373 protein-coding genes, 7 tRNA genes, 3 rRNA genes, 1 other RNA gene, 9 pseudogenes and 1 riboswitch (1 of these 394 cut by a window edge) are annotated in these 461,373 nt (G+C 43.2%); of the genes and pseudogenes, 234 read left to right on the forward strand and 159 right to left on the reverse strand.

What is annotated here, in order from left to right; genetic code table 11:
- From CLIN57ABFB40_RS02715 to CLIN57ABFB40_RS02760, 10 genes and pseudogenes are all read left to right on the forward strand, one after another.
- Positions 1 to 376 carry the 3' portion of a VOC family protein gene (locus CLIN57ABFB40_RS02715; protein WP_175628772.1) on the forward strand. The gene continues 68 nt to the left of window position 1, outside the view, so 376 of the gene's 444 nt are visible here — the last part of the coding sequence; its start codon lies beyond the left edge, outside the window; its stop codon occupies positions 374 to 376.
- A 117-nt stretch (positions 377 to 493) separates the two neighbouring features.
- Entirely contained in the window at positions 494 to 1,960 is a 1,467-nt protein-coding gene (locus tag CLIN57ABFB40_RS02720; RefSeq protein ID WP_175628773.1) for an ATP-binding cassette domain-containing protein, read from the forward strand.
- Between the two features lie 95 nt (positions 1,961 to 2,055).
- The gene (locus CLIN57ABFB40_RS02725) at positions 2,056 to 2,571 is read left to right on the forward strand and encodes an RNA polymerase sigma factor (protein ID WP_008026044.1); all 516 of its coding nucleotides are present in this window, start codon (positions 2,056 to 2,058) and stop codon (positions 2,569 to 2,571) included.
- 621 nt (positions 2,572 to 3,192) lie between these two features.
- Positions 3,193 to 4,260, forward strand: a complete 1,068-nt coding sequence (locus CLIN57ABFB40_RS02730) for a FecR family protein (RefSeq protein ID WP_175628774.1) — start codon at positions 3,193 to 3,195, stop codon at positions 4,258 to 4,260.
- 19 nt (positions 4,261 to 4,279) lie between these two features.
- On the forward strand, positions 4,280 to 7,873 hold the full coding sequence (locus CLIN57ABFB40_RS02735; RefSeq protein ID WP_175628775.1) for a SusC/RagA family TonB-linked outer membrane protein: 3,594 nt from the start codon (positions 4,280 to 4,282) through the stop codon (positions 7,871 to 7,873).
- Positions 7,874 to 7,894: 21 nt separating this feature from the next.
- Positions 7,895 to 9,322 (forward strand): RagB/SusD family nutrient uptake outer membrane protein, encoded by a 1,428-nt coding sequence (locus CLIN57ABFB40_RS02740; RefSeq protein WP_175628776.1) that lies wholly within the window; start codon positions 7,895 to 7,897, stop codon positions 9,320 to 9,322.
- Positions 9,323 to 9,339: 17 nt separating this feature from the next.
- Positions 9,340 to 11,850, forward strand: coding sequence for a zinc-dependent metalloprotease (locus CLIN57ABFB40_RS02745; RefSeq protein WP_175628777.1), 2,511 nt, complete (start codon positions 9,340 to 9,342; stop codon positions 11,848 to 11,850).
- 240 nt (positions 11,851 to 12,090) lie between these two features.
- Complete coding sequence (gene gpmA / locus CLIN57ABFB40_RS02750; RefSeq protein WP_175628778.1) at positions 12,091 to 12,837, forward strand: 2,3-diphosphoglycerate-dependent phosphoglycerate mutase; 747 nt, start codon at positions 12,091 to 12,093, stop codon at positions 12,835 to 12,837.
- A gap of 29 nt (positions 12,838 to 12,866) precedes the next feature.
- On the forward strand, positions 12,867 to 13,919 hold the full coding sequence (locus tag CLIN57ABFB40_RS02755) for a class I fructose-bisphosphate aldolase (protein WP_175628779.1): 1,053 nt from the start codon (positions 12,867 to 12,869) through the stop codon (positions 13,917 to 13,919).
- 67 nt (positions 13,920 to 13,986) lie between these two features.
- Positions 13,987 to 14,124, forward strand: a pseudogene (locus CLIN57ABFB40_RS02760) (transaldolase family protein); the annotation flags it as partial.
- Positions 14,125 to 14,295: 171 nt separating this feature from the next.
- Here CLIN57ABFB40_RS02760 and CLIN57ABFB40_RS02765 read toward each other — a convergent pair.
- Entirely contained in the window at positions 14,296 to 18,243 is a 3,948-nt protein-coding gene (locus CLIN57ABFB40_RS02765) for a two-component regulator propeller domain-containing protein (RefSeq protein WP_175628780.1), read from the reverse strand.
- 113 nt (positions 18,244 to 18,356) lie between these two features.
- Between CLIN57ABFB40_RS02765 and CLIN57ABFB40_RS02770 the strand changes: the two genes are divergently transcribed.
- The 13 genes and pseudogenes from CLIN57ABFB40_RS02770 (at position 18,357) to CLIN57ABFB40_RS02830 (ending at position 40,732) form a co-directional block, all read left to right on the forward strand.
- Positions 18,357 to 19,787 (forward strand): phosphotransferase, encoded by a 1,431-nt coding sequence (locus CLIN57ABFB40_RS02770; protein ID WP_175628781.1) that lies wholly within the window; start codon positions 18,357 to 18,359, stop codon positions 19,785 to 19,787.
- A 10-nt stretch (positions 19,788 to 19,797) separates the two neighbouring features.
- Complete coding sequence (locus CLIN57ABFB40_RS02775) at positions 19,798 to 20,553, forward strand: nucleotidyltransferase family protein (RefSeq protein ID WP_175628782.1); 756 nt, start codon at positions 19,798 to 19,800, stop codon at positions 20,551 to 20,553.
- A 136-nt stretch (positions 20,554 to 20,689) separates the two neighbouring features.
- A complete protein-coding gene (locus CLIN57ABFB40_RS02780; protein ID WP_175628783.1) occupies positions 20,690 to 20,938 on the forward strand; it encodes a hypothetical protein in 249 nt (82 codons plus the stop codon).
- 16 nt (positions 20,939 to 20,954) lie between these two features.
- Positions 20,955 to 21,128: pseudogene (locus CLIN57ABFB40_RS02785) on the forward strand (response regulator); the annotation flags it as partial.
- Positions 21,129 to 21,468: 340 nt separating this feature from the next.
- Positions 21,469 to 23,109: a glycosyl hydrolase family 18 protein gene (locus CLIN57ABFB40_RS02790; protein WP_175628784.1), complete on the forward strand. Its 1,641-nt coding sequence runs from the start codon at positions 21,469 to 21,471 to the stop codon at positions 23,107 to 23,109.
- 31 nt (positions 23,110 to 23,140) lie between these two features.
- Entirely contained in the window at positions 23,141 to 26,461 is a 3,321-nt protein-coding gene (locus tag CLIN57ABFB40_RS02795; protein ID WP_175628785.1) for a SusC/RagA family TonB-linked outer membrane protein, read from the forward strand.
- An 18-nt stretch (positions 26,462 to 26,479) separates the two neighbouring features.
- Positions 26,480 to 28,324, forward strand: coding sequence for a RagB/SusD family nutrient uptake outer membrane protein (locus CLIN57ABFB40_RS02800; RefSeq protein WP_175628786.1), 1,845 nt, complete (start codon positions 26,480 to 26,482; stop codon positions 28,322 to 28,324).
- A 45-nt stretch (positions 28,325 to 28,369) separates the two neighbouring features.
- Positions 28,370 to 30,214, forward strand: a complete 1,845-nt coding sequence (locus CLIN57ABFB40_RS02805; RefSeq protein WP_175628787.1) for a DUF5006 domain-containing protein — start codon at positions 28,370 to 28,372, stop codon at positions 30,212 to 30,214.
- A gap of 202 nt (positions 30,215 to 30,416) precedes the next feature.
- Positions 30,417 to 32,000, forward strand: a complete 1,584-nt coding sequence (locus tag CLIN57ABFB40_RS02810; RefSeq protein ID WP_175628788.1) for a sulfatase — start codon at positions 30,417 to 30,419, stop codon at positions 31,998 to 32,000.
- A gap of 21 nt (positions 32,001 to 32,021) precedes the next feature.
- Positions 32,022 to 34,346, forward strand: a complete 2,325-nt coding sequence (locus CLIN57ABFB40_RS02815) for a glycoside hydrolase family 20 protein (RefSeq protein WP_175628789.1) — start codon at positions 32,022 to 32,024, stop codon at positions 34,344 to 34,346.
- Positions 34,347 to 34,375: 29 nt separating this feature from the next.
- The gene (locus CLIN57ABFB40_RS02820; protein ID WP_175628790.1) at positions 34,376 to 37,450 is read left to right on the forward strand and encodes a glycoside hydrolase family 2 TIM barrel-domain containing protein; all 3,075 of its coding nucleotides are present in this window, start codon (positions 34,376 to 34,378) and stop codon (positions 37,448 to 37,450) included.
- A gap of 147 nt (positions 37,451 to 37,597) precedes the next feature.
- Entirely contained in the window at positions 37,598 to 39,415 is a 1,818-nt protein-coding gene (locus tag CLIN57ABFB40_RS02825) for an alpha-L-fucosidase (protein ID WP_175628791.1), read from the forward strand.
- Positions 39,416 to 39,556: 141 nt separating this feature from the next.
- Positions 39,557 to 40,732 carry a mechanosensitive ion channel family protein gene (locus tag CLIN57ABFB40_RS02830; protein ID WP_175628792.1) on the forward strand — a complete coding sequence of 392 codons (1,176 nt, stop codon included), beginning with the start codon at positions 39,557 to 39,559 and terminating at the stop codon, positions 40,730 to 40,732.
- Positions 40,733 to 40,808: 76 nt separating this feature from the next.
- On the opposite strand, the gene CLIN57ABFB40_RS02835 is transcribed toward CLIN57ABFB40_RS02830, so the two are convergent.
- Positions 40,809 to 41,957: an endonuclease/exonuclease/phosphatase family protein gene (locus CLIN57ABFB40_RS02835; protein WP_175628793.1), complete on the reverse strand. Its 1,149-nt coding sequence runs from the start codon at positions 41,955 to 41,957 to the stop codon at positions 40,809 to 40,811.
- A complete protein-coding gene (locus CLIN57ABFB40_RS02840) occupies positions 41,938 to 43,398 on the reverse strand; it encodes an aminoacyl-histidine dipeptidase (protein WP_175628794.1) in 1,461 nt (486 codons plus the stop codon). The genes CLIN57ABFB40_RS02835 and CLIN57ABFB40_RS02840 overlap by 20 nt, the downstream gene beginning before the upstream one ends.
- Positions 43,399 to 43,533: 135 nt before the next feature.
- On the opposite strand from CLIN57ABFB40_RS02840, the gene CLIN57ABFB40_RS02845 reads away from it, so the two are divergent.
- Together CLIN57ABFB40_RS02845 and CLIN57ABFB40_RS02850 are read left to right on the forward strand one after the other, a co-directional pair.
- Entirely contained in the window at positions 43,534 to 43,767 is a 234-nt protein-coding gene (locus CLIN57ABFB40_RS02845) for a hypothetical protein (RefSeq protein ID WP_175628795.1), read from the forward strand.
- A gap of 27 nt (positions 43,768 to 43,794) precedes the next feature.
- The gene (locus tag CLIN57ABFB40_RS02850; protein WP_175628796.1) at positions 43,795 to 44,397 is read left to right on the forward strand and encodes an OmpH family outer membrane protein; all 603 of its coding nucleotides are present in this window, start codon (positions 43,795 to 43,797) and stop codon (positions 44,395 to 44,397) included.
- A gap of 121 nt (positions 44,398 to 44,518) precedes the next feature.
- Here the strand turns inward: CLIN57ABFB40_RS02850 and CLIN57ABFB40_RS02855 are convergent, their stop codons facing one another.
- Together CLIN57ABFB40_RS02855 and CLIN57ABFB40_RS02860 are read right to left on the reverse strand one after the other, a co-directional pair.
- A complete protein-coding gene (locus CLIN57ABFB40_RS02855) occupies positions 44,519 to 44,860 on the reverse strand; it encodes a hypothetical protein (RefSeq protein WP_175628797.1) in 342 nt (113 codons plus the stop codon).
- Positions 44,861 to 44,863: 3 nt separating this feature from the next.
- A complete protein-coding gene (locus CLIN57ABFB40_RS02860) occupies positions 44,864 to 45,160 on the reverse strand; it encodes an FtsB family cell division protein (protein ID WP_175628798.1) in 297 nt (98 codons plus the stop codon).
- Between the two features lie 148 nt (positions 45,161 to 45,308).
- Between CLIN57ABFB40_RS02860 and CLIN57ABFB40_RS02865 the strand changes: the two genes are divergently transcribed.
- Complete coding sequence (locus CLIN57ABFB40_RS02865; RefSeq protein ID WP_175628799.1) at positions 45,309 to 47,186, forward strand: DNA polymerase III subunit gamma/tau; 1,878 nt, start codon at positions 45,309 to 45,311, stop codon at positions 47,184 to 47,186.
- 79 nt (positions 47,187 to 47,265) lie between these two features.
- Here the strand turns inward: CLIN57ABFB40_RS02865 and CLIN57ABFB40_RS02870 are convergent, their stop codons facing one another.
- From CLIN57ABFB40_RS02870 to folD, 18 genes are all read right to left on the reverse strand, one after another.
- Positions 47,266 to 47,499, reverse strand: a complete 234-nt coding sequence (locus tag CLIN57ABFB40_RS02870; RefSeq protein WP_175628800.1) for a PspC domain-containing protein — start codon at positions 47,497 to 47,499, stop codon at positions 47,266 to 47,268.
- A gap of 382 nt (positions 47,500 to 47,881) precedes the next feature.
- Complete coding sequence (locus CLIN57ABFB40_RS02875; protein ID WP_175628801.1) at positions 47,882 to 48,487, reverse strand: hypothetical protein; 606 nt, start codon at positions 48,485 to 48,487, stop codon at positions 47,882 to 47,884.
- A 188-nt stretch (positions 48,488 to 48,675) separates the two neighbouring features.
- Positions 48,676 to 49,062, reverse strand: a complete 387-nt coding sequence (locus CLIN57ABFB40_RS02880; RefSeq protein ID WP_175628802.1) for a hypothetical protein — start codon at positions 49,060 to 49,062, stop codon at positions 48,676 to 48,678.
- Positions 49,055 to 49,453 carry an aspartyl protease family protein gene (locus tag CLIN57ABFB40_RS02885; RefSeq protein WP_175628803.1) on the reverse strand — a complete coding sequence of 133 codons (399 nt, stop codon included), beginning with the start codon at positions 49,451 to 49,453 and terminating at the stop codon, positions 49,055 to 49,057. Before CLIN57ABFB40_RS02885 ends, CLIN57ABFB40_RS02880 begins: the two co-directional genes overlap by 8 nt.
- Positions 49,454 to 49,458: 5 nt before the next feature.
- On the reverse strand, positions 49,459 to 49,884 hold the full coding sequence (locus tag CLIN57ABFB40_RS02890; protein ID WP_175628804.1) for a hypothetical protein: 426 nt from the start codon (positions 49,882 to 49,884) through the stop codon (positions 49,459 to 49,461).
- 27 nt (positions 49,885 to 49,911) lie between these two features.
- A complete protein-coding gene (locus tag CLIN57ABFB40_RS02895) occupies positions 49,912 to 50,160 on the reverse strand; it encodes a hypothetical protein (RefSeq protein WP_151928289.1) in 249 nt (82 codons plus the stop codon).
- A gap of 1 nt (position 50,161) precedes the next feature.
- Positions 50,162 to 51,280 (reverse strand): hypothetical protein, encoded by a 1,119-nt coding sequence (locus CLIN57ABFB40_RS02900; RefSeq protein WP_175628805.1) that lies wholly within the window; start codon positions 51,278 to 51,280, stop codon positions 50,162 to 50,164.
- On the reverse strand, positions 51,277 to 51,630 hold the full coding sequence (locus CLIN57ABFB40_RS02905; protein WP_175628806.1) for a hypothetical protein: 354 nt from the start codon (positions 51,628 to 51,630) through the stop codon (positions 51,277 to 51,279). The genes CLIN57ABFB40_RS02900 and CLIN57ABFB40_RS02905 overlap by 4 nt, the downstream gene beginning before the upstream one ends.
- Positions 51,631 to 52,569: 939 nt before the next feature.
- On the reverse strand, positions 52,570 to 53,025 hold the full coding sequence (locus CLIN57ABFB40_RS02910; RefSeq protein ID WP_032850951.1) for a JAB domain-containing protein: 456 nt from the start codon (positions 53,023 to 53,025) through the stop codon (positions 52,570 to 52,572).
- A gap of 8 nt (positions 53,026 to 53,033) precedes the next feature.
- The gene (locus CLIN57ABFB40_RS02915; protein ID WP_032850952.1) at positions 53,034 to 54,119 is read right to left on the reverse strand and encodes a DUF3871 family protein; all 1,086 of its coding nucleotides are present in this window, start codon (positions 54,117 to 54,119) and stop codon (positions 53,034 to 53,036) included.
- Positions 54,085 to 54,972: an AAA family ATPase gene (locus CLIN57ABFB40_RS02920; protein ID WP_175628807.1), complete on the reverse strand. Its 888-nt coding sequence runs from the start codon at positions 54,970 to 54,972 to the stop codon at positions 54,085 to 54,087. The genes CLIN57ABFB40_RS02915 and CLIN57ABFB40_RS02920 overlap by 35 nt, the downstream gene beginning before the upstream one ends.
- A gap of 94 nt (positions 54,973 to 55,066) precedes the next feature.
- Positions 55,067 to 55,336 carry a hypothetical protein gene (locus CLIN57ABFB40_RS02925; protein WP_032847126.1) on the reverse strand — a complete coding sequence of 90 codons (270 nt, stop codon included), beginning with the start codon at positions 55,334 to 55,336 and terminating at the stop codon, positions 55,067 to 55,069.
- A gap of 332 nt (positions 55,337 to 55,668) precedes the next feature.
- Positions 55,669 to 56,343: a hypothetical protein gene (locus CLIN57ABFB40_RS02930; protein ID WP_175628808.1), complete on the reverse strand. Its 675-nt coding sequence runs from the start codon at positions 56,341 to 56,343 to the stop codon at positions 55,669 to 55,671.
- A 234-nt stretch (positions 56,344 to 56,577) separates the two neighbouring features.
- The gene (locus CLIN57ABFB40_RS02935) at positions 56,578 to 58,848 is read right to left on the reverse strand and encodes a DEAD/DEAH box helicase (protein ID WP_175628809.1); all 2,271 of its coding nucleotides are present in this window, start codon (positions 58,846 to 58,848) and stop codon (positions 56,578 to 56,580) included.
- Positions 58,849 to 58,948: 100 nt separating this feature from the next.
- Positions 58,949 to 60,244 (reverse strand): phage integrase SAM-like domain-containing protein, encoded by a 1,296-nt coding sequence (locus CLIN57ABFB40_RS02940; protein WP_175630328.1) that lies wholly within the window; start codon positions 60,242 to 60,244, stop codon positions 58,949 to 58,951.
- A gap of 142 nt (positions 60,245 to 60,386) precedes the next feature.
- Positions 60,387 to 60,462 (reverse strand) — tRNA-His (locus CLIN57ABFB40_RS02945).
- A gap of 64 nt (positions 60,463 to 60,526) precedes the next feature.
- Positions 60,527 to 61,681 (reverse strand): CapA family protein, encoded by a 1,155-nt coding sequence (locus CLIN57ABFB40_RS02950; protein WP_175628810.1) that lies wholly within the window; start codon positions 61,679 to 61,681, stop codon positions 60,527 to 60,529.
- Entirely contained in the window at positions 61,678 to 62,559 is an 882-nt protein-coding gene (folD, locus tag CLIN57ABFB40_RS02955) for a bifunctional methylenetetrahydrofolate dehydrogenase/methenyltetrahydrofolate cyclohydrolase FolD (RefSeq protein ID WP_175628811.1), read from the reverse strand. Before folD ends, CLIN57ABFB40_RS02950 begins: the two co-directional genes overlap by 4 nt.
- Positions 62,560 to 62,708: 149 nt before the next feature.
- On the opposite strand from folD, the gene CLIN57ABFB40_RS20430 reads away from it, so the two are divergent.
- Positions 62,709 to 62,840, forward strand: coding sequence for a hypothetical protein (locus CLIN57ABFB40_RS20430; RefSeq protein WP_262886943.1), 132 nt, complete (start codon positions 62,709 to 62,711; stop codon positions 62,838 to 62,840).
- Positions 62,841 to 63,225: 385 nt separating this feature from the next.
- On the opposite strand, the gene ffh is transcribed toward CLIN57ABFB40_RS20430, so the two are convergent.
- From ffh to rho, 4 genes are all read right to left on the reverse strand, one after another.
- On the reverse strand, positions 63,226 to 64,548 hold the full coding sequence (gene ffh / locus CLIN57ABFB40_RS02960; RefSeq protein ID WP_175628812.1) for a signal recognition particle protein: 1,323 nt from the start codon (positions 64,546 to 64,548) through the stop codon (positions 63,226 to 63,228).
- Between the two features lie 58 nt (positions 64,549 to 64,606).
- Positions 64,607 to 65,929 (reverse strand): MATE family efflux transporter, encoded by a 1,323-nt coding sequence (locus CLIN57ABFB40_RS02965; RefSeq protein WP_175628813.1) that lies wholly within the window; start codon positions 65,927 to 65,929, stop codon positions 64,607 to 64,609.
- Positions 65,930 to 66,123: 194 nt separating this feature from the next.
- Positions 66,124 to 67,590 (reverse strand): sulfatase, encoded by a 1,467-nt coding sequence (locus tag CLIN57ABFB40_RS02970; protein WP_175628814.1) that lies wholly within the window; start codon positions 67,588 to 67,590, stop codon positions 66,124 to 66,126.
- Between the two features lie 196 nt (positions 67,591 to 67,786).
- A complete protein-coding gene (gene rho, locus CLIN57ABFB40_RS02975) occupies positions 67,787 to 70,015 on the reverse strand; it encodes a transcription termination factor Rho (RefSeq protein WP_175628815.1) in 2,229 nt (742 codons plus the stop codon).
- A gap of 236 nt (positions 70,016 to 70,251) precedes the next feature.
- Here rho and CLIN57ABFB40_RS02980 point away from each other — a divergent pair, with 236 nt between their 5' ends.
- Positions 70,252 to 71,088 (forward strand): 4Fe-4S binding protein, encoded by an 837-nt coding sequence (locus CLIN57ABFB40_RS02980; RefSeq protein WP_175628816.1) that lies wholly within the window; start codon positions 70,252 to 70,254, stop codon positions 71,086 to 71,088.
- On the opposite strand, the gene tilS is transcribed toward CLIN57ABFB40_RS02980, so the two are convergent.
- Positions 71,073 to 72,353, reverse strand: coding sequence for a tRNA lysidine(34) synthetase TilS (tilS, locus tag CLIN57ABFB40_RS02985; protein ID WP_175628817.1), 1,281 nt, complete (start codon positions 72,351 to 72,353; stop codon positions 71,073 to 71,075). The genes CLIN57ABFB40_RS02980 and tilS overlap by 16 nt on opposite strands.
- 166 nt (positions 72,354 to 72,519) lie before the next feature.
- Here tilS and feoB point away from each other — a divergent pair, with 166 nt between their 5' ends.
- The 3 genes from feoB to CLIN57ABFB40_RS03000 all read left to right on the forward strand — a co-directional run bounded on the left by feoB (position 72,520) and on the right by CLIN57ABFB40_RS03000 (position 75,341).
- Positions 72,520 to 75,006: a ferrous iron transport protein B gene (feoB, locus tag CLIN57ABFB40_RS02990; protein WP_175628818.1), complete on the forward strand. Its 2,487-nt coding sequence runs from the start codon at positions 72,520 to 72,522 to the stop codon at positions 75,004 to 75,006.
- Entirely contained in the window at positions 75,003 to 75,218 is a 216-nt protein-coding gene (locus CLIN57ABFB40_RS02995) for a hypothetical protein (RefSeq protein WP_121765811.1), read from the forward strand. Before feoB ends, CLIN57ABFB40_RS02995 begins: the two co-directional genes overlap by 4 nt.
- 51 nt (positions 75,219 to 75,269) lie before the next feature.
- A tRNA-Cys gene (locus CLIN57ABFB40_RS03000) sits at positions 75,270 to 75,341 on the forward strand.
- 143 nt (positions 75,342 to 75,484) lie between these two features.
- Here CLIN57ABFB40_RS03000 and CLIN57ABFB40_RS03005 read toward each other — a convergent pair.
- A complete protein-coding gene (locus CLIN57ABFB40_RS03005; protein WP_175628819.1) occupies positions 75,485 to 76,489 on the reverse strand; it encodes a transposase in 1,005 nt (334 codons plus the stop codon).
- A gap of 10 nt (positions 76,490 to 76,499) precedes the next feature.
- A complete protein-coding gene (locus tag CLIN57ABFB40_RS03010) occupies positions 76,500 to 76,850 on the reverse strand; it encodes a transposase family protein (protein WP_175628820.1) in 351 nt (116 codons plus the stop codon).
- Between the two features lie 234 nt (positions 76,851 to 77,084).
- Between CLIN57ABFB40_RS03010 and CLIN57ABFB40_RS03015 the strand changes: the two genes are divergently transcribed.
- From CLIN57ABFB40_RS03015 to CLIN57ABFB40_RS03025, 3 genes are all read left to right on the forward strand, one after another.
- Positions 77,085 to 77,969 (forward strand): membrane lipoprotein lipid attachment site-containing protein, encoded by an 885-nt coding sequence (locus CLIN57ABFB40_RS03015; RefSeq protein ID WP_175628821.1) that lies wholly within the window; start codon positions 77,085 to 77,087, stop codon positions 77,967 to 77,969.
- A 117-nt stretch (positions 77,970 to 78,086) separates the two neighbouring features.
- The gene (locus tag CLIN57ABFB40_RS03020; RefSeq protein WP_175628822.1) at positions 78,087 to 78,407 is read left to right on the forward strand and encodes a type II toxin-antitoxin system RelE/ParE family toxin; all 321 of its coding nucleotides are present in this window, start codon (positions 78,087 to 78,089) and stop codon (positions 78,405 to 78,407) included.
- A gap of 4 nt (positions 78,408 to 78,411) precedes the next feature.
- On the forward strand, positions 78,412 to 78,732 hold the full coding sequence (locus tag CLIN57ABFB40_RS03025) for a HigA family addiction module antitoxin (protein ID WP_175628823.1): 321 nt from the start codon (positions 78,412 to 78,414) through the stop codon (positions 78,730 to 78,732).
- A gap of 816 nt (positions 78,733 to 79,548) precedes the next feature.
- Here the strand turns inward: CLIN57ABFB40_RS03025 and CLIN57ABFB40_RS03030 are convergent.
- Positions 79,549 to 79,622: transfer RNA gene (locus CLIN57ABFB40_RS03030), tRNA-Thr, on the reverse strand.
- A gap of 102 nt (positions 79,623 to 79,724) precedes the next feature.
- Here CLIN57ABFB40_RS03030 and CLIN57ABFB40_RS03035 point away from each other — a divergent pair.
- Positions 79,725 to 80,327 carry a TlpA family protein disulfide reductase gene (locus tag CLIN57ABFB40_RS03035; protein WP_175628824.1) on the forward strand — a complete coding sequence of 201 codons (603 nt, stop codon included), beginning with the start codon at positions 79,725 to 79,727 and terminating at the stop codon, positions 80,325 to 80,327.
- Between the two features lie 132 nt (positions 80,328 to 80,459).
- On the opposite strand, the gene CLIN57ABFB40_RS03040 is transcribed toward CLIN57ABFB40_RS03035, so the two are convergent.
- The gene (locus tag CLIN57ABFB40_RS03040; protein ID WP_175628825.1) at positions 80,460 to 81,191 is read right to left on the reverse strand and encodes a class I SAM-dependent methyltransferase; all 732 of its coding nucleotides are present in this window, start codon (positions 81,189 to 81,191) and stop codon (positions 80,460 to 80,462) included.
- A gap of 98 nt (positions 81,192 to 81,289) precedes the next feature.
- On the opposite strand from CLIN57ABFB40_RS03040, the gene CLIN57ABFB40_RS03045 reads away from it, so the two are divergent.
- Both CLIN57ABFB40_RS03045 and CLIN57ABFB40_RS03050 read left to right on the forward strand, forming a co-directional pair.
- Positions 81,290 to 81,475 carry a hypothetical protein gene (locus CLIN57ABFB40_RS03045; protein WP_024987546.1) on the forward strand — a complete coding sequence of 62 codons (186 nt, stop codon included), beginning with the start codon at positions 81,290 to 81,292 and terminating at the stop codon, positions 81,473 to 81,475.
- A 5-nt stretch (positions 81,476 to 81,480) separates the two neighbouring features.
- Positions 81,481 to 81,960, forward strand: coding sequence for a DUF3592 domain-containing protein (locus CLIN57ABFB40_RS03050; protein WP_336534639.1), 480 nt, complete (start codon positions 81,481 to 81,483; stop codon positions 81,958 to 81,960).
- Positions 81,961 to 82,064: 104 nt separating this feature from the next.
- On the opposite strand, the gene CLIN57ABFB40_RS03055 is transcribed toward CLIN57ABFB40_RS03050, so the two are convergent.
- From CLIN57ABFB40_RS03055 to CLIN57ABFB40_RS03080, 6 genes are all read right to left on the reverse strand, one after another.
- Positions 82,065 to 82,442 (reverse strand): VOC family protein, encoded by a 378-nt coding sequence (locus CLIN57ABFB40_RS03055; RefSeq protein WP_175628827.1) that lies wholly within the window; start codon positions 82,440 to 82,442, stop codon positions 82,065 to 82,067.
- A 14-nt stretch (positions 82,443 to 82,456) separates the two neighbouring features.
- On the reverse strand, positions 82,457 to 83,602 hold the full coding sequence (locus CLIN57ABFB40_RS03060; RefSeq protein WP_175628828.1) for a DUF4468 domain-containing protein: 1,146 nt from the start codon (positions 83,600 to 83,602) through the stop codon (positions 82,457 to 82,459).
- 13 nt (positions 83,603 to 83,615) lie between these two features.
- Positions 83,616 to 84,347, reverse strand: coding sequence for an MBL fold metallo-hydrolase (locus CLIN57ABFB40_RS03065; RefSeq protein WP_175628829.1), 732 nt, complete (start codon positions 84,345 to 84,347; stop codon positions 83,616 to 83,618).
- Between the two features lie 67 nt (positions 84,348 to 84,414).
- The gene (gene pdxH, locus CLIN57ABFB40_RS03070; protein WP_175628830.1) at positions 84,415 to 85,059 is read right to left on the reverse strand and encodes a pyridoxamine 5'-phosphate oxidase; all 645 of its coding nucleotides are present in this window, start codon (positions 85,057 to 85,059) and stop codon (positions 84,415 to 84,417) included.
- Positions 85,060 to 85,090: 31 nt separating this feature from the next.
- The gene (locus CLIN57ABFB40_RS03075) at positions 85,091 to 85,795 is read right to left on the reverse strand and encodes a pirin family protein (protein ID WP_175628831.1); all 705 of its coding nucleotides are present in this window, start codon (positions 85,793 to 85,795) and stop codon (positions 85,091 to 85,093) included.
- Positions 85,796 to 85,854: 59 nt separating this feature from the next.
- Entirely contained in the window at positions 85,855 to 86,856 is a 1,002-nt protein-coding gene (locus CLIN57ABFB40_RS03080) for a 2-hydroxyacid dehydrogenase (protein WP_175630329.1), read from the reverse strand.
- 211 nt (positions 86,857 to 87,067) lie between these two features.
- Between CLIN57ABFB40_RS03080 and CLIN57ABFB40_RS03085 the strand changes: the two genes are divergently transcribed.
- Positions 87,068 to 88,456, forward strand: a complete 1,389-nt coding sequence (locus CLIN57ABFB40_RS03085) for an OmpP1/FadL family transporter (protein WP_175628832.1) — start codon at positions 87,068 to 87,070, stop codon at positions 88,454 to 88,456.
- 140 nt (positions 88,457 to 88,596) lie between these two features.
- On the opposite strand, the gene CLIN57ABFB40_RS03090 is transcribed toward CLIN57ABFB40_RS03085, so the two are convergent.
- Positions 88,597 to 89,886, reverse strand: a complete 1,290-nt coding sequence (locus CLIN57ABFB40_RS03090; protein WP_175628833.1) for a DcaP family trimeric outer membrane transporter — start codon at positions 89,884 to 89,886, stop codon at positions 88,597 to 88,599.
- A gap of 163 nt (positions 89,887 to 90,049) precedes the next feature.
- Between CLIN57ABFB40_RS03090 and CLIN57ABFB40_RS03095 the strand changes: the two genes are divergently transcribed.
- Complete coding sequence (locus tag CLIN57ABFB40_RS03095) at positions 90,050 to 90,553, forward strand: RNA polymerase sigma factor (protein ID WP_175628834.1); 504 nt, start codon at positions 90,050 to 90,052, stop codon at positions 90,551 to 90,553.
- 96 nt (positions 90,554 to 90,649) lie between these two features.
- Here CLIN57ABFB40_RS03095 and CLIN57ABFB40_RS03100 read toward each other — a convergent pair whose 3' ends face one another.
- Positions 90,650 to 90,934 (reverse strand): hypothetical protein, encoded by a 285-nt coding sequence (locus CLIN57ABFB40_RS03100; RefSeq protein ID WP_175628350.1) that lies wholly within the window; start codon positions 90,932 to 90,934, stop codon positions 90,650 to 90,652.
- A gap of 280 nt (positions 90,935 to 91,214) precedes the next feature.
- Here CLIN57ABFB40_RS03100 and CLIN57ABFB40_RS03105 point away from each other — a divergent pair, with 280 nt between their 5' ends.
- The 6 genes and pseudogenes from CLIN57ABFB40_RS03105 to CLIN57ABFB40_RS20545 form a co-directional block, all read left to right on the forward strand.
- Complete coding sequence (locus tag CLIN57ABFB40_RS03105; protein WP_175628835.1) at positions 91,215 to 91,895, forward strand: queuosine precursor transporter; 681 nt, start codon at positions 91,215 to 91,217, stop codon at positions 91,893 to 91,895.
- Positions 91,896 to 91,903: 8 nt separating this feature from the next.
- On the forward strand, positions 91,904 to 92,563 hold the full coding sequence (queC, locus tag CLIN57ABFB40_RS03110; protein WP_175628836.1) for a 7-cyano-7-deazaguanine synthase QueC: 660 nt from the start codon (positions 91,904 to 91,906) through the stop codon (positions 92,561 to 92,563).
- A 583-nt stretch (positions 92,564 to 93,146) separates the two neighbouring features.
- Entirely contained in the window at positions 93,147 to 93,602 is a 456-nt protein-coding gene (queF, locus tag CLIN57ABFB40_RS03115; RefSeq protein ID WP_175628837.1) for a preQ(1) synthase, read from the forward strand.
- 3 nt (positions 93,603 to 93,605) lie between these two features.
- Entirely contained in the window at positions 93,606 to 94,247 is a 642-nt protein-coding gene (locus CLIN57ABFB40_RS03120) for an HD domain-containing protein (protein ID WP_175628838.1), read from the forward strand.
- 75 nt (positions 94,248 to 94,322) lie between these two features.
- Positions 94,323 to 94,622 carry a DUF6922 domain-containing protein gene (locus tag CLIN57ABFB40_RS03125; protein WP_254871755.1) on the forward strand — a complete coding sequence of 100 codons (300 nt, stop codon included), beginning with the start codon at positions 94,323 to 94,325 and terminating at the stop codon, positions 94,620 to 94,622.
- Positions 94,577 to 94,854: pseudogene (locus CLIN57ABFB40_RS20545) on the forward strand (nucleotidyl transferase AbiEii/AbiGii toxin family protein); the annotation flags it as partial. The gene CLIN57ABFB40_RS03125 and the pseudogene CLIN57ABFB40_RS20545, both read left to right, overlap by 46 nt.
- A 255-nt stretch (positions 94,855 to 95,109) precedes the next feature.
- Here the strand turns inward: CLIN57ABFB40_RS20545 and CLIN57ABFB40_RS03135 are convergent.
- The 6 genes from CLIN57ABFB40_RS03135 to rlmH all read right to left on the reverse strand — a co-directional run bounded on the left by CLIN57ABFB40_RS03135 (position 95,110) and on the right by rlmH (position 99,247).
- On the reverse strand, positions 95,110 to 95,577 hold the full coding sequence (locus CLIN57ABFB40_RS03135) for a hypothetical protein (RefSeq protein ID WP_175628840.1): 468 nt from the start codon (positions 95,575 to 95,577) through the stop codon (positions 95,110 to 95,112).
- 175 nt (positions 95,578 to 95,752) lie between these two features.
- Positions 95,753 to 96,379: a WG repeat-containing protein gene (locus CLIN57ABFB40_RS03140; protein WP_175628841.1), complete on the reverse strand. Its 627-nt coding sequence runs from the start codon at positions 96,377 to 96,379 to the stop codon at positions 95,753 to 95,755.
- Positions 96,380 to 96,406: 27 nt separating this feature from the next.
- Positions 96,407 to 96,979, reverse strand: a complete 573-nt coding sequence (locus CLIN57ABFB40_RS03145; RefSeq protein ID WP_175628842.1) for a hypothetical protein — start codon at positions 96,977 to 96,979, stop codon at positions 96,407 to 96,409.
- Between the two features lie 97 nt (positions 96,980 to 97,076).
- Positions 97,077 to 98,075: a hypothetical protein gene (locus CLIN57ABFB40_RS03150; RefSeq protein ID WP_175628843.1), complete on the reverse strand. Its 999-nt coding sequence runs from the start codon at positions 98,073 to 98,075 to the stop codon at positions 97,077 to 97,079.
- A gap of 174 nt (positions 98,076 to 98,249) precedes the next feature.
- Entirely contained in the window at positions 98,250 to 98,648 is a 399-nt protein-coding gene (locus CLIN57ABFB40_RS03155; protein WP_175628844.1) for a hypothetical protein, read from the reverse strand.
- 125 nt (positions 98,649 to 98,773) lie between these two features.
- Entirely contained in the window at positions 98,774 to 99,247 is a 474-nt protein-coding gene (rlmH, locus tag CLIN57ABFB40_RS03160) for a 23S rRNA (pseudouridine(1915)-N(3))-methyltransferase RlmH (protein ID WP_175628845.1), read from the reverse strand.
- Between the two features lie 127 nt (positions 99,248 to 99,374).
- Between rlmH and CLIN57ABFB40_RS03165 the strand changes: the two genes are divergently transcribed.
- The 7 genes from CLIN57ABFB40_RS03165 (at position 99,375) to CLIN57ABFB40_RS03195 (ending at position 104,943) form a co-directional block, all read left to right on the forward strand.
- Entirely contained in the window at positions 99,375 to 99,767 is a 393-nt protein-coding gene (locus CLIN57ABFB40_RS03165) for a DUF4783 domain-containing protein (protein ID WP_175628846.1), read from the forward strand.
- Entirely contained in the window at positions 99,760 to 100,608 is an 849-nt protein-coding gene (gene nadC, locus CLIN57ABFB40_RS03170) for a carboxylating nicotinate-nucleotide diphosphorylase (RefSeq protein ID WP_175628847.1), read from the forward strand. Before CLIN57ABFB40_RS03165 ends, nadC begins: the two co-directional genes overlap by 8 nt.
- A 268-nt stretch (positions 100,609 to 100,876) precedes the next feature.
- Entirely contained in the window at positions 100,877 to 101,428 is a 552-nt protein-coding gene (locus tag CLIN57ABFB40_RS03175) for an RNA polymerase sigma factor (protein ID WP_167966440.1), read from the forward strand.
- Positions 101,412 to 102,458, forward strand: coding sequence for an outer membrane beta-barrel protein (locus CLIN57ABFB40_RS03180; protein WP_175628848.1), 1,047 nt, complete (start codon positions 101,412 to 101,414; stop codon positions 102,456 to 102,458). The genes CLIN57ABFB40_RS03175 and CLIN57ABFB40_RS03180 overlap by 17 nt, the downstream gene beginning before the upstream one ends.
- A gap of 11 nt (positions 102,459 to 102,469) precedes the next feature.
- Positions 102,470 to 102,994 carry a DUF4943 family protein gene (locus CLIN57ABFB40_RS03185; protein ID WP_175628849.1) on the forward strand — a complete coding sequence of 175 codons (525 nt, stop codon included), beginning with the start codon at positions 102,470 to 102,472 and terminating at the stop codon, positions 102,992 to 102,994.
- A 186-nt stretch (positions 102,995 to 103,180) separates the two neighbouring features.
- Complete coding sequence (locus CLIN57ABFB40_RS03190; RefSeq protein ID WP_175628850.1) at positions 103,181 to 103,816, forward strand: DUF4858 domain-containing protein; 636 nt, start codon at positions 103,181 to 103,183, stop codon at positions 103,814 to 103,816.
- Positions 103,817 to 103,980: 164 nt separating this feature from the next.
- Positions 103,981 to 104,943 (forward strand): NAD(P)H-dependent flavin oxidoreductase, encoded by a 963-nt coding sequence (locus tag CLIN57ABFB40_RS03195; protein ID WP_175628851.1) that lies wholly within the window; start codon positions 103,981 to 103,983, stop codon positions 104,941 to 104,943.
- Positions 104,944 to 105,061: 118 nt separating this feature from the next.
- On the opposite strand, the gene CLIN57ABFB40_RS03200 is transcribed toward CLIN57ABFB40_RS03195, so the two are convergent.
- From CLIN57ABFB40_RS03200 to CLIN57ABFB40_RS03210, 3 genes are read right to left on the reverse strand one after another with little or no spacing between them, the layout of a single operon-like run.
- Entirely contained in the window at positions 105,062 to 106,402 is a 1,341-nt protein-coding gene (locus CLIN57ABFB40_RS03200; RefSeq protein ID WP_175628852.1) for a RagB/SusD family nutrient uptake outer membrane protein, read from the reverse strand.
- Positions 106,403 to 106,416: 14 nt separating this feature from the next.
- Positions 106,417 to 109,752, reverse strand: a complete 3,336-nt coding sequence (locus CLIN57ABFB40_RS03205; protein ID WP_175628853.1) for a SusC/RagA family TonB-linked outer membrane protein — start codon at positions 109,750 to 109,752, stop codon at positions 106,417 to 106,419.
- Positions 109,753 to 109,785: 33 nt separating this feature from the next.
- Positions 109,786 to 112,419: a zinc-dependent metalloprotease gene (locus tag CLIN57ABFB40_RS03210; RefSeq protein WP_175628854.1), complete on the reverse strand. Its 2,634-nt coding sequence runs from the start codon at positions 112,417 to 112,419 to the stop codon at positions 109,786 to 109,788.
- Between the two features lie 195 nt (positions 112,420 to 112,614).
- Between CLIN57ABFB40_RS03210 and CLIN57ABFB40_RS03215 the strand changes: the two genes are divergently transcribed.
- From CLIN57ABFB40_RS03215 to CLIN57ABFB40_RS03225, 3 genes are all read left to right on the forward strand, one after another.
- The gene (locus CLIN57ABFB40_RS03215; RefSeq protein ID WP_175628855.1) at positions 112,615 to 114,270 is read left to right on the forward strand and encodes a M23 family metallopeptidase; all 1,656 of its coding nucleotides are present in this window, start codon (positions 112,615 to 112,617) and stop codon (positions 114,268 to 114,270) included.
- Positions 114,271 to 114,298: 28 nt separating this feature from the next.
- Positions 114,299 to 115,936, forward strand: coding sequence for a C69 family dipeptidase (locus CLIN57ABFB40_RS03220; RefSeq protein ID WP_175628856.1), 1,638 nt, complete (start codon positions 114,299 to 114,301; stop codon positions 115,934 to 115,936).
- 165 nt (positions 115,937 to 116,101) lie between these two features.
- Positions 116,102 to 117,847 carry a phospho-sugar mutase gene (locus CLIN57ABFB40_RS03225; RefSeq protein WP_175628857.1) on the forward strand — a complete coding sequence of 582 codons (1,746 nt, stop codon included), beginning with the start codon at positions 116,102 to 116,104 and terminating at the stop codon, positions 117,845 to 117,847.
- A gap of 367 nt (positions 117,848 to 118,214) precedes the next feature.
- Here CLIN57ABFB40_RS03225 and CLIN57ABFB40_RS03230 read toward each other — a convergent pair whose 3' ends face one another.
- The 7 genes and pseudogenes from CLIN57ABFB40_RS03230 to CLIN57ABFB40_RS03260 all read right to left on the reverse strand — a co-directional run bounded on the left by CLIN57ABFB40_RS03230 (position 118,215) and on the right by CLIN57ABFB40_RS03260 (position 125,817).
- Positions 118,215 to 119,390, reverse strand: a complete 1,176-nt coding sequence (locus CLIN57ABFB40_RS03230; protein WP_175628858.1) for a DUF418 domain-containing protein — start codon at positions 119,388 to 119,390, stop codon at positions 118,215 to 118,217.
- A 96-nt stretch (positions 119,391 to 119,486) separates the two neighbouring features.
- Positions 119,487 to 120,281 (reverse strand): annotated as a pseudogene (gene nudC / locus CLIN57ABFB40_RS03235) (NAD(+) diphosphatase); the annotation flags it as partial.
- Between the two features lie 80 nt (positions 120,282 to 120,361).
- Positions 120,362 to 122,041, reverse strand: a complete 1,680-nt coding sequence (locus tag CLIN57ABFB40_RS03240) for an ABC-F family ATP-binding cassette domain-containing protein (RefSeq protein ID WP_175628860.1) — start codon at positions 122,039 to 122,041, stop codon at positions 120,362 to 120,364.
- Positions 122,042 to 122,830: 789 nt separating this feature from the next.
- Positions 122,831 to 124,204 carry an FAD-dependent oxidoreductase gene (locus tag CLIN57ABFB40_RS03245; RefSeq protein ID WP_175628861.1) on the reverse strand — a complete coding sequence of 458 codons (1,374 nt, stop codon included), beginning with the start codon at positions 124,202 to 124,204 and terminating at the stop codon, positions 122,831 to 122,833.
- Positions 124,205 to 124,331: 127 nt separating this feature from the next.
- Positions 124,332 to 124,403 (reverse strand): annotated as a pseudogene (locus tag CLIN57ABFB40_RS03250) (hypothetical protein); the annotation flags it as partial.
- 89 nt (positions 124,404 to 124,492) lie between these two features.
- Positions 124,493 to 125,332 carry an AraC family transcriptional regulator gene (locus CLIN57ABFB40_RS03255; RefSeq protein WP_175628862.1) on the reverse strand — a complete coding sequence of 280 codons (840 nt, stop codon included), beginning with the start codon at positions 125,330 to 125,332 and terminating at the stop codon, positions 124,493 to 124,495.
- 2 nt (positions 125,333 to 125,334) lie between these two features.
- Positions 125,335 to 125,817, reverse strand: a complete 483-nt coding sequence (locus tag CLIN57ABFB40_RS03260; RefSeq protein ID WP_175628863.1) for a cytidine deaminase — start codon at positions 125,815 to 125,817, stop codon at positions 125,335 to 125,337.
- Positions 125,818 to 125,928: 111 nt separating this feature from the next.
- Between CLIN57ABFB40_RS03260 and CLIN57ABFB40_RS03265 the strand changes: the two genes are divergently transcribed.
- The 18 genes from CLIN57ABFB40_RS03265 to CLIN57ABFB40_RS03350 all read left to right on the forward strand — a co-directional run bounded on the left by CLIN57ABFB40_RS03265 (position 125,929) and on the right by CLIN57ABFB40_RS03350 (position 150,804).
- Positions 125,929 to 126,834, forward strand: a complete 906-nt coding sequence (locus tag CLIN57ABFB40_RS03265) for a glucosaminidase domain-containing protein (protein ID WP_175628864.1) — start codon at positions 125,929 to 125,931, stop codon at positions 126,832 to 126,834.
- A gap of 84 nt (positions 126,835 to 126,918) precedes the next feature.
- The gene (locus tag CLIN57ABFB40_RS03270) at positions 126,919 to 128,277 is read left to right on the forward strand and encodes an NAD(P)/FAD-dependent oxidoreductase (protein WP_175628865.1); all 1,359 of its coding nucleotides are present in this window, start codon (positions 126,919 to 126,921) and stop codon (positions 128,275 to 128,277) included.
- 265 nt (positions 128,278 to 128,542) lie between these two features.
- Positions 128,543 to 129,790: an efflux RND transporter periplasmic adaptor subunit gene (locus tag CLIN57ABFB40_RS03275; protein WP_175628866.1), complete on the forward strand. Its 1,248-nt coding sequence runs from the start codon at positions 128,543 to 128,545 to the stop codon at positions 129,788 to 129,790.
- Between the two features lie 17 nt (positions 129,791 to 129,807).
- Positions 129,808 to 130,473 (forward strand): ABC transporter ATP-binding protein, encoded by a 666-nt coding sequence (locus tag CLIN57ABFB40_RS03280; RefSeq protein WP_175628867.1) that lies wholly within the window; start codon positions 129,808 to 129,810, stop codon positions 130,471 to 130,473.
- A gap of 85 nt (positions 130,474 to 130,558) precedes the next feature.
- Positions 130,559 to 131,848 carry an ABC transporter permease gene (locus tag CLIN57ABFB40_RS03285; protein ID WP_175628868.1) on the forward strand — a complete coding sequence of 430 codons (1,290 nt, stop codon included), beginning with the start codon at positions 130,559 to 130,561 and terminating at the stop codon, positions 131,846 to 131,848.
- A 32-nt stretch (positions 131,849 to 131,880) separates the two neighbouring features.
- A complete protein-coding gene (locus tag CLIN57ABFB40_RS03290; RefSeq protein ID WP_175628869.1) occupies positions 131,881 to 133,134 on the forward strand; it encodes an ABC transporter permease in 1,254 nt (417 codons plus the stop codon).
- Positions 133,135 to 133,218: 84 nt separating this feature from the next.
- Positions 133,219 to 135,831, forward strand: coding sequence for an ABC transporter substrate binding protein (locus CLIN57ABFB40_RS03295; protein ID WP_175628870.1), 2,613 nt, complete (start codon positions 133,219 to 133,221; stop codon positions 135,829 to 135,831).
- A 131-nt stretch (positions 135,832 to 135,962) separates the two neighbouring features.
- Complete coding sequence (locus CLIN57ABFB40_RS03300; RefSeq protein ID WP_175628871.1) at positions 135,963 to 137,453, forward strand: TolC family protein; 1,491 nt, start codon at positions 135,963 to 135,965, stop codon at positions 137,451 to 137,453.
- A 97-nt stretch (positions 137,454 to 137,550) separates the two neighbouring features.
- On the forward strand, positions 137,551 to 138,900 hold the full coding sequence (locus CLIN57ABFB40_RS03305; protein ID WP_175628872.1) for a sigma-54-dependent transcriptional regulator: 1,350 nt from the start codon (positions 137,551 to 137,553) through the stop codon (positions 138,898 to 138,900).
- A 23-nt stretch (positions 138,901 to 138,923) separates the two neighbouring features.
- A complete protein-coding gene (locus tag CLIN57ABFB40_RS03310; protein ID WP_175628873.1) occupies positions 138,924 to 140,237 on the forward strand; it encodes a sensor histidine kinase in 1,314 nt (437 codons plus the stop codon).
- A gap of 105 nt (positions 140,238 to 140,342) precedes the next feature.
- Positions 140,343 to 142,886: a DUF5686 and carboxypeptidase-like regulatory domain-containing protein gene (locus CLIN57ABFB40_RS03315; RefSeq protein ID WP_175628874.1), complete on the forward strand. Its 2,544-nt coding sequence runs from the start codon at positions 140,343 to 140,345 to the stop codon at positions 142,884 to 142,886.
- A gap of 108 nt (positions 142,887 to 142,994) precedes the next feature.
- Positions 142,995 to 144,284 carry an inositol-3-phosphate synthase gene (locus tag CLIN57ABFB40_RS03320; protein WP_175628875.1) on the forward strand — a complete coding sequence of 430 codons (1,290 nt, stop codon included), beginning with the start codon at positions 142,995 to 142,997 and terminating at the stop codon, positions 144,282 to 144,284.
- Between the two features lie 90 nt (positions 144,285 to 144,374).
- Positions 144,375 to 144,854 carry a phosphatidylglycerophosphatase A gene (locus CLIN57ABFB40_RS03325; protein ID WP_175628876.1) on the forward strand — a complete coding sequence of 160 codons (480 nt, stop codon included), beginning with the start codon at positions 144,375 to 144,377 and terminating at the stop codon, positions 144,852 to 144,854.
- A gap of 14 nt (positions 144,855 to 144,868) precedes the next feature.
- Positions 144,869 to 145,336 carry a GtrA family protein gene (locus tag CLIN57ABFB40_RS03330; RefSeq protein WP_175628877.1) on the forward strand — a complete coding sequence of 156 codons (468 nt, stop codon included), beginning with the start codon at positions 144,869 to 144,871 and terminating at the stop codon, positions 145,334 to 145,336.
- A gap of 47 nt (positions 145,337 to 145,383) precedes the next feature.
- Positions 145,384 to 146,034: a CDP-alcohol phosphatidyltransferase family protein gene (locus CLIN57ABFB40_RS03335; RefSeq protein WP_167966375.1), complete on the forward strand. Its 651-nt coding sequence runs from the start codon at positions 145,384 to 145,386 to the stop codon at positions 146,032 to 146,034.
- Positions 146,035 to 146,117: 83 nt separating this feature from the next.
- On the forward strand, positions 146,118 to 147,053 hold the full coding sequence (locus tag CLIN57ABFB40_RS03340) for a phosphatase PAP2 family protein (protein WP_175628878.1): 936 nt from the start codon (positions 146,118 to 146,120) through the stop codon (positions 147,051 to 147,053).
- Positions 147,054 to 147,134: 81 nt separating this feature from the next.
- Entirely contained in the window at positions 147,135 to 148,127 is a 993-nt protein-coding gene (locus CLIN57ABFB40_RS03345) for a lysylphosphatidylglycerol synthase transmembrane domain-containing protein (RefSeq protein ID WP_175628879.1), read from the forward strand.
- Positions 148,128 to 148,257: 130 nt separating this feature from the next.
- Positions 148,258 to 150,804, forward strand: a complete 2,547-nt coding sequence (locus CLIN57ABFB40_RS03350; protein ID WP_175628880.1) for a zinc-dependent metalloprotease — start codon at positions 148,258 to 148,260, stop codon at positions 150,802 to 150,804.
- Between the two features lie 156 nt (positions 150,805 to 150,960).
- On the opposite strand, the gene CLIN57ABFB40_RS03355 is transcribed toward CLIN57ABFB40_RS03350, so the two are convergent.
- Both CLIN57ABFB40_RS03355 and CLIN57ABFB40_RS03360 read right to left on the reverse strand, forming a co-directional pair.
- On the reverse strand, positions 150,961 to 152,535 hold the full coding sequence (locus CLIN57ABFB40_RS03355) for a ribonuclease E/G (protein ID WP_175628881.1): 1,575 nt from the start codon (positions 152,533 to 152,535) through the stop codon (positions 150,961 to 150,963).
- Between the two features lie 284 nt (positions 152,536 to 152,819).
- A complete protein-coding gene (locus CLIN57ABFB40_RS03360; protein WP_004300646.1) occupies positions 152,820 to 153,095 on the reverse strand; it encodes an HU family DNA-binding protein in 276 nt (91 codons plus the stop codon).
- Positions 153,096 to 153,306: 211 nt separating this feature from the next.
- On the opposite strand from CLIN57ABFB40_RS03360, the gene mutY reads away from it, so the two are divergent.
- The 4 genes from mutY to CLIN57ABFB40_RS03380 all read left to right on the forward strand — a co-directional run bounded on the left by mutY (position 153,307) and on the right by CLIN57ABFB40_RS03380 (position 157,060).
- On the forward strand, positions 153,307 to 154,356 hold the full coding sequence (gene mutY, locus CLIN57ABFB40_RS03365) for an A/G-specific adenine glycosylase (protein WP_175628882.1): 1,050 nt from the start codon (positions 153,307 to 153,309) through the stop codon (positions 154,354 to 154,356).
- Positions 154,357 to 154,442: 86 nt separating this feature from the next.
- Positions 154,443 to 154,925, forward strand: coding sequence for a single-stranded DNA-binding protein (locus CLIN57ABFB40_RS03370; protein ID WP_175628883.1), 483 nt, complete (start codon positions 154,443 to 154,445; stop codon positions 154,923 to 154,925).
- Between the two features lie 77 nt (positions 154,926 to 155,002).
- A complete protein-coding gene (locus tag CLIN57ABFB40_RS03375; protein WP_175628884.1) occupies positions 155,003 to 156,355 on the forward strand; it encodes a gliding motility-associated protein GldE in 1,353 nt (450 codons plus the stop codon).
- Positions 156,356 to 156,427: 72 nt separating this feature from the next.
- Entirely contained in the window at positions 156,428 to 157,060 is a 633-nt protein-coding gene (locus CLIN57ABFB40_RS03380) for a 4'-phosphopantetheinyl transferase family protein (protein WP_175628885.1), read from the forward strand.
- 1,294 nt (positions 157,061 to 158,354) lie between these two features.
- Here CLIN57ABFB40_RS03380 and CLIN57ABFB40_RS03385 read toward each other — a convergent pair.
- Positions 158,355 to 159,734 (reverse strand): tryptophanase, encoded by a 1,380-nt coding sequence (locus CLIN57ABFB40_RS03385; RefSeq protein ID WP_175628886.1) that lies wholly within the window; start codon positions 159,732 to 159,734, stop codon positions 158,355 to 158,357.
- Positions 159,735 to 159,947: 213 nt separating this feature from the next.
- Between CLIN57ABFB40_RS03385 and tnpA the strand changes: the two genes are divergently transcribed.
- From tnpA to tnpC (CLIN57ABFB40_RS03400), 3 genes and pseudogenes are all read left to right on the forward strand, one after another.
- Entirely contained in the window at positions 159,948 to 160,280 is a 333-nt protein-coding gene (tnpA, locus tag CLIN57ABFB40_RS03390; RefSeq protein ID WP_175628887.1) for an IS66 family insertion sequence element accessory protein TnpA, read from the forward strand.
- A 30-nt stretch (positions 160,281 to 160,310) separates the two neighbouring features.
- Entirely contained in the window at positions 160,311 to 160,625 is a 315-nt protein-coding gene (tnpB, locus tag CLIN57ABFB40_RS03395; protein ID WP_254871690.1) for an IS66 family insertion sequence element accessory protein TnpB, read from the forward strand.
- Positions 160,626 to 160,698: 73 nt separating this feature from the next.
- A pseudogene (tnpC, locus tag CLIN57ABFB40_RS03400) lies at positions 160,699 to 162,290 on the forward strand (IS66 family transposase).
- Between the two features lie 602 nt (positions 162,291 to 162,892).
- Here tnpC (CLIN57ABFB40_RS03400) and CLIN57ABFB40_RS03405 read toward each other — a convergent pair.
- From CLIN57ABFB40_RS03405 to CLIN57ABFB40_RS03420, 4 genes are all read right to left on the reverse strand, one after another.
- The gene (locus CLIN57ABFB40_RS03405) at positions 162,893 to 164,332 is read right to left on the reverse strand and encodes an MAC/perforin domain-containing protein (RefSeq protein WP_175628888.1); all 1,440 of its coding nucleotides are present in this window, start codon (positions 164,330 to 164,332) and stop codon (positions 162,893 to 162,895) included.
- 119 nt (positions 164,333 to 164,451) lie between these two features.
- On the reverse strand, positions 164,452 to 165,264 hold the full coding sequence (locus tag CLIN57ABFB40_RS03410; protein WP_175628889.1) for a DUF4465 domain-containing protein: 813 nt from the start codon (positions 165,262 to 165,264) through the stop codon (positions 164,452 to 164,454).
- 34 nt (positions 165,265 to 165,298) lie between these two features.
- Entirely contained in the window at positions 165,299 to 167,275 is a 1,977-nt protein-coding gene (locus tag CLIN57ABFB40_RS03415) for a YncE family protein (protein ID WP_175628890.1), read from the reverse strand.
- Positions 167,276 to 167,290: 15 nt separating this feature from the next.
- On the reverse strand, positions 167,291 to 169,333 hold the full coding sequence (locus tag CLIN57ABFB40_RS03420) for a TonB-dependent receptor plug domain-containing protein (protein WP_175628891.1): 2,043 nt from the start codon (positions 169,331 to 169,333) through the stop codon (positions 167,291 to 167,293).
- 186 nt (positions 169,334 to 169,519) lie between these two features.
- Positions 169,520 to 169,730: riboswitch (cobalamin riboswitch) on the reverse strand.
- On the opposite strand from CLIN57ABFB40_RS03420, the gene CLIN57ABFB40_RS03425 reads away from it, so the two are divergent.
- Positions 169,714 to 169,923 (forward strand): hypothetical protein, encoded by a 210-nt coding sequence (locus tag CLIN57ABFB40_RS03425; protein WP_254871691.1) that lies wholly within the window; start codon positions 169,714 to 169,716, stop codon positions 169,921 to 169,923. (Overlaps the previous riboswitch by 17 nt.)
- Positions 169,924 to 170,013: 90 nt before the next feature.
- Here the strand turns inward: CLIN57ABFB40_RS03425 and CLIN57ABFB40_RS03430 are convergent, their stop codons facing one another.
- From CLIN57ABFB40_RS03430 to CLIN57ABFB40_RS03440, 3 genes are all read right to left on the reverse strand, one after another.
- Entirely contained in the window at positions 170,014 to 170,958 is a 945-nt protein-coding gene (locus CLIN57ABFB40_RS03430; RefSeq protein WP_175628892.1) for a DUF5106 domain-containing protein, read from the reverse strand.
- A 134-nt stretch (positions 170,959 to 171,092) separates the two neighbouring features.
- A complete protein-coding gene (locus CLIN57ABFB40_RS03435; RefSeq protein ID WP_175628893.1) occupies positions 171,093 to 172,874 on the reverse strand; it encodes an ATP-binding protein in 1,782 nt (593 codons plus the stop codon).
- A gap of 9 nt (positions 172,875 to 172,883) precedes the next feature.
- Positions 172,884 to 173,573, reverse strand: coding sequence for a response regulator transcription factor (locus CLIN57ABFB40_RS03440; protein ID WP_175628894.1), 690 nt, complete (start codon positions 173,571 to 173,573; stop codon positions 172,884 to 172,886).
- A 242-nt stretch (positions 173,574 to 173,815) separates the two neighbouring features.
- Between CLIN57ABFB40_RS03440 and CLIN57ABFB40_RS03445 the strand changes: the two genes are divergently transcribed.
- From CLIN57ABFB40_RS03445 to CLIN57ABFB40_RS03515, 15 genes are all read left to right on the forward strand, one after another.
- Positions 173,816 to 175,009 carry a hypothetical protein gene (locus CLIN57ABFB40_RS03445; protein WP_175628895.1) on the forward strand — a complete coding sequence of 398 codons (1,194 nt, stop codon included), beginning with the start codon at positions 173,816 to 173,818 and terminating at the stop codon, positions 175,007 to 175,009.
- Positions 175,010 to 175,080: 71 nt separating this feature from the next.
- On the forward strand, positions 175,081 to 175,887 hold the full coding sequence (locus CLIN57ABFB40_RS03450) for a DUF3805 domain-containing protein (RefSeq protein WP_175628896.1): 807 nt from the start codon (positions 175,081 to 175,083) through the stop codon (positions 175,885 to 175,887).
- A 27-nt stretch (positions 175,888 to 175,914) separates the two neighbouring features.
- Complete coding sequence (locus CLIN57ABFB40_RS03455) at positions 175,915 to 177,783, forward strand: ABC-F family ATP-binding cassette domain-containing protein (protein ID WP_175628897.1); 1,869 nt, start codon at positions 175,915 to 175,917, stop codon at positions 177,781 to 177,783.
- 218 nt (positions 177,784 to 178,001) lie between these two features.
- On the forward strand, positions 178,002 to 178,841 hold the full coding sequence (locus tag CLIN57ABFB40_RS03460) for a histidinol-phosphatase (RefSeq protein ID WP_175628898.1): 840 nt from the start codon (positions 178,002 to 178,004) through the stop codon (positions 178,839 to 178,841).
- A 261-nt stretch (positions 178,842 to 179,102) separates the two neighbouring features.
- Positions 179,103 to 181,385 carry a glycosyl hydrolase family 95 catalytic domain-containing protein gene (locus tag CLIN57ABFB40_RS03465; protein ID WP_175628899.1) on the forward strand — a complete coding sequence of 761 codons (2,283 nt, stop codon included), beginning with the start codon at positions 179,103 to 179,105 and terminating at the stop codon, positions 181,383 to 181,385.
- 5 nt (positions 181,386 to 181,390) lie between these two features.
- Positions 181,391 to 183,280 carry an alpha-L-fucosidase gene (locus tag CLIN57ABFB40_RS03470; protein ID WP_175628900.1) on the forward strand — a complete coding sequence of 630 codons (1,890 nt, stop codon included), beginning with the start codon at positions 181,391 to 181,393 and terminating at the stop codon, positions 183,278 to 183,280.
- Positions 183,281 to 183,303: 23 nt separating this feature from the next.
- Positions 183,304 to 185,916: a glycoside hydrolase family 3 N-terminal domain-containing protein gene (locus CLIN57ABFB40_RS03475; protein ID WP_175628901.1), complete on the forward strand. Its 2,613-nt coding sequence runs from the start codon at positions 183,304 to 183,306 to the stop codon at positions 185,914 to 185,916.
- A gap of 12 nt (positions 185,917 to 185,928) precedes the next feature.
- Positions 185,929 to 187,791: an alpha-L-fucosidase gene (locus CLIN57ABFB40_RS03480; RefSeq protein ID WP_410489586.1), complete on the forward strand. Its 1,863-nt coding sequence runs from the start codon at positions 185,929 to 185,931 to the stop codon at positions 187,789 to 187,791.
- Between the two features lie 294 nt (positions 187,792 to 188,085).
- Positions 188,086 to 188,760 (forward strand): hypothetical protein, encoded by a 675-nt coding sequence (locus CLIN57ABFB40_RS03485; RefSeq protein WP_175628902.1) that lies wholly within the window; start codon positions 188,086 to 188,088, stop codon positions 188,758 to 188,760.
- Between the two features lie 11 nt (positions 188,761 to 188,771).
- Positions 188,772 to 189,314 carry a DUF5043 domain-containing protein gene (locus CLIN57ABFB40_RS03490; RefSeq protein WP_175628903.1) on the forward strand — a complete coding sequence of 181 codons (543 nt, stop codon included), beginning with the start codon at positions 188,772 to 188,774 and terminating at the stop codon, positions 189,312 to 189,314.
- A 112-nt stretch (positions 189,315 to 189,426) separates the two neighbouring features.
- Entirely contained in the window at positions 189,427 to 190,263 is an 837-nt protein-coding gene (locus CLIN57ABFB40_RS03495) for a M23 family metallopeptidase (RefSeq protein ID WP_175628904.1), read from the forward strand.
- Between the two features lie 4 nt (positions 190,264 to 190,267).
- Positions 190,268 to 191,056, forward strand: coding sequence for a hypothetical protein (locus tag CLIN57ABFB40_RS03500; protein ID WP_175628905.1), 789 nt, complete (start codon positions 190,268 to 190,270; stop codon positions 191,054 to 191,056).
- Positions 191,057 to 191,338: 282 nt separating this feature from the next.
- Positions 191,339 to 191,674 (forward strand): hypothetical protein, encoded by a 336-nt coding sequence (locus CLIN57ABFB40_RS03505; RefSeq protein ID WP_175628906.1) that lies wholly within the window; start codon positions 191,339 to 191,341, stop codon positions 191,672 to 191,674.
- Between the two features lie 62 nt (positions 191,675 to 191,736).
- Positions 191,737 to 193,344 carry an ATP-binding protein gene (locus tag CLIN57ABFB40_RS03510; protein ID WP_175628907.1) on the forward strand — a complete coding sequence of 536 codons (1,608 nt, stop codon included), beginning with the start codon at positions 191,737 to 191,739 and terminating at the stop codon, positions 193,342 to 193,344.
- Between the two features lie 427 nt (positions 193,345 to 193,771).
- Complete coding sequence (locus tag CLIN57ABFB40_RS03515; RefSeq protein ID WP_175628908.1) at positions 193,772 to 197,803, forward strand: two-component regulator propeller domain-containing protein; 4,032 nt, start codon at positions 193,772 to 193,774, stop codon at positions 197,801 to 197,803.
- Between the two features lie 69 nt (positions 197,804 to 197,872).
- Here the strand turns inward: CLIN57ABFB40_RS03515 and CLIN57ABFB40_RS03520 are convergent, their stop codons facing one another.
- From CLIN57ABFB40_RS03520 to CLIN57ABFB40_RS03555, 8 genes are read right to left on the reverse strand one after another with little or no spacing between them, the layout of a single operon-like run.
- Complete coding sequence (locus CLIN57ABFB40_RS03520) at positions 197,873 to 199,012, reverse strand: glycoside hydrolase family protein (protein ID WP_175628909.1); 1,140 nt, start codon at positions 199,010 to 199,012, stop codon at positions 197,873 to 197,875.
- A 16-nt stretch (positions 199,013 to 199,028) separates the two neighbouring features.
- Positions 199,029 to 200,720 carry a DUF4955 domain-containing protein gene (locus CLIN57ABFB40_RS03525; protein ID WP_254871692.1) on the reverse strand — a complete coding sequence of 564 codons (1,692 nt, stop codon included), beginning with the start codon at positions 200,718 to 200,720 and terminating at the stop codon, positions 199,029 to 199,031.
- Positions 200,717 to 201,517, reverse strand: a complete 801-nt coding sequence (locus CLIN57ABFB40_RS03530; protein WP_175628910.1) for a fimbrillin family protein — start codon at positions 201,515 to 201,517, stop codon at positions 200,717 to 200,719. Before CLIN57ABFB40_RS03530 ends, CLIN57ABFB40_RS03525 begins: the two co-directional genes overlap by 4 nt.
- Before the next feature lie 26 nt (positions 201,518 to 201,543).
- On the reverse strand, positions 201,544 to 202,245 hold the full coding sequence (locus CLIN57ABFB40_RS03535; protein WP_175628911.1) for a DUF4627 domain-containing protein: 702 nt from the start codon (positions 202,243 to 202,245) through the stop codon (positions 201,544 to 201,546).
- A gap of 29 nt (positions 202,246 to 202,274) precedes the next feature.
- Entirely contained in the window at positions 202,275 to 203,771 is a 1,497-nt protein-coding gene (locus CLIN57ABFB40_RS03540) for a fimbrillin family protein (RefSeq protein WP_175628912.1), read from the reverse strand.
- Between the two features lie 45 nt (positions 203,772 to 203,816).
- The gene (locus CLIN57ABFB40_RS03545) at positions 203,817 to 204,779 is read right to left on the reverse strand and encodes a DUF5017 domain-containing protein (protein ID WP_175628913.1); all 963 of its coding nucleotides are present in this window, start codon (positions 204,777 to 204,779) and stop codon (positions 203,817 to 203,819) included.
- 31 nt (positions 204,780 to 204,810) lie between these two features.
- Positions 204,811 to 206,475 (reverse strand): RagB/SusD family nutrient uptake outer membrane protein, encoded by a 1,665-nt coding sequence (locus CLIN57ABFB40_RS03550; protein WP_175628914.1) that lies wholly within the window; start codon positions 206,473 to 206,475, stop codon positions 204,811 to 204,813.
- A gap of 25 nt (positions 206,476 to 206,500) precedes the next feature.
- A complete protein-coding gene (locus CLIN57ABFB40_RS03555; RefSeq protein WP_175628915.1) occupies positions 206,501 to 209,701 on the reverse strand; it encodes a SusC/RagA family TonB-linked outer membrane protein in 3,201 nt (1,066 codons plus the stop codon).
- Positions 209,702 to 209,957: 256 nt separating this feature from the next.
- Here CLIN57ABFB40_RS03555 and CLIN57ABFB40_RS03560 point away from each other — a divergent pair, with 256 nt between their 5' ends.
- Positions 209,958 to 211,841, forward strand: a complete 1,884-nt coding sequence (locus tag CLIN57ABFB40_RS03560; RefSeq protein WP_175628916.1) for an alpha-L-fucosidase — start codon at positions 209,958 to 209,960, stop codon at positions 211,839 to 211,841.
- 19 nt (positions 211,842 to 211,860) lie between these two features.
- Positions 211,861 to 214,230 (forward strand): polysaccharide lyase family 8 super-sandwich domain-containing protein, encoded by a 2,370-nt coding sequence (locus CLIN57ABFB40_RS03565; RefSeq protein ID WP_175628917.1) that lies wholly within the window; start codon positions 211,861 to 211,863, stop codon positions 214,228 to 214,230.
- A 324-nt stretch (positions 214,231 to 214,554) separates the two neighbouring features.
- Here CLIN57ABFB40_RS03565 and CLIN57ABFB40_RS03570 read toward each other — a convergent pair whose 3' ends face one another.
- From CLIN57ABFB40_RS03570 to CLIN57ABFB40_RS03585, 4 genes are all read right to left on the reverse strand, one after another.
- Positions 214,555 to 214,992: a hypothetical protein gene (locus tag CLIN57ABFB40_RS03570; protein WP_175628918.1), complete on the reverse strand. Its 438-nt coding sequence runs from the start codon at positions 214,990 to 214,992 to the stop codon at positions 214,555 to 214,557.
- 518 nt (positions 214,993 to 215,510) lie between these two features.
- Positions 215,511 to 216,638: a type II toxin-antitoxin system HipA family toxin gene (locus tag CLIN57ABFB40_RS03575; RefSeq protein WP_175628919.1), complete on the reverse strand. Its 1,128-nt coding sequence runs from the start codon at positions 216,636 to 216,638 to the stop codon at positions 215,511 to 215,513.
- Positions 216,622 to 216,948: a helix-turn-helix domain-containing protein gene (locus CLIN57ABFB40_RS03580; RefSeq protein WP_175628920.1), complete on the reverse strand. Its 327-nt coding sequence runs from the start codon at positions 216,946 to 216,948 to the stop codon at positions 216,622 to 216,624. Before CLIN57ABFB40_RS03580 ends, CLIN57ABFB40_RS03575 begins: the two co-directional genes overlap by 17 nt.
- A gap of 575 nt (positions 216,949 to 217,523) precedes the next feature.
- On the reverse strand, positions 217,524 to 218,759 hold the full coding sequence (locus CLIN57ABFB40_RS03585; protein ID WP_175628921.1) for a fucose isomerase: 1,236 nt from the start codon (positions 218,757 to 218,759) through the stop codon (positions 217,524 to 217,526).
- Between the two features lie 181 nt (positions 218,760 to 218,940).
- Between CLIN57ABFB40_RS03585 and CLIN57ABFB40_RS03590 the strand changes: the two genes are divergently transcribed.
- Complete coding sequence (locus CLIN57ABFB40_RS03590; RefSeq protein ID WP_024987316.1) at positions 218,941 to 220,140, forward strand: pyridoxal phosphate-dependent aminotransferase; 1,200 nt, start codon at positions 218,941 to 218,943, stop codon at positions 220,138 to 220,140.
- A 31-nt stretch (positions 220,141 to 220,171) separates the two neighbouring features.
- Complete coding sequence (locus CLIN57ABFB40_RS03595; protein WP_175628922.1) at positions 220,172 to 221,416, forward strand: ABC transporter permease; 1,245 nt, start codon at positions 220,172 to 220,174, stop codon at positions 221,414 to 221,416.
- A 36-nt stretch (positions 221,417 to 221,452) separates the two neighbouring features.
- Here CLIN57ABFB40_RS03595 and CLIN57ABFB40_RS03600 read toward each other — a convergent pair whose 3' ends face one another.
- Genes CLIN57ABFB40_RS03600 through CLIN57ABFB40_RS03615 form a run of 4 tightly spaced genes read right to left on the reverse strand, consistent with a single transcriptional unit; the run spans position 221,453 to position 226,377 of the window.
- Positions 221,453 to 222,625, reverse strand: coding sequence for a glycosyltransferase (locus CLIN57ABFB40_RS03600; RefSeq protein WP_175628923.1), 1,173 nt, complete (start codon positions 222,623 to 222,625; stop codon positions 221,453 to 221,455).
- 55 nt (positions 222,626 to 222,680) lie between these two features.
- Positions 222,681 to 223,700: an AI-2E family transporter gene (locus CLIN57ABFB40_RS03605; RefSeq protein ID WP_175628924.1), complete on the reverse strand. Its 1,020-nt coding sequence runs from the start codon at positions 223,698 to 223,700 to the stop codon at positions 222,681 to 222,683.
- A 59-nt stretch (positions 223,701 to 223,759) separates the two neighbouring features.
- On the reverse strand, positions 223,760 to 225,013 hold the full coding sequence (locus CLIN57ABFB40_RS03610) for a sensor histidine kinase (RefSeq protein WP_175628925.1): 1,254 nt from the start codon (positions 225,011 to 225,013) through the stop codon (positions 223,760 to 223,762).
- 5 nt (positions 225,014 to 225,018) lie between these two features.
- The gene (locus tag CLIN57ABFB40_RS03615; RefSeq protein ID WP_175628926.1) at positions 225,019 to 226,377 is read right to left on the reverse strand and encodes a sigma-54-dependent transcriptional regulator; all 1,359 of its coding nucleotides are present in this window, start codon (positions 226,375 to 226,377) and stop codon (positions 225,019 to 225,021) included.
- A 377-nt stretch (positions 226,378 to 226,754) separates the two neighbouring features.
- Between CLIN57ABFB40_RS03615 and CLIN57ABFB40_RS03620 the strand changes: the two genes are divergently transcribed.
- The 6 genes from CLIN57ABFB40_RS03620 to CLIN57ABFB40_RS03645 all read left to right on the forward strand — a co-directional run bounded on the left by CLIN57ABFB40_RS03620 (position 226,755) and on the right by CLIN57ABFB40_RS03645 (position 235,831).
- Positions 226,755 to 228,056 (forward strand): TolC family protein, encoded by a 1,302-nt coding sequence (locus CLIN57ABFB40_RS03620; RefSeq protein ID WP_175628927.1) that lies wholly within the window; start codon positions 226,755 to 226,757, stop codon positions 228,054 to 228,056.
- 107 nt (positions 228,057 to 228,163) lie between these two features.
- Positions 228,164 to 229,411 (forward strand): efflux RND transporter periplasmic adaptor subunit, encoded by a 1,248-nt coding sequence (locus CLIN57ABFB40_RS03625; RefSeq protein WP_175628928.1) that lies wholly within the window; start codon positions 228,164 to 228,166, stop codon positions 229,409 to 229,411.
- 12 nt (positions 229,412 to 229,423) lie between these two features.
- On the forward strand, positions 229,424 to 231,829 hold the full coding sequence (locus tag CLIN57ABFB40_RS03630) for an ABC transporter permease (protein ID WP_175630332.1): 2,406 nt from the start codon (positions 229,424 to 229,426) through the stop codon (positions 231,827 to 231,829).
- Positions 231,830 to 231,850: 21 nt separating this feature from the next.
- Positions 231,851 to 232,567 (forward strand): ABC transporter ATP-binding protein, encoded by a 717-nt coding sequence (locus tag CLIN57ABFB40_RS03635; protein WP_175628929.1) that lies wholly within the window; start codon positions 231,851 to 231,853, stop codon positions 232,565 to 232,567.
- A complete protein-coding gene (locus CLIN57ABFB40_RS03640; RefSeq protein WP_175628930.1) occupies positions 232,564 to 234,984 on the forward strand; it encodes an ABC transporter permease in 2,421 nt (806 codons plus the stop codon). The genes CLIN57ABFB40_RS03635 and CLIN57ABFB40_RS03640 overlap by 4 nt, the downstream gene beginning before the upstream one ends.
- Positions 234,985 to 235,288: 304 nt before the next feature.
- Complete coding sequence (locus CLIN57ABFB40_RS03645; protein ID WP_175628931.1) at positions 235,289 to 235,831, forward strand: hypothetical protein; 543 nt, start codon at positions 235,289 to 235,291, stop codon at positions 235,829 to 235,831.
- Between the two features lie 36 nt (positions 235,832 to 235,867).
- On the opposite strand, the gene trxA is transcribed toward CLIN57ABFB40_RS03645, so the two are convergent.
- A complete protein-coding gene (gene trxA, locus CLIN57ABFB40_RS03650; protein ID WP_175628932.1) occupies positions 235,868 to 236,344 on the reverse strand; it encodes a thioredoxin in 477 nt (158 codons plus the stop codon).
- A gap of 496 nt (positions 236,345 to 236,840) precedes the next feature.
- Here trxA and CLIN57ABFB40_RS03655 point away from each other — a divergent pair, with 496 nt between their 5' ends.
- From CLIN57ABFB40_RS03655 to CLIN57ABFB40_RS03670, 4 genes are read left to right on the forward strand one after another with little or no spacing between them, the layout of a single operon-like run.
- Positions 236,841 to 238,238, forward strand: coding sequence for an RtcB family protein (locus CLIN57ABFB40_RS03655; RefSeq protein ID WP_175628933.1), 1,398 nt, complete (start codon positions 236,841 to 236,843; stop codon positions 238,236 to 238,238).
- 5 nt (positions 238,239 to 238,243) lie between these two features.
- Positions 238,244 to 238,864, forward strand: a complete 621-nt coding sequence (prfH, locus tag CLIN57ABFB40_RS03660; RefSeq protein WP_175628934.1) for a peptide chain release factor H — start codon at positions 238,244 to 238,246, stop codon at positions 238,862 to 238,864.
- 46 nt (positions 238,865 to 238,910) lie between these two features.
- Entirely contained in the window at positions 238,911 to 239,618 is a 708-nt protein-coding gene (locus CLIN57ABFB40_RS03665) for an RNA ligase family protein (RefSeq protein WP_175628935.1), read from the forward strand.
- A gap of 3 nt (positions 239,619 to 239,621) precedes the next feature.
- Positions 239,622 to 240,731 carry an AAA family ATPase gene (locus CLIN57ABFB40_RS03670; RefSeq protein WP_175628936.1) on the forward strand — a complete coding sequence of 370 codons (1,110 nt, stop codon included), beginning with the start codon at positions 239,622 to 239,624 and terminating at the stop codon, positions 240,729 to 240,731.
- A 362-nt stretch (positions 240,732 to 241,093) separates the two neighbouring features.
- Here CLIN57ABFB40_RS03670 and bioD read toward each other — a convergent pair whose 3' ends face one another.
- The 6 genes from bioD to CLIN57ABFB40_RS03700 form a co-directional block, all read right to left on the reverse strand.
- Positions 241,094 to 241,741, reverse strand: coding sequence for a dethiobiotin synthase (gene bioD, locus CLIN57ABFB40_RS03675; protein ID WP_175628937.1), 648 nt, complete (start codon positions 241,739 to 241,741; stop codon positions 241,094 to 241,096).
- Positions 241,738 to 242,505: a malonyl-ACP O-methyltransferase BioC gene (gene bioC / locus CLIN57ABFB40_RS03680; RefSeq protein WP_175628938.1), complete on the reverse strand. Its 768-nt coding sequence runs from the start codon at positions 242,503 to 242,505 to the stop codon at positions 241,738 to 241,740. The genes bioD and bioC overlap by 4 nt, the downstream gene beginning before the upstream one ends.
- 10 nt (positions 242,506 to 242,515) lie before the next feature.
- A complete protein-coding gene (locus CLIN57ABFB40_RS03685) occupies positions 242,516 to 243,175 on the reverse strand; it encodes a DUF452 family protein (RefSeq protein ID WP_175628939.1) in 660 nt (219 codons plus the stop codon).
- Positions 243,172 to 244,326, reverse strand: coding sequence for an 8-amino-7-oxononanoate synthase (locus CLIN57ABFB40_RS03690; protein ID WP_175628940.1), 1,155 nt, complete (start codon positions 244,324 to 244,326; stop codon positions 243,172 to 243,174). The genes CLIN57ABFB40_RS03685 and CLIN57ABFB40_RS03690 overlap by 4 nt, the downstream gene beginning before the upstream one ends.
- Before the next feature lie 3 nt (positions 244,327 to 244,329).
- The gene (gene bioA / locus CLIN57ABFB40_RS03695) at positions 244,330 to 246,762 is read right to left on the reverse strand and encodes an adenosylmethionine--8-amino-7-oxononanoate transaminase (RefSeq protein WP_175628941.1); all 2,433 of its coding nucleotides are present in this window, start codon (positions 246,760 to 246,762) and stop codon (positions 244,330 to 244,332) included.
- 91 nt (positions 246,763 to 246,853) lie between these two features.
- The gene (locus tag CLIN57ABFB40_RS03700; RefSeq protein ID WP_175628942.1) at positions 246,854 to 247,963 is read right to left on the reverse strand and encodes a DUF4421 domain-containing protein; all 1,110 of its coding nucleotides are present in this window, start codon (positions 247,961 to 247,963) and stop codon (positions 246,854 to 246,856) included.
- A 160-nt stretch (positions 247,964 to 248,123) separates the two neighbouring features.
- Here CLIN57ABFB40_RS03700 and CLIN57ABFB40_RS03705 point away from each other — a divergent pair, with 160 nt between their 5' ends.
- On the forward strand, positions 248,124 to 251,246 hold the full coding sequence (locus tag CLIN57ABFB40_RS03705; RefSeq protein ID WP_175628943.1) for a SusC/RagA family TonB-linked outer membrane protein: 3,123 nt from the start codon (positions 248,124 to 248,126) through the stop codon (positions 251,244 to 251,246).
- A gap of 14 nt (positions 251,247 to 251,260) precedes the next feature.
- Complete coding sequence (locus CLIN57ABFB40_RS03710) at positions 251,261 to 252,742, forward strand: RagB/SusD family nutrient uptake outer membrane protein (RefSeq protein ID WP_175628944.1); 1,482 nt, start codon at positions 251,261 to 251,263, stop codon at positions 252,740 to 252,742.
- Between the two features lie 82 nt (positions 252,743 to 252,824).
- Here CLIN57ABFB40_RS03710 and CLIN57ABFB40_RS03715 read toward each other — a convergent pair whose 3' ends face one another.
- On the reverse strand, positions 252,825 to 254,027 hold the full coding sequence (locus CLIN57ABFB40_RS03715) for an MFS transporter (protein ID WP_175628945.1): 1,203 nt from the start codon (positions 254,025 to 254,027) through the stop codon (positions 252,825 to 252,827).
- Between the two features lie 276 nt (positions 254,028 to 254,303).
- On the opposite strand from CLIN57ABFB40_RS03715, the gene CLIN57ABFB40_RS03720 reads away from it, so the two are divergent.
- The 4 genes from CLIN57ABFB40_RS03720 to uxuA all read left to right on the forward strand — a co-directional run bounded on the left by CLIN57ABFB40_RS03720 (position 254,304) and on the right by uxuA (position 258,169).
- Positions 254,304 to 254,591, forward strand: a complete 288-nt coding sequence (locus CLIN57ABFB40_RS03720; protein ID WP_175628946.1) for a YtxH domain-containing protein — start codon at positions 254,304 to 254,306, stop codon at positions 254,589 to 254,591.
- A gap of 376 nt (positions 254,592 to 254,967) precedes the next feature.
- Positions 254,968 to 256,038 carry a substrate-binding domain-containing protein gene (locus tag CLIN57ABFB40_RS03725; RefSeq protein WP_175628947.1) on the forward strand — a complete coding sequence of 357 codons (1,071 nt, stop codon included), beginning with the start codon at positions 254,968 to 254,970 and terminating at the stop codon, positions 256,036 to 256,038.
- Positions 256,039 to 256,060: 22 nt separating this feature from the next.
- Positions 256,061 to 256,873: an SDR family oxidoreductase gene (locus CLIN57ABFB40_RS03730; protein ID WP_120469009.1), complete on the forward strand. Its 813-nt coding sequence runs from the start codon at positions 256,061 to 256,063 to the stop codon at positions 256,871 to 256,873.
- 126 nt (positions 256,874 to 256,999) lie between these two features.
- On the forward strand, positions 257,000 to 258,169 hold the full coding sequence (gene uxuA, locus CLIN57ABFB40_RS03735; protein WP_022138900.1) for a mannonate dehydratase: 1,170 nt from the start codon (positions 257,000 to 257,002) through the stop codon (positions 258,167 to 258,169).
- Positions 258,170 to 258,244: 75 nt separating this feature from the next.
- Here the strand turns inward: uxuA and CLIN57ABFB40_RS03740 are convergent, their stop codons facing one another.
- Together CLIN57ABFB40_RS03740 and CLIN57ABFB40_RS03745 are read right to left on the reverse strand one after the other, a co-directional pair.
- Positions 258,245 to 258,841 (reverse strand): 3'-5' exonuclease, encoded by a 597-nt coding sequence (locus tag CLIN57ABFB40_RS03740; protein ID WP_175628948.1) that lies wholly within the window; start codon positions 258,839 to 258,841, stop codon positions 258,245 to 258,247.
- A 90-nt stretch (positions 258,842 to 258,931) separates the two neighbouring features.
- A complete protein-coding gene (locus CLIN57ABFB40_RS03745; protein WP_175628949.1) occupies positions 258,932 to 259,207 on the reverse strand; it encodes a putative quinol monooxygenase in 276 nt (91 codons plus the stop codon).
- A 332-nt stretch (positions 259,208 to 259,539) separates the two neighbouring features.
- On the opposite strand from CLIN57ABFB40_RS03745, the gene CLIN57ABFB40_RS03750 reads away from it, so the two are divergent.
- The 6 genes and pseudogenes from CLIN57ABFB40_RS03750 (at position 259,540) to CLIN57ABFB40_RS03775 (ending at position 264,941) form a co-directional block, all read left to right on the forward strand.
- Positions 259,540 to 260,241 (forward strand): SIMPL domain-containing protein, encoded by a 702-nt coding sequence (locus CLIN57ABFB40_RS03750; protein ID WP_175628950.1) that lies wholly within the window; start codon positions 259,540 to 259,542, stop codon positions 260,239 to 260,241.
- A gap of 314 nt (positions 260,242 to 260,555) precedes the next feature.
- Positions 260,556 to 260,777: pseudogene (locus CLIN57ABFB40_RS03755) on the forward strand (hypothetical protein); the annotation flags it as partial.
- Positions 260,778 to 261,047: 270 nt separating this feature from the next.
- On the forward strand, positions 261,048 to 261,665 hold the full coding sequence (locus CLIN57ABFB40_RS03760; protein WP_175628951.1) for a DNA-binding protein: 618 nt from the start codon (positions 261,048 to 261,050) through the stop codon (positions 261,663 to 261,665).
- A gap of 646 nt (positions 261,666 to 262,311) precedes the next feature.
- Positions 262,312 to 262,791 (forward strand): hypothetical protein, encoded by a 480-nt coding sequence (locus tag CLIN57ABFB40_RS03765; protein WP_175628952.1) that lies wholly within the window; start codon positions 262,312 to 262,314, stop codon positions 262,789 to 262,791.
- 151 nt (positions 262,792 to 262,942) lie between these two features.
- On the forward strand, positions 262,943 to 263,089 hold the full coding sequence (locus tag CLIN57ABFB40_RS03770) for a hypothetical protein (RefSeq protein ID WP_175628953.1): 147 nt from the start codon (positions 262,943 to 262,945) through the stop codon (positions 263,087 to 263,089).
- Between the two features lie 139 nt (positions 263,090 to 263,228).
- A complete protein-coding gene (locus tag CLIN57ABFB40_RS03775; RefSeq protein ID WP_175628954.1) occupies positions 263,229 to 264,941 on the forward strand; it encodes an ATP-binding protein in 1,713 nt (570 codons plus the stop codon).
- Positions 264,942 to 265,159: 218 nt separating this feature from the next.
- On the opposite strand, the gene CLIN57ABFB40_RS03780 is transcribed toward CLIN57ABFB40_RS03775, so the two are convergent.
- Positions 265,160 to 266,014 (reverse strand): AraC family transcriptional regulator, encoded by an 855-nt coding sequence (locus CLIN57ABFB40_RS03780; protein WP_175628955.1) that lies wholly within the window; start codon positions 266,012 to 266,014, stop codon positions 265,160 to 265,162.
- Between the two features lie 132 nt (positions 266,015 to 266,146).
- Here CLIN57ABFB40_RS03780 and CLIN57ABFB40_RS03785 point away from each other — a divergent pair, with 132 nt between their 5' ends.
- From CLIN57ABFB40_RS03785 to CLIN57ABFB40_RS03795, 3 genes and pseudogenes are all read left to right on the forward strand, one after another.
- The gene (locus CLIN57ABFB40_RS03785; protein ID WP_175628956.1) at positions 266,147 to 266,776 is read left to right on the forward strand and encodes a nitroreductase family protein; all 630 of its coding nucleotides are present in this window, start codon (positions 266,147 to 266,149) and stop codon (positions 266,774 to 266,776) included.
- 156 nt (positions 266,777 to 266,932) lie between these two features.
- Positions 266,933 to 267,055, forward strand: a pseudogene (locus CLIN57ABFB40_RS03790) (MBL fold metallo-hydrolase); the annotation flags it as partial.
- A gap of 29 nt (positions 267,056 to 267,084) precedes the next feature.
- On the forward strand, positions 267,085 to 270,360 hold the full coding sequence (locus CLIN57ABFB40_RS03795; RefSeq protein ID WP_175628957.1) for a S41 family peptidase: 3,276 nt from the start codon (positions 267,085 to 267,087) through the stop codon (positions 270,358 to 270,360).
- An 86-nt stretch (positions 270,361 to 270,446) separates the two neighbouring features.
- Here CLIN57ABFB40_RS03795 and CLIN57ABFB40_RS03800 read toward each other — a convergent pair whose 3' ends face one another.
- Both CLIN57ABFB40_RS03800 and CLIN57ABFB40_RS03805 read right to left on the reverse strand, forming a co-directional pair.
- The gene (locus CLIN57ABFB40_RS03800; protein ID WP_175628958.1) at positions 270,447 to 271,652 is read right to left on the reverse strand and encodes an IS256 family transposase; all 1,206 of its coding nucleotides are present in this window, start codon (positions 271,650 to 271,652) and stop codon (positions 270,447 to 270,449) included.
- A 140-nt stretch (positions 271,653 to 271,792) separates the two neighbouring features.
- The gene (locus CLIN57ABFB40_RS03805; protein ID WP_175628959.1) at positions 271,793 to 273,550 is read right to left on the reverse strand and encodes a 1-deoxy-D-xylulose-5-phosphate synthase; all 1,758 of its coding nucleotides are present in this window, start codon (positions 273,548 to 273,550) and stop codon (positions 271,793 to 271,795) included.
- 466 nt (positions 273,551 to 274,016) lie between these two features.
- Here CLIN57ABFB40_RS03805 and CLIN57ABFB40_RS03810 point away from each other — a divergent pair, with 466 nt between their 5' ends.
- The 9 genes from CLIN57ABFB40_RS03810 (at position 274,017) to CLIN57ABFB40_RS03850 (ending at position 282,878) form a co-directional block, all read left to right on the forward strand.
- Complete coding sequence (locus CLIN57ABFB40_RS03810) at positions 274,017 to 275,048, forward strand: alpha/beta hydrolase (RefSeq protein WP_175628960.1); 1,032 nt, start codon at positions 274,017 to 274,019, stop codon at positions 275,046 to 275,048.
- Between the two features lie 17 nt (positions 275,049 to 275,065).
- Positions 275,066 to 275,617, forward strand: a complete 552-nt coding sequence (locus tag CLIN57ABFB40_RS03815; RefSeq protein WP_254871693.1) for a cyclophilin-like fold protein — start codon at positions 275,066 to 275,068, stop codon at positions 275,615 to 275,617.
- An 11-nt stretch (positions 275,618 to 275,628) separates the two neighbouring features.
- Positions 275,629 to 276,492: a DUF3737 family protein gene (locus tag CLIN57ABFB40_RS03820; protein ID WP_175628961.1), complete on the forward strand. Its 864-nt coding sequence runs from the start codon at positions 275,629 to 275,631 to the stop codon at positions 276,490 to 276,492.
- 3 nt (positions 276,493 to 276,495) lie between these two features.
- The gene (locus CLIN57ABFB40_RS03825; protein ID WP_175628962.1) at positions 276,496 to 277,653 is read left to right on the forward strand and encodes a MalY/PatB family protein; all 1,158 of its coding nucleotides are present in this window, start codon (positions 276,496 to 276,498) and stop codon (positions 277,651 to 277,653) included.
- 73 nt (positions 277,654 to 277,726) lie between these two features.
- Entirely contained in the window at positions 277,727 to 278,929 is a 1,203-nt protein-coding gene (locus CLIN57ABFB40_RS03830; protein ID WP_175628963.1) for a cupin domain-containing carboxymuconolactone decarboxylase family protein, read from the forward strand.
- A 575-nt stretch (positions 278,930 to 279,504) separates the two neighbouring features.
- On the forward strand, positions 279,505 to 280,632 hold the full coding sequence (locus tag CLIN57ABFB40_RS03835; RefSeq protein ID WP_175628964.1) for an OmpA family protein: 1,128 nt from the start codon (positions 279,505 to 279,507) through the stop codon (positions 280,630 to 280,632).
- Between the two features lie 56 nt (positions 280,633 to 280,688).
- The gene (locus CLIN57ABFB40_RS03840) at positions 280,689 to 281,204 is read left to right on the forward strand and encodes a porin family protein (RefSeq protein ID WP_175628965.1); all 516 of its coding nucleotides are present in this window, start codon (positions 280,689 to 280,691) and stop codon (positions 281,202 to 281,204) included.
- Between the two features lie 153 nt (positions 281,205 to 281,357).
- Entirely contained in the window at positions 281,358 to 282,314 is a 957-nt protein-coding gene (locus CLIN57ABFB40_RS03845) for a manganese catalase family protein (RefSeq protein WP_175628966.1), read from the forward strand.
- Positions 282,315 to 282,575: 261 nt separating this feature from the next.
- Complete coding sequence (locus CLIN57ABFB40_RS03850; protein WP_175628967.1) at positions 282,576 to 282,878, forward strand: YtxH domain-containing protein; 303 nt, start codon at positions 282,576 to 282,578, stop codon at positions 282,876 to 282,878.
- 83 nt (positions 282,879 to 282,961) lie between these two features.
- Here CLIN57ABFB40_RS03850 and CLIN57ABFB40_RS03855 read toward each other — a convergent pair whose 3' ends face one another.
- Positions 282,962 to 283,228, reverse strand: coding sequence for a hypothetical protein (locus tag CLIN57ABFB40_RS03855; RefSeq protein ID WP_175628968.1), 267 nt, complete (start codon positions 283,226 to 283,228; stop codon positions 282,962 to 282,964).
- Between the two features lie 260 nt (positions 283,229 to 283,488).
- Between CLIN57ABFB40_RS03855 and CLIN57ABFB40_RS03860 the strand changes: the two genes are divergently transcribed.
- The 3 genes from CLIN57ABFB40_RS03860 to CLIN57ABFB40_RS03870 all read left to right on the forward strand — a co-directional run bounded on the left by CLIN57ABFB40_RS03860 (position 283,489) and on the right by CLIN57ABFB40_RS03870 (position 284,402).
- Positions 283,489 to 283,749 carry a GlsB/YeaQ/YmgE family stress response membrane protein gene (locus CLIN57ABFB40_RS03860; RefSeq protein WP_022138615.1) on the forward strand — a complete coding sequence of 87 codons (261 nt, stop codon included), beginning with the start codon at positions 283,489 to 283,491 and terminating at the stop codon, positions 283,747 to 283,749.
- A 30-nt stretch (positions 283,750 to 283,779) separates the two neighbouring features.
- Positions 283,780 to 284,076, forward strand: a complete 297-nt coding sequence (locus CLIN57ABFB40_RS03865; RefSeq protein ID WP_022138614.1) for a YtxH domain-containing protein — start codon at positions 283,780 to 283,782, stop codon at positions 284,074 to 284,076.
- A gap of 137 nt (positions 284,077 to 284,213) precedes the next feature.
- Positions 284,214 to 284,402 carry a hypothetical protein gene (locus CLIN57ABFB40_RS03870; RefSeq protein ID WP_175628969.1) on the forward strand — a complete coding sequence of 63 codons (189 nt, stop codon included), beginning with the start codon at positions 284,214 to 284,216 and terminating at the stop codon, positions 284,400 to 284,402.
- 69 nt (positions 284,403 to 284,471) lie between these two features.
- Here the strand turns inward: CLIN57ABFB40_RS03870 and CLIN57ABFB40_RS03875 are convergent, their stop codons facing one another.
- Complete coding sequence (locus tag CLIN57ABFB40_RS03875) at positions 284,472 to 285,404, reverse strand: YihY/virulence factor BrkB family protein (RefSeq protein ID WP_175628970.1); 933 nt, start codon at positions 285,402 to 285,404, stop codon at positions 284,472 to 284,474.
- A gap of 187 nt (positions 285,405 to 285,591) precedes the next feature.
- On the opposite strand from CLIN57ABFB40_RS03875, the gene CLIN57ABFB40_RS03880 reads away from it, so the two are divergent.
- From CLIN57ABFB40_RS03880 to tnpC (CLIN57ABFB40_RS03940), 13 genes are all read left to right on the forward strand, one after another.
- The gene (locus tag CLIN57ABFB40_RS03880; protein ID WP_022138611.1) at positions 285,592 to 285,783 is read left to right on the forward strand and encodes a hypothetical protein; all 192 of its coding nucleotides are present in this window, start codon (positions 285,592 to 285,594) and stop codon (positions 285,781 to 285,783) included.
- Positions 285,784 to 285,938: 155 nt separating this feature from the next.
- The gene (locus CLIN57ABFB40_RS03885) at positions 285,939 to 287,072 is read left to right on the forward strand and encodes an OmpA family protein (protein WP_175628971.1); all 1,134 of its coding nucleotides are present in this window, start codon (positions 285,939 to 285,941) and stop codon (positions 287,070 to 287,072) included.
- Positions 287,073 to 287,267: 195 nt separating this feature from the next.
- Positions 287,268 to 288,341, forward strand: a complete 1,074-nt coding sequence (locus CLIN57ABFB40_RS03890) for an STM4015 family protein (protein ID WP_175628972.1) — start codon at positions 287,268 to 287,270, stop codon at positions 288,339 to 288,341.
- 6 nt (positions 288,342 to 288,347) lie between these two features.
- A complete protein-coding gene (locus CLIN57ABFB40_RS03895; protein ID WP_175628973.1) occupies positions 288,348 to 289,358 on the forward strand; it encodes an STM4014 family protein in 1,011 nt (336 codons plus the stop codon).
- A complete protein-coding gene (locus CLIN57ABFB40_RS03900) occupies positions 289,345 to 290,199 on the forward strand; it encodes an STM4013/SEN3800 family hydrolase (protein ID WP_175628974.1) in 855 nt (284 codons plus the stop codon). Before CLIN57ABFB40_RS03895 ends, CLIN57ABFB40_RS03900 begins: the two co-directional genes overlap by 14 nt.
- Positions 290,196 to 291,470, forward strand: a complete 1,275-nt coding sequence (locus tag CLIN57ABFB40_RS03905; protein WP_175628975.1) for an STM4012 family radical SAM protein — start codon at positions 290,196 to 290,198, stop codon at positions 291,468 to 291,470. The genes CLIN57ABFB40_RS03900 and CLIN57ABFB40_RS03905 overlap by 4 nt, the downstream gene beginning before the upstream one ends.
- Positions 291,471 to 291,514: 44 nt before the next feature.
- Positions 291,515 to 293,062, forward strand: a complete 1,548-nt coding sequence (locus CLIN57ABFB40_RS03910; RefSeq protein WP_175628976.1) for an STM4011 family radical SAM protein — start codon at positions 291,515 to 291,517, stop codon at positions 293,060 to 293,062.
- Between the two features lie 79 nt (positions 293,063 to 293,141).
- Complete coding sequence (locus CLIN57ABFB40_RS03915; RefSeq protein ID WP_175628977.1) at positions 293,142 to 293,603, forward strand: DUF2867 domain-containing protein; 462 nt, start codon at positions 293,142 to 293,144, stop codon at positions 293,601 to 293,603.
- 7 nt (positions 293,604 to 293,610) lie between these two features.
- Positions 293,611 to 293,751 carry a hypothetical protein gene (locus CLIN57ABFB40_RS20190; RefSeq protein WP_254871694.1) on the forward strand — a complete coding sequence of 47 codons (141 nt, stop codon included), beginning with the start codon at positions 293,611 to 293,613 and terminating at the stop codon, positions 293,749 to 293,751.
- Positions 293,752 to 294,097: 346 nt separating this feature from the next.
- Entirely contained in the window at positions 294,098 to 295,024 is a 927-nt protein-coding gene (locus CLIN57ABFB40_RS20195; RefSeq protein WP_254871695.1) for an energy transducer TonB, read from the forward strand.
- Between the two features lie 36 nt (positions 295,025 to 295,060).
- Entirely contained in the window at positions 295,061 to 295,399 is a 339-nt protein-coding gene (locus CLIN57ABFB40_RS03930) for an immunoglobulin-like domain-containing protein (RefSeq protein ID WP_254871696.1), read from the forward strand.
- A 125-nt stretch (positions 295,400 to 295,524) separates the two neighbouring features.
- Entirely contained in the window at positions 295,525 to 296,034 is a 510-nt protein-coding gene (gene tnpB / locus CLIN57ABFB40_RS03935) for an IS66 family insertion sequence element accessory protein TnpB (RefSeq protein WP_175628388.1), read from the forward strand.
- A 69-nt stretch (positions 296,035 to 296,103) separates the two neighbouring features.
- Entirely contained in the window at positions 296,104 to 297,717 is a 1,614-nt protein-coding gene (gene tnpC, locus CLIN57ABFB40_RS03940; protein ID WP_175628387.1) for an IS66 family transposase, read from the forward strand.
- Between the two features lie 321 nt (positions 297,718 to 298,038).
- Here tnpC (CLIN57ABFB40_RS03940) and tnpC (CLIN57ABFB40_RS03945) read toward each other — a convergent pair whose 3' ends face one another.
- From tnpC (CLIN57ABFB40_RS03945) to CLIN57ABFB40_RS03960, 4 genes are all read right to left on the reverse strand, one after another.
- On the reverse strand, positions 298,039 to 299,652 hold the full coding sequence (gene tnpC / locus CLIN57ABFB40_RS03945; protein ID WP_175628387.1) for an IS66 family transposase: 1,614 nt from the start codon (positions 299,650 to 299,652) through the stop codon (positions 298,039 to 298,041).
- A gap of 69 nt (positions 299,653 to 299,721) precedes the next feature.
- Positions 299,722 to 300,231 carry an IS66 family insertion sequence element accessory protein TnpB gene (tnpB, locus tag CLIN57ABFB40_RS03950; RefSeq protein WP_175628388.1) on the reverse strand — a complete coding sequence of 170 codons (510 nt, stop codon included), beginning with the start codon at positions 300,229 to 300,231 and terminating at the stop codon, positions 299,722 to 299,724.
- A gap of 669 nt (positions 300,232 to 300,900) precedes the next feature.
- Positions 300,901 to 300,974, reverse strand: a tRNA-Asp gene (locus tag CLIN57ABFB40_RS03955).
- A gap of 54 nt (positions 300,975 to 301,028) precedes the next feature.
- A tRNA-Asp gene (locus CLIN57ABFB40_RS03960) sits at positions 301,029 to 301,102 on the reverse strand.
- A 421-nt stretch (positions 301,103 to 301,523) separates the two neighbouring features.
- Here CLIN57ABFB40_RS03960 and purU point away from each other — a divergent pair.
- The 9 genes from purU (at position 301,524) to CLIN57ABFB40_RS04005 (ending at position 309,146) form a co-directional block, all read left to right on the forward strand.
- Positions 301,524 to 302,381, forward strand: a complete 858-nt coding sequence (gene purU / locus CLIN57ABFB40_RS03965) for a formyltetrahydrofolate deformylase (RefSeq protein WP_024987160.1) — start codon at positions 301,524 to 301,526, stop codon at positions 302,379 to 302,381.
- A complete protein-coding gene (gene hisH / locus CLIN57ABFB40_RS03970; RefSeq protein ID WP_175628978.1) occupies positions 302,381 to 302,971 on the forward strand; it encodes an imidazole glycerol phosphate synthase subunit HisH in 591 nt (196 codons plus the stop codon). The genes purU and hisH overlap by 1 nt, the downstream gene beginning before the upstream one ends.
- A 91-nt stretch (positions 302,972 to 303,062) precedes the next feature.
- Positions 303,063 to 303,785 carry a 1-(5-phosphoribosyl)-5-[(5-phosphoribosylamino)methylideneamino]imidazole-4-carboxamide isomerase gene (hisA, locus tag CLIN57ABFB40_RS03975; protein ID WP_175628979.1) on the forward strand — a complete coding sequence of 241 codons (723 nt, stop codon included), beginning with the start codon at positions 303,063 to 303,065 and terminating at the stop codon, positions 303,783 to 303,785.
- 51 nt (positions 303,786 to 303,836) lie between these two features.
- Positions 303,837 to 304,589, forward strand: coding sequence for an imidazole glycerol phosphate synthase subunit HisF (hisF, locus tag CLIN57ABFB40_RS03980; RefSeq protein WP_175628980.1), 753 nt, complete (start codon positions 303,837 to 303,839; stop codon positions 304,587 to 304,589).
- Between the two features lie 43 nt (positions 304,590 to 304,632).
- The gene (gene hisIE, locus CLIN57ABFB40_RS03985; RefSeq protein WP_175628981.1) at positions 304,633 to 305,244 is read left to right on the forward strand and encodes a bifunctional phosphoribosyl-AMP cyclohydrolase/phosphoribosyl-ATP diphosphatase HisIE; all 612 of its coding nucleotides are present in this window, start codon (positions 304,633 to 304,635) and stop codon (positions 305,242 to 305,244) included.
- A complete protein-coding gene (locus tag CLIN57ABFB40_RS03990) occupies positions 305,229 to 305,954 on the forward strand; it encodes a cell division ATP-binding protein FtsE (protein ID WP_175628982.1) in 726 nt (241 codons plus the stop codon). The genes hisIE and CLIN57ABFB40_RS03990 overlap by 16 nt, the downstream gene beginning before the upstream one ends.
- A 13-nt stretch (positions 305,955 to 305,967) precedes the next feature.
- Positions 305,968 to 307,287, forward strand: a complete 1,320-nt coding sequence (locus tag CLIN57ABFB40_RS03995) for an aspartate kinase (RefSeq protein WP_175628983.1) — start codon at positions 305,968 to 305,970, stop codon at positions 307,285 to 307,287.
- Between the two features lie 77 nt (positions 307,288 to 307,364).
- On the forward strand, positions 307,365 to 308,525 hold the full coding sequence (lysA, locus tag CLIN57ABFB40_RS04000; protein WP_175628984.1) for a diaminopimelate decarboxylase: 1,161 nt from the start codon (positions 307,365 to 307,367) through the stop codon (positions 308,523 to 308,525).
- 141 nt (positions 308,526 to 308,666) lie between these two features.
- Complete coding sequence (locus tag CLIN57ABFB40_RS04005; protein WP_175628985.1) at positions 308,667 to 309,146, forward strand: ferritin; 480 nt, start codon at positions 308,667 to 308,669, stop codon at positions 309,144 to 309,146.
- Between the two features lie 64 nt (positions 309,147 to 309,210).
- On the opposite strand, the gene CLIN57ABFB40_RS04010 is transcribed toward CLIN57ABFB40_RS04005, so the two are convergent.
- Both CLIN57ABFB40_RS04010 and kbl read right to left on the reverse strand, forming a co-directional pair.
- Entirely contained in the window at positions 309,211 to 309,621 is a 411-nt protein-coding gene (locus tag CLIN57ABFB40_RS04010) for a DUF2721 domain-containing protein (RefSeq protein WP_175628986.1), read from the reverse strand.
- A 79-nt stretch (positions 309,622 to 309,700) separates the two neighbouring features.
- Positions 309,701 to 310,888: a glycine C-acetyltransferase gene (gene kbl / locus CLIN57ABFB40_RS04015; RefSeq protein WP_175628987.1), complete on the reverse strand. Its 1,188-nt coding sequence runs from the start codon at positions 310,886 to 310,888 to the stop codon at positions 309,701 to 309,703.
- Between the two features lie 135 nt (positions 310,889 to 311,023).
- Here kbl and CLIN57ABFB40_RS04020 point away from each other — a divergent pair, with 135 nt between their 5' ends.
- The 6 genes from CLIN57ABFB40_RS04020 (at position 311,024) to CLIN57ABFB40_RS04045 (ending at position 316,586) form a co-directional block, all read left to right on the forward strand.
- The gene (locus tag CLIN57ABFB40_RS04020; protein WP_024987167.1) at positions 311,024 to 311,977 is read left to right on the forward strand and encodes an NAD-dependent epimerase/dehydratase family protein; all 954 of its coding nucleotides are present in this window, start codon (positions 311,024 to 311,026) and stop codon (positions 311,975 to 311,977) included.
- Entirely contained in the window at positions 311,977 to 312,825 is an 849-nt protein-coding gene (locus tag CLIN57ABFB40_RS04025; RefSeq protein ID WP_175628988.1) for a DUF4348 domain-containing protein, read from the forward strand. The genes CLIN57ABFB40_RS04020 and CLIN57ABFB40_RS04025 overlap by 1 nt, the downstream gene beginning before the upstream one ends.
- Positions 312,826 to 312,862: 37 nt before the next feature.
- A complete protein-coding gene (gene murB / locus CLIN57ABFB40_RS04030; RefSeq protein ID WP_175630334.1) occupies positions 312,863 to 313,852 on the forward strand; it encodes a UDP-N-acetylmuramate dehydrogenase in 990 nt (329 codons plus the stop codon).
- A gap of 9 nt (positions 313,853 to 313,861) precedes the next feature.
- Positions 313,862 to 314,620, forward strand: coding sequence for an MBL fold metallo-hydrolase (locus tag CLIN57ABFB40_RS04035; RefSeq protein WP_175628989.1), 759 nt, complete (start codon positions 313,862 to 313,864; stop codon positions 314,618 to 314,620).
- Positions 314,621 to 314,703: 83 nt separating this feature from the next.
- Positions 314,704 to 316,278, forward strand: a complete 1,575-nt coding sequence (locus CLIN57ABFB40_RS04040) for a DUF3352 domain-containing protein (protein WP_175628990.1) — start codon at positions 314,704 to 314,706, stop codon at positions 316,276 to 316,278.
- 98 nt (positions 316,279 to 316,376) lie between these two features.
- Complete coding sequence (locus CLIN57ABFB40_RS04045; RefSeq protein ID WP_175628991.1) at positions 316,377 to 316,586, forward strand: hypothetical protein; 210 nt, start codon at positions 316,377 to 316,379, stop codon at positions 316,584 to 316,586.
- Positions 316,587 to 316,826: 240 nt separating this feature from the next.
- Here the strand turns inward: CLIN57ABFB40_RS04045 and CLIN57ABFB40_RS04050 are convergent, their stop codons facing one another.
- Positions 316,827 to 317,201 (reverse strand): DUF3127 domain-containing protein, encoded by a 375-nt coding sequence (locus CLIN57ABFB40_RS04050; RefSeq protein WP_175628992.1) that lies wholly within the window; start codon positions 317,199 to 317,201, stop codon positions 316,827 to 316,829.
- Positions 317,202 to 317,353: 152 nt separating this feature from the next.
- Between CLIN57ABFB40_RS04050 and dnaN the strand changes: the two genes are divergently transcribed.
- The 22 genes from dnaN to CLIN57ABFB40_RS04160 all read left to right on the forward strand — a co-directional run bounded on the left by dnaN (position 317,354) and on the right by CLIN57ABFB40_RS04160 (position 341,742).
- Positions 317,354 to 318,475: a DNA polymerase III subunit beta gene (gene dnaN / locus CLIN57ABFB40_RS04055; protein ID WP_121766676.1), complete on the forward strand. Its 1,122-nt coding sequence runs from the start codon at positions 317,354 to 317,356 to the stop codon at positions 318,473 to 318,475.
- A 115-nt stretch (positions 318,476 to 318,590) separates the two neighbouring features.
- Positions 318,591 to 319,370, forward strand: coding sequence for a 3'-5' exonuclease (locus CLIN57ABFB40_RS04060; RefSeq protein WP_024987172.1), 780 nt, complete (start codon positions 318,591 to 318,593; stop codon positions 319,368 to 319,370).
- Positions 319,370 to 320,587: a bifunctional phosphopantothenoylcysteine decarboxylase/phosphopantothenate--cysteine ligase CoaBC gene (gene coaBC, locus CLIN57ABFB40_RS04065; RefSeq protein ID WP_175628993.1), complete on the forward strand. Its 1,218-nt coding sequence runs from the start codon at positions 319,370 to 319,372 to the stop codon at positions 320,585 to 320,587. The genes CLIN57ABFB40_RS04060 and coaBC overlap by 1 nt, the downstream gene beginning before the upstream one ends.
- A 9-nt stretch (positions 320,588 to 320,596) precedes the next feature.
- On the forward strand, positions 320,597 to 322,258 hold the full coding sequence (gene recN, locus CLIN57ABFB40_RS04070) for a DNA repair protein RecN (protein ID WP_175628994.1): 1,662 nt from the start codon (positions 320,597 to 320,599) through the stop codon (positions 322,256 to 322,258).
- 56 nt (positions 322,259 to 322,314) lie between these two features.
- The gene (rlmB, locus tag CLIN57ABFB40_RS04075) at positions 322,315 to 323,058 is read left to right on the forward strand and encodes a 23S rRNA (guanosine(2251)-2'-O)-methyltransferase RlmB (RefSeq protein ID WP_024987175.1); all 744 of its coding nucleotides are present in this window, start codon (positions 322,315 to 322,317) and stop codon (positions 323,056 to 323,058) included.
- 1 nt (position 323,059) lies between these two features.
- Positions 323,060 to 324,766, forward strand: coding sequence for a serine protease (locus CLIN57ABFB40_RS04080; RefSeq protein ID WP_175628995.1), 1,707 nt, complete (start codon positions 323,060 to 323,062; stop codon positions 324,764 to 324,766).
- Between the two features lie 418 nt (positions 324,767 to 325,184).
- Complete coding sequence (locus CLIN57ABFB40_RS04085; RefSeq protein WP_175628996.1) at positions 325,185 to 326,123, forward strand: tyrosine-type recombinase/integrase; 939 nt, start codon at positions 325,185 to 325,187, stop codon at positions 326,121 to 326,123.
- 365 nt (positions 326,124 to 326,488) lie between these two features.
- Entirely contained in the window at positions 326,489 to 327,085 is a 597-nt protein-coding gene (locus CLIN57ABFB40_RS04090) for a UpxY family transcription antiterminator (protein WP_175628997.1), read from the forward strand.
- A complete protein-coding gene (locus CLIN57ABFB40_RS04095; protein WP_175628998.1) occupies positions 327,063 to 329,477 on the forward strand; it encodes a polysaccharide biosynthesis/export family protein in 2,415 nt (804 codons plus the stop codon). Before CLIN57ABFB40_RS04090 ends, CLIN57ABFB40_RS04095 begins: the two co-directional genes overlap by 23 nt.
- 5 nt (positions 329,478 to 329,482) lie before the next feature.
- Positions 329,483 to 330,568: a chain-length determining protein gene (locus CLIN57ABFB40_RS04100; RefSeq protein ID WP_175628999.1), complete on the forward strand. Its 1,086-nt coding sequence runs from the start codon at positions 329,483 to 329,485 to the stop codon at positions 330,566 to 330,568.
- Between the two features lie 74 nt (positions 330,569 to 330,642).
- On the forward strand, positions 330,643 to 332,106 hold the full coding sequence (locus tag CLIN57ABFB40_RS04105) for a polysaccharide biosynthesis protein (protein WP_254871697.1): 1,464 nt from the start codon (positions 330,643 to 330,645) through the stop codon (positions 332,104 to 332,106).
- Positions 332,091 to 333,089, forward strand: a complete 999-nt coding sequence (locus tag CLIN57ABFB40_RS04110; RefSeq protein ID WP_175629001.1) for a glycosyltransferase family 2 protein — start codon at positions 332,091 to 332,093, stop codon at positions 333,087 to 333,089. Before CLIN57ABFB40_RS04105 ends, CLIN57ABFB40_RS04110 begins: the two co-directional genes overlap by 16 nt.
- On the forward strand, positions 333,086 to 334,312 hold the full coding sequence (locus CLIN57ABFB40_RS04115; RefSeq protein WP_175629002.1) for a Coenzyme F420 hydrogenase/dehydrogenase, beta subunit C-terminal domain: 1,227 nt from the start codon (positions 333,086 to 333,088) through the stop codon (positions 334,310 to 334,312). The genes CLIN57ABFB40_RS04110 and CLIN57ABFB40_RS04115 overlap by 4 nt, the downstream gene beginning before the upstream one ends.
- 37 nt (positions 334,313 to 334,349) lie before the next feature.
- A complete protein-coding gene (locus CLIN57ABFB40_RS04120; protein WP_175629003.1) occupies positions 334,350 to 335,462 on the forward strand; it encodes a polysaccharide pyruvyl transferase family protein in 1,113 nt (370 codons plus the stop codon).
- 11 nt (positions 335,463 to 335,473) lie between these two features.
- Positions 335,474 to 336,460, forward strand: coding sequence for a glycosyltransferase family 2 protein (locus CLIN57ABFB40_RS04125; RefSeq protein ID WP_175629004.1), 987 nt, complete (start codon positions 335,474 to 335,476; stop codon positions 336,458 to 336,460).
- Positions 336,461 to 336,478: 18 nt separating this feature from the next.
- A complete protein-coding gene (locus CLIN57ABFB40_RS04130) occupies positions 336,479 to 337,651 on the forward strand; it encodes an EpsG family protein (RefSeq protein ID WP_175629005.1) in 1,173 nt (390 codons plus the stop codon).
- Positions 337,652 to 338,698: a glycosyltransferase family 4 protein gene (locus CLIN57ABFB40_RS04135; protein WP_175629006.1), complete on the forward strand. Its 1,047-nt coding sequence runs from the start codon at positions 337,652 to 337,654 to the stop codon at positions 338,696 to 338,698.
- 166 nt (positions 338,699 to 338,864) lie between these two features.
- The gene (locus CLIN57ABFB40_RS04140) at positions 338,865 to 339,695 is read left to right on the forward strand and encodes a glycosyltransferase (protein WP_175629007.1); all 831 of its coding nucleotides are present in this window, start codon (positions 338,865 to 338,867) and stop codon (positions 339,693 to 339,695) included.
- A 52-nt stretch (positions 339,696 to 339,747) separates the two neighbouring features.
- Positions 339,748 to 340,374, forward strand: coding sequence for a sugar transferase (locus CLIN57ABFB40_RS04145; RefSeq protein ID WP_175629008.1), 627 nt, complete (start codon positions 339,748 to 339,750; stop codon positions 340,372 to 340,374).
- A gap of 353 nt (positions 340,375 to 340,727) precedes the next feature.
- On the forward strand, positions 340,728 to 340,961 hold the full coding sequence (locus tag CLIN57ABFB40_RS04150; protein WP_175629009.1) for a DUF4248 domain-containing protein: 234 nt from the start codon (positions 340,728 to 340,730) through the stop codon (positions 340,959 to 340,961).
- A gap of 180 nt (positions 340,962 to 341,141) precedes the next feature.
- Complete coding sequence (locus tag CLIN57ABFB40_RS04155; RefSeq protein WP_175629010.1) at positions 341,142 to 341,297, forward strand: hypothetical protein; 156 nt, start codon at positions 341,142 to 341,144, stop codon at positions 341,295 to 341,297.
- 70 nt (positions 341,298 to 341,367) lie between these two features.
- The gene (locus CLIN57ABFB40_RS04160) at positions 341,368 to 341,742 is read left to right on the forward strand and encodes a RidA family protein (RefSeq protein ID WP_121766673.1); all 375 of its coding nucleotides are present in this window, start codon (positions 341,368 to 341,370) and stop codon (positions 341,740 to 341,742) included.
- Here CLIN57ABFB40_RS04160 and CLIN57ABFB40_RS04165 read toward each other — a convergent pair.
- Positions 341,710 to 343,191: a bifunctional folylpolyglutamate synthase/dihydrofolate synthase gene (locus CLIN57ABFB40_RS04165; protein ID WP_175629011.1), complete on the reverse strand. Its 1,482-nt coding sequence runs from the start codon at positions 343,189 to 343,191 to the stop codon at positions 341,710 to 341,712. The genes CLIN57ABFB40_RS04160 and CLIN57ABFB40_RS04165 overlap by 33 nt on opposite strands.
- Before the next feature lie 134 nt (positions 343,192 to 343,325).
- Here CLIN57ABFB40_RS04165 and CLIN57ABFB40_RS04170 point away from each other — a divergent pair, with 134 nt between their 5' ends.
- Positions 343,326 to 344,651 (forward strand): PhoH family protein, encoded by a 1,326-nt coding sequence (locus CLIN57ABFB40_RS04170; protein WP_175629012.1) that lies wholly within the window; start codon positions 343,326 to 343,328, stop codon positions 344,649 to 344,651.
- A 111-nt stretch (positions 344,652 to 344,762) separates the two neighbouring features.
- On the opposite strand, the gene CLIN57ABFB40_RS04175 is transcribed toward CLIN57ABFB40_RS04170, so the two are convergent.
- The 4 genes from CLIN57ABFB40_RS04175 to CLIN57ABFB40_RS04190 form a co-directional block, all read right to left on the reverse strand.
- On the reverse strand, positions 344,763 to 345,740 hold the full coding sequence (locus CLIN57ABFB40_RS04175) for a dihydroorotate dehydrogenase-like protein (protein ID WP_175629013.1): 978 nt from the start codon (positions 345,738 to 345,740) through the stop codon (positions 344,763 to 344,765).
- Between the two features lie 15 nt (positions 345,741 to 345,755).
- A complete protein-coding gene (locus tag CLIN57ABFB40_RS04180; protein WP_175629014.1) occupies positions 345,756 to 346,430 on the reverse strand; it encodes a YggS family pyridoxal phosphate-dependent enzyme in 675 nt (224 codons plus the stop codon).
- A 6-nt stretch (positions 346,431 to 346,436) separates the two neighbouring features.
- On the reverse strand, positions 346,437 to 346,916 hold the full coding sequence (locus CLIN57ABFB40_RS04185; RefSeq protein WP_175629015.1) for a DUF4494 domain-containing protein: 480 nt from the start codon (positions 346,914 to 346,916) through the stop codon (positions 346,437 to 346,439).
- An 83-nt stretch (positions 346,917 to 346,999) separates the two neighbouring features.
- The gene (locus tag CLIN57ABFB40_RS04190; RefSeq protein WP_175629016.1) at positions 347,000 to 347,563 is read right to left on the reverse strand and encodes an HdeD family acid-resistance protein; all 564 of its coding nucleotides are present in this window, start codon (positions 347,561 to 347,563) and stop codon (positions 347,000 to 347,002) included.
- 137 nt (positions 347,564 to 347,700) lie between these two features.
- Between CLIN57ABFB40_RS04190 and tpx the strand changes: the two genes are divergently transcribed.
- Together tpx and CLIN57ABFB40_RS04200 are read left to right on the forward strand one after the other, a co-directional pair.
- Positions 347,701 to 348,201 carry a thiol peroxidase gene (gene tpx / locus CLIN57ABFB40_RS04195; RefSeq protein WP_175629017.1) on the forward strand — a complete coding sequence of 167 codons (501 nt, stop codon included), beginning with the start codon at positions 347,701 to 347,703 and terminating at the stop codon, positions 348,199 to 348,201.
- A 158-nt stretch (positions 348,202 to 348,359) separates the two neighbouring features.
- Positions 348,360 to 349,244 carry a DUF3078 domain-containing protein gene (locus tag CLIN57ABFB40_RS04200; protein ID WP_175629018.1) on the forward strand — a complete coding sequence of 295 codons (885 nt, stop codon included), beginning with the start codon at positions 348,360 to 348,362 and terminating at the stop codon, positions 349,242 to 349,244.
- 56 nt (positions 349,245 to 349,300) lie between these two features.
- Here CLIN57ABFB40_RS04200 and CLIN57ABFB40_RS04205 read toward each other — a convergent pair whose 3' ends face one another.
- The 4 genes from CLIN57ABFB40_RS04205 to CLIN57ABFB40_RS04220 form a co-directional block, all read right to left on the reverse strand.
- Positions 349,301 to 349,939 (reverse strand): DedA family protein, encoded by a 639-nt coding sequence (locus CLIN57ABFB40_RS04205; protein WP_175629019.1) that lies wholly within the window; start codon positions 349,937 to 349,939, stop codon positions 349,301 to 349,303.
- 34 nt (positions 349,940 to 349,973) lie between these two features.
- On the reverse strand, positions 349,974 to 351,416 hold the full coding sequence (locus tag CLIN57ABFB40_RS04210; RefSeq protein ID WP_175629020.1) for a tetratricopeptide repeat protein: 1,443 nt from the start codon (positions 351,414 to 351,416) through the stop codon (positions 349,974 to 349,976).
- A 103-nt stretch (positions 351,417 to 351,519) separates the two neighbouring features.
- Positions 351,520 to 353,262 carry a glutamine--tRNA ligase/YqeY domain fusion protein gene (locus CLIN57ABFB40_RS04215; protein ID WP_175629021.1) on the reverse strand — a complete coding sequence of 581 codons (1,743 nt, stop codon included), beginning with the start codon at positions 353,260 to 353,262 and terminating at the stop codon, positions 351,520 to 351,522.
- Between the two features lie 50 nt (positions 353,263 to 353,312).
- Positions 353,313 to 354,125, reverse strand: a complete 813-nt coding sequence (locus CLIN57ABFB40_RS04220) for a PstS family phosphate ABC transporter substrate-binding protein (protein ID WP_175629022.1) — start codon at positions 354,123 to 354,125, stop codon at positions 353,313 to 353,315.
- 177 nt (positions 354,126 to 354,302) lie between these two features.
- Between CLIN57ABFB40_RS04220 and pstC the strand changes: the two genes are divergently transcribed.
- The 6 genes from pstC to CLIN57ABFB40_RS04250 all read left to right on the forward strand — a co-directional run bounded on the left by pstC (position 354,303) and on the right by CLIN57ABFB40_RS04250 (position 359,419).
- Positions 354,303 to 355,499, forward strand: coding sequence for a phosphate ABC transporter permease subunit PstC (pstC, locus tag CLIN57ABFB40_RS04225; RefSeq protein ID WP_175629023.1), 1,197 nt, complete (start codon positions 354,303 to 354,305; stop codon positions 355,497 to 355,499).
- Between the two features lies 1 nt (position 355,500).
- A complete protein-coding gene (gene pstA, locus CLIN57ABFB40_RS04230) occupies positions 355,501 to 356,376 on the forward strand; it encodes a phosphate ABC transporter permease PstA (protein ID WP_175629024.1) in 876 nt (291 codons plus the stop codon).
- Positions 356,377 to 356,384: 8 nt separating this feature from the next.
- The gene (gene pstB / locus CLIN57ABFB40_RS04235) at positions 356,385 to 357,143 is read left to right on the forward strand and encodes a phosphate ABC transporter ATP-binding protein PstB (protein ID WP_175629025.1); all 759 of its coding nucleotides are present in this window, start codon (positions 356,385 to 356,387) and stop codon (positions 357,141 to 357,143) included.
- A 53-nt stretch (positions 357,144 to 357,196) separates the two neighbouring features.
- The gene (gene phoU / locus CLIN57ABFB40_RS04240) at positions 357,197 to 357,886 is read left to right on the forward strand and encodes a phosphate signaling complex protein PhoU (RefSeq protein WP_175629026.1); all 690 of its coding nucleotides are present in this window, start codon (positions 357,197 to 357,199) and stop codon (positions 357,884 to 357,886) included.
- A 383-nt stretch (positions 357,887 to 358,269) separates the two neighbouring features.
- On the forward strand, positions 358,270 to 358,872 hold the full coding sequence (locus tag CLIN57ABFB40_RS04245) for a riboflavin synthase (RefSeq protein WP_175629027.1): 603 nt from the start codon (positions 358,270 to 358,272) through the stop codon (positions 358,870 to 358,872).
- 1 nt (position 358,873) lies between these two features.
- Complete coding sequence (locus tag CLIN57ABFB40_RS04250; RefSeq protein WP_175629028.1) at positions 358,874 to 359,419, forward strand: nitroreductase family protein; 546 nt, start codon at positions 358,874 to 358,876, stop codon at positions 359,417 to 359,419.
- 210 nt (positions 359,420 to 359,629) lie between these two features.
- On the opposite strand, the gene CLIN57ABFB40_RS04255 is transcribed toward CLIN57ABFB40_RS04250, so the two are convergent.
- The 3 genes from CLIN57ABFB40_RS04255 to rnpB form a co-directional block, all read right to left on the reverse strand.
- Positions 359,630 to 362,926, reverse strand: a complete 3,297-nt coding sequence (locus CLIN57ABFB40_RS04255; protein WP_175629029.1) for a S41 family peptidase — start codon at positions 362,924 to 362,926, stop codon at positions 359,630 to 359,632.
- Positions 362,927 to 362,981: 55 nt separating this feature from the next.
- Positions 362,982 to 364,301, reverse strand: coding sequence for a YihY/virulence factor BrkB family protein (locus CLIN57ABFB40_RS04260; protein WP_175629030.1), 1,320 nt, complete (start codon positions 364,299 to 364,301; stop codon positions 362,982 to 362,984).
- A gap of 20 nt (positions 364,302 to 364,321) precedes the next feature.
- Positions 364,322 to 364,684: RNase P RNA component class A (gene rnpB / locus CLIN57ABFB40_RS04265), an RNA gene on the reverse strand.
- Positions 364,685 to 364,782: 98 nt separating this feature from the next.
- Here rnpB and CLIN57ABFB40_RS04270 point away from each other — a divergent pair.
- The 20 genes from CLIN57ABFB40_RS04270 (at position 364,783) to CLIN57ABFB40_RS04365 (ending at position 390,490) form a co-directional block, all read left to right on the forward strand.
- A complete protein-coding gene (locus CLIN57ABFB40_RS04270; RefSeq protein ID WP_175629031.1) occupies positions 364,783 to 365,763 on the forward strand; it encodes a C40 family peptidase in 981 nt (326 codons plus the stop codon).
- A 317-nt stretch (positions 365,764 to 366,080) separates the two neighbouring features.
- Positions 366,081 to 367,616: a trypsin-like peptidase domain-containing protein gene (locus CLIN57ABFB40_RS04275; protein ID WP_175629032.1), complete on the forward strand. Its 1,536-nt coding sequence runs from the start codon at positions 366,081 to 366,083 to the stop codon at positions 367,614 to 367,616.
- A gap of 182 nt (positions 367,617 to 367,798) precedes the next feature.
- Positions 367,799 to 368,659 carry an RNA polymerase sigma factor RpoD/SigA gene (locus CLIN57ABFB40_RS04280; protein ID WP_002561589.1) on the forward strand — a complete coding sequence of 287 codons (861 nt, stop codon included), beginning with the start codon at positions 367,799 to 367,801 and terminating at the stop codon, positions 368,657 to 368,659.
- A gap of 143 nt (positions 368,660 to 368,802) precedes the next feature.
- Entirely contained in the window at positions 368,803 to 369,423 is a 621-nt protein-coding gene (locus CLIN57ABFB40_RS04285) for a murein L,D-transpeptidase catalytic domain-containing protein (protein ID WP_175629033.1), read from the forward strand.
- A 77-nt stretch (positions 369,424 to 369,500) separates the two neighbouring features.
- Complete coding sequence (locus CLIN57ABFB40_RS04290) at positions 369,501 to 369,902, forward strand: hypothetical protein (RefSeq protein WP_175629034.1); 402 nt, start codon at positions 369,501 to 369,503, stop codon at positions 369,900 to 369,902.
- A gap of 82 nt (positions 369,903 to 369,984) precedes the next feature.
- Positions 369,985 to 371,166 (forward strand): clostripain-related cysteine peptidase, encoded by a 1,182-nt coding sequence (locus tag CLIN57ABFB40_RS04295; RefSeq protein ID WP_175629035.1) that lies wholly within the window; start codon positions 369,985 to 369,987, stop codon positions 371,164 to 371,166.
- 1,862 nt (positions 371,167 to 373,028) lie between these two features.
- Positions 373,029 to 374,557, forward strand: a 16S ribosomal RNA gene (locus CLIN57ABFB40_RS04300).
- Positions 374,558 to 374,721: 164 nt separating this feature from the next.
- A tRNA-Ile gene (locus CLIN57ABFB40_RS04305) sits at positions 374,722 to 374,795 on the forward strand.
- 16 nt (positions 374,796 to 374,811) lie between these two features.
- Positions 374,812 to 374,885 (forward strand) — tRNA-Ala (locus CLIN57ABFB40_RS04310).
- Between the two features lie 148 nt (positions 374,886 to 375,033).
- Positions 375,034 to 377,915, forward strand: a 23S ribosomal RNA gene (locus tag CLIN57ABFB40_RS04315).
- A gap of 73 nt (positions 377,916 to 377,988) precedes the next feature.
- Positions 377,989 to 378,099, forward strand: a 5S ribosomal RNA gene (gene rrf / locus CLIN57ABFB40_RS04320).
- The 16S, 23S and 5S rRNA genes sit together here with 2 tRNA genes alongside, the layout of an rRNA operon.
- Positions 378,100 to 378,431: 332 nt before the next feature.
- Positions 378,432 to 379,022: a V-type ATP synthase subunit E family protein gene (locus CLIN57ABFB40_RS04325; protein WP_175629036.1), complete on the forward strand. Its 591-nt coding sequence runs from the start codon at positions 378,432 to 378,434 to the stop codon at positions 379,020 to 379,022.
- 11 nt (positions 379,023 to 379,033) lie between these two features.
- Positions 379,034 to 379,876: a DUF2764 family protein gene (locus tag CLIN57ABFB40_RS04330; RefSeq protein WP_175629037.1), complete on the forward strand. Its 843-nt coding sequence runs from the start codon at positions 379,034 to 379,036 to the stop codon at positions 379,874 to 379,876.
- A 17-nt stretch (positions 379,877 to 379,893) separates the two neighbouring features.
- The gene (locus tag CLIN57ABFB40_RS04335) at positions 379,894 to 381,654 is read left to right on the forward strand and encodes a V-type ATP synthase subunit A (RefSeq protein WP_120469453.1); all 1,761 of its coding nucleotides are present in this window, start codon (positions 379,894 to 379,896) and stop codon (positions 381,652 to 381,654) included.
- Between the two features lie 31 nt (positions 381,655 to 381,685).
- A complete protein-coding gene (locus CLIN57ABFB40_RS04340; RefSeq protein ID WP_024986614.1) occupies positions 381,686 to 383,014 on the forward strand; it encodes a V-type ATP synthase subunit B in 1,329 nt (442 codons plus the stop codon).
- Between the two features lie 99 nt (positions 383,015 to 383,113).
- Positions 383,114 to 383,719 carry a V-type ATP synthase subunit D gene (locus CLIN57ABFB40_RS04345; RefSeq protein ID WP_004297640.1) on the forward strand — a complete coding sequence of 202 codons (606 nt, stop codon included), beginning with the start codon at positions 383,114 to 383,116 and terminating at the stop codon, positions 383,717 to 383,719.
- The gene (locus CLIN57ABFB40_RS04350) at positions 383,716 to 385,542 is read left to right on the forward strand and encodes a V-type ATP synthase subunit I (protein WP_175629038.1); all 1,827 of its coding nucleotides are present in this window, start codon (positions 383,716 to 383,718) and stop codon (positions 385,540 to 385,542) included. Before CLIN57ABFB40_RS04345 ends, CLIN57ABFB40_RS04350 begins: the two co-directional genes overlap by 4 nt.
- Before the next feature lie 31 nt (positions 385,543 to 385,573).
- Positions 385,574 to 385,993, forward strand: a complete 420-nt coding sequence (locus CLIN57ABFB40_RS04355; protein WP_024986612.1) for an ATPase — start codon at positions 385,574 to 385,576, stop codon at positions 385,991 to 385,993.
- Positions 385,994 to 386,227: 234 nt separating this feature from the next.
- On the forward strand, positions 386,228 to 387,889 hold the full coding sequence (locus CLIN57ABFB40_RS04360) for a glycogen/starch synthase (RefSeq protein ID WP_175629039.1): 1,662 nt from the start codon (positions 386,228 to 386,230) through the stop codon (positions 387,887 to 387,889).
- A gap of 36 nt (positions 387,890 to 387,925) precedes the next feature.
- A complete protein-coding gene (locus CLIN57ABFB40_RS04365) occupies positions 387,926 to 390,490 on the forward strand; it encodes a glycosyltransferase family 1 protein (RefSeq protein WP_175629040.1) in 2,565 nt (854 codons plus the stop codon).
- 133 nt (positions 390,491 to 390,623) lie between these two features.
- On the opposite strand, the gene CLIN57ABFB40_RS04370 is transcribed toward CLIN57ABFB40_RS04365, so the two are convergent.
- Positions 390,624 to 391,724 (reverse strand): TlpA disulfide reductase family protein, encoded by a 1,101-nt coding sequence (locus CLIN57ABFB40_RS04370; RefSeq protein ID WP_175629041.1) that lies wholly within the window; start codon positions 391,722 to 391,724, stop codon positions 390,624 to 390,626.
- A gap of 138 nt (positions 391,725 to 391,862) precedes the next feature.
- Between CLIN57ABFB40_RS04370 and potA the strand changes: the two genes are divergently transcribed.
- From potA to CLIN57ABFB40_RS04390, 4 genes are all read left to right on the forward strand, one after another.
- On the forward strand, positions 391,863 to 393,254 hold the full coding sequence (potA, locus tag CLIN57ABFB40_RS04375; protein ID WP_175629042.1) for a polyamine ABC transporter ATP-binding protein: 1,392 nt from the start codon (positions 391,863 to 391,865) through the stop codon (positions 393,252 to 393,254).
- Between the two features lie 11 nt (positions 393,255 to 393,265).
- Complete coding sequence (locus CLIN57ABFB40_RS04380; RefSeq protein WP_175629043.1) at positions 393,266 to 394,066, forward strand: ABC transporter permease; 801 nt, start codon at positions 393,266 to 393,268, stop codon at positions 394,064 to 394,066.
- The gene (locus tag CLIN57ABFB40_RS04385) at positions 394,060 to 394,851 is read left to right on the forward strand and encodes an ABC transporter permease (RefSeq protein WP_175629044.1); all 792 of its coding nucleotides are present in this window, start codon (positions 394,060 to 394,062) and stop codon (positions 394,849 to 394,851) included. The genes CLIN57ABFB40_RS04380 and CLIN57ABFB40_RS04385 overlap by 7 nt, the downstream gene beginning before the upstream one ends.
- 89 nt (positions 394,852 to 394,940) lie before the next feature.
- The gene (locus tag CLIN57ABFB40_RS04390; RefSeq protein WP_175629045.1) at positions 394,941 to 396,272 is read left to right on the forward strand and encodes an ABC transporter substrate-binding protein; all 1,332 of its coding nucleotides are present in this window, start codon (positions 394,941 to 394,943) and stop codon (positions 396,270 to 396,272) included.
- A gap of 89 nt (positions 396,273 to 396,361) precedes the next feature.
- Here the strand turns inward: CLIN57ABFB40_RS04390 and CLIN57ABFB40_RS04395 are convergent, their stop codons facing one another.
- The 4 genes from CLIN57ABFB40_RS04395 to CLIN57ABFB40_RS04410 form a co-directional block, all read right to left on the reverse strand.
- A complete protein-coding gene (locus CLIN57ABFB40_RS04395; RefSeq protein ID WP_175629046.1) occupies positions 396,362 to 397,054 on the reverse strand; it encodes a DNA alkylation repair protein in 693 nt (230 codons plus the stop codon).
- 98 nt (positions 397,055 to 397,152) lie between these two features.
- The gene (locus CLIN57ABFB40_RS04400) at positions 397,153 to 397,806 is read right to left on the reverse strand and encodes a DUF4840 domain-containing protein (protein ID WP_175629047.1); all 654 of its coding nucleotides are present in this window, start codon (positions 397,804 to 397,806) and stop codon (positions 397,153 to 397,155) included.
- A 478-nt stretch (positions 397,807 to 398,284) separates the two neighbouring features.
- Positions 398,285 to 398,485 (reverse strand): hypothetical protein, encoded by a 201-nt coding sequence (locus CLIN57ABFB40_RS04405; protein WP_175629048.1) that lies wholly within the window; start codon positions 398,483 to 398,485, stop codon positions 398,285 to 398,287.
- Between the two features lie 609 nt (positions 398,486 to 399,094).
- Positions 399,095 to 399,448: a winged helix-turn-helix transcriptional regulator gene (locus CLIN57ABFB40_RS04410; protein ID WP_175629049.1), complete on the reverse strand. Its 354-nt coding sequence runs from the start codon at positions 399,446 to 399,448 to the stop codon at positions 399,095 to 399,097.
- Positions 399,449 to 399,540: 92 nt separating this feature from the next.
- Here CLIN57ABFB40_RS04410 and CLIN57ABFB40_RS04415 point away from each other — a divergent pair, with 92 nt between their 5' ends.
- Positions 399,541 to 400,188, forward strand: a complete 648-nt coding sequence (locus CLIN57ABFB40_RS04415) for a flavodoxin family protein (RefSeq protein WP_175629050.1) — start codon at positions 399,541 to 399,543, stop codon at positions 400,186 to 400,188.
- 571 nt (positions 400,189 to 400,759) lie between these two features.
- On the opposite strand, the gene fucP is transcribed toward CLIN57ABFB40_RS04415, so the two are convergent.
- The 9 genes from fucP to CLIN57ABFB40_RS04460 form a co-directional block, all read right to left on the reverse strand.
- On the reverse strand, positions 400,760 to 402,076 hold the full coding sequence (fucP, locus tag CLIN57ABFB40_RS04420; protein ID WP_175629051.1) for an L-fucose:H+ symporter permease: 1,317 nt from the start codon (positions 402,074 to 402,076) through the stop codon (positions 400,760 to 400,762).
- Positions 402,077 to 402,095: 19 nt separating this feature from the next.
- Positions 402,096 to 402,488: an L-rhamnose mutarotase gene (locus tag CLIN57ABFB40_RS04425; protein WP_024988635.1), complete on the reverse strand. Its 393-nt coding sequence runs from the start codon at positions 402,486 to 402,488 to the stop codon at positions 402,096 to 402,098.
- 6 nt (positions 402,489 to 402,494) lie between these two features.
- On the reverse strand, positions 402,495 to 403,925 hold the full coding sequence (locus CLIN57ABFB40_RS04430; protein WP_175629052.1) for a rhamnulokinase: 1,431 nt from the start codon (positions 403,923 to 403,925) through the stop codon (positions 402,495 to 402,497).
- 19 nt (positions 403,926 to 403,944) lie between these two features.
- Positions 403,945 to 404,583: a class II aldolase/adducin family protein gene (locus tag CLIN57ABFB40_RS04435; protein WP_175629053.1), complete on the reverse strand. Its 639-nt coding sequence runs from the start codon at positions 404,581 to 404,583 to the stop codon at positions 403,945 to 403,947.
- Positions 404,584 to 404,742: 159 nt separating this feature from the next.
- Positions 404,743 to 406,518 (reverse strand): L-fucose isomerase, encoded by a 1,776-nt coding sequence (gene fucI, locus CLIN57ABFB40_RS04440; protein ID WP_175629054.1) that lies wholly within the window; start codon positions 406,516 to 406,518, stop codon positions 404,743 to 404,745.
- Between the two features lie 69 nt (positions 406,519 to 406,587).
- Entirely contained in the window at positions 406,588 to 407,583 is a 996-nt protein-coding gene (locus CLIN57ABFB40_RS04445; protein ID WP_175629055.1) for a GntR family transcriptional regulator, read from the reverse strand.
- A 177-nt stretch (positions 407,584 to 407,760) separates the two neighbouring features.
- Positions 407,761 to 408,312: a 30S ribosomal protein S16 gene (locus CLIN57ABFB40_RS04450; RefSeq protein WP_175629056.1), complete on the reverse strand. Its 552-nt coding sequence runs from the start codon at positions 408,310 to 408,312 to the stop codon at positions 407,761 to 407,763.
- Positions 408,313 to 408,419: 107 nt separating this feature from the next.
- On the reverse strand, positions 408,420 to 409,721 hold the full coding sequence (locus CLIN57ABFB40_RS04455; RefSeq protein ID WP_175629057.1) for a Na+/H+ antiporter NhaC family protein: 1,302 nt from the start codon (positions 409,719 to 409,721) through the stop codon (positions 408,420 to 408,422).
- Positions 409,722 to 410,042: 321 nt separating this feature from the next.
- Entirely contained in the window at positions 410,043 to 410,570 is a 528-nt protein-coding gene (locus tag CLIN57ABFB40_RS04460; RefSeq protein ID WP_175629058.1) for a DJ-1/PfpI family protein, read from the reverse strand.
- 166 nt (positions 410,571 to 410,736) lie between these two features.
- Here CLIN57ABFB40_RS04460 and CLIN57ABFB40_RS04465 point away from each other — a divergent pair, with 166 nt between their 5' ends.
- Both CLIN57ABFB40_RS04465 and CLIN57ABFB40_RS04470 read left to right on the forward strand, forming a co-directional pair.
- The gene (locus CLIN57ABFB40_RS04465; protein ID WP_167965871.1) at positions 410,737 to 411,087 is read left to right on the forward strand and encodes a winged helix-turn-helix transcriptional regulator; all 351 of its coding nucleotides are present in this window, start codon (positions 410,737 to 410,739) and stop codon (positions 411,085 to 411,087) included.
- 85 nt (positions 411,088 to 411,172) lie between these two features.
- Positions 411,173 to 411,616 carry a GNAT family N-acetyltransferase gene (locus CLIN57ABFB40_RS04470; RefSeq protein WP_175629059.1) on the forward strand — a complete coding sequence of 148 codons (444 nt, stop codon included), beginning with the start codon at positions 411,173 to 411,175 and terminating at the stop codon, positions 411,614 to 411,616.
- 312 nt (positions 411,617 to 411,928) lie between these two features.
- On the opposite strand, the gene CLIN57ABFB40_RS04475 is transcribed toward CLIN57ABFB40_RS04470, so the two are convergent.
- The 6 genes from CLIN57ABFB40_RS04475 to CLIN57ABFB40_RS04500 all read right to left on the reverse strand — a co-directional run bounded on the left by CLIN57ABFB40_RS04475 (position 411,929) and on the right by CLIN57ABFB40_RS04500 (position 417,529).
- Entirely contained in the window at positions 411,929 to 412,396 is a 468-nt protein-coding gene (locus CLIN57ABFB40_RS04475; RefSeq protein WP_175629060.1) for a macro domain-containing protein, read from the reverse strand.
- Between the two features lie 21 nt (positions 412,397 to 412,417).
- A complete protein-coding gene (gene creD / locus CLIN57ABFB40_RS04480; RefSeq protein ID WP_175629061.1) occupies positions 412,418 to 413,770 on the reverse strand; it encodes a cell envelope integrity protein CreD in 1,353 nt (450 codons plus the stop codon).
- 26 nt (positions 413,771 to 413,796) lie between these two features.
- Positions 413,797 to 414,093: a winged helix-turn-helix domain-containing protein gene (locus CLIN57ABFB40_RS04485; RefSeq protein WP_175629062.1), complete on the reverse strand. Its 297-nt coding sequence runs from the start codon at positions 414,091 to 414,093 to the stop codon at positions 413,797 to 413,799.
- Complete coding sequence (locus CLIN57ABFB40_RS04490) at positions 414,094 to 414,693, reverse strand: hypothetical protein (protein WP_175629063.1); 600 nt, start codon at positions 414,691 to 414,693, stop codon at positions 414,094 to 414,096.
- 250 nt (positions 414,694 to 414,943) lie between these two features.
- Entirely contained in the window at positions 414,944 to 416,434 is a 1,491-nt protein-coding gene (locus CLIN57ABFB40_RS04495; protein ID WP_175629064.1) for a UxaA family hydrolase, read from the reverse strand.
- Positions 416,435 to 416,464: 30 nt separating this feature from the next.
- Positions 416,465 to 417,529, reverse strand: coding sequence for a LacI family DNA-binding transcriptional regulator (locus tag CLIN57ABFB40_RS04500; protein WP_175629065.1), 1,065 nt, complete (start codon positions 417,527 to 417,529; stop codon positions 416,465 to 416,467).
- A gap of 252 nt (positions 417,530 to 417,781) precedes the next feature.
- On the opposite strand from CLIN57ABFB40_RS04500, the gene CLIN57ABFB40_RS04505 reads away from it, so the two are divergent.
- The 5 genes from CLIN57ABFB40_RS04505 to CLIN57ABFB40_RS04525 all read left to right on the forward strand — a co-directional run bounded on the left by CLIN57ABFB40_RS04505 (position 417,782) and on the right by CLIN57ABFB40_RS04525 (position 424,303).
- Complete coding sequence (locus CLIN57ABFB40_RS04505) at positions 417,782 to 418,807, forward strand: sugar kinase (protein ID WP_024988009.1); 1,026 nt, start codon at positions 417,782 to 417,784, stop codon at positions 418,805 to 418,807.
- A 79-nt stretch (positions 418,808 to 418,886) separates the two neighbouring features.
- On the forward strand, positions 418,887 to 419,555 hold the full coding sequence (locus tag CLIN57ABFB40_RS04510; RefSeq protein ID WP_024988008.1) for a bifunctional 4-hydroxy-2-oxoglutarate aldolase/2-dehydro-3-deoxy-phosphogluconate aldolase: 669 nt from the start codon (positions 418,887 to 418,889) through the stop codon (positions 419,553 to 419,555).
- 315 nt (positions 419,556 to 419,870) lie between these two features.
- On the forward strand, positions 419,871 to 421,469 hold the full coding sequence (locus CLIN57ABFB40_RS04515; protein ID WP_175629066.1) for an aspartate:alanine exchanger family transporter: 1,599 nt from the start codon (positions 419,871 to 419,873) through the stop codon (positions 421,467 to 421,469).
- 46 nt (positions 421,470 to 421,515) lie between these two features.
- Positions 421,516 to 421,896: a hypothetical protein gene (locus CLIN57ABFB40_RS04520; protein WP_175629067.1), complete on the forward strand. Its 381-nt coding sequence runs from the start codon at positions 421,516 to 421,518 to the stop codon at positions 421,894 to 421,896.
- Between the two features lie 85 nt (positions 421,897 to 421,981).
- Positions 421,982 to 424,303 (forward strand): TonB-dependent receptor, encoded by a 2,322-nt coding sequence (locus CLIN57ABFB40_RS04525; RefSeq protein WP_175629068.1) that lies wholly within the window; start codon positions 421,982 to 421,984, stop codon positions 424,301 to 424,303.
- Between the two features lie 122 nt (positions 424,304 to 424,425).
- Here the strand turns inward: CLIN57ABFB40_RS04525 and CLIN57ABFB40_RS04530 are convergent, their stop codons facing one another.
- Positions 424,426 to 425,340 (reverse strand): cation diffusion facilitator family transporter, encoded by a 915-nt coding sequence (locus CLIN57ABFB40_RS04530; protein WP_175629069.1) that lies wholly within the window; start codon positions 425,338 to 425,340, stop codon positions 424,426 to 424,428.
- A gap of 185 nt (positions 425,341 to 425,525) precedes the next feature.
- Between CLIN57ABFB40_RS04530 and CLIN57ABFB40_RS04535 the strand changes: the two genes are divergently transcribed.
- On the forward strand, positions 425,526 to 427,832 hold the full coding sequence (locus tag CLIN57ABFB40_RS04535) for a family 20 glycosylhydrolase (protein WP_175629070.1): 2,307 nt from the start codon (positions 425,526 to 425,528) through the stop codon (positions 427,830 to 427,832).
- A 367-nt stretch (positions 427,833 to 428,199) separates the two neighbouring features.
- Here CLIN57ABFB40_RS04535 and CLIN57ABFB40_RS04540 read toward each other — a convergent pair whose 3' ends face one another.
- Positions 428,200 to 429,375, reverse strand: coding sequence for a phosphoribosylaminoimidazolecarboxamide formyltransferase (locus tag CLIN57ABFB40_RS04540; protein WP_175629071.1), 1,176 nt, complete (start codon positions 429,373 to 429,375; stop codon positions 428,200 to 428,202).
- Between the two features lie 206 nt (positions 429,376 to 429,581).
- On the opposite strand from CLIN57ABFB40_RS04540, the gene CLIN57ABFB40_RS04545 reads away from it, so the two are divergent.
- Together CLIN57ABFB40_RS04545 and CLIN57ABFB40_RS04550 are read left to right on the forward strand one after the other, a co-directional pair.
- Positions 429,582 to 430,286, forward strand: coding sequence for a hemerythrin domain-containing protein (locus CLIN57ABFB40_RS04545; protein ID WP_175629072.1), 705 nt, complete (start codon positions 429,582 to 429,584; stop codon positions 430,284 to 430,286).
- Positions 430,276 to 430,884: a helix-turn-helix transcriptional regulator gene (locus CLIN57ABFB40_RS04550; protein ID WP_175629073.1), complete on the forward strand. Its 609-nt coding sequence runs from the start codon at positions 430,276 to 430,278 to the stop codon at positions 430,882 to 430,884. The genes CLIN57ABFB40_RS04545 and CLIN57ABFB40_RS04550 overlap by 11 nt, the downstream gene beginning before the upstream one ends.
- Positions 430,885 to 431,465: 581 nt before the next feature.
- Here CLIN57ABFB40_RS04550 and CLIN57ABFB40_RS20490 read toward each other — a convergent pair.
- The 9 genes and pseudogenes from CLIN57ABFB40_RS20490 to trpB form a co-directional block, all read right to left on the reverse strand.
- Positions 431,466 to 431,603 (reverse strand): annotated as a pseudogene (locus CLIN57ABFB40_RS20490) (sugar transferase); the annotation flags it as partial.
- Between the two features lie 147 nt (positions 431,604 to 431,750).
- Positions 431,751 to 432,791, reverse strand: a complete 1,041-nt coding sequence (locus CLIN57ABFB40_RS04555) for an asparaginase (RefSeq protein ID WP_175630335.1) — start codon at positions 432,789 to 432,791, stop codon at positions 431,751 to 431,753.
- 240 nt (positions 432,792 to 433,031) lie between these two features.
- Positions 433,032 to 433,805, reverse strand: a complete 774-nt coding sequence (trpA, locus tag CLIN57ABFB40_RS04560; protein ID WP_175629074.1) for a tryptophan synthase subunit alpha — start codon at positions 433,803 to 433,805, stop codon at positions 433,032 to 433,034.
- Positions 433,806 to 433,824: 19 nt separating this feature from the next.
- Positions 433,825 to 434,448, reverse strand: coding sequence for a phosphoribosylanthranilate isomerase (locus CLIN57ABFB40_RS04565; protein WP_175629075.1), 624 nt, complete (start codon positions 434,446 to 434,448; stop codon positions 433,825 to 433,827).
- Between the two features lie 26 nt (positions 434,449 to 434,474).
- Positions 434,475 to 435,257 carry an indole-3-glycerol phosphate synthase TrpC gene (trpC, locus tag CLIN57ABFB40_RS04570; RefSeq protein WP_175629076.1) on the reverse strand — a complete coding sequence of 261 codons (783 nt, stop codon included), beginning with the start codon at positions 435,255 to 435,257 and terminating at the stop codon, positions 434,475 to 434,477.
- Positions 435,258 to 435,259: 2 nt separating this feature from the next.
- Positions 435,260 to 436,255, reverse strand: coding sequence for an anthranilate phosphoribosyltransferase (trpD, locus tag CLIN57ABFB40_RS04575; RefSeq protein ID WP_175629077.1), 996 nt, complete (start codon positions 436,253 to 436,255; stop codon positions 435,260 to 435,262).
- A 4-nt stretch (positions 436,256 to 436,259) separates the two neighbouring features.
- Complete coding sequence (locus tag CLIN57ABFB40_RS04580; RefSeq protein ID WP_175629078.1) at positions 436,260 to 436,826, reverse strand: anthranilate synthase component II; 567 nt, start codon at positions 436,824 to 436,826, stop codon at positions 436,260 to 436,262.
- A 53-nt stretch (positions 436,827 to 436,879) separates the two neighbouring features.
- Positions 436,880 to 438,286 carry an anthranilate synthase component I family protein gene (locus CLIN57ABFB40_RS04585; RefSeq protein WP_175629079.1) on the reverse strand — a complete coding sequence of 469 codons (1,407 nt, stop codon included), beginning with the start codon at positions 438,284 to 438,286 and terminating at the stop codon, positions 436,880 to 436,882.
- A 48-nt stretch (positions 438,287 to 438,334) separates the two neighbouring features.
- Entirely contained in the window at positions 438,335 to 439,522 is a 1,188-nt protein-coding gene (gene trpB / locus CLIN57ABFB40_RS04590) for a tryptophan synthase subunit beta (RefSeq protein ID WP_175629080.1), read from the reverse strand.
- A gap of 359 nt (positions 439,523 to 439,881) precedes the next feature.
- Here trpB and CLIN57ABFB40_RS04595 point away from each other — a divergent pair, with 359 nt between their 5' ends.
- Positions 439,882 to 440,022, forward strand: coding sequence for a hypothetical protein (locus tag CLIN57ABFB40_RS04595; RefSeq protein ID WP_167965773.1), 141 nt, complete (start codon positions 439,882 to 439,884; stop codon positions 440,020 to 440,022).
- A gap of 348 nt (positions 440,023 to 440,370) precedes the next feature.
- Here CLIN57ABFB40_RS04595 and CLIN57ABFB40_RS04600 read toward each other — a convergent pair whose 3' ends face one another.
- Complete coding sequence (locus CLIN57ABFB40_RS04600) at positions 440,371 to 441,303, reverse strand: Ppx/GppA family phosphatase (RefSeq protein ID WP_175629081.1); 933 nt, start codon at positions 441,301 to 441,303, stop codon at positions 440,371 to 440,373.
- Between the two features lie 2 nt (positions 441,304 to 441,305).
- Positions 441,306 to 443,399, reverse strand: coding sequence for an RNA degradosome polyphosphate kinase (locus CLIN57ABFB40_RS04605; RefSeq protein WP_175629082.1), 2,094 nt, complete (start codon positions 443,397 to 443,399; stop codon positions 441,306 to 441,308).
- Positions 443,400 to 443,570: 171 nt separating this feature from the next.
- On the opposite strand from CLIN57ABFB40_RS04605, the gene CLIN57ABFB40_RS04610 reads away from it, so the two are divergent.
- Complete coding sequence (locus CLIN57ABFB40_RS04610) at positions 443,571 to 444,149, forward strand: HdeD family acid-resistance protein (RefSeq protein ID WP_175629083.1); 579 nt, start codon at positions 443,571 to 443,573, stop codon at positions 444,147 to 444,149.
- A gap of 119 nt (positions 444,150 to 444,268) precedes the next feature.
- Here CLIN57ABFB40_RS04610 and CLIN57ABFB40_RS04615 read toward each other — a convergent pair whose 3' ends face one another.
- The 6 genes from CLIN57ABFB40_RS04615 to dapF all read right to left on the reverse strand — a co-directional run bounded on the left by CLIN57ABFB40_RS04615 (position 444,269) and on the right by dapF (position 451,691).
- Positions 444,269 to 446,458, reverse strand: a complete 2,190-nt coding sequence (locus tag CLIN57ABFB40_RS04615) for a glutamine synthetase III (RefSeq protein ID WP_175629084.1) — start codon at positions 446,456 to 446,458, stop codon at positions 444,269 to 444,271.
- A gap of 146 nt (positions 446,459 to 446,604) precedes the next feature.
- A complete protein-coding gene (locus CLIN57ABFB40_RS04620; RefSeq protein ID WP_175629085.1) occupies positions 446,605 to 448,044 on the reverse strand; it encodes an ammonium transporter in 1,440 nt (479 codons plus the stop codon).
- An 84-nt stretch (positions 448,045 to 448,128) separates the two neighbouring features.
- Positions 448,129 to 448,485, reverse strand: coding sequence for a P-II family nitrogen regulator (locus CLIN57ABFB40_RS04625; RefSeq protein ID WP_010538423.1), 357 nt, complete (start codon positions 448,483 to 448,485; stop codon positions 448,129 to 448,131).
- Between the two features lie 151 nt (positions 448,486 to 448,636).
- Positions 448,637 to 449,398 (reverse strand): hypothetical protein, encoded by a 762-nt coding sequence (locus tag CLIN57ABFB40_RS04630; protein WP_175629086.1) that lies wholly within the window; start codon positions 449,396 to 449,398, stop codon positions 448,637 to 448,639.
- Between the two features lie 183 nt (positions 449,399 to 449,581).
- The gene (locus CLIN57ABFB40_RS04635) at positions 449,582 to 450,814 is read right to left on the reverse strand and encodes an LL-diaminopimelate aminotransferase (RefSeq protein WP_175629087.1); all 1,233 of its coding nucleotides are present in this window, start codon (positions 450,812 to 450,814) and stop codon (positions 449,582 to 449,584) included.
- Between the two features lie 64 nt (positions 450,815 to 450,878).
- Positions 450,879 to 451,691 (reverse strand): diaminopimelate epimerase, encoded by an 813-nt coding sequence (gene dapF / locus CLIN57ABFB40_RS04640; RefSeq protein ID WP_175629088.1) that lies wholly within the window; start codon positions 451,689 to 451,691, stop codon positions 450,879 to 450,881.
- 315 nt (positions 451,692 to 452,006) lie between these two features.
- On the opposite strand from dapF, the gene CLIN57ABFB40_RS04645 reads away from it, so the two are divergent.
- Positions 452,007 to 452,303, forward strand: coding sequence for a thioredoxin family protein (locus CLIN57ABFB40_RS04645; protein ID WP_175629089.1), 297 nt, complete (start codon positions 452,007 to 452,009; stop codon positions 452,301 to 452,303).
- Between the two features lie 239 nt (positions 452,304 to 452,542).
- Here the strand turns inward: CLIN57ABFB40_RS04645 and CLIN57ABFB40_RS04650 are convergent, their stop codons facing one another.
- From CLIN57ABFB40_RS04650 to gltB, 4 genes are all read right to left on the reverse strand, one after another.
- Positions 452,543 to 453,307, reverse strand: a complete 765-nt coding sequence (locus CLIN57ABFB40_RS04650) for a glycerophosphodiester phosphodiesterase family protein (RefSeq protein WP_175629090.1) — start codon at positions 453,305 to 453,307, stop codon at positions 452,543 to 452,545.
- 173 nt (positions 453,308 to 453,480) lie between these two features.
- Positions 453,481 to 455,148, reverse strand: a complete 1,668-nt coding sequence (asnB, locus tag CLIN57ABFB40_RS04655; RefSeq protein ID WP_175629091.1) for an asparagine synthase B — start codon at positions 455,146 to 455,148, stop codon at positions 453,481 to 453,483.
- 4 nt (positions 455,149 to 455,152) lie between these two features.
- Complete coding sequence (locus CLIN57ABFB40_RS04660; RefSeq protein ID WP_175629092.1) at positions 455,153 to 456,499, reverse strand: glutamate synthase subunit beta; 1,347 nt, start codon at positions 456,497 to 456,499, stop codon at positions 455,153 to 455,155.
- 144 nt (positions 456,500 to 456,643) lie between these two features.
- Positions 456,644 to 461,209, reverse strand: a complete 4,566-nt coding sequence (gene gltB, locus CLIN57ABFB40_RS04665) for a glutamate synthase large subunit (protein WP_175629093.1) — start codon at positions 461,207 to 461,209, stop codon at positions 456,644 to 456,646.
- Positions 461,210 to 461,373 lie beyond the last annotated feature (164 nt).

Below are 461,373 nucleotides of genomic sequence, written 5' to 3' on the forward strand. Positions count from 1 at the left end.
ACTCGGACTGGAACCTGCTTGGGGAGATGAAAATAGCGGATATGCCAGTTTTAAAGTAGCCGACGGAATAGAAGGCTTCGCCCTTTTTGTATCCGATTGGATGGCGTCTTCGGTAGGCAATGCAGATAAGCAGCAACCCGTTGCAATGCGTGAAAAATTAATGGTTTCATTCTATGTAGATAACGTAGACGAAACCTTTGCCGCCCTAAAAGCCAAAGGCGTGACGTTTATCAGTGAACCTACGGATATGCCCGATTGGGGGATGCGTACCTTGTATCTGCGCGACCCCGAAGAAAATCTTATAGAACTCTTTACCCCTCTGTCGCCGGAGAAATTTAGCCAGGAGCTTCTTGAAGAAGATAAGAAATTTCAATAAGGGATATTGCTAAAAAGGAACTTTTAATACGGTTTTCCTGTAAATAGACAAGAAAAGTGCTTATTCTGTGATAAAATTGTTACCTTTGCGGTCAAAAATAAAACAGAATATAAGAATATGATCCAAAATACATTCTGCATGGCGGGGGGCGTAGCACGCAACCCGCTTGTGCGTTTAGCCAAACCTATCACGACAACTATCGGAGCGAACGAACATATAGCCATTGTAGGTCCCAATGGGGGTGGCAAGAGCCTTTTTGTAGATACATTAATCGGAAAATATCCGCTACGTGAAGGAACACTCCGGTATGACTTTTCCCCTTCCGCTACTCAAACTGTTTATGATAATGTGAAATATATCGCGTTCCGTGATACTTATGGAGCGGCAGATACCAATTATTACTACCAACAGCGTTGGAATGCGCACGACCAGGATGAAACGCCGGACGTCCGCGAAATGTTGGGAGAGATTAAAGACGAACAACTGAAAAATGAACTGTTCGAGCTCTTCTGCATCGAACCTCTTCTTGATAAAAAGATAATCCTTCTTTCAAGTGGTGAACTGCGTAAATTCCAGCTCACAAAGACACTGTTGACAGCCCCCCGCGTTCTGATAATGGATAATCCGTTTATCGGACTGGATGCGCCTACCCGCGAATTGTTATTCTCTTTGCTTGAACGTCTGACAAAAATGTCGTCCGTCCAGATTATTCTGGTGCTTTCCATGATGGATGATATACCTTCCTTTATCACTCACGTTATCCCTGTTGATAAAATGGAAGTGTTTTCCAAGATGGAACGCGAAGCCTACTTGACTGCTTTCCGCAACAGAGACGCAACTACTTCTTTCGATGAATTGCAGAAACGGATTATTGATTTGCCTTATGACGTCAACAACTATGACTCGGACGAAGTGGTGAAACTGAATAAGGTAAGTATCCGCTATGGCGACCGCACTATTCTGAACGAACTGGACTGGACAGTGCATCGTGGGGAGAAATGGGCGTTGAGCGGGGAGAATGGTGCAGGAAAGTCTACATTATTGAGTTTGGTTTGTGCGGATAATCCACAATCATACGCTTGCGACATCAGCCTTTTCGGACGCAAACGGGGAACTGGAGAAAGTATTTGGGAAATCAAGAAACACATCGGATATGTAAGTCCCGAGATGCATCGTGCTTATCTCAAAAACTTGCCGGCTATTGAAATCGTAGCCAGCGGACTGCACGACAGTATCGGACTGTACAAACGCCCCCAACCGGAGCAGATGGCTGTATGTGAGTGGTGGATGGATATATTCGGCATTGCCGACTTGAAAGACAAACCTTTCTTGCAGCTTTCCAGTGGGGAGCAACGTCTGGCTCTGTTGGCACGTGCTTTCGTCAAAGATCCTGAATTACTGATTTTGGACGAACCGCTTCATGGATTGGATACTTACAATCGTCGTCGGGTCAAAAAGGTGATCGAAGCCTTCTGTAAACGTAAAGATAAGACGATGATTACGGTAACACATTATGAATCAGAACTTCCGGATACGATTACAAACCGCATCTTCTTGAAAAGAAATGATACGTTAATATATTAGAATATGATTTCTAATATTTTTTAATGAATTGATTGCTTTTTGTGTTATTTGGCTATCTTTGTGCTTAATTAAATGCAAAAAGTAACCACAAAGATATGAATAGTAGCCAAAATGCCATAGCTGTATTGTATAGGAAATATTGGCAAAAGCTCTATATTCATGCATATAATCTGCTGAATGACGGAGAAAGCGCAAAGGATGTATTGAGTGATGTGTTTTGCTCAGTACTTGAAAACAGCGAGCAGTTTGAAGGGAAGACTGATTTGCTGCCTTTATTCTATGTTATGGTGAAAAACCGTTGCATTGACCACATACGTCATCAGAATGTAGTGAACCGGAATGCGGAAAGATACTTGGAAGAACTTTATAGCGGTTGGACTGCCAAAGAGTATCGGGACTACGAAGATAAAATAGACCGGATGCAGGAGAGTATCCGCCAGATGGCGCCGCAAATGCGCATAGTAGTGGAAGAGTTTTTTCTGAATGAAAAGAAATGTGCGGAAATTAGTGAAATATTAAATATCAGTGATAATACAGTCAGAACCCATATTGCCCGGGCTTTAAAAATACTCCGTAAACGATTGAGTGTCTTTTTACTTATTACAGTTTAATGTTGAATCCTGCTCTTCACTTGTTTCACACTTTAGCTGAACAACTATAAATCAGATATTTATGGTGAATGGAAGTAGGAAAAACAAAGTAAATAACCCTTCACACCCTTCACGCACTTATATGGATTTGTTGGGCATATATGTCTGACGTGTTGGATCTATATGTCTAGCATATTGGATCTATATGTCCAATACGCACGGCATATATCTCCTGTAAACAAGGTATTAATGCCTGATAATTCAAGAGTTAATACCTTATAGCTCAAGAGTTAATACTTGATAACTCAAAAGTTAATACCCAACGGGTCATTTGCTATAAGCTAATTTATTTTTGCTTATAGCATATTTACTTTAGCTCATAGCATATGAAAAAAGAGGTGAAGGATGTGAAGGGTTGTTTGCTTTGTTTTTCTGCTTCCCTTCACCATAAATGTCTGATTTATAGTTGTTCATCTCAATGGTGAAACCTGTGAACCGTTGGAATAGTGCATTTGTGTGTTATCGTCATTGGTATACAGGCTTCATCTTTTGTTCTTCTGAATTTCCATCAAGAAAAAAAATCTCTCATAGGTGTCATTAATTTCGGTTGGCTCTACGTATTAAGATAAACAGTTGATTATTATGATGGAAAATCCAGACCAGAATTCAGATTATGCATTGCGTGCGATACAGGAACCGCGACTAAGGGAGACGGAAGAGTTCAACCAGTGGATTAGCGTACCTGAAAACAAGGAACTATTTCTCGACCTGATGGCTTGCAAGGAAGCTGTGATGCGTGAAAGCTTGGATAGGAGACGCAAGGCAAAAATGAAAACACGTATTTGGGTAGCGGCTTCTGCTGTGGCTGCCGTTTTGGTTTTGGCCTTTCTTATACCTTCTTTATTTCCTTCTTTCTTTATAAAAGAAGAGGAACCGGTGCGGTTCTTTGCCGCAACTGTCAGTGGAGAACATGTGATGCTGCAAATGGACGGCCATCATGAACAACAACTGTTGGAAGACAGTGTGATGGACATCAAAGAATGGAAAACATTGACGCCGGATACCACCTGCTGCCAAACGTTGACTACACCACGTGGAAAAAGTTTCCTATTGGTACTGTCCGACGGGACTAAAGTGTGGATAAATGCTGAAAGTAGCCTGCGCTATCCTGTCGCATTCAACGGGAAGGAACGACGGGTAGAGTTGAAAGGTGAAGCCTGCTTTGAAGTGGCAAAGGATGAAAAATGTCCCTTTATCGTAAGTGCGGACGGCATGGATACCCATGTACTGGGTACTAAATTCAATGTACGTTCATACGCAACAGAAGACCGCCACGTGACATTGGTGCAGGGAAAAGTGCAAGTGACCAACACGAACAGCCTTACGTCCGTAGTGCTTCAACCCGGACAGGACTTGACTTATACGGAAACCGGAGAAGAGAAAATATCGCGTGTCAACATAGCTACCTATACGGCATGGACAGAAGGAATGTTCTATTTTGAAGATTCGTCACTGGAAGAAATTATGAGTTCTCTGGGCAGATGGTACAACGTGAACGTTGACTTTGAACGGGTGGAACTATACAATATCCGCCTGAACTTTTGGGCGAACCGCAACGCTCATTTGGACGAGGCGGTGGAACTTCTGAATAAACTGGAAAAAGTACGTGTAGAATATCAGGACGGGACTATTACAATTAAACATATATAACTTTACAAATACAACTCTTATGAAAAAGCAACAAATTACATTGTCTCGCAAAAAGGCAATGAGAAAGGTCGTATGGATGAAAGCCGCCTTCTTATTGCTGATGTTTGTAATTGCCCTGCATGGACGGGCACAAAATACGGACAGCAAATTGATTTCTTTGGAACTAAAGGAAGCGCCATTGGGAGAGGCTTTGAAGCAGTTTAGCAATGTGTCCGGTTATAAGGTGAATTTTCCTAGTGAAGATGTCGGAGCGTACCGGGTAAGCGTAAGCATACATCAGTTGGCACCTTTGGCGGCACTCCAGAAAATACTGGAAGGGAAACCTTTTGAATATGAGGTGAAACAACATTTTATCACTGTCCGTAAAGCGAAGCCTGCATCGACTACTCGTAAAGTCAGGAACATCGAAGGGCAGGTAGTGGATGAAAAAGGGGATCCGCTGCCGGGTGCGAATATCCGGGGAATCGACAGCCCGTTTGGAGCTATTTCCGATATCAAAGGAAATTTCACTTGTAAAGTGATGGAGGAAACCCACACACTGGAAGTTTCTTTTGTCGGTATGCAAACTGAAAAGGTATCTATTAAAGGGCGTACTCATGTCAATGTGATTATGCATGAAGATAAACAGCAATTGGGAGATGTTGTAGTGACGGGTTATCAGCGCATTAGCCGTGAACGTTCTACTGCCTCTTTCGGCTTTATAGATTCCGAACAACTGACAAGGCAGATGCATACTGACCTGGCGTCATCTCTGGAAGGACAAATAGCCGGCCTGCGTATGGATATCAATCCGAATAACGGGGATATGAGCCCTATCCTTCGCGGTAGAGGTACGTTCTCGAATGATGTAGGCTCACATCCGCTAATCGTAGTGGATGATATGCCGACTGACTTGACCCTGAGTGAGATAAATCCCTATAATGTAGAGAGTATTACTGTCTTGAAGGATGCGGCGGCAGCCAGTATTTATGGTGCTTTGGCTGCAAACGGCATTATTGTGGTAGTTACCAAACAGGCTAAAGAAGAGGGTGCGCATGTGAATATCAATGCTGATTGGTTCATCACCAGCAAACCGAATTTCAATAGTTTGAACCTGGCTTCTACAAGCGACATTATTGATTATCAAACAGCTGTGTTTGATGCGAATGTAGCCGAATCAGGCAGTGCGTCCGGTTTTTTGTCCAGCTATAAGGCAGGCTACTATAATCCGTTGTTCCAACTTTATCTGGATCGGGAGAATGGTACACTAAGTAATAATGAAGTCGAAGCTACATTGAATCAGTGGCGTAATAATGACTATTATAAAGAATATCGTGACAATGCTTGGCGCACGGCTGTAACTCAGCGTTATAATGTGTCCGTATCGCAGAAAGTCGGAAAAAACAATCACTTCCTTTCGTTCAATTATGAAAATGACAAGGGGCGTACGATAAATGATAAAAGGAATAAATTCTCCTTGTATTATAAGTCGAACTATGCCATAACCAGTTGGTTGAATGTGAATGCCGGGGTGGACGCCCGTCTGGGAAGTAGCGATACACCGAATACCCTGTTTACCAGTTACACTATGCAACAACGTTATGAAAGAATAATGGATGCCGATGGTAACCGTTATAATTCTCCTTATGTGAATGTAAGCGGATATTCGGGTGGAGCTTACAATGGCAGTGTCGTGAGCAAGGCGGAAGGTGTTTCACCTTATAAAACATTTGGTTTCAATGTGCTTGACGCATTGGGTGAAGGCGGTACCAAATCACGCAATGTCAGTATCCGCCCGTTTGTCAGTTTGCAGGCACGATTCCTGAAGATGTTTAAATATAACTTCATGTATCAGTATGAATGGAATCATAGCAAGAGTGAAGTGTTTGATGCGGAGGACTCCTATTTGATGCGTATGACGTACAATTCTATGATTGATACGAATGGAAATTTGGCAATGCCGAAAGGCGGACGGTTCTTTCAAAATGAGTTGAGCAGTAACCGTTATACTGTACGTAATCAGATAGACTTTGACAAAAGTTGGAAGAACCATGCAGTAACCGCCATTGCCGGACTTGAATTTAGGGAAAATAAGATTCCGAAACCTACCCGGCAATTAATGTATGGATACGATCCTCAGACACTGACTTCTGACATTATAGATTGGCAGGCATACCGTGACGGTGTAGGAACCAGTGCACTTTCCGGCAATACGATTACTTTGAGTGGCCTGTCGCCTACGTTGCAAGAATCACGCCATCGTTATGCATCTTTTTATGCCAATGCAAGCTATTCTTATCTGTCCCGTTATAATGTATCCGGAAGTATCCGCTGGGATCAGGCGGACTTGTTCGGACTTGATATCCGTAACCAGCGTCATCCCCTGTGGTCTGTCGGTGCGTCCTGGATTATGTCGGAAGAGTCATTTATGAAAGATATTGTTTGGCTCGACTTCCTGAAAGCACGTATGACCTATGGTATCAACGGTAATGTGGATCAGAGTTCGACTACCTATTTTGTAGTAAAGCAGAAGACCCAGAGCAATCCGATCAAGACGACATACCTGACTTATGATGATGATGATCTTCCGAACCCGAAACTCCGTTGGGAGAAAACAGCCACTTATAATGTGGGACTGGATTTCCGTCTTTTCAATAATTTAGTCAATGGTAGCTTGGAGTATTACAACCGCCACTCATCTGATTTGCTTGTACGCCGCTACATGGATCCTACATTGGGAGCTAAATCACGTGTAGTGAACAACGGTGAGATGCGTAACCGGGGTATCGAATTTTCTCTTACTGCCAATCTCATCAGGAAGAAGGACTGGAACTTTGCCGTTGATTTCAACTTTGCCCATAACAAGAACAAGATGTTAAAGGTGGATCATAGTGATTCGGACACTTCGACAAGTTTCATTATGAGCCCGCAGAACTACTTTATGGAAGGAACCAGTTATAATACGCTTTGGGCTTACCGTATCGACCGCATTGAAAATGGATATCCGGTAGCGGTGGACAAAGATGGGAATGACCTGGTGACGTTCAACGAGGATGGTACGGTTGCCAATATTACTACCGGATCGTCACTGAAAGGTACTGAGAATCTTGTAAATCTTGGCTCGCTGACTCCGAAATTCAATGGAGCAGTGTCCTTGAGACTTAGCTACAAGGGAATTGCCTTGAATGCTTTCTTTGTGTATGCAGGCGGTAACAAACTGCGTAATAGTGTGGTAAGTATGAGTGACCAGGTGGGAAGCCAGACGTTGAAAGACATAACCAACCGTTGGAGTGCGGATGCACCGGATGCAAATGTACGTATGTATATTGATATGCCCACAAAGGTTAAAACTTACGCAAGTACTTTCCAGGATTGGTGGCAATATGGTGATATTAATGTGAAAGATGCAGGTTATGTGAAATTGCGTAGCTTGAGTCTGGGGTATAGTTTGCCGTCCGGTATCTGCCGTCAAATCCGGCTTAATTCATTGAATTTGAAGTTGCAAGTGAACAACCTGTTTACCTGGTGTAAGGCAGGAAGCGACATTGACCCGGAAAGCTACGGATTGAACAGCGGCACACGCGGCATGGCTTCACCCAAGACTTATTCTATCGGATTATCAACAAGTTTCTAATTATTAAAAAGAATATAGGATATGCGTAAATTACTTTATATATTGCCAGTTCTGCTTATCTTGGGATTTGCGGCTTGCGAGAATTACGTGGATATTACCCCTACAGGAAAGAAGACTGTGGACTCTACCGAGACTTATTATGAATTGGTGGCTTTGCCGAACCGGAGTTATTATCCGTCGTCTTTTGCTTTGTTGAGTGATAATGTCTGGTCAAAAGAATCGAATATTATTGGCAAGGAATATCTTTCCTCTGATGGAATCAATATGACTTTTAATGAGGATGCCGACCGTAAAGAATTAAGTGATAATAATCTGTATGCAAACTGTTATCAATACATCTTACGCTCTAACATCGTGATTTCATTGGTAGATCATAGTACAGGTGACAAGGATGTGAAAGAACTGGCTAAAGCGGAAGCAAAAATCATGCGTGCGTGGGATCATTTTATTCTGGTGAATACATTCGCTAAAGCCTATAATCCGGAGACAGCAGCCACTGACGGTGGTATTGCTATTGTCAGCGAATATGACTTGGAAGCGACTCCTACCAAAGCTACTGTTGCCCAAGTCTATGACTTTATCATCAAGGATATCGAGGATGCGTTACCTTATCTGCAGGAAGAACCGGTGAATGTATATCATCCCTCGAAAGCATTCGGCTATGCATTGGCGGCACGCGTTTACTTGTTCCACCGTGACTGGAAAAAGGCTAAGGATGCGGCGGAGGAATCTTTGAAACGGAACAATGCCTTGATAGATTATATAGCTTTGGATGCCGTCGGGGGACCGACTAAGGTTTCAACTTATGCCAAAGGTGGCAATCCGGAAGTGTTGAATTATGCTTATATGGGTAGTTATTCTGAAAACCCGTCTATTGCTTATGGTATGATTAGTCCGGAGTTAGTACAACTTTTCGGAGATAATGATGAACGGATGAATTTGTTTTTTAAAACGACTGGTAATTTTGACTATAACTTTGACGAGGGTTCTGGAGCTGCTTTATGGAACACTGCCCTTACCTATTCTAAGTTTCAATACATGGCTGTAGGTATGCGTACTGCCGAAGTGTATTTGATTTTGGCAGAAGCTAATGCACGGTTAAATGATTTATCCGGGGCTGTCAAAGTGCTGAACTTGTTGCGTGAGAAACGCATTAAGGGGAGCGAAGCGGTATTGCCGGAACCGGCTACACAACGTGAGATGATGCAGGAAATCATCAATGAGCGTCGTAAAGAACTGCTCTTCGGATTCAGCCGATTCTGGGATTTGAAACGGTTCAATACGGAAGCCGACTATGCGAAGACGATTACCCGCACTTTCCCGTTGGTTACCACAGATGTGGAGCAGAAAACATATACGTTGAAACCGGATTCACGTTTGTATATCATTCCGTTCCCGGTGGCTGCCCGCGAAAAGAATCCGAATCTGACACTGAATACTAACGAATAAAATAAATCAGGAAAACAATGCAAAAGATTTTGATGATAATTGTATTGGTGCTTTGGGCGTTGCAAGGAGCCGAAGTACAGGCAAGCGATACCAGTCTGCTGGAATTTGGGAAGAAGGGTCTGGTAGTTCGTGAAGATACAGTTAAGAAAGACACTGTCAAGAAAACTACACCTTACGAGAAACTGCTGAAAGAAGGTGGTAGCGAATGTGAGGGGATGTTTACAGTACGCCATATCAAAGATAACTGGTATTTTGAAGTACCGGATTCTTTGATGGGACGATTATTGTTGGTCGTTACCCGTTTTAAGTCCGTGCCGCAGGGTTTCAAGATGATTAGTGGCGAAGAGGTGAACCGGAGCGTGGTTTATTGGGAACAGCATAATGGCAAGACTCTCTTTCTGCGCGAATATGTACAGTCACAGTTTGCCCGTCCGGGGGATAAGATAGCTGAGGCTTTGAAGCAATCGACCGTAGATCCGGTAATTGGCAAGTTCGATGTTATCGGTAGGAATCCGGAAACTCAGGCACAGCTCATTAATGTATCCAAGTTTCTCTTGGGGGATAATAAGACGTGTGGCTTTACATCAAGTGACCGTTCCATTCTGGGTATCGGCTCGTTAGTACAGGAACGTACATTTATGGATACCATCAAGACTTATCCTATTAATGTAGAGGTGACCACCTTGCGTACTTACAATATTACTTCCGGCAAGTTGCCGGCGGCTGCGACGGGTTCGGTGACTGTGAAATTGAATACCAGCATGGTAATGTTGCCTAAAGAGCCCATGCAGCCACGACTGGCGGACGAACGGGTGGGATTCTTCCAGAATCCGGTAACTGAATTTTCGGACGACCAGCAGGTTACTGTGCGCGGAGCTATCATCCAGCGTTACCGGTTGGAACCGAAAGACCCGGAACGTTATCGCCGGGGACAACTTACCGAACCGAAACGTCCTATTGTATATTACATAGACCCTGCAACACCGAAGAAATGGATACCTTATCTTAAAGCGGGTGTGAAAGACTGGAATGTAGCCTTTGAAGCTGCCGGATTCAAAAATGCCATCATAGCTAAAGAATGGCCGGACGATCCTACAATGAGTTTGGATGACGCACGTTATAGCGTGTTGCGTTATCTGCCTTCGGAAAACGAGAATGCTTACGGACCGCGTATTGTAGACCCTCGTAGCGGGGAAATTATGGAGAGCCATATCTGTTGGTATCACAACGTGATGAACTTACTTAAAAAGTGGTATATGGTGCAGTGCGGACCTTTGGATAAACGTGCACAGACAATGAACTTTGATGACGAATTGATGGGTACATTGATTCAGTTCGTTTCCTCACATGAGGTAGGGCATACCCTCGGCTTGCGTCACAACATGGCGGCAAGTTCGGCTACGCCGGTAGAAAAGTTGCGTGACAAGGCTTGGGTGGAAGCCAATGGTCACACGGTGTCGATAATGGATTATGCACGGTTTAACTATGTGGCGCAGCCTGAGGATAAGATTTCCGGGAAAGGACTTTTCCCCCGTATTGGCGACTATGATAAATGGGCGATAAAATGGGGTTACCAGTATCGTCCCGAATTTAAAGACCCTTTTAAAGAGAAGGCGGCATTGCGTGCCGAAGTCACGAAGAAACTTCAGAACGACCATCGTATGTTGTTTATCGGTGATGAAGGAAAAGGTGCTGACCCGCGCAGCCAAAGTGAGGATTTGGGCGATAACAATATGAAAGCGAATGAATATGGCATAAAGAACCTGAAAAGGGTGATGGAAAATATAATGACCTGGACAGCGCAGCCTGACGGCCAGTATGACGACCTGAATACGATTTATAAATCAGTCCGTGCCCAACATCTGAAATATACCCTGCAAGTGCAGAAGAATTTGGGCGGTCGTTATACCAATAATCTGCCGGGGATGAAACCTCATGATTATCTGCCACGTAGTGTACAGAAAGAGGCGATAGAGTGGTTTGGACGCAATCTGTTTGAGGCTCCGCTCTGGCTCTATCCGGATAAGGTGGTGAGTTGCACGGGAGTCAAACCTATGGATGAAATTCGTGACCGCCAAAATTCCTTAGTCTCTTTACTGCTCGCACCGGGAATGCTGTATAATATCTATTCGTCTTCTTTGTGTGGTTCGGAACCGTATCCGCTTGATGAATATCTGAATGATGTGTTCACTGCGATATGGAAACCTTTGAACACTTCCAATGAGTTGGAAAATAATCTCCGTCGCCAGTTACAACGGGCTTATCTGACATTTATCGGACGCATGATGAATCCCGAAAGCAAAGATATCGCCAATGCGAATGCGACATTCAGCCGTTCTGATATCCTGCTCTTTGTGGAAACACACTTTGACAAGGTGGAAGAATATGTGAAAAGACAGCTTGCCGTTTGCAAGGAAGGTGATTTAAATTATCGTCATTATGCAGCTTTGCTGCGAGATATTAAAAAGACAAAAGAAGCATATTATGGTAAAAATGCCGATATATCTGCTTCAACAGAGGGCTTATAAAACAAAACGCAAAACTAGGACCGATTTTTATGCATTAAATTCTCTCTCTTTTTTTTGAATAAACTTGCTTTTCCCTTCGGGGAAAGGTGAGTTTATTTTTTATATACATGCTTCCTGTATTTTACTGATTTACTGAAAGAATCATCATTTTGGGGATTTTGATAACTATTCATTCTCCAATGAACTTAGTGGAGAAACAAAATGTTGTATATGTAAAAAGAAGAAAGGAGATTTATAAGAATGAAAAAGATAGTATTGCTTCGTCATGGTGAAAGTGCCTGGAACAAGGAAAACCATTTTACGGGCTGGACGGATGTAGACCTGACTGAAAAAGGAGTTGCCGAAGCTGAGAAAGCTGGTGTGATACTGAAAGAATATGGATTCAATTTCGATAAAGCCTATACCTCTTATCTGAAAAGAGCTGTAAAGACACTGAACTGTGTACTGGACAAGATGGACCTGGACTGGATTCCCGTAGAGAAAAACTGGCGCTTGAATGAAAAGCATTATGGAGAGTTGCAGGGATTGAATAAAGCGGAAACTGCCGAGAAATATGGTGAAGAGCAAGTGCTCGTATGGCGCCGTAGCTACGATATTGCTCCTAATCCGCTTGCGGAGAATGATTTGAGAAACCCGCGTTTCGATTACCGTTACCATGAAGTTCCCGATGCCGAACTTCCCCGTACCGAATCATTAAAAGATACCATCGAACGTATTATGCCTTATTGGGAATCGGATATATTTCCCAGTCTGAAAACAGCCCATACCTTATTGGTGGTGGCTCATGGTAATAGTTTGAGAGGTATCATCAAGCATCTGAAGCATATTTCGGATGAAGATATTATAAAACTGAACCTGCCTACTGCCGTGCCTTACGTTTTTGAGTTTGATGAAAACCTGAACGTGGCTAATGATTATTTCCTCGGTAATCCCGATGAAATAAAGAAACTGATGGACGCGGTAGCGAATCAGGGGAAGAAAAAATAGAATAGTTACACATTAAAAAAAACAAAGTTATGAGTAAAGTAGTTGAATTACTAAGAGATAAGGCTTGTTATTACCTGGACCACACTTGCGAAACCATTGATAAATCATTGATTCATGTTCCGTCTCCCGATATAATAGATAAGGTTTGGATTGATTCCGACCGGAACATACGCGTATTGAACAGCCTGCAAACCCTATTGGGACACGGACGGCTGGCAAATACCGGTTATGTATCCATACTTCCTGTCGACCAGGATATTGAGCATACCGCCGGGGCATCCTTTGCTCCGAATCCGATTTATTTCGATCCGGAAAATATCGTGAAACTGGCTATTGAGGGCGGCTGTAACGGGGTAGCTTCCACATTTGGTATTCTTGGTTCAGTGGCACGTAAATATGCCCATAAAATACCTTTCATAGTGAAACTGAATCACAATGAGTTGCTTTCTTACCCAAACAGCTTCGACCAAGTGATGTTCGGTACGGTTAAGGAGGCTTGGAATATGGGAGCGGTAGCTGTAGGAGCAACCATCTATTTCGGTTCTGAACAAAGCCGTCGTCAGTTGGTGGAGATTGCCGAGGCTTTTGAATATGCGCACGAACTGGGTATGGCAACCATTCTTTGGTGCTATTTGCGTAACAATGATTTCAAGAAAGGTGCTGTGGACTATCATTCCGCTGCCGACCTCACTGGGCAGGCCGACCGTTTGGGAGTCACTATCAAAGCGGATATTGTGAAACAGAAACTTCCTACTAATAATGGTGGGTTTAAAGCTATCGGCTTCGGTAAAATCGATGAACGTATGTACACCGAATTAAGTTCCGAACACCCGATTGACCTTTGCCGCTATCAGGTAGCCAACGGCTATATGGGACGTGTAGGATTGATTAACTCCGGCGGAGAATCTCATGGAGAATCAGACTTGCGTGATGCTGTCATCACTGCCGTAGTCAATAAACGTGCCGGTGGTATGGGATTGATTAGCGGACGTAAAGCGTTCCAGAAACCGATGAATGAAGGCGTAGAGTTATTGAATACCATTCAGGATGTGTATCTTGACCCGGAAATAACAATTGCTTAATCCTGGTTGAATGGAAATAAATACTTATCTTTGACTATTAGATAGTTAGCCATTAAAAATTAGAAGTATAAAGTTTTTTATTGACACGGCCAATTTGGAGCAGATTCAAGAGGCGTATGACCTCGGAGTACTTGACGGAGTGACTACCAACCCTTCGCTCATGGCGAAAGAAGGTATCAAGGGTACGCAAAACCAGCGTGAACATTAGTTGAATTATCCGTTGACGGATTCGGGATTGAAGAAATTCCTGGAAGGCTATAAGAAAGTGAATGGCTGAGAGTAAGTAAGACTCAATATATAGGCTAAACGGTGAACATCAGGCAGATTATAACTGCATCATGTTCACCGTTTTTCTATACTACTGTCAGGAAGGCTGTCATTCGTTTTTCCTTTCCTGTTTCCGCTTTTCCTTATATTGTGTCGGCGTCTCTCCCGTATATTGCTTGAAAGCCGTACTGAAATAGCGTGAAGTTGTAAATCCTACCTTCTCGGCGATTTCCGTAAATGACATTTCTGTACCGGTGATTAACGTTATCGCTTTTTCCATCCTGAATTTATTGATATAATCATTGGCTCCCATATCAGTCAGCGCTTTCAGCTTATTATAAAGCGAAGCCCGGCTCATACCTATCTCTTTACAGATAAAAGAGACATCTAAGCCACTGCTGTCCAAATTCTCCTGAATGATTTGATTCAGTTTCAACAGGAAAGTTTCGTCTGCCTGGCTGAACGTACTTTCTTCCGCTGCGGGGATTAATCCGGCATTCAGATATCTTTTCTTGGTAGATTCCCGGTTTTTCAGACGATTGCGGACGATTTCCATCAACATCTCTATTTCGAAAGGCTTTGTCAGATAACCGTCCGCTCCATTCTTGTATCCGCTCAACTGGCTTTGCTTATCATCTCTTGCCGTCAGAAGAATGATAGGAATATGACTGATAGTAATATCTTCCTTCATATTCTTACAAAGTTCGTATCCGTTCATTCTGGGCATCATCACATCACTGACTATAATATCCGGGGCATGGTTCTTGATAAGTTTCAGCGCTTCCACGCCGTCCGCGGCTATTATGATTCGCTTAAAGTATTCCCCTAATGATTTCTTTAGGAAATCCGTCAGGTCGGGATTATCATCCACTACTAAAATCGTATAGGAAGTTGTATCGAAATTATTTTCATCCGGTATATTTTCATTCTTGTCATCACTAATCAGTTCGTTCAGATATGCTTTGGGCTGGCAGATAATTTCTTCGGTTCCCTGTTTCAGTGGCAGTTCGAAGAAGAAAGTGGCACCTGCTTCCTGGTTATTACGGGCATCGATGGAACCGCCGTGCAGCTCAACCAGAATTTTAGAATAAGATAGCCCGATTCCCGTTCCGCTTTGTTCGCCCGTTCCTTGGTAGAAGCGGGTAAAGAGCTTCCGGGTATCTACCTGCTGCAATCCGTTGCCCTGGTCGGCAATGGAGACACGTACTCTGCCTTCTTCGGGAAGTAATTCAGAAGTAATTGTAATTTCCGTATTTTCGGGGCTATGTTTCAGGGCGTTAATAAGCAGATTGCTTAAAATAGTCTCACACTTGTCCTTGTCGAAGCTGACAGTTTCAATCCGTGGGTCGAGTTCATAGCGGATTCGTACATTCTTGGCTTCACCCTCGCTGATAAAGTCCTGTGAAACGTGCTCAATCCATTGGTTGAATGGATGAGGCTGTATCTGCATTTTACTTTCTCCAACTTCCATTTTGCGTACATCAAGCACCATGTTTATCAAGTTCTTCATGCGTTGTGATTGTCTGTAAATAGCCTTCAACGGAAGATACTGATTGTCATCGGAAGAGAGCGATTTCAATATCCTACTGAGTGGAGCGTGTATCAGTGTCAATGGAGTACGAAGTTCGTGGCTGATATTGATAAGGAAACGCACTTTTTCCTCATACACCTGTTGTTCGTGTTCCTTCATAGCCCACCTTAACTTTTCTTCCTTACGTCTTAATGTTCTTCGGAACGTTTCTATAATAATAACAGTAACCAAAAACGCGCAGCTAAGGATGAACCACCAAGTGCGATACCAGGGCGGAAGAATCGTAAGTTCAAGCACTTCCTGGCTGGGAATCCAGCTACCATCCTTTGCAGTGCAGGAAGCCATGATTTTATAACTTCTTGGTGGCAGTGAGCGTATAGCCAGTTCGGGATTATAGGACTCGATTTGCTGGTCGTTCAGACCCTCTATCTGATATTTATACACCTTCTGACGGAAAATATCTTCCTCTTTCGACATAATCCGGATAGTGATATTACTGTTCCAGGGCGCGGAGATACCTTTCGGGGTGCCGCTTAACTCGTTATTAACGGATTCTCCGTTGATAATAACATCCGATAACTGAAGTTGGGGAAGTTCGGATGTCGTTAAAGGAAGGTTGCAGTTGATATGCAGCAGACCTTTTACACCGCCCATATACACATCTCCCTGTATGCTTAATAATTGGGGTTTGGAAAGATATTCGTTCAAAATAACACCGTCCGACTCTCCGAAAAGAACAAACTTCTTTTCTTTTATCAACCAGGCGAATAACATACTGTCGGCTCCTATCCATACTTTTCCTTGTTGGTCACATACTATCAGGGTGATTTCGCCGAACAGGGAAGTCGGTATTGGAGTCTTTGTCTTTGTACTGGGGCTGTAATGTACCAATCCGTAATTGTTTCCAATCCAAAAATTGCCTTCTTCGTCCCGTGAAACAGAATTGATAATCGTGTCTTTCCGACAAGAGTACAGGGCTTTCAGCCGGTTTGTGCGGTTATCCAGTTCATAAATATGTTTTGTATCGCTCAGATAAGTATGCTCCTGATAATTGCCGATTGGTAGGAGAGCACCGATAATATCTTGTCCTTCCTGCTCTGTAGCGATGCTGAAAGTTTGCTCTTTCAGGTTGTACTTATAGATATGCTCCCCTAGAAATAGGATACTATGCGGTGTGTTTTGTAATAAATTTACGGCTTTTCCCCGGTTGCAAAGACGGGCGTTTGTTTCAGCATCGACAATGGTGAAAGGTTGTTTTTCTCCAGTTGCCGGATTGAAAATGAATACTCCCTGCGAGAAAAGAGAAATCAATAATTTGCCGGGAGTAAACGCGCAGATAGACGCCACCTTATCTTCCCATGTAGAAGGGTAATGGGTGAATTTCTCCGTAACCGGATTGAAGCTGTTGATGCCACCCCCGTCCGTTCCTGTCCATATTCGGTTTTCAGATTCCTGGAAAAGGCTTAGGACAGTAGCGTTGCTTAGTCCGCGGTCATTGCCGGGTAACACATCTTTATAGGTTTTCATGGAAACTTCCCGGATGCTGATTAACCCGTTGCGGATACTGCCTGCCCACATATTATTGTTCCGGTCGTTGTATAGACATAAGATAGAGTTGGCGGGAAGCGAATAATTATCTCTTCCGGGGATATGTTCCAAAAGAGAGAAACGTTTCGTTTCCGGGTCGAGGATATTGATGCCGCCCCCGTCTGTTCCAATCCATATTTGCCCTTCCCGTTCGGCGAGGCTTAATACGACGTTATTGCTTAGGGATGAATTGCGGGTAGTATAGGTGCCCAGCAACTTACCATCACGGGTGAAGCAATTCAGTCCCCCGTTGTAAGGAGCCACCCATATCTTTTTTTGTGAGTCGATAAATACGTTCATAATTTCTTTTCCGCAATCGAAAGGCGGACGGCTGCATTTTCCGGTCTTTAGGTCGAGCAGGATCAAACCTTGCCACCGGCTGCAACAGAGCAGTGTATGTTTATCCCAAAGACTCAGCAGGGTTACGTTGTAATTCGGCTTCAGGTCGAAAGATTGCAGGAGACGGAAAGAGGAATCTTGGTAATTATAGAAGAATATCTTGTTTTTCGAACCGAACAAGACTCCGTCTTTTGTCAGGCAAACAGAATAAGCGATGATGTTATTTCCGGTTTCATTTGTCGGTATAAAGAAATCATCGCTCTGCCGTTGATAGCGTGCCACTCCTTTGTCTGTCAGAATCCAGATGTTATTTTGCTTGTCTTCTATCATCTGATAGATTAAATTATGAGGAATGGAGTGAGGATTGTCTGTTTGATGAACGTATTTTTTAAGTTCATGTCCGTCATATCGCCCCAGTCCGGAACGGGTTCCTATCCATATGAAGCCTTGTTCATCCGTCAGGATACACCGTACAGTAGACGGTAATCCGTCTTTCAGAGAGATTTGCTTATAGTAATAATGTCCGGCTTGAAGAGAGAGAATGCCGGCGAACTGTGTGATAAATGCTACGCATAGTAGTACAAAGATTCTTTTTTTCATGGAATCAGGTCAGTTTAACTGAAACAAAGATAATGTATTCGGATGAATATTAGTTAAATCACCTCTCTTATTTTTTAGTTTTTATCCCTATCTTTGCTCGAAAATATACAACTATGATTACCGAAGAACTACAGAAACTTTATCAGGCATATACGGGCGTTCCCGCTGAAAATATAACAGAATTGCCCTCTTCCGGTTCCAACCGACGTTATTTCCGATTGTCGGGCGTGCAGACATTAATCGGAGTGCATGGAACTTCTATCGATGAGAATGAAGCTTTTCTTTATATGGCAGGGCATTTCCGTAAAAGCGGCCTGCCTATTCCCGAAGTTTATATCGTATCGGAAGATAGAAACCGTTATCTGCAGGAAGATTTAGGTGACACTTTGCTGTTTCATGCCATTGAAAAAGGACGCGCTACTAGTGTGTTTTCCGAAGAAGAGAAAGAGTTGCTCCGCAAAACGATTCGTCTGCTTCCTGCCATTCAGTTTGCCGGAGCCGACGGATTCGATTTTTCCCGTTGCTATCCCCAGCCGGAGTTCAACTTGCGTTCTATCCTTTGGGATTTGAACTATTTCAAATATTGTTTCCTCAAAGCTACCGGAATGGAGTTTCAAGAAGACAAACTGGAAGATGATTTTCAGAAAATGGGTGATGTTCTGTTGCGCAGTTCTTCCGCTACTTTCATGTACCGTGATTTTCAGAGTCGTAATGTGATGATAAAAGACGGACAGCCTTGGTTTATTGACTTTCAGGGCGGGCGTAAGGGGCCGTTTTATTATGATGTTGCTTCTTTTTTGTGGCAAGCTAAAGCGAAATATCCCGATAGTCTTCGTAAAGAACTTTTGCAGGAATACATAGAAGCCCTTCGCAAATACCAGCCAATTGACGAGCCTTATTTTTATAGCCAGCTCCGCCACTTTGTTCTCTTCCGTACCTTGCAGGTATTGGGGGCATACGGTTTCCGCGGCTATTTTGAGAAAAAGCCTCATTTTATTCAGAGTGTTCCTTATGCCATCGCGAACCTGCGTGAATTACTGAAAGAAGAATATCCTGAATATCCGTATCTCTGCAAAGTGTTACGTGAACTAACCGGATTGAAGCAATTCACTGACGATTTGAAAAAGCGTCAACTGACAGTTAAGGTAATGAGCTTCGCTTATAAAAAGGGGATTCCTGAAGACCCGACAGGAAATGGCGGCGGTTATGTGTTCGATTGTCGTGCCGTGAATAATCCCGGTAAGTATGAACGCTACAAACCTTTCACCGGATTGGATGAGCCGGTAATAACTTTCCTTGAAGAAGATGGAGAAATCCTTCATTTTCTTGATAATGTCTATGCTTTGGTGGATGCTTCCGTGAAACGCTATATGGAACGCGGATTCAGTAACTTGTCTGTTTGCTTCGGCTGTACAGGTGGGCAGCATCGTTCTGTGTATTCAGCCCAGCATCTGGCAGAGCACTTGAATCAGAAATTCGGGGTAAAAGTAGAACTGGTGCATCGCGAACAGAATATTGAACGTACGTTCGAAGCAACCGTATAAAAAAGATTGTATGAAAGCAATGATATTTGCAGCCGGTTTGGGCAGCCGGCTGAAACCACTGACCGATACAATGCCCAAAGCTCTTGTTCCTATAGCGGGGCGACCGATGTTGGAGCATGTAATATTGAAACTGAAAGCATCCGGATTTACCGAGATAGTGATTAATATCCATCATTTCAGTGAGCAAATACTTGATTTCCTGAAAGCGAATGATAATTTCGGGCTTACCATACACATTTCCGACGAACGTGACTTGCTTCTCGATACAGGTGGCGGAGTAAAGAAAGCCCGTACTTTCTTTGAAAATTCTAATGAGCCTTTTCTTGTACACAATGTAGACATTCTTTCGGATATTGACTTGAAAGAACTCTATGATTATCATTTGCAGAATAGCGGTGTCGCCACTTTATTAGCCAGCCAGCGTAAAACTTCCCGTTATCTGCTTTTTGATACGGAGAAGAAACTCTGCGGATGGATTAATAAGGATACGGGACAAGTGAAACCGGACGGTTTCCAGTATGACGAATCTCTCTATCGAGAATATGCATTCAGTGGTATTCACGTTCTTTCTCCTGCCATCTTTCAGTGGATGGATGCCCCACATTGGGAAGGTAAATTCTCTATCATGGATTTCTATCTTGCTACTTGTCGGCAAACCGCCTTCTTTGGTTTTCTGTCTGAGGAACTCCATCTCATTGATATCGGAAAGCCGGAGACATTGGCTAAGGCGGAAGAATTTATAAAAGGTTTTGAATCTTTAAAATAATAATGTTTGCTATCAAAGTGCTACATGAAAACACCTAAAGGGACTTTCTTGCCTCTTTTTCATTGTAGTATGAAAGATTTGTGTAAGTTTGTTTGGACGAACAGACAATATTGTTGAACTACATAAATTTTGTAGCATGAGAAATGAATCTCCCTTAGCTTTAGCAAGTGGGGCAGCTGATAGTTTATTGTATAATATCTTTGAGAACTTATCTGTAGGTCTGGAGTTATACGATAAGAGTGGTTTCATGATTGAAGTTAACCATACAGAATTACAATCAATGGGGATAAAAAACAGGGAAGAGCTTCTGGGGCGCAGCCTGTTTGATATTCCGAGCCTTTCCGGTAAAGACAAACTGGAAATAATGAATGGCGAAACCTACTGAAGTTGATAAATGACATACTGGATCTTTCGAGATTCGAAAGTTCAATAACCGTATCCTAATTGTTGCACTGACTGCCTATGCTTTTGAAGCCGACCGGGTAGTCGCCTTGGAAGTAGGTTGCGATGATTATTTGGTAAAACCCATTAATGGTGCAAAATTGATGCAGGCTTTGAAAGAGTATGGCTGTTGAGAGCTTGGATTAAAAATGTGCTGAACTTCAGTCTTCTGATATAGAAAGCCTATGATATATCTTCACAAGAAATTTATTGTAGTTACATTAGTCTAAAATATAAAAGAGGCAGGAATATTTGGAAACGAATATTTTCGTTTTCTTTTTTTATTCGCATGATGTTTAAACAGTGTCTATGATGTCTAAAGATATCGATGAAATGGATGGTTTTAGACAAAATTGGAAAAATAGTAGCTAAAATAGAACATTCTTTACCTTTAATATATCCTACATTTGTGACGGTGATTGTCAAAAGGGACAGCACAACTATTAAATAAAGGTAATCTTAATTATTGAATTTATGAGAAACAAATTCCTATTTCTTTGTCTCTTCCTTTTTGGAACGTTGACAGCTTGTAAAAACACAAAATGGGTAGACGTTCCAACTGGTACTCCTCCTGAAGGTGCAATCATTGGAAAACCTGGTGAATCGGAAGAACCGGATGAGCCTACTGTAAAATCATTCATTAATTGCTCTTACATTCGGGGGGATTTTTTTGAAACAAACCGTATTTCAGCAGCTAGTATGGGTGCTTGTACAGATTTGATTTATTTGGCGGCGCGTCCTTATGCAAATGGTGAGGTCGCTTTTGAATTGCCATTGAATGATGCAACGATGACAAACGTATCTCATACTGGCACTTTTCAAGGTCGTAATGGAGTGGTTAAATTTGAAGGAACAAGTCTTATGAATGGCGGTGATGGATTACTTCACTCTGCTGATGGAGCCTTTAATAAATTCACCTTTGGTACCTATATATATATAAGTGAATGGGTGGACGGAGCTTTTCTCTTTAAGAAAATGGATGGAAACTCCACGATCATTGCTTTTCAAATGGGTGAGACAGCTAATAGTTTGAAACTTTCTATTGGAAGTTCGGTTGCAACCGTTACCACTCCTGATCTGGCAACAGGTTGGCACTATATTGGTTTGACTTATGAACAGGGAACGGCGAAACTTTATGTGGATACAAACAATACTGCAATAAGTTTTGTAGGTGCTCTTCCTAAGGAAGTACCTAATACACGTACTGATTTTTTGATTGGAGATAAATTTAAAGGTTATTTAGATGAAACTTTTGTAAGCAGTCTGGTAGTAGGTACATCAGGTAGAAATCCTATCACCTTTGACAATTGGAATAATTCAAAAATACTTGCTTACTGGAAATATGATGATGCCACGAAACCTGGCAAGGATTCACATTCCTGGTTGGGGCGTTTGAATAATATACGTATCGCTTTACAGGGACAACAGGGAGATAGAAGATTGCGCTTGGGCATTGCCGGTGGAGAATGGAAAAAGATGATGGCTGATGTCACTGCCCGCACAAGATTTGCTTCCGAGGTGAAGAAGATTATCGAACAATATGATTTTAATGGGGTTGATTTTGATTTTGAATGGCCTGCAAATGCCAGTGAATATAATAATTATAGTGCAACTGTAATCCAAATGCGTTCTACATTAGGAACGTATGTTTACTTCACCGCATCGTTGCATCCGGTTTCTTTTAAAATTTCCCCGGAAGCTATTGATGCTTTGGATTTTATCTCTTATCAATGTTACGGTCCTGCAGTGATGCGTTTTCCTTACGAGCAATTTGTAAAAGATGGAGAAGCAGCTGTGGCATATGGAATCCCTAAGAATAAGCTGGTGATGGGAGTGCCTTTCTATGGTTCTACGGGTCGTCTGACTGCTGCCTATTGTGATTTCGTGAATGATGGTTTGGCTACTACGAATGAAGATACATATACATATAAAGGAAATACATATACTTTCAACAGTATAGAAACGATTCGTAAGAAAGCGAGATATGTCTGTGAAGAAGACTATGCAGGCATTATGAGTTGGGATTTGGCAACAGATATTGACATAACCAATAACAAGTCTTTGTTGAAGGTCATAAAAGAAGAGTTTGAATATTATGCGAATCCGACGGAATAAAAGAGAATCTAAATTAATCAAATACAATATTATGGAAAAAAAGAAGTTCATGCGAGTACAGAAATTTTTGATTCTGTTTCTGATACTCCTGCTATCATTTCCTTTGAGTGCGTTGGCACAGCAACAAATGATAAAAGGACAGGTGGTAGATGATAAAGGTGAAACCATTATCGGTGCTACAGTGATGGTGAAAGGTTCTAAAGATGGGACGCTGACTGACATTGACGGTAACTTTTCCGTGAAAGGGAAAGTAGGTAACACATTGGTTATTTCTTATGTCGGTTTTACTCCCCTTGAAATAAAGGTGACAAAAGCAGAAGGCAATCGATTTACGTTAAAAGAGGATACAAAAGTATTGGATGAAGTGGTAGTAGTAGGTATGGACAAACAGAAGCGAAGCACCATCACGGCGGCGGTGGCTACTGTAGGTTCCGATGCTATTGTCAACCGTCCGGTCACTGACCTCACGAGTGCCCTTCAGGGTAACGTAGCCGGTTTAAACTTCTCTTCTGATGCGGTTGCTAATGGTGTAGGTGGTGAGACCGGTGCCGAAATTAAATTCAATATTCGTGGTATCGGTTCTATCAATGGAGGCAAGCCTTATGTACTAGTAGACGGAGTGGAGCAAAGTCTGCAGAACGTGAATCCTGCCGACATCGAAACCATCAGTGTATTGAAAGATGCTTCTTCTGCTGCCGTTTATGGTGCACGTGCCGCCTATGGTGTGGTTATCGTCACTACCAAAAGTGGTAAAAAGGAAAAAACACGTATATCTTACAGTGGTACTGTAGGATTCAGTTCTCCTATTAATATGCCCCAAATGATGAATTCCATTGAATTTGCCAATTATCTGAACGAACGAGATGATAACGATGGAGTAAAACACTCGATTCCTGATGCGCTCATCGAAAAGATGCAGGGCTTTATGGAGAATCCTTATTCGGAAAAGTTCCCGGGCATAGGACCTAATGCGGGCGGTACCGGTTGGGCAGGTTCTAAAGATGCTGTGTATGCCAATACCGACTGGTATGATTACTACTTTAAAAAAGCTTCCATCCGCCATTCTCATAATCTGAGCGTAACGGGAGGTTCTGATAAATTTAATTATTACGTGGGTTTGGGATATATTTACCAAGAAGGATTACTGGATCAAGTAGACGATAACTTGAGTAAGTACAATGTAAACTCGAAGTTTCAGATCCAAGCCAATAAATGGTTGAAGTTTAATTTCAATAATAACCTTTCACTGAATATACTGAAGCGTCCGATGGCTAACCAGACCATTTTTTATGGAACTATCGGAAGCAGCTTTCCGAATTCTCCGACCCATCTTCCTGTAAAGTCGGAATATAATGACAATTCCGAATACCGTTATCTGAAACAATCGCATTATGTGCAGAACAGAATTTCTGATGCGATGTCGTTTGCCGCTACGATTACTCCGCTGGAAGGGTGGGATATTGTAGGTGAAATGAAAGTACGCTTCGATGTGGAAAACAATGACTTCAAACGCGGATATCCTACTGCCGAAAAACCTGACGGAACGTTGGATATAAGCAAGGGAACCAAACAGGGATATCAATATCCGGGCATGAACTGGAAAAACTCAAATTGGGGCTCTTATACACGCGGTAATACATTCAACTACTACCTGTCTCCAAACGTATCATCATCCTACACACATGCTTGGGGCGACCACTTCTTTAAGGCGATGGCGGGTTTCCAGATGGAACTGCAAGAAAATTCGAATGGTTATACTTATAAAGACGGATTGCTGACTAGTGATATATTCTCTTTTGTGAATGCTAACGGGCAAGTATTGGCAGGTGAAGACCGGACGCATTGGGCTACAATGGGTATGTACGCTAAACTGAATTGGAATTACAAGGAGATTTATTTTCTGGAATTCAGTGGACGTTATGACGGTTCTTCCCGTTTTGCTCCGGGAAATCGCTGGGGATTGTTCCCCTCTTTTTCAGCCGGTTATGACATTTCTCGTACCGACTATTTCAAAGCGCTGAATCTGCCGGTTTCTCAATTGAAAGTACGTGTTTCTTACGGTCGCTTGGGTAATCAGAACGGAGCGGGACTCTACGATTACCTCGGGATTCAGAGTTTGACCTCCGATTCACCTAATGCTTGGCTGTTACCCGGTGTGCAAGCTACTCCTCAAAAAGGAACTTTAGCCACTACGCCTAAGATGATCAGTTCGTATATTACGTGGGAGAAGGTAGACAATGCCAACTTAGGTCTCGACTTGATGTTGTTGGATAACAGATTGTCTGTTACTGCTGATATCTATCAGCGTACCACACGCGACATGATTGGTCCTGCTGAAGCTATTCCGAATCTCGGAGGTATTAGTACGGCTGACCGTGCGAAAGTCAATAACGCTACTTTGCGAAATCGTGGTTGGGAATTGTCTGTAAACTGGCAGGACCAGCTAAAATGTGGCTTTAGCTATGGCATAGGATTCAATGTATTCAATTACAAAGCTGTTGTCACCAAATATAATAATTCGGAGGGGTTGATATACAACAATCATACCGGTTTGGCAACTAATAAAGGATATTATGAAGGAATGGACATAGGTGAAATTTGGGGATATGAAGCGAATGATCTTTTTCTGTCCAATCGCGAAGTGGACGCATATCTCAGACTAGTAGATCTTAGTTTCTTTAAGTCCGGCGATAAGTGGCAACGAGGCGACTTGAAATACATTGATTCCGACGGTGACGGTAAAGTGGACCCGGGTAAGGGTACATTGGCCGACCATGGTGATTTGAAAATTATCGGTAATGCTACTCCCAAATACAGTTTCGGTATCAATCTAAACGTAGGATATAAGGGATTTGAAATATCCACTTTACTACAAGGAGTTGCCAAGAGAGATTTTCCGATGGCCGCCAGTACTTACCTATTCGGTGGTAAAGAATGGTTCAAAGAGCATCTCGATTATTTCAGCACCGAGAATCCTAATGGATATTTACCTCGATTGACAACTGATACTCAGACTACGAGTGCCAATACGGGATATAATACTACCCGCTATATGCTGAATGCGGCATATATGCGTATGAAGAATTTGACAGTATCTTATACTTTTAAGCCTCAATTGTTGAAGAATATTGGACTAAGTAACCTGAAAGTATACTTTACATGCGATAACCTGTTTACCATCAGTAAACTGCCGAATCAGTTTGATCCGGAAACCCTTAATCAGGTGAACACGTGGGCAGGCGGAAGTAACGCGGCTGCTCCGGGACTTACCTCGGCTCAAAATCAGAATGGTAACGGAAAGGTGTATCCGATGAACCGTAATTTCGTGTTTGGACTTGATTTTACATTTTAATTAAAGAGGAACGCTATCATGAAAAATAAAATAATTATCCTGACTGTTTTTGCAGGCTTACTGTTGTCGGCGTGTTCCGACTATTTGGACCGTAAACCCTATACGCAGCCTAACAATGAAGATTTCCTGAAGACCAGAGAGAATGTGGAAAGCTATATAAATAATTTGTATACTTCTCTGCCGGCTCCGGCTCAATATGGTATTGGTGTCAGAGGAGAAGAGGTGAATAGTGACAATATCCTTTCGGAAAAGTATGATATGCGCCTGAATGGAGAGAATAATCAATTCAGTGGCTCTGACGATTGGAATAAAGGTTATAAAAACTTGCGTATGGTGAATTACTTTTTCCATTATTACGCAGTTTCCGAGGTGGACGAAACGGACGAAGTGCTTTCATTGAGAGGGGAAGCGTATTTCTTCCGTGCTTATTGGCACTTCTATCTGCTCACACGTTTTGGTAATATTCCCATTATGGATGATTTCTGGGACGGTAATGCTACATTGGGTGGTTTACAAATTCCTGCGACAAAACGTGCGGATGCAGCCCGTTTTATCCTGAACGATTTGAAAGCGGCTATTGGATTGATACCGGAGGCTCGTGCTAATTTACATTCCCGTAGTAAATACAGTGGATTGCGTGTCAACAGAGAAACGGCCATGATTCTGGCTATGCGAGTTGCTTTGTACGAAGGTTCGTGGGAGAAGTATCACAAGGGAACTGATTTTGCAACGGAAGATAACTCTGAAGAGTTTTTTAAGGAAGTGATGAATTGGGGAGATCAATATTTGTTCCCGGCCGGACTGACTTTGCATATGACAGCGACCAATCCGAAAGCTACCAATATAGATGACGCTTTTTCGGAGCTATTCAATTCAAACGATCTTTCCAACATTAGCGAAGTGACTTTTTGGAAAAAATATTCAATAGCTGATGGTGTGTTCAATACAGTTACTCAACAGCTTAGCGGTGGAGTAACAGATAATGTGAAGCCTTCGGGACTATCCAAGTCTTTGGTGGATAATTTTCTGAATGTGGATGGTACGCCGGTTGATCCGACCGATGAAAAGTATAAGGACTTTAATGAGATATTTAAAGAACGTGACGGAAGACTTTTGGCTATGGTGATGCATACTGGTTGTAAGTTCAAGTCTAATAGCTTGATGAATGTGAGAGTGTATGACGAGACAGGGACCGAAGCAGAACAAAAGGAAAAGAATAAAGATATTTCATCTCCACGCTTGAATGGGGATGGTATTTACAAGAACGTGACCGGGTTCCATACTCGCCTTGGCATTGATACGACCTATGTAACCGGCAATTGTGAAACAGCTCATGTCATGTTCCGCTATGCCGAAGGATTGCTTTGTTATGCTGAAGCCGCTGCCGAATTGGGGCAGTATAACGATAACGTGGCAGAGAAAACATTAAAGCCATTGCGTCAAAGAGCCGGTGTGGCCTATGTTACTCCGGTGGCTGATCCTCACTTCCCTTTCCAAGGCCTGCCGCCGGCAGTGCAGGAGGTACGTCGGGAAAGACGCTCAGAGCTGTCTCTGCAAGGTTTTCGTTTGGATGACCTGATGCGTTGGAGGGTAGCCGGAACGTTGAAAAGTGTGGAAGGACGTGGGCGTGGTGCTTATTTGGGCAAAGACGGTGTGCTTTATCTGAGCTTTTCGCCTGCATTGCGGAAAGAAGGACTGAATCATGTACTGACAGATAATGAAGGATGGATGGATCCGTTGAAAGAGTACTTGCCTGAAGGCTACAAGTTTAATGAAGATCGTGATTACTTGTTACCCATACCACCGGATGAGATCCAGATGGACCATGAGCTGAATCAGAATCCGGGATGGCCGACTAAGTAAGGGAACTGAATAAAATTCATTTATGATAATTAGATAGATAAAGATATGAAGAACGTATTATATAAAATATTTCCGATATGCTTGTTGGCCATGGGGTTGACTGGGTGTGAGGAAGAAACGAAATACCATCCTCTACCGGAAATCGTGCCATTAACGATGAGCATTAATGACAACGCATTTGCGATGGGCGAACACTTGAAAGTGAATATTAATGTGGAACCGGATGCTGATGGCAAGGAGGTTGTAGCAAATGAAGATTTTGATATTTACTTTACGGCGAAAGCCGGAGCAGAGGATGCTTCGAATGTATTCGAACAGTTCAATGGAATCGTTACTTTTCCGAAGGGGGAGAAACAGATTCAGGTGGATTTTCCGGTAAAGGCATCCGGACTGACGGGTAGTACTGCTATAAACTTTACGGCTTTTGCCCGTGGTTATAAGATGGAAGGCTCCAGTCAGATTATCAAGGTCTCCGATTATTATCGGATAATGGCATCTTTGGAGAACAATGCGGAGAATGTAGTAATGGAAGGTGGTAAGTTTGTATTAATTGCAAAGATTGAAAAACCAAGTTCCGTACCTCTTAATATGAAAATTACTCCGAAAGAAGGGGAAGGAGATAGGTATGAAAATTTACCGTCTACATTAACAATTCCTGCAGGACGAACTTCAGTAAAAAGTGATGCTGTGATTATTAAACAGGATTTTGAAATGACAGGGGATTTGCAACTGGTATTGAATCTGGAGAGTGATTCTCCAGCGAATCCGATGATAAATTCTACTCTGACTATAACTATGACTGATTTGGAATCTATGGGAGATCCTAATCTGTTTGATATAACGAAGGTGTATGAATTCCCGGATAGACCGTTTATGTCTGATAAAAATAAAACAGCAATTGAAAGTTGGTTTACGGGAGATAAAATAGCTATGAATAAGAATAGCGCTCATCCCACTTCGGCTTTGAAAGATAAAGATTGGGTATTATGCAATGCGATAGAGTTCCATTATATTAATAGTAGTTTTAGTGGTGGAAGTAACGCCCCTAATGCTTTCGGACATCGTATTTCTTGGGCTTTTTCTAATATTAATGATGGACCGTCACAGAAAATACAAGCTGTGAATAATGCAAAATGTACAAATATAACCAATGAAGGTATTTTAAATATGTGGGTAGATAAAAATGTTCAGGGGACTGGTGTTATGACAGCTACCAAAGAGTACGGTGTCGCTGCATTGCAATGTTCTAAATTTGGTGGTATTTTTGCCCCACAACATACTCGGTTCTTCCCTGGTATAAGAATTGAAGTGAAGGCGCGTTTGAGAGGAATACGGACTGGGTTTGTTCCGACAATCGGACTTAAAAATCAGAAAAATTCCCTTCCGAACGCGAAAGATGAGATTGATATTCTCAAGAACACTCAAGGTTCTGTAATTACTCAGGCTGTAACTGTTGATAATGAGATAGGTTCAAAGAGTGTAGCAATACCTCAAGTGAATGAATGGAATATATATTGGGTGGAACTTGTGGATGAAAATATAATCAATTTAGGTATTAATGGAGCAACCAATCTGACCGTTAATCGTACACAATCTCCTGACAGGTGGCCATTCGATAAGGCTGGGACTCCTGCTACTGCTAATCCTGATCCTGCTACTGCTGCCGGTGGCAGTGCCGGTCTCTACTTCTTTATGAGATTGGCTGAAAGCTCGGAACGGGCTGCTGGTAAAGCACCTGAAGGTTGGGATAATGTACTGAAAGGTATTGCCAATTGTGAAACGGATGATAATACGCCTCGAATGGAAATTGATTGGATTCGTATCTATACAAATAAGAATTATGTACAGACTGACGCTGAAAAAGTCTGGGATAATCAGTTATTTTATTAATGCTATCTTTTTCAATTAGCTTTCAATAGTGTGAAATGAATTTTATGCCGGAAGCTATCGTTAGAAGGCGATATACTTCCGGCTATTTATTGGCCAATCATACAGAAATGGAGATTATTGGAAATTAATTGGTAATTTGTGGAAGCTGATTTTGCCTTCCGTTCGCTATCTTTGCTGCTACTATCTAATATAAAATTGTTTTATGGAAAAACTGCACTCAAATTTATTCTTCCCTTTGGCAGGAGTAACTGCCTTAGCTTCCCTTGCTTCCTGTTCAAACAAGCAAAAGCCTGCGGAGCAGAAACCTTTGAATATCGTCTACATAATGACGGACGATCACACAGCGCAGATGATGAGCTGTTACGACACGCGCTACATGGAAACACCGAATCTCGACCGCATTGCTGCCGACGGCGTACGTTTTACTCAAAGTTTTGTAGCCAATTCTTTAAGCGGTCCCAGCCGTGCCTGCATGATAACGGGAAAACATAGCTGTGCCAATAAATTCTACGATAACACTACTTGTGTATTCGACAGTTCGCAACAGACTTTCCCGAAGCTGTTGCAGAAAATCGGTTATCAGACAGCGTTGGTGGGTAAATGGCATCTTGAAAGCTTGCCTTCCGGCTTTGATTACTGGCAAATTGTCCCTGGACAAGGCGACTACTACAATCCGGATTTCATCACACAAAACAATGACACTATCCAAAAACATGGATACATCACGAATCTTATCACCGATGATGCAATCGACTGGATAGAAAATAAGCGCAGCCCGGAGAAACCTTTCTGCCTTTTGATTCATCACAAGGCGATTCACCGTAATTGGTTGGCGGATACTTGCAACCTGGCTTTGTACGAGGATAAGACCTTCCCGCTACCCGACAACTTCTTTGACGACTACGAAGGACGTCCCGCCGCTGCCGCACAAGAAATGAGCATCGTAAAGGACATGGACATGATTTATGACCTCAAAATGCTTCGTCCCGATAAAAAGTCCCGTTTGAAATCCTTGTATGAGAAATACATCGGCCGCATGGACGAAGCGCAACGTGCCGCATGGGACAAATTCTACACTCCGATTATAGACGATTTCTATAAACAGAACCTTCAAGGCAAAGACCTTGCCAACTGGAAATTCCAGCGCTATATGCGCGACTATATGAAGACCGTGAAATCACTGGACGACAATGTAGGCCGTGTACTCGACTACCTGAAAGAGAAAGGCTTGCTGGATAACACACTCGTAGTCTACACTTCCGACCAGGGATTCTATATGGGCGAACACGGTTGGTTCGACAAACGTTTCATGTACGAAGAATCCATGCGCACACCGCTTATCATGCGTCTGCCGAAAGGGTTCGACCGCCGAGGTGACATCACAGAAATGGTACAGAACATCGACTATGCACCTACCTTCCTCGAATTGGCAGGAGCAGAGATTCCTTCCGATATTCAAGGTGTATCCCTTGTCCCCTTGCTGAAAGGCGAACATCCGAAAGACTGGCGGAAAGCTCTCTACTATCATTTCTACGAATACCCCGCCGAACACATGGTGAAACGTCATTACGGCGTACGTACAGACCGCTATAAACTGATTCATTTCTATAATGACATCAACTGGTGGGAACTTTACGACCTGCAGGCAGACCCGTCGGAAATGCATAACCTTTACGGACAGCCTGAATATGAACCGGTAGTGAAAGAACTGAAAGAAGAAATGCTGAAACTTCAGGAGCAATATAATGACCCTGTCCGCTTCTCACCGGAGAGAGACAAGGAATAAATCCAACGTACATCATACACCATGAAAAAATACATCTTAATCATCCTTGCACTGCTTTCGCCGCTGACAGCGTTCCTGCAAGCTGATAACTTAACATCCCCTTTGATTTCAATAGTTCCACGCCCGGCGCAAATTGTGCCGGGCAGTGGCAACTTCACCTTTTCTGCGAAAACGGCATTCGCTGTCGAAAATCAGGAACAAGCCACAATTGCCCGTAATTTTATCAATCTGTTTACCCATGCTGCCGGAATAACTCCTGCATTGAATGTCGGCAGCAAAGAAGGACAAGTCCGTTTTGTGACGGATTCTTCTTTAAAAACCGAAGCATATCTGCTGGAGATTACACCGGAACAGATACTTATTAAAGCTTCGGATACAAAAGGCTTTTTCTATGCCCTGCAATCTGTCCGCCAACTTCTGCCTGCTGCCATAGAATCAGAACAACCGGTACAGAATATCGTTTGGAGCGTTCCCGCAATGACAGTTCAGGATGAACCCCGTTTCGGTTTCAGAGGATTACTTTTAGACCCGGTACGTTGCTTTATTCCTAAAGAGAACGTCTTGCGAATCATCGACTGTATGGCGATGCTGAAAATAAACAAGCTTCATTTTCATCTGACGGATGATAACGGCTGGCGGATTGAAATAAAGAAATATCCCCGTTTGACAGAAGTAGGAGCGTGGAGAGTAGACCGTACAGATGTACCTTTCCACTCACGCCGTAACCCGAAGCGTGGGGAACCTACTCCGATAGGCGGTTTCTATACGCAGGATGAGATTCGGGAGATAGTGGCTTATGCCGCCGACAGGCAGATTGAAGTAATTCCCGAAATAGATGTACCCGCACACAGTAACTCCGCTTTGGCTGCCTACCCCCAACTTGCCTGCCCGGTTGTGAAAGACTTTATCGGTGTGCTTCCCGGACTGGGAGGACGGAATTCCGAAATAATCTATTGTGCGGGAAACGACAGCGTATTTACATTCCTGCAAGATGTATTCGACGAAGTTCTGGCACTTTTTCCTTCCCGCTATATTCACGTCGGAGGAGATGAAGCGCGAAAGACGAATTGGGAGAAATGCCCGCTTTGTCAGAAACGGATGAAAAAGCAGCATTTGGCGGATGAAGAAGATTTGCAGGGTTACTTTATGAAACGTATCAGTGATTATCTGCGTAAAAAAGGTCGCGAAGTGATTGGCTGGGATGAGTTGACAAACAGCTCTTTTCTTCCCGAAGAATCCATTATTCTCGGTTGGCAGGGAATGGGAACGGCTGCCCTGAAAGCTGCCGAAAAGGGACATCGTTTTATCATGACTCCGGCACGCATCATGTATCTGATTCGCTATCAGGGACCGCAATGGTTTGAACCGGTAACCTATTTCGGAAACAACACACTGAAAGATGTTTTTGATTACGAACCGGTACAGAAGGATTGGAAACCGGAATACGAGTCTTTGTTAATGGGAGTACAGGCTTGTATGTGGACGGAATTCTGCAATAAGCCGGAAGACGTGGAGTATCTTTTGTTCCCTCGCCTGGCTGCTTTGGCAGAGGTGGCATGGACGCCTGCAGATACAAAAGACTGGTCCGGATTCTTGAAACGAATGGACGCATACAACGCCCATATTGCTGAAAAAGGGATTATCTACGCCCGCTCAATGTATAACATACAGCAGACGGTGACTCCGGTGGACGGACATCTGGAAGTGAACCTGGAATGTCTCCGCCCGGACGTGGAAATTCACTATACGCTGAATGGCAGTAATCCGGCTATGTCCTCTCATCGTTATGAAGGACCTATCCGTGTGACGAAGACACAAATGGTGAAGGCGGCTACCTTTATGAACGGCAAGCAAATGGGAGAAACACTGGACTTGCAGCTCACATGGAACAAAGCCACGGCAAAACCTCTGCTTGGCAATAAGAAGAATGAAATGTTATTGGTCAACGGATTGCGGGGAAGCCTGAAGTATACGGATTCTGAATGGTGCAACTGGAATCGGAATGATTCTATATCTTTCACGATAGATTTGCTTGATAAGGAGAAAATGAATAAATTTACCATTGGTTGCATTACGAATTATGGAATGGGAGCGCATAAACCGAAGATGATTCGCGTAGAGGTTTCCGATGACAACCGGGCATACCGTGCCATAGGGGAGTTGAATTTCTCTTTGGAAGAAATCTATCAGGAAGGAACTTACAGAAATGACTACTCGATAGATATGGGCAGAGTATCTGCCCGTTATGTCCGGGTGACGGCGGAAGGAGCGGGGATTTGTCCCGCAGAACATGTCCGTCCCGACCAGGAAGCGAGAGTCTATTTTGATGAGGTTATTATAGAATAGTAGTCAAGCAGTTAACAACAATAACAATTATGAACATCAGCTTAAAGAAACGAACTTTTTTAATCTTATTGGCAGGACTGACTGCATCTTTCACTTCGGCACAGAAGCAAGTATTGCCCGAATGGCAAAGCCAGTATGCGGTAGGACTGAACAAACTCGCCCCTCATACCTACGTATGGTCTTATGCCAATGCTTCCGATATTGAAAAGCCGGGAGGATACGAACAGTCTCCTTTTTATATGACCCTGAATGGGAAATGGAAATTCCATTGGGTGAAGAATCCCGATAACCGTCCGAAAGATTTTTATCAGCCTTCTTATTATACCGGAGGTTGGGCGGACATCAACGTTCCCGGCAACTGGGAACGTCAGGGTTATGGCACAGCTATCTATGTCAACGAGACATATGAATTTGATGACAAAATGTTCAACTTCAAAAAGAATCCGCCGCTGGTTCCTCATGCGGAGAATGAAGTCGGTTCCTATCGTCGCACATTCAAAGTGCCTGCTGATTGGAAAGGCCGTCGTGTAGTACTTTGTTGCGAAGGTGTAATCTCTTTCTATTATGTATGGGTGAACGGGAAACTGCTCGGATATAATCAAGGCTCGAAAACAAATGCCGAATGGGATATTACCGATGTATTGAACGACGGAGAGAATGTAGTGGCTTTGGAAGTGTACCGCTGGAGTTCGGGCGCTTATCTCGAATGTCAGGATATGTGGCGTTTGAGCGGTATCGAACGGGATGTTTACCTATATAGCACTCCCAAACAGTACATTGCCGACTATAAATTGAACGCTTCTTTGGATAAGGAACAATACAAAGACGGTATCTTCGGACTGGAAGTAACCGTAGAAGGACCTTCCGCTACCGCCAGCTCTGTCGCTTACACATTGAAAGATGCTTCGGGCAAGGTAGTCTTACAGGATGCTATCCAAATAAAATCCCGTGGATTGAGCAATTTCATCGTATTTGATGAAAAGAAGATTCCGAATGTGAAGGCTTGGAGTGCGGAGCATCCTAATCTTTATACATTGGTGCTCGAACTGAAAGACGCTCAAGGCAAAGTCACCGAACTGACCGGATGCGAAGCCGGTTTCCGCACTCCGGAAATCAAAGACGGACGTTTCTGTATCAATGGTGTTCCGGTACTGGTGAAGGGAACCAACCGTCATGAACACTCACAACTCGGACGTACGGTAAGCAAGGAACTGATGGAACTGGACATCAAACTGATGAAACAGCATAACATCAATCTGGTTCGGAACTCGCATTATCCTACTCATCCTTACTGGTATCAGCTTTGCGACCGTTACGGACTGTATATGATTGATGAAGCAAACATCGAATCTCACGGAATGGGTTACGGCCCTGCTTCTCTTGCCAAAGACAGTACTTGGCTGCCGGCACACATGGACCGTACGCACCGTATGTACGAACGTTCCAAGAATCATCCCGCCATTGTTATCTGGTCACTCGGGAACGAAGCCGGCAACGGTATCAACTTCGAACGTACCTACGACTGGCTGAAATCAGTAGAAAAGACACGCCCCGTGCAGTACGAACGTGCCGAACTGAATTACAATACGGACATTTACTGCCGCATGTACCGCAGTGTGGACGATATCAAAGCATATGTGGCAAAGAAAGACATCTACCGTCCTTTCATCCTATGTGAATATCTACATGCAATGGGCAACAGTTGCGGCGGGCTGCAAGAATACTGGGACGTTTTCGAAAACGAACCGATGGCACAAGGCGGTAGTGTCTGGGATTGGGTAGACCAGTCTTTCCGTGAAATAGACAAGAACGGAAAATGGTACTGGACTTACGGCGGTGACTATGGTCCGGAAGGAATCCCCAGCTTCGGCAGCTTCTGCTGTAACGGTCTGGTAGGCGCCGACCGTGAACCGCATCCGCATCTGCTTGAAGTAAAGAAAGTCTATCAAAACATAAAGACGACATTACTTGACCGGAGGAACATGAAACTTCGTATCAAAAACTGGTACGATTTCTCTAACTTGAACGAATATATATTCCATTGGAATGTTATAACGGATAGCGGGGAAAGATTGGCAGAAGGTACAAATGTATTGGATTGCGAACCACACTCTACAATAGATATACAGTTGGGTAATGTGATTCTCTCGAAAAAGGACTGTGAAGCTTATCTGAATATTAGCTGGACCCGAAAGGACGATTCTCCGATGATAGCTAAAGACTGGGAAGTGGCTTATGATCAGTTTGTGCTTCCCGGATATAAGAACTCCACGGCTCATCGTCCGCAAAAAGCAGGTGAGACTACCTTTAACGTTGATAAGGAAACGGGAGCACTGTCTTCTTTAAGCCTAGATGGCAAGGAGTTGCTTTCTACTCCGCTCACATTGAGCCTTTTCCGTCCGGCTACGGATAATGATAACCGTGATAAGAACGGCGCGCGCCTATGGCGTAAAGCAGGACTGGACAACATAACCCAAAAAGTCGTTTCACTGAAAGAGGGCAAGAACTCGACAACCGCCCGTGTGGAAATACTCAATGCGAAAGGACAGAAGATTGGTATGGCTGACTTTATTTATGCACTGGATAAGAACGGTGCATTGAAAGTGAGTACCACTTTTGAGCCGGATACAGCCATTGTGAAATCAATGGCACGCCTGGGATTAACATTCCGTGTAGCTGACACTTACGACCAGGTTTCCTATTTGGGACGCGGTGATAACGAAACGTATGTCGACCGTGACCAATCCGGTAAAATCGGTCTGTATCAGACAACTCCCGAATGTATGTTCCATTATTATGTCGCTCCGCAATCTACGGGCAACCGGACTGATGTACGTTGGGCGAAGTTTACGAACCACTCCGGGGAAGGTGTTTTTGTCGAGTCAAATCGTGCTTTCCAGTTTAGTATCATTCCTTTCTCAGATGTATTATTAGAGAAAGCGCGTCATATCAATGACCTGGAACGCGACGGAATGCACACAGTGCACCTGGATGCAGAGCAGGCAGGTGTGGGAACGGCTACTTGCGGTCCCGGTGTGTTGCCGCAATATCTGGTTCCATTGAAGAAACAAAGTTTTGAATTCACCCTTTATCCGATAAAATGAGTTTAGAAACGATAGGCTGTTAGATTATATAATATAGGTGCGGATTTCACATTTTCTCTGAATATTGTCAGAAATATTCTGTTAGAGTAGTGAAATTCACACCTTTATGTTATCTTTGTACTATCAGCATTAATTAAATTTTATATCATGAACAAACTATTGATCACCTTATTATTATCCTCTGGCATCACATTAAGCGTACAGGCACAAAAGTCAGAAGGATATTACGTAAAGCACGTTGAATTTCCTCAAAATGCCACCCTTGAACAGAAAGTGGATATGGCTGCACGTCTCGTACCCACCCCTCAACAATATGCTTGGCAACAAATGGAATTAACAGCTTTCCTTCATTTCGGTATCAACACCTTTACTGGGCGTGAATGGGGAGATGGAAAAGAAGACCCCGCACTTTTCAATCCTTCGGAACTGGATGCCGAACAATGGGTAAGCACTCTCAAGGATGCCGGCTTTAAAATGGTACTTCTGACCGCAAAGCATCACGACGGTTTCTGTCTTTGGCCAACAGCTACCACCAAACATTCTGTAGTCTCTTCTCCCTGGAAGAACGGGCAGGGGGATGTTGTAAAAGAACTCCGAAAAGCCTGCGACAAATATGATATGAAGTTCGGCGTCTACCTTTCTCCGTGGGACCGCAATGCGGAATGTTATGGAGACTCTCCTCGTTACAATGAATTTTTTATCCGACAATTGACAGAACTGCTTACCAATTACGGTGAAGTGCACGAAGTATGGTTCGACGGAGCGAATGGGGAAGGTCCGAACGGAAAGAAACAAGTCTATGACTGGGACGCTTTCTATAAAACCATCCAACGCCTGCAACCGAAAGCAGTAATGGCGATTATGGGAGACGATGTCCGTTGGGTAGGAAATGAAAAAGGACTGGGACGCGAAACGGAATGGAATGCCACCGTGCTGACTCCGGGAATTTATGCCCGCTCGACAGAAAACAACAAACGCCTGGGTGTCTTTAGCAAAGCGGAAGATTTAGGAAGCCGCAAAATGTTGGAGAAAGCTACCGAACTGTTTTGGTATCCTTCGGAAGTGGATGTGTCCATCCGTCCGGGATGGTTCTATCATGCGGAAGAAGATGCGAAAGTGAAGTCCCTGAAACATCTGTCGGATATTTATTTCCAGTCGGTAGGATATAACTCCGTGCTTTTATTGAATATACCGCCCGACCGCAAAGGCTTGATTAATGAAGCCGACGTGAACCGTCTGAAAGAATTTGCAGCTTACCGTCAACAGATATTTGCTGATAACCGGGTAAAAAAAGGAAGAAACTACTGGAATGCCACTTCAGGCAGTGAAGCCGTTTATTCTTTGAAACCGGGCTCGGAAATTAACTTAGTGATGCTTCAGGAAGATATCACGAAAGGACAGAGAGTGGAGTCTTTCGTTGTAGAGGCTTTGACTGATAACGGTTGGAAAGAAGTAGGCAAGGGTACGACAATCGGATATAAACGTATGCTGCGTTTCCCGACCGTGAAAGCCAGTCAGCTACGGGTGAAGATTGACGATTGTCGTCTGACTGCTCATATCAATCAAGTGGCCGCTTATTATGCAGCTTCTTTGCAGGAAGTGGTTCAGGGTGAAGATTGGAATAATCTGCCTCGTGCAGGCTGGAAACAAGTCGCTGATTCTCCGTTGACGATTGATTTGGGCAAATCGGTGACATTAGCCAGCTTTACTTATGCTCCTTTGAAAGCGGAAGCGAAACCGACAATGGCTTTCCGTTATAAATTCTTTGTGAGCATGGACGGAAAGAACTGGAAGGAAGTTCCTGCCAACGGTGAGTTCAGTAATATCATGCACAACCCGCTGCCGCAGACGGTTACTTTCGGTCAGAAAGTACAAGCACGTTATATTAAGTTGGAGGCTACTACGCCTACCGCAACAACCGCGAAAGTAGAAATGGATGAAATAGGAGTGATAACTACTCCCTGACGGGATTGTTATCGCTGAAAGATATGCATAGAGAGTAGCAGTGAAGACTGGCAGTCCTGATTTCTAGTGAATCGGATGCCAGTCTTTTTTTTCTAAACCAAATGAATCTTTTGCTGTTATTAATAAAAAAAGACAGAAGTTATGCTCGTAGTAGATTTAGGAAAATGGATGAACAAAATCCTGATAGATTGGGGGATAGCCCCGACAGTTGCCGACCGTTTTGATGAGGCTCTTATTGCTGTGCTGATGATAGCAATTGCTATCGGCCTGAATTATCTCTGCCAAGCGATTCTTATAGGAGGAATGAAGCAGTACACCCGTCGGAAACCGCACCTTTGGAATACGTTGCTGATGAAGCGTAAAGTGTTTCACAACCTGATTCATACGGTTCCGGCTTTTCTGGTTTATTCTTTACTGCCAATGGCTTTTATTCGTGGCAAGGACTTATTGCTTATTTCCCAGAAAGCTTGTGCCGTTTACATTATCTTTTCTTTGCTGTTAGCCATTAATGGGATTCTGTTGATGATAATGGATATCTACGACGGGAAGGAGTCTATGAAGAACCGTCCGATGAAAGGATTCATCCAGGTGTTGCAGGTGCTTCTGTTCTTTGTCGGTGGAATCATTATTATTGCCATTATTGTGAATAAATCTCCAGCCAGTTTGTTTGCGGGATTAGGTGCTTCGGCTGCCATCCTGATGCTGGTATTCAAGGATTCCATACTAGGATTTGTGGCGGGTATCCAGCTTTCCGCCAATGATATGGTTCGTCCGGGCGACTGGATTACGCTTCCTTCCGGTGCTGCCAATGGCACAGTGCAGGAGATTACTCTGAATACAGTCAAGATTCAGAATTTCGATAATACGATTTCTACCGTTCCCCCTTATACCTTGGTCAGCAGTCCTTTCCAGAACTGGCGGGGAATGGTGCAATCAGGAGGACGAAGGGTAATGAAGAATATAACCCTGGACTTGACTACACTCCAATTCTGTACGCCCGAAATGCTCGACCGTTATCGGAAGGAAATCCCTTTGATGGCGGATTATCAGCCTGAAGAAGATGTAGTACCCACCAATTCACAGGTTTATCGTGTATATATTGAGCGTTATTTGTGCAGCTTGCCTGTGGTGAATCAGGATTTGGACTTGATTATCAGCCAGAAAGAAGCCACGATGTATGGAGTACCTATTCAAGTTTACTTTTTCTCCCGAAACAAAGTTTGGAAAGAATATGAACGTATCCAGTCGGACATCTTCGACCATTTGCTGGCAATGGTTCCCAAGTTTGATTTGAAGGTTTATCAGTATTCCGATTAAATGATTTGTGCCATTCTGATGTTACGACTGTTCTAATACGGTGACACAAAACAATTTGTTACAGATAGTTGGTATATTAATATAAAATCAGCTCGAAGTCTGTATAAATAGGCAAATGGTCACTGACACCACCTTGATACTTCATTCCCTTATAAGTGCGGAAAGGCTCTTTATCACCGTATTTCTTATCCTCAATTAGTAAAAAGGGGAGCAGGCAGACGTTTGCTTTATCCTCACTGGTGAAGAACTCGCCGGAGCGGTTCAACAAAGTGCCGGATACTATCAAGTGGTCGAGCAATCCCCATTCCCCCCGATATTTGTAAGAACCGAAATCTTTGGATTTGGCTTTTCGAGCGAGTAGATGATAGAGTTTCAATGGAGATAAGGTGGGGGATGGAGCTTCCGCTTCCAGTACTTCCCGGATAGACTTATTAGTCGGATAGTCATTAAAATCTCCCATGATGATAACTTGAGGGTGAAGCCGTTTGTGCAAGATACTATCCGCTTCCGTTCGTAGAATTTGGGCTGCATGAAGCCGGTAAGGTTCGGACTCTCTCGCTCCGCCCGAACGGCTCGGGAGATGGCAGACAAATACATCCAGCGTATCTCCTGTCAGTAATAAACCGCTGACATGCAATAAATCCCTTGTCGGACGATGTTGGCCGAAAGGGGGAATGGAGACAGGACGGGAAGATAATAATTTGAATAAATCCCGTTGATAAAGTAGAGCTACGTCAATACCTCTTAAATCGGGAGAATCCGTCATAACATAACGGTAATCGAGTTCTTTTAAAGGCGAACGGCGGGTAAGGTCACGCAGTACCGTATCATTTTCCACTTCACAAAGACCTATGAGGGCGGGCGGATTCCATTCGCCAATCGCTGTGATGGCACGTGCAATATCAGCCAGCTTCTTTTTGTATCTATTGTAATACCAGTGACGCGTTGCGTCGGGAAGAAATTCGCGGTCATTCTTCAGGCTGTCGTGATGAGTGTCAAACAGGTTTTCTATGTTCCAGCTTACGACGCGGAAAGGGACTTTTTCTTGGAAGAGGGAGTCTAGCCTGTGATGTGTCTCTTGTGCCGTAATAAAAGAAGGGGTAAGAAAACTGATGCCCGATAAGCCCATAACAAAAAGGAGTATGGTAACAGCTACTCGTTTTTCGCTGTTACCATGACCCTTAGTTCGTCGACTAGTCCGCCTGTTATTTCTTGGCAGGAACATGTACCAGAATATCCAGCAGGTGTTTCCAGAACTTATCTACAGTAGGAATAAGCATCCGTTCATCAGGAGAGTGAACACCCGTAAGAGTCGGTCCGAAAGAAATCATATCCAATGCCGGGTATTTGTCAAGGAACAAGCCACATTCCAATCCTGCATGGATAGCTTTCACTTTGGCGTCTACACCAAATAAACGCTTATAAGATTCGGCAGCCACTTCGAGAATGGCCGAATGTGGATTCGGCTTCCATCCCGGATAACCTTCGCCGAAGGTAACGTTTGCTCCCGCCAATAGGAATACGGTGCGTACAGTATTCGCCATATCATTGCGGGCAGACAAGATGGAACTGCGCTGGCTGGTTTCGATACGGATGACATTATTAGGTTTCATCTTCACGGAAGCAAGGTTTGTAGACGTTTCCACCAGTCCCGGGATGTCCTGGCTCATGGCATATACACCATGAGGGGCGGCATATAAAGCCTTCAGCAAACGGTCGGTTGTGCCCTGGTCTATAGCAGTCTTGCGGGGAGCTTCCGATTCGAGAACCAGTTTCAAGTCCGGTTCTACAACAGACAATTCATCTTCCATTTCGCTGGCGAAGATATTCAATTCGGTACGGACATCATGTTTTGCATCTTCGGGTACGGCACAGATAGCATACGCTTCGCGGGGAATGGCATTGCGTAGATTGCCACCGTTGATTTCGCAAAGATACAAATCGTGCTTATTGGCTATGCGGGTGAGGAAACGATTCAAAATCTTGTTCGCATTTCCTCTTCCCAAATGAATGTCGCCACCGGAATGACCGCCTTTCAGCCCTTTCACTTCCACCTTGAAGAAGAAATATCCGGCAGGAACTTCTATATCCTTATATGTAAATTCGGCTACAGAGTCAATGCCACCGGCACATCCGATAAAGATTTCCCCTTCGTCCTCAGAGTCGAGGTTCAGGAGAATATCACCGCTCATGAACCCCTCTTTCAAGGCAAAAGCACCTGTCAATCCCGTTTCTTCGTCTACGGTGAACAAACATTCCAGCGGGCCGTGTTCGATAGTGTCGTCGGCAAGGATAGCCAGTTCGGTAGCCACGCCGATGCCGTTGTCGGCTCCGAGGGTAGTCCCTTTGGCTTTCAGCCATTCACCGTCAATCTCAGTTTCGATAGGGTCGGTGAGGAAGTCGTGCTGGACGTCGTTGTTCTTTTCGCACACCATATCGATATGTGATTGCAGCACCACAGTTTGCAGGTTCTCTTTACCCGGTGTGGCAGGTTTTTTAATCAATATATTGCCGACTTCATCTACCTTGGTTTCGAGGTTATGTTTAGCTCCGAATGCCTTCAGATAGGCAATCATTTTCTCTTCCTTCTTTGAAGGGCGTGGCACCTGGCAGATTTCTTCAAAATACTTGAATACGCCAGCCGGCTTTAAGTCTTTTTTTTCCATGCTGTTTTCTTTTTTATAATAAGGAATAGAAGGGCGGTTTTGGCCTCTTCTATTGCTAAATATGGTTAATTTGATGGGCTTATCTGAACTCATATCTCATTAAAGCCTATCTTTGCACTCACAAAATTAATAGAAATGGTTGAGACTATACTGATAACTTTGTTAATAGTTGCTATTTCCCTGGCATTATTAGGGGTGAAAGTATTCTTTACTAAGGGTGGTAAGTTCCCTAATGGCCACGTGAGCGGGAATAAAGCGTTGCGTAAAAAAGGAATCGGATGTGCACAGTCTCAGGACCGTGAAGCACAAAAGAAGCCACGTTTTTCTATTGATGAGTTGGAAAAAGCCTTGAACGATAGTATGAATTAAATTTTTAAAAAACAATACTTATAAATTATGAATAGAATGAACTTCCTCATGAACGGTTTGGCTGCTCTTGCGTTTATCGTTTTATTTTCACAATGTGCTGGCAAAGCTGACAATCAAACTACTGCTGCTCCTTCTCAGGCTAACGCCGAATTGTCAGGAATGAAAATTGCGTATGTTGAAATCGATTCGTTATTAGCACAATACAACTTCTGTATTGACCTGAATGAGGCGATGGTAAAGAAGAGCGAAAATGTCCGTCTGACATTGAACCAAAAAGCGAACGCTCTGAATAAGGAAAAGCAAGATTTCCAGAAGAAAGTTGAGAATAACGCATTTCTGTCACAAGACAGAGCTCAACAGGAATACAACCGCCTGGTGAAGTTGGAACAAGACCTGCAGGAATTGAGTACCAAACTTCAGAATGGCTTGATGGAAGAAAACAATAAGAATAGCTTGCAGTTCCGCGATTCAATCAATGCTTTCCTGAAAGAGTATAACAAGACTCGTGGATACAGCTTGATTTTCAGCAACACAGGTTTCGATAACCTGCTCTATGCTGACAGTGCATTTAACATTACAAAAGAAATTGTGGATGGACTGAATGCAAGATATTCTCCAGTAAAGAAATAAGATTTATAAATAATGATAATTAATATGTTCCGTGCTTTGTGAAAAAGGACGGAACATGAATTCTAAAATTTTGTTTGTGTTGGTGCCTGTTCAAGACTGTGAAGCTATGAACGGGCTTTTTTTATGCCCTTTCCTTTTCTTCTTCCTGTGGAATACGGAAGGCGGTATAAAGTTCGAGTATAGCGGCAATAGTAAGACAAGCTATCCATTCATTGCCGCGTGTGGCGAACATGAAAGCTCCGGTCAGTATGAGTGCCAATGCTCCGAATATCTGCTGAATGCGCAGGCGTTTCAAAGTTTTGCTTTTTCCTTTGACGGGCGTGTTCACTTGCGCCAACGCGATGAATCCGGCTCCGATAGTGTATATATAGGGGGCGTAAATCCATCCGGTTATAAATACGGCAGCTCCGGTAAGAGTCATTATAGCGCCGACGGCGAAAAAAGCGGGTATTAATTGTTTCATTGTTTATTCTTCAAAAACGTAAATATCTTCGTTGGGTTTCTTCATCAGATACTTTTCGCGGGCAATCTGCTCGATAGCGTCTGGATTGGTGCTTATTTCATTGAGACGCTTCGTGTTTTCTTCATAATCCATCCGATACTTTTCTATCTCTTCTTTCAATAGGCTGATTTCACGTTCATATCCGAGACGACGCACCAAGCTGTTCTCGTCCAGAAAACCTATGATAACGGCAAATGCAACGACCGTAATGAGATACTTACGCCTGCATATGAAATTCCAAATACTGATTAGTTTACCCATGACTTCTCCTTTTAATCTCCGCAAAGATAAAACTAATAACTTAAAAACTTATCGCTTCGGCTTCAAAACTTCTATCCTTATCCTTTATTACTTATCACTTTTTTATGTACATTTGCACTGAACTCAAAAAACAGAGAGAATCCCGGATATGGAAAACTATATTGTATCAGCCCGTAAGTACCGTCCGTCCACGTTCGAGTCAGTGGTAGGGCAGCGGGCGCTGACCACTACGCTGAAAAATGCGATTGCCACCCAGAAACTGGCTCATGCCTATTTGTTTTGCGGGCCGCGTGGAGTGGGAAAGACTACTTGCGCACGTATCTTTGCCAAAACGATAAACTGTATGACGCCCACTGCCGACGGCGAGGCTTGCAACCAATGCGAATCCTGTGTGGCATTCAACGAACAGCGGTCGTACAATATCCACGAACTTGATGCCGCATCCAACAACTCGGTAGACGACATCCGCCAGTTGGTGGAACAGGTGCGTATTCCGCCACAAATCGGCAAGTATAAAGTATATATCATCGACGAGGTACATATGCTTTCCGCATCCGCTTTCAATGCGTTTCTGAAAACGCTGGAAGAACCGCCCCGTCATGCCATCTTTATTTTGGCTACAACGGAGAAACATAAGATTCTTCCGACCATCCTTTCCCGTTGCCAGATTTATGATTTTAGCCGGATTAGTGTGGAAGATACGGTGAACCACTTGTCGTACGTAGCTTCGAAAGAGGCAATCACTGCGGAACCGGAAGCATTGAACGTGATAGCGATGAAAGCGGACGGTGGTATGCGTGACGCATTGTCTATTTTCGACCAAGTGGTGAGTTTTACGGGTGGCAACATCACGTACAAGAGCGTGATTGACAATCTGAATGTACTTGATTACGAATATTATTTCCGTCTGACGGATTGCTTCCTCGAAAACAAGGTAAGCGACGCCCTGCTGCTTTTTAATGACATATTGAATAAAGGCTTCGATGGAAGCCACTTTATAACCGGCTTGTCCTCTCATTTCCGTGACTTGCTGGTAGCCAAAGATGCGGTGACGTTGCCTTTGTTGGAAGTGGGGGCGAGCATACGCCAACGTTATCAGGAACAAGCGCAGAAATGCCCGTTGACTTTCCTGTATCGGGCGATGAAGCTTTGTAATGAATGTGATTTGAATTACCGCATCAGCAAGAACAAGCGGTTGTTGGTAGAATTGACCTTGATACAGGTTGCACAGCTTACCACCGGGGAGGATGACGGTGGCGGTGGGCGTAGCCCTAAGAAGACTATAAAACCCGTATTCACACAGCCTGCCGCAGCTCAGCAGCCGCAGGTTGCTTCTGCAAGCCCGGCTCAGCAGAATTCTGTTCATTCGTATCCGTCTTCAACTTCAACACAGGCTGCTGGTTACGCTACTGCTGCCCGTCAACCGCAGATGCCTACGGCGGCACAGTCCGCACCGCCTTCTTCAACAAATGTGGCGGCTTCGTCAACTCCGTCACAAGGAGCAGGAATTCCCCAGACGGTAAGGGAAGAACAGCGGAAAGTTCCAGTAATGAAGATGTCCAGTCTGGGCGTGTCTATCAAGAATCCGCAGCGTGGGCAGGAGACTCAGAATACGGCTGCAACTACTGCTCCTAAGGTGCAGATGCAACCGGAAGAGGATTTGATATTCAACGACCGTGACTTGAACTATTATTGGCAGGAATATGCAGCACAGTTGCCGAAAGAGCAGGATGCGTTAATGAAGCGTATGCAGATGCTTCGTCCGGCATTATTCAAAAACTCGACGACTTTTGAAGTTGTGGTGGATAATGAAATGGCGGCGAAAGACTTTACTGCCTTGATTCCTGAATTGCAGGAGTATCTTCGTGTCCGGTTGAGGAATAGCCAGGTCGTAATGACAGTGAGGGTCAGTGAAGCGGCAGAAACGATACGCCCGGTGGGACGTGTAGAGAAGTTTCAGATGATGGCACAGAAGAACCAGGCTTTGATGCAACTGAAAGAGGAATTCGGACTTGAATTATATTAGTCTTTTGTGAAGAAACCATATAAAATGAGCTTTGCCCGATTGGTTGTCATTTGACAAAAATCGGGCAAGGCTTTTATTTTTAATGTAGTCTGTTATTCATACGGTCTTCATATCCGTCTGACGGCATTTTTGCTGGCATAACAATCCATAAAATAATATAGATGATTACTCCGGCGAAAGCAGTAAAGAATGTAGCCAATATATATACTATTCTCAGTAAAGTCGGGTCCCAACCGAAATACTCGGCAATTCCGGCACATACTCCCGCAATCATGCGGTTGGAAGAGCGTGTTAGTTTCTTGTTATTTTCCATATATGGTATTAATTTTAGTGCGAATATCGCTACAAATATAAAGAATATATTTGGTCTGTGTGGCAGATAGGGTAATTTATATTCTGTTTTTAGCATCTGAATGATGCTCTACCAACAAAGAAAAAGTCCTTGTAAGTATCTAACTTACAAAGGGTTTATATCTGGGGAAAGCCCGGAGTCGAATCGGCGACATTCAGAACCACAATCAGGCATAGTAACACCTTTATCTTTAATAGTTGTTAGTTTGTTTATACTTTCTCTTAACAGCCTATAGAACAACTATAGACCAACAATAGTAGTATTACTGCTATGCTAGTATCATACTACTAATAGCACTTGGACTGTGCTAAGTTTCCTGCTTCTGTTTCATAACTAAATTTATTTAAAGTGTTATCTCAATAGGTCTAAATCTGATTTGGGTATCAATGAAGTAAAGCTTGTCATCAATACCATACAGCACATTATTAGGTACTGCATCAAAAACCTCATATTCTGCATTGTGATATTCATCCTCATAGACCATTTCAAAGCCTAATGCTTGCATGTGTTCTGCTATTTCTTCCTCTGTAGCTTCTCTTTTAGCTCTGACATAAGGTTGAACTAACACAGCACAAAACTCATGTTGACTGTTATAAGCAAAGCCAATCATCTGATAAGTGACATTGCTAAAGAATACGTTATGAGCTTCTATCCTAATGAAGAAGTTCTCAAGGTCTTCACCTGCATACTCAAAGTTGTTTAACTTGAATACAATATCTTCATGACCTGTGAATACTTCATTTTCTCCCCCTTTACTAAGGTAAGATAAGGGGAGAGAGTTTATGTTAATCCATAAGTTATGTTGAGTAGCAAATAGTTTTAGCTCTTCAATTTGCCTTCTCTTATAGCCTTCTGCTGGTTCAACATTTCCTGTTGCTTCTTTTTCTCTTCTAATGAGATTGGTTGCTTCTGCCAAGAGGTTATTGACTTGAGAGTGCTCTCTATCCATTGCTTGTGGAATTCATTAATATAGGTTCTTTCCATACTTTAATCTGTTAAAGTGGTTGATGCAAATGTAGTAAATCAGTCTGATTTATCCAACATTACACTTCTATTTATTTAGAACACCTTCTCTATAGATGAGATGTAGCTATAATGGTAAGGATAACCATAACATAAGTCTTATTGCTTTCATAATTATTCTTTTTTCTTCATTTTAAGATACACCTTGTTGTCTCTTGTTATTATAAGCACTGGAGAATACTCATTAAATAGTGATACTTTTGGATGAAAGTCACCCTCATCATAGTTATTCTTTTCCATAAATAGCATTATATAATCTCTGGCATTATCTATAATAACTCTAGCTGTAAGTTCAGGACTTTTATAATCCATATATGAGAGTTTATACCCTTTATTTTCAACAGAACTTAGATCTACTATATACTTTATTTCAAGAGGTACTATTTTAGCTATATAATTTTGAGTATCTGATGACCCCTGATGGTTATATAGTATAATTGCTGTTACTACAAGTCCTATTGCTAATATTATAAGGAGTATTGTTTTTCTTATTTTATTCATAATTGCTTACTATTAGTTTGTTGAAATTAATCACCCACTTGTTCTCCAGTAAGAAGTCAGTGCCTAGTAGTCCATGTACCTGTATGCCATTTTCTTCTTCAATACTTTTAAAAGCATCTAGTAGAGGTGTTACACAGAACTTGGGCTTATATATCTGACCTTCAAAGTTAAAAGATAGAGTAACTATATCTACCTTGTGCTTAGTTCCTTCTATCCCACTGATACAATAGTCACCAACTGGTTCTACTATATCCTTGAAATATTCTACTACAGTACTGTCTATCAGACTGCAGGTACTTCCAGTATCCAAGATGAAACATAAATACTTATCTTCTATTTCAACTAGGATAATAGGGAGTTTAGTTTTACATATCCCGTAAGATAAATCCATGAGTTCTATTTATATTTAGGCAATAAATCATACATTATACTAGCTGTATTGCTTCTGTCAGAATAACTAATATAGACTGAAAAGTAAGAATATATAAAAGTATTCCCATTATCACCCTTTAAAATGTGGGTGTAGTTTGTTTTATAAAAAGCATTAGTCATAGCAGTATACCAGTCATAGGAATAATTACCTTCTCCTTCAACTGTCATAAATTCACTAATAACCCTATTATTCTTCAATTCAAACAGTATATTATCTTCATATTTATATCTTACAACATTGTTATCTGTTCCCCAGTATTGTAAGTTTGGAAATGTTATTTGAAGTTGTTCTAAGGTTTTATTTAAGTTGTTTTTAGGTTCTTCTTTACTTTGAGCCTGTATATTGAGGTTGAAAATTAACAGAGATAGAACAAGAGTAAGTATTCTCATATATGTATATATTAATTGTTGATGTTATTATTTACCCATGATAGACTGCATTATACTCATAGCCAGTGCTCCAAGTATTAATGAAATCCATAGTTCAGCACTGCACCAGATGCTTTTCCTTTTCAAGTTGAGCTTCTTCTTGACCTCAAGGGGAAGTTTCTCCATTTCAGTCTCATTTAGCTTTTCCAGTACTTCATCAGCAACAGCCTTTAGTGCCTGTTCTGTCATTCCATTGAGCTGTTCAATGGTTAATGTTTGTAGTTCTTCTTTGTTCATATTACTTGAGTTTAAGTGAGTTAATCATTGTCTCTGCAATTACCTTTTGTTTACTGTTCCTTGCTGCATCTGCATCTGTTGTTGCAGTAATGATAAAGGTTGTGTTATCCTTCTTTTTTACTATGTATTGTATGCCATGCAACTTGTACCCTTGAATGTTAAAGGTGTAGTCTATCATACTTCCTTGACAGTTGTTTATGTAGATGTCATCATTCTGTTCTAGTAGGTGATAACTGTCCATTATTTGCTTATTTTGAGCTATTGTATTCTGGGCTAAATAAGAGGTAGGTTCACTCCATTTCTTTTTGGAGACAATGACGTTGATATTAGGTCTAAAGTCATGGTCATTCTTCAATTTCTCCATAATTTGAACAGAGACAGTTGTATTACCAGTTACTTGGTTGTCATCCTGAACTATCTGCCATGTGGTAGGGTATTTTATAGAGAAGTACTCATTAGAATATAGTTTTCCTAAATGAACATTGTCTACTTTGGATTTATCATCACTTTTAATAGTCCCATTGTTTATACTTGAAGTTTGGGTTACATGATCTTTAATGCTTTTAAAAGAATTTGTAAATCTATTGAACTTCTCTTCAATATTATCATTGGATATAACAGTTAAACAAATGATATAATTATCCTTAGAAAACATAAGTCCTCTTTGATTATATCCCTTAGTAGTACATTCTCCTATATATCCTTGATACTCCTCATAACCAAATAAGATTGGTTTGCAATTCTTTAAGTGTTTCATAGCATCTCTAATCTTGCTATCAATAGCACTCTTTAATTTATCTGCTGGTATATCTTTATATCCTACAGGAAGTCTATTTACTGCTAATTGATAAAATGTTATTTTATCTGGATTATCTTTCTCTGTTATGCCTCCATAATTTAATAGAAACTCTCCAGAAACTTGCTGTGATACATCTTCTAGAAGACAAGGAGCTTTAATGGTAAAACCATACTCTTGAAATATCTGATAACCTCTTTCTTGATAATAGGCAATGTCTTTAAGATTACTAATACTTTGATTTCCTTCATCTTGTCTCTGGGAATTGATTTGGCATGAAGAGACTAATATAACCAACAATATTAAATATGTACTTTTCATCATTCTTGCTTTTTGTTAATCAGGTTGTATATTAAACATATTACTGCCAGTACTACTACCAGTATTATTCCTATAGATAATAAAGATGAAGCAATAGAGGCTATCCAAGCGAGTAATGGTAGTAAACAAATTATACCTCCTATAAGCATTATTGACCCTAAGTAACCTAGCTTCTCATTGGAAGACTTTAGTATAAGAAATCCTATCAATATTAATGGTATTGCTATGAGTATACCATTAACAACTTCACTTGAGTTTGGAAGTCCTAAGTCTGGTGTAGGTAGATACCTGCCTCTGAAATATCCATCAGAGGAGATGAAGAAGAGTTGAAATGTTTTAGAGAGTATTATCATATTGTTTTCCTTTTGTAGCATACTACAAAAGAAAGTGTGAGCCTAACCTTATTGGGAGTCCAAGGTATTACCACATACCTACAATCACACAATATAAGGGAAGCCCACACCTAATGGTATGAGTATCCACTACTTACTGCTGTGATTGTTAGTCTTCAAGGTGGTAATTTTAGGACTGTCACAAGTAAGAAGCAAACACTTCTTTAGCTAATATGTCTTGTTAAACTTCTATTTCATTAGTTGTCATTTAATTAATACTGTTGCAAAGATAAAACTTTCCAATAATACTTCATCATTTGACTGCCATAATTTAATAGGTTTCAAGTCAGATTAGTACCATAGGTGTAGGCTATATCCTTATAATGCAAAGGTAAGCTTAATTATTTACTTTCTATATGCTAAATTGATAAATAGAGCACCAGTTACTATCAATAATAGCCACTGTAATATCATATCTAATGCTGTCATATATACACTAGTTAAAGCCCCAGTCCATTACAGAACTAGGGCTATCAACAACAATAAAACACATAGTAAGAGGCATATAACCTCTTAATCCTTAAGTATCATACTGGTGAGAACAAAGCCTACCAGAATCAAGATAATCTCACACATAATTCAATCAATATTTAATTTAGTCTAACTTACCAACTACTAATGTAGTTCATGTTTACATACTTCACCGAACCTCAAGTGGTTAAGTTATTATAGCAGCACTTCTCTCTATCCTGTAATCAAATACCATTAACCTATATTAGAAGAGGCAGTCAACCTCTATTAAACCATCCCCTGATTTGCCATTCAGCATCACTTACTTTGTATATATAATATGTAAGAAAGTGAGACAGGAGAAATTTCCCATCATAATGGTATAATAACAGTAGAGGGGAATGGATTTAATAGAAGGTAGGATATTGTAGAGCTTAGAAGGTTAAGTATTTATAGTTTTCCTTCATCATAATAGGAGTAGTATTCCTTCTCTGGGCTTAAGATTACATGGTCTGCTACATGAATCTCCATGAGTTCTGCTGCCTTCTTGACCTTTTCAGTCAAAGCATCATCCAAAGTACTGGGTTTCATGCTTCCAGAAGGGTGATTATGTGCCAATATTACCTGTGTTGCATTAGCCAATAAGGCAGCTTGTAATATCAACCTCACATCTACATAAGTTGCAGATATTCCACCTTCTGAAATAGGTACTATACCCAGTACTCTGTTAGACTGATTAAGCAGTACTACTTTAAAGCTTTCCTTGTATTCTATTGTATCATCAGGGAAGTACTTTATCAATAGTTCATAGGCATCTTGTGAGCTATTTATCTTGTATCTAGTTGATGATTTGACATTGCTTTTATAGCTCAATTGAACCTCTGCTACATTCATTATACTGTCCATAAGATACACTAATTAATGAACCAACTATATTCATTCTCACCATATAAAGCCTTATTAAGTCCTTCAGCCAATTGAGTGGCATTAAGTGACCTGTCCAAGAAGTTGTCAATGTAGCTACTTTTATTAGCTCCAGTTAGTAAGTTGTACACATTCCACATGCTAATTTCCCTGCTGTCCAAAAGGGTGCTAAAGTTATCATCATTATAATATGCTTTGGCAACTAATCCTATCTGGGTATCAGTCATTAGCATCTGTGGTAACTTCTTCTTCTGGTCTACAGGTAAGAATTGATATAATCTGCATCTACCTAAGAATTGTGCAAATTGGGACTCTCTCATATAGCTATCCTTATAAGCTGACATATAATACAAGTGTTGGGCTATATTGTACTCTTGGAACAGCCTCACCACTGCATTGAATAGTTCAGTTGTACTCATAACCTTTAATTCTGACCTGTAACCATCTGTTGATACACACATGTTACAGCAGACTAAGTTTTTGAAGCCAATGAACACCTTGAACTTCTCTGCACTCTTCTTGCTGTACAGATTCATGTGATTATAAGCTCTTACTCCACCTATGGTTAAATTCAGTCTGTTACCTGCAATATCCTCATATATGGTAGGTATCTCAAAACAGAACATCATTCTCTCAAAGTAGATGGTTTTATCAGATTCCAGTAGCTGATTTACTGGCTTATGAATAGCTTCCGGTATTCTGCCTTTGATAACATGGCTTACCCTAATGGCAGGTTCTTCTATTCTCTCATTGGAGAAGACTTTATTAGCTGCTTCCCATACAGTTTCAATGAAACTGGAGTGTGATATAGTAACCTCATTGTCCTTAGAAAACACAGGTGTAATACATTCCTCTTTGAGGTACTGCATGGTTACTTCCTTTGTATTAGCTTCAATAAAAGGTAACTTATTACTTTCTCTGGTGCTTATGGAATCAGCTTCTACAGGATTTGTTGACATAATACCTGTGTTGATGACTTCCATTGGCTCAACTATTTGAACATGAGAGCCTTCTTTGTTGATTCTATTAGGGTATATCAGATTAGCTCTGACTGGCTGCAACTGCATTATTTCCATATCTAATGTAATTAGGGGTATAGTTAATAGTTGGTTGATTCTTTTGTACCTGAAGTGCTGCTTTCTTCTGCATGAATTCTGATGTTAACTGCTGATACCATTCAGGATAAGCATGATAGATGGCAGTCAGTTCTTCAATGGTTTTACTGCTGTTAATCTTGCTCCTTATCATCTCCAAATTGACACCATCATTACACCAATCAAGTATTATCTGACCTGTAGCAGGTGTAATGGTAAAATCAGGCTTACCTATGAACAGGTTTGTCCTATCTTTAGATGCAATAGTCTGGTGCTTCATATTAATATCAAATACTATGGTAAATTCATAATCTATACCATCTCTCATGACTGCTTTAAGCCCTACTTTCTCTGGTATCATCTTGCCATTCTTCTCACTTAGAACATAGTCCTGTTTGCATCTCATAGTGCATATAATATGCCTATTGGATTGTAGAATTTTCTGCATGAAAGCATTGATTCTGGGTGTCACCTTCTGCCAATTAGTGAAGCTGTTACCTTGTAATCCTGCATGGTATTCAAGCAAGTTATCCCAACACTGTGAGATGCTATCAATTATGATAACTTCCATACCTGCACCTTCACATATTTCAATAGCTTGTATATAAGTTTCAGGTGTAAAGTTATCACTTAGACTTAATACATTATAAGCACCTAAGTGAGCATAAAGGTCAGCACTTCCATTCTCACTGTCAATAATGGCTATCTTAGTCCAGTCATTACATAAACCATAAGCTAAAAGCAATGCAGAATAGGTCTTACCTGAACCTGCACAGCCTTGTAAAGCAAGCTTTATTTTAGCCTGCTTCTTGGATGAAACTCTTAAATTCAACATATCTGAATAGGATTAATTGTTATACACAGTCTATAAAGAAAAAAGGAAGCAAGTCCTAATAAACTTGCCTCCTTGAGGTCAACATTGAGACCTGTCATAAAGTTGCTAATGTCATAGCTCCACCTTCACCTCTTTGATGCAGCATATAGAACATGTCACCTGTATCTGGTGAACATACTTGAGAGATAACAGGATTGGTAACCTCTCCATTGAGAAACTTGTCACTTACTGCACCAGTTTCACAGCCATAAACAAAGAAGCACTTACCTGTATGAGGATTCTGTTTTACCTCAATCTTGTTGACTCCCTTTTGAGCCTTGAACTCATTCACTGTCACTGTCTCTAAGAACTTTAACTTTTCCATAATCTTGTATTTTATTGTTGTGCAGACAGACTATTCTGCTGCTGTTGATTCAGTTACTATGGTGGGGTAATGAGCTAACTGTAATGAACTTATAATGTAAATCCAATAATCCCCAATATGCATAGGGGGACTATCCCACTCCTAAGGTAAGGGGAGGGAGACTTTGTGACTTAGAGTACACTTGTAAGTATCAAATTGAAGAAAAAAAATAAAAAATATTAAGGGTATACTATATCAGGTGACAGTAAGAAGTGTTATATATTAGTTATGTACATATAAAGCAATCCCCTGCCTTCTGGTGGGAAAACAGGGGATATTGGGGTATGTATCATTCATTCATCATTAATAGTATCAAGGTAATGCTTGATTTCATCATCATCTGGTACATGTGATATAACTTTGTCTATCCAAGTATTGTAACCCAAGTGAGGGTACAGAAGGACTTTAGCTTCCATGTGTTCAGTCCATGATAGTGCCATTGGAACATCATAAGAAGACCAGATTACTTTCTTCTCAATCAATAAGTCTCTATACTTTTTATATGTGTTCTTTGCTATATCTAAGTGGCTATAAATGGCTTTGTCTGATAGGTCTATCCTGAACTCTTTGTTAACACAAAGGCAGTATAACCCTATCATAACTCCTTTCTCTTCTGGACTTAAAGAGCTGTCACTGAATAACTCTGCCCATATAATTCTGAAATTCTTAGGAGGATTGGGTAGATAATAGATATTCCTTCTAATCTCTTTTTGCGGCTGTATAGTCTTTACTCCATATCCTTTATCTTCTAGCTCCTTTAGTCTGGGGATAAAGGAATCCTTGATATAATCTGTACTTACTCCTGTAAGCTCTGACAACTGGCTGAAAGTAGTATCTGTTGTCATGTAGTTGCTTTCCCTTTGAGGATAAGCATTAATATAGAGACCTGCTAATAGGTAGAGCTGCTTTGGATTGAAGTACCTGCAAGCTTCAATGGGGATGATAGTGAATTGTTTAACTGTTGTCATTAATTCTGATTTTATAGGGGTCAAAATCCACCCCATACTAATTACCTACAGTAATAAAGGATTAAAGGTAATTAGTATAGGGTGATATTTGACCCTAAGGTTGCTTCTGTTGATAGCTAATGTCATATTAGAGATGTGTCACTCCTATAACCATCTGATTATCAAGTGTAAATATAGTAAATAAAGTCTATAATACCAATATTCTTATCATTTATCTGATTACATATTAACCTTCTATAACATAAATAGCTTTAACAAATTATTCTCTTTGGTAGCTATCCTGCCAGTATGTTCTTTAAAACCTCTTGGATTCTCTCCTCTGATGGTGTACTTATTCCCAGATGTCCTGTCAGTGGCATATATGCTTTTCAATAAGGCTACATACTTTCTAGGTTTCAGTACCTTATGTAGATGATACTGGACTATAGGAGCTAATATCTCTTGTATCTCACTTGCTGAATAGCTCTTATTTAAGGTGAAACTTCTTCTTATTGCAACCTTGAAAGGATGCTCTTCATCTAGTGCCCAATACATAACTGCATTATTGAGATTCTTGTAAGCTATATTGTTACTTGTTCTAATCTCCCATAGCTGATGTAGCAAACTATCAAGGTCAACATATTTGTAGAGCTTAATGAATCTCTCTAAGAATATCTTTGTCCTGCTTCTACTTTGCCTAATGTATAAGTACAAAGTATTGTCATTCAACTGCCCTGTGGTTGATAATACTTTGATGTTATCTATGGCTTCTTGAATGTAACTATCTGTCAACTTATTCTGTGCATCCTTATTGGTTTTCTCTATGCTGTTTTGCTCTGGAGAAACACCATAAGGTAGGGATTTATAACTAATGATGTTAACCTGTTTACCTAGTACTTCTTTCAAGGTTTCAGGCATAAAATATGAGGCATATAAGTCGGTTCTTTCAATGATGTAATCTATATTGAGGTAGGCAGGTACATTCTTTCCATATATATCCTTTCTAGTCAAGTTAATTAACTCATTCCCTGCAATTCTTTCTTGTGCTTTCTCTCTTATGGCTTCTTTGATTATTGCAAATAGATCAGTCAAGGTATAATCCCCCTGTGAGATAGTATCTGCCGATTCAAGTACTTTGAGTACCTTTTGGGCTTTGTTTAATAGAGTGGCAGTGTACTTTTCCATACTTTCCATTACTGATACATATCCTAAGGTGTTATATATGATAGTTTCACTTAGTATTCCATTATCCTTTCTGCATCTACCATGTATTTGTGTCATTCTATCTAAGGTCAACATTGAGTGACTTCTTCTTACATCTGATACAGTGATTAGATGGTAACTATCCTCTATATCTATACCAGTGAAGTAGCAATAGGTGGCAAAGTTAATCCTAGCAGGTAAGGTATTATTGTCCCCCAATTTAGGTGCAAAGTATTCTCCTGCTTCCTTTATGGATGCCTCACTACATAGGATAGCACATTCCTTTCTGGTTTCTTCATCTAGTGATGATATAATGTTTCTTATCTGGAGTATGGAGTTATAGGCAATGAACACCTTCTCTGTAGGATGGGAGATAACCTTTTCTATGACAGCCTGTGTGACATTATCTGTATGTAGTAAGTCTATATTTCTATGGGTATTGTATTTCCATGTTATAGGAAATCTACATTCAGTCTTTAAGTGTGGATTGCTGAATTCCTTCATAGTAGCTGTTACCATACATCTGTTCTTTAATGGGAACATAAGGTAGTAGTCAATCACATTCTCCAATTGGGGTCTGAAGTTGTTGTCAGTCTGGAGAACATCAATCTCATCAACCATAAGGAAATAGTCTTTGTAGTTCTCTTTTCCTATGATACCTAATAGTCTACCTAGACTGTCTGCAACTACTAGAAGTTTCTTGTATCCATCTTTTGCTAGGTATTCCTCAATCTGCTGATTAGTTACCTTTTCCTTTTCACCTTTAATCTCACTACCTACATATAATGTATTAGGATGCTTTGAGTGTTTACCATAAGCCAGAGCCTTAGTAGGAAAGACTATGATTGAATTTCTCTTTGAGTTTATCTCAAGGGTAGTAGCTCCAATGCCGGGTATCTTCTTGTCTATAATACCATGAGGCATCTTATCTATGAAGTTAGCCAGATTCCAGAAGGAGTCACCAACTTCTTCTCTTATTACTTCTGGTGCTCTGCCAAATAGCAAGTTATCCAAACTAGTTATTACTGTATCTTGAGGTATGGTTTTAGTTTCTCCTACTTTCCCAGAGGATAATATCTCAATGTACTCTACAGGTGCATCATGTAAGTCACCATAAGTATTAGGTACTGTCTCTTCTAATTGGTTTTCAACTATGGAAGATTTAACCTCTTTAGAGTGCTCTTCTGATACAGGAGTAGTGCCTAATGTTATAACTTCTGACAGGTTGGTCTTCTCATCAGGAATCTGGAGATTGTATAACTCATCTATGAAGCTACTATCAAGTCCTGCTATTTCCTTTGCCAGTTCATCTTCTATGCTCATGTCTCACTTAGTTTGTAATTAGTATATAGATTGTAAGTGAACAAATATACTAAAGAGCCTCCATAATTCAATCAATTACAGAGGTTCTTTTGTGTTAAACTTACTTCACTTCTGGACTAGGCAGCTCACTATAACTACCAAATACATACTCAACCACCTTCTTGTTAGCTTCATTCTCTATCTTGAAGTCTCTTTCAATATAGATGTCAGTGACTTTCATAGCTTCATCAATATGATTTAAGGCAGCATGAACTGTATACTTATCTATACCTACTTTATTAACAGCTAATGTAGCCCATGAGTGCCTTGCAGCATAGTATTCCAAATCATCCACTTTCAGTATTTTGCCAATTTGCTTTAACCCAAGATTGATGGCTCTGTTGAAGTTCTTGAAAGTAGAATAGAGATGATAGAAGCAGAACACCTTCTTCTGGGTGTAATCTTCATATTTCTTCATTAAAGGTAGTAAGACAGGAAGAACATCTACTTTCATCTTAGCTTTATCAAGTCTTCTGTCTGTAGTCTTAGTCCTGTAATAGGTAATTGAACCATCTTCCAGTTCACTACAGTTATACAAATCAGCAGAGTTCATCCCTATAAGACAGAAAGAAAGGATAAAGCAATCCTTAGCTAGGTTAAAGGGGCATAACCTTTCCCTGCCATTAGCATTAATGATATAGGGTAATTCCCATATCTTCTTAATTAACTCTGCTGATAATGCTCTCTTCCTAGTTGCTTCCTGCTTTGGTATCACCAAGTTCTCAAAAGGTGAGTTAGGTATCCTAATGAGATTCCTGTCATAATCATTGTACTTCTTCTTAGCTTCATTGAATAGATGTCTGATGCTACTAGTGTACAGTGATACCATTCTGTTAGAGGGTATTCTCTTTCCTTTCTTCTGAAGTTCTGCTACTTGTTTAGCCCTTTTCTTGTGAAGGTATTCCATGAACTCCATCATTAACAACTTGGTAACTTGGTTAGTATTTAATTTGTCCTTTCCTAAGAAGGCAATGAAGGCATTGAGGGCAGTTTGATAATTCCTCTTACCTTTGACCTCTGTAGTTGTTAACCAGTCTTTGCAGAACTGGATAAAGTCAATAGGAGTATTCTTTTCCTTCTCTTTCTGGATATAATCAAGTACATCACTTAAGGTTAAATTGGAAGCCTCCAATGGAAGCCCCATACATAACTCTTCATAGTATCTGACCAATCTGTCAGCTTCCTTGATGTACTTAGGGTTCTTTAACTTGAAGTCCTTAGTCAGGTCTTCTGCTCTTACAAAGATATGAGTAGCCAACCTCTTAACCTCTCTGTTGTAGGTTAGCCTAATCTTTACGTTATAAGTTTTATCAACTTTTTGCTTAGATTTTAAGACTTCAGCTTTGATAGTCAATATGTTACATTGGTTTATTGGGAACAACAATAGACCAACAACTATACTTTAAAGGGGTAATTTAGCCTAATTTCTGCACCTGAATGATGCTTTACCAACAAAGAAAAAGTCCTTATAAGTATCTAACTTACAAGGACTTCTCTTTGGGTGGAAGACCGGACTCGAACCGGCGACATTCAGAACCACAATCTGACGCTCTAACCAACTGAACTACATCCACCATGTCTGCGTTTCTCTAACGCGGTGCAAAGATAGATATTATCTTTTAATCTCCAAAAGATTTTGCTACTTTTTTTCGTAAAAAGTATATTCTTTTATTCCCCGATTGTGCTTACTGAAAAGGGTTCGCGCATCATTCGTGAAGATTTTCAGAGAGTTACGTGCTTGTAACGGAATTGAATCAGCCGGTAGGTTGACGGGGAGTAATTGATGATTTTTTTTTCCCGATTGCATCGGGCGGGCTGTCCATACCAAACTGTACTCGCAATTATTGAGACGTGTGGTACTATCTTTTACTAATTCCATCCTTACCATAAGTCCGCCATCCGTGCGACGAGCAGACATATTGGAGATAAAATTCCCTAGTGAATAGACAACAAGATGCTTGTCGTTTGTCAGGCTGTCCGTACGGACTTCGATGGGTTGTACGACGTGCGGATGCGAACCGATTACGTGGTCGATACCTTTTCGGAGCAGCCAATCGGCGAGGAACTTCTGTTCTTTGTCCGGCAAGGATTGATATTCTATCCCCCAATGCATGCAGGCGATGATTGCGTCCGGATTCAGGGCTTTGCCAGCTTCTATATCTTTTGCGATAATCGCCGTGTCGATATAGTTCACGATGTTGGGCGGGGTGACGGGGATTCCGTTTGTACCATACGTGTAATTGAGCAGGGCGATACGGAATCCGTTTTTCTCTAATAGGAGAGGGTATTCTTTTTCGCGTGCTTCGGAGTTGATATACGTTCCGGCATGAGGAATCTTCAATGTGTCGATTAGTTGGATGGTACGTTCCAATCCGGGCCTGCCGCGGTCGAGGCTGTGGTTGTTGGCAGTCACGAGGACATTGAATCCGGCATCATGGATGGCAGTCAGAAACTCGTCCGGTGCACTGAAAGCCGGATACCCTTTATAAGGTTTTCCGCCTAACGTGACTTCCAGGTTGGCGATGGCAAGGTCGGCTTTACTTATCTCTTCCTTGACATATTCAAAACAAGTGGAATAATCATAGCCTTTTGCAGTCCGTGCGGCATTGATTTGTCCTTGATGTTGCATTAAGTCTCCTACGAAAAGGAGTCGGAGCGTATCGGCAGGTATAATACTGTCAATGGCGGAAAGGCTGTCCGCTGAGGTAGTATTAATAGAATCTCTCCTTGCCTGCGACCGTGAGGTGCAGGACAGGGAGAGAAGCATGATTATCAGAAACAGTGTGTGCCTCATAGATAAATGGCTTTCTTACCGGCTAGGAGTGTGTTTTTCATTAACGATACAATCGTCATCGGCCCGACGCCACCCGGTACGGGAGTGATGAATGAACACTTCGGAGCCACTTCATCAAACTTCACGTCGCCGGTCAGTTTGAATCCGGATTTCTTTGTAGCGTCCGGCACGCGGGTAGTACCTACATCAATAACTACTGCGCCTTCTTTCACCATTTCGGCTTTCACGAAGTTTGGCTGTCCCAAAGCAGCGATAATAATATCAGCTTCCTGGCATTCTTTCACCAGGTCTTTGCTGCGGCTGTGGCATACGGTTACGGTGGCGTCACCCGGATAAGCCTTTTGCATCATCAGTGCAGCCATCGGTTTGCCGACGATGTTGCTGCGTCCGAGCACGACGCATTTCTTGCCCGAAGTCTCTATTTCATAGCGTTTCAGCAGTTCGAGGATACCGTTGGGAGTAGCGGACACATAGCAGGGAAGCCCGATGGACATACGCCCTACGTTTATCGGGTGGAAGCCGTCTACGTCTTTACGGTAATCGATTGTCTCAATTACTTTCTGCTCGGAGATATGTTTCGGTAACGGGAGTTGCACGATGAAGCCGTCCACATCGTCGTCCTCATTCAGTTCGCGCACTTTGGCTAGCAGTTCTTCCTCGGTCACGTCACTTTCGTAACGGATAAGTGAGGATTTGAATCCGCATACTTCGCAGGCTTTTACTTTGGCGGCCACATACGTTTCGCTGCCACCATCGTGTCCCACAAGGATAGCTGCCAGGTGCGGGCGTTTTCCGCCACGAGCCACAATTTCGGCCACTTCGGCTGCAATCTCTTGTTTCACTTGTTCGGAAATGGCTTTTCCGTCTATCAGAGTCATATTGTCAGAGTATTTATTGGTGATGGGCAAAAGTAAAATAAATAACTGAACTGTCCAAAAAGATTAGAGCATAAAAAGTTGTTATCTAAAAAAGAAAGCAGGCGGTAACCGCCTTTCGGGCGGAACATCAATTGGATGCTGATGGCATTGTGGGCTACCGAAGTCGGGAAGCCTTGTCCTTTGCCGGTCATAATGCCGGAAATGATTATTTTCCAAAGACTTTCAGCAATGACAGCTTATCTTCTTCTTTCTTCACCCGCCCCAATCACCCTCATCCTTAACGGCTCAGTTGTAATCAAGACAGAAAGATAGGATGGTTATCAATTACCAATGCTGCATATACATTATTGATTGTCGACATGATATAAGTTACTGTTTGTCATGTTTTTGAAGCCGACCTAATAACAGCTCACCATGGTGGTTTATCTGAACTACTAATGTGGAGTATTTAAACCATTTTAGTCAACTAAGTGAACTACTTGAGTGGTTCATTGCTGAATTAACACTATCGACCGTAAGACTAGATATAATACTCCCTTAGTCTGTACGGTTTGCACTTGCCGGGTGAGGGCGATCAGATGCCACCCGGTATTAATCTATGGTTACAAAAAAAGAGGAAGCCGTGGCTCCCTCTTTCTATTTGGAATTTAGAAATGATTCTTTCTTTTATCTCTTCATTTTCGGCATCATCTTGCCCATTTTGCTGCCAGTCACCATCTTCATCATTTTACGGGTCTGGTCAAATTGTTTCAGCAAGCGGTTTACTTCCTGAATTGTTGTTCCGCTACCTTTGGCGATGCGTGTGCGGCGTGAGCCGTTCAGAATTTCCGGGTTGGAACGTTCTGCCGGGGTCATGGAATAGATAATGGCTTCGATGCTCTTGAAAGCGTTGTCGTCAATATCAATGTCCTTGATTGCTTTGCCTACTCCCGGAATCATGGAAGCAAGGTCTTTCAAGTTACCCATCTTCTTGATTTGGGCAATCTGGCTGAGGAAGTCGTTGAAGTCGAACTGGTTCTTGGCAATCTTCTTCTGCAAGCGTTTGGCTTCTTCTTCGTCATATTGCTCCTGTGCACGTTCTACCAATGAAACGATGTCACCCATGCCGAGGATACGGTCTGCCATACGGGCAGGGTGGAACTGATCGATTGCTTCCAACTTTTCTCCAGTACCTACAAACTTGATTGGCTTGTTCACTACCGAACGGATAGAAAGGGCCGCACCACCACGGGTGTCACCGTCGAGTTTGGTCAGTACCACGCCGTTGAAGTCCAGACGTTCGTTAAATTCCTTCGCTGTGTTTACGGCATCCTGACCAGTCATGGAGTCTACCACGAACAGGATTTCGTTCGGGTTGATGGCTTCTTTGATAGCGGCGATTTCGTTCATCATCTGTTCGTCTACTGCCAGACGTCCGGCGGTATCGACGATGACGAGGTCATATCCTTTGGCTTTGGCTTCCTGAATGGCGTGTTGCGCGATTTCTACCGGATTCTTGCTATCCAGTTCGCAGTACATCGGAACTTCGATTTGTTCTGCCAACACACGCAACTGTTCGATAGCTGCCGGACGGTAAACGTCACAAGCTACCAGCAACGGCTTACGGTTCTTCTTGGTTTTCAGCATGCGTGCCAGCTTGCCGGAGAAGGTAGTCTTACCCGAACCCTGCAAACCTGACATCAGGATAACTGCCGGACGGGAGTCGATATTGATTTCGGCCGTCTCTCCACCCATCAACTGGGTAAGTTCGTCGTGCACAATCTTCACCATCAACTGGCTCGGCTTCACAGCCGTAAGTACGTTCTGGCCAAGTGCTTTCTCTTTCACCATATCAGTGAAATTCTTTGCTACCTTGTAGTTTACGTCGGCATCAAGAAGTGCCTTGCGTACGTCTTTCAGCGTCTCCGCTACGTTGATTTCGGTGATTTTGCCTTCACCTTTCAGAATCTTGAATGACCGTTCCAGTCTTTCACTTAAATTATCGAACATAGTTGTTTAATTACTAATTAATTATTTGAGCTTGCAAATGTACAAAAATCTCTCGGATTTATATCTTTTTATTCTGCCATTTTGCTTTTTTGAGATAAATATAGCTTGTTATCAATAGCAAGGTATAGTACACTATCTCAATCGTAAAGCAGATTTCAATCGGTGCTTTCAGCCACATTCCGATGAATATGATGTATGAGCCGTAGATGACGATTGTAATTGTTTCGAGCAATAGGGCGGCCTGCGTATTTCCCGTGCCGGAGATGCCGTTGAACACGACATTGGCTACCGACGCGATGAGCATGGCGATGCAAATCACGTGGACTGATGGGACGGACTCTGTGATAAGCGCGGCTTCGCTGGTATAGACAGACAGAAGAAGCTGTGGAAACAGTGCCGTGACCGCTACGAGCCCCAGCATAATGAAGAACGAGAACCTAGCAATTTTGTTGATGAGCGGCATCACATGCTTGATACCGCCAGCACCGATGGCGTTGCTGACAAGGCTGTTTGTAGTGGTCGCCAGCGAGTTGACGGGAATCAACAATACGACGTAGATACTCCGGACGATGTTGGCGATGGCAAGTTCCCGCTGTCCCAGCCGCTCTACGGCTACAAAGAAGACGAACCAGGTGGCCATCGACAGGAAGTATTGGAGCATGGTGAAACAGGAGATGCTGAGAATCCGCATCAACAATGCAGGATCGAACGAACGCAGGCGGTTCAATCCGTATTTTTTTAAGTCGATAGTGACGTATGTGTAGATAAGGAAAAAGAGAATCGAAGAGGTTTCTGCCAGTACGGATGCGATGGCGGCTCCCTTAATGCCCATTTCCGGCAGGCCGAATTTTCCGAAAATTAATGCGTAGTCCAGCACGACATTGGTCAATGCCATGACTACTGCGTTGATGGTAAGCACTTTGGTGCGTGTGATGCCAATGTATAATGCCCGGAACATGACATTGACGAAAGAGAAGAAAAATCCGTAGATGCGCCAGTCGAGAAACTCCATCGTCCCTTCGTAGATGGACTCTGAAGATACGAGCAACCGCATGATGTTTCCACCGAACGCTTTGGTAAAGCCGAACAGTATCAGTGCCATGGCAAACAGGAACATGACGCCTTGGATCATGACCGGGCCTACATCCGTATAGCGTCCCTCGCCATTGCGCCTTGCGATGACTATCTGCGAACCGGTGCTGAACCCGAATGCTATGGTGAATACACATATGTAGAATAGCCCGCCCATGGCAGAAGCTCCGAGTGCTACCTCACTCACGTGTCCGAGGAATGCCGTGTCGGTGACGTTGATAACATTTTGTGCCAGCAAGCTCAGCAGTATCGGGTAACTGACACTCCAAATCTGTTTGTTGGTATACATAATTAAGCGTTTAAGTTTACACTTTGCAAAGATAGTGCTTTATTTCGATTCGGGAGTAGCGGGGGGAGATGAAAACTATTTCCGGTTGGCATCATGCTGGACGATGGTTTCGAGTAGTTCTTATGTCACCCGCATAATAAGGAAGAAATAAAGAGAGCGAAGATTTTCTTGTAATCTCCGCTCTTTTTACTATTTTATTTTCTTTTGAGAATTTCACGTGCTCCGGGACCTTCGTGATTTGGATAGCCTGGGGTGTGGTTCCTGCACCGTGGGTCGGCGTCTACTTTCAGGCTGCGGTAGTCGTCTTTTGTCCGGGTGATGTAGTCATCGAGCATTGCACGGTGCTCTGCAAGTACTTTTGTATATTTAGGATCTTTGGCAAGATTCTTGCGTTCTCCCGGGTCTTTCTTCATGTCGTACAGTTCCTCTCCGTTGCCTTCAAGGTAGTGGGTGTATTTGTATCTCGGTCCGCGTACCATACGTCCGGGAGTCGTCACGTATTCATATTCGCTGTGCCATTCGGAGACGGCATACGGGTGGGTTTTCTTCTGTTTCTCCCCTTTCAAGGTGGGGGCAAGGCTTATTCCCGCTTTTCCCGCCGGAATGGAAATTCCTGCCAGGTCGCAAAGGGTGGGCAGAAGGTCGAGTGTGGGCTGTGTGAGCAGATGGTCTACCGGTTTCTTCTGTTGCTTGATACCGGGGCCTGCAAAGATGAACGGAACGTTTGTCATTTCGTCGTAAAAGCTGATATGCTTGGTCACCATGCGGTGTGAAGCCATTCCGTCGCCGTGGTCGGCCAGGATGACTATGATGGTGTTCTTTCCGGCTGGTGTGGAATAGAGTGCTTTCAGTACGCTGTCCACCTGTTTGGATACCATCTTCGTATAGTGTTGGAAGGCTGCGATGTAGTGGCGGTAGTTCTCTTCGCTCCAATGGGAAGCCTGTGTCATGCGGCGGTGGCTGCAACAAATATACTGTACCGGAGTAGGGATGTTGCTCCAGTCTTCGACATCGAAGTTGGCAGGCAGTTCGGGAAGAGTGCCGCTGACAGGGCGGTCTGTATGTACGCCTTCGTTCGCTCCTACGAATCCGCAGATATTGTGAGGGTTTTGAAAGTCGGCGATGCAAATGAAAGGTTCCTGTGGCGGGTTGCTCAGATAGGCCGCTGCGTCTTCACAGGTTCCCACATCAAGGAAACTGTCGTTGTTGACGGGAAATTCAGGGTCGGTAAATGGTTTTGCTACCGGTTCCTTATGCTTGAATCCTCTTAGCGAACCCATGTCGTGAGTCTTTCCGAAGTGCACGGCTTCGTAACCGTTCTCGGAGAAAAGGCTTCCTAGTGTCGGGACGCTTTCCGGTATGTGTGTGTTGACGGGTTCGCTGGAATTGGAACGTACGTTGGTTTGATGAGGCATCATGCCGCTCCATAAGGCTGCGCGTGAAGGTTGGCTGAGAGGACAACCTACATAGGCATTGGAGAAGATGACTCCTCTCGAAGCTACTTCGTCCATAGGAAGGGTGCATCCTTGAGTATGCCCGTAAGCGCCTACGACGCGTTGCGTCAAATGGTCGCATTGGATAATCAGGAAATTCGGCTTTTCTTGTGCCTGGGCTGCTATGCCGCATAGGGCTAAACCCATGAAAGGATAAATCGTTTTCATTCTTGGTTAGAATTAGGTAATATTGATTTTGCAACAAAAGTAGGAAAAAAGGGAATGTAAAAAAGGGCAGGGGAGTGGTTTTGGACGTAAATGAAAGGATTTTGTACAAAAGTGGAATCCTGAAAATGAGAATGGTGGCCAATCTGCGGGATAATTGCAGTTTGACCACCATTCGTTATTTATTGTTTTCCGTCGATTAGCTGTTCATGCTCATCAGGAATTCGTCGTTGTCCCTGGTTTTCTCCAGACGGTCTTTTACGAAATCCATTGCTTCAATCGGATTCATGTCGGCAAGGTATTTGCGTAATATCCACATGCGGTCGAGCGTCGTCTTGTCAAGCAGCAGGTCGTCGCGGCGAGTGCTGGATGCGGTGATGTTGACAGCAGGGAAGATACGTTTGTTGGACAGGTTGCGGTCGAGCTGCAACTCCATGTTACCTGTACCCTTGAATTCTTCGAAGATAACTTCGTCCATCTTTGAACCGGTATCAATCAAGGCCGTAGCGATGATGGTCAGTGAACCGCCGTTTTCGATGTTACGTGCCGCACCGAAGAAACGTTTGGGCTTGTGCAATGCGTTGGCATCGACACCACCGGAAAGCACTTTGCCGGATGCCGGGGAAACTGTATTGTATGCGCGTGCCAGACGGGTGATGGAGTCGAGGAAGATAACTACGTCGTGACCACATTCTACCAGGCGTTTTGCTTTTTCCAATACGATACCTGCGATTTTCACGTGGCGTTCTGCCGGTTCGTCGAAAGTGGAAGCGATGACTTCCGCGTTGACGCTGCGTGCCATGTCGGTTACTTCTTCAGGGCGTTCGTCAATCAGCAGCATAATCATATATACTTCCGGGTGGTTGGCTGCTATCGCATTGGCGATGTCTTTCATCAGGATAGTCTTACCGGTCTTCGGCTGGGCTACGATCAATGCGCGTTGTCCTTTGCCAATCGGAGCGAAAAGGTCAACAACACGGGCAGACATGGAGTCTGAATAACCGCCTTTGCAAAGCTTGAACTTTTCATCCGGGAAGAGGGGAGTCAAATGTTCGAAAGGAACACGGTCGCGCACGAAAGCTGCGTCACGTCCGTTGATTTTCGATACTTTGACCAACGGGAAATATTTTTCTCCTTCTTTCGGCGGACGGATAACTCCTTCTACTACGTCACCGGTCTTCAAGCCGAACAGCTTGATTTGTGACTGTGATACGTAAATGTCGTCCGGAGAAGAAAGATAGTTGTAATCGGATGAACGGAGGAATCCGTATCCATCCTGCATGATTTCCAAAACGCCTACGCCATTGAGGATGTCGTCAAATTCGTATGGCTTTTCACGCTCGATAATTTTGCGTTCCTGTGGTTGCTGTGCCGGGAAGTTCTCACTGGCATTGTTCTGCTGGTTGGAACGCTGCATAGGCAGGCGCTGTTGGTTCTGAGCCTGGTTTTGGTTATTGTTGCGCTGGAAATTATTATTGTTGTTAGGGTTATTGTCACGTGGGCGAACAATACGCGGACGTTGCTGCTGGGCTTGTTGCTGTTGTTGGGACGGGTGTTGCTGAGGCTGTTGTTGCTGAGAGTGGGGGGCTTGCTCGGTCAGCATTTGTGCCGGTTCTGCTTTCGTTGCCTCGAACTTACCGAACAACTCAGTCGGAAGCTCTATTTTTTCTGAAGGCAGGTCCTCGATTGGGATAAAATCATCATTGTCGGCATTGGACAAGATATTGCTTTCTTCATCGATAACAGGCACAGCTTTCTTTTGTGGTTTTGCTATTACCTTCTTTTCAGCGGGCTTGTTGGCTTCAGCGGCAGGCTTATTAGTTTCAGCAGTAGAACTGTTAGTTTCTACAACAGGCTTGTTGGGTTTTTCCTTCTTTTCAGCAGGTTGCGACACCGGAGCTGCTTTCTGTGTAGCTTCAGCAGGCTTTTCTGCTGCTGCAACAGGTTTTGCTTCCATAGCCTTGGTCACTACCGGCTTGGCATTCTCCACCTCTTTTTTCTCTGTTGCCTCAGAATTCTTGCGTGGACGGCCTACTTTACGCTTCGGAGCAGCGTTCTCGTTTTTGGCATCAATGGCGGGAGTCTCTTTTTCTTTGTTTGTACTTTCCTCTTTGGAAGGTTGTTGCGTTTTTACAGGAGTAGCTTCTTTGGTCTTTGCAACTTCTCCGCCCTTGGCTGCGGAAACTGCCTTGTCTTCTTTCTTGGCAGGAGTTACACGTGGCGAACGCTTTTTCTTGTCTTCTTTGCGTTCTTCTTTGAGCTTGTCTGCGGCAACTTTCTTAGTAGCTCCTACGATTGCTTGTTCATCGAGTATCTTATAAACAAGGTCTTCTTTTTTGAATGAGTCTGCTTTTTTTATGCCTAAATCTTTGGCAATAATTTGAAGTTCCGACAGTTCTTTGTCGTTTAATTGGATAATGTTATACATATAGTATGGTAAGTTATTAATATTTCTTTTAGCTGAATTACGGACAGCATTACTACAGCTTATAGCTACAGATATGCAAGTATACGTTTTGTTTTTTTGTTATGAATTAGGGGTGTATGTGTTGAATCGTAGAATGTTTCAACGGGGGCAAAGATAATAATTTTTTTTGGTTTCATGAACAATCAAACATTTTTTTCCACGTAAAAGTGTATCTTTGCTACATAAAAGAAAATAGTATGACAGTAAATGAAGCTTATTTAATTTATTTTTCGCCTACACACACATCAAAACAAATAGCCGAGGCGATTGTTCACGGAACGGGCATAAAAAATATTCTTCCCGTAAATGTCACTCAACAGGCTACCGGAGAAATTGTAATTCCTGCGTCTGCATTGGCTATTATTGTGGTTCCCGTGTATGGGGGACATGTGGCTCCTTTGGCAATGGAACGTTTGCAGGGTATCCGCGGCTTGGATACGCCCACCGTTTTGGTTGTGGTTTATGGAAACCGCGCTTATGAAAAAGCTTTGATGGAGCTGGATGCTTTTGCCATACCTCATGGGATGAAGGTGATTGCTGGGGCAACTTTTATCGGAGAACACTCGTATAGCACCGATGAACACCCCATTGCCGTCGGGCGTCCTGATGACTCTGACTTGGCTCTGGCTGCGGACTTCGGGGAAAAAATCCGGAAGAAAATAGAGACAGCCGATACCATGGATACTCTTTATCCGGTAGATGTGCGTGCTATCAAACGTCCGAACCAACCTTTCATTCCTTTGTTCCGTTTTTTGAGAAAGGTCATCAAACTGCGCAAAAGTGGTATGCCGCTTCCCCGTACTCCCTGGGTGGAAAATGAAAGTGTATGTACTCATTGCGGATTATGCGTGGTTCGTTGTCCGGCGGGAGCTATTACCAAAGGTGATGAGTTGCATACGGATGAGGCTAAATGTATCAAATGTTGCGCCTGTGTAAAAGCCTGCACTAAAAAGGCGCGGGTATATGATACACCTTTCGCGACGTTACTGTCTGATTGCTTTAAGAAGCAGAAACAGCCTCAGACTATCTTGTAAATAACGATACGTTGGGTCGTTTCATCAATACGGAAGCGGTTGTCTGTCCGTTCGCCTATCAGCCACGCAATGCGTTTACCGCAACAGAGCACCCACTGGCGTTCTTTTTGGCTGATAGAGAATTTGCGGTCGGTCAGATAATCGCTTATCTTTTTCTTTCCTTTCATTCCGAAAGGAACAAAGGTGTCTCCTGTCTGCCATTTCCGGTAAGAGATTTCTCCATTCAGCTTGTCTGCGTCAAAACAGGCTATTTCCTTTTCTCTCGGAATCAGAAAGTCTGGCGTGTATTCTTTTTCTTCTTTGATAATCAGAAAAGGAAGTTCCTCTTTGTTTTCTGATTGGGCCTTTTCTAATAAAAGGAGTTCTCTGTCTTTAATCACTCTCCATTCTTTACTGCTGAATTGTTTTCCCGGTTGTCCGTGAAGCGAATTGGCAATATCTTTGATTTGTGCGGAGTTGAAGCCCAAAGGATGCAGAATTTCAAATAAAAGAGCTTCGGGTGCCGGCTCTTTTAATAATTGGCGGATTCGGATGCCTTCTGATGTGGTTATTCTCGTTTTGGCTTCTTCTATATATCTATTGTATATGGCAGATACGTCATTCAGATAATTACTGGTTTCTATCAGGCTGTTTTTTACCGACGGATTGATAGTCTGCATGAGAGGAAGAACGTTGAGGCGGATTTTATTACGGGTATATTCGTCTTCCAGATTGGTGCTGTCTGTTACATAATCTTGCCCGATGCTTTGCAGGTAATGTAGGATTTCTTCCCGGTTGATACAAAGTAAAGGACGTACGATTGCTCCATTGCGGGGACGGATTCCTAATAGTCCGGTAATTCCTGTTCCGCGAATCAGGTTGAGCAATATCGTCTCTACGCTGTCATCTTGATGGTGGGCAACTGCAATGACATCAGCCTGGCATTTGGTTCTTACTTCTTCGAACCAGTTGTAACGTAATTCGCGGGCGGCCATTTCGATGGAAATATGATTCTCGGTTGCATATCGGGTCGTGTCAAAATCAACTGTGTGCAGGCGGATTTCATATTTCTTGCATAATTGGCGGACGAATTGCTCGTCGCGGTTCGATTCTTCACCGCGCAAATGGAAGTTGCAGTGTGCGGCTTCGCAATGATAACCTGCTGCATGAAGGATGCATAACAGTGCCACCGAGTCGGCACCGCCGCTCAATGCTACCAGAATGTTACTGTCGGAAGAAAATAAATCTTCTTTGTCTATATACTGTATAATCCGTTGTTGTATCATATGCTGCAAAGATAATAGTTTATTAAAGTATCTCAAGTGAATGGGCATTGTTTTTAGTTACAAGCAGCGGGGTTTAGAATATGAAAACGCCTGTTATTTAAAAACAATCTAAATAATTTGCGTGCTCCGAAGTTATGAATTATCTTTGCCGAAAATTTTGAGAGTTATGCGTTTGTCCGAATTGAAAACAGGCGAAAAAGGTGTCATCGTTAAGGTATTGGGGCACGGTGGTTTTCGTAAACGTATTGTGGAGATGGGTTTTATTAAAGGTAAGACGGTTGAAGTACTGTTGAACGCTCCACTAAAGGACCCCATTAAATATAAAGTTCTGGGTTATGAAATTTCTCTTCGTCGTCAGGAGGCTGAGATGATTGAAGTGGTCAGTGAAGAGGAAGCTATAAAACTGGCTGAAGAGACTATTTACCATGAAGGGTTGCCTGAAGATATATCTGTAAAAGAAGAAGAGATGAAACGGTTGGCGTTAGGTAAACGCCGCACCATCAATGTTGCCTTGGTCGGAAATCCGAACAGCGGCAAGACTTCTTTGTTTAATCTGGCTTCCGGTGCTCATGAACATGTCGGAAATTATAGCGGCGTGACCGTAGATGCCAAAGAAGGTTATTTCGACTTTGAAGGTTATCACTTCCGCATTGTCGATTTGCCGGGAACTTATTCTTTGTCGGCATATACGCCGGAAGAGATTTATGTCCGCCGTCATATTATCGACGAAACTCCGGATGTTATTATTAATGTAGTTGACTCTTCGAACCTTGAACGGAATTTATATCTGACTACTCAACTCATTGATATGAATGTCCGTATGGTCGTGGCTCTGAATATTTACGATGAATTGGAAGCCAGTGGGAATACATTGGACTATCATTTATTGAGCAAATTGTTCGGTGTCCCGATGCTGCCTACGGTAAGTAAGAAAAATCGCGGACTGGACACTCTGTTCCATGTGGTCATTAACCTCTACGAAGGAGTCGACTTCTTTGATAAACAGGGAAATATGAATCCGGAAGTGCTCAGAGACCTGACCGAATGGCATGACTCTTTGGAAGATCGGAAACACCATGAAGAGGAACACTTGGAAGACTATGTGCGTGAACATAAGAAAACCGGACGTGTATTCCGGCATATTCACATCAATCATGGCCCCGATTTGGAAAAAGCGATTGATGCTGTAAAAGAGGAAGTCTCCAAGAATGAGTTTATCCGCCATAAATATTCCACTCGTTTCCTGTCTATTAAGCTGTTGGAGAACGACCCGGACATAGAGAGTTTCGTGCGTACTTTGCCGAATGCGGAGGCTATTCTCAGTATTCGTGATAAAATGGCTAAGCGTGTTCAGGGTACGATGAATGAAGATTGTGAGTCCGCTATTACGGATGCAAAATATGGTTTTATCAGTGGTGCATTGAAAGAAACGTTTACTGATAACCACTTGGAACAGGCACAGACTACAAAAGTGCTGGACGCCATTGTTACTCATCGTATTTGGGGATATCCCATCTTTTTCCTTTTCATGTATCTGATGTTTGAGGGTACGTTTGTGCTTGGCGAATATCCGATGATGGGAATTGAGTGGCTGGTGGGACAGATTGGTGATTTGATTCGCAATAATATGTCCGAAGGGCCGTTAAAGGATATGCTGGTTGACGGTATTGTCGGCGGAGTAGGGGGAGTCATTGTCTTCTTACCGAATATCCTTATTCTGTATTTCTGCATTTCGTTGATGGAGGATTCGGGATATATGGCACGTGCTGCATTTATTATGGATAAGATTATGCATAAGATGGGATTGCACGGGAAGTCATTTATTCCGTTGATTATGGGATTCGGATGTAATGTGCCTGCTATTATGGCTTCGCGTACGATTGAGAATCGGAAAAGCCGCCTTATTACGATGCTGGTGAATCCGTTGATGTCTTGTAGCGCGCGTCTGCCTATTTATTTGTTGTTGGTGGGATCTTTCTTTCCGAACAATGCCAGTCTGGTGTTGTTAAGTATTTATGCGATTGGGATATTTCTGGCTGTGTTGTTGGCGCGTTTGTTCAGCAAGTTTTTGGTGAAGGGTGACGATACTCCGTTTGTGATGGAGCTTCCGCCATACCGGATGCCGACAGCTAAATCAATCTTCCGTCATACATGGGAGAAAGGAGCCCAGTATTTGAAGAAAATGGGAGGGATTATTATGATTGCTTCTATTATCATTTGGTTCTTAGGATATTATCCTAATCATGACGCATATGAGACGGTAGCCGAACAGCAGGAAAATTCTTATATAGGTCAGCTTGGCCGTGCGATAGAGCCGGTGATTGCGCCTATGGGGTTTGACTGGAAGCTGGGTATCGGCTTGGTTTCGGGAGTAGGAGCGAAAGAATTGGTTGTTAGCACTTTGGGAGTTTTATATGTAGACGATCCGGAAGCTGATGAGGCTAGTTTGGCGGAGCGGATACCAATAACTCCACTGGTTGCTTTCTGTTATATGTTGTTTGTGCTGATTTACTTTCCGTGTATTGCGGCATTGGCAGCTATCAAACAGGAGTCCGGCAGTTGGAAATGGGCGCTCTTTGCTGCCTGTTATACAACGGGGTTAGCTTGGCTTGTTTCATTCGCAGTTTATCAGATTGGAGGACTATTTGTATGAATAATTGGCAGGAATGGGTGGTCGGAGTACTGATTGTACTCTGTATTGCCCGAGTCATATACGGGATTTATATTTTTTTTCGTCGCACGCGCGAAAGTGCTAATCCTTGCGATAGCTGTGTAAGTGGCTGTGAATTAAAGGATATGATGGAGAAGAAGAGACATGAATGTAGTGTAAAGAAAAAAAGTACAAAGAAAAATTGCTGCGGATAGTTGGTAGTTTCAAAATTTGTACTACCTTTGCAACCGCAAACGAGAAATTACGGTTCCTTGGATGAGTGGCTTAGTCAGCGGTCTGCAAAACCGTGTACGGCGGTTCGAATCCGCCAGGAACCTCGCAAAGCCCTTTCAGATGATTTCTGAGAGGGCTTTTTCTTTGCTCTTAACTGAAAATGGTACTACAAAATTAGGGGTCAGTCTGAAAACGGATCAGTCCGAAAATAGGGGTCAGCGGATTTTCCCGGTTGGCAAGCTTTCTTTTAAGCGTATAGCCTAGCCAGTCTGAACATGAAGAATTTCACATCAGCCACCCCTCTTAACTGGCTTCGAAAAGCTTTGATTTTAGCATTGAACGACTCCGCTGAAGCATTTGTCAATCGTTCTTCAAAATAATTTATGATGGTCGTACTATGGTTTGAAAAGGTATCAAGTACCTTGTTGAACTCCATATAGTCAAACTTTTCCACTTCATTGTACCATCTTGCGAGATTTAGCCTTGCTTCATCGGGACCTGACTTCTTGTTGAAGATGTCTGTCAGTTTCATGCTAAGGCTGTATCCTTCCAGAAGCTTGGGGAATTTATCAAAGAGAATGGCAGCCCTGGTCTTTTGCTGTTCACTCCATTTGCTCCAGTGTTTCAGTATAATATGCTTGCTTCTGCTTACTATCTGTGGCAGGGTTTCTCCGTTCTCCATTCTTTCAGGTTCCCATTTCCCTATTCTCTCCCTTTCCGCCTTACTCTTTGTTTCTTTCTTCTTTTGGCGATGCTCCCTGATAGCCTGATTTTCCGTATCAAGTACTTTCCACCGATAGCGTATTCTTAACTGGTCAACAGCTTCAGACATGAGCTGCTGTACATGAAAACGGTCATTGATCAGCTTTGCGGCAGGAAACACCTTTCTGACCGTCAGCATCATGGCTGAAGATAAATCTGTAGTGACAGTCTTGACAGACAGCCGTTTCCGATGCGGAAGCCTGCGCAAGATTCCGCTTACCGCATCTGTGGCCACTCCACGAACCATTGCAACTAAAGCCCCTTTACGGCCTTTAGCTGCTTTATTGGTCAGAATCGTATAAACATCTCCATTGCTCAGGCAAGTTTCATCCAAAGAAAGGTTTTCTCCAATGTTTTCAGGATAAAGGAGGTAGTCATGCGCATGTTCGAGTTGGTCCCAGTTCCGGTAATCACTGATTTTCTCCTTGTATTGTTTACGAAGAGTCTGCCCTTTTACGCCATAACGTTCCACAAGCACACAGATGCTCACAGGAGTAGATTCAATCTCCTTCTTTTAAAAAAGAGACGAACTCAGAATTGAGCCGTGTACCGTCAAATTCGGATAAATCCCAGTCATAACTGAAGATTTCATAGGAAGACTTGTCAAGCCATTTACGTTTACGAACATGGAGATAAGTGGCGCGACCACGAATAGGATAGTCTTGGATTGTACGATACTTACCAAAACCATAGGATATGATATCCGGATTGGTCTTATCTTCTTTTAGCTGAACTTTTTTTTCATCAAGATAAATATCAAAACGGTCAGCACTCTTGTCGAAATTGACAATATCAAAGTTGTCTATAAGCACATCCGGAAGGATGGCACGAAGGAGTTGTTCGGGTTTCATAAAACAAAGGTAAGTAAAGATAGATAATTTTAAAACTTACCAACCAGAAATTTCCGCTGAGCCGAAAATAGCATACTTGTGCTACTATGAATTGGGAAAGGGGCGTCTATCTGGTGGTTCGAATGACGCTCTTTTACTTTTTATCTTCCGCAAAATTAGAAAACATTTGTCATAGTTGTTTTTTGTTCCTGCTTTTTGTACGTTTGCGCATTGTATAACATAAATCACACAATTATGAAGAAAATTTTATTTCCTTTAGTAGCAATATTGCTATTGGCAGCCTGTAGCTCAAGTGAAGACACCATAAATGAGCCAGAGCCTCCAAAATATGAAATTAATAGTGTTATTCTGGTAGGTGATTTAAAACTGCAATCTTATATATTCGAAGGAGATTACTATATAGAGGCTATTGACGAATCAGGCAACAAGGTGTTTACTATCAAGGACAAAGCAGAAAATTATACCCATGATCTTGGGTTCGGAGATAAGAGAGAATACATAGTCAAAGGGTGTTTCCTTCAAAGTGCCTTGAAAAAGGATGATTGTTTCTATATATTGGGAGATTTATATAGTTCAGAATTAGTTGCTCATCCTCATAAATTTATCCTAAAAATTAAAGACGGAAAGTTAGTTTTAAAAAAGTATTTTGATAAGGAACATTATTATGGTTTCGAACAAACTATCTTCTATCCTGAAGCAATAGCTGATTGGTATGGAGAATATGTTGCCATTTATAAAACTGTAAGAACAGGAATTTATGAAATTGGAGTATTGGATAGTGATTTAAAGCAGACAATTGGGAATAATGATCCAGGTGCTGAAAGATGGGTTAAAGAAATTGAAAGGAATAATTACATGCCTATATCTTACAGTAATATGGTATATATCTATAATAGTATGGTCATGTGTGTTGACATATCAAAATGGGGATATAATAAATATCTAATTTGGCAAGTCCCCATCACTGATGAAGAGATAAGAGTAAACAAATCCACATACTCCCTAGATGGCAATAACGTAGTAGTAGACATTGATGCCACCACTAAGGTAGGGGAGAAGAAGAAATACCATCTGGTCTTGAATAAGGAAACAGGGGAGTTAGTCAATCCGCAATCCTAAGCATTTCCCGCCCGTCTAAAGATGGGCGTTTTTTGTTTGTAATATAATCTAAACAAATTCGCTAAATGTGCGAATTTTAAAATTAAAATGCTATCTTTGTGGCATTAATAAATAACTATGAATGTAGAATTTGAAAAGGATTATCTAGCGGACCTATACGAAAAGGGGAAAACGACTGATAAAAAACATCGGTTTCAGCCCAATATAGTAAAGGGGTATTTAAAGTGCGTGAAAGTCTTAATGAATATTTCTAAAATGGAGGATTTATTTACTTTCCAATCTTTAAATTACGAGAAATTGAAAGGTGATAAAAAGGGGCTTTCTTCTTTGCGTATTAACGACCAATATCGTTTGGAGTTTAGAGAAATCCCTGGTCAAGGCGATCAATCAATAATAGAAATTTGTTCAATAGTAGATATAACGAATCATTATAAATAAGGATATGGGAAAATTAGCTAACAATTTACAGTCGTTCACCCCGTACCATCCCGGAGAGTTGGTAAAAGATGAGCTGGAATACCGAGCTATAAAGCAGAAAGATTTTGCTGAAAAGTTTAGTATATCGTATAGTGTGCTTAATGAGGTATTGAATGGGAAAAGAACTATAACTTCTGAATTCGCATTAATTTTGGAAGCTGCTTTGGGCGTAAAAGCGGATGTTTTGGTTAGGATGCAAACTGATTATAATTTGGATATGGCTAGAAATAGCGATAAGATGAAGGAAAAGCTTGATAATATAAGAAAAATTGCGGCTGCATTATAGTGCCAATCAAGATTTTAATGATGTCAGGTCCTAGTCAAGATGCTCCTGCGATAAAATGAGAAGACACCAAAAGATTCTATATCTCCTAGTACTATTTGTTGCCAAAGCGTCAAGCAAACAGAGATTATCTTTCTGTATCCGATATAGAAATACTGGAGGACTGCATTGCAAGATACGGAAGTATAAGTTTCGCTGAGTTAGAAGCTGTTTCATACCGTGACTGTGGGAAGATTGCTAGTGAGAACTCGGAAATTTTTCTTATAGAAACTGTCGGCATTGTTCGGGATGGTGGTGCAAATGGAAAACTTATTGAATATATTAATGGCATGATTGAATTTGACGAATTAATGATATAATTCTTTGTTAACCTATACGTACATCGTCGTAATGATAGGAGTACTCACACGGTTGGGCCCTACTTCTTCTACAGGGCTAACTGAAAACATCTTTATTTAACATTATTGGGATATTGCATCGTGATGATGAGATATCCCTTTTTATAAATGCCACCATTTCCGGCAAAATACCCTAATGCTCACCGGAGACGGACCCGCTTGTACGGTGGTGTGGGAGGTCGGTAAATACGAAAGTAGGAGATAAATACCTGCGATTAGTATTTACCTCCTACCCGATTGCCCTTAATTGAAAACGCTACTACATTGGTACTACAAAATTAGCGTAGAAGAAGTGGCGCGATTGGGATTCTTTTGATTTTGATAGCTGTCAGCGTAGTCGTATTCCGTAGACAGAAGTCTTGAGCATAAGTATTAAATAAAAAAGCTGTTTACCATATCGATAAACAGCTTTTTATTAGTGAGCCTCTTGTCGGATTCGAACCAACGACCCCGAGATTACAAATCACGTGCTCTGGCCAACTGAGCTAAAGAGGCGTTATTTTCTTTTGCGGGTGCAAAGGTATGAATTTATTCTAAAAATGCAAATACATCGCGCACTTTTTTTATATTTGCAGTCTCACTAATGATTATAAGAAGATGAAAAAGAGAATTATGAATGTGTGTGGAATGGCATTTTTAGCCATAAGTATATTGGCATGTTCCGGTCAGAAGAAGGGAACGACGAGTGCTGAAACAGCATCGGATAGCGTGGAAGTGACTTCGGAAGCGGTGATTGCCGAAGCGGATAGTACAGGATATATCGTTCGGGTAGGAGAGACGGCTCCCGATTTCACGATTACCTTGACCGATGGCAAACAGGTAAGCTTGTCTTCTCTTCGGGGGAAAGTGGTGATGTTGCAGTTTACAGCGAGTTGGTGTGGCGTATGTAGGAAAGAAATGCCATTTATTGAAAAAGATATTTGGCTGAAACATAAAGACAATGCTGATTTTGCATTGATTGGCATTGACCGTGACGAACCGCTTGATAAAGTGCTTGCTTTTGCCAAATCTACAGGAGTCACTTATCCGTTGGGATTAGATCCGGGAGCTGATATTTTCGCAAAATATGCCTTGCGTGAATCCGGTATAACAAGAAATGTGCTGATAGATAAAGAAGGGAAAATCGTAAAATTGACTCGTTTGTATAATGAGGAAGAGTTTGCTTCTCTTGTGCAGATGATTGATGAAATGCTGAAGTGATATACAGCTATTCTTTAGTGATTTATACCACATAATAATAGTGACGCTATCACATCAGGATGGCGTCACTATTTCTGTTATATAGCGTCACTATCCTTACTGCATACCGTCACTATATTCATCTTGGATTATTCAGGCGAGACTGAGCTTTGCCAAATAATCGTAGTGTTTGCCTTCTTTTACCAGTTCGGCTTTGAATCCACATTCGGATGCATATAAGCTAAGTGTCTGGAAATCTATATATAACCAATCGAATGTATCTCCTTTCACATCCTTATACTGCATCTGGAAATCAACTTCTCCGTAATAATTTCCGGCTAAATCAATGACTATGCTGCCATCTTCTTCCTCGAAAAGATAACGAAGGTCGCTGGAGTCCATCAATATGCATCCCCCGGGGCGAAGGATGCGTTTCATTCGTTGAAAGAAGCCGGGCATATTGCTTAACTTTCCGATAATTCCCGAACCATTCATCAGCATCAGGATAGAATCGAACGTTTCGGTAAATGTTTCATCAAAGAGATTGACGAGACGGGCGTCATTGACTCCCCGTTGTTTCATAACCTCGACAGATAGTGGAGAAATATCAATGGCACATACGTCTTTTCCCATTTCCTGAAGTGCCAACGCATGGCAGCCGCTTCCTGCACCTACATCTAATATCCGTCCTGTGGCCATTTGTAGAGCGGTACGTTCCAGTACAGGCATGGATTGGATATTGCGGAATAGTTCCTTGACAGGGATTTCATCTTCCTCGAATTGAGAAGAAAATACTCGTAAGCGGTTGGCTCTGCGATGATTGAAATAATCAGAAATAGCGGCTCCCATCGGGTCCTTTTCTGTGGAAAGAATTGTTGTTGCCATTGAGGGTTATGTATTGTTTTAGTCGGCAAAGATAAATAAATCCGTAGAAAAGGATTATCTTTGCCGTTGGAAATGTGAATATTAATAATGTATATTATATGAGTATAGAAGAAGCAATAATGGGTGGAATCGTCTTTAAAGGCAAGAAAGATAAGCCCAAAGAAGAGGAAAAAGTGAAAACGAAAGCGAAGAAAGCGACCTATATTCGTGGACAACACGGTTCGGGAGCAGCGAAGATGAAAGCAGAAATTCGTAAAAAAAGAGCAAATCGACATAAGAAATAAATATCGTGATAATCAATATTATTATTTGCGTAGCGGCAATTATACTACTAATTAAGGGAATTTCCTTGGTGTTAAGAACAGTGATGGTCTGGATGATGTTTGTTGGTATAATGAAGAATAGCAGAACAAAGATGCATGGAAGGGTTGTGGAGGTACAGACTAAGACTTATAGTAGCGATGATGGTGATATTACTGCGAATTATCCCATAGTGGAGTATAAATCGGATGAAGAGAAAGAAATGCATCGTCGAATGGCCACCTATGATTTTATCGTGGAAACGGCTAATTATTCTCATAAGTTATATTCTCAAAAGACACCTCATGTAGGAGATAAGGTGACAGTTATATGTAACCCGAAGACTCCGGATGAAATCTTGGCATTTTCCACTATGCCTCTTACAAGATTATTATGTAAACTGTTTGCTCCGGGATGTTTCTATGTGCTAGCAAGTATCTTAGGCGTCTGTTATGTATTTATTAAATGACTGATAAGGGAGTAAAGCACTCTCTCCTGAAAATAAATTACCCCTGTCACACATAGTTGTAACAGGGGTAATCTTATAATTGGGGTATTTTAACGCACTTTCAATTACTTCTGTGGAAGTATCTCAATCCAATAGTCGTCCGGGTCGTTGATGAAATAAAGCCCCATGGCAGTATTTTCAAAACATACACAATTCATTTCTTTGTGATAAGCCCTGACAGCATCGTAATCACCGGCCACACGAAAACAGAGATGGCTTTCATTCTCGCCCAGTTCATACGGAGCGGTATGATCTTTCAGCCAAGTCAATTCCAGGAGAAAGCCCGTCTCGTTATCTGTCAGATAAACTAACGTGAACGAACCGTCGGAAGCTTCTTTCCGGTGATGTTCTTTCAAACCGAGCGCTTTCTCATAGAAAGCAATGCTACGCTCCAGATTTGTTACATTGATATTGAAATGGTCAAATTTACTTTTTATTTCCATTGTTGCAATCTTCCTTATTTTTTCATTAAGAGCTTCACAATCTCACCGACATATGTACGGGGTTGTCCGGCTTGCGGAGCGGTTTGTGAAGGCAGTTTCTTACATTCAATAACAGCCGACGGAGTTGTTTGGTTCGGAGCATAGAGTTTCAGTGTATAACTGTCCGCTTTTTCGATGGCATCATAAGACTGTTCAGGAGAAAGCGTGCAGTAAGCCACGGCCTTGCCCGACTGATAACCCAGCGCGCCACCGGCATTTGCAGTCATATTTGTCATATTGAACTCATCCTTTCCGATACTGATAACCAATTTTCCGCTTCCCATCAAAGCATATACTTCGCCCGGAATCTGCTTTAAATTAACCTCTGTATAACCCGGCATATCTGCAGAAGCCTTGCCTATAGGAGTAGCAGGAGTGAGAGTTGCGGCGGGAACAGTCTTCTGAGCAGGTTCGGTAGTCGTCCCTTTAATATCAGTCTTCGCATTTGCGCCACCAATGACAATAGGCCCTGCGGCTGCAACGATTGACGGAGCCTTTTGCTCTTCTTCCTTCTTCTTTTTCTCTGCTTTCGGGCGCGTATCTGGTGCTCCGAAAGCTACGGCTACATCCATGAATATATCATCTGCGAAATCTACCGTTTTTCTGCGCCATTTTGCCAATCCGCGCACCAGTTTAGTCTTTGCTTTGTTAAGCGCATATTTGTCGGTAATCCATTCTTCCGCTTTATATTTTTCAGTATCGCGGTAGGTGAAACGTATCTTTTCCAGTTCTACCAGACAATTTCCGGGTTTGCAAGTCACTGTAATCTGGTAATTGATAAGAGTACGGTCTAAAGACAATGCACTGGAACTGAATACAATCCATTCTTCTCCCACGCCGGCAATCGTACCTTTGTCTTTGTCGGAAAAGACGATGCGGCTGTCGATGTTCTTATTTTCTTTCAGGCGTTCGTCCATCCACTTCATTACCGTATTGTAGATTTGTGCCTGGCTCATTCCGGGAATCTGGAATTCCTTGGAGAATACTACTTTGCCATCCACTTCGGGAACAGCCCCTACAAGATACCTGGTATCGTCTTTTTTGTCTTTTGCAGAATCTGCCTTCATTGCCATCGGCAATGCGAGGAACAGAGTAAGAAACAGAATCGTAAATTTATTCATAATTATAATGTGTTTATTTGGTAATTTCAAAACTTTCGCCCCGACGGGTGATGCTGATAAAACGGCATCCTGCATCTTCGGCAAAACTTTGAAGCGCGTTGCCGCCTTCGTAATCTTCACTGAAGTGCATGGGCACAAATATAGTAGTTTTTATTTGTTCGATGAACTGTTTTGCCCCTTTCATGTAATCTTTTCCCATTCTTCGGTCTACCGGAAACAGTACTAAATCAATGTTTGGCGCTTTTTCTTTTAAATATTTAACTTCTGCAAGGAAATCACCGTTGGCTTTTCGTATCTCTGCTTCGGTGGATTCTTCACTCCAGTGCCAGTTGTTCAGGTCGCCGGCATGGAAAATACTCCAACCTTGCAGATGAATCAGGAACGAACTGCCTACATCCGTCGAGCCGAACGCGTCAATGCGGATGGTGTCATCCTCGTAAGTTTCTCCTTTCTTAATATAGAAAGCATCTTCGGCTTTGGCGCGGTGTGATTTCAGGATGTCTTTGGAGAAAATATATTGAATGTCGGGACGTTGTTCTTTCCACGTCAATATCTCACGGTTGAAGTGATCGGGATGGAAGTGGGTAGCCAATACGTACAGTTTACCCGGTCTTTGCAGGAGATAATCATGCACGATTCCCCGGTTTTGTTCTGATTCGGAAGAATCTTTGTAGTAATCAATGATAACGGTCACGTCTTCCGCTTCGATGGCGAAACCGCTGTGATAAATATAATCCAGTGTCATAAGCTGAATGTTTTATAGTTGCAATATTACATATTCTAGTTGGAGTTGCCAAGAAAAATCGACGAAATCAGGGAGCAAGGCGACTGATTTCCCATTCGCCATCCGGTTGCAGGGTATATAAGAAGCGGTCGTGCAGACGGTTGGGACGCCCCTGCCAGAACTCGATTCTAGCAGATGTAACTGCATATCCGCCCCAATTGGCGGGTCTTTCCACATTTTTCCCTAACCACCGGGCTGCTTCTTTGACGAAGGCACGCATCAACTGCATCCTGCTCTTGATGGGCTGACTTTGTGGGGAGATTCGTGCGCCGATTCTGCTTTTGTAAGGACGTATACGGAAATATTCGTCCGATTCTGCCGGCTCTACTTTGGCTGCCGTCCCTTCGATGTGCACTTGTCTTTCGAGCGCATGCCACACAAAAGAAAGGGAGACATATGGATTTTGTGCCAACTGCTTTCCTTTGCGGCTTTCGTAATTCGTGTAAAAGACAAACTTACCATCATGTAGCCCTTTCAATAATACTGTGCGTGTGGACGGTTTTCCTTCGGGAGACACAGTGCCCACAATGACGGCAGTCGGCTCATCCACTTCTGCGTCAATCGCTTCTTGCAGCCATTGGCTGAAAAGCGAAAGCGGGTCGTCGGGAAGTTCATTTTCCCGCAACCCGCTTTTGGTATATTCTTGTCGGATATCAGCTAGACTTGTTCTCATCTACAAACTGTAACTTCTAATTAATAATTTCTCACATCGGTACTTCTATCAACAGAATATGTGAGTCCTTCAACGTTTCCAGTTCAAAACTGTTGGTTTCATAAATACCCATTCCGTCACGGCGTTTCATCACTTCGCCTTCCACTGTAATTTCCCCTTCGATAAGGAATATATATGCACCCGCATGGCTTTGATGCATATGGTATCCCAATTTCTTCCCGGCTTCTACCTTACCGATAGAGAACCAAGTATCTTGCAAGAGGGAAGCAGGTGTGCTGCCATCGGGTGATACGATAACTGCCAACTCATTCGGGCGTTCCAGTTCGCTGATATTGAAATCCTGGTAAACGGGACGTGTATTCCGTTCTCTCGGCATAATCCATATTTGCAGAAACTCCACCGGTTCTACGGGACTTGCGTTCATTTCACTATGGAAGATTCCTGTTCCGGCACTCATCGTCTGGATTTCCCCGACAGTGATAATCCGGCTGTTCTTCTTGCTGTCCCCATGTTGCAGATGACCTTTCAAGGGAATCGAAACGATTTCCATATTCTTGTGCGGATGAGTCTGGAATCCTTCTCCGGGTGCAACCTTGTCATCATTCAGTACACGAAGGGCACCGAAGTTGATACGGTCGGAATCGAAATATTCATCGAAACTGAAAGTGTGGTAACTATCCAGCCAATCATATTGTGAATGTCCTCTTGTATCAGCTTTATGTATAGCTTTCTTCATAATTTTCTCCTTTTTCTTGTGGTTATATTCTTGGTAAACAAAACCAAAGGTGAAAAGTTTTATCTCTTCACTTCATTTAGCAGAGGTTTGTGATTGATGAAATCTTTTATGTTTTGCAAGGTTGTCAGGGCAATATTCTCCATTGCTTCGCGTGTGAAGAATGCCTGATGAGAGGTGACAATCACGTTATTGAACGAGAGCAGGCGGGCAAGCACATCATCGTCGATGATGCGATCGGACTGGTCTTCGTAAAAGTATTCGCTTTCTTCCTCATATACGTCCAGTCCTGCGGAACCGATTTTCTTATTCTTTAACCCTTCAATCAGCGCATTGGTATGAATCAACTGCCCGCGACCGGTGTTGATAATCATCACTCCGTCTTTCATCTTGCTGATGGAGTAGTCGTTAATAAGATATTTCGTTTCTTCAGTGAGCGGGCAGTGCAGGGAGATAATATCCGAATTATGATATAGTTCGTCCAGTGAAGTATAGACAATCTTCTCTTCCCGTGCGAAGTTATAATCAGGGTAGAGGTCATATGCCAGCACGTTCATGCCGAAACCTCTTAGGATATGAATCAGGATTTTCGCTATTTTTCCTGTGCCGATGATGCCTGCTGTCTTTCCGCGCATATCAAATCCCATCAAGCCATGAAGGGAGAAATTGCCCTCCTTAGTGCGCCAGGAAGCACGTGGTATTTTACGATTCAGCGATAGCATAAGCGCCACCGTATATTCGGCAGTTGCATAGGGCGAGTAGGCAGGTACCCGTACAACGGTAATTCCGGCGGCGGCAGCCGCATCCAAATCCACATTGTTGAATCCGGCACATCGCAGTGCCAGTAGTTTTACTCCATTGGCTGCCATAATACGGATGACTTCTGCATCGGCAACATCGTTTACGAAGATGCATACAGCATCTGCGCCTTGCGTCAGTAGTACATTGTTCTTGTTCAGATTTCCTTTGTAATAGCGTATCTCAAATCCGAATTCTTTGTTTCTATCATTGAAAGAAGATTCGTCATAAGGCTTTGTGCCAAAAAATGCAATAGTATAGCCCATCATATTATTTTATAAGTTATTATATTATAAAAACGAAAAAACAGGTGGATTTGTTTACTCTCCGTATGATGATAAATCTAGATTGTTTCATTAGAAACAGTTTGTTTTTTCAATTAAAATAGGTGGGTAAATGAAAATAAATGCACAAACGTATGCTTCGTGCGCAATAATATCGTATCTTTGCGCCCGAAATAATTTAAAAAAGATTTAGATGAGAAAAAATTTCTTGATTGGATTTGCAATGTTAATCGTTTCAATTCCAACTTTTGCCGGAGGTCTTCTGACAAATACTAATCAACACGCTGCTTTTCTTCGTATGTTATCTCGTGGTGCCACTATCGAAATTGATGGTGCCTTGTCTAATCCTGCCGGTTTGGCATTTTTGCCGAATGACGGTTTTCATGTGGGTTTGAGTATTCAGAGTGCTTTTCAGACGAGAAATATTGATGCTAGCTTTATGACATATAGTGGTCTTGATTTAACAAACCCTACCGCTCCTATTCCTACCGTTTCTGACAAATATTATAGTAAATATTATGAAGGAAAGGCTGCTGCTCCCATTATTCCGAGTGTATTTGCAGCTTATAAAAAAGGTGATTGGACTATTTCCGGTTTCTTTGCAATTACTGGTGGAGGTGGTAAAGCTTCATTTGATGACGGTTTGCCAATGTTTGAGTCGGTGGCTATGGCAGGTATCTTTCAGGAAAGTTTAAAAAAACATTTAACTTCTGGTGGAAAGAGCCCTATCGTTACTCCTGGTATGTATGACATTAGCACTGCTATGGATGGCAAGCAATATATCTATGCATTACAATTAGGGTTATCCTATAAAATAAATGATTGGCTTTCTGCTTTTGCGGGAGGACGCATGAATTATTTTACTGGTGGTTATGTGGGCTTTTTGGATGCTAAAATGAAAGCAGACTTAGGAGGAGCCGACTTGATGCATTTGGCTTTAGACTGTGATCAGACAGGTTGGGGATTCACTCCCGTTATTGGTGTGGATGCTAAGTTGGGTAAATTGAATATTGGTGCTAAGTATGAATTCAAGACTAATCTTAATATAGAAAACAATACAAAAAAAATTGAAGCTTCTGTAGAAACGGATGCACTGGCACCTTTCAAACACGGTGTGAACACTCCTAACGATATACCTTCCATGCTTTCAGTTGCAGCTGCTTATGAATTTCTACCTGTACTGCGTGCATCTGTAGAATACCATTTCTATGATGACAAAAAAGCAGGAATGGCTGATGGAAAGCAGAAGTATTTGACAAAGGGAACAAATGAATACTTAATGGGTATTGAATGGGATGTAATCAAACGATTGACCTTGAGTTGTGGTGGACAGATTACGGATTATGGATTGTCTGACAACTTCCAAAGTGATACTAGTTTCTCCTGTGATTCTTATTCAATAGGTGTGGGTGCGAAATTGATGTTGAGTGAAAGAGCTGCTTTGAATGTAGGTTATATGTGGACTACCTATGAAGATTATACTAAAAAATCCCCAAATTACAATGGCACAGGGATATCCGGTACTAATGTATATAGCCGTACTAATAAAGTGTTTGGTGCAAGTGTGAACTATAAGTTCTAAATTTCTAATCCTTTATATATAGAAAAGAGGCTGTCTAAAAAGTCGGTTCTATCCTCATTCTCCTTCTTCCCGAAGAAGTGGAATGAGAATTATTAACGACTTTTTAGACAGCCTCTTTTTTGTTTTATTATTATGCCAGTTTAGAAAGAATACTGTACCAGCATATTCAACCGGTTGGCATGACTTGTTGAAGAGTCGTAATTGCTTCTCCATCCTCTCAAATATTCAACGCCTACTTGCAGATTGCTGCTTACATTCCAAAAAGCGTTAGCAACAAGATATTGACCTTTGCGGTAAGATTCCGGGTTTTCGCTTGGATATCCGTTTTCAGAATAAAGTCTGGATAAACTATAAGTGCCGGATACAAAGAATTTCGGGCAAATATTGTATTGTAACCCCGCATACCATCCCATCATTGGCAGAACCTGCATTTTTCCTTCGTCATCAGGATCGGGAACGATATCCACGTTCAGATTGCTTAAATCATTCAGATAAGAACCGATACCTTTTCCATAATTGAACTGTCCGTAAGCTTGCAACTTTTTTGTGATATTGAAAGTTGTAGATGCTTGTAGACCGAATCCGGTGGTAGAATATGCTTTATCGTATATATTGCTTGAATAAGTCATGCTGCGAACGATGGCTCCCAATTTGATGTGACTATTGCTATTCCAGTTGAATTGTGCAGAAGCTGCAAAATCCGGCATCCGTTGGGTGTTGACAGAAACATTGCTATTTGTAGTGCCGTCTACTGAAGGCATTTCTATAGCTGCACCGAACTTCCAGTTTTTCAACTTATCGTACATATAACTTAATTGCGTAGTGCGGTAAAAGGTAGAACCGTTAGGACCTGCAAAGTCGATAGTAGGAGGCAAGGCTGAAAGATCCATAAATGAACCATAGCTATATCCGATAGTGAAGCCCAAAAACTGTGCATACGCATTTTGCAGTTCAAAGGTTTTTCCGTCACCGCGGAAGTTACCGGCCGTGTAAACTATAAAGTCTCCCAAATGCTTCGTGCGTCCTACCAATTTGAGGAACAGGGTAGAAGTGGTGATGTCCATCTGGAATTGATTTTTGGTAAAATTACCTTTTCCCGGTTGGTGAATCAATGCCGGATAGAAATCAACATCGTCAACAATCCCATTAAAATCATACTCTGCCGTAGCACGTACATAACCTCCGATACCGAGGGCGAATTTTCCTTTTTGGTCAGTGAGCAGGAAGCGGGGAGTGTTGGGATCGTGAAAACGCATCTGTTGGCGGTTGTTCATAATCTGTATGATTTCATCGCCTGCTTTGTCTCGTGAGACAAACATGATCGAATTAGGTTCCTCATTTTCGATAATTACCTTCTTTTGTGCCTGGGCACAGACGGGGAAAATTCCTATCCCCAGTAGCATAGCTACCATCTTAATGCTTGTTTTCATTATAAGTTAAGTTTTAGGTGAATGCCCAAAGAACAACTAACAAAAGAAATGGTTGAGAGCTCCGAAGGAAAAATAGCCAAACTTATCGGAAGAATTGCTATTCATATTTGTTCTAAAAAAGCGGATCTTTGTATTATAGTAACTAGATAAAAGAAATACCGTGATGGGAAAAGTAGAATTTACTCAAGGAATATTAGATATACAATCAGATTTACAACGCTTTGCGTATAAATTGACGGCAGATCGTGATTCTGCCAAAGATTTGGTTCAGGATTGTGTATTACAGGCATTGGATAATCATGAGAAGTTTGCATATAGTAAGAATCTCAAAGGATGGATGTACACACTTATGCGCAATATTTTTGTGAATAACTATCGTCGTACGGTTCGTGAAATGAATATCATAGATGATACCTATTCTATTAATCAACAGCATATGATTGAAGACGAGGATGGTGAGAAGTTTGAGTTTGCCTATGATATGAGGCAACTGTATCGTGTGTTGCATTCCATTCCCGATGATATGAAAGTCCCCTTCCAGATGTTCGTTGCCGGATTTAAGTATAGGGAGATTGCCGAAAAGTTAGGACTGCCGATAGGAACGGTGAAGAGCCGTTTGTTTTTCATCCGTAAGCGGTTGAAAGAAGAACTGAAAGAATTTTCCTGATATGATTCTTTTTGATTGAGTGATGTGTTTATTAAGTTAGGTCGATGAGCCTTCCTGCCGTAGACGACAACTGGCGGGAAGGCTCATTCTTTACTGTCAATCCAGCATTTCCTGTACTCTGTGTTTAGCCTTTTGGGCAGTCTCTTGTGTGGTATGGGCTGCTTCCGTGGCTTTTTCTTTCACAGTGTTCGTTGCTTCTGTTACCTTTTCCTGGGCAACATGTGCGGCATGCTGTACTTTCTTTTTCAAGCTTTCGCCCGAATGTGAACTCGCTTCGGCACCTCTCTCCTTAGCTTCTTCGGCTCTCTCTTCAGCAAGCCGGGCATTTTCTTTTGCCTGCATTGCTGCTTCTTTTACGTCTTTTTTAAATTGATGTTCCATGATCTGGTCTTTTAGTTAAACATGGATTTTAAACACGTGGTCGTCTGAAAATGATTTGCCGATTAGGAAATTTTCATTCTTTTTCATTCATCCAAATATTTGTATAGGTAGCATTTTTCCTCTTTATCAAGGATATTCATGAGTTGCAACCGGTCAATCATCAAATATCTTTTGCTTTTTCATAGTTTTTCCTTTATCTTTGCAGCCCGAAAGAAAAAGAAAGTATGATGCCGTGAATAGCGGTCGTGTATTCTAGAACACCACGTAAAAAACAGGAATTATGAAAGAGAAAGTATCTGTACCTTTTATGCTGCTCGGTATTCTTTTTAATGTATGCCTTATCGCAGCCAATCTTCTTGAAACGAAAGTAATCCAAATCGGTAGCCTGACCGTGACCGCCGGATTATTGGTTTTTCCTATTTCTTATATAATCAATGATTGTATCGCCGAAGTTTGGGGATTCAAGAAAGCGCGCCTTATCATTTGGAGCGGTTTTGCGATGAACTTCTTTGTTGTAGCCCTCGGACTGATAGCAGTTGCCATTCCGGCTGCTCCTTTTTGGGAAGGCGAAGAACATTTTGATTTTGTATTCGGTATGGCTCCCCGCATTGTGGCTGCCAGTCTGATGGCATTCTTGGTCGGTTCGTTCCTCAATGCATATGTGATGAGTAAGATGAAAGTAGCCAGCCGGGGACGTAACTTTTCCGCCCGAGCCATTTGGTCGACTGTCGTAGGTGAGACGGCGGACTCATTGATTTTCTTTCCGGTTGCTTTTGGCGGGATTATTGCCTGGAAAGAACTGCTCATTATGATGGGAATTCAAATCGTACTGAAATCCATGTACGAAGTGATTATCCTTCCGGTGACTATCCGTGTGGTAAAAGCCATCAAGAAAATAGACGGTAGCGATGTTTACGATACCGATATTTCCTACAACGTACTGAAAATCAAAGATATTTAAGATAGATAATGAATAGAGAAGCAGCATTGGTTGTGTTCAGTGGCGGACAGGATTCCACCACTTGCTTGTATTGGGCGAAACGTAACTTTAAAAAAGTATATGCCCTGAGTTTCCTGTATGGTCAGAAACATCAGAAGGAAGTGGAACTTGCACGGGAAATAGCCCGTAAGGCGGAAGTGGAATTTGATGTGATGGATGTGTCCTTCATCGGGAAACTGGGACGTAACTCCCTGACTGACGCTACAATGGTGATGGACCAGGAGAAACCGGCAGATAGTGCTCCCAATACATTTGTCCCGGGACGTAACCTGTTCTTTCTAAGCATCGCAGCCGTATATGCCCGTGAACGTGGCATCAATCACTTGGTTACAGGAGTTTCCCAAACAGATTTCAGCGGTTATCCCGATTGTCGCGATGCATTTATCAAGTCCCTTAATGTGACATTGAACCTGGCTATGGATGAACAATTTGTGATTCATACCCCTCTGATGTGGATTGATAAGGCGGAAACATGGGCTTTGGCAGACGAGTTGGGAGTATTGGAACTGGTTCGCACCGAGACTTTGACATGCTATAATGGTGTTCAGGGAGATGGTTGCGGGCATTGTCCGGCTTGTACGCTGCGTCGGGAAGGACTGGAAAAGTATTTAAAAAGTAAGAATCAATAATATCTTTACATAGAGATAAAAAATGCATTTTTTGCTGTCATCTGTCACGCTTTTGTTATTAACCATTTGATTGTGAGATAAATAGTTCGTGACAGCAAGTGGTGACAGCAACTAAGACAGACATTTTGCCGTCACATCTATTGTCACCGGTAAGTTCTAGTGAATAGGGTGGTAGTAGCTTCTGTCCGGAATGTATCGGCTCAATTTAGTTTTAACGGCTTGAAACTGTTGTTTCATCGGTGAGAAACTAAAGTTTCAACGGTAGGAAACTAAAGTTTCTATTGCTTGAAACTATCAGTTCCAAGGCTTGAAACTCTTTGTTTCAAGCAATGAAACCGTTTGTTTCAAGGCATGAAACACTTCGTTTTGCCACATGCAACGTACCGTAACAAGCCAGGCGGAGACAAAGCAGCCATGGGGAGAAGAATTGGCGGTGATAGGTGATAGATACGGTGATAGGTTGTAAAATGAATCATTCACCACTCAAATGCTTATGAATGAGGTGTTTGAACCTAGCTGGTGATAGGTGAAAGAGGAAATGCATTTTTTTGTATAGTGTAGAGCTTGTAGTAAACGAGTACAAATGACAGAATTAAAAGACCAACTTTCCTTGTTAGGAAGAAAGACCGAGTATAAGCAAGATTATGCTCCTGAAGTATTGGAAGCCTTTGATAACAAGCATCCTGAGAATGACTATTGGGTACGTTTCAACTGCCCTGAATTTACAAGCTTGTGCCCCATCACCGGGCAGCCGGACTTTGCCGAAATACGTATCAGCTACATTCCTGATATTAAAATGGTAGAAAGCAAGAGCTTGAAACTATATCTTTTCAGCTTCCGCAATCATGGTGCTTTCCATGAGGACTGCGTGAATATCATAATGAAGGATCTTATTAAACTAATGAATCCCAAATACATTGAAGTAACTGGACTCTTTACTCCCCGTGGCGGTATTTCCATCTATCCGTATGCCAATTACGGTCGTCCGGGAACAAAATTCGAACAGATGGCGGAGCATCGTTTAATGAATCGGGAGTAATATATGAATATTGCTATACCAATGGAACTTCGTGAATATATTCAGCAGAATATTATTCCGCAATATGTCAACTTTGACAAGGCACATCAAATAGACCATGTAGAAAAAGTGATTGAAGAAAGTATGAAACTGGCTTCTTATTATGATGTCAATGTTTCTATGGTTTACGCGATTGCTGCTTATCATGACCTGGGGCTATGTGAGGGGCGTGAGTTCCATCATATAGTCTCCGGCAGGATATTGATGGCGGATGAAACCTTGCGCCACTGGTTTACGGATGAGCAACTGTTGCAGATGAAAGAAGCGATAGAAGATCATCGGGCTTCCAATAAACAGGCTCCGAGAAGCATCTATGGAAAAATAGTTGCCGAAGCCGACCGTATTATTGATCCTGAAGTAACGTTGCGCCGTACTGTTCAATATGGATTGTCTCATTATCCGGAGATGGATAAAGAACAGCAATATGCTCGCTTTCGTAAACATCTTAATGATAAGTATGCGGAAGGGGGATATTTGAAGTTATGGATACCTCAGTCGGATAATACCAAAAGACTTGCAGAGTTACGCTGTCTGATTGTAGCTGAAAAAGAGCTTAGTGGAGTTTTTAATAAAATATATACAGAAGAGAATAATGCTGTTTTATGAAATATAGCTATTAACTTGCACTCGATTCATTTTTTATTTCTATCTTTGCTATAAAGGATTATAATAGGATTAATGATGGAGAAATATATAACCCGATTTTCAACGTATCTTTTTTGGGATGTTGATAAAACCGCCTTGGATATGGAGAAACATTCTCAATATATTATAAAGAGAGTGCTTGAATATGGTCTGTTGCAAGATTGGAATGCAGTGAAACAATATTATGGACTTGAAAGAATCGTCGAAATAGCGAAGACGTTTCGTGAATTAGAGCCTCGAGCTTTAGCTTATCTTTCTGCAATCTCACAAACTCCAAAAGAACAGTTCAGATGTTATACTTATCAACGGTCGAATCCACAACGCTGGAACTTTTAAGAAAATTGCAGCAGTTACCTGTGCTTTGTAATACTCGTTTGGTGGTACTGCATTAGCTTTGCAATTAGGGCATCGGAAATCCATTGATTTGGACTTTTTTGGTCGGATAGATGCGGATTCTCAAGAAATACAGGAAGCTTTGCGGACAATTGGGACATTGACTATTTTAAGTGATTTCAAAAATATACACATCTATGTATTGAATGATGTTAAAATAGATATAGTGAACTATATTTTATTATTCCGGACATCAACTAACGATAGATACCGATATTTATATATTAGTAAATATAGCTGTTGGATTTGCGTATTATATGTGATAAAAGTTTTTAGTTGTTGTACTTTTATTTGCATCATCTGTTGGATGTCAATTTTACCTTTTTCTACGTTTAATTTCATTATATTTATCCGTTGACTGATAAGATTTAAAGCCTCCTTATTGTTCTTTATCGAACTTATTAGCAGATTGATTGTGTGAAGTTCTTTTTCATATCATAGAACAGACAGGCATAAACACAAGCATCTGTTTGTCATGAGGTACGTTGAATACATATCCTGTTGTATATTTCTCCAAAAAACCGCCAAAAGGTTTTAGTAATGCCTGAATTGTATTGATAAATTCTTTACCATTATTGTTGATAAAGTATGCAGAAAGAGCGTTTTGTAATAAAGATTGCTCATTCTTATATAAGCTTATTGCTCTATCCAAATGTTTGCCTGTCAAAGATTGTTTTCCTACTATTAATTGAGATGTTTGTCGGACAACTTCTAAAGCTGAATGCATCTTGTTAGTTTCGTCACTCCCTAAAATGTATTCAATTTCATTGGTTATCCGTCTTCTTAATCTTAGTATATCGATTTCACTATTGATAGAATCCTCCTGACCGCAAAATATATTCTGTAGTTTTTTTAATAAACCTTTACCATCAAATAGAATGATTCCTTTCTTGAACATTCTAAAAAACACTGATCTCGTTGAGGTTATATCATCAAAAATCAGCGTTGCTATTTTGCAATATGGGAAGATTATTAGTTGATACATCGTCCCATCTTCAATGATATTCTCGTGTTAATGCCAACAATATCTGATGCTGGACAATGATGCTTTATAAAATCAAGAATCTTTTCACTCATTCTTTTCGATGGTCAATTTGACCAATAGTTGTAACTTTCCCTTTGTATTTTACTGTTGTCTTATCTCCTATATAATATGAAGCAGAATCAAATATGGCAGGATATATAGTATCTCCTTTCAGATCGCCATATCCCCATTTACCACCTTCTATGAAACTATGCTCTCTATCCTGCACTTTTTTGCCTCCGGCATTGAATGCTGCCAATCCATTTTTAAATGGACTGACAAACTCGAATCGGGGGGTAATGACAATATGTCCCAAAGAATCTGCAAAACCAATTTTTGATTGTTCATCTACCATTCGGAATAGTCCCTCTGAAAGATAATCTGGACCATTGTCAAAACAGAAAACACGAAATCGCTCTTTGCCGGACGGGTCTATAGCCCATATATTCCCATCTTTAGCCACAAACCCAAGAGTCTTAAATTTTGTATGGTAAATCCAGCTATATTTGCCTATTGGAACAATAACTTCTCCTTTAGAATTGATGTATCCATATTTATAGTCATTATCCACTTCTTGATAAATTAATGAGAGCGTGTCATTATTACCTTGCTGTGCTAATAAACTTCCTGATTGCATAAATGCTACAATCAAGAATAATCTTAAAATTGTATTCATAACACTGATATTATAAACGAAACAAGGTTACTTTTCTGAATGCTTTTCTAAAAGGTGTTTATATACGGAAAGGATCTTTTCTTTGGTTATCAGAAGACCAAAATTGACAGTTTCATATTCATATTTTACTTTACTTTTAAAAGAAAGTCTTTTTTTTATTTCATTCCTAATTCTATAAAGTTCAGAAGAACTATATTTGAAAGCTATGTTTTGACTTATTAAAAACTTAATATTAGTAACTTGCCCTTCTGTATCAACATTAAAATCTATAATAAATGGACGGATATCTTGGCATTTTAATATGTGTTCGATTTCCTCTAATGTTAAAATGCTAATCCCGAAATATGACATATCTTCCTGTGAAACAGGAATATTCCCTATTACATTAATTCCTGCAGAGCTACCTCGTAAACTTGGCAATTTGATTTGATCACTAGCGACATAAATAGAAATATATTTAGTCTTAGCTGAAGGAATGATAATACTTTTCCATATCACAGTATCATTATTAACAACTTCCTTTTTGATGATATTAGGTTGTCCCATTACATCAAGTACACAATAAAATGTTAGGAACAAAAGTGGATAAAGCAACTTCATAATATAATTTTATATTAGATTTGTAAAATTAAAGAACTAAAACAAATCGATAGAGAAACGACTATTCTGATTTCATCATAGATCTATTGCGATAATTTTATTTAAAAAAAAGAATTTCTATAAATTTGTCCCAATGCCAATTAAAATTCTCATCTACTCCTTGATAACCTTCAATATTCTTATGCTGTTCTATAAAATAAGGAAAATAACTTTGCCATTTACTCTCAAAAAGTTCTTTATTGAAAGTATCGTCGATATTAATTAAACTACTCAACCAATTTTTATATTCTTGGTTAGCTTCTTCAGTTAATAAAGGAAGAGCGGTGTTTAATTGATTACCAGTATGTACTGTACGAATGAGATCCGTTAATAAATGTGTTTGAAATTCCACATTCGCCATTCCCTTATCATTTAACATTCCGATGCTATCTTGTATGGCATGAATGAGCTCATGAGTAAGATAAATGATGTTTGCATCATTTATCTCATTATTTTTTAGCGTAATTTCATGGTTCTGATAAGTTCCTACCGCTTCTCCCAAATTGGGGTCAGTGAAGAAGATGATATCTAAATATTCTGCATACTCGGCTAACGGTGGAAAAACACGACTTAGTAAAGTATCTGCCCAGTCTGGTCGTCCATTGCTGTCTCTATCTTCATTCCTTAGATGCTCCTCCTCTGTATAATCAGAAGTGTCTTGACCATCCCAATTGCTATCGTTATTTAATTCATTTTGGTCGTCTTTATAATTCTGTTCATTTTCCCAATCAGATTCATTATTCTCTAAATCCGACTTGTCATCTCTTTCATCGATTTGATCATTTTCAGAAGGCACTTGCACTTGCTCCATATCGGGATATTGAATCTCATAATCAGTCTCAAAACCGGCAGGAGGTCCATCATAGATGCCAGGATCATGCAAATTAGATTCCTCTGGATCTAATGGTGGTAAGTTTAGATCGAATTCAGGTAACTCATTACTATAGTCAAATTCAGGAGGATTAGTCGGTACGTATCCGTCTCCGCCTAGCAGCTTTCGTGTTGTTAATTCATCGAGACATGGTATTGATAATTGCAAATCTAGTAGATTTTTCATAATATTGTAATTCTTAATTTGGTAACTATATACAATCTTACAGTTTACAACCTTTAAGAGGTTTTAAACTGTAAGATTGTATATAGTTACCATAGATAATATGATACACTGTTTCATCTTCTTTATTTTTTATATCAAATAATATATGTTTATCTTAAAGGACGATCAATATAGTTACTGTCCACCAACTTCTCCATTATCAAAAAACAGTGGTGGTTGAGCATTTTCTAAACTTTCGAAAAAAGCTTCGATCATTTCATCCCATTTCCAATCGTAGTCTCCATTTATTCCTTGATAACTTGGGACATTTTTATATCTTTCATTAAAAGAAGGAAACCATTGTTCCCATTGACTATTAAATAAATCTATATTAAACTTATCAGATTCATCACCAAAATGAGTCATATCAAATAACCATTTCGAATAAGCGTCATCATCTTTCCCAACTGCTACAGAGTTCCCTCCCGCCCCATCTAAAACATAGCACATCATTATATCGGTTAGAAGATGCGCTTGAAATTCAATATTTGCACGACTTACATTGTCTGTTAGATTAAAACCATGTTGTACCATGTCTGAACCTATTGTTCCGTCAATAGTAGCCTAAAGAGGCGTGCTTGACTGGTATGTTTGTAGATATTTCTTAGCATGAGGTAAAGCAAAATATTTTATCTCATTTATAATATTATAGTAGACGTTTACTCATGATGATACGGCCCTCCATTCAATATCGTCATTGCCCGATAAATTTGCTCCACGAATATCAGCCGAATCATCTGATGCGAGAAAGTCATTTTCGACATTGAAATCTTCTCGTGGGCTGCTTGATAGACTTTTTCAGAGAAGCCGTAGGGACCTCCGATAATGAACACCAGCCGTTTGTTGACTGTATTCATTTTCCGCTTCATGTAATCGGCAAATTCAAGGGAGCGCATTTCTTTTCCGTGTTCATCGAGCAGCACCACGACGTCACCCGATTGAAGGGCTTTCAGTATCAGTTCTCCTTCCTTTTCTTTCTGTACTTCCATTGAAAGACTCTTGGTGTTTTTCAGTTCAGGAATCACTTCCATATCAAAAGTGATAAACCGTTTGGTGCGCTGTATATAGTCGTTGATAGCTGTAATATAGTGTTGTTCTACGGTTCGTCCAACGACGATCAGGGTTGTCTTCATGTCTCTATAATTCTGATTAATGCACAAAAATAGGCATTTTTTATGTTATTCTGCAATTAATGCTTACCTTTGCCTATCATTAGTTGAAAGTTTAAGGCTTTAAACTTCAACTTAAAAGCTTGTAATTATGAAAAAACGAGTGCTCGTAGGAATGGCCGCTTTGCTTCTTTCCCTCTCGTTGCTTATGGCGCAAGAGATACCGGCAGGAGTGATTACGGCATTTAAAAGAGGAAGCTCGCAAGAGCTGAGTAAGTATATGGGGGACAAGGTAAACCTGGTGCTCCAAGGTCGCTCGACAAACGTTGAAAAACAGAAAGCAACAGCTATGATGCAAGAATTCTTTACGGAGAATAAAGTCAGCGGATTTAACGTGAACCATCAGGGAAAACGGGACGAATCGAGTTTCGTTATCGGCACGTTGGCTACTACGAAGGGAAGTTTCCGTGTGAATTGCTTCTTGAAGAAAGTACAGAATAAATGTTTAATACACCAAATAAGAATTGACAAAATCAATGAATAAGGAAAAAGAACTGATCGACAAACTGATCGATCTTGCTTTTGCAGAAGATATAGGTGATGGCGACCATACCACCCTTTCGTGTATCCCTGCTACGGCAATGGGAAAATCAAAATTGCTTATCAAGGAAGCCGGCGTGCTGGCAGGTATCGAAGTGGCTAAAGAAATCTTCAACCGTTTCGACCCGACTATGAAAGTCGAAGTATTTATCAACGACGGAACGGAAGTGAAGCCGGGCGATGTAGCAATGGTAGTGGAAGGAAAAGTACAGTCATTGCTCCAGACTGAGCGTCTGATGCTGAATGTGATGCAACGTATGAGTGGTATTGCGACAATGACCCGCAAATACGCAAAGAAGCTGGAAGGTACAAATACCCGCGTACTGGATACCCGTAAGACAACTCCGGGCATGCGTATCCTCGAGAAGATGGCTGTGAAGATCGGTGGCGGCGTAAACCATCGTATCGGTCTGTTCGATATGATTCTCTTGAAAGACAATCACGTTGACTTTGCCGGAGGTATTGATAAAGCTATCACCCGTGCTAAAGATTATTGCAAAGAAAAAGGTAAAGACCTGAAGATAGAAATAGAAGTCCGCAGCTTCGACGAACTGCAACAAGTGCTCGATCTCGGTGGAGTAGACCGTATCATGTTTGATAACTTCACTCCCGAAACGACGAAAAAAGCAGTAGAGATGGTGGGCGGTAAATACGAAACCGAATCTTCGGGTGGCATCACCTTTGATACTCTTCGTGACTATGCCGAATGCGGTGTAGACTTTATCTCTGTAGGTGCGCTGACTCATTCAGTGAAAGGACTGGATATGAGCTTCAAGGCGTGCTGATGGAAAGGAGAAGATTGGCATGACGCTTTTTTAGACGCGGATAGCGCGGATGACATGGATTTAAGACTTTATAAAAAGAATCCGCGTTATCCGCGTTATTTGCATTTAAAGATTGCTTCCTACTCTTCCATGTTTTTCGCAAATGCTTCAGAAAAAACTTTTCTATTTGTATTCTTTAACATTTTCTGTTGCAGTATTCCCCAAACTCTTGCGTCTAATAGATAAAACGACGCAGACATACGTTCGGCTTTAAAAAAAGGTAATTGACTTGGAAAACGAGATAGAACTGGTAAAGGGCTGTCGGGCAGGAAAGGATTCAGCCCGAAAGGAACTTTACACCCTCTATTCCAAACAGATGTTGGCGGTATGTTTCCGCTATACGGGCGATATGGATGCGGCGCACGATGTACTGCATGACGGTTTCATCAAGATTTTTACCAACTTCTCCTTCCGGGGCGAATCGTCGCTCTGCACATGGATAACCCGGGTGATGGTCACTCAATCGCTCGATTATCTGAGACGGGAGAAACGAGTCAGTCAGTTGGTAGTGCATGAAGAGCAGCTTCCCGATATACCCGATATATCGGATTCGGGAGGAGGGGCTGGAATCTCCGAGGAGCGGTTGATGGCATTCATTGCCGAATTGCCGGATGGTTGCCGAACCGTTTTCAATCTTTATGTGTTTGAAGAAAAGTCACACAAGGAGATAGCTCAAATGCTCCATATCAAAGAGCATTCGTCTACTTCGCAGTTGCATCGCGCCAAGTATTTGTTAGCAAAAAGAATTAAAGAGTATAGGAACAATGAAGAAAGAAAATGATGAAATAACCGATCTGTTTCGCACACGTCTCGCTGATGCGGGGGTGAGTGTCCGGGATGGCTTTTGGGAAGAGCTCTCGCAGGATATTCCTGTGGCTTGCCAACATCGCCGTCGGATCCTGCTCTTCCGTGTGGCGGCTGCGGCATCAGTGTTGCTCGTCCTGGCGGCTGCATCGGCTACTTTCCTGTATTTCTCTCCCAAGGAAGAGATGGAAGAGGCGTTTACGAAGATAGCTGTGACGAATGGAGGACAAATGGACGGAGACGGAATACGTGTCAATCAATTGCCGTTGCCGGTGGAACCTGTTTTGCCGAAACCGGCTCCTAAGTCTTTCGGTATGTTGTCGCAATGTGTGGAAGAGGAGGATTCGCTTTCTATTACCTTCTCCATGTCGTTCTCTTTTTCGTCGACTACTGCGGGAAGTGGCAATCGTTACGGTAATCAAGGTTATAATGGTTATTGGCAGGCTGCAAATGGAAATACGGAATCATCTGCCGTGCAGGAAGAAACTGCAAGTCCGGCTGTTCCTCCCGGAAAAGTTGTGAAGAGACATCGCTGGGCGATAAAAGCGCAGTTAGGCACGGCACTTCCGGCGGATGACGGTACTTATAAGATGCCAATCTCCGCAGGGGTGACAGTAGAACGGAAACTGAATGATTATCTGGGAATAGAAACCGGATTGCTTTATTCAAATCTTCGTTCGGCAGGACAACATTTACACTATTTGGGTATCCCTGTCCGGGTGAATGTGACGTTGATGGATACAAAGAAAGTTGACCTTTACGCTACTGTAGGCGGAATAGCGGATAAATGTATCGCCGGCGCGCCGGACAATAGTTTCAAGGAAGAACCTATCCAACTGGCAGTGACTGCCGGCATTGGAATCAATTATAAGATTAACGACCGACTTGCGCTTTTTGCCGAACCCGGTATTTCGCACCATTTCAGCACGGATTCGAAACTGGCTACGGTACGCACGAAACGGCCGACTAATTTTAATTTACTTTGCGGACTTCGCATGACGTATTAATCCTTATGAAAATGAAAAAAACACTTGTAATGCTGTGGATGGCACTTTGCCTGATTGTATCTTTCAGTGGATGCAGCAGCGAAGAAATGGATTACAATAATCCGGATGTTGGCCTTTTTGTGAAGCAATTGAAGTCGGGCACGTATAAGATGAAGAATGACAAAGGAGTGGTGGAAGTTCCTCATTTCATGGAAGAGGATATTCCCGAACTTTTGAAATATGCAGAAGATCTGACAATTATCCCTTCTTTTCCGTCGGTTTATAATACGAACAACGGTAAGATTCGCTTGGGTGAATGTATGCTTTGGGTGATTGAATATATCCGTCAGGGCACACCGCCGTCAATGGGTTGCAAAATGGTATTGGCGAATGCCGAGAATTATGAAGCAATCTATTTTCTGACCGACGAGGAAGTGCTCGATGCAGCCGCCTGCTATCGTAGCTGGTGGGAAGAACGGCAGTATCCGAAGACCCGGTGGACGATTGACCCGTGTTATGACGAACCGCTTTGCGGATCGGGCTATCGTTGGTGGTGACACTAAAAAGGAGATGCGTTCGGAATAAAAAATAGCGAACATTCATGTGGGAACGTTTGTTTATATCAGTAGTCTTTTTACTGCTGAGAGGGGCTTGTTACGCTCAATGGACTGCACTAGAATCGGGTTGTGTGTAGGTACATATGAGGCATTTGAAAGGTATTAGGTAATGAAAGAATAAAGAGGATGAATAGATTGATGAAACGTTTCTGGACAACTATGGCTTTGTGTCTGATGACTTTACTTGCATATTCGCAAGTATGGACGGCACAAGATTCATTGCATCTGAAGAAGTTGCTGGATAGTGACCAGGAGTTGCATCTGAATATGGATGCTGTAAAGTCGATTGATTTCGGTGGTGCGGTGGGAACTCCCCGGATGTCGGAGGAAAAGAATTGGATGCTGCCTGACGAATCGTTGCCCGAAGCATTGCCTAAACCGAAAGTGGTGTTGAGCCTGATGCCTTATAAGGCAAATACCCGTTTTAATTGGGATCCTGTCTATCAGAAAAAGATAAGGGTGGATAAGAATACCTGGCGGGGAGATCCTTTCTATGAACTACGGAATCAGAGATCATACTCCAACTGGGCACGTAATCCGATGGCAAAGGGAATGCGTAAGTCTTTGGATGAGATACAGGCAAGCGGGGGGTATATCAATGGCGGAACTATCGGAGGGCTTGACTTGATGGCAGTCTTTACAAAAGATTTTTGGAATAAGAAGGGGAGGGATAATCGTGCCCGCACGTTGGAAGTCCTGCGAACTTATGGAGACTCGACGACTGTATTGATAAATAAGCCAATTGAACAGATTGCCCGTTAAGGGCGTTATATATGTACTAATGTTGCGATACGACAATATACTGACTGGAGAGTGTTTGTAATTGAATGATTTATATATTTGTATATTGTTGTATTGGCACATTAGTAAATAACCCGGTTTCTTATGGGGGATGAAATTATTAGTGCATTGATAAATTATTAATTATGAATAGAATAACTTCTCTTCTAGGGATACAGTATCCTATAATTCAAGGTGGAATGGTATGGTGTAGCGGTTGGCGGCTGGCTTCCGCAGTGAGTAATGCGGGTGGCTTAGGTCTGATTGGTGCAGGTTCTATGCATCCCGAAACTTTGTGCGAGCATATTCGTAAATGCCGTGCGGCTACGGAATTTCCTTTTGGTGTGAATATTCCTTTGATGTATCCTCAGATAGAAGAGATAATGAATATTGTGGTGGAAGAAGGAGTGAAGGTTGTTTTTACTTCTGCCGGAAATCCGAAAACATGGACCGGATGGTTGAAAGAACGGGGAATAACGGTTGTCCATGTAGTTTCTTCCTCCCGTTTTGCAATGAAGTGTGAGGAAGCGGGTGTGGATGCTGTGGTGGCTGAAGGCTTTGAAGCCGGTGGACATAACGGTCGTGAGGAAACAACAACTTTCTGTCTGATTCCTGCTGTGCGTGAGGCTACTACCTTGCCTTTGATAGCTGCTGGAGGCATTGGTACGGGAGAAGGTATATTGGCTGCTATGGTATTGGGGGCTGAGGGAGTGCAGATAGGTACTCGTTTCGCCTTGACCGAAGAGAGCTCTGCAAGTCCGGTGTTTAAGGATTATTGCCTGAGCCTTGGTGAGGGAGATACTAAGTTATTATTAAAGAAACTGGCTCCGACGCGTTTGGCAAAGAATGGTTTCCGATATGCAGTGGAGAAAGCGGAAGACAGTGGTGCCTCTGCCGAAGAATTACGAAACTTGCTGGGAAGAGGACGTGCAAAGAAAGGAATGTTTGAAGGCGATTTGGAGGAAGGTGAGTTGGAAATAGGGCAGGTGTCGGCAATTATATCCCGTCGGCAGTCGGTGGCAGAAGTTATGAGTGAATTGATTGAATCTTACCGGCAAGCGGCGGAGAAGAAATATTTGTTTGGGTATTTTGATGAACATAATCCATAAAGACCCACTCGAGCTATATGTCGGATACGTGGTGGGGAGAATAGAAAAAACTCCTTTTGCAAATGAGGTTGCAAGAGGAGTTTTATCTGATTTATAATTGAGAAGGATAAATAAACCTTTAGTTTAATAATCCAGGATTTGCATCGATTGCCGCTTGTGGAATCCGTAATGTGTAGCGTGCGTCATTTTCTTCTAATGTATAAGGTTGACCATCTATGACTTTTTGGATGCTAGGGCGAGTTGTGCGACGTAAATCAAACCAACGGTGTCCTTCGAAAGCTAGTTCGCGCGCCCGTTCATTTAAGATCTCTTTTATTAGATTGTTTTGATTCATCGCATTTATAGAGTTCTTCTTTTCCTCGTATCCTTCCGAAGTGTATCGGTTTTCCATAAGGTGAAGAAGTCGTTTTCGTGCTTCCGAAAGATTGTTTAAATGGGCTGCAGCTTCGGCGATATTCAGATAAAGTTCTCCGGTACGAAAACTACATCTATATTGTGAATACCCATCGGTCTTTCTTATTGGATAATTGCCATCACTATTTACATTTCCAAAGTATCTGCTTAGACGAAGATCATTGCTTTGGTCGAATTGTTGTACAAATGATTCTGTAGCTTGAGAAGCTTTCACTATACTAGAATTATAGATAGTTTCATAGGCAGTAATCATTTCTATTGATTGATATTGGTTGGGAAGTTTACTGTCTTCATTATTGAAGTTTTCTAAAGCTGGACTTTGAGCTAGTACACGTTCTGCTGCATCATATGCTTTTTGCCATTCTCCCATATAAAGATATATACGAGACTCTAAAGCATCCACAGAAAGAGTGGAGAAACGGTAATTGTATCCTGCATCCCATTCCTTCTTGTTAATGAGTTCGCGAGCACTTTCTATATCAGATATAATAGCTGTATATACTTCTCCTACCGTACTACGCGATGGAACTTCCTCAAGATCGAGATTTAATTTGATGGGTATAGCTTTTGTTTCTGTTGCTCCGGTTTTAGTATAAGGTTCTCCATAAAGATTAACTAACAAGAAGTGCATATACCCTCTCATAAGATAAGCTTCTCCCACAAGTTGGTTAATATCTTCTTGAGTACCTTCTGTGATTTCGTCTTTTTTATCTATAATGGCATTGGCATAGTAGATATTTGTATAATACTTGCTCCACTCAAATGTTGTTGTCTCAGGTCCGGGATTGATATCTGCCCATTTCTCTATATCACCATAATTGTTTTGGTCATATTCATCCTTTCTGATTGTTATATCTCCCGTGCGCATATCACAAAGGCTTCTGTCGATAAGTGGTACGTTATAGGCAGTGGCGAATAATGCTCGATATTCTTCTAGTGTATTTGGAATAACTTTACCTACAGGTTGAATATCCAGAAAACTGTCACAAGAAGACATTAGCGAGCTGCTTGCTAATATAAAGGCTATATATAATTTCTTTATCATATTACTGTTTTCTTTTAAAAATTAAGACTCAAATTGAATGTCACAGATTTGGCTACCGGAGTAGAGTATAGATTGCCCATTGACTCCGGATCCATATAGTTTTTATAACTAGATCCAAATACAAACAAGTTACGCGCTTCTAAACCAACAGTTGCTCCACCAATGCTCAATTTATGTAACCATTCTGATGGAATATGATAAGCAAGACGGATATTTTGTAAACGTATATAGCTTAGTTTCTTAACCCATATATCTAAGTTTCTGTAAATAGCTTTTTCGTTGGCAAAGAGATAATAATCAGCGGGATAATTATTAAGTGTCGTTAGAGCTGGAAATTTTCCATTTTTATTTTCGGGGGTCCATCTATCCAGAATATCTTTGTTCATATTGTGACCGGGATCCAAATCTGCAATATCATAAGATGGACTTGTACGTACATGGGCACCTAAATTGTAGGAGAAATTCACATTTAGTTCCCAGTTTCGATAATTGAATGTATTCATGAATCCTCCAGTATATGGTGCATCAGTTGTTCCTACATATTCATAATATTCTCTTACTGTTTTAGGATCCATATCATAAGAAAAGAAGCCGATTCCCCATTCATCTTTCACATTAAACAGCTCTTCTACGGTGACAGCTTTGTCACTTCCTTTCGGCTTGATGAGGACGCGTCCGGTATTTGGATCTATTTCACTTTTCAAAGCGAAGATAGCCCCTACAGGATATCCTTCTAAAGTTGGCGTTTTGTCTGTAGATGAAGGGGTAACTTTTAATACTTTGTTATTGTTATAGGCAAAGTTAAAAGTGGTGTACCATGAGAAATTCTTAGTAGTAATATTACGTGTTTGCAGATTCACTTCGACACCCTTATTTTCCATACTTGCCCAATTGATATTCATGAGTGCAAATCCATTTTCCAACGGAAGTTCTTTGCTGCCTATTAAGTCCGTCCCTTTTCTGTAATAGTAGTCTACACTCATATTTATAGCTTGGTTAAGTACGGAGAAGTCTAATCCGATATTGTATGAGGCTGTTTTTTCCCAACGTAATTTACTGTTAGGAGCACTGGATATCGTAATATTCGACTCGGTATTTCCAGGTAAGATTGTAACATTATTGTAGTCTCCTACTAAGAAAGGAGATGTGTTCTTATCAATATTACCTTGTAAACCATATGATAAACGAAGTGCCAAATTATCTATCCATTGGTTTTGTTTTAGAAATTCCTCGTTAGAAAGACGCCACAAACCGCTGAGTGAATATATAGGTAAGAAACGGTATTTCTTATCAACACCGAATAAGTCGGAACCGTCTAAACGAACACTGCCGCCTAATGTATAGCGATTCAACAGGGTATATGAACCGTTGGCGTAGAAAGAAGCAAATGCGTTTTCCTGATAACTATTTGTATGCAAGGGATAGGATTTTGCTTTAGATTCATCGGGGAATATAATTGGTATAGTAGTCAATGTTTTGGGATCGTATCCATATCCGATGGAAGAAAGTGATTTATACCAGTTTTTTCGGATTTCTGATCCTGCCATTACTTGTACATCATGAATGTCATTAAAAGTTTGTTTATATTCACCTTGTAACTTCCAGGTTATTTGTGAGGTTGTGGAGTCTCCTCTTTTGTGCATTCCTCCTTCGGGAAGAAGATATTTATTATCTTGGCTTTGATTGTCCCAATACTTACTATTTTCACGCATATTACGCATGTTGAAAGTATTCTTTCCTACATATTGCTCTTGTTCGGACTGGTCCCATTGTAAACCTACTTGTGAAGTGACTTTCCATTGATCATTGAAACGTAACTCTACATCAAAAATAGAATTGAGTGCAGTTATGATAGTTTCATTGCTAGTGTTGTCGCGTTCTTCAAATATATTAAAACCTGTTTTTGAATTAGGAGAGCTCGAAGTTGAAATATCATAATCGTATTGATAATTATGATTAGCATCATACGGTTCTAAATATGGATTAGCTGTGCGGGCATAGTATATAGGGTTGGAATATCCATAAGTATCAGTTACGAAGTTTTCATTCTTTCGTCTGTTAGCAAAAATAGATACTCCAAATTTTAGAATTTTATTAACTTGATAGGATGTTTTGCTTGTTAAATTGAAACGGCTCATACTTACACCCGGTACATTACCATTTTCTTTGGAATAACCAAGAGAATTATAATAAGTCACTTTTTCTCCACCACCTGAAATGCTGAAATTATACTCTTGTGTGAATGCATCTCTGAATAGGATGTCATTCCAATCGGTATTTATTGTTTTTAATTGATTAATGGCATTTTGTACTTCAGGGGTTAAGGCATCCCATCCTTGTTGTTGATATAAATCTAACAAATTATGTTGATTCAAAATAGAAGCAACTCCACCTTTTCGATAAAAAACAGGTAATTTGTTATAGGAATCTTTTGGCTCTCTCATTAATTGTAATTCTAGGTTTATTTTTTCCTCAGAATTAAGTAGATTCAAACGTGATGCATCTAGGTTGGGGGTGTATGTTAATTTAGTGTTAAAGTTAATAACAGGTTTTCCTGTTCTTCCTCTTTTAGTTGTAACTACAATTACACCGTTTGCTGCACGAGCACCATAAATAGCAGTAGCGGCAGCATCTTTTAGGATTGTGATGCTTTCTATGTCATTCGGGCTGAGTCCGGCTATTGAAGATTGGCTAATATCGCTGATCTCATTGTCTGTTTTACCTTCCATCTTGGGTATATCTGTTCCTTCCAAAGGAATGCCATCCAATACCCACAACGGATCTTGTGTTCCATTTAATGAAGCAGTACCACGAATACGAATTTTAGCCGGAGCTCCCGGAGCACCGGACGTATTTGTAACTGCCACACCCGCAATTTGTCCTGTCAATGCCTGGTCGATACTTTTGGTAGCACCTACCATCGCATCCGATAATTCAACTTTTGAGATGGCAGCAGTCAGTTTTCTACGTTCCAATGTCTGATAACCCGTTACTACCACATCTGCCAAAGCATGAGCCGAGGGTTGAAGTACGATGTGATAGCTTCTCTTGTCTCCTTGCAATACAATAGCCTGTTCTTCAAAGCCGATATAACTGCAATGGATACGCGTTACTTTTTCCGGAACGGAAATAGAGAATTTACCATCCATATCAGTGATAGTACCCAGAGAAGTCTGTGATGCTCCGGCTTTCTTCAAATCGTCTGCATGGACATAAACAGAAGCACCAATCAGAGGTTCATTATCTTCACCGGAGATTACTACTCCGGTAATAGTGCGGTTGGCAGCACTGGCGGAAGCCAGTGCATTAACAAATAAGCATATAATAATGCACAAAAATTTGATTCTCATTAATTGTAAGATAGTTTAATTAATAGGTTTGTTTTACTTGATTCCCAAAGCGGTATTAATACGTAAAATCATATCTTCATAATGGTAGCGTGTAGCTGTATCGGAAGTTCCGAGACGATTCTGTAATAACTTCTTGATGCGTAATAACTCACCGCGTTTCACAGAGATGGCATCTGAAATACGGTTGAGTTGGCTGCCGTAGAAATTGAGCACACGCGGCGCACCCATCCGGTCTTCCTGGCGGAGTGCACGTTGTTCGGCAGCATAACAGCTACAGAAAGGAGTGGCATGGTCAAGCAAGAAATGCTCGTTCGCAATTTTCTTGTTGATTTTCACGGCTTCCGGTTCTGCGGCAGCAGTAAGTAAAGCATCCAGGAAGTTCTTCTGCAAAGAGCGTTCCATCACGTTGGGGATACCACCGCGTTCAGTAATACCGAAAATGTTCTTGTGGAGTCCGTCCATCAGTTCCACTACTGTAAAGGCTTTCTTTCCGTTGACGGATTCATTTTCTATCATACGCATCAGACGGGTGTTGCCAAGCAAGTCCCAAAGAATATAGGCTTGGGCATTTTTCAATATCTGGGTAGGAGCGTTCTCCTGCTGACCGATTGGAGTATTGCGGAGCAGGTAAGTATATTCTCCCACTTCTGTGTCGAACAGCCATTTGGGATAAGTCAGAACTTCGTCCATGAGGAACTTCAGCGAAGCTTGTTGCTTCTCTTTTTCTACGAATGTGTAAGTCTTGACGCCATCTCCTACGGTTGTGTTCTCGATATAAATACCGCCTATGTTGGCAAGTACATGATACAAATAGTTGTTCCACTGATTAATAACAGCGTAATAGAGACGGGATGCTTCTTCATAAGTCTGCCCCTTTTCTCCGGTAGTAGTCCATTGAAGGATTTGCGGGACGATACGTTTCAGGTTTTCGATACCGAGTAAAGAAGAACGAACAGGGTCGTCTCCTAAATCCTCATTCTGCGCGCGCGGGTCTACGGCATCGCGTACATCTTGTGCTTCGCTGTATTTGTAAAGACGGTCTGTATGTTTGCTCAGGAAATCAAACAAGAGGTCTTTCTCTTCTTCCGGAGTACTCTTTCCATACCAGCGATAGCCATATTCGATAGCGAACATATCATAAGGACCGATATGCGGAGAAAGTACTTTCACACCGTCTCCCGGCTGGGCGACGTAGTTGAAACGTGCATAGTCCATAATGGATGAAGCGGTAGAATTCATTCTGCTAGTGAAGGCTTCCGAACGTAGCGAATCTGTCGGGAAAGCCCATGAGCCCATCATGTTGTGGCGCAATCCCAAAGAATGACCTACTTCGTGGCAAGCCACAAAACGGATGGCGTCGCCCATCAAGGCATCAGGTAACTGCACGCTGCGGGCTTCCGGGCAAACGGTTCCCGTCTGTACTGTAATCCATTCGCGTACCATGGAAAGCACATTATGCCACCACATAATGTCAGCCTCCAGGATTTCTCCCGAACGTGGGTCCAATAGGGAAGGCCCCATTGCGTTTTTCTTTTCCGAAGCGGCGTAAGTCAGTACGGAATAGTTGACATCATCCATATCTACATGCATGTTGTCCGTGATTTCTTTTGCAATAATCGCATTCTTGAAACCAGCTTTTTCGAAAGCGGTTTGCCAGTCTTCAATTCCTTTTTTGATATACGAACGCCATTGGTAAGGAGTCGAGTTATCAATGTAGAATACGATGGGTTTGGCAGGTTCCACTAGTTGACCTTTCAGGTAAGCTTCCCGGTCTTCCGGTTTGGGTTCTATACGCCAACGTGTGATATACTGCGTTTTGTCCGTTCTTTGTTGTGCATCGCTGAAACTTAATAACGGGTTGGTGAAGTATCCGACTTTCTGATTGTCGAAACGTCCCATCATCGGTGTTTCAGGCAGCAGAAGGATAGAAGAGCTTACTTCTACCGTCACGTATACAGTTGTGGTGCCTTCTGTCACCCGGGTGGTTAACTCGGAAGTTGCCACGACGTTGTTTGAGAAAGACTTGATAGAAAGGATACGTGATAAGTTTTTGATAGCCGAAGTACCCAGGTTGATATTGGTAAATACATTATTGATACTGGTTTCCGTACCGTCATAAATGTCATTTACTTTGATTACCAATGCAGTAGAATCCGCGTTGATTGCTTCGATTTTGAATGCGGCAATCAGCGGAGAGATAAAGTTGTCCTTTACCGAACGGAATATGGCATCTTTCTGAGGAGCCAGAGGCAATGGACGTTGTTGGCGGAACATCAGTTTGCCGCTTGCCTTGTCCCATTCCATGCAAACCATCTGGTTCTCATAATTTACTCCACGGTTTACACCTGCTTCATTCAGTTCGGCGGGGACTCTTTGCAGTTTATTGACAACTAATAGGTCACGTCCTAAAAGTGATGTGGGAACTTCAAAATAATAATCGTTCTTCTTTTGATGTACAGCAAACATTCCTTTTGTTGTTTTGCTGCCTTCCACTAATTTTTCGTAGTCGTTTTTACTCTTCTCCTCTTTTTCTTCTGGTTTCTTCTTTTTCTTTTTAAACCAACTCAGATTTTCTGTAGCGGGGGTAGTTGCAAATGCTGAGTGCGCTTCTCCACTCATCAATATACATGCAATGACCGCTGCCATTACTTTTACATACATTCTCATTGAGTTCTTTATATTTAATTATAATTAAAAACGGATGCAAAAGTACTAATATAAATAACATAATAGATACAGGTTTGCAATGAATATAATAATAAAAAGAATTATTAACTAGTATCTCCGGCTATCATTCCGCCCGGATATTTCGTAATTTAGTTGGAATAGTGTACATTTGCGGGGAGTAAAATAGTGAATGGAATGATAAAACAATATATCACTGCTTTGATGCTGGCTTGTTGCATCGGAGTTTGTGGACAAGAAAAGAAGCAAGCTACCTTTGTACCACCTTTTGACTTTCCTCTTACATTGAGCGGAAACTTCGGAGAAATCCGCTCTAACCACTTTCATGGCGGATTGGATTTTAAAACAGGCGGAGTTATCGGAAAACCTGTCCGTGCCCTTGCCGACGGGTATATTTCACGTATCCGTGTCACCAATGGTTCAGGATATGTACTTGATGTCTGTTATCATAACGGTTATTCTACTATCAACCGGCACTTGAGCGGTTTTACTTCCCCTATTGCCGAAAGGGTGGAGAAACTTCAATATGAGAATGAGAATTGGGAAGTGGAGATTATTCCCGAACCGGATGAATATCCAGTGAAAGGCGGTCAACAGATAGCATGGAGCGGGAATACAGGCTATTCGTTCGGTCCGCATCTGCATTTGGATGTGTTCGAAACAGAATCGGGGGATTATATCGACCCGATGCCTTTCTTCAAATCGAAGATAAAAGATACGCGTGCCCCCAAAGCTGATGGAATTATGTTTTTTCCGCAGCCGGGTAAAGGTGTGGTAGATGGAAAACAGCAGACCAAAATAATTCTTCCGAACGCGGAAAGTCCGGTGGAAGCATGGGGAGTGATAGGTACAGGCATCAAGGCATATGATTACATGGATGGGGTCAGCAATCATTATGGAGTGTATTCGGTTGTTCTTACGGTAGATGGAAATGAGGTTTTCCGTAGTACGGTAGACCGCTTTTCTCAGGAAGAAAACAGGATGATAAACTCATGGACGTGCGGGCAATACATGAAATCTTTTATTGAACCGGGGAATACTTTGCGTCTGTTGAAGGCATCGAATGGTAATCGCGGTTTGGTGACGATTGACGAAGAACGGGATTATCAGTTTCTATATACCTTAAAAGATGCTTTCGGGAATACTTCCAAATACAGTTTTACTGTACGTGGACGGAAGCAGCCGGTTGAACCTTTGAGTCATCGGGAGAAATACTTTTTTGCTTGGGATAAGACAAATTATCTGCAAGAACCGGGACTGAGCTTGGTCGTTCCGAAAGGGATGTTGTATGACGATGTTCCTCTCAACTATCAGGTGAAAGCCGATAGTGGGGCAGTAGCATTTACTTATCAGATAAATGACAAACCTGTTCCGCTTCATGCGGGGTGCGAGATTCGTATCGGTCTGCGCAGAAAGCCGGTAGCCGACACAACAAAGTATTATGTAGCCCGTGTGACTCCGAAAGGCAGGAAATATAGTGTAGGCGGGAAGTATGACGACGGTTACATGAAAACATCTGTCCGTGAATTGGGGACTTACACCGTTGCCATGGATACGATACCGCCCGAAATCATCCCTATCAATAAGAACCAGTGGGGAAGAAACGGAAAGATTGTCTATCGGCTGAAAGACGAAGGCGCCGGCATTGCTTCCTATCGGGGCATGATTGACGGAAAGTACGCACTTTTCGGGCGGCCTAATATTGTGAAGTCATATTGGGAATGCAAGCTTGACTCAAAACACGTGAAAAAAGGCGGCAAGCACACCGTTGAATTTACGGTGACCGATAATTGCGGAAATGAGACTGTATCCCGTGAGACTTTTGTTTGGTAATTATTAAAAGTGAATCATATATAATATTATGAAGAAAAGAATGATTTTGTGTGCCGCCGTACTGATGGCGGCTGTGGCGAATACTTTCGCTTGTACCAATCTGATAGTCGGTAAGAATGCTTCTACCGACGGTTCGACCATCGTTTCCTATTCTGCCGATTCGTATGGGCTGTTTGGAGAACTGTATCATTATCCGGCAGCCACTTATCCGAAAGGAACCATGCTGAAAGTGTACGAATGGGATACCGGTAAATACTTGGGAGAAATCGAACAGGCACGGCAGACTTACAACGTGACCGGCAATATGAACGAATATCAGGTTACGATTGGTGAAACGACCTTCGGCGGGCGTCCCGAATTGGCGGATTCTACTGGTATTATTGACTATGGAAGCCTTATTTATATCGGACTGCAACGTTCGCGTACTGCCCGCGAAGCTATCAAGATAATGACTGACTTGGTACAGCAATACGGCTATTACAGCAGTGGGGAATCTTTCACCATTGCCGACCCGAACGAAATATGGATTATGGAAATGATTGGCAAAGGTCCCGGTATCCGTGGAGCTGTTTGGGTAGCTGTTCGTGTGCCGGACGATTGTATCTCGGCTCATGCCAACCAGGCACGCATCCATCAGTTTGACATGAACGACAAAGAAAACTGTATGTACTCTCCCGACGTTATCTCTTTCGCGCGTGAAAGGGGATACTTTAATGGAGTGAATAAAGATTTTAGTTTTTCGCTTGCGTATGCTCCCCTTGATTTCGGTGCACGTCGTTTCTGCGAAGCCCGTGTATGGAGCTATTTCAATAAGTTCACTGACAATGGAAATGACTATCTTCCTTATATAGAAGGAAAAACAGATACACCGATGCCTCTTTTCGTAAAACCGAAACAGAAGTTGTCCGTACAAGATGTGAAAGATATGATGCGCGACCATTACGAAGGAACTCCGCTCGACATCTCTAATGATTTCGGGGCAGGACCTTACAAAACTCCATACCGTCTCTCTCCTCTGAACTTTAAGGTAGGCGACCAGGAATATTTCAACGAACGACCTATTTCTACTCAACAAAGCGGCTTTGTATTTGTTGCACAAATGCGTGCTAATATGCCCGACCCGATAGGCGGCGTACTTTGGTTTGGCGTGGACGATGCGAATATGGCGGTATTTACTCCCGTCTATTGTTGTGCTACGAAAGTGCCGGTTTGCTATACGCGTGTGGATGGAGCCGATTATATTACCTTCTCCTGGAATTCTGCTTTCTGGATTTTCAACTGGGTGGCAAATATGGTTTATCCGCGTTATGATTTGATGATTGGTGATGTTCGTGAAGCGCAGAAGGAGATGGAAACGACTTTCAACAACGCACAGCAAGGTATTGAAGAGATGGCAGCCAAATTGTTGGAAAAGGATAAGAACGCTGCAATTGCTTTCCTGACAAACTATACTAACATGACCGCACAGAGTACTTTCGATACATGGAAGCAACTAGGTACTTTCCTGATTGTGAAGTATAACGATGGAGTAGTGAAACGGGTGAAGGACGGACAATTCGAACGTAATTCTATCGGACAACCTGCCGGAGTGCTTCGTCCCGGTTATCCGAAGGAATTCTTACAGGAATATGTCAAACAGACCGGAGACAGATATCTGGTAAAATAAGAATAGAGAATTGAAAATTGAAAAATAACGGCAATCAATCATTTTTTAATTTTCAATTCTCAATTTTCAATTGAATAACTAGGAATTATAAACTTATTATTTTACATTTGTGTGCTCAAGAATATAACAGTAAATAATTCATTAACCATATAAATAACAATCGAAATGGAAAATCAGGAACTCATTAAACAGGTCACTGAGAAAGCCGAAAAATGGCTGACCCCGGCTTATGATGCCGAAACTCAGGCTGAAGTGAAACGTATGTTGGAAAATGACGATAAGACCGAACTAATTGAAGCATTCTACAAAGACCTGGAATTTGGTACAGGCGGTCTGCGTGGTATCATGGGAGTAGGTAGCAATCGTATGAATATCTATACGGTAGGTGCCGCTACTCAAGGACTTTCCAACTATCTGAAAAAGAACTTCAAAGACTTGTCACAGATTTCTGTAGTGGTTGGTCACGACTGCCGTAACAACAGCCGCTTGTTTGCAGAAACTTCCGCTAATATCTTCTCTGCCAATGGTATCAAAGTATATCTGTTCGACGATATGCGTCCCACCCCGGAAATGTCTTTCGCTATCCGTCACCTCGGTTGCCAGAGCGGTATTATCCTGACTGCTTCTCACAACCCGAAAGAATACAACGGTTACAAGGCATATTGGGATGACGGAGCTCAAGTATTGGCTCCGCACGATAAGGGCATTATCGACGAAGTAAACGCTATTGCTTCTGCTGCCGACATCAAATTCCAGGGTAATCCGGATTTGATTCAGATTATCGGTGAAGATATCGACAAGGTTTATCTGGATATGGTGAAAACCGTTTCTATCGCCCCGGAAGCTATTGCCCGCCACAAGGATATGAAAATCGTTTATACTCCGATTCACGGTACAGGTATGATGTTGATTCCGCGTGCATTGAAGATGTGGGGATTCGAAAACATATTCACTGTTCCCGAACAGATGATTAAGGACGGTAACTTCCCGACTGTTATTTCTCCGAACCCGGAAAATGCGGAAGCTCTTTCTATGGCTGTGAACCTGGCTAAAGAAATTGATGCTGACCTCGTAATGGCTTCCGACCCGGATGCTGACCGTGTAGGTATTGCTTGCAAGGACGACAAAGGCGAATGGGTGCTTATCAACGGTAACCAGACTTGTATGATGTACCTTTATTATATCTTGACTCAGTACAAGCAACTGGGTAAGATTAAAGGTAATGAGTTCTGTGTGAAGACTATTGTTACTACCGAGCTTATCAAGAAAATAGCCAATAAGAATAACATCGAAATGCTCGACTGCTACACAGGCTTCAAATGGATTGCACGTGAAATCCGTCTGCGTGAAGGTAAACAGAAATATATCGGTGGTGGTGAAGAAAGCTACGGATTCCTTGCCGAAGACTTTGTTCGCGATAAAGATGCTGTATCAGCTTGCTGCTTGATTGCCGAAGTTGCTGCCTGGGCTAAAGATAACGGTAAGTCACTCTATCAATTGTTGCTTGATATTTACGTAGAATACGGATTCTCTAAAGAATTCACCGTAAACGTTGTGAAGCCGGGTAAGAGCGGTGCTGAAGAAATCAAAGCCATGATGGAAAACTTCCGTGCTAACCCACCGAAAGAATTGGGCGGTTCTAAAGTAATCCTGAGCAAAGACTACAAGACTCTGAAGCAGACAGATGACAAAGGAAATGTAACTGACATTGATATGCCGGAATCATCAAACGTTCTTCAGTATTTCACAGAAGACGGCAGCAAAGTTTCAGTTCGTCCTTCCGGAACAGAACCTAAGATTAAGTTCTATATGGAAGTTCAAGGTGAAATGGGATGCCGCAACTGTTTCGCTTCTGCCGAATCTGCCGCTATGGAAAAGATTGAAGCAGTGAAGAAGTCATTGGGCATCTGATTCTGTTTCTTCTGATAGTTTCAGAATAGGACAATAATAAAAATAGCGCCTCTATAATCTTTCCGAAGAGTATAGAGGCGCTTCTTTTTTATCTATATGATAGTCTTGATTTCTCTTGTTTTCAAGCGTTTTGCCTGCTTTAGCACAGTTCTTTCAATTCCTTTGCATTCTTTAAGCCGACTTTCTAATCAATCTTGGAAGAATCTTGTTCTATTGGCATCATCTCAATTTCAATAAGCAGGCTGCGGATACACATGTTTTGTTGATGCTTTAGAGTGATACGTTCAGTTTCATATTCATAAGTTGTTCGTTTGTAGTTTGAGTGTATTTCGTAGCCTGCTTTCTTTATTTTATAAGAACCTTTTTGTTATTTTTTAGTTCCTATCCAAGTCCATTTATGCCATATCGTCTCCAACGGCCCTTGTTTATGTTTGGATAGCCACCACTTACAGAACTGAACCTGCAATATGCAAAGAACGATACCGATAATCAGACTTAGAGTATATCCGCAATAAGGAGCCAGATAAAATCCGAATGGAAAATAGATAATGGCACCCAGGATAGACTGGGAAATATAGTTTGTCAGACTCATCTTACCGTAGAAGCGCAGGCTGGAAACGGCTTTTTGAAATTTGGCTTTCTGATACAGTAAAATGAAAGAAGAAATTAATACGATGGTGAACGCGAATTTCTGCCACATATCAAAAGCGGTCCCTACTGTCTGTTGGATAAGGCTACTGTCACTATGCATGATTTGCTCTTTCAAAGAATAAAGAGGAGCGAAGCTGATAGCAGCGATAATAAGCGCTTTCATCCAGAATTTCAGATGAGATTCGGTGGTGACGAACAACTGTTTGCGTCCGATATACAGACCGAACAGGAAAAGTCCGGCAGTCTGTAAGAAACGTCCGGCGCCGATAGCCCAGAATAGGCTGGCTTTCTGCCCCAGAGTGACATTACCTATCAGGAACTCCCAGAAGTTGCCGTCTTTGGTGTAGGCAGCCACTTCGGCATACATCGCTCCAACGTTTAAGTCGGGCAGGGTATAGGCAGGGTTGAAAAGGCTCATAATGTAGTGGAACCATTCAATAGGTTGCAGCGAGAACAGGATAGCAGTGATTAAAATAGCCTTATCGCTCCATTTGCGTACGATAAACAGTACGATGCCGACCACAACAAACAGGAGCAGAACATCTCCTGCCGGAAAAAAAGCGGCGTTAAGAGTGGCAAAACCTGCAAGTAATACCATTCTCCATAAAAAACGATAGCCGAAGTCTTTTCCTTTCAACTGCTGGTTGTGCGACTGGATATAGAAAGTGAATCCGAAAAGCAGGGCGAAGATAGCGTAAGATTTTCCCGCAAACAGTGAGAATGTCGCGTTAAATACCCCGGCATCCAAAATGGTGAGCCATTCGGGAGAACTTTCCGGATAGACGGGGAAAATGAAATGCTCCAGGTTATGCACCAAGAGGATAGCCATGACGGCAAAGCCTCTGAGGGCATCTACTACTTCAATTCGTGGTGTTTTTGTTGATAATTCCATGAGGTTGGTTTATGATTGTTTTTTTAGTGAATATTCGTTTTACCCATATACCGGATAATATCGGCGGATACCTTTGATAATGTTTTCCATGTCCGGTTATTGGTTAGGAGATTCCAGCCACCAGTCAATCATCTTCCGTGCAAGGCTCAGTTTTCGGGGAAGTTCCGGTAGGTTATCCCGTGTATAGAAATCTCCGGAGCTTAACTCTTCCTCTTGCAATTTGATTTCTCCACCGGCATAATCTGCGATAAAACCGACCATCAACCCGCTGGGATAAGGCCATGTCTGATTGCCGAAATAAGTGATATTCTTCACGTCCAGTCCGGTTTCCTCTTTCACTTCACGCGCTACACATTCTTCTAGTGTCTCTCCGGTTTCCAAAAATCCGGCAACAAGACTGTTGAACGTTCCTTTAAAGTTGCGGGCATGGACCAGAAGCAGTGAATCTTCTTTTCTCACCAGGACGAGAACTGCGGTTGAAATGGACGGATATACTTCCCTTCCGCATTTCGGGCAACGTTTCATGATGTCCTCTTTCTGTTCCATAGGAGTGCCGCAGGCAGAGCAGAACTGGCTGTTTCTGTCCCAATGCAGAATCTCGTGCGCTTTTCCTGCTGTCTGGTAATGAGTCAGCGGGAGATACTCATATGAGGTACGAAGCCCAATCATCGTATACTGCCCTGTTTCTTCAATAGGCGCGGAGAGGGAGAAAGACTTGCAGTTTCTCCCTTCCAGCGTTGTGATATTGTGCACGGTTGTTTTTTCTTTGATGACAATAGGAGGTATTTCTCCATAAGGAAGGGCAAATGTGCCATCCTCTCTTTTCTCAAGTAATAGCTGGTCTTTATAAAAGACAAACCACCATGATTGCATTGTTCTATTCATTTTATTAGTCTTCTTTTGCTTCGCGTTGCGAAGGTATAAAAAACGGTATTAATATTTGATACTTTATCAGATAAAATATCAATGCATTAGCTTAATGCAATAGATTGGTCGATACCAATTTCCTGAATGAAATAATTATCGTGCGAAATGGCTATAACAGTACCGGCATAATTCTTGATAGTCGTAGTGACGATTTCAATACTCTGTATATCCAGATTATTGGTCGGTTCGTCCAGGATAAACATATCCGGTGTATTATTACTAATCATCAGGCAGCAGAAAGCGAGCCGCATCTTCTCACCACCGCTTAGTTTCCGACAGGATTTATCCCATTCGGATGCGGGAAACAGGTAACGGTTCAGAATAATCTTTATTTCGTGCTCCGGCAGGTTCCGGCTGTTGAAAGCGTAAGCCTGTTCGAGGATGCTGTTCCGGTCGTCGATGATAGAATACTCCTGATTCAGATAGACGTATGAGAAATCTGCCCGTGTGAGTGTTCCTTCCTGTGGCTGGAGTTGTCCGGTGATGATTTTCAGAAGAGTGGTCTTTCCGCTGCCGTTGGTCCCTTCTATGCGGAGACGGTCGCCGCTCTTTAGCTGAAAACTTATGGGAGTTTGCCAAAGCAGTTGTGCTGGCGGGTTATTGCCGTTGCTGCAGGAAGTATCATTCTCGCTTGGACAATCGTTCTCGTTTTGACTATCATTGTCGTTCAGGGTAGGATAATAACCGAAATTAATCTCTTTTGCTGTAACTAACGTTTTCCCAGTGTGCAGGGAAGAACTGTTGAAATCAGTCTTTAGCGCAGCTGTTGGAGAGAGTGAACCTCGGAGCTGGTTGCGTTCGTCGGTCAGTTTTTCAGCTTTCTCCTGATGGACGCTATTGAGTTTGCTGGTACTTTTTTCCGATTTGCTTTGCAATGCGTTTAGTACGATGCGTGGAACACCTTTTTTAATATTAGCTTTTTCGCCACGCACATTTTGCTTATCTCTTCGTTCGGCCGTTTCACGGGCTACCTTGCGGGCTATCCTCAATGCTTTCTCTTTCTCTTCGATACGCTGCTGTAAAGCTTCCTGCATCAGGGCTTTCTGTTCTTTGTAGAATTCGTAGTTCCCACCATAATACGTGATTTGGTGTTTCTCCAATTCACAAATTTCGGGAAGAAGATTGAGTAAAGTGCGGTCATGGCTTACTACAAGCAATGTTGATCGCCATTTCTCTACCCAATCATACAAACGTTGCCTGCCCGAAGAATCAAGATGATTGGTCGGTTCATCCATGAGGATGACAGATGGTGTGTGAATATCCATACCCGCTAAAAAGATACGGGTCTTTTCTCCGCCACTGAGCAGATGCATCGGGTAGGATAGGGGAAACTGCCCTATCCCCCACGAATCGAGGGCGGCGATGGAACGTTCTTCGATATTCCAGTCATCATCCAGTAGTGCGAAATTCTCTGTTGAGGCATCTCCTTCTAGAATAGCGTGTAGGGCTTTTTGCTTGCTGTCTATATGCAAGGCTTGGGCGATAGTTAATGAATCATATTGTCCAAAATGTTGTGGAATGTAATAAAGGTCGTCCGGTCGGACAATGACACCGGAAGACGGTGGTATTTGTCCGGCAATAATTTGCATCAGGGTCGATTTACCACAGCCGTTGTTGCCGACTAATCCCAGTTTCTGCCCCTTACTGATGGCAAAGTTGAGGTCACTGAATAATACTTCTTTATCCGGATGGATATAGCTGATTTGTTGAATACTTATAGGCATGGTTGTCTATTGGGTTTGAAGTGAAAGAAATAGTGAAAGATAATCACGGAGAAGAGGGCGACAAACACAATACTGGCTAAACAACACGGATTTCGTGATGCTTAACGATAAGTCAAAAGCATAAATGAAAAGTGATGTTTACTTAGAAGTGTTGTCTTACTTGGAAATTATCATTGTAGTAAGTATATAGTTTAACTTGGTCGCAAAGATAACACTTTCCGGTAAAATCCTACGTTATTTCGGCAGAAATGTTTTTTTAGAAGTTCTGTTTACTCAAATCAGAGCCTCTATTTACTGAATTCAGAGACTCTATTTACCTAATTTAGAACTTCTGTTTGCTTGGTTTACAGATTCTATTTGTCCGTTTTGCAGACTTTATGGCTTACACGAAGCTAGTAATTCTTCTATTCCTACTATTGTAGCTTTTCAAACTAGCTGTAAATCATGTACAGAACATTAAGAAAGAAGTTTCTTTCCATTAATAGGAAAGTTCCGCTTAGTAGGAAGTAAAGTTGTTTTGTACTAATAACAAACTATAAATGAAACTTGCATTTATAAAAACAAAGCTTTCATTTATAAAAATGGAACCTGAATTTATAAAAACAAAAGCTTTGTTTATAGTTTGAGATTAGTGCATAAAAAGTTTAGTACTAATCCAAAATAAGTTTGCTAGTAAGCTATATAAAGTTTGTTACTAATAGATTGGCTCATAGAACTATACCTTTCTACACAGAAATAAGGCTTTCAACGAAATCGCTGAAAGCCTTTATCCTTTAACTATGTTATCCTTTATACATCAAATAGTTGATTTAATCCCTCACTCATACTCGGATGAGTAAAGATGAAATCGCGTAGAAAAGCAGCATCTTGCCCGGTTTTCATAGCCATAGCTACGATGTTGATAATCTCGGGGGCATCGGCACAAAACAGCGTGCATCCCATAATCTTTCCGCTGTGGCTGTTCACAATAGTTTTTAGCATACCGTCCGTCTGTTGCAATGTGCGCGAACGGACTACGGAAGTGGCCGGTAAGCGAGAAACTTTAAAGGAATAACCTCTTTTCAGTGCTTCTTCTTCAGTGAGACCGATGTGAGCCAGCGGCGGGTCGATAAATACTGCATACTGAACAGGGTCACGGTCGCCGATATCCCGTTTTTTATCTCCGAAGAGCTGGTTGCGGATAATCCGGAAGTCGTCCAATGAAAGATAAGTGAATTGCGGACCGCCTTTCACATCGCCCATTGCCCATACATGAGGGACGGTAGTGCGCAACTGGTCGTTTACCACGATAGCTCCGTGGGCATCCACTTCCACGCCTGCTGCTTGCAGGTTCAATCCTTCAATCATAGGTTTCCGTCCGGTAGCGATAAGGATAGCGTCACCGTCCACAAAGTAAGGGGTTCCGTCGGACACATCCGAATAGGTCAGTGTCACACCGTCATTCGTATCATGGATAGATTGTGCACGGGCATTGAGATGAATCTCTATGCCTTTTCTTTCCATCACCTCTCTGACGCTTTTGGCAATATCCTGGTCGTTGCGGGGCATGAACCGGTTGCCGCTTTCAAGGATAGTCACTTTACTGCCGAATCCGGCATACATCGAAGCAAATTCCAGTCCGATATACCCACCGCCAACGATAATCAAGTGTTTGGGCAGGACGCTCGTATCTAGAAGAGTGGTACTGGTGTACACATGCTGGCTTTCCTTGAGCCCGTCGATTGCCGGAATAATGGGAGTAGAACCGGTATTGATGAAAATCTCTTTCCCTTGCAGTTCTATATTCCCGTCAGGGAGTGTCACTTTCAGGGTATTGGCAGATATGAAGGAAGCTGTCCCTGTGTAGACAGTCACGTTCGGATGTTTGCTTAATCTTTCGTAATTGTTTCCTCTAAGAAAAGAGGTCAGACGGTTTTTACGGGCAACAGCCTGTTTATACATGCTTGCCAGTTTCGGGAAATCCTCGTGATACAGTAGGGAAGAAATTCCGGCTTCGTGTATCAGAGTTTTTGTTGGGATACAAGCAATGTTCGGACAAGCCCCCCCATACATCATATCGGAGCGTTCGATGACGGCAACCTGCCATCCTCTGTTTGAAAGTTCGGCAGCCAGTGTTTTTCCTGCCTTGCCGAACCCTATAATAATTGCGTCATATTGTTTCATAACTTCTTTCTTTAACGATTTGTATTAGACTATATAACAGTCTGAAAATAAGATTTGTTCCGTTGCCCCAAGAAGTCAGAATCCTCTATAGTAGTGTGATTAGTCTTTTTTAAGTGTTTTGAGTATGCGTTGTGACGAGAAAGGAGAGTGTGTCGAGCGTCATGATAATAGCCTGTGTATCACCTATCAGCCCGACTTTTTCATTTTGTAGGGTTTTTGATTTAACTTACACCGCAAAGGTCGTGCTTTTTCAATCCCCCCAAAATGGCAATACTTCCGTATCCCTTATCAACTCTTCCCTTCCTGCGTATTTCTGAATTGTACGGCGCTCTGTCCCGTCATATTTTTGAAGAAACGGCTGAAAGAAGCTTGGTCTTCGAATCCCAGAATATCGGCAATTTCTTTGGCGCTTTTGTTACTGTAAAGCAAGAGGCGCTTGGCTTCCGCTTCCACCCGTTCGTGAATCACACGGAGCGGAGAGGGCAGTTTGCAAGTGGAAAAGATATTCGACAGTGTCTTGGGCGACTTATGCAGCATGTCGGCATAATCCTGCACCTGCTTCTTCGTCCGGTAATGTTCGTCAACGAGATTATAGTACTGGCGTATAATCTCGAAACCGGATTCTTTTTCACGAGTAATATTCATGCGATGGCGTGCAATCCGGGTACACTGGATGATGAACCTTTTCAGCAATATGCGCAGCATCTCTTCCTGCAAACTGTCGGAAACGGTGAATTCGTTTGCTAATGCTGTGGTGATGGCATCCAGTTCTCTGCGCTCTTTCTCATTCAGCGTGAAACGGATGAGATGGGACGAACCGTTGAAGAGGAAGCCGCTGCATGATACCTCATGGTCGTTACCATAAATACAGTAGAAATTACTGTTAAACAGTAAAGTCAGGTAATCGCCGTCGATTGATTTGAATTCGAGATGTTGCAGGTGGGTCAGTGAAATCACTTCATCTTTGGCAAGTACCATTTCCTGATGGTCTATCTCTACCGTGATGTTTCCGTTGCGTACCCATATAAACTTATAAAGTCCTTTTTCCTTTTGCAATGCTTTCTCCGTCAGGTATGAATCCGTAAGCGCGAGCGTTCCTTTTAGTTTTGTGTGATATTGCTGTAACATGGCTAATCCTCCATTGCTGATGCGTCAAATGATAACGGCAATAAATCACCTATACTTTTAATTTCGTAAATACACTCTTTGCCGTAGAGCAAGATACGGATGGGGTGTCCATATCTCTTTTCCGTTTCCAAAATTACCTGGCGGCAAGCACCACAGGGCGGAATCGGGTTGTCTATAAAGTCCTTTTCGGTTCTTGCGGCAATGGCAAGGGTAATGACCGGTTGGTCGGGGTATTGGGAATTGGCGTAGAATAGGGTTGTGCGTTCCGCGCAAAGTCCCGACGGGTAGGCGGCATTTTCCTGATTCGTTCCTGTTACCACGGTGCCGTTGCCTAACAGTGCGGCAGCCCCTACCGAGAAACGGGAATAAGGGGCGTAACTGCGTGCTGTTGCATCCATGGCTGTTTTCATAAGTGCCCGGTCGGCTTCATTCAACTCATTATATTGATATACTTTGATAACTGCGGTAATTATGAGGTCTTTCATACGCGTTGAGGTATTGGTTTCTAACAATTAATGTTACAAAGTTAGGAAAGAGATTGATAATCCCAATTATTTTTCAGATTTTTGTGTCCTATAATCCACATCTGAATTAAAATGGAGAACAAATTACATAGGCTTGTCTTTTTAACTATCGTATTCTTTTTTGCCATAGGAGTGCAAGCACAGAAACGGAACGCCCGTTATACCGAATATATAAATAAGTATAGTGACCTGGCTGTCGAACAAATGAAGCTTCATAAGATTCCCGCCAGTATCACGCTGGCGCAGGGACTGCTGGAAAGTGGTGCGGGATACAGCCAGTTGGCACGGAAAAGCAACAATCATTTCGGTATCAAATGCGGTAGTAGCTGGCGAGGACGTACGGTTCGCCATGACGATGACGCGCGCAACGAATGTTTCCGTGCCTACAAGCATCCGCGTGACTCCTACGAAGACCATTCCGATTTTCTCAGAAGAGGCGCCCGTTATGCTTTTCTTTTCAAACTGGACATTACCGACTATAAAGGCTGGGCACGCGGACTGAAAAAAGCGGGTTATGCCACCGACCCTTCCTATGCCAATCGTCTGATTACGATTATTGAAGATTACGACTTGTATAAATATGACCGCAAAGGCGTTTACTCGGAACGCAAGTTGCGGAAGAACCCTTGGCTGATGAATCCGCACCAGATTTACATTGCCAATGACATAGCTTATGTCGTTGCCCGTAGTGGGGATACTTTTCAGGATTTAGGGAAGGAACTGGACATTAGCTGGAAAAAGCTCGTGAAGTATAACGACTTGCATCGTGAATATACATTAATGCCGGGAGATATCATCTATCTGAAATCCAAAAAGAAGAAAGCTTCCAAACCTCATACCGTATATATCGTAAGAGACGGTGATTCCATGCACGGCATCTCCCAGAAATATGGTATCCGTCTGAAGAATCTGTATAAGATGAACCGCAAGGACGGTGACTATGTTCCGGAAGTGGGAGACAGGCTGCGCTTGCGATAAGTGCGCTTTCTGATAAAAATTGGATACCGCAAAAACTTAATGACTCATCCGCGTGTTATCATGTAGATAAAACATGATTGGAATATGAGTCTGAACATTGCAAAAAGTGATAAGAAGCGTGTCGTCATAGTAGGCGGTGGTTTCGGTGGTCTGAAGTTGGCTAACAAGCTGAAAAAGTCAGGCTTTCAAGTCGTATTGATAGATAAGAACAACTATCATCAGTTTCCTCCTTTGATATATCAGGTGGCTTCGGCGGGTATGGAACCTACTTCTATCTCTTTCCCCTTCCGCAAGATTTTCCAGCATCGGAAAGATTTCTATTTCCGTATGGCGGAAGTACGTGCCATTTTCCCGGAGAAGAATATGATTCAGACTTCTATCGGGAAAGCTGAATATGACTATCTGGTTCTGGCAGCAGGCACTACCACCAATTTCTTTGGCAACAAGCATATCGAAGAGGAAGCCATGCCGATGAAAAACGTGTCGGAAGCAATGGGACTGCGGAATGCCCTTTTGGCAAATCTGGAACGGGCACTTACCTGCTCTACCAAGCAGGAGCAACAGGAATTACTTAACATTGTAATTGTAGGCGGCGGCGCTACCGGCATCGAAGTGGCGGGAATACTCTCCGAAATGAAAAGGTTTGTATTGCCGAATGATTATCCGGATATGCCCAGCAGCTTGATGAACATCTATCTGATTGAAGCGGGCCCGAGATTGCTGGCAGGAATGTCGGAAGACTCCTCAGCCCATGCGGAAAAGTTTCTTCGTGAAATGGGCGTGAATATACTGCTTAATAAGCGTGTGACCGATTACCGTGACCATAAAGTCATACTTGAGGACGGCACTGAGATTGCCACGCGTACTTTTATATGGGTGAGCGGTGTCACCGGAGTGACTATTGGAAATATGGATGCTTCGTTGATAGGTCGTGGCGGACGTATCAAAGTCGATTCCTTCAACCGTGTGGAAGGAATGAACAATGTGTTTGCTATCGGCGACCAATGTATCCAGTCATCCGATGAAAATTACCCGAACGGACATCCCCAACTGGCACAAGTCGCTATCCAACAAGGCGAACTGCTGGCAAAGAATCTGATACGCCTTGAAAAAGGACAGGAGATGAAGCCTTTCCATTACCGTAATCTAGGTTCGATGGCAACGGTGGGACGTAACCGTGCCGTTGCGGAATTCAGTAAGGTGAAGATGCAGGGGGGGGTTGCCTGGGTAATGTGGCTGGTCGTTCATCTGCGTTCCATCCTTGGGGTGCGGAATAAGGTAGTAGTTCTTCTCAACTGGATATGGAATTATTTCACTTATGACCAGTCCATGCGTATGATTGTCTATGCCCGTAAGGCAAAAGAAATCCGTGACCGGGAAGCTGTTGAGGCAACTACTCATTTGGGGAAAGACTTGCTAAAAGAACCGCAGCAAACAAAATAAATGGGATAACCGCAATAAACAAAACAAATATAAGAACAGAATAACAAAACAAACAAAATATACGCAACAAGCAAAACAAACAAAAATATAAGTCCGCTTTATGTGGCTCCGTCTTGTTCTTAGACGGTAAATTCGTACAGGGTGTTCGATTTCGGACACCCTGTGTTTTTAATTATCCTCTGTTTATCAGTAGTTTATGGTTTTGGCATAGATTTGGTATAATAAATGCCGAATAAATACATGATAAAATCATAAACAACCAGATATGGACAGAGAAATTCCAAAAGAAGTTCGTCAGAAAGAACGCAATAAGAAAATCATTCGTTACTCGCTCATTGGAGTGGCGGGAATTATTGTTGTCAGCGTACTCATTTCTTTGATGAGGGCGGGAGTAGAAGAAAAAGACCTTGTTATCTCTACTATTGACAAAGGAGTGATTGAAGTCAGTGTCAGCGCGTCGGGAAAGGTAGTCCCTGCTTTTGAAGAGATTATCAATTCACCTATTAACTCCCGTATCCTCGAAATCTATAAAAAAGGGGGCGATAGCGTAGACATCGGCACTCCGATTCTGAAACTCGACCTTCAAAGTACGGAAACGCAATATCAGAAACTTCTGGACGAAGAGAAAATGCGCCAGTATAAGCTCGACCAGCTCCGTGTCAACAATCAGACCAAGCTCTCCGATATGGCAATGCAGATTAAAGTTTCCGCCATGAAACTGAGCCGGATGAAAGTGGAACTAAGAAACGAGCACTACCTGGACAGTCTCGGAGCAGGAACGACGGATAAAGTCCGTCAGGCGGAACTAAGCTACAATGTCGCCCAGCTTGAGTATGAGCAACTCCAACAGCAATATAAAAATGAACAGGAAGTAGCCGCCGCCGAACTGAAAGTGCAGGAGCTTGATTTCAATATCTTCCGCAAGAGTCTGGCGGAAATGAAACGTACCTTTGAAGACGCGCAAATCCGCTCTCCCCGCAAAGCAATCCTTACCTATATTAATAATCAGATTGGCGCACAGATTTCGCAAGGAGAGCAGGTGGCTGTTATCTCCGATTTAAGTCACTTTAAGGTAGAAGGCGAAATTGCCGATACCTATGGCGACCGTGTGTCGGCAGGTGGAAAGGCGGTTGTGAAGATAGGCAGTGACAAACTGGAAGGAACCGTCAGCAGTGTGACGCCCCTTTCAAAGAATGGAGTCATCTCTTTCAGCGTACAGCTGAACGAAGACAATCATCACCGTCTGCGTTCGGGCTTGAAGACAGATGTCTATGTGATGAACGCTATGAAAGAAGATGTGATGCGCATTGCCAATGGCTCTTATTATGTGGGACGCGGCGAATATGAACTGTTTGTCTGCGACTCGGACAGCGAACTGGTAAAACGTAAAGTACAATTGGGAGATTCCAATTTTGAATATGTAGAAGTAATAAGTGGTTTGCAACCGGGTGATAAAGTGGTTGTCAACGACATGAGTGCATATAAGAACAAGAATAAATTGAAGATTAAATAAACTAAATACAAGAAGTTATGATAACACTGAACTCTCTTTCAAAAATTTACCGTACGGACGAGATTGAAACGGTAGCGTTGGAAAATGTGAATCTGACGGTAGAGCGTGGCGAATTTCTGAGTATAATGGGACCTTCAGGATGTGGAAAATCTACTTTGCTGAATATAATGGGACTGCTCGACGCGCCTACAATGGGGACGATAGAAATAAATGGAATCCGCATCCAAGGGATGAAGGACAAGGAACTGGCAGCTTTCCGTAACAAGACACTTGGTTTCGTTTTTCAGTCTTTCCATCTGATAAGTTCGCTGAATGTAATGGATAATGTGGAACTGCCGCTGCTCTATCGCCGTGTCGGTAACAGCGAACGCAAACGGTTGGCACAGGAAGTGCTGGAGAAGGTGGGACTAAGCCACCGCATGAATCATTTCCCCACACAGCTTTCCGGTGGTCAGTGCCAGCGCGTAGCTATTGCCCGTGCCATCATCGGTAATCCGGAAATAATTCTTGCTGATGAGCCGACAGGTAATCTGGACTCCAGAATGGGAGCCGAAGTCATGGAACTTCTCCATCGTCTGAACAAAGAAGACGGGCGTACCATCGTAATGGTGACTCATAATGAAGAACAGGCGAAGCAGACATCCCGTACCATCCGTTTCTTTGACGGACGGCAGGTGCGATAAATCTCTTTGTAGAATATTGCAGGTACAGTTCTGGTTATCATTGAAAGATGAATAAAAATAGATTAAACGTTATAATGATACGATAATGATAAAACTCTACTTCAAGCAGGCATTCCAACTGCTGAAAGAAAATAAACTGCTTTCTTTTATCTCTATCATCGGCACGGCATTGGCTATTGCCATGATAATGGTGATTGTAATCACTTTGCGTGCGACCATTGCTCCTTTTGCACCGGAGACTCATCGTGACCGCATGCTTGTCTTCCGTTATGCCGGGCTCCAGAATAAATCAAACGTAAACTGGCAGAGCAACGGCTCTATCGGATATAACACGGCAAAGGCCTGTTTCAAAGAGATGACCGTGCCCGAAGCGGTGTCCATCACCAATTCTTTCCGGGAAACGATGTTGGCAGCCAAACCGGCAGGCGAAATGGAAAGTTGCAGCGTACTGCAAACGGATGATGCTTTTTGGAAAGTATTTGAATTTGATTTTCTCTCCGGTAAGCCGTATGATAATGCCGATTTTGATGCCGGAGCAGCGAAAGCCGTTATATCCGAAGATATGGCGCGTCGGTTGTTCGGAACGTCGGAAGTCGTAGGAAAGACGTTCTTGCTGAATCATTCTGCTTACTTGATAAGCGGAGTAGTGCGCCCGGTATCCAAATTGGCACGATACGCTTATGCGCAAGTCTGGATTCCTTTAAGTTCGACGAATGCTTTCACCGCAACTTGGGGATATGAAAATATCATGGGAATGGTTTCTGTTTTCATATTAGCTAAATCAGAAAAAGACTTTCCGGCTATTCGCAATGAAGCAGACCGCCTGAGGACAGTATTTATGGCAGGGCATCCTAATTTCGATTTGCTCTATCGCGGACAACCCGACACGTATTTCGTTGCTTCACAACGATATTCCGCCAATAATCCCCCGGCAGTGAAACAAGCCGTCCGGCAATATATAATAACATTACTTGTATTTCTGATTGTTCCTGCGGTCAACCTGTCCGGCCTCACTTTATCACGTATGCGCAAACGTCTCTCCGAAATAGGAGTGCGGAAAGCCTTCGGTGCCCCAAGAAGAGAATTAATGATGCAGGTACTTTCCGAAAACATGCTTTATTCGCTTTTTGGTGGTATCTTCGGATTATTATTGAGCTACATTGCCGCTTTCCTTCTCGGGGGAATGTTGTTCTCCGTAGACTTCGTATCCGATGGGGTGAACGATTTGCGGACGATGTGCGTCGACCTCTTGTTTGACCCTGTCGTATTCCTGTTGGCATTCCTAGCCTGCTTCCTGCTCAACTTGCTCAGTGCGGCTATTCCGGCATGGAGAATCACCCGTACCAATATTGTAGATGCCATAAATGAGAGATAACCCGAACAGTCAACTAATAAATTGAAAAGAAGATGCAGCTATTAAAACAAATATGGAACGAACGCCGGTCGAACGGATGGTTGTGGACAGAGTTATTACTTGTTTTTGTTGTCCTGTGGTATGTAGTCGACTGGACATATGTGACCGCCCGTACCTATTATGAACCGGTAGGGTTTGATATTACCGATACCTACTATCTGGAGCTTAGCCTGAAAAATAACAAGAGCAACTCCTATATCCCTAAAGATAAAAAGAATACCACGTTGGGGCAGGACATTACTGAACTGGTAAACCGTCTTCAACGATTGCCGGAAGTGGAAGCAGTTTCCATATCCAATAATGCACGTCCTTATATCGGAAGTAATTCCGGTAGTATATTGCGTGTTGATACCGTAGTCCGTAATCCCTTGCGGCGTACGATGACTCCTGAGTTTTTTCAGGTATTCCGTTACCAAAGCGCAGATGGTCGTGGTTATGAACCGTTGGTACAGGCTTTGAAAAACGGGAATGTGGTAGTTAGTGGGAATTTTTGGCCGGATGATTATAAGGGTGACCGCACATTATTGGGCAAGGAAATGGTGAATGTGGATGATTCTACCCAAGTGCACAAGATAGGAGCTGTATCGGCAAAAGTTCGCTACAATGATTTTTGGCCTAATTATAGCGATATTTATATAGCTAATGCTTTCACTGAAAAGCAAATGGCTGAGCTTGATGATGACTTTTATCCTTCCAGCCTGGAAGTTTGCTTGCGGGTGAAGCCGGGTACTAGTAAAGACTTTCCGGAACATTTGATGAATCTGTCAGCCAGCCAGTTGAGTGTTGGTAATCTGTTCATTCTGAAAGTACATGATTATGAAAATATACGGAATGACTTTCAACAGGGTAATTACAATCAGGTACAGGTTCGTTTCTGGATGATGGGCTTTCTGTTGCTGAATATCCTGTTGGGGATTGTCGGTACATTCTGGTTCCGCACGCAACATCGCCGTTCCGAATTGGCTCTTCGTGTGGCGGTCGGCTCAAGCCGGATGCAACTTTGGGGGCGACTGAACAAAGAAGGACTGTTACTGCTTACTTTGGCGGCTTTGCCTGCTGCCGTGATTTGCTATAACATAGGCTACCTGGATTTAACTGGCGGATATATGGAATGGGGAATTACCCGTTTCCTTATAACGTTTGTCGTAACTTATTTCCTGATGGCTGTGATGATACTGGCCGGTATTTGGTTTCCTGCCCGTCAGGCAATCCGCATACAGCCGGCAGAAGCATTGCGCGAGGAATAAAAAAATAAGGCTATTTGCATTGTTTTCAATATAATAACTTATCTTTGTGCGCATAATACTGAAAACAATGCAGTTTTTTTGCTTATGAATAGACGATATTACTGTTTGTTTGTAGTTCTCTTTTTAGCTGTCCTCGTTCAGGCGGTAGCTTCGGAAAGTACATTCAATATACTCTTCATCCAGTCATATACTTCTCAGACTCCTTGGCACAGTGACCTTAATCAAGGTTTGGTGAAAGGATTCAGAGAGAGCGGGGTGAAGGTGAATATTACGACAGAATATCTGGACGCTGACTTCTGGGCATTCAATTCGGAGAAAGTAATCATGCGTCGTTTTTGCGAACGTGCCCGTGAGCGTCGGACGGACTTGATTGTAACGGCGAGCGATGAGGCTTTCTATACACTCTTCGCATGCGGAGACTCGCTGCCATTGCAGGTTCCGGTTGTCTTTTTCGGTATCAAGTATCCTGACGCAAAACTGCTTGCAGCTCACCCCAATGTCTGCGGATTCACGACCAATCCCGATTTTGATGTCATTCTGCGTCATGCGCAAAAGATATTTCCCCAGCGAAAAGATGTTGTTTGCGTGATAGATAATAGTTTTCTGAGTAACAAAGGTTGCGATGACTTTGAAGAAGGGTGGGAAATCTTCCAACAGGATAACCCGGATTATAGCATGAAAATTTATAATACTCAGAATCATACCACCAGTCACATTATTGCGGCAATTTGTTATCCGAGCAATAGCTACGGGCGCATTGTGATTGCTCCCAAATGGTCGCCTTTCCTTTCGTTCGTAGGCAAAAACTCCAAAGCTCCGGTGTTCTCAACCCAGACTGTGGGACTGACCAACGGTGTCTTCTGCGCCTATGACAGCGATGCCTATGCTTCTGCGTTTATGGCAGGTCAAAGAGCTTCACAGGTATTGAAAGGGACTTCTCCACTGAGTATCGGAGTGACACAAGCCGAACAGGGATTTATATACGACTACAAGCAACTGGAATTTTTCCATGTTGACCCCGATAAAGCGACAGCTGCTGGCGGAATCATTGTCAACGAACCCTATTGGGAGAAATACAAATTCCTCTTCATCCTTCTCTATCCGTCCATCCTGGCCTTATTGATAGCATCTATCGTATGGCTGATGCGTGCCAACCGTCGCGAATCCAAACGACGGATACAAGTCCAGACCCGCCTGCTCGTACAGAACAAACTGGTAGAACAGCGCAATGAGTTTGACAATGTTTTCCACTCCATCCGCGATGGCGTGATAACGTATGATACAGACCTACATATCCATTTCACGAACCGTTCTTTGTTGAGGATGCTCCATCTGCCGTATGAGTCGGGCGGACGTTTTTATGAAGGGATGGTGGCAGGCAGTATTTTCAATATCTATCATGAAGGGCAAAATATTCTTCATAAAATGCTGAAACAGGTAGCCCGTACGGGAGAGAGCGTACAGATACCACAAGGCTCTTTTATGAAAGAAGTGTACAGTGAGAATTACTTCCCGGTATCCGGAGAAATCGTTCCGATTTATTCGAAAGGGGGAATTACGGGCATGGCTCTTTCCGCACGTAACATCTCGGATGAAGAAATGCAGAAACGTTTCTTTGATATGGCACTGGATGAAAGTTCCATATACCCGTGGCAGTTTGATATGAAAACCAATTGCTTTATTTTCCCGCAAGGTTTCCTTGTGCGGATGGGATATGACGAATCAGTCACTACCATCACCCGTGAAGAGATGAACTGTACGATTCATCCGGACGATTTGAAGGAAATCGTTCCTCAATTTGACAAGGCATTGACAGGAGAGAATAAGAATCCCCGTCTGAGTTTCCGCCAACGCAATGTGAATGGTGAATATGAGTGGTGGGAATACCGTTCTTCAGCTATCGGCGGTCTGACACAGGATTCACTGTACGGCATATTGGGTGTGTGTCAAAGCATCCAGCGATATAAGACAGCCGAACAGGAAATGAGGGAAGCGCGCGATAAAGCTCTCCAGGCAGATAAACTGAAATCTGCTTTCCTCGCCAATATGAGCCACGAGATTCGTACTCCGTTGAATGCCATTGTAGGCTTCTCCGACTTGTTGAGTGATACAAGCGGCTTCACGGAAGAAGAAATTGCCCAGTTTATAGCGACTATTAACAAGAACTGTGGCCTGTTGCTGACATTGATAAACGACATTCTTGATTTGTCCCGTATCGAGTCCGGCACGATGGAATTCATGTTTGCAGACCATAACCTGCCTTTACTTTTAAAGACCGTCCACGATTCGCAAAGGCTGAACATGCCGTCGGGCGTAGAACTGGTATTGCGTATGCCCGAAAGCGACAAGAAATATCTGAAAACAGATAATGTCCGCTTGCAGCAGGTAGTCAATAACCTGATTAATAACGCTGCCAAGTTTACGAGTAGCGGGTTTATCACTTTCGGCTATGAAGAAGATGAAGTCCCCGGATATACCCGTATTTTTGTAGAAGATACAGGTGTCGGCATTTCAGAAGAGGGCATCCGGCATATTTTCGAACGGTTCTATAAAGTCGATAACTTCACGCAAGGAGCCGGACTGGGGTTGAGTATCTGCCAAACTATCATCGAACGTCTGAAAGGTTCCATCTCCGTGACTTCCGAGGTAGGTAAAGGTACTCGTTTCACCGTACGCCTTCCCAACCATTACGAATAATCCCGAACGTTCGTTTTTGCGTATAGTGTCCGAAAATGAACACTATGCTTATCTTGTAACCGATTGGAAATAAATGCTTTATTCTTTTGGCACATCGTTTGATTCTCCTTTAGTGGAAAATACTGTGCATAATGAAAAAGAAAAGTATATTAGTAGCTCTTGCCGCAGTTTGCCTTCCATTGGCATTGTCGGCTCAGAAAGAAGGACAGAAAGAAAGGGAGATAACCTTAAATGAAGCTATCGCAATGGCACGTTCGCAATCCGTTGATGCAGCCGTTGCACTGAATGAACTGAAAACCGCCTATTGGGAGTACCGTACCTTCCGTGCCGACCTTCTGCCGGAAGTCAATCTCACCGGCACTTTGCCCAATTACAATAAATCATACAGTTCTTATCAGAATTCCAATGGTTCCTACAGCTTCGTCCGCAACAGTGCACTGGGGCTTTCCGGCGAACTTTCCATCGACCAGAACATTTGGCTGACCGGCGGTAAACTCTCTCTGACTTCCTCTCTCAACTATATGAAACAACTCGGTTCCGGTGGTGACCGCCAGTTTATGTCCGTCCCCGTAACCTTGAAACTTACACAACCCATCTTTGGAGTGAACAACATCAAGTGGGACAGGCGCATCGAACCGGTGCGCTATGCGGAAGCGAAAGCGGCTTTTATCACCGCTACTGAAGAAGTGACGATGCGCGCCATTACCTATTACTTCAATCTCCTGCTGGCAAGAGAAAACCAGGGCACCGCCCAACAGAACCGGAAAAACGCCGACCACCTCTACGAAGTAGCCCTTGCCAAACGGAAGATGGGGCAGATTTCCGAAAACGAACTCCTGCAACTCAAACTTTCCGCCCTGAACGCGAAAGCGGCCTTGACGGAAGCGGAGAGCGACTTGAATGCCAAGATGTTCCAGCTCCGTGCCTTCCTGGGAGTAGGAGAGGATGAGATACTCCGTCCTGTCATTCCCGAAGCCGTAGACGGCTCAAAGATGGAATATAATAGGGTATTGAACAAAGCGCTCGAACGTAACTCATTCGCGCAGAATATCCGTCGCCGCCAGTTGGAAGCCGATTATGAAGTGGCTACGGCACGGGGCAACTTGCGTAGCGTCGACCTCTTTGCCAGCATAGGATATACCGGAGAAAACCGTAATTTCCCCACCGTCTATAAAAACTTGCAAGATAACCAGATAGTACAGGTAGGCGTCAAAATACCTATCCTGGATTGGGGAAAACGCCGTGGCAAGGTTCGTGTAGCCAAAAGCAACCGTGATGTGGTACTTTCAAAGATTCGCCAAGAACAGATTAATTTCAATCAGGATATTTTCCTGCTGGTGGAACATTTCAACAATCAGGCACAACAGTTGACTATCGCCAAAGAAGCCGACGCTATCGCCCAGCAACGTTACAAGACCAGTATCGAAACTTTCCTGATAGGCAAGATTAATACCCTCGACCTAAACGACGCTCAGAACTCAAAAGACCAGGCAAGACAAAAACATATTTCCGAACTTTATTATTATTGGTATTATTTCTACCAAATCCGCAGCCTGACGCTTTGGGATTTCCGTACCAACACCGAACTGGAAGCTGATTTTGATGAAATTATCCGGCAATAAAAAGCGGAAAGCATGATGTCCGTTAGTAATTTTTTGTAGATTTGCAATATCATAAAGATACTGTAACTATCTTCCCTGATAAATAAAGACACGAATCATGATTCTGATAATTGACGATGACAGCGCAGTGCGCTCTTCCCTCAGCTTCATGCTGAAGCGGGCAGGGTATGAGGCACAGGCAGTTCCCTCTCCCCAGGAAGCCATGGATGTGGTGCGTTCCGTAACTCCTGACTTAATCTTGATGGATATGAATTTCACCCTTTCCACAACGGGCGAAGAAGGTCTGACTTTGCTCAAGCAAGTAAAGATATTCCGTCCCGAAACTCCGGTTATATTGATGACCGCTTGGGGAAGTATCCAACTTGCCGTGCAGGGAATGCAGGCAGGTGCTTTCGACTTCATCACAAAACCCTGGAACAACGCCGCCCTGTTGCAACGAATCGAAACCGCCTTGGAACTCTCAACGACTTCTAAAGAAACTACACAGGAACAAAGCGACTCCTTCGACCGCAGCCATATCATCGGACGCAGCCAAGGTCTGACGGACGTATTGAATACCATCGCCCGTATCGCAAATACCAACGCTTCCGTGCTAATCACGGGCGAGAGCGGGACAGGCAAAGAACTAATAGCCGAAGCCATCCATATCAACAGCCAGCGTGCGAAGCACCCGTTTGTAAAAGTCAATTTGGGCGGTATTTCCCAAAGCCTGTTCGAGAGTGAAATGTTCGGGCATAAGAAAGGAGCTTTCACTGATGCTTCCGCCGACCGTATCGGACGTTTCGAAATGGCGAACAAAGGAACTATCTTCTTGGATGAAATCGGTGACCTCGACCCTTCCTGCCAGGTGAAACTGTTGCGTGTATTGCAAGACCAGACTTTCGAGGTTCTCGGCGACAGCCGTCCCCGCAAGACCGACATCCGTGTAGTCTCCGCCACCAATGCCGACCTGCGCAAGATGGTGAGCGAACGCTCTTTCCGCGAAGACCTGTTCTACCGCATCAACCTGATAACTGTAAAACTGCCCGCCTTGCGCGAACGCCGCGAAGACATCCCGCTGCTGGCACGTCATTTTGCCGACCGTCAGGCTGCAATCAACGGATTACCTCACACGGACTTCTCTGCCGACGCCATGCAATTCCTGAGCCGTTTGCCTTTCCCCGGAAATATCCGTGAACTGAAGAATTTGGTAGAAAGAACCATACTGGTAAGTGGCAAACCACTTCTCGACGCTTCCGACTTCGACGCCCAATACATTCGCCACGACGATGCAAGAGCAGTCGAAGGCGCATCCCTGGCAGGTATGACATTGGATGAGATAGAACGGCAGACCATCCTTCAAGCACTGGAACGTTACAAAGGAAATTTGAGTCAGGTAGCTACGGCATTGGGTATCAGCCGTGCCGCCCTCTACCGCCGTCTCGAAAAATATAATATTACTGTATAGGTAACCATTAACCACAGATAAACGTGCGTATAAAAGGATTTTTCTACATACTTGTCTTTCTGTTGCTGGCATTGGGTAGTGTATTGCTGCTCCTTTCCAGTCAACTGAATGTAGTCTTCTTCTATATAGGAGAGGGGTTGATACTTTTCATCCTCATTTATCTGACCTTTTTCTATCGCAAGCTCGTAAAACCTTTAAATACCATCGGAAGCGGCATGGACTTGCTGCGCGAGCAGGATTTCAGCAGCCGCCTCAGTCCGGTGGGACAATACGAAGCCGACCGTGTCGTAAATGTCTTCAACCGCATGATGGAACAACTCAAGAACGAACGTCTCCGTCTGCGCGAACAAAATCACTTTCTCGACCTGCTGATTAACGCTTCCCCGATGGGGGTCATTATCACAACCCTCGACGACGACCTCTCGCAACTAAACCCGATGGCATTGAAAATGCTCGGTGTCCGTCTGGAAGACGTACAAGGCAAGAAGATGAAAGAGATAGACTCCCCGCTAGCCATGGAGCTGGCCAACGTCCCGAAAGGCGAGACAACCACCGTCCGCTTGAACGACTCTAATATCTACCGTTGCACTCACTCTTCCTTTATCGACCATGGATTTCAACACCCTTTCTTCCTCGTAGAAAGCCTGACGGACGAAGTGATGAAAGCCGAAAAGAAAGCCTACGAGAAGGTAATCCGCATGATAGTCCATGAAGTGAACAACACGACCGCCGGCATCACTTCCACACTGGACACCGTAGAACAAGCCCTTTCCACCGAAGAAGGCATGGACGACATCTGCGATGTGATGCGTGTGTGTACCGAACGCAGCTTCTCCATGAGCCGTTTCATCACCCGCTTTGCCGACGTTGTGAAGATACCCGAGCCTACCGTCTCGCCCGTCAACCTGAACGACCTGGCTTTTACCTGCAAACGTTTCATGGAAGGAATGTGCAACGACCGCCATATCAAGCTCCGCATGGAACCGGACGAAAGCCTGAAAGATGTCATGGTGGATGCCGCCCTCTTCGAGCAAGTACTTGTGAACATCATCAAGAACGCCGTCGAAAGCATCGAAACAGACGTCGAAAGCATCAGGACAGACGGAGAAATCATTATCCGTACCTTGTCTCCCGCCACTATCGAAATCACAGACAACGGCAAAGGCATCAGCAAGGAAACGGAAGCGAAACTGTTCAGCCCTTTCTTCTCTACCAAACCGAACGGGCAGGGCATCGGCCTTATCTTTATCCGCGAAGTACTGATGCGCCACGGGTGCACCTTTTCATTGCGGACTTATGCCGACGGATTGACCAAATTTCAGATTGTTTTTCCTTGATTGTGTTAAATAAGAACAGTTCTTCCGTCAAACAGACCTTTTTTTGAATTCAAATACCCGTACCTTTGCCCCGCTCAATTCAATAGGATATAAGGTCTGAGATTAATGATGAAAGGTATATCGACGCTCTTTCTTTTATTGACAATCAGTATTCCCCTTAGTGCACAGTATGTGGTACAGGGTGTGGTTACTGATTCTCTGACAAAAGAACCCCTGCCTTATGCATCTGTACGTTTGAAAGACACCACCGAGGGAACTACTACCGGAAGCGACGGACGCTTCTATTTCAAGACCAACCGTTCCGAAGCAGTACTTGTGATTTCCGTAATCGGCTATAATGACGATAGCCGGAACATTCGTCCTGCCCGTAACGTATCCTACAAAGTAGCGCTTTCACCTACCTCGTATGACCTCTCCGAAGTCGTAGTGAAACCCAAACGCGAGCACTACCGGAAAAAAGACAATCCCGCCGTAGAGTTTGTTCGCCGGATGATTGAAAGCCGCGACAACTATTCCCCTTACGAAAAAGACTTCTGGCAACGCGAACGTTACGAAAAGACCACCTTCGCGTTGAATAACTTCGACGAAGAGAAACAGAAGAAATGGCTCTACCGCAAATTTGATTTCCTCACCGAATACGTAGACACCTCTGCCGTCACCGGAAAGCCGATTCTCACCGTATCCGCCCGCGAACTGCTCGCTACGGACTATTACCGGAAATCTCCCCGTTCGGAAAAACAATGGGTGAAAGGACGCAAGCAAGCCGGTGTCGACGAATTTCTCTCTAAACAGGGCATGCAGGCAGCCATCAATGAAGTTTTCAAGGACGTGGACATCTACGAGAACAACATCTCCCTCTTCACTAATAAGTTTGTCAGTCCCCTGTCCCGTATCGGCACAGGATTCTATAAATACTACCTGATGGATACGTTGCAGATAGCGGGTGAGCCTTGCGTAGACCTCGCTTTTACCCCTTTCAACTCCGAGTCTTTCGGCTTCAACGGGCATCTGTATGTCACGCTCGATTCTACTTACTTTGTGAAACGTGCCGTATTTAACTTCCCGAAAAAGATAAACCTGAACTTTGTAGATTATATGTTGCTCGAACAGGAATTCAAACGTGCCGAAGACGGTACGCGCCTGCTCGACCACGAAAGTATCACCGTAGAATTCAAACTGACCGAAGGGCAGGACGGTATCTTCGCCCGTCGTGTGGCGGATTACAGCAACTACACCTTCACGCCGACCGCCGAAGCGGACAAAGCCTTCGGCAAGCCGGAACGCATCATCGAAGAAACAACCGCTCTGGCACGCCCCGAATCTTTCTGGGCGGAGAACCGCCCGCAAACTGCCATCTCGCAACAGGAGAATTCGGTAGACCGGCTGATGGCACAACTGCGCGGTTATCCGGTTTATTACTGGACGGAGAAAGTACTCTCCATCCTCTTCACCGGCTATATCCCCACATCGAAAGAAGCCCCTCTTTTCTATATCGGTCCGATGAATGCCACCGTCAGCGGTAACACGCTCGAAGGCGTCCGTATCCGTGGTGGGGGAATGACCACCGCCTGGCTCAACCCGCACCTGTTTGGTAAAGGCTACGTCGCCTACGGCTTCAAAGACGAGAGAGTGAAAGGACTGGCGGAACTGGAATACTCCTTCAAGAAAAAGAAAGAATATGCCAATGAATTTCCCATTCATTCGTTGAAATTGCGTTACGAATCAGATGTCAACCAATACGGGCAAAATTATCTTTATACAAGCAAGGACAACGTATTTCTCGCCTTGAAACGTGAGAAAGACGACCGTATCGGCTATTTCCAACAAGCGGAAATGACCTATACCAATGAATTTTACTCCGGTTTTTCTTTCCAACTGACAGCGCGTAGGCGGACGGACGAATCCTCTTACCTGATTCCCTTTCTGCTGAAGCAAGGCAATACCTTCACTCCGGTAAAAGATTTTTCTACCAGTGCGGCAGAACTGAAACTGCGTTACGCTCCGAACGAGAAGTTCTTCCAGACCCAATGGAACCGTTTCCCCGTATCCCTGGATGCTCCCGTGTTTACCTTGTCGCATACCATCGCCGGGAAGGGAATCCTGGGCAGCGACTATACATACAACCATACCGAAGCCGGCGTACAAAAACGTTTTTGGTTCTCCGCTTTCGGTTATACGGATGTGATATTGAAAGCAGGGAAAGTGTGGGATAAAGTACCGTTCCCGTTGCTTATCATGCCCAATGCCAATCTTTCCTATACCATCCAGCCGGAATCTTACTCATTGATGAACGCGATGGAGTTTATGAACGATGAATATTTCTCATGGGATGTCACCTATTTTCTCAACGGGTGGTTGTTCAATCGTGTTCCGTTGTTGAAAAAACTGAAATGGCGTGAAATAGTTTCCTGTCGTGGGCTGTACGGACATTTGAGTGACAAGAACAATCCTGCATTCAGTGATGATTTGTTCGCTTTTCCGATTGCGGATACCCGTACAATGGGAAAAACGCCTTACGTAGAAGCAGGAGTAGGTATTGAAAACATTTTTAAGGTGTTACGTTTGGACTACGTGTGGCGGCTTACTTACCGTGATTTTCCGGGAATTGACAAGTCCGGTTTGAGAATAAGTCTCCACATGACCTTTTAAAAGTTAAATCCTGCTAATTGCAATGTTTATATAGCAAACAAAGCTCGTATTAGTAATTAATTAATCTTATTTTTGCATCAATTTTAGTTTAATTTTAATAGAATAGAAATGAAACAAGAAATTAAACCTGCTACCGGACGTCTCGGTGTATTGGTAGTTGGAGTCGGTGGTGCAGTTGCCACCACAATGATTGTAGGTACACTAGCCTCTCGCAAGGGACTGGCAAAACCGATAGGATCTATTACCCAGTTAGCCACAATGCGCATGGAAAACAACGAAGAAAAACTCATCAAGGACGTTGTGCCTTTGACGGATTTGAACGACATTGTTTTCGGCGGATGGGACATTTTCCCGGACAACGCATACGAAGCTGCCATGTACGCTGAGGTTTTGAAAGAAAAAGACCTGAACGGAGTAAAAGACGAATTGGAAGCTATCAAACCGATGCCGGCTGCTTTCGACCACAATTGGGCAAAACGTCTGAACGGAACACATATCAAGAAAGCTGCTACACGCTGGGAAATGGTGGAACAACTTCGCCAGGACATCCGCGACTTCAAGGCTGCCAACAACTGCGAACGCATCGTTGTGCTTTGGGCTGCAAGTACTGAAATCTACATTCCATTGTCTGACGAACACATGTCACTCGCTGCTTTGGAAAAGGCAATGAAGGACAACAACACAGAAGTGATTTCTCCGAGTATGTGTTATGCATATGCTGCCATTGCAGAAGATGCTCCGTTCGTAATGGGTGCTCCTAACTTGTGTGTGGATACTCCTGCTATGTGGGAATTCTCCAAACAAAAACAAGTACCTATCTCAGGTAAAGACTTCAAGAGCGGTCAGACACTGATGAAAACCGTATTGGCTCCGATGTTCAAAACCCGTATGCTGGGTGTGAACGGTTGGTTCTCTACCAATATCCTCGGCAACCGTGACGGTGAAGTGCTCGACGATCCGGACAACTTCAAGACAAAAGAAGTCAGCAAACTGTCTGTTATCGACACTATCTTCGAACCGGAAAAATATCCAGATCTCTACGGAGACGTTTACCATAAAGTACGTATCAACTACTATCCGCCCCGTAAGGACAACAAAGAAGCGTGGGACAATATTGACATCTTCGGATGGATGGGTTATCCGATGGAAATCAAGGTGAACTTCCTTTGCCGCGACTCTATCCTTGCCGCTCCTATCGCACTCGACCTCGTATTGTTCAGTGACCTGGCAATGCGTGCAGGCATGTGTGGCATCCAGACTTGGTTGTCATTCTTCTGCAAGAGTCCGATGCATGATTTCGAGCACCAGCCGGAACATGACTTGTTCACTCAATGGAGAATGGTAAAACAGACGTTGCGTAACATGATCGGTGAAAAAGAACCTGATTATTTGGCTTAATTCGGGAAGATGTTCCTGAAAAATATATAAACTTTCCCCTTTTTCAGCAAGGGGAAAGTTTTGTTATTCTTATACATTCTATTGCAAATAATGAAAAGACCTTCCTTTCTACCTGTTTTTATAGGCACGGGCTTTGGCTCCGGTTTTTCTCCTTTTGCTCCCGGCACGGCTGGGGCGATATTGGCTTCTATCATTTGGATTGTACTCTATTTCCTGTTTCCCTTTACTACTGTTTTATGGATTACTGCCGTTTTGGTGATTGTATTTACATTCGCCGGCATTTGGGCTGCCGACAAGTTGGAGCCCTATTGGGGGGAGGATCCTTCGCGCGTGGTAGTGGACGAGATGGTGGGAGTGTGGATACCGTTGCTGGCTGTACCGAATGATGAGAACTGGTTTTGGTACGTCATCGCGGCTTTTGTCCTGTTCCGTGCATTTGATATTGCCAAACCGCTGGGCATCCGCAAGATGGAGAGCCTGAAAGGTGGAGTAGGGGTTATGATGGACGATATTTTGGCGGGAGTGTATAGTTTGATTTTGTTGGTGGGAGCGAGATGGGTGATTGGCTGAAAAAGATTGCGCGGATGATTTCTCAGAAAGGCGGCTTCTTCATGTTCTTGAGGGCGCAACTTTCTGCTCAGATGGCAACCATTGCAGACTTTCTCGTAACGATTCTTCTGGTAAGGCTGTTTGATGTCTACTATGTATATGCTACCTTGGCGGGTGCCATCTACGGGGGAATTGTCAATTGCATCATTAATTATAAATGGACATTTAAGTCGAAAGGCAAAAAAACGAATGTAGCTGCCAAGTTTGTCATTGTGTGGCTTTGCAGCGTTTGGCTGAACACATGGGGGACATATGCGCTGACGGAATCTTTGGCGAAGATTCCCTGGGTGCGGGATACGCTTAGTCTCTATTTCGGTGATTTTTTCATTATACCCAAAGTGGTGGTGGCGGTAATTGTCGCGCTGTTCTGGAATTATAATATGCAGCGTCTCTTTGTTTACCGGAATATAGATATAAGGAGCTTGTTCGGAAGAAGGCATTGAAGAATTTGAAATAAATAGAAGAATTAGATATAAACAGATTTAGACACATGAATTACAGAGATTATTTACAACAACTGATTTATAAGATTATCAATCCTTTGATACACGGGATGATTAAAATCGGAATCACTCCCAACTTCATCACCACTACCGGATTTATCCTGAATGTGGTAGCGGCGGGTATGTTCGTATATGCCGGAATCTATGGTGGAGAAAACGACCTTGCCATCATCGGATGGGCAGGCGGTGTGATTCTGTTTGCCGGACTGTTCGATATGATGGATGGACGTGTAGCCCGCTTGGGTAACATGAGTTCCAAATTCGGTGCGCTTTACGATTCGGTACTCGACCGTTACAGCGAACTGATGACTTTCTTCGGTATCTGCTACTACCTGTCAATGAAAGATTATTTCCTTTATGCACTTATTGCTTTCGTGGCGCTTATCGGCTCATTGATGGTAAGCTATGTCCGTGCACGTGCCGAGGGTTTGGGGATAGAATGTAAGGTAGGATTCATGCAACGCCCCGAACGCGTGGTGCTGACCAGCCTTGGTGCTCTGTTTTGTGGCATATTCAAGGACATCACCGCTTTCGAACCGATTCTGATATTAATCGTTCCTCTGGCTTTAGTCGCCGTACTGGCCAATATCACTGCCTTTGCACGTGTGAGACACTGTTACAAAGCGATGAAGGAATAATTATTCAATATGCCGATAAGTTGATATGCCAATTGGAAAATGACCGGCATATTCCTTAATTGGCACATAAACGTACTCTTATAATGATAAAGAACATTCAAAAGCCATCGAAGAGAGAAACCCTGACCGTTATAGTCATCATGGCTCTTTTTCTTCTGCTGACAGCTATTTTCATAGGGCTCCGCTCCGAACATCTGATGATAGCAGTGCTCTACCTCGTCCTATTCTTCTCCGGACTGCCTACCCGCAAACTGGCAGTAGCCCTGCTGCCTTTCGCCCTTTTCGGAATCTCGTATGACTGGATGCGTATCTGCCCCAACTACGAAGTGAATCCGATTGACGTGGCCGGACTCTATAATCTGGAGAAATCCCTCTTCGGCGTAATGGACAACGGCATCCTCGTCACTCCCTGCGAATACTTTGCCGCGCACAACTGGGCGATAGCCGACGTTTTTGCCGGAATCTTCTACCTCTGTTGGGTTCCCGTCCCCATCTTGTTCGGTCTTTGCCTGTACTTCAAGAAGGAGAGAAAAACGTACCTTCGCTTTGCCCTGGTATTTCTTTTCGTCAACTTAATCGGCTTCGCCGGTTATTATATCCACCCTGCCGCTCCCCCCTGGTACGCCATCAACTACGGCTTCGAACCGATACTGAACACCCCGGGCAATGTAGCGGGCTTGGGACGCTTTGACGCTTTCTTCGGAGTATCAATCTTTGATTCTATCTACGGACGCAATGCGAATGTCTTTGCCGCAGTACCTTCACTGCATGCAGCCTATATGGTCGTAGCCCTGGTATATGCCATCATCGGCAAATCTAGATGGTATGTCATTACCCTCTTCTCTATCATTATGGCAGGTATTTGGGGAACAGCCGTTTATTCCTGCCATCACTATATTATCGACGTATTGCTCGGCATCTCATGCGCATTGGCAGGCTGGCTGATATTCGAATATGTATTGATGAAAATCCCGGCATTCCGAAGATTCTTCGACAGATACTATACCTATATAAAGTAGTAGTATTTGCTATTATATTTTAGATATTCTATAATGGAAAATTCGGCAGTTGCGACTGCCGATGTGCAAACAAGTGTATAAGTGAAGAGCAGCTACCGTAATATATTCCTCGCCTTCGGCATCATCGCCGTCCTGATAATGATATTCACTTTTGATATGGATTATCAGGAGCTTTGGGTGAACTTGAAGCGTGCGGGAATATATTTGCCTTTGGTCTTATTGCTATGGCTATTCGTCTATCTTATTAATAGCATATCGTGGTATATCATCATCCGTAGCGGCGGCAAGACCGGTTTCTCATTTGCCCGGCTCTATAAATTCACCGTCACGGGTTTCGCGCTTAATTATGTGACTCCTGTCGGGCTGATGGGCGGTGAGCCGTATCGTATCATGGAGCTGAAACCTTACGTCGGCATAGAAAGAGCCACATCTTCCGTGATTCTCTATGTGATGATGCATATCTTTTCCCACTTCTGCTTTTGGCTAAGTTCTGTGCTACTCTACGTCTGCCTATATCCGGTAGGGTGGGTGATGGGCATTATCTTAGGAGCTATCACCCTATTCTGCCTGCTGATTGCCATCCTTTTTATAAAAGGTTATCGCCACGGAATGGCAATAGCCTGTGTCCGCATGGGTAGCCATATCCCTTTTTTGAAAAAGAAAGTGCTCCGCTTTGCCGAAACTCACCGGGAAAAACTTGAAAATATAGATACACAAATCGCCCTTCTTCATCAGCAAAAGAAACGTACCTTTTACGCAGCCCTCTTTCTCGAATATACAGCCCGCGTCGTTAGTTGCCTTGAAATATGGCTGATACTGAACGTATTGACAACGAACGTCAGTTTTGCCGACTGCTGCCTGATTGCCGCTTTCTCTTCTTTACTTGCCAACCTTTTATTCTTCCTGCCGATGCAGCTAGGCGGACGTGAAGGCGGATTCGCCCTCGCCGTAGGCGGTCTTTCTCTCTCCGGTGCTTACGGAGTCTATGCTGCATTGATTACCCGCGTGCGCGAAATGGTCTGGATTGTCATCGGGCTTGTCTTGATGAAGGTTGGTAATAAGAAGAAAAACTAGACAATATCTTGCGCCAATATTGAACAGGAAAAAAATAATTCATGTCGCTTTGTAAAAATAAGATAGTATGATTTGGATAGCTCACATGAATAGTTAACTTTGCAGTTACTAACATCTTAAAAATAAAAGCATGAGAAAACTAACTACCTTTTTGTTGCTCCTGGCAATGTTGATTCCAACAGCCGGAGCACAGTCTACGGACCTCTTTAAGAAGAAGAAAAAAAAGAAAAGTGCTACCGAAATGGCTGCAGACAAAGCTAAGGCCGACTCCATAGCCAAAGCCAAGAAATCCCCTTTCCAGCCTTACGCAAGTGTAATCACTAAAAAAGCCAAGACAATGAACGGCTTCTTCAAGGTGCACTGCATAGAAGGAAAATACTTCTTCGAGATACCCGATTCCTTGTTCGGACGCGACATATTGATTGTGAACCGTATTGTGAAAGCCCCGGTAGACAAGCAGAAACGCAAAGCCGGTTACCCCGGCGACCATATCAGTGACGAAGTAATCCGCTTCGAATTGGGACGTGACAACAAACTGTTTATCCGCCAAATCTCCTATCTGGAACATTCTACCGATACACTGGGAATGTATCAGGCAGTGCTGAACTCCAACGTCCAGCCTATCGTCGCCACCTTCCCCTTGAAAACAATGCGCAAAGACAGTCTGACGAAAAATTACGTAATCGAAATGACCGACTTTATCCGCAAGGACGGCGACATGTTCTCTTTCTCCAACTTTGCGAAAGACAATATCGGCGCAACCTCAATGATACCGGACGCCAGCTATATCGACACACTGAAAGCCTTCCCGCAAAATATCGAAATCCGCACCGTGCGTACTTTCCAGCGCAGGCCGCCGATGGGCAGCGCCTTCGAGAAAATGATGGCCCAATATACCAATTCCACCGGCCCGATGACCTACGAACTGAACAGCTCCATGTTGCTTCTTCCTAAAGAACCGATGAAGCCGAGACTCTACGACAGTCGCGTAGGCTATTTTGCTGTCGGTTACAAAGACTTTGACGGCAACCCGCACGGAGTGAAATACAAAGCGAACATCACCCGCTGGCGTCTCGAACCGAAAGACGAGGATAAGGAGAAATACCTCAGGGGCGAACTTGTAGAACCGAAGAAACCAATCGTTATCTACATCGACCCCGCCACTCCTAAAAAATGGGTTCCTTACCTGATTCAAGGAGTCAACGACTGGCAGAAAGCCTTTGAGAAAGCCGGCTTCAAGAACGCCATCATCGGCAAAGAAGCCCCCACAGACGACCCGACATGGAGTCTGGAAGACGCCCGTCATTCGGCTATCGTCTATAAGCCGTCCGATATTCCCAATGCAAGCGGCCCTCATGTACACGACCCCCGCAGCGGTGAAATCCTCGAAACACATATCAACTGGTATCATAACGTAATGCTCCTGCTCTACAACTGGTATATCGTGCAAGCCGGCGCCATCGACCCGGGAGCACGCAAACCTCAGTTTGACGATGAACTGATGGGCGAACTGATTCGTTTTGTATCTTCCCACGAGGTAGGTCACACGCTGGGCTTGCGTCATAACTTCGGCTCTTCCGCCACCGTTCCGGTAGAAAAACTGAGAGACAAAGCATGGGTGGAAGCCAACGGCCACACCCCATCCATTATGGATTATGCACGTTTCAATTACATCGCCCAGCCGGAAGACAGCATCTCACGTGCTGGAATCTTCCCCCGCATCGGTATCTACGACGACTGGTCTATCGAATGGGGTTACCGCTGGATGCCCGAATTTGAGACGGCAGAAGCTGAAATCCCCCACATGAACAAGTGGATTATCAGCAAACTAAAGGAAGACAAGCGCTACACTTTCGGCACGGAAAGCGACCGCGACGACCCTCGTAACCAGAACGAAGACTTGGGCGACGACGCAGTGCTGGCAGGCACATACGGCATCAAGAATCTGAAACGTATCATGCCCGAAATCATCAACTGGACGTACGAACCGAACGAAGGCTACCAAAAGGCAAGCACCTTATACAGCAACGTAGCCGGACAGTTTTCCCTGTATATGGGACATGTGGCAACCAATGTCGCCGGTATTTACAGTACCCCGATTTCGGTAGAACAAACCGACGTGAAAGCAGTGGAATTTGTGCCGAAGGGTATACAGAAGAAAGCTGTGACATTCTTAAACAAAGAATTATTCACCACGCCTACTTGGTTGATGGACGACAAACTGACAGAAAAGGCCGGAGTCAATACCTTCAATTATATTTTCCGCGTGCAGAGTAATATCTTGAAACGTTTGCTTAGCAGCCGCACGCTGGACAAGATGACGACCAACGAATTGATGAACGGCAACAAAGCCTATACTTCCAATGAAATGTTCCAAGACCTGAAGAAAGGCATTTGGAGCGACCTCAGAGGTGGCAAGAAGCCCGACCTCAATCAGCGTGCTTTGCAGAAAGTCTATGTGAACGCACTGATTGCTATGCTCGACAAACCGAAAAATAATTCTAATCCGATGAGTTATTCCTCGGATTCCCCTTCGGAAGCGCCTGCCATTGCCCGTGGACAACTGGCTAGTCTTAGAAGTGAACTGAACAGTGCGGCAAGTGCTTCAAGTGGCATATACAAGAGCCACTATCAGAACTTGAAAGCATTGATTGATACTGCTTTTGATACTAAATAAAAGGATGATATAAACAAAGCAAGAGAGTGTCATTTACGCTTTGCAGGTAGGTCCATAACTCTTTCATTTTCTTGCAAGAACAAGAGTAAAAAATGAAATTTCCGGTGATTGTACGATACAAAAAGGCGACTCGTTGCAACGAGCCGCCTTTTCTGTTTATTTGATTTCGAATTCTTCCTTCATATCGATTTCCTCTCCATGTATATCGTAGAATACATATTGTAGGAATGCGAGTTTCTGACTTGGAATAACCTTGATACCGAATCCGTATTTCATCTGCCACTTCCGTTTCAGGGAAACGAGTCCCTGGTTGATGTAAGCGGCTACATACGGATGGACGTGTAACGAGAATTTCTTAACCTTCAGTTTATTGACCAGATAATCAATTTTACTATCCAAAGTGTCCGTAAAGAGAATGGACGACTTGATAGAGCCTTTGCCGAAGCAGGTAGGGCAGGTTTCGGTCGTGTTGACGTCCATTGCCGGACGCACACGTTGGCGTGTAATCTGCATCAGCCCGAATTTGCTGAGCGGCAGAATATTATGCCGTGCCCTGTCTTTCTGCATGTTGGCACACATTCGTTCATAAAGCTTTTGGCGGTTTTCGGCTTCATTCATGTCGATGAAGTCCACGACGATGATACCACCCATATCCCTTAATCGCAGTTGGCGCGCCAGTTCATCGGCGGCTCCCAGATTTACTTCGAGTGCGTTACCTTCCTGTCCGTTGGCATTCTTGGTGCGGTTTCCGCTGTTCACGTCTACTACGTGAAGCGCCTCAGTGTGCTCAATAATCAGATAGGCACCACTCTTGTAAGAGATGGTTTTACCAAACGAGGATTTAATCTGCTTGGTGATACCGAAATTGTCGTAGATGGGAAGCTGGCCTTTGTACAGTTTCACGATATTAGCCCGGTCGGGCGCAATCAGTGATACGTAGTCTTTGATTTCATTGTACACAGCCTCGTCGTTGACGTAAATATTCTCAAAAGATGGGTTGAAGAGGTCGCGCAACAAACCTACGGCACGACTGGTTTCTTCATAAATCAACGTCGGATACTTGGTGGCTTTCTGTACTTTTGCCATCGCATCTTCCCAATGCTTAATCAGGACTTTAAGCTCTCCGTCGAGTTCGGCTACGCGTTTGCCTTCGGCTACCGTGCGGACGATGACACCGAAGTTTTTCGGCTTGATGCTCATCAGCAGTTGTTTCAGGCGGGCACGTTCTTCGCTCGATTTAATTTTTTGCGATACAGAAACCTTGTCGTTGAAAGGGATGAGTACGAGATAGCGTCCGGCAAACGAAATTTCGGACGTCAGTCGCGGTCCTTTCGTAGAGATAGGTTCCTTTACAATTTGCACCACTACTTCTTGTCCCACCTTGAGTGTGTTGGATACAGTTCCATCCTTGTCGAGGTCGGGAAGCAGGGTTGCCTTGCTGATGGAGGTCAGCTTCTTTTTGTCGCTTAAAGTCTGCTTTACAAACTTTTCGAGTGAGTTAAATTGAGGACCCAGGTCAAGATAATGAAGGAAAGCGTCTTTCTCGTAACCGACGTCTACAAAGCATGCATTCAGTCCGGGCATCAATTTCTTGATACGGCCCAAATACATATTGCCCACAGAAAAGGAAATGTTTCTTCCTTCGCTTTGAAGTTCCACCAGGCTCTTGTCTTCGAGAAGGGCGATGGACACCTCTTTGGGCTGTACGTCAACTACTAGTTCACTTGTCACTGTTTTGTTTCCTTATTATTGATTGAATCTCATTTATATGAACAACTTTTTTGACAAATTGTTCATTTTGGGTTAGCTACTTAAACAAAGAACAAACTTGAAAGACATAGGGCTTCGCAAGTTTGTTCTTTATTTCTGTGTGATCCAGACTTAAAAATTATTTTTTGCTTTTATGTCTGTTCTTTCTTAGTCTTTTTTTACGCTTGTGCGTAGACATTTTATGTCTTTTTTTCTTTTTTCCGCTTGGCATAGCTTTACATTTTATGGGTTAATACTCTTGTTTATTATTTCTTTACTGAAATTGTAAATGTCTTAGCCGGTTTGAAAGCCGGAATGTTGTGCTCAGGGATGATAATAGTAGTGTTCTTAGAAATATTACGAGCGGTTTTCTGTGCTCTTTTCTTCACTACGAAACTACCAAATCCGCGTAAGTACACGTTCTCATCGTTAGACAATGAATCTTTAACAGCGTCCATGAATGCTTCAACTGTTGTAAGAACTGTCTGCTTGTCAATTCCAGTTTTCTTTGTAATCTCGTTTACAATATCTGCTTTAGTCATTTTTCCTTAAAAAAAATATTATTACTATGTTGTTGCTAATTTTTTGGACTGCAAATATATAGCTTTTTAAGCTCCTAAAAAAATATATTATGCACATTTTTCTAAAAAAATGGTGGCGTTGAATTTTCTTAGAGCCAAAAGAGTTACTTTTGTATGGCTTTTGAATAGCATATACAAGATAAATGTTAGATGATACGTTAAGGATGGTCTTATGAATGAGTTTACTGAAACGATTATAAAGTGGTATGAGGAGAATAAACGTGAATTGCCCTGGCGGGAATCTTCTGATCCGTATCTGATATGGATTTCGGAAATTATCCTTCAGCAGACACGTGTGGTGCAGGGATATGATTATTTTCTTCGTTTTGTCAAGCGTTTTCCTGATGTACGGACATTAGCGGACGCAGAAGAGGATGAGGTGATGAAATACTGGCAGGGATTGGGGTATTATTCACGTGCCCGGAATCTTCATGCTGCTGCAAAAAGTATGAATGGGGTTTTCCCGAAAACGTATCCGGAAGTGCTGGCTTTGAAAGGAGTGGGGGAGTACACGGCTGCGGCCGTCTGTTCGTTTGCTTATGGCATGCCTTATGCGGTAGTGGATGGGAATGTATATCGTGTGCTTTCACGTTATTTCGGTATTGACACGCCGATTGATTCGACAGAGGGGAAGAAACTCTTTGCAGCTTTGGCGGACGAGATGTTGGACAGGAAGCGGCCGGCTCTTTATAATCAGGGGATTATGGATTTCGGAGCGATTCAGTGTACTCCGCAGTCGCCTAATTGCTTGTTTTGTCCGTTGTCAGACAGTTGTTCGGCTCTTTCGAGAGGGCTGGTCGGCAAACTGCCGGTGAAGCAGCATAAGACGAAAACGACGAACCGTTATTTTAATTATATTTATGTACGTGCGGGCGCGCATACCTTTATTAATAAACGGGCGGCGGATGATATTTGGAAGAATCTGTTTGAGTTGCCTTTGGTAGAAACTCCGACGGCTTTGTCGGAAGAAGAGTTTTTGGCTTTACCTGAGTTCCGGGCACTCTTTGCGGCGGAAGAACAGCCGGTGATTCGTTCGGTTTGCAGAGAGGTGAAGCATGTGTTGTCTCACCGGGTGATTTATGCTAACTTCTATGAAGTGGTATTACCCGAAGATACGGCTTCTTTCAGTAAGTTTCAGAAAATAAAGGCGGAAGATTTGGAGCAATATGCTGTTTCCAGATTAGTGCACGCTTTTATAGAGAAGCATATCGAATCAAAATAAAAGTTACAACAATTCTTGCATCCTATTGTAATTCTGTTTAATTTTGGCAGCGCATTTGAAACTAAGAATAATAACTTGATACATATATGTCAGTAAATAAAGTGATATTGATTGGGAACGTGGGGCAAGATCCGCGGGTGAAATATTTCGATACAGGCTCGGCTGTGGCAACTTTCCCATTAGCTACGACAGACCGTGGCTATACGTTGCAAAATGGAACCCAAATTCCTGAAAGAACGGAGTGGCATAATATCGTTGCATCCAACCGTCTGGCTGAGATTGTGGATAAATATGTGCACAAAGGTGACAAATTGTACCTGGAAGGAAAGATCAGAACACGTTCTTACAGTGACCAGTCGGGAGCTATGCGCTATATCACCGAGATTTATGTAGATAATATGGAAATGCTGTCTCCGAAAGGAATGAATCCGGGGACTTCTGTTTCTGCGCAACAATCCGGCATCGGTCAGCCACAACAGCCGCAACAATCCCAACAAATGCAACAGCCGCAACAAACGCAGCAGTCGCAACCTGTACAAGATAATCCGGCAGACGACTTGCCGTTCTAAATAATGTGATGGTGTGCCAATAGGTTTTCGCGAGCAGATTGGCACATTATCTTTTGTTAAACTAAAATATATACTCTTTGGACTCAGATGGTTATTTAAGCCAATTGGCTGACATTTTCAACGGTATTACCGTAAACACTCCTTCTATCTCTGCTATTATCGCCATAGTACTGGCAGGTGTGCTCTTGCTTGCTTCCGGTTTTGCTTCGGCTTCTGAAATCGCTTTTTTCTCGCTTTCTCCTTCAGACCGGAATGACATTGACGAACGCAATCATCCTTCCGATGATAAAATAAGTGCCCTTCTTGACGACACCGAACGTCTCTTGGCAACGATATTGATTACTAACAATTTTGTGAACGTAACCATTATCATGCTCTGCAACTTCTTTTTTATGAATGTCTTTGTTTTTCATTCTCCGTTGGCGGAGTTCTTGATACTGACTGTAATACTTACTTTTCTGTTGCTCCTGTTCGGTGAAATTATGCCGAAGATTTATTCTGCGCAGAAGACGCTGGCTTTCTGCCGTTTTTCCGCACCGGGAATTTATTATCTGGAAAAAATATTTTATCCGGTAGCTACTGTCCTTGTACGTTCCACTACTTTTCTGAACAAGCATTTTGCCAAGAAAAGTCATAATATTTCTGTTGACGAACTGTCTCACGCATTGGAACTTACTGATAAGGCGGAGTTAACTGAAGAAAATAATATTCTGGAAGGAATTATCCGTTTTGGTGGGGAGACTGTGAAGGAAGTAATGACATCACGCCTGGATATGGTGGATTTGGATATCCGCACGCCTTTCAAGGAAGTGATGCAGTGTATCATTGAAAATGCTTATTCACGTATTCCTATCTTTGCTGGTTCGCGGGATAATATAAAGGGAATACTGTATATAAAGGATCTTTTGCCTCATGTGAGCAAAGGGGATAATTTCCGTTGGCAGTCATTGATTCGCCCGGCTTATTTTGTGCCGGAAACGAAAATGATTGATGATTTGCTTCGTGATTTCCAGGCGAATAAGATTCATATTGCCATCGTTGTGGATGAATTCGGCGGAACTTCCGGACTGGTGACGATGGAGGATATTATCGAAGAAATAGTGGGGGAGATTCATGATGAGTATGACGATGAAGAACGTACGTATGTCGTGTTGAATGACCATACTTGGATATTTGAAGCGAAAACGCAGTTGACGGATTTCTATAAGATTGCGAAAGTAGATGAGGATGAGTTTGAGAAAGTGGTGGGGGATGCCGATACCTTAGCAGGTATGTTGCTTGAGATTAAAGGTGAGTTCCCTGCATTGCACGAGAAAGTGACTTATCACAATTACGAGTTTGAGGTATTGGAGATGGATAGCCGCCGTATTGTGAAAGTCAAATTTACGATTCTGCCTAAGGATACGGAAGCATCGGAAGGGAAAGAATAATCTTTGAAAATAGAATCAAGAAAACAGATTCGAGAAAGCATAATCACGAAAGCTAAATCAAGCAAATGTAAAATGGCGTTATTTCTGCAACATAAGACGGATGATATACAGTGGGCTGTCTGGAAGATGGAAGAATCTCTGGATACATTATTGGCTCTTCTGCCTGAGGCGCGAAGAATCTCTTGCGAACAGGAATTGAACCGCTTTGTCTCCGAACGGCGGAAATTGGAATGGACATCTGTCCGTGTCTTGCTGTATTCAATGCTTCGGGAAGACAAGAAGATTGCTTACTCTTCTGAAAACAAACCTTATCTGTCCGATGATTCTTTTTTTATCAGCATTTCTCATACCAAAGGATATGTAGCTGTGATTCTTAGCTCGCGGACTGCTGTCGGCATTGATATTGAGCAATATGGTCAACGTGTCCATCGGGTATCAGACCGCTATGTCCGTTCTGACGAACAGGCGGAAGCTTATCAGGGAGATATAACTTGGAGCCTGTTATTGCATTGGTCTGCAAAGGAAGCGGTTTTTAAACGTATGGAAGATGCCGACGCTGATCTTCGTAAACTCCGTTTGACACATTTTGTTCCTCAGAAAGAGGGTACGTTTCAAGTTCAAGAGTTGGTGACGGGGTTGCAAAGGCTTTATACTATCGGTTATCGTATCCATTCGGACTTTGTGTTGACGTGGACGCTGAATTGAATATATCATAATTTGATTATAGAAAGAATTTGAATGTAATATAAATTATTGCTGTCCGATAAAACTTTTTGAAGCGTTGAAAAATTAGGGCTGACACCTATTGAAGGTGTCAACCCTTTATGGTTATCATTTTAGCGAACAGCCGCGGCGGCAAGACACCGAAATAGATGAGAAGGCTTCAAATCATCGACCCTCGGCAAAGGAGACATCGTGGCGATGAACCGTGTCTACATTGACTATGAATACAATCTTTCATCTTTCACCGATTTGTATGAAACCGTCTGTTTATCGCACTTTCCGAACGTTGATAGTTCATTTTCAATCTTTCACCACATCATTCATCTTTCACCACTTACCACACTCAAAACTACCGCTACTTTCCGCCCAAAGTATTAATAGATAAGTTCCTTTTCATTAATTATAAACTTCCTTTCTATTAATTACAAACTTTCTTTCTATTAATCACAAACTTTAAATGCAAGTTCCGTTTTTATAAACGCAAGCTTTGATTATAAAAATAAAGCTTGCAATTTTATAATCAAAGCCTTCATTTATAGTTTCTAATCAGTAAAGAACAACTTTGCTATTAATCAAAAGCAACTTTACATTTAATAGAAAGGAAGTTATCTATTAATAGACTGCGGGGAAAGTAGTATGTTCCAAGACCCTATGGGTTCCGGAGGACATTCCGTAAAGATATGAATACGATTTACACGACCGGACGAGTACGAATCAAGCCCGGAAAAGAATGACTTAGATGAACGCCGCATACGGTGAAAGATGACAGATGCCGATTGTTTGCATTTTCATCTTTCACCGTCATGAAACACCTATGAATAAAGAGTTTCAAGAAGAAGGTGAAAGATTGAAAGATAAAAAGCTGTTTTGCTATTGATTGCTTTTATCTTTTCCCTTCCTATCCATCCGCCCTGCTTCCATTTCATGTCCGCAGGCATCTGGTTGGTTACGGAGTTATATGTTGACTTCTACAGTCTGTTCAACAACCCCGAAAAAGACTGGGAAAGCCTGCTACTAGAGGCATCCGGCGCACCACCTGAACCTTCGCTGTTTGAATGAGGGGCTTGGAAAACGCAAAAACAGAATCGACCATCGTAGAATCAACGGTCGAGACATATGTTTTTTACTTTTTCAAGTTTTATCGGACAGCAATAAATATAAATTAGGAAACGGTGAATAATCAGTGGAGAATCTCCTCTATTATTCACCGTTTTATTTGGTTACTTCTCTTTCTTGTTCGCTTGTTAGCTTGATGCGCCTGACGAGCATTTCCTGTTTATACGGACAGCCTTTCTAATTGGACTGTGAAATGCCGCATTAAAGGAGCTTCCCAAGCGATACGTACTCCGCGGGTAATGCTTTCCCTGCGTTCGTATACATTTTTGAGGGCGGCGGCTATTACGTTCATATGATTGTCCGTGTACACCCTGCGGGGAATGGCAAGACGTAGTAAGTCAAGTCCGTTGAACCGGTTTTCATGAGTAATCGGATCGCGGTCGGCAAGGATATAGCCGATTTCGCATCCGCGGATACCGGCTTCCAGATAGAGTTCGATGGTCAGTGTCTGTGCCGGAAATTCTTCCTTAGGTACGTGCGTCAGCACTTTGGGCGCATCAATGAAAATGGCATGACCGCCGGCAGGACGCTGATAGGGGATTCCGTATTCATCCAGTTTCTTTGCCAAATATTCTACTTGTTTGATGCGTGTTTCGAGATTATCGAATTCAGTGTTTTCATCCAGTCCGATGGCGAGTGCGTTCATGTCCCGTCCGTTCATTCCGCCGTAAGTGAGATACCCTTCGTATTGCACGCAGAAGCCTTTTGCGCCTTCGTACCAGTCTTCGCGCCGTGTGGCTATGAATCCGCCCATGTTGACTATTCCATCTTTCTTGGCACTCATTGTCATGCCGTCGGCAAGGGAGAACATCTCTTTCGTAATTTCTTTGATAGATTTATCTTGATAACCTTCTTCACGCATTTTGATAAAGTAAGCGTTTTCAGCGAAGCGTGCGGAGTCGAAAAGTACCGGCTTGCCGTATTTGTCGGCGATAGCTCTTACTTCACGTAAGTTTTGCATGGATACGGGCTGTCCGCCGGCTGTGTTGTTGGTGATGGTTACGATGATAAAGGGGATACGTTCTGCATGTTCTGTCAACGCTTTCTGTAATTTATCAGGGTCTACGTTTCCTTTGAACGGGAGTTCTAGTTGTGTCTGTTTGGCTGCATCAATGGTGCAGTCTAATGCGGTGGCATGGCGTCCTTCGATATGTCCTTTGGTGGTGTCGAAGTGTGAATTTCCGGGTACGATGTCTCCTTCGTGTACCAAATAGGAGAAAAGTACATTTTCTGCGGCACGTCCCTGATGTGTCGGAATGATATACTCAAATCCGGTCAGTTTCGTAATCATCTCTTTCAGTTTGAAGAAAGATGTCGCACCGGCATAACTTTCATCACCGAGCATCATTCCAGCCCATTGGCGGTCGCTCATGGCTCCTGTTCCTGAGTCGGTTATGAGGTCTATATAAACTTGTTCTGATTTGAGTTGGAAGACGTTGTAATGCGCTTCTTTAATCCATTGCTCGCGTTCTTCACGAGTGCTTTTACGGATGGGTTCTACCATCTTTATTTTCCATGATTCAGCAAAAGGTAATTCCATTGTAGTATATTTAAGTGTTTTACTTGACGAATGTAGTGGTAATTTATGAAAGATACAAAAATATAATAACTTTTTGTTAGTGGTGCGATGGTGGAATATTTCCTTAGATGCAGGAATTCTGTAAACATCCGATAAAGTACCCGTTGTCTCCGTTATATTCTCATTGCACCTTTGCCTCTGCAATATTGCATGAACTTCTAGCATATCTTCATTATGACAAAAGAACAATTTTCTTCTTTACAGGAACTGCATTGTTTAAGCGGTCTGAGTCTTCTGAAATTTCTGCAACGTGAACATGTCAGTTACTCCACGTACAATTATTGGAAACGTAAATCTTCCAGTGTTCCCGTTCACGAGACATCTGCTCCCCAATCAGTCTTAGCCCCCATCAGCCTGAAGTCCCCCTGTATTGCTTCCTCCTCTTCCGTTTCCGGAATGACCCTGTTGTTTCCTAATGGCGTCCGTGCCCATTTGGGTGCCGGTATGGAAGAAGCCGCTTGCCGTTTGATTAACCAATACGCTTGTTGCCATGTTCTGCCTGAATGATACTATTTTCTCTGCCCCGGCAGGACTGATATGCGCAAAGGGATCAGTTCCCTCTGCGGTGTGGTACACGAGCGTATGGGCTGCAGTGTCAGGAACGGTGGTGTATTCATCTTCATTGGCAGCAGCCGTAAATTGATGAAGCTTCTCCATGCCGAGGATGGCGGTCTGGTGATGTATGTCAAGCGTCTTGAAGCCGATCATTTCAAAGTTCCCGAATATGATGAGAAATCGCGCAGCTATCCGATGGAATGGCGTGACCTTGTCATTATGGTGGAAGGAATCCAGGAATCTCTCGGGCAGCGTTTGAAACGTCTGAGGGCGGAGCGAAATGTATATACAGTATAAAAATAGATGTCGTATTCCTTGTCTGTCCGGGATATATTTTGTACATTTATAGTGTAATTAAAAGAAACGGATTATGACCCAGGAAGAGATGCTTTCACAGACGAACTCAATGCTGCAATCCCTGCAGCAGGTGAACGCATTCCAGGCTGAGACCATTATCAGGCTTACCCGGCAAAATGAATCCTTACAGAACCGTCTCAATGAGCTGACGGCTCAAGTCGCATGGCTGAACCGCCATGCTTTTCGGTCACAAGTCAGAGAAACTCCCGTCTCTTGATTCCAACCAGCCTGACCTGTTCGGTGACTTTCTTCCAGATAACGCGGCTGAACTGGAAGAAGCGCGTGAAGTAGCGGTGCAGACAATCACAAAAGAAACGGTGGAGAGCAAGAAACGGGAACGGAATAACCGCAGGATAATGGAAGGTCTTCCCGTACTTGAAAGGGTAATCATCGAACCGGAAGACATTGACCTGGAACTGTACAGGAAGATTGGTGAGGAAGTGACCCGTGTGGTGGAACATAAGCCCGGACAACTTTATATAAAGGAGATTGTACGGCCCCAAGTATGCCCTTAAAAACAACACTTCACTTCCACCGGTCGGCAGAAAAGGAGTGGAAATAGCCGCCATGCCGCTGTTGCCTATATACAAAGGAATAGCGGGACCTACACTTTTGGCGGAGATACTCCTACAGAAATATGAGTATCATCTTCCTTTCTACCGCCAGGTGAAACAGTTGCATCACCTGGGCTTCAAAGCTAGTGAAAGTACCGTAGACGGATGGTTCAAGCCTGCGGTTGAACTTCTCAAGCCACTTTACGAGGTACTCAGGCAGGAAATCATGAAATCCGACTACATACAGGGGGATGAAACGACCGTACCTGTACTGGACAAGGCAGGACATCAGACCAACAAGGAATACTTGTGGATGGTCAGGGCGGTAGTCGAACGACTGGTGCTTTTCCATTATGACAAAGGCTCACGGTCAGGTACGGTGATAGGGCAACTGGCTAAAGACTTCAAGGGTTATTTCCAATGTGACGGCTTTGAGGGTTACGAATCGGCTTTCAAGGGCAACCCGAATGTGCGCCTTGTTAACTGCATGGCTCATATACGCAGGTATTTTGAGCAGGCACTTGCTGAAAACAGGCAGATGGCGGAACATGCCTTAAAAGAAATACAGCTTCTATATCGCATAGAACATGACTGTGACCAGAAGCAGCTTACAGAAAATGAACGGATGGAAAAACGTCAGGAACTTGCCGGCCCCATTATGGATGCCTTGAAACTATGGATGGAAACAGAAGGGATAAAATACAGCCCAAACAGCCTGACCGGGAAGGCGATAACCTATGCCTATACCCACTGGGAGAATATGATGAGGTATCTGCAGGATGGACGTATCCAGATTGATAACAATCTGGCGGAAAATGCCATCTGGTCAATCACATTCGGTAGAAAGAATTACCTGTTCTGTGGAGATCATCAGGCGGCCGTCAGCATGAGTGTCGTCTGTTCGTTGCTGGCGACGTGCAAAGCGCATAAAGTAAATCCGCGCACGTATCTGAATGACGTTATAGCAAGAATGCCATATATGCAGAAGGCAAATTATGGGCAACTGCTACAAATGTTGCCACACAAATGGAAAGAAAGGAATAAAGAATGAGAGAGATACAACTATAGATGGCTGCATACTTGAAAAGGAGATACAGCCTTTTTTATAGTGTACTTTATCGGATGCTTACAGTTCACTGATTGTTTCCGCATAATTGAATGTTTGGTAAGAAGGCAAGTCAAGAAGCCATGAAAGCAGGTATTTCTTGGTAAAAGTATGTATGTCTTTGATTTTAAACTATTGCTAATAAGCTCCGCAGGACAGATTATATAGTAAGCAGTTTCTGATCGGTAAAGATTGGATAATTGTTATTACTGAACCTCTGGCATTAGAACTTGAGTGAAGACTCGTAAACATCGCAGATATACATATATACTTTTATAAGTTTTAATTCTTTCACCTTGGGGGGAGCATAATTAGAAAAATAAGTGGTTTTATTCTTCTGATATAATGATTTTCAAGGAGATTAGAAAATTGACTAATGAGATAATTGGTTGAGTAATAGTATTTTGACAAGCGAAAAGGTAGAGGATTGTCAACTGCTGATTCGCATTATTAAATAATGCCGAAGTTCATGCTTGAAAAGAACATGAACTTCAGTATTGTTAGGTAGTAAATAATATAGTTACATTATGTTGTTTTAATGTATGGATTTAGTTCTTTAATAGTGTCCAATAAAAAGTACTATCATTTGCAATAATGTTGTTATAGAATTTGAGATCATAGGATGATAAATATTGATTGTTTGATAAATTCTTTAGTGTAAAAAAACTGTCATCAATAAAGTTTATTTCCCATTGTTGAGTCTTATTGTGTTTATTAGCCGTATATTTAAGAGTATTGTCTAAGTAGTCATTATTTCTTCTTTTAAATTTAGCATAATTAGTTTCTTGCTGTAAAATAAAAATACATTTTGGGAAAAATATTGAAGGGCGTGACATAACTAAGCCATAAGGAAGCAATTCCATTTTAGAGGTTTGACTGTTTTCAGATAATATACCTGTTTCTATATTGTTATTATAAAGAATTCCTTTTGGTGATGCAAGCATGTTCTCTATTTCATTATTAGAATCTTTGAGTTGTAGAGCAAATTCAATATTCTTTTTCTTACCTGGGTCATCTATGAATTCACTGAGTAAATAGATTTTTGTATCTGGATTACCTATTCCTATGAGTGATTCGGTTTCAGTAGATACACTATTAATCCAACCTGTATAATCAAAAGATACATTGTCTAATTTTCCATTAGGATCCTGACTTATTATTGAAGTTACAGTTTGGGAACCACCTTGTGTTTTGATATAAATATTTACATTGTTAAAACTGTTGAATAAATTACTGTCATAGTGAACATTTGCCGTGATTGATGACATTAAGAAATTAGATGATGCTTTGAATTCTTGAACCTGTGTTGCTGATGTACTTGTATATTTACCTGTATAAAATGCGGAAAATTTGCCTCCTAATAGTATATCAGTCATAACATGTGTACCATATTTTTCAACTAACTCTTTACCTGATAAACTTTTTAAATCGGATAAAAATACATCTGTGAAAAAATATTTAAGTCTTGATGGTGTTGTGTATGGTAGGGTTAGCCTTCGTGTCATTTTGAGTGCATCAACTCTGTAAAAAGCGTTTCTTTCCTCTTTAGTTCCTCCTGAATTTATTGTTGCTTCTAGATCTAATGAAAATAATTTTAAAATTTTGTCTCCGATATTTGCAGTGGCATGTATATTGAGATTTTCTGTTAATGTATATATTGATGATCCGTATGCTGTTTTTGTTTCTGTCTTACCGTGTAATATGGATGTTTCAATATCTGCAGGAGTAAATATAACTTCTTGTCCAGTGATAGGATCCCGTCCTAGTCCTTTTTGAAGTCGTTCTAAATCTATTACTTTGGCTTTTGCATATAAAGGGTCTTGGAAATCAGAATAGAAACAATTATACCCATAACCGAGTAAATCATATTCACCGTCACCTGCACTTCTTGTTGTTACTATGTTTTTTTCTAATTTATCAATAATAAGTTCTTCCTCTGAACATGCCAATATACAAAAGAATAGTAAAAAAGTGATGAGTTTATTCATAAGTTTATTGTGTAAAATATTATTTTATTTGAGAGAAGTCTGAAAAGTAACTATTTAGTTTCCATACCAGAGAGTATATTCTTATAGGGACTAAATAGTTACTCGAAAAGATTTATGTTTTAATTGACATCTTCGATAAGAGTAATCCCATCAAGACAGAAATAGGTAGGAGTCATTGCACCCCAATCGTTATTCTTAGTTGTCTGTAATTCAAATTTTAGTCCTTCAGTTTTTCCTAAAGAGGTGAGGTCTACCCACTTCCATTCATCTACTAGATTAGTCCCTTGCGCTAAGTAGTATTCTACTTTTTTTGTTTTATCTATATTGTAAATAATTACCTTGAATGAATCATTACTATCAAATTTATCTTCTTCACCATGTTCATGAAAATAGTCGCTCCCTTCTTTCATACTATTATAGGCATACATACAATTAGTTATAAATAAGCCTTTTACTTGATACGCTTTCTTATTATTGGAATTATTGTTGTCTTTGAAGCGTATAGCAGCTTCTTTGTCGTTATTAGCACCAATTTTATAGCCAGAGGATCCTACAATAATATAAGTATTATTCTTTACGCCTTTTTTAGGGACAGCACTGTAGTTACCGGATGTAAGATTAGTAAAACCGAAAGCATCCATACCAAACCCATATGAAGATGATACACAGTCAAACTCAAAAGCCTTTGTATTATCCAGTAAATAAGTTAAATAATAAGGAGTATTTCCCTGTTTCCAACTTTCTGCCGGATTCTCTGTATCTCCCAAATAAAGTGTTTCTGCTTCAGTTAATAGATTCTCGAAGTTAACAACAATCTCTTTTGTTTCATCACCACCTTTTATTTCATCACCACCTTTTGTTTCATCGTTATCATCACTACATCCGCAAAAAGCAAATATGGATACTAATAAGAATAAAGATAACTTTTTCATGTTTTTGCTCTAATTTTAATTATTAATAGTTTGATTATTTTTTGTAATGTAAGTTTTCTACTGTGACGACTTCGGTAGATATTTCTCCTGTCCAGCCTATGTCCTGATTGACGGCGGTATAGATTCTTACGAAGTCTATTTGGTCTAATAATACAGGTTGTCCGTTTTGGTCTACAGCCCGGTCTATTTTAAATTGGCTGTATTCGGTTCTGTTGGGATGATTGTCTGCATATCCCCAAGGATAACAATAGCCTACCCAAACATTGCCTTCTTCTACGGCATTGTCTTTTAGACGTGTCCCATGGAAAGTTATTTCGTTTTCTTCTATCCAGTTCGGATAATAAGAATCTTGTTGATGGAATGTGTTACGTTTGACGAATCCCTCTTTTCCTAAGTTATCTTTCCAGCGGACATCACCATTGGCCGGTTGGGGACGATAATAGGTGATTACGTAATTACGTATTTCTGTATCTTTTCCGTACTCACTACCTGCCAACTCATACCATTCATCGTCAGGTATCCCATTATTATTTATATCTTTCGAGACTAATACAATTCCCGGTTCAGCACTTCCACCAAGTGCTCCTGTTCCAGTGTTATTGTTGTAAGTGGCATTTCCCCATACCTTGAAATCATATTCCCCTTCGATATTAGGGATTGGTTGAGAAAATCCTACTGTTATTGTTCCACCGAATCCGCCTAATGAGATAACTGATTTTTTCTTTAGCTTTTCTGTGGCACGCTCTAAAACTTGTTCGGCAGTGAAACCTGTCTCATAAGCCGACGTACTCGTATTGATAAACTGTCCGGGAGCCGGCTTATACTCCCATACTTTATTGGCGAAAGCCAATGAATTTTCAGTTTCTTCGGTATTATCATCAATGTCGCTTTGTGAAGCCTTGTCGCTGAATGCAATCGTGTTCGGATTCAGTCCGATATTATTCAGACGGAATTGCAGTTGTCCTTGTTGGTTGAAACAGAGCAAATCTCCGTATATGGTGTAATCATAAGCATTTGTGATATACACGTTGCCACTATAAGGATTCACATTGATTCCATAAGGAGTATCGATACTTGTTCCATCCGTAATGAAATTCTCACGAACGGTTTTTCCTGTTTTCAGATTGAATGTCTTGATAGAAGATGTTTGCGTACTATAATTGTAATTGTATAGATAGGCAATCTCTCCGTCAATGGCGAAGTTCTGTACTTTCTCATTGTAATGAGTCACTCCATTTGTCAGGCAGTCTATTTTTGCAAAGTTATAATTTCCTGCTTCTACATCTTCTCCACGGGTTGCTACATAAACGGTTGTTCCATCCGCACCGGCTACAATCTTGCCCGGATTCGGTCCTACTGTAATTTTATTGATTTCTTTGAATGTGGCGATATCAACCACAGATACAGTATTGTCTACTCCCAGGCCGGATGCATAATCCAGTCCGCCGGAATTGGAAACATATAACTTTTCGTTTTGTACACAGATTCCATCGGGATTACGTCCTACGGAAGTGACACCGTCTATGGCGAGGGAAGTTGTATCAATACGTGTCACTGTTCCGTCATAAGAACACACATACGCTTTTTCTTTGTGAAAGGCGATATATCGTGGTTCACGTGAACTTCCGTTTTCGGTCAGCATTTGAATTTGCTTCAAGGAATTTCCTGTATGGAAGTCTATTACTTCCACTGTACTGGAGACATTGACAATGACATATATCTTGCCGCCATAAATGGCTAAATCATTTGCCGTATCTCCCAATCCCCGATGATTGATTGTGTTAAAATAGTTGCGCACCATTCTCTGGTTTCCGAAAGAGAAACGCATCAATGAACTGTTATTCTGATTGAATAGTCCTTCACATAATGCATAGAGCTCGGCTGTATCTGTTTCAGTCGGGTCACCTGCAATGTCCGAAGTGAAAGGCTTGTCTTCCATATCATCACAAGCCGTGAATAATAATAGGATGGGCAGGCAGAACCAAAATATATATGTCAATTTCCTTTTCATATCAGTATCCTGCTTTTAATATGTTATTTTTAGCGTTGCTCTTACCGAACGTCCCGGCATTGGGAAGTATCGTACAATCTCGTAATTTTTATCCATCAGGTTCAGTACTTCCACGCTGAGCGAACTTGTAACTTTTCTTATCCGGAAGTCGTGGCTCGCCGAGATACTGTGGTCACTGTAACTATCCAGTCGGTTTGCTGCGATATTCTGTCCTACTGTATAGCGTTTTCCTGAATAAAGGAATGAGTAAGACATATTTATCCATGGTGTCTCGATACCTGCTTGTCCAGAGGCAGAAACACGGGGAGTATAGGCTATCTGATGTTTATAAGTCGATTTATCCTTGTTCGAATTAGGGTCAGTGACATCCAATGCCCGTTGGTATGTATAATTGCCGGACAGGTTGATGCGGATTTTCTCCCAAGGCTGGAGAGACAAGTTTCCTGTGGCGTCAATTCCTTTAATCTCCACACTCCCCAAGTTTCTCATACTCCATATCGCAAGGTTCTTGGTAGGATAAGCAATGATTTTATCCGTTACTTTGTTATAGTATGCATCAACGGTTGCCGAAAGATAAGGAATGAATGTACATACATTCTTGCTGTATGTAAGTCCGATATTATATTGCTTTGCATTTTCAGGTTTCAGTTTGGTGTTTCCCACTTCCTGGTAATATAAGTCATTGAAACTTGGCAGGCGGAAGATGTCCTTATAGAAGGCACGGATACGGAACTCTTCGTTATGGAAAGGCTTGAATGAAGCGCTGACATAAGGCGTTAATTTGCGGTGATTGCCGGCGCTGCCGCCTTCCTTGACATCTTCGTTGATGATAGTTGCCAAAGCAGATGCGGAGATGGTCAGCCAATCATTTACATATTTTCCAGCAAAAGCCGTCAGCCATGAATAGCGGGTGGGTTGCGCAAAATTAGTAAGATTAGTATCCATTGTATTGATACTCCCATCCGTTGAAAGGGAAAATGAAAGATTGTTCAATAATCTGTATAATACCGATGCGGAGAGATAGTATTCCTGTTGGTAATAACTGTTTTCCGTTTTTCCTGAAGAGTTTTTGGTGTCGGGGTCCAGGTAACGCTGATAGCTCCAGTTCCATTTGGCGGAAGTCTGCAATACCCATTGGTGGCTGAACTCTTTCTTATATTGGCTTTGTATAAATGTATTCTTGTCCCACAGGTGTTGTGAGGAATAGTCGTTATAAAGTGTAGTGGCTTTCGGCAATCCTCGGGAAGATTGGAAGTAATAGGCTTTCAATCGCCATTGCTCTTTATCGGAGAAGTTGCCGTAAAGTCCGGCTTCGGTACGGAAAGTCTGTACGTCGGTATTCTTTCTTTTCTCCCGTGACGTCAGGTCGCCCTCTGTATTTCCGTAGTGCAGGGTGTAGGGGTATTGTCCGTCTGAAGACATCCATTCGCCATTGGCTGTGACTGTCCACTTAGAATTGAGTTGTCGCTCTAACAGAACCGATGGGTTGACCAGCCCCCATGAGCCGGTCTTGAAAGCCGCGCTGATATTCGTACGTTTCCCTTTTTCGAAACGGGGAGTAAGTGTCTGTATATTCAGTATTCCTGCCGAAGCGAAGAAACGTGCCGGCTGGAATATATTATCGCTTTGACCGTTGCTTAATGATAACTGGTCTACGTTATCGAGCGAGAAACGACCGATGTCAATCTGACCCGTCTGGCAGTCGGTTACGGTGATTCCGTCATAACCTACGGCTGTGTGTTGTGCGCCCAGGCTGCGTATGGATACGGTTTTCAGTCCGCCGATGCCACCGTAATCTTTCACGGTCACTCCGGCAAAATGCTTCACGGCATCAGAGACTTGCAGAGCATGCAGGTTCTTTAGCGCATCTTTGGAAAGTACTTGTAGCGGAGCGGTAGAACGTATCTCTCGTGTTTGGTAAATATCGGAAACTGTAATTTCGGGGATGGAGTATGTATGCGTTGTATCCACTTTTTGCTGTTGCGCAAAAAGTGCGGGGAATAAAAGCTGGCAGCAGATTACTGCACAGATACTCTTGTATAGCCTTATATGTCTCATCCTTGTCCTATTATTGATCTATTTTTCACTTTTAAAAGTGTCCGGGCGAAATCCCTTCGACCGGACACGCATAAATAAACTTGGCAGAGTTTATTAATTAAAACACACTTTCTCTGAATCAGAATGATGAATGAAATGATAGACGGATTGTCCGGTTCATTAGATTCAACGCTTTTTCCTCGAAAGCAGTGAAATTGGTTGCACGGCAGGTCTTCTGACTCGTTCCTGTTGCGGGCGCCTTCCCAGAAGTTTCTTTCCAGTGGCTAAAAGTAGGTTGCTCGCAACATATTTATAGAACTTACAGCAGCGGGACTGTTCAGGATTTACACCTGATTCCCTTTTAATCGCTTTCCTCGTATGTTTTTGAGGTCTGCGAACCAATGCGTGGCAAAGATAGGGAGTTTATTTGGCTTTTGCAAAGGGGGGCGTTCTTTTTCTTTCGTCTTGATACGAAAGAAAAAGAACCAAAAAGAAAGAATCAAGGCTGCGTTTTTTCAGCTACTCCGGTGCTTTCTCCGGCTAAAGGGCAGAAACTCGCTACGCTCAAACAGTCTGCCCTTCTTAACGCCGAAGAAAACACCTGCGCTTGACGCTGAAAAAACGAGGCCGGGAAACCATGCGGGGTGGCACGTGGTATGGGCATGCGGTGTGTGTACGTGTGTGGGTGACGTGGGAGATGCTTATTGTTCGCCTTTCATTAGTAAGTATTCTTCGATGGTTTGCGCTGTGGCATCCTTTAGAAGTACTGTCTTGTCTTTGTTCAGAAGGTAGAGGGTAGGGACGGCTTTCAAGTCATACAGTTGTTGCTCCTTGATAGCGAAAGTCTTGTCATATCCGTTAATCCATTCCTTCGGGAATTCATTCAGATGTTTCCGCCATTCGTCCAGTTCTTCGTCGGGGTAGATAGAGAGGACGGTCAACTTCTTTTGAGATAGAAGCTGATTGATGATAGGGGCGTTTTTTAATGCTTCGATTGTTTCCGTGCAGGCGTGGCATCCCGGGTTATTGATAAATAATAAGGTATAGTCCGATTTCTGTTGATAAAGGGAGCCTTGTGCGCCAGAAGACAATGTATAGTTAAAGTTCAATGCTTTGGTTCCGATACGGTTTTTCTGAGCCAGTTCACGGCGGGCTTTGGGACGTACCTTTTCTATTTCTTCCAGTATGGGAGAAGCCAGCATGGCATCCAGTACAGGGATATAAAATTCTTCGTTACGCATCGGAGAGTTAGGGTCGTACAGATATTTGTCTGCCAAGTCGGTGATGTAAGTGAATACCTTCTTATCCACGTTTGTCCGTTCGATTGTTTTCCGCATAGCTTGCTGTGCAGTTTCCAATGGAACATGGTTCAATATATCGCAATAGTCCGACCAAGCCTGTTCGGTCACTTCGGGGTGATGGATATAATTGGTATCGGCAAAGTTTACGTTATCCCAATAGTGCTTGACAAGGAAATCCGCCCGTTGTTCCGGCGCCGTCATCATTGTCGGGATGGTGGGTAATGTGAAAGTTTTGATAGTATCCTGTGCTACTTCAGTTTTGTTTAAGCCGGAAGCATTGCCGTTTTTGCAGGCACAAAGACAAAGAATACATACAATTGAAAGAATATTTAGATTCGTTTTCATAATTGGCTGTTATTATATTGAACTTCTATGAATTACATAGAAGACAAAGATAATGCCTTTTCATTTTATACAAAGAATATTTCTTTCTTTTCTTCTTTGTCTTCTTTTAAAAGAACCTTACTTTGTGAAAAATCTTATTTCTCCTTTGCCAATGTAAAGACAAACTCCAGTCCGCCGCCCTGATTATTTTTGGCAGAGATGATGCCGCCATGGATAATCACTGCATTCTTCACGATAGCCAGTCCTAGTCCCGTTCCGCCTAATTTTCGCGAACGACCTTTGTCTACCCGGTAGAAACGCTCGAAGAGACGGTTCAGATGTTCGGGGGATACGCCTACGCCCGTATCGGCAAAACTGAAATAATAGAAGCTCTCGTCTTCACGGAAACAATTGATATTAATCTGGATATTCGTTCCGGCATATGCGATGGCGTTATCCATCAGATTGCGGAAGATGGAATAAATCAGGGAATAATTTCCTTTGACCTGTATGCTCTTCTTTAAAGAATTAACTACCGTGATATGCTTCTCGTCCAGTTCCAGTGAAACCTCGTTGATGATATTTCCTACCAGTACACTGATATCCACCCGTTCCATATCAATCATGTTGGCAGCCTCATCCATGCGGGTAAGTACGGAAATATCACGCAACAACCGGCTCAATCGGTTGCTTTGCGCATAGCAGCGTTCAAGGAATACATTAATCTTCTCTCGCGGTATGTTTTCATTATTGACGATAGTTTCCAAATACCCTTGAATACTGCTGACAGGCGTTTTCAGTTCATGCGCGACGTTCTGTGTCAACTGCCGTTTGAGATTCACCTGTTCTTCTTCCTGGGTGACATCATTGATTGAAATCTCAAAGCTTGCATCCTGGAAGATGATACATTCAACGATAAACGTGCGTCCGTTCTTGTTGATGGTGATAGACATTCGCTTTTCGTCTTTCCCTCTCGAACGCTGTTGCTGGTTCTTATTTATAAAATGTATAATCTCTTTCAGTTCGCTGATGGCAAAGACCTTTTCCGTAGTTTCCAGGTTAGAGTCCGAAATTAGGTTGCTGTATTGGGTAAAGAGATTGTTGACAAGAATCTCCTTTTTGTCTTTCGTAAATACTCCCAGTCCTTCGTGCGAAATCTGAAGATGGGTAATCAGCTTCTCGCGTTCGATGTAGAGAGCTTCTTTCGTTTCGTGCAGCCGCTTGTAGATTTGGATGATATGCTGCGATATTTCTCCCAATTCATTGTGCGGGAAAGCCGATTGTATCGCCATCTCGATAGGCTCGTTCCGGTCGGCACGCATGGCAAACTCGCGGAGCTGGCTGATAGAAGTCCCCAGTTTGTTCGTGAATTTGTAGAAGATAATCATCAGAAGCAAAGTCACGATTACAGTGAACCATAAATAATGCGGGTCTGCTTGCAGATTGTTGATAAGGCTTATATTATAAGGTAATGCCGAACGGAGAATATAATCCTTATAACGTGTAGCCGAATAAAAATAAGGAACTCCTGTCGTTTCCGAAGTACGGCGCACGTCATACCCATTCCCGTGTTTCAGTGCTTTCTGCACTTCCGGACGGTTAAGGTGGTTTTCCATCTGTTCGTCATGGTTCGGATAACTGTCGTAAACCACATTTCCATCCAGGTCGATAAGCGTTACACGCAAGTCTTCCAGAATATGATTATTGATATAATCGTTGATAATTCCGTCGTCAAGCGGTTGTTCGTCCAGCCGCTCGTAGAGCCGGCTGTTGTAATCCTGCAATTTGGTATTCAGCAGTTCTATTTTATATTCCCGTTCGCGTTGGTACTGGTACGCAATGAAACAGATAGCGAATACTAGAAACAGTGAAATAACCGAAAGGAAAAGCTTCCGGCTGAAAGAAAGAAAATGTCTTTGAGTTACAGGCAGGTTCATGATAAATAGTTATTCAGCTTCAAAACAGTATCCGTATCCGAGACGTGTGACAATGCATTTGCCGTATATGCCTATCTTTTTGCGTAAACGGGTGATGTTTACGTCGATAGTACGGTCCAGCACATACACTTCGTCGCTCCAGATACGTGCCAGAATATCTTCACGTGAGAATACACGCCCTTTATTCTGTACCAGCAGAAGCAGGATTTCAAATTCTTTTTTGGTCAATGACACTTCTTCGTCGTCGATGCTCGCTTTCTTCTTGGTGATGTCGATGACAAGTGTCTGGTAAGTAAGCCGTTCGGGTGCTCTTTCCGTTTCCGTCGTTGCCGTACGTCTCAATACGGCTTTCACACGGGCGATGACTTCGCGCAGGGAGAAAGGCTTCGAGATATAATCGTCCGCGCCCAGGTTGAATCCTGTCACAGTATCGTTTTCAGTATCTTTTGCCGTGATGAAGATGATAGGCACTTTGGCTGTTTTCTTGTCTTTCTTCAGCATGTTCGCCATTTTGAATCCGGAGATTTCTCCCATCATCACATCGAGTAGAATTAAATGGTAGCTGCTGATGTTCATTTTCAGTGCTTCTTCGGCAGAGTTTGCGGTATCTACCTCATAACCTTCGTTCTCAAGATTGAATTTCAGAATCTCGCAGAGGTCTTCTTCATCGTCGACAACTAAAATACGGGTTTCGTTCATAAGATGTATCTAATTAATGTGATATGACAAAGTTACGTTTTTATTTTATTCGATGCAAAGATGAGAAGACTTTGTTACGGTCAGATGAAACAGATGTTACAATCGCGTTACATTCCTTGATTTATGGGAATTGATATGGAATATGGAAGTTTTTATGGATTGTAAGAGGAAAAAACGTCTGCTATTTGTTATCTTTGTTAGCGAGAAATGATAGAAATGTTGGATAATAGAAACTGCAAACGATGATAAAAATAGACTTGAAACGTCATAAGCGCGAAGTGATAGGTGCGGTTATCGTACTGCTGCTCCTGCTCGGCGGTGTGTCCGTCTTTAAATATACCTCTTTCAATACAGGCTTTGAGATAACAGACGATTTGGGTGGAAACATCTTTCCCTCGGCTATTCTGTCCGTAGCCACTACCGATGCACAAGTTGTCATACCTTCGGACTCCACCTATCTGGGAAATCCGAAATCGTGCATTGCCATCCGGCTGAAATCAAAGACCGCATACAGCCGTGTACGCATTGAAGTGGCCGAAACTCCTTTCTTCTCCCGTTCCGTATCCGAGTTCGTATTGAACAAACCGCGTACGGAGTATACGATTTATCCGGATATTATATGGAATTACGAAGCATTGAAGAATAACGTGCAAGCCGAGCCGGTAAGCGTTGCCGTGACCGTCGAGATGAATGAGAAGGACCTGGGACAACGGGTACGTACTTTCTCTGTCCGCAGTATTAACGAATGTCTGCTGGGGTATGTGGCGAACGGAACCAAGTTTCACGATACAAGTATCTTCTTTGCCGCCTACGTCAATGAAGAGAATCCGATGATTGACCAATTGCTCCGCGAAGCATTGAATACCCGTATCGTCAATCGTTTCCTCGGCTATCAGAGCAAGGCTAAAGGAGCAGTAGACAAGCAGGTGTATGCCCTTTGGAATATTTTACAGAAACGCAAGTTCCGTTATAGCTCCGTTTCCAATACCAGCCTTTCGAGTAATGTTGTATTCTCACAGCGTGTCCGTACGTTTGACGATGCGTTGGAATCCTCTCAAATCAACTGCGTGGACGGCAGCGTATTGTTCGCGTCCTTGCTTCGTGCCATTAATATCGACCCTATCCTTGTGCGTACACCGGGACATATGTTTGTGGGTTACTACACGGATAATTCGCATACCGACAAGAACTTTCTGGAGACAACGATGATTGGCGACGTCGACCTGGACGACTTTTTCCCCGACGAGCAACTGGACTCCACAATGGTAGGCAAGTCGCAGAACGAAATGTCATTGCTCACCTTCGAGAAATCCAAACAATACGCCAATAAGAAGTACAAAGAGAACGAAGAAGGCATTCATTCCGGCAAGCTGAACTATATGTTTTTGGAAATTTCCAAAGAGGTACGCAGGAAAATACAGCCGATAGGTAAATAGTTTCTTATCTATCTTCATGCAATTTCCCTATTTTATTGTATTTTTGCCAAGTAATCATTTAATGAAAAAGGATGCAAGGCAAGAAATTTATCTCCCCCGGAGCATGGTTTTCCATGAACTATCCATCGGACTGGAATGAGTTTGAAGATGGCGAAGGCTCTTTTCTTTTCTATAATCCCGATGTCTGGTCGGGCAACTTCCGTATTTCCGCATTTAAAGGCAAGGCCGGTTATGGCAAAGACGCCATCCGTCAGGAACTGAGCGAGAACGATTCGGCTTTATTGGTTAAAGTCGGAACGTTGGAATGTGCGTACAGCAAAGAAATGTTCCAGGAAGAAGGAACCTATTATACTTCCCATGTCTGGATTACAGGCATTGACGATATTGCTTTCGAATGTTCCTTCACCGTCCCAAAGGGTGGAAGCGTGCAAGAAGCCGAAAGTATAATCAACACTTTGGAGATACGCAAAGAAGGGGAGAAGTATCCCGCCGAACTGATACCTGTCCGCCTTTCGGAGATTTACCAGATTAATGAAGGATACGAATGGGTGGTATCTACCGTAAAACAGGAACTGAAAAAAGATTTTCAAGGCATAGAAGAAGACCTCGAGAAACTTCAGCAAGTGATTGACAGCGGCAAGATAGGTGCGAAGAAGAAAGACGAATGGCTGGCTGTCGGCATCACAGTCTGCGCGATTCTTGCCAACGAAGTGGACGGCATGGAATGGCAGACATTGGTTGACGGCAACCGTGAAGCCCCTGTGCTCCAATATGAAGACCGAATCATCGACCCGATGAAACTGGCATGGAGCAAAGTAAAGGCAGGAGAGCCATGCAACGTCATTGAAGAGTATAAATCCGTGATTATTAATCACTAATCACTAACCGACTAATCACTAAATTACGTGGCTGTACCTTATTTACAGATAGATAACCTGACCAAGTCCTTCGGCGACTTGGTTCTTTTTGAAAATATATCTTTGGGCATTGCCGAAGGTCAGCGTGTAGGGCTGATAGCGAAGAACGGCAGCGGCAAAACCACCTTGTTGAATATCATCGCCGGAAAAGAAGGCTATGATAGCGGCAACATTGTCTTCCGCCGCGACCTTCGTGTGGATTACCTCGAACAAGACCCGCAATACCCCGAAGAACTGACCGTGCTCGAAGCCTGTTTCCATCATGGCAACAGCACAGTAGAACTCATTAAAGAGTACGAACGGTGCATGGAAACCGAAGGGCATCCGGGACTGGAAGACCTCTTGGCGCGTATGGACCAGGAGAAAGCCTGGGAATACGAACAGAAAGCCAAGCAAATCCTTTCGCAACTCAAAATCCGTAACTTCGACCAGAAGGTGAAGCAACTCTCCGGCGGACAGTTGAAACGTGTCGCCCTCGCCAACGCCTTGATTACCGAACCGGAACTCCTGATTCTCGACGAGCCTACCAACCACCTCGACCTTGATATGACCGAATGGCTCGAAGACTACCTGCGCCGTACCAACCTCAGCCTGCTGATGGTGACCCACGACCGCTACTTCCTCGACCGTGTCTGCTCGGAAATCGTTGAAATAGACAATAAGCAAGTCTACCAATATAAAGGTAATTACAGCTATTACCTCGAGAAACGCCAGGAACGTATCGAAGCTAAAAGCGTAGAAATAGAACGTGCCAACAACCTCTACCGTACGGAACTCGACTGGATGCGCCGGATGCCGCAAGCACGCGGACACAAAGCCCGTTACCGTGAAGAAGCTTTCTATGAACTGGAAAAGGTGGCAAAACAGCGTTTCAATAACGATAACGTAAAACTGGAAGTGAAGGCATCCTATATCGGCAGCAAGATATTCGAAGCCGACCATCTGTACAAGAGTTTCGGCGACTTGAAAATCCTGGAAGACTTCTCTTATATCTTCTCCCGCTATGAGAAGATGGGAATCGTAGGAAACAACGGAACCGGAAAATCGACTTTCATCAAGATACTAATGGGACAAGTACAACCCGATAGCGGCACAGTGGACATCGGCGAAACAGTCCGTTTCGGCTATTACTCGCAAGACGGGCTCCAGTTTGACGAACAGATGAAAGTGATTGACGTCATTCAGGATATTGCCGAAGTCATCGAACTGGGCAATGGAAAGAAGCTGACCGCCTCACAATTCCTGCAACATTTCCTCTTCACCCCCGAAACCCAGCATAGCTATGTCTACAAACTGAGTGGGGGAGAGCGCCGCCGTCTTTACCTGTGTACCATCCTGATGCGTAATCCTAACTTCCTCGTACTGGATGAGCCTACCAACGACCTCGATATTATCACATTGAATGTGCTCGAAGAATATCTCCAGCACTTCAAAGGCTGCGTCATCGTCGTTTCCCACGACCGTTACTTTATGGATAAGGTAGTAGACCACCTGATGGTATTCAACGGACAGGGAGACATCCGTGACTTCCCCGGAAATTACAGCGACTACCGCGACTGGAAAGACGCGAAAGCCCAAAAAGAGAAAGAAGCCGAAAAGCCGCAGGAAGAAAAGACTGCCCGCGTCCGCCTGAACGACAAGCGGAAAATGAGCTTTAAGGAAAAGCGCGAATTCGAACAACTGGAAAAGGAGATAGCTGACCTGGAAGCGGAAAAAGCCCGGATTGAAGAACTCCTTTGCAGCGGTACGCTCTCCGTTGACGAACTGACCGAGAAATCGAAACGCTTGCCGGCGGTGAATGACCTGATTGATGAAAAGACGATGCGCTGGTTGGAGCTTAGCGAGATAGAAGGATAACTTTGTGCCAACCTATTGGCACAGCTGTGCCATAGGCGTGTCACGGGCATGCCAATAAGGTGGCACTGTTGTGCCATCACTGTGGCACAAACATTTCTATTTATACTTATGCAGATAACTCAGTATGTAATCATATCGGGGGCTTATAACGGAAACGAATTGCCTTCATTACGTAGATTATTGACCTTGATAATATAATTTTGATAATATAATCTTGTATGACAAACCTTACTAACTATCATAGCCATTGTCTCTATTGCGACGGACGAGCCAACATGGAAGATTTTATCCGTTTTGCCATCAGCGAAGGCTTTACTTCCTATGGCATCTCTTCGCATGCTCCGTTGCCGTTTCCCACAGCATGGACTATGGAATGGGACAGAATGGAAGATTACCTTTCCGAATTCGCCCGTCTCAAAAAGAAATACGCGGATAAGATAGAGCTTGCCATCGGTCTTGAAATAGATTACCTGAACGAAGACAGCAATCCCGCTTCATCCCGTTTCCGGGAACTGCCGCTCGATTACCGGATAGGCTCCGTGCATATGCTATATTCCCCGGAAGGAAAAATCGTGGACATTGATACTCCGGCAGATACTTTCCGCCAATTAATAGACAAGCATTTCGACGGTGACCTGGATTCCGTTGTCCGCCTTTATTATAAGAACCTGCTTCATATGGTCGAATTGGGCGGATTTGATATTGTCGGTCATGCGGACAAGATGCATTACAATGCTTCCTGCTACCGTCCCGGATTACTGGACGAACCGTGGTATGACGCTTTAGTCCGTGATTATTTCGCAGAGATAGCCCGTCATGGATATATTGTCGAAATCAACACCAAGGCTTATCACGAATTAGGCACTTTCTATCCCAATGAACGCTATTTCACTTTCTTGAAAGACTTGGGTATCCGCGTACAAGTGAATAGTGATGCCCACTATCCCGAAAGAATAAACAATGCCCGTCCCGAAGGCTTGGCAGCTTTGAAGAAAGCGGGTTTCACGTCGGTGGTGGAGTGGCACGGCGGAAAGTGGGAAGACAAGGAAATTCTGTAAATAACATATAACAAAAACAGGGCAGCCGTTTCAAGTAATGACTTGAAGCGGCTGTCCTGTTTTTATGCCCGGTGCTCATGAGATACACATTGTGTACATATGGCTGCACTTGAGGTACAATCCCCCGCCTATAACCCGAGTATAGCACTGTTTGTATTGTATGTGTACGTTGAAAGTACGTAAAGTGCACACCGATGTTGATTGCTTGTCGCATCTTTGCAATGTCGAGATAAAAGAATTTTCATGAAACCCTAATAGCATATGAAAGCAGTATATTTTTTACAGATAATTGTATTTGCAGGATTACTTTGTTCCTGTAAGCAGAGCGTGGAAAAGGCCGAGTCGTTTCCTTTTTATCACAGTCTCACTTTCGACAAACTTCCTGAAGTATGGGATGAGGCTATTCCGCTGGGAAACGGGCTGACCGGTGCATTGATATGGCAGAAGGAAGGACGGTTGCGCATTGCAATAGACCGGGCGGATTTATGGGATTTGCGTCCGGTAGAGCAGTTTGCCTCTCCCGATTATACCTATAAGTTCATTTGCGACCAGGTGATTGAGAAGAAGAATATAACTCCTGTCTATAAACTGATTGACGAACGGACAAAATATGATTCCGCACCGACAAAGATACCTGCCGGAGCCATCGAGCTAAATACGGCTTCTTTAGGTAAAGTCACGAATGTAAAACTCAATCTGGCTTCAGCCCTCTGTACCATAGAATGGGAGAGAGGTGTCAAAGCCCGTATTTTTGTTCCTGCCAATGAGAAAGGCGGACGTTTTCAGTTTGAGAACCTGTCCGATACACTTCCTGTCCGTCTGGTTACGCCGCTGTATGAAGAAAACGGAGAGGTACTGGACTATCAGCTGGGAGTGAATAAACTGACCTCTTTAGGATATAGGTTGGGTAAAGTGGAAGAAATAACCCCTACTTCCTTACTGTATCGCCAGCAAGGATGGGGAGACATCTCTTATGAAATAGCTGTGGACTGGGAGATGCTGTCCGGCAAGAAGATGGAAGGAAAGTATTGTGTTACTTCCACCGGGACGTGGTATTCGGAGAAAGAAGGAGCGCTGGACTGCATAAACCGCTACATGAACGATGACTTTGAGAACAGCTTGACCAGGCACGAAGAATGGTGGAAAGGATACTGGGAGAAATCGAGCATACATATACCGGACACTCTGCTGGAAAAGCAATGGTATCTTGAAATGTATAAATTTGCTTCCGCTTCCCGCAAAGGAGCGCCCCCTATCTGCCTGCAAGCAGTGTGGACTGCCGATAACGGACAAACCCCGCCATGGCGTGGAGACTTCCATAATGACCTGAATACCCAGTTAAGCTACTGGCCGGGATATTCATCCAATCATCTGGAAGAGTCATCCGTTTTCACCGACTGGCTATGGCAGATAAAAGACAATTCGGAGAAGTTTACCCGCAAATTCTACGATGTGGAAGGAATGAACGTAGCCTGCATCGCCACGTTGACCGGAGAACCTATCGGCGGATGGAACCAGTATGCCAATTCTCCTACTGCTGCCGGCTGGCTTGTGCATCATTTCTATTTGCAATGGAAATATAGCATGGATACGGACTTTCTCTCTCAACGAGCCTATCCGTGGGTGAAAGAGGTAGCCCGTTATTTTGAAAACGTTTCCGTCAGGGACAAGAAAGGCATGCGGAAGTTACCGCTTTCCTCGTCACCGGAAATTAACGATAACCGGATAGACGCCTGGTTTCAGGAAACCACCAATTACGACCTTGCCAATATCCGCCTTGCCTATATGGTAGCGGAAGAAATGGCGGACACGCTTGGATTCGCGGACGAAGCCATACACTGGAAGAAGCAATTGGCCGAATGGCCCGACTTCGCGAAGAATGAAAGTGGCTTGCTGATTGCTCCGGGAACCCCCTTGACTGAATCACACCGTCACTTCTCACATCTATTGGCTTTCCATCCTTTCGGCATCATTGATGCCAGTCAGGGCAACGGAAGTATCGACCTGATTCTCCGTTCCATTAAAAACATCGAACAGTTGGGACCGGACTATTGGACTGGATATACTTATACATGGCTTGCCAACCTGAAAACCCGTGTTTTCGACGGTGACGAAGCCTTGCGCAACCTGCACATCTTTATCAAAGCCTTTTGCGGCCCGAACAGTTTCCATCTGAACGGCGACCAGTTGAAGGCAGGCTTTTCACAATTTACCTATCGCCCGTTCACGCTGGAAGGTAATTTTGCCTGTGCCGCCGCTATTCAGGAAATGTTGTTGCAAAGCCATACCGGAGTGATTAGGGTATTCCCCGCCATGCCGACCAAATGGCAGGATGCATCTTTCTGCAACCTGCGGGCGATGGGAGCATTTCTGGTGACCGCTTCTTACGAAAATGGCAAGGTAAGCTCCATCACTGTCGAATCGGAAAAAGGCGGAATGATGAAACTGCTCAATCCTTTCTTGGGAAGGGTAACGGAGAAACAAATGAAACCGGGTGAAAAGTTACTATTTACAATAAGCTCTCCTATGGGGAAGAAAATATAATCAGAATGAGAAACATGAAAACACACTTTTGTAGTATTATCCTGGCAGCAGCATTGTCTGCAAGTACACTATCCTGCTTTGCGCAGCAACAAGCGGAACCGAAGACCGGACTGTCGGCAATGGTTCCCGATAAAGGGGAACTTGATAAAAGGATGCGATGGTTCGACAACGCCCGCTTCGGAATGTTCATTCACTGGGGAGTTTATTCTCCGCTGGGATGTTCATGGGACGGAAAACGCTATAACGGATACGGCGAACACATACAGCGTATGGCGCGGATTCCTGTCGAAGTATATAAGAAAGAGGTAGCAGCCAGATTCAATCCTGAAGAATTCGATGCGGAAGAATGGATACGTATAGCCAAGGAGACAGGCATGGGATACTTTATCATCACTTCCAAGCATCATGACGGATTTGCCATGTATGACTCGAAAGTGAGTGATTACAATATTGTGAAAGCCACTCCGTTCGGTCGCGACCCGATGAAGGAACTTCGGGATGCCTGCCGCAAAGCCGGAATAAAATTTGGTTTTTACTATTCTCACGCATTCGATTGGGGCGAGAAGGACGGAGTAGGCAACGACTGGGATTATGACAATCCGGGTGGAGACAAACTGCTGGGCGGACGCAACTGGTGGGAAACCCGTAAGGAATTCCTGCCCATCGCCCGTAAATATGTAGATGAAAAGGCGATTCCTCAGATACGCGAACTAATCGCTAATTATGACCCCGATATTATGTGGTACGATACTCCCCATAAACTCCCGGTGGAAGAATGTATCCGTATCGTGAAAGCCACCCGCGAAGCCAGCCCCGGCATTATCATCAATGGTCGTGCAATTTCGGGATTCGACCGATACGATTATTACAATACCAGTGACTGCCCATACGAGTTCAGCAACTATGGAGACATCTATTGGGAAGGCATTCCTACTACCAACAACTCCTATGCCTACAATGAGAATGACAATGAATACAAACCCGCTTCCTTCTTCATAAAGCTGCTTGTCAAAGCCGCCGCCCGTAACGGTAATATTCTGATGAACATCGGACCGATGGGAAATGGAAAGTTCAGTTCGCCGGACAAGGCGATATTAAAAGGAATTGCCGACTGGTGGAAAGTGAACGGCGAATCTTCTATCAGAGGAACGAAAGCCACTCCGCTTGCGGTTCAGTCGTGGGGAGAGACTACCCGTAAGGGCAATAAGCTCTATCTGCACGTATTCGACTGGCCCGAAGACGGAAAGTTGTGTGTCGGCGGGTTGCTTACAGATGTGAAGCGCGCCTGTCTCCTGGGCAATCCTCAAAAGAACCTGAAATGTGTCCGTTCCGGGAAAGACCTATGGGTGGACGTGCCGTTGAATTGTCCGGACACGGTCAATACGGTTGTTGTTTTGGAATGTACGTCGGAGCTTAAAGCAGACCCCCGCCGTCGTATTTCCGCCACCCAACCGGTAGATTACTTGCGTACATTTGATGCCCGCCTGGAAGGTAATGCCCGCTATGGCGGTGAGGAAGTCGAGGCACAGTGTGTGCAGAATATGACGCAGAAAGGAGATGCGGTGGTATGGTCTGTCCGTCTGGACAAGCCGATGACCTATGAAGTCGGCATCGCCTACGTTGCTCCTGCTCCTAAATATAAAGATGAACTGGTGGAAGGTGACGCCGGAAAAGAAGTGCGTAAGGCAAGCATGGGAGCAGCCGGAGTATATTCGATTACATTAGGCGGCAAAAAGCTGACAAAGAAAGTCTGCAACGGAGCGAATGTGACCGAAACGGTAGGTACGGTGACACTGCCTGCCGGAGAGTACGATATACGTATCGAACCGGAATCCATTACCGCCGTAGAATTATTCCGCCCCCGTTATATCTCATTGAAACCGTTGAAAAACTGACACTAACCTGTAATAGAAAACAGATGAAACACTATATCAAATACCCGTTGTTAGCATTATTATTGTTCTTATTTCCTTTCTCGGTTGCAAGGGGACAGGCATATCCTTATAAGAACGCCTCTCTGCCCACTGACGAAAGAGTGGAAGACCTGTTGCGCCGGATGACGCTCGAAGAGAAAATAGCCCAAATCCGCCATATACATTCCTGGAATATATTCGACGGACAGACGTTGGACGAAAAGAAACTCTCCGTCTTTGCTGGGAATATCGGTTGGGGATTTGTAGAAGGTTTCCCGTTGACAGGGGAGAATTGCAGTAAGAATATGCGGCTCATACAGAAGTATATGATAGAGCACACCCGGCTGGGAATTCCTGTATTTACCGTAGCGGAGTCCCTACATGGTTCCGCCCACGAAGGTTCCACTATATATCCTCAGAATATAGCGTTGGGAAGTACCTTCAACCCGGTGCTGGCTTATCAGAAGGCGGCCTCTACATCGCGTGACCTTCATGCGCAGGGGATGCGTCAGGTATTGGCTCCCTGCATTGATGTAGTCCGCGATTTGCGTTGGGGACGGGTGGAAGAATCCTATGGGGAAGACCCTTTTCTTTGCGGAGTATTCGCCTGTGCGGAGACAAGCGGTTATTTGGATAATGGCATTTCTCCGATGCTGAAGCATTTCGGTCCTCATGGCAATCCGTTGGGCGGGCTGAACCTCGCGTCCGTGGAATGTGGGGTGAGAGACTTGTACGATGTATATCTGAAACCGTTTGAAATGGTAGTTACCCGATTGCCTGTCATGGCTGTGATGTCCACTTACAACTCCTGGAACCGTGTCCCCAACTCCGCTTCCCGCTATCTGCTGACCGATATTCTGCGGAAGCAATGGGGCTTTAAGGGATATGTTTATTCCGATTGGGGCGCGATTGAGATGTTGCAGAACTTTCATCATACAGCCGGCAGTCCGGCAGAGTGCGCTGTGCAGTCCATCAGTGCGGGACTGGACGTAGAGGCTTCCAGCGAATGTTATCCCTATCTGAAAGAACTGGTTGAAAAGGGACAGATGGATATAAACGTGATTGATGAGGCAGTACGCCGGGTGCTTACTGCCAAGTTTGCGGCAGGCTTGTTTGAAGACCCATATGGAGAGAAGTTCGGCAAACAGGAAATGCATGATGCGGAAAGCGTCGCCTTGTCCCGTAAGATAGCGGATGAGTCTACCGTATTGCTGAAAAACGAAAATGGATTATTGCCGTTGAATCTCGACCGGATTCGTTCGATTGCAGTCATCGGGCCGAATGCCGCGCAGGTGCAGTTCGGTGATTACACATGGAGCCGGGACAATAAGGATGGCGTCACTCCGTTGGAAGGGATAAAGCGGCTGGTGGGCGACAAGGCTACCGTCCGTTATGCCCGTGGATGCAGTATGATGTCCAAAGATACTTCGGCTATTTCCGAAGCGGTGGAGATTGCTTCTCAAAGTGATGTAGCCCTGCTCTTCTGCGGCAGTTCCAGTGCATCGTTGGCGCGTGATTATAACCAGGTGAACTGTGGAGAAGGCTTTGACCTGCACGACCTTCAACTGACGGGAGCGCAGAGCGAGCTTATCCGTGCGGTCTACGAAACAGGAAAACCGGTAGTGTTGGTACTTGTAGCCGGCAAACCCTTTTGTATCCCCTGGGAAAAAGAACATATTCCCGCCATTCTTGCACAATGGTATGCAGGAGAGCAGGCGGGCAACTCCATAGCCGATATTCTTTTCGGGAAAGTGAATCCGTCGGGAAAACTGGCTTTCTCCTTTCCCCAGAGCGTAGGGCATCTGCCGGCTTATTACAACCATTTGCCTTCCGACAAGGGCTTTTATAAGAAGCCGGGCAGTTATGAAGTCCCCGGCAGGGATTACGTCTTCTCGTCTCCCGCATCTTTGTGGACGTTCGGACATGGGTTGAGTTATACCACTTTTTCTTTGGAGAAGATGACGGCCGCTTTGGAACATGATTCCATCCGCGTAAAGGCACAAATCCGGAATACAGGAAAAAGAACAGGGAAAGAAGTTGTTCAGCTTTATGTGCGCGACCAAGTAAGTTCGGTTGTGACCCCCATAAAACAACTGCGCGCATTTATGAAAGTTGAATTGCAACCGGGAGAGACTAGGGAAGTCGTTCTCAGTTTCCCGGTTGCCGAACTTTCCCTTACCTTGGAGGACGGTAGGAGACTGATAGAACCCGGTGCGTTTGAATTGCAATTGGGAACCGCTTCCGACCGCATCTTGCTAAAGCAGACTATTCATATCGGAGCGAACGGACAGCTTGTTGGAGCAGACGGGCAACCCGTTTCCGCCGCGGACAATCTTCCGGCATCTACCATAACCAAATCCGCGTCAGCCGGAAAAGAGATAACCGTAAGCGGCACTGTCAGAGATGTGCAGGCTACATTGATAGACGGTGTGTCCATTCATTCAAAAACTTCCGGACATGAACTGGGACGAACCGATTCAAAAGGGAGATACAAGGTACGTGTATCCGCAAGCGACATTCTGGTCTTTGAAAAGAAAGGATACCTGAAACTGGAAGTACCCGTAAATAACCATACTTCCCTGAACGTGAAAATGACTTATGGTGAGAATAATATGTAATATCGAATAAAGATGAGAAAACTTTTATTAAATAGCTGCTTAGTGGCGGTACTTTGCGTGTTGTCGGTAGAAATGTCTGCAACTAGTAGAAAAGAGAAAGAAAAACTTTCGTATTTGCAGTCGCATCAAACGAAAGAGGATTATTTTGTAAAGCATCTCCGTTTTCCCGAAAATGCCACTTTGGAGCAGAAAGTGGATATGGCAGCCCGTTTGGTTCCCACTCCGGAGCAGTTGAATTGGCAACGACTGGAACTGACTGCTTTCCTGCACTTCGGCATCAACACCTTCACCGGCAATGAATGGGGGGACGGCAAGGAAGACCCTGCCCTTTTCAATCCTTCCGAACTGGATGCCGAACAATGGGTACGTACCTTGAAAGATGCCGGTTTTAAGATGGTACTTCTCACCGCCAAGCATCACGACGGTTTTTGCCTGTGGCCCACGAAAACGACTCCTCACTCTGTTGCTTCTTCTCCTTGGAAACAGGGAAAAGGGGATGTCGTGAAAGAACTTCGCCAGGCGTGCGACAAGTATGGCATGAAGTTCGGAATTTATCTCTCTCCGTGGGACAGGAATGCCGCTTGTTATGGGGATTCTCCGAAATACAACGATTTCTTTGTCCGCCAGCTTACGGAACTGCTGACCAATTACGGGGAAATCCACGAAGTATGGTTTGACGGAGCCAACGGCGAAGGTCCCAACGGTAAAAAACAAGTCTATGACTGGGATACTTATTATAAGACTATCCGCCGCCTGCAACCCAAAGCTGTTGCGGCCATCATGGGCGATGATGTACGTTGGGTAGGGAATGAGAAAGGCATTGGCCGTGAAACCGAATGGGGGGCTACGGTACGTACTCCGAGCATTTACAGCCGTGCTTCCGAAAATAACAAGCTTCTCAACGTATCGAGCACAACCCCCGATTTGGGCAGCCGCAAGATGCTGGCAAAGGCTCGCGAACTGTTCTGGTATCCGTCGGAAGTGGATGTATCTATCCGTCCGGGATGGTTCTACCATAAAGAACAGGACGCTCAAGTGAAGACTTTGCATCATCTGATGGAAATCTATTACCAGTCGGTAGGATACAACTCCGTTCTCCTGCTCAATATCCCGCCGGATAAACGGGGGCTTATCAGTGAAGCGGATGTCGCCCGGCTGAAAGAATTTGCCGATTATAGAAAGCAGGTATTTGCTTCGGACAAGATAAAAGACGGAATGAACCTATGGTGTGCCGCCCCACACGACAGCCGGATTTATCAGTTGGAACAGGAAACTTCTGTCAACATAATAATGTTGCAGGAAGACATCGCTAAAGGACAACGGGTAGAGAAGTTCACAGTAGAGGTACTGACGTCCGAAGGATGGCGCATCGTAGGACAGGGAACCACAATTGGCTATAAACGATTGCTGCGTATCCCTACCGTGAAAGCCAATAAAATCCGGGTGACTATCGACGAATGTCGCTTGACAGCCAACGTATCTCGGATAGCTGCCTACTATGCCGCTCCGTTGCAAGACGAATCATCGCAGGCAGCACAAGAAAGTTTGTCCAAAGATGCATGGCGTCTGTTGTCATCATCTCCTGTCACCATCGACTTAGGAGAGCAGACTGTTATTGCAGGATTTACGTACGCTCCCGCAGGAGCCGAAGCAAAGCCGACCACTGCTTTTCGCTATAAATTCCTGATAAGTAATGATGGAAAGACATGGACAGAAGTACCTACTAATGGCGAGTTCAGTAATATCATCAATAACCCCGTTCCGCAAACGGTACAATTCAAAGAAAAAGTATCTGCTCGCTTCATCCGTTTGGATGCCACCTCTTTGAATGGTAATCCGGCACAGGTTTCGATAGAAGAATTGTCGGTGAGATAAGACATACAATTAATAAGCTGATGTTTGTTCACCAAAGGGCAAACATCAGTATGAAATAAAAAAATATGCAAGTAAAACATTTTGTCTATGCAGGCATCATTGCCCTGTATGGATGCACCTCTAACAACTATGAGAGTCGAGCTTGGGAGACAGCAAAGAGTTCGACAAGTAACCAAAATTTCTATATTTCAGAATTTAGTGAACCCAATAAAAGTTGTTAATATAATAACTATAATGGCTATGCCTTTTGGTAAACGACAGACGTGATAGTACGTTCTGATTAAATATAATAATATGAATATTTTTGATAAGACTTTTCTGTTAATAATTTTGCTATTTATACCTGCACCGCAGATATCTGGGCAAGAGTGTATAAAGAAAGCATTGACTATGATAGATGCTATGCAAGTACCCCATGTGGCAGCTAAGGGTGTCCATTATAAGAAATGGGTTGGTATTTGTAATCCAAAAGGAGTAATCCCTGATAAATTGTATAACAATATTCAGGGAACTGACTATTGGTCTGCTTCTGAAGATCCCGATCTTGCTCCTGCTTTGTTTGCTAAGTTTCTTATACCTAACACCGCCTTAACATTGGCTGCTGTGAATTTTGGTGGAGCCACGGATTCTCAAACTGATGTTTTAATCGTAGTTGATAGCAATGGTAATATAAAGAGTACGCTTGAAGCCGGATTTAGTTGGGGATGGATTACTCCCAAACAATTTCGAATAACTAATGATTATCATGTGGTAATCTCTACTTTAGTACCGACAGGCTCAGCTTCCATTCCTTTTAATTCGTTTGCGCAATTTGAAGCAAGAAGGGTGGATGAAACCTATTCGATTAATTCTTCTGGTCAGTTTGTTAAAGATAAAAGGGAGGAATTTCCATCTAAAATCTATACTCGGAAGCAATTAGATACAAAGTCCTTCAATGTATGGGACTGTGAAAAATATGATACCCAATAAGATTGTTTGAAATGAAATCATTAATTATACTTGTCACTTTTGCAGTGTGTGTATTAAGAATATCATCACTGGAAAATTTCTACGAATTCACAAAAACTTTCAACGAAAACGGTTATACTTATCAATGCGATGTTAGTGAATCTGGTTTTGTAACTTTATATAAGAAAAATAATAAGTGGACTTATATTCCGCAGAAAATAAAGAGTACTGATGAAATATTTTATGTGACTGCAGAGAATTATGTTCCTTTATGGATGGAAGATGCCATTGGAATTGCTTCTGATAAGAAAATGGAGCACGCTATTAATGACGCATTTGTAACGTATAAGGAGCAATTGGAAGGACGACAGATATTTATAATAACATGTATTAATTCAGATACAGGGAAAATAGATGAGGTTTATTTTGAATTTGCTAATTTTGGTCCTTATGCTTGTATTCCTGTTTCAGTATTTCGTGAACTCGAAACTAAGCTTGTAGGTTTGCAATATACCTTGAGTCCTTTAGCTAAAACATTCAATTATGTATATCGATGGGAAGCAAGATCGTTTTAAGTTATGATATTAACATATTAATATACACTAATTGATATAACACGGTAAAGAAGATGTTCGTGCAAGCGTCATCTTCTTTATCGATATTTTCTGTCTAACATAATTCTAAGCTATGAAACAGTACATTAAACTTTCAATAATACTAGCTCTGGTATTGTCCATTGACCATATTCATGCCCAATCCCTGGATTATGTGATATTATCACGTACCCGCAGTGAAGTGCAAGGCAAATGGGAAAGGAATAATCTGAGAAATTTGGACTTGAATTATTACAATGAGGATTTTTGCGATTACTATTTGTATCGCGAAATGGATGAGTCTTATAACCTGTCTCCGGGAAAGAATACAGTGTACACTAAAGATTTTGAATCGGAAGTAGACAATTCGTTTAAAGAGTGGGGTTACTATTATATTTGTCGTGGCAAATTCCCTGACAAATTTAAGATTACTACTCCTTATGCGTTACCCGTGAAAAGTGGTAAAAAGATTAATTGGGAAACTGACATGAGGGAATCACGAAAGACTATGCGGTTTCGTTTGAACGGACGAGATACAATTTATGCAACAAGGGGTGGGGTTGTTTGCAGAATGCATCATCCCGACCATTTGCTCATATACCATGCCGACGATACTTTTTCCATATATATTTTCATGGCTGAAATTCTTGTTCAGCCGGGAGAGACTATACTGACCGGACAGCCTATAGGATTGGCCGGTAGTAACGGCATATCAATTTCTTTTTTCTTCCTGGACAAGAATAAATTTACAGGAGAGAAGTTTAACGGCTATCCTTATTCTCATTTCACTCCGATGTTCCGTACGACTGAAGGAGACATAAAACTCAAGGAAAGAACCTATTATCAGGCATTGACTGATGATGAACTTATCATGCAGGACATGGATAAGCGCGAAAAGAAAAAATATTTGAAACAGAAATCTACGAAATGACACTATGCGTATATCATTAATTCTGTTGTCACTGCTTATTTCTTGTGTTCAACTCTGTGGACAGGTATTACAGATTGAATATAACGGTGACCCTCTGTCAGAAGAGGAACGTGGAAAAATAGAAAAGATGTTTGTGCACGAAGCCGAATTTTATTCGCAATTCGGATTGCCCGATACTCTGACTATTGTTCACCTCTATATGTTTGAGAAGAAGGAAGCGGCTAAGATATTTCTAAAAAGTATTGGTGTAACAACATGGGAAAAAGTGGCCGGCTTGTATGTGACAGCTCAGAATAAGATTGTAGTATTGGGAGCGGAAAATGGACGTAAAAGAACTCTTGCCATTATTTATCACGAGCTTAGTCATCATTTCGCTAGACATATAATAGGGGTACATATTCCTAATTGGTTTAATGAAGGTTTGGCCAGATATTTTCAGAATAGCGTGGTAACAAAGAAAGGAGTCCGGCATTCACTTACGGATTATGAATTTGGTAGAATCCGCTCAATGTATACGTTGGGAGAAATTAATCTTCTTGAGTTTATAAATGGTCTGCAAGATGAATTTATGATTGAAGAATTTACTAATGAGGGGTATTCTTACACGCTCTCACATACGCTTGTCACGTTTTGGATTGAAGAACTACCTGGAGATATGCTGAAAAGGTTTGTGTACTCTCTGAAAGATGTGGATGATTCATCAGCAATTTCTGAACGGATAGACAAAATCTATTTAGGAGGATTCAAGCAGTTTGAAAAAGACTTTGCAGATTTTATCCATAATGATGATTGAGCAGAGTTGCTTTTGTAGTGATGAATTGATATTTTAAAACTAGTATGCATAAGATAAGCCTTTTCGGAAAAGAGACAGTAAAACTAAACTGTATAGATTGCTTGTTAGTATGTTATGTCATCATACTCATAATCAAATGCAAGTCTTACATAATAAATTATTGAAACTCGGTTTGTCGGGGCTGATTTTGTTGTTTGCATACGTTCTTGTCCTGTCGGATTCTCGTGCCGGCTGGCTGCAATGATTGATTGCGGATTTATTTGGTATAAATATAGAGGATATTTGAAAATACGGCTATGGGTGCGTTGTATATTATTGTTGATTGGAGTTCTTCTCATTGTAGGTGCTTATTACTATAAACAAGATTCTGCAAATGGTCGCTTATTAATTTGGAGAATCACAGCCGACATGATTCCTTACCGCGTAACCCCGAGATATAAAGTGGCTATGCTTTACTATGAAATGGGAGATATGTTACGTTTCCGACTGATGGGCGATTACATCATGAAGATGGAAATAAAAGTAGAAAGTACTAAAGCATTGGGGATGATAGCGGAAATCAAGCAATTATATATGCTGCCTTCACAACCGTGTTCCTCTAATATAACTAAAAAATGATTTGCATTTATGCACGCTTTCATGTATCTTCGTCTACTGATTCATAAAAAGCCGATAAGAAAATGAAATATCCCATTGGAATACAGAGTTTCGAACGCCTTCGTGAAGACGGATATGTTTACATAGACAAGACCGCTTTGGTTTACAGTCTTGTGCAAGAAGGTTCAATCTATTTTTTGAGCCGTCCCCGCCGATTCGGGAAAAGCTTGCTGGTTAGCACGCTCGCCTGTTACTTTCAAGGGCGGAAAGAACTTTTTGACGGACTGGCAATCTCCCGCCTTGAAAAGGACTGGTTGCAATATCCTATCTTCCGTGTGGACTTCAACGGAGGGAACTACACCCGTGAAGGAGAACTGGAGAAAAGCATCGAAACCTACATAGCCAAATGGGAAGTGGAATATGGAAAAGACCCCCTTGAAACCACTACAGGTGACCGCTTCAAGGGGGTGTTGCAACGTGCCTATCAAAAGACCGGACAGCGAGCCGTAGTGCTAATAGATGAATATGATAAACCTATTCTCGACGTACTTGACACCGGAGCGTCTACCCGTACTCACGAAGGAGAAAAGCGACTGCTTGAGGATCATCATAGAGAGATTCTCAAATCTTTCTATTCCACCTTTAAAGGGGCCGACGAATACCTGAGATTCGTTTTGCTGACAGGAGTTACCAAATTCTCACAAGTCAGTGTATTCAGCGGATTCAACCAACCTACAGATATCAGTATGAGTGAACAATACGAGTCTCTTTGCGGTATCACCCAAGAGGAATTGGAGAAATATTTTGAAGAACCTATGATCCAACTGGCCACTAAATACCAATGTACAGTAAAGGAAATGAAGGATTGGTTGCAACGACAGTACGATGGCTATCATTTCAGCACGAACATGACAGGCATTTACAATCCATTCAGCATTCTTAATGCTTTTCGAATGAATGAAATCCGTGACTACTGGTTCGCCACCGGAACTCCCACTTATCTGATACGCCTGCTGCAACACAGTCGCGAACAGATGAACGAACTGACAGGGAAATTCTACAAACCCTCTTTATTTGTAGATTATAAGGCAGATGTAGAGCAACCGTTACCAATGATTTTCCAAAGTGGATACCTCACCATCAAAGAATATAATAAAAGAATGGGAACCTACTTGCTTGATTTCCCGAACAATGAAGTACGCGAAGGGTTCCTGTCTATGTTGGCTGCCAACTATATGAAGCCGAAAAGCAAGGAAGTGACAAGCTGGACAACAGATTCTGTAATGGATCTTGAGCGAGGTGATACAAATGCATTCCGCCGTTCGCTCACTTCTTTTTTGGCAAGCATTCCTTATGATTCTCACGGTTCGCTGAAAGATATAGATATCACCGAGAAACATTTTCAATATACTTTTTACCTATTGCTTCGTCTCATAGGCGTATACTGCATTGCCATCCACTGTGAAGACCGCCAAAGTTACGGAAGAGTGGACTGCACGCTGGAGATGGACGACTATGTGTATATCTTCGAATTTAAGATGGATGGTACGGCACGGGAAGCTTTGGAACAAATAGAGAAAAATGGTTATGCCAAGCCCTATCTGGCAGACAAGCGCAAGGTCATTTGCATCGGAGTAAGTTTCTCCTCTTCCACACGCACAATCGAGGATTGGGAAGAAATCTCACTGTAACCTGACGTGATACTTTATAGAACGTGTATCTTCAAAAGTAAACCTGTAAGTCAGCCGACTGAAGTCGGCTATCTGGTCAACTTTAGTCAGCCAATCAGACGGCTCTAGTTGTCTAAGTGGACAACTGGAGTTGGCTGATATTGAAAAGACTGCTGGCTACTTGAATTATACCATAATCGTTCCTCCTTCCTTTATGTACTATATGTCATTTGATTGCTGATATGAGTCGGAAGAATGCCAATCCCAGGAAGGACGTGAAGATGTGAAGGTTGGTGAATACTGTATTTCTTGTCGTTTCTTCACCGGAACTATCTATGAATGAGAACCTAAGATACCTGTGATGAATGTGAATAAGAGATTTTATAATTAAGTATAATTATACTTGTTTTTTTAGTATCTTTGTTCCGCTTTATAATACAGAATATTTATGAGATACACACATTTATACTCTTTAAATGCGCTTTTGCGGTTATGCCTTTGGTTGATAGCCGTTTTAGGAACAACCACACTCTCAGCCCAAGACATATCCTTCAATTATCTATCCACTGAAAACGGACTGTCCCAGTTCTCCGTTTATGCCTTGCATAAAGATGAGCTCGGACGAATCTGGATTGGCACACGTGACGGATTGAATGTCTATGACGGAAACCGGATACAATACTACAAGCATGATAAGGAAGACGAACATTCCCTTGTGGGCAATCTAGTCCGAAATATTTGTGGGGATAATAAAGGGATGCTGTATGTACAGACTTCTGAAGGATTATGTGAGTTTGATATGCATTCGGAAAAGTTTTATACCATTCAGAAAGGCGGAGTGTATAATATCACCTATGGAGCCGACACACTGTTCACGGGTGGAGACTGGAAAGTCCATTATTATGACACAAAGTCACGTGAATTGAAACCTTATTGTTCATTGGATGTCCATCAACTGATTGTATCCCTGTTGAAGGATGATGACGGAAACCTGTGGATGGGGACACGTAAAGGATTGTATTGTCTCAAGAAAGGACACAGTGTGCCGGAATGTGTGTTGTCTCAAGTCTATGTTTATAATCTGTATCAGGATACGTCCGGTGATATGTGGATATCCACTTGGGAAGACGGACTTTTCTATCTGTCCGACAGCGGGATAGTGCAATATACGGACGGAAAGAAGAACGGTCGGAAGGAACTGTCATCCAATTCGGTAAGGGACTGCTGCGAAGATAATCAGGGGAATATGTGGATTGCCACTTTCGACGGGCTGAATAAGTTGAATAAGAAAACGAAAGAATTCACCCATTATACCCCTTCCGATGTGCCGGGTAGCCTGAGCAACTCATCAGTTTACTGTATCATCAAAGACCATCAGGGAACGATGTGGGTGGGAACCTACTTTGGTGGAGTGAATTACTTCAATCCCGAATATGAAATTTACACTTACTATCGTCCCGGAAAGAATGAAAGCACAGGATTGACGTATCCTGTCATCGGCTGCATGGCAGAGGACAAGCAGGGAAATATATGGATAGCTTCCGAAGGCGGCGGACTGAACTATTACAATCGGAAAACAAAACAATTTAAGTGGTATAAACATAAGGAAGGAGAAAATTCTCTTTCGTCCAACAATATAAAATCATTATATTATGACCCGCAGGAAGACGTGCTCTGGATAGGTACACATCAAGAGGGGCTCAACAGGTTGGATATTAAGACCGACCGGATTAGCCGATACCGTATGTCTGACAGCGATAGCGAAAAATCGTCCAACGTGGTTTTGGATATTATTCCTTATGGTCAGGATATCCTGATAGCCTCTTATGACGGTGTATTCATTTTCAATCCGCGGACAGAGAAGTTCACTATGTTGCTCGATCTGTTCAGTAACAGCCTGTATATTGATTCGCAAGGGATTCTGTGGATTGCTGTGGAAGGGCGCGGAGTATATGCCTATCATTTTGACACCAAAGAATTGATAAATTATCATTATTCGTCTGATGCGGAAAACTCGATAAGTTACAGCAAGGTGACCAGTATTACTGAGGACAGGCATCATAATATGTGGTTCTCCACAATCAGTTCCGGTATCGACGTTTTCTACCGGGAGACGGGGAAATTTGAAAACTTTAATGCCCGGAACAATAAACTCGGCAGCGATTGCGTCTATTCCACTGTCGAATCTCAGAATGGAAAACTGTTGCTGGCTACGAATCAGGGATTCACTATCCTGGATTACTATACCAAGATATTCAACAACCATAGTGCCGAAAGCGGCTTTCCGTTTACCACACTCAACGAGAAGGCTCTTTACCAGTGCAAGGATGGGGAAATATTCCTGGGTGGGGTGAAAGGCATGATTTCTTTCTATGAGAAAGACTTGGATATACCTCTCAAACCGTACAATATTATCCCTGTGCGGTTGTGGGTAAATGGTGATGAGGTCGGTGTTAATGATGAAACCGGTATTTTGCAGTCTTCGCTCTACAACGTTCCTTCCATTACCTTGAAAAGCAATCATTCCGTACTGAGCATTGAATTTGCGATGACTAATTATATTGCAGCGAATAAGAATGAACTTGTCTACAAACTGGAAGGCTTCTCGAATGAGTGGGCGCAAACTCACGGACAGAAGATGATTACCTACACCAATCTTCCCGCGGGAAATTATACGCTGATTGTCAAAGCAGCGGGAGCGAACCACGTGTACCAACCGGAATGCCGCCTGGCAATAACCGTCCTGCCACCGTTCTATAAGACAGGATGGGCTTATCTGCTATATGTCATTGTCATAGGTGTTATCCTGTTTTATCTCATAAAGGCATATCGTGACCGTATCCGGTTGCAGGAATCTTTGAAATACGAACAGCAGCATATCCATGATGTGGAGGAACTGAACCAGTCGAAACTCCGTTTCTTTACCAATATCTCCCATGAGTTCCGCACTCCGCTGACCATCATTATCGGGCAGATAGAAATGCTGCTCCAGGGGCAGTCTTTCTCGCCTACGGCTTACAATAAGTTGTTGAATATCTACAAGAACGGTTTGCAGCTGCGGGAATTGATTAGCGAACTGCTTGATTTCCGTAAGCAGGAACAGGGACACATGAAGATAAAGGTGAGCAGGCATGAACTGATTGATTTCCTGTATGAGAATTATCTCCTTTATGTGGAGTATGCCGCTACTTGTAACATACATTTCCAATTTGATAAGGGAGAGGAGCATCTGGAAGTGTGGTATGACTCGCGACAGTTGCAGAAAGTGATAAATAATCTGTTGTCCAATGCATTCAAATATACGCCGAAGGGAGGAACCATCTCTTTGAATGTATATAAGAAAGGAGAGGAAGCGGTGATTGAAGTTTGCGACAGCGGTACGGGCATCCGTCCGGAAGAGATAGAAAAAATCTTCGAACGTTTCTATCAAGTGGGAGGTGACTCGGGCAATATTCAGGGAACGGGCATCGGTCTGGCTTTGAGCAAGGGTATTATCGAACTGCATAAAGGGCGCATTGAGGTCAGCAGCCATTTGGATAAGGGAACCACCTTTACCATTTACCTGAAACTGGGAAAAGAGCATTTCCAGAAAGAACAGATTGACACCGAACCTGTGAAAGAAGAACCTTTGAGTATGCCTGCCGAACCACAATTGCAACTGGAACAGCAAGTGATGGACGAAGACGTACAAAACAGAATCAAAGGAGCTAAAATGCTGATTGTGGAAGACAATACTTCTTTGCGGGAGATGCTGGCGGGATTGTTCGAGCCTTACTATGAGGTGTTGACCGCTTCCGATGGGGAAGAGGGGTTGCAAAAGGTGCAGGAAGTGATGCCGGACATCATTATAAGTGATATTATGATGCCCAAGATGACAGGTATAGAACTCTGCAAGCAGATAAAAGCGAATTTTGAGACATGCCATATCCCTGTTGTACTGCTGACGGCACGTACCGCTATCGAGCATACTATCGAAGGATTGCGGATTGGTGCGGATGATTATATAACAAAGCCTTTCAATGTGAACCTGCTGATTTCAAGATGTAATAATTTGGTGAACAGCCGCAGGGTATTGCAGGAGAAGTTCGGCAAACAGCCTCAGACACAGGTGCAGATGTTGGCTACTAATCCGATGGATAAGGAGTTACTGGACCGCACGGTTGCCATTATCGAGAAGAATTTGGATAACTCGGAGTATTCGTTGTCTGATTTGATAAAGGAACTGTATATCTCACGTACCAACTTCTTCACCAAGATAAAAGCTATCACAGGGCAGACACCGAATGAGTTCATATTGACTATACGCTTGAAGAAAGCTGCCTGGCTGCTGAAACATGAACAGTACTTGTCTATCACCGAAGTATCAGACCGTACGGGATTCAGTTCCCAACGTTATTTCAGCCGTTGTTTCAAAGATATGTATGGTATCAGTCCGTTGTATTACCGGACGGGGGGCAAGGAAGATAATCAGGAAGAATAAATGATAATTTAGGGGCGTAGCGCCCCTAAATTCCTATTTGTCTTTTCAACCAGCATTAAGAATATGCTTTTACCGGATAGGAATAACCATGTTCCATGACTTTTTCGCATTCTCAAAACCACCGGGGCCGTCCATGGTAGCGAAGAAGATATATGTCGGCTTTCCGTTTTCAAAGAGAATAAACGGACGTTCCAACTGTCCCTGCATCTCTATTTTTCCGTCTTCCCATTCCACAGTACGCGAGTACGCCTTCGGGTCTTTGTCTATGTTCCAGTTTATCCCGTCCTTGGAGTGTGCCATAGCGCCGCCGCCCCATTCACCGGTAAACTTGCTTACATGGTCCTTGAAGATGGCGTGGTATCCCCTTTGGTCTTTCCATAAGAACGGGTCTTCCGCTTCCCCTTGTCCGTCTATCTGAAAAATAGGCTGATTGTTGTTGAGCACGGTATAAGGACCTTCGATTGAGGGCGCATAGGCGATGCCCAGTGCCATGTCCGAGTGTTTGCCATTCTCGGTGTGCGCGCGTCCTTTGAAAATCATCATGACCGAACCGTCTTCCTGCAGGATAGGAGAGGGGTTGGAAGTCAGGAAGCTGTAAAACGTGTTAGGTTGCGTCTTTAGTATAGGTTCGTCCATGCGTTTCCACGGGCCGTAGGGAGAATCCGCTACTGCCAGTCCGATACGTTTGTTGGCACGGGCTACGATGCACCACGGGCTGTCCAATGTCAGCTCATCATACGTAGGCTCGGCAAATGGGTGGGTGGAGCCCATATATATAAGGTAGTACTTATGGTTATACTTCAAGATACGGGGATTGTGTGCCGAGCGTCCGTCCCAGTACTGTGCGCCGCGTGCCGGAAGAGCTACATCGGAGAAGCGGTAAGGGCCCTGAGGTATATCCGATACGGCATGTACAATCTCCGAAGCTACCATCCAACTGGGATGAAAAGGCAGCGATTTAGGAAAACGGGAGACAAACATATGGTATTTGCCGTCATCTCCTTTTATAACCGAGCTCCCCCATACCCAATAGTTTTCGGACTCGAAGGCAGGAGTGTGCGGAGCTTTGGCCAAATGATGAAAAAGCTCGTTGGATGACTTCTGCTTTAACTCAACAAGATTCGTAATCTTCTGAGCATATCCGTAACTACTGCCGGTCAGCAGGCATATTGCCCCTACAAGCAAAGGTAAAATAGAATTTCTTTTCATATTCTGCAAAGATGCTTTATTTAAGATAATCAATAGCCGGCAAATATCCCAGCCGGCGTTGTAACTGAGCCTTATAGAGAGACTGCGGGCGAACCTTTTTGCCATAACTCTCCATCAGTTTCACTTGTGAAACTTCAAAATTAACATTTTCTCCATGAAAACCGACAATAACCGGTGGAAGAAATTTCCAGCCGCGTTCGTCGCTCCACCATATCCACTTGTTGGCTTCGTTGGAAAGAGTACGGGTTGCGCAGAAGTTCCAAAGCACCAAATCGTCCAGATGATTGGGTAGCTGATTCGTATCTCCGCCTTGATGGGATTGAAGAAACCCGCCTGTGCAACTATCCAGCAAAGTCGCCCTGGGTTGTGTAGCATGCGATTCGAAATTGCTGTCATTCCCCCAGGTACAATCCTTGATGACTGTTCCCAACGATTGCTTGCTGACGCCTACCGCATGCCATTGTCCCGCATTTGCCATCGTTTTTGATTTGGCTTCGTCCCGTACGTCCGCTATCAATACCCGTGAAGAGCCGGCAGTATGTACGGAGCAATGCCCGCGGTTTCCGCTGATGCGGATATCGTAGGCGGATATATTGGCGCATAAGGTAAAAGTTGCTGCTTCGCTGACACTGTGGAAGTCCACCCGGCGTACCCAGCCATTGACAATCTGCTGAAAGCCGAGCGGCTTGTAGGCCGAGTTCTCATACCATTGGCTATGCACAAAATCTTCTCCTGCCTGCCCTTTGAAAGACAAGTCTTCCACTCCCACGTTCTCGTAGCAGTCGTAGTGGCAGACAGTCCAGTTCCAGCGGGGATTCACTTCATGCATGATAGGTTCGACGAAGGTGATACGGTTGCCGCTGACGGATTTCACTTCATGGAAATCGTACACTTGCACGCCTTGCGTCTGTAACTGCGTCATGGAAGTCATCCATCGGTATGGATGCAGCTCTTCGGCAATCAGTTCGGGAGAGTTGTCTTCCAGTTTCAGGCAGACACGGTCGCCCGGACGGATACTTCCCGTAGAAGCCACTTCTACAGAGAAACTTCCTTTCGGCGAACTTCCCGTCACTTTTGCCAGCAGGTTCGAGAATCCGTTCCAGTTCTTGAAGTCGAACATGGAGCCTGCCCATTCTACATTGGGCAAAGGCGGGTAGGGGGCTGCCATGGTGATGGTGGTCTTGTCCCGTCCTGCTCCTTTCAGGATGATATTTCCGGCACGTATCTGCATTCTCACATCGTTGTCCGAGTCTCCCCGATCGCTTTCATCATAAAGGATAAATTCACCTTCGGGAAAATAAATGAGAGCGTTGGCTTTGCGATTACCGTTGATACCGATTTTATCGAGAATCTTCAGTAAGGCATCCCGGTCGGATTTGCCGTCGTCGGGGATAGCACCGTAGTCGGTGACGTCATAAACGGTATATCCCAATGTCCATACATCGGGTGGTGCCGTTTCTCCGTGTTTGTATCCAGCATAGGAGAAATCGAGGAGTACGTTCGCTTCGTTGCCTGCCACGAAATCCGTCCATGCCTTGCAATCGGAAGTATCCGGTTCGGGCTCCGGTTCGGGCTTCGGTTCGGGGGCGGGCACAACAGGCAAAGGGCCTGCCTCTTCCGGCTTTTCGTCGGAATGGCAGGCCGCTATCACCAGTAGACAAAACAGGTAAAGAATACTCTTTCCCGGCATGTTTCCTAGTAGTTTCATTGGCAAGTGGCAGTTAATGTATTTATCCTGTTCGCTTGCAACGTCATCGGACTGTCGGCTGTATACCGGAATGCTACACCGTTGTCACCGATGATTTTGATACATCTTTCACTTAATTCCTGTGCGGGGACTACGCCGCGGAAGGTGTCGTCACTGAGTCTCATCAAAGTGACTTCCGACACGGTAGCATCTGTTTTCACGGTTGCGTCCTGTGCTTGGAGATTTACCGAAGCGGTGGTGTAGGCTTTCAGTATCACTTTGTCCGCCTTTACTCCTGCGGGCAGGGTGACTTTTACTTCCAGCAACGCCAGGGCGTGGGTGAACGAAAGGGCAACTGCCTCATCGTTCGCTTCCGATGTCACATTCTCGGCCAGCAGCAGGTCGCTTTGGTTCAATCCGTTGGCTGCCTGGTCTGTACTGACGGTAAAGTCGAAAACGGTTGCCGTATTTCCTTCCGCGTATGGGTAGTAAGCATAGAAATTGACATCACTTCCATCGAGGGGAAAAGTAACAAGAGTTTCAGAACTCCATGCGTTTTCTTTATACAGATAATTCAGGTTGCTGTGAAGAGTTGCGGAAGTGGACCGGTTGAGGACGAAGACCCCGATGTGGTCTTCGTCTACAAACACAGTCTTCCGGTCGGTGGTCTGCGTGCGTGTCTGCACGATGTTGGTACTGAAAACAATCTCTTTACCCGTTTCTTGGGGGAATGTACCGTCTGTTGCATCCTGGCTGCACGAACCGAGAATGAGCGTCAGTAAAGACGCTATTCCCAATCGTATGTATTGTGTTTTCATGATTTTCAGTTGTTACGGAAGTTGTGTTACTTTTTCAGTTCGAGTTTCACGTCGTCCAAAACAAACTTGGTGAATTCACTGTTCGGAGAGAACATGATGAAGAAATTAGTCAGCACTTCGTCCGATGTTTCTCCCAGTTCGCCGTTGCCGTCAGGATATTGGTAGGGAGCTTTCACTTTTTTGGAGAAGTCGAAGTCGAGCACATACTCGGTGTAGTCTTTCTTCAGGTTAATCTGTTTGTATCCGGCAGGCGTTTCGGATTCGCTCTTGCGTGCTGCTATGACACATTCCTTGCCGTTGTTTCCGACGATGATAACTTTCATGTTGTTGCCCGAAGTGCCTTTTGCCTTGAAAGTGAGGCTATACACTTTGCGCTGCATCTCCTGATTCTTGGTACGGTAGCACAAGTAAGTGCCGTACCAGCTCTTCTGCTGATAGAAGTCGCAACGGAGTACGTTGCGATTCAATGTTTTGTCGAGTTCCACTTTTGCGTCTCCCGTTTCCAGTTCTCCTGCCACGCGATAGAGCCATATGTCTGTTTCTTCAGGATTGGTTTTGTCATCCTGCACCGGGTCGATATTTCCTACGGGCAAGCTGGCAATAGCTTTAATTTCCACTTTGTCTTTTTGTTTATCAGCGTTGTTGTCAGATGCTTTTGCGTTCACTGAAGTCAGAAGGGCGGCAGCCAATAGGGATGCCAATCCCAGTTTAAAGTTCATTGTTTTCATACTTCTTGTTTTTTTAGAGTTGTTATTAATTAGTTCTTTTTGGGTTCAAGTACTACATCGTATAGGTAGAATTCAGTATCATTGCTTGCAGGTGAGAACTGAAGGAACAGATTCTCCAAGACTTCATCGGTTGTTTCTGTATAGTCTGTGACAGTATTATAGATACTTAAAACTTGTTTGGAGAAATCGAAATCTATCTGATATTCTTTATACTCTTCTGTAAGGTTGAGCATATAGGCTCCTTGATATTTATTGTCGGGGGCGTTGATAGCTATAATCTTTTTATCTTCTCTTAAGATGAAGCATCTTACCGACTTATTGGTAGTACCTTTCATTTTGAATTTGAGAGTATATACTTCCCGTTTCGGAGTCTGCATTCTGTAAGCGATGTAGGTCTTATACCAAGTATTATTGTCGTTTATCTTGCAATGTATCACGTTGTGTCCCAAAGACGTCTCATTGATAACTGCCGCTTCTCCGATTTGGCTAACACTCTTCGCTACAAAAATCCAGTTGCCAATTTCGTATTGCCACGGCTTATCATTTGTACTCTCTGCTTTTATTGCTCCTGTCGGCAAATCGTCAATTGTTTTCAGTATCCAGTTCTCCTGCAGATTACCGGTGCCCTGATTACCGTTTGTCCAGTCTGTAATCGGTTCTTCCGTTGTTTCAATGGAAATCTTATCCAGAGAAATCGTAGCAGTGCATACATAGCGGTAACCTTGTTTGAGTTCAGTCAACTTTTCCGATAACTCCCAAGTAAACTCACGATTCATTTTAGGGAGTGAAACATAAAGCTGGATGCCTTCTATCGAAGCTGTCGGAATCACTTGTGCCGTGTCGCTGTTGGCTGTCTCACTGGCTCTCATTGTGATATTCTTCTTGGCTTCGAGGTTCTCGAACTGACCGGACAGCAGATTGAACTGTGCTTTGCTATCTATCCCTTTCAGTATGGCGGTTGCTTCTTCCAAATATTCCTTCGTCACTCCGTCGCCGGGAACAAGGTCGAGCACGACTTGCGATAACACCGGACGAAGTTCCATAACTACCTTATTATTGTCTTTGCCCACTCCTTTGCAATTGTTGGAATAGAGAAAATTGAAAGGCGATGCATTGTTTTGATTGGATACATCCATTGAAATGCGGTTCTCCGTCAGATTCTCCGAGTAGGGGAAGTAGGCGATGAGATTCGTCTTGCTACCGTCCTGTGGGAAATAGACAGGGTCGTTGCCGACAGGCGGGGCGAAATAGCCCGCAGGCACTTCGATAGAGTTATACAATACATTCTCGTAAGAGTTTATAATATCCTCTCCATTCTCCGTTGTCAGGAAGATACCGATATTCTTTCCTTTTTTCCATTCTGCACCTGCGGCTTTCGGGTCGAAACTGTAGTTTTTCCCGGTCAATACCAAAGGTGTGTCGGTAGTCTGTATTTCATCTTCTCCTTCGTTGTTATTGTCACATCCGCAGAAGGTTAGCGATGCGGCAGCCATTAATAAAGCCGTATAAAGTAATTTATTTTCCATGTGATTCTAATTATTGTTATTTATTGGGGCTGTGTATGTCGGACATTATTCTACCACGGTTACTTTTATTTCTTTTATTTGTTCCGTGCAATTCCATGCGTTAGCGTTGCGTGCTACGAAAGTTACCGTATATTCGCCCGGTTCGTTGTAAATGTGCGTATAGCTTGGCAGGCTGTAGGATAAGCTTTTGATAGATAATCCTTCGTCTGCATTCACTTTCGAGGCATCTACCGCCTGGCTGACAGCCCATATATAAGTTCCGTCTTTACCTTTGCGCCCGTTGATAGACACCCTTTGGTCGTCTACTACCGTTTGTGTAGGGTTATCGCTGTTGTTGCTGTTGTACTTGATTTTCACGAAGCCGAAACCGAAATCATTCTTCGGAGATGTTTTCTCGATTGTTTTTCCGTCCACCGACTGTTGTAGTTTCGGATAGAAATAAGCATCGGGATGAACCTGGTTGTTGGCTATCTCATCTTCAGTCAGCGGAGACATTTCATATCTGAGGGCGAGGTAGAACCTTTTATCTTTATAATTGTCCATGTCCACTACTATGTCCCTGACTTCTCCATGCTGATACCCTTCATAGGTTGATTCTATGACGGGCACCTTTAATTGCCCGTCCATGTCGCTCCATGTTGCTTGCTTGATATTCTCTTCGTCATATATCCCGTTGAAATCTTCCGAAATCAGAACTTTCAGTCCGTTGCGGTAGTTTATGCGGGCATATTTCAATTCTAAGTTATATTTGAGGATTAGGCTTTCCACATCAGCTTTTGTCCGGTTGCGGTTAGCGTATTTCTTACCGTATTCTCCCGAATAGAAGATAAGGTAATCGGGGTCGCCTGAGAAAGCGAAAGTTACGGGTTCGCCCACCTTTACGGTAGTTTCCGGATTTTGCAGGCTTACATCGAAGTCCAAGTCGTCAATGCCGTTGTTATCGCATGATGTGAATGCTGTGGTTAGGAATAGCAGCATTCCATATACTATTTTATTTCTGTTTTTCATACAGTATAATTATTTAATTGTTGTTACTCAATTACCATCCCTCGTTCTGTCCGCATATCGGATTGGTGTTCAGTTCCACTTCCGGGATAGGGAAATAGATATGTTTCGGTTGCAGTTCGATACCCGGTTGCGCTTTGATGTTGACACCCGCATAAGAACCGCTCACTGTGGTAGGATAGCCAATCATGTCGCCGTCATACTCTCCGCCGACGATGATATTCTGGTCTGCCAGCATCTTGATACGTTTCTCAAAGTAATCTTTACCCCAACGGCGCAAGTCCATTTTGCGGTTGCCTTCGTAACACAATTCACGGGCGCGTTCGTCGCGCACCAGTTCGCGGAAACTTTCATAATCGTAGTCACCAAGTTTGACTTCACTGGCTTTCGCTCTCTTTCTAACCTCATTGATGGCATCCACCGCTTCCTGGGTAGGCCCCTGGTTCACCTCGTTGGCAGCTTCGGCAATCATCAGCAATACATCTGCATAACGCATGATGGGGACATTGATGGAGGTGGTGTATTGTGTCAACGGGCGTACTACTTCATATTCCCGGCGATATTTGGCTGCATCTCCGTCACGCATGGTGTTCAGTTCGGATTCCGTCTTGTATTTGCGTGTTACCTTTTCCACATTCTCGCTTATCTTTTCCGTTTGGAAACCATAGTTGGAGAAGTTCCACCATTTGCGTTTGTCGTTCTCTTCATACATACGGAACAGGATGCGGGTTCCGTTATAGAAGCCGTAGCAGAAACCGTTGTCGGGGTCGAGAGCCGAGCCTTGGGTGATTCCGATTGAAAGGCCGATAGAGCCGGATTCGCGGGTGATGTTCAAGTCGTTGCCGTACATTTCCGCTTCAAACATATTTTCCTTCCAGTTATATTTGTCGGAACACAGGTCGATAAAAAGCGCTTCATAGCCGTTCAAATCGCCACGGTCTTGTACCAGTTCATGCAGTTCGCTGTCTCTTACCTTGCGGGCGTAAGTCAATGCTTCGTTCCATTTGTCGGCATAGACCGGATAACCGGACATCCACATATATGCTCTTGCCATCAGTGCTTGTGCCGTGGTTACCGATATATGTCCCGCTTGTGCCAGTTCGTCTGCGGTGAGGCAACCTTTTTCAGCCTCCTCAAGGTCTGAAATGATTTGATTGTAGATGTCTATTTGCGGGCTGCGTTTCAGTTTCTGTGATTTCAGGTCGCGGGTAGCCGTCAGGCGCAAGGGAACTTCTCCCCAAAAACTGACCAGATTCATGTAATACAGGGCACGCATTCCTTTGGCTTCTGCCAGCAGGCGTTGTTTGGTACGCTCATCCTTGCATACGTCCGCCGGTTTGTCGGTGATGGCTTCGATGTAAGTATTGGCACGGTTGATGCCTTTGTACAGTTCCGTCCATGCTTCTTTCAGCTCTTTGTCAACGGAAGTATAGTTGTTGAGATAGAGCTTTGTCATACCGATACTATACTGCTTGTTGTACACCATGATGTCCGAACCGGCATCACAGGTAGTAATAAGGTGTCCGCCGTAGAGCTTTGAACTGCTCATCGGGTCGTAGATTCCCGCCAGTCCTGCTTCGCAACTTTCGAGGTTGTTGTACACATTGTTTTCCGACAGTTCATCGTAAGTATCCGTTTCGAGGAAGTCACAAGCTGACAGGCAAGTTGCCAGGCTGATATATATCAATAGTTTCTTCATTTTCTTCTTTCGTTTAATCAGGTTATTACAAACTCATTTTCACACCGAATGTATAGGTTGCCGAGCGCGGATATGCCGAGTAGTCGAATCCTCTCGTCATGGACGAGTTGCGGGTAGATACTTCGGGGTCGTAGCCGGAATAGTTAGTCCATGTAATCAAATCCTGTCCGGTGACGTAGAGCCGCAGTGATTTGATTTTGCACTTGCTCAGCCATTTGGCGGGGAAGTTGTATCCCAACTGTATCGTTTTCAGGCGGAGAACGGAAGCGTCTTCCACTTCACGGTCGGTATTGAATCCCGGTTCGTAGAAACCTCTGGTGGGAGCCCACAGGTAATTGGTGTAATTTCCCGGAGTGATGGAACCGTCCGCGTTGACCGTGCGGGGTGTCCAGTGGTTTACCGCAGTAGCCAGTTGGTTGGTGTGCGCGCTCTTGAGCTCTTCCAGCAGTTTACGGTTGTAGTTAATCAGGTCGTTACCGTAAGACCATTGCAGGAATATGCTTAAATCGAATCCTCTGTATTCGAACCGGTTGGTGAAACCGCCGATATGTATCGGAAGTCCGTGACCGATGATGGTGCGGTCGTCCGTCGTAATCTTGCCGTCACCGTTGATGTCCTTCAGTTTCGGGTCGCCCGGACGGATTTCACTTCTCTTGCGTCCGTTGTCGGGGATACCGTCTTTCAATACAAATGTGTTCGGTGACACTTCGTTGAAGTCTTCGTACTGATATACTCCGTCAAATACATATCCGTACATTTCGGAAAGCGGATGACCTACCTTGGCGATATACATATCCGGAATTTCAGGATAGCGGATGCCCACTACGCGGCTTGTCTGTCCATCGGACAATGCGGTGATTTCGTTCTTGTTGAACGAGATGTTGAATGAACTTGTCCATTTCAGCTTATTGTTTCCGCCTTTCAGGTTGACCGTGTTGATGGCAAACTCAAAACCGGAGTTGCGTACGCTACCGATATTCTGCTGCACTTGTTCGAATCCGATGGATGGGGGAGTGTCGGCATACAGCAACAGGTCTTTGGTGTGCTTGTTGTAATAGTCGATGACTGCATTGATACGGTTGCCGAAGAATCCGAGGTCTACTCCGATATTCGTCTGATAAGTAGATTCCCATTTCAGGTCTTTATTAGCCATCTGGCGTATGTAGATGGCAGGAGACATGGTGTTGTTGAATGCATAATTCTCATTGCCGGCATACAGCAGGTGTGACGGGTAATTCTCCTGTGTGCGGTTGTTTCCCGTGATACCCCAGCCTACTCTTAATTTCAGGTTGGACATCCACTTCCGGGCGGGTCTCATGAATTTTTCTTCGGAGATTCTCCAGGCTCCGGATGCTGAAGGGAAGTAGCCCCATTTGTTGTATATCAGTCGTGAAGAACCGTCGGCACGGACTGTACCAGTGAGCAGGTAACGTGATTTCCAGTCATAATTGGCACGTGCAAAGAAAGACATCATATGTTGCTCGGTCTTCTCGGCATAAATCTTCTTGGGAGTTCCCTGGTCTATGCCCCAGAGTCCGAGTTCTTCCCATGGAACCAGTGATGCCTGACCGCCGAGATATTGGTACTGGTTGCTGGAGATTGATGCTCCCAACATACCTAATATATTATGGTTCTTCACTTTCGTGCGGTAAGTCAATGTGTAGTCGTTCGACCAGTTGTTGTATTCTCTGTAGTTGAAGCTACCGTTCTGCTTGTCGGGTTGGTAACGTGCGTCACCCCAATAAGTCTGTGAGTTATTGAATGTGGTACTTCTGACAATATTCGAACTCAGTGCGCCTGTCACCTTGAATTCCAGTTTCTTGGTGATTTTCCAGGTCAGGTAAGCGTTCATGTTCAGTTGGCGGCTTAAATTACCGGAATCTTCGTTCTGGACGGTTTTCACCGGATTATAGCGGTAGTCGGTGGCGCTGTTGATATTAGGGTCAAAAGGCTGGTTCAATATATCCTCGTCCAGCCTGTAGGTCAACGGGCGGTATCCTAATATGGAGTAGAACAGGTAGTGGCTCGATGTCCATCCCCCGTGACTTTCGGACGGGTTGGCGCCTTGAGTCTTGTTGTTGGCATAGTTCACGGTAAATCCTACCGTTACATTGGAGGTGAGCTGCTGGTCGAGAGTCAGACGTGTACGGAAGCTGTTGTATTCAGAGCCGGTCAATGTACCTTTTTGGTGGAAGTAAGAGGCGCTTGCGCTGTATTTGGTGCGTTGCGTACCACCGTTGAGGGATACATGATGGCTCGTGAACGGTGCGCCATCCAGTACGATGTCCTGCCAGTTGTATGCTTTTCTGTTGCGGTAGTCTTCCAGTGTTTGGAAACGACCCAACTTCTCATCATAACTCAGATAAGTTCTGTCCAGGTATTGGTCGCTGTACTGGTTCAGTTCTGTCTGCAACTTCACGAAGTCGTAAGCTCCCATCATTTTGAGGAACTGCGGTTCCGTTTGCCAGGAGAAGTAACCGTCATATGTTACGGTAGGGGGAGCTTCCTTTCCTCTTTTCGTCTGAATGATGATGACACCGTTGGCTCCACGGGCTCCGTAGATAGCGGTGGCCGATGCGTCTTTCAACACATCGATAGACTCGATATCGTTCGGGTTGTAAGCTGCCAGGTTAGGGTCTTCCGTCGGGAAACCGTCGATTACATAAAGAGGGGAACCGTCGGAACTGTCGGAGATAGTGTTGCTACCCCGGATGACGATATTGGAGGTGGCTCCCGGTCGTCCATCGGTGGCAACTACTTGTACGCCTGCGATGCGTCCCGCGAGAGCCTGGTCGATGGAAGCAACCGCTGCCTTTGTCAAGTCTCCCATGTCGGCTTTGCTGACGGAACCGGTCAGGTCGCTTTTCTTCACCGAACCGTAACCGATGGCTACCACTTCGTCCAGCATCTTGGCATCTTCTTTCATTTCGACGTTGATTTGTTTCTTGTTGCCTACCGTTACTTCTTTAACGGCGTATCCTAAAAAAGAAAAGGTGAGCACGGATGAACCTTTCGGCATTGATATACGGTAGCGTCCGTTGGTATCGGTGACAGTTCCCGTTTTTGTCCCTTTGACAATGACGCTTACGCCGGGCATCGGTTCTTTGAGTTCGTCTGTCACCACTCCGGTTACGGCAACCTGTGCGAAGACAGTGGAAATAGAGAAAAGCAGTATCCAAAGAAAGGACTGGCTTCTTTTCGAAAATAAGATTCGATTCTTTTTCATGTTCTTAAATTAAGATTAGACATTTCTGTTTTTAAACTGATACGGCAAATGTCGGAACTATGGCAATTTACTACCGGCATTGTCAGTACAAACGACGGACACAATGCGTACAAATCGCGGCTGTACTATCTGAGACGGCGATTTGTACGGGGAGTTAACCTGCATTGTACGCTATGTGCCCCTGGAGGTTTTTTGTATCTCCTATCTTTGTACCAAGACACTAATATCAAAAAAAATCTAATATCAAAAAAAGATTATGAGTAAAAGTTGGTTGGTGCTTGTCGCAGGTTTGTTATTCTTCAGTTGCGGCAAGCGAAATCCCGAAAAAGAAACAGAACCTCTTCCGCGGACGCAGAAAGAAAGAGTCAAGTGGTTTGAGGAAGCACGTCTCGGCATAATGATTCATTGGTCGTTGTGCACTCCGGCGTCGGGTCGTTTTTATGGTGAGAAAGTCCGTAACTCGGAATATGCCGAATGGATACGCTGCCATAATAAGGTACAGAAGTCCGACTGGGACCAAATGGCTAAACGCATGCCGATTTCCGAGAAGGAGATAGAAGACTGGGTGATTGCGACGAAAGAGGGGGGATTCAAATATCTCACTTTTGTGACGAAGCATCATGATGGGGTTGCTTTTTGGAACTCGAAAGTCAGTGACTATACATACGGGAAGCTGTCGGGAACCAATTTCGACGTATTGAAATGCTTGAAAGAGAAATGCGAGAAACATGGTATTGTTCTTTGTGCTTATTATTCCCACTGGTTGGACTGGGGACATCCGAACGGACGTAATAACGACTGGGACTATGTGGACGAGCAGAAGCCCGGTTTTGACCGTGTTGCGGCAGGGCGCGGAGACGTACAGGCTCCTTTCCGCCAATTGCCGACAGAGGAAGAGTATGATAAATACTGGCGTGAAAAGGCAATGCCGCAGGTAGCCGAACTGATAAAAGACTATGGTGTGAAACTGTTCTGGTTCGACTGTTGGCGCGAAGACCCTGTTGCCGAAGGGCAAATGACGGAAAAACAGATGCGCGATATGCTTGCCATGGTGCGCGAACTTGACCCTACCGTATTGGTAAATACCCGCTTGGGAATTCATGAAGTGGGAGATAACGGTGTTGACTTTCAGACGATGGGCGACAATGAGTTTCCGGCCCAACCGCTCGGACATACCTGGGAGACGGCGGCGACTTTCAATCATACTTGGGGGTACAACCGTGATGACCAGAACTGGCGTTCTACTACCTACTTTGTCCGCGAAATCGTAAAGGGTATCTATAAAGGCGGCAATGTGATGCTGAATATCGGCCCTCGTGCCGATGGTTCCATCCCGCCCGAAATCAAGACCCGTATCTCTGAAATAGGCAAGATGATACATCAGAATAAGGTTGGTTTCCACGGCACTTATCCTTCTCCTTTTGCTGAGGACTCACAGGACTGGGGGCTTATCACGCAGCGTACCGGGGATGGTAAGACGAAAGTGTACCTGCATGTTTTTGAATGGCCTTCGGACGGCATTATCCGTGTCAACGGGCTGAAGAATAAGGTGTTGGCAGCACGCATCCCTTCTTTGAATAATAAAAATGTGGAATTTGTGCAGAAAGGCTTACTTTTGCATGTACAAGGACCGATAAGCGAGCCGGTATCTTATGACTCGGTCATCGAACTGGAAGTGGAAGGCGAATTGCAGGCTGAGAACGGTTTCTGTGGCGAAATCAACTTCGGTGGTATTGCGATGGAACAGGCGAAAGCATCTCTGGCGGGCGGACTGGAACGTGCGAAAGGAGTGGATGTCACCGGAGTGGGGTATATATCTCCTACCAGTATCCGCGGATGGAAGTCGGCAGATGACGCTGCTTCCTGGAAAGTGTATATCCCTGAAGCAGGGGAGAGGGAACTAGCAATCTGTTATTCCTGTGATTCGGCGTCCGCCGGACAGCCTTATCAGGTGGAAGTGGAAGGAGTGGATTCCATCAAGGCTGTGACCCTGGCAGGACCTAAGGGATTCGGAGAGTTCTACACCCGCCATTTGGGTAAGGTTAAATTCCCGGAAGCCGGGATATATACTGTGAAGGTTCGTCCTGCCGATACTCCGAAGAAGGAATTGTTCGGATTGAACTGGCTGTTTATTGAATGAAATTTTAAATCGGTTAAATATGAAAAATAAAAGAATTTTTTGCCTGTCGTTTTTATTGCTGATAGGCGTTGTGGTAGCCTTTGCACAGTCGGACAAGGAAAAGGCTGTTCTTAAATTGCGCAATTATTATGCTCAGAATTACAATACGTATCCTGTCCGCAATAAGATAAATAAGGCGGATACTTACTTGAAACAGTTGAATGAAGAAGGGCAGTTTGAAGACCTGATAGCTTATGAGAAAGAGATTCATGATAAGAAATGGCTGGATAGGGTGTCTTTCCAGGACCAACAGAACATGGGGCTGTTTCTTGCCGATGCGACAGAACGCTTGTGGGTGATTGCCAACAACTTCAAAAGGAAAAAAGTGGAAGATGTACCGGAGAAGTTTTGGAGAGCCGTATTGAGATATGGTGACATTGAAACCCGCCGTCAACCGAACGACCGCTTTCACGCTTCTTGTTTCGCTATTCCCAAAGCTGCCTGCGGTGTCTATTTCTCTCTGTTCAAACAGATGGATATGCCGGGTGATACGCTTTCTCTACGCACCTCTGCCTGCGAAATGCTGAAGAAACTGGCTTTTCAATCGTGGACACAGCCCATGCGTAATGATGATACGGAAAAGAACATTGTAAGTGTGGAGAGATTCCGCCATCATGTATCGTGGGTGGGCGGAAATGCATTGGCTTATCGCCCGTTGCTGGAGACGGCTGCTATGCTGGATTCCATTCCGATGGTGGATGTAGTGGCGGCAGTGGCGAAAGGTAGTTTGAGCAGTGTGTCGCAGCCTACTTATGAGGAAGCTTTCTGGAATGAGGGTTTCACTGCCGATGGAGCCGGTTGGGGGCATGGTATGCAGTGCCTCGTGTGGGGCTATCCGATTCACGGAGCGCAGAGCGCACAGAATTTATTATGGATGCTCCGTGGAACTCCCTGGGCGGAAACGCTGACCCGTGATAATGTGGACGCATTGCTTAATTTCTATCGTGGCAGCACGTTCTACTATTACAAGGGCTTTATCCCCCCTTGCCTGGACCGTTATTCAATGGTATATTATGAAGGAAAGCCGGCTCATATTCCTTATCATCAGATGATGAAGGCTTCAGTAGAGCGTTGGCCGAAATCTTTCACGGAGGATGAAGTCCGCGAATTGAAACAGCTTATCACGGAAGTGGAAAAAGACAATATCCGTATGGATGGTTATCCGGGAGGACATTATAATGGTACGCGCTGGTTTTATAATAACGATGACTTGATTAAGCGTAATGCTGATTATTACATGATGGTGAATATGGCTTCCAACCGTTGTGACGGTTTAGAAAGTGCCAATAACTTTGCGGACGAATATAATATCTATACGAACGACGGGCTTACTTATTTCCAACGTAACGGGGATGAATACCGGAAAGTGATTGGAGCTATGGACTTGACAGCGTTGCCCGGAATCACTGCCCGGGAAGGTCAGGAAAGGCTGAAACCGTTCACCAACTGGAGAGGATTTACCAGTAAGCATAACTTTGCCGGTGGGGCGACTTATGGCGGACAGAATGCGGTAGCAGGCTTTATCTTCGAGAAAGTGGACGCTATGACCAGAGAAAGAAAAGATGTGAAAATCATCAATCCGGTGGCTTTCGGTGTAAAAGCGTATAAGTCGTATTTCATGTTGGGCGATTATATGATTGCTCTTGGAGCCGGTGTCACCAATTTGGAGCCGGAGCAGGAAGGTACGATACGTACTACTATGGAGCAGACTGTGCACCAGGGAAAAGTAACTTTGTATGATGGGAAGAAACAGCTTGAACCGGCGTCCGGTGTCAATCCGTTGATTGATAAAGGTAAGTCATTGTGGGTAGTGCAGGAAGGCGGATTCGCTTATATGCCTCTGCCGGAGTATACATCAAAGGCTTTCTTTTGCTGCGAAACCCGTCCCAATGAATGGTTGAAGAGAAACTTGTCGAACAAGGGTAAAAAGAATCTTCCGGAAACGGCTGACATATTCCGTGTGTGGGTAGACCACGGTCGGGAAGTCAAGGATGGCACGTATGGTTATGCTGTATATGCAGGCAAAGGACTTCCGGCAAAGAAAAATCCGTTTGCAGTTCTTAGAAATGACACATTGGTACAGGCTGTCCAGTCCACTGATAAGAAAGTGTTGGAAGCCGTGTTCTATTCAGCGGGCGAAACGCTGAAATGGCAGGGAATCCCGGTGAAAGTTTCCGCTCCTTGTGTGTTGCTTATCGAGAAAGAGGGAAAAGGCTACAAAATCTCTGTGACAGACCCGACGATGAATACGCAACTCAAGGAAATGAAAGTGGAGATAGGAAACACTTCTGCTACGATTGCTTTGCCGACTGGGAAAGATTGCGGAAAGAGTGTGACAAAAGTCGTGTAATCTGATTTCTAATAGAATTGGTTAGACGGACGATAAGTTGGTTTTAAAAAGACCTGTCCGGATTGTTTGGAAATTAATAAGGGTATCAAAAGCTTAGGATTCTGATGGAATCCGGCTTTTGATACCCTTTTCTTGTCTGTTTATATTTTACATGTCTTCCAATGAATAGCCTTTCTTGTGGTAATTCGTTCAATAGGATTCGCTGCCACAATTTTCCATATATGACTAGCTATTAATTGAATATAAAAATAATCCAGGTTATTATAACCGTAATTATAATAGGAAAGTGCTTCTTTTATTTGATTTTTCAAGATAAATCAGGTGCTATTTTAGCAATCGTTTCAAACGTCTCCACAATCTTTCTATCCAACTGACATGGAAAGACTCTTCGTACTGTGCAACTATTTTCTTGCAATCCCGTAACCGGACGTTTTGTCTTTTCATTGTAGCCTGTATTTCACTTATTTGGGCGATTTTATCTCTTTGCAGCATCAGTTCTTTGTCTTGTTTTCCAATGATTTCGACATAAATATCACAGATTCTCGTCTTTGCCATACACAGTTCTTCCAGTGTGTCGATGTACTCTGCTGTAATTCCTTTTTTACAATTATCTATGAATTCTAGGAAACTTTTTTCGTCGATGGCAGGAGTATCTTCTTCATATGATATGGGAAATCTTTTCATTTCCGCCCAAAGCTGGATGATTGCTTTATTATATCCATACTTTACTGCTGCTTCGTTTATGTTTATCCATTTCGACATGCTGCTTCTTTTTAAGATGTTCCACAATAGTGAGTGATATATATTTTGTTTATGTGATACAACGTGCATCCAGCCTTTTGTATGTCGGACGGCGGGCGTATGATTTAAGGTTATTATGGGGATTCTAATAACCGACCGGATACAAAAAAGGCATGGATGCTGTTGAATACCACCATCTCTGAACAGGGCCTAGCAACCTCACTACAAGATGATGATAACAACAGACATCCACGCCAATCGTTTATATATAACACATCTTTTACGGATATGTTGATATACAGCCGTTCAGGTGGAGTGTCTGTCGTATCATCTCTCTGTAGTTTAAAAACTTGCTAGGTTTTGTTCAAGAGAGATAATACGTATTTACTCCATTAAGAAATTAAATACCGCCTTCCATTTATTCCATCGCGCCGATGAATGGAAAACGTGCGACAAAGATAGATGTTTTTTTTGAAATGAAGTGGTAATATGGGAATAAATGCAAGAAGTTTAGTATGTAAGGGTAGATATGTGCTATTCTACGGTTTTCTTACATCAGAAATAGCATCTTTATAATCTTTAGATAAGATTTCATCACACAGGTCTGCTACTTGTCTGATAATTGATAATCCTTTTTTCTTAGGAATACGGATGCTTTCTCCAACTAGTAACATATCTTCAATTGTAGGTTTTCCGTGGTTATTGACGGACGTAGCGTGTTCGCCGTTATATCCGGAACATAAAGTAAGGTCGTAGGCGGGAGCCAAGTGCCATTTGTTTCTTTTACAGATGAAACTGAAATTCTTGGCATGGTCGTCCTTGTTGTCTGTCAAGATGTTGAAGACCATACGTCGAAACATTTCGTCTACTTGAAGAGGGTCTTGCGTGAGGAATCCGGTAAGGTGTAACAGGGTTTTATAATCTAATCTTGGCTGCAGAATAGATTCATTCAAGAGTGCTCCAGCAGTTGCAATGTGGATGCGTTCTCCTGCTTCTATATCAAAACGTTTGGTGGCAAAATATTTATCATCCAGCAGCTTGAAGTCAGGTACGTTAATTCCGCACTGGCGTGCTATCTCATTATATCGGTACTCCATTAGTCCCATATCTTTAGGGTCATAAGTATGCCTGAATTTCACCAACCACGAACCTTCGGTATCATGGAAAAGGCATTTCGGACGACAGCCACCTGAGTTGCCACTGTTGAAGTAGAGTATATCTTCGTCTTTATCCGATTTTTCTGACAATACGTCCAATGCCATTTGTTGAAGGTCATCCAAGTCTGGGAGTGACTTTTCTTCTCCGATGTAAGTTTCGGGGATATAGCATAATGCTCCCATACCCGAACAACCAATGATGCTTAACCGCTGAATAGGGGTTAAATCCATATCGTTCACTCCTTGCTTTTTCAATAGGCGATTCAGTAAGTAGCGACCATATCCATCGGGGAGACTGTCCTCGAAGATGCCGAAATTACCCCAAAAAGGTTCGGGTTGGGCAATAAATAAATCGGGCTTTAAAGGTAACTCTAGCGGAGAGATGGAGAAGCCGTTTGTCAACCATTCTTTATCATATTGGAAGGCGCAAAGACGGTTGTCGGGAGTCATGGTTAACTCTCCCACGGTCTGTTCGTGGTAAGTTACCGTTAGCTTATTTATCAATTTCATTACGCCCTCTCTTTCTGTTTTTGTTTCGGTTAATAGTATCCAACTCTTCCATAGTGTTATAAAGTGGCTCTGCTAGCAGCCCTTTGATGGCTTTAGAATAGCCTAATGCTTTTGTCAGTGCCACGTACGAAGCCAAAGATATGGTATGCTTTTGTTCGAACTTTGCGATTGTTGGCACAGGAACTCCGCTCAATATGGATAAAGCGTCCCTTGACAGACCTTTTTCTAATCGGCGTTGTTGAAGATTTTGCGCTAATATAGTCAGCAATTCTTCCGGGGTATCTATGTCGAAATTGTAAAGCAAAGGCATATTATTGTATCTGTTAATCTCGTTTTATGCTATTATCGAATATTATTGTATCTGATACAAAGATACTCTTGCTATTTGGAATTTCAAAATAAATCAGGTGCTATTTAGCAATTTGCAGGGTATGATATGGGTATAAATGTTTAAACTTAGCAGTTGATTTGGAAAAAGAATAGGAAGATTTAGTAACTTCTTCCTAATCTATTAATCTTTTCTTCCGTCCTATTAATCAATTCATCTAATTGAATTATCCGGTTGCACTTGTGCAAATGGGATGATACACAAGAGTAACTAGGCTGTTACACTTGTCTGTCCAGGCAGTTACACAAGTGTAATTTGATGTTTGCTAGTTAAATATGAAGATAGTAGGTGTTTTTAGGGATAATTCGCTGATAATTAGAATAATATGAAGAAAATGCAGTTTTTCTTCAGAAAAAAGCAAAAACATCCTATTGTTTTTTGTGAACTTATCTTAAAAATAGGGTGTTTTTAGGCTTAACTATTTGATTATAAGCTCTGCGACATTTTTGTATTTCCCCCTATAATACTTAAGAATAATACAAAAATGTCGCAGCATATTATTCGGTTCGTTTGCAGGCATTTGCCAGGAAGAACTCGTTCAATGCATCTTCATAGTTTCCATGAACCAGAATATGGTGATTGCCCAACGGATTCTTCAGGAAGTATTCAGCCGGAGTATTCATGCGGATGCGTACTTGTGTACGGCACATATTGATATAATTCGTATTTTCGGATAATGTTCCCGTAGACAGATAATATTCATCCAGACATTCGCCGCCGCACTTTATGATAGTCACGTCTCCCGTCGGAAGCAATCCCTGGATGGCAATTCCTTTTTCCGTTTCGAAATGATTACGGATAATATACCTTTCCGTTTGTTTGAGCCCGATGGTACAGTGGGCTAATATAAGTTCGTTGGTACGTGCATTAATCATGGAAGGGTTTGCCATGAATCCGTCTTTTCCGGTCAGTGACTTCACGGCGAGCAGGGTGAATATGGATTGAAGGTCACCTTCGCAGCCCGCCATTATTCCGTCGTCGTTCAGCAAGGACAATGCCAGACAGCCGGTAGTGTCGATTTGCTCAATCAGTTTGAAGCAGCTCAATGTCAGTGCTTCCAGTTTCTCTTCCTCGCATACCTTCTTGATAGCCCGGTATAGTCGCATCGCTTTGATGATATCTTCGGGAGTTCCCTCGCGGCAGGCAAGAGCTTGCGAGGCGACTGCCGCGCAGGAAGCACCTACCTGTTCATCCGTGATTTGTTGAAAATGTTCATAAATCCGTTCCAACGGAATATCTATGTATTCGATACCCCAACGGCGTTTTGCCAGCAGATAGTCAACATTACTGGCAACCAGCCAGGATGAAGGAGTTCCGATGACTCCGATACGTTTGCCGAATAGGGAACGCTGTGCTTGGAAATTATTATAAAGTGTATGTACACGCTGTATAATGGACGGCAATTCACCGTGAAGGATTTCACTTTTCATTCCCCTTCCGCGAAGCCATGTAGATATCTCCAGGGCGGCTGCAAGTGAGTTCTGCATACCGTCCGCCAGTAAAATGGCAGGGCGGGGAAGGCGTTCGAAATGTTGGATGACCAGTCTTTCTACTCCGCCGGTAGCTATAAAAATAATCTTGAAATCATCACTCGTCAGCTTGTCCATATCCTGATAATCGACAAACTGGACGGTATAATATTTTTCGAGTTCGCTTAAAATCGCTTCATGCGAACTGCGCAGCGTGGTTTGTTTATGAAGTAGTGACGCGAATGAGATAAGGTGTATGGTCATTATGATATTGTTTTAAGTTTTCTGTGTTACAAATGTATAGCTTTCTTTTCATAAAACCATAACGATTTTAACCTTGCTAAGGTTTTTAAAGTTTTTATGTCTCTGTATTCAAATTATTGCGTACATTTGCAGCTCCAAGTAGAAAAAGTAAATAGTAATTAAGTAATTTGTAGTTAAAATTATGCCAACCATATCCATTCGCGGAAACGAGATGCCTGCATCTCCTATCAGAAAACTGGCTCCTTTGGCAGACGCTGCCAAGCAACGCGGAGTCCATGTATTTCACCTGAACATCGGACAGCCTGACCTGCCCACTCCTCAGGCCGCGATTGACGCGATACGCAACATTGACCGCAAAGTACTGGAGTATAGCCCCAGTGCAGGTTACCGTAGCTATCGCGAGAAACTTGTAGGATATTATGCAAAGTTCAATATCAACCTTACGGCAGACGATATAATCATTACATCGGGTGGTTCGGAAGCGGTATTGTTTTCTTTCCTTTCCTGCCTGAATCCGGGGGACGAGATTATTGTTCCGGAACCTGCTTATGCCAACTATATGGCATTCGCTATCTCTGCCGGAGCGAAGATTCGTACTATCGCCACGACTATCGAAGAAGGTTTCTCACTTCCGAAAGTGGAGAAGTTTGAAGAGCTGATAAATGAACGCACCAAAGCGATACTGATTTGTAATCCGAATAACCCGACCGGTTATCTGTACACCCGTCGCGAGATGAATCAGATTCGTGACCTGGTGAAGAAGTATGATTTGTTCCTTTTCTCCGACGAGGTATATCGTGAATTTATCTATACAGGTTCTCCTTATATCTCTGCCTGCCATTTGGAAGGTATCGAGAATAATGTGGTACTGATTGACTCCGTTTCGAAACGTTATTCGGAATGTGGAATCCGTATCGGTGCGCTGATTACCAAGAACAAAGAGATACGTGACGCTGTTATGAAGTTCTGCCAGGCTCGTTTGAGTCCCCCTTTGATTGGACAGATTGCTGCTGAGGCTTCACTGGATGCTCCGGAAGAGTATTCGCGTGAGACGTATGATGAGTACGTGGAACGTCGTAAATGCCTGATTGACGGCTTGAACCGTATTCCGGGTGTTTATTCTCCGATTCCGATGGGCGCTTTCTATACGGTGGCAAAACTTCCGGTAGATGATTCGGACAAGTTCTGTGCCTGGTGTCTTTCGGACTTCGAATATGAAGGACAGACGGTATTCATGGCTCCGGCTTCCGGTTTCTATACGACTCCGGGTTCCGGTATCAACGAAGTCCGTATCGCTTACGTGTTGAAGAAAGAAGATTTAACCCGTGCGCTTTTTGTCTTGCAGAAGGCTTTGGAAGCGTATCCGGGAAGAGTAGATTAATAACTAATCACTAACCGTTAATCACTAAAAATTGTCTCTATCACTTTTCATAGCTCGGCGTATCTATCGTGAAAGCGATGGCGGAAAGCAGGTGTCACGTCCTGCGGTCCTCATTGCCATGGCGGGTATTGCTATCGGGCTGGCTGTGATGATTATTGCTGTGGCGGTGGTCATCGGATTTAAAAGTGAAGTACGGAATAAAGTCATAGGATTCGGCTCGCATATCCAGATTACCAATCTGGATGCGGCAAGTTCTTATGAGACTCATCCGATTATGGTGGGGGATAGCATGATGGCAGCTCTTGCCGCCTATCCTGAAATAAGCCATGTGCAGCGTTTTTCTACCAAACCGGGCATGATTAAGACGGATGATGCTTTTCAGGGCATGGTACTGAAAGGTGTCGGTCCGGAATTTGACCCTCGTTTCATGCAAGAGTATCTGCTGGAAGGCGAGATTCCCGTTTTCAGTGATTCGGTTTCCAGCAATCAAGTGCTTATCTCCAAGGCTTTGGCTACGAAGATGAAGTTGAAACTGGGAGATAAGATATATACTTATTATATACAAGACGATGTCCGTGCGCGTCGGTTGACTATTGCCGGAATTTATCAGACAAATTTCTCCGAATACGATAACCTCTTTTTATTGACTGATTTGAATCTGGTGAACCGCTTGAACGGCTGGAAACCGGAGCAGGTGACCGGGGTGGAACTTCAAGTGAAGGATTATGATAAGCTCGAAGATACAACGTATGAAATAGCGGTCGATACTGATAACCAACAGGATGAATTGGGGGGCGTATATTATGTGCGTAACATCGAACAGTTGAATCCCCAGATATTCGCATGGCTTGATTTGTTGGACTTGAATGTGTGGGTGATTCTTATTCTGATGGTAGGCGTTGCCGGCTTTACTATGATTTCCGGGCTGCTGATTATCATTATCGAACGCACGAATATGATTGGTATCCTGAAGGCTTTGGGAGCGAATAACTTCACGATTCGCAAGACCTTCCTCTGGTTTGCTGTTTTCCTGATAGGCAAGGGCATGCTTTGGGGAAATGTCATCGGTCTGGCGTTCTGTATCCTGCAAGCCCAGTTCGGTATTTTCAGGCTCGATCCGGAGACGTATTATGTAGATACTGTCCCGGTTTCTTTCAATATCCTGTTTTTCCTTCTGATTAATATCGGTACATTATTGGCTGCCGTCTTGATGCTGATAGGTCCCTCGTTCCTGATTACCAAAATCAATCCGGCGAGCTCTATGAGATACGAATAACTTTCTAATCTGAGTCTTTGGGGATGCTTTCTTAATTTATCTTCTCATAAAATCCCCTTTGCCACGGAAGAAACGGCAAAACTTGAAATTTAATGACTGCATTGGCTGGAGAATATCGAATACAGGCAATGAGAAATAATACTTCCTGTTGCCGCCCATTTCTTTGGCCGTCTGGTTGATGATAACGGCTTGCACGATGTAGCGAATCAGCCAAAGCAACAACGCAATGCCTGCTGCTAACCAATGGAAGTTGAGGATACCGAATACGATACCGGTGATGCAGGCAACGTAGAATAACAAGCGTGAAAAGGTTTCAAAACCTAATAAGTAGCGTTGTGCTCCGCGGTAAAAGCGTGAGGTGGCTACATAACTGACTTTTTCTTCTTCCCAGTCTTTATAGCGGTAAACGGGTTGTATCCGCATGGTTGCGTTGAAGTCCGTTTCTACGCGGGTATTGGAGTTGTTTGCCATCTGGTTGACGAAGAGGTCGTCTTCTCCGCGTTGAAGGTTCAGATATTTGGAATATCCTTTCTGCTTGAAGAATAATTCTTTGCGGTAAGCCATATTGCGTCCGATGCCCATGTACGGTTTTCCGGCCAAGGCGAAGCCTAAGTAACGTAATGATTGGAAAAAGGTGTCGAATGCGACACGTTTGTGCAGCCAGCCTTTGGTACGGTCGTAGCCACTGTATCCCAATACGATTTGAGTTTGTGAAGTGAAGTTGCGTGCCATCAGTTTCAGCCATTGGTTGCTTGCGGGCAGGCAGTTTGTCTCCGTGAATACCAGCCAGTCGTGTTTGCTGGCCTTGATGCCTAACGTCAGGGCCAGTTTCTTATGGCTGATATAGCGGGCGCTGTCCGGTGTGAAGCTGTGGTAGAGATGAGGATATTTCTCTTCCATATATCCCAGTACATCTTCTGTCTCGTCGGTGGAAGCGTCATTGATGACAATGACTTCAAACTGCGGGTAATCCTGTTCCAAAATAGCCGGAAGGACCTTGCGTAGGTTATCAGCTTCGTTGCGCGCACAAATGATAACGGAAAGTGGCGGCAATTCCCGAGTAAAGTGAGTTTCTTCTTTACGTACTGCTTTGTTGCGCAGATGTATCCGGTTGTATAATCCCAGATAATAAATAAGCTGAATAATAAAAAGAACGCCTGCCGCTGATAACACAATCAGTTCGACAGGATTGAATGTAAATGCTTCCATGAATTATAGTGTCGTTTTTACGCTCACAAAAGTACGCATTTTTTCGATAGTTCTTTCATTTTAGAAGAAGCTTATTTCGCGAATCCAGATATTCTTTTTTGAACATATCGACCAAAAGGAAGAAAAGCGATAGCAACAACGGCCCGAAGATGACTCCCATAAACCCGAATATTGGCAAACCGATGACTACGCCGAAAATAGTGATGAGCGGATGTATGTCTGCCATCTTCTTTTGGAGGATAAACCGGATAAGATTATCGGATTGGGAAATGACTATGGCGCCATACGCAAACAGACCGATTGCATTGAACCAGTCGCCCGTCAGGGCAAAATAGACAGATACCGGAATCCATACCAGTGCAGTACCTACCATCGGAATAATAGTGGCGAAGCAAGTGAAGAAGCCTAAAAGCCATATATTGGGGGCGCCGAAGATGAGGTAACCTATCATGGCGACCCCTCCCTGGATAACTGCCAGCAGAGGGATGCCTATGGCATTGGAACGCACAATCATAAATATCTCATTTGTTACTTCCTGTGTATTCTTGTCATTGAAGGGAAGGATGTCACCAATATAAGCTTCCATTTTTCTTCCACCCATGAGCATGAAATAAAGGATGAATATCATGACGAACAGGTTGATGGCGAGGCTGCTGATACTGCCCATGATAATTTGTCCGATACGTGGTGCTAAAGAAATGAGGAATGACAACGTATCGTTACCCAAAACGTCGTATCCGGTTTTTGTCTTGATGGCTTCTGCGGTTTGCTGGATTGGCCCGATAAAGGTTTGAGGGTCAAGATTAATGTTCTTCAGCAAGTCGACAAGCAGCCATACCGTCAGCCCCACGGGAACTAGAAAAACGAGAATTGTTTCTACGATAATCAATAGTGCGGCAATGCCGCGTTTCATATTTTTCTTGTTCAACAGGTAGCCCATCTGCCCGCGTACAAGAATATAAATGGTAAGTGCGCCCAGTAATCCCCCCATAAAAGGAGTGATTTGTCGGAAAATAATGACTCCCATTAATAGTATAATGACAATGAGTGAATATCTCCAGTATTTTTCTTTCATGCTTTTTTATGTAATAAGTTCCTTACACAATAACACATAAAAGCATGGAAAGGTTTGTTTTATAGCGGCATATCAATGTGAAAAATTGTTTTTCCGAGGGAGCTTTCCTTGACGGTGAGATGCCCGTCGTGAAGGCGGATGATTTGTTTACAGAGACTCAACCCGATGCCGCTGCCTTCTGATTTGGTGGTAAAAAAGGGAATGAATATCTTTTCCTGCAATTCGGGTGGGATGCCCGGGCCGTTGTCCGCAATGTCGATGGATATGCGTTCGTCCTGTTGTGCGTGGATACTGATACTTCCTTTTTCCGTTCCTTCCAGTGCTTGCATGGAGTTTTTCAGAAGGTTGAGCAGAACTTGGGAGAGTTGGTTCTCGTCGCCTTTCATATAAATCGTTTCGGGATGACAGGTCAGTGTAAAGGTGATATTGCTTTCTTGGAAGTCACCGGACAAGAGTTCACGGAGATTCTCCAGGGTTGCCGTAAGTGAGAACTGTTTCTTTTCGGGTTGCGGCAGGTAGGAGAGATGGCGGAAGGATTCGGTAAATTGTAACAGGCGTTCGCTTTGTGCCTGAATGATGCGAAGTCCGCGAACCGCTTTCTCGTTGATGTCCGGATAAGCGGACAGTGTTTGTGACAGGGAGATAATAGGGGCGATGGTATTCATTATCTCATGGGTGAGTACGTGGCTTAATTTGTTCCACGATTCACTTTCCTTGTCACTAAGTTCGTCGCCGATGTCCTTGATAGACAGGAGAGTAATTGTTTCATTTTGTAGCTTCATCCGGTTTTGCGAAAGGCTGAGATGCTCTTTTCTGCCTTTTTCTTGCAGCAAGGATTCGAGTTGCCTGTATTGGGTTAATTGCTGGCATCCTAATAAGGAAAGGGCGGTGCTGTTTGCCATGATTATCTTTCCGGTAGAATCCCATGCCAATACGCCGCTGGGTACTTCTTCCAGGAGTGAGCGGTAGAAATGTTCCTGTTTGGAGTATTCTGATTGGGTTTTGGCGAGCAGAAGGTTGATGCGGTTGAGAGAGCGGTTCAGTTTTTCCTGTTCTTTGCTGACGTTTTGTTCGGGGAAGTAAAGCATATTGTCCTTATCTTCTATGGCGTCGAAAAAGATACGCAGTTTTTGGTTGAATGAATTCAGTTTGTTTACCAGTCCGCTGCTTTGGAGGAAGGAGCAGATAATTAATAGTGTGCCTATCACAAATCCGCGTTGTGAGATGATAAGCCAGGTGCCTGTTCCCGAGGTGGCGAGAATAAGCACGACGTGTAACAGTATAATCCAATAGAGGTGTCGGCTGAATATCATGCAGTTCAGGGTTTGAAGCGTTTTAGTTTGTTGTAGAGTGTCTGACGACTGATTCCCAGTTGTTCGGCAGCCGCAGTCAGGTTTCCGTTGTTTTGCAGGATGGCTGTTTCAATGGCTTGCCTTTCCACTTCTTCCAGATTGGGGACGGTGCTGGTGGTTTGCGGTTTCCATGTCTGTTTTACTAGAATGTCTTTGGGACGTATCACGTTGCCTTCACATAAGATGACGGCTTTCTCGATGGCGTGTTGCAACTCCCGGATATTGCCCGGCCAGTGGTAGGAGCGTAGTTTCTCTATCGTTTGCTCGTGCATCCGCATTTCCGGACGTTGGTATTTGGAAGCGAAACGGTGGAGAAAGGTTTCAACGAACAGGAGTATGTCGTCTCCCCGTTCCCGCAATGGGGGGATTTCCAGGTGGATAGTGTTGATACGGTAGAATAAGTCTTCGCGGAATAATCCTTGTTTCACCATTTCAGGAATGTCTTTATTGGTGGCGGAAATGAGTCGTATATCAACGGGGACAACTTTATTGCTTCCGATTCGGGTGATATTCCTGTTTTGTAGTACAGTCAGCAATTTGGCTTGCAGTGCAAGGGGAAGATTGCCAATCTCATCCATAAAAAGAGAGCTGCCGCTGGCGGCTTCGAACTTTCCCGGACGGCTTTCGTAGGCATCCGTAAAAGCTCCACGCTCATGGCCGAAAAGCTCGCTCTCAAAAAGGGATTCGCTGATAGCTCCCATGTCAATACTTAACATTGGGCGGGGATTACGTGGTGACAAGCGGTGTATTTCCCTTGCCAGCATTTCCTTTCCGGTTCCGTTTTCTCCGGTTATCAGGATATTGGCGTCTGTCTTGGCTACTTTATTGACTACCTTTATTAATTGCAGCATGGCGGGAGAATGTCCTATCAGCATTTCCGGTTTGTTCGGATTGACGGAACCGGCGGTTTGGCTTTTTGATTTTGGGGAGCTTTTCCCGTTTGATTTATGATTGTATGCTTCCTTTATTTTCTGAACCAGTGTCCGGTTGTCCCATGGCTTGAGAAGGAAATCGGTAGCTCCGTTCTTCAAGGCTTTCACGGCCAGTTCCACATCTCCATAGGCGGTCAGCATCACCACAGGTAGCGTGGGACGGATTTCGTGAATACGTTTCAGCCAGTACAATCCTTCGTTGCCGTTATTGATGCCTGCCGAGAAGTTCATGTCAAGGATTACAATATCAATGGAAGTGGTGGTGAGCAGTGTTGTTATTTGGTTAGGATTGGCGGCTGTACGGACTGTACTGAACTCATTTTCGAGTAAAAGTTCCAGCGAAGCCAACACACTTTTATTATCATCTACTATTAAAATAGTTCCGGTTTCCATATATGTAAGATTGGGGGTATCTGTCTGGGTTGAATGATTCTTTAAGTTTTCGGGTAAAGATATTCGTTTTTGCTTTTTCCTGCAAGGGAGTGTCCAATAATTAGACGTTTTATGATAGATTTCCTGAAACATGGCTTTATTCTATGCTCTTCGTAAGGAATGATAGGAGTTTGAATGTTGAATAATTGTTGTTTGTATGCAATTTATGCTGGCTCTTTTTTGATAACGTCCAATTTTTAGACGTTATGGTGTTTAAAAATTGGACGGAAATGATAAGGTTGCGTGTGTCATCTGTTTTGTAATCAGTGAATTATATATTGTGGCATTATGTTTGCTTTATTATTCGTAGTAGAACACAATCGCATATATACTGAAGAATGAGGAATATATTCTTTTTATTGTTTTTATTACCCGCCATTGCGTATGCTCAACCTGCAATGAGTTTGGACGAATGTATCCGCTTGGCATGGAAGCAGAATCCTTCTATACGGAATAGTGCTATCGGCATGAAGGAAGCACGGACGGATTATGTCGCATCTATCGGTACATTCCTTCCCCGTATAGTAGCCAACGCAGAAACAGGGAAGCGATTCGGGCGTTCGATAGACCCGGATACCAATGACTATACGGATAAGACTTTTGAAGAAGGAACAGTAGGTCTTGACATGACTTTATCTTTGTTTGAAGGTTTCTCGCGTATCAATCAAGTTCGTTTTCGGAAAATAAACCGGGAACGCAGCGAGTGGGAGTTGAAAGACAGGCAGAATGAACTGGCTTATCAAGTGACGGATGCTTACTACAAACTGGTTTTGGAAAGAAGACTCTTGAATCTGGCTTTGGAACAAAGCAGGTTGAGCGAACGATACTTGAAACAAACCGAGACATTTGTGGAATTGGGTTTGAAATCCGTCTCCGACTTGCAAGAGGTGAAAGCCCGTAGGGAAGGGGATATATATCGTTATCAATCCCGTGCCAATAGTTGCCGGTTGGCTTTGCTGCATCTGGAACAGTTGATGAACTTTCAACCGGGCGATACACTTGTCATTCAGGATACGATTGCCGAATTGAGTAAACTCCCGTTGCTTTCACTCCCTTCTACGGAAACATTGTATGGGCAATCGTTGGAAACACTTCCTGCCATGCGTATGATTGGCTTAAAGCAGAAAGCCGCCCGCAAGGAATATGCGATGGCAGGCGGAGCTTTTTCTCCTTCTGTGTATGCCCGCTTTACGGTAGGTTCCAATTTCTATAACACTGCATTTTCCGCCAGACAATTGCGGGATAATATAGGAAAATATATCGGCATCGGTATCTCTTTCCCTTTGTTGAGCGGCTTTGAACGTCTGACGAATCAGAGGAAATTGAAACTGAACTTGTATCGCCTGAAGAATGAAGAAGAACTGGAGAAGCAGCAGCTATATACCGACATTGAGCAAACCCTTCTTTCCCTGCATGCCGGCTATACGGAACATCAACAGGTATTGCAGCAATTGAGTGCGGAAACTCAGGTCTTGAAAGAATCCGAACGAAAGTGGGAAGAAGGGCTTATCTCCGTCTTTCAGTTAATGGAAGCCCGCAATCGTTTTATCTCTGCCAAAGCAGAACTGGTTCGTGTACGCTTGCAGGTGGAGATGATGATGAAACTGGAGAAATATTACCGGGAAGGAACTTTTTTGTAAAGGCTGAATTAATACATCTTGAATAACAGGAATAAGACTTCCCGAATAAAAGAATTGACGTTTCTCAAATAACTAATTTATAATAATCCTATTTTGATTGATTCCTTATGGATACACCTATTGAACGCAAACCCGGCATTGCCCGCAAACACCTATATATAATAGGCGGCATAGCCTTTGTCATTGCTATTGTCTTATATTTCATATTCAGGGATACCGCTTCTTTCATGACTGTGGAGAAAGACCGCCTGACAATTGCTACTGTTGCTCGCGGTGAGTTTAACGACTATATTCGTGTCATCGGTCAGGTAATGCCTAACCGTATTATCTATATGGATGCCGTGGAAGGCGGACGCGTGGAAGAACGCCTGAAAGAAGAAGGTGCCATGGTGAAGGCAGGCGACGTGATTCTGCGTCTCAGCAATCCGTTACTAAACATTGGCATTATGCAGAGTGAAGCGGATTTGGCTTATCAGGAGAATGAACTCCGTAATACCCGTATCAGCATGGAGCAGGAACGCCTGCGTTTGAAACAAGAGCGCATCGGGCTGTATAAAGACAGGATGGTGAAGCAGCGCCGTTACGAACAATACAGTCGTCTGATAAAGGAGCAACTTATTGCACAAGAAGATTATCGTCTTGCCAAGGAAGAGTATGATGCGGCCAAGGAACAGTTGGAGGTCATTGACGAACGCATTCGGCAGGATAACATTTTCCGTGAAAGTCAGGTAAACAGCTTGGATGAGAACATACGTAATATGAAGCGGAGCCTCGCCCTGGTGCGCGAACGAATTGAGAACCTGAAAGTGAGAGCTCCTATTGACGGGCAGGTAGGTAATCTGGATGCACAGATAGGGCAATCAATAGCGGCAGGCGAGCATATCGGGCAGATTATAACTTCTGATTTGAAGGTGCAGGCACAGATTGACGAACATTACGTGGAGCGTGTTGTACCCGGACTGCCGGCCGACTTTACACGTGACGGTGCCAGCTATAAACTGGAGGTGACAAAACCCTATCCGGAAGTAAAAGAAGGACAGTTCCGCACCGATTTGCAGTTCACTGCCGGACGACCGGAGAATATACGTGCAGGGCAAACTTATCATATTAATCTACAGTTAGGCGACCCCGCACAGGCTATTCTGGTGCCGCGTGGCGGATTTTTCCAAATAAGCGGTGGGCGATGGATGTATGTTGTGGATGAAAGTGGTAAATTTGCTGTTCGTCAGCCCATCCGTATCGGACGACAAAACCCGCAGTATTATGAGGTTACTGAAGGATTGAAGCCTGGTGACCGAGTGATTGTTTCCGGATATGAACTGTTTGGCGATAACGAGAAACTGATACTGAAATAACTCCATGATATGATAAATTATCTCTCACAAGTAATACGTAGTCAGCGGGTTAAGAAATCTCTGACACTGATAAATATAACAGGATTGTCTGTCTGTATTGCAACAGCACTGCTCATCATACTTTATGTATGGACGGAGTTGAGCTACGATTCCTTCCATGATTCCGAACGTGTATATCGTGTAGAAAGCCGGTTGTATGAAGGTGAGACACTGACAGACAACTGGGCGACTACGGCTTACGGTCATGCACCTGCAATGGCTCGTGAAATTGCCGGCATTGAGAAGTATGTCCGTGTGACGGCGCAAGACCGCGAACAAGTGGTGAATTATTTCGAAAGGAGATTTGCCGAAGAGCATTATTGCTACACCGAACCTGCTTTTTTTGAGATATTCAATTTCCCGGTAATTAAAGGGGATAAGACCGGGCAACTGGTACGTCCTAATACGGTGGTGCTGACCGAGAGTGCGGCAAACCGTTATTTTGATGAAGAAGACCCGATAGGCAAGGTGTTGACTTTCAGTACGTCTTCATCGCAGCAGAACTTTGAAGTAACTGGTGTGATAGCAGATATGCCCGTCCGTTCCCATCTGCAATATGATTTTTTACTTTCATATAGTACGATTCCCAAAGAACGGCAGGATATTTGGTACATTCATGGAGTTTACACCTATGTCCGTCTGATGTCCGGAAAGTATCCGGCGGAGATTGAAGAGGCTTTTCTCAATATATCTGATAAGTATAAGACCGATGCACTGAAACATAAGACTTGGGCGGTGGAGCTGATACCGCTGAAAGACATTCACCTCACTCCACAGAAAGCCTACGAGAAAGAAGTAAAAGGGAGCCGGACTGCGGTTCTTATACTATTGGTGATGTCCGTTGCCCTGCTACTGATAGGTTGGGCAAATGCCTTGAATCTGACTGTGGCGCGTTTCTTGGAACGCGGACGTGAGTTCGGGTTGCGTAAAGTTTTTGGTGCTTCGCGCCGTCAGATTATAATTCAGGGACTTCTTGAATCCGGTTTTATGAATCTGTTGGCTGCGTTGATAGCCCTTGGTTGGCTGGAACTCCTTTTACCTCTTGTATATCGCTGGGCAGGGCAGAACTTCGCGTCGGATATACTGATTTCACCAGCTTTTTGGGGAATTGTAGCCGGAGTGGTTGTTGTCGGCACATTTGTCGTGGGGCTTTATCCTTCTTGGCTGATGGTTACTATACGTCCGTCGGAGATTATGAGGGGAAAATTGTTACACGGCAAACGCGGCAACCGGATAAGGAAAGTGCTGATTGTGGTTCAGTTTATGGCTTCTTTTGTCCTAATTACCGGCACGTTTACGGTGGTTAGGCAGGTGTGCTATATGCAGAGTGAAGATTCCGCCGATTCTCATTCACGTATGTTGGTCATTAAGTACCCTTCATTCACCGAGGGGTTGGCGTTGCGTCTGGAAAGTTTCACCAAGCGTCTGAAACAGCGGGCAGACGTAAGCCACGTAGCCGTTTCGGGAGCGGTTCCCGGGGTGGAGGTAGCCAATTATTTCACCAATCGTCCTTACGGAAGCGACCCTTCACAAGTGAAACTGATACAGATGTTTGCCGTAGATTATGATTATCTATCTGCCTACATGCCCGCTATGATTTGCGGGCGGTATTTCTCTGAGGATTTCGGCGGCGACCTCAACCGGATAGTACTTAACGAGGAAGCGGTCAGGTTGTTAGGCTACGAGTCGCCCGAAGCTGCATTGGGGCAGCAGGTTAAAATGGAGGTGGTGGGCGACCCGCTCGAAATAATCGGGGTGGTGAGAAACTATCACCAGCAGTCGCTTTCTGTAGCTTACAAACCTATTATATTCTTTTTGAAAGAGCGGGTACCGTTTATTGCGACACCTTATATTTCAATCCGCCTGACAGGTGACGGAGGAGATAGCACTTTGGCGGAAATCGAGCAGATGTATCGTGAATACTTTCCGACTTCTTTGTTCTCTTATTTCTTTTTGAGTGACTTGAATACTTTCTTATATAAATCAGACCGTAATTTTGGTTGGATATTTGCCAGTGCTTCTTTGCTTGCGGTGTTTGTGGCATGTCTTGGATTATGGATTGTGACACTGTTTTCAACCTTATCGCGCTTGAAAGAAGTAGGTATCCGCAAAGTGCTCGGTGCAAATAAAACCTGTCTGTTCTTTATCTTGACTAAGGAATTGGTGTTGCTTACGGTGTTGGCATCTGTCATCGGCATACCCGTGTCGGCTGTGTTGATGAACGGATGGTTGGAAACGTATGCTTTCCACATTTCGTTGCCTTGGTGGATATATCCGGCTGCTTTCGTGTTGCTGATGCTGATTGCGTTCCTTACCGTTTTTCAACAAGTATGGCGCATTATCTGTCTGAAGCCGATGCGTATTTTGAAATATGAATAATTAATAAATATTAAACTGATTATGATTAAGACTGAAAAACTGACAAAACTCTTCGCAACCGAAGAAGTGCAGACTAAAGCATTGAACGAGGTCACTTTGCAAGTGGAACAAGGGGAATTTGTTGCTATAATGGGTCCCTCGGGATGTGGCAAGTCAACACTGCTGAATATATTGGGTACGCTCGATTCTCCCACTTCCGGCTCTTATTTATTTGAAGGGAAACAGGTGGATAAAATGAACGAAAATCAACTGACTGCTCTTAGAAAAGGCAATCTCGGCTTTATCTTCCAGAGTTTCAACCTGATTGATGAACTGACCGTATATGAGAATGTGGAATTGCCCCTTGTTTATATAGGTGTCAAAGCCGACAAGCGCAAAGAAAAAGTAAATAAGGTACTCGAAAAAGTGAATCTGCTGCATCGTGCCAACCATTATCCCCAGCAACTGTCCGGCGGACAGCAACAGCGTGTAGCTATTGCCCGCGCTGTAGTGACTGACTGCAAATTGCTTCTTGCCGACGAACCTACGGGAAATCTGGACTCGGTGAACGGTGTGGAAGTAATGGAACTGCTGAGCGAACTGAACGGTCAGGGAACTACTGTTATCATCGTTACCCATTCCCAACGGGATGCTATGTACGCACATCGTGTCATTCAATTGCTGGACGGACAGATTGTAGCCGAAAACATCAACCGCCCGCTGGAAAAGAACACGTCATCTAAAAAAGAAACCGTATGATAGGAAATTATTGGAATAGTGCCTGGCGGAATCTGATGAAACGGAAAAGGTTCAGTTTCATTAATATATTCGGACTAGCGATTGGCATGGCGTCGGCACTGCTGATTCTTACCTATGTGACCTTTGAATTCAGTTTTGATAAAATGCATTCGAAATATGACCGTATCTATCGGGTGCAAAGTACGTTCCACGAAGGGGAGGTGCTGACCGACTACTGGGCAAGCAGCTCCTTCGGATATGGTTCGGCTATGAAAGAGAACCTTGCCGGAATAGAGGATTATGCCCGTATCGGTTCCCTGTTTCAACCGGAACAAATAGTGAAATACGGTGAACTGACCTTGCGGGAGAATCAGATAGCCTATGCTGAACCCGGCTTTTTCCGCCTTTTCGATTTCGAACTTCTGAAAGGCGATAAGAAAACCTGTCTCTCCATGCCGGGGCAAGTGGTAATTACCGAACGCATCGCCCGCAAATATTTCAAGGACGAAGACCCTATCGGAAAGATATTCGTCTTTACCGGAGCATACGATAAAATATCATGTGAAGTGACCGGAGTGATGAAAGAAATGCCTTCAAATTCACATATACATTACAGTTTTCTGATTTCGTATAAGTCTCTGCCCAAGTATGTACAGGAATATTGGTACAAGCACGAGGCTTATACCTATGTCTTGCTCGACTCTCCTGAAAGGAAAGCGGAAATAGAGAAAAAATTTCCCGTAATGGCGGAAAAGTACAAGACGGATGAAGCGTTGAAAAACAAGATATGGGGAGTGTCTTTAATGCCTTTGGCGGATATACATCTCACCCCGCAGGTAGGATATGAAGCGGAGACAAAGGGAAACCGTTCTTCGATGATTGCTTTAATTTTCGCTGCCATTGCTATTTTAGCTATTGCATGGATAAACTATATAAACCTCACCGTAGCCCGTTCGATGGAGCGTGCCAAAGAAGTAGGAGTGCGGCGGGTAGTGGGAGCTTTCCGCAAGCAGTTGATTCACCAATTCCTGTTTGAGGCATTAGTGATGAACCTGATAGCTTTTGTACTCGCCGTAGGATTGATAGAACTGATTCTTCCGTACTTTAACCAACTGGTAGGCCGTACCGTTACTTTCTCCGTTTGGCTGATGGATTATTGGTGGATTCTATTGGTTCTTGTATTCATCGCCGGGATATTCCTTTCCGGATATTATCCGGCACTGGCTTTGCTGAACCGGAAACCGATTACGTTATTGAAAGGAAAATTCCTGCATAGCAAATCCGGCGAACGGACACGGAAAGTATTGGTTATCATTCAGTATATGGCTTCGATGATATTGCTTTGCGGCACATTGATTGTCTTTGCGCAATTGAACTTTATGCGTAGCCAGTCTTTGGGAGTTAAGACGAATCAGACATTGGTGGTCAAGTTCCCCGGTCATACCGAAGGGCTGAATACGAAACTGGAAGCGATGAAAAAGACGATTGCACGTCTTCCGTTGGTACATCGGGTCACTTTTTCCGGTGCAGTGCCGGGCGAGGAAGTGGCGACCTTTCTTTCCAACCGCCGTACCAACGATGCCCTGAAGCAGAATCGCCTGTATGAGATGCTTGCCTGTGACCCCGATTATGTGGATGCCTATGGATTGCAAGTTGTAGCCGGAAGAAGTTTCTCGGAAGATTATGGAGACGATGTAGATAAACTGGTGATTAACGAAACGGCTGTACGTAACCTGGGTTTCACATCTAATGATGAGGCGATAGGGGAGTTGGTGACCGTTGAATGTACCGATGCTCCAATGCAGATTATCGGAGTGGTGAAAGATTATCATCAACAGGCATTGAGTAAGAACTATACACCTATCATGCTGATTCATAAAGATAAGATTGGCTGGCTGCCACAACGTTATATCTCTATCGTGATGACTTCCGGCGACCCTCGTGAACTGGTATCGCAGGTACATGAGATTTGGAACCAATATTTTGCGGATTCCAGTTTCGACTATTTCTTCCTTGACCAGTTCTTCGACCACCAGTATCGCCAGGATGAAGTATTTGGTGTGATGATTGGCTCTTTCACCGGACTGGCAATTTTCATTTCCTGTCTGGGACTTTGGGTATTGGTCATGTTTTCATGTTCCACACGTACCAAAGAAATGGGAATACGCAAAGTCCTCGGAGCTTCCCGTTGGACACTCTTCTATCAGTTGGTCAAGGGATTCTTCCAGTTGATTCTGATAGCGGTTGTCATTGCCCTTCCGATAGCTTGGTTTAGTATGAATGCCTGGTTGAGCCATTACGCTTTCCGTACGGATTTGAAAGCGTGGTTCTTTATTGTGCCTGTATTGCTGATGCTGTTTATCTCATTCGTAACGGTAGCTTTCCAGACCATGAAGATAATAATGAGCAAACCTGCCCGTTCTTTACGATATGAATAATCTCTGAATCACTCCATCGGGTATTCGTTAATATCCGATAGATTTATGTTAAATGTTAACGAGTCTATTGCTTTTATTAAACCATGTTATAAGATGCGCCGCTTTGCTCCGAAAATTTGGAGATATGCAGAAAGTCCGTATCTTTGCAATGTGTTTTTCATAGTATTAGATTTAAGGTTAACAAAAAAGATTGGCTGTCTGGGATAGATAGCCTTTTTTTATGCCCTTTACTTTCCTTCTATTCAAAAGGGTTCTAGTATGCTCCTTTTTTGTATATTTGCAAATCAATACACACTGTAATATCATGAAAAATATATTTGTTAAGATACTTCGTGTTCTAATGCTCTTTGTGCTTCTTATTTCGTGGGGCATTGGTTATGCTATTAATGAAGATACATTGACAGAGTGGTGGATACCTGTCGGAGTGGCAGCAATGATAGCTATCGCTACATTTCCTTTTTATAAAAAATGGGCATGGCTGACGGCAGGGGATAATAAAACGGTCAATCTTTTGTGTCATCTGATATGTGTGGGCACTATCAGCTATGCTTTATTTCTTACAGGCAACTATTTTTTGGCGGACCCTTCTTCTACGCAAGAAGAAACGGTTGTCGTACAGAAGAAGTATCAGGAGACGCATAAGAAAACACGCCGGGTAGGTAAGCGGCGTTATGTGCCGGATGGCGTGCGTAAGGAATACTATCTACAGGTGGCTTTTGAGAACGGAACTGTAGAAACGTTGCACGTATCACTCTCTACCTATAACAAGGCACGGAAAGGCAAAACAAAGAAATTGACTTTACAGAAAGGCTTCTTCGGACTTCCGGTGATAACAAAGGGACTTTAAGAAAACGTCATGACATATTTGCTTGGTTTTGTTATCTTATTTCAACAGGAATTCATCGATTGCTTTCTTCAACTGGTCTTTAGGCAAGGCCCCTTGCGTGATTCTTGGCTTTTCATTCATCGGAATCATCAATAGGGTGGGGATGCTACGGATGCCGAATGCGGCAGCCAAATCCTTTTCTTGGTCTACGTCAATCTGATAGATGTCTATTTTACCGCTATATTCTTTGCTCAGTTCTTCAAGAATAGGATGCAGTGCTTTACACGGCCCGCACCATGTTGCGTAGAAATCTACAATTGCCGGACGTTTGCCCTCAAACTTCCAATCGTTCGGATTGGCTTCATAATTATATACCTTCTTTAAAAAATCTGCTTTATTCAATGCTACTACTTTCATATTACTGTTCTCCTTTGTTGATTCATTACTCTTTTTATTTTCTCCACTGTTTCCTGCGCAAGCTGTCGTTATCAGTACAATAGCAAAAGCACTCAATAGACCTTTCATTAGTTTCATACTCTATTTCTTTATTTGTTTTCTCTGATGCAAAGATAGGGGGATTACAGTTCTTGCGAAATGGCAATTTCCCCGGATTACTTGGCTAAATTTCCCACTAATGGTTATCGAATGCTAAAAAATGTCTTTTATTCTTTGGTAGAGAAGAAAATAAGCATTACTTTTGCTGCGATAAAATGAGTATTCACCCTTTAAAATAGTTGGAAAGGGTATAAATTATGCTGGAACAATAATATTTTCAAATTAGGACTAAGTTGTCTCGTCGGGAAGATGAGGCTTTGCAACTTTTTGTTTTCTTACGCTTACCGCAATTCTACTATTATGCGGTAATGGTTGATTAGTCCTGCAATCACATTTTTTATTTTTTAAATAATTCACTTCAATGCTGTGAATGGATGTTTTGTATCCGTTTCCGAAGCATTGGTTATACCGTGTATTACATTGTCTGCTGCCGATGAGGCGGACAGGGAGTGCTGTATGCGAACAGAAAAAAAGTATGGGAATACGATTAAAAGATTTAAGTAAACTGGGATACCGGGATAATGTAGCTCGTAGTCTGGTAGTGGATATTGTAAGCAAACATTGCAAACATGCCACCAAAGAACAGATTGAAAAGACATTGGGTGATATACTCGAACATCCCGAATCTTATAAAAACAACGAAATTTGGAATAAGCTCGCCGAACGCCTTTCGCCCACTGTGATAGCGAAGGACTTTAGGGCTTATGATTTATCGGACGAGCCGCTGATGTATAAAACCTACGGGGGAAAATTCATTGAGACGCTCGCCAAACAACAAATGAACCTGGCGATGCGTCTGCCTGTGACGGTAGCCGGAGCATTGATGCCCGACGCCCATGCCGGCTACGGATTGCCTATCGGCGGGGTGCTTGCCACGGACAGTGCGGTGATTCCGTATGCCGTAGGAGTCGACATCGGCTGCCGGATGAGCCTGACGGTATTTGATGCCGGTGCGGATTTCTTGAAACGGTATTCGTATCAGATGAAGGAAGCCTTGAAGGATTTCACCCATTTCGGTATGGACGGCGGATTGGGCTTTGAGCAGGAACATGAAGTGTTGGACAGGGAAGAATTCCGGCTGACTCCTTTATTGAGGGATTTGCGGGGAAAGGCGGTACGCCAGCTTGGAAGTTCCGGTGGTGGAAACCATTTTGTGGAGTTTGGAGAAATTGCTCTGCAAGAGCATAATGTGTTGAATCTTCCCGAAGGGAATTATGTGGCTTTGTTGTCGCATTCCGGTTCGCGCGGACTGGGAGCCGCCATTGCTAAACATTACAGCCTGTTGGCGCGTGAAGTATGCCGGCTTCCCCGTGAAGCGCAGCATTTCGCCTGGCTGGACTTGGATTCCGAAGCAGGGCAGGAGTATTGGATGAGCATGAACCTGGCAGGCGACTATGCCCGTGCCTGTCACGAACGGATTCATCTGAACCTGGCGAAAGCATTGGGATTGAAGCCGCTTGCCAATGTCAACAATCATCACAACTTTGCCTGGAAGGAAGAGATTGCTCCGGGACGTATGGCAATCGTGCATCGCAAAGGGGCTACTCCGGCACAAGAAGGACAACCGGGATTGATTCCCGGCAGCATGGCTACGGCAGGATACCTCGTTTGTGGCAAGGGAGTGGAAGACGCTTTGAATTCTGCTTCTCACGGTGCAGGTAGAGCCATGTCCCGTCAAAAGGCGAAGGACAGCTTTACGCAATCGGCTTTGAAAAAGATGTTGTCGCAAGCCGGAGTGACCTTGATTGGTGGAAGTGTGGAAGAAATGCCGTTGGCATACAAGGACATCGACCGGGTGATGCATACACAGGAGACGCTGGTGGAAGTACAGGGTAGATTTATGCCTCGTATCGTACGAATGAATAAGGAGTGATGCCGATGAAAGAGAAAGTCTATTTGCAGATAACTTCCGGCAGGGGACCTGCGGAGTGTTGCCGGGTGGTGGCATTGGTGCTTGAACGAATAGTGAGACAGGCACAGGCGAAAGGATTGAAAGTAGAGATGATAGAACGGGAAACAGGTCCGGTGAACCGGACACTGCTTTCGGCTACAATCTCTCTTCAAGGTGCGGCTAGCGGCGAATTGGTTGATGAATGGGAAGGAACGGTGCAATGGATTGCCCAAAGCCCGTACCGCATTTATCATAAGCGTAAGAATTGGTTTGTCGGCGTACATTCCTTTGTCCTGTCTGAAAGTCAGGAGGCAACGGAGCATGATTTCCGTTATGAAACCCTGCGGGCTTCCGGTCCGGGCGGGCAACACGTCAATAAAACAGAGTCTGCTGTCCGTGCAGTGCATATCCCGACAGGGATGAGTGTGGTAGCTTCTGACCAACGCTCGCAATGGCAGAACAAGAAATTGGCTACGGAACGCTTGCTGGTGAAGCTCTCGTCCTGGACAATGGAACAAGCCATGATTCAGGCACAGGAGAATTGGAGTAACCATAATCATCTTCAACGGGGAAATCCGGTGAAAGTGATTCAAGAGTCGCTCATCTAGCTGTGCGATTTAAGAATTTAGTAATTAATTAAAAAAGAAGAAGAAAATGATATCAGAGAAATATGGTCGTACCTATCACTATCCGTTCTCTCCCGGAACGACTAGTGATGACCGGATTAATCATACGTATTGGGAGGACATCCAACAGATTGGGACATTGGTACATACCGAAAAGTTGGATGGAGAGAATAATTGTTTGAGCCAGTGGGGTGTCTTTGCCCGTTCGCATGCTGCACCGACCACTTCACCGTGGACGAGGCAATTGCGTGAACGTTGGGAGCTGATAAAGAATGATTTAGGCGATATAGAAATCTTCGGAGAGAATCTGTATGCCGTACATTCTATTGAATATCAGCGGTTGGAAACGCATTTTTATGTGTTTGCGGTTCGTTGTATGGACCAGTGGCTGTCATGGGAAGAAGTGAAGTTCTATGCGGCTTTATTTGATTTTCCTACTGTCCCGGAGTTGAAGATAGAGCCTGTTTCCGGTTTGACGCCGGAGCTTCTGAAACAGGAAATCATCCGTATGTCACAAGAACCGTCGGTCTTCGGTTCTTGCGACCCGTGGACAAAAGAGGCTTGTACCCGTGAAGGGGTAGTCAGCCGTAATATCGAAGAGTATCCGGTAAGTGGATTTGCGCAGAATGTATTTAAGTATGTGCGGAAAGGGCACGTCAAGACAGATGAGCATTGGACGCGTAACTGGAAGCGTGCCCGGCTTACCTGGGAATTTGCTAATAAAAAGGAGGAATAAGTTATGGATTGGAAATTGATAGAAGATAAATCGTGGAGCTCACTCGAACAACAGTTCGAGTGGGTGCGCGAAATGAATACCGTTCCGCAGGATACTCGTTATCATGCGGAAGGGAATGTAGCGGTACATACCCGTATGGTGCTGGAAGCATTGCAGCAATCTGTTGCTTATCAGTCTCTTTCTGCTTTGGAGAAAGAAATGGTATGGGCAGCCGCATTATTGCATGATGTGGAGAAACGTTCGACCTCTGTGGATGAGGGAGAGGGGAGAGTGTCTGCCAAAGGGCACGCCCGCAAAGGGGAATACACTGCCCGTACTATTTTGTATCGGGATTGTCCCGCCCCCTTCCGTATCCGGGAACAGATTGCTTCTTTAGTCCGTTATCATGGGCTACCCATTTGGCTGATGGAAAAGCCGGACTCTGTAAAAAAGCTCTGCGAGGCTTCTTTACGGGTAGATACATCATTATTGAAGATGCTGTCCGAAGCCGATGTCAGGGGACGTATCTGTGACGATAAAAAAGAGTTATTGGAAGCTGTGGAACTATTTGAGATTTTCTGCCGCGAACAGGATTGTTGGAACAAACCGAGAGAGTTTGCCACTGATTATGCACGCTTTTATTACTTCCATACAGAAGGCGGTTATATTGATTATATCCCCCACGAACAGTTTAAATGTGAAGTCACGATGTTGTCAGGGCTTCCGGGAATGGGGAAAGATTATTATATCCAATCTTCCGGCATGGATATGCCGGTGGTGAGTCTGGATGCCATTCGTCGAAAGCACAAATTGAGCCCTACGGACAAATCAGCAAACGGGTGGGTAGTGCAAACGGCAAAGGAAGAAGCCCGGACATATCTTCGCAAAGGGCAGGATTTTGTTTGGAATGCAACAAACATTACCCGTCAGATGCGGGCGCAACTGATAGACTTGTTTGTGGATTATGGCGCAAAAGTAAAGATTGTCTATCTGGAACAGCCGTATCACATTTGGCGTCAACAGAATAAGAACAGGGAATATGCACTTCCCGAATCCGTATTGGATAAGATGCTGGATAAACTGGAGGTTCCTCAACTGACGGAAGCGCATGAAGTGATATATCATACGGTATAAGTAACTTGCAGAATCTATGCAGTTAATGACTTGGTTCAAACAATAAAACATTTTGTTTCCTGGTGCGAAACACTTTGTTTCAAGCAATGAAACACTTTGTTTCAACCAATGAATGCCATTAATATGATTAATAGTGTACCGGAATGATAGCAAGAATCAAGGTCATAATAGTCTTATTTTTTTAAGTGAGACGTTCATTTGTTATGAGTATAACAAACAAACGTCTCACTTGGGTTGGTACGGTAAATAGATTTAATACAAAAGATAAAGGATTATGGCTCTATGTATCCCGTAAAGGTTACATATGACAGCCATAATCCACAAATAAGTACGATTGTTGTTGAGTGAAATAACTTGTGCTGCTACTCTTTTATTTCCGGAACCAATATAAACTTCGTATCCGGGAAATACTTCTTCAACCAGTTTTGAATAAAATTCATCGTATCATTCTGAATCGTTTTATCTTTTACGGTAGGATACATATTATAAAGTACAGTATCCAATACAATACCGCGCTTTTGTATAGCTTCAAGGCTAAGCAACGTATGATTGATGCTTCCCAATTTGCCGGAAGTAACAAAGATAAGCGGATAGTTTTCTTGGGTAATGTAATCTATTGTCAAAAGCTCTGTCGTTAATGGAACCATTAAACCGCCTGCGCCTTCGAGCAGGACACAATCATATCGTTCACTCAATTCTTCCGTAGCACGTTTGATTTTGTCGAAGTCAATGGGGCGGTTATCCAGTTGGGAAGCGAGATGCGGAGAGGCGGGATAAGAGAAAATTTCCGGCATGGTCAGTCCTTCTTTGTCTTCTTCTGTAAAGGGGATTCCCATGATACGACGATGCAGGTCTATATCTTCGGAATGACCGATGTTTCCTGTTTGGATGAATTTTTGAGTTATGGTACGTTGTCCGTTCTTGTTCCATTCACGGGCTAAAAAACCGGTGGCATAGCTTTTCCCGGCATCTGTGTCGATACCGCTTACGAAATATACATTCTGTTTCATACTTTTTTCTTTTTTGCGATGATATAAATAGGGTGATAGGTTAGGGACACAGAAGTGCCTTGGGTAAATTCTTGGGTGTAACGTTCGCTGAATAACTGCAAGTCACGACGTGTCCGCAGTTGTTGGGAAGATGTGCCGGATATTCCGGTTACTCCTGTCTGCTTCAAATGATAAAGTACTTTTAGTGGGTTATCAAATGAAAGAGGAATCAGTTCTTCTTCCGAATGGAGTATGTCGAAGTGAGTCGACAAGGCTGTTATAAGCTCTTCCCGTGAACGATAAGTGAGTCCGCTTCCTGTTAGCTCTCGTATTTCTTTCATATTCTCTTTCCCGAAAGTGCTGAAAGCGAAATAGCCTTGGTTGTTGAGCAAAGCATTACATCTTTTGAAGAAGTTTTCGGGAGATTCAAACCATTGCAGAGCCGAGCAGGAAGTGATCAATGTGCTTTCAGCAGGGAAAGGAACGGTTTCTGCATCACCCGGAAGAAAGGAAACCTGTTTCTTTCTTAATATATCCTCACAGCAGTACTTCATTTCCGGGCAAAGGTCGTTTAGGAATAATTCTTCCGGTCGAAGAGCCTGAAGCAGCATCCGGGAATAAATGCCCGTACCGCATCCGAATTCAATTACTTTAGAACAGGGAAAGGATATGTGTTCTGTAAGCAGGTGAATCATTTTATCTGCAATCTGCCGCTGTACGTTTGCTTCCTGCGGATAAGTGGGAATGGCTTTAGAGAAACGTTCGGCAATTAGTTGTTTATCCATAAATCAATAATTAGTTGATTTGCATGATTACGTTATCAAAAAGTTCCGCTTGATAGTGGGCGGCTTCTGCATATTCAAGGGAATCCACTTTGTTTCTCCATGCCAGCCATTGACTATCCGGCAGGAAGATACGGTCGTTCTTTCCTATGATGGCTTTTTGCCATGTAAAGTCCGAAGGTGGTAATGATAAGTATTGCTTTTGTATGGCGGCAAGTTCTTCTTTGAGTTCCTCAACGGGACGTTGGGGGACTACCGTCTGAAAAGCTTTGTAATCGGCTATTGAACCACACATTCGTCTTTGGAACTTTTGCAGGGATTGGTCGTTCAATCCTTGCAGGGTTCCTTCGAAAATGGCAGGAGTAATCCCTTTCGTTTCGTGTATAGGATAAGGAGTGCCATTGATAGCGATACTTTGAGAGAGGGGCAGGGCAGGATATTGTTTCATTATCTGAGAAGCTGCCCATACTCCCATTGACCAGGCGATGAGACTGATTTCGGAATACTCTTGCAGAATGGCTGCATCAAACTCCAATGAACGATAATCATAACAAATCATCCAATCCTTATCGGTCGGGCGGATTTGCTGGAATGGGGTTTCATCCATTCCCCAGCCTGCGAAAAAAAGTAATAGATGCTTTTGATTATTCTTTATGATAAAATGCTGTTTCATTCGTTTATCAGTTTTATGAGTTGGTCGATTTCATGTTCGGTGATGTCTGCTGTCAATGAGAAGCGGATACGTGAAGTCCCTTCGGGAACCGTAGGCGGGCGTACCGGCAATGCATAGAATCCTTTACGCTGGATTTCTTCTGCTTTACATATAGTATTCTCGCTTGCTCCTACAATCATAGGGACAATATGGCTTACCGAAGGGCAGTTATATCCTTTATCAGCCAGTGCAGTCTTTAGTTTGTTGCTGATTCTCAGTAAATGAGTTCTCTTCTGTTGGAGAGAGGGCAGGTGCTTTAATATCCACGAAGTCCATTGAATATTAATGGGCGGAAGGGCTGTTGTGAATATAAACGTGCGCATCTTGTTGATTAGATATTCCCGGATAACTTGTCGGCATACAATGTATGCACCTGCTGAGGCTGCTGCTTTTCCGAATGTTCCTACCAGAAAGTCTATATCGTTGATGCAGTCCTGTTCTTCAGCGCATCCTAATCCATTCTCGCCCCGTACACCGAAAGCATGGGCTTCGTCCACATAAAGAAGAATATTGGAATAACTCTTTTTTAATTGGACAAGAGCGCGAAGGTCGGCTTCATCGCCGTCCATGCTGAAGATGCTTTCGGTGACAATAATGATTTGCTCATACGCATTGTGATTTTCAGAAATCAGTCGTTGCAGTTGGGATAAGTCATTATGGCGATACCGGATACATTTCGCAGATGACAATCTGATTCCGTCTATCAGACTGGCATGTACCAGTTTATCCGCAAGAATCAGTGTTTGCGCATTACTGACGGCAGGAAGAATCCCTGTATTGGCATGATAACCACTATTAAAAATGAGTGCACTTTCTACTCCGAACATGGTTGCCAGTTGTTGTTCCAATGCTTGATAATCGGAAAAATTACCTGTTAGCAGCCGGGAAGAAGAGGAAGTAGGCAGAAAGTTTTCGGGAGTCATTGTCTTTAAGAACTCCTCTCTTAATGATACATCATTAGCCAGTCCGAGATAATCGTTGGAAGACAGGTTCAACATCCGTTGCCCGTTCAGAATAACATTTCGTCCGTCGTGGATGAGGGGTGGGAGAGAACGATAATTCTTCTTTTCCTTTAGAGTCAGAAGTTCTTGGTCTATATGGTTTGATATCATAAGTTACTGATGTATATTATTACGTTTTCCACTGATTACTTTGAGTAATCCAGAAGTTAATTTACTTAGTTGTTCGGGAGTAATAATGAAAGGCGGCATCAGATAAACCAACTTTCCGAATGGGCGTACCCAAATCCCTTCTTCCACAAATCGGCGTTGCATAAATGCCATATTTACCGGACGCTTCATCTCAATAACTCCGATTGCCCCTAATATCCTGACATCGGCTACTTGTGGAAGTTCCCGGGCAGGTGCCAACTCTTCTTTAAGTTGTGCTTCGATTCGTTTGACCTTTTCTTGCCAACCAGATTCCAACAACAAACGTACGGATGCGCAAGCTACCGCACAAGCAAGCGGATTACCCATGAAAGTCGGCCCGTGCATGAAAGCTCCCGGTGCATGATTGGAGATAGTATCTGCCACATGATTACTAGCCAATACGGCAGAAAGCGTCATATATCCGCCAGTCAATGCCTTTCCGATACACATAATATCCGGTTCTACTCCGGCGTGTTCCCAAGCGAAAAGTTTACCTGTCCGTCCGAACCCTGTTGCTACTTCGTCGAAGATAAGAAGGAGTCCATGTTCCTTGCAAAGTTTTTCCGCTTCACGAAGATACTGCGGATGATAAAACCACATGCCGCCCGCTCCTTGCACAATCGGTTCAAGAATCAGTGCCGCTAATTCTTCCGAATGTTTTTCAATCGTCTCCCGCAAAGGGATAATATCTTCAGGATTCCACTCCCCGTCAAATCGGGAAGCCGGAGCCGGAACAAAATGGCGGACAGGGAGTGCCGAGCCGAAGAGACTGTGCATTCCCGTCACCGGGTCGCATACGGACATGGCATTCCATGTATCACCATGATAACCGGAGCGGATAGTTACGAAATTATTCTTATCCGGTTTTCTGGTGGCATACCAATATTGTACAGCCATTTTCAAAGCTACTTCCACAGCTACCGAACCGGAATCCGCATAGAATATTTTCTGCATCGACGGCGGAACCAATGGCAATAATAATTTCCCCAGTTCAATGGCAGGGTCGTGTGTCAGCCCGCCGAACATGACATGAGACATTTTATCCAGTTGGTCTTTTGCCGCCTGGTTCAATACCGGATGATTGTATCCATGCACGGCACACCACCAGGATGACATTCCTTCAATCAGTGTCCGCCCGTCTTCAAGGGTAATGGTAGCACCGTCCGCCCGTTTTACTTTATAAACAGGAAGCGGGTCGGTAGTAGAAGTATAGGGATGCCACAGGTGTTCCCGGTCGAATTGAGAACCTGCGAAATGATAACCCTCTTCCTGAATCATTTGCTTGTCTTCCGATACTTTAGAACCGAGTGTTGTCAGTAAATCGCCTACAATAGCGGAATTAATGCCGATATACAATGCCTTGCGCATAGCTTCGGAAGAGAGTTGTGAGCGTCCGCCGGCAAAACGCAGAAAAGCTGTCGGATTGATGAAACGGAACAAGGCAATTGTCCTGAGGATTTCTTCTTCACTCAGAGGTTTTTCGTTTTCCAACGGTGTGCCGGGTATCGGACTTAGCAGGTTGATAGGAATGGACTGGACATTTAATTCTTCCAGAGTGAAAGCGAATTCAATCCGTTGTTCCATTGTTTCTCCCATGCCAATGATGCCCCCGCAACAGATATCCATTCCTACACGACGGGCGGCATTGAGAGTGGCAAGTTTCTGTTCCTGCGTATGAGTGGAGCAGAGTGTTGAAAAGTAGGAAGGTGCGGTTTCCAGATTACAATGATAGCGGGTTACACCTGCATTATGCAAAGAACGCAGTTCTTCTTCGTTGAGCAAACCCAGCGAAGCGCAAAGCTGAATTGAAGAGTGGCGCCGCATATGGCGGACGGTATCACAAAGTTGGGTAATCTGTTTGGGAGAGGGTTTTCGTCCGCTGGTGACGAGGGAGAAACGGTTGACGTCCTGGGCTTCATTATATTTTGCCTGTCGGAGACATTCTTCGGCGGGAAGGAGGTCATAGACCTCGGCTTGCGTCTTATAGTGAGAGGATTGTGCGCACCATTTGCAGTTCTCCGGACATCTGCCGGACTTGGCATTGATAATGGAACACATGTCGAATTCGTGCGAAGCACGTGCGACGGTAATCTCATGCGCGGCGGCATAAAGCGCCTCGCTGTCAGCCATATTGGCCAGCCAAGCGGCTTGGTCGGGCGATATGTCAATGCCTGCCAACACTTGGTCTTTGATTTCTTGGAGTGTCATAAATGTATGATAAGGGATAGTTTGTGCAGCATTCTGCTTGCGAAGGGCAACGTCCACCACATTGATATGCAGATGACCAATTTGGAATTCACGCCCCATGCTCGCAAAGGCGGCATAGTTCTTTCTGCCCCAATAGCGGAAACGGGAAAGGAGAGTGCGTGTGGTCTGTATATGGTGTTGTCTCTTCATCAGGTTCTTGTTTTTAAAGGAAAGAACGGGGCAAATGTACAAAGATTCTTTGGATAAGCAAGCAAGTCGGGGATTTCTGATGTATGCATTTTTATTTCTTCTTCCTGTATTCTTTGCGTAAATGGAAGTTGAAGCCCGCATATACCTGAAGTGTACCGAATCCGTTGTCAAGAGAGAAATTGTTCCGGTGATAATTATAGTTTTTTCCAACAAAGGACGAGCCGACAAAATACTTTCCGTTATTGTAGACAATGCCTGCACGAACCAGAAAGTCGAGATTGAACTTGCTGTACCATTGTTTTCCTTCGTGAGTTTCCGCGTCTACATCAGAAGCCTTATAAGCAATGGCGGGAGTGAGAGAGATGCACGCCAGACAATTGCGTGCGAATACCCAGTTGTAGGCATAACCGAAACTGATATTGGCATTGGTATATTTTATCTTGTTGACTTTCATTCCGGGGTTCATTCTCTTCTGTATATATTCCGGTAGTTGCTGATAATCAAAATCGAGATTATGTTTGGAGATAGAGAAACCTGCAATGAATGTTCCGGCATTGCGCCTTTGGTTGGTCGACTGGCTGAAAGCGGCAGGATAGGAAAACTTCCGGTTGTTGAATATATAATATAAATTCAGCCCTTTGATATCCACTTTCAGCCCGTTGAATTTTTCGGAATAATCGGAAGGTATCTCGTCATAGAATCCCTTGATTTTGTGAATCTTGTAATTGTTACCCGTACGGCGGTAGAAGATGTCTACGCCCAACTTGGAACTGTATAGGCTTAAATCAAATTCTGTCCCTCTATTTTTCCGGTTTGTCTTGCGATAAATATCATCGACATCGACAGACCAACCTAGGAAAATCCATCTCCAACCGAAATATAATCCTATCTTGTTATGTGGATTAGGAGAAAAACTGAGTTTCTGTGGTTGGGGTAACTCACTGGTGACCGAGTAATATTCGAAGTTACTGAAATGAGTAACCATCAGCGCATAATTATATCGGTTGGGACTGATATAGAGCGTATCAAAATCACTGAAGTTCATGAATTTCTTGATAGCTCTTTTAAAGGCACCCGGTCGGGTGGATGCGAGTGAATCGGTTTCTATATTGTCATTCATAAGACTGTCTCTCTTTTCGGTCTGCGCCTGTAAAGAGAGTGACAGTAGCAAAAAGAAAAATAGAATCATCCGTTTCATCATGAGGTTCTTTGTTACCGTTATAGATGTTGTTCGTTTCACGAAAGTACTATCTTTCGCTGATTTATGCTAACAATCATCTAAAAAATGTTTCGTTTCCTAAACAAAAAACTTCTGTATACTGTTAGTTACAGCAAGCAAATAAATCTTAAGCCACAAAATTATGAGAATCTATTTACGTTTATTAGCAGTGTTTCTGCTGCTTTTCGCAGGAAATATGTATGCGGATGCACAGCAGGAAAAACGCGTGACGGGCACAGTCAGTTCCGAAGGGGAACCTCTGCCCGGTGTATCCGTCCAACTGAAAGGAGCCTCTTCCGGCACCATTACCGATATTGACGGAAATTACTCTATCGAAGCTCCAGTCAATGGTACGTTAGTTTTCCGCTTTGTAGGAATGAAGACGGTGGAACAACCGGTCAATAACCGGAATGTGATTAACGTCACGTTGGCCTCCGAAAGTAAGGAGTTGGAAGAAGTGATGGTAGTAGCCTATGCTACCGCCAAGAAATACAGCTTTACCGGAGCTGCCTCAACAATGAAGGCGGGAGAAATTGATAAGTTGCAGACTTCCAGCGTATCACGTGTATTGGAAGGCACTGTATCCGGTGTGCAGGCGAGTGCGGCAAGCGGTCAGCCGGGTACGGATGCGGAAATCCGTATTCGTGGTATCGGCTCTATCAATGCTTCCAGTGCTCCACTGTATGTGGTGGACGGTGTTCCGTTCGACGGTAGCGTCAACTCTATCAATCCCGATGATATATCTTCAATGACTGTCCTGAAAGATGCCGCGTCGGCTGCCTTGTATGGTTCCCGTGGTGCGAATGGCGTGATTATCATCACAACCAAGCAGGGACAACAGGACTCAAAGGCAACGGTAAAAGTGAAAGCCTCTTTGGGAGGTTCCAACCGGGCTGTCCGTGATTACGACCGTGTCAGCACGAACCAGTACTTTGAACTGTATTGGGAAGCACTGCGCAATCAGTATGCCAAAAGCTCGGATTATACTCCCGCAACTGCCGCCGCACAGGCTTCCAAGGAATTGGTAACGAAACTAATGGGAGGAGGTCCCAACCCTTACGGAACGCAATATGCACAGCCCGTAGGTACGGACGGAAAACTGGTAGCGGGAGCCCGTCCGTTATGGGATACCGATTGGAGCGATGCCATGGAACAACAGGCACTTCGCACAGAACTGAACTTGAGCGTTTCTGGCGGCGGTAAAGCCAATCAGTATTTCTTTTCCGCCGGATACTTGAATGATAAGGGTATCGCGCTCGAATCCGGTTACCAGCGTTTTAACCTTCGTTCGAATATTACCAGCGAAATGACTTCCTGGCTGAAAGGTGGCATCAATCTTAGTTTCGCCCACTCTATGCAGAATTATCCGGTATCATCGGACTCTAAAACCAGTAATGTGATTACAGCGGGACGTACAATGCCCGGTTTTTATCCGATGTATGAAATGAATACCGACGGAAGCTATAAACTGGATGATAATGGAAACCGGATTTACGATTTCGGCTCTTACCGTCCTTCCGGGTCTATGGCGAACTGGAACTTGCCCGCCACTTTACCTTTGGACAAATCGGAGCGGATGAAGGATGAAGTTTCCGGTCGTACTTTTCTGGAAGCTACGATTATAGAAGGATTGAAATTCAAGACTAGCTTCAATTTCGACTTGATAAACTACAATACGTTGGATTATACAAATCCGAAGCTAGGCCCTGCCAAGGAAAACGGTGGTGGCTCCAGTCGGTTGAACACCCGTACTTTCTCTTGGACATGGAATAATATTGCCACGTATGACAAGACAATCGGTGAACATCATTTCAATGTCCTTGCCGGTATGGAGGCTTATTCTTACCGGTATGACGAACTGACGGCTTCACGCTCTAAAATGGCGTTACCCGATATGCCGGAACTGGTAGTCGGTTCGCAATTGACTGGTGGTTCGGGTTATCGCATCGACTATTCTTTGGTCGGTTATCTTACCCAGTTGCTCTATGACTATCAGAATAAGTATTTCTTCTCCGCCTCTTATCGTCGCGATGGTTCTTCCCGTTTTGCACCGGAAACTCGTTGGGGAAACTTCTGGTCATTGGGTGCTTCATGGCGTGTCGACCGTGAGAACTTTATGGCTTCTACTTCCGACTGGCTTTCTGCCTTGACGTTGAAAATGAGTTATGGTGCACAGGGAAATGATAATCTGGGTACGTATTATGCAAGCAAAGGACTTTATACCATTGTCTCCAACCTGGGTGAGAATGCGTTGGTTTCCGACCGCATCGCTACTCCGAACCTGAAGTGGGAGACGAACCTGAACTTTAATGTCGGTGTCGACTTCTCCTTGTTTAACAACCGTTTCTCCGGTTCATTTGATTTCTTTACACGCCGTTCGAAAGATTTGCTCTATTCCCGTCCGATAGCTCCTTCTTTGGGATATGGCTCTATTGACGAGAATGTAGGGGCGTTAAAAAATACGGGTATTGAAATGGTGCTGAACGGAACAATCATCAATCAGAACGGTTGGGTATGGAAACTGGGCATGAATCTGACGCATTATAAGAATAAAGTAACGGAACTCCCTTTGAAGGATATGCCGCAAAGCGGAGTGAACAAGCTCCAGGTAGGTCGTTCGGTCTATGATTTTTATATGAAAGAATGGGCTGGAGTAAACCCGGAGAATGGCGACCCGCTTTGGTATATGGATATGAAGGACGAAAATGACAAGGTGATTGGGCGTACCACGACTAATGATTATGCTTCTGCCACTTATTATTATGTCAATAAGTCTTCTCTGCCAAAGGTTTATGGTGGTTTTAATACTTCTCTTTCCTGGAAAGGCATTGAACTGTCGGCTATCTTCGCATACAGTGTCGGTGGATACATCTACAACCGTGACGTTACGATGATTCTGCATAACGGAAGTCTCGAAGGACGCGACTGGTCGACTGAAATTCTGCGGCGTTGGACACCGGACAACCGCTATACGGATGTCCCGGCTCTGAGCACTACTTCCAATAACTGGAACTCGGCTTCCACCCGTTTCTTGCAAAACAATTCTTATATGAGATTGAAGAATCTGACAATCTCTTATAATTTGCCGAAACAATGGATTAGCAAACTGGCATTGAGCAGTGTGCAGATTTACGTGCAGGGAGACAACTTGTTTACTATTCACCGTAACCAGGGACTTGACCCCGAACAGGGAATCACGGGTATTACTTATTACCGTTATCCGGCTATGCGAACCATTTCCGGTGGTATTAATCTTTCTTTCTAAAATTAGATGATGATATGAAAAAGATAAAAACTCAATCTATACTTACTGCTGTTGTCGGGTTATTGCTGACAACAAGTTGCAGCAGTAGCTTTTTGGACAAGGAACCTACGGATGCGGTAAGTTCCGACCAGGTTTCGGTTCCCGAAAATGCGGAACGTCTCTTTAACGGAGCATGGTATAACTTGTTTGAATACGGAACGACGTATGCGAATATCGGATATAGGGCGCTTCAATGCCAGGATGATATGATGGCGAGCGATGTGGTCTCCCGTCCGAAATATGGTTTCAACTCCTCGTATCAGTTCAATGATGTGGCTATTCCTTCTGACGGACGAACTTCTTTTGCCTGGTATCTGATGTATAAGACGATAGACAACTGTAACACAGCGATTGCTATTGAAGGAGATTCTGAAGAACTCCGGCAGGCACAGGGGCAGGCATTGGCATTGCGTGCTTTTTGTTACCTGCATTTGGTGCAGCACTATCAGTTTACTTACTTGAAGGATAAGGATGCGCCATGTGTACCTGTTTATACGGAACCGACAACGAGTGCTACCGTTCCGAAAGCCAAATCGACAGTCGCACAAGTATATCAGCGTATCTTTGATGATTTGAATCTTGCGCAAGATTATTTGAAAGAATATGTACGCAAGGGAGACGGGCAGAAATTCAAGCCGAATATGGATGTTATCAATGGCCTTCTGGCGCGTGCCTATCTGTTGACAGGACAGTGGGAAGAAGCTGCGAAAGCTGCCGAAGCTGCCCGTAAAGGGTATTCGCTGATGACTACTACTGCGGAATATGAGGGTTTTAATAATATATCCAATAAGGAATGGATATGGGGCTCGCCGCAGACACTTTCCCAATCGGATGCAAGTTATAATTTCTACTATTTGGATGCCACTTATGTAGGTGCTTACAGTAGCTTCATGGCAGATCCGCATTTAATGGATACATTCACAAAAGATGACATTCGTCTGCCGCTATTCCAGTGGATGCGTGAGGGATATTTGGGATATAAGAAGTTCCATATGCGTTCGGACGATACGGCTGACTTGGTATTGATGCGTGCTGCTGAAATGTATCTGATAGAGGCGGAAGCGAAAGCACGTGGCGGAGTGGCGTTAGAACAGGCTGTTATTCCTTTGAATACGTTGCGTGAAGCTCGCAATGCAGGTGATTATGATGTGACAGGAAAATCGAAAGAAGAAGTTATCGATGAAATTCTGATGGAACGCCGTCGGGAACTGTGGGGAGAAGGTTTCGGCATTACGGATATTCTTCGTACCCAAAAAGCGGTGGAACGTACAGCTCTGTCGGAAGATGAACAAAAGGCGGAAGTGGATTGTTGGCAGGAAGGCGGCACCTTTGCAAAACGGAATCCGCTGGGACACTGGTTCCTTCGTTTCCCGAATGGTAAGCCATTCACAGAGAATAGCACTTACTATCTGTACGCTATTCCCGAAAAAGAAATAAACGCTAATCCAAATTTATAAATAGCTCTCTTAATTTTTTGACTTTGCCCTTAACTTGTAGACCGGTATACGTCGTGATGACGAATACCGGTCGTTTTATTATTTATATTCTCTGTTTCTTCAAATTAGGCAAAAAGAATGTGACCAATCCTAGTAGCGGCATATAAGCACAGATGTTATATACATATTCAATACTCGTTTTATCCGCTAAATTACCGAGTACGGCAGATGCTACACCAGCCACTCCAAATGAAAATCCAAAGAATAACCCTGATATTAATCCGAGCTTGGTAGGAAGCAATTCCTGTGCATAAAGCAATATGGCAGGAAAAGCGGAAGAAAGCATCAATCCCACACAGAAGCTAAGGATAATAGTCCACATCAAATTAGCATGTGGCATTAGTAAACTGAACGGGGCAGCTCCCAAAATTGAAGCCCAAATAACATACTTCCGACCAATACGGTCACCTACCGGACCACCAATCAGCGTTCCGATAGCAGTAGCAACTAAGAAAATAAATAAATATAGTTGCGAATCCTGTACCGTAACATTGAATTTATGAATCAGATAGAATGTATAATAGCTGGTCAGACTCGCCATATAGATATATTTCGAGAAAATCAGAATCAGCAATATCGCGATTGAAAGGGCTGTCTTATCCATAGGCAAAGGTAGATGAACCGGTTTTCTGACACTGACAGTCTGAGCCTTCATCCGGTTGAGATAAGACTTATACCATTTGCATATCGGATACATGACAGCAATAGCTGCCAATGCGACAAATGCAAATATAAGAAGGTGTTGTCTTCCATAAGGTGCAACCAGCAGGGCTACCAATAAAGGCCCTAATGAACCGCCGAAGTTGCCACCTACCTGAAAGAGTGATTGTGCTAGTCCGCGTTTTCCACCCGAAGCAAGGAATGTGATGCGCGAGGCTTCCGGGTGCAATACGGAAGAACCGATTCCGATTAAGAATACGGACAGTAGTATCCAATAAAGATTATCAGAAAAAGCTAAGTTTATCAGTCCTATCATAGTGAAACTCATTCCGATAGGCAATGACCATGCGACGGGATGTTTGTCGAAGATAATTCCTGTAATCGGCTGAAAGACCGAAGCGGAAAGTTGATAAACCAATGTTATCAGTCCGATTTGAGCGAAACTAAGTCCCAAATCATCTTTGAATAAAGGATAAGAGGCGGATAAAACCGACTGCAAAAGGTCATTGAGGCAATGTGAAAGACTCAATACAATTAAAATAGAGAATGTGATTTTTCCTACGGGTTGTTCCTGATTCTGTACCATAAATACCTGTTCTTTAAAGATGTTCCTGAAAAATTGGCTGCAAAGGTACGTAAACTTCCCGTTTCTCAATATATTTGCTATGATTAATTCTGAATGATATGAAGAAAGTCTCTATAATAAAACCCTAAGACTAAGGATTGTAAATAGTCGTTAATTCATTTTTGACTGACTGAACCATTCGTCATACCTGCTGTTGTTAAATAAAAAAGGTTATTTTCAAAATCCAAATAAGTATTTTATATAATTTATTTTTAATCTAAAAAACTGAACTTAATTATGGAATGTAGACATGGAAATTTCTGGATTGGACTTGGAATAGGTTCTATCCTTGGTGCTGTTGCTTATCGTCTTTCACGTACCGCAAAAGCCAAACAACTGGAAAGTAAAATTTATGACGCTATCCACCGCATTGGTCGCGACGCTGAGGCGGCAGCAGCTTGTGCAGAGAAAAAAGCAATGAATCTTGGACTGAAAGCGGTAGAAACCGGAGCCGAAATTGCTGATAAATTGGCAACAGAAGCCGATAAGGTGGCTGGAAAAGCAAAAGAAAAGTGGGAAAAATAATATTTCCAGAATTGGTAATCAGTTAATATGTAATTGATTACCAATTTCTTTTTTACCATTTTATTCTTTTTCGTATACACTGAATATTGTCGTGTGTTCGTACACACTTTGCCACTTTCTCTATTCTTTTCTATCTTTTCCCGTGATAAAAAGTATTTCTTTTCCCCCCTTTACCTGCTTTCAGGAGTACTTTTTACTGATGATTTTAGCCTTTTTCTTATGTTTAACAACATGTGTATATTTGCTGTATTTGATATAAGTGTTTGATAATTAGTCTTATAATGTATTTGTGTTATTATGTGTGTGCGCACACACTATTGTTTAATTCAATAATTCATTTTACTTTTGTCATCGAAAAACAAGATACTTATTAAGGATGGACAAAGAATTCTCAAATATTCGTATTGTAGACATCGCTAAAATGGCAGGTGTCTCTGTCGGCACGGTGGATAGAGTCATTCATAATCGTGGACGGGTATCTGAAGAAAACAGGAAAAAGGTGCAGGCTATTTTGGAGATGGTTCATTATCAGCCTAATCTCATGGCACGTTCATTGGCGTCCAAGAAACAGTATCACTTTGTCGCAATCACTCCGTCTTTTGCTCAGGGAGAGTATTGGGAAGCCATTTCAGAAGGCATTGATAAGGCTGCTTCCGAAATGGAGTCTTATAATATAACCATCACAAAGCTCTTTTTTGACCAGTATAACAACAAAACTTTTGATGATATAGTCCGTAATCTGTTGGATGAAAAGGTGGATGGTGTGTTAATCGCCACATTGTTTACCGATTCAGTTATCCGACTTTCGCGTGAACTCGACCGATTCGAAATTCCCTATATTTATGTCGATTCCAATATTGAGGGACAGCATCAACTAGCCTATTTCGGTACAGAATCTTATGATGCTGGAGTTATTGCCGCCAGGTTGTTGACAGACAGAATTTCTCCTGCTTCCGATATTCTTATGGCACGGATTATCCATAGCGGAAAGAATGACTCCAATCAGGGAAGAAACCGCAGGGAGGGATTTTGCCGTTATCTGAAAGAGATGGGATTCACCGGAAATCTGCATGAGGTGGAGTTGAAAATCAATGACTCGGTGTACAATTTCACGAAACTTGATGAAATCTTTGAATCAAATCCGAATATCGAAGGAGCTGTTATTTTTAATTCTACCTGCTATATTTTAGGGAATTACCTGAAAGTAAGAGCCATGCAGTCGGTAAAACTGGTAGGTTATGACCTTATAGAGAGAAATACACAGTTACTTTCGGAAGGAGTGATTACTGCATTGGTTGCGCAGCGTCCTGAAAGGCAGGGATACGAAGGAATTAAGTCCTTATGCAATCATCTGTTGTTCAAGCAACATTCTGAAAAGGTAAATCTTATGCCGATAGATATTCTGCTGAAAGAAAACCTGAAATATTATCTGAACAATAAACTATAAACATAATAAATTTTTAGAAACCATGAATGAATTATTTAACGTAAAGGACAAAGTTGTTGTAATTACCGGTGGAGCCGGAATCTTGGGTAAAGGAATTGCTGCATATCTCGCAAAAGAAGGTGCAAAAGTAGTTGTGCTCGACAGAAGCGAAGAAGCAGGAAAAGCATTGGTAGACAGTATCAAAGCTGAGGGTAACGAAGCCATGTTCCTTTACACTGACGTAATGGATAAAGAAGTATTGGAAGGCAACAAAGTAGAGATCATGAAAGCTTATGGTCGCATTGACGTATTGCTGAACGCTGCCGGAGGTAACATGGCAGGTGCTACAATTGCACCGGACAAGACTTTCTTCGACTTACAGATTGACGCTTTCAAGAAGGTGGTAGATTTGAACCTGTTCGGTACAGTATTGCCTACAATGGTATTTGCTGAAGTCATGGTAGAACAGAAGAAAGGTTCAATCGTAAACTTCTGCTCTGAATCTGCACTTCGTCCGTTGACTCGTGTCGTTGGTTATGGTGCAGCTAAAGCGGCTATCGCTAACTTTACTAAATATATGGCTGGTGAACTGGCTCTGAAATTCGGTAACGGCTTGCGTGTAAACGCTATTGCTCCGGGTTTCTTCCTGACTGAACAGAACCGTACATTATTGACTAATCCTGACGGTTCTTTGACCGATCGTTCAAAGACAATCCTTGCTCATACTCCGTTCAACCGTTTCGGTGAACCGGAAGACCTTTACGGAACAATCCACTATCTGATTAGTGATGCTTCTAACTTCGTAACAGGTACAGTAGCTGTTATTGATGGTGGTTTCGACGCATTCTCTATTTAATAAATGGAGCATTGAGAATTAAAAATTGAGAATTGGCTGCGTAGCATCCGCATGTAGGCTCTCAACTTTTAATTCTCAACTTTTATTTCTTAATTCTTAATTTTCAATTCTTAATTTAACAATAGTATGTATTTATGTGAACAAACTTGGCGCTGGTATGGTCCTAACGATCCCGTTAGCTTGTGGGATATTAAGCAAGCCGGCGCTACCGGTATAGTAAATGCGCTTCATCATATTCCGAATGGTGAAGTATGGACAGTGGAAGAAATCATGAAGCGTAAGCAAATGATTGAAGAGGTAGGGCTGACGTGGTCTGTTGTAGAAAGTGTACCTGTGCACGAACATATCAAGACACAGACAGGCGACTTCATGAAATATATCGAAAACTATAAGGAAAGTATCCGTAACCTGGCAAAATGTGGTGTAATGGTAGTTACTTACAACTTCATGCCTGTATTGGACTGGACACGTACCGACCTTGCCTATACAATGCCCGACGGCTCTAAAGCGCTTCGCTTTGAAAAAGCGGCTTTCGTAGCTTTCGACCTTTTTATCCTAAAACGTCCGAACGCAGAAAAAGACTATACTCCTGAAGAAATAGCCAAAGCGAAAGCTCGTTTCGAACAGATGAGCGAAGACGATAAGAATCTCTTGGTTCGCAACATGATTGCCGGACTTCCGGGTTCTGAAGAAAGTTTCACGGTAGAGCAATTCCAAGAAGCGCTCGACCGTTACAATGACATTGACGCTGAGAAACTTCGTTCCAATCTGATTTTCTTCTTGAAAGAAATTGCTCCCGTTGCCGATGAAGTAGGAGTGAAGCTGGTGATTCACCCGGACGACCCTCCTTATACAATCTTAGGCTTGCCGCGTATCCTGAGTACGGAAGAGGACTTCAAAAAACTGATTGAAGCCGTACCTAACGAATCCAATGGTCTTTGCCTGTGTACAGGCTCCTTCGGTGTACGTGCCGATAATGACCTTGCCGGTATGATGGAACGTTTCGGCGACCGTGTGAACTTCGTGCATTTACGTAGCACACAGCGTGACGAAGAAGGCAACTTCTACGAAGCTAACCACTTGGAAGGAAATGTAGATATGTACAACGTAATGAAAGCTCTTATTCTTCTACAACAACGTCGCAAATGCTCTATCGCTATGCGTCCCGACCACGGACATCAGATGATTGATGACTTGAAGAAGAAGACAAATCCGGGATATTCCTGCTTGGGACGCCTTCGCGGATTGGCGGAACTTCGCGGTTTGGAAATGGGTATCGCTAAGTCTATCCTCTAATCTGAGTACCTGATTAGCATTATATTATAAAAACACTACGGCTATTATTGATTGAAATAATAGTTGTAGTGTTTTTTATTTGGTCTTTTTCGCCTGTTGGGAGATGAATATATCGAACAAGTCTCCGGCGTGCGTATCTTTATCGTCTTTTTTAGCCGGTTTCACTCTCTTTGGTTCGGGAATAATTTGTATTGCAATTTGGGCGCAGGCTTCGGCATCAGCAAGTGCGTGGTGATGATTCTCCAAGCTATATCCACATCGTTCCGCTACCGTATGCAACTGATGATTCGGAAGTTCTTTTCCGAACACTTTCCTCGAAGTACGGCATGTACAATAAAACTTATAATCAGGATAAGTCATATCATACAATTCGTGAACCGCACGGAGACAGCCTTCGTCGAAAGGACTGTTGTGGGCTACAAGCGGCAATCCCTCTATCAACGGTTTGATTTCAGCCCATACATCGGGAAAATCTTCGGCTTCTATCGTATCATCGTAAGTTAGTCCGTGAATAGCTGTTGTCCATTGGGTGTAATAATTGGGAGCAGGACGGATGAGGCGATAGATTTTATTCACAATCTTACCGCCTCTTACAATGACAATACCGACACTGCATACGCTTGTACGTTTGCCGTTGGCTGTTTCAAAGTCGATTGCTGCAAAGTCTTTCATTAGTCCGTTGTTTCTTTCCTTCCGAAGAAGAATGTCTCTCTCTTTCTGATGATAGTTGGATAGATAGTATATCTATTCTCCGTGTTTCATTTAGAATTCGAACTTTTCCAGTTTCATTTCAGCTAATTCCTGAATGATACCTACATATTTGCCGAAGTGCGGAGACTTCTCGTGAGCTGCTAATACCTCGGCATTCTGCCATGTTTCACAAATCATGAAAACGTCGTGACGGGTACTGCTTTCGAAAGTATCATAAGCAATGCATCCTTCTTCCTTCAAAGAGCAAGCAGTCAGATCTTTAGCTGCTTCAATCGCTTTTTCGCGGTTTGTCTCGCTTACGCGGACGAAAACATTCAATCTAATCATGGTCTTTATTATTAAATGATTAAAAATAGCTTTATCACATCTTGGTGAATAAATCGTAGGCAAAGATACTATTTTTGTGCTTTTTCGGATAGCTTGTTCTTTAAATTTCTGCCCAATGCAACTATCTGAAGTCGGAACTGGAGAACTTGAGAAAGTATTCTTTTCTTTCGGGCAAACAGCCTTATAAGTATAAAGTAAAGAAAGGAGATATTATTTTGATACATAGAAGGTGCTTGCTTGATATTTTAGGATAAAGTCCGTAATATAGATTTTTTTTGTAGCTTTGTAAAATGATGGCATATAAAAGTAATATCACCCTAATAATCGAAGATATGAAAAAAGTATTTTTATTGGCTTTTGCCTTGTTCGCATGGAATATCCTTGCCAATGCTCAGGAAAGTGACAAAAGATATGTTGAAGTGACCGGTTCTTCGGAGATAGAAGTCGTCCCGGAAGAAATACACTTTCTGATTCAGATAAAGGAATATTGGGAAGAAGAATATACGGGTAAATCGAAGAAAGAGGAAGACTTCCGGACGAAAGTGCCGTTGGCTATGATAGAGAAAGATTTGCGTAAAAGTTTGCGTAAAATAGGAATATCGGATGAGGCTATCCGTACGCAGGAAGTAGGGGAGTATTGGCGTCAGAGAGGGAAGGAATTCCTGATAGGCAAGCAACTGGATATCCGTCTTACGGATTTCGAGCAAATCAATTCCATTATCCGTTCTGTCAATACATGGGGAATTGAATCAATGCGTATCGGCGAACTAAAACATAGGGATTTGCCTATGTACAGGAAGCAGGGAAAGATTGAAGCACTGAAAGCAGCCCGTGAGAAGGCATCCTATCTGGTGGAAGCAATGGGACAGCAATTGGGTGAAGTCATTCGTATCGTTGAACCTGCCGATAACAACATAAGCCGTTATATTCCTTTCCAGGCACAGAGCAATGTCAGCATGGGGACGGCAGCTACCGAACAGTACCGTGTCATCAAGCTGAGATATGAAATGACCGCCCGTTTTGCCATAAAATAAAAAAATGCCTATCTTTGTCGCATGACTAAAAAATAATAAATCGGATTTGGTTTAGTAAACAATCTGTATCTCTGATACAGATTGTTTTTTCGTTAAAGCCTTTTGGTTTATTCTTTGTTCCAAGTTCTTTAATAACTGTCTGCCATAAGCGGTACGGTTTTCACCATTTTGTTCTACCTCTTTTTATAAACTAAGGTCAAGGAAGACTTACTTCAAAAACTGTAGGAATACACCATTGATTCACAGTCTCCCGATTACCTTACTTAAAAAGCACAACGTATGAAAAAAGATTTGTTGAAAGTAACTATCAGGCAGAAACACTTTTCGGCGGACAGACCATACTTTCTTTGGATACACAATCTATCGAAAAGTATCTGGATAAATTGGATGCGAAAACCACCGTCGGCGAACTGTTGGTAATCAAAGCACAAGCACAGGGATTGAAGTTGGCTGATACACCGGAAGCGGACGAAGTATATACCCGTGAATGGGCTTTGAATACTGCTGCTCTGACTAAGTTGCTGTTAGGTGATTAATTTCTAGCGGTTAACTAAATCTTTTCTTCCTAATATTTATAAGTTGTATTGTGATAAAGTATATCTTTGTATGCAATAAATTAATCGTCTGACTATAGTTGCTTTTTCGTCTAACTATAGTCAGACGAAAGAGTAACTATAGTCAGATGCAAGTTACACTATAGTCAGACGAATAAATATATACTAATCGAGAACTAGTGATTGGTATAAGAGAGATTAAATATCAGGCAAGAAAATGATAAATGATAACCCAATAAAATATAGCTGCTTATGAGTGCGTATTATGATTTGTATGAGACACCGGACGTTCAGAATACCGGCGAGAAGCAACCCCTTCATGCGCGGATAGTTCCGAGCGGGACTTATTCCCAAAAAGAGTTTATAGAACGTGTGTCACACTATCAACATTTTCCCCAGAATATGGTTGACGGGGTGCTGGGGGCTGTAATAGATGAACTTGGTAGTCTCTTGGCGCGTGGCTATATTGTGGAGCTTGGAGAGCTGGGACATCTTAGTGTCTCTTTGAAATGCACTCAGAAGGTGATGACTAAAAAAGAAATCCGTTCCGAATCTATCTGTTTTGACAATGTACACCTGCGTACTTCCAAAAATTTTAAATTGAAGGTAAGACGGGAAATGAGACTTGAACGTGTGCCCAAATCGGGACGGACTGTTAGTAAAACGGAGATACCTATCGAGCAACGTCTTCAAATGTTACAGGAGTTTCTGAAGAAGAACGGAGGAATCACCCGCATAGAATACAGCAGGCTGACAGGAGTATCCCGGCTGAAAGCCGTTGATGATTTGAATACTTTTATCCGAGAAGGAAAACTGCGTAAGAGAGGGGCGGGAAGGAATGTGTTTTATGTGTGGAAGCTGGAAGAATAAGATTATAATAAGTAATTGTCCTTCTTTTGGCTAACCATTAATTCGAATTAAATATTACTGCCAACATTCCAATATGAGGGCGTAACCGCAGAATCACACCCAAAAGGGATGAGATTTCAGTTTTTCCGTTTAGTTCAAGCACATTACGTATGGTAACGTAATGGTTTTAGCGAGAATTGTATTAACTTTGTGGCACGGGCAAAAGTATTAGGCGTATGAAGAGGTGGCAGAAAATAGTCGGTATTTTAGTGATTTTAGCCTTGGCAATCGCAAATGCTTGGGCTGTGATTGACTATATCCACTTGTCAGGAGTCGCTGGAGCATGGTGTGCTGAAATCACACAAGAGTCATTCTTTGACTGCGTCTTTAATTTTAGACACCACTTTTGGTTATATACATTCTTTTCCATCATTGATTTCTTTATAATAATAGCATTGTTCATTTGCCTTTGGAGGAAAGGAGGTAAGCGATGAAACGTGTAAGCGTAATATCGTTGTTGTCATTGAGTTTACTTCTTGAGATGAATGCTTGTCAGCTCTCAATAAGCGAAATATCATCAACCCTCAACTGCATCATGTAGATAGCCTTTATGAAGATTTCGCCAATAATAACCGGTTACTGTTTAATCCTCCAAAGTGACAAAGACATGAAACTGACCGATAAACGATTTTGGAAATTTGAGGTAATGACGCTGCTTTGCGGTTTCTTGTTGCTCTGCCAAGTGGTTGTTGTGCTTATATGCAACGGTGCTGAATTTGAATCGTGCAATGGAGCCGTATTGATATTGCTATTGCCTATATTATGTTTTTACTTCGCTATATCCGGTATCCCAACTTGGCTTTTGTATAAAGGAAACTCTTGGTTGAGACTTGCTGGATACTTGTATATGTTTTCTGCCGTGCTGTTGATAGTTCCACTATTAATATTCTTATATGACTGGAATCCTGTAACTGCGAATATGCGACCAGAGAACATACCAGTAAATGAAAGCAAATACATTACTGATAATGAACTTGTCAGTCTCATTTGTACAGGATGGGCGGTTCTCCTTATTATTCCCGTGTTGATTACTTCGCATTTTACTAAACGATGGATTGTGAATAAAGAGAACACACAGGTAATTTGAAATATGAGACAGTGGCAACAGATAATCGGTGTAGTAGGATTGCTTCTGATAGAGGTAATGATAATTTTACGTAGTTCCTAAAGCCAATGCTAATGAGGGCGATACACGAGTATGGCTGGTAATTGAGTTGTCTTTAGTCTTGTTGATAAGTTTGGCAATTTTGATAAAAGAGAATTGGGATGATTTTATCAAAGAATTCCTTCGAGAAGATATCAACAATGCCTATATCCAACTGATAGAGTTTTCATTATTGAGTGAAATTGTGTTGGAATGGGATGATGGAGATTTAGAGCATTAAGGAACAGCCAAGAAAACGAAACGGAAAGGGATGTGTTTTATGTATGGAAACAGGAAGAATAATATTATAATAGGTAATTGTCCTTCTTTTTGCTAACAATTTTGTACCTTTGTTTGTCTATAAAGAAAATAGTAAGATTATGGCAAGAATAACTATTCCTTATGCAGTGGCGGATTTCATAGATTTGCGTGAACGTGGATTCTATTATGTAGATAAAACAGATTATATTTCGAAGTTAGAGGATTATAATGCCCCTGTGTTTCTCCGTCCCCGCCGTTTTGGAAAAAGCCTGTTGGTTTCTACTTTGGCTTGCTATTATGACCGTACCAAAGCGCATCGGTTTGAAGAATTGTTTGGGGGAACTTGGATTGGTAGTCATCCGACAAAGGAACATAATCGTTATATGATTATTCGCTATGATTTTTCAAAAATGGTGATGGCGGATAACATTGAAGGATTAGCGCAGAACTTTAATGATTTGAATTGCTCTCCTGTGGAGATTATGGTAGAGCATAATCGGGATTTATTTGGTGATTTTCAATTTCTCAATCGGGGAGATGCATCCAAAATGTTGGAAGAGGTTCTTGGTTTTGCCCGTTCTCACGAATTTCCTAAAGTCTATATATTAATTGATGAATATGATAATTTCACGAATCAACTGCTGACTGCATATAATGATCCGCTTTATGAAGAAGTGACGACGAATGACAGTTTCCTGCGTACTTTCTTTAAGGTGATAAAAGCTGGTATAGGTGAGGGGAGTGTCCGTACTTGTTTCTGTACAGGTGTGTTGCCTGTCACAATGGATGATTTGACCAGTGGATATAATATTGCTGAGATATTGACTCTTGAACCTAATTTCCTGAATATGCTCGGGTTTACATACGAAGAGACAGAAACATACTTGCGTTATGTACTTGATAAATATTCTACAGGACAGGAGCGTTTTGATGAAATCTGGCAGCTAATTGTGAGCAACTACGATGGTTATCGTTTCCGTCCTAATGGTGACCGGTTGTTCAATGCTACTATCCTTACTTATTTCTTCAAGAAATTTGCAGCCAATGCCGGCAGTATTCCTGATGAATTGGTAGATGAAAACTTGCGTACCGATATTAATTGGATTCGTCGGCTCACCCTTTCACTGGATAATGCAAAAGCAATGTTGGATGCGTTGGTTATTGATGATGAGCTGCCTTATAATGTAGCCGACCTTGCCAGTAAATTCAATAAGAAAAAGTTCTTTGATAAGGAGTTTTATCCCATTAGCTTGTTTTATTTGGGAATGACAACGTTGAAAGATAAATTCGTGACAACATTGCCTAATATGACGATGCGTAGTGTGTACATGGACTACTATAATCAGTTGAACAAGATAGAAGGTAATGCGCAGCGCTATGTTCCTGTATATCGGAAGTATGATTCCAATCGAAGTTTGGAACCACTGGTACAAAACTATTTCGAGCAATACTTAGGACAATTCCCGGCACAGGTATTTGATAAAATCAATGAGAACTTCATCCGATGTTCATTCTATGAGCTTGTGTCACGGTATTTGAGTAGCTGTTATACGTTTGCTATTGAACAGAATAACTCCGTAGGACGTTCGGATTTTGAAATGACAGGTATTCCCAGTACGGATTATTATACAGATGACCGTGTCGTAGAATTCAAATATTATCGTGCAAAAGAAGCGGAAAAGATGCTTGCACTTACCGAACCTCTTCCCGAACATGTGGAGCAGGTGAAAAGATATGGTGAAGATACGAAAAGAAAGTTTCCATATTATAATGTACGTACGTATGTAGTATACATTTGCGCCAATAAAGGATGGAAATGCTGGGAAGTGTAAGATGGTAAAGTTTGTATAATTCGGATGGAAACAAATATAGAGTTTATCTGATGTTGTTGGGAATCAATCAACCTGACGTGGCTTCTGATATTGATGCGTATACAAGATGATAGTGACTATTCTAGAATTACTGAAAATCTCCGTAATAAACGAATGAAAAGGGAGAAATGGCATTAAAAACAGCTTGGAAGCAAAACAGTCTTTGGAGAAAGAGATGACTATTGAAATTGTTTTCTGTATTTGGACGGAGACATTCCCAAGGTATTTGTGAAAACTCGGACGAAATGAGGTAAATCATTAAAACCGACCGTAAAACAAATTTCGGATACTTGTTTCTGTGAATGTTTCAGAAGTTCGCAGGCTGTATTTAAGCGGTATTGGGTTACATACTGCGAGAAGGTTATTCCTTTGCAGCGTTTGAAATAGGAACAGAAAGCAGAGCGGTTCATGCCTACTTCTGCGGCAATATCATCCAAAGATATAGTATGGATATAGTGAGCCATTACATAAGTACAAATTTGCTGCATACGTCTCACGTCACGTTCAATACTCATGGGCTTTCCGGCAAAGGTATGGTCGGATGAAGTAAATATGACAGGTAGCAGACGAAACATTTCGCATAGGCGTCCCAACTCGTCCATATCGTTCATCTGTGACAATATCCGGCGAATGGTTTGTGAACTTCTAGTACCGAATTTCAGTGCGTTCGTCGGGAATGTAATGCCTGTCAGACGATTACGCAGTTCGGGAAATACTGCCATACACCGTTCTACAAGCGAATGACTGAAAGCTACCATTAAATAACGGACATACCCCTCATCGTCTGCCGAATCTGGCGAATATTCCCAGCGGTGTAGCATGGACGGTGGTATTAACGCCACGTCGCCTGCTGCGAAAGGTTGTAATGTGTCGCCTGCCATTCGTTTGCCATATCCATGGACAACATAATACAACTCCCATGCATCATGCCGGTGCAGTTTGGCTTCGATGCTTGTTGTCACTCGTTGGTCTATAAAGAAAAAAGAGTGATTCTCTACTTCGGGCAATTCATAAGGAATGGCGGTATCTTCCATAAAAGTAATGCTTAAAATGACTTGTATGCAAATATACGACAAATATCTAAGATGATACCACAAATATATAACAAGGAAGCTGGGTAATTTTGCTGCCGGAAACAATAAGTATAACTATTAAAATGTATTGTTATGGATTTCTATCAAGTATTAGAAAAAAGAAGAACTATTCGCGACTTTTCCGATAAGAAGGTGACGGATGAAGTGTTGGAAAAAGTATTGTCGGCTGCATTCAAAGCTCCGACTAATGACCATTTGCGGCAGTTTGAGTTTATTGTCGTGAGAGGGCAGGAAAACATAGCTCGACTCATATCGCCTGTGGCGGAAAACACAAGGAACATTCAGCAGGCAGGGCTTGAGGCTGCTGCCGGTGTGATGGATAAGGATGAACACGCCATGTTTGTCGATGCGTTGTCCAAACAACAACGTATGCTTATGCAAAGCAATTGTCTCGTACTTCCATTTTTCCGGCAAAAGGATTTTCCGCTGTGCCAACCTGCCGATCAAAGTTCACTCAACTATTTTGCTTCTGCGTGGGCAGCCGTTGAGAATATTTTGTTAGCAGCAACGGCAGAAGGACTGGCGTGTGCATTCCGTATTCCTATCGGCAACGAACCGGAATATGTGAAACATCTCGTCAATGCTCCTGCCGGATATGAGTTTACCTGCTTTCTCGCTATCGGATATGCGGCGGCGGATGCACATATTTGTAAGCAGAAAGAAATCCGGGTAGGGGATAGGATTCACAAGAATGTTTGGTAATCTATAATTAAGGTACATCTCTCTGTAATTTATATACATTCGCTATGTTATAAATTGTCTATTTTAATTGATTGGATTGCTTGTTCTACCACAGAATTATTATAATTTTGTGGCAGAACTTTTTATTTTGTATGATTCCTTTAATAACTAAGCATCATGGGCTATACAATAACGACTCTTGTAGAGAATGGTGTCTATGGACGTAAATTGCAGGCAGAACACGGTCTTGCTCGCTATATGGAGACATCGGGACATAGATTACTCTTCGATACGGGAGCGTAGGAATAAAATATATATAATTATTTGACATGAAGAAACTAATAACTTCTTTAGCATTGGCATTGACCGCATTGTCCGGCTATGCCATTACTCCTTTGTGGATGCGTGACGCACGTATTTCACCGGATGGAACGGAGATTGTCTTTTGTTATAAAGGCGATATTTACAAAGTCCCCGCACAGGGTGGAACAGCCGTTCAGTTGACAACACAAGCATCTTATGAAGCTAACCCTGTTTGGTCGCCCGACGGAAAGCAGATTGCATTTGCCAGCGACCGGAATGGGAATTTTGACCTCTTTATCATGCCTGCCGATGGCGGAACCGCTCAAAGGCTGACTTATCATTCCGCTTCGGAGATTCCCTCGGCTTTTACTCCGGACGGAAAGTATGTACTTTTCTCCGCATCTATTCAAGACCCTGCTGGCAGTGCTTTGTTTCCTACCGGAGCAATGACGGAATTGTATAAAGTTCCTGTTGGCGGAGGACGTATCGAGCAAGTGCTCGCTACTCCTGCCGAATGGGTTTGCTTTGATAAATCGGGGAAAAACTTTCTTTATCAAGACCGTAAAGGCTTCGAAGATGAATGGAGAAAACACCATACTTCTTCTATAACCAGAGATATATGGCTGTATGATACACAATCGGGAAAACATACCAATCTGACGAACCGGGAAGGGGAAGACCGTAATCCTGTGTATGCGCCTGACGGCAATTCTGTCTATTTTCTTAGCGAGCGCAACGGTGGTTCATTCAATGTATATAACTTTTCGCTGAATACTCCGCAAGAGGTAAAAGCGGTAACTACATTCCGTACGCATCCGGTACGTTTCCTGTCAATCAGCGATAAAGGTACATTGTGCTATACCTATGACGGAGAACTTTATACGCAGGAAGCCAATGCCCGTCCGAAGAAAGTAAACGTCGAACTTGTCCGGGATGACGAAAAGGAGATTGCTTCCCTCAAATTCTCCCAAGGTGCTACTTCCGCTTCCGTATCCCCGGATGGCAAACAGGTTGCTTTCGTTGTGCGTGGCGATGTTTTTGTCACTTCGACGGATTACACTACAACCAAGCAAATCACGAATACTCCGGGAAAAGAAGCCGCTGTGTCTTTTGCACCGGATAACCGGACATTGGTCTATGCCAGCGAACGGACGGGTAACTGGCAACTTTACACTGCCAAAATAGCCCGTAAGGAAGAAGCCAATTTCCCTAATGCAACTCTTATCGAAGAAGAAGTCCTGCTTCCTTCCAAAACGGTGGAACGTGCTTATCCGCAATATTCTCCGGATGGCAAGGAACTGGCTTTTATCGAAGACCGCAAACGCTTAATGGTACTTGACTTAAAAACGAAGAAAGTTCGTCAAGTGACGGATGGTTCTACATGGTATAATACCGGTGGCGGATTTGACTACGAATGGTCGCCGGACGGCAAATGGTTTACCCTCGAATTTATAGGCAACCGTCACGATCCTTATTCGGATGTAGGCATTGTCAGCGCACAGGGAGGGGAGATTACTAATTTGACAAATAGTGGATATATCAGTGGTGCTCCGCGTTGGGTCTTGGACGGAAACGCTATTCTTTTCCAGACTGAACGTTACGGTATGCGTGCGCATGCTTCCTGGGGTTCGCAACAAGATGTGATGCTGGTATTCCTGAATCAGGATGCTTATGACCGCTATCGCCTGAGCAAGGAAGACTTCGAACTGCTCAAAGAATTAGAAAAGGAACAGAAGAAAGCGAAAGAGAAGGAAGGCGACAAGAAGAAAGACGGAAATAAGTCAAAAAAGGATGAGGCTGACGAGGATAAGTCATCCGAAGATAAGACAGACAAGAAAGATATAGTTGTAGAACTTAACGGCATTGAAGACCGTATTGTCCGTCTGACTCCCAACTCTTCCGATTTAGGCAGTGCCATACTCTCAAAAGACGGAGAGAATCTTTATTACTTCTCAGCTATCGAAGGTGGATATGACCTTTGGAAAATGAATCTTCGTGAAAAAGACACGAAGCGTCTGCATAAACTTAATACCGGTTGGGCATCATTGATGTTGGATAAGAAAGGAGATATTTTCTTGTTGGGAAGCCGGATTATGCAGAAAATGGATGCGAAGTCGGATGCATTGAAATCAATCAGTTATCAGGCTGAAATGAAAATGAATTTGGCTGCCGAGCGTGAGGCGATGTTTGACCATGTGTACAAGCAGCATCAAAAACGTTTCTATAACCTCAATATGCACGGGGTAAACTGGGATGCTATGACTGATGCTTATCGTAAGTTCCTGCCTCATATTGATAACAATTATGACTTTGCAGAATTATTGAGTGAGTGGTTGGGTGAGCTGAATGTTTCACATACCGGAGGACGTTATTCTCCGAGAGGTGGAGGAGATGTGACCTCTAATCTGGGTTTGTTGTTCGATTGGGATTATCAGGGAAAAGGAATGAAAATCGCTGAGATAGTTGAAAAAGGTCCGTTCGACCATTCCCGTACGAAAGTAAAAGCTGGTTGCATTATTGAAAAGATTAACGGCGAGGAACTGGCTCCGGATAAGGATATTACCGCTGTATTGAATAATAAAGCCGGAAAGAAAACTCTGGTTTCATTGTATAATCCGCAGAACAAGGAACGTTGGGAAGAAGTGGTAATGCCTATTACTAGTGGAAAGCTTAACGGTTTGTTATATAAACGTTGGGTAAAACAACGTGCGGCAGATGTTGAGAAATGGTCGAAAGGACGTTTGGGATATGTTCATATTCAGTCGATGGGAGATGATAGCTTCCGTACTGTATACTCGGACATTCTAGGAAAATATAACAACTGCGAAGGTATTGTGATTGATACCCGTTTCAACGGTGGTGGCCGTCTGCACGAAGATATCGAGGTACTTTTCAGCGGTCAGAAATACTTTACGCAGGTAGTGCGTGGACGTGAAGCTTGTGATATGCCGAGCCGTCGCTGGAATAAACCGTCTATCATGTTGCAGTGTGAAGCTAACTACTCCAATGCACACGGAACTCCGTGGGTATACAAACATCAAAAGATTGGTAAACTTGTCGGTATGCCTGTTCCGGGAACAATGACAAGCGTATCCTGGGAAACATTGCAAGATCCTTCACTGGTCTTCGGTATTCCTATCATCGGTTATCGTTTGCCTGACGGCAGTTATTTGGAAAATACTCAATTGGAACCGGATGTAAAGGTTGCCAATAATCCGGAAACAGTAGTCAAAGGAGAGGATACACAACTAAAGGTGGCTGTTGACGAATTGCTTAAAGAAATAGACAGTCAGAATAGATAGTAAATAAAAGTAGGTTGATACATATCTTCCGTTACGGAGGCACTGTCCACAATTTTGTGTAAATAGAAAACTTCAGGATTCGGGTTTTATACTTGAATCCTGTTTTCAAATATAGTAATAAATTGGTTAAATATCAATGCCCAATTCCAAATAGGTTGGTACCATTTCTTTTCAATTTCGTTAATGGCCAAATAGACAGATTTTTTCAGTGCATCATCATTTGGAAATGATAGCTTATTTTTGGTGTACTTTCTAATTTTCCCATTTAGATTTTCAATAAGATTAGTGGTATAGATAATCTTTCTAATCTCGACGGGGAAATCAAAGAACACGGTCAGTTCTTCCCAATTATTTCTCCATGAGCGTATCGCATATGGATATTTAGCACCCCATTTTTGCTCAAAGTTATCCAACTCCATCTCAGCTGCTTCTTTAGTAGGTGCATTATAGATGTTCTTTAAATCGGCAGTGAATTCCTTTTTTTCTTTCCAGACGACATAGCGACAGGAGTTTCTAATTTGGTGTACCACACATATTTGAGTAGTAGAGGCAGGAAATACACTCTTGATGGTTTCCGTAAATCCATTCAGGTTATCAGTAACTGTAATCAGAATGTCTTCTACACCACGGGCTTTGAGATCCGTTAAAACGCCCATCCAGAAAGCGGCACTCTCATTTTTGCCAATCCACATACCCAATACTTCTTTCAAACCTTCCTTATTCAGACCTACACATAGGTAAACAGTCTTGTTGATCACTTTGCCGTTTTCTCTGACTTTGAATACGATACCATCCATCCAGACAATCATATATAAACTGTCCAAAGGACGATTCTGCCACTCTGTTGCAGCCTGGCTAACTTTATTGGTGATAATGGAGATAGCGGAGGTGGAAAGGTTAATGCCGTATATTTCCTGCATTTCCGACTCAATATCAGCGACGCTCATACCTTTGGCATAAAGAGAGATGACAAGACGCTCGATTGATAAGCCGCGGGATTGATGCTTGGGAACAACAATAGGCTCAAATTCTCCTTTCCGATCACGAGGAACCTGAATAACAGATTTACCCATCTCGGTTTGAATCTGCTTCCTATAACTACCATTGCGGGAGTTGCCACTATGATCGCCTTGATTGGAGTGTTTTTCATAACCTAAATGGTTATCCATCTCTGCTTCCAGCATTTGTTCATAAACACGAGTATGAAGCTCTTTCATGAAAGCAGTCACATCTTCGCCTGTCTTAAACTGGGACAGAAACTCTTTACTTAAAAATTCTTTAGGAATGTCCATAAAATCTGATTTTTACAAAGTTAATACATAAATAAAAAAACTATGAGAAAAATCCCGTAGTTTTCTATTTACACAATTAGATGGATAGTCCCGTTACGGAAGTGTATCAACCTACAAATATATAATGAACAGGGACTTCTTTAGCCGATAATCTTTCTGATATCTTCTACAATCTGTTCACTTGTCAGATGATTGGCACGAAGTAACTCTTGTATGTCGTATCGGTCTACGAACTCTTTCTTCGCCCCATAATTAATAACTTTCATATCACTGGCACCATAATAACGGGCAATCTTTTCACCGAAACCACCATCCAATACACCGTCTTCCAACGTAATCACTAATTCGTGATCTGCTTTCAGTTCATCCATCAGTTCGTTGTCTACACCGGTGATGTAACGCGGATTGATGAGTGTTGCATCAATATTGGCTTTTTCTTTCAGAAGTGATGCAACCGACTGTCCCAATCCATAGAACGAACCTAAAGCAAGAATGGCTACTTTTGATCCACGATGCGTCACTTTATAGCGATTGAGAACACTATAATCAGTCTCCATCGGTTCCCCACAAGTAATTACATCCGTTGCCGGTACACGGATGGCAACCGGGTGTTCGTTTTGGTGGAGGCTCCATTCTAGCATAGCAAGATATTCCTCTTTGCAGGTCGGTGCCAGATAAACCATATTAGGAATATTACTGATGAGCGGAATATCGAAGAAGCAGAGGTGGGTTACATCATTCATTCCGGACAGTGTTCCCCAGAAGACCAACAAAACAGCCGGGTTATTATTGATACAGAGATCTTGCGAAAGTTGATCGTATGAACGTTGGATAAATGTACTATACACTCCGTAAACAGGTTTTCCGCCATTAGCTGCGATACCCGAAGCAAGTGCTACCGCGTGTTCTTCGGCAATACCGACATCTACAAACTGCTTGCCAGCTTCCTGGCGACGGTTGGGAGTAAATCCGAGAACGGCAGGAGTGCCCGAAGTGATTGTTACCACTCGTTTGTCTTCTTTCATCTTTTTCAGCAGATATTGGGCAGTTACTTCGCTATAATCTTCCGCATCCTCGGCAAACTTTGGCTTTCCGGTTTCTATATTGAAAGGAGTGAGCCAGTGAAAAGTTTCCTTATCTTGTTCTGCAGGTTCATACCCTTTCCCTTTCAGTGTATTAATATGTACTACTATCGGATGCTGAATATCTTTCACTTTAGAGAAAGCCTCAACCAGTGCTTCCACATTGTTGCCGTCGTTTACGTACATATAATCCAATCCCATAGCCTTGAAAAAATTGCATTCGCACAGACCGTTGCTGTCGCGCAAATCTTTTAGGTTCTTATATAGTCCACCGTGATTCTCGGCAATAGACATTTGATTGTCGTTGACAATAATAATCATGTTTGTACCAAGCTCCGCTACATAGTCCAATCCTTCAAATGCTTCGCCGCCACTTAAGGAACCGTCGCCTATCACGGCTATGATATTCTCATTGCCACCGGTCAGGTCGCGTCCTTTCGCCAATCCGCTAGCCAGGCTGACGGAAGTGGATGTATGACCGATAACAAAGAAATCATGCTTACTTTCTTGTGGTTCGGAATAACCGGATACGTTGTCATACTCAGCAGGGTAGAGGAAAGCGTCTTTCCGTCCGGTCAGCATCTTATGCACATAACTCTGATGCGATACATCAAATACAATCTTGTCTTCCGGTGAATTGAATACATAATGTAAAGCGATAGTCGCCTCCACCATTCCGAAATTAGGTCCGAAATGTCCGCCGTGTTCACTCAACTTTTGAAGGAGTGATGCACGGATTTCATTACTTAAATCATTGAGTTCATTAAACGATAACTTCTTTACGTCTGCGGGAGAGTAAATATTTTCTAAATACATATCAATTTGTTTTTTACGTTTATACCTATTCTCTTTATCACATTATCACACTGCAAAGATACTGCTGATTTTGGATTCGGTTTGTATATAGATTACAGATTATTCTACCTATATTACCGACCTTGGAAAATGTGACTGATGATAAACCTGAAAATAGTAGATAATATATATGGGTTTTCAGTTTCGGCTTTTCTCATTTTGTTTAATAATTCTTTAGTTATTTCTCCTAATAAACTTGGTGTTCGCAAAAGCAGGAAGTTTGGCTTTGGCTTCTCTGGTTTTGATACTTACCTCATTTCCTTAAATTAGGTTAGAATAAATATTATAGCAGATTGATAAAAAAATAGAATCTGTAATTCGGGTAATAATGTCAGTAATTCATCTACATACAGTCTCTTTATTTCACCCTATTTTTGCAACGTAGAAAATAGATAATCAATTCTTTAATTATTAAAACATAAGAGATATGAAACGGATTTTATTATTAACAACTGTATTTATTATGATGCTCGGAACTAGTTTTTCTTCTGCACAGACAGATGCAGATAACTTTTATAAAAGTGATTTGGTAAGTGTGGAGAAAGTTTCTTTTTCCAACCAGTATAAAATGAAGGTAGCCGGAAATTTGTTTCTGCCTAAGAATATGAAAGAAGGGGAGCAATACCCGGCAATCATTGTCGGACACCCAATGGGAGCAGTCAAGGAACAGAGTGCGAACCTTTACGCAACGAAAATGGCGGAGCGGGGTTTTGTTACACTCTCCATAGACCTTTCTTTTTGGGGTGGGAGTGAAGGCGAGCCGCGTAATGCTGTTCTGCCGGAAGTTTATGCGGAAGACTTTAGTGCCGCAGTTGATTTTTTAGGTACCCGTCCGTTTGTCGACCGGAATCTGATTGGAGTAATCGGTATTTGCGGCAGTGGAAGTTTCGCTATCAGTGCGGCAAAAATAGACCCTCGTCTCAAAGCCATTGCGACAATCAGTATGTACAATATGGGTACGGCTAGCCGTAACGGGCTAAAACACTCATTGACATTGGAACAGAGAAAGCAAATAATGGCTGAAGCGGCAGAACAGCGTTATGCTGAATTTTTAGGTGGAGAAACTAAATATACCGGTGGCACTGTACATCAACTGACAGAAAAGTCCAGTCCGATTGAACGGGAGTTCTATGAGTTCTACCGTACACAAAGAGGAGAATTTACCCCCGACGGAGCAACTCCTATGACCACCACTCATCCTACACTTTCAAGTAATGTGAAATTTATGAATTTCTATCCTTTCGAAGATATTGAGACTATTTCACCTCGCCCTATGCTTTTCATCACCGGTGAAAATGCCCACTCACGTGAATTTAGTGAAGACGCCTACCGATTGGCCGCCGAACCTAAAGAACTGTATATAGTACCCGGTGCCGGACACGTAGATCTTTACGATCGTGTGAGCCTTATTCCATTTAATAAACTAGAATCCTTCTTTAGGGAATATCTAAAGAAATAAGTTTTAATACTATAAATATGAGATACTATATAATAGCAATTCTTACTATGCTGACATTATCGGTCGGTTCCGCATCATGTAGCGAAGATGAACCTATACAGGGAACAGGTCAACAAGTGACTCCGGGTAATGGTTCTGGTTCCGGTGATAATGGCAGTAACAATAATGGCAATAATTCCGATGATAATGACGACAATAACGATGATACCCCAGTGAGCAATAATCTTAAAATAACAATCGGACCTGTTTCATTCAATGCCACATTGGAAAATAATGAGACTGCGAAAGCATTTAAGAGACTACTCCCTATGACAGTGGATATGTCTGAACTGCATGGTAATGAAAAATATTATTATCTGTCGAAGGGTTTGCCGACAGCGTCGTCCAATCCCGGGACTATTCGGACGGGTGACTTAATGCTTTACGGTTCCACTTGTGTGGTACTATTTTATGAAACCTTTTCCACTTCATATACTTATACCCGTTTAGGACGTATAACAAATCCTTCAGGACTGGCCTCCGCCCTTGGTTCAGGAGGCGTAAATGTAATTTTTGAAATAACAGATTAAAGAATAAACTAATGGAACAAATAAGAAATAAAGAATATGGAGGCGAACGTCCTCTGTTCGCGACCCACGATCTTCAACTGGAAGATGTAACAATTCACGCCGGTGAATCTGCATTGAAAGAATGTAGTAATATTATAGCAATCAACTGTCGTTTTGAAGGAAAATATCCTTTTTGGCATACCAACGGATTCATTGTGAAAAACTGTCTCTTCACAGAGGGAGCCCGTGCTGCTCTATGGTACTCTCAAAGTCTGCAAATGGCAGATACCTTGGTAGAAGCACCGAAGATGTTTCGCGAAATGGACGGGATAAAACTCGAAAACGTGCAGTTGCCTAATGCTTTGGAAACGTTTTGGTATTGCCGTAATATAGAGCTAAAGAACGTGCAGATAGACAAAGCTGATTATCTTTTTATACATAGCGAGAATATCAAGATACAGCACTACGCTCAAAATGGAAACTATTCATTCCAGTACTGTAAGAACGTGGAAATCCGTAATGCAGTTATCAATTCCAAAGATGCATTCTGGAATACGGAAAATGTAACAGTCTATGATTCCGAACTGAATGGGGAATATCTAGGCTGGCATTCTAAAAACTTACGTCTGGTAAATTGCTGGATTTCGGGCACTCAACCACTTTGCTATGCACATGACCTGGTGATGGAAAATTGTACGATGGCAGAGGACGCTGACCTCGCTTTCGAACACAGTAGTGTGAAAGTAACGATTAAGAGCTCGGTTCACAGCGTGAAGAATCCCCGCACGGGGAGCATTGTTGCCGAAAGTTTCGGGACAATCATCTTGGACAAGAACCTCAAAGCACCGGGAAATTGTGAATTGAAACTTTGGGACGAACTGACTTGTTTTGATTGAAATATGAAGTACAACTTCGATGAAATAATTCCACGCCGAGGTACGAATTCCTATAAATGGGATTCTGCCGGAGATGCAGATATATTGCCGATGTGGGTAGCCGATATGGATTTCCGTACGGCTCCCCCTGTTGTGGAAGCGTTGAGGAAACGGGTGGAGCATGGTATCTTCGGATATGTCCGTGTACCGGATGCATACTACGCAGCGGTGACAAACTGGTTTGCAAGGCGGCATGACTGGCAGATAGAAAAAGAATGGATTATTTATACCACGGGAGTAGTACCGGCATTGTCTGCTGTCATTAAGGCACTGACAGCCCCCGGAGATAAAGTAATGGTGCAGACACCCGTATATAACTGCTTTTTCTCCTCTATCCGCAATAACGGATGCGGGATGATTGCCAATCCGCTGATTTATAGAAATGGAACCTATCAGATAGATTTTGCGGATTTGGAACAAAAAGCTGCCGACCCAAATGTAAAGGTTCTATTGTTATGCAACCCGCATAATCCTGCCGGAAGGGTATGGACAAAACAGGAACTTACCCGCATTGGTGACATCTGTATCCGGAATAATGTGTGGGTAGTAGCAGACGAAATCCATTGTGAACTTGTCTTTCCAGGACATACCTATATCCCTTTTGCTTCTATCTCACATGAATTCCTGATGCACTCCGTCACTTGCACCTCGCCAAGCAAGGCCTTTAACTTGGCAGGGCTTCAGATTGCCAATATCATTTCTGCCGATACGGATATGCAAATGAAAATAGATAAAGCAATCAATGTCAATGAGGTTTGTGATGTGAACCCATTCGGAGTAGAAGCGTTAATGGCAGCCTATAACGACAGTGAGGAATGGCTGGAAGAGCTGAAACAATACCTGTTCGCCAATTACAGTTATTTGAGGGCATACTTCGCTGAATATCTTCCTGAATTTCCTGTGTCAATATTGGAAGGCACTTATCTGGTTTGGGTGGACTGTTCAGTGTTGAATCAGTCATCGGATGAGATAGTGAAAACCTTGTTGGAGAAAGAAAAACTTTGGGTGAACAAGGGCAGCTTGTACGGAGAGACTGGTGAAGGGTTTATCCGTATCAACATCGCCTGTCCGCGACAGCAGTTGATAGAAGGGCTAAACAGATTGAGGCGAGCTTTGAAATAATAATTGTCAATTTATTGAGAGTTCTTGTGAACTCTCCGTGAGTACGAATAAAAAGAAATAATAGACTATGAACATGAAGAAATTAGTAGTTGCTTTAGTAGTTGCATTAGTTACGTTTTTCGGATATAATTCATTAAATGCACAAAATATGAAAAAAGAAGAAGTACCTCAAAACATCAGCGCATTTCCGATAGGAGAGGAGAATGTAGGATTCAAACAATATTTCACAGGAGAATCTTGGCTGGCGCGGCTGACTGATAACAAAGACTTGAATGTCCCCATGTCCAACGTAACTTTTGAACCCGGTTGCCGCAATAACTGGCACAGCCATACGGGCGGACAAATCCTGATTGCCGTCGGTGGTGTGGGATATTATCAGGAACGTGGTAAGGCATCACGCCGCTTGCTTCCCGGTGATGTGGTTGAAATCGCTCCAGATATCGAACATTGGCACGGTGCCGCCCCCGATAGCTGGTTCTCGCATCTGGCTATCGAATGTAATCCGCAGACCAACAAGAATACATGGCTGGAACGTGTGAGCGACCAACAATATGCCGAAGCTACAAAAGACAACGTGGTAACCGGACTAAAAGCTACCGACCCCGAGTTGGACGGAATATTTAATAATTTTACAAAAGAAGTGCAGGAATATGGTGACTTGGATACTAAGACCCGTCTTATGGTAACTTTGGCGTCCAATATAGCTTCGCAATCACAGGCCGAATACCGCATCACACTCGAAAATGCCCTTAATGAAGGCATTACCCCCATAGAAGTGAAGGAAATCCTTTATCAGGCAGTAGCTTATGCAGGCATGGCTAAGGTGAGAGATTTTATCGGTCTTACTAATGGTATATTGCTTGTCCGTGGCGCACACCTTCCCTTAGCGGGACAATCAGTTGTATCATCCGAAACCCGTTTCGACAAAGGGCTGGAGTTACAGAAATCCATTTTCGGTGAACGGATAGAGCAGATGCATAAGAATGCTCCCGAGAATCAGAAGCATATCCAGCGTTATCTTTCTGCCAACTGTTTCGGAGACTACCAGACACGTAGCGGACTGAATGTGAAGACACGCGAACTGGTTACGTTCTCAATTTTAGTTTCCTTAGGCGGTTGTGAGTCACAAGTAAAAGGACACATACAGGGAAATGTCAATGTGGGGAATGACAAAGATATGTTGCTGGCCGTCGTCACACAGCTATTGCCCTATATCGGCTATCCGCGTACACTTAATGCCATAGCCTGTCTGAATGAGATGATTCCGGAAAAATAATAGGTTTTAGCGAGATTAGTATACTAAATGCGAATTGAAAAATGTTATTTTTAGTGATTTGCATATTTTAATATTGTTCTATTTTTAATATTTGCTTATAATAGTATAATCGTTGTTTTGCCTTCGAAAAAGGCATATTTATGAATTGATATTTATAAATATGCCTTTTCTGTGCTTGTATATTGATTATTTATACAGTCGGATTATTCGTAAAAGAATGGCTTTGTTTAAGGGTGAACTGTTTCTTTGTGAGGTATAAATTGAGCGGGTAATTGCTTTTAAATCATTTTACTATGAAGTTGAGTATGGCTATTTCTTATAGTAGATAATATTTGCCATGTATTACTTAGTAACTAATAATATTCTCCTTTCTTTATTTGAACTTGATTTATTTTTATAGACTTATCTAATAAATATACATGTTTGTTTGGCTTTTCAATAAATGGTGTATTCTTTTGATTTTAAAAAATCAAATATATGTTAATGTGAAATACATATTACGAACTAATTTTTTTTAGGATATGTTGTTTTCGTGTAGATGATAAACAAAACGTCACATTAAATTATATTCAATTATGAAAAAGTCTATTATTTTATTAGCTTGTGTGTTGGGTGCATTTTCAGCGAAGGCCCAAACAGTTATTGAAAGTACTAAATTTACAGATAATTGGTCAGTGGGAATTAATGCTGGCGCAGTGACTCCGCTTACTCATAGTGCTTTCTTTAAAAGTATGCGTCCTGCTTTTGGAGTGGGATTTTCGAAACAATTGACTCCTAATTTCGGTTTGGGATTTCAAGGAATGGGGTATGTGAATACAACCCAAAGTAAAACTGCTTTTGATGCTTCTGATGTTAGTGTATTAGGTAAGGTGAATCTGATGAATCTTTTCGGCACTTATCTTGGTTCTCCGCGTGTATTTGAAATTGAAGCTGTGGCCGGCGTAGGGTGGCTGCACTATTATGCAAGCGGTGACGGTGACGAAAATTCATGGTCTACCCGTTTCGGCATGAATTTTAATTTCAATATGGGCGAATCTAAAGCATGGACTATTGGCATCAGACCTGCTATTGTGTATGATATGCAAGGGGATTATAATCGGGCAAAAAGCCGTTTCAATGCCAACAATGCTGCTTTCGAAATTACTGCAGGATTGACATACCACTTTGCAACAAGCAATGGTACCCATTACTTCAATAAAGTGAAAGTTTACGATCAGGCTGAAATTGACGAGTTGAACTCTTCTATAAATGCGCTTCGCGGACAAGTGAATACTAGAGATAGTGAGTTGAATACTGCTAACCAAAGAATCAACGGACTACAACAGGAGTTGAATGACTGTCGTACAAAAGTAGTTCCGGCAGAAACAGTGGTCAAGACAGCCCGTATTCCGGAATCAATCATTACTTTCAGACAAGGTAAATCATCCGTTGATGCTTCGCAACTTCCAAATGTGGAACGTGTAGCTTCTTATATGAATAAGCATCCGGAAACAAAAGTTGTAATAAAAGGATATGCTTCTCCGGAAGGTAGTGCCGAACTCAATGCCAGACTGGCTGCAGCACGTGCAGAGGCTGTCAAGACAATTTTGGTTAAGAGATACAGAGTAGCAGCAGATCGCGTTACTGCCGAAGGACAGGGAGTGGGCGATATGTTTACCGAACCGGATTGGAATCGTGTAAGTATCTGTACTATTGAAGAATAATAAGGAACGAGAGTTTTGTTTTAGATGAAATATATTATTAACTAAATGCCTTGATTATGAAAAAGTTTTTATTATTGATTTTAGTAGCAATGACTGCTTTCGGAGTGAATGCTCAAACTAGAAAAGGTGAGGGCTCTTTAATGGGAAGCCTTGGTTACCAGACTAATTACGAGAGGTTCGGCTTGCAAGCGCAGGGACGCTATGCGATTGCCAATAATCTTAGGATAGCTCCTGACCTCACATTCTTTTTCCCGAAAGACAAAGCAACGGGACTGGATGTGAATGTAAACTTCCATTATGTGTTCAATTTCAGTAAGGATGGACAAGGATTTTCCGTTTATCCTCTTGCGGGAATTGGTATGCAGAACAACTTTTATGGAAAGCAGGATATCGAGGTGAATGGTGTGACCACTCAAGTGGATAGAAGTAACTCAACTAAATTTGCCTTTAATCTTGGAGGCGGTATTACTTTACCTTTGTCAGAACGTAGTTTTTTAAACGCAGAAGCGAAATTTATGTTTGCCGAGGATGACAATGTCGTTATCATGTTAGGTTATGGTTATAAATTCTGATTCTTAATTGTATGCCGGACGGTATTTATGCTATCCGGCATATTTTTCTGACGATGTCGCATTGAGAGAATGCGTGAATATATAAAACAACATGTTATAAATATAGATGTACATCTTAATCAACCTGAATTACTAACTTAAAAAAAATCGATTATGTTTTATCATGTAAAAGATTTGCAATTCAATGCCCGTGTTTCCAGACCGGACCCGCGTTTCGCACGCATATTGCTGGAGGCATTTGGTGGTGCTAATGGAGAACTAACTTCAGCCATGCAATATTTTGTACAAGCTTTCAGTTGTCATAATCCGTTCCCGGACAAGTATGACATGCTTATGGATATTGCTACAGAAGAGTTGGCACATCTCGAAATAGTGGGAGCTACTATTCAGATGCTTCTCGGACCGGTAAACGGTGAGATGAAGGATGCTGTAGAGACGATGGATATTCGTAAACTGATGAACGGTAAGTCTGCTAAGGAAGAACTTATTCAACAAGCGTTTACAAATCCGCAATGTGTGGTGGTAGCTCCTGGTAGCCCGATGTTGACAGACAGTAACGGAAATCCATGGTGCGGAAGCTATGTATCTGCCAATGCGGAACTTACGGTAGATCTCCAAACTAATATGGCGAACGAATGTCGTGCCAAGATTGGTTATGAAAATCTGCTGAAGTTTACAGAGGATCCTTCGGTGAGAGAAACTCTTGTTTTCCTGATGACTCGTGAAATTACGCACTTCCAGCAGTTTGAGGCAGCCCTGAATACCATTCAACCGAACTTCCCACCTGCAGTGTTGCAAACTTCGCCAAAGTATAGTAACCTTTACTTTAATCTGTCAAAAGGTGAAGAATATCGTGGTCCGTGGAATAAAGGTAAGAGCTCACGATTGAAAGAAGAGTGGCAGTATATTGACGATCCGCTGGGAGAAGTGAGAAAGACAAACGGGCTGGTGGACAGAAAACCTGAAGGGACGGAACGCACTGAAAAACAGGTTGCTCAAATGGACAAACAGTTGTCTGACGAACGCAGCAATGAAGTGCTTTCGGCAACTCCTGAAAAGGAACTGATGTGGTGTGATTATCAGAAATCAGAAAAAGGCAGCAAAAAATAAACGGCTGCATATAATCTATTTTTTAACTTTTAATTTTTTGTGTTATGAATAAGAAAACTGAAAAAAAACAGGAAGCAAAGAGTGCCAAAAAGGAAACTCAGGCTAAAGAAAGTAAATCTGCAACTTCCTGCAAGAAGTCGGATAAGAAGTAATGCTTTAGATTCTTAAATCAAGCTCATGTATTTTCCGGCGGAAGATGTTCGGAATACCTTTCGCCGGAATTTTTAATTCTATTTTATGAAATAACTAATTTGAGAGAATATGAAAACAAGAAAAATATTGTTCGCAGTTTTGGCGTTGATATGTACTGTATCTTTGGCTATAACTTCTTGCAAAGATAAAAAAACGCAGGATAAGGTTAACAATCGGATTGAGAATGCAAAGGAATCTGCTGACAGGGCGCTTGATAAGGCTTCAGATAAAATAGAGGCAGGAGCGGATAGCGTAAAAGAAGCTTGGAAAGAAACCAAAGAAGAAGTAAAAGATGGGGCGCATAAAGCTAAGAAAGAAATAAAGGAGGGTTATAATAATGCCAAAAAAGAAGTGAAAAAGGCACTTGATTGATCTTTGTTGAATATGTTTCATATATCGGAAGCATAGTATTTCCATTATTTACCTTCAGAAAGGACAGTGTCTATCCTGTCCTTTCATCTATCAGTTTCCAGTTTGTATAACTCTAATTTGTATTGCTTCAGATACCAGCAATTCCCGTCACATATTTTCTTGGTCAATGTTCCGAAGAAGGAACGGGTCATGCATCTGTTGCCAAATAGATTGTTGCAACGTAATCTGTATGCTTCGATAGCCAGCGTCCTTTCTGCCATACGTCCTTTGGTGTATGCGTCCGAGCACATCTTATGTATGTTCTCATACTCGGTTTGACCTGTAAGAAATAAATTATCGCAATTTTTCATATTCCGGTATTTTTAATGTTTTATATATAGTAAAACATATTGTGGAATGTGGAGGTTTAATTAGAGCTTTTAATCATTCTTAATATTGCTCGTAATGTTGCTAAAATATGATAAATACAAAATATGTGTTAAAATATTGGGTTGAATTGGAACTAAATGATACTAAAAGTCGTTCTTAAATAAAATAAAAATCTTATTATAACTGGAGAAAACAGTAGACCCTTTTTTGAAATTTATATATAAACCTAAATTCTTTAATTATGAGTGTAATTTGGTACATTATCATTGGAATTGTTGCCGGTTTTTTGGCCGGTAAGATTATGAGAGGAGGAGGCTTCGGCCTTTTGATTAATCTGATTGTAGGTATTATCGGTGGTCTTTTGGGCGGCTGGGTATTCGGTTTACTAGGTATCGCTGCCGGCGGTATTCTGGGTAGTCTTATAACTTCGGTTGTGGGTGCTGTGTTGCTATTATGGATTTTATCCTTGTTTAGAAAACACCCCAGAAGCGAAGAACTCTGATTTATTAACTTTTAAAACTTAAACTTCATTATGGAAAGTGGAAAATCTAATTTTCTTATCGGACTGGGAGTCGGTTCGGTAATTGGTGCGCTGGTCTATCGTTTCTGGCATTCACCTAAAGGGAAGTGTGTGAAAGAAAAAGTAAATCATGCATTTCAGAAAGTAACCGGAGACAGTGTTAATTTGATTGATACGGTAAATGACAAGGTATTGGATGCCGGAACAAAAGTGGCTGACAAGGTAGCTGACGGAACCTTTTATGTTGCCGAAAAAGCGGATGATGTAAGAGATAAAGTCCATGCTATGGCAGATAAGGCTAAGAAATAGTTAGGGTTTTGTTGTTCTGCAATGGGAGGATAGTGTGAGTGAAAGCTATTCTCCCCTTTTATTATTTATTGGTTGGAGAACAGTTACGATGACAACTAAGGGTATCCTGAATAATTAACCATTAAAACAAATTGATTATGAAAACTAATAATTTCAATTTATGGCTTCGGTTGACAGTAGGCTCAGCTATTGGTGCAATGATATATCATTTCTCACCAGGTAGGAAGACTGAGAAATTGAGAAAACTGGTACGTCTGAGAAACCAGATAAAAGAAAGTGAGAATAAGGGCGAGATATATACACTCTCGGCCAATGCCAGAAGATAAGTTGCTTGTTTGTTTGCCTGTCACCAGTTTCAGATAGATAATAATTGCTACTGAAACTGGTGCTTGAAGTTAATTGACTGGTTTGTTTTCTTCATGTATTTCAATGACTTTGGTTGCCACGGCATATTCGTCCGGAAAGATCTTTCCGCCTAACTCGTTCGCCCATGCTTTCGTAAACTCCGCTCCTGTATATATGATAATGGCTGAATAATAAATCCATGTGATGAAAATAGCCATAAACGCCGCCGCTCCATATACGGTTTCTATATTTGCAAATCCGATATAAAAGGATATTCCCCATTGTCCGATTAATAATAACACGGTGGTGACAAGTGCTCCTATAAATACATCTTTGCTTTTGATTTGCGCATCCGGCAATATCTTGAATATGAGAGTGAATATAACTGTGGTTACACCTATATTAATAATCATTCCTATCGTTTTCACCAAAGATTCTGCTACATCCGGATTGTTGGTAATGAATTTGTTGCTTATATCTGTGATGAGATTGGTAATGGTAAAAGTGATGAGCAAGATAAAAGCGAAAGCAAGGATGACCGAGAAAGATAGCAATCTGTTTATGATATATTTAAGCCAACTCTTCTTGGGGACAGCTTTTATTCCCCAAATGGTATTTAGAGAACTTTGTATTTCTGCGAAAACAGTCGTAGCCCCGAAAATGGTGACACCTATGCTGATTATTGTGGCAAATGAAAATGAATCGGTTGTCTCTGCATTTTCCATAATTGCTTGAAGCGCATCAATCACTTTAGAGCCGACAACAGGTTCCAGTTGGGCGTATAACTGATTGGTGAAATCTACATTGAGTAATACTCCGATAGTGACAAGGAGTGAGAGCAGGGGGATGATTGAGAACAGGGTTGCGTAAGCCAGTGACGCACTCAATCTCATGACATTGTCATCAATAAATCCTTGAAAAGTGTCTTTTATTATTTTAATGGATACAGACAACTTTTTCTTGTTTTGGGTTAAGATTTTCATTGGCATTTTCTTTATTCTAACGAACATAATAATTTATTTGTTCGGGCATTATATGGAAAATCTATCAATAGTGTTCGCATTCCTGAATTTTTTGTTAAAAGACAAATCTCAAGAAACCAACATGTGCTTTTGTTGTTTATATATTGAAATGTGATTTTCAAACTATTATTAATCAAATTGTACTGTTATGGTTGGATTTGTAATTTGGGTAGTGGGATTGGTGCTCACTATTAAGGCGGCTTTGGAAATAGGACGCCTTTATGCGCCCTGGGAAAAGAAGTTGTTGGCTATTGTACTGATTCTTCTTACCAGTTGGATAGGGCTATTTTTCTATTATTTCTATGCTAGAAGCCGTATGGCGGGTTGGCTAAGTGAATAGTTGTTAATTACCTTATAGGTGTATGAACTAATTTTTTATACGATATGTTGTTTAGTGTGAATAACAAACTTAATTATGAACTAAAAAGTTAGGCATGGAACACATAAAAACATTTCTAATGATTTAGCATGCAAAACATTACAGTTTTAAAAAAAATGATTATGAAGAAATCTATTATTTTATTAGCTTTTGTATTGGGCGCATTTACTGCAAATGCCCAATCAGTAGTAGAAGGTACAAAGTTTACAGACAACTGGTCTGTTGGGGTAAATGCAGGAGCAATCACTCCTCTCACTCACAGCGCTTTCTTTAAGAGTATGCGTCCCGCTTTCGGAGTTGGATTCTCAAAACAATTGACTCCTATCTTCGGTTTGGGATTCCAGGGAATGGGATATATCAATACCACCCAGAGTAAAACGGCTTTCGATGCTTCGGATGTCAGTTTATTGGGTAAGGTCAATTTGATGAACCTGTTCGCAAGTTATCAAGGTCAGCCTCGTGTGTTTGAGATAGAAGCTGTGGCCGGAATGGGATGGTTACATTATTATGTAAATGGTGACGGTGATGAAAATTCATGGTCTACCCGCTTCGGATTGAATTTCAATTTCAATCTCGGTGAATCAAAAGCATGGACATTGGGAATCAAACCTGCTATCGTATATGATATGCAAGGTGATTATAACGACGCGAAGAGCCGTTTCAATGCCAATAATGCAGCTTTCGAGTTGACAGCCGGATTGACTTACCACTTCATGACAAGTAACGGAACTCATCATTTTGCTAAAGTGAAAGTCTACAATCAGGCGGAAATTGACGGTCTGAACTCTTCAATCAATGCTCTTCGTTCTGAAGTGAACAATAAGGACGGTGAATTGAATACTGCCAACCAGGAAATCAACGGATTGCAGAAAGACTTGGAAGAATGTCGTACAAAGGTGGTTCCTGTTGAAACAGTAGTCAAGACTGCCCGCGTCCCGGAATCTATTATCACTTTCAGACAAGGTCGTTCATCGGTAGATGCATCACAGTTGCCGAATGTCGAACGTGTGGCTTCTTACATGAAGAAATATCCTGATTCAAAAGTGATTATCAAAGGATATGCTTCTCCGGAAGGTAGTGTGGAAGTCAACGCCAGAATCGCCGCTGCACGTGCGGAAGCTGTCAAGACCATCCTGGTCAATAGATACAAGATTAGCGCTTCCCGTATCACTGCCGAAGGTCAGGGGGTAGGTGACATGTTTACCGAACCGGATTGGAACCGTGTAAGTATATGTACAATTGAAGATTAATACAGAAGTATAGAAACAGAATAACAAGGGCTGCTCCGAGAGAAAACGGGGCAGCCCTTCTTGTTTATATCTCTTGGTTTTGAAAGTTTAGTGTGCGATTGCTTTGTACGTGGCGAAAAATAATTATTTTTGCAGGCATCGTTCATGCGCTGTTGCGCTTTGGATGGGCAAATATCAACCATTAAAAAAAGTATTATGAAGAGAGTATTCGTATTTCAAGACTTTAAGTCACAGAAATTCTGGAGTATAGATGTAGCCGGAACCGACGTTACTGTTAATTATGGCAAGCTGGGGACAGACGGACAGACACAAGTAAAGAACTACTCGACTGCTGAAGAAGCCGAAAAAGCTGCCAATAAACTTATTGCGGAGAAAACAAAGAAAGGTTATGTGGAAACAGCAGAAGAAACAGCACGTGAGATGAAAGTCGAAGCCAAGAAATATGCTTTGAGTTATGATGAATACGAAAACAATGTCCAACTACTGGATAAGATTCTGAAAGACAAACATCTGCCCGAATATAAACAAATCACTATCGGTTGTTGGGATTATGAATGTGAAGATTGCTCCGCCTTACTACAAGGAATGCTCGAAAATAAAGATAAGTTTGCACTAATCGAAGGCTTGTTTTGGGGGGATATCGACCAGGAAGAACAGGAAATTTCCTGGATTGAACAGGCAGACCTCAGCCCGTTGCTCGACGCTATGCCTAAATTGAAAGACTTGAAGATAAAAGGAACGAATAACTTGCGTTTGGGACAAACCTCACGTCCTGAATTGCGCTCACTGGAGATTATCAGTGGCGGTCTTCCTACGGAAGTCGTAGAGGATATTCTGGCATCCGATTTCCCGAATCTGGAAAAACTGGTTCTGTATGTCGGTGTGGAAGATTATGGCTTTGAAGGTGATATTGAGATGTTCCGACCGCTTTTTTCCAAAGTCCGTTTCCCGAAACTGACTTATCTTGGCATTGTGAACTCGGAAGAACAGGATGAGATTGTAAAAATGTTCCTGGAATCGGATATTCTCCCTCAATTGGAGACAATGGATATTTCGGCAGGCGTCCTTAAAGACGAAGGTGCCCAACTTTTGCTGGACAATATGGACAAGATTGCTCATTTGAAGTTCATCAATATGCGCTACAATTATTTGAGCAAGGGTATGAAGAAGAAGTTGCAGGAACTTCCGATGAAGATTGATGTTGCAGAATCGGAAGAAGCTGATGAGTATGACGGTGAAATGTGGTATTACCCGATGATTACGGAGTAGGGGAGAATGCAGGTAATCGTTGTCAGCAACTCTCCGTCCAAACGTACCGAATACTTTGTCGAAGCCGGCAGGAACTTGCAGGCGGAAGTCTGTTTTTTAACTTACGAAGAATTGTTCAACTGCCTGCCGTCATTGCGGCAGGCAGTTGTCAAACTGGAACCGTGGGTTAGTAGTGAAACGGATTTTCTGAGATATGCCCTGTTGAGTGAAGAATATAAAGAGACATTGCAACGGCTGGACAAGATAATACTGCCTGGTGATGTGTATTTCTTGAATCCGCCTCATGCATTATTGCAGGCACTTGATAAAAAGGAAACCAAACAGATTTTATCAGCTAATGACCTGAGTGTAACTCCGATGCTGGATACTCCACGTTCTTTTGAAGAACTGGTGCAAGCTCTTTCCGATTACGGCAGAGGGTGTTTTCTGAAACCCCGTTATGGCTCGGGAGCAGGCGGCATTATGGCAATCCGCTATCAGCCGCGTCAGAAGAAGTGGGTGGTTTATACTACCTTGCAGAAAGTAGACGGAATCATTCATAATACAAAACGTATTCATCGTCTGACTAAGGAGCAAGATATTCTTCCATTGGCGGAAGCGGTCATGCATACCGGGGCTATTTTGGAAGAATGGATACCTAAAGAGCAGTTGCAGGGAGAAAATTATGACCTTCGGGTAGTATGTGGAGAGGAAGAGATTGACTATGTGGTAGTCAGATGCAGCAAGGGGAGTATTACCAATCTGCACTTGAATAACAACGCACGCCTGTGGAGCGAACTTTCCTTGTCGGAAGATGTCCGCCAACGGATATACCTTTTATGCAGGAAAGCCGTCCGTACACTGGGTTTGCAATATGCCGGAGTAGATGTACTGATAGAAAGAGGAACGGATACTCCTTATATTATTGAAGTCAACGGACAAGGCGACCACATTTACCAGGATATGTACGCTCACAATTCTATTTATACCCGACAGATAAGAACAATAAAAAAGAAATATGACCATGCAGATAGATGAACTGCCCGCCGGAGAACAAAACCAGTATCCCGATATGGATATGAACCGGGTGGTAGGGACACATGATATACTTATGCTTTGCTTCGATACGTTGCGCTACGATGTGAGTAAAGCGGAAGAAGCCGCCGGAGGGACACCGGTTCTGAACAGCTACGGCGGTTTGTGGGAGAAAAGGCATGCGCCGGGAAATTTTACTTATCCCTCTCATTTTGCTATTTTTGCAGGCTTTCTTCCTTCACCGGCAGAGCCTCATTCCTTACGTAGCCGTAAATGGCTGTTTTTCCCCGTGCAAGCAGGGACGGGGCGTATCCCGCCCAAAGGCAGTTATCCCTTTACGGAAGCTACTTTTGTGCAGAGCCTTGCCAATACGGGATATGAGACAATCTGCATAGGCGGTGTGAATTTCTTCAGCAAACGTAATGAACTGGGACGTGTGTTTCCCGGTTATTTTACGAAAAGCTACTGGCTGCCGACCTTTGGCTGTACGGCTCCCGACAGTACGGAGAAGCAGATTGATTTCGCTTTGAAGAAACTGGAGAATTACCCTGCGGACAAACGTATATTCATGTATATTAACTTTTCTGCTATCCATTACCCGAACTGTCACTACGTGAAAGGCAAAATGAAAGACGATAAGGAATCGCACGCGGCGGCATTGAGGTATATCGACAGTCAGTTGCCCCGTTTGTTTGAAGCTTTTCAGAAGCGTGCCGACACACTGGTGATTGCCCTTTCCGACCATGGCACCTGCTATGGTGAAGACGGCTATGAATATCACTGCATATCCCACGAAACAGTCTACACGGTTCCTTATAAACACTTTATCATGACGAAACAATGAATCAACCTCTATCCCGATATGTAGACTATATGTATAGTTATCCGCATAAAACGGCGTACCGTCCTTTTTCAGCTCCGGTTTCGCTGCTCCCATATTTGGAGCAACTGGAAGGTAGAAAGGCGTCACTCTACTTTCATATCCCTTTTTGCAGCCATAAATGCGGATACTGCAACTTATTCTCCCTGCAAACGAACCGTACCGAATATATCACCACTTATCTGGACGCTCTTCACAGACAGGCACAGCAACTTTCACCGCTCATTGCCGGACTGACGTTCGATAGCTTTGCCATTGGTGGCGGTACTCCATTGCTACTGACTGTCCCGCAACTGGAACAACTAATGGCTACTGCCGTTTTATTCGGCGTGCATCCGTCTCATGCCTTTACTTCTGTAGAGACTTCACCGGAATACGCAGACCGTTCGCGGCTCAATGTTTTGAAACAGGCAGGAGTAGCCCGCGTAAGTATCGGCATACAGAGTTTTCAAGATGAAGAACTGAAAGCTATCAAAAGGCGCCCTCGGCAGAACACTATTTATCAAGCGTTGGAAGGCATTCGTCAAATGGATTTTCCCTATTTCAATATCGACTTGATTTATGGCATTAAGGGACAGACGGTAGAAAGTTTCCTCTATTCATTGGAAGAAGCGCTCCGGTTCCAGCCGAACGAACTGTTTATTTATCCGCTATATGTACGTCAGGGTACGGGTATTACCGAACGGGAACCGGATGATGTCTGTTTCCGAATGTATTGTGCCGCCTGCGAGTTATTGCAAGCAAAAGGCTTTCTACAAACATCCATGCGGCGTTTCATTCATCATCCGTCCACTGACGCGGAAGTCTCATGTGGCGATGAGGTAATGCTTTCCTGTGGGTCGGGCGGACGTAGCTATTTGGGTGATTTACACTATGCCACCCGATATACCGTCTGTCAGCAATGCATTGCCCGAGAGATAGACGAATATATGGCAACCACTGATTTCACCGTAGCCCGTAACGGATTTATCCTTTCCGCAAAAGAACGACAGCAGCGTTTTATCATCAAGAATCTGATGTACTATATGGGGATTGACAAGGCTGAATATACCCGACGTTTTGGAGAGCCGCTTGACAGGACTCCGTTGTTTCGCGAACTGGCGGAACAGCACTGGATAGAGGAAACCTCCGACCGTATCCGGCTGACTTCCGAAGGACTTGGTTATTCTGATTATATCGGTCAGTTATTTATCACTCCGGAAATCAGGCAATTAATGGAGACTTATTCCTATTGAATGAAAATTGAGTGAAGTCTAAATGATATTTGAATGAAATGACAATGGCAAATGAAGGCTCTTTACTTTCCGTCCGACGTATATACTATCGGGGCAAATTGAATAGTTGTAACTACACTTGTTCTTATTGTCCTTTCGGCAAGAAGTCTCATCCTGCATCTACAATGCAGGACAAACAGGCATGGAATCGATTTATTACCGCTATTGAACAATGGAAAGGAGAGGCTTTGCAACTATTTATCATTCCCTATGGGGAAGCACTCATACATCGCTATTACAGGGAAGGAATAATACAGCTTGCGTCATTGCCACATGTTACCGGAATTTCCTGTCAGACTAATCTTTCTTTTCCTGCCGACGAATGGCTGGACGAACTTCGGGCAATTCCGTCATTGAGAGGTAAGATAAAAGTTTGGGCTAGCTTTCATCCGGAAATGATTTCAGTAGAGAAATTTGTCCGCCAACTTCATACGCTCCACAATGCGGGAATACAAGTCTGTGCCGGAGCTGTCGGCAATCCGTCAGTAAAAAATATACTTGCTGATTTGCGAAGTGCTCTTTCACCGGATATTTATCTGTTTATTAATGCCATGCAGGGGTTAAAGTCCCCGTTGAGCGATGACGATATTCGTTTTTTTACTCAATTGGATAATCTCTTCGAGTATGATTTGCGAAATGCTCCGGCTCAATGGGAGAATTGCTTGGGGGGAAGAAGTAATTGCTTTATTGACTGGAAAGGAGACATCTTTGCCTGCCCTAGAAGTAAAGTGAAGATAGGCAATCTTTATCAGAATCAAAAAACGGGTCAGAATCAAAAGTTGGATACCTCGCTTTCTTGTCAGAGGAAAGTTTGTGATTGCTACATTGCTTTCAGCAACCTGTCGAATCACCCTCTGCATGACATACTGGGCAAAGGTACATTTTGGCGAATACCGGATAAGCCCTTGATTACTTCCGTTTTTTTTGATGTGGACGGAACATTGACCGATGCACAAGGGAAAGTCCCGGAAAGTTATGCTAATACCTTACGATATATGGCGCAATCTGTCCCATTATATCTGGCTACTTCTTTATCTATGGAACAGGCACGGAGAAAATTAGGAAAGACTCTTTTCAGTTTGTTCAGAGGTGGGGCATTTGCAGATGGCGGATTATTGTTGTATGATGGGCAGAGCCGATGTTTACCGGTTGAATTACTACCGGACGTAAACAAAGAATCTGCAAAGATAACGGCGCATAGCTATGAAGGTCAAGTTTATAAGTATAGCATGCTGGTTTATGAGAAAGGACAGAGGGAGAACATTCTTTCCCAGTTAAAAGCAAAACCTTATCAGGTATTTTATAAACCACCCCTTATCACAGTTGTACATAAAGAAGCCGGCAAAAAGAAAGGAGTGCTCCATATATGTAAAGTTTTAGCTTTCCCTCTGGAGCAAGTATTGATTGTCGGCAACTCGCAGAAAGATTGGGAAATGATGTCGGCAGTAACCCATTCTTGTGCAGTGATGAACTCCGAACCGTTTTTGAAAGAACATGCCCGCTACACGTTGAATCCCGACCGTCTGCCTGCTTTCTTCCGTTTCCGCGAATAGAAAAGCGGATAAAGTTATTGTATATCAATTTAAAGTTATTATTTTCGTAACCTACGTTATCTAAAAAACGCATCAAGTTATGAAAGTACAAAACAACATATGTGAGGGAAGTCTCATCACCAATTATCTTCCGGCGGATTACTGTGATTCTTTTTCAAAAACAATAGTGAGTGATAAAGTGGTTACTCCCGAAGTATTTATGGATATTGCCTTTAACCAGTCTCCCGCTTGGGTGAACGGGTTGATGGCACTGCGAAATGCAATTATCAAACCGTTGGGGTTGGAAGTCAATATACGTTTTACAGATACGATTCTTGAAAGAAGTCCGAATGAGATTGTTTTCGGCATGCCTGATAAGCACCTGACATTTTACGCATCTTTATGGTGTGGAGAGAAAGAGGCTGACGGACAGATGTTTGCCATTACGACCGTTGTAGAATACAATAACCGGCTGGGACGATTCTACTTCTTCTTTATTCGTCCTTTCCATAAAATTATCATGCGTTCCATACTGAACAGAGTTGCCAAACAAATGAAATAAAGAACCTATGGATATAGACATTTATGACATCATTGATAATATCTACAAACTGCCGCTTGCATCCAAGGAAGCCCTACTTAGTAATCAGGCGAATATGAGAAGATACAACAGTTTCAACAACTTTGTTTTGCTGAGGTTAGACGTATGATGCGCAATATACACAACCGTATTACCGAGTTTCTGCTTTGTAGATTCTGAGAATTTGCACATAATCAATGAATAATTTTATTACAAAGGTAACCTATTCCCTATTACAATCCCCAAAAACGGTCAAGAATCTATATAGATAAAAGTGAATGAAAAATAATAGAAATAACGTTTGATTTATCTCTGCACCGTAATTTCAAATACTGGAATTATGACAATAAAAGAATAAGAGCCTGCTGAGGATATAATTCTTTGGTAGAAAATAAAAGTGCAATTCTGATTGTTAATGAATTGCACTTTTATTATTTTTGTAAATACATTGTTTCACTGATAAATAATAGTCTGAGATGAAAACAATATTGCAAAAAATTATCTACTGCTTCATTATTGGAGTGAATGTATCAGTTTCATCTTTTCCCCAAAAAACAACTTCTAATATACATTGGGGATTTCTAATAGATGAAAATGAAGGAATAACTAAAATCTATTTTAATAAACACATCAATCAGATGTGCCGTGAAAAAACCGAAGACATTTTCATAAATGGTACAAGTATCTCCAAAGGAAAAGTTTACGTTCCTATTGGTAGTTCTAATTTTGAATTGATTTACGACGAAGCGGTATTTTACCGTGAAGACAGACAAGGAAAATTACATAAAATTCTTCAAGACAACTCTATCGACAAGGCGTCTATTGCTTGGGTGATTGAAAAAGGAAAGAATAGAGAAATAAAAATTGACTTTCCTAAGAACTGCCCTACCGGAGATTATCTATTGAAAATCAAAGTCCATAATGAACAAGGAGAACGTTACGAAATATGCCGTTGGTTTGAGGCATACACATCCAAGCAGGTTTCCCGAAGAAAGAAGCCCATTCCTATAGGTTCCGGATATGCCCCAGCCATAGGGAACATAACTGAAGACGATGAAGGTGGTGTATTTGAAGTGGTGCAAAATATGCCTGAATTTCCCGGTGGCGGTTTACCTAAATTGATGGAATTCATACGACAGAATATTAAATACCCCCAATCGGCGCTACAGAGCAAATTAGAGGGCAGAGTTATTGTACAAGTTGTCATAGATAAAGACGGCAGTGTCATACAACCCAAAATTCTGCGTAGCATTAATCCGGTTTTAAGTATTGACAATGCTTTTTGTGAAGAAGCATTACGCATAGTTTCAATAATGCCTAAATGGAAACCGGGAAGCCAACATGGAATTCCCGTAAAAGTAAAATTTACATTTCCAGTAAGATTTACTTTGCCAACTGATTAAATGTTTAATAAATGTTGCCCAATAAAGATGTATCGTATGAAAATGAATATTTTGTTATGTATATTGACATTTTGCTCATTTGTTATTAGCTGTGCGAATAAGTTCAAACAAGAAGAGGCTCCACAAGCTCCTATAAACGATATGGTTGGAATAAATGATACGCTGGGACTTTCTTTACACCCGGAATTCCCAGTTTATTCCACAAAACAGAAACAAGTCACTTTCGTATTGCACAACAATAGTGGTACTGATATTAGCTTTGGAGGATATTACAGTTACACTTATGAGGATGAAAAAGGAATATGGAGGGATGTTCCCATGCAGCTTGTTGTATTTGATGAAGAAATTAAAAGCATAAGAATGCACGTTTTATAGGACGACAACCTGTATTTGGCAGCTTAATAAGCTATTGGGAGCGGGTAAGCATTCGGCCTCGTGCGTGTTTGTTTCCCTTCTTTTCCTTCCTACCTTTGTGTCTTCATTACAATCTTAATCCATATATGTGTTCTGTATTAGTATTTTCTAGCGAAAGTGATAAACTACGTAGTCTTTTGTCCGAGTCTAACCATTTTGATTCGGTTCTTTTCATATTTGATGGTGGTCGTCGTTATAAAGTTTCGGCTTCCAGCCTTGGTATCCATTCCCCTCAGGACCTACTTCTCCCTTTAGGCCTTGGTCTTTTCCGTAGCAGTCCTTTCTGGGCCTATTACCTTTATCCCCAAGGTTGTAATTTCCATAAAGGCATTGACGGTCTTTGTGGCGAGGTCATCCGGCACACGGGCTCTTGCGTGTCAGAGCAGAGTTGCCATGTTTTTCTTGACCGCTCCCGTAGCAGGTTGCATATCCTTTATCGGTGCGACGACGAATACCGTTTGGAATACCGTCGTCTGAATCGCGGCTCTTTTTTCTTGAAAAAGGACGAACGGAAGAGGGATTTTCTTCAAATTTCCTGGAATCGCCTGAATGAGCTGCTTACTGTTAAAAAGTATCGGAAAACAGTTGAAAAGTAATCTCCCGTCCTACAAGCCGTTCTGCTTTATTTTCATAACTTTGTCACATAATAAAAAAGTGGATATACAGTGAAAGAACCGGTCATTACCCTTACTTTGGAAGAGTACGAAGAGCTGCGCAAGGAACGTGAACGCCTTGAAAAGGAACATGCAGAACTTCAGAGAAAATACGAATCCTCTTTGCGGGAGTATTCCCGCCAGGTCGAAGAAATCTCAGCCTGTACAGCCGTCATTGCCGACCTGAGATGGAAATTGGCTGACTTGACACGCCGTTTATGGGGTAAATCCAGTGAAAAACGCCATCTTCCCGAAGATGCTGGCCAGTTGAGCATCTGTTTTGAGTCTCCGTCCGATGTCAATGACCCGGTAGCGGAAGAACAGAAAACAGCTGAGAAATCTGCCAAATCGGAGAATGGCTACAACCGTTTCCGTAAGAGCTTCACCAAAAAGATTACCCCCCACGCCCGTAAGCCCATCGCCCCGTCCCTTCCCCGTGAAGAGATTATCATTCCCATGCCGGAGGGCCTTTCGTTGGAGGGAGCGGCGAAGCTGGGAGAGGAAGTGAGCGAACAATATGCCGTCAGTCCCGCCCGATTCTATGTGAGACGCATCATCCGCCCTAAATACCGGCTCGCCGACGGTCGTATCATAACTGCTCCCATGCCCGTAATGGCACATCCCCACAGCAATGCGTCGGAAAGTGTACTGTCACACATTGCTACCGCCAAATATTACGACCACCTGCCTCTGTACAGACAACTGGACATCTTTGAGCGTGAAGGCATCCATCTGAGTCCTTCCACTGTAAGTAACTGGATGATGGCTGCCGCACAGCGTCTGGAGCCAATCTATAATGAACTTCGTGAACTGGTCAAGGACAGCTATTACGTCATGGCCGATGAGACGCCCCATCCCGTACTTGAAAGCGACCGGCCCGGTGCTCTTCACCGCGGGTATATGTGGAACTTCTATCTGCCCCGGTTCCATACCCCATTCTTTGAATATCACAAGGGACGTGGCAGCAGCGGAATAGACACGCTGCTGGCAGGACAGGTTCGGGTGGTACAGAGTGACGGCTTTGCAGTATATGACGAGTTCGACACACTACCCGGAAAGTTGCACCTGTGCTGCTGGGCACACGTCAGGCGCAAGTTTGTGGAAGCGGAAGGAAATGACCCTCCCAGAGCAAGGCATGCACTTGAACAAATAGGCAGACTGTATGCTGTGGAGGAGAAAATCAGGATAGGACATCTGGAAGGCGGGGCTGTAGTAAGGCTTCGCCGGGAAGAATCGTACCCTATTATCAAAGGACTGGAAAAATGGTGCAGGCAGGAGTATGAACATACGGTTGAGAAATCGCCTATTGCAAAGGCCATATTCTATATGTACACACGTTTTGAACAACTGTCTGGATATGTCAACGATGCACAGTTCTGCATTGACAATAATCCGGTGGAGCGCTCTATAAGGCCATTGACTTTGAACAGAAAAAACACTCTTTTCTCCGGTTCACATGAAGCGGCACATGCAGCGGCAATATTCTTTTCACTGATGGGATGTTGCAGAGAAAATAAGGTGAACCCAAAACTATGGATGCAGGACGTGTTGATTAGGGTACAGGAGAATGAAAGAGAAAAGAAAAACGACTACGCTGATTTACTGCCATTTAATTGGAAAGGATAAACAAGAAAGATAGATAAAGTCAAAAGCCAGACAAAGCATGTCTGGCTTTTGACTTTATTATAGCTTGGAGAGAAATACGGGCGAGGCCGAATGCTTACGGGAGCGGTGATGTTTCTATAGCCTACGTGTGCAGGCTATACAGCCCGCATCTGTAGGCTGTACGGTTTACGTATGTAGGCTGTATAGCCTACATATGTGGGCTATAAACTTATCGCCGCTAAAGGTAAGCATTCGGCCTCGCCCGTATTTCTCTCCAAGCTATAATAAAGTCAAAAGCCAGACATGCTTTGTCTGGCTTTTGACTTTATCTATCTTTCTTGTTTATCCTTTCCAATTAAATGGCAGTAAATCAGCGTAGTCGTTTTTCTTTTCTCTTTCATTCTCCTGTACCCTAATCAACACGTCCTGCATCCATAGTTTTGGGTTCACCTTATTTTCTCTGCAACATCCCATCAGTGAAAAGAATATTGCCGCTGCATGTGCCGCTTCATGTGAACCGGAGAAAAGAGTGTTTTTTCTGTTCAAAGTCAATGGCCTTATAGAGCGCTCCACCGGATTATTGTCAATGCAGAACTGTGCATCGTTGACATATCCAGACAGTTGTTCAAAACGTGTGTACATATAGAATATGGCCTTTGCAATAGGCGATTTCTCAACCGTATGTTCATACTCCTGCCTGCACCATTTTTCCAGTCCTTTGATAATAGGGTACGATTCTTCCCGGCGAAGCCTTACTACAGCCCCGCCTTCCAGATGTCCTATCCTGATTTTCTCCTCCACAGCATACAGTCTGCCTATTTGTTCAAGTGCATGCCTTGCTCTGGGAGGGTCATTTCCTTCCGCTTCCACAAACTTGCGCCTGACGTGTGCCCAGCAGCACAGGTGCAACTTTCCGGGTAGTGTGTCGAACTCGTCATATACTGCAAAGCCGTCACTCTGTACCACCCGAACCTGTCCTGCCAGCAGCGTGTCTATTCCGCTGCTGCCACGTCCCTTGTGATATTCAAAGAATGGGGTATGGAACCGGGGCAGATAGAAGTTCCACATATACCCGCGGTGAAGAGCACCGGGCCGGTCGCTTTCAAGTACGGGATGGGGCGTCTCATCGGCCATGACGTAATAGCTGTCCTTGACCAGTTCACGAAGTTCATTATAGATTGGCTCCAGACGCTGTGCGGCAGCCATCATCCAGTTACTTACAGTGGAAGGACTCAGATGGATGCCTTCACGCTCAAAGATGTCCAGTTGTCTGTACAGAGGCAGGTGGTCGTAATATTTGGCGGTAGCAATGTGTGACAGTACACTTTCCGACGCATTGCTGTGGGGATGTGCCATTACGGGCATGGGAGCAGTTATGATACGACCGTCGGCGAGCCGGTATTTAGGGCGGATGATGCGTCTCACATAGAATCGGGCGGGACTGACGGCATATTGTTCGCTCACTTCCTCTCCCAGCTTCGCCGCTCCCTCCAACGAAAGGCCCTCCGGCATGGGAATGATAATCTCTTCACGGGGAAGGGACGGGGCGATGGGCTTACGGGCGTGGGGGGTAATCTTTTTGGTGAAGCTCTTACGGAAACGGTTGTAGCCATTCTCCGATTTGGCAGATTTCTCAGCTGTTTTCTGTTCTTCCGCTACCGGGTCATTGACATCGGACGGAGACTCAAAACAGATGCTCAACTGGCCAGCATCTTCGGGAAGATGGCGTTTTTCACTGGATTTACCCCATAAACGGCGTGTCAAGTCAGCCAATTTCCATCTCAGGTCGGCAATGACGGCTGTACAGGCTGAGATTTCTTCGACCTGGCGGGAATACTCCCGCAAAGAGGATTCGTATTTTCTCTGAAGTTCTGCATGTTCCTTTTCAAGGCGTTCACGTTCCTTGCGCAGCTCTTCGTACTCTTCCAAAGTAAGGGTAATGACCGGTTCTTTCACTGTATATCCACTTTTTTATTATGTGACAAAGTTATGAAAATAAAGCAGAACGGCTTGTAGGACGGGAGATTACTTTTCAACTGTTTTCCGATACTTTTTAACAGTAAGCAGCTCATTCAGGCGATTCCAGGAAATTTGAAGAAAATCCCTCTTCCGTTCGTCCTTTTTCAAGAAAAAAGAGCCGCGATTCAGACGACGGTATTCCAAACGGTATTCGTCGTCGCACCGATAAAGGATATGCAACCTGCTACGGGAGCGGTCAAGAAAAACATGGCAACTCTGCTCTGACACGCAAGAGCCCGTGTGCCGGATGACCTCGCCACAAAGACCGTCAATGCCTTTATGGAAATTACAACCTTGGGGATAAAGGTAATAGGCCCAGAAAGGACTGCTACGGAAAAGACCAAGGCCTAAAGGGAGAAGTAGGTCCTGAGGGGAATGGATACCAAGGCTGGAAGCCGAAACTTTATAACGACGACCACCATCAAATATGAAAAGAACCGAATCAAAATGGTTAGACTCGGACAAAAGACTACGTAGTTTATCACTTTCGCTAGAAAATACTAATACAGAACACATATATGGATTAAGATTGTAATGAAGACACAAAGGTAGGAAGGAAAAGAAGGGAAACAAACACGCACGAGGCCGAATGCTTACCGCTAAAGTTGGATTATTAAGCCATGATCATCGGATTTATACAGGTTCATTGCAACAAAAACAAGCTATCTTATCTATATAGGACCTTTATTCGGCTATTTTGTTGATGATAGATAACCTATTTTTGCTTGTAAAAGTATGATAGATACCTTTTTTAAAAGCCATCTGTCATACTTATTCTTTTGATAATAAGATAATTATCAAAAGACATGATACTTATGATAGATATTTTTTCACTATGTAGTATTTAATTCAAATCCATACCGGAATAAATCTTTTTTTAAGGATGTGATTGCCCAGAATCAAATCCCCCAAATTTTCAAACTGAGCCTTATGTTTTATTTTCATTTATCTTCAATCTTTTCTGTTTTTAAAGAAAGGTAGCCAAAAGCAATTCTAAGGCTATTTGGAACGAGAAAACAAGTAGGTAGAGTGATTAAGGAAAATCAAAAAACACCAATACATAGCCTGAATAAGCTATAGAATAGAAGCAGGAGAACTTAAATAAACTAAAAACACCCAATTTTACATTGCAGGGTGTAAAACTGGGTGTGAATCTTGTAAACTATTGATTTTCAATGTTTATTGCGGTGCGTACGGGACTCGAACCCGTGACCCCATGCGTGACAGGCATGTATTCTAACCAACTGAACTAACGCACCAAATTTTATTTAGACTAACTCATTTTATTTCTTTCCGTCTCTCTATTAAAGAAGCGGTGCGTACGGGACTCGAACCCGTGACCCCATGCGTGACAGGCATGTATTCTAACCAACTGAACTAACGCACCAGAATTTCATTTTGTTAATCTGCATCTCTCTCGATTGCGGGTGCAAAGGTAGTTGTTTTTTGTAAATCTGCAAGCGTTTTAGGAAAAGTTTTTTTCAAGAAAAAACGAGAAAAATGCTTAGTGTCTCATTTTGAGTACTTTTGTAATGAAAAAAAATATTGTTTTTTCTTCTCTTCGGATAGTGACGCTATCCTATTGTGATGGCGTCACTATCCGAAGGCGATAGCGTCACTATCCTAAAGTTTGTCATTCTATTCATAGAAAATAGCTCCCGATTTCTTTCTATCTGTAAGAAATCCCCGTTTTTATATCAACTTTCTGCTTGAATAATTCGTAATTTTGCAATAAATCGTTATTTTTGCGGACTAAAATTAGAAAGGTGGAAAATAATTCTGCCTGGAATCGTAAATTAGTAAAAAGAATGATGACAACAGCCAAACTGTTATTGCACTGTCCCGACAAACCGGGAATCCTTGCGGAAGTAACAGACTTTATTACGGTAAACAAAGGAAATATTATCTATTTGGACCAATACGTAGACCATGTAGAAAACATATTCTTCATGCGTATTGAATGGGAATTGAAAGACTTTTTAGTTCCTCAGGAAAAGATTGAAGATTATTTCAGAACACTTTACGCTCAAAAATATGAAATGGATTTCCGTCTTTATTTCTCGGATGTGAAACCGCGTATGGCTATTTTTGTTTCTAAGCTGTCGCACTGTCTTTTTGATATGCTGGCGCGCTATACGGCAGGTGAGTGGAATGTAGAGATACCTCTTATTATAAGCAATCACCCCGATTTGCAGCATGTAGCCGAACGTTTCGGCATTCCTTTCTATCTGTTCCCTATCACGAAGGAGACGAAAGAAGAACAGGAACGTAAGGAAATGGAACTGCTTGCCAAGCATAAGATTACATTTATCGTATTGGCACGCTATATGCAAGTGATTTCCGAGCAGATGATAAACGCTTATCCGAATAAGATAATCAATATTCATCACTCTTTCCTTCCTGCTTTCGTAGGTGCGAAGCCTTATCATGCCGCTTTCCAAAGAGGTGTGAAGATTATCGGTGCAACCAGCCATTATGTAACGACGGAACTGGACGCGGGTCCGATTATCGAACAGGATGTAGTGCGTATCACTCATAAGGACTCTATCGAAGACCTTGTAAATAAAGGAAAGGATTTGGAGAAGATTGTCCTCTCGCGTGCCGTACAGAAGCATATTGAACGTAAAGTTTTGGCTTATAAAAATAAAACAGTAATATTTAGCTGATGAAAGTAGCAGTCGTAAAATACAATGCCGGCAATATCCGTTCTGTGGATTATGCTTTGAAGCGGTTGGGCGTGGAAGCGGTGATTACTGCCGATAAGGAAGAACTTCAGTCGGCTGATAAGGTCATTTTTCCTGGAGTAGGAGAGGCGGAAACTACCATGAACCACTTGAAGGCGACAGGATTGGACGAACTGATAAAGAATCTGCACCAGCCTGTATTCGGAATTTGTCTCGGCATGCAGTTAATGTGCCGCTATTCTGAAGAAGGAGGAGTGGACTGTTTGAATATCTTTGATGTGGACGTGAAACGTTTTGTTCCGCAGAAGCACGAGGATAAAGTGCCGCACATGGGGTGGAACACAATCGGGAAAACGAACAGCAAACTCTTTGAAGGATTTACCGACGAAGAATTTGTCTACTTCGTACATAGCTTTTATGTGCCGACTTGCGACTTTACTGCCGCTACGACTGATTATATTCATCCGTTTAGTGCCGCCTTGCATAAAGATAACTTTTATGCCACCCAGTTTCATCCGGAGAAAAGCGGCAAGACGGGAGAGAAGATTCTGATGAACTTTTTGAATCTATAGTAAACTATGTCGCTGTTTATAATAAACTCCACCATAGTTTATAATAAACTCGTTCATCGTTTATAATAAACTTTTAGCAAATAAATAATAGATGATAGAAATTATTCCAGCCATTGATATTATTGACGGAAAGTGTGTACGTCTTTCCCAGGGAGATTACGACAGTAAGAAAGTATATAACGAAAATCCGGTGGAAGTTGCCAAAGAATTTGAAGCTAACGGTGTTCGCAGACTTCATGTGGTTGACTTGGACGGAGCTGCTTCTCACCATGTAATCAATCATCGGGTATTGGAGCAAATCGCTACCCGTACTTCTTTGGTAATAGATTTTGGTGGTGGAGTAAAGAGTGATGAAGACTTGAAAATTGCTTTCGAAAGCGGTGCGCAAATGGTGACGGGCGGCAGTATTGCTGTGAAAGACCCCGAACTGTTCTGTCATTGGCTTGACGTGTACGGAAGTGAGAAAATTATATTGGGAGCGGACGTAAAAGAACATAAGATAGCCGTAAACGGTTGGAAGGACGAAAGCGCCTGTGAACTTTTCCCGTTCCTCGAGGACTATATAAATAAAGGTGTCCGAAAAGTAATCTGCACAGACATCAGCTGCGACGGGATGCTGAAAGGTCCTTCCATTGACCTGTACAAGGAAATGCTGGAGAAATTTCCCGACCTCTATCTGATGGCTAGTGGCGGAGTAAGTAATGTCGATGACATTATTGCCTTGAACGAAGCCGGAGTGCCCGGAGTAATTTTCGGCAAGGCATTGTATGAAGGACGTCTCACTCTGCAGGACTTGAGAATCTTTTTGGATTGAGACATTTGATAATCTGATTTTAATTGTCAAACAGTAAATAAAAATAGGATTGTGTTAGCAAAAAGAATAGTACCTTGTCTGGACATCAAAGACGGACAAACCGTGAAAGGAACGAATTTCGTTAATTTGCGCCAAGCCGGTGACCCGGTAGAGTTGGGGCGGGCTTATAGTGAACAAGGAGCCGATGAACTTGTTTTCCTTGACATTACTGCCAGCCATGAAGGGCGTAAGACCTTCACGGACTTGGTGAAACGGATTGCTGCCAATATCAATATCCCGTTTACCGTAGGTGGCGGAATCAACGAACTAAGCGATGTAGACCGTCTGCTCAATGCCGGAGCTGATAAGATTTCTATCAACTCTTCTGCAATCCGCAATCCGCAACTGATTGACGAGATTGCCAAGAATTTCGGTTCACAGGTCTGCGTGCTGGCGGTAGATGCCAAGCAAACGGAAAAAGGCTGGAAATGCTATCTGAACGGTGGACGTATCGAAACCGATAAAGACCTGTTTGAATGGACAAAAGAAGCCCAGGAACGTGGGGCCGGTGAAATCCTTTTCACGAGCATGAATCATGACGGAGTAAAGACCGGATATGCAAATGAGGCACTTGCAGCGTTAGCGGGGCAACTCTCTATTCCTGTAATAGCTTCGGGCGGTGCAGGTTGCAAAGAGCACTTTCGTGATGTCTTTTTGCAAGGAAAAGCAGATGCGGCACTGGCTGCCAGCGTTTTTCACTTCGGAGAAATTAAAATTCCCGAATTAAAGTTGTATCTTTGCGGCGAAGGAATTACTGTTAGGTAATTACTGCGTTGCAAAAATTTAGTAAATTAAGATATTAAATAAGATGGAATTGGATTTCGATAAAATGAACGGACTTGTTCCGGCTATCATACAGGACAACGAAACACGTAAAGTCCTGATGCTGGGCTTCATGAATAAAGAAGCTTATGATAAAACGGTAGAAACCGGAAAAGTTACTTTCTTCAGCCGTACAAAGAACCGTCTTTGGACAAAAGGAGAAGAAAGCGGTAACTTCCTTCACGTAGTTTCTATCAAAGCCGATTGTGACAATGATACATTATTGATACAGGTGAATCCGGTAGGCCCGGTTTGTCACACAGGTACGGACACTTGCTGGGGCGAGAAGAACGAAGAACCAGTCATGTTCCTGAAAGCATTGCAGGACTTCATCGACAAACGCCATGAAGAAATGCCCGAAGGCTCCTACACGACCAGTCTCTTTAAGTCCGGTGTCAATAAGATGGCGCAGAAAGTAGGTGAAGAGGCCGTAGAGACAGTCATCGAAGCAACCAACGGAACAGACGACCGCTTGATTTACGAAGGAGCCGACCTTATTTATCACATGATTGTATTACTCACTTCAAAAGGCTATCGCATCGAAGACCTTGCACGCGAATTGCAGGAAAGACATAGCAGTACATGGAAGAGACATTAATTCAATATAAGAACGTAGAAATCCATCAACAGGAACTCTGTGTGCTGAATGATGTCAATCTTGGACTGCACAAAGGCGAGTTCGTCTATCTGATAGGAAAAGTAGGTTCCGGCAAAACGAGCCTGCTCAAAACCTTTTATGGCGAACTGGACGTAATCGACGGCGAAGCCGAAGTGCTGGGTTATAACATGCGTTCCATCAAACGCAAGCATATCCCGCAGCTACGTCGGAAATTAGGCATCGTATTTCAGGATTTCCAGTTGCTGACAGACCGCACAGTTTACAACAACCTCGAATTTGTACTCCGTGCTACCGGCTGGAAAAACAAACAAGAGATAAAGGAACGCATTGAAGAAGTGCTCGATTTGGTCGGAATGTCCAACAAAGGCTACAAACTGCCTAACGAGCTTTCCGGCGGCGAACAGCAACGCATCGTGATTGCACGTGCCGTGCTCAATTCCCCGGCTATCATCCTCGCGGATGAACCGACCGGAAACCTGGACGTAGAAACAGGAAAAGCCATTGTTGAGCTGTTGCGCAATATCTGCGATTCTGGTTCGTCCGTAGTGATGACAACGCACAACCTGCAATTGCTGAAAGAATATCCCGGCAGGGTATATCGTTGTGCCGACCATCAGATAATAGATGTCACCGACGAATACATGCCCCGGCAGAGAACAATAGAAATAGATTTAAATATAGATAACTAAAACAGTAACGAAAATGAAAGTTTTAAAGTTTGGAGGAACTTCCGTAGGTTCTGCTCAGCGCATGAAGGAAGTAGCCAAATTGATTACCGATGGTGAACAGAAGATTGTTGTCCTTTCAGCCATGTCAGGCACGACAAACACATTGGTGGAAATTTCGGACTATCTGTATAAGAAGAATCCGGAGGGTGCCAACGAGATTATCAATAAGCTGGAAACTAAATACAAACAGCATGTTGATGAACTTTTCGCCACTCAGGAATATAAACAGAAAGGTCTTGAAGTCATCAAATCTCATTTCGACTACATCCGCTCCTATACGAAAGACCTTTTCACCCTGTTCGAAGAGAAAGTGGTTTTGGCGCAAGGCGAGCTTATCTCTACGGCCATGGTGAACTTCTACCTGCAGGAATGTGGCGTGAAGTCAGTCTTGCTTCCGGCTTTGGAATTCATGCGCACTGACAAGAACGCAGAGCCGGACCCTGTATATATTAAGGAGAAGTTGCAGACTCAGCTCGACCTCTATCCGGATATGGAAATCTACATCACACAAGGTTTCATCTGCCGCAACGCTTACGGCGAGATAGACAACCTGCAACGTGGTGGTAGCGACTATACCGCATCCCTGATTGGTGCTGCTGTGAACGCTTCCGAAATCCAGATATGGACAGACATCGATGGTATGCACAACAACGACCCGCGTGTTGTCGACAAGACAGCCCCGGTTCGTCAGCTTCATTTTGAAGAAGCGGCCGAGTTGGCTTACTTCGGTGCAAAAATCCTGCACCCCACCTGTATCCAGCCTGCCAAATATGCCAATATCCCTGTACGTCTGTTGAACACCATGGACCCGGAAGCTCCTGGCACATTGATTTCCAACGATACGGAAAAAGGCAAAATCAAGGCAGTAGCAGCGAAGGAAAACATTACGGCTATCAAAATCAAATCCAGCCGTATGTTACTTGCCCACGGCTTCTTGCGTAAGGTATTCGAAATCTTCGAAAGCTATCAGACTTCCATCGACATGATTTGTACTTCAGAAGTCGGTGTGTCCGTCACTATCGACAACACCAAGCATCTGAACGAAATCCTCGATGACCTGAAAAAATACGGAACAGTGACCGTTGATAAAGAAATGTGTATCATCTGTGTTGTGGGTGACCTTGAATGGGAAAACGTCGGTTTTGAAGCAAAAGCGCTCGACGCGATGCGCGACATACCGGTGCGAATGATTTCCTTCGGCGGAAGCAACTACAACATCTCCTTCCTCATTCGTGAGTGTGACAAGAAGAGAGCGTTACAGTCGCTCAGCGACATGCTTTTCAACAATAAATAATTCCGCAAATAATACGAGCGCTTTTACCAACCTGATAAAAGCGCTCTTTTTAACTAACTAAACAAGTTTCCCGAATTATGAAAGGAATATTTCCAATCGATAAGTTCCGTACTTTGCAGACCCCTTTTTATTATTACGATACCAAGGTGCTGCGTGATACATTGTCGGCCATAAACCACGAGGTTGCCAAATATCCTAATTATTCAGTGCATTATGCGGTAAAGGCAAATGCCAACCCGAAAGTGCTTACTATCATCCGTGAGAGCGGAATAGGTGCCGACTGTGTGAGCGGTGGAGAAATCCGCGCCGCTATCCGTGCCGGATTCCCCGCCAACAAAGTCGTTTTTGCCGGAGTAGGCAAAGCCGACTGGGAAATCAACCTCGGATTGGAATACGGCATCTTCTGCTTCAACGTAGAGTCCATTCCCGAATTGGAAGTCATCAACGAACTGGCAGCTGCCCAGAACAAGATAGCTAATGTCGCTTTCCGCATCAACCCCGATGTCGGAGCGCATACCCATGCCAACATCACTACCGGACTGGCAGAAAATAAATTCGGTATCAGCATGCAGGATATGGACAAAGTGATTGACGTAGCACTGGAAATGAAGAACATCAAATTCATCGGACTTCATTTCCATATCGGTTCTCAAATTCTCGACATGGGCGACTTTATCGCCCTCTGCAACCGTGTCAATGAACTGCAGGACAAACTCGAAGCCCGCCGTATCCTGGTGGAACACATCAACGTAGGCGGCGGACTCGGCATTGACTACGGACATCCCAACCGACAGCCAATCCCGAACTTCAAAGAATATTTTGCCACCTACGCCGGGCAACTGAAACTGCGTCCTTACCAGACTTTGCATTTCGAACTAGGACGTGCGGTAGTCGGACAATGCGGCACATTAATATCCAAAGTGCTGTATGTCAAACAAGGAGCAAAGAAGAAATTCGCCATCCTCGACGCAGGCATGACCGACTTGATTCGCCCCGCCCTATACCAGGCCTACCATAAAATGGAAAATATTACATCCGAAGAACCGACAGAAGCTTACGATGTAGTAGGGCCTATCTGCGAATCGTCCGATGTTTTCGGCAAGGCAATCGACTTGAACAAAGTGAAGCGCGGCGACTTGATAGCCCTTCGTTCGGCAGGCGCATATGGTGAAATCATGGCGTCCGGCTATAACTGCCGCGAGCTTCCGAAAGGATACACTTCCGACGAACTGGTGTAATTAAAAAATGAGCTTCTGTACTCAAAGTGTGAATGTAATTTAAAAATGCAGAGAGCATGGAACAATTTTAACTGAAATCCTGTTATTTTTGTAATGAGTTCAATAAGAAACTACATTAACAACTTAATAAAAAATACGATTATGATTTCAGAAAAATTACAAAAGGCAATCAATGAACAGATTACAGCTGAGATGTGGTCCGCTAATCTGTATCTGGCAATGTCTTTCTACTTTGAGAAAGAAGGTTTCAGTGGATTTGCACATTGGATGAAGAAACAATCTCAAGAAGAGATGGGACATGCTTATGCTATGGCCGACTATATCATCAAACGTGGTGGAACCGCAACTGTTGACAAAATAGACGTAGTACCTAACGGCTGGGGCACTCCGCTGGAAGTATTCGAACATGCTTACAAGCACGAATGCCATGTTTCTGCCTTGGTAGACAAACTGGTTGACGTAGCTGCCGCTGAAAAAGATAAAGCAACCCAGGACTTCCTGTGGGGATTCGTTCGCGAACAGGTAGAAGAAGAAGCTACTGCACAGGGAATCGTTGATAAAATCAAGAAAGCCGGAGCTACAGGAATCTTCTTTGTTGACTCGCAATTGGGACAACGTTGATAATAAAGCATATATTATAAATATATGAAGAGAAAGCTGTCCGGATTTATTCCGGGCGGCTTTTTTACTTTTTATTCTTTTTCCCTTTCTCCATCGTTCCCAGATAAATTTCCAGCGAACGGGTGGATATCTGTATTTCACGGAAAGATACGCCAAGAGAAGCGATAAGCAACAACAAAGCCACTCCGAACACATAGGCAGAGAGCAGTTGCAACCCGATATAGATAAAAAACATGCTGACCACACAGAGAAGCAGGCTTGCGATCCCCAACCCTTGCATCGTGCGGGTGAGATTCAACCGTTTCCGTAAATTCTCGATTTGCGCTACGGTGATATCCGAAGGATTCTCCATGTAGCGGTCGCGCAGTTGGCGTACGAGCTGTGCATACGATAAGAAACGATTGGTATAAGCCAATAAAATCAGAGAAACTGCTGAGAAAAGCAGGGTAGGAGTAGTGAGAGTCAGTTCTTCCATGAGTAAATTAAAATCTTCCGTTGTTATATTGCCGCAATCTTATGCTTACAATACAAACAACGGAAGATATGAAAATGTTTTATTTAAGTACGCCGAGTTCTTTACCTACTTTGATAAAGGCAGCGATACATTTGTCGAGATGTTCCTTCTCGTGTCCTGCCGAAATCTGCACGCGGATACGTGCTTGTTCTTTCGGAACCACCGGATAATAGAATCCCGTCACATAGATACCTTCTTCCTGCATACGTGCGGCATAAATCTGCGACAACTTCGCGTCATACAGCATCACAGCACAGATAGCACTCTGAGTCGGCTTGATGTCGAATCCCGCAGCTGTCATCTTGTCGCGGAAATAATTTACGTTTTCAACGAGCTTGTCATGCAGTGCATTGCTCTCTTTCAGCATCTTGAATACCTCAAGGCTTGCACCGATAATTCCCGGAGCCAATGAGTTGGAGAACAGGTACGGACGGCTGCGTTGGCGCAGCAAATCAATAATCTCCTTCCGGCCGGTAGTAAATCCGCCCAGCGCACCGCCGAAAGCCTTGCCTAATGTACCGGTATAAATATCCACACGTCCGTGAGTCTTGTATAGTTCGCTTACGCCATGTCCCGTAGCACCTACCACACCGGCAGAGTGAGACTCGTCCACCATCACCAGCGCGTCATACTTCTCGGCGAGGTCACAAATCTGGTCCATCGGAGCAACGTTGCCGTCCATAGAGAACACACCATCGGTCACGACAATGCGGAAACGCTGTGCCTGTGCCTCTTGCAGGCATTTTTCCAAGTCCTTCATGTCCGCATTGGCATAACGATACCGTTTAGCCTTGCACAGACGTACACCGTCGATAATAGAAGCATGGTTCAGTGAATCCGAGATGATGGCATCCTCTTCGGTGAAAAGCGGTTCGAATACCCCGCCGTTCGCGTCGAAGCAGGCAGCATACAGAATCGTATCTTCCGTTTGGAAATAATCAGAGATAGCGGCTTCCAGTTCCTTGTGTATATCTTGTGTTCCACAGATGAAACGGACGGACGACATACCGTATCCGCGTCGGTTCATCATTTCTTGGGACGCCTTAATCAGTCGTGGGTGATTGGACAGTCCCAGATAGTTGTTAGCGCAGAAGTTCAGTACTTCTTTACCTTTTACAGTGATGGCAGCTTGCTGCGCACTTTCAATCAGTCGTTCTTCTTTGTAAAGCCCGGCTTCCTTGATTTCAGCCAATGTCTGGCTGAGGAATTCTTGCATTTTACCGTACATAGTGTTTGAGTAATTAAGTTCGATTACAAAGGACATCATTTTTCTTGGAATAACAATGTCTTTTTGATTAAAATCTAAAAAAAAAGTGCTTACTTTGTGCGCTATTTAGCTTAACAACTTAAGTACGAAGAAAAAATGAAACACATTTTGATTATTGGAGCCACTGGACAGATAGGCTCCGAACTAACGATGGAGCTACGTAAACGTTACGGAAATGCAAATGTAGTAGCTGGTTACATCCCGGGTGCAGAACCTAAAGGAGAGTTGAAAGAGTCCGGGCCGTCAGCTATTGCGGATGTGACGGATGCAGAAGCTATCGCTTCTGTGGTGAAAGAGTATCAGATTGATACGATTTATAATCTTGCCGCGCTGTTGTCGGTCGTGGCAGAGTCGAAGCCCAAGCTGGCTTGGAAAATCGGTATCGACGGGTTATGGAATGTACTGGAAGTTGCGCGCGAACAAGGATGCGCTGTTTTCACTCCCAGTTCTATCGGTTCTTTCGGTGCGACAACGCCGCATACACAAACACCGCAGGACACTATCCAGCGTCCTCGTACGATGTACGGAGTCACTAAAGTAACCACAGAGTTGCTGAGCGACTATTATTTTAACAAATACGGTGTCGACACTCGCGCTGTCCGTTTTCCGGGCATTATCTCGAACGTGACGCCTCCCGGTGGCGGAACCACCGACTATGCTGTCGATATTTATTACTCGGCAGTAAAAGGAGAGAAATTCGTGTGCCCCATCAAACAAGGCACCCTGATGGATATGATGTATATGCCGGATGCGCTCAACGCAGCCATTACGCTGATGGAAGCCGACCCGACAAAATTGATACACCGCAATGCTTTCAATATCGCCTCTATGAGTTTCGACCCGGAGACGATTTATCAGGCAATCAAGAAGCACGTGCCGCAATTCGAGATGGTTTATGACATCGACCCCTTGAAGCAGCGCATCGCCGACAGTTGGCCCGATAGCCTGGACGACACTTGTGCTCGTGAAGAGTGGGGGTGGAAGCCGGCTTACGATTTGGAAAGCATGACAGTGGATATGCTTGAAAAGTTAAGAGAGAAATTGAAATAATGAAAAAACTAATCGCAGGGGTCATATTGCTCAGCATGCTGGGTTCTTGTGGCAACAAGATAAACAAGATTGACCCCTTCGCATCTATTACTCAAGAGGTGGATTCAATCCGGCATCAAGCCGATTCTATCCCCGAAGATAAATTGCCGGAAGAGCCGCAGCCTATACAGGCTGACGAATCTTTCGACGATTTTATCTATAATTTTGCTTCCGATGAAGTGTTACAGCGTCAGCGTGTGAAATTCCCGTTGCCCTACTACAATGGAGAAAAAAAGTCGGAAATCGACGAACATCATTGGAAGCACGACAACTTGTTTACCAAACAACACTATTATACGCTCTTGTTTGATAAGGAAGAAGACATGGACTTGGTAGGAGACACCTCGCTCACGTCTGTACAGGTCGAATGGATATTTGTCAAGACACGGATGATGAAGCGATATTATTTTGAGCGTATCAAAGGCGCATGGATACTGGAAGCAATCAACCTGCGCCCTATCGAGCAGAATGACAACGAGAACTTTGTCGAGTTTTTCGGTCGTTTTGCCACTGACAGCCTTTTTCAGAGTCAGCGTGTGAATGACCCGTTGGCTTTCGTCACCAGCGACCCGGACGATGACTTCTCCATACTGGAAACGAGTCTCGACCTGAACCAATGGTTTGCCTTCAAGCCCGAACTGCCTTCCGAACGCCTTTCCAACATCAACTACGGACAACGGAACGCCGATAACTCCACGATGAAAATCCTGGCATTGAAGGGCATCGGCAACGGTTTTTCCAACATCCTTTATTTCCGCCGGAAAGCCGGAGAATGGAAACTGTATAAATTTGAAGATACAAGCATATAACTCTTAAAAGTATGTAACCCCTAAAACAGTATAGATGATGTACTCCCTTTTGTCTCACAATACATTCGGCATTGATGTCAGTGCCGCCCGTTTTTTAGAATATGCTTCAGTTGAAGAGTTGCAACAACAGATTGTGCAAGGTGCCGTTACGACACCTTTTTTGCATATAGGCGGCGGCAGCAACCTGCTGTTTACCAGAGACTATGACGGGCTGATACTCCATTCGCGCATCAAAGGTATCGAAGTGACGGAAGAAGATGAGCGCACCGTATCCGTGCGGGTAGGGGCGGGCGTCGTATGGGACGACTTCGTGGCATTCTGCGTGGCACACGGATGGTATGGAGCAGAAAATCTCTCCTTGATTCCCGGTGAAGTGGGAGCGAGCGCCGTGCAGAATATCGGAGCCTACGGTGTCGAAGTGAAAGACCTGATAACCGCCGTAGAGACAGTGAACATTCAAGGTGACCAACGTGTTTACTCCATAGAAGAATGTGGATATGTCTACCGCAACAGCATCTTCAAGCGTCCTGAGAATAAGTCGGTCTTTGTCACCTACGTGCGATTCCGGCTTAGCAAGGAAGAACATTACACATTGGACTACGGAACCATCCGCCAGGAACTTGGCAAATACCCTGCACTGACGCTGTCGGTAGTCCGGAAAGTAATCATTGGCATTCGCGAAAGCAAGCTGCCCGACCCGAAAGTGACGGGAAATGCAGGCAGTTTCTTTATGAACCCCATCGTTCCTAAAGAAAAACTGCTGGAACTGCAACAAGAATATCCGCAGATACCTTATTACGAACTGTCCGATAGTCGGGTCAAAATCCCTGCGGGATGGATGATAGACCAATGCGGATGGAAAGGAAAAGCCCTGGGCCCTGCGGCAGTGCACGATAAACAGGCACTTGTCCTTGTGAATCGGGGCGGAGCGAAAGGCAGTGACATTATTGCGCTTTCGGATGCAGTGAGAGCTTCCGTACGTGAGAAGTTCGGCATCGACATTCATCCCGAAGTAAATTTTGTCTGATAACGAGAAATGAAAGTAAGAATCATAGGAAGTGGAACATCGACGGGAGTGCCCCAAATAGGCTGTACATGCGCAGTCTGTACTTCTGCCGACCCGAAAGATAACCGTTTGCGTGCATCCGCCATCGTAGAGACAGACGACGCACGGATACTGATAGACTGCGGTCCCGATTTCCGGGAACAAGTATTGCATCTCCCTTACGAACGGATAGACGGCGTGCTCATAACGCATGAGCACTACGACCACGTAGGCGGACTGGATGATTTGCGTCCCTTCTGCCGCTTCGGTTCCGTGCCGATTTATGCCGAAGAATATGTAGCGAAAGCATTGCGACTGCGCATGCCCTATTGTTTCGTAGACCATCGTTATCCCGGCGTGCCCGACATCCCTTTGCAGGAAATAGAACCGGGGCAGCGCTTCTCCATAAATCAGACCGGGGCGCTTCCCCTGCGCGTGATGCACGGACGCTTGCCGATTCTGGGCTACCGCATCGGGAAGCTGGGTTATATCACCGATATGTTGACCATGCCCGAAGAATCTTTTGAACAATTGGCGGGGATAGATGTTTTGATAATGAATGCACTACGGATTGCCCCGCATCCCACGCATCAGAGCTTGGAAGAAGCATTGGCAGTCGCGCAGCGTATTCAGGCGAAGAAAACCTACTTTATACATATGAGCCATGATATGGGTTTGCATGCCGAGGTTGAACGGGAGCTCCCGGACGATATTCACCTGGCATATGACGGATTGGAAATCCATCTCTGATTGTCGGCGAAATATTTAGCAAAAGTTTTGTTTTCTTTGTAGAATTTATTATTTTTGCACCTAACCGATAAACAGCGAATATTATGAAACTTCGTACGATAGTGAAAATAGCGGTCACTTCTTCTGTTGTACTCTTGTGCGCAGGTTTCGCATTATACTCTTTTTTCAAACTGTCGGCAGCCGAAGGGCAGAAGGATTTCAACCTCTACGAACTGGTGCCGACCACCGCTTCCGCAGTATTTGCAACCGATGACGTGCTCGAGTTTGTCACCGAAATAGACGGTTTGACGTGTAGCAAGAACCACGAATATCTACATGTCTCCAAACTTTTCTCTTACCTAAAACAGTCACTCTATGCACTTTCGGAAGACAGTCCCCACGGCTTGAGCCGGCAAATGAATCAAATGTTGATTAGCTTCCACGAGCCGGATAACGACCGTAATCAAGTGCTTTATTGCCGTTTGGGAAATGGAGACAGGGAATTGATTGACAGATTCACGCAGAAATACATCTCGCCGCTCTACCCACCGAAGAAGTTTGACTACAAAGGAGAGGAAATAATGATTTACCCCCTGTCGGACGGTGATTTCCTTGCCTGCTACCTGACACCCGATTTCATGGCGCTGAGTTTTCAAAAGAAACTGGTGGAAGACGTCATTGATGTCTATAAGAAAGGCGGTTCACTGGCGGACGACCCTACGTTCACGGGAGTGCTTGCTCCGAAGAAAAGTACGACTGTTGCCACTATATACACTCGTGTGAACGGCATGATGGGATGGACGGAGTTCGATATGAAGATGAAGGACGATTTTATTTATTTTACAGGAGTCAGCCATGACGCCGATACCTGCTTTAACTTTATCAACCTGCTCCGCCAACAGGAATCCGTGAAAGGATTTCCGGGTGAAGTGTTGCCTTCTACCGCTTTTTATTTCAGCAGACAAAGCATCACGGACTGGGCGTCCTTGCTCTCTTACGGAGACATGCAGGCATATGCGACCGCAGGCCGTACTGCCGAGGTGCAGGAAAGAAACCGGGAGTTATCGCGCTATCTGATGGAGAATACCGGACACGATTTGGTGGCCTGCCTGTTTCAACGGGAAGACACGCTGCAGGGGGCGGCGGCTGTTCTGAGTCTGTCTGTGCTGGACGTGACGGAAGCGGAACGGATGTTGCGCTTACTTGTCAACTCAGCTCCTGCCGAAGAAGGGGTGAAGATGCCTCGTATAACTTTTTGTTATACCGCCAATAAGGTATATCCCGTCTATCGCTTACCTCAAACAACGTTGTTTACGCAACTAACCACTTTTGTGGAACCGACATCGCATATGTATGCCGTATTCTATGGCGGGCGTCTATTGCTGGCTCCCGATGAAGACAGCCTGGCGCGCTACATACGCCAGTTGGATAAAGGCGATGTACTTGATGGAGCGATAGCGTATCGGGCGGGAATGGATAGCCTCTCCGATTCTTATCATTTCATGCTGATGGCAGACTTCGACCACCTGTTCCATCAGGCGGAAAAACAAGTCCATTTCGTGCCGGATTTCTTCCTGCGCAACTCCGGCTTTTTTCGCAATTTTATACTTTTTGCCCAGTTCTCCTGTGCCGATGGAGTGGTGTATCCCAATATCGTTTTGTGGTATAAAGCCGAGTAAAATCCAGCTTGGAGATCTTATCCGACAGTCTGTTTTTCTATGTGGCAGAAGGGGACGTTTCAACTAAGAATTACCGGATTTGAAAAGTAGAAAACCCAATGGAATATCTATGGAAAACCTACAAAAAACTAGTCGAAAAGTATGCCTCTTTTTTGCGTCAAAAAAAACTTCTGAAACGCCTTCTGGCAGGGCGTACCCCCCCCAAAAAAAAACATAACCCAAGAGAAGAGAATATAAAAGAAAAGAATATAAAAAACAGAAAGAAAAAGAAAGAGAAAAAACTGCTGCTGTTGCTGATGGGATTTTGAGAAAAGGAAAACGGAATTCTAAGAAAAGGAGAAGTGTTGTGTTTGATGTTGCCTGATTCCTACCGTAACCCGTCGGCTGATTTTTCCCGTCCCGCAGCAGACTGCCGTTCATCCCCGGGGTGAAGCCTGTTCTGTCCGCGGCGGAATCTTTACAAAGTGTGGGCATAAAAAAAACTCCCGGCAAAAATCATTCTCACCGGGAGTTTTTTTATCTGTATCGTCAAGCGGAATACTTTCGGTTTAGAACGGCAGGTCGTCTTTTACATCGCCCGGAGTGAAAGCCGGAGTAGCTGACGGAGCCGGCGGTGGAACGGGAGCACCCGGAGCCATCGGAGCACCTGCGCCGACACGTTCAACTTTCCATGCACGGATACTGTTGAACCAGCGGTCTTGCCACTGGCGGGCGTCAACGTCGAATGATACGGTCAGTTCTTCACCCATCTGAATGTTGAACTGCTCGATTTTGTCCGCGCCGAATACATCGAAACACATTTTGCGCGGGTATTGGTCGTGGTTTTCGATAACGAACTCTTGTGATTTCCACTCGTTGCCGCTAGTCTTTGAAACTCCGCCTCTCGGGGGGAGTATAGCGATAATTTTTCCTGTAAATTCCATTGCGATTAATTTTAATTCTGCGGCGAAGTTACGATTTTTTAGGAATATCCCTCACACAAACTCTGTTTTTTCTTTTGTTTTGTTGGGTGGCACGAATCTTTTTTCGTAACTTTGTGCGATAGAACATTTAAAACTTAAATACACGAAAATATATGAAATTTATCGTTTCAAGTACTGCTCTTTCCAGCCATTTACAGGCCATCAGCCGTGTGATTAATTCAAAAAATGCGCTGCCTATTCTCGATTGTTTCCTCTTCGAACTGGAAGACGGAACATTGTCTGTGACCGTATCCGACAGCGAAACAACGATGGTGACTACCGTCGAAGTGAATGGCGATACAAACGGGCGTTTTGCCGTAGTAGCGAAAACACTGCTTGATGCACTGAAAGAAATACCGGAACAACCGCTGACATTCGACATCAATCCGGAGAATTACGAAATCACAGTGCAGTACCAAAACGGAAAATACAGCCTGATGGGGCAGAACGCGGATGAATTCCCGCAGTCGGCTACACTGGGTGACAACGCTGTCCGTGTGGAAATGGACGCAGAAGTATTGCTGGGTGGTATCAACCGTTCCGTATTTGCCACAGCCGACGATGAACTTCGTCCTGTAATGAACGGTATTTACTTCGATATTACCACAGAAGACATCACGATGGTGGCTTCGGACGGTCATAAACTGGTGCGTTGCAAGACGTTGGCTGCCAAAGGCAACGAACGCGCAGCCTTCATCCTGCCGAAGAAACCGGCTACGTTGCTCAAGAACCTTCTGCCGAAAGAACAGGGAACCGTAACTATCGAATTTGACGAACGCAACGCCGTATTCATGCTTGAAAAGTACCGCATGGTGTGCCGTCTTATCGAAGGACGTTATCCGAACTACAACTCGGTGATTCCTCAAAACAACCCTCACAAGCTGACCGTAGACCGCCAGCAGTTGGTAGGAGCTCTGCGCCGTGTGTCTATCTTCTCGTCACAAGCGAGCAGTTTGATTAAGCTCCGTATGCAGGAGAACCAGATTGTGATTTCAGCGCAGGACATCGACTTCTCTACTTCTGCCGAAGAAACCCAGGTATGCCAGTATGCAGGTGCCGCAATGAGTATCGGCTTCAAGTCTACCTTCCTGATTGACATCTTGAACAATATCTCGGCAGACGAAGTAATCATCGAATTGGCAGACCCGTCACGTGCCGGCGTAATCATTCCTGTGGAACAGGAAGAGAACGAAGACTTGTTGATGTTGCTGATGCCTATGATGCTGAACGATTAATGTTAATCCACCACAGAGGATGCAGAGGACACAGAGGATAAATTTGAATATTTATTATTAAATAACCCTCTGTGTCCTCTGCGTTCTCTGTGGTGCCTCAATAAAATAAACAGAAATGAAATTAAACTTGAAAAATCCCATTGTCTTTTTCGACCTTGAGACGACCGGAACCAATATCAACACAGACCGTATTGTTGAAATCTGTTATTTGAAAGTTTACCCGAACGGGAACGAGGAAGCAAAAACCTTGCGTATCAACCCCGAAATGCATATACCGGAAGCATCTTCTGCCGTACACGGCATTTATGATGCCGACGTGGCTGACTGCCCTACTTTCAAGGAAGTGGCAAAGAACATTGCCCGCGATATCGAAGGTTGTGACTTGGCGGGATTCAATTCCAATCGTTTCGATATTCCGGTGCTGGCGGAAGAGTTTCTGCGTGCCGGGGTAGACATCGACATGACAAAGCGGAAATTTATAGACGTACAGGTGATTTTCCACAAAATGGAACAACGTACCCTGTCTGCTGCCTACAAATTCTATTGCGAAAAGAATCTGGAAGACGCGCATACTGCGGAAGCGGATACGCGGGCTACTTACGAAGTGCTGAAAGCACAACTCGACCGTTATCCTGACCTTCAAAACGATATGGCATTCCTGGCGGATTACTCCAGCTACAACAAGAATGTGGACTTTGCCGGACGCATGGTGTACGATGATAACGGGGTAGAAGTGTTCAACTTCGGAAAGTACAAAGGAATGTCCGTAGCCGAGGTATTGAAGAAAGACCCCGGATATTACAGTTGGATTTTGAACAGTGATTTTACGCTGAATACAAAAGCGACATTGACAAAAATCCGTTTGCGTGAAATGAGTAATTTGATTACAAAATAATGCTAAAAGGAAAAAAGATAATTCTTGGAATTACCGGCAGTATTGCCGCGTACAAGGCTTGCTATATCATCCGCGGACTTATTAAGCAAGGGGCGGAAGTGCAAGTCGTAATTACTCCGGCGGGAAAAGAATTTATTACTCCCATCACTCTTTCGGCTTTGACCAGCAAACCGGTCATCAGCGAGTTTTTTGCCCAACGCGACGGGACGTGGAACAGCCACGTTGACCTTGGTCTGTGGGCGGATGCGATGCTGATTGCGCCCGCCACCGCCTCTACCATCGGCAAGATGGCAAACGGGATAGCCGACAATATGCTGATAACCACTTATCTTTCGGCAAAAGCCCCGGTATTTGTTGCTCCTGCCATGGACTTGGATATGTATGCCCACCCTTCCACTCAGAAGAACTTGGACACACTGCGCTCGTTCGGCAATCATATTATCGAACCGGGAACGGGAGAACTTGCCAGCCATCTGGTAGGGAAGGGACGTATGGAAGAGCCGGAAGTCATCATCCGTGCACTGGACGAATTCTTCTCGGCAAGCGGAGAGTTGCAAGGGCGGAAAATCATGATAACAGCCGGGCCTACCTATGAAAAGATAGACCCTGTCCGTTTTATCGGCAATTATTCTTCCGGCAAGATGGGATTCGCTTTGGCGGAAGAATGTGCCCGCCGTGGCGCGGAAGTTACGCTGATTGCGGGGCCTGTGCAATTGGAGGTGAAGCACTCCCGTATCCACCGTATTGACGTGGAATCGGCGGAAGAAATGCATGCCGCCTCACAAGCCTGTTTCTCCGATGCCGACGCAGCCATCCTCTGTGCGGCAGTTGCCGACTATCGTCCGGCGACAGTGGCCGACAAGAAGATAAAACGGGAGAAAGAGGAGGAACTGACATTGCATCTTCAAGCAACGAAAGATATTGCAGCCAGCTTGGGGGCTACGAAAAGAGAAGGTCAGTTGTTGGTGGGCTTTGCTCTCGAAACCAACAACGAGCAGCAGAACGCTGAAGGAAAGCTCGAACGCAAGAACTTCGACTTTATCGTGCTCAACTCGCTGAACGACGTGGGAGCCGGTTTCCGTCACGATACCAACAAAATCAGTATCATCGACCGGAAAGGTCGCACGGACTATCCGCTGAAACCGAAAACGGAAGTGGCGCAGGATATCATCGACCGTCTGTCGGATGAATTGAAATTCTCAACTCTCAACTCTTAACTTATCCCAATGTTACGTTCACTATACATTCAGAATTACGCGTTGATAGAGAAACTGGACATCAGTTTCGAGACAGGTTTTTCCGTTATAACAGGTGAAACGGGAGCCGGAAAATCAATTATTCTAGGAGCCATCGGTCTGCTGCTGGGACAGCGTGCCGATGTGAAGGCGATTCGTCGTGGAGCTTCTAAATGTATCATAGAAGCTCGTTTTGATATATCGGGCTACGGTATGCGTCCGTTTTTTGAAGACAACGAACTGGAATATGACGAGGAGTGCATTTTGCGCCGTGAAGTGCAGGCATCCGGCAAGAGCCGGGCATTCATCAATGATACTCCCGCATCGCTGGCGCAAATCAAGGAGCTGGGCGAACTGTTGATTGATGTACATTCGCAGCATCAGAACCTGTTGCTCAATAAAGAAGGTTTCCAGTTGAATGTACTTGATATATTGGCACATAATGACGCTGCATTGGAAAAATACCATGCCCGTTATGCCGAATGGAAGCAGACCGAACGCGAACTGGCGGAACTGACGGCACTGGCGGAGAAGAGCCGTGCGGACGAGGATTACATACGCTTCCAACTAGAACAGCTCGAAGAAGCCCACCTTTCCGAAGGCGAACAGGAAGAACTGGAACAGGAAGCCGAAACCTTGAGCCATGCGGAAGAAATCAAGGCGGGGCTTTACCGGGTGGAGCAATCCTTTGTTTCCGACGAGGGCGGCTTGCTCTCTTATCTGAAAGATAGCCTGAACACGCTGAACAGTCTGCAAAGAGTCTACCAACCTGCCAAGGAGCTTACCGAACGCATGGAAAGTGCTTATATCGAGTTGAAGGATATTTCGCACGAAGTCTCCTCGCAAAGTGACTCCGTAGAATTTAATCCTGTGCGGCTCGATGAAGTGAACGAACGCTTGAACCTGATTTATTCCTTACAACAGAAACATCGTGTGCAGACACTCGACGAACTGATTGCATTGACGGAAGAGTATCGGAGCAAGTTGTCTGCCATCACTTCTTATGATGACCGTATTGCCGGGCTGACCGAACGCAAGGAAGAACAATATAAACAAGTGAAGCAACAGGCGGAACTGCTCACCAAAGCCCGCACGAAGGCGGCGCGTGAAGTGGAAAAGCAACTGGCGGCACGCCTGGTTCCGTTAGGGATGCCGAACGTCCGTTTCCAGGTGGAAATGGGACTCAAGAAAGAACCCGGATTGCAAGGGGAAGACACTGTCAGCTTCCTGTTTTCCGCTAACAAGAACGGTATGTTGCAGAATATCTCTTCCGTAGCTTCGGGTGGTGAGATAGCCCGCGTCATGCTTTCTATCAAAGCCATGATTGCCGGAGCTGTGAAGCTGCCGACCATCGTGTTTGATGAGATAGACACCGGAGTATCCGGCGAAATAGCCGACCGCATGGCGGACATGATGCAGGAGATGGGCGAGCAGAACCGCCAGGTTATCAGCATCACCCACTTGCCGCAAATCGCTGCCCGCGGACGTGCGCATTATAAAGTATATAAGAAAGACAGTGATACGGAAACAAACAGCCATATCCGCCGTCTCACCGATGAAGAACGGGTAGAGGAAATTGCTCATATGTTGAGCGGCGCTACGCTGACCGAAGCCGCTCTCAGTAACGCCAAAGCTCTGTTAAACAGCAAGTAGCGATTGGGGGCAGACAAATAGTTAACTGGTAAATAGTAAAATAGTAAATAATCGCAATGTTAGATAAAAGTGAAATGATTTTCGGCGTTCGTGCCGTGATAGAAGCCATTCAGGCTGGAAAAGAGATTGATAAAATCCTGGTAAAGAAAGATATTCAGAGTGAACTTTCTAAGGAACTTTTTGCAGCTTTGAAAGGTCTGCTGATTCCTGTTCAGCGTGTTCCGGTGGAGCGTATCAACCGTATCACCCGGAAGAATCACCAAGGTGTGGTGGCGTTCATATCTTCTGTGACTTACCAGAAGACGGAAGACCTTGTTCCTTTCTTGTTCGAGCAGGGGAAGAATCCGTTTTTTGTGATGCTGGACGGAGTGACGGATGTGCGTAATTTCGGTGCGATTGCCCGTACTTGCGAGTGTGCTGCCGTAGACGCCGTGATTATTCCTGCCCGTGGCAGCGCATCTGTGAATGCGGATGCCGTGAAGACTTCGGCAGGGGCGTTGCATACGCTTCCCGTATGCCGCGAACAGAGCTTGCGTTCGACGCTGCAATACCTGAAAGATAGCGGTTTCCGTATTGTGGCTGCCACCGAGAAGGGGGATTACGACTATACGAAAGCCGATTATACAGGTCCGTTATGCATCATCATGGGAGCGGAGGATACAGGGGTGTCTTATGAGAATCTGGCGCTCTGCGACGAATGGGTGAAGATACCGATGTTGGGAAAAATCGAGTCTCTGAACGTTTCCGTGGCTGCCGGCATCTTGATTTACGAAGGTGTGAAACAAAGAAACAACGACTGATATGAAGAAGATTTTAATCCTACCTTTGTTGCTTTTCTTCCTGGCACAGGGAAGCATGGCACAAACCCCTAAATGGGTGGAGAAGGCGAAACGTGCTGTCTTCTCTGTGGTGACTTATGACAAGAATGACAAGATGCTGAATACCGGAAACGGATTTTTCGTGTCCGAAGATGGGTTGGCTTTGTCCGACTACTCTCTTTTTAAGGGCGCCGAGCGTGCGGTGATAATCACGGCGGAAGGCAAACAGATGCCGGTTAGCACCATACTTGGAGCGAATGATATGTATGATGTCATCAAGTTCCGTGTAGCTATTACCGAAAAGAAAGTACCTGCGTTGGTGGTGGCTAAGACTGCTCCGGCAGTAGGAGCTGACGCGTGGATGCTTCCTTATTCTACGCAGAAAAGCATTGCTTGCGTTTCGGGCAAGGTGAAAGAGGTTTCCAAGGTGGCCGGCGAATACCATTATTATACGTTGGGCATGCAGATGAAAGACAAGATGGTGAGCTGTCCGGTGATGAATGTGGAAGGTCAGGTGTTCGGCATTGCGCAGAAGTCGTCTGGGCTCGATACGGTGACTACCTGCTATGCCGCAGGGGCTGCCTTTGCTATGGCTCAGAAGATTAGCGCCCTTTCGCTTGGGGATGCGGCACTGAAGAGTATCGGTATCCGGAAAGGGTTGCCGGAGACGGAAGACCAGGCATTGGTGTATTTGTTCATGGCTTCTTCCAGTCTGTCGTCAGAGGATTATGGCAAGTTGCTGGATGATTTTATCCGTCAGTTCCCTGCTAACACAGACGGTTATCTGCGCCGCGCAAATTATTACGTGGCTAAGGCTAAAGACGACCAGTCTTGGTTTGATAAAGCCGTTGCCGACTTGAATCAGGCTTTGAAAGTGGCTCAGAAGAAAGATGATGTATATTATAATATAGGTAAGTTGATGTATACTTACCAACTGTCGAAGCCGGAGAAAACGTATAAGGATTGGACGTATGACACTGCTTTGAAGAATGTCCGTCAGGCATTCGCTATCGACCCGCTGCCTATTTATGTACAACTGGAAGGCGATATATTATTTGCCCGGCAGGATTATGCCGGAGCTTTGGTGGCTTATGAGAAAGTAAATGCCAGCAATATGGCTTCTGCCGGTACGTTCTTCAGTGCTGCGAAGACGAAAGAGTTGCTGAAAGCCGAACCGAAAGAGATTTTGGTATTGATGGATAGCTGCATTGCTCGTTGTCCGCAACCGATTACCGCCGACTTTGCCCCTTATCTGCTGGAACGTGCGCAAATAAATATGAATGCGGGCCAGCCGCGGAACGCAATGCTCGATTATGACGCTTATTTTAAAGCTGTCAACGGTCAGGTGAACGACTTGTTTTATTATTATCGTGAACAGGCTGCCTTGAAAGCGCGCCAATACCAACGTGCATTGGACGACATTGCGAAAGCGGTCGAACTGAATCCCACAGACTTGACTTACCAGGCCGAAAACGCTGTTGTCAACCTGCGTGTAGGGCGCTATGAGGAAGCTATTGAAATACTGAATGGTATTCTGAAAAATGACCCGAAATACGGCGAAGCCTACCGCTTGCTGGGACTTTGCCAGGTGCAGTTGAAGAAGACGGACGAGGCTTGCGGAAACTTCAAGAAAGCGAAGGAACTGGGCGACCCGAACGTGGACGAATTGATTAAGAAATACTGCAAGTAAAAGAGGTTGCCCCAGAAAAGGTTAGCGTATGCACTATCGTTTGGTGCCGCTATTCCGGGCTTCTCTAGGAGTAGCTTTTGAATAATAGTTTATAAAAATAAAACCCCTGCTGACTGGAAAAAGTCAGCAGGGGTTTCGTTTTTGGGGACATTAATAAAACTCTCTCTCTTTTTTGTCTTTTCCCCACTTGTTAAGCTCAGGTTTTAGGTCTTATGATATAGGTTTTTTATTTCTTGTCTTTGTAAGGTAAATGCAGGAATTCCCGAAATACTGCATTGCTGCAGTTATTTTTTTTAGAAAATATTCAAATTTCAGTGGGAAACAGTGAGTAAATTTTAAATAGCGACCTATTTTACCTATAATCTTGTTATATTTCATCCGTCATTTGATGGCTAACTAGTTAAGTAATTATTTATTTATGAAGAAAAAGCAGTTTACTAATTGTGCAAACGATTACATTGAACGTTTGCGGAATGAGGGTCGTTATTCAACGGCTCATGTGTACAAGCATGCTATCCGTTCTTTTGCGAAATTTTGCGGCAGCCAGACCATTACTTTCAGTAGGGTGAACCGTGATACACTGAAGGCGTATAGTAACTATTTGGTGGCTTCTCATTTGAAGCCTAATACGATTTCTACGTATATGCGTATGTTGCGTTGTATCTACAACCGGGGCGTTGAAAACAGGCAGGCTCCTTATGTGCATGGCTTGTTCAAGGATGTGTTTACGGGTGTAGATACCCGCCAGAAAAAGGCGATTCCGATACACGAGCTTCACGTTTTGCTGAATGAAGACCCGAAGACTGAGAGACTCCGTCGCACGCAAGCTGTCGCCAGCCTGCTGTTCCAGTTTTGCGGTATGCCTTTTGTCGATTTTGCCCATTTGGAAAAGTCCAATATTGAGCAGGGACTTTTGAAGTACAACCGTATGAAGACCGGTACGCCCATGAGTATTGAGATTTTGGACTCGGCACAGGATGCCATTACCCGTTTGTGCAACGAATATAGTGTTGGACATTCCGACTATCCCGATTACCTGTTCTGTATATTGAGCGGAGAGTATAAGAGAACGGAGGAAAAGGCATACCGCGAGTACCAGTCAGCTCTGAGGCGGTTTAATAATGACTTGAAGTGCCTGTCAAGACAGTTGAGGATACGCTCGTCCGTTACTTCTTATACGCTTCGTCATTCATGGGCCACTACTGCGAAGTACAGAGGGGTTCCCATCGAGATGATAAGCGAATCGCTGGGACATAAATCCATCAAGACAACACAAATCTATTTAAAAGGCTTCGAATTAGAAGAAAGAACGAAAGTGAACAGATTGAATTATTCTTACGTAAAGAGTTTTAGATGATTCTGTATTATGTAGCTAAAGTATTAGGGATTAGGGACTTCGTTATTCTGTTACTTCTTAGGTAACGGATAATACATGTGCAGAACGCATACAAATGCAATAAAAAGGAAAAAAGACAACATGAGGGAAGAAAATATATGGTTATCCGGACTTCAAGACAGACGCTTCTTGAGATTGGAAAATAGAAAGTCACAGAGCATGAATCGCTTATTATTCATGTTCACACACTTTGTGTGGATATATTTAAGAGAAAAAAGGAAAAAAAGAAGTTTATTGCTTGTTTCTTATTATTATTTTTACCTATCTTTGTAGCAAATAAAAATCCGTTACCTAAGAAGTAACAGATAAACATGTGGTAAAAAATTATGATTTTTACAAAGGAAAAGTCTATTAGCGCCGTGCCCGGTTGTGGGACAGGGGAAGGCGTAGCACACTTAAAACGCTGGTATGTAGCACTGGTTCGTATGCATCACGAGAAGAAAGTTGCCGAGCGTTTGTCCAAGATGGGAATCGATACCTTCGTTCCTGTCCAGCAAGAAGTACATCAGTGGAGCGACCGTCGGAAAGTGGTTGATACGGTACTTCTTCCGATGATGGTATTTGTTCATGCCAATCTTAAGGAGCGTATGGAAGTTCTTTCATTTTCTACGGTCAGCCGCTATATGGTGATGCGTGGGGAAAGTACTCCGGCGGTTATTCCCGATGAACAGATGGCACGTTTCCGTTTCATGCTCGATTATTCCGATGAAGCAGTATGTATGAACAATTCCCCTTTGGCGCGTGGCGAAAAAGTCCGTGTCATCAAAGGTCCTCTGAGCGGGCTTGTTGGCGAACTCGTTACGGTAGGGGGTAAGAGCAAAATTGCTGTCCGCCTGAATATACTTGGCTGTGCTTGCGTAGACATGCCAATCGGTTATGTAGAATCTACAAGAATCTCCAATGACAATACAAAAAATATTTAGTGTTTTTCTATTCATTCTGATTCTGGGAGTTGCTTCTCCTTTGATGGCTCAAAGCATGAGCGACTCTCAAGTTCTCGAATATGTAAAAGAGGGTATCAGTCAAGGGAAGGAACAAAAGCAGTTAGCCTCGGAATTAGCACTCAAAGGCGTGACCAAGGAGCAGGCGATGCGTGTGAAGCAGCTATATGAGCACCAGAACAATGTAAATACTTCCAATGCCACCGGTACCGATATTAATGAGTCGCGTCTGCGTGAAGAAACGAAAGAAAATACTTCCGACAAGCTGGAAGACCATCCGAGCACACAAGACCTTGCACGTGGCAACCAAGTCTTCGGAAGAAACATATTTAACACCCGCAACCTGACTTTCGAGCCTAGTGTGAACATTGCCACTCCCTTAAATTATCGTCTCGGCCCGGGCGACGAGGTGATTATCGACATATGGGGAGCTAGCCAGAATACCATCCGCCAGCAGATTTCTCCTGACGGCACCATCAATATTCAAAAGATTGGTCCTGTCAACTTGAACGGGTTGACCATCGCCGAAGCCAACGGCTATCTCAAGAAAACTTTAAATAAGATATACAACGGTCTTAACAACGCCGTCGACCCTACCTCGGACATTCGTCTGACACTGGGCAGCATACGTACGATTCAAATCAACGTCATGGGCGAAGTTGTACAACCGGGAACGTATTCTCTGTCCTCTTTTGCCACTGTATTTCATGCGCTCTATCGGGCGGGGGGAGTCAGTGACATAGGAAGTCTCCGCAATGTCCAATTGGTAAGAAACGGTAAGAACATCGCCACAATTGATGTCTACCAATTCATACTCAAAGGAAATATCCAGGACGACATCCGGCTTCAGGAAGGTGACGTTGTCATAGTCCCCGCCTACGAAGTATTGGTAAAAATCGATGGAAAAGTGAAACGCTCCATGCGCTTTGAAATGAAGAAAGATGAATCTTTATCTACTCTTCTCAGCTATGCCGGTGGTTTCGAAGCGGATGCCTATACCCGTTCATTGCGTGTGGTACGCCAGAACGGGCAGGAGTATGAAGTGAATACTGTCAAGGATTTGGATTACAGTATCTATAAAATGAGAAATGGAGATGTCGTGACAGCCGAGGCTATCCTGAACCGTTTTGTGAACAAGCTCGAAATCCGTGGTGCTGTCTACCGTCCGGGCATTTATGAGTTGAACGGCAAACTGAATACCGTCCGCGAACTGGTCAACGAATCGCAAGGTCTTACCGGTGATGCTTTTCTGAACCGTGCTGTTCTCTACCGTCAGCGTGAAGACCTTACTACGGAAGTTGTTCCGGTGGATATCAAAGCCATAATGGATGGTACTTCCCCCAATATCATCTTAATGAAAAACGACATTCTTTATATCCCCAGCATTCACGACCTGGAAGATAAAGGCAATGTTGTCATTCACGGTGAGGTAGCCAAACCGGATTCGTATCCTTACGCGGACAATATGACACTCGAAGACCTTATCATCCAGGCAGGCGGTTTGCGTGAAGCTGCCTCGGTGGTTCGTGTGGATGTATCCCGCAGAATCAAAAATCCCCGAAGTACCGCAGACAGCGATACAATCGGTCAGATATATACATTTTCCCTGAAAGAGGGGTTTGTGGTGGATGGGAAACCGGGATTTGTACTTCAACCTTATGACGAGGTTTATGTACGCCGAAGTCCCGGCTATCAACCGCAACAAAACGTAATGGTAGAAGGTGAAGTCCTTTTCGGAGGTTCTTATGCCATGACCAGCCGCGAGGAACGTCTTTCAGACTTAATCAGTAAAGCCGGTGGAGCTACGAACTACGCTTACCTGCGTGGTGCAAAACTGACTCGTGTAGCCAACGCGAGCGAGAAGAAGCGCATGGGGGATGTGATTCGTTTGATGAGCAGACAACTGGGAGAGGCAATGATTGATTCTTTAGGAATCCGCATAGAGGATACATTTACAGTCGGCATCGACTTGGAAAAGGCCTTGGCTAAACCGGGAAGTACAGCGGATATTGTATTGCGTGAAGGCGATGTGGTTTCTATTCCGAAAAATAATAATACAGTTACTATCAACGGTGCTGTGATGGTGCCGAATACGGTTTCTTACATGGAAGGCAAGAATATAGACTATTATCTGAATCAAGCTGGTGGATATTCTGAAAATGCAAAGAAGAGTAAGAAGTTCATAGTTTATATGAATGGTCAGGTTACGAAGGTGAAGGGGAGCGGTAAGAAGCAAATAGAGCCGGGATGTGAGATTATTGTGCCTAGTAAAGCTAAGAAGAAGGTGAATATGGGTAATATTTTGGGGTATGCTACTTCATTTAGTTCATTGGGAATGATGGTGGCTTCGATTGCTAATCTGATTAAGAAATAATAATTATGCCAGAACAATCATTGCAGAAGAAGCCGCAAGAGTTAGAAATTGATATACAGGATATTATTCGTAAAATAATAGCTATCCGTAAGAAACTTTATAAAGCTGTCGTTGTGGGTTTGCTGATTGGTGTTATTGTAGGGACAAGCATTCCTAAACAATATACAGTAAGGGTGACTCTTTCGCCAGAAATGGGAGGTGAGAAAGGAAATAGTGGAATAGTTGGGGTAGCCGCATCTTTTCTTGGAGGTGGAACTGGTATAAAGAGTGGCACTGATGCATTAAATGCATCTTTATCATCCGATATCGTATCTTCAACTCCTTTCTTATTGGAGTTGTTGAATATGGAAGTTGTTGTCAACGGAGGTGAAACAAAAACACTTTCTAACTATTTAACGACAGAATCCTCACCTTGGTGGAATTATATAATAGTTTTGCCAGGAATCATTAATAGTCAGTTGAAATCTTGGTTTTCTCATGAAGAAATATCCTCTAAAGAGAAAGTTCAAGGCAGATTAATAATCTTAACAAAGGAGGAAAATGCTCAAATTAGTGCATTGAAGAAAAAGATTACAGCTATAGTGAATAAGAAAACAGCAATTACTAGTGTAAATGTTACTTTACAAGATCCTAAAGTTGCTGCGATTGTTGCAGATTCCGTAGTTCATCGTTTGCAAGAGTATATTATTTCATACAGGACTTCAAAAGCAAAAGAAGATTGTGCCTATTTGGAAAAGTTATTTGAAGTACGAAAGCAAGAATATTATGTAGCTCAAAAAAAATATGCAGATTATGTGGATACACATGATAATTTAATTCTTCAAAGTGTACGTGCGGAACAGGAGCGATTACAAAATGATATGAACTTGTTTTATCAAGTTTATAGCCAAGTAGCTAATCAATTACAAGTAGCTAGAGCTAAAGTACAAGAGGAGAAGCCTGTTTTTGCAATAGTGGAACCGGCAGTAGTACCTATTGAATCTTCAAGTATGAGGCGGAGTATTTATATATTTCTATTTGTATTTCTATCTGTTTGCGGCACTATCGGTTGGTTATTGTTAGGTAAGGTATATATAATACAGCATAAATGATATCAGTCATATCCGAAAACAATAAGCGAATAGCTAAGAATACAGCCTTACTTTATATAAGAATGCTTTTGATTATGGCTGTAACTTTATATACTTCGCGTGTAGTGTTACAAGTTTTGGGTGTTGAAGACTTTGGTATTTATAATGTAGTGGGTGGAATAGTTGCTATATTTTCATTTCTTAATGCATCAATGAGTGGAGCTACAACACGTTTTTTGATGTATGATATGGGGGAGAATAATAAGGATAAATTAAGAATCACCTTTAACTCCGCATTATTAATTCATATAGCCATTGCGTTATTAATAATTCTGATAGCGGAAACTGTTGGGCTTTGGTTTCTGAAAACACAGCTTGTAATACCTGCTGACAGAATGAATGCAGCGGTATGGGTATATCAGTTTTCCATACTTTCCACAGTTGTGTCAGTCACACAAGTACCATATAATGCATGTATAATAGCCCATGAGAAGATGGATGTATATGCTTATGTAGAAATATTGAATGTCATACTTAAATTGCTGATTGTTTTTCTGTTGGTTGCAGGAGACTTTGATAAATTAATCTTTTACGCATTACTAATCTTTCTCGTTTCGACTATAATTGCATGTATTTATCGCTTATATTGTGTTCGTCACTTTGACGAAAGTAAGCTACTTTACCAATTGCATTTTGAAAACGTTAAGCCTATGCTTTCTTTTTCCGGTTGGGACTTATATGGTAATATGTCGACAGTAGCTCGTACACAAGGCATCAATATGTTGCTTAATATGTTTTTCGGACCACTATTGAATGCAGCAAGTGGTATAGCCGGTCAAGTGCAGGGAGCTGTAATGAGTTTTGCAGGAAATGTTGTTATAGCCGTTAAGCCTCAAATAATAAAAAGTTATGCTGCTGGAGAATATTCACGTATGGTTAGTTTGGTAATGAATGCTTCAAAATTGACATTTTTATTGTTATTATTGTTGTCGCTGCCATTAATTGTAGAAATGCATTTTGTTTTATCATTATGGTTAAAGACTGTGCCTGAATATACCGTGCAATTTTGCGTGTGTACGTTGTTATTCAATTTCTTTGCAACGATGTCTGTTGTAGTTGTAACAGCAGCCCATGCAACCGGAAAAATAAAGCGACCCAGTTTGATAAACGGCACATTATACTTATCAGTAATACCTGTTTCTTATGTAGCTTTTAAATTGGGATTATCTCCTGTGACATCCTATCTTTTTAATATAATAGCGGTTGTCATCGGTCTTTTATCTAATGTCTGGACAATACATAAATATATACCGGTATTTTCATATAAGAAATATATATATACTGTTTTTATACGCTGTATGGTCGTTTTTCTAACTTCATCGGGGCTGGTATGGTGGCTGAAAGGGCTTATTTATGAAGAAGGTTTTTTTCGTTTTATCATTGTATCCATTGCTTCAACGATATCTGTTACTTTGCTGGGTTTTTATGTCTCATTGAATAAATCAATGAGAATCATAATTGTTCAATACATTAAAAATAAAATATGCGAAAGGGTTTAGTCAGTATTATAACCCCATGTTACAATACTGGAGAGATTATTCATCGTTTGTTGGATTCTATACTCGAGCAAGATTACCCTTCAGTAGAAATGTTTGTAGTAGATGATGGTTCCACGGATAATTCGAGAAAAGTAATACTTTCTTATATCTCCACTTTTGAGAAACGGGGATATAGTCTCGAGTATTATTATCAAAGTAATCAAGGACAATCGGCAGCTATAAACAATGCTTTGAAATGGGTGAAAGGAGAATTTCTGACATGGCCTGATAGTGACGATTTTTATAATAAACCGGACGCCATTTCTTCTTTTGTCCGTAAATTTAGAGAATTGAGTAATGACTATGGTGTTGTAAGATGCTTTCCAACTTATGTACATGAAAAGAATATGAAAGGTTATGTTCAAACTAAGGGGCTTAATCTTGATTGTAACCAATTTTATAATTGCTTATATAGCACTGGCTTTATATGGCCTCCGGGAAATTATATGATAAAGTCATGTGCCTTAGACAAAGTAAATCCATCCCGTGAGATTTATGTAAGTAAGGATGCTGGTCAAAATTGGCAATTGTTCTTACCATTACTTTTCTCTTTCAAATGTTATACATTGTCAACTTCCTATTTCAGTGTTTTAGAGCGTTCTGAATCTCATTCACGCGGTCAATATAAAAGCTATAATCAGGAGATATCGAAAATTTCTTCTTATGAAAATACAATTCTATATACTTTAGATAGGATAAACGATTTGTGCGATTCTGAGAAAGGTAGACTAAGAGAAATTATACGCATTAAGTATCTACGAGAGAGATTGAATGTTAGCTTTAAATATTATAAAAAAAATGATATTGAACTTTTTAGTAAAAAACTATCTGTTTCTGATAGATTAACTTTTAAAGAACATTTATTGAAAGTTGTAGGCAAAATCCCTTGGTTGTATATGCTTTTAAGAACTACAGTCTTAAAAGTGAAAAGTGTGTTGGAATGATTGTTTTAGCTAAGGAAGAAGATTGTTGTGGATGTAATGCATGTGTTCAGGCGTGCCCTAGAAAATGTATTGATATGCATGAGGATCATGAAGGATTCTTCTATCCTCACATTGAACAACATATTTGTATAGATTGTGGATTGTGTGAAAAAGTATGTCCTGTCATTAATCAAGGGCAATCGAGACAGCCACTTGCAGTTTTTGCCGCAAAAAATCCCAATGAAAAAGTACGTTTATTAAGTTCTTCGGGAGGGATTTTTTCATTGCTTTCCGAATATGTTTTAGAAAAAAAAGGGGTTGTATTTGGTGCACGTTTTGATGATAAATGGCAGGTTGTGCATGATTATACAGAGATAAAAGAAGGATTGAGCGCTTTTCGTGGAAGTAAGTATGTTCAAAGTTATATAGGCAATAGCTATTGGCAAGTTAAACAATTCTTGGAGCAAGGGCGTTTGGTGCTATTTTCTGGAACTCCTTGCCAAGTGGTTGGACTAAAAAAATATTTATTTAAAGATTATAAGAATCTATTGGCGTTAGATTTTATTTGTCATGGTGTTCCGAGTCCCAAGGTTTGGCAAATTTATTTAGACGAGAAAGTTGCGAGTGAGAGTAAAAAGAAAACGTTATTCGCTAATCATTTGTGCGATAAGAAAAACATAAGTCACATTTTTTTTAGAGATAAATGCTCAGGCTGGAAAAAATTCAGTTTTGCCCTAACTCTAAATTTGGCTAATGCTTGTGAAATGAAAAAACAAATTCGACTTACAGATAATATCTCTGAAAATATTTATATGAAAGGTTTTCTTAATGACTTATATTTACGACCATCCTGCTATAATTGTCCTAGCAAGTGTGGAAAGAGTGGGAGTGATATCACATTAGGGGATTTTTGGGGGATACAAAAAATATTACCGTATTATGATGATGATAAGGGTGTCAGTGCAGTCTTGATTTATAATTCTGAGTTTTTGAAAATAGTACAAGAGATTATATTGGAAAATTCTCATAGGGTAACCTATCAGGAAGTGTTTGTCGGAAATTCACCTCTGGAAAAGTCTCCATATCTGCATCCTAATAGAGGTTATTTTTTTTCGTTATTAGAAGAATATGGTGTAAGCATATCTATAAATAAAGTATTGAGAAAAGGAAGGTGTAATAGATTGATACATCAAGTGATTAATAAAATGAAAAATCTGATATGGAAACAATTAAGAAAAAAATAGTTATATTGTTTTCTTGTTTAGCGTGGGGGGGTACATAATGAGAATATGTATATTGACCCAGCCTCTTCATACTAATTACGGTGGATTGCTTCAAGCTTATGCATTGCAAGTGGTATTGAAGCGGATGGGACATGAGGTATGGACAGAGGATAGAAAATGGAAGCGTCCTTTAATAGTTAAAGTGAAACAGCTGATTGCACGTATGATAAAATATAAAGGGCTTTATTATCCTACAGATAGGCAAGAGCAGAGCATTGCTCAGAAAACCATTCCATTTATTCGTAAATATATAACGACTACAGAACCTATTTTGTCAAATACAAAAAAAGAGTTTCATAAGTATCATTTTGATGCTTATATAGTAGGCAGTGATCAAGTTTGGCGTCCTATATATTCTTATTATTTGTCTAATTACTTTTTAGATTTTACAATTGGACAGCATGTGAAACGTATAGCTTATGCAGCCTCTTTTGGAACTTCGGATTGGGAGTTTACAGGAAAACAGACTAAGAAATGTGCTGCCTTAGCTAAGCAATTTGATGCAATTTCAGTCCGCGAAGATTGTGGAGTTTTTTTGTGTAAAAAGTATTTAGGTGTTAATGCTATCCATTTATTGGATCCAACAATGCTTTTGAATAAAGAAGATTATATTCGTCTGGTAGAACAAGAACGGACTCCAGCTTCTGGGAAGAAATTAATGACGTATGTGCTGGATCAGTCGGAAGAGAAGAAAGCAATTGTTCAGAAAGTTTCTCAAGCTTTAGGTATTTCTCCAAATGTCGTGATGCCTGCAATGAGTTTTAGCCAGGTAGGAAAAAAATATATTAATCAGTGTGTGTTTCCTCCTGTAACAGATTGGTTGCGTGGATTTATTGATGCAGAATATGTTATTACGGATTCCTTTCATGGCACCGTTTTTTCGATTCTTTTTAATAAACCTTTTGTCGTGATGGCGAATAACGCGCGCGGGATGGCCCGGCTTACTTCTCTGCTAAAGAAATTTGAATTGGAAGAACGTTTGGTATATTCGTTGGAAGATGTAACGGTTAAAATGTTGTATGTCCCGATGAATTTTGAGAAGGCGAATCAAGTTTTGGATATGGAGAGGGAGAAAGCGAAAAGCTTTTTAACAGAATCTTTGAATATATAGACTGAATTTTTATGGATTTACCGATAAGTGTCATTGTTCCTGTCTATAATGTTGCCCCTTTTTTAAGGAAGTGTATTGATTGTATAATAGTACAGTCTTTTAAGGATTTTGAGTTATTGTTGATTGATGATGGTAGCCATGACGAGAGTGTTAATATTTGTGACGAATATGCATTAAAGGATGGTCGTATTCACGTAGTTCACCAGATTAATGCAGGAGTCACTGCTGCGAGAAGAAAGGGAGTAGAAATGGCAAGGGGCAATTGGCTTTGCTTTGTAGACGGTGATGATATGTTGCCTAAAGATGCTTTATTGGATTTATATAATAATGGAGCGGAGGGTGTAGATATCGTTATAGGGAATCAAATTCATATGGTAGATGAACAGGGTAATAATGTTCGTAAAATCTGTACACAAAGTTCATCGGACGATTGGAGTAATATTGATTTCTTAAAAGCTCTGCTGGAAGGTAAAACTCCTCTGTCTGTATGTGGAAAACTTTATCGTAGGAATTTATTTGATTCTTTAGTATTCGACTTACCAAAGTCAATACCTTATGGTGAAGACTATATAATGAATGTCCGGTTGGCAGTCAAAGTACAAAAAGTAAGAGCTATTGATAGACATGTGTATAATTATGTGCAACATAAAAATAGTTGTATGCATACTTTTCAGAATACATGGGAATATGCCAAAAAAATGAATGATTTTCTATTACAACCAATAAAGGCACATGGCTTAGAAGAAGTATGCAAGAAAAGTATTTTTTATGCGCATATTCATATGTTATTGGAAGTTCTGATTGATAATGATCCCGGATTATTTAAGAAAGATTCTTTTTTCGTAGAGATAAAAGAGTATGCTAAAACAATAAAATTGAGTTTAAGAGAGTGGATGGTTTTGAAAATGGTTGCTTGTCCTTTCCGGTTGAGATGTTTTGTTATAGAGGTGGCGAGGAAGCTGAGCAGGTTATTCCGTAAGCTGTTTTGGTGGGTATGATTAATGTGTGTGTGGTGTATGATTGGTAATGTCATTCCATTTATATTATTTATATTGTTTTTTTATGTATTGTCATTCATTGATGTTTTTTCTCTCAAGGTGGCTGATGATATTAAAAACTTACTTCTTCTTTTTTCTTTATGTTTGCTTATTATATTTGCTGGAGGAAGATGGAGTTCTTTAGAAGTAGGATATGATGTGGGTATATTCGACTATGGTACCTATAAAAATATATATAACTCTCCATTGAATATTTTTAGTTTTTTCTCGGATTATAAAGAGGCTGGTTGGGAGATTAGAGGACAAGAAATAGGCTATGTGTTTTATTCATCATTGTGCTATCATTTATTGGGAAGTAATTTTAACCTCTATTTGTTGTTTACTAATTTACTATTAATAGGGTTGTTTTATAAGAGCTTGAAATACAATGAAATAAGGATCGGATTGTTTTTTATATTGTTTTTTTTCGCAGCACGTTTATATTTGCAATATAATTTTATTCTTCTACGACAGGCTATAGCTATGACTATAGTATGGGTGTGGGCATTTCCTTTTCTTTTGAAAGAAGAAAAATTAAAATTTTGCTTCTTTGTTTGTTTGGCTACAGCCTTTCATTATACTGCATTAATTGCTTTGTTGGCATTAGTAATGAATCGTAATCTGAACATAAAATATATTATTATTGCTATTTGTTTTTTCTTTATTTTAAGTACAACTGAAGTTATAGATAAAATCATCTTATTAGTAATAGAAAAAGGTTTGTCTGTATTGGGTTCATCTGAGGGGATTGGAGAGAAATTATCTAAATATTTGCTGGAGAGCGAGGATGGTGAATTTAGAGGACTAAATATGTTGACATTTATTGAGGCTGTTCCTTTTGTATATATTGTGAGAAGATATAGAAATATTCTTTATGGTTCATTCATTGGAAGGTTTTATTCTAATATGTTCTATATATTTCTTCTTTTATTAGTTATTACAATGAACTTTGGCTTTTTGACTAGAATGTGCCAATATTTTATTTTCTCTTATTTCTTTTTATTCTCTTTTTTTATTAAAAACGTGAGTTCTGTTTCTGAGCGAAAAGGAATGCTATTTCTTTTTTCTAATTATCTATTAATATATTCTTTACGTTATATTTTTATTTGGTTTTATTCTACTGAATATTCATTTTTTCTATTTAAAATATAAATGAAAATTGCCTATATTCTTCCCTCTTTAAGGAATCAGGGGCCAGTAATAGTAGTAAAAAATATAGTGGATTATTTGGTGGAGTGGGGCGTTGAGGTAGATGTCTTTTATTTTGATGATTTTCCGTCTGCCATGTATTTCAACTGTCCTGTGAAAAAAATATCAATGAAAACCTGTATTGATTTTGAACAGTATGATATTGTTCATAGTCATTGTTTACGTCCTGATATGTATGTTGCTAAATGGAAGAAAAAACTTAATAGGGCAAAATTGGTGTCTACTCTTCATCAAGATACTTATCGAAGTTTTCGGTACCAATACAATTTTGTTCTATCATATCTGTTTACAAAATATTGGTGCTTTATACAGTCTAAATTTGATGCGATAGTAAGTATATCAGAACAATTAAGAGAAACATATGAAGGTTGTATAAGAGCTCCGATAACTACAATTTATAATGGCTGTGTAATTAATATGGATGGAGAAGGAGATAACGAAATTATAAGAAGTATATTGGAAGTGAAAAAAGAATATAAGATATTAGGCACATATGCCTTTGTTACTTCTAGGAAAGGGTTGGAACAAGTAATTAAAGTATTGCCATATTTGCAAGAATATGTATTTATTATAATTGGTGAAGGGCCCAATATAAAAGAGTTAAAGTTGTTGTCTCAAAAATTGCATATATCTGATCGGGTTTTATTTTTCTCTTATCAGAAGAATCCGTGTAATTATCTACCTTATTTTGATGTATATGTTATGCCTTCATATTCAGAAGGATTTGGATTAGCAATGGTAGAGGCTGCTTTGGCTAAAAGAGCAATAGTTTGTTCGGATATACCTTCTTTTCATGAGATATTTCGAGATAATGAGGTGTGTTTCTTTACATTGAAAGATGTAAGGTCTCTAAAAAAGGCCATTGTAAACGCTTATGAAAATAGAAATATCATGGGGGAACTGGCTTATGAACGAGCTTATAATCATTTTACTACTCAAAAAATGGCGGAGAATCATTTGGGCTATTATCAAAAACTTTTGAGGACATAAATGATTTATTCCAGTCTTGAATTAGAATGTGGAGTTCTCTTTTTTCTTTTATAGAATGAGGTATTTATACTTTAAGGTTTATTGTATGCATCTATTGATGTATTAAAAAAACTATTAGATGTTTTTTGTGATTGGATATATAATTGGAATATAATATTAGTAGTAGATGATTACAGCTTCAATAGTTTCTTACCATCATCATCCACGGGAGATAAGGAAAATTATGGACTGCGTTTTGGCGGCACCGGTTGATAAACTTTTTATCATTGATCATTCGTCAAATGACCGATTACGTGAGTTGGAAAGAGTTTCTAAGAGAGTACGTTATATTCACAGCATTAATCGTGGATATGGTGCGGGACATAATATTGCTATTCGTGAAGCAATAGAATTAGGAGCAACTTATCATGTGGTGGTGAATCCTGATATATATTTTGAGAATGGAGTATTGGAAAGATTAGGTGAGTATATGGATAAGAATAAAGATGTTGGACAGATTATGCCTAAGGTATATTATCCGAATGGAGATTTGCAATGCTTATGTAAATTGATACCTACTCCCTTGGATTTGATTTTTAAGCGTTTCTTGCCATACTTCATAATAAAAAAGCGAGTCAATAAGTTTCAGTTGCGTTTTACTGGTTATGATAAGATTATGAATGTGCCATATTTATCAGGATGTTTTATGTTTTTTAGAATATCTGTTTTGCAAGAAATTGGCTTGTTTGACGAGCGTTTCTTTATGTATCCGGAAGATATAGATATAACTCGTCGTATTCATGAAAAGTATAAAACGATTTTCTTTCCAGATGTATTTATTATTCATGCTCATGCGGCAGCTTCAAGGACAAATCTTAAGATGCTGAAAGTTCATATTCTAAATATGATTAAATATTTTAATAAATGGGGATGGTATTTCGACTCTAGAAGAAAGATAATCAATAAAAAAGTTTTGAAAGATTTGGAAGATATGAATAATGATAATAACAATTTATAGGCTGCTTGAAACAGTAAACAAATATTAATAATCAAATTCTTTTCAGATAATTATGGGGTATAATGAGGAATTCATTCCGGACGGAATGAATGCTTTTGAGCGCAATGTAAAGCGGATTTGGGATTGTACAGTTGCGATGTTTTTAATGATCGTTTTTTCTCCGCTATTTTTGATTTGCTATATAGCCGTGAAACATGAAGATGGCGGCCCGGCTATATTTAAGCAAGAACGTATCGGACGTTTCGGACGACCATTTAACATCTATAAGTTCCGCAGTATGAGATTGGATGCAGAGTCGGCAGGTCCCCGGCTTTATGCTGGTGGTAGAGATGCGCGGTTGACTAAAGTCGGAAAGTTCTTGCGGGAACATCATTTGGATGAATTACCGCAGTTATGGAATGTTTTCTGTGGGGATATGGCTTTTATAGGGCCTCGACCGGAACGGAAGTTTTATATTGATCAGATAATAAGGCATGATCCACGTTATCAGTTCTTGTATCAGATTCGTCCGGGGGTGACTTCTTATGCTACTTTGCATAATGGTTATACGGATACAATGGATAAGATGTTGCGTCGCTTGCGTTATGACTTGTTCTATCTGCAACATCGTTCCTGGTGGTTTGATTTAAAAATACTGGTGAAGACTTTCTTGAATATCTGTTTTGGTAAGAAGTTCTAAAAAGTACAGGACAATTAGGTAAATAAAAGTGGTATAAAATATAATGTTGAGATGTAATTATAACTAAGAGTGTTTGTATGTGAGATGAAAAAATGTAGGTCCCTAGCTTCATGCTGTAACAAGCATGATTCTCCTACATTGTGAATTGGAAAGGTACGACGGTATATTTCTAATTCGCGCCCTGTCATCGGAGGTTAAAGCCGATGTGAATTTCCCGCTATATCAACGGTCTGTGAAGATAGTTGATATATTTTTTTTATACCCCTGCTGTTTGGGATAATAATGAATGCATTCTTTGGCTATTGGGTCGGATTTTTGTATCTTTATAGCTGTAAATCAATTATAAAGGAACGATGGAACGTCCTGATTTTATAGTGAAATGTTATAATAAACAAGAGTTGGAGCAAATGTATTTTCCGGATTTAACTGTGCGGGCTTCGGTCAATAAATTACGCCGCTGGATGCGGAAGTGCAAGCCGTTGATGGATGAAATACTGGCTACTGATTTTCACCCGAAGACAAAAGCATTCTCAGTGAGAGAGGTGCGGCTTATCACTTATTATTTAGGGAAGCTGGGGGATTTATGAAAAATGTAGTTTGTATGCTTGTTTATCAGAATAATAATGTTTCCCTTTGTAAATCATAATTTATGAAAGTCTTTATAGGTAAAAAAGATGTTCGTGCATCCATTGAGGATACACGACGCATGCCATAGCCTGATTTATCAGTATGTACGGTTAATCCGGTGCATATTGAAATATATTAATTTGAGAGTTTTGATAGATGAGCTGTTGAAACAGATAAAGGTGGCGTTGACTTCCCACTGTGATTTGGTGATTGCCACAGTCCCGCATAGTCCGCACGGAGCCGGACAGCCGGAAAAGTGGGAAGTGATAATGCAATGGGATGGTGTAATTTTGTGAATGATTCGTTTTGCGGGTGACTTTTTTTCACTATCTTTGAAAGTCAGTAAAACAGAAAATAAAAATAAATATGAAAAAAGTAATTTGTAGTGAGAAAGCACCCGGAGCTATCGGACCTTACAGTCAGGCGATAGAAGCTAATGGAATGGTATTTGTGTCAGGTCAGTTACCTATTGATGCTGCTACGGGAGAGATGGCGGAAGGGATAGAAGGACAGGCGCGCCAGTCGTTGGAGAATATCAAACACATTCTTGAAGAAGCAGGATTGACAATGGCTGACATTGTCAAAACTACTGTATTTCTTCAGGATATGTCCCTCTTTGCAGGGATGAATGGCGTGTATGCCACCTATTTTGACGGAGCTTTTCCGGCACGCTCGGCATTTGCCGTAAAAGCTCTGCCAAAGGATGCGTTAGTAGAGATTGAGTGTATCGCGGTTCGCTAACAAGTCTGCGACAATGAAATTGCTGCCTCCCACGAAGATAAGGTCTTTTGGGGGGCAGTTCTTTTTCGCTGCCTGTACGGCATCCACCACAGTAGGGTAGGCAGTTCCTTTCAATCCGGCTTGTTCTGCCAGTTCCATCAATTCATTTTCCGGCAGCGCACGTTTCACGCTAGCTTTGGTGAAGTAGTAAGTGGCATCTTTCGGCAACACTTGCAGGACACCCTTGATATCTTTGTCATTGACCATGCCGAATACGAAATGAATCTCCTGACCGAAAGTTTTGCGGATAGCATTGAGTTGTACGTGGATATATTCGATTCCGTCGATGTTATGTCCCGTGTCACAGATAATGTCCGGATAGCTGTGTACTTTCTGCCAACGCCCCATCAGACCGGTGAGTTGACATACGTTTGCAAAACCGTCGAAGTAGTTCTGGGGCTTGATGTTGTAGTTCAATTTGGTCAGTACCGCAAGAGCTTTTAGAATGGTGAACATGTTTTCGAATTGGTAAGCTCCGCTCAACTCTGTGAAAAGTCCGAAGGGAAACATATCATTGTTGATTCTGATAGCGTCTTTTCTCTTGTCAAGTATCTGGTCTATCGCACGTATGCTGTTTGATATGTCCGGCACGAGCAATGCTTGCTGCATCTGTTCTTCTGACTTTTCTTCTATTGCTTCGATTAATGAGGATAAGGTCTGAATTATTTCGTCCGTCTTTTCCCTTATTTCCTGCAACCTTGAATAAGGAAGTATCTCCATGTTCCATTCGCGCGAATTTTCACGGGCATATTCGATGGGCGCATTCATTTCTTTGGCTTTCATGGTGAACAAACGTTTCACCGCCCCTTTGGCTCTGCCGATAACTACCGGGACTCCTTCCTTGATGATGCCAGCTTTCTCTTTGGCAATCTTTGTCAGCGTGTCGCCCAGATATTGGGTATGGTCGAAACTGATATTGGTGATGACGCACAAATCCGGATGGATGATATTCGTACAGTCCAGGCGTCCGCCCATACCTACTTCGATAACCGCCACGTCTACTTTTTGGTCGGCAAAATAACGGAATGCCATAGCAGTGGTCAGTTCGAAGAAAGAAGGGTGCAGCGGTTCGAAGAAAGCGCGGTGTTCTTCCACGAAATTGACTACATACTCTTCCGGCACCATCTCACCGTTGATGCGGATGCGTTCGCGAAAATCAATCAGGTGAGGAGAGGTGAATAATCCGACCCGGTAGCCGGCACTCTGCAATACCGCCGCGATAGTATGTGAGCAAGAACCTTTTCCGTTCGTTCCTGCGATATGTATCGTCTTGAATTGTTGATGCGGATGCCCGAAATGTTCGTCCAATTTGTGTGTAGTCTCTAATCCCGGCTTATATGCTTTGCTTCCTATTTGCTGAAACATAGGCACACTTTCATATAAGTACTTTAAAGTGTTCTGATAATCCATGTTTTATAAAATTTAACTCCGGGCAATCTTTATTGCCCGTTAATTTGTTTATCTTTAGAACCGTCAACTTAACCATAAATGTGCGTGGTTGGCGATTTGAGATTGCAAATATCAACATTTAAATCAAAGAAATCATGGGAACTAAGAAAAATTTTGTGTTAGACACAAATGTTATTCTTCACGATTACAATTGTTTGAAGAATTTCCAGGAAAATGATATTTATCTCCCTCTTGTCGTACTCGAAGAACTGGACAAGTTCAAGAAAGGAAACGAACAGATTAACTTCAACGCTCGTGAGTTTGTACGCGAACTGGACGTGTTGACCAGCGATGAACTTTTCACTGACGGAGTGAAGCTGGGCGAAGGATTGGGACGTCTGTTTGTGGTGACCAGTAAAGTGGAAGCTACTAAAGTATGGGACTCTTTTCCTATCAAGAAACCTGACCATTTGATTTTGGCGGCAACCGAGTATCTGACTGCCAAATATCCGAAAATGAAATCCATTCTGGTGACCAAGGATGTGAACCTGCGCATGAAAGCCCGTTCCATCGGCCTGCTTTGCGAAGATTATATCACGGATAAGGTTGTCAATGTAGATGTATTCGAGAAATCCAATGAAATATTTGAAAATGTGGATCCGGCATTGATAGACCGTATCTATTCTTCTAAGGAAGGTATCGACTTGGGTGAGTTCGACTTTAAGGATTTGGTTCATCCTAATGAATGTTTCGTGCTGAAGAGTGACCGCAATAGTGTATTGGCGCGTTACAATCCTTTCACTCACTCCATTTGCCGTGTGATGAAAGGCAAAAACTATGGAATCGAACCCCGCAATGCCGAACAGAGTTTTGCTTTTGAGATTCTGAACGACCCGAATATAAAATTGGTGGCACTGACCGGAAAGGCGGGAACCGGTAAGACATTGCTGGCTTTGGCTGCTGCGTTGGGGAAATTGACAGATTACAAACAGATTTTGTTGGCACGTCCTGTTGTGGCTCTTTCTAATAAGGACATCGGTTTCCTTCCGGGAGATGCACAGGAGAAGGTGGCTCCTTACATGCAGCCGTTGTTTGACAACCTGAACGTGATTAAGCGTCAGTTTGCCGCTAATTCTACGGAAGTGAAGCGTATCGAGGATATGCAGAAAAGCGAGCAACTGGTGATTGAAGCTCTGGCATTTATCCGTGGACGTAGCTTGAGCGAAATGTATTGCATCATTGACGAAGCGCAGAACCTGACTCCGAATGAGATAAAAACGATTATTACCCGTGCGGGCGAAGGTACGAAAATGGTCTTTACGGGGGATATCCAGCAGATTGACCAGCCGTATCTGGACAGTCAGTCCAATGGCCTGGTATATATGATTGACCGCATGAAGGATCAGAACCTCTTTGCACATGTCAACCTGTTGAAGGGTGAACGAAGCGAGTTGAGCGAGTTGGCTAGTAACCTGATGTAATGATGAAATATAAAACTGGCACGGATTACACGGATTTCACGGTTTTTCCAATTATCTTAAACCGCGTAATCTGTGTAATCCGTGCCTGATTTTTGCCTTTTACTTTTCCGCTTATTCTTTCTTTCCGAAATATTTCAAGAATTGCGTACGTTCGAAGGTATTGATACCTTTCACATCTTTCGTATTCAGTTTGCCTTTGAACTGGGCGATGCTGTTGAACCCTTTCCGTGCCATCCATGCAGAGAGGAAACGGTTGGCTTCTCCGATGAATGCGTTCGTGTTCTGATAAATCGCACTACAAACTTCTACTGCCGATGCACCGGCGAGAATCGCTTTTACTACTGCTTCCGCATTGACAACGCCACCGGATGCTGCATAGTCGATTTTGTCTACTGCGGCCGACGCGATTCCAATCCAGCGAAGTGGAGTGGCGAGGTCTGAAGCATTGCTGAATACTTCACCTGAGATGTGCTCCAGCTTTTCGATATTGATGTCCGGCTGGTAGAAACGGTTGAAGAGGACAACTGCTGCTGCGCCGTTGGCGTAGAGCTGGTCAATCAATGCTACGGGATTTGTCAGGTTGTCACCCAGTTTCATGATAACCGGAATGTTGATAGTCTTTTTGATGTGGCGGAGAATATCAATGTGACGTTGCTCGAAAGAACCATACGAATATTGTACGTCCGACTGCAACGCGAGGATATTGATTTCTAATGCGTCCGCACCGGCTTCTTCGATTTGCTTGGCAAAGTCCACCCATTCGGAATCAGTGTAGCAGTTGATGCTGGCAATGATGGGAATAGGGCAAACCTTCTTGCTCTCCTTAATCAAAGTCAGGTATTCGGACAACTTGTGTTCACGGATATACTCTTCCAGATAATCGCTGCCTTCAGCAGAGAAAGCCGGATCACGCAGTTGTTCCGCTTCCAGCATAATCTGTTCTTCGAACAGTGATTTCAAAACGATAGCTCCGGCACCTTCTTCGGCGAGCTTTTTATTTTTGCCGACACTGTTGGTCAGTCCCGAGCTACTGATAATGATAGGGTTTCTAAGAGAAAGCCCTGCGAAAGTAGTTTTTAAATCGGTCATGGTCATGATGATTGGTTAAATATTATAATTACGTTCTCCGAAAATCTTGCTTCCCACCCGTACTAAGGTACTTCCTGCGGCAATTGCTTCGTGATAGTCGTGTGACATTCCCATCGACAACTCCCGGAAGTCATCCGAACCGGCGAACCAAGTTTCTTTGAGCTCATGAAAGAGCTTATCAAGTAAACGGAATTCCCGGTTGATTTGTTCTATATCGTCGGTGTTACTGGCCATTCCCATCAATCCGCATATCCGCACGTGGGTGAGTCTTTTCCATTCTCCGGCATCCAGCATCTCCCGGCATTCTTCAGGACTGAAACCGAATTTCGTTTCTTCCTGCGCCACGTGTATCTGTAACAGGCAGTTGACGGCGCGTCCCGCTTTGGCTGCTTGCTTGTTGACTTCTGCCAGTAGTTTATAAGTATCAATCCCATGTATCATCGCTACGTATGGTATCATGTACTTGATTTTGTTACTTTGCAGGTGTCCGATAAAATGCCATTCGATGTCTTTGGGCAAACTTTCGTATTTAGCTGTCATTTCCTGCACCTTGCTTTCTCCAAAAATACGCTGTCCCGCCTGATATGCTTCTTCTATCGCTTCATTGGGATGGAACTTTGAGACAGCAACCAGCCGGACTCCTTGCGGGAGCTCGGCCAGCACTTGCTTTAAATTGTCAGCAATACTCATTGTCACTTATGCTTTTGACGGATCAAACTCCGGTTTGTCATTCAGGCCGGCACTGTACGGATATACGTCCATCAACGGTGTCTCGGACACCATGCCGATTTGATAATCCGCCATTGTCCCCTTCATGCCTTCGTCCAGTTTCTTCACTGCGTCACGCAAATCGGCAGCTTGTACCAATACTTGTGTGGATGTCTTCTTCTCCGCACCGCTTTTTTCATCCAGCGTGATGAAAATAAGCTTGCATTTGAACCAGCGGTCGGCACTTTCTTCGTCACTGGGGAAAAGTTCGCTATAGTTAGCACGTTTGATGTCCGAAACGGTAAACTCTCCTGAGATAAACGGAGTCATTTCTTCGATGATTCGTGCTTCGGCTTCTGTGAAGCTAAGCGCGTCAACGAGATAAGGTTCGGTTACTTTCTTCTGCATTCCGTTCTCCATTACTTTCTCATAACGGATTTTACATTCAAACCATGTATGCATTGCCATAATTTTCTTCCTTTTTAATTAATTGATATATGTAAATTGCCTACAAAGATAAACAAAATACCAAAGTAAGTGCCGAAAGCTTTTTATTTTCTTTTATGCAGATTTTTTAGTTCGAATGAGAGCATGATGCGGAAAAGTCCGATAATGAGGAAAGTAAAAGAAATCATGTACACTGCGTAAAGCGCTCCGACGGCAGGCTGCCACAATATCAGCAGAGAGCAGAGGATGGCAAGGATGCCGAACCCCATGTACCAGCCCCAGTCGCGGGTGCCGTAACGTTTCAGGTCGATGGAGTAGCCGGTAGAGGAGAAGCCGCGGAACATGAGCCAGAAGGCAATGATGAACGGTATGACTTCCATGCTTACCATCGGATAGGCAACGAGATAAATGCCCAGCACGAGGTCTATCAATCCGCCTACGACATACCATCCCCAACTGGGAACGCCTTTTTTATTGCTGATGGCAAAAACGATTTCCAGAATGCCGCTTATCAGCATGGACACGCTGAAAATGATGCTCAGGGCCACATAACTGCTTAGCGGGGAGAACATGAGCCACAGGGCTACGATAATATACACAATACCTAAAAGAAGAGAAGTCCACCAGTTTTTTACTGAATGTTGAATCTCATTGAATACAGTTTCCATACATTTGATATTTTAAATTGAATACTAGAATGATTTTGTTGGGGAATAACAAATTGAATTTAGAAAAGTTTTTTCGTGAACATATTTTGGGTAATAGTTGTTTTCTATATAAAGTAAATTTTAAATATACATGCATTATGGCAACAACAAATTTCAAAGGACAACCGGTGAAACTGATCGGTGAATTTATACAAGTAGGTAAAGTCGCTCCTGACTTCGAACTGGTGAAAACAGATTTGTCTTCTTTCTCGCTGAAAGACTTGAACGGCAAGAATGTGATTCTGAATATTTTTCCGAGTCTGGACACAAGCGTATGCGCTACGTCTGTACGTAAGTTTAACAAGATGGCTGCCGGGATGAAGGACACGGTCGTGTTGGCTATCTCTAAAGACCTTCCGTTCGCTCACGCACGTTTTTGCACGACAGAAGGTATCGAAAATGTGATTCCATTGTCGGATTTCCGCTTCTCCGATTTTGACGAAAGCTACGGTGTACGCATGGCGGACGGACCATTGGCAGGGCTTCTGGCACGTGCGGTAGTCGTAATCGGCAAGGATGGCAAAGTGGCTTATACGGAACTTGTTCCCGAGATTACACAGGAACCTGACTATGACAAGGCGCTGGCAGCTATAAAATAACATAAGTATTAAGTAATGATTTGCGGCCGACAAGTGATTGCGGCTGATACTTATCTAAAGATTTTGACCTAATGAGAACTGGTAATGAGTTTGGTATCTCGCCAAATTTAGGTTCTTGTTAGGTTGTGTTTTTTCTATACTAAACTTCAACGATTATCATGAACAAGATGAAAACTCTATTCATTGCCCTGTCATGTATGGGCGCTGCAACTCTTTCGGCTCAGACTGCCGATAGTACACAAACTTCTCCTTGGACAAAAGAAGGATTTGCCGGACTGAAACTGACGCAAGTCAGCCTTACCAACTGGGCTGCCGGTGGTGATAATTCCGTAGCTTTTGATTTACAAGGTACTTACCAAATTAATTATAAGAAAGGAAAGCATTTGTGGAACAACCGTATCGAGCTGGCTTATGGATTGAACAAGACCGGTGACGACGGGACAAGAAAGGCGAATGATAAAATCTACCTGAATACGAATTACGGTTACGCCATTGCCAAGAACTGGTATGCGAGTGCGTTTGCCACTTTTCAGACCCAGTTCTCTCCGGGATATGACTATTCGGTCAATAAGGATGTTTCTATCTCCGAATTTATGTCTCCGGGTTATCTGACTACGGGTTTGGGCTTCACGTATGACCCCGGAAAGATATTTACGGTCGTATTGTCTCCTGCTTCCTGGCGCGGTACATTTGTATTGAATGACCGCCTCTCTGACGAAGGGGCTTACGGAGTGGATCCCGGCAAGCATTTGCTGTCTAGCTTCGGTGCCAACCTGAAAGGAGAAGTGAAATATGAATTTCTGAAAAATATGACTGTATATTCACGTTTGGACTTATATTCCGATTATCTGCATAAGCCGCTGAATATAGACGTCAACTGGGAAGTGCAGGTGAATATGATTATCAATAAGTGGTTCTCGACTACACTTACTACCAATCTGATGTATGACGATGATGTGAAGATTGCGCAGAAAGACGGGACGAAAGGTGCCCGTGTGCAGTTTAAGGAGATATTGGGAGTAGGGGTGCAGTTCAATTTCTAAGATTAAAGAGAAAATTCAGGCACGGATTTCAAAAATAAATCCGTGCCTGAAATGTATTATTTCTTCTTCATTCCCTTATAAATCAAGAAAGCAACGACAAATACACCGATAGCAATAAATCCGTAGCCTATTTCGTGGCTGTATTCCGTCACTTTGGCTATAAGCTGCGCTTCGCTCTCAATGCCAGGAACTTTAGCCAGATGATAACCGATGATTGCTAAAATAGTGTTCCATAATCCGGCGCCCAAAGTGGTATAGATTAGGAATGTATGCAACTTCATCTGAGCCAGTCCGGCAGGAATTGAAATCAACTGGCGGACAGCGGGAATCAACCGGCCGATAAAGGTGGAAAGTGCACCGTGCTTGTCAAAATAGACTTCGGCATTGCGAACTTTGGCTTCATCAATCAGGCACATATGTCCGATACGGCTGTTGGCAAACTTGTAAATGATGGGACGTCCCAGCCACTTAGCCAGGTAATAGTTGATTAACGCTCCGATATTAGCCCCGATAGTAGCGAACAGAACTACCAGATAAATATTGAGCTCGTCGTTGACTGCTGCTTTGTAGGCAGCCGGCGGGATGACCACTTCCGAAGGGAAAGGTATAAAAGAACTTTCGATGGTCATTAATAAAGTGATAGTCCAATAATTCAAATGATCCAGACACCACTGGATAAAAGCTACTGATTCCATGTTTTTTAGGGATAGGGTTTATTAAATTGATTATTTATTTTCCTTTCTTTTTGCTCTCTTTTTTCATTCGCTTCAATACCTCTTTAAGAGTCTGCTCGTCTTCTTCCCTATGGTTAGGACTGGCAAGCAGGTCGAGAATGACATCTGAGCCGAGCGGATTCTTACATTCATTGTTGTATTTGAAGAAGTCCTCTATTTCGTTGCTCATCAGACTGAGAACGCTCAGTTTTTCCGTTACCAATTCATACTTCGGGTCGAGCTGGTAGGCCATCTCGTAGTATTCTTTGGCTTCGTACAGATAATCGTTGTCCGAATAAGTGGACGCTACCATATAGCACATTTCCACGCCAGGATTAATTTCTATGGCCTTTTTGAAAGCCTCGGCTGCCTGGTCTTCCTTTTCTTCCGCCAAATATACTTTTCCATCCGTCAGATAGCTAAGTCCTTCGTTCGGCCCCAGCTTTTTTGCTTTATCGCAGAGCTGGTGGGCTTCTTCGTATCTTCCCAAATGGGAGATGGCATAAGCCTTACTGGTATATGTGTCTATCAATAAGAAAGAGTCGCTTTCTTCTTCTTTTTCAAAACAGTCGATTACTTTCGTATAATATTCATCTGCCTTCTGCCATTCTTCTTTGTTGGCGTATGACAGTCCCATGAACATATAGCCCAGTTCGGGCGGGATTGACTTATATGCAATAGCCTTTTGATAATTCTCGATGGCTTCGTCCTCATTGTTCAGGTAGAAAAAGCTGTGTGCTTTGTAAGCATAGGCGTCTCCACAGTTCTCGTCGGCTGCCAATGCGAAATCGCAGGCTTCGATTGCTTTGTCAACATTCTCTTCAATGAAATGGATTTTCGCCAGTCCCATCCAGTAAGAAGCGTTGTATGGAGCTTTGTCAATCAGTTTGTTATATGCTTTGGCGGCAGCTTCATGTTGATGTGTGGCAAACAGGTAATCGGCTGTCAGAGCCAGGTAATCCTGCTCTTCGGCATATCGTTTTTTGCCTTTCTCCAACCACTCCCGGGCATTTTCAGGATACCCCAAGTCCAGAAGGAGATATACAATATCGGTGAGTGTGACGAGCTCGTCAGCATCCTCTATCGAATTTAGAAGTTCTTGCGCTTCTTCCAGCCTACCTTCGTTGAGCAGGAGTTCGGCTTTCAGCATTTTCACGTCAGGTTCATACTCTTCGGTGATTGTAGCGGCTACTTTTTTGGCTTTTTGCAGTTTTTGAGTGTCCAGATAAAGGTAGGCTTGCTCTATCAGCAGGTCTGTGTTTCCCGGGTGCAGATGAAGTCCGTAAGTAATGACTTCCTGCGCTTCGTCAAATTTTCGTTCGGTGGCATACCAGTTGGCAATGTCAGCCAATTGATTTCCATCCAGATAGATTTGTTGCTCATTAGCTTTTGCAGCTTCGTAGTTTGTGATTAGTTCGACTAGTTCCTTTTTTGCGGACGGTGATTTTTTTCTACCCATTTTAATTTTATCGTTTTTTGATTGCTAAGATGGGGCTGTTGCAAAAGTTTCATATCCTCTTTTGTCACAGCCCCATTTTATAAAGTTAAGCCGGTCGGCTTCGTTATTTGTTAAGTTTACCCCATGTGTCTTTCAAACTTACTGTGCGGTTGAAGACCATCTTTTCCGGGGTCGACTCTTTGTCTACGTTGAAGTAACCGATTCGTTGGAACTGCAGGTAGGAGAGTGGCGGCAGGGTTGCTGCGAACTTCTCTATGTAGCAGTTGGGCAATACCTTCAATGAATCGGGATTTATAATTTCTTTCATGGCTTCCAGGGCATTGCAGTTTTTAGCTTCGCGGATGGCGGCCAATTCGTCACGTGGATTTTCCACTTTCCACAGACGGTCGTACAAGCGCACTTCTGCCTGCATGCAGTGGTTGCAGCTCACCCAGTGCAATGTACCTTTCACTTTGCGGTTGGCATCGGGCATACCGCTGCGGGTATTGGCGTCGTATTCGCAATAAACCTCAGTAATCACGCCGTTCTCGTCTTTCTTGCACCCTGTGCATTTCACGATATAGGCGTTTTTGAGACGTACTTCCTGTCCCGGTGTCATGCGGAAATATTTCTTTGGGGCATCTTCCATGAAGTCCTCACGTTCCATCCACAATTCGCGGCTGAACTCGATGAGGTGGCTTCCTGCTTCCAGGTCTTCCGGGTTGTTGATAGCTTCCAGTTCTTCCACTTGTCCTTCTGGATAGTTCGTGATAATAAGTTTCACAGGATTGATGACTGCCGATACGCGGATAGCGCGGCTGTTCAGGTCATCCCGAAGGGAGCTTTCCAGCAAGGCGATGTCGTTCAATGCGTCATAGGTAGTGTAACCGATTTTGTCGATAAACTTATGGATGGATTCCGGAGAATAACCACGACGGCGGAAACCGCAGATTGTCGGCATACGGGGGTCGTCCCATCCGTTCACCAAACCTTCTTTTACCAGAGTCAGCAAGTTACGTTTGCTCATCAGCGTATAGCTCAGGTTCAGCTTGTTGAACTCGGTCTGGCGGGGACGGTTGTCGTTCAGGTCTTTACCTTCTTTCAGCCAGTCGATGAAGAGGTCGTACAGCGGACGGTGTACCACAAATTCAAGTGTACACAGCGAATGAGTCACTCCTTCGAAGAAGTCACTTTGTCCGTGGGCGAAGTCGTACATCGGATATGCCTTCCATGTAGTGCCCGTACGGTGGTGCGGATGCTTCACTACACGATAGATAATCGGGTCGCGGAAGTGCATGTTCGGGTTTGCCATGTCAATCTTGGCACGGAGCACCATAGCGCCTTCTTCAATCTCACCGCTATTCATCTTCTTGAAAAGCTCCAGGCTTTCTTCGATAGGGCGGTTCCGGTAGGGGCTTTCCACACCCGGCTGGGTAGGAGTGCCTTTTTGCTGCGCAATCAGTTCGGAACTCTGTTCGTCGATATATGCTTTTCCTTCCTCTATCAGGCGGATAGCGAAATCCCATAATTGCTGGAAATAGTCGGAAGCATAATATTCATTGCCCCAATGGTAACCTAACCACTGGATATCTTCTTTGATGGCTTCTACGTATTCCACGTCTTCCTTGGTAGGGTTTGTGTCGTCGAAACGAAGGTTACATACACCGCCGTGCTTTTCTGCGATGCCGAAATCAAGGCAAATAGCTTTGGCATGACCGATGTGAAGGTATCCGTTAGGTTCGGGCGGGAAACGTGTCTGTACTTTTCCACCATTCTTACCCTCTTGCAAGTCTTTCTCTACTGCCTGTTCTATAAAGTTCAGGCTTTTCTTTTCACCTGCTACTTCTTCGTTTTTAATATCTGTCATAACGATTTATGTTAATACATGATTTAGGCTACAAAAGTAGGACATTTTTTTTATTTAACCGGAATATAACCGCTCTTTTTTATGATGTCCTGCCCGTTGGGTGAAAGAATGTATTGAATCAGGGGAGCGACTTGTTCCTTGTTCTTTACATTGTAATAGTAGTAGAGCGGACGGACGATGGGGTAGGTCTTGTTGGTAGCGTTCTCCACTGTGGGCGTGGCATAGTGACTTCCGTCATAAGATACGGAGAGCGTTTTGATGTGGGGGGATACGTATGCCAGTCCGACGTATCCGATAGCTCCTTTCGTCTGGCTGACGGATTGGATGATGGCACCCGTAGCCGGCATGGAAAGGCTGCTCGCCATGTAGTTTTTATTTTTCAGGACACTCTCTTTGAAAAACTCGTAAGTGCCGGAAGAGGTTTCGCGGGAGTAAACCACTATCTTGCGGTCGTCTCCGCCTACTTGCTTCCAGTTGGTTATCTTTCCGCGGAAGATGTCTTCCAGTTGTTGGCGGGTGAGTTTCTTCACCGGGTTGGATGGGTGCACCACGACGGCAAGGGCGTCGTAGGCCACAATCACTTCGTCCACCTCTTCGCCTGCCGCCTTGATTTTCATCTTTTCGCTGAATTTTATCGGGCGGGAAGCCATTGCGATGTCCGTGGTGTTGTCCATCAGGGCGGAGATGCCGACACCGGTTCCGCCGCCGGTCACGGTGACACGGGCATCGGGCTGCTGGTTCATAAACCGTTCTGCTGTTTGCTGTGCGACGGGCAATACCGTGTCGCTGCCTTTGATGCGTTGCGCATTGGCACTGAGGGAGAGCAGGGAAAAGGCTATTAGTAAGTTTCTTCTTATTTTCATAATGATTCTTTGTTTATTGCTGGTGCAAATAAAGCAATCGGATATTACATTTCTGTTTCATACGGCGGGGAAACGGCATTTGTAATACAAATGTAACAGGATTGAAACATTTCCTTCAAACGTTAGTCACATTATCTTAATAAGGAGATGCTTTCTTTGCATCAGAAATCAACAGGTATGAAAAAGTTTTTAGAAAAGATTATAGAAGGAGTTTTGACTTGTAGCGGTTTCGTAACAAGTATTACTATTTTGCTGATTGTGCTCTTCCTGTTTACAGAGGCTTTTGGGTTATTCAAGAGTAAGGTCATTGAGGAAGGGTATGTGCTGGCACTGAACAAGACGAATAAGGTAAGTGTATTGAGCCCTGCCCAGATAAAGAATATTTTTGACGAGGAGATAACGAACTGGAAAGAAATCGGTGGGGAAGATATTCCTATCCGGGTTTTCCGTTTAGAGGATATCACGCAGTATTATACGGAAGATGAACTTGGTCCTGCCTATGAATATGCGGGCGACAAGATTACGGAACTGGTAGAGAGGACACCGGGCATTGTGGCATTTGTGCCGCAGAAGTTTATCATTCATCCGGATGCGGTGCATTTCATAGAAGACAATACGATTTCTGTCAAAGATGTTTTTGCGGGCGCGGAATGGTTCCCGACGGCTACTCCTGCCGCGCAGTTCGGCTTTCTGCCGTTGATTACCGGCACGCTGTGGGTGAGCTTGTTCGCCATTCTTTTTGCTTTGCCATTCGGGTTGTCGGTTTCTATCTATATGTCCGAGGTCGCGAATCCGAAAGTGCGGAACTGGCTGAAGCCCATTATTGAATTGTTGAGCGGTATTCCTTCCGTTGTCTACGGCTTTTTCGGGTTGATTGTCATTGTCCCGATGATTCAGAAAGTATTTGAACTTCCGGTTGGGGAGAGCGGTCTGGTAGGCAGTATCGTGTTGGCTATAATGGCATTGCCCACTATCATAACAGTGACGGAAGACGCGATGAGGAATTGTCCGCGTGCTATGCGGGAAGCGAGTCTGGCATTGGGAGCAACGCAGTGGCAGACGATATATAAGGTGGTGATTCCGTATTCCATATCGGGGATTACTTCGGGGGTGGTGCTTGGTATTGGGCGTGCTATCGGGGAGACGATGGCGGTGCTGATGGTGACGGGAAACGCGGCGGTGATTCCGACTACGATTCTTGAACCGTTGCGCACCATCCCGGCTACCATTGCGGCGGAACTGGGGGAAGCGCCCGCCGGCGGGTCGCACTATCAGGCTTTGTTCTTGCTGGGTGTCGTTCTGTTCTTCATTACATTGATTATCAACTTTAGTGTGGAGTACATTTCCTCTAAAGGATTAAAACGTAGTAAATAACATGGAAATAAGGAGTAATAATAAAGCAAAACACCGTTCGCAGAAGATTGCTTTCGGAATATTCCGGCTATTGAGCCTTTGCATCGTGCTGATATTGTTTGCGATTCTGGGTTTCATTATTTATAAGGGGAGCGGTGCTATCAGTTGGGAGTTTCTCACGTCGTCTCCTACGGACGGAATGACAGGAGGCGGCATTTGGTCGGCTATTGTCGGAACTTTCTACCTGATGGTGGGCAGTGCACTGTTTGCTTTCCCGATAGGGGTGATGAGTGGCATTTATATGAATGAATATGCACCGAAAGGCAAGTTGGTACGCTTTATACGGGTGATGACCAACAATTTGAGCGGTATTCCTTCTATCGTGTTCGGGCTGTTCGGTATGGCGCTGTTTGTCAATTACATGGGGTTCGGCGACAGTATCCTTGCCGGTTCTTTGACATTAGGTTTGCTTTGTGTTCCTTTGGTCATTCGTACTACGGAAGAAGCGTTGAAAGCCATTCCCGACAGTATGCGTGAGGGTAGCCGGGCGTTGGGGGCTACGAAGTTGCAGACCATATGGCACGTCATTCTGCCGATGGGGATGCCGAACATTATCACGGGGCTGATTCTGGCGTTGGGACGTGTTTCGGGCGAAACGGCTCCTATCCTGTTCACTTGTGCCGCATATTTCCTGCCGCAGTTGCCGACGGGGATTTTAGACCAATGTATGGCGTTGCCTTACCATTTGTATGTGATTTCTACGAGCGGAACGGATATGGAAGCGCAGTTGCCGTTGGCTTACGGCACGGCATTGGTGTTGATTGTGATTATCCTGCTGGTGAATCTGCTGGCAAATGCATTGAGAAAGTATTTTGAGAAAAGAGTAAAAACGAACTAAATTAGTATATGGATACAGTAAAAATAGATGCACGTGACGTGAACTTCTGGTATGGTGATTTCCATGCGTTGAAAGGCATCAGTATGCAGATTGAAGAGAAGTCGGTCGTGGCTTTTATCGGGCCTTCCGGTTGCGGAAAGTCTACGTTTCTCCGGCTTTTCAACCGTATGAACGATTTGATTCCCGCCACCCGCCTGAAAGGGGAAATCCGTATTGACGGGCAGAATATCTATGAGAAAGGCGTGGAAGTGGACGAGTTGCGCAAGAATGTAGGGATGGTGTTCCAGCGTCCCAATCCTTTCCCGAAAAGCATCTTCGAGAATGTGGCTTACGGGCTTCGGGTGAATGGGGTAAAAGATAACGCTTTCATCCGCCAGCGGGTAGAAGAGACATTGAAAGGTGCGGCTTTGTGGGATGAAGTGAAGGATAAGTTGAAGGAGTCGGCTTATGCGCTGTCCGGCGGGCAGCAGCAGCGGCTTTGCATTGCCCGCGCGATGGCGGTGTCTCCTTCTGTGCTGCTGATGGACGAACCTGCGTCTGCGCTCGACCCTATTTCTACGGCAAAGGTAGAGGAGCTGATTCATGAACTGAAAAAGGATTATACGATTGTCATCGTCACGCACAATATGCAGCAGGCGGCTCGTGTCAGCGACAAAACGGCATTCTTTTATCTGGGGGAAATGGTGGAGTTCGACCAGACGAAAAAGATATTCACCAATCCGGAGAAAGAGGCTACCCAGAATTATATAACGGGACGCTTCGGGTAGTCCGTGCCTGAAATGTAGTAAACAGAATATTAATCATTTATATATAATGGACTATGGTAAAGTTTATAGAATCGGAACTCATCCTGTTGAAGAAGGAAATTGATGAAATGTGGACGCTGGTGTACAATCAGCTCGACCGTGCCGGTGAGGCTGTGTTGACGCTGGACAAGGAACTGGCTCAGCAAGTAATGGTTCGTGAGCGCAGGGTGAATGCTTTCGAATTGAAGATAGATAGCGATGTGGAGGATATTATCGCATTATACAATCCGGTGGCAATCGACCTTCGTTTTGTTCTGGCAATGCTGAAAATCAACACCAACCTCGAACGTCTGGGCGACTTTGCAGAGGGAATCGCCCGTTTCGTGATTCGTTGCAAAGAGCCGGTGCTCGACTCTGAACTGTTGAACCGTCTTCGCATAGCCGAAATGCAGGCAGAGGTGTTGTCAATGCTTGAACTGGCGAAACGTGCTTTGAATGAAGAGAGCATCGAACTGGCAGCGGGGGTATTTGCTAAAGATAATTTATTAGATGATATCAATGCGGAAGCCACCGAAATCTTGGCGGCTTATATCATTGAACACCCGGAAACAGCACTTACTTGCGTCGATTTGGTCAGCGTATTCCGCAAGCTGGAACGCTCCGGCGACCACATTACCAATATCGCCGAAGAAATCGTCTTTTTCATTGATGCAAAGGTCTTAAAGCACCGTGGGAAAACGGAAGAACACTATCCGGAGAAATAAATATTTGCATATTTTTAAACAGAAATTAGGGGTCATTAAAATTTTGTCTTATATTTGTCTCCTGTAATGGACAAGTTACGGGTGTTCTTGCTTCAAATGATAATAAATCCAAAGATTTTTCAAAAAGATGTTATATGACATGTTTTATAATTTGGATAATATCGGTAAAAGCACCTATATTTGCACCGTTATCCTGAAAACAATCTTTTTACCTTAAAAAAAAACTAATACCTATTGAAAACTGAAAAAAGGAGCTTTGTGAAAAGCCCCTTTTTTTTATGCTCATATTTTCTTTCCTGCCAGCTTATTCGTATCTTTGAGCCCTATATAAAAGAGAGGCTTTTTAAGCATAAATTGTAAATCGTAAAATCGTAAATAACATTATGTTTTCCGGAATTGTAGAAGAATATGCTACTTTGGTAGCACTGGTGAAAGACCAGGAGAATATACACTTTACATTTAAGTGTTCGTTTGTAAATGAGTTGAAAATCGACCAGAGCATTTCTCATAACGGTGTATGCCTGACGGTAGTGAGCATGACGGATGATACGTACACGGTGACTGCCATGAAAGAGACACTGGAACGTTCTAACCTCGGTTTGCTGAAAGTGGGGGATAAGGTGAATGTGGAACGCAGCATGATGATGAACGGTCGTCTGGACGGTCATATCGTGCAGGGACATGTAGACCAGACTGCCACTTGCGTTGACATAAAGGATGCGGAAGGAAGCTGGTATTTCACTTTCCGGTATGCGTTTGATAAGGAAATGGCGAAACGCGGATATATCACGGTGGATAAAGGTTCGGTAACGGTGAATGGTGTCAGCCTGACGGTATGTAACCCTACGGATGATACTTTCCAGGTGGCTATCATTCCTTATACTTACGAGCATACTAACTTCCATACTTTTGCCATCGGCAGTGTGGTGAATATCGAGTTTGATATTATAGGTAAGTATATCAGCCGGATGATTCAATATAAATAAGATGGAATATAGCGAATTTCTGCAATTGGTGCTTTCCCGCCAGAGCGACCGGGCGTATGATAAAGAACGACCGGTGGAAGCCGGGAAGTTGGAACGGATTATTGAGGCGGGGCGTATGGCTCCCTCTGCCTGTAATGCGCAGCCGTGGAAGTTTGTGGTAATAACCGACCGTGAACTGGCCTTGAAAATTGGCAAAGCAGCGGCTGGACTGGGCATGAACAAGTTTGCTAAGGACGCTCCGGTGCATATTCTGATTGTGGAAGAATCGGCTAATATCACTTCTTTGCTCGGGGGAAAAGTGAAAGACAAGCATTTCCCGCTGATTGATATTGGAATTGCCGCTGCACATATCACGTTGGCTGCCGAAAGCGAAGGCTTGGGGTCGTGCATTTTGGGCTGGTTTGATGAAAAGGAAATGAAGCGGCTGACGGGGATTCCTGCTTCCAAACGTGTATTGCTGGATATTGCGATAGGCTATCCGGTGAAAGAGAAGCGCAAGAAGATGAGAAAGCCGAAAGAGAAAGTGGTTTCTTATAATCGTTATTGATTCCGGTAAGTAAATATTTCCAACTTACAGAATAGGGATATAATAGAAGGCATCGTTGGTTTAAAAGGAAAGAACCGTTCCTTTAAAACCAACGATGCCTTCCTTTTAAAGGAGCGACCTGTTTCATTTAAACCAAAAATGAGTATATTAAGTCGTTGATAGATGGGTTATTATAAAAGCCCCATGAGCGGGGCTTTTATAATAATATGTTTACTTCTTTTTTGACAGTTCTTTCAGCAGGTGGTCTACTGCTGCTTTCAGTTGGGCATCTTCACCTTTCAGGCTCGCTCCCGGTTCGTTGTAGACAAGAATGTCGGGTTGCAAAGTCTGGTTTTCCAGATATTTTCCTTGCATGTCCATGCAGCCTACCTGCGGGATGCCGAATACGATAGACGGGTCAATCTGACGTTCCCACCATACGGCGGTCATGGTTCCGGCAACGGGAGTACCTATCAGTTTGCCGATACCTAATGTCTTGTATACATACGGTGTGCCGTGAGCGTTGCTGTAATTATCTTCACAGGCCAGCATGCATGAAGGCTTCAGCCATTTGTTGAACGGGTCGCTGCCGATGTATTGTCCGCGCGGAACGAAACGTTGGTATTCTTTTCCGCTAAGCAGCGTTACTACATCATCGTGCAACCATCCGCCTCCATTATGGCGGGTATCCACGATGACTGCTTCTTTATTGCGGTAACGTCCCAACAGTTCGGAATACATCTTACGGAAACTCGGGCTATCCATCCCCTTGATATGTACATAGGCGATGCGTCCTCCGGAAAGCTCTTCCACCTTTTGCGCGCAACGTTTCACCCAACGCTTGTAAAGCAATTCGCTCTGAGTACCGTAACTGATGGCTTTTACTGTCTCTTCAAAACGCTTTTTGGTAGCAGGGTCATATACGGTAAGTATAACTTTGCGTCCTACCTTGCCTTCAAATAACGGGAAATAATCCGCATTGGCTTCAATGGTTTGTCCGTCTACTTTTTCGATGATGCATCCTGCTTTTACATCTGTCTTTTTCTGGGTGAAAGGACTCTGAGCAAGAATCTCTTTGATTTTCAGTCCGGCGCCATCATATGATTCGTCATAAAATACGCCTAGTGAAGCGGTAGGCAGTGCACTGCCACCACCACCAAAACGTGCTCCGGTATGTGAAGCGTTCAGTTCTCCGAGCATTTCGCTCAACATTTCGGCGAAGTCATAGTTGTTGTTGATATGAGGCAGGAAGCGTTGGTATGCTTCTTTGTATCCTTTCCAGTCGGTACCTTGAAGATTGGCAACATAGAATTTGTCGTTAACTTGCTGGTAGACATGGTCGAAGATATAGGCACGTTCCTCGTAAGGACGGTAGTCGAAGAAAGCCTCAAAACTAATCGGGGTGATTTTGCTGCCGGCGATTTCGATTTTCTTCAGTTGTCCGCCTGTGCACATAAAGATATTCTTTCCTTCTTTATCGGGGATTAATGCACCACCGCCAACTCCTTTCAATAATATTTTGGTGGTGTTCTCTTTCAGTTTATGTTCCCATAAATCATAGCCACCCTCAAAGGCTGCAAGGTAGTAGAGCGCGTCGCCTTTCGGAGTAAGTACGGCATCTCCGAGTCGGGAAGAATTAACGGTCAGGCGGACAATGCGGTCGAAGCGGTTTTCGAGGTCGAAAGTCAGCGGTTTTACCTCTTCTTCTTTTTTCTTCTTGTCCGGGTCTTCTTTCTTGTCTTCTGTCTTGGTTCCTTTTTTATCTTTCTTCTTGTCGGCTTTTTCTTTCTCTGCCTTTTCCTTTTTCTCTTTTTCCGCTTTCTCTGCTTTTTCAGCTTCTTCAAGTAAAGCAAGGTCTTCTTTGTTCATCATGAAGCGGTTGTAGGCGTCTACGTCAAAGAACATGATATAGGCGTCGCCTTCGCTTCCCCAACTACCATGACTGCGGTATCCGGCGCGGTCGCTGTTCCAAATCATTGCTTTTCCGCCAAGCACCCATTTGGCATTGCTGTCGCTGTATCCGCTTTCGGTCAGGTTGACCATTTCGCCCTTTCCGTCCGCTTTCAGTAATACGACGTCTTTATTGTTCCAGCCGCCTATGCCGATGAAGTCCGAAAGAATCCATTTGCTGTCGGGGCTCCATTGGAACCACTGGTCACCGTCTGCATAAGAATACTGGTATTTGGCATCCATCACGGTGCGCACCGCTTTACTTTTCAGGTTAATGACACGGATAGCGGTGCGGTTTTCGAGGAAGGCTATTTCTTTGCCATCGGGACTGAACTGCGGTTCGAAGGAAGCGACATTGGATTTTGTCAGACGTTCTTCTTTCAGTTCGGTGGCGTAGGTGAATTGTTTTTCTTCCTTGCGTACGATGGTCGAAGTATAGAGTTGCCAAAGTCCGTTGCGCTCTGAAGAATAGACCAACGTCCGTCCGTCGGGAGAGAAGCTGAGGTTGCGCTCCTGGTCGGGAGTGTTCGTGATTTGTTTCGTTGTCTTGTAGTCAATGGAAGTGACGTAAACGTCGCCGCGCATGATAAATGCCACTTCTTTTCCTTTAGGGGATACAGCGATGTCGGTAGCTCCGTTCGCTCTGATTTGGCGGATAATGTCTTTGTCGTTCTTGTCCGACAGGATGGTGATGTTCACTTTCTGCGGTTTGCCGTCCGGAACAAGTGTGTAGATTTCACCGTTGTAACCGTAGCAGAGCTTGCCATCTGCGGCTACGCTTAAAAAGCGGACGGGATGCTTGGTATGGAAAGTAATCTGCTTGGCGGTAGCAGCTCCAAGAGTGCGTTGGAATACATTGAAAGAACCTTTTTCCTCACTCAAGTAATAGAATGACTGCCCGTCGGGAGCCCATACCGGTTCGCGGTCTTCACCGCCGAAAGTCGTTTGCTTTTGGTAGACGGGTGTTTTTCCGGGGGTATAGCTCCAGATGTCGCGGGCGATGGGGGATACCTGATGCTTGCGCCAGTAGTCTTCATATCCTTTTTTATCCTGATAGAGTATCATTCCGTCTTTGTTGATGGAGATACATTCCATAGGCATGGATGAGAACATGACGGGGCGTCCGCCTGTCACGGCCACTTCATATACCTGCTGGAACTGGCCGGAAGGAAATCCGGCGTCTTCGGTAGAAGGAGCGATATTGGCTGTGAACAAGATATGCTTATTGTCCTTGTAGGCAATGGGCTTCTCACTGCCGGAGTGGGTAGTCAGCCGTTGGGGGACTCCGCCGTCTTTGGATACGGTGAAAACATCCAGACTTCCCATGCGGTCGGACGCAAAGGCGATTTGTTTTCCATCGGGACTCCATACCGGTTCTGTGTCAAAAGCCGGATTAGTAGTGATTTGTGTTGCACGTCCGCCGGTTGTCGGTACGGTGTAGATGTCTCCTTTGTAAGTGAAGGCAATGGTTGTGCCGTCCGGGGAAAGAGCACAATGACGCATCCATAACGGGGAGTCTTGTGCTGCGATTGCTCCTGCAAAGCATAGGGCAAAAGCACTGAGTAGTAGTTTCTTCATTTTTTCTAATATAATTGTGTTTAAATTCATTTTCGCGATTTAAGGCTGCGCTTTCTTACAAGTCTTTCAGTAGTACCTTGCTTGCCTTTTTATAGTATTCCTCTCTGGATTCGGTCAGCACTTTCCACTCGTCACTGAATTCTTCGTCTTTATCAATCTTGAAGTTTTCCGAACCGTAGGTGTCCAGGCGGTCGAGCAGAATAGCTACGTTCAGTTGGTTGATATCCATTGACGGCTGATAGCCGATTTCCTCGCTTTTGGTATCCGTGACGACTTCGTGAATCAAGTTTATCTCCTGCAATTGATAAAGCACCTGGTTGGTGAGCCGAATCGGTATCTTATGTTCTTCCGATATTCCCAAAGCCGTATAAGGCGGCTCGTTCTTTTCGAACCGTTTGGCTATGAGAGACATAATCAGAATCGAAATAAAGTCGCGGTAACGCCGGCTGATATTGCGGGTGTCCTGGTCGAAGCTGAAACTTTGGATGTTCTGTCCCGCGTATGTCAGTTCCGCTCCGAACAGGCAGATAGTCCAGGATATTTGCAACCAGAGCAGGAACAATGGTAAGGCGGCAAAACTACCATAGATAGCATTGTACTTCGATACTCCCAACTGGCTGCTGATATATAGGTACTGGAAAACCTGATAGGCGCTTCCCGCCAGGACTCCTGCGATAAATGCATGCTTGAATTTTACCTTTGTGTTCGGCATAAAGATATACAACCCTGTGAACATCAGCCAGGTCAAAACGAAAGGGATAAGGCGTATCGAGAATTTCATGATAGGAGCCAGCAGCACGAAGTCATCCATCTGCTTGAGCATGGTGCTCACGAAAATGGAAAGACCACCGGAAACTACAATCAGAATCGGCATCAACAGGAACATGGAGAAGTAATCTGTAATCTTGCGGTACATGGAACGTGCTTTCTTCACTTCCCAGATACGGTTAAATGTGATTTCTATATTGCTGACCAGGTTGATAACTGTCCATAACAACATCACCAGACCGATTCCGATGAACAGACCGCCTTTGGTTTGTGAAAGATATGAATCTACAAAAGTGAGGATGGCTTCCGTGGTTTCTATGTTTCCTCCGAACCCGTTGCGCAATTGATATTCCATCAAGCTGTCGAACCCGAATCCGCGTGCAATGGCGAACAGGATAGCGAGTATCGGGACAATGGCAAGCAGGGTGCTGTATGTCAGAGCCGATGCCTTATTTGCCATCCGGTCTTTTGTGAATCGGTTGATACAGAGATAAATGGTCTTAATAATGTTGTAGAGCGAGAACTTAGTCCTGGTCACTTCACCTTCCGTAATGCGCCAAATGTCATACGTGAGGAATTTCCATATATCGGTGAATTTCTTCTTCATGGCTCAGATTTTTAAAAAGAAAAAGCAGTCAGCCTGTAAGCCGAGTTCTGTACCTTATATAAATAAGGTGTCTGTCATTTATCTGAGTGGCGTGTCACCACGACACTTTAGCGGTCTACCCTCCGACATGGAGCGAGCAACTCTCATAACGCCGGTTTACATGACCTTACAACTCCTAAGACGTACAGCCCGACATGTCACCATGCGGCTGGTGGGCTTTTACCCCACCTTCTCACCCTTACCTCTCCCCGAAAGGAGCGGCGGTTATTTTCTTCTACGTTACTCTACCCTCGCGGACAGCTTTCTGTTAGGAAGTAGGATGCTCTATGTTGCCCGGACTTTCCTCCTGCACGAAACATGCACGCGACAGACCGGCCAACTGCTTTAGACTGCAAAAGTACGTCATTTATTTTGTTTTAGCGAAAGAATGTGTCATAAATAGAAATAATTTCTACCTTTGCTATCCATAAAATGTGATTCGATGAAGAAAAATATCCTCTTTTTCTGCTATTTTCTAGTGATTGGCGCAATAAGCCTGAAAGCTCAGGAGATACGTCCCATGCCTGCCGACTCCGCTTATGGCGTAGTGCATGTTTCTGTCTGCAATATGCGCGAAGAAGGCAAGTTTACTTCCGGCATGAGTACGCAGGCATTATTAGGAATGCCCGTCAAGGTGCTTCAATATACGGGATGGTACGAGATTCAGACGCCGGACGATTACACCGGATGGGTGCACCGCATGGTAATCACACCCATGTCAAAAGAACAATATAATGAATGGAATCATGCGGAAAAGATAGTAGTCACTTCTCATTACGGATTCACCTACGAGAGACCGGACGAGAAATCGCAGACCGTTTCTGATGTGGTAGCAGGCAATCGTCTGAAGTGGGAAGGAAATAAAGGGCATTTTTATAAAGTATCTTACCCGGACGGTCGTCAAGCCTATATCCCCAAATCTATCTCGCAACCTGAAAGCAAATGGAGAGCGTCACTGAAACAGGACGTTGAAAGTATTATTGAAACGGCTTATACCCTGATGGGAGTTCCTTATCTTTGGGCGGGAACTTCTTCGAAAGGGGTGGATTGTAGCGGTTTGGTTCGGACGGTGCTTTTTATGCACGATATCATCATTCCGAGAGATGCGTCCCAACAGGCATATGTGGGGGAACGTATCGAGATTGCGTCTGACTTCTCCAATGTGCAGCGCGGAGATTTGGTGTTCTTTGGTAGGAAAGCCACTGCCGGACGAAAGGAAGGAATCTCTCATGTCGGCATCTATCTCGGAGATAAGCAGTTTATCCATGCTTTGGGAGACGTTCATATCAACAGTTTTGAGCCTGCGGATAAGAACTATGACGAGTTCAACACGAAACGTCTGCTTTTTGCTGTTCGCTTCCTATCTTATATTAATAAGGAGAAGGGGATGAATACTACGGATAATAATCCTTATTATAAATGATTTCATCTATCATCTATTAAAGCATGCAGAATAGAAGAGATTTTTTGAAAACAGAGACTTTGGCAGCTTGGGGGGCAGGGTTAGTGGGCTTTTTCTGACTTTACTGAATGAATGTCAGAGTGTTAATGCCATCTGACATACAACGAATGTAAATTTGTCAGGTGCTGTCGTTAACCGCTGTTAAGCCCTAAATATTCTCTGTTAAAAGAGGACAAAAAAGCGTGACAAGTAGAATAAGTGAACGATATTTGTTATTATTTTAACGTCGTAAAAGTTAAAACAATGTCGAATATTAACATTTTAAAGAATTATAAATCATGAAACAGACAACAAAGAACATTCTGGGAGTAGGAGCAATCGTTCTTCTTAGCTCAGGAGTTGCAGGATTGACAACCTACAAATTGTTGCAATTCAACCAGACTGCCACAGAGACATCTTTTAATGAGATGTTCAAGCAGAATCCCAATGTGAAATTGGCTGCTTTTGATGCTGTGAACGCTCAACCTATTGATTTGACTCAGGCTGCGGAAAACTCTCTCCATGCTGTTGTACATATAAGGTCTACCCAAGAAGCTAAAACAAGAACCGTTCAGCAGGCGCCAGACATCTTCGATTTCTTCTTCGGTGACGGACGCGGACAGCAACGTCAGATACAATCTCAGCCTCGGGTAGGTTTCGGTTCGGGAGTTATCATCTCAAAAGACGGCTATATCGTGACGAATAACCACGTAATTGAAGGCGCGGATGAAATCAGTGTGAAACTGAATGACAACCGTGAGTTCAAAGGCCGTGTGATTGGTACTGACCCCAGTACCGACCTTGCATTGGTGAAAATTGAAGGGGATGAGTTCCCGACTATTCCGGTTGGAGACTCCGAAGCATTGAAAGTAGGAGAGTGGGTATTGGCAGTAGGTAACCCGTTCAACCTGAACTCTACTGTAACCGCTGGTATCGTAAGTGCCAAAGCCCGTTCACTGGGAGTATATAGTGGTGGTATAGAATCATTCATCCAGACAGATGCCGCTATCAACCAAGGTAACAGTGGTGGTGCACTGGTGAATGCGAAAGGGGAACTGGTAGGAATCAACTCCGTGCTTTCTTCTCCGACAGGAGCATATGCAGGATATGGTTTCGCAATCCCGACCAGTATTATGACGAAAGTTATTGCCGACCTCAAACAGTATGGAACTGTACAGCGTGCATTGCTCGGTATCCGTGGTGGCTCTATCGGCAGCAGTTTGATGGACGACCGCCAGCCGATTGACAAATCCGGTAAGACATTGGCTGACAAAGCTAAGGAACTGGGTGTGGTAGATGGTGTATGGGTTTCTGAAATCGTTGAAAACGGTTCTGCATCCGGTGCTGACATCAAAGTGGATGACGTAATTATCGGCTTGGATAATAAAAAGGTATCTAATATGGCGGACTTGCAGGAAGCTATCGCTAAACATCGTCCGGGTGATAAGGTGAAAGTGAAACTGGTACGTGACAAGAAGGAAAAGACCGTTGAAGTGACGTTGAAGAACGAACAGGGCACTACCAAGATTGTGAAGGACGCAGGTATGGAAATCCTGGGAGCTGCTTTCAAAGAGTTGCCGGATGACTTGAAGAAGCAATTGAATCTGGGGTACGGTCTGCAAGTGACAGGAGTTTCTTCCGGCAAGATGTCAGATGCGGGAGTTCGTAAAGGTTTCATTATCCTGAAAGCAAACGACCAGCCGATGCGCAAAGTCAGCGACCTCGAAGAAGTAATGAAAGCTGCCGTTAAATCACCGAATCAGGTGTTGTTCCTGACTGGTGTGTTCCCGTCTGGTAAACGCGGATACTTCGCAGTTGACTTGACTCAGGAATAAGGTATAAAATAAGGTAATAAGATTCAGGATAAGCTAATGAAATAGAAAAAGGATGCCGACGGACAACTTGTCGGCATCTCTTTTTGTTTTATTAGTAGAAAAATTTAGTGTAAAAGTTACTTAATTTTGTATGTTAACAAATTATTTGTCGTAACTTTGCACTCCAAATCTGTTTTTAAAGAATGAGACAACTAAAGATTACCAAAAGTATCACTAACAGAGAGAGCGCTTCTCTTGACAAGTATTTGCAGGAAATCGGCCGTGAAGACCTGATTACTGTCGAGGAAGAAGTAGAACTCGCTCAACGCATTCGTAAGGGTGACCGTGTGGCATTAGAGAAACTGACACGTGCCAATCTTCGTTTCGTCGTATCTGTGGCCAAACAGTACCAGAACCAGGGTTTGAGTTTGCCTGACTTGATTAATGAAGGCAATTTAGGACTGATAAAGGCTGCCGAAAAGTTTGATGAAACACGTGGATTCAAGTTTATCAGCTACGCTGTATGGTGGATTCGTCAGTCTATTCTGCAAGCATTGGCGGAGCAGTCACGTATTGTCCGTCTCCCGTTGAACCAGGTAGGTTCGCTGAATAAAATCAGCAAAGCCTTCTCGAAGTTTGAACAGGAAAACGAGCGGCGTCCGTCTCCTGAGGAGTTGGCAGACGAGCTGGAAATCCCGGTTGATAAAATCTCTGATACACTGAAGGTGTCCGGCCGTCATATTTCGGTGGATGCGCCTTTTGTGGAAGGAGAAGATAACAGCCTGCTGGATGTGTTGGTGAACGATGATTCGCCTATGGCGGACCGTTCTCTGGTTAATGAGTCTCTTGCGAGGGAAATTGATAGAGCTCTTTCTACGTTAACCGATAGGGAAAAAGAAATCATTCAGATGTTTTTCGGTATCGGACAACAGGAAATGACGTTAGAGGAAATCGGCGATAAGTTTGGTCTCACACGTGAGCGCGTTCGCCAGATTAAAGAAAAAGCAATTAGAAGACTAAGACAAAGTAATCGTAGTAAATTGCTCAAATCTTACTTGGGATAAGTAAGAAATATCAGTTTCTGAAAGAAAAAAAGAATTTGAGCCGCATAAGTCGCACTTTTCATATCGAAGAATGTACTTATGCGGCTTTTTATTTGATAACCGTTTCGTTGTTTTTGTCTTAATGCTATGTTAATGTTGCCCCTATGAAGAAGTTTGTTTTAATCCTTTCTATTCTTATCGTCATGGGCGTGGGATGGATGGCGTACGGGAGATGTACTGCCTCGAAAACGGCTGTGCCTGCCAAAACCGAACAACGTTTGCGGGAAAAAGCACAGGCGGCAAAGGCTTACTGCTCGAAAAACGGATATAATATGAATTATTGTTTTCTGGTGGATTTCAGTATTCATTCGGGCAGAAGGCGGTTCTTTGTCTGGGATATGAAGGGGGATTCTATCAAATATGCCAGCTTGTGTGCGCATGGATACGGTAAAAACAGTACGGTTTCCAAACCGGTTTTCAGTAATGTGGAAGGGAGTTATTGTTCTTCTTTGGGGAAGTATAAGGTAGGGATATGTTCGTACAGTAAATGGGGAATCAATGTACATTACAAATTGCACGGATTGGAAGCGACGAATGACAATGCTTTCAAGCGCATCATTGTTCTTCATTCTTATTCCCCTATGCCTGAGGCGGAAGTTTATCCGATGCATCTTCCGTTAGGTATCAGCCAGGGATGTCCTGTAATCTCCGATAATATAATGAGGAAAGTCAATGTATTGCTCAAGACTGAAAAGAAACCTGTGCTATTATGGGTCTATGACTAAGAAATGCTATTTCTTCAAGATAAATAGAGGTTGTTTCCTCTTTTTTGTTACCTTTGCCACAATTAAAATTATATGATATGAAATACGTAAAAATACTATTTGCCATCGCACTTGTGTTTACCATGTGCTCCGCTTTTTCCTTGAAAAAAGACCATTCTAAACCCGTTTATGCTTTTGGAATCTCCGCCTCATTTACCGATTCGGTAGTTTACTTCACGGATATTCAGGTGTTGGACAGTGCAAAAGTTAGCAAGGAGGGATTTTTGGCTCACCGTGAATTGTATAGTTATCAGTTGAAGAATTTCTTGGAAGATAATCAATTGCAGCAGAATAGTACTTGTATGATTTACTTCTCGGAAAACAGGAAGAAGCTGGAGAAGGAAGCAACTAAGATTTTGAATAAGTATAAAAGGAATAATAGAATAACAGTGTCGCGGATTGATTCTGAAAAATTCCACTTTATAAAACCGGAAGAGTAATAATCGAATTGTTAATATGGTAAGAGATGTAGTTCTGCATCTCTTATTTTTTTATCTTTGTTGCGTTAGAAATAAAAGTGTTATGAAAAAGGTTAAAATATTATCATTGTTTGTATGCTTGGTAGCTTTTTTATCTGCTTGTAATAATGATGAAGATGCTCCTGTTCCAGTAACAGTGAAAACAGTTTTGATGTATCTTGTTGCAGATAATAGTATAAGCGGTGATATATACAGTAATATAGCGTCGGTAGAGGAGGGGTTGGCCAAGGCTGCATCTCCTGGTACATTTGTAATCTATTGGGACAGTGGGAGCCGGAAAAGTGAATTCCCTGATCCGACTTTATTTAAATATGAAGTAGATGGTAAGGGGAAAGTAGGTAAAAGAGAGATAATAAAAACCTATAGTAGCCAGAACTCTGTATCGAATGAAGTTCTAAATAAGGTTCTGATGGATGTGGAAGCTTATTGTCCGGCTGAAAAGTATAGTCTGATTTTTGGCTCTCATGCTACAGGGTGGTTGCCTGTAGGTCATGAAAGTCGTTCTTTTGGAGACGACGGCGGAGCTAAAATTAATATTCCTGATTTATCGGAAGCTTTGAAGCGATCAGGTATTCATTTCGATTATATACTGTTTGATGCTTGTTTGATGTCGCAAGTTGAGGTTGCTTATGAATTGAGAGATGTTGCTGATTATTTAATTCTTTCTCCTGCGGAAGTAATGAGTGCAGGATTTCCTTATTTTAAAATAACGAAATATTTATTGTCTGTGGATAACACAGAACAGACTGTTATAAATGTCGCAAAGGACTATATTGATTATTATAAAAATGAATATAGTTATCCGTGGGCCACTATTGCAGTGATAAAAACAGATGAAATGCCGGCATTGGCAAGTATAACTCATTCGATTATGGGACAGTATCAGGATAATCTGGTTAAGTTTAATAATAGTAAAATAGATGATTTGCAAACCAATTATGGCTATGGGAGATTTTCCTTGGATTTGGATCATTCAACTTATGATTTTCGAGCTTTTATACGTGAATTGACCGATGATAATATTCCTTCTGATTTTGAAGAGCAATTGGAAAGGGTAGTTATATATAAGGATTATGTTGATGATTATAAATTAGTTAATATAGACCCTGAAATATATTCAGGTATTGGATGTTATATACCGGATACTAGATATTCAAGATGGAATGCTTATTTTAAGAATTTGCAATGGTACTCCGCTGCCGGATGGAATGAAACAGGTTGGTAACTGAATTGAAGACTATATTACAATTTATTGTTCAACTCTGAAACGGGCAAGGCATGCATCGCTTCTTTGTATTCCACAGCAGAGGAGATTGAAAATATAATGAATGTTCTTATGTCTTTCGTGCGTTTGTAAGCATTCTATTTTCCGCCTTGACACAGATGATTACATGACATACCTTTGTGCCGTAACTTTTAATGAGAATGATTATGGTAAAAGAGAAAGTAAACTACCAGAAGGTGTATGTTTGGGAAGGCTCATACTAGAATAAAAAAAGCAAAAACATTTCTCATATTCTCATAGTAACGCGTATTTGCTTGATTACTAAATATATAAAGAATGAGAATAAAATTATTTACATGCATTTCTCATGGTTTTATCAAGAAAACGCGCTTAAAACAATGCATCATGTCATTACTGGCATTTCTCATATATCACAAACAGTATTCCTATAATCTGCTCATTAACACTTAATAAACTGTAGCCAAACAACCGTTCATTTTTATTATAACTAACTGACAACCAAAGATTATACTACTTTAATCAATAGATTTTCAATAAGACATCTCTATCGTTTCACTCCAGTGAACAGATTCGTTCACTAGAGTGCACAAATCTATCCACTCTAGTGCAACGGTCTGTCCACTGGAGTGGAATGATACGTATGAAGGCAGGAAAACACAATAATGTCTATTGTAAAAGATATGTAATCTACCGATTCAACGTACAAACTACGGTTATATTGGCCTATACATATTAGTATGCTGAAACAAGGACAAGCATAATATACAGTATGAGAAATGCGAAACAAAGTATGAGAAATACCTTTTTTGAAGGCATTTTAGAGCCATAAAGTATGAGAAATACATGTAAACATTTTAATTCTCATACTTTATACTTCTAATTATCAGTCGAATACTATTCCCTATGAGAATATGAGAAATGATTTTTCGAAATAGTTTCTAGTAGGAACGGAATCTTTTCATGTGTGCCTATGTATCACTAGGAGAACTAGTCAGTTTGCTTATGGAATAATAAATCTTCTATTCCTCCATATTTCATTCCATGTTATGCCCCTGAATAAGTTTTCGTAACCCTATCCGTTTTTTCAGTATGGGGTTCCAGAATCTTCTGCCTGCTTGTGAAAGTCGTTCTTTGTCTTCTTCTCCTATCCTTTTTCTTTCTCTCTTCGTGCGCGCAACGCGCACGTGTGAATATAATAATGTGTCCTTCCTCTCCCTCTCCTTCACACGCTTGTTTCTTTATTAAAAAACATGTTCTACAACATCATTATCAATCAACGAGTTAGCATAAACATTGAAAAATAATTAGAAAAAAGAGCAGAATATATTTGGAGCATATATGAAAAGGGTGTACTTTTGCACCCGCTTTCCAAGAGAAGAAAGCCTTGATAAAATGACTTAGTGTACAAAGCGCAGGACCGCTTAACGATAAAAACAAAAAAAGTTCCGAAAAAGTTTGGAATAAATAAATAAAAGTTCTTATCTTTGCAGTCCGATTCGCAAAGAAAGCGGTTTTGCTTTTTTTCTTTTATGATTATTCTTTCCCTTTCGCAAGAGAGCCTGAGAAACGAGTTGAAAAGAAAAAACAAAAAAAACTTCCAAAAAAGTTTGGCAGTTAAAATAAAACCTCTTACCTTTGCACCCGCTTTTGAAACGAAAGCGACAAGTTCTTTGAAATATTGATAAACAATACAAGTAGTACAAGTTAAAAAATAGAACCGTCAATACTTGTTTCCCATGTAGCAATACAAGTGAAACACAGGTAATTGAAAAGAGTCAATAAATTGTACGGCATCCTGAACAGAGCAAAAACCTGCCTAACGGCAGATTAACAATACTTTTACAATGAAGAGTTTGATCCTGGCTCAGGATGAACGCTAGCTACAGGCTTAACACATGCAAGTCGAGGGGCAGCATTTTAGTTTGCTTGCAAACTAAAGATGGCGACCGGCGCACGGGTGAGTAACACGTATCCAACCTGCCTCATACTCGGGGATAGCCTTTCGAAAGAAAGATTAATACCCGATGGCATAGTCCTTTCGCATGATCGGATTATTAAAGAATTTCGGTATGAGATGGGGATGCGTTCCATTAGTTAGTTGGCGGGGTAACGGCCCACCAAGACAACGATGGATAGGGGTTCTGAGAGGAAGGTCCCCCACATTGGAACTGAGACACGGTCCAAACTCCTACGGGAGGCAGCAGTGAGGAATATTGGTCAATGGACGAGAGTCTGAACCAGCCAAGTAGCGTGAAGGATGACTGCCCTATGGGTTGTAAACTTCTTTTATATGGGAATAAAGTTTTCCACGTGTGGAATTTTGTATGTACCATATGAATAAGGATCGGCTAACTCCGTGCCAGCAGCCGCGGTAATACGGAGGATCCGAGCGTTATCCGGATTTATTGGGTTTAAAGGGAGCGTAGGTGGATTGTTAAGTCAGTTGTGAAAGTTTGCGGCTCAACCGTAAAATTGCAGTTGAAACTGGCAGTCTTGAGTACAGTAGAGGTGGGCGGAATTCGTGGTGTAGCGGTGAAATGCTTAGATATCACGAAGAACTCCGATTGCGAAGGCAGCTCACTGGACTGCAACTGACACTGAGGCTCGAAAGTGTGGGTATCAAACAGGATTAGATACCCTGGTAGTCCACACAGTAAACGATGAATACTCGCTGTTTGCGATATACAGCAAGCGGCCAAGCGAAAGCATTAAGTATTCCACCTGGGGAGTACGCCGGCAACGGTGAAACTCAAAGGAATTGACGGGGGCCCGCACAAGCGGAGGAACATGTGGTTTAATTCGATGATACGCGAGGAACCTTACCCGGGCTTAAATTGCACCTGAATAACGTGGAAACATGTTAGCCGCAAGGCAGGTGTGAAGGTGCTGCATGGTTGTCGTCAGCTCGTGCCGTGAGGTGTCGGCTTAAGTGCCATAACGAGCGCAACCCTTATCTTTAGTTACTAACAGGTCATGCTGAGGACTCTGGAGAGACTGCCGTCGTAAGATGTGAGGAAGGTGGGGATGACGTCAAATCAGCACGGCCCTTACGTCCGGGGCTACACACGTGTTACAATGGGGGGTACAGAAGGCAGCTACCTGGTGACAGGATGCTAATCCCAAAAACCTCTCTCAGTTCGGATCGAAGTCTGCAACCCGACTTCGTGAAGCTGGATTCGCTAGTAATCGCGCATCAGCCATGGCGCGGTGAATACGTTCCCGGGCCTTGTACACACCGCCCGTCAAGCCATGAAAGCCGGGGGTACCTGAAGTACGTAACCGCGAGGAGCGTCCTAGGGTAAAACTGGTAATTGGGGCTAAGTCGTAACAAGGTAGCCGTACCGGAAGGTGCGGCTGGAACACCTCCTTTCTGGAGCGATGTCGTTCGAAATGACTTTTCAAGGTTCTGTTTTTGTACTACTGGTACTTGTTTATTTATAATATATAGATCGAGCGTCTATAGCAATTATAGATAGAGATAAACAAGAGAAAAAAGAAGCCGAGTCTAACGCAACAGGTAGACAAGGTTGAACTAGTCCTATAGCTCAGTTGGTTAGAGCGCTACACTGATAATGTAGAGGTCGGCAGTTCAACTCTGCCTGGGACTACTCCGAAAACTCTTACGGGGGATTAGCTCAGCTGGCTAGAGCATCTGCCTTGCACGCAGAGGGTCAACGGTTCGAATCCGTTATTCTCCACAGTCTCTGAAAAGAGAAACGATCTTTGACATGATGATAACAAAAAAGTAAAATTTTAGTAAAGAGCTAAAAGTATATATCGAACCGTACGTTCTTAACGTATCAAGATTGCGCAAGCATTCCTCCATACGCTAAGAAGTCAGTTTGAAAGAAAGTAAGCAAGGGCGCATGGCGGATGCCTTGGCTCTCGGAGGCGATGAAGGACGTGATAAGCTGCGATAAGCTTCGGGCAGGTGCAAATAACCTTTGATCCGAAGATTTCCGAATGGGACAACCCGACATTCTGAAGGAATGTCATCCATCCTAGATGGAGGCTAACGCAGGGAACTGAAACATCTTAGTACCTGTAGGAAAAGAAAATAATAATGATTCCCCAAGTAGTGGCGAGCGAACGGGGATTAGCCCAAACCAATGTTGTTACGGCAACATTGGGGTTGTAGGACCACGATGTCGCACGAAATTTGGTGAGAAGAATTCTTTGGAAAATGAAACCATAGACGGTGATAGTCCGGTATTCGAAGCCAAACGAAGCGTAGTGGTATCCTGAGTAGCGCGGGACACGAGAAATCTTGCGTGAATCTGCCGGGACCATCCGGTAAGGCTAAATACTCCCGAGAGACCGATAGCGAACCAGTACTGTGAAGGAAAGGTGAAAAGCACTTCGAACAGAAGAGTGAAATAGTCCCTGAAACCATGCGCCTACAAGCGGTCGGAGCTGCTTAAGCAGTGACGGCGTGCCTTTTGCATAATGAACCTACGAGTTACTTTTTCCGGCAAGGTTAAGAATCTAGAGATTTGTAGCCGAAGCGAAAGCGAGTCTGAACAGGGCGATAAGTCGGAAGGAGTAGACGCGAAACCAAGTGATCTACCCTTGGGCAGGTTGAAGGTTAGGTAACACTAACTGGAGGACCGAACCGATAAGCGTTGAAAAGCTTCCGGATGACCTGAGGGTGGGGGTGAAAGGCTAATCAAACTTGGAGATAGCTCGTACTCCCCGAAATGCATTTAGGTGCAGCCTTGTGAGTTACTAATGTGAGGTAGAGCGACTGATAAGATGCGAGGGCTTCACCGCCTATCAAGTCTTGATAAACTCCGAATGCGCATTAGTCCTATCACAGGAGTGAGGGCATGGGTGCTAAGGTCCATGTCCTAAAGGAGAAGAATCCGGACCATCAGCTAAGGTCCCCAAATAATTGCTAAGTTGAACTAACGAAGTCAGATTGCTAAGACAGCTAGGATGTTGGCTTGGAAGCAGCCATTCATTTAAAGAGTGCGTAACAGCTCACTAGTCGAGGAGTTTGGCGTGGATAATAATCGGGCATCAAGCAATTTACCGAAGCTATGGGATGTGCAAACATCGGTAGGGGAGCATTCCACTCTGCGTTGAAGGTGAAGCGTGAGCTTTGCTGGAGCGTGTGGAAAAGCAAATGTAGGTATAAGTAACGATAAAGGGGGTGAGAAACCCCCTCGCCGAAAGACTAAGGTTTCCTGATCAACGCTAATCGGATCAGGGTTAGTCGGGTCCTAAGGCTCAGCCGAACGGTGAGGCCGATGGCAGAACAGGTTAATATTCCTGTACTACCTCAAGGAGTGACGTGGAGACGGAGCAGTGACAGCGTCGCGGACTGACGGAATAGTCCGTTGAAGGGTGTAGACGTTGATTATCCCAGGCAAATCCAGGATAAGAGTCGAACCTGATAGTATACTAAATTCTTCGGAATGCGGTAATAGTGCGTGTAAACATACTCCCAAGAAAATCCGCTAAACTTAATCTTTGAGGTACCCGTACCGCAAACGGACACACGTAGTCGGGTTGAATATACTAAGGCGCTTGAGTGATTCACGGTTAAGGAACTAGGCAAATTGACCCTGTAACTTCGGGATAAAGGGTCCCTACGGCGACGTAGGGCGCAGAGAATAGGTCCAGGCAACTGTTTAACAAAAACACAGGGCTGTGCCAAATTGAAAGATCACGTATACAGCCTGACACCTGCCCGGTGCTGGAAGGTTAAGAGGAGATGTCATCGCAAGAGAAGCATTGAATTGAAGCCCCAGTAAACGGCGGCCGTAACTATAACGGTCCTAAGGTAGCGAAATTCCTTGTCGGGTAAGTTCCGACCTGCACGAATGGTGTAATGATCTGGACACTGTCTCAACCGTGAGCTCAGTGAAATTGTAGTATCGGTGAAGATGCCGATTACCCGCGATGGGACGAAAAGACCCCGTGAACCTTTACTATAGCTTAACATTGAATTTGGGTAATTGATGTGTAGGATAGGCCGGAGACTTTGAAGCGCAGACGCCAGTTTGTGTGGAGTCGCTGTTGAAATACGGCCCTTTGATTATTTGAGTTCTAACCCGTGGATGCGGGGACACTGTTTGGTGGGTAGTTTGACTGGGGTGGTCGCCTCCAAAAGTGTAACGGAGGCTTCTAAAGGTGCCCTCATGACGATTGGTAACCGTCAGTAGAGTGTAATGGCATAAGGGCGCTTGACTGGGAGACAGACACGTCGATCAGGTAGGAAACTAGAGCATAGTGATCCGGTGTTTCCGCATGGAAGGGACATCGCTCAAAGGATAAAAGGTACTCCGGGGATAACAGGCTGATCCCTCCCAAGAGCTCATATCGACGGAGGGGTTTGGCACCTCGATGTCGGCTCGTCACATCCTGGGGCTGGAGAAGGTCCCAAGGGTTGGGCTGTTCGCCCATTAAAGTGGCACGCGAGCTGGGTTCAGAACGTCGTGAGACAGTTCGGTCTCTATCTATCGTGGGCGTATGAAATTTGCGTGGCTCTGACACTAGTACGAGAGGACCGTGTTGGACTGACCGCTGGTTTACCAGTTGTGCCGCCAGGTGCATCGCTGGGTATCTAAGTCGGGATTGGATAAGTGCTGAAAGCATCTAAGTACGAAGCCAGCCACAAGATTAGATTTCTTAGGGTCGTCAAAGACGATGACGTTGATAGGATGCAGGTGTAAAGGTGGTAACATCATAGCCGAGCATTACTAATTGCCCGTTCACTTTCTTATCAAGCTTGTACGTGTCGCGATATATACGTTTAGCTGTTGCTGATTTTACTTTTTCATCATGTCATAACCTTATTCAGGTGGTTATAGCACGAGGGTTCCACCTCTTCCCATTCCGAACAGAGAAGTTAAGCCTCGTCACGCCGATGGTACTGCGTAACAGTGGGAGAGTAGGTAGCCGCCGTTTTAAAGAAGAGTCTCCTTGATTCAGTAATGAGTCAAGGGGATTTCTGTGTTTATATACCTTCACATTGAGAAATAATACTTTGTTTTTGTTATATAATCTGTAATATATCCGTTTTAGTATTCCATTTGCCGTTTTCGGTATTTTCTTGTTTTCAGATGTCTTTTAGATTCTCTATATTTGCTTTCTCGCCTGATAAAATCAGAAAAAGTATCATTTAGTTATTTTTTCTTTTCATCTTTCTCTTTTTTATCAAATTGATTTTTGTAAATTTGGCGAGAATCTAAGAAAGGTACACAATTAATACAGTAATAATACTAAATACTCCTGTTAATATGGAAAACAAAATTCAAGAGTTGACCGATAAGATTTATCGTGAAGGCGTGGAAAAAGGAAACGAAGAAGCGCAGAGACTTATCGCGAATGCTCAGGAAGAAGCAAAAAGAATCATTGAGGATGCTCGCAAAGAAGCGGAATCAATTGTAAATTCCTCTCGTAAATCTGCCGACGAATTGGTGGAAAATACAAAATCAGAGTTAAAACTGTTTGCAGGTCAGGCTGTAAATGCACTCAAATCTGAGGTAGCTACTATGGTAACTGACAAGTTAGTAACTACTTCTGTGAAAGATTTTGCACAGGATAAAGATTATCTGAATGCGTTTATCGTTGCACTAGCTTCTAAATGGAGTGTTGACGAACCTATCGTTATCTCGACTGCTGATGCAGAATCACTGAAAAAGTATTTTGCAGCTCATGCGAAAGCTTTATTGGATAAAGGAGTGACTATACAGCAAGTAAACGGTATCAAGACTTTATTCACTGTTTCTCCTGCGGACGGTTCCTATAAGGTGAACTTCGGAGAAGAAGAATTCATGAATTACTTCAAAGCGTTCTTGCGTCCTCAATTAGTAGAAATGCTATTTTAAAAGAAGCGACTATGAGTAGTAAGTACTATTACTTGGTAGCAGGTTTGCCGGAACTTTCGCTGGAAGACAGCAAATTGAGCTATACAGTAGCCGATTTTAAAACTGAAATTTACAACGGATTGTCTGCTTCGGACCAGAAGTTGATTGACTTGTTTTATCTGAAGTTTGACAACACAAATGTGCTGAAACTTCTCAAAGATAAGGAAGCGGAAATCGACAAACGGGGAAACTACTCTGCTGCGGAACTCACCGAATACATTTCTATTCTAAGAGAAGGCGGAGAAATCAGTCCAAAAGAATTTCCGGCTTATCTTTCTACATTTATCATTGATTATTTGAATACACCTGCCGAAAGCACGATATTGCACGAAGACCATCTGGCTGCATTGTATTATGAATATGCTATGAAATGTGGAAATAAGTTTATTTCTGCCTGGTTTGAATTTAACCTCAATATCAATAATATCCTTGTCGCATTTACGAGCCGTAAATTCAAATGGGATATTGCTTCCAATGTCGTAGGAAACACGGAGGTATGCGAAGCTTTACGTACATCGAGTGCCCGCGACTTCGGATTGTCCGGTGAGGTGGATGTTTTTGAATCGTTGGTGAAAATCAGTGAGATTTCGGAATTGGTGGAACGTGAGAAGAAACTCGATGCTTTGCGATGGAACTGGATAGATGATGCTATCTTCTTTGATTATTTTACCATCGAACGTATTTTCGCTTTCTTGTTGAAGCTGGAAATGATTGAACGGTGGATTTCATTGGATAAGGAGAGAGGAAATCAGTTGTTCAGAAATATCATCGAATCGCTGAAGAACGAAGTGCAGATCCCTGCAGAATTCAGATAATAAATTATTAAAAATATATGGCAACAAAAGGAACTGTTAGTGGCGTTATTGCCAACATGGTGACCCTCGTCGTTGACGGACCGGTAGCTCAGAATGAGATTTGTTATATCTCGACCGGTGGCGATAAGTTGATGGCGGAGGTGATTAAGGTCGTAGGTTCACATGTATATGTCCAGGTGTTCGAAAGTACCCGTGGACTGAAAGTGGGCGCCGAAGCCGAATTTACAGGACACATGCTTGAGGTTACATTAGGCCCGGGTATGTTATCGAAAAACTATGATGGTCTGCAAAATGACCTCGATAAGATGGATGGAGTTTTCCTGAAGAGAGGACAATATACGTATCCGTTGGATAAAGAGCGTATATGGCATTTCGTACCATTGGTGAATGTAGGTGACAAAGTGCAGGCTTCTGCATGGTTGGGACAGGTGGATGAAAACTTTCAGCCGTTGAAAATAATGGCCCCGTTCACTATGAAGGGAACGGCTACCGTAAAAACAATCATGCCGGAAGGTGATTATAAGATAGAAGATACTATCGCAATCCTGACAGACGAAGAAGGTAATGATATTTCTGTAACTATGATTCAGAGATGGCCCGTAAAACGTGCGATGACGAATTATAAGGAAAAACCGCGTCCTTTCAAATTGTTGGAGACTGGTGTACGTGTGATTGATACGCTGAATCCGATTGTGGAAGGTGGTACGGGATTTATCCCCGGTCCGTTCGGTACAGGTAAAACGGTGCTTCAGCATGCTATCTCTAAGCAGGCGGAAGCGGATATCGTTATCATTGCAGCTTGCGGTGAACGTGCGAATGAGGTGGTGGAAATCTTTACCGAGTTCCCCGAACTGGTAGACCCGCACACAGGACGTAAATTGATGGAGCGTACTATTATTATCGCCAATACTTCTAACATGCCGGTTGCTGCCCGTGAAGCATCTGTATATACAGCGATGACACTGGCGGAATATTACCGTTCAATGGGATTGAAAGTCTTGTTGATGGCTGACTCTACTTCCCGTTGGGCGCAGGCTCTGCGTGAGATGTCCAACCGTATGGAAGAGTTGCCTGGTCCAGATGCTTTCCCGATGGATATTTCGGCTATTATCTCCAACTTCTACGGTCGTGCGGGATATGTAAAACTTAACAATGACGAAACGGGCTCTATTACATTTATCGGTACAGTATCTCCTGCCGGTGGTAACTTGAAGGAGCCGGTAACTGAAAATACGAAGAAGGTAGCCCGCTGTTTCTATGCTTTGGAACAGGACCGTGCCGATAAGAAACGTTATCCGGCAGTGAATCCGATTGATTCTTATTCAAAATATATCGAATATCCGGAATTTGAAGAGTATATCAAAGGTCATATCAACGGTGAATGGATTGGAAAAGTCAATGAGCTTAAGACCCGTTTACAACGTGGTAAGGAAATTGCCGAACAGATCAATATCCTCGGTGACGACGGTGTACCAGTAGAATATCACGTGATCTTCTGGAAATCTGAATTGATTGACTTTGTAATCCTGCAACAGGATGCATTCGACGAAATTGATGCGGTAACTCCGATGGAACGTCAGGAAGACATTCTGAACATGGTAATCGACATCTGTCATACGGAATTTGAATTTGATAACTTCAATGAAGTAATGGACTACTTCAAGAAGATAATTAATATCTGTAAGCAGATGAACTATTCGAAGTTCAAGTCAGAACAGTATGAAGGATTCCAGAAACAACTGAAGGAATTGATTGAAGAGAGGAAACTTCAATCGTAAATCGTAAATTGTTAAATCGTAAATAAGTAAGATGGCAACAAAAGCTTTTCAAAAGATATATACCAAGATTACTCAGATTACCAAGGCTACTTGTTCGTTGAAAGCGACAGGGGTAGGGTATGACGAGCTTGCCACCGTGGACGGTAAACTGGCACAGGTGGTTAAGATTGCCGGTGACGATGTCACTTTGCAGGTATTTGAAGGTACGGAAGGTATTCCGACCAATGCCGAAGTAGTATTTCTCGGCAAATCGCCTACATTGAAAGTGAGTGAGCAGCTGGCCGGACGTTTCTTCAATGCTTTCGGTGACCCGATTGATGGAGGTCCGGATATTGAAGGACAGGAAGTGGAAATTGGTGGTCCGTCTGTGAATCCGGTTCGGCGTAAACAACCGTCGGAACTGATTGCAACGGGTATTGCCGGTATCGACTTGAACAATACGCTGGTATCCGGTCAGAAGATACCATTTTTTGCCGATCCGGACCAACCGTTCAACCAGGTAATGGCAAACGTGGCCTTACGTGCTGAAACGGATAAGATTATCCTCGGTGGTATGGGTATGACGAATGACGACTACCTGTACTTTAAGAATGTGTTCTCTAATGCCGGTGCGCTCGACCGTATCGTGAGTTTCATGAATACGACCGAAAACCCACCGGTAGAACGTTTGCTGATTCCGGATATGGCATTGACTGCTGCTGAATATTTTGCAGTAAATAATAATGAGAAAGTGCTGGTACTGTTGACCGATATGACGAGCTATGCTGATGCGTTGGCAATCGTATCCAACCGTATGGACCAGATTCCGTCTAAAGACTCTATGCCGGGATCACTTTACTCGGACTTGGCGAAGATTTACGAAAAGGCGGTGCAGTTCCCTTCCGGCGGTTCAATCACCATTATTGCGGTGACTACTTTGTCCGGTGGAGATATTACGCACGCTGTGCCTGATAATACGGGTTATATCACTGAGGGCCAGTTATTCCTGCGTCGTGATAGTGATATCGGTAAGGTTATTGTTGACCCGTTCCGTTCATTGTCTCGTTTGAAACAGCTGGTTACTGGTAAGAAGACGCGTAAAGACCATCCGCAGGTGATGAATGCCGCTGTACGTCTCTATGCAGATGCCGCTAACGCTAAGACGAAGATGGAAAATGGTTTCGACCTGACAAACTACGACGAACGTACGTTGGCTTTTGCGAAGGACTATTCCAATCAGTTATTGGCTATTGATGTTAACCTTGATACAACTGAAATGCTGGATGTTGCTTGGGGCTTGTTCGGTAAATACTTCCGTCCGGAAGAAGTGAATATCAAGAAAGAATTGGTGGATCAATACTGGCCAAAACAAAATAATTAGACGATTAGACGATTTACCATTTATGATTGAAGTTTGTTAATTGTAAATGGTCATAAAAGTAATTTCAATCGTAAATAGTTAAATAGTAAATAGAACATCGTGGCTATAAAGTTTCAATATAACAAAACCTCTCTTCAGCAGCTCGAAAAGCAACTGAAAGTGCGAGTGCGTACGCTTCCTATCATTAAGAATAAGGAAAGTGCCCTCCGCATGGAAGTGAAACGCTGTAAAACGGAAGCTGCCGATCTGGAGGATAGGCTCGAACAACAAATTCAAGCCTACGAAGCCATGTTCGCCCTTTGGAATGAGTTTGACGCTTCATTAATAAAGGTGAATGATGTTCATCTTGGCGTGAAAAAGATTGCGGGTGTGCGTGTACCGTTGCTCGAGAATGTAGAATTCGAGATACGTCCGTACAGTATGTTTAATGCTCCCAAGTGGTATGCCGACGGTATCCATCTGTTGGAAGAGTTGGCTCATACAGCAATTGAACGTGAATTTATGCTCGCCAAGCTGAACTTGTTAGAACATGCAAGGAAAAAGACCACTCAAAAGGTGAACCTTTTTGAGAAGGTGCAGATACCGGGCTATCAGGATGCATTGCGAAAGATCAAGCGATTTATGGAAGATGAAGAAAACCTGTCGAAATCTTCGCAAAAGATCATGAAATCCCATCAAGAAAAAAGGAAGGAGGTAGAGGCATGATTACAAAAATGAAGAAACTCACATTCCTGGTTTATCATAAAGAGTATGAGCTGTTTTTGCAAAAAATCCGTGAGTTAGGAGTTGTTCATATTGTAGAAAAGCAGTTGGGCGAAATGGATGATGACTTGCAACAGTTTATCCAAAAACGCGTTCTGTACAAGAATATGCTTCAAAACATGTATGCTTGGGCGGATAAACAACCGGATGAAACGATCTATGCGGAACAGTCGGCTGATGTTTTGACGAAGGAATACGACGAGTTGCAGGTAAGAATACAAGATTTGAACCAGCAATTACCTGCCATTTCCAAAGATATAACACAGATGGAAATGTGGGGAGATTTCGATTGGCAGTCCGTTCAGCGGTTAGAAAAAGCAGGTTTGTATGTACGTTTCTATACTTGTCCGGAGAAAGAGTTTGACGAAGTGTGGGTGAAAGAACACAATGCCATCATTATAAATGAACAAGGTGGAGTGATCTTTTTTATGACTGTGACTTCGCAAGCGGTGGAACTGGAAAGAGAGTCTCTTCGTTTGCCTTCTTTGAGTCTGTCCGAATTGAGACAGAAACAGGCAAAAACGGAAGAGATGCTTGTACAGGCAAAGGATGCACTGAAAGCTTTCTGCAAGAAGAATTATCGTACACTGGAGAAATGTAGTATTCAACTTGAGGGCGATATCGATTTGCTGAAAGTGAAACGCAACAGTCGGGAAATGGCCGAAGGCGTAGTTGTGTTGTTGGAAGGATGGATTCCGGAAGATAATCAGCACGAAGTGCAGACATTGCTTGATAATAGCAGCGTATATTATGAAATACGTCCTGCTACACGTGAAGACAACGCGCCTATCAAATTGAAAAACAATGCCTTCACTCGTATGTATGAGGTGCTTACCAAGATGTATGGTATGCCTGATTATGCTGAGTTTGATCCGACTCCTCTTGTGGCTCCTTTCTTTTCGCTTTTTTTCGCCTTTTGTATGGGAGATGCAGGATATGGGCTGGCATTGATACTTTTAGGTCTCTTCTTGAAGAAGAAAATGCCGGAATCGATGCGGGGAATGATGAATTTGGTCATAACGTTAGGTATTTTCACGTCTGTTATCGGAACCATATTGGGTACATTCTTCGGAGTCAACTTGTTTGACTTAGAGTTGCCGGATCAATTGAAGCAATTCATGATTGTCGGTAAAATTGGTGAAACTACGTATGACAAACAAATGTTGCTGGCACTTATTATTGGTGTGGTGCATATTTGTATTGCTATGCTGGTGAAGGCTATCGGACAGACAGTACGATTCGGCTTCAAGGAGTCGTTGAGCGCATGGGGATGGTTGTTGCTTGTGGTAGGTTTTATTGCTACGGGAGGCTTGTCCTTTTTCAAGGTCATTTCAGAAGACGTATCAACATGGGCATTTATTGTGATAGGTGGAATTTCGGCTATTGGTATTTATCTGTTGAATAACATTCATCGCAATATATTCGTTAATATCGGTGCCGGTGTATGGGATACTTACAATATGGCCACCGGACTGATGGGTGATGTGCTTTCTTACATTCGTCTGTATGCTTTAGGACTGGCAGGCGCTATGCTTGGTGGAGTATTTAATCAATTGGCATTTATGGTGAATGACGCTGCGGGTCCGGTATTAGGCTGGATTTTGTGCGGTGTGATATTAATATTCGGGCATACACTGAATATTGCCATGTCTTGTTTGAGTGCCTTTGTGCATCCGCTTCGTCTTACGTTTGTCGAATATTTTAAGAATTCAGGTTATAATGGTAAGGGTGAAGCCTATAAACCATTTGCTACAGTAAAAAAATAATTAATTAAAAAATAAATAAAATAATAAAGTTATGAATGAAGTTTTAGGTTATTTAGGATTGGGCTTGATGTTGGCCCTTGCGGGAATTGGTAGTTGTTTTGGTACAACGATTGCAGGAAATGCGGCAGAAGGCGCTTTGAAGAAAGACCCTTCAAAATCTGCAGGCTATATGATTTTGTCTGCACTTCCGGCTACTCAAGGTCTTTATGGATTTGTTGCTTTTCTGATGTCAATGGGTAGAGATTTTGCAACGGAAGGTCCTTTGATGTTGGGTATCGGTTTAGGTGTAGGACTTGTTTGTCTGTTCTCTGCCATTCGTCAAGGCCAAGTATGTGCAAATGGTATTCTTGGAATTTCTCAAGGCCATGATGTACAAACCAATACAATGATTTATGCGGCTCTTCCTGAGTTTTATGCTATTTTGGCATTGGTAGCAGCGTTGATGGTATAATATTCAAATTTATGTAGTTTTTCTACGTAAATCATTTTTTTAGGATTTATTTCCTAAAAAGCGGTAAGTCCCCTTGTTCATGCAGCTTTGCATGTACAAGGGGATATTCTTTTTTCATTGTAGGACAACGTTTCTTTCCTCTTCTTAACTCATATTTTTTGTATAAAGTATTATTTTTCAAAGAATAATGTGTACTTTTGCACTCGCATACTAAAAAGAGTTTTAATATATTATATGGTAAAAGATTTATTAACCCCCGATTATATCTTCGAGTCCAGCTGGGAAGTATGTAATAAAGTAGGAGGGATATATACCGTCTTGTCGACACGGGCAAATACATTGCAGGAAAAGTTTCGTGATAGAATTTTTTTCATAGGTCCTGATGTGTGGCAAGGAAAAGAAAATCCCCTATTCATCGAGTCGGATAATCTGTGTGCCGCTTGGAAAAAGCACGCGCTTGAGAAAGACGAACTTTCTGTTCGTATCGGTCGATGGAATATCCCCGGTGAACCCATAGTCATTCTGGTCGATTTCCAACCTTTTTTTGAGAAAAAAAACGATATATACACAGAAATGTGGAATCGTTATCAAGTAGATTCGTTGCACGCTTACGGTGATTACGACGAAGCGTCTATGTTTTCGTATGCTGCGGGCAGGGTAGTGGAGAGTTTCTATCATTACAACTTGACAGAAACGGACAAGGTAGTATATCAGGCTCACGAGTGGATGACGGGAATGGGAGCACTTTATGTACAGGAAGTTGTGCCCGAAGTGGCTACTATCTTTACGACCCATGCTACTTCTATCGGTCGTTCTATCGCAGGTAATCACAAGCCGCTGTATGACTATCTCTTTGCCTACAATGGCGACCAGATGGCTCAGGAACTGAATATGGAATCGAAACATTCGATTGAAAAACAAACCGCGCATTATGTAGACTGCTTTACTACAGTTAGCGAAATCACCAACAACGAATGTAAGGAGTTGCTGAACAAACCAGCGGATGTAGTCCTTATGAACGGGTTTGAGGATGATTTTGTGCCGAAAGGGAGCACATTCACCGGAAAGCGTAAACGTGCGCGTACTTTGATGTTGAATGTGGCAAATAAATTATTGGGAACAAATCTGGATGACGATACGTTAATTGTCGGAACGAGTGGAAGATATGAGTTCAAGAACAAAGGAATCGACGTGTTTTTGGAATCATTAAACCGCTTGAACAGAGACAAGAATTTGCATAAGAATGTGTTGGCGTTTATCAATGTTCCCGGTTGGGTGGGCGATCCCCGTGAGGATTTGCAGGAACGCTTGAAGAGCAAGAAAAAGTTCGATACTCCACTTGAAGTACCGTTCATTACCCATTGGCTGCATAATATGACTCACGACCAGGTATTGGATATGCTGAAATATTTAGGAATGGGCAACAGACCGGAAGATAAGGTAAAGGTTATTTTCGTTCCTTGCTATTTGGACGGTCGTGACGGTATTATGAACAAGGAGTATTATGATATATTGCTGGGACAGGATTTGAGTGTTTATGCTTCCTATTACGAACCTTGGGGGTATACCCCGTTGGAAAGCGTAGCATTCCATGTGCCGACAATCACTACTGACCTGGCAGGATTCGGGCTTTGGGTAAATAGCTTGAAAAACCAGCATGGCATTAATGATGGAGTAGAAGTGCTGCATCGTTCGGACTATAATTATTCGGAAGTGGCGGATGGTATCAAGGATACGATTACATTGTTTGCCGATAAGACGGAAAAAGAAGTGAAGGAAATCCGCAAGCGTGCTGCTGAAGTAGCGGAACAGGCTTTATGGAAACACTTCATACAATATTACTATGAGGCTTATGACATTGCCTTGCGCAATGCTATGAAGCGTCAACTGAGTTAAGAAACTATTATTCATCAATAAGTAAACAAAAACATTATGAAAATCAAAGTTAGTAATGTGAATACTCCCAACTGGAAAGAGGTTACTGTGAAATCACGTATACCGGAAGAGTTGGAGAAGTTGTCTGAAATCGCACGCAACATTTGGTGGGCATGGAATTTTGAAGCGACTGAACTGTTTAGAGATCTAGATCCGGAACTTTGGAAAGAATGTGGACAGAATCCAGTACTGTTGTTGGAACGTATGAGCTATGAAAAGCTGGAAGCACTGGCAAAAGACAAAGTGATTCTGAAAAGAATGGATGAAGTTTATACGAAATTCAAGGATTACATGGATGTGAAGCCGGATGAGCAACGCCCATCTGTAGCTTATTTCAGTATGGAATATGGCTTGAGCAGCGTCCTGAAAATATATTCCGGTGGTCTGGGTGTATTGGCTGGTGACTATCTGAAAGAGGCTTCTGACAGCAATGTTGATTTGTGTGCGGTAGGTTTCTTGTATCGTTACGGTTATTTTACTCAAACATTGTCCATGGACGGACAGCAGATAGCTAACTACGAAGCGCAGAACTTCGGCCAGCTTCCTATCGACCGTGTAATAGATGCAGACGGAAAGCCGTTGGTGGTAGATGTTCCTTATCTGGATTATTATGTTCATGCTAATGTATGGCGTGTTAATGTAGGACGTGTCTCTTTGTATCTGTTGGATACAGATAACGAAATGAACAGCGAGTTCGACCGTCCTATCACTCACCAGCTTTATGGCGGTGACTGGGAAAACCGTCTGAAACAGGAAATTCTGTTAGGTATCGGTGGTATCCTGACATTGAAGGCATTGGGGATCAAGAAAGATATTTATCACTGTAATGAAGGACATGCTGCATTGATTAATGTTCAGCGTATCTGTGACTACGTAGCTACCGGATTGACATACGATCAGGCTATCGAGCTGGTTCGTGCTTCTTCTCTTTATACGGTTCATACACCGGTTCCGGCAGGACACGACTATTTTGACGAAGGCTTGTTCGGTAAATATATGAGTGGCTATCCTGCAAGAATGGGTATCACTTGGGACGACTTGATGGATCTCGGACGTAACAATCCGGGTGATAAGGGCGAACGTTTCTGTATGTCTGTCTTTGCTTGCAACACTTCTCAGGAAGTGAACGGTGTAAGCTGGCTGCACGGAAAAGTTTCTCAAGAAATGTTCTCTTCTATCTGGAAAGGTTATTTCCCCGAAGAAAGTCACGTAGGATATGTGACGAACGGTGTTCACTTCCCGACTTGGAGCGCAACGGAGTGGAAAGAACTGTACTTTAAATATTTCAACGAAAACTTCTGGTTCGATCAGTCTAACCCTAAGATTTGGGAAGCTATTTACAATGTGCCCGATGAAGAAATTTGGAAGACTCGTATGACGATGAAGAATAAGTTGGTTGACTATATCCGCAAGTCATTCCGCGATACTTGGTTGAAGAACCAGGGAGATCCTTCACGTATCGTTTCACTGATGGATAAGATCAATCCGAATGCATTGTTGATTGGTTTCGGTCGTCGTTTCGCTACTTACAAACGTGCACACTTGCTGTTTACTGACTTGGAACGTCTTTCTAAGATTGTGAACAATCCTGACTATCCGGTACAGTTCCTGTTTACAGGTAAGGCTCACCCGCACGATGGAGCAGGACAGGGCTTGATTAAGCGTATTATTGAAATTTCTCGCCGTCCTGAATTCCTGGGCAAGATTATCTTCCTCGAAAACTACGATATGCAGTTGGCTCGTCGTTTGGTTTCCGGTGTTGATATTTGGTTGAATACTCCGACTCGTCCGTTGGAAGCATCCGGTACGTCAGGTGAAAAAGCATTGATGAACGGTGTTGTCAACTTCTCTGTGTTGGACGGATGGTGGCTGGAAGGTTACCGTGAAGGTGCAGGTTGGGCGTTGACTGAAAAACGTACTTACCAGAATCAGGAACATCAGGATCAATTGGATGCTGCTACTATTTACAGCATTCTTGAAACTGAAATTATGCCGTTGTATTATGCACGCAACAAGAAAGGATATTCTGAAGGCTGGATCAAGGTCGTTAAGAATTCTATCGCACAGATTGCTCCTCATTATACAATGAAACGTCAGTTGGATGATTACTTTAATAAATTCTATTGCAAGCAAGCTAAACGTTTCGCTGTTTTGGCTGCTGATGACAATGCGAAAGCAAAAGAAATCGCAGCTTGGAAAGAAGAAGTGGTTGCTAAATGGGATTCTATCGAAATCGTATCTTGCGATAAGGTAGAAGAACTGGCAAAAGGCGATATCGAAAGCGGAAAAGAATATACTATTACTTACGTAATTGATGAGAAAGGCTTGAATGATGCAATAGGACTCGAACTGGTAACGACTTATACAACTGCTGACGGTAAGCAGCATGTTTACTCAGTAGAACCGTTCAGCGTAATCAAGAAGGAAGGTAATTTGTACACATTCCAGGTTAAACATAGCTTATCAAATGCAGGTAGCTTCAAGGTGTCTTACCGTATGTTCCCGAAGAACTCGGATCTTCCACACCGTCAGGACTTCTGCTACGTACGTTGGTTTGTCTGATTGAGAATAAAGTAGGGGAGAGTAAATCTCTCTGCTACTTTCATATATAAAATTCAGCCCCTGTATTCTTTAAGATTACAGGGGCTGATCTTTATAATCAAGAGACTGCTTTTAGGACGAAGCGGTCTTTCTTTTATTTTACAACTTCTGCTATTTTAGCTTGAAGTTCTTCTCCGTGCAGACCGCGGGCAATAATCGTACCGTCACCGTCGATCAATACTGTGTGAGGAATACTGTTTATAGCGTAAAGTTGTGCACCTTTGCTTTGCCAGAATTTCAGGTCGGACATTTGCGGCCAGGTCATGTTCATTTTCTTGATAGATTCTTTCCAGGCAGCACCATCCTGATCGAGGGATACACCTACGATTTCGAAGTTTTTGCCTTTGTATTTGGCGTAAGCTTCTACCAGGTTAGGCATTTCGCGACGGCAAGGACCGCACCAGCTTGCCCAGAAGTCAACCAATACCACTTTGCCTTTACCTACATAATCAGACAGTTTCACAGTTTTCCCGTCCGGGGTTTCCATTTCGAAGTCAATGAACTTGGTACCTACGGCAGTCTTTTTCTGTGTTTCGGTCAGTTCCTTGATTCTTACGATAGCTTCATCGTTTTGCAAGTTAGCCGGAACCTGTTGCAGTAATGCTTCGTTTTCGGCAGTAGAGTTATTGTAGAAAGTCTGTTTGAACAAGAATACGCCAACAGGGTTGGTGATGTTTTTCTGTACAGCTTCCTTGATTGCGTTTTCGTACTGTTCCTGTAAGTCGGCTCCTTCTTTTTGTTTGGCTTCTTTCTGTTCATCGCTCAATGTGGAGTCCCCCATTGATTCGTAGATAGCATTCATTTTCTTGCTGATGTCATTGATTTTAGCTCTGAGTTCCTGGTAAGCGTCGTTGTTGGCAGTACCAGTAACAGAATCATCATCTTTGCCTAAAGTAACATTGATTTTTCCGTTTTCGAGGAAGAAATCAACCGTCAACAGTGTTCCGTTAACTTCACAAGTGACATAGCGGTTGACAACAGAATCTTGTGTACCTTTAAAGGTAAAAGTTCCTTTAGAGATGACAGCTGTATCGAGTTTAGTCAGATTTCGACCTGTAGCTTCCTGAAGATAAACGGTGTCACCATCGACTGCGCCCTCTACTGTACCTGTAACAACGTAGCCGGCTTTGTTGCCGGTACAAGCTACCATACCCAAAGCAGCAGTTGCGATAACTAAATAAGTTAATTTTTTCATGCTTTTGTAAGATTAGTGAATAAATATTTATGCAAAGATAGATTATTTTTCTCTCGGGCATCGAAAAACACTGTTATATTAGATTAACACGTAGGTGAAAACCGCAGAAATGTGTACCTTTGCAGCCCAAACTTTAGAATGAATATGCAAGAAGATAAATCCATCATTGAGGTGAGCCATGTCTCGAAGTATTTCGGCGAGAAAACAGCATTGGATGATGTGACTCTGAACGTGAAAAAGGGCGAGTTTGTCACGATACTCGGACCTTCCGGTTGCGGGAAAACCACGTTGTTGCGTCTCATTGCCGGTTTTCAGACGGCTTCGGAAGGTGAAATCAGAATTTCGGGGAAGGAAATCACACAAACTCCACCCCACAAGCGTCCGGTAAATACGGTATTCCAGAAATATGCTCTGTTTCCGCATTTGAATGTTTACGACAATATCGCTTTCGGTCTGAAACTGAAAAAGACACCGAAGCAGACCATTGGGAAGAAAGTGAAAGCTGCTCTGAAAATGGTGGGCATGACGGATTATGAATATCGTGATGTCGATTCTCTCTCCGGTGGCCAGCAACAGCGCGTAGCCATCGCCCGTGCCATTGTCAACGAACCGGAAGTGTTGCTGCTCGATGAACCGCTGGCTGCGCTCGACCTGAAAATGCGCAAGGATATGCAGATGGAACTCAAGGAAATGCATAAATCTCTAGGAATCACATTTGTCTACGTCACTCACGACCAGGAAGAGGCGCTTACATTGAGCGACACGATTGTCGTAATGAGTGAAGGGAAGATTCAGCAGATCGGTACGCCGATTGATATATATAATGAACCTATCAATTCTTTTGTTGCGGACTTTATCGGAGAAAGTAACATCTTGAATGGTACGATGATTCATGACAAATTGGTACGTTTCTGCGGTACGGAGTTCGAATGTGTGGACGAAGGATTCGGTGAGAATGTTCCGGTAGATGTGGTGATTCGTCCGGAAGACTTGTATATTTTCCCGGTTTCGGATATGGCACAGTTGACAGGAGTGGTGCAGACTTCCATATTCAAAGGCGTGCATTATGAAATGACCGTGCTTTGCGGTGGTTATGAATTCCTTGTGCAGGATTACCATCATTTTGAGGTAGGGGCGGAAGTCGGTTTGCTAGTGAAGCCTTTCGATATTCATATTATGAAGAAAGAGCGTATCTGCAATACTTTTGAAGGAAAGTTGCTGGATGCCACTCATGTGGAATTCCTCGGTTGCAGCTTTGAGTGTGCTCCGGTAGAAGGTATGGAGCCTGATATGAATGTCAAAGTGGAAGTGGATTTCGACAAGGTGATTCTTCAGGATAATGAGGAAGACGGAACACTGACGGGAGAGGTGAAGTTTATCCTTTACAAGGGTGACCATTACCATCTGACGGTGTTCTCCGACTGGGACGAGAATGTGTTTGTAGATACGAACGACGTATGGGACGACGGCGACCGCGTAGGTATTACCATCCCCCCGGATGCCATTCGTGTAATTAAAATAACCGATTAACAGGAAAGGAAGTGAATAAGAGGTTTTTAGTCTTTTTGTCGTCACGTAAGAGTTGGACTCTCCCTTACATTATTTTTTCGGCGATCTTTGTGGTCATACCGTTGTTCTTGATTGTCGTGTATGCGTTTACCGACGATAACGGTCATTTGACACTCGCCAATTTTCAGAAGTTCTTCGAACATCCCGAAGCAATCAATATCTTTGTCTATTCGATAGGTATTGCTATTATCACCACCCTTGTTTGTCTTTTGCTGGGTTATCCGGCTGCTTGGATATTGAGCAACAGTAAGCTGAACCGTTCTAAAACAATGGTTGTCCTGTTTATTCTGCCGATGTGGGTGAATATCCTGGTGCGTACTCTGGCTACGGTTGCCTTGTTCGACTTTTTTGGTGTACCGTTGGGCGAGGGAGCATTGATATTCGGTATGGTATACAACTTTATCCCCTTTATGATTTATCCTATTTACAACACGTTGCAGAAAATGGATCATAGTTATATTGAAGCTGCACAAGATTTGGGAGCCAATCCGCTACAAGTCTTTTTGAAAGCAGTCCTTCCGCTTTCCATGCCGGGAGTAATGAGTGGGATTATGATGGTGTTCATGCCGACTATATCAACATTTGCCATTGCCGAGTTGCTGACGATGAATAATATCAAACTCTTTGGTACGACGATTCAGGAAAATATCAATAACAGCATGTGGAATTATGGAGCGGCACTTTCGCTTATTATGTTGCTGCTGATTGCTGCTACTTCCTTGTTTAGCATGGACGATAAAGACAATTCAAACGAAGGAGGGGGGCTATGGTAAAGAAAATATTCGCTCAGGCTTACTTATGGATATTGCTGTTGTTGCTTTATTCTCCTATTGTGATTATCGTTATCTATTCTTTTACGGAAGCGAAAGTGTTGGGCAACTGGACTGGTTTCTCCACAAAACTTTATACTTCGCTTTTCACTACGGGCGCGCATCATTCTTTGATGAATGCATTGATTAACACGATTACTATTGCCCTGCTGGCTGCAACGGTATCTACCTTATTGGGTAGCGTAGCTGCTATCGGCATCTTTAATCTGAAATCCCGTTCGCGTAAAGCGATTGGTTTTGTGAATAGCATTCCTATTCTGAACGGAGATATCATCACGGGTATTTCTCTTTTCCTTTTGTTTGTTTCTTTAGGAATCACACAAGGATACACAACCGTAGTGCTTGCTCATATTACTTTTTGTACGCCATACGTTGTTTTGAGTGTTTTGCCTCGTTTGAAGCAGATGAACCCGAATATTTATGAGGCCGCTCTTGACTTGGGAGCGACTCCCATGCAAGCCTTGTGGAAAGTCATTGTGCCGGAGATTCGCCCGGGAATGATTAGTGGTTTTATGCTTGCATTGACATTATCTATTGATGATTTTGCCGTAACAGTATTTACTATCGGCAATCAGGGTTTGGAGACACTTTCCACTTATATTTATGCCGATGCCCGCAAAGGTGGTTTGACACCAGAGCTTCGTCCGCTTTCCGCCATTATTTTTGTTGTGGTGCTGGCGTTGCTTATTGTAATCAATTACCGGGCAGGGAAAGCGAAGAAGAAATAATTATTCAATATGCCAATGCGCTGATATGCTGATTGCATGGCGGCACGTTTTCAGTATTGGCATATTTGCACATTGTAAAATTGTTAATTATGAAAAGAATAATTCCTGCTATCCTGTTGTTGCTGAGTTTGATGGGATGTTATAATTCCGGCGAGCCTCGCGAACGGGTTCTCAAAATCTATAACTGGGCGGATTATATCGGGGATAGTGTGCTCGAGGATTTTCAAGCATATTATAAAGAACAGACAGGCGAAAATATCCGCATCGTTTATCAGACATTCGACATTAATGAAATAATGTTGACCAAGATAGAGAAGGGACATGAGGATTTCGACGTGGTCTGCCCTTCGGAATACATTATTGAGCGTATGTTGAAGAAGCATCTGCTTCTGCCTATTGATACGAACTTTGCCCATTCTCCCAACTATATGAACAATGTGGCTCCGTTCATACGGGAGCAGATTAATAAATTGAGTCAGCCGGGTGAAGAAGCCAGCCGTTATGCGGTATGCTATATGTGGGGAACTGCGGGACTTCTTTATAACCGGGCTTATGTTCCTGATTTGGTCGCTGCATCCTGGGATTGTCTTTGGAATAAGAAGTATGCCGGCAAAATCCTTATGAAAGATAGTTACCGCGACGCTTACGGTACGGCTATCATTTATGCGCACGCCAAGGAATTGGAAGCGGGGAGTGTGACAGTGGAAGAACTAATGAACGACTATTCTCCACAGGCTATGGAGCTTGCGGAAAAATATCTGAAAGCCCTGAAACCGAATATAGCAGGCTGGGAAGCCGATTTCGGCAAGGAGATGATGACGAAGAACAAGGCTTGGTTGAATATGACCTGGAGCGGTGACGCGATATGGGCGATTGAAGAAGCCGATGCGGTAGGTGTGGACTTGGATTACGAAGTTCCGAAGGAAGGAAGTAATATATGGTATGACGGTTGGGTGATTCCGAAATATGCAAGGAATCCGGAAGCAGCCAGCTATTTTATCAACTTCATGTGTCGTCCGGATATTGCTCTGAGAAATATGGATTTCTGCGGATATGTAAGTTCGATTGCTACTCCGGAGATTCTGGAAGAGAAGATAGATACGACACTTACCTATTTTTCCGATCTTAGTTATTTCTTCGGTCCGGACGCCGATAGCATACAGATTGACAAGATACAATATCCCGACCGCAAAGTAGTGGAACGATGCGCTATGATTCGTGACTTCGGTGATAAGACAAAAGAAGTTCTTGATATCTGGTCGCGTATTAAGGGGGATAATTTAGGAGTGGGTATCACTATTCTTATCTTTGTCGTTGTTGCTTTGATGAGCGGCTGGATGATATATAAAAGATGCCAACGTTACAGCCGCCGGAAACAACAAAGGCGCAGAAGCAGAAGAAAAAAGGTAAAGAGGAATTAATTCATGTGCTATATCATAAATCATTTGATACATCATAAAAAATAAAGCCCGGTAAGAACAGTTACCGAGCTTTATTTTTTATGGTGTCATTACCTCCGTTTCATACCACGAAGTATATCTTTAGTTTCCTTGTCTATTCGGAGAGATTCGATAGTTTTCTGCAATGACTTATTATAAGTCCAGTTATCCAGCTTGCTCTGTTTAAGGTACTCCATTGTCTTTTCGGGGAATTTGATGAAACAGATGGACATCATCCAAGCCATAGCCATACGTGTATAATAAGCATCGTGGTTGAAAGTGTCTGCATATGCCAGCAATGCGTCGATATGTTCTTCGTCTACATAATGGAAAAGCATCACAATCCCGAAGCGGATTTCGAACTCTTTGGGAGATATGAGGTAAGGCTGGATAAACTGCCATACAGTTGCTTTTCCTTTCTTCACGGCAGTCTTCAGTTCGCCGCAAAAGATATCACATACAGCCCAGTTGTCGATACGTGGAACGAACATGCTTATGTGTTTCATTTGTTCATCCAGTTCCATTTTAGCTAATCCGATAACCATTCCCTGAAGCATTGTTTCTTCATAAAACTTAGTATCGGTTGCTTCCACAAACATACGCCAGTTATCTCTCTTTGCGATTTCTTTAGCCAATATCCGTAGTTGCGGAATACGTACACCAAGAATATTCCCGATTCCGGGAACTAGGGCAGAATGAAATTCCTGATACTTGGAATCTACCAAATCCTGCAATTCTTTTCGAATGTTTTCTGTTGTAGTCATTTTGTATAGTTGGTTTCTTCACAAAGGTATAAAAAAAGAGCATGTCTTGCGCGCAGGCATGCTCCATTTTCTTTTTTTTCCAGCGAAAGGTTTGTATGTTACTTCTTGACCATGCTGAAAGTGAATGTCGTAACGGGGAAATTGGGGAAATTTACATCTCCGACTTTTACTCCAGTTGCTTTGATAACGAATGCCAGTTTTTTGCCGTCATAAGCATAAACGCCATTCTTTTTAGCTTCAATAGTTACTATTATAAGATTTTCAGCCGGTTCTTGTCCTTCTTCTTGTACTTGAATCGGTTCGGTGTATTTAATTTCCAGTGGTTCAGGTTTTAGTTGAAGTAAGATGTTAGATTTACTTTCATCAAAGGTCGGTGTATAAGGAATGTTGTAGTTAATATCGCCCAAATTTTCGATGATAGCTCCTGCATTTTCTTCACCGACGATGCTTTTAATCAGGTCGTCAACCGGAAGTTTCTTAATCATAATCTGATTGTCTTTTACTTCGGCAGTAACTTCGGCTCCTGCCGGTTCTTCTCCCTCTTCTGCATTTGCTTGGGGACTGACGGGGGTGGATTCCGTCAGCATTGTGCCGGAATAATTGCCATCAACATCTTTAAGGGAATATACAGGAATGTCCGAATCGTCGTCACTGCTACATGCAGTAAAAGAAGTGACCATGCTCAGTGTCATTGCCAATAAGACAAAGCGATTAAAACAACAAACTTTTTTCATTTTAGTTAAAGTTTTCATACTGTTTAAATAATTAGATTATTAATTTCAAAATTAAGGTGTACGTACATAGTATAAATGCTACGATTAATACAATACTGCATGAAGAAGTAAAAAAAGAAAGGCTTCTTTATGCAAGTGTTATAGTGAAGATCCCTGTCGGTGGGATCTTCGGATATATAGCTTCGTATTTGTTTTATTGTTTTTTTCATGGTAGACTCACTTGGCGTTATTCCAAAATACTCTTTGTATTTATAGCTTTCAAAAGCGTGCAACAAATTTCTTCATGCCTCTACCGACTGATGAACGGTGCTGTGCGGACAAAGGCACTGACCGAGGCGAAGCGGACGGTCGAATTAGAGCGTGACAGTGTTATGGCACATTAAAACATCGCCACACACTCAAAGAGGTTGGCGATGTCGCGGAAGGTCGGTATGATTGGAAAATTGAGAGAGGGCGAGGTGGCATAAGTCGATAAATACCAACTGGGTTAATATTTTTAAGACATATAGTTCATGATAAGCAACTTGTTCCTCTCAAAATCCTTGCGTGAACTAATATTCAATGAACCAAGTGTGCGTACTCCTTTTTCACTTAGATAAAAGGATGGATATTCGATTGATACTCGGAACATCTTACCCTTATATTCCAACATTATCTTATACTCCTTTCTTACACTATCAAAGTTGATGTCCTTCATAGCGCATCCTTCTGGCAACAGCTTCTTTGTCTTGCCTATAATGAGATATTGCTTAATCCAATTCTCATATAGGAAGATTCCGCTTGAAATAATGAATACTATGAAAAAAAAGATTAAACCAACAGAAATTGTGTGCCAAGAGATACTTTCCTCGTTATGCGAACAAATTAACAGGTAGATTGAGCATAGTATTAGGCAGATGGTCAAAGTCCATGGGATAGAGAACAGCATGCAGTCAGATAGTGCGTACTTGAAAGACGAATAGTAACCCGTTTTCTCTCCACTCCAAAATCGTTTATCGGTCAGTTTCATGGTCTTATATATAAATGATTATTCAAAACGACTTCTTCAACTTGATTTTTTGGTAAGGTTGTGCGAATGTGCATATAAAAATCATATCCGAAATCAATATAGAAATTATGGAACTGATTGGAAAATACGTCATAACAGTATTCTCGCAGGCATAAGCGTAGATATCGGCACAATCTGATAGTGGGATTCTCAATCCCTCTCGTATCTTCCGGACCGCATTTAGTAATTTGAAATGGAATAGTCAAATTCACTATCACCAACCATCTGCCTCCTTTCCGCGAAAGCATGACCAACCGATTATAATTTATCATCCAACAACTGCTTACCCCATTCAGCTATATCTCTTATGATAGGCAATATTGATTGCCCTACTGGTGTGAGTGAGTATTCTACGCGAGGAGGAACAACTGGATATACCTCTCGTTTTACTATACCATCATATTCCAATTCTCTTGCAGTTTGAGTAAACATCTTATTTGACACCCCCGACATCTTACGTTGCAAATCTGATGAACGTAAAGCTCCATTTTGCAACATATAAATCATTATGATTTTCCACTTGCCGCCTATTTTGTCAAGAGCAAGGTCAAGCGTACAAAAATATTCTCTTCCATGAAAAAATATTTTATCCGTATTGTTTTGTTTTTCCATAATTTACTCCTTTTAGTTACTATATAACTTATTGGTGCGTACTTGCAAAGATAAGAATAATGGACTTACTTTGCATGCAAATTCGACAATATATGAATTCAATAATCATCATCAACGGAAGCCCTCGCAAGGACGGGAACACGGCAAAAATGTGTCGTGCTTTTGCCGAGGGTGTTAAATCACAGTTGCAAGACGCAACTGTTGAAACCGTCAATCTTTATGACTTTGATTTCAAAGGTTGCCGCAGTTGCTTTGCGTGTAAACTCAAAGGGACAAAGAGTTACGGTCATTGTTCCGTCAAAGACTCAATAATGCCAGTTCTTGAAAAGGCGGCTCAGGCGGATATTCTGGTACTCGGCTCTCCAATTTTCCTGATGGATGTATCCGCACAGATGAAAGCCTTTCTCGAAAGACTTATCTTCCCGTTTGCCACTTATGAAGCCGGCTATAAAACGATTGCACCAAAACGATGTGATGTGGCAACCATATATACCATGAATGTTCCAAAAGAAATGTTCCCCGAGGCTGTCATTGCAAACATAGAATCTTTCATCGGACACGTTTTCAATCAACCTAACCGAATCTGTGCGTTCAACACATATCAGTTCTCCGACTATTCCAAGTATGTCGTTGAGGTATTTGACGAGGAAAGTAAGAGGAAATATCGGGATGATATGTTCTCTATTGAATTAGAATCAGCCTTTACTTTAGGCAAGAAAATGGCTGAGAACATCGGATAGACGTCTTTCCGCTTCGCATACTTGCTCCATAATTTTGCGGCACAACCACAAGATTATGGAGTATATTGTTTTGTCCCTTTTTAAGTACGTTTGGGTCTTGACCTCAGTCCAGCGGCTCTTTCTATGCGATAAAAAAACTATCAAGTGTTAATATTTGATTAAATCTTCCATTCCAAATTGTTTAAATGGAGTGTAAAATATTGCCAATATATTGATGGTGTTCCGATAAAATTATTTTGAATCTATGTATGCTTTACCAAAATCATCAGGTCGATTTAATGTATTCTATAGCATGAATTAATAAATTTCGGCTTTCTATTAGCTATTTTATACGATGTTTTAGTCTGTTTTCTCCTTCGGGAAGCCATGCGGGCGAACTTATATCGAACTGATGTTAATTATTTGAGAATTGAAAGAGTTAGTAGTTTCTGTTATTAACTTAGAGAAGGAACCGTCTCTTAAAAAAGGGAAAATAAAATAGTGACGCTATCCGCAGCGGATGGCGTCACTATATGAGTAGGATAGTGACGGTATCACGAGTGGATAGCGTCACTATTTTTAAGTCTGTTTTTTACCAGTTTCTTTTTAGTGTACGGTAACCGTAACCGCTAATCACAAGGAAGCAGATAAAAGGTAAAATGAATGAAACATTGACGGCAGGCAGGCATCCGATTTCTTTCATATCGATGATGCTTGCTTGCAGTGGAGGAAGAATTGAACCACCCAGAATAGCCATGATAAGGCCGGCTGCGCCGAATTTGGCGTCGTCTCCCATACCTTTCAGCGCAATGCCGTAAATGGTGGGGAACATTAGTGACATACAAGCGGAAACTGCAACTAAGCAGTAGAGTCCGAAGATATTTTGAAGGAAGATGGTGCCTAACGTGAAAATACCACCGCAAATGGCAAGGAGCATCAGTAGCTTTCCGGCATTGAGATAGCGCAGGATGAAGGTACAGATAAAGCGGCTGATACAGAAGATAACCATTGCTATAATGTTATATTGCTGCGAGAGGACTTCAGCGCTCTTCTCATCCATTCCGAATTCCGGTGACATAAATAGGCGGGTGCCGTATTGGATAATGAACGTCCAGCACATGATTTGTGCGCCTACATAGAAGAATTGGGCAATCACTCCTTCGCGATAACGTGTTTCTTTGAAAATACGTTTTAATGTCGGTAAGAAGTCTATTTTGTGATTCTGATCTCCATTCTTCGGCATTTTGACAAACCGGATTAGGAGCAACATGGCTACGATGACCAGTCCGATAATAAGATAAGGGGCAATCAGGACAGCGAGGTCGCTTTCCTTGATAGCTTGGAATTCGCTGTCGTTGAGTAGGGCGCGGTCTTCAGTACCCATCGGGTGTAGTTTGGCTTGAATAAACTGCATAGCTACATACATTCCGAGGAGTGACCCCATCGGATTGAAGGACTGTGCGAGGTTCAGGCGGCGGGTGGCAGTCTCTTCCGTTCCCATAGAAAGGATATACGGATTACAACTTGTTTCCAGAAAGGAAAGTCCGCAGGTAAGGATAAAGTAGGCTATCAGAAACGGATAATATTCTCCCGTCATCTTAGCGGGAAAGAATAAGAAAGCTCCGAATGCATACATTCCAAGTCCCAGCAGGACACCGGCTTTGTATGAGTATTTGCGGATGAACATGGCCGCAGGGAAAGCCATGGCAAAGTAGCCGCCATAAAAGGCTACCTGTACCAACGCTCCGTCAGTGGCGCTCATCCGGAAGATTTTGGAAAATGCTTTCACCATCGGATTGGTAATATCGTTTGCAAATCCCCATAACGCAAAACAAGAGGTAATGAGAATAAAGGGGATGAGGTAGCTGATGCCATCTTTTGAGATAATGGACTGCTTAGTGTGTTTCATGGTCGTTCTTGATATTTTTTTAAGTATTATATAAGTGGAACATTCTTTCCATCGGTTTCCATTTTTCCGCAGAACTCATTCCGGGAGCGGCTTGCTGGAATATAGCCATGTATTCCTCCCATTCCTGTTGGCGGGGAAGAGTGTTCAGACGTGCCATTGCCGTGTCCCAGTCGAAATCAACAGGAGTTTCGACAATCATAAACAGACGCGTGCCGAGAATATAGATTTCCATTTCGAGGATACCTACTTCCCGAATCCCGGCAAGGATTTCGGGCCATGCTTCCGTTTCACTGTGTCTTTTGCGATATTCGGCGATTAATTCCGGGGAGTCGCGCAAGTCGAGTGTTTGACAGTAGCGTTTGACGGGAATCTTGTAAGATTGGACTTGGTAACCAGTTTGGGGTGTTTCCATATACTTTTATTTTTTAGGGTAATATACTTGTGGTGTAACGCTATGGGTTACAATTTCTCTCAGTTCATGAAGGTCGGCAATTTCTCCTTTTGCCATAGCTTGCGTCAGGATGTTTCCTATCGCGGTAGCTTCTACGGGACCGGCATATACGGGAATGCCGAGTTCGTTGGCTGTCAGTTGATTGAGCAGTTTATTCTGTGACCCTCCGCCAATAATATTGAGTTGGCGAATCGGAGAGGGGAGACAACGGTTCAGTTGTTCTACCGCTTGCCGGTATTTGAATGCTAATGATTGGAGTACACATCTGACGATTTCTGCTTTATTCTGGGGAATCTGAAGTTCGTGTTCCCTGCAATAATTGACCAGGGCGTTTTCCATATTTTCCGGGTTCATAAATGCTGTATCGTCTACTGGAATGATAGTGTCAATCTTTGCTTCGGTGGCTTGTGGAATGATGATGTCATAGCTTTGTTCTTCACCACGTGCTTTCCATTCGCTCATCAGACGTTGCAGAATCCATAATCCTGTGATATTTTGTAAGAACCGGATGCGTCCTCCTACGCCGCCTTCATTGGTGAACTGTGCTTGGCGCGCTTCCTCAGTCAATATAGGTTGGTCTACTTCCACTCCCAATAGCGACCAGGTGCCAGAGCTTAGAAAAGCGATGGGATATTCCGTGGCAGGAACGGCTGCTACAGCGCTGGCTGTGTCATGCGAACCTACTGCGATGACATCTACTGTACCCAATCCTGTTTCCCGTGCAATATCTTCTTTTAAGGTTCCTCTGATAGTTCCCGGTTGGATAATTTCTCCGAACAGATGTTCGGGAAGTCCCAAGGTCCGGATTGTTTCTTGTGACCAGTTCCGTTGTCTGGCATCAAGTAATTCGGAGGTAGAAGCAATACAATATTCATTATTGGCTACTCCGGTCAGGAAATAGCTGAAAAGGTCGGGCATGAATAAGAGTTGCCGGGCAAGTTCCAGCTGGGAATCTTGATTCAACTTCATGCTGTATAACTGGAACAGCGTGTTGATGGCCATCACTTGTATTCCGGTATCGGCGTAATGCTTTTTCTCGTCCAGAACTTTGAATACTTCAGCCGGCATTCCGTCTGTCCGTGCGTCCCGGTAGCAGACCGGATTTCCTAACAGGTTTCCGTGTTTGTCAATCAGTCCGAAGTCTACTCCCCAAGTGTCAATACCGATTCCTTTAACGTTATATCCTTTTTGTGCGGCTAGTTTTAATCCGGACTTCATGTCCTCAAAAAGCGCGGGGAAGTCCCAGTAGACATGATTTCCAAGTTTGACTTGGCGGTTGGGGAAACGGTGGACTTCTTCCAGTTCCAGCTTCCCGTGGAGAAGGAAGCCGGCGATAACCCGTCCGCTTCCTCCTCCAAAGTCTGCTGCTAAATATATGTTTTTATTGGTATCTTTCATGGTATGGTATGTACGGATACTATTTTGTTTTCTTTCCTAATACATAGATTTCCAAATCTTCAATTTCTGCTGGTGTCAATACAGAATAATCACCGCCAGACTGGACGATAATGCGGCAAGCCATTTCGAAGAAAGTAGCACGCTCATAGACTTGGTCGAAATCTTTTCCGCATACCACTTGTCCGTGGTTGGTCAATAAGACGGAATTGTGATTCAACATGGCTTCTACTACTGCTTTTGCCAGTTCGGGAGAACCCGGGCGATAGTAAGGGATTACAGGAATCTCAGCACCTACGTGGCAGGGGATTTCTGCCGTTACGTTGAAATTAACCGGCTTGTTTTTCATGCAGGAGATAGCTGTGGCGTATTCCGACTGGAAATGAAGAACGACATTGACGTCCGGACGTTCGCGGAGAATACCCAAGTGGAAAGTGCTTTCCATTGAAGGTTTTACACCGTTAGTCGGTGTTCCGCTGGCGATATTGCAGATGGAAACTTTTTCTTTATAAAGGGTAGGAACCCAGGAACCTGTGCCGGAAATCAGTGCTTCTTCACCAATTCGCCAGGAAAGATTTCCGCTACTGCAAAGCATTAGCTTTGCATCTCCGTAACGATGGGCTTGTTCAATAAACTGTTCGATATGTTCGTTGGTAATCATAATTGCAAAGATAAAAAAATTAGAATTAAGTGAGTCGAAATTATTTTTATTTAGGCATAAGAACAAAAGAACATAAGGTTTGCGCTGATAGAATCATCTATAGCCGTTTATCGAAGTTGTTTCCTCTTTTGTCCTTATGTTCTTTTGTCTGAATTGAAATTATTTGTAGATAGGACCGTAAGTCGTACAAGCTCTGTAATCCGCTCCTTCCTTATCCATGCCGAAAGCATTCCATGCAGCTGGACGGAAGATTTCGTTGTCTTCTACGTTGTGCATGCATACCGGGATGCGGAGCATGGAAGCGAGAGTGATTAAGTCTTGACCGATGTGCCCGTAGCTGATTGCTCCGTGATTAGCTCCCCAGTTATTCATTACTGAATATACATCTTTGAAAGCTGATTTGTCACACAAGCGGGGAACGAACCAAGTGGTAGGCCATGTCGGGTCTGTACGCATGTTCAGTTTCTGGTGGATTTCCGGGTCGATTTCAACGGTCCATCCTTCTGCGATTTGCAGGACAGGGCCGAGACCTTTAATCAGATTCAGACGCATCATAGTGACAGGCATACCGCCTTTTGACAGGAAGTTGGAAGAGAAACCACCGCCACGGAAATAGTCACGGTCTGCCGGATACCAGGTAGTTGCTTTCAGGCAGTTTTCTACGTCTGCGTCAGTCAGGTTCCATGGTTCTTTCATTACCGGATTGCCTTCTGTGTCAGATGATTGACCGGAGCCATCAAGAGTGGTTGCACCGGAGTTGATAAGGTGGATGATACCATTGGCTGCCAGACCTGTCAATTCTTTGCCTGTCACACGTTTTACGACTTCAGGGCTCCAGTAAGTACGTACATCGGAGAATATCTGCGCACGGTTGGTCAGCAGGTGTCCGAACAGCATAGCTACACCGTTGCAAGCATCGTTTTCAGTAGCTACAACGAATGCTTCGCGGATACCGTTCCAGTCGAAAGAAGTATTGAGCAGAGCTTCGGGGTAGTCACCGTTCGGATAGAAGTCTGTCCATTGGCGTTGTCCCTGGAAACCGGCTGCGATGGCATTGTGTCCCAAAGCTTCTTCTTTGAATCCCATCTCTTTCAGTTTGGGGTTGCCGGTCATCAAATCGCGCATGATAATCGTCATTTTCACGATAAATTCCCAGTCAGCATCTTTCTGTTCACGGCTTTTGCGCTTTTCAGGACGGTTCTTGAAGTCATCTCCCTCGTTTGCCTTGCAGTTTTTCTCTGTCCATGCCATTGCTTTCGCATATTCTTCGTGGTCGTAGATGCCTTCGTCCATACGTCGGATGATTTCTGTAAGGTCGATGGATTCGTTACGCATACCCAGATATTCCTGGAAGAAATCAGGGTTAACGATTGAACCGGCGATACCCATAGATACGCTACCCATAGACAAGTAAGATTTGCCTCTCATGGTAGCTACTGCCTGTGCGGCGCGTGCAAAACGAAGAATCTTTTCCGCTACATCTTCAGGAATGGTGTTGTCATCCAAATCCTGAACGTCATGTCCGTAGATGCCGAATGCAGGAAGACCTTTTTGTGCGTGTCCTGCCAATACGGCTGCCAAATATACAGCACCCGGACGTTCTGTTCCGTTGAATCCCCAAACGGCTTTCGGGTAATACGGGTTCATGTCCATCGTTTCAGCGCCATAGCACCAGCAGGAAGTGACAGTGATAGTAGAACCCACACCTTCTCTTTCGAATTTTTCGGCACAAGCCGCGCTTTCAGCCACACGACCGATAGTGCTGTCGGCAATAACACATTCTACAGGACTTCCGTCACCGTTTCTCAGGTTGCTGCTGATTAATTCGGCTACTGCTTTAGCCAAGTTCATTGTCTTTTCTTCGAGGCTTTCACGAACGCCACCCTGGCGACCGTCGATGGTGGGACGAATCCCGATTTTCGGATACTTTTTCATGGTTTCTTTTTAATTATATAGTTAATTAATATCTGTGCTGAACTGTGCTGATTTTGTGGCAAAAAAAAATTAGAGTGACTTTCGAAGCCTGACTTCAGTAGGCAGGTACTTCTGTATAGGCGTATCATTAAGGACGAAGTTTGCGGCTTCGTTCCCCATCATTTCCCAGTCGATACTCAATGAGGTGATTCCTTCATCAATGACTTCATAAGAAGGAATATCATTGTATGCCAGCAGACCGAAATCTTTTCCGCATTTCAGTCCTTCCAATCTTCCTTGTTTCACTGCCTTTACCACATCTTGTTGTTTGATGGCAATGTAGGCTGTTTCTTTTCGTACCACCAGATTTTCAATATCTTCCTGTATCTCATACAAGAATCCTTGCTCTTCGCAAAAACGGATAAAATAATCTTTGCTGCTTTGCGGGTGTTTCAGCCCTTTGGAGAACAGGAAAACAATTTGGCGGTACCTGCACATCCTTTCTTTCAGTGCAAGTAATGCCTGATAGAATGATTCGTCGAAGTCCTGACAGATATAAAAGTACTTCTCTTTTTCGAATTTACCGAAGTCAAGCAGTAACAGTCTGGCAGGATTAATCTTATTTAATGCCGTGCTGAATTTCTCATTATCGAAATTCATCACTATATATTTATTGTACTTTCCTATGGATTCACGGATGATGGTATTGAATAGTCGTTCGTTGTATTGATGGAACAACAAGTCTACCTTATAATTAATAGGCAGATGCTTGACGAAACTGTTGTATAATGCTTCTTTAAACGGGGTATATTGGTCGAGGAGCAGTAAAACATTTGTTACCTGACTCGTCACATAGTATCCTTTCCCGGGGGTAGAGTCAATCAGTCCCCGTTCGCGTAAATCAAGGAAGGCCTTGAATACCGTATCGCGCGATACCCCGTATTGTGCACTTAACTGATTAATAGAAGGCAAAGAATCTCCTTCAAGAAATTCTTTTCTGGAAATAGCCTGGCTAAGGTTGTCCGCCAACTGCGTGACCTTACTAGACTGCTGTCCGAATGTTGCTTTCTTATCAGTTCGTTTCATATTAGTTTTTATAAAAGATAACTGTGCTGAACTATGCTGACGCAAAGAAAGGCATTTTATTCTGAATGAAACTAATTATTTATTATGTTTTATAGCATAAAATGAAAAAATCCTCTCCAGCGAACTGGAGAGGATTTATAGCTTTTTCCTGATTTCTTATTCGGAATCTGCCGAAAATTATTCAGCAGCAGCTTCTGTTGCAGGAGCTTCTTCAGCCGGAGCTGCAGCTTCCTCTGCGGGTGCTTCAGCAGCAGCTTTTTCAGCAGCTTCAGCAGCTTTCTTTTCAGCGAGTGCTTTTGCTTTCACTTCGTTGATTTTCTTTTCTGCTTCCAGACGTGCTTTAGCTTCAGCTTTCTTAGCTTCGTCTTGTTTAGCCTTCAAAGCAGCCAGACCTGACTGTTTGTTGTTTTTCCAAGCTTCGAATTTAGCATCTGCTTCTGCTTCTCCGAATGCGCCTTTTGCTACACCGCCCATAAGATGTTTCTTCATGTAAACTCCTTCACGGGAAAGGATGTTACGTACAGTGTCGCTTGGTTGTGCACCTTTCAGTACCCATGCCAATGCAGCGTCGAAATTCAAATCTACTGTAGCAGGATTGGTGTTAGGGTTGTAAGTACCAATCTTCTCAATAAATTTACCATCACGTGGTGCTCTGCTGTCTGCAATTACAATTGAATAGAACGCGTAACTTTTACGTCCGTGTCTCTGCAATCTGATTCTAGTTGCCATTTTAAATAATTGTTTTTAATGATTGATTTGAATTATGCTATTATCTCGTAATAGCGGGCGCAAAGATACGGCTTTTCTTTTTGATTGACAAACATTTCGCTCCTTTTTTACGAATATCGTTTCGGATATCGGAACAGAATGGCGAGCAATGCGCAGGCTCCCATCGTAAAAGGATAATAGAGATTGCCGATGATACTGATAGGGGAGATATTGGCAAGTCCCGCTGCAATCAGCATCTGCGCTCCGTATGGGATAATCCCTTGTATCAAGCAGGAGAACGTGTCGAGGATACTGGCAGTTTTTCTCCGGTCGAGATGGAACTTTTGGGCGATATCCCTGGCTATCGGTCCTGTGGTGATGATGGCGATAGTGTTATTGGCGGTACACAGGTTGGCGATACTTACCAAGGCAGCGATGCTCAATTCTGCGCCCCGCTTGCCGTTGACGTGGCGGGTCAGTTTCCGGATAATAAAGTCAATGCCGCCGTTATAGCGGATGGTTTCCAGCATACCGCCTGCCAACAGGGTAATGATGATAAGTTCTCCCATTCCTGTTATTCCGGTTCCCATAGCTCCGAACCAGTCGAAGATTCCGAAGCTTCCGGTAGCGATGCCGATGATACCGGTCGTCAATATACCTATAATTAATACGAGCATTACATTCATGCCGGCAACGGCTGTTCCTAATACTATTATATATGGTATAACCTTTATCCATTCGATAGTCTCTATCTGGACGGGTGCGGTGATGGATAATCCTTGGAAGATATAAATACCCAATACGATGACGGCTGCCGGAACTACTATCATGGAGTTTACCCGGAATTTGTCACGCATCACACATTCCTGTGTTTTCGTTGAGGCGATGGTTGTATCTGAAATAAATGACAGGTTATCTCCGAAAAAAGAACCGCCGACCACGACAGCTACCATAAAAGGAAGGGCTATTTCTGTCTTTTCCGCCAGTCCGACAGCAACGGGGGTGAGGGCGACAATAGTGCCTACGCTGGTTCCGATGGACAGGGAGATGAAGCAGGCGGCGATAAATATTCCTGCCAGCAACAGGTTATCGGGAAGAATATGCAGCGTCAGGTTGACGGTCGCGTCGATGGCTCCCATCTGCTTGGCGCTCTGTGCGAAGGCTCCGGCAAGGATGAATATCCATATCATCAGGAGAATATTCTTATTGGCAGCTCCCACGGAGAACTGATAGATGCGTTGGTTCAGTTTCAATCCCTTGGTAATGGCGATGGCGTAGCAGGAAGAAATGAGGAAGGCAACCGTGATAGGTACTTTGTAGAAGTCGTTGACAAGGATAGAAGTCACGAGATAAAGGCATAAGAACACGAACAACGGACTTAGTGCCCACCAGCCCCCGGTACGGTCTTTATGTATTTTTTCTTCAGTCATATATTGATATTGTAGTTATTTTCAAGTTGCAAAGATAGTAAGGAAACACATAAGTACGATAAAAGGCTCGGAATTTCATCTTTTCTTTTTCCGTTTCATTTCCTTTTTTTCTGAATTTGACTTTTTAAGTCGTTGAATATTAGTGGAATATTCCCAGTATTTTTCCTTTAAAACCAACGGGCCGTTCCTTTAAAAGAAATGACCCGTTGCACACCGAGGATAGTGTCATTCCTTTTACAAGAATGCATTACTCCATAGACAGAATTAATAAAGCACTTGTTTATGTCTGTATTTTTTATATTATTTCTGCTTTCTTCTGCCTTACTTTAATGCTTCGACAACTTGCGGCAGCATTGTCCAAATGGTATTTTCATCTTGTGCGGTAAAAAAGTTGCCGTCTATTTCTGATTTTTCATCGGTGGCTGTTCCGTTTTGGATAGCTGGTTTGGCTAACGGGTGAACTGCTACTTTTTTATCTTTCGTTATACCTGTAAAGTCGAACATCATTGCTCCGGCGCAGTGACCAATCATTATTTTTCCCTTATCTCCGAAAGTTTTGATGACTTCCATCAAATCGATATTATAAGGTTTGTCCGCATTCTGCTGGAATACAGGTATAGCGTCTCCACAAGAGAAAACGAGTGCGTCAAATTCATCTTCGTTCCCTTTCAGACTGGCAATCACATCATCTGCTGTCAGGCTGATTCCTGAATTTGTTTTAATCTCTTTTGTATCCGATACGGCAAATACTTTATAGGAAATGCCATTTTCGAAAAACGCTTCCAGGTATTGGAATAATCCACAACCGTTTACCGGATTTACTGCTAAAACTGCTACTTTCTTTGCCATAATCATAATTATTAAGATGAAACAATAGTTATTTTTAGTAAGTTTATTACTTTTGTGATGCAAATGTATCTTTCTTTGTGGAGAAAAACAAGAACGTACCTCTGAATAAGGAAGTTACATGGAAGTAACTATTGCTGTAAGTCAATTGTATATAAAACGTTAAAAGATGAAAAACTTTCACCCGACAGGAAATTGTCCCGTAAGAGATGTACTCAGCCGCTTGGGAGACAAGTGGTCGATGCTGGTGCTTATTACTTTGAACGCAAACGGAACTATGCGTTTCAGTGATATTCATAAAACGATAGAAGATGTTTCTCAGAGAATGTTGACGGTAACTCTCCGTACGCTTGAATCCGACGGATTGGTGGAACGGAAAGTATATGCAGAAGTACCACCTCGTGTGGAATATAACTTGACGGAAACAGGCGGAACTCTGATTCCTCATATTGAAGGATTGGTAGGGTGGGCGCTGGAAAATATGAATACTATTTTAGAACATCGGCAAATACATGTATAGTATTTATTTCAAATATCAGGATAAGTTTCGTTAAAGTAGACTATGGTATTTTAGTTTTTTATATCTTTATGGCAAACTAGATAATATGGAGATAAAAAAAGTAATTTCAGATAAGAAAGAATTCCTCGAACTGTTACTCTTGGCTGATGAACAAGAGGATATGATAGACCGGTATTTGGAACGTGGCGATATGTTCGTTCTGTACGACAATGGGGTGAAAGCTGCTTGTGTGGTAACTTGTGAAGGGGAAGGCATTTATGAAATCAAGAATATTGCTACTGTTCCTTTTTTTCAACGTCAGGGATATGGGAGACGTTTAATTGAATTTCTATTCGAGTACTATCAGGACAAGTGTACTGAAATGTTGGTTGGAACGGGCGATGTACCTTCTGCCATATCTTTCTACGAATATTGCGGTTTCACAATTTCCCATCGTATAAAGAATTTCTTTACCGACAATTACGATCACCCGATTTATGAAGAAGGCAAGCTATTGACAGATATGGTATATTTGAAAAGGACCATTTAATGCTATTATAAAAAAGAGTTTTGAACTATCCGTATATTGATACAAAAAACTATTTCTGCATTTTTCGGGAATAGATTAAATGCTTTAAGTAAAATGTAAACAAAATAGGGCAATAATCGTTAGACTATTGCCCTATACCATATTTGTACTGATGCTAAAATATATCAGTTAAAATGTTATTTATGCATCTATTTTTCTTATATTATTCATGCTGTTTATTACTTTTCTTTCCTCAAAGATACAATATAAAAAGTCGTTTGTCAAGTGTTTCAGAAGAAAAGCGGGTTGTTCATGCGATAGCATTGATTTTATTTATAAATCATATACGGTTACAGCAATTCCCTTGGCTATGAGTTCTTCTTTAATGATTTCTTCGATAAGTTCCCACTTGCCACCAGCCAGTCCGCAACCGATGCGCGGCATATGCACACTCACTTCATGTTGCGTTGCAAACAGGGCAATTTCTTTCAAACATTGTCGGACTGCTTCATAACGGATAGGAGGGAGTCCTTTATTATTTTTATAAATACCCTTCTGTCCTATCATATTGGCAACATATATATCATCTGTTACCTTTACAAACTGCATAGCTCCCAAAGAGAAACCTTCTTGTGACCTGTACCATTGGCGATAGGCTTCTTCTGCAACCTTCCATTTCTTGGAAAGTGCTAATACAAATCCTTTTCCCCAACCGCCAATATCATTGCAGATGTGAGTGATAACTTTATTATTTGGAGCAATAGGAGATGTGGCATCTCCCTTTATATACATTATATCCATAGTTTTATTTTGAAAAGCTGATTATTCATTAAACCAATCTATTTTCTTTGAGAAATACATCACCATTGCCAGGATAATAAATAATCCCAAGCTGCCCGCCAACAGAGCAAAAGTCTCTAACTGGATAAGGACAAATATATAAAGATAGAGCACTCCCAATAACCCGGACATGATTAATGATGTTTTCTTTCTCTTGGTGATGCCGAACATATATCCACCTACTAATAAAATAGTCAGAGCGGCAGATAACAGATAGGCAGGGTTGAAGCCGATATGTTCGGAGAAGGAGAGGAGCAAACTATAAAATAGACAGAGTGCCAATCCCACTAACAAATACTGTAAAGCATGAATACGGGTTTTATTCATAATTTCAGTGAAGAAGATAACTCCGAATGTCAACAGGATAATCAGGATTGCATACTTTGCGGAACGCATGGATTGCTGATACTGCTCTACCGGAATCTTGAAGTTAACACCGAAACTGGAATTATCTATATTTTTAATATTAGAATTGGTATAGTCAATCATTACTTGTGAATAATTCCGGTTCAAGTTTAGGACTTGCCATTGTGCCGAAAATTCTTTTTCGGTAATATCCCGGTTATTGGGTAAATAGCTTCCTGTAAAGCTTGGTGTGTTCCAATTGGCTTTCAAGTCGACGCGGGTTGTTTTACCCAGTGGGATGAAGTTAATGGATTGCGAGCCTTTCAGTTTGATTTTTACTTCGTAAGGCAGTTTCTTGTTGTTCTTCAGTTCTGATAAATCAGCAATGGCGTGTACGCCCGTATTATCAATCCCTCTGTTATCCATTCCCGGCTCAAATACATAGACAGAATCTCCGAGGGTGATACTAATCTGTTCGCTGATACCACGCATGTCGGTCAGATTTAAACAGATAGCGGCTCTGTCGAATTGCAGTTGCTCCATGTCTATTCTACTCTTTATCAGTTCTTCCGAGCTGAAAGAACCTTTTAGAATCAGTTCCGATTGATACACATTGACTTCATAGAGACTTCTTTTCAGGATTTCGGTCTTTAGTTGCCCGTTAATCAAAAGCTCGTCGGGAAAAAGTATCAGGTCTTTGATTGACACTTTCTTTTCTCCGTTGTCCTCTGTAACCACCGGGTATTGGATATTCAGATAAGGGCCGTTGACGGTCTGTGCGAGACTCCATTTCTCGCTTACCTCATTGATTGCTTCTTCCTGCGTGCGTCCCCGTTCGGAAATAAGATTTTCAATCATGAATATAGGAATTATCAGAAGAAGGATTAATCCTCCGATGATGACCACTTTGATTGTTTTGGAGAAACGGTGAAGGCATCCCATAGGTTGCTGTGCTTGTTGCTCGTTTGAATTTTCATTGAAACCGTCCATAAGCTGATAGTGTTTAGATGAATGAATTATTTTGATTTTAGAAATTGCTCCAGAGCTTCAATATGAGATTTGAAAGCTTCCCTGCCTTGCGAAGTCGCTTGAAAGGCAGTTCGCGGCTTTCGTCCGACAAAACTTTTGTTGCATGCGATATATCCCAGTTCTTCCAGGGCACGGGTATGACTGGCAAGGTTACCGTCGGTCAATGCGAGCTGCTCTTTCAGAAAATTGAAATCAGCTTCCTCATTAACCATCAGAACAGCCATGATACCCAGTCGTACCTTGCTTTCGAATGCTTTATTAATATATTGGAATGATTCTATCATTTATGATTTCTTTCTTTCGTAATGTAAATAGAACAATATGCCATAGAGGATATGGAAACCACCGAAACCTATCGTCCAGAACAGAAGTGAATGACCCGCCCAGAAACAGTCGACAGTGCCCAGGCAAATGAAAGCATATCCCAGCCATGCCACGCTAGAATAGGTAAACTTGGATACATTGACCAAAGCCAGTCCGTAGAATAGAAGCATGACGGATGCCAGAATATCATAATACTCGTGCATCAGGATAGAAATACATACAATACCGCCTGCCAGCATCGGAAGCGAAAAATTCCATAATGCCCGATAGGTGAGCCGGCTGAAAAACTTCTGTCCTGTCTTTTTGGATTTACAGTAGGACAGGATACCGGCAGTAACGGCTGCGGCTGCCAGTACCGACAAGGCTATTATAGCCATTAATTCCAAAGTGACGATTAAATGCGTCTCCGGCGTGATAACCAGTGTCGCGATGTATGCGCCAGCCAATGCGTAAATGCCTGCCAGGATTGCGGCAAGCCCACTAACAGAGATAAACTTTGAGGACTTTTCCATCAATTCTTTTATCTCATTTACCGATTCTAATGCTTTATCTTTATTCATATAAAAAGTACTTTGTAGTGCAAAGTAAAATAAAACATTTAAGATGAACAAGATTTTATCTGATTATTTCAATAAATTAGGTTTAAAAAAGAAGTTGCATAGATATATCTCTCTATCCGGCTGCATTGGAATAGGCATAAATCAAAAAAAATTGCTATCCCGTTCAACTTGTCATTGAATGAGGGATAGCAACTCGTATTATAATTCTAACAATATATTCTTTTTATCAGAATACGGAATAAGAGGCGATTTACAAAGTTACTCCTGTCTTGAAGATGGCAATTTCGCGATAACCTTTCTTTTCGTTATTAACGAACTCGCCGCTTGCCACTTTGATAACGTAATTAATGAAGCGCTCGCAAGTCTTCTCCATCGGTTCGTTTTCTACGATGACGCCTGCATTGAAGTCAATCCATCCCGGTTTGTTCTTAGCCAAAGTCGAGTTAGTGGAAATTTTCATTGTCGGGACAAAAGTGCCGAATGGCGTTCCACGTCCAGTTGTGAAAAGTACCATATGGCATCCGCTTGCCGCAAGGGTGGTGGCTGCCACCAGGTCGTTGCCTGGAGCAGAAAGTAGGTTAAGTCCCTTCTTCTGCAAACGTTCGCCGTAAGGCATCACGCCGGATACATAACTCTTTCCGCATTTCTGCGTACATCCCAACGCTTTTTCTTCCAATGTAGAGATACCACCGGCTTTGTTTCCCGGAGACGGGTTTTCACCGACAGGTTCTCCGTGTGACAGGAAATATTCTTTGAAATCATTAATCAGATGTACAGTCTGCTCGAACAAATCTTTGTTTTCGCAACGGTTCATCAAGATAGTCTCTGCGCCGAACATTTCCGGTACTTCGGTCAGTACGCTTGTACCCCCTTGTGCAATCAGGAAATCGGAGAACATACCCAGCAACGGGTTTGCCGTAATACCGGAGAAACCGTCGGAACCACCGCATTTCAAACCTACACGGAGTTCGGACAAAGGAACATCGGTACGTTCGTCTTTGGATGCTTTCGCATACAAATCGCGCAGGATTTTCATTCCTTCCTCGTATTCGTCACCCACTTTCTGAGTTACCATGAACTTCACGCGCTCTTCATCAAACTCGCCTAAAAATTCGCGGAATACGTCCGGTTGGTTATTTTCGCATCCCAAACCTACTACCAATACTGCGCCTGCATTGGGATGAAGTACCATGTCGCGAAGAATCTTCTTCGTATTTTCATGGTCGTCGCCAAGTTGTGAACAGCCGTAGTTGTGCGGGAAAGCGACGATGGCATCCACACCTTTACCTTCAGTCTCGCGACGCAATCCTTCAGCCAATTGGCCGATGATACCGTTCACGCAACCTACGGTCGGGATAATCCATATTTCGTTTCTTACGCCTACGTCACCGTTTTTGCGACGATACCCTTTGAAAGTAAGGTCTTTGCGGGCAATATCCAAAGAAACCTGAATAGGGTTGTAGGTATATTCCAGTAATCCGGCGAGGTTGGTCTTGATATTTGTTTCATTCATCCAGTCGCCCTGCTGTTTAGCTATTCGGGCATGTCCGATAGGGTAACCGTACTTGATTACATTCTCGCCTTCTGCAAAATTCTTCAATGCGAATTTGTGTCCGGCGGGAATGTCTTCGTTCAATGTAATCTCAATGCCATCTACAGAAAGATGCTCTCCTGCCGGGAGGTTGACAATGGCAACGGCTACGTTGTCGGCAGGATTAATTCTTAAATACTTTGTTTCCATGTAATGTACTTGTAAAGTTGTATTTCGTTGTTATTTGCTATGGTAATAGTCTATTGTTTCTACTGTCAACAAGTCGATAGGCATATAGTTGATGCAAGTCACGTCTTTTTTGAAGATGAGGTGGTCGCAAAGAGCTTTTATACCGTTGGCGCCTTGTAGTTCCGGTTGCTGGGCGATGAGGAAGGAGACATTTCCTTCTTTCAAGCAGGTGACATTCCGTTCCAGAAGGTCATAGCCTATCAGATTGAAATCTTTCTTTCCGCGGCTTTGCAGGTATTCGCCGACGATGTAGACTTTGGAGTTGAAGGTGATTCCGTTCTTCACTGTCGGGTGGGCACGGAAGAATTCATCCAGCATCTTGTTGTCTTCGTCGTTGCGTTCAGCATGCAAGTCGAGCTCCAGTATATTACAAGACGGATGATGCTCTTCCATGTACTGCCTAAAACCGATTTCTCTGTTCTCCTGCTGGTTAGAACCTACAATTCCTTCATGTATTTTGCGGAAAATAACGATTTCTTTTTCGTCCCGTGCCAGTAGCATCATCATCCGTGCGGCAAAGTATCCGCTTTGACGTGGGTTTTGGCCGAAGAAGGCGAGGGGAGGAACGTCCTTGATATTTGAGTCTATATATATATAAGGTATATCCAATGCTTGCAGCCGGTCTGTGAACCCCTTTGTATATTGGGGGGCGGTGGGAGCCACCATCACCCCGTCCGGCTGAAGAGTCAGAATCGCTTCGCTTTCGTCAACAAATGAATGATAATCGTATGGGTCGTAATAGCTGATTTTCACCGAAGTGTTGAAGTCCGAATAGGTAGCGATAGCCTCATGGATGCCCAGTTCTACCGCTGTCCAGTATTCACCTTCCAAATGCTCTGGCAAAAGACATATAAATGTATATTTTTTGTTGGATGCCAAGGCGCTGGCGTACATGTTAGGTTGGTAGTCAAGCTGCTTCAAGATTTCTTCTACGCGTTTTTTGCTTGCTTCCGATACTCCGCTACGTCCGTGAATGACACGGTCTACTGTTCCCACCGATACATCCGCCAGGCGGGCGATGTCTTTGATTCTAATCCTTTCGGGCAATTTATTCATACGATAACCTTATTTATATAGGTATATGTGCTCGCACACAATAATAATCTTAATATTTTCGATACAAATATATAACAATTTTTGTAATTACGAAAATTGTTGTATCTTTGTGCCCGTACACGAAAGGTATGTGATGTTAACCTTTTTGTGACTTAATAAACATATTGTCAGTGTGTTAACTTTGGAAATGAGCGTAAAATGATAAATTGAAAGTTCATAATATTAATAACTTAGAATTTAAAACATAAAATTATGGGAAAGAAAGTCGTTACATTAGGCGAAATCATGCTTAGATTATCAACTCCGGGTAATACTCGTTTTGTTCAATCTGACTCTTTTGATGTGGTATATGGTGGTGGAGAGGCAAACGTTGCAGTGAGCTGTGCCAACTACGGACATGATGCCTATTTCGTAACTAAATTACCGAAACACGAAATCGGACAATCTGCTGTTAACGCATTGCGTAAGTATGGTGTAAAGACAGACTTTATTGCTCGTGGTGGCGACCGTGTAGGTATTTACTATCTTGAAACTGGTGCTTCTATGCGTCCTAGCAAGGTTATCTATGACCGCGCTCATTCTGCTATTGCTGAAGCTGACGCTGCTGACTTCGACTTTGATGCTATCATGGAAGGTGCTGACTGGTTCCACTGGTCTGGTATCACTCCGGCTATTTCTGACAAGGCTGCCGAACTGACTCGTTTGGCTTGTGAAGCAGCAAAACGTCACGGTGTAACTGTTTCTGTTGACTTGAACTTCCGTAAGAAACTGTGGACAAAAGAAAAAGCACAGTCTATCATGAAACCGTTGATGCAGTTTGTTGACGTATGTATCGGTAATGAAGAAGACGCAGAACTTTGCCTGGGCTTCAAACCGGATGCAGACGTTGAGGCTGGCCACACTGATGCTGAAGGCTACAAAGGTATTTTCCAGCAGATGATGAAAGAATTCGGATTCAAATATGTGGTTTCTACATTGCGCGAATCTTTCTCTGCTACTCACAACGGCTGGAAAGCCATGATTTACAATGGCGAAGAATTCTATACTTCAAAACGTTATGATATCGACCCGATTATTGACCGCGTAGGTGGCGGTGACTCATTCTCCGGTGGTATCATCCACGGTTTGATGACTAAACCTAACCAGGGCGAAGCTCTTGAATTTGCTGTGGCTGCATCTGCTTTGAAACACACTATCAATGGTGACTTCAACCTTGTTTCTGTAGAAGAAGTTGAAGCATTGGCTGGTGGTGACGCAAGCGGTCGCGTGCAGAGATAAGCTGAGAGTTGAAAATAGAGAGTTGAGAGTTTGAAAAACCAACTCATTTACCAATTCGTTTAAAATAATAAATAATAAAATGGCAAAATTCGATAAAATAGCCGTATTGAATAAAATCGGCTCTACAGGAATGGTTCCTGTATTCTATCATAAAGATGTAGAAGTTGCAAAAAAAGTAGTAAAGGCTTGTTATGACGGTGGTGTTCGTGCTTTTGAATTTACCAACCGTGGTGATTTCGCGCAGGAAGTATTTGCTGAAATCGTGAAATTCGCAGCAAAGGAATGTCCTGAAATGGCAATCGGTATCGGTTCTATCGTTGACCCGGCTACTGCTGCTATGTACTTGCAACTGGGTGCTAACTTCGTAGTAGGTCCGTTGTTTAATCCTGAAATTGCTAAGGTATGTAACCGTCGTTCGGTAGCTTATACTCCGGGATGTGGTTCTGTATCAGAAGTTGGTTTCGCTCAGGAAGTAGGTTGCGACCTTTGCAAAGTATTCCCAGGTGATGTTTATGGAACAAACTTCGTAAAAGGCTTGATGGCTCCGATGCCATGGTCTAAGCTGATGGTGACAGGCGGGGTAGAACCTACTAAAGAGAACCTGACCGGATGGATCAAAGCTGGTGTATTTTGCGTAGGTATGGGTTCTAAATTGTTCCCGAAAGATAAAGTGGCAGCAGAAGACTGGGCTTATGTAACTGCAAAATGTGAAGAAGCTCTCGGTTATATCGCTGAAGCTCGTAAATAAGACTAGAGGGCGAAAGCCATCTATATAAGAAGGGGGCTGATGCGACAGCCTCTTTAAAATATGCCTCGAAGGGTTAGTTAGTTTAGTTAGTAAATGAGGCATATTTTCATTTTGTTTAAAGGTGTTTAAAGGGGATAAGCCATCGGAATGAGTGACTCATTTCGGTGGCTTGTTTTTTTATGTTAATGGCTGTAAGTCATCCACCATGCTACGTTGGAATTTGAAAATGAGGAAGCCACTTGTAAGATGGAATGTTGTGAGGATTAAATAAAATCCGTACCTTCGCGCCCTTAAACTAACTAACCTTTATTTTTTATGTTTACTGACTTATTGCATTCCTCTTATTTTTCCCTTTTCCTGATTGTCGCGTTGGGATTTATGCTGGGAAGAATTAAAATTAAGGGGTTATCTCTCGATGTGTCTGCGGTAATCTTTATCGCACTTCTTTTCGGGCACTTTGGCGTCATCATTCCCAAAGAACTGGGAAATTTCGGTTTGGTACTTTTTATTTTTACCATCGGTATTCAAGCAGGTCCCGGATTCTTCGATTCATTCCGCAGCAAGGGAAAGACGTTGATTCTCATTACCATGCTTATCATCTGTTCTGCCTGCCTCACGGCAGTAGGGCTGAAGTATGCGTTCGACATTGACACCCCTAGTGTGGTAGGTCTGATTGCCGGAGCACTGACTAGTACGCCGGGTCTAGCAGTCGCTATTGACAGCACACATTCACCTTTGGCTTCCATCGCTTATGGTATCGCATATCCGTTTGGAGTTATCGGTGTGATTTTGTTTGTCAAACTGTTGCCTAAAATCATGCGGGTGGACTTGGATAAAGAGGCTCGCCGCTTGGAGATAGAACGCCGTGGACAGTTTCCGGAACTGACTACCTGTGTCTATCGTATCACTAATGGAAATGTATTCAACCGCAGCTTGATGCAGATTAATGCACGCGGTATGACAGGAGCTGTAATTTCCCGCCTGAAGCACAAAGATGAAATATCTATTCCTACCGCTTCTACCGTGCTGAATGAAGGAGATTATATCCAGGCAGTAGGTAGCGAAGAATCATTGAACCAACTCGCAGTATTGGTAGGTGAACGCGAAGAGGGCGAGCTTCCTTTGGATAAAACACAGGAAATAGAATCCTTGTTGCTGACCAAAAAGGATATGATAAACAAGCAACTGGGAGACTTGAATTTACAGAAAAACTTCGGTTGTACAGTGACCCGTGTCCGTCGAAGCGGTATCGACTTGTCTCCATCGCCAGATTTGGCATTGAAATTCGGTGATAAATTGATGGTTGTGGGAGAGAAGGAAGGACTTAAAGGCGTAGCCCGTCTATTGGGCAATAATGCGAAGAAACTTTCCGACACTGACTTCTTCCCGATTGCGATGGGTATTGTATTGGGAGTGTTGTTCGGCAAAATAAATATCTCTTTCTCCGAAAGCCTGTCATTTTCGCCGGGATTGACCGGGGGAGTCCTGATGGTAGCTCTCATATTGAGTGCTGTCGGTAAGACGGGACCTGTCATCTGGTCTATGTCGGGACCGGCCAATCAATTACTGCGCCAATTAGGTCTGCTTCTTTTTCTTGCCGAAGTAGGAACTTCCGCCGGAAAGAACCTTGTAGCCACTTTCCAGGAAAGCGGATTACTAATGTTTGGGGTAGGAGCTGCCATAACGCTGGTTCCGATGCTTGTTGCAACCATTGTAGGACGCCTAGTATTTAAAATCAGTCTGCTCGATTTACTGGGAACCATTACCGGTGGTATGACTAGTACGCCCGGTCTGGCTGCCGCTGATTCGATGGTGGACAGTAATATCCCCAGTGTGGCATATGCAACCGTTTACCCGATTGCTATGGTATTCCTGATTTTGTTTATACAAGTGATAGCGTCAGCTGTGTATTAACAGTATTCTGGCTGAAAATTGATTGCTAAAAAAATAGTTTGTATCTTTGCCGTCCCAAAGCAAAAATGAGGTGAAACGATTGCTCTTGAATATAACACGCTATTTCTTGCCGATACTCTTTGTTTCGTATTTGGTAAGTCTTACATTCTTTGGCCACGTACATGTGGTCAATGGCGTGACAATCGTCCATTCGCACCCGTTTAAGAAAGGGGCGGCACACCAACATTCAACAGTCGAGCTGATACATATTTATTTCCTGTCTCATCTGACGACGGACGGTACGGCTGTTGTATTTGCTCTTTCTCTTTTTATACCTTTTTTATTGTGCTTGTTGCATTGTCGTCCGCAACATGCATATATTCATGCTCCTTATTATGGAGTGATTGCACTCCGTGCTCCGCCCGTAATTCGTTTTTCCGTTGTTTAATTGATGATATTCCGCCTTGTTTGGAGTGGAGTATTATCTGCTTTTTCACGTGAATACTTAATTAAGAACGAATTACAAACGAAAAATGAAGAAATACATCTTTTCGCTTGTCTTCTTGTGCTGTGCGTTGTTGCCTGCCTTTGGAGGACAAGCCCATGAACATCCCAATCATCCCGAATTGCGTAAGTCGGATGCCAATATTATCGGTCATATCCTTGATAAAAATACGAAAGAGCATCTGCCGTATATCACAGTGGCATTGAAAGGTACTACCATCGGAACCGTAACGGATGCCACCGGACATTACTTCTTGAAGAATCTTCCCGAAGGAAATTTTGTGCTCGAAGTGAGTTCTGTCGGCTATAAAACCGTAAGGCGTAACGTGACGTTAAAAAAAGGACGCACCTTGGAAGAAGACTTTGAGATAGAAGAAGACGCAGTTGCCTTGGATGGCGTTGTAGTATCTGCCAATCGTAATGAAACCACTCGTCGCCTGGCTCCGACACTGGTCAATGTGGTAGATTTGAAAATCTTTGAGAATACCAACTCCACGACTTTGGCACAGGGACTGAACTTCCAACCCGGGGTGCGTGTAGAATCCAACTGTCAGAACTGCGGCTTCCAGCAAGTACGTATCAATGGGCTGGATGGTCCTTATACACAAATCCTACTGGATTCGCGTCCCATCTTCAGTGCCCTTTCCGGTGTATATGGCATCGAGCAGATTCCCGCCAGCATGATAGAGCGCGTGGAAGTGATGCGTGGCGGCGGCTCGGCATTGTTCGGCTCGTCTGCTATTGCAGGTACCATCAATATCATTACTAAAGAGCCAATTCGTAACTCAGGTATGTTGTCTCATACGATAACGGGAATCGGTGACGGAGATGCTTTTGACAATAGTACCGCTCTGAATGCGTCATTGGTGACAGACGACCAACGTGCCGGTTTGTATATCTTCGGACAGAACCGCCACCGTTCCGCATATGACCACGACGGAGACGGATACTCCGAAATCCCTAAGATACATGGGCAAACAGTAGGCTTCCGTTCCTATCTGAAAACAAGTATGTATTCCAAACTGACGTTCGAATATCACCACATGGAAGAATTCCGCAGGGGAGGGGATTTGCTGAATCGTCCGCCCCACGAAGCGAATGTAGCCGAACAGACGGAGCACTCTATCAATGGTGGTGGCGTGAAATTCGATTATTTCTCACCCGACGAGAAACACCGTTTCAACGTATTCGCATCCGCACAGCATATCAACCGTGACAGCTATTATGGCGGCGGACAAGACCCGAATGCTTACGGAAACACTACCGACCTGAACTGGATGGCAGGCTCACAGTATGTCTATAGCTTCGGCAAATGTATCTTCATGCCTTCCGACTTTACTGCCGGAATAGAATTCAACCAGGACAAACTGGAAGATAATATGTGGGGATATAACCGTACAGTAGACCAAAAAGTAAATATAGGAAGCGTTTTTCTGCAGAATGAATGGAAGAATGAACACTGGGGATTCCTGATTGGCAGTCGTTTTGATAAACACAACCTGATAGACCATCTGATTTTCAGCCCGCGTGCCAACTTGCGTTATAACCCGACAGAGAATATCAACCTTCGTCTGAGCTACTCTTCCGGCTTCCGTGCCCCACAGGCTTTCGACGAAGATTTGCATGTTGAGAATGTAGGTGGTAATGTGGCGATGGTTAAACTTGCCGATGATTTGAAAGAAGAAAGGTCGCAAAGCCTGAGTGCATCGGCAGATATTTACCATCGTTTTGGCGCGTTTCAGGTGAACTTCCTCATCGAAGGATTCTATACCAAATTATCTGATGTCTTTGCTCTTACCGATGGGGAAGTAGTCGATGGGATTTTGACACGTACCCGCCATAATGCACCGGGTGCACGGGTAATGGGGTTGACACTGGAAGGAAAAATGGCTTACTTGAATACATTTCAGATTCAGGCAGGAGTTACTTTACAACAGAGCCATTACAGCGAACCGCATACGTGGAACGAAGATGCTCCGGCTGTGAAGAAAATGATGCGTACGCCGAATACTTACGGCTATTTTACGGCAACTTATACCCCGATAAAACCATTATCTATCGCTCTTTCCGGTACCTATACTGGTTCGATGCTTGTTCCTCACGAACCTGTTCCGGGATTCCTTGAAAATCCGATAACGGTGAATACGAAAGACTTTTTCGATATCGGTCTGAAAGCTGCCTATGATTTCAAACTCTATAAGTCGGTGAACTTGCAGGTAAACGCCGGAATACAGAATATCTTCAATGCTTATCAGAATGACTTCGATAAGGGACCCGACCGTGATTCGGGCTATATTTACGGTCCTTCGTTGCCACGAAGTTTCTTTGCCGGAGTGAAGATTAGTTATTGACGATTGTAACCTATAGTGGTGATGGGTTGTATACAACCTGTCACCACTTTTTAAATATAATGAAGTCTTAAAGAACTGGAGATAATAGATGCAAGTATAAAGTATCTTTTTTTAGGACTGAATCATACCATATCCTTGTCTACCCCGAATTTTTCATCCGTCTGACACTCTCCGGCAGGTTCCACATGCACCAGAATATCATAGACATTATCTATCGAGCTTTCAATGCTTTTCTCCACTGCCCCGGCAATCTCGTGCGCCTGTGTAATTGTTATCTGCGGATTCACCTCTATATCGAGCGTAATTATATACCGGTTCCCTATCATTCTTGACCTGACCCGGTGCGGATTGCTTGCCCCCGGTACTTTCTCGACAGCTTCGAATATCTTATTATACACATTGACATCCTTCACGCCATCCATGAGTTCCACATTCGAGTCAAGGAAAATGCCGATGGACGACTTGATGATAAAGAGGCTGATTATCAGTCCCGTTATCGAATCGAGTATCGGCAATTTGAATATAAAAGTAAAAATCAGACCAAATAAAACTCCCGCCGAGATAACGACATCATTACGCATATTTATCGCATTTGCCGTCAGCATGGAGCTGTCTATTTTCTTTCCTTGTTTGTATTGGTATGATGCCAGCAGCAGTTTCCCTACAATGGAGAATATAGTCACATAAATAGCGATAGCCGATGGGATTTCTTTCACTTCATCCGAAAAGATGCTTGTGACGGATGACAGTAGCATTTGCATGCCGGCATAAAATATCATAAGTGACAGAATTTTGGTCGCGATGCTTTCCGCTTTCTCATAACCGAACACGTATTTTTTTGAAGGCGGGCGGCTGATGACCCGTGCCGTGAAAATCATGACGACAGAGATAATGACGTCCGTCGCCGAGTCGATACCATCGCCGAGTACCGCCAGACTTCCGGCTAACAAACCGATAATGATTTTTGATGCAGACAGGATTGCATTGCCTATGGTGCTAATCCATGAGGTTTTGATTAAGATATTCTCTCTTGACATTTAAGCAGGTCTTTATCCTTAATTTGTAGTGATAATTGGGTTCAAAGATAATCATTTATAGCAATTTGTGAATCCGAGACGCAAAAAAGTTTTCATTACCTTTTAGTAGTTTGCCTGTTTTAGTTGTATTATATATAGATAGTCAATTAAAAACAGGACAAATCATTTATTAAATAGTTAACCTCATGTTCAAACAACTAAGTACCTCTTTGCTGATTGTATCAGCTTGTGTATTTTCTGCTTGCACGTCTGTTGTCAAGCAGGAAGTTGCAATTTTACCTACCCCCGTAAGTCTGACTGAGCAGTCGGGCGCCTTTGTTTTTAAGGATGAAATGAAGATAGGGGTGTCCGACCAGTCCCTCTTTCCGGCAGTCGGCTACCTGCAAGAGATTCTTCGGAACGTAGTGTCATCTTCTGTCGAAGTCACTGCTGATAAAAATCAGGTAGATGTCTATTTCCAGTTGGGGAATACTGGCGGGAACCCCGGTTCTTACAAACTTCAGTCTACACCGGAATTTATCCGGGTGGAAGCCAACGATTATTCGGGCATTATTTCCGCTGTTACCACTATCCGTCAGTTGCTTCCCGCCGAAATAGAAATGCAGGGTACGAAGCGTACTTACTCCATTCCTGCTGTACAGATAGAAGACGCTCCCCGTTTTGAGTGGCGCGGATTTATGCTGGACGCTTCCCGTCACTTTTGGAATAAAGAAGAAGTGAAGCACGTGTTGGATTTGATGTCTCTGTACAAATTGAACAAATTCCACTGGCATCTCACCGATGACCAGGGTTGGCGCATAGAGATTGAGAAATATCCGCTGCTGACAGAAAAGGGGGCATGGAGACAATTCAACAATCACGACCGTACTTGTATGGCGCGTGCGGCAGAGGAAGACAATACGGACTTCCTGATTCCTGAGGACAAACTACGGATTGTGGAAGGCGACACGTTGTATGGAGGTTATTATACGCACGATGATGTAAAAGAAATAGTGGCTTATGCCGCACAGAGAGGGATTGATGTGATACCCGAGATTGATATGCCGGGACATTTTCTGGCAGCTATCAGCCAGTATCCGGATTTAGCTTGCGACGGCTTGGTTGGTTGGGGAGAGACATTCTCTTCTCCCATCTGTCCGGGCAAAGATGCGACTTTAGAATTCTGCCGGAATGTCTTCAAGGAAGTTTTTGAACTTTTCCCTTATGAGTATGTGCATATGGGTGGAGACGAAGTGGAAAAGAATAACTGGAAGAAATGCCCCCGTTGCCAAAAACGTATCCGTACGGAGAAATTGGGTTCGGTGGAAGAGCTTCAGGCATGGTTTGTACGTGATATGGAGAAATTCTTCCATGCCAACGGAAAGAAACTCGTAGGTTGGGATGAAGTAGTGAAGGACGGATTATCTTCAGACGCTACTATTATGTGGTGGAGAAGTTGGGCGAAAGATGCACTGCCCACGGCAACAACGCAACAGCAAAAAGTGATAGCCTGTCCGAACGATTTTTTTTACTTCGACTATGCCCAAGACCAGAACTCAGTAAAGAAGATATTAGCATTCGACCCGTATGCAGACGACAGCCTGTCATCGGAACAGAAAGAATATATCTGGGGTGTACAGGCGAATCTTTGGGCGGAATGGATTCCGACAATGAAGCGCATCGAATACATGATTGTTCCCCGCATGATAGCATTGAGTGAAATAGCCTGGGCTGAGCCGGTAGCCAAACCGGAACTTGATGAGTTCTACCGTCAGCTTGTTCCGCAATTCAAGCGTATGGATGTAATGGGAGTGAACTACCGTATTCCCGATTTGCAGGGATTCTACAAGGTGAACGCGTTTATAGATGATGCTACGGTGAATCTGACTTGTCCGCTGCCGGACACTGAAATCCGCTATACAACGGATGGAAGCATGCCTAACAAGCAATCGTCTCTTTATGATGGCGCCCTGAAAATAAAGGAGACAACGGACTTTACTTTCCGTACTTTCCGCAAGGATGGTTCTCCTTCGGACGTGGTACGTACAAAATATGTCAAAGCCCCTTATGCGGAAGCTGCAACAACTCCGGCTTCTTTGCAACCCGGACTGAAAGCCGTATGGCACGACTTCCGCGGAAATCTCTGTGCGGATATTGACGCTGCTCCCATAAAGGAAGAGTACGTCATAGAATCCGTATCTATCCCCGAAGGAGTGAAGGGCGACATTGGTCTGGTACTGACCGGCTATCTGGAAGTTCCTGCCGACGGCATTTATACATTTGCCCTTCTCTCGGACGACGGCAGCACGTTGAAACTTGACGGTGAATTGCTGGGAGATAACGACGGCGCACATTCTCCGGTAGAGATTATCGTGCAGAAAGCATTGAAAGCCGGATTGCATCCGATGGAAGTACGTTATTTCGATTGTAATGGCGGTGTGCTGCAAATGGAATTGGTAAATGATAAAGGTGAAAAGACTGTTCTTCCGAAAGAATGGTTGAAACATGAATAAAAAATGTTCTCTAATAATCAGTTTTCATTAGTAATGTAATATTTAGGTCAAGTTTAGGTTAGGTCAGAAGCGGGTGAAAGTAGTGATACTTTTATCCGCTTTGTTGTATGCCCACACCAGACAATACGCTTCTCGAAGAAGGTAAGAGATTTCAATAAGAGACATCCCGGTTTATTGGATAAAGTCTTCTTTTTTATGTAATGTCGCAAAGATAGGGTGTCCTTTATAAATAGGAAATCCCCATTTGTAATGGAATAAATGTCTCATTCTCATTATAAATGGGGATATATAAAATAAGAAGTTTACTTTAACTTTGCTAAAAGTTGGGATTAATAACTGTAAATCTTCGCTTTTATAGGGGATGTTTTTAATGGTGGAACAAGCGGATACCCGTAAATGCCATTGCCATATTATACTTGTCGCAAGTGCTGATAACATGGTCGTCACGTACAGAACCGCCCGGTTGTGCAATGTAGCTGACCCCGCTCTTATGTGCTCTTTCGATATTATCTCCAAACGGGAAGAAAGCATCCGAACCTAAGGATACTCCTGTCATGGTGTCCAGCCAAGCGCGTTTTTCTTCGCGGGTCAGTACTTCCGGCTTTTCAGTGAAGAACTGTTGCCAAACGCCGTCTGCCAATACATCTTCGTGGTCTTCTGAAATATATACGTCGATGGTATTGTCGCGGTCGGCACGGCGAATCTTCTCAATCCACGGCAGATTCATCACCTTCGGGTGCTGGCGTAAATACCATATATCAGCTTTGTTGCCTGCCAGGCGCGTACAGTGAATGCGGGATTGTTGACCTGCACCGATACCAATCGCCTGTCCGTCCTTTGCATAACATACAGAGTTGGATTGTGTATATTTCAAAGTGATTAGGGCAATAATCAAATCACGTTTTGCGTCAGCCGGAATTTCTTTGTTGGCTGTGGGCATCTCTTTCAAAAGGCTTTCGTCAATTTTCAGTTCGTTTCTACCTTGTTCGAAAGTCACGCCGAACACATCTTTGTGTTCGATAGGAGCCGGACGATAAGCAGGGTCTATCTTTATTACATTATATGTACCTTTTCTTTTATTTCTCAGGATTTCCAAAGCTTCGGGAGTATAATCCGGTGCAATAACGCCATCGGACACTTCACGATTAATGATGCGTGCTGTCTCTTCGTCGCAAGTATCGGATAATGCGATAAAATCTCCATAAGACGACATGCGGTCTGCGCCGCGTGCACGTGCATATGCTGTTGCCAGCGGTGACAGTTTTACGTCATCTACAAAATAAATCTTTTTCAGCGTATCGCTCATCTCCACTGCGACGGCGGCACCCGCCGGGCTGACATGTTTAAAGGAAGCGGCAGCCGGTAGTCCGGTAGCTTCTTTCAGTTCCTTTACTAATTGCCAACTGTTGAACGCATCCAGCAGATTGATGTAACCGGGGCGTCCGTTCAGAACTTCGATGGGGAGTTCACCTTCTTTCATAAAAATACGGGCAGGCTTTTGATTAGGGTTGCAGCCGTATTTCAATTCGAGTTCGTTTGCCATTTTATTGATTATTACGAGTTATTAATTACAAATTGATAGCGACAAAATTACTAAAAAAAGACAAGCTCACCTATACTTGTGATGTAAAATAGTAGCATGTAATTAGTATTTTGGGTTTTGTAATGGTTCAAAATACCTATAAATGATGATTGTATTTCAGTGAAATATTCCGTTTCTTTGTAGCTTCTAATATAAAGTAGGTATCAATGGATAATTCACAAAAATATAAATCAACTGATAAGATGATTGATCTTATCAGTGATGACTATTCTTTATTGCAAGTGATGAGCCGTTTCGGACTATCCTTGGGTTTCGGAGATAAAACAGTAAAAGAAGTCTGTGAGCAGAACAGTGTAGACTGCCAGACGTTTCTGATTGTGGTCAATTTCATAGCAGAGGGCTTTTCCCGCCTGAATGGTGATAAAGATAATATTTCGATCCCCGGGCTGATAGACTATCTGCGGCAGGCGCATAGTTATTTTCTTGATTTTTCTCTTCCTGCTATCCGGCGTAAACTGATTGAGGCTATTGACTGCTCTCAGGATGATGTCGCTTTTCTTATTCTGAAGTTTTTTGATGAATATACGCGCGAAGTACGCAAGCATATGGATTATGAAGAGAAGACTGTTTTCAAGTATGTGGATGCGTTGATTGCAGGAAATGCTCCGAAGAATTATCAGATTAGTACATTCTCCAAACACCATGATCAGGTAGGGGAGAAGTTGACAGAACTAAAGAATATTATTATCAAATATTGTCCTGCCAAAGCCAATGAGAATCTTCTGAATGCGGCTCTTTTCGATATTTATGCCTGTGAGGCCGGCTTGGAGTCTCATTGTAAGGTGGAAGATTATATTTTTGTTCCTGCTATTCTGAATTTGGAAAGGAGAATTAGAGAAAATGAAAAATAACGAGGTTGTTCGAATAGCGATTGCTGAGAACTCTGTGATTATTCGTGGTGGATTGACCGTTGCCTTGAAACGTCTTTCCAATGTGAAGATGCAACCCATAGAATTGTTGTCCGTTGAGGCTTTGCATGATTGTGTCCGGACGCAATGCCCTGACATGCTGATTGTCAATCCGGCTTTCGGTGATTATTTCGATGTAGCTAAGTTCCGGGAAGAAACGTCCGGTAAAAGAATACGTGTAATAGCTTTGGTCACTTCTTTTGTAGATGCTTCTTTGTTGGGCAAGTACGATGAGTCTATTTCTATCTTTGACGATTTGGAAATTCTTTCCAAGAAGATTGCAGGTTTGCTGAATATGGCTTCTCAGGAAGAAACAGATAGTCAGGATGCACTCAGCCAACGGGAGAAAGAAATTGTAATTTGTGTGGTGAAAGGAATGACGAATAAGGAAATTGCAGAAAAACTGTTTTTGTCTATTCATACAGTCATCACTCACAGGAGAAATATTAGCAAAAAATTGCAAATACACAGTGCAGCCGGTCTGACTATTTATGCTATTGTAAATAAGCTGGTTACGCTGAATGATGTGAAGGATTTATAGTCTAATGAAATGTTATTAAATATAAAACCGTTTGCGCACACGGAAATTATTCGTACCTTTGCAGCGCAGTTGGGAAATTGCTATTAGTTTATAAGGTAAAAGAAAATATGAAGGTATTAGATTAGACAATAAATTTAAGGTATTAAAGTTTTTAGTTCAATAGGAAAGTTTTTAATAGAAGGTAAAAGGATAACAATAGGTAAGAAGTTTTAGGGTACAAAGAAGATTCGTTTTCAGGAAAAAGAGGTAATGAAAAGAAAAGCCTTTAAGGCTTTTCTGATGTGAGGCGGGTGGTTCCATAAAGGAATTGACTCGTTTTTTTTTATTCTGAAATAAACCTGAGTATACATATCTTGGTCTTGTCGGGATTATAAAATATCATTTAAAAACAAAATCCCGACGAAATCGCTTCGGCGGGACTCTATTTCATTTTACTTAAATGTGGCTACGTAATAAAATTATGACTAATTAATTCAATTCTGATACTGCAAAGATAGTGTGTTTCAGTATGTACTACAATCACCTATATGAGGTATATTACGTAGTTATTCTCATTATTTATAGTTACTGATAGAGACTTTTTCTACTTGTTCCCGTATCTTATCCAATACTTTGATAGCTTTGTTACAATTCGATACTGCATAGAATACCCCTATACTTAGTTTAGAGAACAGCTCGATTGTTTTACTATCTTTTGCTGTTTTATGTAAGGAAAGCAAATACACTTCCGGTTTGGTTCTATATTAGCTCTTTCGAGATTGATTGAAACTCTGTGCAAATGAAATGAGAAATCCCTTAATCTTCTCTTTTACAGGAATCTGTAAGTCGAAGAAATAAGGGATTATAATGAATATATTTGTATCTTATCAGGGTTTGGTGATTTCTCCTATTAGACAGGAGTTCATTTTGTACCGGATATCCTGATTGGATAATCCATGTCCTAGTAAAAACATAAGTTTGGTGATAGCACATTCGGGGGTGCTGTCGTATCCACTGATAACTCCGGCTTCCAGAAGATGCATCCCCGTCTCATAGCGTCCCATTTCCACGGCTCCCGAAGCACATTGGGTGATGTTGACTATGATAATCCCCCGTTCGGTAGCTTCCTTTAATTGGCGGATAAACCATTCTTTTTGCGGTGCGTTTCCTGAACCGAAGGTTTTCATGACCACTGCCTTCAGTCCGGGAACATGCAGGAGCGAGGTCACGATGCTCTCTTGAATGCCGGGAAAAAGCGTCAGTATGACCACATTCGTATCAAACAGATAATGTGGTTTTAGCGGTTTGGTAGGGTCAGGTTTACGGATAAGGTTAGGTTCGTATTTGATATGAATACCTACGCGCGCCAACGGCGGGTAGTTGAAAGAGCGGAATGCGTTGAAGTTTTCCGCGTTGATTTTTGTGGTGCGGTTGCCGCGCATCAAGTGATTCTCGAAGAATATACATACTTCGGGAACAATAGCTGTACCATCCGGGTTCTTGGCGGCGGCGATTTCAATAGCGGTAATCAGATTTTCTTTTCCATCCGTCCGTAAAGTTCCGATAGGAAGCTGCGAACCGGTGAGGATAACAGGTTTGCTCAGGTTTTCGAGCATAAAGCTTAAAGCAGAAGCGGTGTAAGCCATGGTATCTGTCCCGTGAAGGATGACGAAGCCATCAAAATGCTCGTAATTATAATTGATAATCTTTACCAGTTTTGCCCAGTAAGCAGGCTCCATATCCGAAGAGTCGATAGGTGGTTCGAATTGATAGGAAGAGATGCGGTAATTGAATCTTTTCAGCTCAGGAACATGCTTGAGCAGATGGTCGAAATTGAAGTTCTCTAAAGCACCCGTTTCAGGATTTTCTATCATTCCGATAGTTCCACCCGTGTAAATTAACAAAACAGAGGGAGTGTCTACTTTCATAATCATTGAATTACTGTTAAAACGCTGACAAAGATACCGATTAATTACAAATTATGAATAGTAAATGATGAATTTGTTTGTCGTTTGTGCTGAAATGTTGTAAATCTGAATATTTATACGGGAATAACCGACGATTTAAAAGAAAAAGTTTTCGCATCTTTAAAAGAAAGTAGTTAAAGTTCCCGGGACTATAGGATGACTTCCAGCCTGGTTACTTTAGCTACTTACTGCCGGCTATCATTATTTTTTTAGTGCTTCCTTCAATTTGAGGATGGCTTTTTCCGGGTCTTTTTCTTCTTCAAGTAAAGTGACAAATTTGCTGCCTATAATTGCTCCCGAAGCATGTTCGCAAGCTGCTTGAAAAGTCGCTTTGTTAGAGATTCCGAATCCTACCATCAGCGGATTATCTAGATGCATATCTTCTATCTTCTTGAAGTAAGACCGTTTCTGTTCGTTGAAATCCTGCTGTGCCCCGGTGGTTGCTGCGGACGAAACCATATAGATGAAACCGTCTGTATGCTCGTCAATTTCACGTACCCGTTCTTCGCTGGTTTCCGGTGTGATAAGCATGATGACTTTGATGTTGTAGCGTTCGGCGATGATACGGCATTGTTCCTGATAATCACGGAAAGGAAGATCGGGGATGATAACCCCGTCAATACCACATTCCACGCATTGACGGCAGAAGTTTTCAAATCCGAACTGCATGATTGGATTCAAGTATCCCATAAACACAAGTGGTATATTCACATCTTTGCGAATGTCGCGCAATTGTTCAAAAAGAAGTTTCAGGGACATGCCGTTGCGCAACGCCCGGGTAGCCGCATTCTGAATGACGATGCCGTCTGCCATCGGATCGCTGAAGGGAATCCCGATTTCAATCATACTGACTCCGTGCTTTTCGAGTGTACGGATTACATTAGCAGTACCGTCTAACGTAGGATCACCGGCACAGAAATAAATAGATAATATATCTTTCTTATTGCTATTGAAAAGTTGATTAATTCTATTCATGATTATTGGAATTTTAAAATTATGATTTTAGTTCATTTAGGAATGTCCGGATGCGTTCCGAATCTTTCTTTCCCGATGTAAATTCAAAACGGCTGTTGAGGTCGTATCCGGCAAGGCGGGGGTGCTTGAATTCTTTCAGCGCATTGGCACTGTAAGGGTTGATGCCACCGCTTAGCAGAAAAGGCACATGTCCGTTATATGTATGTAGGATGTTCCAATCGAACTGGTTGCCCGAACCGCCATATTGCTCGCATTTGGTATCGAACAGGAACAGGTTGCACACTTTCTCATATTCATATACCTTGGTTAAATCCTTGGGACGGGCTACTGAAAAGGCTTTGATGATTTTCAATCCCGCAGTGTGCAGTGACCGGCAGTATTCCGGAGACTCATTTCCGTGTAGTTGCACATAGTCCAGTCCGAAGCGATCCGCAAACATGCTGACTACCTGTTTGTCTTCATTCACAAAGACTCCGACACGTCGGGTATGGATAGGGAGATAAGCCGGAAGTTCGTAAACATACCGGGGAGATTTGGGATAAAAGATAAATCCCAGCATATCAATCCCTTCAAGAGATTCTACGTCCCGTATGTTTTCAGCTTCACACATACCGCATACTTTGATAATTTTTCCGTTGATCATAGGGCTGTCCGTTTTGAATATTTAGTTTATTGTATTGCTTGCAGGAAATTCTGTAAAGTTTCTCCCGGTTGTTCAGTTTTCATAAATGTTTCACCAATCAGGAAGCCTCGGAATCCGGCTGCCCGAAGACGCTTTACGGTTTCAGGATTGGAGATGCCGCTTTCGGATACCAATACTGCATCCTGGGGAAGTTGCCCTGCCAATCGGAAAGAGTTTTCCACATCGGTGAAGAAAGTCCCTAAATTGCGGTTGTTGATTCCTACCATATCTATTTCCTTATTAATATAGCCCAATTCGTCAGCACTGTGAATCTCCAGCAAAACTTCCAAACCCAAAGAGTGGGCTTTCTCTGTGAGTTCATTGCATTTTTCCGGTTCCAGTGCGGCTGCAATAAGGAGCACGGCATCCGCGCCGATGATTTTAGCCTGGTAAAGCTGGTATTCGTCAATGATGAAATCCTTTCTGAGAATAGGAATCTCTGCCAAAGGACGTGCAGTGCGAATATCTTTTAGTCTCCCGCCGAAAAACTTCTCGTCAGTGAGAATAGAGAGCGCGGAAGCGCCTGCTTTCACATAGGATGGGACAACCTCTTCCGGAAGTGCTCCCTGCTTTATCCATCCTTTGGATGGTGAACGTCGTTTGAACTCGGCTATCACACCTGACATTGAAGAAGCCAGTGCTTGTTTCATGGAACGGATAGCCGGAGCTTCGCTGATGCCTTCCTGTAACTGTTCGATAGAAATAGCCTGCTTTTGCAGATCGACTTCAAATCGTTTGTTGGCTATAATTTCGGATAATATATCTTTCATATTTAACTGTTTAATTCAATAAATTTCTTCAAAGTAGCCAATGCCCGTCCACTTTCCAGCGATTCTTTAGCCATGGCGATGCACTCTTCAATTGTTTTCTCCGGACAAACTACATGAATGGCAAAAGCAGAGTTGACAACCACTACATTCTTCTGGGCTTCGCTCGCTGTGTTATTCATGATATTATCAAAGATTTTAGCGGCATCTTCCGGTGTTTGTCCACCGTCCAAATCGGTATCTTTATAGCGGGAGAATCCGAGGCTTTCAGGAGTATAAATCTTTTCGTTGGCACTGGTTGCCACTTTAAATTCATTAGTCAGGGAAATTTCATCATATCCGTCCAAACTATGAACGACCGCAAATTTCGTCTTACTTTCTTGATAAGTATAGGTATAGAGACGCAGTAGCGGGAGATTATAAACCCCTAAAAGCTGATAAGCCGGCAATACCGGATTCACCAACGGACCGAGCATATTGAAGAAAGTACGTACGGCAAGTCCCTTGCGAACCGGAGCGACCGCTTTCAAGGCCGGATTGAATAAGGGGGCATGCAGATAGGCGATATTGCATTGTTCCATGCTACGACGGAGTTGATTGACATCACTGGTGAACTTCACACCATGCTGTTCCATCACATTGCTGGCGCCACTGACTGATGTTGCCCCATAATTACCATGTTTTACTACCGGAAAACCTGCTCCGGCAACGGTAAAACAAGAAGCCGTAGAAATGTTGAACGTATTTTTCCCGTCACCACCGGTTCCTACAATATCTATCGGGGCGAACTCGCTCAAATCTACCGGAACACGCATCTCAAGCAATGCGTCGCGGAAACCGCATAATTCCTCAACGGAAATGTTGCGCATCAGGAAGACAGTGATTAGCGATGCCACCTGTACATCATTGTATTTCCCTTGTGCGATGTTTTGCAAAATAGTACGCGCCTCATCGCGTCCCAGATATTGATGCTCGAAAAGTTTGTATAGAATCTGTTTCATAACTTTAATCGTTTAAGAAGTTTTTGATAATTTCTTTTCCTTGCGGAGTTAATACGGATTCGGGATGGAACTGGATGCCATGTATATCATAAGTTTTATGGCGCAATGCCATGATTTGTCCTTCCTTGCTTTCTGCCGTTATTTCCAGGCAGTCGGGAAAACTGTCCCGGCTTACTACCCAGGAGTGGTATCTTCCGACAGGAATTTCCTTTCCCAATCCCTCAAAGAGTATATCGCGACTAAGGATACTGACCGGAGTCTGCACCCCGTGATATACTTTTTTCAGATTTTCCAGACGTGCTCCGAAAGCCTCACCGATAGCTTGATGTCCTAAACAAACCCCCAGAATACTTTTGGTAGGAGCATACCTTTTTATAATAGGTAACAGCAATCCCGCTTCTTCGGGGATACCCGGTCCGGGAGACAGGATGATTTTATCGAACCGTTCTACATCATCAAGTTCTATCTGGTCATTACGGACTACTTCTATATCCGTAGCCCCCAATTCTTTCACTGCGTGTAGCAAGTTATAGGTGAAAGAGTCATAGTTATCTAAAAGTAATATTTTCATTTCTTTATTGTCTTTGTAAAATTGTTGCTTCAATTGTTTTTTCTGTTTCCCGCTTAGTTCTTTAATTTTACAGCCAAATCAATTGCTTTTTTCAACGCTCCCAACTTATTATTCACCTCTTGCAATTCGTATTCATCCTGACTGCGTGCCACGATACCGCCACCCGCCTGGAACCATAATTCATTGTTGCGGCTTACAAACGTACGGATGGTGATGGCTTGGTTTAATTCACCGTTCAATCCGATAAAACCGATGCAACCGCCATATGCTCCGCGGTTATGGGGCTCGATTTCACTGATTAGCTGCATGGCGCGTACTTTCGGTGCGCCGCTTAATGTGCCGGCGGGGAAAGTGTCGATAAATGTCTTTATCTTATCCGCCCCTTCATTCAACACACCACTGACACGGCTTACCAGATGGATGACATGGCTATAATATTGCGGCTCTTTGTAGAATACCACCCGTACATCATGGCAATTGTGGGAAAGGTCATTTCTTGCGAGGTCTACCAGCATTACGTGTTCGGCATTCTCTTTGGGGTCGGCAAGCAATGCTTCAGCCAGCTCACGGTCTTTCACGATGTCTCCGCTGCGGCGGGTGGTTCCCGCAATCGGGTCGATATACGCATGTTCGTCTTCAATCTTGCAGTGCGTCTCCGGTGAAGAGCCAAAAATGCGGTATCCGCCGAAGTCGAAATAGAAAAGATAAGGAGAAGGATTAATGCTGCGTAGTGCCCGGTAAACTTTGAAATCATCTCCGGCATAAGGTTGGATAAATCTTCTGGAAAGTACGATTTGAAAAACATCGCCACGCATACAGTGGGCAATTCCTTTACGGACATTCGCTTTATGCTCTTCGTCCGTGATAGGACTGGTGACGGGGCCAGTCACCGAGAAATTGTAAGAAGCATAATTCCTGTTTTCGATGGCTGCTTCCAGTTCCGGCAGACCGCTCTCTTCTCCTTCGGAGGACATCTCCACTAATGTCAGTTCATTCTTGAAGTGATTGAAGACAATGACATACTTATATAATATGTATAGCAAATCCGGTGCGTCATTCTGTTCATCATGGCTTTCTTTTACCGGAATATGCTCGAAGTACTTCACGGCATTGAATGTGGTATATCCATAGAGTCCGCATACATTCTTATATTCTCCGGTCACCTGGAACTGGCTGATAAAGCGGTTCATGGCTTTTTCCACGGTGAACGTCTTAGTCAACGGCTCCTCAGTACGGCTGCCGTCCGGATAATTGGCTGTAACAATGCCGCTGTTTACGCCGATATTTGCCAGCGGGCAAAGGGCTATGAATGATAAAGAGTTCTCTCCCGCATGATAATCGGAGCTTTCCATTAATGCAGATTGCGGATACATGTCGCGCACTTTCAGGTAGATGCTGACGGGAGTATGCATATCTCCGAGCACCTGTTTGCTATGGGTAGTATAATTAAATGTTTTCATCTCTGCTTTTATTAATTGCAAGTTATAAATTCGATTTGGCTGGTTCTCCTATTGTTCTTCGTTGAAAGATAAATAAGTCTCGATGTCTTTGTCACCTCGTCCCGAAACCGTGAGTACAACCACATCTTCCGGTTTAAACTTCAGTTTCTTCAAAGCGCCTAGTGCGTGTGCCGATTCCAGTGCAGGGATAATTCCTTCCAGCTTCGTCAGTTCGTAGGCAGCTTCTATGGCTTCGTCATCGTTGATGGCCAACACGTTGGCGCGTCTTTGTGCGGCAAGGTTGGCATGTATCGGCCCGATTCCCGGATAATCCAGTCCGGCAGAAATGGAGTATGGCTCTTCAATCTGTCCGTCTTCGTTTTGGATGACGTATGTACGTGCTCCGTGGATGATTCCCATTTTTCCTAGTTGGATGGTGGCGGCAGTCATTCCTGTCTCTATTCCCTTACCCCCGGCTTCCGCCAGGATGATGCCTACCCGTTCGTCATTGATATAGTGATAGATAGTTCCGGCAGCATTGCTTCCACCGCCTACACAGGCTATCAGATAGTCGGGAAAGTCGCGTCCTTCCCTTTCCTGAAGCTGTTTCTTGATTTCTTCGCTGATGACGGATTGCAGGCGTGCCACCATGTCGGGGTAAGGATGAGGGCCTACAGTAGAACCGATGATATAATAAGTGTCGGCAGGATGACAGCACCAGTCACGAATCGCTTCGTTAGTGGCATCTTTCAGAGTCATGTTTCCCGAAGTGACAGGGATGACAGTGGCTCCCAGCATTTTCATTTTCTCTACGTTGATATGTTGGCGTTCTACGTCCGTCTTTCCCATATAAACGATGCATTCCATATCCATCAGTGCACATACGGTAGCGGTTGCCACTCCGTGTTGTCCGGCACCTGTTTCGGCGATGATACGTTTCTTTCCCATGCGGCGTGCCAACAGGATTTGCCCGATAGTGTTGTTGATTTTGTGGGCGCCCGTATGGTTCAGGTCTTCCCGTTTCAGATACAGTTTGCAACCATACTTTTCCGAAAGGCGTTTCGCCAGATAGAGTGGGGAAGGGCGTCCTACGTAGTCACGCAGCAATTGGTCGAATTCTTTCTTGAAGTCTTCACTTTCAATTACTTCGAGGTACTTATTCTTCAGCTCCTCTACACATTTGTGGAGTATTTCCGGTACGTAAGCCCCGCCGAATTCTCCGTAATAGCCATCCTGGTCAACTAAAAAACTTTTCATAATCCTATCTATTTTTATGTTACTATTTGATTTTGTTCGAAGACGGGCAAATAAAAAGAGCCCTGTCGCAAGCTGCGACAGGGCTCTTTCAAATCTGTTATATCTTTAATGAGGTATATACATACGAGCACTGCTCCCTTACGACTGTCGGAGTTGTAACGGGCGCCACCACCAATATGTATTTACTAATATTCTTCTCATTGTCTTTTGTTATTTTATCGAAGCAAATATAGACACTTTGTTTGAAACAGCAAACAAAATATAACTTTTTTTCTCTTTTGCCTTCATTTTTCTGATTATAGAACAATTTCAGAGCTGAACTGTTCTTATAAATATTGAATTTTTAAACAAAAACAAGTATGAAACAGAGAAAAGTCTTAGTAGGCATTGCTATTGCCATTTTCGTTATATTATTGCTTTATTGGTTATTGGTAGCAGAAGATATGAAACCTTGGCTGTCGGCTATGGTTCCTTCCGTTGCGCAACAATTTATTGCCTGATTCTGAAAGGTTTCGGATAAAGAAAAAAACTGTCCTGCAAGTTTAATAATGAAATTTGCAGGACAGTTGGGTTATTTCACGATGATTTCCTGTATCTTTTACGTAAAAAGAGATATCATTCCTTCTTTTTAATATAAGTCGACAGCCGGAGAATGAACTATTTTCCGACTGTTTTCTCTATGAATTAATCCCCCGATTGCAAGATAGTAGTAATTGTTTTGCATGATTTTATTCGTCTAACTATAGTCTTTTATTCGTCTGACTATAGTTAGACGAAAAGATGACTATAGTCAGATGAAAGTTCAACTATAGTCAGACGAATAAAGTTATGCAAACTGAAGCATAAACTTATTCAATCGGCGAGGTAAAATTATGCGAAGCAGGTGCTACATTCATATTCTGCGTGTACAGACTATCAATGATGCCGTCGGACAATCCGATAGTAGGTACAATGATACCGGTAGCTTTTACATAAGTCGCCACTTCAAGAAAGATTTCTGCTGCCGGAACAATTACATCTGCCCGGTCCGGTTTTAGCTTGTATTGCTTGATACGCTGTTCGGTAGGGAGGGCTTGTAAAGCTGTATAAATCTCACGCAGCGATTCAACAGGTAGGAGAGAAGCCTTTTTATCCTTTTTATCTGCGAGACGGAAGAGCTTGTTGATATTTCCGCCCGAGCCGATAATGTTGACAGGCGCGTACTCCGCGGCAATACCAATCAGGTCGGTACGTAACGCTTCCTTTTCCTCTTCTTTCACCATGCCGCTAAGCATACGGACTGTACCTATATTATATGAACGGGAGTTTTTCAATTCTCCGTTACTGATAAGATTGATTTCCGTGCTACCGCCACCGACATCTACATATAGATAATTCTGTCCGGACGCAAACAGTTGCTCGATATGGTTGTCATATACAATATGTGCTTCTTCCTGCCCGTCGATAATATCTACACGGATACCTGTTTTCCTGGCTATTTGCCGGACAATATCCTTTCCGTTTCGGGCGTCGCGCATAGCGGACGTGGCACAGGCACGATAATCCACTACATCATATATTTTCATCAATTGCTTGTAGGCTTTCATCAGCCGGATTAGTTTCTTCTCTTTTTCTGCCGAAATAACACCTGCTGTGAAAGCGTCTTCTCCCAGCCGTAACGGGATACGGATGAGCTGCACCTTACTCATAAGTTCGGGTGCATTTTCTTCGTTTACGCATTTTATCAGTAACCGAACGGCATTGGAACCGATGTCGATTGCTGCATAATTAACTTTTTTCATACTTATCGTAATGTGTTCTTGTATTCGTTATATAATTTTTCTTGTGAACGGAAAGACGGTGCTGTTCCTTCGCTAAGTGGCGGGGTGAACGGAAAATTCCATATCCGGTTGGTTCCCATTCCGTCTACTATGCGTCCTTTGGCTGTATCCTGAAATCCGTAGCAGACGATTCGTTTTAAATCCGCCTGTATCTCTTTATCATAAACAGGGGCCAGCACTTCAATGCGGTTGTCCAGGTTTCGTGGCATCCAGTCTGCCGAACCGATATAGTATTTCTCTTCTCCGCCATTGGCGAAAATAAAGATGCGTGAGTGTTCAAGATAACGGTCTATAATTCCATTGATATGTATATTCTCACTGACGCCCGGAACAGCCGGTACCAAAGAACAGTTGCCGCGTACAACTAATTCTATCTTGACTCCTGCTGCTGAGGCTTCGTATAACTTTTCGATGAGTGCGCGGTCCGTTATGTGGTTTACTTTGGCAAGGATATAGGCGTCTTTTCCCTGTTCCTTGTTCTTTATCTCCTTATTGATAAGAGCAATCAACCGTTTACGCATATCATTGGGAGAGACAAGCAATTCTTTGAAATTGGCGGGAGTGTATGGCTTTTCGATAAAGTCGAATACTGCATTTACTTCCCGGACAATAGGACGGTGGGCTGTCATAATGGTATAGTCGGTGTACATACGTGCATTTCCTTCGTGGAAGTTCCCCGTACTGATGCAGGCAATGTCTCCGTGGCGCGTTCCGATGTGTACGAGTTTGGAGTGAATCTTCAGTCCTTCCACTCCGAAGATTACATGGATTCCTGCATCCTGCATTCTTTTGCTCCAATTGATATTCGAAGCTTCGTCAAAACGTGCCAGTAATTCGATGACTACCGTCACCTTCTTGCCGTTTTTTGCTGCACAAATCAATGCCTTGATTACTTTGGAATCTTTAGCCAGCCGGTAAAGTGTCGTCTTGATGCTTTTCACTTCTTTGCTGATAGCAGCTTCACGCAACACACGGATGAAAGTATCAAAACTATGATAAGGATAGTGCAATGAGCGGTCTTTCTGGCGAATCAAGGTCAACAGGCTTTCCGCACCATTTAGCTCGGGTTTGAAAATAGGCTCCCAAACAGGGTATTTCAGGTGACTGTGACCGCAGACAGGAAATTTCATTAAGTCTTTGAAGTTATGATAGCGTCCACCGGCTACACGGGTATCGTTCTTGCCTATATTCAGACGGTCGGTCAGTCTTTTTAGTAAATCCCTGGGGATTTGCTCGTCATACACAAAACGGAGAGGTTCGCCTTTCTTGCGACTTTTCACTCCTTTGGAGATTTTCTGAAGTACGCCTGTCCGCAAATCACTGTCTATTTCCATTTCGGCATCTTTGGTGAACTTAAAGGTGTATGCTTCATAATCGGTATATTTCATTCCTACAAAGATCATCGGCAGGCAGTAACGGATGACATCGTCGAGAAACATAAGATAAGTCTTTCCTTCCGATTCGGGCAATTGGATGAAGCGTCCGAATTCTCCGACCGGCAACTGGATGACTGCATAATCTTTCTCTTTTATTTTTCCTGTCTCATCTTTGCGCAGCAAGCGGACGGCGAGATAAATATCTTCATCGGTCTGGTCGGCAAATTGTCGGAGGCCATGAAGGAAAAGCGGGTTGGTGGAGCCATTCAGCGTATTGCGATAGAAAGAAGTGATGAATGTTTTCTGTTTATCATTCATTTCCGTTTCTTTGATAACGTAAATATTTTCTTTTTTCAGTTCTTCCATGATAGAGACGAATGTCTCTTCAAACTGTTCGTAGTAACGGTTATGTAATTTGCCTATCAGTTTCAGAGTGTGTGCGGCGATTTCCTGTTCTTTCTGTATGTTTTTGTCGTTGTACTCTATAATCCGGTTCAAGGTTGCTACACGGACACGGAAGAACTCGTCGAGATTGTTTGAATAGATGCCAAGAAAAGTCAGCCGTTCCAGTAAAGGAACTTCCGTGCGGGCAGCTTCGAGTAAGATACGTTGGTTGAAATACATCCAACTGATGTCACGCTCAACATAAGGACACTTCTTTTTTGTTTCGCTTGATTTCATGGTGAAAAATCTGTTTTTAATTTTCTGCAAAAATATCTAAGTGAGATGTAATAGCTATAACGAATTTGTTACGAACTTATTACAATGTTTATTTGTTATTTTTCTATATCAGTAGAAACACTTATATTCGCAAAAGTATTGGAACAGACTTGGTTAAAAAATATAGAATTTATGAAAACAATGAATTATTCTCTTATTCGTATTCTCTTTGCACTCGTGATAGGTTTGGTCTTGGTGATTTGGCCGAATGCGGCTGCCAGTTATATTGTTATCACAGTAGGAGTCGCTTTTTTGATTCCCGGTGTTATCAGCCTTTTCGGTTATTTCGGACGGAAAAGGACGGAAGGTGAGTCCGCTCCCCGTTTTCCGATTGAAGGAATCGGTAGTTTATTATTCGGACTTTGGCTGATTATGATGCCTGAGTTCTTTGCGGATGTTCTGATGTTCCTGTTAGGGTTTATTCTGATTATGGGTGGTGTGCAACAGATTGCTTCGTTATCTGCCGCTCGTCGCTGGATGCCTGTTCCGGGAGCATTTTATCTGATTCCTTCCTTGATTCTTATTGCAGGTATCGTTGCTTTGTTCAATCCGACGGGAGCACGTAATACTGCTTTTATTATTATCGGTATCAGCAGCTTGGTTTATTCGCTTTCTGAGTTGATAAACTGGTTCAAGTTTGCGCGCCGCCGTCCACAGGCTCCGATGTCACATAACAATGACGATATTGAGGATGCAAAGATTATCGAATGAAAAGAAGAGGACTGCCTCACGGCACCCCTCCACTGCAAACTTAAAACAACCAACAAAAGAAATAGATAATCTCTATTCCATGCCCGATGAAGTCTTTCTCATCGGGCATTTTTCTTTTTTTATCTTACGAATAATAGTTCCCTGTATTTCGGAAGCGTCCACATTTGATTGTCGACAATGAGTTCCAGCTTGTCGATGTGGTAACGGATTTCTTCCAGTGCCGGAGCGATGGTGTCATGGTAGGCAATGGCTTTCTCACGTTCGCTTTCAATTTTGTTCGCCACTTTACGGGCTTCCACCATTGCATCTACATGCTCTTTGATGAAGGCTGTACGGTCGGCAATCTCTTCGATAAGTTCCAGGTTCTTGGCAGATAGTTTGGCTGCCTTTTCTGCCGGGAACAGGGATTGCATTTTATAGACGTTGTTAATCAAGTCTGTTTGATACTGGGTTGCTACCGGGATGATATGGTTCATTGCCAGGTCACCCAATACACGGGCTTCAATCTGGATTTTCTTCGTGTAAGTTTCCCATTTCACTTCGTTGCGAGCTTCCAGCTCTTTCTTTGTCATTACGCCGGTAGCTTCGAACATGGCAATCGTTTCCGGTTTCAGATAGTTGTCGAAGATGACAGGAACACTCGTTTCACAATCCAGACCGCGGCGGGCAGCTTCTTCTTTCCACTCGTCACTGTAACCGTTGCCGTCAAAGTGGATGGCTTTGCACTCTTTGATGTATCCGCGGATAATCTCAAGGATAGCGGATATCTTCGGCTCTCCTTTTTCAATCAAGGCGTCTACATCTTTCTTGAATTTCGCCAACTGATGAGCTACGGCAGAGTTCAATGCAATCATGGCGGAAGCACAGTTTGCTTCGGAACCTACGGCACGGAACTCGAAACGGTTGCCGGTGAAGGCGAAAGGAGAGGTGCGGTTACGGTCGGTATTGTCAATCAGCAATTCGGGTATCTGCGGAATATCCAGCTTCATGCCCTGTTTGTCGCTGAGGCTGATTAAGTCATCCTTTGTGCTGTTTTCTATATGGTCCAATACTTGCGATAACTGCTTGCCCAGGAAAGACGAGATGATTGCCGGCGGCGCTTCATTCGCTCCCAGACGGTGGGCGTTGGTGGCACTGGAGATAGATGCTTTCAGTAATCCGTTATGATGATAAACCGCCATCAATGTGTTTACAACGAACGTAACGAAACGCAGGTTGTCTTCAGGAGTCTTGCCCGGTCCCATTAATAAGATACCTGTGTCAGTTCCCAATGACCAGTTATTGTGCTTGCCGGAGCCGTTGACGCCTTTGAATGGTTTCTCATGAAGAAGTACACGGAAACCATGACGACGGCTTACTTTGCGCATCAACGACATAATCAATAGGTTATGGTCATTTGCCAGGTTACATTCTTCGAAGATAGGAGCCAGTTCAAACTGGTTGGGTGCAACCTCGTTGTGACGGGTCTTTACAGGGATACCCAGTTTCAAGGCTTCAATTTCGAGGTCTTTCATAAATGCCGCTACACGGGTAGGGATAGCACCGAAATAATGGTCTTCCAACTGCTGGTTCTTGGCGCTGTCGTGTCCCATTAATGTACGGCCTGTCATTAACAAGTCCGGGCGGGCGGCGTATAAACCTTCGTCCACTAAGAAATATTCCTGTTCCCAACCCAGGTAGGCGACTACTTTCTTTACTTCCGGATTGAAATAGTGGCAAACGTCTACGGCTGCCTTATCTACGGCACGAAGTGCTTTCAATAGGGGAGCTTTGTAGTCGAGGGCTTCGCCGGTATATGCGATAAATACGGTCGGAATACAAAGAGTGTCGTCTACGATAAACGCAGGAGATGAAGGATCCCAGGCACTGTATCCACGGGCTTCGAACGTGTTGCGGATTCCACCGTTCGGGAAAGAAGAAGCATCCGGCTCCTGCTGTACAAGCAGCTTGCCTGTGAATTCTTCCATCATACCGCCTTTGCCGTCATGTTCAACAAAGGCGTCATGCTTTTCTGCCGTGCCTTCGGTCAGTGGTGCAAACCAGTGTGTGTAATGAGTGACACCCATTTCGATGGCCCATTTCTTCATACCGGCTGCTACCTCATCGGCAATGCTGCGGTCTAGCGGAGCACCATTGTCAATAGCGTCAATCAGTGCATTGTACACCTTACTCGGAAGGTACTTGAACATCTTCTCCTTGTTGAATACATACTTGGCAAAATACTCCGATGGGCGTTCGACAGGGGTTGCTACCTCAACCGCTTTCTTCTTGAAAGCAGTTTCTACGACTCTAAATCTTAATTTTGACATAATACCTAATTTGATTTGTTGTTAAATATGTTAGAGCAAATAATCTTTCTCTGTATAGTTCCCGGGAAGGCGGTCAAACCCGCCCGGGATAGAAATCTGTTTTTAAATCTATATCGTCTGTTTTATTAGTTTATAAGCAGACGTTTTTAGTTGTAAGCGGATTCTCCGTGTTCGTAAATATCCAGACCTTCTTCTTCGACACGTGCCGGAACGCGCAGACCGTGAATTTTATCAAGAGCCTTGAAGATGATGAATCCCATACCTGCCGCCCAAGCTCCGACTACAAGTGCCCCGAAGAGTTGTGCTCCGAGGAATCCGAAACCATATCCGTAGAATAACCCTTCGCTGGTGGAGAAGAAACCTGTGAGAATGGTTCCTAAGAAACCGCAAACACCATGTACGGAAGAAGCACCTACCGGGTCGTCGATTTTCAGGACTTTATCAATAAAGTCTACCGAGAATATCATCACAACGCCACAGATAGCACCAATCAACACGGCTCCTGCGGGAGATACGGCATCGCATCCTGCGGTGATACCTACCAAGCCTGCCAGTACACCATTTAGTGTCAATGACAAAGAGGGTTTTCCGTACTTCATCCAACTGATTACCAAGGCGAAGAAACCACCCGCACAAGCTGCAAGATTGGTTGTCAGGAATACATGTGAGATTGCGTTTGCATCTGCTTCGGTACTTGCTGCCAACTGGGAACCAGGGTTGAACCCGAACCATCCGAACCAAAGGATAAATACACCCAGCGCGGCAACAGTCAGGTTATGTCCCGGAATAGCTCTGGATTTACCGTCTTTTCCATATTTGCCGATACGTGGGCCTAGAATGGCGGCACCTACCAGGGCAAGCCATCCACCTACCGAGTGAACAACAGTGGAACCTGCAAAATCATGAAAGGTCGTTCCGAAAAGGTTCATCATAAAAGAACCTGCTTCGCCGTTCATCAGCCAACCGCTGCCCCAAGTCCAATGACCGGAAATCGGGTAAATCAGTACACTGATGAAGATTGTATAAATCAAATACATGGAGAATTTGGTACGTTCTGCCATTGCTCCTGATACGATGGTAGCGGCAGTGGCGCAGAATACGGTCTGGAAAATAAGGAATCCTTCTTTGGGCAATCCGTTATCCATGAAAGACAGGTCGAAGAAGTGGGGCATCCCGATGAATCCGCCTGCGCCGAACATCAGTCCGAAACCGATAAACCAGTAAAGCAAAGAACCGAACATGAAGTCTACGAAGTTCTTCATCAGAATATTGGCAGTATTCTTCACTCTTGTGAAACCAGCTTCTACTAGGGCAAATCCCGGCTGCATGAAGAATACGAGCATAGCTGCAAGTAGCATCCAAACCGTATTTAATCCTAAAGCCAGTTCGCTGATAGTATTCGGGGCTTCTGCCGTAGATTCGGTTGGGAGTACTGAAAGTTCAGTTATTGTCTCTGTTATTGCTGCAACAGTATCGGCAGCGGCTGTGTCTTGCGCTGACAAATCCATAGTAAAACAGCATAACATGAACATAGTAGTGGCTATCCATGGCTTTACGAAGCCATGACTTTTATATTTTGTATCCATAATAATTATCTTATTTAATACCTTTATAAATTAGTTATAATCCGCAAGGAAACCTAGTAGCGGCACCTTGTCGCTGCCACTGGCCTAGCGTTCTTGTTCGGCATTATAGAGCGCTATGTCGCCCCGTTCGGCAGTGCGGATGCGGATAGCATCCTCGATGGGGATGACGAAGATACGTCCATCGCCGATTTCTCCGGTTTGTGCAGCCTTAATAATGGCTTGTACCGTCTTTTCTGCATTTTTGTCGCGTACGACAATAGAGATAAGTATTCGTTCGATGGTGCTGGTGTCATAGACTACGCCACGATAGATACGTCCCTGGCGAGCTTTCCCAATACCTCTTACGTCATAGTAAGAGAACCATTCAATGTCCGCCTCGAGAAGGGCGTCTTTCACGTCCTCAAATTTGGTTTTACGGATAATAGCTTCAATCTTTTTCATATACCTTAAATTATTAGTGTTGACCAATAAAAGAAAGAGGTATAGGGCAGTGGCAGCCATAGCAGGTTACCATACAACAAACCGATAAAATCTAAACTCTAACTACCTTGACCCCTATACACTCCTTTTGATATTTTAAATTCTCTCTCTCTTAAAAACTTAGTCCGAATGTGAAATAAGCTCTTTCCGTGCGTGGATTGACTGATACCTTGGCGAATACCGGTACGGAGAAGGAATCGGTAATCTTGATGTCCTTGGAAGCTCCGAGGCTGACATCGGAAACACAGAACCCGCTTGTATAGCCATTATAGAAAGTCGTTTCCCAAGGTACCACGCCCAAATCTACTGTCCAGTCAAGACCACCTAATGTGAACGGTGCGCTGAGTGCGAGATAGGAAGAATAAGCCCTTTTGCCATTTTCTTTCACACCGTCGGCACCTGCAAAGTTCGTGTACCAGTTGACGGACAGCAGACCGAAATCATATCCCACTTGTGCTTCAAATACATGAGCCGTAGAATGGGCTCCATACTTAAAATACTTGTTGATTGAATAAACCGTTTCTCCGTCATCGTCTACACCTGTCGCTACCTGGGTATTAAACCAATAATCTGTTACCGAAACGCTAAAACCACCTATTGAGTAACCGAGAGTCAAATCAAACTCTTTTGTGTCTGCCGGTTCGAATCCTGCAGAACCCCATGCTCCGAGTGAAAAACCTTTGTAAGCAATCCCCAGTGAAGGCTGGATACTGACTCCGCCTAAATCCTGCCCACGCCAGATGTAACCGCTTACCAGGTCAGCTCCCACGGAAGCTTCTACTTTATCTTGTGCCATCGTTGCGGATGGGACAAGCCCTGACAGTAATAATGCTACTGTTATTACCCCCTTGTTTTTGTTAATCGTCGTTTTCATCGTCTTTTTACCTTTAAAAGTTAGAAAAATGTGGATGTACGGTCCATGTATATAGTAGCGCGCGAAATACTATCGTTTTTTTATAGATAACTGATAATGGATAACTGATAATGCAGGAATGATGATGTCCGTTAATGGGGGTATGTTGAACTTTCCATTTCCCGCTATCCATTATTCATTCAATCAGAGCCAGTTTTTTATTCTTCTCATAGCTTCGATACAGTCGTTGCGTTCGCCGAAAGCGGTCAGGCGGATATATCCCTCGCCACTTGGCCCGAAACCCACACCGGGAGTACCGACAACATTGGCTTCATACAACATCTGTTCAAAGAATCGCCATGAGGATAGGCCATTCGGAGTTTTCACCCATAAATAGGGAGCGTTCACTCCGCCGTAAACTTTCAATCCGGTAGCTTCCAACCCTTCCTTCATGATTTTTGCGTTGGTCATATAATAATTTATCGTTTCTTTAATCTGTGCCTTGCCTTCCGCACTGTAAACAGCTTCCGCAGCCCGTTGGGTGATGTAGGAAGTGCCGTTGAACTTGGTGCACTGCCGGCGGTTCCATAGTCTGTTGAGCGGGATGCGGTCGCCTTCCAACGTTGCGGCAGTAAGCTCTTTCGGTACTACCGTGTATCCGCAACGTACTCCGGTGAATCCTGCCGTCTTTGAGAAGCTACGGAATTCAATGGCACATTTCTTCGCCCCCTTAATTTCGTAAATAGAGTGGGGGACGTTTTCGTCCTGGATATACGCTTCGTATGCGGCATCAAACAGGATTAACGTGTCGTTAGCCAAAGCATAGTCCACCCATTTCTTCAGTTCCGGTTTGGTCAGTGTTGTGCCGGTCGGGTTGTTCGGATAGCAGAGATAAACAATATCTATCCGTTTGTCTGGGATTTCAGGAATGAAGTTGTTTTCACTCGTACAGGGCATATATGTGACATTGCTCCATTTGCCCGTTTCCTCTTCCAGTACTCCGGCACGTCCGCACATGACGTTACTGTCAATATATACCGGATAAATAGGGTCTGTAACGCCTACGCTATTGTCATGGCGAAGAATATCACCTATGTTCCCGGTATCGCTTTTAGCTCCGTCACTGACAAATATTTCGGAAGCGGAAAAGTGAATCCCGCGTGGGGCAAAATCATTCTTTATAATTGCTTCAATCAAAAAATCATATCCCTGTTCAGGACCATATCCGCGGAATGTATCTTTATTGGCAAGTTCTTCTACCGCTTTGTGCATTGCTTCGGTACAGGCTTGGGGAAGCGGCTGAGTAACATCGCCGATACCTAGCCGTATGATGTCCTGTTTGGGATGCGTTATCCTGAAAGTATTTACCTTTTTCGCTATATCCGAGAACAAGTAACTTCCCGGCAATTTCAAAAAATGTTCGTTTACTAATGCCATATTGTGATTGTTTTAAGTTTCTATCCGTATTCATTCTCAATTCGCTGTTCTCATCTCTCCATTCTCATCCCTCAACTTCTTCAATTTCCCCATCGAAAACTTTGGTTGCCGGTCCTGTCATCCATATATGTCCTGAGGCTTCGTTCCATTCAATGATGACTGTGCCGCCGTCCATTATTATATTGCTTTTTCTTCCTGCAAGTCCGTTGATGAAGGCAGCTACTGCTGTAGCGCAAGCACCTGTTCCGCAAGCTTGGGTAATTCCCGAACCTCTTTCCCAGACTCTCATCCGTATGGTATCTTTGCCGACAATTTGTGCAAACTCCACATTTGTTCTGTCAGGAAAAAGAGGGTCGTTTTCTAATTCAGGACCGATTTCCGGTAAGTTAATCCGGGTTATATCATCCACAAAAGTAACTAGATGAGGATTTCCTATGGATACTTTAGTTGACCGGAAAGGATATTTCCCTTCCCAATGTACTTCTTCCGTTTCCAGCGGACTGCCCATATCTACTGTCACTGCTGTAACTGTTTTTCTTTCTACGTGAAGTTTCAGTATTTTAATACCTGACAGCGTTTCCAGTGTGATTTCAGTTTTATCGGTCAAACCGTATTCATATACGTATTTGCCTACGCAACGGCTACCGTTTCCGCACATCATCGCTTCCGAACCGTCAGCATTGAAAATACGCATGCTGAAATCAGCCTTATCAGAACTTCCAATCAATATAAGTCCGTCACTCCCAATTCCTGTATGAAACTTGCTCCATTCGATTGCTTTCTTTTCAGGCTCTTCTATCGGATATTGGATAGTGTCTACATATATGTAGTCATTTCCCGCTCCATGCATTTTGGTGAACTTAATTCTGTTTGTCATTTTGATTTATATTTATTGGTAGTTGTATCCTTTTGTTTTATTACAATGCAAAGATATGGCTTTTTGTTTTATGTTTTGTTAGAAAGCATATCTAATATCTATTTATTTTTAATAAGCTTTCAATCGCCTAGTATGTAGCTATATATGCTTATAAATTGAAATTATACACATCTGTATATTGATAAATTGTTATTTGGGTGAGCAGTTTTGCATATTCTTTCATAATATATAAAGAATATTTAGCCTTGATAATCCGAAGAACCTTTTCCTATATCCGTTGTTTTAGCACTATACTTAACATAAAAATGTAGAAATATGAATATAGAAAAACAATTAGAAACGGCAGTAAGGACCAATCATTTGGTATTGCTTGTGTTTTATGCCGACTGGTCGCCTCATTACGAATGGATAGGACCGGTACTTCGTACTTATGAAAAGAGGACGATTGAATTAGTAAAGGTAAATGTTGGAGAGAATAAAGCAATCGCCGATGCGCACAATATAGATACTGTTCCGGCATTCCTCTTATTACATAAGAGAAATGAACTTTGGCGGCAAGTAGGAGAATTGACGGTGGAAGAGTTGAAAGAGGTGCTGGATGATTTCAGATGAATTGGCTGTAATATTTTATTGGTGTTTGTGGAAATACGGATGTTCTCTTCAATGTCAAATGAATGGTTTGGTAAATATTTGATTATTAATATATTATGAATAGCTGTTTTTTCTTTTAAAGCAACGGGTGATTCCTTTTAAAGGAATCACCCGTTGCACACCGAGGAATGCCCTCTTCCTTTAAAAGGAATGCTCCATTGCTTTAAGCTCGGATACTAAATGATTAAATATGTCTTGATTTATTGTTGCTTGAGCTCTTTCTGCAATATAACCGGCTCATTGGTAGTAATAAAGTCTGCTTTATTCTCAATCAGCCATTTCATGTCTTCTGCCTCATCCACTGTCCACACATTGACTTTCAAGCCAAGGTCATGCGCTTCCTTAATCCATTCGGGATGTTTTTTTATTACGCCGAAGTGATAGTCAAGTCCCGCAGCACCGAGCTCTTTTAATTCTTTCGGAGATAAGTCACCGTTCAGATAGAATACCGGGGTTCCGGCTGGTGCCAGGCGGATAAATTCTTTCATGGCGTGCAGAGAGAAAGTGATATATTCCATGCGGCTTTCCAATCCCATACTTTTTACCATAGCCACAATTTCCTGCACAGCTTTTGTCTCACGCTTCTTGGTACTGTGTGCTTTGAGTTCGAGTATTAATTGGGCATTGCATTTTTTTCCTGCTTCCAAATATTGTTTTAAACTAGGCAGGTTTTCTCCGTTGGAGAGTTTCAGCCCAGTCAGTGCATCCCCTTTGGAATATTCCATCGGTCGCATTTTATAAACGGGATCACGATTGACAACCAGTTTGTTATCTTTGGCAATCCATACATCAAATTCTGAACCATAGCACCCGATGGAATCTGCTTTTTGAAGCGCGGTAATACTGTTTTGTGATGAACCCGGGGTTTTCCAATAACCACGGTGGGCAATTACTTTTGTCTGTGCCTGCATACAGCATGCAGTTACTAAAAGGGCAGAAGCCATCATCATTTTCTTTAAATTCATTTGTCTGGTCTTTAAAAGGTTTAATAGATTTAATTGGGTTTGGCTTCAAAAGTATAAAAAAGAAAACGCAAATCAGACAATAATATGCTAATCTGCGTTAATCTTAGGGATTTTAGAATAGAAATGCTACAAAAGAATAACAGAAATAATCCATTCTATTACTTTTCGACAAATTAAGTATAGGCTTCTTCATGTATTCCTTTTACTGCGCGTCCGCTTGGTTCGTTCAGGTTTCTGAAAGAAATATCCCATGCCAGCGCTTCTGCCGTAGAGCAGGCTACGCTGGGAACACTCGGTACGCTGCGAGCCGCACTTTCACTGGGGAAATGTTCTTCAAAGATGCTACGATAATAATATTCTTCCTTGTTTTGCGGAGTATTGATGGGGAAACGTTCGGCTGCATGTGCCATTTGTTCGTCACTTACGGCAGCGGTTGTTATTTCTTTCAATGTATCAATCCAGGAATATCCCACACCGTCACTGAACTGCTCTTTCTGTCTCCATGCCACGCTTTCCGGCAGCATATCGGCGAAAGCCTCACGTACGATTCTTTTTTCAATATCCTTTCCTGGGCACATTTTAGCCTTTGGGTTCAGCGTCATTGCCACATCAAGAAACTCTTTATCAAGGAAAGGAACACGTCCTTCAACTCCCCAGGCAGATAAACTCTTGTTAGCCCGGAGACAGTCGTACATATGCAATTTTGAAAGTTTGCGTACCGTTTCTTCGTGGAACGCCTGCGGAGTAGGGGCTTTGTGAAAATAGAGATAACCCCCAAAAACTTCATCGGCACCTTCACCGCTCAACACCATTTTGATACCCATGGACTTGATGACACGTGCCAGCAGATACATTGGAGTAGAAGCCCGCACGGTAGTTACGTCATACGTCTCGATGAAATAAATTACGTCACGAATCGCATCCAGCCCTTCCTGCACGGTGTAGTTTATTTCGTGATGCACCGTGCCGATATATTCGGCAACCTCACGCGCCTTTATCAAGTCGGGCGCACCCTTCAGACCGATGGCAAAAGAGTGAAGCTGCGGCCACCAGGCATCGCTTGCTCCGTCTGTTTCTATACGTTTGGCTGCATATTTCTTGGCGATAGCGGAAATGACAGAACTGTCCAGACCGCCGGAAAGAAGTACTCCATAAGGTACGTCACTCATCAACTGGCGATGAACGGCATCTTCTAATGCTGTTTTTACATCGGCGGTTCGGGCATCGTTGTCTTTTACAGCTTCGTATTCTGTCCAGTCACGCGAATACCAGCGTTTCATCTTCCCCTCTTTACTGTAAAAGTAATGTCCGGGAAGGAATACTTCGTATTCGTCACAAAATCCTTCAAGCGCTTTCAGTTCGCTGCCGAAGTAGACTTTTCCCTCTTTGTCCTTACCTATATATAAAGGTATAACGCCGATAGGGTCGCGGGCAATCAGGAACTCATCTTTCTCTTCGTCATAAAGGACAAAAGCAAAGATACCACTGATGTCTTCCAGGAAATGAATACCTTTATCTTTATAAAGGACAAGAATAACCTCACAATCACTGCCTGTCTGAAAATCATATCTCCCGGCATATTTTGCACGAATATCACGGTGGTTGTAGATTTCACCGTTTACGGCGAGCACCTGTTTACGGTCCGGCGAGTATAAGGGTTGCCCGCCACTTTGCGGGTCGACGATAGAAAGACGTTCGTGTGCCAGGATGGCACTTCCGCCTACATAGATTCCGCTCCAGTCCGGTCCGCGATGACGGATTTTCTGGGCCATTTTCAGTGCTTTGTCTCTTAGCTCTTTGGTCTGAGCTTTTATATTGAGTATACCTGCTATTCCACACATAACTTTAATTTTTGGTTGTTAAATAAGCATCAATTTTCGCAGCCGCTTTCCGTCCGCCTGCCATGGCACGTACTACCAGACTGGCTCCGGTAGCTGCATCTCCGGCAAGAAATACATTATCGGCAAATTGCGGTTGTTCCGGTTTCAAGAATCCCATAGCCAGCAATACCATATCCGCCTCGATTACCTCTTTTTTTCCGGTAGGTTTCATTGCCGGGCGTCCGCTGTCTGTTGCCGGAATCCATTCTACCTCTTCCACCTCTACACCGGTCACCTTTCCGTTCTTTCCGAGGAACTGATTGGAAGCCAGGCACCAGCGTCGTGTGCACCCTTCTTCATGGCTGGAAGTTGTTTTGAAGACTATCGGCCATTGCGGCCACGGAGTAGCCGGATTATGTCCCACAGGCGGTTTAGGCATAATTTCAATTTGAGTTACACTGATAGCTCCCTGGCGTACACTGGTTCCGATACAATCCGAACCGGTATCTCCACCACCGATGACAAGCACCTTTTTTCCTTTGGCATTCACTAATTTATCTTTTGGGAAAGTCTGTCCTTCCAAAATCCTGTTTTGTTGAGCCAGCATTTCGAGGGCAAAGTGAATACCTTTCAATTCTCTTCCCGGAATACTTAAATCTCGTGCTGTCGGTGTACCTGTGCAGATGCAGTAAGCATCAAACCCTTCCGGCAGATGATTGACATCAACTTCGACTCCCATTTCAAACTTGATTCCTTCCGCTGCTAATATATTCATGCGTCGGTCAATCACATTCTTATCCAGTTTGAAGTTGGGGATACCGAAACGGAGCAATCCACCGGGCGCTTCGTCCTTATCAAATAATGTGACACTATATCCTTTCAGGTTCAACTGGTTTGCTACAACCAGTCCGGCAGGGCCTGCGCCAATCACCGCAACTCTTTTTCCGTTTCTTTTCGGCTTTTGTACCTGTATATATCCCTCGCGAAAGGCTGCTTCAACAATAGCCGCTTCGTTTTCACGAATTGTCACAGGTTGGTCGCATGACAGTTTTAATACACAAGACTTTTCGCAGAGGGCAGGGCAGATACGTCCTGTAAATTCAGGAAAATCACAAGTAGATGACAAAACTTCGTATGCCTCTCTCCATTTTCCCTTGAATAAGGCATCCTGCCATTCCGGTTGTTTATTCCCTATCGGGCATGCCCAGTGGCAGAAAGGTACGCCGCAGTCCATGCAGCGGGATGCCTGCAACTTACGGCTGTTTGTATTCAACGTCTGTTCAACCTGACTATAATCAGTGATTCGTTCGCTCACAGGGCGGTATCCCGCTTCCTGTCGAGGTATATTTAAAAAAGCTTTAGGGTCTCCCATATAAATTGAAAATTGAGAATTAAAAATTAAAAAATGATTGATAAGGCTTATTGAATTGATAGTTGAGAATTAAAAATTGAAAAATAATAGAATTGAGAGCACTATTCGTTTCATTTATTTCTCAATTTTTAATTCTCAATTTCCCTAATAGTCTCTTTGCATGTCTGCAATTTTCTGTTGTAACTTTCTCATCTGTTCTTCCTGCAATACTTTTTTGTATTCGATAGGTACTATCTGGATGAATTGGTCTACATAATGATTCCAGTCGTCAAGCATTGTTCGTGCCAGTTTGGAGCCCGTGTACAGGTAGTGCTGGCGAATCAGTTCGTGTAACTCTTTCCGGTAGCTTGCTTCTTCGATAAGGGACAATTCCACCATCTCCATATTACAGAAATAATCGAAGTTGCCGTCTTTGTTCCATACATAGGCTACACCGCCACTCATGCCGGCTGCAAAGTTGCGTCCGGTTTGTCCGAGGACTACAACGCGTCCGCCGGTCATATATTCGCAACAGTGGTCGCCTACACCTTCCACTACGGCGACGGCACCCGAATTACGTACGGCAAAACGTTCTCCTACACGACCGTTGATATACACTTCACCACTTGTGGCGCCGTAAAGCAATGTGTTACCGGCAATTGTATTCTTGTCAGCTTCGAAATTGCTGCGGATAGGGGGAAGTACGGCGATACGTCCGCCACTCAGACCCTTGCCCAAATAGTCGTTCGCTTCTCCTTCCAGTTTAAAGTTGACACCCGGTACAAGAAATGCACCGAAAGACTGCCCTGCCGAACCTTTGAATTTCACATTCAACGTATGTTCCGGCAATCCCTTAGCTCCATGCTTCTTCGCGATTACTCCCGAAAGCATAGCACCTATTGCACGGTCTGTATTCGCAATCGTATATTCTAAAGAGATTTCTTTCTCATGTTTGATGGCATCTTGGGCGGCATCAATGATAGCCACATCCTTTACAGTAGAGATTCCATGCTCCTGGTCGGTGACATGACGGATAGCGGCAGCATTATCAATACGTGCCAGCATCCTGTTGAAATCAATCAACGCATGCTTCGGATTCGGGTCGTCCGCTACGGATTTACGTTCAATCAAGTCTGTCCGTCCGATAATGTCATCCATCCGGGTGAATCCCATTTCCGCCAGATGTTCACGAACTTCCTGCGCCAGGAACATGAAGAAATTCACTAAATATTCACTGCGTCCGTGGAAACGTTTGCGCAACTCCTCATTCTGTGTGGCAACTCCTACAGGGCAAGTGTTCTGATGACATTTACGCATCATGACACAACCTAATACAATCAGTGCAGAGGTGGCAAAACCATATTCTTCGGCTCCCATCAATGCCATTAAGATAATGTCCCGTCCGGTTTTTAATTGCCCGTCAGCTTGCAGAACCACTTGGCCGCGAAGCCCGTTTAGAACCAATGTCTGTTGTGTCTCGCTCAATCCCAGTTCGGGAGAGATACCCGCATAACGGATAGAAGAAGCGGGAGAAGCCCCCGTGCCCCCTTCGGCACCGGAAATAACAATCAAGTCCGCCTTCGCCTTTGCCACACCCGCGGCAATCGTGCCTACGCCACTTTCTGCAACCAACTTCACACTGATTTTGGCTTGTGGATTTACGTTCTTCAAATCGAAAATCAATTGAGCCAAATCCTCTATCGAATAAATATCGTGATGGGGCGGGGGAGAAATCAGAGAAATTCCCGGAATAGAGTGGCGTGTCTTGGCAATCACATCGTTCACCTTGAATCCCGGAAGTTGTCCGCCTTCACCCGGCTTTGCCCCTTGGGCTATCTTAATCTGAATCTCATCCGCATTCACTAGATATTCCGCTGTCACACCGAAACGTCCCGAAGCCACCTGCTTGATGGCACTTCGCAGGGAACTGCCGTCCGGTAGCGGTTGGAAGCGGGAAGCGTCTTCACCGCCCTCGCCGGTATTACTGCGTCCGTGAATTTTATTCATGGCGATAGCCATTGCCTCATGAGCCTCTTTGCTGATAGAGCCGAAAGACATGGCACCTGTGACAAAACGATGCAAAATATTCTCTACCGGTTCCACCTGATCGATAGAAATCGGATTGCGGCGGAATCCCAGGAAATCACGCAGGAAGATAGGTTTCTCTTTCTCGTCTACCAAGTGAGTATATTCTTTGAATTTCTTATAACTGCCCAGGCGGGTAGCCAATTGCAGCGTACTGATGGTTTCGGGATTCCATGCATGCTGTTCTCCGTCTTTGCGGAATGAATATACTCCGTTGCTTTTAAGAAGTTGAGAGTTGGGAGTCTCTCCATTCTCAACTTCTTCAAATCCTTCTTCGTGGAAAGCAATGGCGTCTCTTGCAATCTCTTCCAGCCGAATACCCCCAATTGGTGAGCCGAGTCCCCCGAAATAAGCCTTGCTTAACTCTTCGCTCAAACCGACAGCTTCGAAAATCTTGGCACCGCGGTATGAACGGATGGTGGAGATACCCATCTTGCTCATAATCTTGAACAGACCTTTGCAGATGGACTTGATATAATTCTTCTCGGCCGTAGCGTAGTCCAATTGAATATCCCTGTCTTTCACCAATTTGTCAAGCACCGCAAATGCCATATATGGATTCAGCGCGCTTGCCCCGAAGCCGAGTAATAAGGCTGCGTGCATCACCTCGCGTATTTCACCGCTTTCTACTACCAGTGCCGTTTGCACACGTTTCCCAACGGAAATCAGATGGTGATGAACAGCGCTTACCGCCAAAAGGGACGGGATTACTGCATGGTCGGCATCCACATCACGGTCACTCAGAATGATATAGTTCACGCCTTCCGTCACGGATTCTTCCGCCATTTTGCAAAGTCCGCCCAGTGCTTCTTGAAGCCCGGCTTTTCCTTTCGCTACTTCAAAAAGCATCGGAAGCTTGACAGTTTTAAAACCTTTATAGCGGATATTACATAAAATATCCAATTGAGTATTGCTTAGAATCGGATGGTTCAGACGCACCATCTTACAATGGCTTTCGCTCGGTGTCAGAATATTCATGCCGACAGCACCGATATATTCCGTCAATGACATCACCAGTTCCTCGCGTAGCGGGTCAATCGGTGGATTCGTCACCTGGGCGAATTGTTGGCGGAAATAATTGTAGAGCAATTGCGGCTTGTCCGAAAGCACAGCCAACGGGGTATCGTTGCCCATTGAATGGATAGGCTCTGCGCCGGTGCTTGCCATGGGCATAATCAGTCTTTCGATGTCCTCTTTTGAATAACCGAAAGTGCGGAGCATCCGGTCATAGTTTTCTACATGATGAGGCACTTTGCGTCCGCTTTTCAATTCGTCCAGTTCGATACGGTTGGTAGCCAGCCATGTGCGGTAAGGTTTTGCTTCCGACAATTGCTTTTTCAGTTCACCATCGTAATATATTTCGCCCTTTTCCGTGTCAATCAATAGAATCTTACCCGGTTGTAGCCGTCCTTTTTCTTTAATATCTCCCGGTTCGAAATCCATTACGCCAACTTCCGAAGCTACTACCATCATATCATTTTTCGTAATCAAGTAGCGGGCGGGACGCAGACCGTTACGGTCGAGCATACCGCCGGCAAAACGTCCGTCACTGAACAGCAGGGCGGCAGGTCCGTCCCAGGGCTCCATTAATATAGAGTGATATTCATAGAAAGACTTCAAATCTTCACTGATGGGATTCTTCTCGTTGAAAGACTCCGGTACAAGCATTGCCATGGCGTGAGGCAGGCTCAATCCCGACATTACTAAAAATTCCAGAACATTATCCAATGAAGCACTGTCACTCATACCCGGCTGTATAATCGGACGAATCTCTTTGATATCTCCGAGAGTGGGAGAGGAAAGTACACTTTCGCGGGCTTCCATCCAGCCGCGGTTACCGCGAATCGTATTGATTTCGCCATTGTGTGCCAGGAGACGGAAAGGTTGTGCCAAACCCCATGTTGGGAACGTGTTGGTACTGAAGCGGGAATGCACCAAAGCCAGTCCGCTGGTAAAGTAACTGTTCGTCAGGTCAGGATAATAGTTGCGTAGCTGCAACGACGAAAGCATACCTTTATATATAATACTTTTTGTGGAGAGCGAAACGACATAAAAATCCTCTTTTGCCGGAATGGCTGACATTCTGACTTTATTTTCGATTCTCTTACGAATCAGATACAGTTTGCGGTCGGCAGTCTCCGTTTCCGTAAATCCTGTGATAAATACCTGCTTGATATCCGGTTCATTGGTCAAAGCCGCTTCTCCTAAGATTTCCGGGCAAGTAGGTACGTTTCGCAGATGCATCAGCGTAAGCCCTTCCTTTTCGATTTCTTCGATGATGATACTCAAAATGGATGCCTGGTCTTTTTCATTTTTGGGTAGAAAAAGCAGACCGGTACCATAACGTCCCTTTTCGGGAACGGGGATGCCTTGTAATAAAATAAACTCGTGCGGGATTTGTAACATAATGCCTGCACCGTCTCCGGTTTTGTTGTCCGCACCCTCGGCGCCGCGGTGGCGCATGTTCTCCAATACCTTTAAAGCCGACTCAACAATGTCGTGTGACTTTTCTCCGTGAATGTTTACCAGCATACCAACACCGCAGGCATCGTGTTCGTATGCCGCATCGTACAAGCCCGCCTGTTTGGGCTGTCGTTGGTAAGGGAATCCTTCTGTTTCGTTGTTAAAAAGTTCTTGTTTCTTCATTCTTACTAGCTTTATTGTATGATAATACCTGTTTGATGTATCAAAATGTTCGGCAAAAATAAGTATTTAATTTCATAATGATAGTAAAATACCGTCTTTCTATGACACGAAATATAAAGCCTGTTCTTTATTCTTTTAATTTGTAACCAAAATCCTTTGAATTG

Source organism: Bacteroides acidifaciens (genome assembly GCF_903181435.1).
Classification (GTDB): Bacteria; Bacteroidota; Bacteroidia; order Bacteroidales; family Bacteroidaceae; genus Bacteroides.

Excerpts from the sequence above, each read along its gene's own strand:
- CLIN57ABFB40_RS04210 (WP_175629020.1), bottom strand. The coding sequence starts at position 351,416 with ATGGGTAGAAAAAAATCACCGTCCGCAAAAAAGGAACTAGTCGAACTA.
- CLIN57ABFB40_RS03865 (WP_022138614.1), top strand. The coding sequence starts at position 283,780 with ATGGAAAGTGGAAAATCTAATTTTCTTATCGGACTGGGAGTCGGTTCG.
- CLIN57ABFB40_RS04145 (WP_175629008.1), top strand. The coding sequence starts at position 339,748 with ATGGGGTATAATGAGGAATTCATTCCGGACGGAATGAATGCTTTTGAG.
- CLIN57ABFB40_RS03800 (WP_175628958.1), bottom strand. The coding sequence starts at position 271,652 with ATGGACATTCCTAAAGAATTTTTAAGTAAAGAGTTTCTGTCCCAGTTT.
- CLIN57ABFB40_RS03690 (WP_175628940.1), bottom strand. The coding sequence starts at position 244,326 with ATGATATCAAACCATATAGACCAAGAACTTCTGACTCTAAAGGAAAAG.
- CLIN57ABFB40_RS04555 (WP_175630335.1), bottom strand. The coding sequence starts at position 432,791 with ATGAAAGTAGACACTCCCTCTGTTTTGTTAATTTACACGGGTGGAACT.
- fucI (WP_175629054.1), bottom strand. The coding sequence starts at position 406,518 with ATGAAAAAGTATCCGAAAATCGGGATTCGTCCCACCATCGACGGTCGC.
- CLIN57ABFB40_RS02735 (WP_175628775.1), top strand. The coding sequence starts at position 4,280 with ATGAAAAAGCAACAAATTACATTGTCTCGCAAAAAGGCAATGAGAAAG.
- CLIN57ABFB40_RS02755 (WP_175628779.1), top strand. The coding sequence starts at position 12,867 with ATGAGTAAAGTAGTTGAATTACTAAGAGATAAGGCTTGTTATTACCTG.
- CLIN57ABFB40_RS03215 (WP_175628855.1), top strand. The coding sequence starts at position 112,615 with ATGATAAAACAATATATCACTGCTTTGATGCTGGCTTGTTGCATCGGA.
- purU (WP_024987160.1), top strand. The coding sequence starts at position 301,524 with ATGATGACAACAGCCAAACTGTTATTGCACTGTCCCGACAAACCGGGA.
- CLIN57ABFB40_RS03600 (WP_175628923.1), bottom strand. The coding sequence starts at position 222,625 with ATGGAAGCATTTACATTCAATCCTGTCGAACTGATTGTGTTATCAGCG.
- CLIN57ABFB40_RS04090 (WP_175628997.1), top strand. The coding sequence starts at position 326,489 with ATGATTTTTACAAAGGAAAAGTCTATTAGCGCCGTGCCCGGTTGTGGG.
- CLIN57ABFB40_RS02840 (WP_175628794.1), bottom strand. The coding sequence starts at position 43,398 with ATGGAAAAAAAAGACTTAAAGCCGGCTGGCGTATTCAAGTATTTTGAA.
- CLIN57ABFB40_RS03190 (WP_175628850.1), top strand. The coding sequence starts at position 103,181 with ATGAATAGATTGATGAAACGTTTCTGGACAACTATGGCTTTGTGTCTG.
- CLIN57ABFB40_RS03335 (WP_167966375.1), top strand. The coding sequence starts at position 145,384 with ATGAATTACAGAGATTATTTACAACAACTGATTTATAAGATTATCAAT.
- queF (WP_175628837.1), top strand. The coding sequence starts at position 93,147 with ATGACAGAATTAAAAGACCAACTTTCCTTGTTAGGAAGAAAGACCGAG.
- recN (WP_175628994.1), top strand. The coding sequence starts at position 320,597 with ATGTTACGTTCACTATACATTCAGAATTACGCGTTGATAGAGAAACTG.
- trpB (WP_175629080.1), bottom strand. The coding sequence starts at position 439,522 with ATGAAAAGTTTTTTAGTTGACCAGGATGGCTATTACGGAGAATTCGGC.
- CLIN57ABFB40_RS04010 (WP_175628986.1), bottom strand. The coding sequence starts at position 309,621 with ATGGAAGAACTGACTCTCACTACTCCTACCCTGCTTTTCTCAGCAGTT.
- CLIN57ABFB40_RS04150 (WP_175629009.1), top strand. The coding sequence starts at position 340,728 with ATGGAACGTCCTGATTTTATAGTGAAATGTTATAATAAACAAGAGTTG.
- CLIN57ABFB40_RS03350 (WP_175628880.1), top strand. The coding sequence starts at position 148,258 with ATGAGAAAACTAACTACCTTTTTGTTGCTCCTGGCAATGTTGATTCCA.
- CLIN57ABFB40_RS02870 (WP_175628800.1), bottom strand. The coding sequence starts at position 47,499 with ATGGAAAATAACAAGAAACTAACACGCTCTTCCAACCGCATGATTGCG.
- CLIN57ABFB40_RS03305 (WP_175628872.1), top strand. The coding sequence starts at position 137,551 with ATGATTCTGATAATTGACGATGACAGCGCAGTGCGCTCTTCCCTCAGC.
- CLIN57ABFB40_RS04585 (WP_175629079.1), bottom strand. The coding sequence starts at position 438,286 with ATGAAAACATTTAATTATACTACCCATAGCAAACAGGTGCTCGGAGAT.
- CLIN57ABFB40_RS04540 (WP_175629071.1), bottom strand. The coding sequence starts at position 429,375 with ATGGCAAACGAACTCGAATTGAAATACGGCTGCAACCCTAATCAAAAG.
- CLIN57ABFB40_RS04340 (WP_024986614.1), top strand. The coding sequence starts at position 381,686 with ATGGCAACAAAAGCTTTTCAAAAGATATATACCAAGATTACTCAGATT.
- CLIN57ABFB40_RS04350 (WP_175629038.1), top strand. The coding sequence starts at position 383,716 with ATGATTACAAAAATGAAGAAACTCACATTCCTGGTTTATCATAAAGAG.
- CLIN57ABFB40_RS02950 (WP_175628810.1), bottom strand. The coding sequence starts at position 61,681 with ATGAGGCACACACTGTTTCTGATAATCATGCTTCTCTCCCTGTCCTGC.
- CLIN57ABFB40_RS03930 (WP_254871696.1), top strand. The coding sequence starts at position 295,061 with ATGAAAATGAATATTTTGTTATGTATATTGACATTTTGCTCATTTGTT.
- CLIN57ABFB40_RS02740 (WP_175628776.1), top strand. The coding sequence starts at position 7,895 with ATGCGTAAATTACTTTATATATTGCCAGTTCTGCTTATCTTGGGATTT.
- CLIN57ABFB40_RS02980 (WP_175628816.1), top strand. The coding sequence starts at position 70,252 with ATGACAGTAAATGAAGCTTATTTAATTTATTTTTCGCCTACACACACA.
- trpC (WP_175629076.1), bottom strand. The coding sequence starts at position 435,257 with ATGAAAGATATATTATCCGAAATTATAGCCAACAAACGATTTGAAGTC.
- CLIN57ABFB40_RS04280 (WP_002561589.1), top strand. The coding sequence starts at position 367,799 with ATGAGACAACTAAAGATTACCAAAAGTATCACTAACAGAGAGAGCGCT.
- CLIN57ABFB40_RS02910 (WP_032850951.1), bottom strand. The coding sequence starts at position 53,025 with ATGGACAGTATAATGAATGTAGCAGAGGTTCAATTGAGCTATAAAAGC.
- CLIN57ABFB40_RS02995 (WP_121765811.1), top strand. The coding sequence starts at position 75,003 with ATGAATAATTGGCAGGAATGGGTGGTCGGAGTACTGATTGTACTCTGT.
- CLIN57ABFB40_RS04080 (WP_175628995.1), top strand. The coding sequence starts at position 323,060 with ATGAAGAAGATTTTAATCCTACCTTTGTTGCTTTTCTTCCTGGCACAG.
- CLIN57ABFB40_RS04645 (WP_175629089.1), top strand. The coding sequence starts at position 452,007 with ATGAATATAGAAAAACAATTAGAAACGGCAGTAAGGACCAATCATTTG.
- CLIN57ABFB40_RS04205 (WP_175629019.1), bottom strand. The coding sequence starts at position 349,939 with ATGGAATCAGTAGCTTTTATCCAGTGGTGTCTGGATCATTTGAATTAT.
- CLIN57ABFB40_RS02850 (WP_175628796.1), top strand. The coding sequence starts at position 43,795 with ATGAATAGAATGAACTTCCTCATGAACGGTTTGGCTGCTCTTGCGTTT.
- CLIN57ABFB40_RS03150 (WP_175628843.1), bottom strand. The coding sequence starts at position 98,075 with ATGAAAAATCTACTAGATTTGCAATTATCAATACCATGTCTCGATGAA.
- CLIN57ABFB40_RS04130 (WP_175629005.1), top strand. The coding sequence starts at position 336,479 with ATGATTGGTAATGTCATTCCATTTATATTATTTATATTGTTTTTTTAT.
- CLIN57ABFB40_RS03140 (WP_175628841.1), bottom strand. The coding sequence starts at position 96,379 with ATGAATACAATTTTAAGATTATTCTTGATTGTAGCATTTATGCAATCA.
- CLIN57ABFB40_RS03475 (WP_175628901.1), top strand. The coding sequence starts at position 183,304 with ATGAAACACTATATCAAATACCCGTTGTTAGCATTATTATTGTTCTTA.
- CLIN57ABFB40_RS04295 (WP_175629035.1), top strand. The coding sequence starts at position 369,985 with ATGAAAAAGGTTAAAATATTATCATTGTTTGTATGCTTGGTAGCTTTT.
- CLIN57ABFB40_RS03255 (WP_175628862.1), bottom strand. The coding sequence starts at position 125,332 with ATGTTACAGCAATATCACACAAAACTAAAAGGAACGCTCGCGCTTACG.
- CLIN57ABFB40_RS03875 (WP_175628970.1), bottom strand. The coding sequence starts at position 285,404 with ATGAAAATCTTAACCCAAAACAAGAAAAAGTTGTCTGTATCCATTAAA.
- CLIN57ABFB40_RS03590 (WP_024987316.1), top strand. The coding sequence starts at position 218,941 with ATGCCAACCATATCCATTCGCGGAAACGAGATGCCTGCATCTCCTATC.
- CLIN57ABFB40_RS02730 (WP_175628774.1), top strand. The coding sequence starts at position 3,193 with ATGATGGAAAATCCAGACCAGAATTCAGATTATGCATTGCGTGCGATA.
- CLIN57ABFB40_RS04125 (WP_175629004.1), top strand. The coding sequence starts at position 335,474 with ATGGATTTACCGATAAGTGTCATTGTTCCTGTCTATAATGTTGCCCCT.
- CLIN57ABFB40_RS03495 (WP_175628904.1), top strand. The coding sequence starts at position 189,427 with ATGAAACAGTACATTAAACTTTCAATAATACTAGCTCTGGTATTGTCC.
- trxA (WP_175628932.1), bottom strand. The coding sequence starts at position 236,344 with ATGAAACTAATGAAAGGTCTATTGAGTGCTTTTGCTATTGTACTGATA.
- CLIN57ABFB40_RS02925 (WP_032847126.1), bottom strand. The coding sequence starts at position 55,336 with ATGGAAAAGTTAAAGTTCTTAGAGACAGTGACAGTGAATGAGTTCAAG.
- CLIN57ABFB40_RS04565 (WP_175629075.1), bottom strand. The coding sequence starts at position 434,448 with ATGATCAACGGAAAAATTATCAAAGTATGCGGTATGTGTGAAGCTGAA.
- CLIN57ABFB40_RS02865 (WP_175628799.1), top strand. The coding sequence starts at position 45,309 with ATGGAAAACTATATTGTATCAGCCCGTAAGTACCGTCCGTCCACGTTC.
- CLIN57ABFB40_RS03510 (WP_175628907.1), top strand. The coding sequence starts at position 191,737 with ATGAAATATCCCATTGGAATACAGAGTTTCGAACGCCTTCGTGAAGAC.
- CLIN57ABFB40_RS03295 (WP_175628870.1), top strand. The coding sequence starts at position 133,219 with ATGAATAGACGATATTACTGTTTGTTTGTAGTTCTCTTTTTAGCTGTC.
- CLIN57ABFB40_RS02930 (WP_175628808.1), bottom strand. The coding sequence starts at position 56,343 with ATGACAACAGTTAAACAATTCACTATCATCCCCATTGAAGCTTGCAGG.
- mutY (WP_175628882.1), top strand. The coding sequence starts at position 153,307 with ATGAATGAGTTTACTGAAACGATTATAAAGTGGTATGAGGAGAATAAA.
- CLIN57ABFB40_RS02860 (WP_175628798.1), bottom strand. The coding sequence starts at position 45,160 with ATGGGTAAACTAATCAGTATTTGGAATTTCATATGCAGGCGTAAGTAT.
- CLIN57ABFB40_RS02845 (WP_175628795.1), top strand. The coding sequence starts at position 43,534 with ATGGTTGAGACTATACTGATAACTTTGTTAATAGTTGCTATTTCCCTG.
- CLIN57ABFB40_RS04020 (WP_024987167.1), top strand. The coding sequence starts at position 311,024 with ATGAAACACATTTTGATTATTGGAGCCACTGGACAGATAGGCTCCGAA.
- CLIN57ABFB40_RS04410 (WP_175629049.1), bottom strand. The coding sequence starts at position 399,448 with ATGGAAAAACAAAACAATACGGATAAAATATTTTTTCATGGAAGAGAA.
- CLIN57ABFB40_RS02725 (WP_008026044.1), top strand. The coding sequence starts at position 2,056 with ATGAATAGTAGCCAAAATGCCATAGCTGTATTGTATAGGAAATATTGG.
- CLIN57ABFB40_RS03835 (WP_175628964.1), top strand. The coding sequence starts at position 279,505 with ATGAAAAAGTCTATTATTTTATTAGCTTGTGTGTTGGGTGCATTTTCA.
- CLIN57ABFB40_RS04215 (WP_175629021.1), bottom strand. The coding sequence starts at position 353,262 with ATGACAGATATTAAAAACGAAGAAGTAGCAGGTGAAAAGAAAAGCCTG.
- CLIN57ABFB40_RS03700 (WP_175628942.1), bottom strand. The coding sequence starts at position 247,963 with ATGATGAAACGGATGATTCTATTTTTCTTTTTGCTACTGTCACTCTCT.
- CLIN57ABFB40_RS03485 (WP_175628902.1), top strand. The coding sequence starts at position 188,086 with ATGAATATTTTTGATAAGACTTTTCTGTTAATAATTTTGCTATTTATA.
- CLIN57ABFB40_RS03465 (WP_175628899.1), top strand. The coding sequence starts at position 179,103 with ATGAAAGCAGTATATTTTTTACAGATAATTGTATTTGCAGGATTACTT.
- CLIN57ABFB40_RS03555 (WP_175628915.1), bottom strand. The coding sequence starts at position 209,701 with ATGAAAAAGAATCGAATCTTATTTTCGAAAAGAAGCCAGTCCTTTCTT.
- CLIN57ABFB40_RS04005 (WP_175628985.1), top strand. The coding sequence starts at position 308,667 with ATGATTTCAGAAAAATTACAAAAGGCAATCAATGAACAGATTACAGCT.
- CLIN57ABFB40_RS03435 (WP_175628893.1), bottom strand. The coding sequence starts at position 172,874 with ATGAACCTGCCTGTAACTCAAAGACATTTTCTTTCTTTCAGCCGGAAG.
- CLIN57ABFB40_RS04260 (WP_175629030.1), bottom strand. The coding sequence starts at position 364,301 with ATGAAGAAGAAATTCACCGATATATGGAAATTCCTCACGTATGACATT.
- CLIN57ABFB40_RS03530 (WP_175628910.1), bottom strand. The coding sequence starts at position 201,517 with ATGAAAACACAATACATACGATTGGGAATAGCGTCTTTACTGACGCTC.
- CLIN57ABFB40_RS03425 (WP_254871691.1), top strand. The coding sequence starts at position 169,714 with ATGCGTGGCAAAGATAGGGAGTTTATTTGGCTTTTGCAAAGGGGGGCG.
- CLIN57ABFB40_RS04390 (WP_175629045.1), top strand. The coding sequence starts at position 394,941 with ATGAAAAGAATAATTCCTGCTATCCTGTTGTTGCTGAGTTTGATGGGA.
- bioD (WP_175628937.1), bottom strand. The coding sequence starts at position 241,741 with ATGAAACAGAATGTATATTTCGTAAGCGGTATCGACACAGATGCCGGG.
- CLIN57ABFB40_RS03815 (WP_254871693.1), top strand. The coding sequence starts at position 275,066 with ATGAGATACTATATAATAGCAATTCTTACTATGCTGACATTATCGGTC.
- hisH (WP_175628978.1), top strand. The coding sequence starts at position 302,381 with ATGAAAGTAGCAGTCGTAAAATACAATGCCGGCAATATCCGTTCTGTG.
- CLIN57ABFB40_RS03080 (WP_175630329.1), bottom strand. The coding sequence starts at position 86,856 with ATGGGCTATACTATTGCATTTTTTGGCACAAAGCCTTATGACGAATCT.
- CLIN57ABFB40_RS04105 (WP_254871697.1), top strand. The coding sequence starts at position 330,643 with ATGGCTGTAACTTTATATACTTCGCGTGTAGTGTTACAAGTTTTGGGT.
- CLIN57ABFB40_RS03470 (WP_175628900.1), top strand. The coding sequence starts at position 181,391 with ATGAGAAACATGAAAACACACTTTTGTAGTATTATCCTGGCAGCAGCA.
- CLIN57ABFB40_RS03300 (WP_175628871.1), top strand. The coding sequence starts at position 135,963 with ATGAAAAAGAAAAGTATATTAGTAGCTCTTGCCGCAGTTTGCCTTCCA.
- CLIN57ABFB40_RS04610 (WP_175629083.1), top strand. The coding sequence starts at position 443,571 with ATGAAAACAATGAATTATTCTCTTATTCGTATTCTCTTTGCACTCGTG.
- CLIN57ABFB40_RS02795 (WP_175628785.1), top strand. The coding sequence starts at position 23,141 with ATGGAAAAAAAGAAGTTCATGCGAGTACAGAAATTTTTGATTCTGTTT.
- murB (WP_175630334.1), top strand. The coding sequence starts at position 312,863 with ATGTACTCCCTTTTGTCTCACAATACATTCGGCATTGATGTCAGTGCC.
- CLIN57ABFB40_RS03205 (WP_175628853.1), bottom strand. The coding sequence starts at position 109,752 with ATGAGAATCAAATTTTTGTGCATTATTATATGCTTATTTGTTAATGCA.
- CLIN57ABFB40_RS03720 (WP_175628946.1), top strand. The coding sequence starts at position 254,304 with ATGGAATGTAGACATGGAAATTTCTGGATTGGACTTGGAATAGGTTCT.
- CLIN57ABFB40_RS03240 (WP_175628860.1), bottom strand. The coding sequence starts at position 122,041 with ATGCCTATAAGTATTCAACAAATCAGCTATATCCATCCGGATAAAGAA.
- CLIN57ABFB40_RS03795 (WP_175628957.1), top strand. The coding sequence starts at position 267,085 with ATGAAGAAACTAATAACTTCTTTAGCATTGGCATTGACCGCATTGTCC.
- CLIN57ABFB40_RS03840 (WP_175628965.1), top strand. The coding sequence starts at position 280,689 with ATGAAAAAGTTTTTATTATTGATTTTAGTAGCAATGACTGCTTTCGGA.
- CLIN57ABFB40_RS04500 (WP_175629065.1), bottom strand. The coding sequence starts at position 417,529 with ATGAATAAATTGCCCGAAAGGATTAGAATCAAAGACATCGCCCGCCTG.
- CLIN57ABFB40_RS04470 (WP_175629059.1), top strand. The coding sequence starts at position 411,173 with ATGGAGATAAAAAAAGTAATTTCAGATAAGAAAGAATTCCTCGAACTG.
- tnpB (WP_254871690.1), top strand. The coding sequence starts at position 160,311 with ATGCGCAAAGGGATCAGTTCCCTCTGCGGTGTGGTACACGAGCGTATG.
- CLIN57ABFB40_RS03100 (WP_175628350.1), bottom strand. The coding sequence starts at position 90,934 with ATGGAACATCAATTTAAAAAAGACGTAAAAGAAGCAGCAATGCAGGCA.
- CLIN57ABFB40_RS03855 (WP_175628968.1), bottom strand. The coding sequence starts at position 283,228 with ATGAAAAATTGCGATAATTTATTTCTTACAGGTCAAACCGAGTATGAG.
- CLIN57ABFB40_RS03360 (WP_004300646.1), bottom strand. The coding sequence starts at position 153,095 with ATGACTAAAGCAGATATTGTAAACGAGATTACAAAGAAAACTGGAATT.
- folD (WP_175628811.1), bottom strand. The coding sequence starts at position 62,559 with ATGACTCTGATAGACGGAAAAGCCATTTCCGAACAAGTGAAACAAGAG.
- CLIN57ABFB40_RS03085 (WP_175628832.1), top strand. The coding sequence starts at position 87,068 with ATGAGAAAAAATTTCTTGATTGGATTTGCAATGTTAATCGTTTCAATT.
- CLIN57ABFB40_RS04035 (WP_175628989.1), top strand. The coding sequence starts at position 313,862 with ATGAAAGTAAGAATCATAGGAAGTGGAACATCGACGGGAGTGCCCCAA.
- CLIN57ABFB40_RS04185 (WP_175629015.1), bottom strand. The coding sequence starts at position 346,916 with ATGGCAATGCATACATGGTTTGAATGTAAAATCCGTTATGAGAAAGTA.
- CLIN57ABFB40_RS04290 (WP_175629034.1), top strand. The coding sequence starts at position 369,501 with ATGAAATACGTAAAAATACTATTTGCCATCGCACTTGTGTTTACCATG.
- CLIN57ABFB40_RS03635 (WP_175628929.1), top strand. The coding sequence starts at position 231,851 with ATGATTAAGACTGAAAAACTGACAAAACTCTTCGCAACCGAAGAAGTG.
- CLIN57ABFB40_RS03725 (WP_175628947.1), top strand. The coding sequence starts at position 254,968 with ATGGACAAAGAATTCTCAAATATTCGTATTGTAGACATCGCTAAAATG.
- CLIN57ABFB40_RS03420 (WP_175628891.1), bottom strand. The coding sequence starts at position 169,333 with ATGAGACATATAAGGCTATACAAGAGTATCTGTGCAGTAATCTGCTGC.
- CLIN57ABFB40_RS04365 (WP_175629040.1), top strand. The coding sequence starts at position 387,926 with ATGAAAATCAAAGTTAGTAATGTGAATACTCCCAACTGGAAAGAGGTT.
- CLIN57ABFB40_RS03210 (WP_175628854.1), bottom strand. The coding sequence starts at position 112,419 with ATGAGAATGTATGTAAAAGTAATGGCAGCGGTCATTGCATGTATATTG.
- dapF (WP_175629088.1), bottom strand. The coding sequence starts at position 451,691 with ATGACAAACAGAATTAAGTTCACCAAAATGCATGGAGCGGGAAATGAC.
- CLIN57ABFB40_RS04060 (WP_024987172.1), top strand. The coding sequence starts at position 318,591 with ATGAAATTAAACTTGAAAAATCCCATTGTCTTTTTCGACCTTGAGACG.
- CLIN57ABFB40_RS03135 (WP_175628840.1), bottom strand. The coding sequence starts at position 95,577 with ATGTTCAAGAAAGGAATCATTCTATTTGATGGTAAAGGTTTATTAAAA.
- CLIN57ABFB40_RS04545 (WP_175629072.1), top strand. The coding sequence starts at position 429,582 with ATGGATAATTCACAAAAATATAAATCAACTGATAAGATGATTGATCTT.
- CLIN57ABFB40_RS03415 (WP_175628890.1), bottom strand. The coding sequence starts at position 167,275 with ATGAAAAGGAAATTGACATATATATTTTGGTTCTGCCTGCCCATCCTA.
- phoU (WP_175629026.1), top strand. The coding sequence starts at position 357,197 with ATGGTAAAGTTTATAGAATCGGAACTCATCCTGTTGAAGAAGGAAATT.
- tnpB (WP_175628388.1), top strand. The coding sequence starts at position 295,525 with ATGTGTTCTGTATTAGTATTTTCTAGCGAAAGTGATAAACTACGTAGT.
- CLIN57ABFB40_RS03035 (WP_175628824.1), top strand. The coding sequence starts at position 79,725 with ATGAAAAAGAGAATTATGAATGTGTGTGGAATGGCATTTTTAGCCATA.
- CLIN57ABFB40_RS02815 (WP_175628789.1), top strand. The coding sequence starts at position 32,022 with ATGAAAAAATACATCTTAATCATCCTTGCACTGCTTTCGCCGCTGACA.
- CLIN57ABFB40_RS03195 (WP_175628851.1), top strand. The coding sequence starts at position 103,981 with ATGAATAGAATAACTTCTCTTCTAGGGATACAGTATCCTATAATTCAA.
- CLIN57ABFB40_RS02770 (WP_175628781.1), top strand. The coding sequence starts at position 18,357 with ATGATTACCGAAGAACTACAGAAACTTTATCAGGCATATACGGGCGTT.
- CLIN57ABFB40_RS03385 (WP_175628886.1), bottom strand. The coding sequence starts at position 159,734 with ATGGAATTACCTTTTGCTGAATCATGGAAAATAAAGATGGTAGAACCC.
- CLIN57ABFB40_RS03910 (WP_175628976.1), top strand. The coding sequence starts at position 291,515 with ATGGCAAATGAAGGCTCTTTACTTTCCGTCCGACGTATATACTATCGG.
- CLIN57ABFB40_RS03520 (WP_175628909.1), bottom strand. The coding sequence starts at position 199,012 with ATGAAAAGAAATTCTATTTTACCTTTGCTTGTAGGGGCAATATGCCTG.
- creD (WP_175629061.1), bottom strand. The coding sequence starts at position 413,770 with ATGGACGGTTTCAATGAAAATTCAAACGAGCAACAAGCACAGCAACCT.
- CLIN57ABFB40_RS04615 (WP_175629084.1), bottom strand. The coding sequence starts at position 446,458 with ATGTCAAAATTAAGATTTAGAGTCGTAGAAACTGCTTTCAAGAAGAAA.
- CLIN57ABFB40_RS04245 (WP_175629027.1), top strand. The coding sequence starts at position 358,270 with ATGTTTTCCGGAATTGTAGAAGAATATGCTACTTTGGTAGCACTGGTG.
- CLIN57ABFB40_RS04025 (WP_175628988.1), top strand. The coding sequence starts at position 311,977 with ATGAAAAAACTAATCGCAGGGGTCATATTGCTCAGCATGCTGGGTTCT.
- bioC (WP_175628938.1), bottom strand. The coding sequence starts at position 242,505 with ATGGATAAACAACTAATTGCCGAACGTTTCTCTAAAGCCATTCCCACT.
- coaBC (WP_175628993.1), top strand. The coding sequence starts at position 319,370 with ATGCTAAAAGGAAAAAAGATAATTCTTGGAATTACCGGCAGTATTGCC.
- CLIN57ABFB40_RS03670 (WP_175628936.1), top strand. The coding sequence starts at position 239,622 with ATGGATTGGAAATTGATAGAAGATAAATCGTGGAGCTCACTCGAACAA.
- CLIN57ABFB40_RS03605 (WP_175628924.1), bottom strand. The coding sequence starts at position 223,700 with ATGAAAGAAAAATACTGGAGATATTCACTCATTGTCATTATACTATTA.
- CLIN57ABFB40_RS03665 (WP_175628935.1), top strand. The coding sequence starts at position 238,911 with ATGATATCAGAGAAATATGGTCGTACCTATCACTATCCGTTCTCTCCC.
- CLIN57ABFB40_RS02900 (WP_175628805.1), bottom strand. The coding sequence starts at position 51,280 with ATGATGAAAAGTACATATTTAATATTGTTGGTTATATTAGTCTCTTCA.
- CLIN57ABFB40_RS04425 (WP_024988635.1), bottom strand. The coding sequence starts at position 402,488 with ATGGAAACACCCCAAACTGGTTACCAAGTCCAATCTTACAAGATTCCC.
- CLIN57ABFB40_RS04140 (WP_175629007.1), top strand. The coding sequence starts at position 338,865 with ATGATTACAGCTTCAATAGTTTCTTACCATCATCATCCACGGGAGATA.
- pstB (WP_175629025.1), top strand. The coding sequence starts at position 356,385 with ATGGATACAGTAAAAATAGATGCACGTGACGTGAACTTCTGGTATGGT.
- CLIN57ABFB40_RS03900 (WP_175628974.1), top strand. The coding sequence starts at position 289,345 with ATGCAGATAGATGAACTGCCCGCCGGAGAACAAAACCAGTATCCCGAT.
- ffh (WP_175628812.1), bottom strand. The coding sequence starts at position 64,548 with ATGTTCGATAATTTAAGTGAAAGACTGGAACGGTCATTCAAGATTCTG.
- CLIN57ABFB40_RS03880 (WP_022138611.1), top strand. The coding sequence starts at position 285,592 with ATGGTTGGATTTGTAATTTGGGTAGTGGGATTGGTGCTCACTATTAAG.
- CLIN57ABFB40_RS04435 (WP_175629053.1), bottom strand. The coding sequence starts at position 404,583 with ATGATTACCAACGAACATATCGAACAGTTTATTGAACAAGCCCATCGT.
- CLIN57ABFB40_RS04465 (WP_167965871.1), top strand. The coding sequence starts at position 410,737 with ATGAAAAACTTTCACCCGACAGGAAATTGTCCCGTAAGAGATGTACTC.
- CLIN57ABFB40_RS03245 (WP_175628861.1), bottom strand. The coding sequence starts at position 124,204 with ATGAAACAATATGACGCAATTATTATAGGGTTCGGCAAGGCAGGAAAA.
- CLIN57ABFB40_RS04525 (WP_175629068.1), top strand. The coding sequence starts at position 421,982 with ATGAAGAAATACATCTTTTCGCTTGTCTTCTTGTGCTGTGCGTTGTTG.
- gpmA (WP_175628778.1), top strand. The coding sequence starts at position 12,091 with ATGAAAAAGATAGTATTGCTTCGTCATGGTGAAAGTGCCTGGAACAAG.
- CLIN57ABFB40_RS03615 (WP_175628926.1), bottom strand. The coding sequence starts at position 226,377 with ATGGAAACCGGAACTATTTTAATAGTAGATGATAATAAAAGTGTGTTG.
- CLIN57ABFB40_RS03515 (WP_175628908.1), top strand. The coding sequence starts at position 193,772 with ATGAGATACACACATTTATACTCTTTAAATGCGCTTTTGCGGTTATGC.
- CLIN57ABFB40_RS03480 (WP_410489586.1), top strand. The coding sequence starts at position 185,929 with ATGAGAAAACTTTTATTAAATAGCTGCTTAGTGGCGGTACTTTGCGTG.
- pstA (WP_175629024.1), top strand. The coding sequence starts at position 355,501 with ATGGAAATAAGGAGTAATAATAAAGCAAAACACCGTTCGCAGAAGATT.
- CLIN57ABFB40_RS03430 (WP_175628892.1), bottom strand. The coding sequence starts at position 170,958 with ATGAAAACGAATCTAAATATTCTTTCAATTGTATGTATTCTTTGTCTT.
- CLIN57ABFB40_RS03990 (WP_175628982.1), top strand. The coding sequence starts at position 305,229 with ATGGAAGAGACATTAATTCAATATAAGAACGTAGAAATCCATCAACAG.
- CLIN57ABFB40_RS02825 (WP_175628791.1), top strand. The coding sequence starts at position 37,598 with ATGAACAAACTATTGATCACCTTATTATTATCCTCTGGCATCACATTA.
- CLIN57ABFB40_RS03620 (WP_175628927.1), top strand. The coding sequence starts at position 226,755 with ATGAGGAATATATTCTTTTTATTGTTTTTATTACCCGCCATTGCGTAT.
- dnaN (WP_121766676.1), top strand. The coding sequence starts at position 317,354 with ATGAAATTTATCGTTTCAAGTACTGCTCTTTCCAGCCATTTACAGGCC.
- CLIN57ABFB40_RS03805 (WP_175628959.1), bottom strand. The coding sequence starts at position 273,550 with ATGTATTTAGAAAATATTTACTCTCCCGCAGACGTAAAGAAGTTATCG.
- CLIN57ABFB40_RS02915 (WP_032850952.1), bottom strand. The coding sequence starts at position 54,119 with ATGGAAATAATGCAGTTGCAGCCAGTCAGAGCTAATCTGATATACCCT.
- CLIN57ABFB40_RS03500 (WP_175628905.1), top strand. The coding sequence starts at position 190,268 with ATGCGTATATCATTAATTCTGTTGTCACTGCTTATTTCTTGTGTTCAA.
- CLIN57ABFB40_RS03645 (WP_175628931.1), top strand. The coding sequence starts at position 235,289 with ATGAAAAATATATTTGTTAAGATACTTCGTGTTCTAATGCTCTTTGTG.
- CLIN57ABFB40_RS03165 (WP_175628846.1), top strand. The coding sequence starts at position 99,375 with ATGAAAAAACGAGTGCTCGTAGGAATGGCCGCTTTGCTTCTTTCCCTC.
- CLIN57ABFB40_RS02780 (WP_175628783.1), top strand. The coding sequence starts at position 20,690 with ATGAGAAATGAATCTCCCTTAGCTTTAGCAAGTGGGGCAGCTGATAGT.
- CLIN57ABFB40_RS02835 (WP_175628793.1), bottom strand. The coding sequence starts at position 41,957 with ATGTTCCTGCCAAGAAATAACAGGCGGACTAGTCGACGAACTAAGGGT.
- CLIN57ABFB40_RS03200 (WP_175628852.1), bottom strand. The coding sequence starts at position 106,402 with ATGATAAAGAAATTATATATAGCCTTTATATTAGCAAGCAGCTCGCTA.
- CLIN57ABFB40_RS04335 (WP_120469453.1), top strand. The coding sequence starts at position 379,894 with ATGGCAACAAAAGGAACTGTTAGTGGCGTTATTGCCAACATGGTGACC.
- CLIN57ABFB40_RS03640 (WP_175628930.1), top strand. The coding sequence starts at position 232,564 with ATGATAGGAAATTATTGGAATAGTGCCTGGCGGAATCTGATGAAACGG.
- CLIN57ABFB40_RS02830 (WP_175628792.1), top strand. The coding sequence starts at position 39,557 with ATGCTCGTAGTAGATTTAGGAAAATGGATGAACAAAATCCTGATAGAT.
- CLIN57ABFB40_RS03015 (WP_175628821.1), top strand. The coding sequence starts at position 77,085 with ATGAAGAAAATTTTATTTCCTTTAGTAGCAATATTGCTATTGGCAGCC.
- CLIN57ABFB40_RS03325 (WP_175628876.1), top strand. The coding sequence starts at position 144,375 with ATGAAAAGACCTTCCTTTCTACCTGTTTTTATAGGCACGGGCTTTGGC.
- CLIN57ABFB40_RS20195 (WP_254871695.1), top strand. The coding sequence starts at position 294,098 with ATGAAAACAATATTGCAAAAAATTATCTACTGCTTCATTATTGGAGTG.
- CLIN57ABFB40_RS02890 (WP_175628804.1), bottom strand. The coding sequence starts at position 49,884 with ATGAGAATACTTACTCTTGTTCTATCTCTGTTAATTTTCAACCTCAAT.
- CLIN57ABFB40_RS03065 (WP_175628829.1), bottom strand. The coding sequence starts at position 84,347 with ATGACACTGGATTATATTTATCACAGCGGTTTCGCCATCGAAGCGGAA.
- CLIN57ABFB40_RS04190 (WP_175629016.1), bottom strand. The coding sequence starts at position 347,563 with ATGGAAACTGTATTCAATGAGATTCAACATTCAGTAAAAAACTGGTGG.
- CLIN57ABFB40_RS03915 (WP_175628977.1), top strand. The coding sequence starts at position 293,142 with ATGAAAGTACAAAACAACATATGTGAGGGAAGTCTCATCACCAATTAT.
- CLIN57ABFB40_RS04170 (WP_175629012.1), top strand. The coding sequence starts at position 343,326 with ATGGGAACTAAGAAAAATTTTGTGTTAGACACAAATGTTATTCTTCAC.
- CLIN57ABFB40_RS03810 (WP_175628960.1), top strand. The coding sequence starts at position 274,017 with ATGAAACGGATTTTATTATTAACAACTGTATTTATTATGATGCTCGGA.
- CLIN57ABFB40_RS04515 (WP_175629066.1), top strand. The coding sequence starts at position 419,871 with ATGTTTACTGACTTATTGCATTCCTCTTATTTTTCCCTTTTCCTGATT.
- CLIN57ABFB40_RS03760 (WP_175628951.1), top strand. The coding sequence starts at position 261,048 with ATGAGTGCGTATTATGATTTGTATGAGACACCGGACGTTCAGAATACC.
- CLIN57ABFB40_RS04650 (WP_175629090.1), bottom strand. The coding sequence starts at position 453,307 with ATGAATTTAAAGAAAATGATGATGGCTTCTGCCCTTTTAGTAACTGCA.
- CLIN57ABFB40_RS03090 (WP_175628833.1), bottom strand. The coding sequence starts at position 89,886 with ATGAAAACAAGCATTAAGATGGTAGCTATGCTACTGGGGATAGGAATT.
- CLIN57ABFB40_RS04095 (WP_175628998.1), top strand. The coding sequence starts at position 327,063 with ATGACAATACAAAAAATATTTAGTGTTTTTCTATTCATTCTGATTCTG.
- CLIN57ABFB40_RS03320 (WP_175628875.1), top strand. The coding sequence starts at position 142,995 with ATGAAACAAGAAATTAAACCTGCTACCGGACGTCTCGGTGTATTGGTA.
- trpD (WP_175629077.1), bottom strand. The coding sequence starts at position 436,255 with ATGAAACAGATTCTATACAAACTTTTCGAGCATCAATATCTGGGACGC.
- hisA (WP_175628979.1), top strand. The coding sequence starts at position 303,063 with ATGATAGAAATTATTCCAGCCATTGATATTATTGACGGAAAGTGTGTA.
- CLIN57ABFB40_RS03145 (WP_175628842.1), bottom strand. The coding sequence starts at position 96,979 with ATGAAGTTGCTTTATCCACTTTTGTTCCTAACATTTTATTGTGTACTT.
- CLIN57ABFB40_RS03550 (WP_175628914.1), bottom strand. The coding sequence starts at position 206,475 with ATGAAGAAACTATTGATATATATCAGCCTGGCAACTTGCCTGTCAGCT.
- CLIN57ABFB40_RS02790 (WP_175628784.1), top strand. The coding sequence starts at position 21,469 with ATGAGAAACAAATTCCTATTTCTTTGTCTCTTCCTTTTTGGAACGTTG.
- rho (WP_175628815.1), bottom strand. The coding sequence starts at position 70,015 with ATGTATAACATTATCCAATTAAACGACAAAGAACTGTCGGAACTTCAA.
- CLIN57ABFB40_RS04120 (WP_175629003.1), top strand. The coding sequence starts at position 334,350 with ATGAGAATATGTATATTGACCCAGCCTCTTCATACTAATTACGGTGGA.
- CLIN57ABFB40_RS03780 (WP_175628955.1), bottom strand. The coding sequence starts at position 266,014 with ATGGAAGATACCGCCATTCCTTATGAATTGCCCGAAGTAGAGAATCAC.
- CLIN57ABFB40_RS02970 (WP_175628814.1), bottom strand. The coding sequence starts at position 67,590 with ATGAAAACGATTTATCCTTTCATGGGTTTAGCCCTATGCGGCATAGCA.
- CLIN57ABFB40_RS03750 (WP_175628950.1), top strand. The coding sequence starts at position 259,540 with ATGAAAAAAGTATTTTTATTGGCTTTTGCCTTGTTCGCATGGAATATC.
- CLIN57ABFB40_RS04285 (WP_175629033.1), top strand. The coding sequence starts at position 368,803 with ATGAAGAAGTTTGTTTTAATCCTTTCTATTCTTATCGTCATGGGCGTG.
- CLIN57ABFB40_RS04385 (WP_175629044.1), top strand. The coding sequence starts at position 394,060 with ATGGTAAAGAAAATATTCGCTCAGGCTTACTTATGGATATTGCTGTTG.
- CLIN57ABFB40_RS04160 (WP_121766673.1), top strand. The coding sequence starts at position 341,368 with ATGAAAAAAGTAATTTGTAGTGAGAAAGCACCCGGAGCTATCGGACCT.
- CLIN57ABFB40_RS02720 (WP_175628773.1), top strand. The coding sequence starts at position 494 with ATGATCCAAAATACATTCTGCATGGCGGGGGGCGTAGCACGCAACCCG.
- kbl (WP_175628987.1), bottom strand. The coding sequence starts at position 310,888 with ATGTACGGTAAAATGCAAGAATTCCTCAGCCAGACATTGGCTGAAATC.
- CLIN57ABFB40_RS02895 (WP_151928289.1), bottom strand. The coding sequence starts at position 50,160 with ATGAACAAAGAAGAACTACAAACATTAACCATTGAACAGCTCAATGGA.
- uxuA (WP_022138900.1), top strand. The coding sequence starts at position 257,000 with ATGTATTTATGTGAACAAACTTGGCGCTGGTATGGTCCTAACGATCCC.
- CLIN57ABFB40_RS03460 (WP_175628898.1), top strand. The coding sequence starts at position 178,002 with ATGACAAACCTTACTAACTATCATAGCCATTGTCTCTATTGCGACGGA.
- CLIN57ABFB40_RS04200 (WP_175629018.1), top strand. The coding sequence starts at position 348,360 with ATGAACAAGATGAAAACTCTATTCATTGCCCTGTCATGTATGGGCGCT.
- CLIN57ABFB40_RS04100 (WP_175628999.1), top strand. The coding sequence starts at position 329,483 with ATGCCAGAACAATCATTGCAGAAGAAGCCGCAAGAGTTAGAAATTGAT.
- CLIN57ABFB40_RS03290 (WP_175628869.1), top strand. The coding sequence starts at position 131,881 with ATGCAGCTATTAAAACAAATATGGAACGAACGCCGGTCGAACGGATGG.
- CLIN57ABFB40_RS03575 (WP_175628919.1), bottom strand. The coding sequence starts at position 216,638 with ATGAAATTGATAAATAAGCTAACGGTAACTTACCACGAACAGACCGTG.
- CLIN57ABFB40_RS04275 (WP_175629032.1), top strand. The coding sequence starts at position 366,081 with ATGAAACAGACAACAAAGAACATTCTGGGAGTAGGAGCAATCGTTCTT.
- CLIN57ABFB40_RS03445 (WP_175628895.1), top strand. The coding sequence starts at position 173,816 with ATGATAAAAATAGACTTGAAACGTCATAAGCGCGAAGTGATAGGTGCG.
- CLIN57ABFB40_RS03585 (WP_175628921.1), bottom strand. The coding sequence starts at position 218,759 with ATGACCATACACCTTATCTCATTCGCGTCACTACTTCATAAACAAACC.
- CLIN57ABFB40_RS03845 (WP_175628966.1), top strand. The coding sequence starts at position 281,358 with ATGTTTTATCATGTAAAAGATTTGCAATTCAATGCCCGTGTTTCCAGA.
- CLIN57ABFB40_RS04220 (WP_175629022.1), bottom strand. The coding sequence starts at position 354,125 with ATGAAAATAAGAAGAAACTTACTAATAGCCTTTTCCCTGCTCTCCCTC.
- CLIN57ABFB40_RS03075 (WP_175628831.1), bottom strand. The coding sequence starts at position 85,795 with ATGAAGAAAGCTATACATAAAGCTGATACAAGAGGACATTCACAATAT.
- CLIN57ABFB40_RS03820 (WP_175628961.1), top strand. The coding sequence starts at position 275,629 with ATGGAACAAATAAGAAATAAAGAATATGGAGGCGAACGTCCTCTGTTC.
- CLIN57ABFB40_RS03025 (WP_175628823.1), top strand. The coding sequence starts at position 78,412 with ATGGGAAAATTAGCTAACAATTTACAGTCGTTCACCCCGTACCATCCC.
- CLIN57ABFB40_RS04355 (WP_024986612.1), top strand. The coding sequence starts at position 385,574 with ATGAATGAAGTTTTAGGTTATTTAGGATTGGGCTTGATGTTGGCCCTT.
- CLIN57ABFB40_RS03565 (WP_175628917.1), top strand. The coding sequence starts at position 211,861 with ATGAAAAATAAAAGAATTTTTTGCCTGTCGTTTTTATTGCTGATAGGC.
- CLIN57ABFB40_RS04595 (WP_167965773.1), top strand. The coding sequence starts at position 439,882 with ATGAAACAGAGAAAAGTCTTAGTAGGCATTGCTATTGCCATTTTCGTT.
- CLIN57ABFB40_RS03060 (WP_175628828.1), bottom strand. The coding sequence starts at position 83,602 with ATGAATAAATTTACGATTCTGTTTCTTACTCTGTTCCTCGCATTGCCG.
- trpA (WP_175629074.1), bottom strand. The coding sequence starts at position 433,805 with ATGAATAGAATTAATCAACTTTTCAATAGCAATAAGAAAGATATATTA.
- CLIN57ABFB40_RS04485 (WP_175629062.1), bottom strand. The coding sequence starts at position 414,093 with ATGATAGAATCATTCCAATATATTAATAAAGCATTCGAAAGCAAGGTA.
- CLIN57ABFB40_RS03850 (WP_175628967.1), top strand. The coding sequence starts at position 282,576 with ATGAAAACAAGAAAAATATTGTTCGCAGTTTTGGCGTTGATATGTACT.
- CLIN57ABFB40_RS03610 (WP_175628925.1), bottom strand. The coding sequence starts at position 225,013 with ATGATATTCAGCCGACACCTCTATTGGATTATACTGTTACACGTCGTG.
- CLIN57ABFB40_RS03785 (WP_175628956.1), top strand. The coding sequence starts at position 266,147 with ATGGATTTCTATCAAGTATTAGAAAAAAGAAGAACTATTCGCGACTTT.
- CLIN57ABFB40_RS03655 (WP_175628933.1), top strand. The coding sequence starts at position 236,841 with ATGGGAATACGATTAAAAGATTTAAGTAAACTGGGATACCGGGATAAT.
- CLIN57ABFB40_RS03405 (WP_175628888.1), bottom strand. The coding sequence starts at position 164,332 with ATGAATAAACTCATCACTTTTTTACTATTCTTTTGTATATTGGCATGT.
- CLIN57ABFB40_RS03270 (WP_175628865.1), top strand. The coding sequence starts at position 126,919 with ATGAGTCTGAACATTGCAAAAAGTGATAAGAAGCGTGTCGTCATAGTA.
- gltB (WP_175629093.1), bottom strand. The coding sequence starts at position 461,209 with ATGAAGAAACAAGAACTTTTTAACAACGAAACAGAAGGATTCCCTTAC.
- fucP (WP_175629051.1), bottom strand. The coding sequence starts at position 402,076 with ATGAAACACACTAAGCAGTCCATTATCTCAAAAGATGGCATCAGCTAC.
- CLIN57ABFB40_RS03905 (WP_175628975.1), top strand. The coding sequence starts at position 290,196 with ATGAATCAACCTCTATCCCGATATGTAGACTATATGTATAGTTATCCG.
- CLIN57ABFB40_RS04475 (WP_175629060.1), bottom strand. The coding sequence starts at position 412,396 with ATGGATATAATGTATATAAAGGGAGATGCCACATCTCCTATTGCTCCA.
- CLIN57ABFB40_RS04605 (WP_175629082.1), bottom strand. The coding sequence starts at position 443,399 with ATGAAATCAAGCGAAACAAAAAAGAAGTGTCCTTATGTTGAGCGTGAC.
- CLIN57ABFB40_RS04490 (WP_175629063.1), bottom strand. The coding sequence starts at position 414,693 with ATGAATAAAGATAAAGCATTAGAATCGGTAAATGAGATAAAAGAATTG.
- CLIN57ABFB40_RS02855 (WP_175628797.1), bottom strand. The coding sequence starts at position 44,860 with ATGAAACAATTAATACCCGCTTTTTTCGCCGTCGGCGCTATAATGACT.
- CLIN57ABFB40_RS02810 (WP_175628788.1), top strand. The coding sequence starts at position 30,417 with ATGGAAAAACTGCACTCAAATTTATTCTTCCCTTTGGCAGGAGTAACT.
- prfH (WP_175628934.1), top strand. The coding sequence starts at position 238,244 with ATGAAAGAGAAAGTCTATTTGCAGATAACTTCCGGCAGGGGACCTGCG.
- CLIN57ABFB40_RS04510 (WP_024988008.1), top strand. The coding sequence starts at position 418,887 with ATGGCAAAATTCGATAAAATAGCCGTATTGAATAAAATCGGCTCTACA.
- CLIN57ABFB40_RS04635 (WP_175629087.1), bottom strand. The coding sequence starts at position 450,814 with ATGGCATTAGTAAACGAACATTTTTTGAAATTGCCGGGAAGTTACTTG.
- CLIN57ABFB40_RS03105 (WP_175628835.1), top strand. The coding sequence starts at position 91,215 with ATGAAAGAGAAAGTATCTGTACCTTTTATGCTGCTCGGTATTCTTTTT.
- CLIN57ABFB40_RS04400 (WP_175629047.1), bottom strand. The coding sequence starts at position 397,806 with ATGAAAACTTTAACTAAAATGAAAAAAGTTTGTTGTTTTAATCGCTTT.
- CLIN57ABFB40_RS04660 (WP_175629092.1), bottom strand. The coding sequence starts at position 456,499 with ATGGGAGACCCTAAAGCTTTTTTAAATATACCTCGACAGGAAGCGGGA.
- CLIN57ABFB40_RS03885 (WP_175628971.1), top strand. The coding sequence starts at position 285,939 with ATGATTATGAAGAAATCTATTATTTTATTAGCTTTTGTATTGGGCGCA.
- rlmH (WP_175628845.1), bottom strand. The coding sequence starts at position 99,247 with ATGAAGACAACCCTGATCGTCGTTGGACGAACCGTAGAACAACACTAT.
- CLIN57ABFB40_RS04270 (WP_175629031.1), top strand. The coding sequence starts at position 364,783 with ATGAAGAAAAATATCCTCTTTTTCTGCTATTTTCTAGTGATTGGCGCA.
- CLIN57ABFB40_RS03540 (WP_175628912.1), bottom strand. The coding sequence starts at position 203,771 with ATGGAAAATAAATTACTTTATACGGCTTTATTAATGGCTGCCGCATCG.
- CLIN57ABFB40_RS03095 (WP_175628834.1), top strand. The coding sequence starts at position 90,050 with ATGGGAAAAGTAGAATTTACTCAAGGAATATTAGATATACAATCAGAT.
- CLIN57ABFB40_RS04395 (WP_175629046.1), bottom strand. The coding sequence starts at position 397,054 with ATGACTACAACAGAAAACATTCGAAAAGAATTGCAGGATTTGGTAGAT.
- CLIN57ABFB40_RS03340 (WP_175628878.1), top strand. The coding sequence starts at position 146,118 with ATGATAAAGAACATTCAAAAGCCATCGAAGAGAGAAACCCTGACCGTT.
- CLIN57ABFB40_RS04370 (WP_175629041.1), bottom strand. The coding sequence starts at position 391,724 with ATGAAAAAATTAACTTATTTAGTTATCGCAACTGCTGCTTTGGGTATG.
- tpx (WP_175629017.1), top strand. The coding sequence starts at position 347,701 with ATGGCAACAACAAATTTCAAAGGACAACCGGTGAAACTGATCGGTGAA.
- CLIN57ABFB40_RS03685 (WP_175628939.1), bottom strand. The coding sequence starts at position 243,175 with ATGAAACAGCATTTTATCATAAAGAATAATCAAAAGCATCTATTACTT.
- feoB (WP_175628818.1), top strand. The coding sequence starts at position 72,520 with ATGCGTTTGTCCGAATTGAAAACAGGCGAAAAAGGTGTCATCGTTAAG.
- CLIN57ABFB40_RS03745 (WP_175628949.1), bottom strand. The coding sequence starts at position 259,207 with ATGATTAGATTGAATGTTTTCGTCCGCGTAAGCGAGACAAACCGCGAA.
- CLIN57ABFB40_RS04180 (WP_175629014.1), bottom strand. The coding sequence starts at position 346,430 with ATGAGTATTGCTGACAATTTAAAGCAAGTGCTGGCCGAGCTCCCGCAA.
- CLIN57ABFB40_RS04250 (WP_175629028.1), top strand. The coding sequence starts at position 358,874 with ATGGAATATAGCGAATTTCTGCAATTGGTGCTTTCCCGCCAGAGCGAC.
- CLIN57ABFB40_RS04135 (WP_175629006.1), top strand. The coding sequence starts at position 337,652 with ATGAAAATTGCCTATATTCTTCCCTCTTTAAGGAATCAGGGGCCAGTA.
- CLIN57ABFB40_RS03525 (WP_254871692.1), bottom strand. The coding sequence starts at position 200,720 with ATGAAACTACTAGGAAACATGCCGGGAAAGAGTATTCTTTACCTGTTT.
- lysA (WP_175628984.1), top strand. The coding sequence starts at position 307,365 with ATGAAAGGAATATTTCCAATCGATAAGTTCCGTACTTTGCAGACCCCT.
- CLIN57ABFB40_RS03265 (WP_175628864.1), top strand. The coding sequence starts at position 125,929 with ATGGAGAACAAATTACATAGGCTTGTCTTTTTAACTATCGTATTCTTT.
- CLIN57ABFB40_RS02905 (WP_175628806.1), bottom strand. The coding sequence starts at position 51,630 with ATGATAATACTCTCTAAAACATTTCAACTCTTCTTCATCTCCTCTGAT.
- CLIN57ABFB40_RS03010 (WP_175628820.1), bottom strand. The coding sequence starts at position 76,850 with ATGAAACCCGAACAACTCCTTCGTGCCATCCTTCCGGATGTGCTTATA.
- CLIN57ABFB40_RS03370 (WP_175628883.1), top strand. The coding sequence starts at position 154,443 with ATGTCAGTAAATAAAGTGATATTGATTGGGAACGTGGGGCAAGATCCG.
- CLIN57ABFB40_RS03740 (WP_175628948.1), bottom strand. The coding sequence starts at position 258,841 with ATGAAAGACTTTGCAGCAATCGACTTTGAAACAGCCAACGGCAAACGT.
- CLIN57ABFB40_RS04050 (WP_175628992.1), bottom strand. The coding sequence starts at position 317,201 with ATGGAATTTACAGGAAAAATTATCGCTATACTCCCCCCGAGAGGCGGA.
- CLIN57ABFB40_RS02805 (WP_175628787.1), top strand. The coding sequence starts at position 28,370 with ATGAAGAACGTATTATATAAAATATTTCCGATATGCTTGTTGGCCATG.
- CLIN57ABFB40_RS03450 (WP_175628896.1), top strand. The coding sequence starts at position 175,081 with ATGCAAGGCAAGAAATTTATCTCCCCCGGAGCATGGTTTTCCATGAAC.
- CLIN57ABFB40_RS04445 (WP_175629055.1), bottom strand. The coding sequence starts at position 407,583 with ATGAAACGAACTGATAAGAAAGCAACATTCGGACAGCAGTCTAGTAAG.
- CLIN57ABFB40_RS04115 (WP_175629002.1), top strand. The coding sequence starts at position 333,086 with ATGATTGTTTTAGCTAAGGAAGAAGATTGTTGTGGATGTAATGCATGT.
- CLIN57ABFB40_RS02765 (WP_175628780.1), bottom strand. The coding sequence starts at position 18,243 with ATGAAAAAAAGAATCTTTGTACTACTATGCGTAGCATTTATCACACAG.
- pdxH (WP_175628830.1), bottom strand. The coding sequence starts at position 85,059 with ATGAGAACAAGTCTAGCTGATATCCGACAAGAATATACCAAAAGCGGG.
- CLIN57ABFB40_RS04625 (WP_010538423.1), bottom strand. The coding sequence starts at position 448,485 with ATGAAAAAGATTGAAGCTATTATCCGTAAAACCAAATTTGAGGACGTG.
- queC (WP_175628836.1), top strand. The coding sequence starts at position 91,904 with ATGAATAGAGAAGCAGCATTGGTTGTGTTCAGTGGCGGACAGGATTCC.
- CLIN57ABFB40_RS04460 (WP_175629058.1), bottom strand. The coding sequence starts at position 410,570 with ATGGCAAAGAAAGTAGCAGTTTTAGCAGTAAATCCGGTAAACGGTTGT.
- CLIN57ABFB40_RS04175 (WP_175629013.1), bottom strand. The coding sequence starts at position 345,740 with ATGACCGATTTAAAAACTACTTTCGCAGGGCTTTCTCTTAGAAACCCT.
- asnB (WP_175629091.1), bottom strand. The coding sequence starts at position 455,148 with ATGTGTGGAATAGCAGGTATACTCAATATAAAAGCTCAGACCAAAGAG.
- CLIN57ABFB40_RS04450 (WP_175629056.1), bottom strand. The coding sequence starts at position 408,312 with ATGGCAACTAGAATCAGATTGCAGAGACACGGACGTAAAAGTTACGCG.
- tnpA (WP_175628887.1), top strand. The coding sequence starts at position 159,948 with ATGACAAAAGAACAATTTTCTTCTTTACAGGAACTGCATTGTTTAAGC.
- CLIN57ABFB40_RS03580 (WP_175628920.1), bottom strand. The coding sequence starts at position 216,948 with ATGCCTTTGCTTTACAATTTCGACATAGATACCCCGGAAGAATTGCTG.
- CLIN57ABFB40_RS03860 (WP_022138615.1), top strand. The coding sequence starts at position 283,489 with ATGAGTGTAATTTGGTACATTATCATTGGAATTGTTGCCGGTTTTTTG.
- CLIN57ABFB40_RS03705 (WP_175628943.1), top strand. The coding sequence starts at position 248,124 with ATGAGAATCTATTTACGTTTATTAGCAGTGTTTCTGCTGCTTTTCGCA.
- CLIN57ABFB40_RS02885 (WP_175628803.1), bottom strand. The coding sequence starts at position 49,453 with ATGGATTTATCTTACGGGATATGTAAAACTAAACTCCCTATTATCCTA.
- nadC (WP_175628847.1), top strand. The coding sequence starts at position 99,760 with ATGAATAAGGAAAAAGAACTGATCGACAAACTGATCGATCTTGCTTTT.
- CLIN57ABFB40_RS04255 (WP_175629029.1), bottom strand. The coding sequence starts at position 362,926 with ATGAAGAAACTACTACTCAGTGCTTTTGCCCTATGCTTTGCAGGAGCA.
- CLIN57ABFB40_RS04505 (WP_024988009.1), top strand. The coding sequence starts at position 417,782 with ATGGGAAAGAAAGTCGTTACATTAGGCGAAATCATGCTTAGATTATCA.
- CLIN57ABFB40_RS03825 (WP_175628962.1), top strand. The coding sequence starts at position 276,496 with ATGAAGTACAACTTCGATGAAATAATTCCACGCCGAGGTACGAATTCC.
- CLIN57ABFB40_RS03830 (WP_175628963.1), top strand. The coding sequence starts at position 277,727 with ATGAAGAAATTAGTAGTTGCTTTAGTAGTTGCATTAGTTACGTTTTTC.
- CLIN57ABFB40_RS04620 (WP_175629085.1), bottom strand. The coding sequence starts at position 448,044 with ATGGATACAAAATATAAAAGTCATGGCTTCGTAAAGCCATGGATAGCC.
- CLIN57ABFB40_RS03180 (WP_175628848.1), top strand. The coding sequence starts at position 101,412 with ATGAAGAAAGAAAATGATGAAATAACCGATCTGTTTCGCACACGTCTC.
- CLIN57ABFB40_RS02875 (WP_175628801.1), bottom strand. The coding sequence starts at position 48,487 with ATGGATAGAGAGCACTCTCAAGTCAATAACCTCTTGGCAGAAGCAACC.
- CLIN57ABFB40_RS03625 (WP_175628928.1), top strand. The coding sequence starts at position 228,164 with ATGGATACACCTATTGAACGCAAACCCGGCATTGCCCGCAAACACCTA.
- CLIN57ABFB40_RS03560 (WP_175628916.1), top strand. The coding sequence starts at position 209,958 with ATGAGTAAAAGTTGGTTGGTGCTTGTCGCAGGTTTGTTATTCTTCAGT.
- CLIN57ABFB40_RS04455 (WP_175629057.1), bottom strand. The coding sequence starts at position 409,721 with ATGACTGAAGAAAAAATACATAAAGACCGTACCGGGGGCTGGTGGGCA.
- CLIN57ABFB40_RS03535 (WP_175628911.1), bottom strand. The coding sequence starts at position 202,245 with ATGAAAACAATGAACTTTAAACTGGGATTGGCATCCCTATTGGCTGCC.
- CLIN57ABFB40_RS02965 (WP_175628813.1), bottom strand. The coding sequence starts at position 65,929 with ATGTATACCAACAAACAGATTTGGAGTGTCAGTTACCCGATACTGCTG.
- pstC (WP_175629023.1), top strand. The coding sequence starts at position 354,303 with ATGAAAAAGTTTTTAGAAAAGATTATAGAAGGAGTTTTGACTTGTAGC.
- CLIN57ABFB40_RS04325 (WP_175629036.1), top strand. The coding sequence starts at position 378,432 with ATGGAAAACAAAATTCAAGAGTTGACCGATAAGATTTATCGTGAAGGC.
- CLIN57ABFB40_RS03225 (WP_175628857.1), top strand. The coding sequence starts at position 116,102 with ATGGAAAATCAGGAACTCATTAAACAGGTCACTGAGAAAGCCGAAAAA.
- CLIN57ABFB40_RS04040 (WP_175628990.1), top strand. The coding sequence starts at position 314,704 with ATGAAACTTCGTACGATAGTGAAAATAGCGGTCACTTCTTCTGTTGTA.
- CLIN57ABFB40_RS04405 (WP_175629048.1), bottom strand. The coding sequence starts at position 398,485 with ATGAAGGACATCAACTTTGATAGTGTAAGAAAGGAGTATAAGATAATG.
- CLIN57ABFB40_RS03055 (WP_175628827.1), bottom strand. The coding sequence starts at position 82,442 with ATGGAAATAAAAAGTAAATTTGACCATTTCAATATCAATGTAACAAAT.
- CLIN57ABFB40_RS03570 (WP_175628918.1), bottom strand. The coding sequence starts at position 214,992 with ATGTCGAAATGGATAAACATAAACGAAGCAGCAGTAAAGTATGGATAT.
- hisIE (WP_175628981.1), top strand. The coding sequence starts at position 304,633 with ATGGAATTGGATTTCGATAAAATGAACGGACTTGTTCCGGCTATCATA.
- bioA (WP_175628941.1), bottom strand. The coding sequence starts at position 246,762 with ATGAAGAGACAACACCATATACAGACCACACGCACTCTCCTTTCCCGT.
- CLIN57ABFB40_RS02880 (WP_175628802.1), bottom strand. The coding sequence starts at position 49,062 with ATGAATAAAATAAGAAAAACAATACTCCTTATAATATTAGCAATAGGA.
- CLIN57ABFB40_RS03545 (WP_175628913.1), bottom strand. The coding sequence starts at position 204,779 with ATGAAAAACAGAAATAAAATAGTATATGGAATGCTGCTATTCCTAACC.
- CLIN57ABFB40_RS03730 (WP_120469009.1), top strand. The coding sequence starts at position 256,061 with ATGAATGAATTATTTAACGTAAAGGACAAAGTTGTTGTAATTACCGGT.
- CLIN57ABFB40_RS03285 (WP_175628868.1), top strand. The coding sequence starts at position 130,559 with ATGATAAAACTCTACTTCAAGCAGGCATTCCAACTGCTGAAAGAAAAT.
- CLIN57ABFB40_RS03380 (WP_175628885.1), top strand. The coding sequence starts at position 156,428 with ATGGCGTTATTTCTGCAACATAAGACGGATGATATACAGTGGGCTGTC.
- CLIN57ABFB40_RS03020 (WP_175628822.1), top strand. The coding sequence starts at position 78,087 with ATGAATGTAGAATTTGAAAAGGATTATCTAGCGGACCTATACGAAAAG.
- CLIN57ABFB40_RS03775 (WP_175628954.1), top strand. The coding sequence starts at position 263,229 with ATGGCAAGAATAACTATTCCTTATGCAGTGGCGGATTTCATAGATTTG.
- CLIN57ABFB40_RS04330 (WP_175629037.1), top strand. The coding sequence starts at position 379,034 with ATGAGTAGTAAGTACTATTACTTGGTAGCAGGTTTGCCGGAACTTTCG.
- CLIN57ABFB40_RS03870 (WP_175628969.1), top strand. The coding sequence starts at position 284,214 with ATGAAAACTAATAATTTCAATTTATGGCTTCGGTTGACAGTAGGCTCA.
- CLIN57ABFB40_RS02800 (WP_175628786.1), top strand. The coding sequence starts at position 26,480 with ATGAAAAATAAAATAATTATCCTGACTGTTTTTGCAGGCTTACTGTTG.
- CLIN57ABFB40_RS03275 (WP_175628866.1), top strand. The coding sequence starts at position 128,543 with ATGGACAGAGAAATTCCAAAAGAAGTTCGTCAGAAAGAACGCAATAAG.
- CLIN57ABFB40_RS03040 (WP_175628825.1), bottom strand. The coding sequence starts at position 81,191 with ATGGCAACAACAATTCTTTCCACAGAAAAGGACCCGATGGGAGCCGCT.
- CLIN57ABFB40_RS02775 (WP_175628782.1), top strand. The coding sequence starts at position 19,798 with ATGAAAGCAATGATATTTGCAGCCGGTTTGGGCAGCCGGCTGAAACCA.
- CLIN57ABFB40_RS20190 (WP_254871694.1), top strand. The coding sequence starts at position 293,611 with ATGGATATAGACATTTATGACATCATTGATAATATCTACAAACTGCCG.
- CLIN57ABFB40_RS03125 (WP_254871755.1), top strand. The coding sequence starts at position 94,323 with ATGGAGAAATATATAACCCGATTTTCAACGTATCTTTTTTGGGATGTT.
- CLIN57ABFB40_RS03045 (WP_024987546.1), top strand. The coding sequence starts at position 81,290 with ATGAGTATAGAAGAAGCAATAATGGGTGGAATCGTCTTTAAAGGCAAG.
- CLIN57ABFB40_RS04045 (WP_175628991.1), top strand. The coding sequence starts at position 316,377 with ATGGAATATCTATGGAAAACCTACAAAAAACTAGTCGAAAAGTATGCC.
- CLIN57ABFB40_RS04550 (WP_175629073.1), top strand. The coding sequence starts at position 430,276 with ATGAAAAATAACGAGGTTGTTCGAATAGCGATTGCTGAGAACTCTGTG.
- CLIN57ABFB40_RS03895 (WP_175628973.1), top strand. The coding sequence starts at position 288,348 with ATGCAGGTAATCGTTGTCAGCAACTCTCCGTCCAAACGTACCGAATAC.
- CLIN57ABFB40_RS03220 (WP_175628856.1), top strand. The coding sequence starts at position 114,299 with ATGAAGAAAAGAATGATTTTGTGTGCCGCCGTACTGATGGCGGCTGTG.
- CLIN57ABFB40_RS04495 (WP_175629064.1), bottom strand. The coding sequence starts at position 416,434 with ATGGAAACAAAGTATTTAAGAATTAATCCTGCCGACAACGTAGCCGTT.
- CLIN57ABFB40_RS03440 (WP_175628894.1), bottom strand. The coding sequence starts at position 173,573 with ATGAACGAAACCCGTATTTTAGTTGTCGACGATGAAGAAGACCTCTGC.
- CLIN57ABFB40_RS04360 (WP_175629039.1), top strand. The coding sequence starts at position 386,228 with ATGGTAAAAGATTTATTAACCCCCGATTATATCTTCGAGTCCAGCTGG.
- CLIN57ABFB40_RS04630 (WP_175629086.1), bottom strand. The coding sequence starts at position 449,398 with ATGAAAACGACGATTAACAAAAACAAGGGGGTAATAACAGTAGCATTA.
- tilS (WP_175628817.1), bottom strand. The coding sequence starts at position 72,353 with ATGATACAACAACGGATTATACAGTATATAGACAAAGAAGATTTATTT.
- CLIN57ABFB40_RS03410 (WP_175628889.1), bottom strand. The coding sequence starts at position 165,264 with ATGAAAAAGTTATCTTTATTCTTATTAGTATCCATATTTGCTTTTTGC.
- tnpB (WP_175628388.1), bottom strand. The coding sequence starts at position 300,231 with ATGTGTTCTGTATTAGTATTTTCTAGCGAAAGTGATAAACTACGTAGT.
- CLIN57ABFB40_RS04580 (WP_175629078.1), bottom strand. The coding sequence starts at position 436,826 with ATGAAAATATTACTTTTAGATAACTATGACTCTTTCACCTATAACTTG.
- CLIN57ABFB40_RS03315 (WP_175628874.1), top strand. The coding sequence starts at position 140,343 with ATGATGAAAGGTATATCGACGCTCTTTCTTTTATTGACAATCAGTATT.
- CLIN57ABFB40_RS04415 (WP_175629050.1), top strand. The coding sequence starts at position 399,541 with ATGAATTCAATAATCATCATCAACGGAAGCCCTCGCAAGGACGGGAAC.
- CLIN57ABFB40_RS04165 (WP_175629011.1), bottom strand. The coding sequence starts at position 343,191 with ATGGATTATCAGAACACTTTAAAGTACTTATATGAAAGTGTGCCTATG.
- CLIN57ABFB40_RS04530 (WP_175629069.1), bottom strand. The coding sequence starts at position 425,340 with ATGTCAAGAGAGAATATCTTAATCAAAACCTCATGGATTAGCACCATA.
- CLIN57ABFB40_RS02820 (WP_175628790.1), top strand. The coding sequence starts at position 34,376 with ATGAACATCAGCTTAAAGAAACGAACTTTTTTAATCTTATTGGCAGGA.
- CLIN57ABFB40_RS03890 (WP_175628972.1), top strand. The coding sequence starts at position 287,268 with ATGAAGAGAGTATTCGTATTTCAAGACTTTAAGTCACAGAAATTCTGG.
- CLIN57ABFB40_RS04430 (WP_175629052.1), bottom strand. The coding sequence starts at position 403,925 with ATGAAAGATACCAATAAAAACATATATTTAGCAGCAGACTTTGGAGGA.
- CLIN57ABFB40_RS03765 (WP_175628952.1), top strand. The coding sequence starts at position 262,312 with ATGAAACTGACCGATAAACGATTTTGGAAATTTGAGGTAATGACGCTG.
- CLIN57ABFB40_RS03490 (WP_175628903.1), top strand. The coding sequence starts at position 188,772 with ATGAAATCATTAATTATACTTGTCACTTTTGCAGTGTGTGTATTAAGA.
- CLIN57ABFB40_RS04110 (WP_175629001.1), top strand. The coding sequence starts at position 332,091 with ATGCGAAAGGGTTTAGTCAGTATTATAACCCCATGTTACAATACTGGA.
- CLIN57ABFB40_RS02920 (WP_175628807.1), bottom strand. The coding sequence starts at position 54,972 with ATGTTGAATTTAAGAGTTTCATCCAAGAAGCAGGCTAAAATAAAGCTT.
- potA (WP_175629042.1), top strand. The coding sequence starts at position 391,863 with ATGAATATGCAAGAAGATAAATCCATCATTGAGGTGAGCCATGTCTCG.
- CLIN57ABFB40_RS03155 (WP_175628844.1), bottom strand. The coding sequence starts at position 98,648 with ATGGTACAACATGGTTTTAATCTAACAGACAATGTAAGTCGTGCAAAT.
- CLIN57ABFB40_RS03330 (WP_175628877.1), top strand. The coding sequence starts at position 144,869 with ATGATTTCTCAGAAAGGCGGCTTCTTCATGTTCTTGAGGGCGCAACTT.
- CLIN57ABFB40_RS03185 (WP_175628849.1), top strand. The coding sequence starts at position 102,470 with ATGAAAAAAACACTTGTAATGCTGTGGATGGCACTTTGCCTGATTGTA.
- CLIN57ABFB40_RS02935 (WP_175628809.1), bottom strand. The coding sequence starts at position 58,848 with ATGAGCATAGAAGATGAACTGGCAAAGGAAATAGCAGGACTTGATAGT.
- rlmB (WP_024987175.1), top strand. The coding sequence starts at position 322,315 with ATGTTAGATAAAAGTGAAATGATTTTCGGCGTTCGTGCCGTGATAGAA.
- CLIN57ABFB40_RS04535 (WP_175629070.1), top strand. The coding sequence starts at position 425,526 with ATGTTCAAACAACTAAGTACCTCTTTGCTGATTGTATCAGCTTGTGTA.
- CLIN57ABFB40_RS03710 (WP_175628944.1), top strand. The coding sequence starts at position 251,261 with ATGAAAAAGATAAAAACTCAATCTATACTTACTGCTGTTGTCGGGTTA.
- CLIN57ABFB40_RS04085 (WP_175628996.1), top strand. The coding sequence starts at position 325,185 with ATGAAGAAAAAGCAGTTTACTAATTGTGCAAACGATTACATTGAACGT.
- CLIN57ABFB40_RS03120 (WP_175628838.1), top strand. The coding sequence starts at position 93,606 with ATGAATATTGCTATACCAATGGAACTTCGTGAATATATTCAGCAGAAT.
- CLIN57ABFB40_RS04600 (WP_175629081.1), bottom strand. The coding sequence starts at position 441,303 with ATGAAAAAAGTTAATTATGCAGCAATCGACATCGGTTCCAATGCCGTT.
- CLIN57ABFB40_RS03260 (WP_175628863.1), bottom strand. The coding sequence starts at position 125,817 with ATGAAAGACCTCATAATTACCGCAGTTATCAAAGTATATCAATATAAT.
- CLIN57ABFB40_RS03280 (WP_175628867.1), top strand. The coding sequence starts at position 129,808 with ATGATAACACTGAACTCTCTTTCAAAAATTTACCGTACGGACGAGATT.
- CLIN57ABFB40_RS02745 (WP_175628777.1), top strand. The coding sequence starts at position 9,340 with ATGCAAAAGATTTTGATGATAATTGTATTGGTGCTTTGGGCGTTGCAA.
- CLIN57ABFB40_RS03995 (WP_175628983.1), top strand. The coding sequence starts at position 305,968 with ATGAAAGTTTTAAAGTTTGGAGGAACTTCCGTAGGTTCTGCTCAGCGC.
- CLIN57ABFB40_RS03715 (WP_175628945.1), bottom strand. The coding sequence starts at position 254,027 with ATGGTACAGAATCAGGAACAACCCGTAGGAAAAATCACATTCTCTATT.
- CLIN57ABFB40_RS03230 (WP_175628858.1), bottom strand. The coding sequence starts at position 119,390 with ATGGAATTATCAACAAAAACACCACGAATTGAAGTAGTAGATGCCCTC.